Source organism: Micromonospora sp. HB375 (assembly GCF_017872985.1).
GTDB classification, from domain to species: domain Bacteria; phylum Actinomycetota; class Actinomycetes; order Mycobacteriales; family Micromonosporaceae; genus Micromonospora; species Micromonospora chalcea.
This window is the reverse complement of record NZ_JAGGJO010000001.1, coordinates 335,264-786,732: the sequence shown is the minus strand read 5'-3', so window position 1 is coordinate 786,732 and position 451,469 is coordinate 335,264. Positions and strand designations below refer to the sequence as shown.

The 451,469-nt window shown below is 72.1% G+C and carries 440 protein-coding genes, 3 tRNA genes, 5 pseudogenes and 1 riboswitch (2 of these 449 running past the window's edge); of the genes and pseudogenes, 188 read left to right on the top strand and 260 right to left on the bottom strand.

The annotated features are described in order from the left end of the window. Together J3R08_RS32610 and J3R08_RS03910 are read right to left on the bottom strand one after the other, a co-directional pair. Positions 1-507: the 5' portion of a ketopantoate reductase family protein gene (locus tag J3R08_RS32610; protein ID WP_043326659.1), read on the bottom strand. Its footprint begins 477 nt before the window's first position; only the first 507 of its 984 coding nucleotides appear in the window; the start codon lies at positions 505-507; the stop codon falls past the left edge of the window. A 49-nt stretch (positions 508-556) separates the two neighbouring features. Further along, complete coding sequence (locus tag J3R08_RS03910; RefSeq protein WP_209960009.1) at positions 557-1,300, bottom strand: M50 family metallopeptidase; 744 nt, start codon at positions 1,298-1,300, stop codon at positions 557-559. 99 nt (positions 1,301-1,399) lie between these two features. On the opposite strand from J3R08_RS03910, the gene J3R08_RS03905 reads away from it, so the two are divergent. Continuing rightward, entirely contained in the window at positions 1,400-1,579 is a 180-nt protein-coding gene (locus J3R08_RS03905; protein WP_233514584.1) for a hypothetical protein, read from the top strand. A gap of 128 nt (positions 1,580-1,707) precedes the next feature. Next, positions 1,708-2,460 carry a GH25 family lysozyme gene (locus tag J3R08_RS03900; protein ID WP_043326667.1) on the top strand — a complete coding sequence of 251 codons (753 nt, stop codon included), beginning with the start codon at positions 1,708-1,710 and terminating at the stop codon, positions 2,458-2,460. Positions 2,461-2,526: 66 nt separating this feature from the next. Here J3R08_RS03900 and J3R08_RS03895 read toward each other — a convergent pair whose 3' ends face one another. Next, a complete protein-coding gene (locus J3R08_RS03895) occupies positions 2,527-2,733 on the bottom strand; it encodes a hypothetical protein (protein ID WP_043326669.1) in 207 nt (68 codons plus the stop codon). 87 nt (positions 2,734-2,820) lie between these two features. Then, complete coding sequence (locus J3R08_RS03890; RefSeq protein ID WP_166455848.1) at positions 2,821-4,806, bottom strand: serine/threonine-protein kinase; 1,986 nt, start codon at positions 4,804-4,806, stop codon at positions 2,821-2,823. A gap of 91 nt (positions 4,807-4,897) precedes the next feature. Here J3R08_RS03890 and J3R08_RS03885 point away from each other — a divergent pair, with 91 nt between their 5' ends. Both J3R08_RS03885 and J3R08_RS03880 read left to right on the top strand, forming a co-directional pair. Next, positions 4,898-5,110: an acyl-CoA carboxylase subunit epsilon gene (locus tag J3R08_RS03885; RefSeq protein WP_209960007.1), complete on the top strand. Its 213-nt coding sequence runs from the start codon at positions 4,898-4,900 to the stop codon at positions 5,108-5,110. A gap of 100 nt (positions 5,111-5,210) precedes the next feature. Further along, positions 5,211-5,663, top strand: a complete 453-nt coding sequence (locus tag J3R08_RS03880; protein WP_069087144.1) for a hypothetical protein — start codon at positions 5,211-5,213, stop codon at positions 5,661-5,663. 292 nt (positions 5,664-5,955) lie between these two features. Here the strand turns inward: J3R08_RS03880 and J3R08_RS32605 are convergent, their stop codons facing one another. Then, complete coding sequence (locus J3R08_RS32605) at positions 5,956-6,126, bottom strand: hypothetical protein (protein WP_209960005.1); 171 nt, start codon at positions 6,124-6,126, stop codon at positions 5,956-5,958. Between the two features lie 885 nt (positions 6,127-7,011). On the opposite strand from J3R08_RS32605, the gene mycP (J3R08_RS03870) reads away from it, so the two are divergent. From mycP (J3R08_RS03870) to J3R08_RS03860, 3 genes are read left to right on the top strand one after another with little or no spacing between them, the layout of a single operon-like run. After that, positions 7,012-8,121 (top strand): type VII secretion-associated serine protease mycosin, encoded by a 1,110-nt coding sequence (mycP, locus tag J3R08_RS03870; RefSeq protein ID WP_209960003.1) that lies wholly within the window; start codon positions 7,012-7,014, stop codon positions 8,119-8,121. 10 nt (positions 8,122-8,131) lie between these two features. Further along, on the top strand, positions 8,132-8,788 hold the full coding sequence (locus J3R08_RS03865; protein ID WP_043326679.1) for a nucleoside triphosphate pyrophosphatase: 657 nt from the start codon (positions 8,132-8,134) through the stop codon (positions 8,786-8,788). A 9-nt stretch (positions 8,789-8,797) separates the two neighbouring features. After that, positions 8,798-9,451 (top strand): O-methyltransferase, encoded by a 654-nt coding sequence (locus J3R08_RS03860; RefSeq protein WP_064447649.1) that lies wholly within the window; start codon positions 8,798-8,800, stop codon positions 9,449-9,451. Between the two features lie 78 nt (positions 9,452-9,529). On the opposite strand, the gene J3R08_RS03855 is transcribed toward J3R08_RS03860, so the two are convergent. From J3R08_RS03855 to J3R08_RS03840, 4 genes are all read right to left on the bottom strand, one after another. Further along, on the bottom strand, positions 9,530-10,933 hold the full coding sequence (locus J3R08_RS03855; RefSeq protein WP_209960001.1) for a sugar MFS transporter: 1,404 nt from the start codon (positions 10,931-10,933) through the stop codon (positions 9,530-9,532). A gap of 62 nt (positions 10,934-10,995) precedes the next feature. Next, the gene (locus J3R08_RS03850) at positions 10,996-11,751 is read right to left on the bottom strand and encodes an ABC transporter permease (RefSeq protein WP_013284036.1); all 756 of its coding nucleotides are present in this window, start codon (positions 11,749-11,751) and stop codon (positions 10,996-10,998) included. A 17-nt stretch (positions 11,752-11,768) separates the two neighbouring features. After that, the gene (locus tag J3R08_RS03845; protein WP_209959999.1) at positions 11,769-12,728 is read right to left on the bottom strand and encodes an ATP-binding cassette domain-containing protein; all 960 of its coding nucleotides are present in this window, start codon (positions 12,726-12,728) and stop codon (positions 11,769-11,771) included. Between the two features lie 127 nt (positions 12,729-12,855). Next, complete coding sequence (locus tag J3R08_RS03840) at positions 12,856-13,446, bottom strand: PadR family transcriptional regulator (protein WP_043326691.1); 591 nt, start codon at positions 13,444-13,446, stop codon at positions 12,856-12,858. A gap of 132 nt (positions 13,447-13,578) precedes the next feature. Between J3R08_RS03840 and J3R08_RS03835 the strand changes: the two genes are divergently transcribed. Both J3R08_RS03835 and J3R08_RS03830 read left to right on the top strand, forming a co-directional pair. Continuing rightward, complete coding sequence (locus tag J3R08_RS03835) at positions 13,579-15,330, top strand: biotin carboxylase N-terminal domain-containing protein (protein ID WP_069087149.1); 1,752 nt, start codon at positions 13,579-13,581, stop codon at positions 15,328-15,330. Positions 15,331-15,455: 125 nt separating this feature from the next. Beyond that, positions 15,456-16,895: a GuaB1 family IMP dehydrogenase-related protein gene (locus J3R08_RS03830; protein ID WP_064447646.1), complete on the top strand. Its 1,440-nt coding sequence runs from the start codon at positions 15,456-15,458 to the stop codon at positions 16,893-16,895. Positions 16,896-16,908: 13 nt separating this feature from the next. On the opposite strand, the gene J3R08_RS03825 is transcribed toward J3R08_RS03830, so the two are convergent. After that, positions 16,909-17,448, bottom strand: a complete 540-nt coding sequence (locus tag J3R08_RS03825; protein WP_209959997.1) for a TetR/AcrR family transcriptional regulator — start codon at positions 17,446-17,448, stop codon at positions 16,909-16,911. A gap of 84 nt (positions 17,449-17,532) precedes the next feature. Here J3R08_RS03825 and J3R08_RS03820 point away from each other — a divergent pair, with 84 nt between their 5' ends. After that, positions 17,533-17,976 carry a DoxX family membrane protein gene (locus tag J3R08_RS03820; protein ID WP_069087151.1) on the top strand — a complete coding sequence of 148 codons (444 nt, stop codon included), beginning with the start codon at positions 17,533-17,535 and terminating at the stop codon, positions 17,974-17,976. A gap of 53 nt (positions 17,977-18,029) precedes the next feature. Here J3R08_RS03820 and J3R08_RS03815 read toward each other — a convergent pair whose 3' ends face one another. Next, entirely contained in the window at positions 18,030-19,652 is a 1,623-nt protein-coding gene (locus J3R08_RS03815; protein WP_113972047.1) for an MFS transporter, read from the bottom strand. A gap of 54 nt (positions 19,653-19,706) precedes the next feature. On the opposite strand from J3R08_RS03815, the gene J3R08_RS03810 reads away from it, so the two are divergent. The 4 genes from J3R08_RS03810 to J3R08_RS03795 all read left to right on the top strand — a co-directional run bounded on the left by J3R08_RS03810 (position 19,707) and on the right by J3R08_RS03795 (position 24,583). Then, positions 19,707-20,222: a MarR family winged helix-turn-helix transcriptional regulator gene (locus J3R08_RS03810; RefSeq protein ID WP_064447643.1), complete on the top strand. Its 516-nt coding sequence runs from the start codon at positions 19,707-19,709 to the stop codon at positions 20,220-20,222. 61 nt (positions 20,223-20,283) lie between these two features. Continuing rightward, complete coding sequence (locus J3R08_RS03805; protein WP_043330646.1) at positions 20,284-20,805, top strand: MarR family winged helix-turn-helix transcriptional regulator; 522 nt, start codon at positions 20,284-20,286, stop codon at positions 20,803-20,805. After that, entirely contained in the window at positions 20,799-22,532 is a 1,734-nt protein-coding gene (locus tag J3R08_RS03800) for an ABC transporter ATP-binding protein (protein ID WP_064447642.1), read from the top strand. The genes J3R08_RS03805 and J3R08_RS03800 overlap by 7 nt, the downstream gene beginning before the upstream one ends. Beyond that, positions 22,529-24,583, top strand: a complete 2,055-nt coding sequence (locus tag J3R08_RS03795) for an ABC transporter ATP-binding protein (RefSeq protein WP_043326707.1) — start codon at positions 22,529-22,531, stop codon at positions 24,581-24,583. Before J3R08_RS03800 ends, J3R08_RS03795 begins: the two co-directional genes overlap by 4 nt. 70 nt (positions 24,584-24,653) lie before the next feature. On the opposite strand, the gene thrS is transcribed toward J3R08_RS03795, so the two are convergent. Next, the gene (gene thrS / locus J3R08_RS03790; RefSeq protein ID WP_209959995.1) at positions 24,654-25,868 is read right to left on the bottom strand and encodes a threonine--tRNA ligase; all 1,215 of its coding nucleotides are present in this window, start codon (positions 25,866-25,868) and stop codon (positions 24,654-24,656) included. 496 nt (positions 25,869-26,364) lie between these two features. Here thrS and J3R08_RS03785 point away from each other — a divergent pair, with 496 nt between their 5' ends. The 3 genes from J3R08_RS03785 to J3R08_RS03775 all read left to right on the top strand — a co-directional run bounded on the left by J3R08_RS03785 (position 26,365) and on the right by J3R08_RS03775 (position 27,959). Next, on the top strand, positions 26,365-26,988 hold the full coding sequence (locus tag J3R08_RS03785; RefSeq protein ID WP_043330647.1) for a DedA family protein: 624 nt from the start codon (positions 26,365-26,367) through the stop codon (positions 26,986-26,988). Next, entirely contained in the window at positions 26,916-27,209 is a 294-nt protein-coding gene (locus tag J3R08_RS03780; RefSeq protein WP_124778836.1) for a hypothetical protein, read from the top strand. The genes J3R08_RS03785 and J3R08_RS03780 overlap by 73 nt, the downstream gene beginning before the upstream one ends. Before the next feature lie 96 nt (positions 27,210-27,305). Then, complete coding sequence (locus J3R08_RS03775; RefSeq protein ID WP_209959993.1) at positions 27,306-27,959, top strand: DUF998 domain-containing protein; 654 nt, start codon at positions 27,306-27,308, stop codon at positions 27,957-27,959. Between the two features lie 17 nt (positions 27,960-27,976). Here the strand turns inward: J3R08_RS03775 and J3R08_RS03770 are convergent, their stop codons facing one another. Then, positions 27,977-29,380 carry an NAD(P)H-quinone dehydrogenase gene (locus J3R08_RS03770; RefSeq protein ID WP_043326713.1) on the bottom strand — a complete coding sequence of 468 codons (1,404 nt, stop codon included), beginning with the start codon at positions 29,378-29,380 and terminating at the stop codon, positions 27,977-27,979. Between the two features lie 106 nt (positions 29,381-29,486). Here J3R08_RS03770 and J3R08_RS03765 point away from each other — a divergent pair, with 106 nt between their 5' ends. Next, positions 29,487-29,942 carry a gamma-glutamylcyclotransferase gene (locus J3R08_RS03765; protein WP_030501227.1) on the top strand — a complete coding sequence of 152 codons (456 nt, stop codon included), beginning with the start codon at positions 29,487-29,489 and terminating at the stop codon, positions 29,940-29,942. A gap of 75 nt (positions 29,943-30,017) precedes the next feature. On the opposite strand, the gene J3R08_RS03760 is transcribed toward J3R08_RS03765, so the two are convergent. Genes J3R08_RS03760 through J3R08_RS03745 form a run of 4 tightly spaced genes read right to left on the bottom strand, consistent with a single transcriptional unit; the run spans position 30,018 to position 33,359 of the window. Next, the gene (locus J3R08_RS03760) at positions 30,018-30,980 is read right to left on the bottom strand and encodes a GNAT family N-acetyltransferase (RefSeq protein WP_166455841.1); all 963 of its coding nucleotides are present in this window, start codon (positions 30,978-30,980) and stop codon (positions 30,018-30,020) included. Between the two features lie 42 nt (positions 30,981-31,022). Next, positions 31,023-31,763, bottom strand: coding sequence for a hypothetical protein (locus tag J3R08_RS03755; protein ID WP_064447637.1), 741 nt, complete (start codon positions 31,761-31,763; stop codon positions 31,023-31,025). Positions 31,764-31,800: 37 nt separating this feature from the next. Further along, complete coding sequence (locus tag J3R08_RS03750) at positions 31,801-32,727, bottom strand: hypothetical protein (RefSeq protein ID WP_064447636.1); 927 nt, start codon at positions 32,725-32,727, stop codon at positions 31,801-31,803. A 2-nt stretch (positions 32,728-32,729) separates the two neighbouring features. Beyond that, positions 32,730-33,359, bottom strand: a complete 630-nt coding sequence (locus tag J3R08_RS03745; protein ID WP_209959991.1) for an MBL fold metallo-hydrolase — start codon at positions 33,357-33,359, stop codon at positions 32,730-32,732. A gap of 124 nt (positions 33,360-33,483) precedes the next feature. On the opposite strand from J3R08_RS03745, the gene J3R08_RS03740 reads away from it, so the two are divergent. Further along, entirely contained in the window at positions 33,484-34,485 is a 1,002-nt protein-coding gene (locus J3R08_RS03740) for a DUF4349 domain-containing protein (protein ID WP_209959989.1), read from the top strand. Here J3R08_RS03740 and J3R08_RS03735 read toward each other — a convergent pair. Beyond that, the gene (locus tag J3R08_RS03735; RefSeq protein ID WP_043326724.1) at positions 34,442-35,701 is read right to left on the bottom strand and encodes an amidohydrolase; all 1,260 of its coding nucleotides are present in this window, start codon (positions 35,699-35,701) and stop codon (positions 34,442-34,444) included. The genes J3R08_RS03740 and J3R08_RS03735 overlap by 44 nt on opposite strands. Positions 35,702-36,296: 595 nt before the next feature. Further along, positions 36,297-37,880 carry a methylmalonyl-CoA mutase gene (locus tag J3R08_RS03730; RefSeq protein ID WP_043326726.1) on the bottom strand — a complete coding sequence of 528 codons (1,584 nt, stop codon included), beginning with the start codon at positions 37,878-37,880 and terminating at the stop codon, positions 36,297-36,299. A gap of 203 nt (positions 37,881-38,083) precedes the next feature. Between J3R08_RS03730 and J3R08_RS03725 the strand changes: the two genes are divergently transcribed. Together J3R08_RS03725 and J3R08_RS03720 are read left to right on the top strand one after the other, a co-directional pair. Beyond that, the gene (locus tag J3R08_RS03725) at positions 38,084-40,105 is read left to right on the top strand and encodes a serine/threonine-protein kinase (protein ID WP_043326728.1); all 2,022 of its coding nucleotides are present in this window, start codon (positions 38,084-38,086) and stop codon (positions 40,103-40,105) included. Between the two features lie 49 nt (positions 40,106-40,154). Then, positions 40,155-41,819 carry a phospho-sugar mutase gene (locus J3R08_RS03720; protein ID WP_209959988.1) on the top strand — a complete coding sequence of 555 codons (1,665 nt, stop codon included), beginning with the start codon at positions 40,155-40,157 and terminating at the stop codon, positions 41,817-41,819. 86 nt (positions 41,820-41,905) lie between these two features. Here J3R08_RS03720 and J3R08_RS03715 read toward each other — a convergent pair whose 3' ends face one another. Both J3R08_RS03715 and upp read right to left on the bottom strand, forming a co-directional pair. Then, the gene (locus J3R08_RS03715; RefSeq protein ID WP_043326732.1) at positions 41,906-42,580 is read right to left on the bottom strand and encodes a GPP34 family phosphoprotein; all 675 of its coding nucleotides are present in this window, start codon (positions 42,578-42,580) and stop codon (positions 41,906-41,908) included. A 100-nt stretch (positions 42,581-42,680) separates the two neighbouring features. Next, positions 42,681-43,313: a uracil phosphoribosyltransferase gene (upp, locus tag J3R08_RS03710; protein WP_043326733.1), complete on the bottom strand. Its 633-nt coding sequence runs from the start codon at positions 43,311-43,313 to the stop codon at positions 42,681-42,683. 136 nt (positions 43,314-43,449) lie between these two features. Between upp and deoC the strand changes: the two genes are divergently transcribed. The 10 genes from deoC (at position 43,450) to J3R08_RS03660 (ending at position 55,422) form a co-directional block, all read left to right on the top strand. Continuing rightward, positions 43,450-44,409 (top strand): deoxyribose-phosphate aldolase, encoded by a 960-nt coding sequence (gene deoC / locus J3R08_RS03705; RefSeq protein ID WP_030501215.1) that lies wholly within the window; start codon positions 43,450-43,452, stop codon positions 44,407-44,409. A gap of 5 nt (positions 44,410-44,414) precedes the next feature. Further along, the gene (locus tag J3R08_RS03700; RefSeq protein ID WP_043326735.1) at positions 44,415-45,845 is read left to right on the top strand and encodes an aldehyde dehydrogenase family protein; all 1,431 of its coding nucleotides are present in this window, start codon (positions 44,415-44,417) and stop codon (positions 45,843-45,845) included. Then, positions 45,838-46,662, top strand: coding sequence for an aldehyde dehydrogenase family protein (locus J3R08_RS03695; RefSeq protein ID WP_043326737.1), 825 nt, complete (start codon positions 45,838-45,840; stop codon positions 46,660-46,662). Before J3R08_RS03700 ends, J3R08_RS03695 begins: the two co-directional genes overlap by 8 nt. A 752-nt stretch (positions 46,663-47,414) precedes the next feature. Further along, positions 47,415-47,969 (top strand): BlaI/MecI/CopY family transcriptional regulator, encoded by a 555-nt coding sequence (locus J3R08_RS03690; RefSeq protein WP_209959987.1) that lies wholly within the window; start codon positions 47,415-47,417, stop codon positions 47,967-47,969. Between the two features lie 9 nt (positions 47,970-47,978). Beyond that, positions 47,979-48,884 (top strand): M56 family metallopeptidase, encoded by a 906-nt coding sequence (locus J3R08_RS03685; protein WP_043326742.1) that lies wholly within the window; start codon positions 47,979-47,981, stop codon positions 48,882-48,884. 104 nt (positions 48,885-48,988) lie between these two features. Beyond that, on the top strand, positions 48,989-50,236 hold the full coding sequence (locus J3R08_RS03680) for a cytochrome ubiquinol oxidase subunit I (RefSeq protein ID WP_209959985.1): 1,248 nt from the start codon (positions 48,989-48,991) through the stop codon (positions 50,234-50,236). 11 nt (positions 50,237-50,247) lie between these two features. Then, entirely contained in the window at positions 50,248-51,255 is a 1,008-nt protein-coding gene (locus J3R08_RS03675; protein ID WP_140946578.1) for a cytochrome d ubiquinol oxidase subunit II, read from the top strand. After that, positions 51,252-52,931 carry a thiol reductant ABC exporter subunit CydD gene (gene cydD, locus J3R08_RS03670; RefSeq protein ID WP_209959983.1) on the top strand — a complete coding sequence of 560 codons (1,680 nt, stop codon included), beginning with the start codon at positions 51,252-51,254 and terminating at the stop codon, positions 52,929-52,931. The genes J3R08_RS03675 and cydD overlap by 4 nt, the downstream gene beginning before the upstream one ends. After that, on the top strand, positions 52,928-54,670 hold the full coding sequence (gene cydC / locus J3R08_RS03665) for a thiol reductant ABC exporter subunit CydC (protein WP_083296901.1): 1,743 nt from the start codon (positions 52,928-52,930) through the stop codon (positions 54,668-54,670). Before cydD ends, cydC begins: the two co-directional genes overlap by 4 nt. Before the next feature lie 68 nt (positions 54,671-54,738). Next, positions 54,739-55,422 (top strand): permease prefix domain 1-containing protein, encoded by a 684-nt coding sequence (locus J3R08_RS03660; protein ID WP_043326744.1) that lies wholly within the window; start codon positions 54,739-54,741, stop codon positions 55,420-55,422. 48 nt (positions 55,423-55,470) lie between these two features. On the opposite strand, the gene J3R08_RS03655 is transcribed toward J3R08_RS03660, so the two are convergent. Then, positions 55,471-55,812 (bottom strand): PadR family transcriptional regulator, encoded by a 342-nt coding sequence (locus J3R08_RS03655; RefSeq protein WP_043326746.1) that lies wholly within the window; start codon positions 55,810-55,812, stop codon positions 55,471-55,473. Between the two features lie 115 nt (positions 55,813-55,927). On the opposite strand from J3R08_RS03655, the gene J3R08_RS03650 reads away from it, so the two are divergent. The 3 genes from J3R08_RS03650 to J3R08_RS03640 all read left to right on the top strand — a co-directional run bounded on the left by J3R08_RS03650 (position 55,928) and on the right by J3R08_RS03640 (position 60,718). Next, positions 55,928-56,917 carry a hypothetical protein gene (locus J3R08_RS03650; protein ID WP_064447625.1) on the top strand — a complete coding sequence of 330 codons (990 nt, stop codon included), beginning with the start codon at positions 55,928-55,930 and terminating at the stop codon, positions 56,915-56,917. A gap of 40 nt (positions 56,918-56,957) precedes the next feature. Continuing rightward, positions 56,958-59,363: a transposase gene (locus J3R08_RS03645; protein ID WP_209959982.1), complete on the top strand. Its 2,406-nt coding sequence runs from the start codon at positions 56,958-56,960 to the stop codon at positions 59,361-59,363. A gap of 134 nt (positions 59,364-59,497) precedes the next feature. Continuing rightward, positions 59,498-60,718, top strand: coding sequence for an ABC transporter substrate-binding protein (locus J3R08_RS03640; protein WP_209959980.1), 1,221 nt, complete (start codon positions 59,498-59,500; stop codon positions 60,716-60,718). Between the two features lie 120 nt (positions 60,719-60,838). Here the strand turns inward: J3R08_RS03640 and J3R08_RS03635 are convergent, their stop codons facing one another. The 4 genes from J3R08_RS03635 to J3R08_RS03620 all read right to left on the bottom strand — a co-directional run bounded on the left by J3R08_RS03635 (position 60,839) and on the right by J3R08_RS03620 (position 65,978). Continuing rightward, positions 60,839-61,432 (bottom strand): ATP/GTP-binding protein, encoded by a 594-nt coding sequence (locus tag J3R08_RS03635; RefSeq protein ID WP_030501201.1) that lies wholly within the window; start codon positions 61,430-61,432, stop codon positions 60,839-60,841. Between the two features lies 1 nt (position 61,433). Next, complete coding sequence (locus J3R08_RS03630; RefSeq protein WP_030501200.1) at positions 61,434-61,811, bottom strand: DUF742 domain-containing protein; 378 nt, start codon at positions 61,809-61,811, stop codon at positions 61,434-61,436. A gap of 100 nt (positions 61,812-61,911) precedes the next feature. Next, a complete protein-coding gene (locus tag J3R08_RS03625) occupies positions 61,912-62,316 on the bottom strand; it encodes a roadblock/LC7 domain-containing protein (RefSeq protein WP_013283992.1) in 405 nt (134 codons plus the stop codon). Continuing rightward, positions 62,313-65,978, bottom strand: coding sequence for a sensor histidine kinase (locus tag J3R08_RS03620; RefSeq protein ID WP_064447624.1), 3,666 nt, complete (start codon positions 65,976-65,978; stop codon positions 62,313-62,315). Before J3R08_RS03620 ends, J3R08_RS03625 begins: the two co-directional genes overlap by 4 nt. 459 nt (positions 65,979-66,437) lie before the next feature. Between J3R08_RS03620 and J3R08_RS31810 the strand changes: the two genes are divergently transcribed. Beyond that, entirely contained in the window at positions 66,438-66,776 is a 339-nt protein-coding gene (locus J3R08_RS31810) for a hypothetical protein (protein WP_223201242.1), read from the top strand. On the opposite strand, the gene J3R08_RS03610 is transcribed toward J3R08_RS31810, so the two are convergent. From J3R08_RS03610 to J3R08_RS03595, 4 genes are read right to left on the bottom strand one after another with little or no spacing between them, the layout of a single operon-like run. Beyond that, entirely contained in the window at positions 66,777-67,853 is a 1,077-nt protein-coding gene (locus J3R08_RS03610) for an adenosine deaminase (RefSeq protein ID WP_043326756.1), read from the bottom strand. A gap of 51 nt (positions 67,854-67,904) precedes the next feature. After that, the gene (locus J3R08_RS03605) at positions 67,905-68,318 is read right to left on the bottom strand and encodes a PPOX class F420-dependent oxidoreductase (protein WP_069087173.1); all 414 of its coding nucleotides are present in this window, start codon (positions 68,316-68,318) and stop codon (positions 67,905-67,907) included. Next, positions 68,315-68,884, bottom strand: a complete 570-nt coding sequence (locus J3R08_RS03600) for an NADPH-dependent FMN reductase (protein WP_043326759.1) — start codon at positions 68,882-68,884, stop codon at positions 68,315-68,317. The genes J3R08_RS03605 and J3R08_RS03600 overlap by 4 nt, the downstream gene beginning before the upstream one ends. Beyond that, complete coding sequence (locus J3R08_RS03595; RefSeq protein ID WP_209959978.1) at positions 68,872-69,498, bottom strand: YitT family protein; 627 nt, start codon at positions 69,496-69,498, stop codon at positions 68,872-68,874. Before J3R08_RS03595 ends, J3R08_RS03600 begins: the two co-directional genes overlap by 13 nt. A 57-nt stretch (positions 69,499-69,555) precedes the next feature. On the opposite strand from J3R08_RS03595, the gene J3R08_RS03590 reads away from it, so the two are divergent. After that, the gene (locus J3R08_RS03590; RefSeq protein WP_043326762.1) at positions 69,556-70,041 is read left to right on the top strand and encodes a MarR family winged helix-turn-helix transcriptional regulator; all 486 of its coding nucleotides are present in this window, start codon (positions 69,556-69,558) and stop codon (positions 70,039-70,041) included. 3 nt (positions 70,042-70,044) lie between these two features. Beyond that, the gene (locus J3R08_RS03585; RefSeq protein ID WP_209959976.1) at positions 70,045-70,896 is read left to right on the top strand and encodes a putative RNA methyltransferase; all 852 of its coding nucleotides are present in this window, start codon (positions 70,045-70,047) and stop codon (positions 70,894-70,896) included. A gap of 6 nt (positions 70,897-70,902) precedes the next feature. On the opposite strand, the gene J3R08_RS03580 is transcribed toward J3R08_RS03585, so the two are convergent. The 12 genes from J3R08_RS03580 to J3R08_RS03525 form a co-directional block, all read right to left on the bottom strand. Further along, complete coding sequence (locus tag J3R08_RS03580) at positions 70,903-71,583, bottom strand: DUF4272 domain-containing protein (protein WP_043326765.1); 681 nt, start codon at positions 71,581-71,583, stop codon at positions 70,903-70,905. 88 nt (positions 71,584-71,671) lie between these two features. Beyond that, positions 71,672-72,952 (bottom strand): thymidine phosphorylase, encoded by a 1,281-nt coding sequence (locus J3R08_RS03575; protein WP_209959974.1) that lies wholly within the window; start codon positions 72,950-72,952, stop codon positions 71,672-71,674. 141 nt (positions 72,953-73,093) lie between these two features. Further along, entirely contained in the window at positions 73,094-73,795 is a 702-nt protein-coding gene (locus tag J3R08_RS03570; protein ID WP_043330652.1) for a cytidine deaminase, read from the bottom strand. A 103-nt stretch (positions 73,796-73,898) separates the two neighbouring features. Continuing rightward, entirely contained in the window at positions 73,899-75,179 is a 1,281-nt protein-coding gene (locus J3R08_RS03565) for an ABC transporter permease (RefSeq protein WP_043326769.1), read from the bottom strand. A gap of 2 nt (positions 75,180-75,181) precedes the next feature. Beyond that, positions 75,182-76,369, bottom strand: a complete 1,188-nt coding sequence (locus J3R08_RS03560) for an ABC transporter permease (RefSeq protein WP_369830096.1) — start codon at positions 76,367-76,369, stop codon at positions 75,182-75,184. Positions 76,370-76,542: 173 nt separating this feature from the next. Next, positions 76,543-78,198 carry an ABC transporter ATP-binding protein gene (locus J3R08_RS03555; RefSeq protein ID WP_043326773.1) on the bottom strand — a complete coding sequence of 552 codons (1,656 nt, stop codon included), beginning with the start codon at positions 78,196-78,198 and terminating at the stop codon, positions 76,543-76,545. 122 nt (positions 78,199-78,320) lie between these two features. Continuing rightward, positions 78,321-79,391: a BMP family protein gene (locus tag J3R08_RS03550; protein ID WP_043326775.1), complete on the bottom strand. Its 1,071-nt coding sequence runs from the start codon at positions 79,389-79,391 to the stop codon at positions 78,321-78,323. 277 nt (positions 79,392-79,668) lie between these two features. Next, entirely contained in the window at positions 79,669-80,010 is a 342-nt protein-coding gene (locus tag J3R08_RS03545) for a hypothetical protein (protein ID WP_043330653.1), read from the bottom strand. A 161-nt stretch (positions 80,011-80,171) separates the two neighbouring features. After that, positions 80,172-81,983 carry a glycoside hydrolase family 13 protein gene (locus J3R08_RS03540; RefSeq protein WP_209959972.1) on the bottom strand — a complete coding sequence of 604 codons (1,812 nt, stop codon included), beginning with the start codon at positions 81,981-81,983 and terminating at the stop codon, positions 80,172-80,174. Positions 81,984-82,125: 142 nt separating this feature from the next. Continuing rightward, on the bottom strand, positions 82,126-83,025 hold the full coding sequence (locus J3R08_RS03535) for a sugar ABC transporter permease (RefSeq protein ID WP_043326779.1): 900 nt from the start codon (positions 83,023-83,025) through the stop codon (positions 82,126-82,128). Further along, positions 83,022-84,665: an ABC transporter permease subunit gene (locus J3R08_RS03530; protein WP_209959970.1), complete on the bottom strand. Its 1,644-nt coding sequence runs from the start codon at positions 84,663-84,665 to the stop codon at positions 83,022-83,024. The genes J3R08_RS03535 and J3R08_RS03530 overlap by 4 nt, the downstream gene beginning before the upstream one ends. Continuing rightward, a complete protein-coding gene (locus tag J3R08_RS03525) occupies positions 84,665-85,918 on the bottom strand; it encodes a maltose ABC transporter substrate-binding protein (protein ID WP_043326783.1) in 1,254 nt (417 codons plus the stop codon). The genes J3R08_RS03530 and J3R08_RS03525 overlap by 1 nt, the downstream gene beginning before the upstream one ends. Positions 85,919-86,117: 199 nt before the next feature. Between J3R08_RS03525 and J3R08_RS03520 the strand changes: the two genes are divergently transcribed. The 3 genes from J3R08_RS03520 to J3R08_RS03510 all read left to right on the top strand — a co-directional run bounded on the left by J3R08_RS03520 (position 86,118) and on the right by J3R08_RS03510 (position 89,629). After that, a complete protein-coding gene (locus J3R08_RS03520) occupies positions 86,118-87,191 on the top strand; it encodes a LacI family DNA-binding transcriptional regulator (RefSeq protein ID WP_209959968.1) in 1,074 nt (357 codons plus the stop codon). A gap of 278 nt (positions 87,192-87,469) precedes the next feature. Beyond that, a complete protein-coding gene (locus J3R08_RS03515; RefSeq protein WP_043326786.1) occupies positions 87,470-89,104 on the top strand; it encodes a glycoside hydrolase family 13 protein in 1,635 nt (544 codons plus the stop codon). A gap of 162 nt (positions 89,105-89,266) precedes the next feature. Continuing rightward, complete coding sequence (locus J3R08_RS03510) at positions 89,267-89,629, top strand: VOC family protein (RefSeq protein WP_043326789.1); 363 nt, start codon at positions 89,267-89,269, stop codon at positions 89,627-89,629. Positions 89,630-89,635: 6 nt separating this feature from the next. On the opposite strand, the gene J3R08_RS03505 is transcribed toward J3R08_RS03510, so the two are convergent. The 6 genes from J3R08_RS03505 to J3R08_RS03480 all read right to left on the bottom strand — a co-directional run bounded on the left by J3R08_RS03505 (position 89,636) and on the right by J3R08_RS03480 (position 94,202). After that, positions 89,636-90,079, bottom strand: coding sequence for a hypothetical protein (locus tag J3R08_RS03505; protein ID WP_043326791.1), 444 nt, complete (start codon positions 90,077-90,079; stop codon positions 89,636-89,638). Between the two features lie 73 nt (positions 90,080-90,152). Then, a complete protein-coding gene (locus J3R08_RS03500; RefSeq protein WP_043326793.1) occupies positions 90,153-90,527 on the bottom strand; it encodes a GntR family transcriptional regulator in 375 nt (124 codons plus the stop codon). After that, entirely contained in the window at positions 90,524-91,465 is a 942-nt protein-coding gene (locus J3R08_RS03495; RefSeq protein WP_043326794.1) for a YhjD/YihY/BrkB family envelope integrity protein, read from the bottom strand. Before J3R08_RS03495 ends, J3R08_RS03500 begins: the two co-directional genes overlap by 4 nt. Before the next feature lie 56 nt (positions 91,466-91,521). Continuing rightward, a complete protein-coding gene (locus J3R08_RS03490; protein ID WP_043326796.1) occupies positions 91,522-92,109 on the bottom strand; it encodes a 2'-5' RNA ligase family protein in 588 nt (195 codons plus the stop codon). Between the two features lie 17 nt (positions 92,110-92,126). Further along, positions 92,127-93,152, bottom strand: a complete 1,026-nt coding sequence (trpS, locus tag J3R08_RS03485; RefSeq protein ID WP_209959966.1) for a tryptophan--tRNA ligase — start codon at positions 93,150-93,152, stop codon at positions 92,127-92,129. A 33-nt stretch (positions 93,153-93,185) separates the two neighbouring features. Further along, positions 93,186-94,202 (bottom strand): hemolysin family protein, encoded by a 1,017-nt coding sequence (locus tag J3R08_RS03480; protein ID WP_223201244.1) that lies wholly within the window; start codon positions 94,200-94,202, stop codon positions 93,186-93,188. 177 nt (positions 94,203-94,379) lie between these two features. On the opposite strand from J3R08_RS03480, the gene galE (J3R08_RS03475) reads away from it, so the two are divergent. Both galE (J3R08_RS03475) and galK read left to right on the top strand, forming a co-directional pair. Further along, the gene (gene galE / locus J3R08_RS03475) at positions 94,380-95,366 is read left to right on the top strand and encodes a UDP-glucose 4-epimerase GalE (RefSeq protein ID WP_043326801.1); all 987 of its coding nucleotides are present in this window, start codon (positions 94,380-94,382) and stop codon (positions 95,364-95,366) included. Beyond that, positions 95,363-96,517 (top strand): galactokinase, encoded by a 1,155-nt coding sequence (galK, locus tag J3R08_RS03470; protein WP_043326802.1) that lies wholly within the window; start codon positions 95,363-95,365, stop codon positions 96,515-96,517. The genes galE (J3R08_RS03475) and galK overlap by 4 nt, the downstream gene beginning before the upstream one ends. 99 nt (positions 96,518-96,616) lie before the next feature. On the opposite strand, the gene J3R08_RS03465 is transcribed toward galK, so the two are convergent. The 9 genes and pseudogenes from J3R08_RS03465 to J3R08_RS03425 all read right to left on the bottom strand — a co-directional run bounded on the left by J3R08_RS03465 (position 96,617) and on the right by J3R08_RS03425 (position 105,079). Next, the gene (locus J3R08_RS03465; protein ID WP_030501168.1) at positions 96,617-97,918 is read right to left on the bottom strand and encodes a sulfate adenylyltransferase subunit 1; all 1,302 of its coding nucleotides are present in this window, start codon (positions 97,916-97,918) and stop codon (positions 96,617-96,619) included. Then, positions 97,918-98,829, bottom strand: coding sequence for a sulfate adenylyltransferase subunit CysD (gene cysD, locus J3R08_RS03460; RefSeq protein WP_030501167.1), 912 nt, complete (start codon positions 98,827-98,829; stop codon positions 97,918-97,920). Before cysD ends, J3R08_RS03465 begins: the two co-directional genes overlap by 1 nt. Before the next feature lie 79 nt (positions 98,830-98,908). Then, positions 98,909-99,742, bottom strand: a complete 834-nt coding sequence (locus J3R08_RS03455; RefSeq protein WP_043326804.1) for an inositol monophosphatase family protein — start codon at positions 99,740-99,742, stop codon at positions 98,909-98,911. A gap of 39 nt (positions 99,743-99,781) precedes the next feature. Beyond that, positions 99,782-100,372 carry an aminoacyl-tRNA hydrolase gene (gene pth, locus J3R08_RS03450; protein ID WP_030501165.1) on the bottom strand — a complete coding sequence of 197 codons (591 nt, stop codon included), beginning with the start codon at positions 100,370-100,372 and terminating at the stop codon, positions 99,782-99,784. Between the two features lie 100 nt (positions 100,373-100,472). Next, a complete protein-coding gene (locus tag J3R08_RS03445; RefSeq protein ID WP_013283957.1) occupies positions 100,473-101,168 on the bottom strand; it encodes a 50S ribosomal protein L25/general stress protein Ctc in 696 nt (231 codons plus the stop codon). 284 nt (positions 101,169-101,452) lie between these two features. Beyond that, positions 101,453-102,433 (bottom strand): ribose-phosphate diphosphokinase, encoded by a 981-nt coding sequence (locus tag J3R08_RS03440; RefSeq protein ID WP_030501163.1) that lies wholly within the window; start codon positions 102,431-102,433, stop codon positions 101,453-101,455. 56 nt (positions 102,434-102,489) lie between these two features. Next, positions 102,490-104,055 (bottom strand): annotated as a pseudogene (gene glmU / locus J3R08_RS03435) (bifunctional UDP-N-acetylglucosamine diphosphorylase/glucosamine-1-phosphate N-acetyltransferase GlmU); the annotation flags it as partial. 76 nt (positions 104,056-104,131) lie between these two features. Continuing rightward, positions 104,132-104,203, bottom strand: a tRNA-Gln gene (locus tag J3R08_RS03430). 15 nt (positions 104,204-104,218) lie between these two features. Then, complete coding sequence (locus J3R08_RS03425; protein WP_069087187.1) at positions 104,219-105,079, bottom strand: helix-turn-helix domain-containing protein; 861 nt, start codon at positions 105,077-105,079, stop codon at positions 104,219-104,221. 78 nt (positions 105,080-105,157) lie between these two features. Here J3R08_RS03425 and J3R08_RS03420 point away from each other — a divergent pair, with 78 nt between their 5' ends. Continuing rightward, the gene (locus J3R08_RS03420; protein WP_043326808.1) at positions 105,158-105,826 is read left to right on the top strand and encodes a TetR/AcrR family transcriptional regulator; all 669 of its coding nucleotides are present in this window, start codon (positions 105,158-105,160) and stop codon (positions 105,824-105,826) included. Between the two features lie 41 nt (positions 105,827-105,867). On the opposite strand, the gene J3R08_RS03415 is transcribed toward J3R08_RS03420, so the two are convergent. The 6 genes from J3R08_RS03415 to J3R08_RS03390 form a co-directional block, all read right to left on the bottom strand. After that, positions 105,868-106,335 (bottom strand): DUF4383 domain-containing protein, encoded by a 468-nt coding sequence (locus tag J3R08_RS03415; protein WP_043326810.1) that lies wholly within the window; start codon positions 106,333-106,335, stop codon positions 105,868-105,870. Positions 106,336-106,452: 117 nt separating this feature from the next. Continuing rightward, a complete protein-coding gene (locus tag J3R08_RS03410) occupies positions 106,453-106,908 on the bottom strand; it encodes a DUF4383 domain-containing protein (RefSeq protein WP_043326811.1) in 456 nt (151 codons plus the stop codon). Positions 106,909-107,005: 97 nt separating this feature from the next. After that, on the bottom strand, positions 107,006-108,805 hold the full coding sequence (locus J3R08_RS03405; protein ID WP_069087188.1) for an ABC-F family ATP-binding cassette domain-containing protein: 1,800 nt from the start codon (positions 108,803-108,805) through the stop codon (positions 107,006-107,008). A gap of 63 nt (positions 108,806-108,868) precedes the next feature. Beyond that, positions 108,869-109,822, bottom strand: a complete 954-nt coding sequence (locus J3R08_RS03400) for a 4-(cytidine 5'-diphospho)-2-C-methyl-D-erythritol kinase (RefSeq protein WP_064447611.1) — start codon at positions 109,820-109,822, stop codon at positions 108,869-108,871. An 84-nt stretch (positions 109,823-109,906) separates the two neighbouring features. Continuing rightward, positions 109,907-110,776, bottom strand: coding sequence for a 16S rRNA (adenine(1518)-N(6)/adenine(1519)-N(6))-dimethyltransferase RsmA (rsmA, locus tag J3R08_RS03395; RefSeq protein ID WP_069087189.1), 870 nt, complete (start codon positions 110,774-110,776; stop codon positions 109,907-109,909). 79 nt (positions 110,777-110,855) lie between these two features. Further along, positions 110,856-111,761: a TatD family hydrolase gene (locus J3R08_RS03390; protein WP_209959963.1), complete on the bottom strand. Its 906-nt coding sequence runs from the start codon at positions 111,759-111,761 to the stop codon at positions 110,856-110,858. Positions 111,762-111,842: 81 nt separating this feature from the next. Between J3R08_RS03390 and J3R08_RS03385 the strand changes: the two genes are divergently transcribed. Both J3R08_RS03385 and J3R08_RS03380 read left to right on the top strand, forming a co-directional pair. After that, complete coding sequence (locus tag J3R08_RS03385) at positions 111,843-113,087, top strand: hypothetical protein (RefSeq protein WP_209959961.1); 1,245 nt, start codon at positions 111,843-111,845, stop codon at positions 113,085-113,087. A 61-nt stretch (positions 113,088-113,148) separates the two neighbouring features. Next, positions 113,149-114,000 carry an alpha/beta fold hydrolase gene (locus J3R08_RS03380; protein ID WP_043326820.1) on the top strand — a complete coding sequence of 284 codons (852 nt, stop codon included), beginning with the start codon at positions 113,149-113,151 and terminating at the stop codon, positions 113,998-114,000. A 57-nt stretch (positions 114,001-114,057) separates the two neighbouring features. Here J3R08_RS03380 and metG read toward each other — a convergent pair whose 3' ends face one another. Continuing rightward, positions 114,058-115,860 carry a methionine--tRNA ligase gene (metG, locus tag J3R08_RS03375; protein ID WP_043330658.1) on the bottom strand — a complete coding sequence of 601 codons (1,803 nt, stop codon included), beginning with the start codon at positions 115,858-115,860 and terminating at the stop codon, positions 114,058-114,060. 127 nt (positions 115,861-115,987) lie between these two features. Between metG and J3R08_RS03370 the strand changes: the two genes are divergently transcribed. Further along, positions 115,988-116,815, top strand: a complete 828-nt coding sequence (locus tag J3R08_RS03370) for a hypothetical protein (RefSeq protein WP_245254665.1) — start codon at positions 115,988-115,990, stop codon at positions 116,813-116,815. 60 nt (positions 116,816-116,875) lie between these two features. Here the strand turns inward: J3R08_RS03370 and rsmI are convergent, their stop codons facing one another. Then, positions 116,876-117,715, bottom strand: a complete 840-nt coding sequence (gene rsmI, locus J3R08_RS03365) for a 16S rRNA (cytidine(1402)-2'-O)-methyltransferase (protein ID WP_064447607.1) — start codon at positions 117,713-117,715, stop codon at positions 116,876-116,878. 92 nt (positions 117,716-117,807) lie between these two features. Between rsmI and J3R08_RS03360 the strand changes: the two genes are divergently transcribed. The 3 genes from J3R08_RS03360 to J3R08_RS03350 all read left to right on the top strand — a co-directional run bounded on the left by J3R08_RS03360 (position 117,808) and on the right by J3R08_RS03350 (position 121,845). Next, positions 117,808-119,487 (top strand): dolichyl-phosphate-mannose--protein mannosyltransferase, encoded by a 1,680-nt coding sequence (locus tag J3R08_RS03360; RefSeq protein ID WP_043326824.1) that lies wholly within the window; start codon positions 117,808-117,810, stop codon positions 119,485-119,487. 286 nt (positions 119,488-119,773) lie between these two features. Then, complete coding sequence (locus tag J3R08_RS03355; protein WP_209959959.1) at positions 119,774-121,069, top strand: VWA domain-containing protein; 1,296 nt, start codon at positions 119,774-119,776, stop codon at positions 121,067-121,069. 2 nt (positions 121,070-121,071) lie between these two features. Beyond that, positions 121,072-121,845: a peptidase gene (locus J3R08_RS03350; RefSeq protein ID WP_113972071.1), complete on the top strand. Its 774-nt coding sequence runs from the start codon at positions 121,072-121,074 to the stop codon at positions 121,843-121,845. Between the two features lie 51 nt (positions 121,846-121,896). Here the strand turns inward: J3R08_RS03350 and J3R08_RS03345 are convergent, their stop codons facing one another. Continuing rightward, on the bottom strand, positions 121,897-122,166 hold the full coding sequence (locus tag J3R08_RS03345) for a hypothetical protein (protein ID WP_113972072.1): 270 nt from the start codon (positions 122,164-122,166) through the stop codon (positions 121,897-121,899). Positions 122,167-122,295: 129 nt separating this feature from the next. Between J3R08_RS03345 and J3R08_RS03340 the strand changes: the two genes are divergently transcribed. From J3R08_RS03340 to J3R08_RS03325, 4 genes are all read left to right on the top strand, one after another. Next, positions 122,296-122,952 carry a 4'-phosphopantetheinyl transferase gene (locus tag J3R08_RS03340; protein ID WP_043326831.1) on the top strand — a complete coding sequence of 219 codons (657 nt, stop codon included), beginning with the start codon at positions 122,296-122,298 and terminating at the stop codon, positions 122,950-122,952. A gap of 75 nt (positions 122,953-123,027) precedes the next feature. Beyond that, positions 123,028-124,260 carry a hypothetical protein gene (locus J3R08_RS03335; RefSeq protein ID WP_209959957.1) on the top strand — a complete coding sequence of 411 codons (1,233 nt, stop codon included), beginning with the start codon at positions 123,028-123,030 and terminating at the stop codon, positions 124,258-124,260. Positions 124,261-124,388: 128 nt separating this feature from the next. Beyond that, positions 124,389-125,108, top strand: coding sequence for a hypothetical protein (locus J3R08_RS03330; RefSeq protein WP_069087194.1), 720 nt, complete (start codon positions 124,389-124,391; stop codon positions 125,106-125,108). A 117-nt stretch (positions 125,109-125,225) separates the two neighbouring features. Continuing rightward, on the top strand, positions 125,226-125,417 hold the full coding sequence (locus J3R08_RS03325; protein ID WP_043326835.1) for a hypothetical protein: 192 nt from the start codon (positions 125,226-125,228) through the stop codon (positions 125,415-125,417). Between the two features lie 225 nt (positions 125,418-125,642). Here the strand turns inward: J3R08_RS03325 and J3R08_RS03320 are convergent, their stop codons facing one another. Then, positions 125,643-126,098, bottom strand: coding sequence for a hypothetical protein (locus J3R08_RS03320; protein ID WP_124778959.1), 456 nt, complete (start codon positions 126,096-126,098; stop codon positions 125,643-125,645). Positions 126,099-126,201: 103 nt separating this feature from the next. Here J3R08_RS03320 and J3R08_RS03315 point away from each other — a divergent pair, with 103 nt between their 5' ends. Beyond that, positions 126,202-126,666, top strand: coding sequence for a hypothetical protein (locus J3R08_RS03315; protein WP_069087196.1), 465 nt, complete (start codon positions 126,202-126,204; stop codon positions 126,664-126,666). 6 nt (positions 126,667-126,672) lie between these two features. Here the strand turns inward: J3R08_RS03315 and J3R08_RS03310 are convergent, their stop codons facing one another. Beyond that, positions 126,673-127,542 (bottom strand): alpha/beta fold hydrolase, encoded by an 870-nt coding sequence (locus J3R08_RS03310; RefSeq protein WP_209959956.1) that lies wholly within the window; start codon positions 127,540-127,542, stop codon positions 126,673-126,675. A gap of 109 nt (positions 127,543-127,651) precedes the next feature. Continuing rightward, complete coding sequence (locus J3R08_RS03305) at positions 127,652-129,757, bottom strand: cellulase family glycosylhydrolase (protein WP_069087197.1); 2,106 nt, start codon at positions 129,755-129,757, stop codon at positions 127,652-127,654. A gap of 289 nt (positions 129,758-130,046) precedes the next feature. Here J3R08_RS03305 and J3R08_RS03300 point away from each other — a divergent pair, with 289 nt between their 5' ends. Continuing rightward, positions 130,047-130,505 carry a lamin tail domain-containing protein gene (locus J3R08_RS03300; RefSeq protein ID WP_064447599.1) on the top strand — a complete coding sequence of 153 codons (459 nt, stop codon included), beginning with the start codon at positions 130,047-130,049 and terminating at the stop codon, positions 130,503-130,505. 55 nt (positions 130,506-130,560) lie between these two features. Here the strand turns inward: J3R08_RS03300 and J3R08_RS03295 are convergent, their stop codons facing one another. Continuing rightward, positions 130,561-131,568 (bottom strand): saccharopine dehydrogenase NADP-binding domain-containing protein, encoded by a 1,008-nt coding sequence (locus tag J3R08_RS03295; protein WP_069087198.1) that lies wholly within the window; start codon positions 131,566-131,568, stop codon positions 130,561-130,563. Between the two features lie 93 nt (positions 131,569-131,661). Here J3R08_RS03295 and J3R08_RS03290 point away from each other — a divergent pair, with 93 nt between their 5' ends. From J3R08_RS03290 to J3R08_RS03265, 6 genes are all read left to right on the top strand, one after another. Further along, a complete protein-coding gene (locus tag J3R08_RS03290) occupies positions 131,662-132,600 on the top strand; it encodes a helix-turn-helix domain-containing protein (protein ID WP_069087199.1) in 939 nt (312 codons plus the stop codon). Between the two features lie 72 nt (positions 132,601-132,672). Further along, complete coding sequence (rox, locus tag J3R08_RS03285) at positions 132,673-134,106, top strand: rifampin monooxygenase (RefSeq protein WP_069087200.1); 1,434 nt, start codon at positions 132,673-132,675, stop codon at positions 134,104-134,106. Positions 134,107-134,139: 33 nt separating this feature from the next. Further along, complete coding sequence (locus J3R08_RS03280; RefSeq protein ID WP_176722721.1) at positions 134,140-134,523, top strand: hypothetical protein; 384 nt, start codon at positions 134,140-134,142, stop codon at positions 134,521-134,523. Positions 134,524-134,575: 52 nt separating this feature from the next. Further along, positions 134,576-135,376 carry a methyltransferase domain-containing protein gene (locus J3R08_RS03275; RefSeq protein WP_209959954.1) on the top strand — a complete coding sequence of 267 codons (801 nt, stop codon included), beginning with the start codon at positions 134,576-134,578 and terminating at the stop codon, positions 135,374-135,376. A gap of 36 nt (positions 135,377-135,412) precedes the next feature. Further along, the gene (locus tag J3R08_RS03270; RefSeq protein ID WP_140946572.1) at positions 135,413-135,856 is read left to right on the top strand and encodes a DUF3592 domain-containing protein; all 444 of its coding nucleotides are present in this window, start codon (positions 135,413-135,415) and stop codon (positions 135,854-135,856) included. Between the two features lie 122 nt (positions 135,857-135,978). Further along, positions 135,979-136,674: a proteasome protein gene (locus J3R08_RS03265; protein ID WP_069087203.1), complete on the top strand. Its 696-nt coding sequence runs from the start codon at positions 135,979-135,981 to the stop codon at positions 136,672-136,674. A 57-nt stretch (positions 136,675-136,731) separates the two neighbouring features. Here J3R08_RS03265 and J3R08_RS03260 read toward each other — a convergent pair. From J3R08_RS03260 to J3R08_RS03235, 6 genes are all read right to left on the bottom strand, one after another. After that, positions 136,732-136,805 (bottom strand) — tRNA-Ala (locus J3R08_RS03260). A gap of 185 nt (positions 136,806-136,990) precedes the next feature. After that, positions 136,991-137,773 (bottom strand): hypothetical protein, encoded by a 783-nt coding sequence (locus tag J3R08_RS03255; protein ID WP_176722722.1) that lies wholly within the window; start codon positions 137,771-137,773, stop codon positions 136,991-136,993. A gap of 169 nt (positions 137,774-137,942) precedes the next feature. Then, entirely contained in the window at positions 137,943-138,584 is a 642-nt protein-coding gene (locus tag J3R08_RS03250) for a GNAT family N-acetyltransferase (RefSeq protein ID WP_030501124.1), read from the bottom strand. Between the two features lie 52 nt (positions 138,585-138,636). Next, a complete protein-coding gene (gene glp, locus J3R08_RS03245; RefSeq protein WP_043326858.1) occupies positions 138,637-139,950 on the bottom strand; it encodes a gephyrin-like molybdotransferase Glp in 1,314 nt (437 codons plus the stop codon). Beyond that, positions 139,947-140,936 (bottom strand): UTP--glucose-1-phosphate uridylyltransferase, encoded by a 990-nt coding sequence (locus J3R08_RS03240; RefSeq protein WP_043326860.1) that lies wholly within the window; start codon positions 140,934-140,936, stop codon positions 139,947-139,949. Before J3R08_RS03240 ends, glp begins: the two co-directional genes overlap by 4 nt. Positions 140,937-140,945: 9 nt before the next feature. Further along, entirely contained in the window at positions 140,946-143,135 is a 2,190-nt protein-coding gene (locus tag J3R08_RS03235) for a diguanylate cyclase (protein ID WP_209959951.1), read from the bottom strand. Between the two features lie 83 nt (positions 143,136-143,218). On the opposite strand from J3R08_RS03235, the gene J3R08_RS03230 reads away from it, so the two are divergent. Both J3R08_RS03230 and J3R08_RS32600 read left to right on the top strand, forming a co-directional pair. Next, positions 143,219-143,866, top strand: coding sequence for a 5-formyltetrahydrofolate cyclo-ligase (locus tag J3R08_RS03230; RefSeq protein WP_374102377.1), 648 nt, complete (start codon positions 143,219-143,221; stop codon positions 143,864-143,866). Further along, positions 143,863-144,069 (top strand): annotated as a pseudogene (locus J3R08_RS32600) (FmdB family zinc ribbon protein); the annotation flags it as partial. The gene J3R08_RS03230 and the pseudogene J3R08_RS32600, both read left to right, overlap by 4 nt. 14 nt (positions 144,070-144,083) lie before the next feature. Here the strand turns inward: J3R08_RS32600 and J3R08_RS32595 are convergent. Further along, on the bottom strand, positions 144,084-144,488 hold the full coding sequence (locus J3R08_RS32595) for a hypothetical protein (protein ID WP_233607826.1): 405 nt from the start codon (positions 144,486-144,488) through the stop codon (positions 144,084-144,086). Positions 144,489-144,725: 237 nt separating this feature from the next. On the opposite strand from J3R08_RS32595, the gene J3R08_RS03220 reads away from it, so the two are divergent. Then, complete coding sequence (locus J3R08_RS03220; RefSeq protein ID WP_223201247.1) at positions 144,726-145,133, top strand: flagellar biosynthesis protein FlgA; 408 nt, start codon at positions 144,726-144,728, stop codon at positions 145,131-145,133. Between the two features lie 13 nt (positions 145,134-145,146). On the opposite strand, the gene J3R08_RS03215 is transcribed toward J3R08_RS03220, so the two are convergent. Next, positions 145,147-145,323, bottom strand: coding sequence for a hypothetical protein (locus J3R08_RS03215; protein ID WP_166455806.1), 177 nt, complete (start codon positions 145,321-145,323; stop codon positions 145,147-145,149). A gap of 519 nt (positions 145,324-145,842) precedes the next feature. Between J3R08_RS03215 and J3R08_RS32590 the strand changes: the two genes are divergently transcribed. Continuing rightward, the gene (locus J3R08_RS32590) at positions 145,843-146,313 is read left to right on the top strand and encodes a hypothetical protein (RefSeq protein ID WP_083296906.1); all 471 of its coding nucleotides are present in this window, start codon (positions 145,843-145,845) and stop codon (positions 146,311-146,313) included. Positions 146,314-146,323: 10 nt separating this feature from the next. Here J3R08_RS32590 and J3R08_RS03205 read toward each other — a convergent pair whose 3' ends face one another. Continuing rightward, a complete protein-coding gene (locus tag J3R08_RS03205) occupies positions 146,324-146,806 on the bottom strand; it encodes a DUF2231 domain-containing protein (protein ID WP_043330667.1) in 483 nt (160 codons plus the stop codon). A gap of 160 nt (positions 146,807-146,966) precedes the next feature. Between J3R08_RS03205 and J3R08_RS03200 the strand changes: the two genes are divergently transcribed. After that, the gene (locus J3R08_RS03200; RefSeq protein ID WP_030501115.1) at positions 146,967-147,395 is read left to right on the top strand and encodes a Fur family transcriptional regulator; all 429 of its coding nucleotides are present in this window, start codon (positions 146,967-146,969) and stop codon (positions 147,393-147,395) included. Between the two features lie 73 nt (positions 147,396-147,468). Beyond that, positions 147,469-148,320, top strand: a complete 852-nt coding sequence (locus J3R08_RS03195) for an oxygenase MpaB family protein (protein WP_069087208.1) — start codon at positions 147,469-147,471, stop codon at positions 148,318-148,320. Positions 148,321-148,333: 13 nt separating this feature from the next. On the opposite strand, the gene J3R08_RS03190 is transcribed toward J3R08_RS03195, so the two are convergent. The 11 genes from J3R08_RS03190 to J3R08_RS03140 form a co-directional block, all read right to left on the bottom strand. Next, entirely contained in the window at positions 148,334-149,167 is an 834-nt protein-coding gene (locus J3R08_RS03190) for a PD-(D/E)XK nuclease family protein (RefSeq protein WP_223201448.1), read from the bottom strand. Between the two features lie 123 nt (positions 149,168-149,290). Then, on the bottom strand, positions 149,291-149,905 hold the full coding sequence (locus J3R08_RS03185) for a MarC family protein (RefSeq protein ID WP_064447588.1): 615 nt from the start codon (positions 149,903-149,905) through the stop codon (positions 149,291-149,293). Positions 149,906-149,936: 31 nt separating this feature from the next. Next, the gene (locus J3R08_RS03180) at positions 149,937-150,803 is read right to left on the bottom strand and encodes a PHP domain-containing protein (RefSeq protein WP_064447587.1); all 867 of its coding nucleotides are present in this window, start codon (positions 150,801-150,803) and stop codon (positions 149,937-149,939) included. Positions 150,804-150,813: 10 nt separating this feature from the next. Further along, entirely contained in the window at positions 150,814-152,031 is a 1,218-nt protein-coding gene (locus J3R08_RS03175; RefSeq protein WP_223201248.1) for a hypothetical protein, read from the bottom strand. Between the two features lie 56 nt (positions 152,032-152,087). Beyond that, positions 152,088-152,780 carry a SigE family RNA polymerase sigma factor gene (locus tag J3R08_RS03170; RefSeq protein ID WP_043326878.1) on the bottom strand — a complete coding sequence of 231 codons (693 nt, stop codon included), beginning with the start codon at positions 152,778-152,780 and terminating at the stop codon, positions 152,088-152,090. Positions 152,781-152,873: 93 nt separating this feature from the next. After that, positions 152,874-153,728 (bottom strand): PH domain-containing protein, encoded by an 855-nt coding sequence (locus tag J3R08_RS03165; protein ID WP_043326880.1) that lies wholly within the window; start codon positions 153,726-153,728, stop codon positions 152,874-152,876. 6 nt (positions 153,729-153,734) lie between these two features. Continuing rightward, positions 153,735-153,893 carry a hypothetical protein gene (locus tag J3R08_RS03160; protein ID WP_013283898.1) on the bottom strand — a complete coding sequence of 53 codons (159 nt, stop codon included), beginning with the start codon at positions 153,891-153,893 and terminating at the stop codon, positions 153,735-153,737. 117 nt (positions 153,894-154,010) lie between these two features. Beyond that, complete coding sequence (locus J3R08_RS03155; protein WP_307189064.1) at positions 154,011-154,697, bottom strand: TFIIB-type zinc ribbon-containing protein; 687 nt, start codon at positions 154,695-154,697, stop codon at positions 154,011-154,013. A gap of 99 nt (positions 154,698-154,796) precedes the next feature. Beyond that, positions 154,797-155,420: an RNA methyltransferase gene (locus J3R08_RS03150; RefSeq protein ID WP_043326883.1), complete on the bottom strand. Its 624-nt coding sequence runs from the start codon at positions 155,418-155,420 to the stop codon at positions 154,797-154,799. A 34-nt stretch (positions 155,421-155,454) separates the two neighbouring features. Continuing rightward, positions 155,455-155,946 (bottom strand): hypothetical protein, encoded by a 492-nt coding sequence (locus tag J3R08_RS03145; RefSeq protein WP_104113826.1) that lies wholly within the window; start codon positions 155,944-155,946, stop codon positions 155,455-155,457. A 95-nt stretch (positions 155,947-156,041) separates the two neighbouring features. Further along, the gene (locus tag J3R08_RS03140) at positions 156,042-156,575 is read right to left on the bottom strand and encodes a MaoC family dehydratase (RefSeq protein WP_348531786.1); all 534 of its coding nucleotides are present in this window, start codon (positions 156,573-156,575) and stop codon (positions 156,042-156,044) included. Positions 156,576-157,103: 528 nt separating this feature from the next. Between J3R08_RS03140 and trxA the strand changes: the two genes are divergently transcribed. From trxA to J3R08_RS03125, 3 genes are all read left to right on the top strand, one after another. Continuing rightward, entirely contained in the window at positions 157,104-157,466 is a 363-nt protein-coding gene (trxA, locus tag J3R08_RS03135; protein WP_018789069.1) for a thioredoxin, read from the top strand. Between the two features lie 138 nt (positions 157,467-157,604). Beyond that, the gene (locus J3R08_RS03130; RefSeq protein ID WP_064447585.1) at positions 157,605-158,045 is read left to right on the top strand and encodes a hypothetical protein; all 441 of its coding nucleotides are present in this window, start codon (positions 157,605-157,607) and stop codon (positions 158,043-158,045) included. Next, positions 158,042-158,950, top strand: coding sequence for an HTTM domain-containing protein (locus J3R08_RS03125; protein ID WP_043326888.1), 909 nt, complete (start codon positions 158,042-158,044; stop codon positions 158,948-158,950). The genes J3R08_RS03130 and J3R08_RS03125 overlap by 4 nt, the downstream gene beginning before the upstream one ends. An 18-nt stretch (positions 158,951-158,968) precedes the next feature. Here the strand turns inward: J3R08_RS03125 and J3R08_RS03120 are convergent, their stop codons facing one another. Further along, positions 158,969-159,388 carry a thiol-disulfide oxidoreductase DCC family protein gene (locus J3R08_RS03120; RefSeq protein WP_043326890.1) on the bottom strand — a complete coding sequence of 140 codons (420 nt, stop codon included), beginning with the start codon at positions 159,386-159,388 and terminating at the stop codon, positions 158,969-158,971. Between J3R08_RS03120 and J3R08_RS03115 the strand changes: the two genes are divergently transcribed. Genes J3R08_RS03115 through J3R08_RS03105 form a run of 3 tightly spaced genes read left to right on the top strand, consistent with a single transcriptional unit; the run spans position 159,387 to position 162,699 of the window. Beyond that, positions 159,387-161,510, top strand: a complete 2,124-nt coding sequence (locus J3R08_RS03115; protein ID WP_307849372.1) for an intein-containing Rv2578c family radical SAM protein — start codon at positions 159,387-159,389, stop codon at positions 161,508-161,510. The genes J3R08_RS03120 and J3R08_RS03115 overlap by 2 nt on opposite strands. A 24-nt stretch (positions 161,511-161,534) precedes the next feature. Continuing rightward, complete coding sequence (locus J3R08_RS03110) at positions 161,535-162,269, top strand: hypothetical protein (protein WP_209959949.1); 735 nt, start codon at positions 161,535-161,537, stop codon at positions 162,267-162,269. Between the two features lie 22 nt (positions 162,270-162,291). After that, on the top strand, positions 162,292-162,699 hold the full coding sequence (locus tag J3R08_RS03105; RefSeq protein WP_113972090.1) for a CoA-binding protein: 408 nt from the start codon (positions 162,292-162,294) through the stop codon (positions 162,697-162,699). A gap of 9 nt (positions 162,700-162,708) precedes the next feature. Here the strand turns inward: J3R08_RS03105 and J3R08_RS03100 are convergent, their stop codons facing one another. Next, a complete protein-coding gene (locus J3R08_RS03100) occupies positions 162,709-163,905 on the bottom strand; it encodes an acyl-CoA dehydrogenase family protein (protein ID WP_013283885.1) in 1,197 nt (398 codons plus the stop codon). A 177-nt stretch (positions 163,906-164,082) separates the two neighbouring features. Here J3R08_RS03100 and J3R08_RS03095 point away from each other — a divergent pair, with 177 nt between their 5' ends. Beyond that, positions 164,083-164,484, top strand: coding sequence for a DUF4190 domain-containing protein (locus J3R08_RS03095; protein ID WP_043326898.1), 402 nt, complete (start codon positions 164,083-164,085; stop codon positions 164,482-164,484). A 3-nt stretch (positions 164,485-164,487) separates the two neighbouring features. Here J3R08_RS03095 and J3R08_RS03090 read toward each other — a convergent pair whose 3' ends face one another. Continuing rightward, a complete protein-coding gene (locus J3R08_RS03090; protein WP_036342954.1) occupies positions 164,488-165,378 on the bottom strand; it encodes an SDR family NAD(P)-dependent oxidoreductase in 891 nt (296 codons plus the stop codon). Between the two features lie 114 nt (positions 165,379-165,492). Here J3R08_RS03090 and J3R08_RS03085 point away from each other — a divergent pair, with 114 nt between their 5' ends. Then, complete coding sequence (locus J3R08_RS03085; RefSeq protein WP_043326901.1) at positions 165,493-166,044, top strand: DUF4190 domain-containing protein; 552 nt, start codon at positions 165,493-165,495, stop codon at positions 166,042-166,044. Positions 166,045-166,088: 44 nt separating this feature from the next. Here the strand turns inward: J3R08_RS03085 and J3R08_RS03080 are convergent, their stop codons facing one another. After that, positions 166,089-167,045 carry a CoA ester lyase gene (locus J3R08_RS03080; protein WP_209959947.1) on the bottom strand — a complete coding sequence of 319 codons (957 nt, stop codon included), beginning with the start codon at positions 167,043-167,045 and terminating at the stop codon, positions 166,089-166,091. A gap of 124 nt (positions 167,046-167,169) precedes the next feature. On the opposite strand from J3R08_RS03080, the gene J3R08_RS03075 reads away from it, so the two are divergent. From J3R08_RS03075 to J3R08_RS31800, 3 genes are all read left to right on the top strand, one after another. Next, positions 167,170-167,994, top strand: coding sequence for an SDR family NAD(P)-dependent oxidoreductase (locus tag J3R08_RS03075; RefSeq protein ID WP_166455797.1), 825 nt, complete (start codon positions 167,170-167,172; stop codon positions 167,992-167,994). A gap of 42 nt (positions 167,995-168,036) precedes the next feature. Beyond that, on the top strand, positions 168,037-168,324 hold the full coding sequence (locus tag J3R08_RS03070; RefSeq protein ID WP_043326906.1) for a hypothetical protein: 288 nt from the start codon (positions 168,037-168,039) through the stop codon (positions 168,322-168,324). Positions 168,325-168,408: 84 nt separating this feature from the next. Further along, positions 168,409-169,053, top strand: coding sequence for a hypothetical protein (locus J3R08_RS31800; protein ID WP_245254664.1), 645 nt, complete (start codon positions 168,409-168,411; stop codon positions 169,051-169,053). A gap of 3 nt (positions 169,054-169,056) precedes the next feature. Here J3R08_RS31800 and J3R08_RS03060 read toward each other — a convergent pair whose 3' ends face one another. Beyond that, on the bottom strand, positions 169,057-171,192 hold the full coding sequence (locus J3R08_RS03060; RefSeq protein ID WP_280841895.1) for an APC family permease: 2,136 nt from the start codon (positions 171,190-171,192) through the stop codon (positions 169,057-169,059). A gap of 66 nt (positions 171,193-171,258) precedes the next feature. Continuing rightward, a complete protein-coding gene (locus J3R08_RS03055) occupies positions 171,259-172,251 on the bottom strand; it encodes a DMT family transporter (protein ID WP_209959943.1) in 993 nt (330 codons plus the stop codon). 106 nt (positions 172,252-172,357) lie between these two features. Here J3R08_RS03055 and J3R08_RS03050 point away from each other — a divergent pair, with 106 nt between their 5' ends. Then, entirely contained in the window at positions 172,358-173,053 is a 696-nt protein-coding gene (locus J3R08_RS03050) for an HAD family hydrolase (protein ID WP_043326914.1), read from the top strand. Positions 173,054-173,130: 77 nt separating this feature from the next. Here J3R08_RS03050 and J3R08_RS03045 read toward each other — a convergent pair whose 3' ends face one another. Further along, entirely contained in the window at positions 173,131-173,664 is a 534-nt protein-coding gene (locus J3R08_RS03045) for a hypothetical protein (RefSeq protein WP_181373712.1), read from the bottom strand. Between the two features lie 110 nt (positions 173,665-173,774). Beyond that, entirely contained in the window at positions 173,775-174,644 is an 870-nt protein-coding gene (locus J3R08_RS03040; RefSeq protein WP_064447573.1) for a PhzF family phenazine biosynthesis protein, read from the bottom strand. Between the two features lie 33 nt (positions 174,645-174,677). On the opposite strand from J3R08_RS03040, the gene J3R08_RS03035 reads away from it, so the two are divergent. From J3R08_RS03035 to J3R08_RS03025, 3 genes are all read left to right on the top strand, one after another. Then, entirely contained in the window at positions 174,678-175,964 is a 1,287-nt protein-coding gene (locus tag J3R08_RS03035; protein WP_043330671.1) for a magnesium transporter MgtE N-terminal domain-containing protein, read from the top strand. Beyond that, entirely contained in the window at positions 175,957-176,565 is a 609-nt protein-coding gene (locus tag J3R08_RS03030; protein ID WP_043326919.1) for a DUF1003 domain-containing protein, read from the top strand. The genes J3R08_RS03035 and J3R08_RS03030 overlap by 8 nt, the downstream gene beginning before the upstream one ends. 72 nt (positions 176,566-176,637) lie before the next feature. Continuing rightward, positions 176,638-177,786 carry an Mrp/NBP35 family ATP-binding protein gene (locus J3R08_RS03025; RefSeq protein ID WP_030501083.1) on the top strand — a complete coding sequence of 383 codons (1,149 nt, stop codon included), beginning with the start codon at positions 176,638-176,640 and terminating at the stop codon, positions 177,784-177,786. 63 nt (positions 177,787-177,849) lie between these two features. Here the strand turns inward: J3R08_RS03025 and J3R08_RS03020 are convergent, their stop codons facing one another. Beyond that, the gene (locus J3R08_RS03020; RefSeq protein ID WP_043330672.1) at positions 177,850-178,260 is read right to left on the bottom strand and encodes a preprotein translocase subunit TatB; all 411 of its coding nucleotides are present in this window, start codon (positions 178,258-178,260) and stop codon (positions 177,850-177,852) included. 73 nt (positions 178,261-178,333) lie between these two features. Beyond that, positions 178,334-179,638: a S1C family serine protease gene (locus tag J3R08_RS03015; RefSeq protein WP_176722725.1), complete on the bottom strand. Its 1,305-nt coding sequence runs from the start codon at positions 179,636-179,638 to the stop codon at positions 178,334-178,336. Between the two features lie 211 nt (positions 179,639-179,849). Between J3R08_RS03015 and J3R08_RS03010 the strand changes: the two genes are divergently transcribed. Further along, on the top strand, positions 179,850-180,500 hold the full coding sequence (locus J3R08_RS03010) for an O-methyltransferase (RefSeq protein ID WP_255358665.1): 651 nt from the start codon (positions 179,850-179,852) through the stop codon (positions 180,498-180,500). Between the two features lie 22 nt (positions 180,501-180,522). Here J3R08_RS03010 and J3R08_RS03005 read toward each other — a convergent pair whose 3' ends face one another. Both J3R08_RS03005 and J3R08_RS03000 read right to left on the bottom strand, forming a co-directional pair. Beyond that, a complete protein-coding gene (locus J3R08_RS03005) occupies positions 180,523-182,001 on the bottom strand; it encodes a M17 family metallopeptidase (protein WP_069087217.1) in 1,479 nt (492 codons plus the stop codon). Positions 182,002-182,144: 143 nt separating this feature from the next. Further along, positions 182,145-182,312, bottom strand: coding sequence for a DUF3117 domain-containing protein (locus tag J3R08_RS03000; RefSeq protein ID WP_013283866.1), 168 nt, complete (start codon positions 182,310-182,312; stop codon positions 182,145-182,147). A 190-nt stretch (positions 182,313-182,502) separates the two neighbouring features. Between J3R08_RS03000 and J3R08_RS02995 the strand changes: the two genes are divergently transcribed. Continuing rightward, positions 182,503-183,321 (top strand): PaaX family transcriptional regulator C-terminal domain-containing protein, encoded by an 819-nt coding sequence (locus J3R08_RS02995; RefSeq protein ID WP_043326925.1) that lies wholly within the window; start codon positions 182,503-182,505, stop codon positions 183,319-183,321. A 4-nt stretch (positions 183,322-183,325) separates the two neighbouring features. Next, on the top strand, positions 183,326-184,117 hold the full coding sequence (locus J3R08_RS02990; protein WP_043326927.1) for an enoyl-CoA hydratase/isomerase family protein: 792 nt from the start codon (positions 183,326-183,328) through the stop codon (positions 184,115-184,117). A gap of 41 nt (positions 184,118-184,158) precedes the next feature. Here the strand turns inward: J3R08_RS02990 and J3R08_RS02985 are convergent, their stop codons facing one another. From J3R08_RS02985 to J3R08_RS02965, 5 genes are all read right to left on the bottom strand, one after another. Continuing rightward, complete coding sequence (locus tag J3R08_RS02985; RefSeq protein WP_043326929.1) at positions 184,159-184,911, bottom strand: SDR family NAD(P)-dependent oxidoreductase; 753 nt, start codon at positions 184,909-184,911, stop codon at positions 184,159-184,161. Positions 184,912-184,978: 67 nt separating this feature from the next. Beyond that, positions 184,979-185,602: a hypothetical protein gene (locus J3R08_RS02980; RefSeq protein WP_043326931.1), complete on the bottom strand. Its 624-nt coding sequence runs from the start codon at positions 185,600-185,602 to the stop codon at positions 184,979-184,981. 36 nt (positions 185,603-185,638) lie between these two features. Further along, positions 185,639-186,223, bottom strand: coding sequence for a DNA-3-methyladenine glycosylase I (locus J3R08_RS02975; RefSeq protein WP_064447752.1), 585 nt, complete (start codon positions 186,221-186,223; stop codon positions 185,639-185,641). Positions 186,224-186,274: 51 nt separating this feature from the next. Beyond that, positions 186,275-186,775: an SRPBCC family protein gene (locus J3R08_RS02970; protein WP_209959941.1), complete on the bottom strand. Its 501-nt coding sequence runs from the start codon at positions 186,773-186,775 to the stop codon at positions 186,275-186,277. Next, positions 186,772-187,386: a DivIVA domain-containing protein gene (locus tag J3R08_RS02965; protein ID WP_104115122.1), complete on the bottom strand. Its 615-nt coding sequence runs from the start codon at positions 187,384-187,386 to the stop codon at positions 186,772-186,774. Before J3R08_RS02965 ends, J3R08_RS02970 begins: the two co-directional genes overlap by 4 nt. 152 nt (positions 187,387-187,538) lie before the next feature. Here J3R08_RS02965 and folP point away from each other — a divergent pair, with 152 nt between their 5' ends. After that, the gene (gene folP, locus J3R08_RS02960) at positions 187,539-188,408 is read left to right on the top strand and encodes a dihydropteroate synthase (protein WP_043326936.1); all 870 of its coding nucleotides are present in this window, start codon (positions 187,539-187,541) and stop codon (positions 188,406-188,408) included. 30 nt (positions 188,409-188,438) lie between these two features. Here folP and J3R08_RS02955 read toward each other — a convergent pair whose 3' ends face one another. Continuing rightward, a complete protein-coding gene (locus J3R08_RS02955) occupies positions 188,439-188,816 on the bottom strand; it encodes an NADH-quinone oxidoreductase subunit A (protein ID WP_030501070.1) in 378 nt (125 codons plus the stop codon). A gap of 188 nt (positions 188,817-189,004) precedes the next feature. Between J3R08_RS02955 and J3R08_RS02950 the strand changes: the two genes are divergently transcribed. From J3R08_RS02950 to J3R08_RS02940, 3 genes are all read left to right on the top strand, one after another. After that, entirely contained in the window at positions 189,005-190,342 is a 1,338-nt protein-coding gene (locus tag J3R08_RS02950; protein ID WP_231915592.1) for a hypothetical protein, read from the top strand. 196 nt (positions 190,343-190,538) lie between these two features. Further along, positions 190,539-192,386, top strand: a complete 1,848-nt coding sequence (locus tag J3R08_RS02945; RefSeq protein WP_064447566.1) for a 2-oxoacid:acceptor oxidoreductase subunit alpha — start codon at positions 190,539-190,541, stop codon at positions 192,384-192,386. Continuing rightward, positions 192,379-193,413: a 2-oxoacid:ferredoxin oxidoreductase subunit beta gene (locus J3R08_RS02940; protein ID WP_064447565.1), complete on the top strand. Its 1,035-nt coding sequence runs from the start codon at positions 192,379-192,381 to the stop codon at positions 193,411-193,413. The genes J3R08_RS02945 and J3R08_RS02940 overlap by 8 nt, the downstream gene beginning before the upstream one ends. Before the next feature lie 79 nt (positions 193,414-193,492). On the opposite strand, the gene J3R08_RS02935 is transcribed toward J3R08_RS02940, so the two are convergent. Next, positions 193,493-194,140, bottom strand: a complete 648-nt coding sequence (locus J3R08_RS02935; protein ID WP_064447564.1) for an FMN-dependent NADH-azoreductase — start codon at positions 194,138-194,140, stop codon at positions 193,493-193,495. A gap of 86 nt (positions 194,141-194,226) precedes the next feature. Between J3R08_RS02935 and J3R08_RS02930 the strand changes: the two genes are divergently transcribed. Then, positions 194,227-194,709, top strand: a complete 483-nt coding sequence (locus J3R08_RS02930) for a MarR family winged helix-turn-helix transcriptional regulator (protein WP_231915576.1) — start codon at positions 194,227-194,229, stop codon at positions 194,707-194,709. Positions 194,710-194,731: 22 nt separating this feature from the next. Here J3R08_RS02930 and J3R08_RS02925 read toward each other — a convergent pair whose 3' ends face one another. Next, positions 194,732-195,745, bottom strand: a complete 1,014-nt coding sequence (locus J3R08_RS02925; protein WP_209959939.1) for a TrkA family potassium uptake protein — start codon at positions 195,743-195,745, stop codon at positions 194,732-194,734. 156 nt (positions 195,746-195,901) lie between these two features. Here J3R08_RS02925 and J3R08_RS02920 point away from each other — a divergent pair, with 156 nt between their 5' ends. Both J3R08_RS02920 and J3R08_RS02915 read left to right on the top strand, forming a co-directional pair. After that, complete coding sequence (locus J3R08_RS02920; RefSeq protein WP_187692254.1) at positions 195,902-196,543, top strand: helix-turn-helix domain-containing protein; 642 nt, start codon at positions 195,902-195,904, stop codon at positions 196,541-196,543. Between the two features lie 126 nt (positions 196,544-196,669). Then, complete coding sequence (locus J3R08_RS02915) at positions 196,670-197,260, top strand: ClpP family protease (RefSeq protein ID WP_187692255.1); 591 nt, start codon at positions 196,670-196,672, stop codon at positions 197,258-197,260. A 44-nt stretch (positions 197,261-197,304) separates the two neighbouring features. On the opposite strand, the gene J3R08_RS02910 is transcribed toward J3R08_RS02915, so the two are convergent. Together J3R08_RS02910 and J3R08_RS02905 are read right to left on the bottom strand one after the other, a co-directional pair. Then, positions 197,305-199,092 (bottom strand): adenylyl cyclase, encoded by a 1,788-nt coding sequence (locus J3R08_RS02910; RefSeq protein ID WP_209959937.1) that lies wholly within the window; start codon positions 199,090-199,092, stop codon positions 197,305-197,307. A 120-nt stretch (positions 199,093-199,212) separates the two neighbouring features. Then, positions 199,213-199,989 (bottom strand): HAD-IIB family hydrolase, encoded by a 777-nt coding sequence (locus J3R08_RS02905; RefSeq protein ID WP_104115129.1) that lies wholly within the window; start codon positions 199,987-199,989, stop codon positions 199,213-199,215. 215 nt (positions 199,990-200,204) lie between these two features. On the opposite strand from J3R08_RS02905, the gene J3R08_RS02900 reads away from it, so the two are divergent. From J3R08_RS02900 to J3R08_RS02890, 3 genes are all read left to right on the top strand, one after another. Continuing rightward, the gene (locus tag J3R08_RS02900; RefSeq protein ID WP_209959935.1) at positions 200,205-200,942 is read left to right on the top strand and encodes a class I SAM-dependent methyltransferase; all 738 of its coding nucleotides are present in this window, start codon (positions 200,205-200,207) and stop codon (positions 200,940-200,942) included. A 95-nt stretch (positions 200,943-201,037) separates the two neighbouring features. Further along, positions 201,038-202,120, top strand: a complete 1,083-nt coding sequence (locus tag J3R08_RS02895) for a family 43 glycosylhydrolase (protein WP_280841896.1) — start codon at positions 201,038-201,040, stop codon at positions 202,118-202,120. Positions 202,121-202,408: 288 nt separating this feature from the next. Continuing rightward, on the top strand, positions 202,409-202,582 hold the full coding sequence (locus J3R08_RS02890) for a hypothetical protein (RefSeq protein ID WP_013283846.1): 174 nt from the start codon (positions 202,409-202,411) through the stop codon (positions 202,580-202,582). A gap of 108 nt (positions 202,583-202,690) precedes the next feature. On the opposite strand, the gene J3R08_RS02885 is transcribed toward J3R08_RS02890, so the two are convergent. Continuing rightward, positions 202,691-203,167 (bottom strand): hypothetical protein, encoded by a 477-nt coding sequence (locus J3R08_RS02885; protein ID WP_043326959.1) that lies wholly within the window; start codon positions 203,165-203,167, stop codon positions 202,691-202,693. 686 nt (positions 203,168-203,853) lie between these two features. Between J3R08_RS02885 and J3R08_RS02880 the strand changes: the two genes are divergently transcribed. From J3R08_RS02880 to J3R08_RS02860, 5 genes are all read left to right on the top strand, one after another. Continuing rightward, on the top strand, positions 203,854-204,426 hold the full coding sequence (locus tag J3R08_RS02880; protein WP_198033303.1) for an Ltp family lipoprotein: 573 nt from the start codon (positions 203,854-203,856) through the stop codon (positions 204,424-204,426). Positions 204,427-205,132: 706 nt separating this feature from the next. Next, positions 205,133-205,687, top strand: a complete 555-nt coding sequence (locus J3R08_RS02875; protein ID WP_209959931.1) for a hypothetical protein — start codon at positions 205,133-205,135, stop codon at positions 205,685-205,687. Between the two features lie 157 nt (positions 205,688-205,844). Then, entirely contained in the window at positions 205,845-206,405 is a 561-nt protein-coding gene (locus J3R08_RS02870; protein WP_209959929.1) for a hypothetical protein, read from the top strand. A gap of 429 nt (positions 206,406-206,834) precedes the next feature. Then, complete coding sequence (locus J3R08_RS02865) at positions 206,835-207,467, top strand: hypothetical protein (RefSeq protein ID WP_209959927.1); 633 nt, start codon at positions 206,835-206,837, stop codon at positions 207,465-207,467. Positions 207,468-208,111: 644 nt separating this feature from the next. Continuing rightward, the gene (locus J3R08_RS02860) at positions 208,112-208,756 is read left to right on the top strand and encodes a class I SAM-dependent methyltransferase (protein WP_209959926.1); all 645 of its coding nucleotides are present in this window, start codon (positions 208,112-208,114) and stop codon (positions 208,754-208,756) included. 152 nt (positions 208,757-208,908) lie between these two features. Here J3R08_RS02860 and J3R08_RS02855 read toward each other — a convergent pair whose 3' ends face one another. Continuing rightward, positions 208,909-209,130, bottom strand: a complete 222-nt coding sequence (locus J3R08_RS02855; RefSeq protein ID WP_209959925.1) for a hypothetical protein — start codon at positions 209,128-209,130, stop codon at positions 208,909-208,911. 658 nt (positions 209,131-209,788) lie between these two features. After that, positions 209,789-209,861 (bottom strand) — tRNA-Arg (locus J3R08_RS02850). A 456-nt stretch (positions 209,862-210,317) separates the two neighbouring features. On the opposite strand from J3R08_RS02850, the gene J3R08_RS02845 reads away from it, so the two are divergent. Continuing rightward, positions 210,318-211,463 (top strand): hypothetical protein, encoded by a 1,146-nt coding sequence (locus J3R08_RS02845; protein ID WP_209959924.1) that lies wholly within the window; start codon positions 210,318-210,320, stop codon positions 211,461-211,463. Positions 211,464-211,889: 426 nt separating this feature from the next. Here J3R08_RS02845 and J3R08_RS02840 read toward each other — a convergent pair whose 3' ends face one another. The 8 genes from J3R08_RS02840 to fxlM form a co-directional block, all read right to left on the bottom strand. Further along, complete coding sequence (locus tag J3R08_RS02840; RefSeq protein ID WP_209959923.1) at positions 211,890-212,816, bottom strand: gamma-glutamylcyclotransferase family protein; 927 nt, start codon at positions 212,814-212,816, stop codon at positions 211,890-211,892. An 868-nt stretch (positions 212,817-213,684) separates the two neighbouring features. Further along, on the bottom strand, positions 213,685-214,248 hold the full coding sequence (locus tag J3R08_RS02835) for a nucleotidyltransferase family protein (protein WP_209959922.1): 564 nt from the start codon (positions 214,246-214,248) through the stop codon (positions 213,685-213,687). Between the two features lie 33 nt (positions 214,249-214,281). Next, the gene (locus tag J3R08_RS02830; RefSeq protein ID WP_209959921.1) at positions 214,282-214,716 is read right to left on the bottom strand and encodes an NUDIX domain-containing protein; all 435 of its coding nucleotides are present in this window, start codon (positions 214,714-214,716) and stop codon (positions 214,282-214,284) included. 33 nt (positions 214,717-214,749) lie between these two features. Beyond that, entirely contained in the window at positions 214,750-215,532 is a 783-nt protein-coding gene (locus J3R08_RS02825) for a thiopeptide-type bacteriocin biosynthesis protein (RefSeq protein ID WP_209959919.1), read from the bottom strand. Between the two features lie 11 nt (positions 215,533-215,543). Beyond that, positions 215,544-216,614: a lanthionine synthetase C family protein gene (locus J3R08_RS02820; RefSeq protein ID WP_209959917.1), complete on the bottom strand. Its 1,071-nt coding sequence runs from the start codon at positions 216,612-216,614 to the stop codon at positions 215,544-215,546. Next, the gene (locus tag J3R08_RS02815) at positions 216,611-219,346 is read right to left on the bottom strand and encodes a lantibiotic dehydratase (RefSeq protein ID WP_209959915.1); all 2,736 of its coding nucleotides are present in this window, start codon (positions 219,344-219,346) and stop codon (positions 216,611-216,613) included. The genes J3R08_RS02820 and J3R08_RS02815 overlap by 4 nt, the downstream gene beginning before the upstream one ends. A gap of 68 nt (positions 219,347-219,414) precedes the next feature. Further along, the gene (gene fxlA, locus J3R08_RS02810) at positions 219,415-219,570 is read right to left on the bottom strand and encodes an FxLD family lanthipeptide (protein WP_088643751.1); all 156 of its coding nucleotides are present in this window, start codon (positions 219,568-219,570) and stop codon (positions 219,415-219,417) included. A 12-nt stretch (positions 219,571-219,582) separates the two neighbouring features. After that, on the bottom strand, positions 219,583-220,824 hold the full coding sequence (gene fxlM / locus J3R08_RS02805) for a methyltransferase, FxLD system (protein WP_209959914.1): 1,242 nt from the start codon (positions 220,822-220,824) through the stop codon (positions 219,583-219,585). A 535-nt stretch (positions 220,825-221,359) separates the two neighbouring features. On the opposite strand from fxlM, the gene J3R08_RS02800 reads away from it, so the two are divergent. After that, positions 221,360-222,745: a helix-turn-helix transcriptional regulator gene (locus J3R08_RS02800; protein ID WP_209959912.1), complete on the top strand. Its 1,386-nt coding sequence runs from the start codon at positions 221,360-221,362 to the stop codon at positions 222,743-222,745. Here the strand turns inward: J3R08_RS02800 and J3R08_RS02795 are convergent. The 3 genes and pseudogenes from J3R08_RS02795 to J3R08_RS02785 all read right to left on the bottom strand — a co-directional run bounded on the left by J3R08_RS02795 (position 222,718) and on the right by J3R08_RS02785 (position 226,756). Continuing rightward, positions 222,718-223,906 (bottom strand): annotated as a pseudogene (locus J3R08_RS02795) (prolyl oligopeptidase family serine peptidase). The gene J3R08_RS02800 and the pseudogene J3R08_RS02795 sit on opposite strands and share 28 nt — an antisense overlap. 897 nt (positions 223,907-224,803) lie before the next feature. Continuing rightward, a complete protein-coding gene (locus J3R08_RS02790) occupies positions 224,804-225,520 on the bottom strand; it encodes a creatininase family protein (protein ID WP_209959908.1) in 717 nt (238 codons plus the stop codon). A gap of 3 nt (positions 225,521-225,523) precedes the next feature. Further along, positions 225,524-226,756 (bottom strand): helix-turn-helix transcriptional regulator, encoded by a 1,233-nt coding sequence (locus J3R08_RS02785; RefSeq protein ID WP_209959906.1) that lies wholly within the window; start codon positions 226,754-226,756, stop codon positions 225,524-225,526. Positions 226,757-227,039: 283 nt separating this feature from the next. On the opposite strand from J3R08_RS02785, the gene J3R08_RS02780 reads away from it, so the two are divergent. The 5 genes from J3R08_RS02780 to J3R08_RS02760 all read left to right on the top strand — a co-directional run bounded on the left by J3R08_RS02780 (position 227,040) and on the right by J3R08_RS02760 (position 232,249). Continuing rightward, positions 227,040-228,446, top strand: a complete 1,407-nt coding sequence (locus J3R08_RS02780; protein ID WP_209959904.1) for an APC family permease — start codon at positions 227,040-227,042, stop codon at positions 228,444-228,446. Further along, the gene (locus tag J3R08_RS02775; protein ID WP_209959902.1) at positions 228,443-229,456 is read left to right on the top strand and encodes an acetamidase/formamidase family protein; all 1,014 of its coding nucleotides are present in this window, start codon (positions 228,443-228,445) and stop codon (positions 229,454-229,456) included. Before J3R08_RS02780 ends, J3R08_RS02775 begins: the two co-directional genes overlap by 4 nt. Positions 229,457-229,470: 14 nt before the next feature. Then, positions 229,471-230,154: a GPP34 family phosphoprotein gene (locus J3R08_RS02770; protein WP_209959900.1), complete on the top strand. Its 684-nt coding sequence runs from the start codon at positions 229,471-229,473 to the stop codon at positions 230,152-230,154. Between the two features lie 46 nt (positions 230,155-230,200). Continuing rightward, positions 230,201-230,851 carry a GNAT family N-acetyltransferase gene (locus tag J3R08_RS02765; protein ID WP_209959898.1) on the top strand — a complete coding sequence of 217 codons (651 nt, stop codon included), beginning with the start codon at positions 230,201-230,203 and terminating at the stop codon, positions 230,849-230,851. 285 nt (positions 230,852-231,136) lie between these two features. Further along, positions 231,137-232,249: a tetratricopeptide repeat protein gene (locus J3R08_RS02760; protein WP_209959896.1), complete on the top strand. Its 1,113-nt coding sequence runs from the start codon at positions 231,137-231,139 to the stop codon at positions 232,247-232,249. Here J3R08_RS02760 and J3R08_RS31795 read toward each other — a convergent pair. Next, the gene (locus J3R08_RS31795; RefSeq protein WP_245254662.1) at positions 232,169-232,681 is read right to left on the bottom strand and encodes a class I SAM-dependent methyltransferase; all 513 of its coding nucleotides are present in this window, start codon (positions 232,679-232,681) and stop codon (positions 232,169-232,171) included. The two genes, J3R08_RS02760 and J3R08_RS31795, sit on opposite strands and share 81 nt — an antisense overlap. Continuing rightward, positions 232,635-234,095, bottom strand: a complete 1,461-nt coding sequence (gene xerC / locus J3R08_RS02750) for a tyrosine recombinase XerC (protein ID WP_209959894.1) — start codon at positions 234,093-234,095, stop codon at positions 232,635-232,637. The genes J3R08_RS31795 and xerC overlap by 47 nt, the downstream gene beginning before the upstream one ends. 286 nt (positions 234,096-234,381) lie before the next feature. On the opposite strand from xerC, the gene J3R08_RS02745 reads away from it, so the two are divergent. Beyond that, positions 234,382-235,698, top strand: a complete 1,317-nt coding sequence (locus J3R08_RS02745) for a hypothetical protein (RefSeq protein WP_209959892.1) — start codon at positions 234,382-234,384, stop codon at positions 235,696-235,698. Between the two features lie 68 nt (positions 235,699-235,766). Here the strand turns inward: J3R08_RS02745 and J3R08_RS02740 are convergent, their stop codons facing one another. After that, complete coding sequence (locus J3R08_RS02740) at positions 235,767-236,258, bottom strand: DNA-binding protein (protein ID WP_374102376.1); 492 nt, start codon at positions 236,256-236,258, stop codon at positions 235,767-235,769. Positions 236,259-238,149: 1,891 nt separating this feature from the next. Between J3R08_RS02740 and J3R08_RS02730 the strand changes: the two genes are divergently transcribed. Together J3R08_RS02730 and J3R08_RS02725 are read left to right on the top strand one after the other, a co-directional pair. Continuing rightward, positions 238,150-239,034 carry a replication-relaxation family protein gene (locus J3R08_RS02730; protein ID WP_209959890.1) on the top strand — a complete coding sequence of 295 codons (885 nt, stop codon included), beginning with the start codon at positions 238,150-238,152 and terminating at the stop codon, positions 239,032-239,034. A 768-nt stretch (positions 239,035-239,802) separates the two neighbouring features. Continuing rightward, positions 239,803-242,694: a restriction endonuclease gene (locus tag J3R08_RS02725; protein ID WP_209959888.1), complete on the top strand. Its 2,892-nt coding sequence runs from the start codon at positions 239,803-239,805 to the stop codon at positions 242,692-242,694. Here the strand turns inward: J3R08_RS02725 and J3R08_RS02720 are convergent. From J3R08_RS02720 to J3R08_RS02705, 4 genes are all read right to left on the bottom strand, one after another. Next, a complete protein-coding gene (locus J3R08_RS02720; protein WP_374102397.1) occupies positions 242,691-243,170 on the bottom strand; it encodes a transposase in 480 nt (159 codons plus the stop codon). The genes J3R08_RS02725 and J3R08_RS02720 overlap by 4 nt on opposite strands. A gap of 147 nt (positions 243,171-243,317) precedes the next feature. Beyond that, positions 243,318-243,521: a hypothetical protein gene (locus tag J3R08_RS02715; RefSeq protein WP_209959886.1), complete on the bottom strand. Its 204-nt coding sequence runs from the start codon at positions 243,519-243,521 to the stop codon at positions 243,318-243,320. A 468-nt stretch (positions 243,522-243,989) separates the two neighbouring features. Beyond that, positions 243,990-244,919, bottom strand: coding sequence for a hypothetical protein (locus J3R08_RS02710; RefSeq protein WP_209959884.1), 930 nt, complete (start codon positions 244,917-244,919; stop codon positions 243,990-243,992). A gap of 140 nt (positions 244,920-245,059) precedes the next feature. Beyond that, entirely contained in the window at positions 245,060-246,421 is a 1,362-nt protein-coding gene (locus J3R08_RS02705) for a hypothetical protein (protein WP_209959882.1), read from the bottom strand. Between the two features lie 268 nt (positions 246,422-246,689). Here J3R08_RS02705 and J3R08_RS02700 point away from each other — a divergent pair, with 268 nt between their 5' ends. The 4 genes from J3R08_RS02700 (at position 246,690) to J3R08_RS02685 (ending at position 250,879) form a co-directional block, all read left to right on the top strand. Continuing rightward, the gene (locus tag J3R08_RS02700) at positions 246,690-248,153 is read left to right on the top strand and encodes an NF041680 family putative transposase (protein ID WP_209959880.1); all 1,464 of its coding nucleotides are present in this window, start codon (positions 246,690-246,692) and stop codon (positions 248,151-248,153) included. A 59-nt stretch (positions 248,154-248,212) separates the two neighbouring features. After that, positions 248,213-248,992 (top strand): transposase family protein, encoded by a 780-nt coding sequence (locus J3R08_RS02695; RefSeq protein WP_209963974.1) that lies wholly within the window; start codon positions 248,213-248,215, stop codon positions 248,990-248,992. A gap of 125 nt (positions 248,993-249,117) precedes the next feature. After that, positions 249,118-249,741: a hypothetical protein gene (locus J3R08_RS02690; protein ID WP_209959878.1), complete on the top strand. Its 624-nt coding sequence runs from the start codon at positions 249,118-249,120 to the stop codon at positions 249,739-249,741. 208 nt (positions 249,742-249,949) lie between these two features. Continuing rightward, complete coding sequence (locus tag J3R08_RS02685) at positions 249,950-250,879, top strand: NAD(P)-dependent oxidoreductase (protein WP_209959876.1); 930 nt, start codon at positions 249,950-249,952, stop codon at positions 250,877-250,879. A gap of 141 nt (positions 250,880-251,020) precedes the next feature. Here J3R08_RS02685 and gntD read toward each other — a convergent pair whose 3' ends face one another. The 11 genes from gntD to J3R08_RS02630 form a co-directional block, all read right to left on the bottom strand. Next, positions 251,021-252,031, bottom strand: a complete 1,011-nt coding sequence (gntD, locus tag J3R08_RS02680; RefSeq protein WP_209959874.1) for a guanitoxin biosynthesis L-enduracididine beta-hydroxylase GntD — start codon at positions 252,029-252,031, stop codon at positions 251,021-251,023. Positions 252,032-252,098: 67 nt separating this feature from the next. Beyond that, positions 252,099-252,854 (bottom strand): thioesterase II family protein, encoded by a 756-nt coding sequence (locus J3R08_RS02675; RefSeq protein ID WP_209959872.1) that lies wholly within the window; start codon positions 252,852-252,854, stop codon positions 252,099-252,101. After that, complete coding sequence (locus tag J3R08_RS02670; protein WP_209959870.1) at positions 252,854-254,110, bottom strand: acetyl-CoA carboxylase biotin carboxylase subunit family protein; 1,257 nt, start codon at positions 254,108-254,110, stop codon at positions 252,854-252,856. The genes J3R08_RS02675 and J3R08_RS02670 overlap by 1 nt, the downstream gene beginning before the upstream one ends. 31 nt (positions 254,111-254,141) lie before the next feature. Continuing rightward, positions 254,142-254,384 (bottom strand): phosphopantetheine-binding protein, encoded by a 243-nt coding sequence (locus J3R08_RS02665; RefSeq protein ID WP_209959868.1) that lies wholly within the window; start codon positions 254,382-254,384, stop codon positions 254,142-254,144. Positions 254,385-254,413: 29 nt separating this feature from the next. Then, positions 254,414-255,418, bottom strand: coding sequence for an LLM class flavin-dependent oxidoreductase (locus J3R08_RS02660; protein WP_209959866.1), 1,005 nt, complete (start codon positions 255,416-255,418; stop codon positions 254,414-254,416). Positions 255,419-255,467: 49 nt separating this feature from the next. Further along, positions 255,468-256,688, bottom strand: coding sequence for a cytochrome P450 (locus J3R08_RS02655; RefSeq protein WP_209959864.1), 1,221 nt, complete (start codon positions 256,686-256,688; stop codon positions 255,468-255,470). Further along, complete coding sequence (locus J3R08_RS02650; RefSeq protein WP_209959862.1) at positions 256,685-258,640, bottom strand: amino acid adenylation domain-containing protein; 1,956 nt, start codon at positions 258,638-258,640, stop codon at positions 256,685-256,687. Before J3R08_RS02650 ends, J3R08_RS02655 begins: the two co-directional genes overlap by 4 nt. A gap of 48 nt (positions 258,641-258,688) precedes the next feature. Then, positions 258,689-262,534, bottom strand: coding sequence for a non-ribosomal peptide synthetase (locus J3R08_RS02645; protein WP_209959860.1), 3,846 nt, complete (start codon positions 262,532-262,534; stop codon positions 258,689-258,691). Between the two features lie 58 nt (positions 262,535-262,592). Further along, entirely contained in the window at positions 262,593-263,327 is a 735-nt protein-coding gene (locus J3R08_RS02640; RefSeq protein ID WP_209959858.1) for a thioesterase II family protein, read from the bottom strand. Between the two features lie 41 nt (positions 263,328-263,368). Beyond that, entirely contained in the window at positions 263,369-264,655 is a 1,287-nt protein-coding gene (locus tag J3R08_RS02635; RefSeq protein ID WP_209959855.1) for an MFS transporter, read from the bottom strand. Next, positions 264,642-265,481: a hypothetical protein gene (locus J3R08_RS02630; RefSeq protein ID WP_209959853.1), complete on the bottom strand. Its 840-nt coding sequence runs from the start codon at positions 265,479-265,481 to the stop codon at positions 264,642-264,644. The genes J3R08_RS02635 and J3R08_RS02630 overlap by 14 nt, the downstream gene beginning before the upstream one ends. Before the next feature lie 518 nt (positions 265,482-265,999). On the opposite strand from J3R08_RS02630, the gene J3R08_RS02625 reads away from it, so the two are divergent. The 10 genes from J3R08_RS02625 to J3R08_RS02580 all read left to right on the top strand — a co-directional run bounded on the left by J3R08_RS02625 (position 266,000) and on the right by J3R08_RS02580 (position 274,549). Then, positions 266,000-266,449 (top strand): hypothetical protein, encoded by a 450-nt coding sequence (locus J3R08_RS02625; protein ID WP_209959851.1) that lies wholly within the window; start codon positions 266,000-266,002, stop codon positions 266,447-266,449. Next, positions 266,446-267,333 carry an NAD(P)-dependent oxidoreductase gene (locus J3R08_RS02620; RefSeq protein WP_209959849.1) on the top strand — a complete coding sequence of 296 codons (888 nt, stop codon included), beginning with the start codon at positions 266,446-266,448 and terminating at the stop codon, positions 267,331-267,333. Before J3R08_RS02625 ends, J3R08_RS02620 begins: the two co-directional genes overlap by 4 nt. Beyond that, positions 267,330-268,466, top strand: a complete 1,137-nt coding sequence (locus tag J3R08_RS02615; RefSeq protein WP_209959848.1) for a hypothetical protein — start codon at positions 267,330-267,332, stop codon at positions 268,464-268,466. Before J3R08_RS02620 ends, J3R08_RS02615 begins: the two co-directional genes overlap by 4 nt. Before the next feature lie 92 nt (positions 268,467-268,558). Continuing rightward, positions 268,559-268,840, top strand: coding sequence for a cupin domain-containing protein (locus tag J3R08_RS02610; RefSeq protein ID WP_209959846.1), 282 nt, complete (start codon positions 268,559-268,561; stop codon positions 268,838-268,840). Positions 268,841-268,904: 64 nt separating this feature from the next. Beyond that, a complete protein-coding gene (locus J3R08_RS02605; protein WP_209959844.1) occupies positions 268,905-270,125 on the top strand; it encodes an amidohydrolase family protein in 1,221 nt (406 codons plus the stop codon). Between the two features lie 2 nt (positions 270,126-270,127). Then, a complete protein-coding gene (locus J3R08_RS02600; protein WP_209959842.1) occupies positions 270,128-271,156 on the top strand; it encodes a phosphopantetheine-binding protein in 1,029 nt (342 codons plus the stop codon). Between the two features lie 38 nt (positions 271,157-271,194). After that, positions 271,195-272,361, top strand: a complete 1,167-nt coding sequence (locus J3R08_RS02595) for an aminotransferase class I/II-fold pyridoxal phosphate-dependent enzyme (RefSeq protein WP_209959840.1) — start codon at positions 271,195-271,197, stop codon at positions 272,359-272,361. Further along, positions 272,358-273,365 carry a UDP-glucose 4-epimerase GalE gene (gene galE / locus J3R08_RS02590; protein WP_209959838.1) on the top strand — a complete coding sequence of 336 codons (1,008 nt, stop codon included), beginning with the start codon at positions 272,358-272,360 and terminating at the stop codon, positions 273,363-273,365. Before J3R08_RS02595 ends, galE (J3R08_RS02590) begins: the two co-directional genes overlap by 4 nt. A gap of 114 nt (positions 273,366-273,479) precedes the next feature. Next, on the top strand, positions 273,480-273,893 hold the full coding sequence (locus tag J3R08_RS02585; protein ID WP_209959836.1) for a chorismate mutase: 414 nt from the start codon (positions 273,480-273,482) through the stop codon (positions 273,891-273,893). Next, positions 273,890-274,549 (top strand): 2-phosphosulfolactate phosphatase, encoded by a 660-nt coding sequence (locus J3R08_RS02580; protein ID WP_209959834.1) that lies wholly within the window; start codon positions 273,890-273,892, stop codon positions 274,547-274,549. Before J3R08_RS02585 ends, J3R08_RS02580 begins: the two co-directional genes overlap by 4 nt. Before the next feature lie 791 nt (positions 274,550-275,340). On the opposite strand, the gene J3R08_RS02575 is transcribed toward J3R08_RS02580, so the two are convergent. Continuing rightward, a complete protein-coding gene (locus J3R08_RS02575) occupies positions 275,341-275,538 on the bottom strand; it encodes a hypothetical protein (RefSeq protein ID WP_245254923.1) in 198 nt (65 codons plus the stop codon). 267 nt (positions 275,539-275,805) lie between these two features. Here J3R08_RS02575 and J3R08_RS02570 point away from each other — a divergent pair, with 267 nt between their 5' ends. Next, the gene (locus J3R08_RS02570; RefSeq protein WP_209959831.1) at positions 275,806-276,273 is read left to right on the top strand and encodes a hypothetical protein; all 468 of its coding nucleotides are present in this window, start codon (positions 275,806-275,808) and stop codon (positions 276,271-276,273) included. A 219-nt stretch (positions 276,274-276,492) separates the two neighbouring features. Here the strand turns inward: J3R08_RS02570 and J3R08_RS02565 are convergent, their stop codons facing one another. Continuing rightward, positions 276,493-277,683, bottom strand: a complete 1,191-nt coding sequence (locus J3R08_RS02565; protein WP_209959829.1) for an IS110 family transposase — start codon at positions 277,681-277,683, stop codon at positions 276,493-276,495. 540 nt (positions 277,684-278,223) lie between these two features. Here J3R08_RS02565 and J3R08_RS02560 point away from each other — a divergent pair. Beyond that, on the top strand, positions 278,224-278,784 hold the full coding sequence (locus tag J3R08_RS02560; protein ID WP_209959827.1) for a hypothetical protein: 561 nt from the start codon (positions 278,224-278,226) through the stop codon (positions 278,782-278,784). 40 nt (positions 278,785-278,824) lie between these two features. Here the strand turns inward: J3R08_RS02560 and J3R08_RS02555 are convergent, their stop codons facing one another. Both J3R08_RS02555 and J3R08_RS02550 read right to left on the bottom strand, forming a co-directional pair. Continuing rightward, positions 278,825-279,670, bottom strand: coding sequence for a hypothetical protein (locus J3R08_RS02555; RefSeq protein WP_209959825.1), 846 nt, complete (start codon positions 279,668-279,670; stop codon positions 278,825-278,827). Next, complete coding sequence (locus tag J3R08_RS02550; protein WP_245254658.1) at positions 279,667-280,236, bottom strand: RNA polymerase sigma factor; 570 nt, start codon at positions 280,234-280,236, stop codon at positions 279,667-279,669. Before J3R08_RS02550 ends, J3R08_RS02555 begins: the two co-directional genes overlap by 4 nt. A 770-nt stretch (positions 280,237-281,006) precedes the next feature. Between J3R08_RS02550 and J3R08_RS02545 the strand changes: the two genes are divergently transcribed. The 3 genes from J3R08_RS02545 (at position 281,007) to J3R08_RS02535 (ending at position 284,454) form a co-directional block, all read left to right on the top strand. Further along, positions 281,007-281,393, top strand: coding sequence for a peptidase inhibitor family I36 protein (locus tag J3R08_RS02545; protein WP_082171164.1), 387 nt, complete (start codon positions 281,007-281,009; stop codon positions 281,391-281,393). 92 nt (positions 281,394-281,485) lie between these two features. Then, on the top strand, positions 281,486-282,184 hold the full coding sequence (locus tag J3R08_RS02540) for an ABC transporter ATP-binding protein (protein WP_046569657.1): 699 nt from the start codon (positions 281,486-281,488) through the stop codon (positions 282,182-282,184). Between the two features lie 74 nt (positions 282,185-282,258). Next, positions 282,259-284,454, top strand: coding sequence for a hypothetical protein (locus J3R08_RS02535; RefSeq protein WP_209959821.1), 2,196 nt, complete (start codon positions 282,259-282,261; stop codon positions 284,452-284,454). A 214-nt stretch (positions 284,455-284,668) separates the two neighbouring features. Here J3R08_RS02535 and J3R08_RS02530 read toward each other — a convergent pair whose 3' ends face one another. Beyond that, a complete protein-coding gene (locus tag J3R08_RS02530; protein WP_209959819.1) occupies positions 284,669-285,211 on the bottom strand; it encodes a hypothetical protein in 543 nt (180 codons plus the stop codon). Between the two features lie 11 nt (positions 285,212-285,222). Between J3R08_RS02530 and J3R08_RS02525 the strand changes: the two genes are divergently transcribed. Beyond that, complete coding sequence (locus J3R08_RS02525; RefSeq protein ID WP_209959816.1) at positions 285,223-286,086, top strand: reverse transcriptase family protein; 864 nt, start codon at positions 285,223-285,225, stop codon at positions 286,084-286,086. 608 nt (positions 286,087-286,694) lie between these two features. On the opposite strand, the gene J3R08_RS02520 is transcribed toward J3R08_RS02525, so the two are convergent. The 13 genes from J3R08_RS02520 to J3R08_RS02460 all read right to left on the bottom strand — a co-directional run bounded on the left by J3R08_RS02520 (position 286,695) and on the right by J3R08_RS02460 (position 300,228). Then, on the bottom strand, positions 286,695-287,846 hold the full coding sequence (locus J3R08_RS02520; RefSeq protein WP_209959814.1) for a hypothetical protein: 1,152 nt from the start codon (positions 287,844-287,846) through the stop codon (positions 286,695-286,697). Positions 287,847-287,852: 6 nt separating this feature from the next. Beyond that, positions 287,853-288,164 carry a hypothetical protein gene (locus J3R08_RS02515; protein ID WP_209959812.1) on the bottom strand — a complete coding sequence of 104 codons (312 nt, stop codon included), beginning with the start codon at positions 288,162-288,164 and terminating at the stop codon, positions 287,853-287,855. A gap of 531 nt (positions 288,165-288,695) precedes the next feature. Then, positions 288,696-290,135, bottom strand: a complete 1,440-nt coding sequence (locus J3R08_RS02510) for an alpha/beta hydrolase (RefSeq protein WP_209959811.1) — start codon at positions 290,133-290,135, stop codon at positions 288,696-288,698. A gap of 340 nt (positions 290,136-290,475) precedes the next feature. Continuing rightward, positions 290,476-291,708, bottom strand: a complete 1,233-nt coding sequence (locus J3R08_RS02505; protein WP_064448564.1) for a hypothetical protein — start codon at positions 291,706-291,708, stop codon at positions 290,476-290,478. Further along, positions 291,695-292,228, bottom strand: coding sequence for a SigE family RNA polymerase sigma factor (locus tag J3R08_RS02500; protein WP_043330679.1), 534 nt, complete (start codon positions 292,226-292,228; stop codon positions 291,695-291,697). Before J3R08_RS02500 ends, J3R08_RS02505 begins: the two co-directional genes overlap by 14 nt. Positions 292,229-292,465: 237 nt before the next feature. Next, positions 292,466-293,953, bottom strand: coding sequence for a glycosylase (locus J3R08_RS02495; protein WP_064448617.1), 1,488 nt, complete (start codon positions 293,951-293,953; stop codon positions 292,466-292,468). Then, on the bottom strand, positions 293,950-294,975 hold the full coding sequence (locus J3R08_RS02490; protein WP_043330681.1) for a hypothetical protein: 1,026 nt from the start codon (positions 294,973-294,975) through the stop codon (positions 293,950-293,952). The genes J3R08_RS02495 and J3R08_RS02490 overlap by 4 nt, the downstream gene beginning before the upstream one ends. A 23-nt stretch (positions 294,976-294,998) precedes the next feature. Continuing rightward, positions 294,999-296,135, bottom strand: a complete 1,137-nt coding sequence (locus J3R08_RS02485) for a glycosyltransferase (RefSeq protein ID WP_064448565.1) — start codon at positions 296,133-296,135, stop codon at positions 294,999-295,001. A 119-nt stretch (positions 296,136-296,254) separates the two neighbouring features. Further along, positions 296,255-297,268, bottom strand: a complete 1,014-nt coding sequence (locus tag J3R08_RS02480) for a glycosyltransferase family 4 protein (RefSeq protein ID WP_064448566.1) — start codon at positions 297,266-297,268, stop codon at positions 296,255-296,257. After that, positions 297,265-297,438: a hypothetical protein gene (locus tag J3R08_RS02475; RefSeq protein WP_176722769.1), complete on the bottom strand. Its 174-nt coding sequence runs from the start codon at positions 297,436-297,438 to the stop codon at positions 297,265-297,267. Before J3R08_RS02475 ends, J3R08_RS02480 begins: the two co-directional genes overlap by 4 nt. Before the next feature lie 51 nt (positions 297,439-297,489). Next, a complete protein-coding gene (locus J3R08_RS02470) occupies positions 297,490-298,290 on the bottom strand; it encodes a sigma-70 family RNA polymerase sigma factor (RefSeq protein ID WP_209959809.1) in 801 nt (266 codons plus the stop codon). Positions 298,291-298,418: 128 nt separating this feature from the next. After that, positions 298,419-299,150: a GAF and ANTAR domain-containing protein gene (locus J3R08_RS02465; protein ID WP_043330684.1), complete on the bottom strand. Its 732-nt coding sequence runs from the start codon at positions 299,148-299,150 to the stop codon at positions 298,419-298,421. A gap of 97 nt (positions 299,151-299,247) precedes the next feature. Next, positions 299,248-300,228 (bottom strand): GAF and ANTAR domain-containing protein, encoded by a 981-nt coding sequence (locus J3R08_RS02460; protein WP_158629851.1) that lies wholly within the window; start codon positions 300,226-300,228, stop codon positions 299,248-299,250. A 280-nt stretch (positions 300,229-300,508) separates the two neighbouring features. Here J3R08_RS02460 and J3R08_RS02455 point away from each other — a divergent pair, with 280 nt between their 5' ends. Continuing rightward, complete coding sequence (locus J3R08_RS02455; protein WP_197494980.1) at positions 300,509-300,811, top strand: lipopolysaccharide assembly protein LapA domain-containing protein; 303 nt, start codon at positions 300,509-300,511, stop codon at positions 300,809-300,811. A gap of 80 nt (positions 300,812-300,891) precedes the next feature. Here J3R08_RS02455 and J3R08_RS02450 read toward each other — a convergent pair whose 3' ends face one another. The 9 genes from J3R08_RS02450 to J3R08_RS02415 form a co-directional block, all read right to left on the bottom strand. Then, positions 300,892-301,320 carry an STAS domain-containing protein gene (locus J3R08_RS02450; protein WP_043326971.1) on the bottom strand — a complete coding sequence of 143 codons (429 nt, stop codon included), beginning with the start codon at positions 301,318-301,320 and terminating at the stop codon, positions 300,892-300,894. A 135-nt stretch (positions 301,321-301,455) separates the two neighbouring features. Beyond that, positions 301,456-302,517 (bottom strand): acyl-CoA desaturase, encoded by a 1,062-nt coding sequence (locus J3R08_RS02445; RefSeq protein ID WP_043326973.1) that lies wholly within the window; start codon positions 302,515-302,517, stop codon positions 301,456-301,458. A gap of 360 nt (positions 302,518-302,877) precedes the next feature. Further along, entirely contained in the window at positions 302,878-303,381 is a 504-nt protein-coding gene (locus tag J3R08_RS02440) for a DUF5994 family protein (protein WP_209959807.1), read from the bottom strand. A 335-nt stretch (positions 303,382-303,716) separates the two neighbouring features. Continuing rightward, positions 303,717-303,908: a hypothetical protein gene (locus J3R08_RS02435; RefSeq protein ID WP_043326977.1), complete on the bottom strand. Its 192-nt coding sequence runs from the start codon at positions 303,906-303,908 to the stop codon at positions 303,717-303,719. 347 nt (positions 303,909-304,255) lie between these two features. Then, positions 304,256-304,393 (bottom strand): hypothetical protein, encoded by a 138-nt coding sequence (locus J3R08_RS02430; protein ID WP_197494984.1) that lies wholly within the window; start codon positions 304,391-304,393, stop codon positions 304,256-304,258. Then, the gene (locus J3R08_RS32350) at positions 304,377-304,511 is read right to left on the bottom strand and encodes a hypothetical protein (protein WP_255358612.1); all 135 of its coding nucleotides are present in this window, start codon (positions 304,509-304,511) and stop codon (positions 304,377-304,379) included. Before J3R08_RS32350 ends, J3R08_RS02430 begins: the two co-directional genes overlap by 17 nt. An 84-nt stretch (positions 304,512-304,595) precedes the next feature. Continuing rightward, positions 304,596-304,877 carry a hypothetical protein gene (locus J3R08_RS02425; protein ID WP_043326979.1) on the bottom strand — a complete coding sequence of 94 codons (282 nt, stop codon included), beginning with the start codon at positions 304,875-304,877 and terminating at the stop codon, positions 304,596-304,598. A gap of 226 nt (positions 304,878-305,103) precedes the next feature. Next, a complete protein-coding gene (locus J3R08_RS02420; RefSeq protein ID WP_043326981.1) occupies positions 305,104-305,307 on the bottom strand; it encodes a cold-shock protein in 204 nt (67 codons plus the stop codon). 394 nt (positions 305,308-305,701) lie between these two features. After that, positions 305,702-305,998 (bottom strand): helix-turn-helix domain-containing protein, encoded by a 297-nt coding sequence (locus J3R08_RS02415; RefSeq protein ID WP_043326983.1) that lies wholly within the window; start codon positions 305,996-305,998, stop codon positions 305,702-305,704. Positions 305,999-306,698: 700 nt separating this feature from the next. On the opposite strand from J3R08_RS02415, the gene J3R08_RS02410 reads away from it, so the two are divergent. Next, a complete protein-coding gene (locus J3R08_RS02410; protein ID WP_199744079.1) occupies positions 306,699-307,190 on the top strand; it encodes a DinB family protein in 492 nt (163 codons plus the stop codon). Positions 307,191-307,207: 17 nt separating this feature from the next. Here J3R08_RS02410 and J3R08_RS02405 read toward each other — a convergent pair whose 3' ends face one another. Beyond that, positions 307,208-307,777 (bottom strand): nucleotidyltransferase family protein, encoded by a 570-nt coding sequence (locus J3R08_RS02405; protein WP_069087864.1) that lies wholly within the window; start codon positions 307,775-307,777, stop codon positions 307,208-307,210. A 14-nt stretch (positions 307,778-307,791) separates the two neighbouring features. Then, positions 307,792-308,412: a TetR/AcrR family transcriptional regulator gene (locus tag J3R08_RS02400; RefSeq protein WP_069087863.1), complete on the bottom strand. Its 621-nt coding sequence runs from the start codon at positions 308,410-308,412 to the stop codon at positions 307,792-307,794. 111 nt (positions 308,413-308,523) lie between these two features. On the opposite strand from J3R08_RS02400, the gene J3R08_RS02395 reads away from it, so the two are divergent. Next, entirely contained in the window at positions 308,524-309,210 is a 687-nt protein-coding gene (locus tag J3R08_RS02395) for an SDR family NAD(P)-dependent oxidoreductase (protein WP_069087862.1), read from the top strand. A gap of 28 nt (positions 309,211-309,238) precedes the next feature. After that, positions 309,239-309,892, top strand: coding sequence for an NADPH-dependent F420 reductase (locus tag J3R08_RS02390; protein ID WP_069087861.1), 654 nt, complete (start codon positions 309,239-309,241; stop codon positions 309,890-309,892). A 9-nt stretch (positions 309,893-309,901) separates the two neighbouring features. Here J3R08_RS02390 and J3R08_RS02385 read toward each other — a convergent pair whose 3' ends face one another. Then, positions 309,902-310,099, bottom strand: a complete 198-nt coding sequence (locus J3R08_RS02385; RefSeq protein WP_069087860.1) for a hypothetical protein — start codon at positions 310,097-310,099, stop codon at positions 309,902-309,904. 194 nt (positions 310,100-310,293) lie between these two features. Next, positions 310,294-311,679, bottom strand: coding sequence for a glycoside hydrolase family 6 protein (locus J3R08_RS02380; protein ID WP_069087859.1), 1,386 nt, complete (start codon positions 311,677-311,679; stop codon positions 310,294-310,296). Positions 311,680-311,833: 154 nt separating this feature from the next. Between J3R08_RS02380 and J3R08_RS02375 the strand changes: the two genes are divergently transcribed. Continuing rightward, positions 311,834-313,102, top strand: a complete 1,269-nt coding sequence (locus J3R08_RS02375) for a GAF domain-containing protein (RefSeq protein ID WP_064448575.1) — start codon at positions 311,834-311,836, stop codon at positions 313,100-313,102. Positions 313,103-313,107: 5 nt separating this feature from the next. Here J3R08_RS02375 and J3R08_RS02370 read toward each other — a convergent pair whose 3' ends face one another. The 6 genes from J3R08_RS02370 to J3R08_RS02345 form a co-directional block, all read right to left on the bottom strand. Further along, a complete protein-coding gene (locus tag J3R08_RS02370; RefSeq protein WP_069087858.1) occupies positions 313,108-314,175 on the bottom strand; it encodes a DUF2855 family protein in 1,068 nt (355 codons plus the stop codon). Between the two features lie 94 nt (positions 314,176-314,269). After that, a complete protein-coding gene (locus J3R08_RS02365) occupies positions 314,270-316,402 on the bottom strand; it encodes a radical SAM protein (protein WP_083296950.1) in 2,133 nt (710 codons plus the stop codon). 10 nt (positions 316,403-316,412) lie between these two features. Then, positions 316,413-317,810, bottom strand: coding sequence for a TfuA-like protein (locus J3R08_RS02360; RefSeq protein ID WP_209959804.1), 1,398 nt, complete (start codon positions 317,808-317,810; stop codon positions 316,413-316,415). Next, positions 317,803-318,969, bottom strand: a complete 1,167-nt coding sequence (locus J3R08_RS02355) for a YcaO-like family protein (RefSeq protein ID WP_166455770.1) — start codon at positions 318,967-318,969, stop codon at positions 317,803-317,805. Before J3R08_RS02355 ends, J3R08_RS02360 begins: the two co-directional genes overlap by 8 nt. Positions 318,970-318,999: 30 nt before the next feature. Next, positions 319,000-319,374: a hypothetical protein gene (locus J3R08_RS02350; protein ID WP_043327003.1), complete on the bottom strand. Its 375-nt coding sequence runs from the start codon at positions 319,372-319,374 to the stop codon at positions 319,000-319,002. A 144-nt stretch (positions 319,375-319,518) separates the two neighbouring features. Continuing rightward, positions 319,519-319,881, bottom strand: coding sequence for a hypothetical protein (locus J3R08_RS02345; RefSeq protein WP_147265124.1), 363 nt, complete (start codon positions 319,879-319,881; stop codon positions 319,519-319,521). 334 nt (positions 319,882-320,215) lie between these two features. Between J3R08_RS02345 and J3R08_RS02340 the strand changes: the two genes are divergently transcribed. After that, positions 320,216-320,995 (top strand): MerR family transcriptional regulator, encoded by a 780-nt coding sequence (locus J3R08_RS02340; RefSeq protein WP_158629852.1) that lies wholly within the window; start codon positions 320,216-320,218, stop codon positions 320,993-320,995. Positions 320,996-321,002: 7 nt separating this feature from the next. On the opposite strand, the gene J3R08_RS02335 is transcribed toward J3R08_RS02340, so the two are convergent. From J3R08_RS02335 to J3R08_RS02305, 7 genes are all read right to left on the bottom strand, one after another. Next, positions 321,003-324,035: an ATP-binding cassette domain-containing protein gene (locus tag J3R08_RS02335; protein WP_209959802.1), complete on the bottom strand. Its 3,033-nt coding sequence runs from the start codon at positions 324,033-324,035 to the stop codon at positions 321,003-321,005. Between the two features lie 24 nt (positions 324,036-324,059). After that, a complete protein-coding gene (locus tag J3R08_RS02330) occupies positions 324,060-326,243 on the bottom strand; it encodes an NHLP family bacteriocin export ABC transporter peptidase/permease/ATPase subunit (protein WP_051611255.1) in 2,184 nt (727 codons plus the stop codon). Then, positions 326,240-327,049, bottom strand: a complete 810-nt coding sequence (locus tag J3R08_RS32585) for an HlyD family efflux transporter periplasmic adaptor subunit (RefSeq protein WP_064448581.1) — start codon at positions 327,047-327,049, stop codon at positions 326,240-326,242. The genes J3R08_RS02330 and J3R08_RS32585 overlap by 4 nt, the downstream gene beginning before the upstream one ends. Then, positions 327,046-328,551, bottom strand: a complete 1,506-nt coding sequence (locus J3R08_RS02320; RefSeq protein ID WP_209959799.1) for a SagB family peptide dehydrogenase — start codon at positions 328,549-328,551, stop codon at positions 327,046-327,048. The genes J3R08_RS32585 and J3R08_RS02320 overlap by 4 nt, the downstream gene beginning before the upstream one ends. Before the next feature lie 35 nt (positions 328,552-328,586). Next, a complete protein-coding gene (locus tag J3R08_RS02315; RefSeq protein WP_209959796.1) occupies positions 328,587-330,863 on the bottom strand; it encodes a TOMM precursor leader peptide-binding protein in 2,277 nt (758 codons plus the stop codon). 140 nt (positions 330,864-331,003) lie between these two features. Further along, complete coding sequence (locus J3R08_RS02310) at positions 331,004-332,029, bottom strand: hypothetical protein (protein ID WP_124778776.1); 1,026 nt, start codon at positions 332,027-332,029, stop codon at positions 331,004-331,006. Positions 332,030-332,180: 151 nt separating this feature from the next. Beyond that, positions 332,181-335,045: an AAA family ATPase gene (locus tag J3R08_RS02305; protein ID WP_262419146.1), complete on the bottom strand. Its 2,865-nt coding sequence runs from the start codon at positions 335,043-335,045 to the stop codon at positions 332,181-332,183. A 493-nt stretch (positions 335,046-335,538) separates the two neighbouring features. Here J3R08_RS02305 and J3R08_RS02300 point away from each other — a divergent pair, with 493 nt between their 5' ends. Beyond that, the gene (locus tag J3R08_RS02300; protein WP_209959794.1) at positions 335,539-336,699 is read left to right on the top strand and encodes a peptidoglycan DD-metalloendopeptidase family protein; all 1,161 of its coding nucleotides are present in this window, start codon (positions 335,539-335,541) and stop codon (positions 336,697-336,699) included. A gap of 39 nt (positions 336,700-336,738) precedes the next feature. Then, entirely contained in the window at positions 336,739-337,179 is a 441-nt protein-coding gene (locus J3R08_RS02295; protein WP_064448587.1) for a hypothetical protein, read from the top strand. Positions 337,180-337,186: 7 nt separating this feature from the next. Here J3R08_RS02295 and J3R08_RS02290 read toward each other — a convergent pair whose 3' ends face one another. The 5 genes from J3R08_RS02290 to J3R08_RS02270 are packed head-to-tail and all read right to left on the bottom strand — an operon-like array spanning position 337,187 to position 342,305. Beyond that, entirely contained in the window at positions 337,187-337,897 is a 711-nt protein-coding gene (locus tag J3R08_RS02290) for an ABC transporter ATP-binding protein (RefSeq protein ID WP_064448588.1), read from the bottom strand. Next, a complete protein-coding gene (locus tag J3R08_RS02285; protein WP_064448589.1) occupies positions 337,894-338,862 on the bottom strand; it encodes an ABC transporter ATP-binding protein in 969 nt (322 codons plus the stop codon). Before J3R08_RS02285 ends, J3R08_RS02290 begins: the two co-directional genes overlap by 4 nt. After that, complete coding sequence (locus tag J3R08_RS02280) at positions 338,859-339,725, bottom strand: ABC transporter permease (protein ID WP_209959792.1); 867 nt, start codon at positions 339,723-339,725, stop codon at positions 338,859-338,861. Before J3R08_RS02280 ends, J3R08_RS02285 begins: the two co-directional genes overlap by 4 nt. Then, entirely contained in the window at positions 339,718-340,710 is a 993-nt protein-coding gene (locus J3R08_RS02275; protein ID WP_280841770.1) for an ABC transporter permease, read from the bottom strand. Before J3R08_RS02275 ends, J3R08_RS02280 begins: the two co-directional genes overlap by 8 nt. Continuing rightward, positions 340,707-342,305, bottom strand: coding sequence for an ABC transporter substrate-binding protein (locus tag J3R08_RS02270; RefSeq protein WP_209959790.1), 1,599 nt, complete (start codon positions 342,303-342,305; stop codon positions 340,707-340,709). Before J3R08_RS02270 ends, J3R08_RS02275 begins: the two co-directional genes overlap by 4 nt. 205 nt (positions 342,306-342,510) lie before the next feature. On the opposite strand from J3R08_RS02270, the gene J3R08_RS02265 reads away from it, so the two are divergent. Then, positions 342,511-343,779: a PP2C family protein-serine/threonine phosphatase gene (locus J3R08_RS02265; RefSeq protein WP_209959788.1), complete on the top strand. Its 1,269-nt coding sequence runs from the start codon at positions 342,511-342,513 to the stop codon at positions 343,777-343,779. On the opposite strand, the gene J3R08_RS02260 is transcribed toward J3R08_RS02265, so the two are convergent. Then, positions 343,759-344,100 carry an STAS domain-containing protein gene (locus tag J3R08_RS02260; RefSeq protein WP_233607691.1) on the bottom strand — a complete coding sequence of 114 codons (342 nt, stop codon included), beginning with the start codon at positions 344,098-344,100 and terminating at the stop codon, positions 343,759-343,761. The genes J3R08_RS02265 and J3R08_RS02260 overlap by 21 nt on opposite strands. Before the next feature lie 104 nt (positions 344,101-344,204). Further along, on the bottom strand, positions 344,205-345,485 hold the full coding sequence (locus J3R08_RS02255; RefSeq protein ID WP_069087845.1) for an MFS transporter: 1,281 nt from the start codon (positions 345,483-345,485) through the stop codon (positions 344,205-344,207). Between the two features lie 108 nt (positions 345,486-345,593). Between J3R08_RS02255 and J3R08_RS02250 the strand changes: the two genes are divergently transcribed. From J3R08_RS02250 to J3R08_RS02235, 4 genes and pseudogenes are all read left to right on the top strand, one after another. Then, a complete protein-coding gene (locus J3R08_RS02250; RefSeq protein ID WP_064448592.1) occupies positions 345,594-347,012 on the top strand; it encodes a PLP-dependent aminotransferase family protein in 1,419 nt (472 codons plus the stop codon). An 87-nt stretch (positions 347,013-347,099) separates the two neighbouring features. Next, positions 347,100-347,324: pseudogene (locus J3R08_RS31780) on the top strand (sigma factor); the annotation flags it as partial. A 136-nt stretch (positions 347,325-347,460) separates the two neighbouring features. Further along, complete coding sequence (locus J3R08_RS02240; protein WP_209959786.1) at positions 347,461-347,700, top strand: hypothetical protein; 240 nt, start codon at positions 347,461-347,463, stop codon at positions 347,698-347,700. Between the two features lie 36 nt (positions 347,701-347,736). After that, on the top strand, positions 347,737-349,329 hold the full coding sequence (locus J3R08_RS02235; RefSeq protein ID WP_209959785.1) for a DUF4139 domain-containing protein: 1,593 nt from the start codon (positions 347,737-347,739) through the stop codon (positions 349,327-349,329). Positions 349,330-349,401: 72 nt separating this feature from the next. Here J3R08_RS02235 and J3R08_RS02230 read toward each other — a convergent pair whose 3' ends face one another. The 10 genes from J3R08_RS02230 to J3R08_RS31775 all read right to left on the bottom strand — a co-directional run bounded on the left by J3R08_RS02230 (position 349,402) and on the right by J3R08_RS31775 (position 360,735). Then, positions 349,402-349,671: a GlsB/YeaQ/YmgE family stress response membrane protein gene (locus tag J3R08_RS02230; RefSeq protein ID WP_209959783.1), complete on the bottom strand. Its 270-nt coding sequence runs from the start codon at positions 349,669-349,671 to the stop codon at positions 349,402-349,404. A 110-nt stretch (positions 349,672-349,781) separates the two neighbouring features. Next, positions 349,782-350,708, bottom strand: coding sequence for an ion transporter (locus J3R08_RS02225; RefSeq protein ID WP_043327039.1), 927 nt, complete (start codon positions 350,706-350,708; stop codon positions 349,782-349,784). A 132-nt stretch (positions 350,709-350,840) separates the two neighbouring features. Then, complete coding sequence (locus J3R08_RS02220; protein ID WP_209959781.1) at positions 350,841-351,947, bottom strand: magnesium and cobalt transport protein CorA; 1,107 nt, start codon at positions 351,945-351,947, stop codon at positions 350,841-350,843. A 58-nt stretch (positions 351,948-352,005) separates the two neighbouring features. Further along, on the bottom strand, positions 352,006-352,686 hold the full coding sequence (locus tag J3R08_RS02215; protein WP_064448596.1) for a response regulator: 681 nt from the start codon (positions 352,684-352,686) through the stop codon (positions 352,006-352,008). Continuing rightward, the gene (locus J3R08_RS02210; protein WP_064448597.1) at positions 352,683-355,229 is read right to left on the bottom strand and encodes a DUF4118 domain-containing protein; all 2,547 of its coding nucleotides are present in this window, start codon (positions 355,227-355,229) and stop codon (positions 352,683-352,685) included. The genes J3R08_RS02215 and J3R08_RS02210 overlap by 4 nt, the downstream gene beginning before the upstream one ends. Positions 355,230-355,310: 81 nt before the next feature. Next, entirely contained in the window at positions 355,311-356,192 is an 882-nt protein-coding gene (locus J3R08_RS02205) for a potassium-transporting ATPase subunit C (protein WP_187692283.1), read from the bottom strand. After that, positions 356,192-358,366, bottom strand: coding sequence for a potassium-transporting ATPase subunit KdpB (kdpB, locus tag J3R08_RS02200; protein WP_187692284.1), 2,175 nt, complete (start codon positions 358,364-358,366; stop codon positions 356,192-356,194). The genes J3R08_RS02205 and kdpB overlap by 1 nt, the downstream gene beginning before the upstream one ends. A 20-nt stretch (positions 358,367-358,386) precedes the next feature. Next, the gene (gene kdpA / locus J3R08_RS02195) at positions 358,387-360,042 is read right to left on the bottom strand and encodes a potassium-transporting ATPase subunit KdpA (RefSeq protein ID WP_064448599.1); all 1,656 of its coding nucleotides are present in this window, start codon (positions 360,040-360,042) and stop codon (positions 358,387-358,389) included. Further along, positions 360,042-360,131, bottom strand: coding sequence for a K(+)-transporting ATPase subunit F (kdpF, locus tag J3R08_RS02190; protein WP_036343797.1), 90 nt, complete (start codon positions 360,129-360,131; stop codon positions 360,042-360,044). The genes kdpA and kdpF overlap by 1 nt, the downstream gene beginning before the upstream one ends. Positions 360,132-360,315: 184 nt before the next feature. Further along, positions 360,316-360,735 (bottom strand): hypothetical protein, encoded by a 420-nt coding sequence (locus tag J3R08_RS31775; protein WP_245254654.1) that lies wholly within the window; start codon positions 360,733-360,735, stop codon positions 360,316-360,318. Between the two features lie 172 nt (positions 360,736-360,907). Here J3R08_RS31775 and J3R08_RS02180 point away from each other — a divergent pair, with 172 nt between their 5' ends. Beyond that, entirely contained in the window at positions 360,908-361,159 is a 252-nt protein-coding gene (locus J3R08_RS02180) for a hypothetical protein (protein ID WP_124778899.1), read from the top strand. Positions 361,160-361,171: 12 nt separating this feature from the next. Here J3R08_RS02180 and J3R08_RS02175 read toward each other — a convergent pair whose 3' ends face one another. Then, positions 361,172-361,390 carry a hypothetical protein gene (locus J3R08_RS02175; protein ID WP_030503492.1) on the bottom strand — a complete coding sequence of 73 codons (219 nt, stop codon included), beginning with the start codon at positions 361,388-361,390 and terminating at the stop codon, positions 361,172-361,174. A gap of 84 nt (positions 361,391-361,474) precedes the next feature. Between J3R08_RS02175 and J3R08_RS02170 the strand changes: the two genes are divergently transcribed. Together J3R08_RS02170 and J3R08_RS02165 are read left to right on the top strand one after the other, a co-directional pair. Further along, positions 361,475-362,230 carry a cyclopropane-fatty-acyl-phospholipid synthase family protein gene (locus J3R08_RS02170; protein WP_113972132.1) on the top strand — a complete coding sequence of 252 codons (756 nt, stop codon included), beginning with the start codon at positions 361,475-361,477 and terminating at the stop codon, positions 362,228-362,230. Positions 362,231-362,268: 38 nt separating this feature from the next. Then, positions 362,269-362,694, top strand: a complete 426-nt coding sequence (locus J3R08_RS02165; protein WP_043327055.1) for an ATP-binding protein — start codon at positions 362,269-362,271, stop codon at positions 362,692-362,694. 15 nt (positions 362,695-362,709) lie between these two features. On the opposite strand, the gene J3R08_RS02160 is transcribed toward J3R08_RS02165, so the two are convergent. After that, positions 362,710-363,552 (bottom strand): DUF3152 domain-containing protein, encoded by an 843-nt coding sequence (locus tag J3R08_RS02160; protein WP_209959779.1) that lies wholly within the window; start codon positions 363,550-363,552, stop codon positions 362,710-362,712. A 138-nt stretch (positions 363,553-363,690) separates the two neighbouring features. On the opposite strand from J3R08_RS02160, the gene J3R08_RS02155 reads away from it, so the two are divergent. The 3 genes from J3R08_RS02155 to J3R08_RS02145 all read left to right on the top strand — a co-directional run bounded on the left by J3R08_RS02155 (position 363,691) and on the right by J3R08_RS02145 (position 366,590). Continuing rightward, complete coding sequence (locus J3R08_RS02155; protein WP_209959777.1) at positions 363,691-364,881, top strand: DUF2786 domain-containing protein; 1,191 nt, start codon at positions 363,691-363,693, stop codon at positions 364,879-364,881. 99 nt (positions 364,882-364,980) lie between these two features. Then, positions 364,981-365,343, top strand: coding sequence for a YciI family protein (locus J3R08_RS02150; RefSeq protein ID WP_205796229.1), 363 nt, complete (start codon positions 364,981-364,983; stop codon positions 365,341-365,343). Beyond that, positions 365,340-366,590: an RNA polymerase sigma factor gene (locus J3R08_RS02145; RefSeq protein ID WP_209959776.1), complete on the top strand. Its 1,251-nt coding sequence runs from the start codon at positions 365,340-365,342 to the stop codon at positions 366,588-366,590. The genes J3R08_RS02150 and J3R08_RS02145 overlap by 4 nt, the downstream gene beginning before the upstream one ends. Before the next feature lie 64 nt (positions 366,591-366,654). On the opposite strand, the gene J3R08_RS02140 is transcribed toward J3R08_RS02145, so the two are convergent. The 4 genes from J3R08_RS02140 to J3R08_RS02125 form a co-directional block, all read right to left on the bottom strand. Beyond that, on the bottom strand, positions 366,655-366,828 hold the full coding sequence (locus tag J3R08_RS02140; RefSeq protein WP_043330702.1) for a CsbD family protein: 174 nt from the start codon (positions 366,826-366,828) through the stop codon (positions 366,655-366,657). A 67-nt stretch (positions 366,829-366,895) separates the two neighbouring features. Continuing rightward, on the bottom strand, positions 366,896-369,148 hold the full coding sequence (locus tag J3R08_RS02135) for a cation-translocating P-type ATPase (protein ID WP_209959774.1): 2,253 nt from the start codon (positions 369,146-369,148) through the stop codon (positions 366,896-366,898). 17 nt (positions 369,149-369,165) lie between these two features. Continuing rightward, positions 369,166-370,122, bottom strand: coding sequence for a hypothetical protein (locus J3R08_RS02130; protein ID WP_209959773.1), 957 nt, complete (start codon positions 370,120-370,122; stop codon positions 369,166-369,168). A 35-nt stretch (positions 370,123-370,157) separates the two neighbouring features. Continuing rightward, positions 370,158-370,364, bottom strand: a complete 207-nt coding sequence (locus J3R08_RS02125) for a heavy-metal-associated domain-containing protein (RefSeq protein ID WP_064448625.1) — start codon at positions 370,362-370,364, stop codon at positions 370,158-370,160. Between the two features lie 80 nt (positions 370,365-370,444). Between J3R08_RS02125 and J3R08_RS02120 the strand changes: the two genes are divergently transcribed. The 4 genes from J3R08_RS02120 to J3R08_RS02105 all read left to right on the top strand — a co-directional run bounded on the left by J3R08_RS02120 (position 370,445) and on the right by J3R08_RS02105 (position 373,842). Continuing rightward, positions 370,445-370,744 (top strand): metal-sensitive transcriptional regulator, encoded by a 300-nt coding sequence (locus tag J3R08_RS02120; protein ID WP_013283780.1) that lies wholly within the window; start codon positions 370,445-370,447, stop codon positions 370,742-370,744. Positions 370,745-370,869: 125 nt separating this feature from the next. After that, the gene (locus J3R08_RS02115) at positions 370,870-371,079 is read left to right on the top strand and encodes an SHOCT domain-containing protein (RefSeq protein ID WP_043327065.1); all 210 of its coding nucleotides are present in this window, start codon (positions 370,870-370,872) and stop codon (positions 371,077-371,079) included. Between the two features lie 164 nt (positions 371,080-371,243). Next, positions 371,244-372,527: a YibE/F family protein gene (locus J3R08_RS02110; RefSeq protein WP_113972138.1), complete on the top strand. Its 1,284-nt coding sequence runs from the start codon at positions 371,244-371,246 to the stop codon at positions 372,525-372,527. 154 nt (positions 372,528-372,681) lie between these two features. Next, a riboswitch (cyclic di-AMP (ydaO/yuaA leader) is annotated at positions 372,682-372,813 on the top strand. A 3-nt stretch (positions 372,814-372,816) separates the two neighbouring features. Further along, entirely contained in the window at positions 372,817-373,842 is a 1,026-nt protein-coding gene (locus tag J3R08_RS02105) for a hypothetical protein (protein WP_043327069.1), read from the top strand. Between the two features lie 61 nt (positions 373,843-373,903). Here the strand turns inward: J3R08_RS02105 and J3R08_RS02100 are convergent, their stop codons facing one another. Continuing rightward, a complete protein-coding gene (locus J3R08_RS02100) occupies positions 373,904-374,563 on the bottom strand; it encodes a carbonic anhydrase (RefSeq protein WP_043327072.1) in 660 nt (219 codons plus the stop codon). A 159-nt stretch (positions 374,564-374,722) separates the two neighbouring features. Here J3R08_RS02100 and J3R08_RS02095 point away from each other — a divergent pair, with 159 nt between their 5' ends. Both J3R08_RS02095 and mycP (J3R08_RS02090) read left to right on the top strand, forming a co-directional pair. Then, positions 374,723-375,064, top strand: coding sequence for a MarR family winged helix-turn-helix transcriptional regulator (locus J3R08_RS02095; protein ID WP_043327074.1), 342 nt, complete (start codon positions 374,723-374,725; stop codon positions 375,062-375,064). A 56-nt stretch (positions 375,065-375,120) separates the two neighbouring features. Then, positions 375,121-376,359, top strand: a complete 1,239-nt coding sequence (mycP, locus tag J3R08_RS02090) for a type VII secretion-associated serine protease mycosin (protein WP_280841768.1) — start codon at positions 375,121-375,123, stop codon at positions 376,357-376,359. Between the two features lie 111 nt (positions 376,360-376,470). Here mycP (J3R08_RS02090) and J3R08_RS02085 read toward each other — a convergent pair whose 3' ends face one another. From J3R08_RS02085 to eccCa, 7 genes are all read right to left on the bottom strand, one after another. Beyond that, positions 376,471-376,752, bottom strand: a complete 282-nt coding sequence (locus J3R08_RS02085) for a WXG100 family type VII secretion target (RefSeq protein WP_043327076.1) — start codon at positions 376,750-376,752, stop codon at positions 376,471-376,473. Positions 376,753-376,780: 28 nt separating this feature from the next. Next, positions 376,781-377,089 (bottom strand): WXG100 family type VII secretion target, encoded by a 309-nt coding sequence (locus J3R08_RS02080; RefSeq protein ID WP_043327078.1) that lies wholly within the window; start codon positions 377,087-377,089, stop codon positions 376,781-376,783. A 212-nt stretch (positions 377,090-377,301) separates the two neighbouring features. Further along, positions 377,302-377,571, bottom strand: a complete 270-nt coding sequence (locus J3R08_RS02075) for a hypothetical protein (RefSeq protein WP_043327079.1) — start codon at positions 377,569-377,571, stop codon at positions 377,302-377,304. A 12-nt stretch (positions 377,572-377,583) separates the two neighbouring features. Then, positions 377,584-378,312 carry a hypothetical protein gene (locus J3R08_RS02070; RefSeq protein WP_043327081.1) on the bottom strand — a complete coding sequence of 243 codons (729 nt, stop codon included), beginning with the start codon at positions 378,310-378,312 and terminating at the stop codon, positions 377,584-377,586. A gap of 31 nt (positions 378,313-378,343) precedes the next feature. Continuing rightward, positions 378,344-378,637, bottom strand: coding sequence for a hypothetical protein (locus tag J3R08_RS02065; RefSeq protein ID WP_043327083.1), 294 nt, complete (start codon positions 378,635-378,637; stop codon positions 378,344-378,346). Positions 378,638-378,653: 16 nt separating this feature from the next. Further along, positions 378,654-379,064, bottom strand: coding sequence for a YbaB/EbfC family nucleoid-associated protein (locus J3R08_RS02060; protein WP_043327085.1), 411 nt, complete (start codon positions 379,062-379,064; stop codon positions 378,654-378,656). A 73-nt stretch (positions 379,065-379,137) separates the two neighbouring features. Then, the gene (gene eccCa / locus J3R08_RS02055; RefSeq protein WP_124778897.1) at positions 379,138-383,103 is read right to left on the bottom strand and encodes a type VII secretion protein EccCa; all 3,966 of its coding nucleotides are present in this window, start codon (positions 383,101-383,103) and stop codon (positions 379,138-379,140) included. A 170-nt stretch (positions 383,104-383,273) separates the two neighbouring features. Between eccCa and eccD the strand changes: the two genes are divergently transcribed. Then, entirely contained in the window at positions 383,274-384,671 is a 1,398-nt protein-coding gene (eccD, locus tag J3R08_RS02050) for a type VII secretion integral membrane protein EccD (RefSeq protein ID WP_064448608.1), read from the top strand. On the opposite strand, the gene J3R08_RS02045 is transcribed toward eccD, so the two are convergent. Continuing rightward, positions 384,655-385,827 (bottom strand): type VII secretion protein EccE, encoded by a 1,173-nt coding sequence (locus J3R08_RS02045; protein WP_064448609.1) that lies wholly within the window; start codon positions 385,825-385,827, stop codon positions 384,655-384,657. The genes eccD and J3R08_RS02045 overlap by 17 nt on opposite strands. Positions 385,828-385,988: 161 nt before the next feature. Between J3R08_RS02045 and eccB the strand changes: the two genes are divergently transcribed. The 8 genes from eccB to J3R08_RS02005 all read left to right on the top strand — a co-directional run bounded on the left by eccB (position 385,989) and on the right by J3R08_RS02005 (position 392,308). After that, positions 385,989-387,458: a type VII secretion protein EccB gene (gene eccB, locus J3R08_RS02040; RefSeq protein WP_166455750.1), complete on the top strand. Its 1,470-nt coding sequence runs from the start codon at positions 385,989-385,991 to the stop codon at positions 387,456-387,458. 115 nt (positions 387,459-387,573) lie between these two features. Beyond that, positions 387,574-387,945, top strand: a complete 372-nt coding sequence (locus tag J3R08_RS02035; RefSeq protein WP_030503518.1) for a hypothetical protein — start codon at positions 387,574-387,576, stop codon at positions 387,943-387,945. Beyond that, the gene (locus J3R08_RS02030) at positions 387,938-389,218 is read left to right on the top strand and encodes a WXG100 family type VII secretion target (RefSeq protein WP_064448611.1); all 1,281 of its coding nucleotides are present in this window, start codon (positions 387,938-387,940) and stop codon (positions 389,216-389,218) included. The genes J3R08_RS02035 and J3R08_RS02030 overlap by 8 nt, the downstream gene beginning before the upstream one ends. Before the next feature lie 107 nt (positions 389,219-389,325). Beyond that, a complete protein-coding gene (locus J3R08_RS02025; protein WP_064448612.1) occupies positions 389,326-389,721 on the top strand; it encodes a hypothetical protein in 396 nt (131 codons plus the stop codon). Positions 389,722-389,867: 146 nt separating this feature from the next. Then, entirely contained in the window at positions 389,868-390,701 is an 834-nt protein-coding gene (locus tag J3R08_RS02020; RefSeq protein ID WP_064448627.1) for a hypothetical protein, read from the top strand. A 77-nt stretch (positions 390,702-390,778) separates the two neighbouring features. Further along, complete coding sequence (locus J3R08_RS02015; protein WP_187692293.1) at positions 390,779-391,117, top strand: YkvA family protein; 339 nt, start codon at positions 390,779-390,781, stop codon at positions 391,115-391,117. Between the two features lie 22 nt (positions 391,118-391,139). After that, positions 391,140-391,553: a pyridoxamine 5'-phosphate oxidase family protein gene (locus J3R08_RS02010; protein WP_209959771.1), complete on the top strand. Its 414-nt coding sequence runs from the start codon at positions 391,140-391,142 to the stop codon at positions 391,551-391,553. Positions 391,554-391,699: 146 nt separating this feature from the next. Next, complete coding sequence (locus J3R08_RS02005; protein ID WP_043327097.1) at positions 391,700-392,308, top strand: C39 family peptidase; 609 nt, start codon at positions 391,700-391,702, stop codon at positions 392,306-392,308. Positions 392,309-392,385: 77 nt separating this feature from the next. Here J3R08_RS02005 and J3R08_RS02000 read toward each other — a convergent pair whose 3' ends face one another. Continuing rightward, on the bottom strand, positions 392,386-392,568 hold the full coding sequence (locus J3R08_RS02000) for an antitoxin (RefSeq protein ID WP_043327099.1): 183 nt from the start codon (positions 392,566-392,568) through the stop codon (positions 392,386-392,388). Positions 392,569-392,697: 129 nt separating this feature from the next. Between J3R08_RS02000 and J3R08_RS01995 the strand changes: the two genes are divergently transcribed. Further along, a complete protein-coding gene (locus J3R08_RS01995; protein ID WP_043327100.1) occupies positions 392,698-393,831 on the top strand; it encodes an AI-2E family transporter in 1,134 nt (377 codons plus the stop codon). Between the two features lie 12 nt (positions 393,832-393,843). On the opposite strand, the gene J3R08_RS01990 is transcribed toward J3R08_RS01995, so the two are convergent. Beyond that, positions 393,844-394,497 (bottom strand): dienelactone hydrolase family protein, encoded by a 654-nt coding sequence (locus J3R08_RS01990; RefSeq protein ID WP_209959769.1) that lies wholly within the window; start codon positions 394,495-394,497, stop codon positions 393,844-393,846. A 396-nt stretch (positions 394,498-394,893) separates the two neighbouring features. Between J3R08_RS01990 and J3R08_RS01985 the strand changes: the two genes are divergently transcribed. From J3R08_RS01985 to J3R08_RS01975, 3 genes are all read left to right on the top strand, one after another. Continuing rightward, a complete protein-coding gene (locus J3R08_RS01985) occupies positions 394,894-395,286 on the top strand; it encodes a MerR family transcriptional regulator (protein ID WP_043327105.1) in 393 nt (130 codons plus the stop codon). Beyond that, positions 395,256-395,603, top strand: a complete 348-nt coding sequence (locus tag J3R08_RS01980; protein WP_043327107.1) for a co-chaperone YbbN — start codon at positions 395,256-395,258, stop codon at positions 395,601-395,603. Before J3R08_RS01985 ends, J3R08_RS01980 begins: the two co-directional genes overlap by 31 nt. Positions 395,604-395,664: 61 nt before the next feature. Next, positions 395,665-395,844, top strand: a complete 180-nt coding sequence (locus J3R08_RS01975) for a hypothetical protein (protein ID WP_030503531.1) — start codon at positions 395,665-395,667, stop codon at positions 395,842-395,844. Positions 395,845-395,886: 42 nt separating this feature from the next. Here J3R08_RS01975 and J3R08_RS01970 read toward each other — a convergent pair whose 3' ends face one another. From J3R08_RS01970 to J3R08_RS01960, 3 genes are read right to left on the bottom strand one after another with little or no spacing between them, the layout of a single operon-like run. Then, entirely contained in the window at positions 395,887-398,256 is a 2,370-nt protein-coding gene (locus J3R08_RS01970) for a glycoside hydrolase family 65 protein (RefSeq protein ID WP_187693856.1), read from the bottom strand. Further along, positions 398,253-399,005 (bottom strand): HAD family phosphatase, encoded by a 753-nt coding sequence (locus tag J3R08_RS01965; RefSeq protein WP_043327111.1) that lies wholly within the window; start codon positions 399,003-399,005, stop codon positions 398,253-398,255. Before J3R08_RS01965 ends, J3R08_RS01970 begins: the two co-directional genes overlap by 4 nt. 46 nt (positions 399,006-399,051) lie before the next feature. Further along, on the bottom strand, positions 399,052-399,519 hold the full coding sequence (locus J3R08_RS01960) for a DUF4442 domain-containing protein (RefSeq protein ID WP_030503534.1): 468 nt from the start codon (positions 399,517-399,519) through the stop codon (positions 399,052-399,054). A 131-nt stretch (positions 399,520-399,650) separates the two neighbouring features. On the opposite strand from J3R08_RS01960, the gene J3R08_RS01955 reads away from it, so the two are divergent. Next, a complete protein-coding gene (locus tag J3R08_RS01955; RefSeq protein ID WP_064448791.1) occupies positions 399,651-400,829 on the top strand; it encodes a Fic family protein in 1,179 nt (392 codons plus the stop codon). Positions 400,830-400,896: 67 nt separating this feature from the next. Continuing rightward, complete coding sequence (locus J3R08_RS01950; protein WP_209959767.1) at positions 400,897-401,421, top strand: hypothetical protein; 525 nt, start codon at positions 400,897-400,899, stop codon at positions 401,419-401,421. A 70-nt stretch (positions 401,422-401,491) separates the two neighbouring features. Here J3R08_RS01950 and J3R08_RS01945 read toward each other — a convergent pair whose 3' ends face one another. Then, on the bottom strand, positions 401,492-402,448 hold the full coding sequence (locus J3R08_RS01945) for a sulfotransferase (RefSeq protein WP_245254652.1): 957 nt from the start codon (positions 402,446-402,448) through the stop codon (positions 401,492-401,494). Here J3R08_RS01945 and J3R08_RS31770 point away from each other — a divergent pair. After that, positions 402,447-403,151, top strand: a pseudogene (locus tag J3R08_RS31770) (hypothetical protein); the annotation flags it as partial. The gene J3R08_RS01945 and the pseudogene J3R08_RS31770 sit on opposite strands and share 2 nt — an antisense overlap. After that, a complete protein-coding gene (locus J3R08_RS31765) occupies positions 403,134-403,559 on the top strand; it encodes a nuclear transport factor 2 family protein (protein WP_307849668.1) in 426 nt (141 codons plus the stop codon). The pseudogene J3R08_RS31770 and the gene J3R08_RS31765, both read left to right, overlap by 18 nt. A gap of 16 nt (positions 403,560-403,575) precedes the next feature. Here J3R08_RS31765 and J3R08_RS01935 read toward each other — a convergent pair whose 3' ends face one another. The 3 genes from J3R08_RS01935 to J3R08_RS01925 all read right to left on the bottom strand — a co-directional run bounded on the left by J3R08_RS01935 (position 403,576) and on the right by J3R08_RS01925 (position 404,900). Next, positions 403,576-403,764 carry a DUF397 domain-containing protein gene (locus J3R08_RS01935; RefSeq protein WP_209959762.1) on the bottom strand — a complete coding sequence of 63 codons (189 nt, stop codon included), beginning with the start codon at positions 403,762-403,764 and terminating at the stop codon, positions 403,576-403,578. A 156-nt stretch (positions 403,765-403,920) separates the two neighbouring features. Next, positions 403,921-404,109: a DUF397 domain-containing protein gene (locus tag J3R08_RS01930; RefSeq protein ID WP_209959760.1), complete on the bottom strand. Its 189-nt coding sequence runs from the start codon at positions 404,107-404,109 to the stop codon at positions 403,921-403,923. Beyond that, positions 404,100-404,900: a helix-turn-helix transcriptional regulator gene (locus J3R08_RS01925; RefSeq protein ID WP_209959758.1), complete on the bottom strand. Its 801-nt coding sequence runs from the start codon at positions 404,898-404,900 to the stop codon at positions 404,100-404,102. The genes J3R08_RS01930 and J3R08_RS01925 overlap by 10 nt, the downstream gene beginning before the upstream one ends. Positions 404,901-405,057: 157 nt before the next feature. Here J3R08_RS01925 and J3R08_RS01920 point away from each other — a divergent pair, with 157 nt between their 5' ends. Both J3R08_RS01920 and J3R08_RS01915 read left to right on the top strand, forming a co-directional pair. Continuing rightward, the gene (locus J3R08_RS01920) at positions 405,058-405,303 is read left to right on the top strand and encodes a hypothetical protein (protein ID WP_043327123.1); all 246 of its coding nucleotides are present in this window, start codon (positions 405,058-405,060) and stop codon (positions 405,301-405,303) included. Then, positions 405,300-405,647: a hypothetical protein gene (locus tag J3R08_RS01915; protein WP_209959756.1), complete on the top strand. Its 348-nt coding sequence runs from the start codon at positions 405,300-405,302 to the stop codon at positions 405,645-405,647. Before J3R08_RS01920 ends, J3R08_RS01915 begins: the two co-directional genes overlap by 4 nt. A 47-nt stretch (positions 405,648-405,694) precedes the next feature. On the opposite strand, the gene J3R08_RS01910 is transcribed toward J3R08_RS01915, so the two are convergent. From J3R08_RS01910 to J3R08_RS01885, 6 genes are all read right to left on the bottom strand, one after another. After that, the gene (locus J3R08_RS01910; protein ID WP_043330711.1) at positions 405,695-407,008 is read right to left on the bottom strand and encodes an ABC transporter ATP-binding protein; all 1,314 of its coding nucleotides are present in this window, start codon (positions 407,006-407,008) and stop codon (positions 405,695-405,697) included. Between the two features lie 158 nt (positions 407,009-407,166). Next, on the bottom strand, positions 407,167-409,350 hold the full coding sequence (locus J3R08_RS01905; RefSeq protein ID WP_209959754.1) for a bifunctional glycosyltransferase family 2 protein/CDP-glycerol:glycerophosphate glycerophosphotransferase: 2,184 nt from the start codon (positions 409,348-409,350) through the stop codon (positions 407,167-407,169). A gap of 16 nt (positions 409,351-409,366) precedes the next feature. Beyond that, on the bottom strand, positions 409,367-411,436 hold the full coding sequence (locus J3R08_RS01900; protein WP_374102375.1) for a DUF5941 domain-containing protein: 2,070 nt from the start codon (positions 411,434-411,436) through the stop codon (positions 409,367-409,369). Continuing rightward, positions 411,433-412,176, bottom strand: a complete 744-nt coding sequence (locus tag J3R08_RS01895; RefSeq protein ID WP_013283732.1) for an ABC transporter ATP-binding protein — start codon at positions 412,174-412,176, stop codon at positions 411,433-411,435. The genes J3R08_RS01900 and J3R08_RS01895 overlap by 4 nt, the downstream gene beginning before the upstream one ends. Next, positions 412,177-413,004 carry an ABC transporter permease gene (locus tag J3R08_RS01890; RefSeq protein WP_209959752.1) on the bottom strand — a complete coding sequence of 276 codons (828 nt, stop codon included), beginning with the start codon at positions 413,002-413,004 and terminating at the stop codon, positions 412,177-412,179. Between the two features lie 66 nt (positions 413,005-413,070). After that, the gene (locus J3R08_RS01885) at positions 413,071-414,441 is read right to left on the bottom strand and encodes an L-serine ammonia-lyase (protein WP_209959750.1); all 1,371 of its coding nucleotides are present in this window, start codon (positions 414,439-414,441) and stop codon (positions 413,071-413,073) included. Positions 414,442-415,358: 917 nt separating this feature from the next. Between J3R08_RS01885 and J3R08_RS01880 the strand changes: the two genes are divergently transcribed. Next, positions 415,359-415,562, top strand: coding sequence for a PspC domain-containing protein (locus J3R08_RS01880; RefSeq protein ID WP_043327136.1), 204 nt, complete (start codon positions 415,359-415,361; stop codon positions 415,560-415,562). A gap of 86 nt (positions 415,563-415,648) precedes the next feature. Here the strand turns inward: J3R08_RS01880 and J3R08_RS01875 are convergent, their stop codons facing one another. The 7 genes from J3R08_RS01875 to pdxH form a co-directional block, all read right to left on the bottom strand. Further along, positions 415,649-416,437 (bottom strand): DUF4230 domain-containing protein, encoded by a 789-nt coding sequence (locus tag J3R08_RS01875; protein WP_209959748.1) that lies wholly within the window; start codon positions 416,435-416,437, stop codon positions 415,649-415,651. Positions 416,438-416,536: 99 nt separating this feature from the next. Next, positions 416,537-417,697 (bottom strand): acyl-CoA dehydrogenase family protein, encoded by a 1,161-nt coding sequence (locus J3R08_RS01870; protein ID WP_104115486.1) that lies wholly within the window; start codon positions 417,695-417,697, stop codon positions 416,537-416,539. Positions 417,698-417,728: 31 nt separating this feature from the next. After that, on the bottom strand, positions 417,729-418,034 hold the full coding sequence (locus J3R08_RS01865; protein ID WP_013283726.1) for a type II toxin-antitoxin system VapB family antitoxin: 306 nt from the start codon (positions 418,032-418,034) through the stop codon (positions 417,729-417,731). Between the two features lie 54 nt (positions 418,035-418,088). Further along, positions 418,089-418,691: a nitroreductase family protein gene (locus J3R08_RS01860; protein ID WP_064448802.1), complete on the bottom strand. Its 603-nt coding sequence runs from the start codon at positions 418,689-418,691 to the stop codon at positions 418,089-418,091. 2 nt (positions 418,692-418,693) lie between these two features. Continuing rightward, positions 418,694-419,620, bottom strand: a complete 927-nt coding sequence (locus J3R08_RS01855; RefSeq protein ID WP_043327144.1) for an aldose 1-epimerase family protein — start codon at positions 419,618-419,620, stop codon at positions 418,694-418,696. Between the two features lie 16 nt (positions 419,621-419,636). Further along, positions 419,637-420,929 (bottom strand): MFS transporter, encoded by a 1,293-nt coding sequence (locus tag J3R08_RS01850; RefSeq protein ID WP_209959746.1) that lies wholly within the window; start codon positions 420,927-420,929, stop codon positions 419,637-419,639. Further along, on the bottom strand, positions 420,926-421,555 hold the full coding sequence (gene pdxH / locus J3R08_RS01845; protein ID WP_051611271.1) for a pyridoxamine 5'-phosphate oxidase: 630 nt from the start codon (positions 421,553-421,555) through the stop codon (positions 420,926-420,928). The genes J3R08_RS01850 and pdxH overlap by 4 nt, the downstream gene beginning before the upstream one ends. A 273-nt stretch (positions 421,556-421,828) precedes the next feature. Between pdxH and J3R08_RS01840 the strand changes: the two genes are divergently transcribed. From J3R08_RS01840 to J3R08_RS01825, 4 genes are all read left to right on the top strand, one after another. Continuing rightward, positions 421,829-422,935, top strand: coding sequence for a citrate synthase 2 (locus tag J3R08_RS01840; protein WP_209959744.1), 1,107 nt, complete (start codon positions 421,829-421,831; stop codon positions 422,933-422,935). A 253-nt stretch (positions 422,936-423,188) separates the two neighbouring features. Further along, positions 423,189-424,316 (top strand): phosphoserine transaminase, encoded by a 1,128-nt coding sequence (gene serC, locus J3R08_RS01835; RefSeq protein ID WP_043327151.1) that lies wholly within the window; start codon positions 423,189-423,191, stop codon positions 424,314-424,316. A 191-nt stretch (positions 424,317-424,507) separates the two neighbouring features. After that, positions 424,508-425,587 carry a septation protein SepH gene (gene sepH / locus J3R08_RS01830; RefSeq protein WP_043327153.1) on the top strand — a complete coding sequence of 360 codons (1,080 nt, stop codon included), beginning with the start codon at positions 424,508-424,510 and terminating at the stop codon, positions 425,585-425,587. A gap of 64 nt (positions 425,588-425,651) precedes the next feature. Then, positions 425,652-426,638 (top strand): aldo/keto reductase, encoded by a 987-nt coding sequence (locus J3R08_RS01825; protein ID WP_064448804.1) that lies wholly within the window; start codon positions 425,652-425,654, stop codon positions 426,636-426,638. Between the two features lie 84 nt (positions 426,639-426,722). Here the strand turns inward: J3R08_RS01825 and thpR are convergent, their stop codons facing one another. The 5 genes from thpR to J3R08_RS01800 all read right to left on the bottom strand — a co-directional run bounded on the left by thpR (position 426,723) and on the right by J3R08_RS01800 (position 431,223). Further along, a complete protein-coding gene (gene thpR, locus J3R08_RS01820) occupies positions 426,723-427,286 on the bottom strand; it encodes an RNA 2',3'-cyclic phosphodiesterase (protein WP_104115477.1) in 564 nt (187 codons plus the stop codon). A 4-nt stretch (positions 427,287-427,290) separates the two neighbouring features. Continuing rightward, positions 427,291-427,800, bottom strand: coding sequence for a hypothetical protein (locus J3R08_RS01815; protein ID WP_064448806.1), 510 nt, complete (start codon positions 427,798-427,800; stop codon positions 427,291-427,293). A 75-nt stretch (positions 427,801-427,875) separates the two neighbouring features. After that, complete coding sequence (locus tag J3R08_RS01810) at positions 427,876-429,162, bottom strand: MFS transporter (RefSeq protein ID WP_064448807.1); 1,287 nt, start codon at positions 429,160-429,162, stop codon at positions 427,876-427,878. 68 nt (positions 429,163-429,230) lie between these two features. Continuing rightward, on the bottom strand, positions 429,231-429,680 hold the full coding sequence (locus J3R08_RS01805) for a MarR family winged helix-turn-helix transcriptional regulator (RefSeq protein WP_030503565.1): 450 nt from the start codon (positions 429,678-429,680) through the stop codon (positions 429,231-429,233). Between the two features lie 61 nt (positions 429,681-429,741). After that, entirely contained in the window at positions 429,742-431,223 is a 1,482-nt protein-coding gene (locus J3R08_RS01800; RefSeq protein ID WP_043327162.1) for an NCS2 family permease, read from the bottom strand. A gap of 92 nt (positions 431,224-431,315) precedes the next feature. Here J3R08_RS01800 and J3R08_RS01795 point away from each other — a divergent pair, with 92 nt between their 5' ends. Then, positions 431,316-431,579, top strand: a complete 264-nt coding sequence (locus J3R08_RS01795; protein ID WP_030503567.1) for a DUF2530 domain-containing protein — start codon at positions 431,316-431,318, stop codon at positions 431,577-431,579. Positions 431,580-431,583: 4 nt separating this feature from the next. On the opposite strand, the gene J3R08_RS01790 is transcribed toward J3R08_RS01795, so the two are convergent. Further along, the gene (locus tag J3R08_RS01790) at positions 431,584-432,423 is read right to left on the bottom strand and encodes a DUF3027 domain-containing protein (RefSeq protein ID WP_043327164.1); all 840 of its coding nucleotides are present in this window, start codon (positions 432,421-432,423) and stop codon (positions 431,584-431,586) included. Between the two features lie 87 nt (positions 432,424-432,510). Between J3R08_RS01790 and J3R08_RS01785 the strand changes: the two genes are divergently transcribed. After that, a complete protein-coding gene (locus tag J3R08_RS01785) occupies positions 432,511-434,121 on the top strand; it encodes an MFS transporter (protein WP_209959743.1) in 1,611 nt (536 codons plus the stop codon). Beyond that, a complete protein-coding gene (locus J3R08_RS01780) occupies positions 434,118-434,795 on the top strand; it encodes a futalosine hydrolase (protein ID WP_064448810.1) in 678 nt (225 codons plus the stop codon). The genes J3R08_RS01785 and J3R08_RS01780 overlap by 4 nt, the downstream gene beginning before the upstream one ends. Positions 434,796-434,851: 56 nt before the next feature. On the opposite strand, the gene J3R08_RS01775 is transcribed toward J3R08_RS01780, so the two are convergent. Next, on the bottom strand, positions 434,852-435,835 hold the full coding sequence (locus J3R08_RS01775; RefSeq protein WP_209959741.1) for an NAD(P)-dependent alcohol dehydrogenase: 984 nt from the start codon (positions 435,833-435,835) through the stop codon (positions 434,852-434,854). Positions 435,836-435,952: 117 nt separating this feature from the next. On the opposite strand from J3R08_RS01775, the gene J3R08_RS01770 reads away from it, so the two are divergent. Continuing rightward, on the top strand, positions 435,953-436,663 hold the full coding sequence (locus J3R08_RS01770) for a TetR/AcrR family transcriptional regulator (RefSeq protein WP_209959738.1): 711 nt from the start codon (positions 435,953-435,955) through the stop codon (positions 436,661-436,663). 34 nt (positions 436,664-436,697) lie between these two features. Then, the gene (locus J3R08_RS01765; protein ID WP_187693185.1) at positions 436,698-437,528 is read left to right on the top strand and encodes a 1,4-dihydroxy-6-naphthoate synthase; all 831 of its coding nucleotides are present in this window, start codon (positions 436,698-436,700) and stop codon (positions 437,526-437,528) included. Here J3R08_RS01765 and J3R08_RS01760 read toward each other — a convergent pair. Both J3R08_RS01760 and J3R08_RS01755 read right to left on the bottom strand, forming a co-directional pair. Beyond that, the gene (locus J3R08_RS01760) at positions 437,489-437,875 is read right to left on the bottom strand and encodes a cold-shock protein (RefSeq protein ID WP_030503574.1); all 387 of its coding nucleotides are present in this window, start codon (positions 437,873-437,875) and stop codon (positions 437,489-437,491) included. The two genes, J3R08_RS01765 and J3R08_RS01760, sit on opposite strands and share 40 nt — an antisense overlap. Before the next feature lie 28 nt (positions 437,876-437,903). Next, complete coding sequence (locus J3R08_RS01755) at positions 437,904-438,527, bottom strand: HAD family hydrolase (protein WP_030503575.1); 624 nt, start codon at positions 438,525-438,527, stop codon at positions 437,904-437,906. A gap of 37 nt (positions 438,528-438,564) precedes the next feature. Between J3R08_RS01755 and J3R08_RS01750 the strand changes: the two genes are divergently transcribed. After that, complete coding sequence (locus J3R08_RS01750) at positions 438,565-441,027, top strand: helicase-associated domain-containing protein (protein ID WP_209959736.1); 2,463 nt, start codon at positions 438,565-438,567, stop codon at positions 441,025-441,027. 4 nt (positions 441,028-441,031) lie between these two features. On the opposite strand, the gene J3R08_RS01745 is transcribed toward J3R08_RS01750, so the two are convergent. Next, complete coding sequence (locus J3R08_RS01745; protein ID WP_030503577.1) at positions 441,032-441,268, bottom strand: hypothetical protein; 237 nt, start codon at positions 441,266-441,268, stop codon at positions 441,032-441,034. A gap of 125 nt (positions 441,269-441,393) precedes the next feature. Beyond that, positions 441,394-442,269 carry a L,D-transpeptidase family protein gene (locus J3R08_RS01740; protein WP_064448815.1) on the bottom strand — a complete coding sequence of 292 codons (876 nt, stop codon included), beginning with the start codon at positions 442,267-442,269 and terminating at the stop codon, positions 441,394-441,396. Between the two features lie 186 nt (positions 442,270-442,455). Here J3R08_RS01740 and J3R08_RS01735 point away from each other — a divergent pair, with 186 nt between their 5' ends. Then, positions 442,456-444,135 (top strand): DNA repair helicase XPB, encoded by a 1,680-nt coding sequence (locus J3R08_RS01735; protein WP_209959734.1) that lies wholly within the window; start codon positions 442,456-442,458, stop codon positions 444,133-444,135. A 51-nt stretch (positions 444,136-444,186) separates the two neighbouring features. Here J3R08_RS01735 and J3R08_RS01730 read toward each other — a convergent pair whose 3' ends face one another. The 6 genes from J3R08_RS01730 to ligD (J3R08_RS01705) all read right to left on the bottom strand — a co-directional run bounded on the left by J3R08_RS01730 (position 444,187) and on the right by ligD (J3R08_RS01705) (position 449,371). Beyond that, complete coding sequence (locus J3R08_RS01730; protein ID WP_069088087.1) at positions 444,187-445,134, bottom strand: zinc metalloprotease; 948 nt, start codon at positions 445,132-445,134, stop codon at positions 444,187-444,189. 139 nt (positions 445,135-445,273) lie between these two features. After that, a complete protein-coding gene (locus J3R08_RS32345) occupies positions 445,274-445,462 on the bottom strand; it encodes a toxin-antitoxin system HicB family antitoxin (protein WP_069088086.1) in 189 nt (62 codons plus the stop codon). Next, entirely contained in the window at positions 445,455-446,312 is an 858-nt protein-coding gene (locus tag J3R08_RS01720) for a GNAT family N-acetyltransferase (RefSeq protein WP_209959732.1), read from the bottom strand. The genes J3R08_RS32345 and J3R08_RS01720 overlap by 8 nt, the downstream gene beginning before the upstream one ends. 425 nt (positions 446,313-446,737) lie before the next feature. Continuing rightward, complete coding sequence (locus J3R08_RS01715; RefSeq protein ID WP_209959730.1) at positions 446,738-447,451, bottom strand: TIGR03089 family protein; 714 nt, start codon at positions 447,449-447,451, stop codon at positions 446,738-446,740. 77 nt (positions 447,452-447,528) lie between these two features. After that, entirely contained in the window at positions 447,529-448,443 is a 915-nt protein-coding gene (gene ligD, locus J3R08_RS01710) for a non-homologous end-joining DNA ligase (protein ID WP_209959728.1), read from the bottom strand. Continuing rightward, the gene (gene ligD / locus J3R08_RS01705) at positions 448,433-449,371 is read right to left on the bottom strand and encodes a non-homologous end-joining DNA ligase (protein WP_209959726.1); all 939 of its coding nucleotides are present in this window, start codon (positions 449,369-449,371) and stop codon (positions 448,433-448,435) included. The genes ligD (J3R08_RS01710) and ligD (J3R08_RS01705) overlap by 11 nt, the downstream gene beginning before the upstream one ends. A gap of 87 nt (positions 449,372-449,458) precedes the next feature. Between ligD (J3R08_RS01705) and J3R08_RS01700 the strand changes: the two genes are divergently transcribed. After that, on the top strand, positions 449,459-450,478 hold the full coding sequence (locus J3R08_RS01700) for a Ku protein (protein ID WP_209959724.1): 1,020 nt from the start codon (positions 449,459-449,461) through the stop codon (positions 450,476-450,478). A gap of 50 nt (positions 450,479-450,528) precedes the next feature. On the opposite strand, the gene J3R08_RS01695 is transcribed toward J3R08_RS01700, so the two are convergent. After that, on the bottom strand, positions 450,529-450,921 hold the full coding sequence (locus J3R08_RS01695) for a PPOX class F420-dependent oxidoreductase (protein WP_043327192.1): 393 nt from the start codon (positions 450,919-450,921) through the stop codon (positions 450,529-450,531). A gap of 63 nt (positions 450,922-450,984) precedes the next feature. On the opposite strand from J3R08_RS01695, the gene J3R08_RS01690 reads away from it, so the two are divergent. Next, positions 450,985-451,469 carry the 5' portion of an FKBP-type peptidyl-prolyl cis-trans isomerase gene (locus tag J3R08_RS01690; RefSeq protein ID WP_245254651.1) on the top strand. 271 nt of this gene lie beyond the right edge of the window, so the window shows 485 of its 756 coding nt (coding positions 1-485); the start codon lies at positions 450,985-450,987; its stop codon lies beyond the right edge, outside the window.

The window sequence follows — 451,469 nt, the reverse complement described above, 5'->3', positions numbered from 1 at the left end:
CGCCCGGCTGGTGTCGTCGGCGCCGCTCGGGTAGCGGCCGATGTGCAGCATGCCCGGGTGCGGATGCCCGTTGGCGACCACCAGGCCCGGTTCCAGGTGGGTGGCGGGCAGCCACACGCACACCGGGTGTACGCGGGCGAAGCGCCGCAGCGCGGCCGGCTCGTTCGCCACGCCGTTCTGGGCCAGCACGACCGGCAGCCGTTCGCCCGCCGTTCCGCCGCCCTCGACCGGCGCGTCCGCCCACGCCGTCAGCGCCGCCACGGTGTCCTGCGACTTCACGGTGAGCACCAGCACGGTGTCGGCCGGCAGGGGCGGGCCGTCCGGCCCGGCCACCGCCGGCAGCCGGCCGGTGACCTCCCGCTCCGGCGTGCGCAGCGTCAGACCCCGCTCCCGCAGCGCGTCCAGATGCGCGCCGCGGGCCACGAGCGTCACGTCGTGGCCGGCGTCGGCCAGGAGTACGCCGATGGTGCCGCCGACCGCGCCCGCTCCGATGATCACGTATCGCACGGGTCCGATTCTGCCCCTATGTGGCCTCGCCCGCCGGATACGCCGCTTGTCAGGCGGTGAGCCCCGCGTCGGCCAGGATCGGGCCGGCCAGCAGCAGCGCGCCGACCACCAGCGCCCCGACGCTGACCAGCAGGAACACGCCCACCCAGAACAGCGCCGGGATCGGCGTGAGTCGGGCGAGCTGGTCGGCGTCGGACTGCGGCATCCGGCCCCGGGCGCGTTGCCGGTGCAGCTCGAACACCGGTCGTACGCCGCCGAGCAGCAGGAACCAGACCGACGTCCAGGCGAACGCGGCCTGCACCTCGGGCGAGGTGTACCAGGAGACGGCGAGCACCACGCCGCCGGTGACAAGCAGCGAGAGCACGCCGAACAGGTTGCGGATCATCACCAGCATGGCGAGCAGCAGCGCCACCGCCAGCCACAGCAGCAACGTGATCCGGTTCCCGGCCAGCAGCCACGCGCCGCCGAGGCCGAGCAGCGACGGCGCGACGTACCCGGCGAGCAGCGTGAGGATCATCCCGGGCCCGGTGGGGCGGCCGGCGGAGAGCGTCAGCCCGGAGGTGTCCGAGTGCAGCCGGATGCCGTGCAGCCGGCGGCCGGTGAGCAGCGCGACGAGCGCGTGGCCGCCCTCGTGCGCGATGGTGACCGCGTTCCGGGCGATCCGCCACGGCAGCCGGGTGGCGACCACGGCGAGCGCGACCACGGCGGTGAGCACCACCAGCAGCGGCGGCGGGTCCGGCTGGGCGCTCATCAGCGTGTCCCAGAGCGTGGTGAGGCCGTCGATCAGGGGCATGGGCGGGGAGCCTACCGGCCCGAGCCGTGTCGTTCGACCGGCCGAGTCTCATAGAGTGTGAGACTGATCGGACGAGGCGCCGGAGCGGAGGTGAGGTCGGTGAGCGCAGCTCCCTTGGAGCCCTACAGCTCGCACGAGCAGGACGGCGACAGCCACTCGCTGCGGCTGCACCGGCTCGACGGCGCGCACTACGTCGAGGACGCGGTGGCCAAGGCGGGTGAGACGCTCAGTGTCACCGAGCCGTTCCGCTGGGCGATGGACCCGAGCGCGCTCCGCTGATCCGCAAACGACGCGCCACCTGGGCGAACGATAGGCGTCGATGAAAATTTCCTTGCTCCCTATTGCGATCTAGGGCACTAAGCTCCAAAGATGGGCGTCAATAAACGGACGTCCCTCTGGAGGCAACCATGGCCCGTACCAGACTCTCCGTACGCCGGCTCCTCGCTGCCGGCCTGGCCGCCGCCGCCACCGCGGCCGTGGCCCTCGTGGCGACCGCCGGACCGGCCGCCGCCGCGACCACGCCCGGGATCGACGTCTCCCGTTACCAGGGCAGCATCAACTGGACCAGCGTGCGCAACGCGGGCATCCAGTTCGCCTTCATCAAGGCCACCGAGGGCACGAGCTACAAGGACCCGAACTTCAACGCGAACTACGTCAACGCGTACAACGCCGGGGTGATCCGCGGGGCCTACCACTTCGCCCGGCCGAACATCTCCGCCGGTTCCACCCAGGCCAACTACCTGGCCAGCAACGGCGGCGCCTGGTCGGCCGACAGCCGTACGCTGCCCGCCGCGCTGGACCTGGAGGGCAACCCGTACAGCGGCGGCTACTGCTACGGCCTGAGCACCACCGGCATGCGCAACTGGGTCCAGGACTTCCTCAACACCTACCGCTCCCGCACCGGCCGGTACGCGGTCATCTACACCACGACGAGCTGGTGGAACCAGTGCACCGGCAGCTGGAGCGGCCCGTGGGCCAACCACCCGCTGTGGATCGCCCGCTGGGCCAGCTCGCCCGGCACCCTGCCGGCCGGCGCTCCGTTCTACAGCTTCTGGCAGTACACGAGCACCGGCTCCGTCTCCGGGATCAGCGGCAACGTGGACCGCAACTACTGGAACGGCGACCGCAGCCGGCTGATCGCCCTGGCCAACAACACCTGATCCACCGGCTTACGACAGTGGGACCGCCTCCGTGCGAGGCGGTCCCACTGTCGCGTCGTACGTGGCTCAGGCTCTGCGGCGCGCGGAGGCCGGCACGGGCGTCCGGCGCATCCAGCGCCACGCCGCCACACCCGCGATCGTGAGGGTCAGCACACCGAGGACCGCGACCGGCGCGGACAGGCCGGCGGCGATCAGGAGCAGCACGACGTCGCCGAGCGCAACGAGCATCCACAGTGCCAGCCGCGGGCCGGTGTCCCTGCGTCGGTAACCCATGTCGCACCTCCTTCCGTCGTCGGAGGATTCATACCCCCGAGGACGGAAAGCCATGCGAGCGAGTTTCGTGACCGGCGGGATTCCCGGTCAGTTCTGGCGGTCCGGCACGAAGCCCTTGGTGATGATCTCCCAGTTCGCCAGGTTGGCGTCCCAGTCCTTCGCCGGGACCTCCCAGCGCAGCGCGAAGCCCCGGTTGCTGGCGGTCGCCACACCACGGTTGCGGACGTGGAAGCGGGTGTCGCCGTTGCGCGTCTCCAGCCAGTCCCAGTCGGCGCAGGTGCGGAAGTAGGGGTCGCACTTGGTGATGCCGACCAGTTTGTAGTTGCGCACGAAGTTGCGCCGGCTCGACTCCTGGCTCTTCCAGTCCGCGTACGCGTCCTTCTTCGGGTTCGGCGTCCACTGGATGAACAGCACCCGCCGAGCGCCACCGACCTCGTAGAGCACGACGTTGTCGCTGCGGACCCGCGCCTCGAAACCGTTCGGGATCGGCACCTTGAAGCCGTTCGGGCCGGTGTAGAGACGCCAGCCGGCCGGCAACGCGGCCCCGGACGCCGACGGGCTGGCCGACGGCGTGGGGCTGGCCGACGCACTGGTCGCCGGGGCGCTCGGGGACGCGCTCTCGCTCGCCGCGGGCGGCGGCGCCGCCGACGCGGAGGTGCCGGCCGTCGGCTGACCGCCGTCGCCGTCGTCACCGTTGTTCAGCAGCGGCACGGCCACCACCAGACCGACCAGCAGCAGCAGTACCAGCGCGCCGATCAGCAGGTTGCGCCGGTTGGGCGCGGACTTCTCGACCGGCAGCACCGTGGCCCGGCCGGTCGACTGCGCCTCCTGCACCGGAGCCGGGCTGACCGGTGCGGAACCGGACACGGCCGGGCTGACCGGCGCCGGGGCGTCGGTGACGGGCTCGCCGTCGAGCCGCGTCTCGTCCAGCGCCGGGTCGACGCCGTCGACAGGGGCCTCGTCGTCCACCCGGGTCTCGTCGGTGGAGGGCGCCGGGTCGAGCTTGGTGGTCGGATCGGCGGCCGGCGGAGCCACCTTCGCCGTCGGGCCGGCGTCCGAGGTGGGCGCCGCCACCTTCGCCGTCGGGTCGACGGCTGCGGCCGTACCCCCGGTGGCGGCCCCGGAGACCGAGGTCGCCGCGCGCTCGGCCTGGTCGGCCGGGCGCGGCGCCGGCACCAGCGGCGGGCGCGGCACGCGCGGACCGTTCGGCCCCGGCCGGCGTACGCCGTCCAGCAGTGAAATGCCCTTGGCCCGGCGACCGGCGGCCTTGCGCAGCATGCGCTCCGCCACCTCGGCGGTGATCCGCTCGTCCGGGTCCTTGCGCAGCAGGCCCTGGAGCACCGGCTTGAGCGGCCCGGCGTTGCGCGGCGGCGGCAGCGGCTCGGTGGCGAGCGCGGCCAGCGTGGCGATCGCCGACGGACGCGCGTACGGCGACTTGCCCTCGACCGCCGCGTAGAGCGTGGCGCCGAGCGACCAGAGGTCGGCCTCCGGCCCGGCCGTGCCGTCCCGCGCCCGCTCCGGCGAGATGTACGCGGGCGAACCGAGCACCATGCCGGTGCGCGTCACGTTCGGGTCGCCGGGGATCGTGGCCAGGCCGAAGTCGGTGAGCACCACGCGGCCGTCCTCGCCGAGCAGCACGTTGCCCGGCTTGACGTCGCGGTGCATGATGCCCGCCTTGTGCGCGGCCTTCAGCGCGTTCAGCACGCCGAGGCCGATCTCGACCGCCTTGGCCGACGAGACCGGACCGTCCTCGGCGATGGTGTCCTGCAACGACTTCGACGCCACGTACTCCATGACGATCCACGGATCGCCGTCGGTGCGCAGCACGTCGAAGATGCGGACCACGTTGACGTTGTTGAGCCGGGCGATCGCCCGCGCCTCCCGCAGCGAGCGCTCGCGCATCTCGCGGCGCTCCTCGGGGGTGAGGCCGGGCGGCGGGACCAGTTCCTTGATGGCCACGTCCCGGTGCAGCACCTCGTCCCGCGCCTTCCAGACGCGGCCCATGCCGCCCTGACCGAGCGGCGTGATAAGCCGGTACCGGTCGGCGACGAGTTGGGGGAGCGCGTTCGACATCGCAGAAACCGTACCCGGCCGCTGCGACGCCTACACCGTCGGCACGCCACTGTACGGCGAAGGTCGAATTCGTGACGGTTACCCTTGGGGCATGTCTGCCGAAGAGCCGCTGTTCCGGATAGTCCGCGGCGTGCCCACCGCCGAGGAGCTGGCCGCTCTGGTCGGCGCGATCATGGTGCGTACCCGCCCGGCCCAGGCCGCCACGCCGGCCCCCGTGTCGCAGTGGGCGCGCAGAGCACGTCCCGCCCTCGCCGGCCCGGTCGCCGGCGCCGGCGCGTGGCGGGCCTCCGGCCTGCCCCGCTGACGTCTGGTTCCACCCGCGGCGCCGGGCGGGGCTGCCGGGATCCACGTTGAGCCACTAACCTCACTCAGGGAAACCGTGTGGTGACGGGCAGGAGGCTCCGATGATCCCGGAGGACAACCAGCCAGCCGGCTGGCTGCGCGGCTACGGCGGCATCGAGGCCGACATCCGACAGATGCGGGAGTTCGCCGACCGCCTCCAGGACGAGGTGACGCGCAACTACTCGCCGCATCTGTCGTACATCGCCGACGACATGAGGGCCCCGGTGCCGAACCCGGCCGACGCCTTCATCGAGCTGGTCCATTTCCTCCAGGCCCACCACGACACCCAGACGGCAGCGGTCAGCGCCGTGTGGGACCTGGCACCCGCCACCGGCCGGCTCGCCGACGCCGCCGGCCGGATCGCCAACCACTACGGCGACGCCGACGCGTTCTCCTCCGCACGGGTCACCGACGTCGAACGGGCACTCGCCGGGCCGTCGAGCACCGTCGCCCGCCCGCTGCCGCCACTGGCCGACCCCACCGCCCCCGAACAGAGCCGGGTGATCCTGCCGTGATCGAACGGGGCAGCGGACGCACCTCCGGGCTGACCGACTGGCGGCTGATGGACGTCCTCAGCATGTGGGCGTGCCTCCAGGACCAGGACACCGCCGGCCAGTGGAAGCAGGTCGCCGGTTGGCGCAAGGTCTGTGACCTCGCGCTGACCCACCTGAGTCGGCTGCGGGAATACCGGCGCGGCCTCGCCGAGGCCTGGCCACCCGAGACCAATGCCGCCGCGCGGGCGTACATCGCCGAACTCGACCAGCTCATCGACCGCGTACAGCGCACCCACGACGCCGCCGCCGCGAACTACGACGCGCTCGCCGCCGCCACCCGCGCCATCGGCAGCGCGCGGGCCGAGCTGCAACCCCTGCACGAGGAGTACGAGAAGAAGCTGCGGCAGAAGCGGGCGTACGAGGCGACGATCGCCGACCCGAAGGCGGTGGCGGGTAGCCGGTTGCCGGAACGGCCCCCGGTCACGGACGACGACTTGGAGCAGTTGAACGTACGGGCACGCGGGTTGATGACGGGGTTGAGCGGCGAGCTACAGCACGCCCAGGTCATGCTTCGCCAACCGCCACCGAAACCGGTCCCGAAGGTAGATGAGATCTCCACGCGGCCCGGGACAGAGGTTGCTGCACCCATGATCCCGCCGATCATTCCGGTTCCACTACCGGCAACCCCTGTTGCTAGAACGAACCCGCCGCGTACGGCCACCCAAACAACGCCCCTGGTTCCAGCGCCCAGCACGGGTCCAATACTGGGCGGAGTGGGCAGCACACTGAATCCGCCGCCCACATCTCCGACCCTGCCAAGCCCTCCGACCGTGCCGAGCACGCCATCGGTCGCAGGCGGCAGCCCTGTGCTACCCCCTCCGGCACAATATCCGGCAAGGCCAGTCCTTCCTCACTACAACCAGATGCAAGGAAATCCGGCATCTGGATCGGTTTCACCTGCCAGCCCTATGCGCTCAGCACCGCTAGGTGGCCTTATAGGTGGCAACATTCCGCCGGGTTTGGCGCAGCCAACGAGCGGCGGTCCTCGCAGAGTTAATCCCGTGGGCGGCGTCATTGGCGGCGGAGCAGCCGGGACAGCACCCACTGGAGGAGCGGGTTCCCGGCCAGGAGCGGGGCGGAATTCTCAGCAGTTCAGCGCAACAGGACTTCATCCGCTCGGCGGCAGTCCTACTTCAGGATCAGCTAGTTTGGGAAACTTGGGTAAGGCACCCAGGAAGCCAGACAGGGAAGTCGAATGGGACCCCGATAATCCATGGAGAACCAACGAGGGGGTGGATCCCGTCGTGCAGGCACCCGAAGATGAAGGGCCAATAGACCCGGGCCCTGCAATCGGCCTTCCTCGCTAGATATGTCAGCATTCCAAGCTGCTGCCGCTGTCGTTCTGCTATTGGCAAGCTCTTTCCACATTGGCGGCAACTCCCTCAGAGGGGAGTCAAGTCAGTGGCATCTGAAGTACTTGCAGGCATCCAAGGCTCACACCCTCAGCCGCGGAGAGGGCGTTGTTGTTGCAGTTCCTGACAGCGGAGTGGCGCCGCATCCAGACCTGTCGCAAAGCTTGATGCCAGGAATCGACATCATCCCGGGCGGCTCCGGAAACGGCCAAGGAGATAGGGACGGGCACGGCACTGGCATGGCCGGATTAATTGCGGCCAACGGACAAAGCACCCAAGGCGCTTTGGGCATAGCCCCGAACGCCAAGATACTGCCGATCTACACGTCTCCGGCCCATGAGGACGGAACATCCGCTGCCCTCGCAATGGCAATACGATATGCAATCAAAAAACACGCACAGGTAATTAGCGTGTCACTGACAGCCGGGGCTGACGTCGAGCTACAGCAGGCAGTTAAGGACGCGCTTAGCGCAAACATTGTTGTCGTTGCAGCAGCCGGCAACACCTCCGAATCTCCACTCATCGGCTATCCAGCTCGCGAGCCAGGTGTTATCGCGGTAGGCGGAGTCGACCGAGAGGGGCGCCATGCAGCAATCTCGGTTGCTGGGCCGGAGATCGACGTAGTCGCTCCGGCCGTCGACATCTACAGCACCGGTCTCAATGGGGGCTACCGGCTTGGTACCGGTACCTCAGATGCCACGGCGATTGTGGCCGGCGCTGCTGCACTCATCCGCTCCAAGTACCCCAACCTCCCCGCGCAGGAAGTCGCCCACCGGCTGACCGCCACCGCCGTCGACAAGGGACCACCAGGCCGCGACGACCAGTACGGCTACGGCGTCATCGACCTGGTAGCGGCGCTCACCGCCGATGTCCCCCCGCTCGGCTTCGAGTCCTCGAACGTCACGCCACCGGCGTCGGCGGAGGCAGCCCCGGAAAAGGGCGACGACAGCAGCGCGACCGTACGCGGGCTCGCCACCCTGGGTGTGCTGGTGGCGGCGGGCGGCGGATACCTGTTCTGGCGTCGGCGCCGACGTGCCGACGACCCGCCGCCGAGGGTCAGCCGGTAGCGTCGGCGGGGTGTCGACCTCCGTACCGGTGCGCCTCGTGCTCGCCTCGCAGTCTCCCGCCCGCCGCAAGTTGCTCCAGGCCGCTGGCATCGAGCCCGACGTGCTGGTCAGCGGCGTGGACGAGTCGCAGGTGGTCAGCGAGCGCGCCGAGGATCTGTGTCTGGAGTTGGCCCGGTTGAAGGCGCAGGCCGTACGCGATCGGCTGCGGCCGTCGCCGGATGAGCGCACTCTCGTGCTCGGTTGTGACTCGGTGCTGGCCTTCGACGGTGAGATCCTCGGCAAGCCTGATGACGCGGCGGACGCCACCCGGCGGTGGCAGCGGATGCGCGGGCGCAGCGGTGTCCTGCACACCGGGCACAGTCTGATCGACGTGACGCACGAGTCGCGGGCCGAGGCCGTCGCGTCGACCACTGTGCATTTCGCCGACATCAGCGACGAGGAGATCGCCGCGTACGTGGCGACGGGCGAGCCGCTGGCCGTTGCCGGCGCGTTCACCATCGACGGGCTGGGCGGCGCGTTCCTGACCGGGATCGAGGGTGACCCGGGCACAGTGGTGGGGTTGTCCCTGCCGTTGCTGCGCCGACTGCTCGCCGAGGTGGAGCTGAGCATCGTCGACCTGTGGACGAAGGTCGCGCCCGGGGGCCAGGAGATCGAGCATCTCGGCTAACGTCCGGACATGACCACGAAGCCTCTGCCGCTCACCCCGGAACTGCACGCCTATCTGGTGGCCCACGGGTCCGCGCCGGACGAGATCGTCCGGGAGCTGGCCGAGGAGACCCGGGCGGCCCTGCCCGCCGAGGCGGTCATGCAGGTCGCGCCGGAGCAGGCGGCGTTCCTGACGTTCCTGACCCGGCTGCTCGGCGTACGGCAGGCGGTCGAGGTGGGCACGTTCACCGGCCTCTCCTCGCTGGCGATCGCCCGGGGGCTCGCCGATGGCGGGCGGCTGACCTGCTTCGACATCTCCGAGGAGTACACGGGCGTGGCCCGGCGCTACTGGGAGCGCGCCGGTGTGCAGGACCGGATCGAGCTGCGCATCGGCCCGGCCGCCCAGACGCTGCGCGAGCTGCCCCGCGAGCGTTACCTGGACTTCGCGTTCATCGACGCGGACAAGGTCGGCTACCCGATCTACTGGGACGAGCTGGTGCCGCGCATGCGCCCCGGCGCGGTGGTCGCCGTCGACAACACGCTGCGCGACGGCCGGGTGCTCGCCCCGCGCAACGCCGACGACCGGGCGATCGCCGCCTTCAACGACGCGGTGATCGCGGACGTGCGCGTCGAGGCGGTCATGCTGCCGATCGCCGACGGCGTCACACTCGCCCGAGTGCTCTGAGCCGGCCCGAACACAACCTCGCCGAAGTGGCGGCAACCCTGAACACCGGATACCGCCACCTCGCCGAAACGGAGTCGATCAAGTCGTGCGGACCGGCGCAGGCAAGGCACGCCCCAGCCGCACCGTCAGCAGCACCGCCACCGCGATGAACGCGGGCAGCAGCAGGAACGCCGGGTGCGGGCCGGCGCCGTCGGCCACCCACCCGAGCGCGACCGGCGCGATCCCGAAACCCACACCCATCGAGTACGCCGACCAGCCCGCCGCCTTGTCGGCGGCCGGACCGGCGACTGCGAGCGCGATGGAGATCGCCAGCGGGTAGTGCAGCGCGTTGCCCAGGCCGAGCACGACCAGGCCGGTGACGGCGAGCCAGCCGACCGTACTGCCCCAGAACAGCGCGAACCCGGCCAGCGAGACGGTGAGCGCGCCGAGCAGCAGCGGCACCGGCGGCCAGCGCAGCGCGGCCCGGCCACCGGCGATCCGGCCGGCGAACATGCCGCAGACGATCGCGGCCACCGCCGCCGACGCCCCGCCCGCGCTCAGCCCGGCGTGGGTCCGCAGCACGTCGGCGGTCCAGAGCGACAGGCAGACCTCGATCGACCCGGTGACGGACATCAGAACCCAGGCGATCCAGTACGCACGCGGCAGCCGCCCTGCTGCCCCACGCACCCCGGAGGCGGGCACCTCCGACGCCGGCATCCCCGGCGCGGGCACGGCCGAAGCGGGCACAGGCGCGGCACCCCCGGACGACACGGTGACGGGAGCGCCCGAAGCGGGCACGGCGGCGTCGGATGCGCCGACGGCGGGGACTGCCGGCGCGGGCGCGGCGGCCTCGGCCACCCCGGACGTGGGGACGGCGGGCACCCGGGTGGATGCGGCCACGGGGACCGGTGTGCCGGCAGCCGCGACAGCGGGGGCGCGGTTCGGCCCGCGTACCCGGAAGGTCAGAGCCGCGAGCGCGACAAGCGTGATCAGCCCGACCTCGACGGCCATCAGCGGTCGCCAGCCGAGGCCGGCGTCGACGCTGGCGCCGATGGTCAGCGGCGCCAGGATGCCCATGCCGGCGCACGCGGCGTTGGCCTCGGTGAGCGCGGCGGGGGCGGCGGGTCCGTGCCGGGCGGTGAGCACCACGCTGACGCCACTGACGATCATCATGCCGAAGGTGGCGATGACCGCGACGGCGGCGAGCGTGGCCGGTAGCGGGCGGAGCAGGCCGAGCGCGGTGACGCCAGCGGCGACGCCGGCGAGGCCGAGCCAGATGGCGGGGCCGCGGCCGAGGCGGCGGGCGATCGGGGCGAACAGCGCTCCGCCGGCCAGCGCGCCGACGGCGATGCCGGTGCTGTGCAGGCCGGCGACGGCGGCGCTGGTGCCCTGTTCGTCGCGGAGCAGCGGTACGACCGGGCCGAATCCGTAGAGGAAGAAGCCCCAGAGACCGAGCTGGGCGTAGGTCAGCCAGGTGATCCGGTCACGGGTGAGGCGGGGCACCGGCCCACGCTACGCGCGTGGCGCCGGTGCCCCCTGCCTCCTGAGAGGTACGTCTCCCCTGGTCAGCGGACACTGCGGGCGAACTGGCGGGCGGCCCAGAAAACGCCTGCGGCGGCGAGCACCGCGATGATGCCGAGGCCCTGCCAGACGCGGTCGTTGCCGAGGTCGCCGTTGAACAGCGCGCGCGTGCCCTCGACCGCCCAGGAGAACGGGTTCCACTTGGCGACGCCCTGGAGCCAGCCGGGGGCGAAGGTGAGCGGCAGCAGGATGCCGGAGAGCAGCAGCACCGGCTGCGCGACGGTGTTCATCAGCGGGGCGAGCGCGTCCTCGCTCTTGACCTTGAGCGCGATGCCGTAGGAGACGGCCGAGGTCATCAGCGCGATGAGGGCGAGCATCAGGTACGCCAGGAGCAGGTTGCCGATGAACACGCGCAGGTCGAACGCGAGCGCCAGCAGCGTGATGATGATCGCCTGCGCGATCAGCGAGACCACGTCCCGCAGGGACCGGCCGAGCAGCAGCGCGAGCCGGCTGACCGGGGTGACCCGGGAGCGTTCGATGACGCCGGCGCGCAACTCGGCGATCAGGCCGAAGCCCTGGAACAGGCCGCCGAAGATGGCCAGCAGCACGAGCAGACCGGGCACGAAGATCTTGTACGCGGCGGCCTGCGTCGGGGCGTTCAGCGCGGGCTTGAGCAGCGGGGCGAACAGGAGCAGGTACATCACCGGCTGGAAGACGCCGACGAAGATCCACACCGGGTTGCGCAGCAGCAGTTGCGTCTGGCGCTGGAAGATCAGCCAGGTGTCGCGGGCGAGTTTCATGACAGCTTCTCCGGGGGTCAGGACTCGCGCAGCGAGCGGCCGGTCTTGGTGAGGAAGACGTCGTCGAGGCTGGGCCGGTGCAGCTCGATCGAGCGCAGGTCCAGCCCGGCGTGGTCGAGGCGGCGCAGCACCTGCGGGATGGCGGTGGCGCCCTCGTCGACGTAGAGGCGCAGGCCGCCCTCGTCGACGGTCTCCAGCTTGCTCACGTACGCCTCGGTGTCGAGCAGTTCGGCGGCGCGCGGGGTGCTCGGGGCGTCCAGTCCGACGATCACCACCTCGCCGGAGATCTCCCGCTTCAGCTCGGCCGGCGTGCCCTCGGCGACGATCTCGCCGTGATCCATGATCGCGATGCGGTCGCAGAGCGCGTCCGCCTCGTCCAGGTAGTGCGTGGTGATGAAGACGGTCATCCCCTCGGTACGCAGCCGGCGGATCTCGTCCCACATGTGCGCGCGGCTCTGCGGGTCGAGGCCGGTGGTCGGCTCGTCCAGGAAGACGATCTTCGGCTCGTGGATGATGCCGAGCGCGATCTCGACCCGCCGGCGCTGGCCGCCGGAGTAGGTCTTGCACTTGCGGTCGGCGTACTCGGTGAGCTGGAAGGCTTCGAGCGCGCGCTCGGCGCGTCGGTGCGCCTCGGCCTTGCTGATGCCGTAGAGGCGGGCCTGGAGCACCAGCTCCTCGCGGGCGCTCGACTCGTCCCAGGTGCTGCCGCCCTGGGCCACGTACCCGATCCGGCGGCGCACCTCGGCCGGGTCCTTGCGCAGGTCGGCGCCGGCCACAGTGGCCTCGCCGCCGTCCGGCTCGATGAGCGTGGCGAGCATCCGCAGCGTGGTGGTCTTGCCGGCGCCGTTGGGCCCGAGGAAGCCGAAGATCTCCCCCTCGGCGACGTCGAGGTTGACGCCGCGGACGGCGTCCACGGTCTTCGTCTCGCGAACCTCGCGGGAGCGGTACGACTTCCGCAACCCCCTGGTCTCGATCATTTCTGCTCCTGGTCGTCCGGGCGGGCCTGACCGGCCGCCGATCGTCCGCGAGGACGCACGAATCCCCCGCGATTCCTGCCGAGGCTAACGCGATATAGCTTCTTTGGTCAACGTTGATTATGTCGTGTCATCGGGAGCCGTCGGTCCAGCCCGACCAGCCCTCGGCCCGCTCCATCCCATCCGGCAGGTACGACACTCCCGACTCGATCCGCTCCGCGATCCGCTCGCACCACGCCGTCTCCGCCTCGGCGCGGGCCAGCCACAGCTCGAACATCCACCCGACGTGCACCGGCTTGCGGGTGCGTACCCAGTCCGAGTCGAGCGAGGCGCGCATCGACTCGACCCCGGCGCGAAGGAGGTTCGCCCGGTTGCGCAGCGCCGCCGCGGCCTCCTCGCGCGGCATCGCCGGCAGGAAGGAGAACGCCGCCACGAACGGGTCCGGCGGCTCCTGCACCTGCCACCACTGCGCGCGCAGCAGCGTCTCGAACTCGTCCTCCCCCTTCGCCGTCACCTCGTACGTGGTGCGGGCCGGGCGGGCGCCCACCTGCTCGACCGAGACGGTCCGCAGCAGGCCCTCGTCGGTGAGTTTGCGCAGCGCGTGGTAGATCGAGCCGGGCTGCACGTTGGCCCACTTGTCCGCGCTCCAGCTCAGCAGCTCACGGCGCACGTCGTAGCCGTGCACCGGCTGCATCCACCGGACCAGGCCCAGAATCATCATCCTCGTTGCCGACACCCGACAAGCGTAATAGGCAAATTTGACTACAGTGCCGCATCCCACACTGAGCGATCGTTAGGCTCCGCAGGTAGGCCGCTAAACTCCCGGCAACGACCTCCCGGGAGGAGCCTCAAGGTGCGCAAGGTTCTCATCGCCAACCGCGGCGAGATCGCCGTCCGCGTCATTCGCGCCTGTCGCGACGCCGGCCTGGCGAGCGTCGCCGTCTACGCGGACTCCGACCGGGACGCCCTGCACGCCACGCTCGCCGACGAGGCGTACGCGCTCGGCGGCGACACCGCCGCGGACAGCTACCTGCGCATCGACAAGCTGATCGACGTCGCGGCCCGGTCCGGCGCGGACGCGGTGCACCCCGGCTACGGCTTCCTCTCCGAGAACGCCGACTTCGCCCAGGCCGTCATCGACGCCGGGCTCACCTGGATCGGCCCTACCCCGCAGGCGATCCGCGACCTCGGCGACAAGGTGACCGCCCGGCACATCGCGCAGCGGGCCGGCGCGCCGCTGGTGCCCGGCACCCCGGACCCGGTGGGCAACGCGGACGAGGTGATGGCGTTCGCCGTCGACCACGGCCTGCCGGTCGCCATCAAGGCCGCCTTCGGCGGTGGCGGGCGCGGCCTCAAGGTCGCCCGCACCATGGAGGAGATCCCGCACCTGTTCGAGTCGGCCACCCGCGAGGCGGTCGCCGCGTTCGGCCGGGGCGAGTGCTTCGTCGAGCGCTACCTCGACAAGCCGCGCCACGTCGAGGCGCAGGTGCTGGCCGACCAGCACGGCAACGTGATCGTGGTGGGCACCCGGGACTGCTCGTTGCAGCGCCGGCACCAGAAGCTGGTCGAGGAGGCGCCCGCGCCGTTCCTCACCGACGCCCAGCGCGCCCAGATCCACGACAGCGCCAAGGCCATCTGCCGCGAGGCCGGCTACCACGGCGCCGGCACCGTGGAATACCTGGTCGGCGCGGACGGCACGATCTCCTTCCTGGAGGTGAACACGCGGCTGCAGGTCGAGCACCCGGTGACCGAGGAGACCGCCGGCATCGACCTGGTACGCGAGCAGTTCCGCATCGCCGACGGGGAGAAGCTGCGCTTCACCGAGGACCCGACGCCGCGCGGACACGCCATCGAGTTCCGGATCAACGGCGAGGACCCGGGCCGCAACTTCCTGCCCGCCCCGGGCACCGTCACCGCGCTGCGCCTGCCCTCCGGGCCGGGCGTGCGGGTGGACACCGGCATCTCGGCCGGCGACGTGATCGGCGGCAACTTCGACTCGCTGCTCGCCAAGGTGATCATCGTCGGCGAGACGCGCGCCGAGGCGCTGGAGCGGGCCCGCCGGGCGCTCGACGAGATGGTGGTCGACGGCATGGCCACCGCGCTGCCCTTCCACCGCCTGGTGATCCGCGACGAGGCGTTCACCGCCGAACCGTTCACCGTGCACACCCGGTGGATCGAGACCGAGTGGGACAACACCGTACCGGCGTTCACCGCCGCCGCCGGCGCCGCCGACGAGCCGGCCGAGCGCGAGACCGTCGTGGTCGAGGTGGGCGGCAAGCGGCTGGAGGTCGTCCTCCCCGCCGGGCTCGGCGCGGGTACGGCGGCAGCCGCGCCCGCCGCGAAGAAGCCGGCCCGCCGGGGCGGCGGAGGCAAGGCGGGCGCCGCGGTCAGCGGCGACACGCTCACCTCCCCGATGCAGGGCACGATCGTCAAGATCGCGGTCGCCGACGGCGACGAGGTGGCCGAGGGCGACCTGGTCGTGGTGCTGGAGGCGATGAAGATGGAGCAGCCGCTGCACGCGCACAAGGCCGGCACGGTCAGCGGGCTCGCCGCCGAGGTCGGCGCGGTGATCACGTCCGGCGCCGCGATCTGCACCATCGCCTGAGGTGTAAGGAAGGGCCCCTTCTTAACGCCTGAGGTAGTGAAGGGGCCCCTTCTTAACAGCGCGAGGCCGGGTGGTGTGAGCCACCACCGGGGGCGGGCACGGCCCGGGGCGGGAATGATGGCCGGGTGCGGTTCCTTCACGGCGCGGTCCCCGCGCACGACCTGACCTACAACGACGTCTTCATGGCGCCCAACCGGTCCGAGGTGGGCTCCCGGCTCGACGTCGACCTGGCCACCACCGACGGGACGGGTACCACGATCCCGCTCGTGGTGGCGAACATGACGGCCGTCGCCGGCCGGCGGATGGCCGAGACGGTGGCCCGGCGCGGCGCGGTGGCGGTGATCCCGCAGGACATCCCGATCGAGGTCGTCGCCGACGTGGTGGGCTGGGTCAAGCAGCGGCACCTGGTGCACGACACGGCGATCGCCCTCGGCCCGACCGACACCGTCGGCGACGCCATCCACCTGCTGCCGAAGCGGTCGCACGGCGCGGTGGTGGTGGTCGACGGGGACGGCCGGCCGATGGGCGTGGTGACCGAGGCGGACACCGTCGGGGTGGACCGCTTCGCCCAGCTCCGGCACGTGATGTCGACCGAGCTGCACACCGTGCCGGCGGACGCGGACCCGCGTACCGGATTCGACCGGCTGTCGGCGGGCCGGCGGCGGATCGCGCCGGTGGTGGACGGCGACGGCCGCCTGGTCGGGGTGCTGACCCGGCAGGGCGCGCTACGCGCCACGCTGTACAAGCCCGCGGTGGACGACCGGGGGCGGTTGCGGATCGCCGCCGCCGTGGGCATCAACGGCGACGTCACCGGCAAGGCCGCCGCGCTGCTGGAGGCCGGGGTGGACACGCTCGTCGTGGACACCGCGCACGGGCACCAGGAGCGGATGCTCCAGGCGCTGCGGGCGGTCCGCCGGCTGGACCCGCCGGTGCCGGTGGCGGCGGGGAACGTGGTCACCGCTGATGGCGTACGCGACCTGGTTGACGCCGGTGCGGACATCGTGAAGGTGGGTGTCGGGCCGGGCGCGATGTGCACCACCCGGATGATGACCGGGGTGGGCCGTCCGCAGTTCTCCGCGGTGCTCGACTGCGCGGCGGCGGCCCGCTCGCTGGGGCGGCACGTGTGGGCCGACGGCGGCGTACGCCACCCGCGCGACGTGGCGCTGGCGCTGGCCGCGGGCGCGTCGAACGTGATGATCGGCTCCTGGTTCGCCGGCACCTACGAGTCCCCCGGCGACCTCTACACCGATGCCGACGGGCGGCGCTACAAGGAGAGCTTCGGCATGGCGTCCTCGCGTGCGGTGAGCGCCCGTACGGCCGAGGACAGCGCGTTCGACAGGGCCCGGAAGGCGATCTTCGAGGAGGGCATCTCCTCGGCCCGGATGTATCTGGACCCGAGCCGGCCCGGCGTCGAGGACCTGATCGACGAGATCATCTCCGGGGTGCGCAGCGCGTTCACGTACGCGGGCGCGCGCAGCCTGGAGGAGTTCCACGAGCGGGCGCTCGTCGGTGTGCAGAGCGCCGCCGGCTACACCGAGGGGATGCCGCTGCCGACGAGCTGGTGACGTTCGGTCCCGCTCAGTCGAACAACCGCCTGATCACGGTACGGGCGGCAGCCTCCGGGTCGTCGCCCACCCGTGGCGGCAGCGCGCCGGAGAGCCAGAGCGTGGCGAAGCCGTGCACGATCGACCAGGCGGCGAGCGCGTCGGCGTCCGGCTCCCGCCCGGTGTGCCGGGCCACCCCCTCGCGCAGCACGTCGCCGGAGCGGGCGCGGGCGGCGACCAGCTCCGGGTCGTCGGCCCGGTACAGCTCGGGCCGGAACATGACGTCGAAGTGCGCCCGGTGCCGCACCGCGAACCCGACGTAGGCCACGCCGGTGTCGAGCAGGTCGACCCCGGCCTGCCGCAACGCGTCGGCGAGCAGGTCGAAGCCCTGGGTGGCGAACGCGGTGAGCAGCCCGGCCTTGTCGCCGAAGTGGTGCGCCGGCGCGGCGTGCGAGACCCCGGCGCGCCGAGCCAGCTCACGCAGGCTCAGCGCGGCCGGTCCGGACTCGGCGATCGCCTCGGCGGCGGTGCTCAGCAGGACGCGGCGGAGGTCACCGTGGTGGTACGAGGCCATGCAGTCACCCTAACTTGTCATTGACAAGATGGCACCATCGTCGCAATCTTGTCAGCGACAAGATGTTCGTCGGAGGGATCGACAATGGCACCCCTGATCGCACTGCTCGCCGGCACCGCGCTGGCCCGGATAGCCGGCCTGCTCGGCGTGGACGCCCTGGACGGGTGGCACCCCGCGCTGCGAGTGGGGCTGGCGCTGATGTTCGTGCTGACCGGCGTGGCCCACTTCGCGTCCCGCCGCGACGACCTCATCGCGATGGTCCCGCCGTCGCTGCCCCGGCCGGCCTTGCTGGTCACCGTCACCGGCGTACTGGAACTGGCCGGCGCGCTCGCGCTGCTGTTCCCGGCCACCGCGCGCCCGGCGGCGGCCGGGCTGGCACTGCTGATGCTCGCCATGTTCCCGGCCAACGTGTCAGCCGCACGGCGACGCCTCACGCTCGCCGGGCGCCCGGTGACGCCGCTCGGCGTCCGTACCGTGCTCCAGGTCGTCTTCGTGGCCGCGGCGCTGACGGTGACCCTCGGCGGATGACCCGCCGCGGGCCCGGCGACCCCGCCCGCCCACGCCGACCGGCGGAACCCGGCTCAGGCCCGGGACGGCTCCGCTTCGGCGGGCTGGGACTCCCCGGTCTCCCCGTGGCGAACTGTCGGCAGGCGCAGGCAGGCGACCAGACCGATCAGCAGGAAGCCGGCGCCCGCGAACGCCGCGTACCGGGTGGCGTCGGAGAACGCCGCCTTCGCCTCCTCGGCGATCGGCGCGGTACGCGGGTCCGCCTCCAGCCCGCCGATCGCCGCGCCGGCGCTCTCCTTGACCGCGCTGACCACCTGGTCCCGCTGGGCCGGGTCGAGGCCGGGCTGGTCGGCCAGGCGGTCGCCGAGCAGCCCGCCGAGGCCGGCGAAGAGCACGGTGCCGAGCACCGCGATGCCGAGCGCGGAGCCGACCTGCCGGGCGGTGCTCTGCAGGCCCGAGCCCTGGCCGCTGCGGCGTACCGGCACCTCGGACAGCGAGACGCCGGTGAGCTGGGCGGTGGCCAGGCCGACGCCGACGCCGTAGACGAACAGGAAGCCCACCGGCGCCCACCAGCTGGTGTCCGGCGCGACCACGAATCCGAGCCCGGCCACGCCGACCAGTTCGGCGGCGACACCGAGCTGGACCACCCGGGCCGCGCCCCAGCGCTGGGTCAGCGGCGCACCGATGCCGCTGGCCAGGAAGCTGCCGACGGCGAGCGGCAGCAGCGCCAGGCCGGTCCGGAAGGCGCTGTAGCCGAGCACGTTCTGGAACCACAGTGGCAGCGCGAACAGCAGGCCGAACTCGCCCAGGCTGACGATCGCGGCGGCCAGGATGCCGTTGCGGAACGAGCCGATGCCGAACAGCGACAGGTCGAGCAGCGCCGGACGGCCGGCCCGGTTGCGGCGTACCTGCTGGGTCAGGAAGAGCCCGAGCGCGGCGAGCCCGAGGAGCGCGGCCACCGGCACCGGTGAGATCGACGCGGTCCACTCCAGCCCGAAGAGGCTGAACGGCCGTTCCCGCTCCCACCAGCCGTAGGTGCGGCCCTCGATCAGCGCGAAGACCACGCCGGTCATGCCGATCACGGAGAGCAGCGCGCCGGTGAGGTCCAGGCCGCGTTCGGCCCGGTCGTCGCGGGACTCGGCCACCAGCACGAGCGTCGCCACGATCACGGCGAGGCTGACCGGGACGTTGATGCCGAAGGCCCACCGCCAGGAGTACGTGGTGGTGAGCCAGCCGCCGAGCAGCGGCCCGAGCGCTGCCGCGCCACCGATGGTGGAGCCCCAGACGGCGAACGCGATGCCCTTCTCCCGGCCGGTGAAGTTGGCGTTGAGCAGGGAGAGCGAGGTGGGCAGCATCATCGCCCCGCCGACGCCCTGGAGCACCCGGGCGGCGATGAGCGTCTCGCCGGAGCCGGCGAGCGCGGCGAGGACGCTGGCGACCACGAACACTGTGACGCCGACGAGGAACATCCGCCGCCGTCCGGACCGGTCGGCGAAGCGGCCGGCGACCAGCAGCAACGCGGCGAAGACCAGGGTGTACGCCTCCTGCACCCACTGCGCGTCGGTGGAGGTGATGTCGAGGTCCCGGATGATCTGCGGCACCGCGACGTTCACGATGGTGGCGTCCACGATGATCATCGCTACGCCGAGGCTGATGGCCAGCAGCCCGAACCAGCGTCCGCGCCCGTCGCCGCGCATGGCGCCCTCCCTTTAGCTAGATTTTCTAGCTACCCGAAGTGCTAGCTTTATCCCATGGAGGGGGTGCCGTCAACCGGGGAGCCCGCACCGGGTCCGCCGCCGAGCAGCGAGACCTCCCGGGCGCTGCGCGAGGTGCTGCGGATCGCCGGTGACACCCGGGCCGCGCTGGCCCGCCGCCTGGGCCTCAACTCGACCGACGCCGCCGCGATCCATCACCTGATCTCCAGCCCGGAGCCACTGGGCCCGGTCGAACTGGGCAACCGGCTCGGCATCCGGTCCGCCTCGGCGACCACGCTCGTGGACCGGCTGGTGCAGGCCGGTCACGTCGCCCGGGCCCCGCACCCGCACGACCGGCGTCGGCTCAGCCTCCAGGTGACCGAGAGCGGCGTGGGTGAGGTGCTGGAGGCGCTGCGCCCGATGCTCGTCGGCGTCGACCGGGCGGTCTCCCGGCTCACCCCCGAGCAGGCCGAGGCCACCACGGCGTTCCTGCGCGAGGTCACCGAGGTGATGCGCGAGTACGTCGCCACCGCCCCGGACGAGCCTCCGCGCGCCCGCGCCGACCGCGGCTGAGGAGATTCTCAGAAATAGTTTGGGCCCTGATGGTTCGGGAGCTAATCTGACGCTCGTGAACATGGGCCCGCTCGTCCGCTTCCCCGACGCCCTGCACCACGCGCCACTCGGCCGGCTGGTCTCCATCGCCGGCCACGTCGTCGAGCAGCACTGGGGGCGTTACCTCGCCGAACACCACGGGCTCACGTCCGCCGGCATGCGGGTCCTGATGATCCTCCTCCGATCCGGCGACGTGAGCCACCGGGAAATGGCCGAGCTGTGCTTCGTCCGGCCCGCCACGCTCACCGGCATCGTGGACACCCTCGAACGCGACGGCTTCGTCACCAGGCGCCGCGCGCCCGAGGACCGCCGCACCGTCCGGCTCGCCCTCACCGACAAGGGCGGCGAGCACGCCCGCACCATCATCGACATGATCCACAGCGACCGGCCACTGACGTCCGTCGACGCCGACCCGGACAAGCGGGCGGTCATCCGCGAGTTCCTGATCGAAATCATCACCGGCATGTCCGACGGAGACCTCCGTCGGTTGAACCGGGACAGCGAGTCCGACACCGAGCCGCCAACGGGGAGCCATCCGTGTTGATCCGCCTGCTCCGCACACATCTACGCCCGTACCGACGATGGCTGGTCGCCGTGGTGGCGTTCCAGTTCGTCGGCACCATCGCCTCGCTCTACCTGCCCAGCCTCAACGCCGACATCATCGACCGCGGCGTCGCCGTCGGCGACACCGACCAGATCCTGCGTACGGGCGGCTGGATGCTGCTGGTCAGCCTGCTCCAGATCGCCTGCTCGATCGCCGCCGTCTACTTCGGGGCGAAGACCGCGATGGGCTTCGGCCGCGACGTGCGGGGCGCCATCTTCCGGCGGGTGAACAGCTTCTCCGCCCGCGAGGTGGCCCGGTTCGGCGCGCCGTCCCTGATCACCCGCAACACCAACGACGTCCAGCAGGTGCAGATGCTGGTGCTGCTGAGCTGCACCATGCTGGTCGCCGCGCCGATCATGAGCGTCGGCGGCGTGGTGATGGCGCTGCGCGAGGACGTCGGGCTCTCCTGGCTGATGCTGGTCTGCGTACCGGTGCTCGCCGTCGCGCTGGGCCTGATCATCCGCCGGATGGTGCCGGGCTTCCGGCTCATGCAGACCCGGATCGACACCGTCAACCGGGTGATGCGCGAGCAGATCACCGGCATCCGGGTGGTCCGGGCCTTCGTCCGGGAGCCGTACGAGACCGACCGGTTCCGGGCGGCGAACACCGACCTGACCGCCACCGCGCTGCGGATCGGACGGCTCCAGGCGCTGATCTTCCCGATCGTGATGCTGGTCCTGAACGTCTCCAGCGTCGCGGTGCTCTGGTTCGGCGCGGCGCGCGTCGACTCCGGCCAGATCCAGGTCGGCGCGCTGACCGCGTTCCTGCAGTACCTGATGCAGATCCTGATGGCGGTCATGATGGCCACCTTCATGCTGATGATGGTGCCCCGGGCCGCGGTCTGCGCCGAACGCATCGAGGAGGTGCTGGACACCGACTCGTCGGTGGTGCCGGCGCCCGACCCGGTCACCGAGGTCACCGGCCACGGCGAGCTGGAACTGCGCGGCGCCGGATTCCAGTACCCGGGCGCGAGCGCGCCGGTGCTGCACGACATCTCGTTCCGGGCCGAACCGGGCCGGACCACAGCGATCATCGGCTCCACCGGCGCCGGCAAGACGACGCTGCTGACCCTGATCCCCCGGCTGGTCGACCCGACCGCCGGCGCCGTCCTGGTCGACGGCGTGGACGTCCGGGAACTCGCCCCGGATGAGCTGTGGCGGCGGATCGGGCTGGTACCCCAGCGGCCGTACCTGTTCAGCGGCACCGTCGCCAGCAACCTGCGGTACGGCAACCCGGACGCCACCGACGCGGACCTGTGGGCCGCGCTGGAGATCGCCCAGGCGCGTGACTTCGTCGCCGAGATGGCGGGCGGACTGGACGCGCCGATCGCGCAGGGCGGCACGAACGTCTCCGGTGGCCAGCGGCAACGGCTGGCGATCGCCCGTGCGCTCGTACGCAAACCGGAGATCTATCTCTTCGACGACTCCTTCTCCGCGCTCGACCTCGGCACGGACGCCCGGCTGCGGGCCGCCCTCAAGCCGGTCACCGCGGACGCGGCGGTGGTAATCGTGGCCCAGCGGGTCTCCACGATCGTCGACGCCGACCAGATCATCGTGCTCGAGGACGGGGGTGTCGTCGGGATGGGACGACATGAGGAACTGCTGGAGAGCTGCCCCACGTACGCCGAGATCGTGGCGTCGCAGCAGACGGCGGAGGTGGCCGCGTGAGCGCGCCGGTTCCGCAGCAGAAGAACGAACCGAAGCGGCTGCCTCCGGCCGGACGCCGGCCCGCCGGTGGACCGCCGCACATGAACATGGGCATGCCGGCCGAGAAGGCGATGAACTTCGGGCCGTCGGCGCGCCGCCTGCTGGGGCGGCTGCGGCCGTACCGGCTCCAGCTCACCGGCGTGCTCGCGCTGGCCCTGGGCAGCGTCGGGCTCAGCGTCGTCGGACCGAAGGTGCTCGGCCACGCCACCGACATCATCTTCAGCGGGGTGATCGGGCGGCAGCTCCCGCCCGGCACCACCACCGAGGCGGCGGCGGAGGCGGCCCGCGCCGAGGGCAACGGCAACTTCGCCGACATGCTGGCCCGGATGGACGTCATCCCCGGCGCCGGCATCGACTTCGACGCGCTGGGCCGGGTGCTGGCGTTCGCGGTGGTGCTCTACATCGGCGCGAGCATCCTGCAGTGGGCGCAGGGCTGGGTGCTCAACGGGGTGGTGCAGCGCACCGTGCTCAAGCTGCGCGCCGACGTGGAGGACAAGCTCAACCGGCTGCCGCTGCCGTACTTCGACAAGCAGCCCCGGGGTGAGCTGCTGAGCCGGGTCACGAACGACATCGACAACGTGTCGCAGACGCTGCAGCAGACGCTGAGCCAGTTGCTCACGTCGCTGCTCACAGTCGTCGGCGTACTCGGGATGATGTTCTGGATCTCGCCGTTGCTGGCGCTGGTCGCGCTGGTCGCGGTGCCGCTGTCGGTGGTGGTCACCGGCCAGATCGCGAAGCGGTCCCAGGGCAAGTTCATCGCGCAGTGGAAGCACACCGGCGAGCTGAACGGCCAGATCGAGGAGGCGTACACCGGGCACGAGCTGGTCAAGGTCTTCGGCCGGCAGAAGGAGGTCGAGGCCGCCTTCCACGCCAAGAACGAGGAGTTGTTCCGGGCCAGCTTCGGCGCGCAGTTCGTCTCCGGCATCATCATGCCGGCGATGTTCTTCATCGGGAACCTCAGCTACGTCGCGATCGCGGTGGTCGGCGGGCTGCGGGTGGCGTCGGGCTCGATGAGCCTCGGTGACGTGCAGGCGTTCATCCAGTACTCGCGGCAGTTCACCCAGCCACTCACCCAGGTCGCCTCGATGGCCAACCTGCTGCAGTCCGGCGTGGCCTCGGCCGAGCGGGTCTTCGCGGTGCTCGACGCCGACGAGCAGAGCCCCGACCCGGCCGAGCCGGCCCGGATCGCCGACCCGCACGGGCGGGTCGAGTTCGAGCACGTCTCCTTCCGGTACGACCCGGAGAAGCCGCTCATCGACGACCTGTCCCTGGTCGCCGAGCCGGGCCACACGGTCGCCATCGTCGGTCCCACCGGCGCGGGCAAGACCACGCTGGTCAACCTGGTCATGCGGTTCTACGAGCTGGACGCCGGCCGGATCACGCTGGACGGGGTGGACATCTCCACGATGCGCCGCGACGACCTGCGCGGCCGGATCGGCATGGTCCTGCAGGACACCTGGCTGTTCGGCGGCACCATCCGGGACAACATCGCCTACGGCCGCCCGGACGCCACCGAGGAGGAGATCCTCGCCGCCGCGCGGGCCACGTTCGTGGACCGGTTCGTCCGCAGCCTGCCGGACGGCTACGACACCGTGATCGACGAGGAGGGCAGCAACGTCAGCGCCGGCGAGAAGCAGCTCATCACCATCGCCCGCGCGTTCCTGGCCGAGCCGTCACTGCTGATCCTGGACGAGGCGACAAGCTCGGTGGACACCCGCACCGAAGTGCTGCTCCAGCGCGCCATGGCGGCGCTGCGCTCGGACCGGACCAGCTTCGTCATCGCGCACCGGCTCTCCACCATCCGCGACGCCGACCTGATCCTGATGATGGAGCAGGGCCGGATCGTGGAGCAGGGCACCCACGAGCAGCTCGTCGCCGCCGGTGGCGCGTACGCCCGGCTCTACCGGGCGCAGTTCACCGGCGCGGTGATCACCGACGAGGTTCCGGCGCCGGCACCGGCCGGCCCGCCGAACGGAATGCGTGCCGGCGCCGGCACGCCGGTCGGGAACTGACGTGGACCCGGCCACAGGTCCGACACCGGTCCCCGTCCGGGTGCCTCACCGGCACCCGGACGGGCCGGGGTCAGACCGGGAGCAGCGCCGCCGACCGGCTCGCGACCACCGCGCCGATCAGGCCCAGCGCCTGCGCGGCGGGCATCGGGTCGAGCACCCGGCCGTCGCGCAGACGCAGCGAGACCGACCCGTCGGCCGCCTCCCGGGGGCCGACCACCCCGGTGTACGGGATGCGCCTGCGGGCCGCGTCGCGGATGCGGGCGCCGAGCGAGCCGGCATGGTCCACCTCGGCCCGCAGCCCGGCCGCCTCGGCCCGGTGGGCCAGCCCGGCGGCCGCGTCGGCCTGCGCCGCGTCGAGCGGGAGCAGCAGCAACTGCACCGGGGCGTACCAGGCCGGGAACGCGCCCTCGTGCACCTCGATCAGGTACGCGAACAGCCGCTCCATGCTGCCGACGAGGCTGCGGTGCACCATCACCGGCCGTTTCCGGCGGCCGTCCGAGTCGGTGTACGACAGGTCGAACCGCTCCGGCTTGTCGAAGTCGAGCTGGACGGTGGAGATGGTCGACTCCCGGCCGGCCGCGTCCACGATCTGAATGTCGATCTTCGGGCCGTAGAACGCGGCCTCGCCCGGCGCCTCGACGACGTCCACCCCGTCGAGCGCCGCGCGCAGCAGGTCCTCGGCCCGCGCCCAGCTCGCGTCGTCGCCCACGTACCGCTGGCCCGGCCCGCGCAACGACAGCCGCAACCCGGCGGGGCGGACGCCGAGCGCGGCGTGCGCCTCGCCGATCAGCCGCAGGACCTCGCGGACCTCGTCACCGACCTGGTCCAGCGCGCAGAAGGTGTGCGCGTCGTTGAGCGAGATGGCGCGCACCCGGGACAGCCCGCCGAGCACCCCGGAACGCTCCGCCCGGTACATGCCGCCCAGCTCGGCGATCCGCAGCGGCAGCTCCCGGTAGGAGCGGCCCCGGGCGCGGAACACCAGCGCGTGATGCGGGCACAGCGCCGGACGCAGCACGAACTCGTCGTCGGCGCTCAGCCGCATCGGCGGGAACATGTCGTCGGCGAAGTAGCCGAGGTGCCCGGACAGCTCGAACAGCTCCCGTTTGCCCAGCGGCGGCGAGTAGACGTGCCGGTAGCCGGCCTGCCGCTCCAGCTCCCGCACGTACTCCTCGACGGCGTGCCGGGCGGCGGCGCCGTCCGGCAGCCAGATCGGCAGCCCGGCGCCCGCGAGCGGGTCGGAGACGAACAGCTCCAGGTCCCGGCCGAGCCTGCGGTGGTCGATCATGTCGCTCTCCTTGATCGGGTACGACCCGGAGGCGAGCAGGCCCGGAACGCCGCGAGGCCCCGGAGCGGATCGCCCCGGGGCCTCGTCGACGGAAACGTCAGTGCGGCGCGCCGGGAACACCCGGCGTCGTGGTCACTACCGCGCTGCGCATGCCCCGACCGTAGACGCGCGGACGGCACCGGCGCACCTGGATTTCGGAGAGAGGGTGCGGGTCGCCGACACGGGACCTGCCGGCGACCCGCGGCGGCCCGGACATCGGGAACGGGGGACCCGACGGCTCCGGTGCCGCGTCCCGCCAACGGTACGCCGCGATCCGTCGATCCGCCGCCCCGCTCCGCGGCCCCGCCCATCCGTCACTTCCGGCCGGGTCGGCTCGTTCCACACCTACGGCCCGTCGGTGTCGCTGGTCACCGCCAGGTGGGGCCGGTGGTGGTGACGCCGGACACGGCGTCACCCTCGATCCGGTCGAACGGAGAACTCCGGCGAGGTGGCGGTCGTGGCCGAGCTCATCTCTGACGTCGCGTCGCCCATGTGGGCGTACGCGCTGCTGCTGACCCTGCTGATCGCCGACGCCTTCGTCCCGGTGGTGCCGACCCAGCTCGTCATGATCACGAGTGGGGCGCTGACCGTCTACGGCGGGCTCAGCCTGCCGGTCACCATCGCTGTCGGCGCGGCCGGCGTCTTCATCGGCGACCTGACCTGCTACCTGATCGGCCGCACCACGCCGACCCGCCGGCCGGCACGGGCCACGCCACGCGGACGGGCACGCCGGGCCGTCACCCGGGTCACCCGCGGGCTGCGCGAGCCGGGGCCGCTGGTGATCCTGCTCTGCCGGTTCGTGCCCGGCGGCCGGATGGCGGCCTGCTTCTCGGCCGGCCGCAGCCGCTACCCGTACCGCCTCTTCCTGCCCTACGAGGCGGCGGCGGCGCTCGCCTGGTCCAGTTACGGCGCGCTCGTCGGCCATCTGGGCGGTACGGCGCTGACCCACTCGGCGTGGCGGCTGCTGCTGATCGGTGGGGTGGCGGCGGCCGGGTTCGCGCTGGCCGGGTGGGCGATGACCTGGATCAGCAGCGCCCGGCAGACCCGCGCCGAGGCCACCGCCGACTCGACCGGCAGCTGACCCCCGAGCACCTGATCGACGTGAAGGAAGAACAGGCCATGAGCGACACGGCGGCGTGGCACGACGTCAAGGCCAGGGCTCGGCGAATCGATCCCTCATGGGATGACGCCGAGCGCGTGACCCGGCGCGGGCAGCTCAGAGAACAGATGCTGGCCTCGATCAATGGCGCGCAGTCGACGGGAGACCCGGCAGACGATGCGCCTTCACCCGACGGGACCTGACGCCGTTCTCGGGGGTCCGGTAGGGGACGACCCGGGTAGCGAAGTGGGTGGTGGTCCCGGATCCGTCTGGGGCGGTTCCGGCGACAGGCTGGCCGTATGCCTGGAACGCGGAGCAGCGGCCTGTTGGCCCTCGGCGGGATCGTCCTGGCGGCGGTGCTCGCGGTGATGGGTCACGTCGGGGTGAGCGACGATCTGGATCCCTGGTCGCTGACCGTCAGCGACTTCGCCGTCTCCGATCGGGGCGGCGTCATCGACACCGCGATGGCGGTGCTCACGGCGGCCAGCGTGGTGCTGCTGCCGGCGCTGCGGCGGTCCGGTGCGGGCCGGGTGCCGCTCGCGCTGCTCACCGCCTGGTCGGCCGGGTTGCTGGCCGCGGCGGTGGTGCCCACTAACGAGCCGGGTACGCCGATGGACACCGCCGCGTACGTGCACCGGTACGCCTCGGTGCTGTCGTTCCTGGCCCTGCCCGTGGCCGCCTGGCTGCTGGCCCGCAACCCGGTCGCGGGAGCCGCGGCCTGGCTGCGCGGCCTGACCGTGGCCAGCCTGCTGCTGGCGGGCGCGATGATCTGGTCCGCCTACCCCGGCGACCGGGCCCTGCTGGGCCTGATCGAGCGCGCGCTCATCCTCACGGAGACGGCAGTCATCACCACCCTGGCCCTGCACCTCACCCTGACCAAAGTCGTCGATCATGCAGTTGTGACCCCGCACAGACCGGGCATACCGGTCGGATCGGGGGCCGCAACTCCATGATCGACGAAAGAAGAGGGCTACTCCAGCTCGTGGAGCATGAGCTGGCGGGCGGCCTCGGTGATGGAGCCGGACAGGCTCGGGTAGATGGTGATGGTGTGGGCCAGCTCGTTGACGGTGAGGTTGTTCTCCACCGCCATCGTGATCGGCAGGATCAGCTCGCTGGCCTTCGGCGCCACCACCACGCCGCCGATCACCTGGCCGCTCGCGGGCCGGCAGAACAGCTTGACGAAGCCGTCGGCCAGGTCGTCCATCTTCGCCCGCGCGTTGCCGGACAGCGGCAGCATCACCTGGCGGGCCGGGGTCTTGCCGGCGTCCACCTCGTCCTGGGAGACGCCGACCGTGGCCAGCTCCGGGTCGGTGAAGACGTTCGCCGCGACGGTACGCAGCCGCAGCGGCCGGACCGCCTCGCCCAGCGCGTGCCACATGGCGATCCGGCCCTGCATGGCGGCGACGCTCGCGAGCGGCAGCACGCCGGTGCAGTCGCCGGCCGCGTAGATGCCCGGCACGTTGGTACGGGACACCCGGTCGACAGTCACGTAACCGCCCCGGGCCAGCTCCACGCCGTACTCGGCCAGGCCCAGATCGGCGGTGTTCGGGATCGAGCCGACGGCGATCAGCGCGTGCGAGCCGGTGACCTGGCGGCCGTCGGAGAGCACCACCTCCACCCCGTCGCCGACGCGGCGGACCGCCTCGGCGCGGGAGTTGTTCAGGATGCTCATGCCCCGGTTGCGGAACACCCGCTCGATCGCCATCGCGGCGTCGGCGTCCTCGTGCGGCATGACCCGGTCCCGGCTGGAGACCAGCGTGACCTTGACGCCCATGGCCAGGTACGCGCTGGCGAACTCGGCGCCGGTCACGCCGGAGCCGACCACGATCAGGTGCTCGGGCAGGTCGGGCAGGTCGTACACCTGACGCCAGGTCAGGATGCGCTCGCCGTCCGGTACGGCGGTGGGCAACTGGCGCGGGGTCGCGCCGGTCGCGACGAGCACCGTCGACGCGGCGATGGAGTACTCCTCGCCGCCGCCGGCCGGGGTGACGATCACGCGGTGGGTGTGGCCGAGCGTGTCCTCGCCCAGCCGGGCGGTGCCGGCCACGAACTCGACGCCGGCCTTGACCAGCTTGGTGTGGATGTCGGCGGACTGGGCCAGCGCGAGCCGCTTGACCCGCTCGTGCACCGCCCGGGCGTCGACGGTGACCGCCTCCAGGCCGTCGGAGTGCACGCCGAACTCCTCGGTGTCCCGGTAGCCGGTGACCACCTCCGAGCTGGCGATGAACGTCTTGGAGGGCACGCAGTCGGAGAGCACGCAGGCGCCGCCGGCCCCCTCCGCCTCGACCACTGTGACCTCGGCGTCCAACTGCGCGGCGACCAGGGCCGCCTCGTACCCGGCCGGCCCGCCGCCGATGATCACGATCTGGCTCACAGCATTAGCCCCTCGTCTGTGCTCACAGTGACTTTCTTCTCCCCGTCGGGTTCGACACGCACTGTCGTATTCTCCCCCACCCGCCAGCCGGGCTATCGTCGTCGCCGTGCGTCTCTACGCTGCTTACGGCTCAAACCTGGACCCGGCCCGCATGCGCGCCTACTGCCCGCATTCGCCGATGGTGGGTACCGGCTGGCTGGAGGGGTGGCGGCTCACCTTCGCCGGCGAGGACGTCATCGGATGGGAGGGCTCGGTCAGCACCGTTGTCGAGTCCCCGGGTGACCGGGTCTTCGTGGCGCTCTACGACATCCACCCGTACGACGCCGCGCAGCTCGACGAGATCGAGGGCGTGACCGCCGAGACGTACCGCAGGCTGACCGTGCGCGTCTCGACGCTCGACGGCGACGTGACCGCGTGGGTCTACGTGTTCGACGGTTACGAGGGCGGTCTGCCCACCGCGTGGTACCTGTCGGAGCTGGCGAACGCCGCGGAGAAGGCGGGCGCGCCGGACGACTACGTCACCGAGCTGCGGTCCCGCCCCACCGGCACCGCGTCCGCGTAGCGCGTCTCCCACACCCACAGTGTGCGCCGTGCGGCCGCACCCGCGCTCGGCGACCCCGGTACGAGGGGTGCCGGGTCACACCCGCGAGGCGGGCACGCTCCGCTCGTACATGTCGACCCAGCGCTCCTCCACCAGCCCGACGGAGCGGTAGAGCGTGACCGGTGCGGTCGGGTTGGCCAGGTCGACGCCGAGCCCGGCCCCTTCGCGGCCCTTCGCCGCGTAGACCGCGAAGGCCCGGCGCAGCAGCGCCGCACCCACCCCGCGCCGCCGGTACGCGGGCAGCACCGACAGCGTCCGCACCCACCCCCGGTCCTGGTCGAGCGCCTGGTCGGAGGACTGGAGCGCGCCGGCCGGCTCGCCGTCGACCTCGGCCAGGAACCACTCGTCCCAGACCTTCCCGTACGAGGGCAGCAGGTCCCGCCACTGCTCGAAGTCGAGCGGGTCGTGGTCGGGCGTGTCCCGGAACGCGGTGTCGTAGATCCGGTGGAACAGCCGCAGGTCGCTCTCGTCGTCGGCGCGCAGCGGCCGCACCGTCACCCCGGGCGGGGGCGCCGGCTCGGCGGGCAGGTCGGCCAGCGAGCGGCTCATCCGGATGTAGCGCTTGATCCGGGTGAACCCGGCCTCGGCCAGCTCACCGGCCCAGCGGGTCTCCGGCGCGTACACGCCGGCGCGGGCGGTCAGCGCGGGCAGGCCGCGCTCGGCGGCACGTTCGGCGACCCGCTCCAGCAGCCGCGCCAGCAGCGGCGCACGCAGGTCGGCGCCACGGTCGGGGTCGACCAGGACGTCCACCCATTCCCGGCCGACACCGCTGGGGTTGGCCAGGATCGACCAGGCCACCGCCGTACCGTCCGGGTCGGTGACCAGCCAGGAGTCCCGCGCCGGGTCGACGAACGGCGCGATCAGCGCGGACCGCACATCCTCGGCGTCGAAGTCGGGGTAGCCCACGGCGAACGTGTCGGAGGCGTGCACCACAGCCAGGATCGCGGGCACGTCGTCGAGGGTCGGGCGGCGGGCCGACCAGCCGGCGGGGAGCGTCACGGGCCAGATCCTGGCAGCCGGACCGGCGGGGCCGCCTCCCATTTATCCGCGCCGGGCGCGCTTCCGCGCGGCGCCGAGCAGACCCAGCAGCTCCGCCCCCTCGGCGGTGCTGAGCGCGCGGAACGCCGCCGACGCCAGCCGGTCGGTCACCGCCTCGGCCCACAGTCGGCGTCGCACCAGCGGCCCGACCGGCGGGTACGGGGGCGCCCAGCCGCACGCCGCCGCGCCCGCCTCGCCCTCCGGCCCGGCCAGCACCGCCTCCAGCGGGGTCAGACCGGCCGCGCGTACCGCCAGCAGGTACGCCCCGGCGAAGTGCTCGCGCAGCAGCAGCATGCCGACCGCCGCCCGGGCGCCCGGCGACGGGTCGGGCACCGGCATGGCCCGCCAGGCGGCGAACAGCGGCATGCCGCTGCCGTCCGCCGCCTCGACCGCCCGGCCCAGCAGCGCGGCGAGCCGGGACGACTCGGCGCCGTCACCGAGCCGGGCGGTGCCCCACCGGCAGCACTCGGCCAGGTTGGCGGCGGCCACCTCCAGCGGCGGGACGGTGCGTGCGGCGGCGTCCCAGCCGTCGGTGACCGCCTCGGGGGCGATGAAGCCCAGCGCCGCGGCGACGGTCTCGGCGCGGACGTCACCGAGCGCACCGGCCCGTCCGGTGATGTAGAAGGCCCACCCGGAGATGCCCAGCAGCCGCGCCCGGCGCAGCGTGGACGGGCAGCGCGCGAACGCCTCCCCGAGTTCGAGCACCAGCGGTTTGCAGGCGGCGGCGAGCTGTTCCGGAGTCATCGGCCGCCCGTCACTCCACCGTAGCCATTCATCACGCTCAGTCTGCCCGGTCGTCACCGGTGTCGGCATCCCCCTCTTCGGCGTCGAGCGCCTCCAACACGGCCTCCACCTCACCGGCCCGGCGCCGGGCCGCGGTGACCGCCCGTTCTGCGCCCCGCCGGGCCAGCCGGGCCCGGCTCAGCTCCTGCTCGGCCACGGCCCGGCGACGCTCCAGCTCGGCCAGTTCGGTCTCGATCCGGTCCAGCGTCGCGGCGCCGTCCCGCTCGGCCGCATCGGCCGCCGCCAGCTCCTTCTCGGCCCGGTCCAGGTCCGTCCGGGCCCGGGTCAGCTCCCGGGTCGCGGTCCGCCGCCGCCCGGCCCGTTCGGCCCGCGCCGCCCGCTCGTCGCGGGCCCGGCGCGCGTCGGCCCGCTCGGCCGCCCGATCCGGTACGACAGGCGCCTCCTCGCCCCCTGTCACGAGCCGCAGCTGGGGGCGGGGCACCTCGCCGAACCCGGCGTAGTGGCTGGCCCGCAGCAGGCGTCCGGCGCGCACCTGTTCGGCCACCTCGGTGTCCGACAGCGCGGCGTTGAGTGTCGCCTCGACCTCGCCCAGCGGCAGCCGCCCGGCCGGTGGCGCGGCGGGTTCGGTGGCGGCGAGACGGCGTACCTCCGCCACCAGCGCGCCCACGACGGCGCGCCGCTGCGCGGACAGTTCCCGCAGCGTGCCGCCGCGCAGGTCGCGCTGCGCGGCGCGTAGCGACTCGGCCAGCTGGCTCAGGTCGGCGACCAGCTCGGGCCGGCGGATGGCGAGCAGGTTGACCAGCCAGGCCGCTACCGTGGGCCGGCGCAGCTTGGCGATCTCGCGGGCGGTACGCGGGTCGCCGGACTGCCGCGCCTGCGCGACGGCGGCGTCCCGGGCCGCGACGAACCGGTCCGGCGGCGTGGCGTAGAGCTGCCGGATCACCTCCGCGGGCACCTCGGCCATGCTCAGACGTCGATCCGGGTGCCCGGCTCCAGACGGCGGTAGTCGGTCTTGGACAACGCGGTGTACTGCCGGTCCAGCACGCCGAGGCCGTTGCCGTTGAGCAGCGCGTCGTGCAGCGCGTACGCCCGGCGCGGGGCGACCGCGCGGATGAAGTCGACCACCTCGGAGAACTTCGACCAGGGCGCGTGGATCGGGGCGAACAGCGTGTCCACCTGCACGTCGTCCGGGACGAACAGCGCGTCGCCCGGGTGGTAGAGGACGTCGGCGAACAGGTAGCCGATGTTCGGGATCACCGGGATGTCCGGGTGGATGACCGCGTGCTGCCCGCCGTACGTCCGCACCGGCACTCCGGCGACGGTGAGCGACTGCCCCGGCGAGACGGTGACGAGCGCCTCGGCGGCGTCGCCGAGCACCCCGGCGAGCGAGGCCGGGCCGTGCACCGGCACCGGCCGCCGCTCCAGCGCCCGGGTGAGCGCGGTGACGTCCACATGGTCCGGGTGTTCGTGGGTGACGAGCACCGCGTCCGCCCCGTCCAGCGCCTCCGGCTCGCTGAAGCCACCCGGGTCGACGACCAGCACCGCCCCGTCGTGCTCCAGCCGGAGACAGGAGTGCGAGTACTTGGTGACGTGCATCGTGACTCCTCGCATACCGAATCGTGATGTCCTCAGCGCAGTCTGCCGGAACCGGCGCGACCACGCGCCACGTCCGAGGTATCGGTCCCGGTGGGCGGGGCCGCCGACGATCGGAGTACGGGGAATGGGTGGACGACGGTTCCGGGGCCTTGCCCTGGTGGCGGTGGGCATGGTCGCGGCGCTCGCCGTGGGCGCCTGCGGCGCGGACGAGGACAGCGGCGGCGACGCGGCCGCGCCGGCCATGGACGGAGGCGCGGCGCGCGAGCAGCCCGCCGCGGGCGGCGCGGATCGCGACCAGGCGGCTCCCGGCGGCACCGGCGGCGCGGACCTGCGGGTCGACCAGCGGTCCATCATCTACACCGGGACGATGCAGATCCGGGTGGACGATGTGGAGGCCGCGTCGCGGGAGGCGGTCACCGCGGTGACAGCGGCCGGTGGGTTCGTCGGCGGCGACCGGCGGTCGAGCCGCTCCGCCGAGGCCCGGGCGGTGCTGACCCTGCGGGTGCCGGCGGACAAGTTCGCCGGTGTGATCGACCAGCTCGCCGGCCTCGGCCGCCAGGAGCGCCGGGAGATCCGCACCGAGGACGTCACCGAGCAGGTGGTCGACCTGGACGCCCGGATCGCCACCCAGCGGGCGCGGGTGGAGAGCGCCCGCAAGCTGCTCGCCCAGGCGAGTTCGGTGGACGAGCTGGTCCGGCTGGAGAACGAGGTGGGCAGCCGTCAGGCGGACCTGGCCGCGCTGGAGGCGCGCAAGCGCCGGCTGGCGGACCTGACCGCGCTCTCCACCATCACCGTGACGTTGCTCGGGCAGGACGCCAGCACCGCCGAGGAGGAGGCGGATCTGGGCTTCCGCAGCGGGCTGGACGGCGGGTGGACGGCGTTCCGGGCCTCGGCCCGCATCGCGCTGACCGTGCTCGGGGCGGTGCTGCCCTTCGCGGTGGTGATCGGCGTACCGCTGTGGTTGCTGCTCCTGTGGCGGCGCCGGCGGGCCCGGCGGACGCCGCCGCCCGGCCCGGGCGCGATGCCGCAGCCGGGCCTGGGCCCGATGCCGCCGGGCCCGGCCGGTCCGGCCGACGCTCCGGTCAGCGCGCCGCCGCCAGTGCCCGCAGCGCGGTCTGGACCATGAGGCGTACGCCCGCCTCGATGGCGCGCTCGTCCACGTCGAACGAGGCCCGGTGCAGGTCCACATTGGGCCCGCTGCGGCCCACGCCGAGGCGGGCGAGCGCGCCGGGGACGTGCTCCAGGTACCAGGAGAAGTCCTCGCCGCCCATGCTCTGCGGCGTCTCGGCGATGCCGTCGGGGCCGAGCGCGGCGGCGGTGGCGGCGGTGAGCACGCCGATCGCGCCGGCGTCGTTCGTCACCGGCGGCCGGCCGCGCAGGTATTCCAGATCGACAGTGGCGCCGGTGGGCGCGAGCACGTCCCGCACCACCTGAGCCACGATCTTGGGCGCCTCGTCCCAGGTGTCGCGGTCCATCACCCGCAGCGTGCCGGCCGCGCACGCCTCGGAGGGGATGACGTTGTAACGGGTGCCGGCCGAGGCGTGGCCGAACACCAGCAGCAGCCCGCTGTTGGCCGGCACCCGGCGGCTGATCAGGGTCGGGACCTCGGTCACCAGCCGGCCGAGCGCGTCCACCAGGTCGACTGTCAGGTGCGGGCGGGCGGTGTGTCCGCCCGGCCCGGTGAGCCGGACGGTGACGTTGTCGGCGGCGGCGGTGATCGGGCCGACCCGCAGGCCGACCTTGCCCACCGGCAGGTTCGGGTCGCAGTGCAGCGCGAAGATCTGCACCACGTCCTCCAGACCGCCGGCCTCGATGACCTCCAGCGAGCCGCAGGGCAGGATCTCCTCGGCCGGCTGGAAGATCAGCCGTACCCGGCCGTCGAGCTGGCCGATGTCGGCGAGCTGGGCCAGCAGCATGCCGACGCCGAGCATCACCGACGTGTGCACGTCGTGGCCGCAGGCGTGGCAGACGCCCTCCACCGTCGAGCGGTATGGCACGTCCTTCGGGTCGTCCAGCGGGAGCGCGTCGATGTCGGCGCGCAGCGCGATCACCGGGCCGTCCGGGCGTCCGTCGATGTCGCAGATGACGCCGTTGCCCTTCGGCAGCAGGCGCGGCTTCAGCCCGGCGAGGGACAGCTCGCGGTGCACCAGGGCGGCGGTCTCGAACTCCTCGCCGGACAGTTCCGGGTGGGAGTGGAGGTGCCGGCGGGTCGCGATCAGGCCGGGCACGCGCAGCGCGAGGAGATGGTCGAGCTCGAAGGGCAGGGGCTGGGAACCGGTCGGCGCCTCGGGCCGGGACGACGCCAGCGGGCCGCCGGAAGGCAGCGTCAACGCACTCGTCACGTCGAATTCTCGATCACTAGAGATGGATGGATCATCGGGTAGAACAGCAGACAGCCTAGACCTCCGGCGGTGACGCTGCGCAACATCTTTCGCGTAGCGGTCGGACCGCGCAGCGTCACGAATGCCCTGGTGAGAGTGCTCGAATATCTGCGGGACAGCAGGTAGATCACGGTCGGAGCCCGTCATCCGCCTCCCACCTCCTACAACGCGTAACCGTTTCAACGGCCACTAATATCCGGGCCGCTGTTCCGAATTGTCGCATTAGTCACGGCAATTAACCGCCGCTCGGACAATTGCGCGACAACTGTCGGCTGCCGGAAGACTCCCGACGGTGACATGACCGCCCGGCCGTCGACCGCACAGGCTGTCCGTCCCGTTCATCCGATCCGGTTACCCGAATCGCCGAATCGCACACGCGCGGCACCGGGCGCCACCGCCCGGCCACCCGCCGTGACCGGCCGGGCGCCGTCGCCCGGGAGGGGACCAACGGTACGCCTCAACGGCCCCGTTTGCCCAGTTCAGACCACTACCGGACGCACGACGGCGGCCCGCGCCGGGCACCTGCGTGCGCCGACGGGACCGCCGCCTGAAAACGTCAGAACCGATCGCTCGGCCGGTAGATCCCCCACACCTCGCGCAGCGTGCCGCACACCTCGCCGACGGTGGCCCGGGCGCGCAGCGCCTCCTTCATCGGATAGAGCACGTTGGCGTCGCCCTCGGCTGCGGAACGCAGCTCGGCCAGTGCGCGCTCCACCGCGCCGGAGTCCCGCTCGGCGCGCAGCCGGGCCAGCCGCTCCCCCTGCGCCGCCTCGATCGCCGGGTCCACCCGCAGCGGCTCGTACGGCTCCTCCTCGTCGATCTGGAACCGGTTGAGGCCGACCACCACCCGCTCACCCGAGTCGATCTCCTGGGCGATCCGGTACGCCGACTGCTCGATCTCGCGCTTCTGGAAACCGGCCTCGATCGCGTCCACCGCCGAACCGTGGTCGAACACGCGGTCCATCAGCTCGGTGGCCGCCGCCTCCACCTCGGCGGTCATCGCCTCCACCACGTACGACCCGGCGAACGGGTCGACGGTGGCGGTCAGGTCCGTCTCGTACGCCAGCACCTGCTGGGTGCGCAGCGCCAGCCGGGCCGCCTTCTCGGTGGGCAGCGCGATCGCCTCGTCGAAGCTGTTCGTGTGCAGCGACTGGGTGCCACCGAGCACCGCGCCGAGGCCCTGCACCGCCACCCGGACCAGGTTCACCTCCGGCTGCTGGGCGGTGAGCTGCACGCCGGCGGTCTGGGTGTGGAACCGCAGCATCATCGACTTCGGGTTCTTCGCGCCGAACTCGTCACGCATCAGCCGGGCCCAGATGCGCCGGGCCGCGCGGAACTTCGCGACCTCCTCCAGCAGCGTGGTGCGGGCCACGAAGAAGAACGACAGGCGGGGCGCGAAGTCGTCCACTGCGAGCCCGGCGGCGAGCGCCGCGCGGACGTACTCCACGCCGTTCGCCAGCGTGAACGCGACCTCCTGCGCGGGCGAGGCGCCGGCCTCGGCCATGTGGTAGCCGGAGATCGAGATGGTGTTCCACTTGGGCACCTCGGCCCGGCAGTAGGCGAACGTGTCGGCGACCAGCCGCAGCGAGGGCTTCGGCGGGAAGATGTACGTCCCCCGGGCGATGTACTCCTTGAGGATGTCGTTCTGGATGGTGCCGTTGAGCGCCGCCCCCGGCACGCCGTTCTCCTCGGCCACGAGCTGGTAGAGCAGCAGCAGCACCGAGCCGGGCGCGTTGATCGTCATCGAGGTGGAGACCTTGTCCAGCGGGATGCCGCCGAACAGCGTGCGCATGTCCTCGATGGAGTCGATGGCGACACCGACCTTGCCCACCTCGCCGTGCGCGATCGGGTCGTCCGAGTCGTACCCCATCTGGGTGGGCAGGTCGAACGCGACGGACAGGCCCATCGTCCCGGCGCGCAGCAACTGGTGGTACCGCGCGTTGCTCTCGGTCGCGGTGCCGAAGCCGGCGTACTGTCGCATCGTCCAGGGCCGGGAGGTGTACATCGTCGGGTAGACCCCGCGGGTGTACGGGAATTCGCCCGGCTCGCCCAGCCGGGCCTCCAGGTCCGCCGGAAGGTCTGCCGCCGTGTAGACGCCCTGGATCGGGAAACCCGACTCGCTTGACCGCGCATCGCTCATTACCGGATGGTAGGACGCGCTGACCGCCTGGTGGGTGAGGGATACCGCACACCTGGCCACGGCACACCACCGGAGGTGAGCAACCGGCCACATACCGTCGAGTAGGTAAACGCCCGCCGCGTCGGGTTTCGCATCGGGCGTCGGAACCAGCAAGATAGAGGGGTTGTGTCCCAGCCCCCTCGATATCCCCCGGTGGCTTTTCTGTGACTCAGATTCCGACGTGGAGCGGCGGACCGGCCAGTCCCCCCACTGGACGCGCGGCGCCCGGCACCACCATCGGTGGTCGCTACTCGCTGCGCTCCCCGGTGGGCAACGGAGGCATGGGCACGGTCTGGCGGGCCACAGACACATTGCTGCGCCGCGACGTGGCGGTCAAGGAGGTCGTCCTCCCGCCGGGGCTCGCCCCGAGCGACCGCGACGCGCTCTACGAACGGACGCTGCGGGAGGCCCGCGCCGCCGCCGCGATCCAGCACCCGGCCGTGGTGCAGGTCTACGACGTGGTCACCGAGGGCGGCCGGCCGTGGATCGTGATGGAGCTGCTGGACGCCCGCAGCCTCGCCGACATGGTGATCGAGGACGGGCCGGTCGCGCCGCGCGCCGTCGCCAAGATCGGCATCGCGCTGCTCGGCGCGCTGGAGGTGGCGCACGCCATCGGTGTGCTGCACCGCGACGTCAAGCCGGCCAACGTGCTGATCTGCTCCGACGGCCGCTGCGTGCTCACCGACTTCGGCGTCGCCCGGATGCCCACCGACGTGCAGCTCACCACGCCGGGCATGGTGCTCGGCTCGCCGCACTTCATCTCCCCCGAGCGGGCCATGGGCCAGGAGTTCGGGCCGCCCAGCGACCTGTTCTCGCTCGGCGTGACGCTCTACACGGCGGTCGAGGGCCGTCCCCCGTTCGACAAGGGCGACCCGATCGAGACCATGCACGCCGTGGTCGAGGACCCGCCCGCCACGCCGCAGCGCAGCGGCCCGCTCACCGGCGTGCTGATGGGGCTGCTGGAGAAGGACCCGGCCCGCCGGATGGACGTGCACCGGGCCCGCGCCAACCTGCGCGAACTGCTCGCCGGGCCGCTGACCAGCACCGCCACCGCGGTCAACTCGGTCACCGACCCGTACGCGGTTGTGCCGGTGCCGCGCCCGACCACGCCGCCGGCCATCGCGGCCGAGCCGAAGCCGAGCGGCCAGATCGGCGGTCGGGCCATGATCGGTCCGGACGAGTCGCTGACCGACCGGCTCGCCGCGCTGCGCCGCGGGGAGCGGCCCGCCGGCGAGAAGCCGGCGGCGGGCGACGCCGCGCTGGACGAGACCAGCGCGGACGCGCTGGCCGGCCCGCTGCACACCCCGACCGGCGCGATGTCCGGGCCCGCGCCCGAGGCCACCCAGCGCATCTCGCCGGACGCCACGGTCCGGCTCGGCCAGGGCGCCGGCGCGGACGCCACCCAGCAGGTGCCGACCACCCAGCCGGTCTACGGCCGTGCCGCCGACGCCACCCAGCCGGTGTACGGCGGCGGCAACCAGTGGTCGGTGCCCGGCACCGGCCAGCCGTGGACCACGCCGGCCACCGCTCCGGCCGCCGGTGGTGGCGGCGCGCTCGGCTCGGCCAAGGGCCTGCTCGGCCGGATCAAGGCGTGGCCGCGCAAGGTCCAGCTCGCCGCCGCCGGCGGCCTCGCCGTGGTGCTGCTGGTGAGCGTGATCGCGCTGACCAGCGGCGGCGACGACACGCCACCGCCGATCGTGGGCACGCTGCCGTCGAACTCGGCCGCCGCCGCGCCCGAGATGCAGGAGCAGACCGTCAAGGGCGTGACCATCCAGGTGCCGAAGGGCTGGCAGCGGCAGACCGGCGGCCTCTACGTCGACTACGTCGACCCCGAGGACGAGGGCCGCAAGGTGCGGGTGATCGCCGAGCCGTGGGGCGGCACCTCGATCAGCTGGGCCGAGTTCGCCTCGCGGAACCTGAACAAGAACAGCGCCAAGAGCAAGACCTGTCCCGCCCCCTACACCGAGGTGTCGGTTTCCGAGCAGCCGCTCGCCGGGCAGACCGCGGGCCAGCTCGAATACACCTGCGGTGAGGGTGAGTCCATGCGTCACGGCATCTGGCGGGGCGTGGTCAAGGACGGCAAGGTCTACTCGTTCTACCTCTCCTCGACCGACGCGCGGTTCGCGGAGAGCAAGCCGATCTTCGACGCGATGGTCGGCTCGTTCCAGCTCACCGAGGCGAACTGAGTCGAGGCCGACGGCCAGTGGTGATCCGCCGCCGTGCTATCAAGAGGCAATGGCGGCGGAAACCACTGACCTAGACGACCTTCGCGTCCGAGCCGAGCGCTGGCTCGCCGACGACCCGGACCCGGCCGACCGCGACGAGCTGCGCGCCGTCCTGGACGGGCTGCCCGGCACGGCGACCGACCTGGCCGACCGGTTCGCCGGCCCGCTGACGTTCGGCACCGCCGGACTGCGCGGCCCGCTGCGCGCCGGGCCGAACGGCATGAACCTCGCCGTGGTCACCCAGGCCGCCGCCGGGCTCGTGCGCTGGCTCGCCGCCCAGGGCGGCGAGGGCCCGCTGGTGATCGGGTACGACGCCCGGCGCGGCTCGCTGGCCTTCGCCGAGCGCACCGCCCAGGTGGCCACCGGCGCGGGCCGTCCGGCGCTGCTGCTGCCCCGGCCGCTGCCCACGCCGGTGCTGGCGTTCGCGGTCCGGCAGCTCGGCGCGGTCGCCGGGGTGATGGTGACCGCCAGCCACAACCCGCCGCAGGACAACGGCTACAAGGTCTACCTGGGCGCGCAGCTCGGCGGTGAGCTGGGCGCGGGCGCGCAGATCGTGCCGCCCGCCGACGCCGGCATCGAGGCGGCCATCCGGGCCGTCGGCCCGCTCGCCGAGGTGCCGCTCGGCCCGGCCGGGCAGGTGCTCGGCGACGACCTGGTGGCCGCGTACGTGGAACAGGCCGCCGCCGTGGTGGACCCGACCGGGCCACGCGACCTGAAGGTGGCGTACACGCCGCTGCACGGGGTGGGCGGCGCGGTGCTGACCGCCGCGTTCGCGCACGCCGGGTTCGGCGTGCCGGGCGTGGTGCCGGAGCAGGCCGAGCCGGACCCGGCGTTCCCGACCGTCAGCTTCCCCAACCCGGAGGAGCCGGGCGCGGTGGATCTGCTCGTCGCGCTCGCCGACCGCACCGGCGCGGATCTCGCCATCGCCAACGACCCGGATGCGGACCGCTGCGCGGTGGCCGTACGCGACGCCGGGTCCTGGCGGATGCTGCGCGGCGACGAGGTGGGCGCGCTGCTCGCCGACCACCTGATGCGGCGCGGCGTGACCGGCCTGTACGCCACCACGATCGTGTCCTCGGCGCTGCTGCGCGCCATGACGGCGGCCCGGGGGCTGCCCTACGACGAGACGCTCACCGGGTTCAAGTGGATCGTCCGGGCCGGCGGCGGCCGGGAGCCGCTCGTGTACGGCTACGAGGAGGCGCTCGGCTACTGCGTCGCGCCGGAGCACGTACGCGACAAGGACGGCATCACCGCCGCGCTGACCGTCGCCGAGCTGGCCGCCGGTCTGAAGGCCGAGGGCCGTACGCTCCTCGACCGGCTGGACGAGCTGGCCGCCGAGTTCGGCGTGCACCACACCGAGCAGCTCTCGGTCCGGGTGGAGGACCTGCGGGTCATCGCGGACTCGATGGCCCGGATCCGGGCGGCCACCCCGACCGCGCTGCTCGGTCAGCCGGTGACCGAGGCGACCGACCTGCTCCCCGACGCGGACGTGGTGATCCTGCGCACCGGCGCGGCCCGGGTGGTGATCCGGCCGTCCGGCACCGAGCCGAAGCTCAAGGCGTACCTGGAGGTGGTGGAGCCGGTGACCGGCGGCGACGTGCCGGCGGCCCGGCAGCGCGCGCGTGCCGCCGTGACGGAGCTGCGCAACGAGATCGCCGCCGCCCTCGGCCTCTGACCGGGTGTAAGGAAGGGCCCCTTATTAACGCCTCGCGTTAATAAGGGGCCCTTCCTCTACCGGAGGCGTTAAGAGGGGGCCCTTCCTTACCGCTTGCCCAGGGCGGCGTCGACGGCCTGGCCCAGCGCGGCGATGACCAGACTGATCGACGGGCGCACCACGCTGTCGTCCAGGCTCACCGTGCCGGAGAACCCGGCGCCGGCGGCGATCTCCTCCAGGCGGCGCCCGGCGTCCTCGGCGGCCGGGCCGGTGAGCCCGAGCGCCGGCTCCATGCGCAGCACCGCGACGAGCGTGGCGAGCGCGGCGGTCCGCTCGTCGGGGAGCTGCCCGCTGGTCAGCGCGTCGGCCAGACGCTGCCGGATGTCCGCCTCGACCGAGGAGTCCGCCACCGGGTAGCGGTGCACGTGGATGAAGTCCAGCTCGGTCTCCTCCACGTCCCGGACCACGCCCCGCCCGCAGAGGTCGGTGAGGATCCGGTCGCGCAGCCCGTGCCGCAGCCGCTGCACCCAGGACGAGGGTGTATGCGGGGTCTCCGCGGCGATCTTGGCGAGTACGGCGTCGGCGATCGGCTCACCGGTCGGCGCCGGATCGATCACCGCCAGGTTCCCGTCCGCGTACGCGAGCCGTCCGGCCAGGGCCAGCTCGACCAGCACCGCCGCGGCCATGCCCAGGTCAAGGCTGATCCGCGGCATGGTGGCCTTGCCGGTTTCGTCGTCGTACGCGAGGAGCAGCAGCTCTTCGGCGAGCGCAACACCAGTCATGGCCCGGAACGCTAGCGCCTCCCCGCACCCCCGCGCACCAACTCGCCGGGGCAGTCCGGTTCCCGGTGCGGAGGGCCGACCCTCCGCACCGGGACCGGCATCAGAAACGGGGCATGCCGCCGAACTGGCGGTCGCCGGCGTCACCCAGGCCGGGGACGATGAACTTCGAGTCGTTCAGGCCCTCGTCGATCGAGGCGGTGACCAGGCGCAGCGGCAGGCCGGAGCGCTCCAGCCGCTCGATGCCGACCGGCGCGGCCAGCACGCACAGCACCGTGATGTCGGTGCAGCCGCGGTCGGCGAGCAACCGGCAGCAGTGCTCCAGCGAGCCGCCGGTGGCGAGCATCGGGTCGAGCACCAGCACCGGCAGGCCGCTGAGGTCGCGCGGCAGCGACTCCATGTACGCGCGGGGCTCGTACGTCTCCTCGTCGCGGGCCAGGCCGACGAAGCCCATCGACGACTCGGGCAGCAGGCCGAGCGCGGCGTCGGCCATGCCGAGACCGGCCCGCAGCACCGGCACCAGCAGAGGCGGGTTCGCCAGCCGGCTGCCTTCGGTGGCGGTGACCGGGGTCTGGATCGAGTACTTCTCGACCGGGAAGGAGCGCGCGGCCTCGTACACCAGCATGGTGGTGAGTTCGCGCAGCGCCGCCCGGAACGACGACGAGTCGGTCCGGGCGTCCCGCATGGCGGTCAGCCGCGTCTGGGCGAGCGGATGGTCAATGACGGTTACGTCCACGATCGCTCAACCTACCGCTCCGTGGACCGGCGCACGGTGGGTGCGGCCCGACCAGCGACCCCGCTCACGTACGACGCTCGCAACCCGTTCACCGTGACCAAGATCACAGGACTCGCGAGTGCGTACTATTCGGGGCATGACGGCGACAACGACGTCGGCCCGGTCGGATCTCTCCGAGCTGGGACGATCCGAGACCGCTCTGCGGACCTTCCTGCACGGCCTGCCCGGCGTGGACCAGGTCGGCGCGGAGCAGCGGGCGGCGCAGCTCGGCACCCGCTCCATCAAGACCACTGCCAAGGCCGAGGCGATCGACCTGGCGATCCGGATGGTCGACCTGACCACCCTGGAAGGCGCGGACACGCCCGGCAAGGTGCGGGCGCTGGCCGCGAAGGCGCTGCGCCCCGACCCGGCCGATCCGAGCTGCCCGCACGTGGGCGCCGTCTGCGTCTACCCGTCGATGGTCCCGTACGTGGCCGAGGTGCTGCGCGGCAGCGGCGTGCACCTGGCCAGCGTGGCGACCGCGTTCCCGTCCGGTCAGGCCCCGCTGGAGATCAAGCTCGCCGACGTGCGGGCGGCGGTCGAGGCCGGCGCGGACGAGATCGACATGGTGATCAACCGGGGCGCGTTCCTGGCCGGGCGCTACGCCGAGGTCTACGACGAGATCGTGGCCACCAAGGAAGCGTGCGGGGACGCCCACCTCAAGGTGATCCTGGAGACCGGCGAGCTGGCCACGTACGACAACGTGCGGCGGGCGTCCTGGCTCGCCATGCTCGCGGGCGGCGACTTCATCAAGACCTCCACCGGCAAGGTCCCGGTCGCGGCCACCCTGCCGGTGACGCTGGTGATGCTGGAGGCGGTCCGCGACTTCCGCGCCGCCACCGGGCGTCAGGTCGGCGTCAAGCCGGCCGGTGGCATCAAGACCACCAAGGACGCGATCAAGTACCTGGTCATGGTCAACGAGACGGTCGGCGCCGACTGGCTGAGCCCGGACTGGTTCCGGTTCGGCGCGTCGAGCCTGCTCAACGACCTGCTCATGCAGCGCACCAAGCTGACGACCGGCGTCTACGCCGGCCCCGACTACTTCACCCTGGACTGAACGCGATGTTCGAATACGCACCCGCCCCCGAGTCCCGCTCGGTGGTGGACATCAAGCCCTCGTACGGGCTCTTCGTCGACGGCGCGTTCGTCGACCCGGCCTCCGGCGGCAGCTTCAAGTCGGTGAACCCGGCCTCCGAGGAGGTGCTGGCCGAGATCGCCGAGGCCGGCGCCGACGACGTGGACCGCGCGGTGCGCGCCGCCCGGGCCGCGTACGAGAAGGTCTGGGGTCCGATGCCGGGCCGGGACCGGGCCAAGTACCTGTTCCGGATCGCCCGGCTCATCCAGGAACGCTCGCGCGAGCTGGCGGTGCTGGAGTCGCTGGACAACGGCAAGCCGATCAAGGAGTCCCGCGACGTCGACCTGCCGCTGGTCGCCGCGCACTTCTTCTACTACGCGGGCTGGGCGGACAAGCTTCCGCACGCGGGCTTCGGCCCGGACCCGAAGCCGCTCGGCGTGGCGGCGCAGGTCATCCCGTGGAACTTCCCGCTGCTCATGCTGGCGTGGAAGATCGCCCCGGCGCTGGCCGCCGGCAACACGGTCGTGCTCAAGCCCGCCGAGACCACCCCGCTGACCGCGCTGCTGTTCGCCGAGATCTGCCAGCAGGCCGACCTGCCCGCCGGCGTGGTCAACATCGTCACCGGCGCCGGCGACACCGGCCGGACGCTGGTCGAGCACCCGGGCGTGGACAAGGTCGCGTTCACCGGCTCCACCGAGGTGGGCCGGGCCATCGCCCGCTCGGTCGCCGGCACCCGCAAGAAGCTCACGCTGGAACTGGGCGGCAAGGCCGCGAACATCGTCTTCGACGACGCGCCGATCGACCAGGCCGTCGAGGGCATCGTCAACGGCATCTTCTTCAACCAGGGCCACGTCTGCTGCGCCGGGTCGCGGCTGCTGGTCCAGGAGTCGGTGGCCGACCGGGTGCTGGAGTCGCTCAAGCGCCGGATGGCTCAGCTCCGGGTCGGTGACCCGCTGGACAAGAACACCGACATCGGCGCGATCAACTCGGCCGAGCAGCTCACCCGCATCCGGGAGCTGTCCGACGCCGGGTCCGCCGAGGGTGCGGAGCGCTGGTCGCCGCCGTGCGAGCTGCCCGAGCGCGGCTTCTGGTTCGCGCCGACCATCTTCACCGGCGTCACCCAGGCGCACCGGATCGCCCGCGAGGAGATCTTCGGCCCGGTGCTGTCCGTGCTCACGTTCCGCACCCCGGCGGAGGCCGTCGAAAAGGCCAACAACACGCCGTACGGGCTGTCGGCCGGAATCTGGACCGACAAGGGTTCCCGGATCCTGTGGCTGGCCGACCGGCTGCGCGCGGGAGTGGTGTGGGCGAACACGTTCAACAAGTTCGACCCGACGTCGCCGTTCGGCGGCTACAAGGAGTCGGGCTACGGTCGCGAGGGCGGCCGGCACGGGCTGGAGGGGTACCTCAATGTCTGAGCGGGTCGCGGTACGCAAGACGTACAAGCTCTTCATCGGCGGGAAGTTCCCGCGCAGCGAGTCGGGACGGTCGTATCTCGTGCAATCCGCGAACGTGTCTCTTGCCTCCCGGAAGGACGCGCGGGACGCGGTAGTGGCCGCCCGCGCCGCGGTGAAGGGCTGGGCCGGGGCGACCGCGTACAACAGGGGTCAGATCCTCTACCGGGTCGCCGAGATGCTGGAGGGCCGGCACGAGCAGTTCGTCGCCCTGGGCGTACCGGCCGACGAGGTGGACGCCGCGATCGACCGCTGGGTCTGGTACGCGGGCTGGTCCGACAAGCTGTCCCAGGTGTACGGCGGCGCGAACCCGGTGGCCGGCCCGTACTTCAACCTGTCCGCGCCGGAGCCCACCGGCGTGGTGGCGGTGGCCGCCCCCGAGGAGCCCGCGCTGCTCGGCCTGGTGAGCGTGATCGCCCCGGCGATCGTCACCGGCAACACGGTCGTGGTGGCCGCCTCCCCGGCGGCGCCGCTGGCGGCGGTGACGCTGGCCGAGGTGCTCGCCACCTCCGACCTGCCCGGCGGGGTGGTGAACATCCTCACCGGCCGGCTGACCGAGACCGTGCCGACGCTCGCCGCGCACATGGACGTCAACGCGATCGACCTGACCGGCGTCACCGACGCCGAGCTGGCCGCCGACCTGGAGGTCAAGGCCGCGGAGAACCTCAAGCGGGTGCTCCGGCCGGCCCCGGCCGACCACGACTGGTACGCCGATCCCGGCATCACCCGGATGACCACGCTGCTGGAGACCAAGACGGTCTGGCACCCCAAGGGCGTCTGACCGACGGCAGTCCGGTCCCGGCCCGAAGTGGCGGCACACCCTCCCGGGTTGCCGCCACTTCCCGTCCCCGGACCCGTCGTCGATCGCCCCCGCAAACGGGCAAGATCAACCCCACTTTCCCGAACCGGCGTCGACCTCCCCTCGCATGCCAAGATCAACACCAGCACGGCGAGGTGGTCACATCAACCCGCCTCGGACACCACCACTTCCCCGAACCGGTGTCGATCTTGCCTTCCCCTCGACAAGATCAACACCAGACCCTCGAAATGCCCTGAACCCGAGCCCGACGCCCGGCCAACCGATCGACACCTTCTCCCCGAAGTGGCTGCATCAACCAGCCCGGGACTGCACCACCTCCCCGAACTGGCGCTGACCCTGCCCTCCCACGCACCAAAATCGACACCAGCACGGGGAAGTGGTCACATCAACCCGCCCCGAATGCCACCACCTCCCCGATCTGGCGTTGATCTTGCCGAGGGCCCACCCCGAGGCCAGCACGATCAAGACCAGATCCCCGAGAGGGCCACATCGACCGACCCGGGACTGCACCACTTCCCCGAGGCGGAGTGGATCTTGGCGGGGCCGTCCGAGGAGAGCTAGATCGACACCAGTACGGCGAGGTGGCTGCATCGAGCCACCTCGGACCACACCACCTCCCCGAGCTGGTGTTGATCTTCGGGAGGGAGGGGCGGGGACCGGAACCGGGGACCGGGGCGGCGGAGAGGGTCTACTACCGGGGGTAGGATTGGTGGGTGACTCGGCTGGGGGACCTTGAGCGTGCGGTGATGGACGTGCTGTGGGACGCGGCACCAGCCGCCTCGGGCGGTGTGACGGTGCGCGAGGTCGCCGACGCCCTGGACGGCCGCGAACTGGCCTACACCACCGTCATGACCGTGCTCGACCGGCTCGCCGGCAAGGGCATGGTGCAGCGCGAGCGGGAGGGCCGCGCCTGGCGTTACCGCCCCGCCGCCACCCGCGAGGCGCACATCGCCCAGCTCATGCTCGAAGCCCTCGATCTCGGCGGCAGCCGGGACGCCGCGCTGGTGCGCTTCGCCCGCTCGGTGACCGGCACGGAGGCGGACGTGCTCCGCGCCGCGCTCAGCGCCGAGGCCGGGGCGACCCGACCCGCGACCACCGAGGCCGGGACGACAGGCCCCGCGACCGGAGCGACCGCCCAGACCGCCGAGGCCGGGACGACCGTCGAGGCCGGGACGACCGGGCCCGCGACCGTCGAGGACGGACCGACCGGCCGGATCGAGGACCCCCGGCCCGGTCGGCCCGCGCTCGACGAGGCGACGGACCGGTAGGCGGCCGCCGTGGCGTACGCCCTGCACTTCGCCGCGACCATTCTGGCCTGCTGGCTGACCGCGCAGGTCCTCGCCGCCGCGCGCTGGACGTGGCGCGCGCCCCGGGTGGCGATCCTGTGCTGGCAGGCGGTCGGGCTGGCGCTCGGCCTGTCGGCCATGGGGTTGCCGATGGCGCTGGGCCTCGACGTCTACGACCGGGCGACCGGGTGGGCACTGCTGGCGCTGGCCGACGACCTGGCCCACGGCACGCTTCCGGCCGGTGTGGGCGCGGTGCACCTCAGCCTGGTCGGCGTCGGTCTCGGCATCGGCGTGGTGCTGCTCACCACGACGGTACGCAGCCTGCACGGCGCGGTACGCGCCCAGCGCCGGCACCGGGAGCTGCTGCACCTGGTGGCCCGGCGTGACCCGACGGTGCCCGGCGCGCTGGTGCTCGACCACCCGAGCGCTGCGGCGTACTGCCTGCCGGGGGTGCGGCCCCGGGTAGTGGTGAGCGCGGGCACGCTCGACCTGCTCGACCCGGCCGAGCTGGCGGCGGTGCTCACCCACGAGCGGGCGCACGCCCAGGAGCGGCACGATCTGGTGCTGCTGCCGTTCACCGCGTTGTGCCGGGCGCTGCCCTGGTTCCAGTGGGTGCGGGACGCGCACGCGCGGGTGGCGCTGCTGGTCGAGATGCGCGCCGACGACAAGGCCCGGGAGCTGCACGCGGACGCGCCGCTGGCGGGCGCGCTGCGCCGGTTCGCCGCCGCCGAGCACCGGGTGCAACCGGCCGGCACGCTCGGTCTCGGCGACCGCGACCTGGACGTACGGGTGCAGCGGCTGCTCGTCGCGGACCGCCCGCCGCGGGTGCTCGGCGCGATGGCGCTCGCCGTCGCGGGCACGCTCGTCTCCCTGCCGTTCGCCCTGTTCCTGAGCTGATCTCGCCCCCCTAAGGGACTTCTCCGGGTTCGCGCGCCCATATAGGTAGTGAAGCTACGTGTAGGTTGGCTACGACAAGAGAGTCGACCCATGGGAGGACGACAGTGGATCCGCTGCTCCTCGCCCGCCTCCAGTTCGCCACCACCACCTCGATCCATTTCCTGTTCGTGGCGGTCACGCTCGGCCTGGTCACGCTGCTGGTCGGATTGCAGACGGCCGGCTTCCTCACCGGCAAACCGGTGTACGAGCGGCTGACCCGGTTCTGGGGCCAGCTCTACGTGATCAACTACGTGCTCGGCATCGCCACCGGCATCGTGATGGAGTTCCAGTTCGGGCTGAACTGGAGCGGGCTGTCGCGCTACGTCGGCAACGTGTTCGGCGCGCCGCTGGCCATCGAGACGCTGATGGCGTTCTTCCTGGAGTCCACGTTCCTCGGCATGTGGATCTTCGGGTGGCACCGGCTGCGGCGCGGCGTACACCTGGCACTGCTCTGGGGCGTGGCGATCACCGCGTACGCCTCGGCGTTCTGGATCATGGTGGCGAACGCCTGGCTGCAGAACCCGGTCGGGTACGAGGTCCGCGACGGCGTCGCCCACCTCACCGACTTCGGCGCGCTGCTCACCAATCCCACGTTCGGCATGGCGTTCGGCCACGTGATCTCGGCGAGCCTGGTCACCGGCGGCCTGCTGATGGCCGCGGTCAGCGCCTGGCACCTGCTGCGGCGTACCAGCGACTACGCGCTGTTCCGCACCTCGCTGCGCCTCGGCCTGGTCACCGCGGCGCTAGCGGTCAGCACGCTCCAGGGCTTCGGCTTCGCCCAGTTCGGCCCGGTCGCGCAGCTCCAGCCGACGAAGTTCGGCGGCGGGCCGGAGCGCGACGCGCTCGTCGCCGACTGGACCGCGCGGTTCGGCCCCGGCGACTGGGATCCGCCGGTGCTCTCCAACGTCGGCCTCGGCTTCATGATCCTGATCGGCTTCACGCTCGGCGCCCTATGGCTCCTGCTGCCGCTGCTCTGGCGCGACTGGATCATCCGGTTGCGGTTCCCGCTCTGGCTGATCCTGCTCGGCCTGCCGCTGCCGTTCGTGGCGATGCTGCTCGGCTGGATCGCCCGCGAGGTCGGCCGCCAGCCCTGGGCCGCGTACGGGCTGCTGCCCACCGCGCAGGCCGTCTCCCCGGTCTCGCCAGGGCTGATGCTCGCCTCGCTGATCGGGTTCAGCCTGCTGCTCGGCGCGCTCGCGGTGACCAACTGGACGCTGCTGGCCCGGCACGCCGCGCGCGGCGCGCACGACCCCGCCCTCGGCCGACCGCCCGCGCCCGACACCGACCCCCACCACCAGCCAGTGCTCGTCTGAGGGAGCCCACCGTGGAACTCGCCTGGTACGCCCTGCTCGGCCTCTTCTTCGCCACCTACCTCGTGCTCGGCGGCTACGACTACGGCGTCGGCCTGCTGCTGGCCCGGCGCGGCCCGACGCCGGGCAGCCGGGCCACGCTCGCCGCGCTCGGGCCGTTCTTCCTCGGCAACGAGGTCTGGCTGGTGGCGGCCGTCGGCATCCTGTTCGGCGCGTTCCCCCGGCTGGAGGGCGAGCTGCTCTCCGGCTTCTACCCGGCGGTGCTCGCCGCGCTGGCCGGGGTGGTGCTGGTGACCGCCGGGGTGCAGTTGCGCAGCCGCCCGGTCTCCGGAACGGCGCGCGCCGGCTGGGACCGGGTGGTGGTGGTCGGCAGCGTGCTGGCCGCGCTGGGCTGGGGCGCGGTGCTCGGCGGGCTGCTCCAGGGCGTGCCGCTGAGCGCCGACGGGCATGTGGTCGGTGTCGGTCATCTCGCCACCCCGTTCGTCGCCGCCGCGGGGCTGGCCCTGCTGGCGCTGGTGGCGGTGCACGGTGCGACGTTCCTCACGCTCCGGCTGCCCACCGCCGACGCCCCGGCGCTCGCCCGGCTGGCGAGTGCCCTGGTGCCCGCCGCACTCGTCGCCGTCGGCGCGGCCACCGTCCTGGGCGTGCTCTCCGATCGGGTACGCGCCGCGGTGGCGCGCCCGGCTGTGGCCGTACTCCTGCCGTTGGCGCTCGTGGCCGCGCTGCTGACGGCCCGCGCGGCGCTGCGGCGGGGCCGGGCCGGTGTGGCCTTCGCCGCGACCGCGACGGCGCTGGCGCTGCCCGCGCCGCTGGTCGGGGCCGCGCTCTGGCCCCGGATCCTGGTCTCCACGGCCGACCCGGCAGCCTCGCTGACGGTGGCCGAGGCGGCCGCCGGCCGTCCGACGCTGGCACTGTTGGGATGGCTCGCGTTACCGCTCGTGCCGGCCCTACTAGGCTTTCAGGCGATGTGCTGGTGGGTGTTCCGGGGACGGATCGACGGCAGGGCACCGGTGTACTGGTGAACCGCCGCCCGTTCGACCCGCGTCTGCTGCGTCGGGTCCCCGCGGCCCGGCGCGACCTCGCCGTGCTCGCGGCGCTGGGCGGGCTGACCGCGCTGCTGGTGATCGCCCAGGCGACCGCGCTGGCGACGCTGCTGGCCACCGCGTTCGACGGGCGGCTGCACCGGCCGGCGCTGGCCGGTCTCGTGGCGGCGGTCGCCGGGCGGGCGCTGGTGAGCTGGGCGCAGGGCACAGTGGCGGCGCGGGCCGCCGCGACGGTCAAGGCGGCGCTGCGCGCCGACCTGCTGGGCGCGGTCGGCCGGCACGGACCCACCTGGGTCGCCGGGCAGCGGGCCGGGCAGCTCGCCACGCTGGCCGGGCGCGGGCTGGACGCGCTGGACCCCTACTTCACCGGCTACCTGCCGCAGCTCGTGCTGAGCGTCACGGTGCCGGTGGCGGTGCTGGCCCGGATCGTGTTCGCCGACTGGAGCTCGGCGCTGATCATCGCGCTCACCATCCCGCTCATCCCGATCTTCGGCGCGCTGCTCGGCTGGCAGGCGCAGGCCGCCACCGAACGGCAGTGGCGCCGGTTGTCGCTGCTCGGCGGGCACTTCCTCGACATGGTGGCCGGGCTGCCCACGCTGCGCGCGTTCGGCCGGTCCAAGGGGCAGGTCGACGTGGTACGCCGGATGGCCGACGGCCACCGCCAGGCCACCATGAAGACGCTGCGCATCGCGTTCCTGTCCGCGCTGGTGCTGGAACTGGTCGCCACGCTCTCCGTCGCGCTCGTCGCGGTGCCGGTCGGCATCCGGCTGCTCGGCGGCGGCCTCACGCTCTCCACCGCGCTGCTGGTGCTGCTGCTCACCCCGGAGGCGTACCTGCCGTTGCGTGCGGCGGGCAGCCGGTTCCACGCCAGCATGGAGGGACTCACCGCGCTGGACGAGGCGCTCACGCTCTCCGCCACCGACGCGCCCGCCACCGCCGAACCCCGCCGTCCCACGCCGCGCGGCCGGGGCGAGATCCGCTTCGAGGGCGTGAGCGTCGCGTACGACCGGACCACAGCGCTGCGCGACGTCACGCTGACCATCCGGCCCGGCGACCGGATCGCCGTCATCGGGCCCAGCGGCGCGGGCAAGAGCACGCTGCTCAACCTGCTGCTCGGCTTCGTCGCACCGACCTCCGGCCGGGTCACCGTCGACGGCGTGGACCTGGCCGGGGTCGACCTGGACGCCTGGCGGCGCGAACTGGCGTGGGTGCCGCAGCGGGCGCACCTGTTCGCCGGGTCGCTCGCCGACAACATCCGCCTCGGCGCGCCGGACACCCCGGACGACGTGCTCGCCGCCGCGGTCGCCGACGCCGCGCTGGACGAGGTGGTCGACGCCCTGCCCGACGGGCTGGACACCCGCCTCGGCGAACGCGGCCACGGCCTGTCCAGCGGTCAACGGCAGCGGGTCGCGCTCGCCCGCGCGTTCCTGCGGGACGCGCCGATCGTGCTGCTCGACGAGCCGACCGCGCGGCTCGACAGCGCCAGCGAGGCGGTCGTGCTGGACGCGACCCGGCGGCTGGTCGCCGGACGTACCGCGCTGCTCGTCGCGCACCGGCCCGCGCTGCTCGCCGACGCCGACCGGATCCTGCGCGTCGAGGACGGCCGGGTCACCGAACTGCACCCGACCGCCACCGGACCGGGAGTGGCCCGATGATCCCCGGCGCGGAACGGGCGGTGCTGCGCCTGGCCCGGCCGTACCTGAGCCGGCTGCTCGGCGCCGGGCTGCTCGCCGCCGCCACCGAGTTCGCCGGCCTGGCGCTGATGGCCACCGCCACCTGGCTGCTGATGAGCGCCGCCGGCCGCCCGCCGCTGGACCGGCTGACGGTGGCCATCGTCGCGGTCCGGGCGCTGGCGGTCAGCCGGGGCGTGCTGCGGTACACCGAACGGCTCGCCGGGCACGACGCCGTGCTCCGCATGATCACCGACGTACGGGCCCGGGTGTTCGCCACGCTCGCCGCCCGGCGCGACGCCGGCCGGCGTACCGGGGACGCGCTGAGCCGCCTGGTGTCGGACGTGGAGGCGGCCCAGGACCTGCTCCTGCGCGTGCTCGTACCGGGCGCGGCCGCGGCGGTGGTCAGCGTGCTCGCCGTCGGCGTCGCCGCGCTGATCTCACCGCCGGCCGCCGGTGTGCTCGCGATCGGCCTGCTGGTGGCCGGCGCGGCGCTGCCCGCGCTGGCCACCCGACTCACCCGCCGCGCCGCCGACGAGGTAGCCCCGCTGCGCGGCGCGCTCGCGGTGGACGCGGTCGACCTCACCCACGGCGCCGCCGACCTGGCCGCGTTCGGGGCCACCGGCGCCGCGCTCGCCGCCGCCGAGAACCGGGGCGCGCGGCTGGCGAAGCTGGAACGCCGGCTCGCCGCTACCGGCTTCGCGGTGGACGCGACCGGCGTACTCGTGGGTGGCCTCACCGCCGCCGCGGTGGTGGCCGTCGCGCTGCGGGCCGGGGTCGGCGGGGTGCTCGTCGGCGTCCTCGCGGTCGGGTCGCTCGCCGCCGTGGAGGTGGCTCTCGCGCTCGTCGCGGCGGCCCGCCAGCGCGCCCAGCTCCGGACCGGGCTGGCCCGGGTGGCCGACCTGCTGGCCGAGCCCGCCGCCACGGCGCCGCCGACGAGCGCGCCGGAGCCCGCGATCGACGGCCACGACGTACGGTTCGCCGACGTGACGGTCCGCTACCGGACCGGGGCCGCCCCCGCGCTGGCCGATTTCGACCTCGACCTGCCGGCCGGCCGGCGGGTGGCGGTGGTCGGGCCGAGCGGCGCCGGCAAGAGCACGCTCGCCGCCGTGCTCACCGGCGCGGTACGCCCCGACACCGGCCGGGTCACCGTAGGCGGCGTGCCGGTGGCCGGGATCCCGGACGAGCACCTGCCCCGGGTGGTCGGCGGCCTGCTCGCCGAGGCGTACGTCTTCCACGCCACGGTCAAGGAGAACCTGCTCCTCGGCCGTCCGGACGCCACCGAGGCGGACCTGGTCGCCGCGACCCGGGCGGCCGGCCTGCTCGAATGGGTACGCGAACAGCCCGACGGCTGGGACACAGTGGTCGGCGAGCAGGGCGGGCAGCTCTCCGGCGGGCAGCGGCAGCGCCTCGCGCTGGCCCGCGCGCTGCTGGCCGCCCCGCCGGTGCTGGTGCTCGACGAGCCGACCGAAGGGCTCGACCCGTCCGCCGCCGACGCGGTGCTGGACTCCACGCTCGCCGCCACCCCGGCCGGGCACTCGGTGCTGCTGATCAGCCACCGGCTCAGCGGCCTGGCCGGGCTGGACGAGATCGTGGTGCTCGACGGCGGCCGGGTGGTACAGCGCGGCCGGCACGACGAGCTGGTGGCACGCCCCGGGTGGTACCGGGAGCAGTGGCTGCGGCAGCAGACGGCCGAACGCGGCTACCTGGCGGTCACGCCGTAGCGCGCACTGAATCCGATCGGGGTTTTCCCTGACGCGGTAGCCCGTCCCCCGATGGCAGGCTTGTGCGCATGCGGGTCCATGACGAGGCGGTGGTCGACCGCCGGCTGCGCGAGCTGTCCGGGCGCCTGTACGGGCCGGACCGGCTCAAGGCCGACCTGCTGACCGAGACGCGGCACGCGCTGGAGGACGCCGTCGAGGCGTACCGGGAGGAGGGCCTGCCGCGCGCGGAGGCGGAGCGGCGGGCGGTCGCCGAGTTCGGCAGCGACCGGCAGCTCGTGCCGGAGTTCCAGGCCGAGCTGGCCACCGGCGCGCTGCGCGGGCTGGCGCTGCGCACGCTCCTGATCTCGGTGGTGCTGATCGCCGCCGGTGACCTGACCTGGCAGGGGTCGAGCTGGAGCGGCGGTCCCCCGCCGCCGGCGAGCTACCTGCTGCTCTCCGCCGGGCTGAACGTCATCTGGGGCGTGATCGCCGCGCTGGCGCTGGCCGCGTTGCTCGTCGGCCCGCTCACCGCCCGGTGGGGGTCGCCCCGGCTCGTCCGTCCGGCCCGGCTGATCGGTTTCGGTCTGACCGGCGCCCTGGCGCTCGGCGTGACCGCCGGCGGCGCGCTGTTCGGCTGGTCGGTCGGGCTGTGGGACGCCGCGCTCACCTGGCCGCCGATGATCATCGGGGCGACGGTGGTGTCCGCGGCCTGGTTCGCACTGGTCCGGGCCGCCCGCTGCTGGGTGCTCGCCGAGCGGCGGTTGGCCGGCTGAGCCGGTCGGCCGCCCGAGCGGCCGGCCCACCGGTCCGGCCGGCGGGGTTCAGGCCGGGGCCGTGGGCGGTTCGTCCGCCCCGAGGAACCGGCCGACGGTGGCGCTGAACTCGCGCCAGCCGGCCCGCTCCCCCACCAGCGCCCGGCCACCGGCCTCGGTCAGCTCATAGGTGCGGCGCTCCCGGCCGTTGACTGTGCTCCACGTGCTCGCCACCAGCCCGGCCCGCTCCAGCCGGCGCAGCGCCGGATAGATGGTGCCGGTGGGCAGATCCAGCGTCCCGCCGCTGCGGGCACGCAACGCCTCGATGATCGCGTAGCCGTGTCGCGGGCCCTGTTCCAGCACGGCGAGCAGCAGCGCGTCGAGGTGGCCGTGCAGCGCCTGCGCCTTCATGCGTAGCAACGCTACTTGTCGATCCTCCGGAACGCCAAGGGGTGCGGCTCCCGGCCGCAACGGTTCGCCCACTAGGGTATGTGCGCAGAGTCACTCGGCGGCGCGACGCCGCCGGGTGGGCAACCGAACGCACACGGAGGTCAGCGTGGCCCGCCAGTCGCCCCAACGGCCCGACGCCGACGAGCCCGAGCTCGACGACACCGACGCGCCCGCCGCAGCCGACGAGGTCGAGGCGGACCGCCCGCCGGCGGACCGCGCGCTCTGGGACGAGGTGCGGATCGACCCGGTGGAGATCGCGCTGCCCGCCGGCACCGGCTTCACGCTGCGGGCGTACCGGCCGGCGCGCGAGCTGACCCCGACCGACGTCGCCGAGCGCGACCAGGACGACCCCTTCCTGGCCCGCCGCCAGGTCGTCGAGACCGAGGACGACGAGGAGGTGGTGATCCTCGACGAGGAGTTCGCCGCCCTCTCCGCCGAGGAGGACGACGAGGACGACGACAAGGCCGAGAAGGCCGCCAAGGGGCGCCGCAAGGGCGAGGCGGACGACGACGCGACCGAGGACAAGGCCGAGTCCGAGGACGAAGAGGACGACGACGAGGACGAGGACGCCGCGGGCGACGAGGAGGTGCCGGTCTTCCTCACCCACAAGGGCCGGCTCCTGCTGTTCAAGACCCCGGAGTCATTGGTCTCTTTCATCCGTTCCGGCGCGCCCAACGACCTGTCCCAACTGGACAGCTGGAATGAATTGTCCGAACGGCTGGAACCGGCCGACATCGCCCCGCTGGACGAGGACACCTACGAACTCGACCTGGTGGTGGAGAACCTGCGCGGCGGCCACGACGCATGGGACCACGAGCTACTCATCGAAGCTGGTGAGATCGCCCGTGACCTGGCGTACGCGCTGCGGCTACCAGCCGTGCTGGACATGCTCTCCGCCGGCTCGAGCCTGGACGATCTGGACGAGGCGCTGCGGGCTTCCGTCAACGGCGGAATCGGTGGTTTCCTGGGTCGGCGCCGGCTGAAGAAAATCGGGGCACAAACCGCAAGTTTGGGTTGGCGCACCATTGTCGGCAAGATCTCTGCGGTTGTGGACTGGCGCGACTGACCCGGAGCGGGGAGCATCAGTCTCTGGCAGAGCAAGACCTGTGTCCCGGGAGGAGGACGACGCCGTGGCGCTCGTGCGCGTGTACTGCGGTCTGGCCTCGGCAGATCCGGCCGACCGAACGGCTTCGGCCGGAACGACGCTGACGTCCGCTGTGGTCGACGACGCAGGCCGTCTGCTGCACGTCTGTGAGATCGCCGACGAGGCCGCCGGGTACGCCCAGCTGGTCGCGCTGCTGGTGGAGCGGTCCGGCGGTCCGAGCGGCGCGGCCATCGCCGCGGACAGCGACGACCACATCGTCACCTCGCTGCTGAGCGCCGCCGGCCGTCCGCTGGCGATCGCCGACGACGACTCGGTCGACGACTTCGCCGAGCGCTTCGCCGACGACGACTCCCTGGAGGAGATGCAGTCCCCGCCCGCCGAGCGCCGCGCGGTCGGGCTGGCCCGCGCGCTGCAGGCCGGCGCGCTCTCCGCGGTGACCCTCCCGGCGCCGCGTGAGCTAGCCGGATACACGCAGGTCCTGGCCGCGCACGCGGCGCTGGCGAGCGGCCGGCACTCGGCCGCGGTGACGCTGCGCGAGGTGCTCCGCGAGCTCTACCCGGCCGCGCTGCGCGCGTATCCGGACCCGGCGGACCGGGTCGCCCTCGCGGTTCTCGACACGCTGCCCGAGCCGGGGATGCTCACCGGTTCCGCGGCCCGTGGCCGCGACGGCGGGCTGACCGCCGACGCGGTGGTCGCGCAGCTGGCCGCCGAGGGTCTGGCGGACGCGGGCGACATCTCCGACGCGGTGACCGCGCTGCGGGTCGCCATCTCCGAGACACCCCGGCGGGCCACCGTCAACCGGACGCTCACCGCCGCCGTCGCCGAGACGGTACGGCAGGCGGTCGCCTCGGTCCGGACCTGTGACGCCGGATGCGACGCGCTCGTGGGCGCGCTCGCCGAACGCACCGCTCCCGCGCCCGCCACCGGCCGCCGGGCCGCCGCCCGACGCGGTGAGCAGGTCGACGAGCTGGCCCCGGCCACCGACCTGCGCGCGGTGCGGCCGGTCCAGCCGGAGCCGGCCGCCGAGCCGGCACACCGTGGTCGTCCCGAGCCGGCCGGCGCACCCGAGCCGGCCGGACGACGCAGCCGCCCGGAGCCGATTCCCGGCGGGCGCCGCGGCCGGCCCGAGCCGGTCTCCGGCCCGGCCGCCACGACGACGCCCCGGCCGCTCGCCCCGCCACCCGTCGCTCCCGCCCCGGTCACGCCTCCGCCGGTCGCTCCGGCCCCGGTGACTCCCGTGGCTCCGGCTGCCTCGCTGGGCCGTCCGGCCTCCGCGCCGCCGTCCCGGCCCGAGCCGACCGGCGCGCCGCTGCCGTCGCGGGTGGACGGACCCACCAACCGGCCCATCTCCGCGCCTCCGCCGCCGCCGCCCGGCATCACCCCGATCGCCCCGTCGCCGCGCGGCGCCGTGCCGCCGGCCGAGGCCGGCGAGCCGTTCCGGCCGACGCTGACCACCGCGGCGATCAACAAGGCGCGGGCGGAGCGGCAGCGCACCGTCATCCCGCCCCGCCCGAAGACCAATCCGCACCAGGAACCGCCGACCGGCGGGTTCAGCGCCACCGACCTGAGCATCCCGGTGCCGGCCCCGCGCCCGCCGGCGCCGGAGGCAGCCCCGCCGGGTTCCCGGGCGAACTGGCCGCTCGTGAACAACGAGGACGACACCGCCCGGGAGCGGGAGGGCACCACCTACCCGTATGGACGGGGCGTGGACGCGCCGAGCGACCCGGGCCGGGTCACGCCGCCGTGGCTCGCCGACGACCTTCCGCAGGAGCCGCCGATGCTGCGGCTGGTGGAGCCTCCGCCGCTGGCCGACCGGGCGCTGCGCGACGAGATGAGCCGGTCGGCCGCCGATCCCGGGCTGGACACGCCGCCGCTGCGTCTGGTCGACCAGGGCGACCCGGGCCGCGTGCCCATGACCGCCCCGCCCGAGCGGCGTCCCGCGCCGAAGGAGCACCGGCCGCCGCCGGTCTCCGACGACGGCGACGGTGACCTGCTGATCTTCGCGCAGGCCAAGTCCGCCTGGTTCGTCGGGCACGGGGACGAGGCCGACCTGGAGTGGTCCAGCACCGCTGACACCGGCTGGCAGGCGGCCGAGCAGGCCGCCCGCCCGTCCGTCGGCGCGGAGACCAAGGCCGGCCTGCCGAAGCGGGTGCCGCAGGCCAACCTGGTGCCGGGCTCCCCGCTGCGCGAGGAGCGTCCCCTGCGGATCGTCCGGAACGCGGCGAGCCTGGCCGAGAACACCACCGGATACTTCCGAGGCTGGCGGCGTGGCCAGGAGATCGGCGGCTTCGCCGTGGGCGGCCGTCCGGGCCGTGAGGCGGCCGGCGGCTGGGACTTCACCCGCGACACCGGGGACCGCGAGGACGACCGGGAGTACGAGTACCGCTCGGCCGGTTACCGCTCCTGATCAGAGTCCGCCAGGCCCACGAGTGGGGTGTTTCATCCCACACCTGGGCGATTTGACGCTGAGCTGGACCGGCCGGGAACATACCCGGCGGACCAGCGGCGGCGCCTGTTCGCCGGGGTGGGAAGGCGATTCCAATGGCGACACCGGCGTTCGACTCCACTGTGCTCACCCGGCGGGGCGTCCTCGCCGCCGCGGCCGGGAGCGTGCTGCTGGCAGGCTGCGCGCCGCAGGGCCAGCGGCCGGAGGACGGCCCGTCCAGCAGCGCGCCGAGCGACCAGGATCTGATCGTCGGGGCGAGCCTGGAGCTGACCGGCGCGGGATCGGTGCTCGGCGTCGCCCAGCGGCAGGCCCTGCAGCTCACCGCCGACTCGCTCAACCGCACCGGCATCCCGGTCGGGAACCTGGTCCGGTCGGTCCGGCTCCAGATCCTGGACAACGGCAGCAACCCGCAGGTCGCCGCCCGGCATGCCGCCGAGCTGACCCGGGCCGGCGCGCAGGCCCTGATCGGCGGCGTGCTCGGCGAGACCTCCGTCGCCCTGGCGACGGCCGCCCAGCAGGTCAAGACGCCGTTCCTCTCGCTCGGCTACGGTGACCGCATCGTGCTGCCGCTCGACGAGCGCACGTTCACCTACAAGCTCACGCCGGACGCCGTGGACATGGCACGCCGCCTGGTGGAGCTGTTCGAGTCCATGAAGGTCCGGAAGGTGTCCCTGCTGGCCGCCGACGGGCTGCACGGCGACTCGGGTGTGCGGGCGATGCGGGAGGCGCTCGCGGACAGCAGCACCGACCTGGCCCGCACGGTACGCCTGCCGGCGACCGGCCGGCGCTTCCGCGCCGCCGCCGACCGCGTCGCTGGTGGCGAGCGGGACGGCGTGGTCGTCTGGGCCACCGCGCCGGACTCCGGCGCCGCGGCACGGGAGCTGCGCGCCGCCGGGCACCGCGGCCCGATCTTCTTCGACGCCGGCGCGGTCGCCGACGACACCGTGCAGGGGGCCAACGCCGCCGCCGTGGAGGGCGCATACGCCGTGCACCCGGCCTGCCTGGACATCTCCGCGGTGACCGCCACCACCACGGCGCAGCTGGCCCGGCGGGACTTCGCCACCCGCTACACCCAGCGGCACGGCGGCAGCCCCGGCTTCGCCCCGTACGCCTCGGACGCCCTCCAGCTCCTCGCGTGGTCGGCGCGGATGGCGACGAGCCTGGACCGGGGCCGCCTGCGGGCGCTGCTCCAGGCGCAGGCGGTCCAGGGCATCGCGGGCGGGTACGCGTTCACCGCCGCGCGGCACGGTGGCATGGAACCCGACTCGCTCGCCGTCTACCAGGTCTACCGGGGCGGCTGGACGCGTCTCGGCTGACCCGGAGCGCCGCCCGGCGATTCCTTCCTGGAGGTCACCGGGCGACCGCGTACCGTGTCCGTCCCCGGACGGCAAGAAGCGCCCGGTGGCCTCAGGCCGCCGGGCGCTTCCGCGCGTCGGTCAGGCGGGTGCGACGGCCCGCGAGCGCCGCATGGTGAGCACGTACTCGACCAGCGAGATCAGCACGTGCTTCGTGGACTCCCGGTTACGGGCGTCGCACGGCACCACCGGCACGTCGCGGGAGATCGCCAGCGCGTCCCGGACGTCCTGCGGATCGTGGTACTGCATGCCGTCGAAGCAGTTGATGGCCACCAGGTACGGCAGCCGCCGGTGCTCGAAGAAGTCGATGGCGGCGAAGCAGTCGGCGAGCCGCCGGGTGTCGACCAGCACCACAGCGCCGATCGCACCCCGGACCAACTCGTCCCACATGAACCAGAACCGCGTCTGACCCGGCGTACCGAACAGGTACAGGATCAGATCCCGGTCGATCGAGATACGACCGAAGTCCATCGCCACCGTGGTCGTCGTCTTGCCCGGCACCTGCCGGGTGTCGTCGACGCCGACACCGGCGGAGGTCATGATCGCCTCGGTGGTCAGCGGCGTGATCTCGGAGACCGAGCCGACCAGCGTCGTCTTGCCGACGCCGAACCCACCGGCGATAACGATCTTCGCCGACGTCACTCGGCCGCTCGGGGCCGGCGGCCGGTGCGACATGTCAGAGCCTGCGAAGTCCACTCAGCACCCTCTCCAGCAGTTCAGTGCCCACCGCGTCGTCGGAGTCGTCCAAAATGGTCGGCTCGTGGACCGCGACCAGGCCGTCCGTCGCCATGTCGGCGATGAGCACCCGGGCCACGCCGAGCGGAAGCTGCATCCGCGCCGCGATTTCGGCGAGCGACTGCACACGTCCGTCACACAACGCGGCGATGTACTGGTGTTCACGACCGTGGCCACCATTGCCAGTGGCAACCGCTCGGCCGCGCACCGTCGTCTCGACGAGCGCCTCCAGGGCGATGTCGAGCCGGGGACGGGTACGACCACGGGTGACGGCGTACGGCCGGACCAATGCGCCGGTCGGCTCGTCACGATCCGCCATGTCGCCGCTCACCTCCCTCGTACCCGGCACCGGCTCGCCCCGGTGACATCCGTCGCTGTCGTTGTTGTTCCCGCACCTGACCCACCGGCCAGCGCGTCATTCAGCCCATCATCCCCACAGCCGTGCGCGGCTGCGGCGTCAGGGCATCGCCCACCCGGTCCACGAGCAGGGCCATCTCGTACCCGACCTGACCCACGTCGCAGCTCCGCGCCGCCAGCACCGCGAACGACGAACCGTCGGAGATGGACATCAGGAACAGGAATCCGTTGTCCATCTCGACGACTGTCTGCAACACCGCTCCGCCCTCGAAGCAGCGGGCCGCGCCCTGGGTCAGGCTGACCAGACCGGACGCGATCGCGGCGAGCTGGTCGGCACGGTCCCGCGGAAGGTCACGGGACGAGGCGAGAAGCAGGCCGTCGGCCGAGACCGCGACCGCGTGCGCCACACCGGGCACCCGGTCGGCGAAGTTGGCGAGCAGCCATCCGAGATCCTGCGTAGTAGTCATCCTTGTTGCTCCTTCTGCCCGCTCCCGGCCACCGGGCCTGAGCCAGACTGCGAGGACTGCTGCCCGCCCGGAGTGCCCTCCGGGCCGGTCGTGTTGCTGTCGGTGTTACGCCCGCGCTGCACGCCCCGATGGTAGGCCGACAGCAGGCCCCGGACGCCTTCCGGCGTCCGCCGCTGCACCGAGGCAGAAGGCTTGTCGATGCTGCCGGGCACGAGCTGCGCCATCGGCTTCCGCTTCGGCAGGCCCTTCTGGGTGGTCTCCGCGACCGGCACCTCGGTGGCCGCCGAGGCGGCGCGCCAGCCGTCGTCGGCCGCGGTCTGCCAGGGCGAGGACTGCGGCGACGCGGTCGGCTGCCGGGTGGGCAGCCCTCCGCCGTACGCGGGACGGGTGTTCCCGTTCGCCGCGCCGTTGTCACGCGGTGCTCCGCCGGCCGTCGGAGTGTGTGCCATCGGTGCGTTACCTGTCGTTGCGGGTGTCGGCTGCGGCACGGGCCGGCCGGCGGTGTCCACCTTGGCGAACTGCTGGGTGGCGTCGCCGCCGTTCGTCGTCGGGGCCGGGGCCGCCGCCTCCTCGTGGGGCCCGGGCCGGCGGGTACGGAACCACGCCGACTCGAGCTCCCGGAAGATCGGCAGCTCCATCGTCTCGTCGGCGTACCGCTGGCGGTTGCCCTGCTGCTGCGCTGCCGGGCCCGGTCGCGCCGCCGGGGCGGCAGCCGGCCGGTTGGTCGCCGGGGTGGCGGCCGGCTGGTTCGTCGCCGGGCCGGCGGCCGACGGCTGGCCGGTCGCGGGCTGCGCGGTGGCCGGCATCTCCGTGCGCGGCACCCGGGGCAGCTCGGTGGTCATGTCCATGCCGCTGGTGGGCCGTTCCGGCGCCGCGGGGGCCGGGGCCGGAGTGACCGGCGGCCAGACCGGCGGCGCACCGACGCCCGGCCCGGGCGTCACCGGTCGCGCCGGCAGCTGGTTCGCCGGCGGCGCGGAGACCTGGTAACCGGCGGCCGGCTGGCCGGAGACCGGCGCGGCCGACGTGGGCTGCCCGGAGACCGGCGTGGCGGAGACCGGACGGCCCGTGTACGGGTCGCCGGAGACCGGCGCCGCGGAGACCGGACGGCCGGAGAACGGGTCGCCGGAGACCGGGGCGGCCGAGACCGGACGGTACGGCAGCGGGTTGCCGGCGGCCGGGGCGCCGGAGACCGGCGGCAGCGGCGGCGCCGACACCGGCGGGACCGGCGGCGCGGAGACCGGCGGCGGGCTGTAGGGCCGCGCCTCGGGGCTGCTCGGCAGCTGGCGCGGGATCGCCGGCTGCTGGCCGCTGGTGCCCGGGTCGCCCTCGGCCGGGTTGCGCCGCTGGGGCAGCGGCTCGAATCCGGAGCCGGACGAGGGCCGGGAGCCGAACCCGCCGTCCCCGTCGCCCGGGTTGGCGCCGGTCAGGTCGGACCAGGCCGGCATGGCGCGAGCGCCACCGGCGTTCGCCGGGGTGCCCGAGCCGTTGCGCGGCGCCGGGTCGAAGGCGCGTCCGCCGAGCGTGACCTGGTTGCCGGAGGCGCCCGGGTGCGGGGCCGGCGGCAGGCTCTGCGGGTTGTTGTTGCCGAAAGCGGCCAGGGCGCCGAAGGCGGGCGTCGGTCCGCTCTGCTGCGGGGCGGCGGGCGGCAGGGCCGGCGCGCCCGGACCACGGCCGGCCAGGGCACGCGGCACCAGGACCGTGGTGGGCAGCGTCACGTCGGCGACGGTGCCCCGGTCGGTGCCCGGTCGCAGCTCGACCCGGACGCCGTGGCGGGCGGCCAGCCGCGCTACCACGACCAGACCCATCATCCGGGAGACCGCGACGTCCACCTGCGGCGGCGTGGCCAGCCGCTCGTTGAGGTCACGGAGCTGCTCCGGGCTGATGCCGATGCCCCGGTCCTCCACGTATAGGGAGGCACGGTCGCCGACCCGGCGGGCCTCCACCATGACCTGGGAGTCGGGCGGGGAGAACGCGGTCGCGTTGTCGAACAGCTCGGCGACCAGGTGCACGAGGTCGTTCACCGCGTGGGCGGCGACCTCGATGTCCCGGTCGATCACCCCGAACTCGATCCGGGTGTAGTGCTCGACCTCGGACTGGGCGGCGCGGAGCACGTCGATCAGGGCGGCGGGCTCGCGCTGCACACGCGTGGAGTCCGCGCCGGCGAGCACCAGCAGGTTCTCGTCGTTGCGGCGCATCCGGGTGGCGAGGTGGTCGAGCTGGAACAGCTCGGCCAGCCGGTCCGGGTCCTCCTCGCCGCGCTCCAGCCGGTCGAGGTGGCCGATCAGCCGGTCGACCAGGATCTGCGAGCGGCGGGCCAGGTTGACGAACATGGTCGCGACGGACGCCCGCAGGGCGGCCTGCTCGGCGGCGGTCCGGACGGCCTCCAGGTGGACGGCGTTGAACGCCTCGGTCACCTGGCCGAACTCGTCCTTGCTGCGCACCGGCAGCGGCTCGGCGATCTGGTTGGCCAGCTGCACCGGGGTGAGCTGGCCGGTCACCTGCGGGTCACGCAGCCGGGCGACGGCCTGCGGCAGCCCGTACTGGGCCACCGCCAGGGCGCCCTGGCGCAGGTCGCGCAGCGAGCGGGCCATCGAGCGGGCGACCAGGTACGCGAACAGGATGGCCAGCAGCAGCATGGTGAGCAGCAGGCCGGTCTCCAGGAACACCTGGCGCTGGGTGTCCGAGCGCAGCGCGTCGGCCTGCCGGACCACGTTGCCGTCGAGGCGGGACTCCACCGTCCGCATCAGCTTCGCGTTGGCGACCATGGCCTGGTCCCACTGGTCCGCGCCGAACTGGGCGTTCTCCATCGAGCCGCTGTTGTTGCCCGAGATGAAACTCGTGTAGAGCTCCGCCCGGCGCAGGTCCGGCCCGGAGACGGTCTGGTCGTAGAACAGCTTGTCCGGGTCGGTGGCTACCGCCTGGAACGTCGCGAACGCCTGCGACTGGCCGGTGCCGCTGGCGATGAACTGCTCGCGCAGCGCGGGGGTGTACTGGTTCTGGGTGATCGCCTGGTGGACGACCACGCGGCGCTGGGTCAGGAATTCCTTCTGCCGGGCGACAGCGGCCGCCGCGCGCATCCGGTCACTCAGGTCGTTGTCGCCGGCGAGCTGGGTGGCGGAGTCGCGGATCGCGAGCAGGTCCTCGATCAGCTGCCGGTAGGTCAGGTCGGCGTCATTGATCTTGAGCTTGCCGTTCAGCACCTGGCTGCGCGTCGCCGGGAGGTCCTTCAGCTGGGTGTCGATCGCGTCCAGCAGCCCGACGAAGTTGCGCGGCAGGTCGTCGATCTCGCCACGCTGCCGCAGGTACGGCGACTTCGCCTGGTCCACCCGCTGGTTGGCCCGGTTGTAGCCCTCCTGGTACTGCGCCCGGGTCTGGAACTCCTTCGCGCCGAGGAAGAGCACGGCGCCGACCCGCTCGTCCTGCACCGTGTCGATCAGGTCACCCGAGTAGCCGATCAGATTGGCCAGGTCCCCCGCACGGTTGGCATTGTTGAGCGTCTCCAGGTGGTCGACCAGACCACTGGTGCCCACCACGACCGTGGCGATGGTCGGCACGATCATGATCAGACCGAGCTTGGACCAGATCGGCATGTCGCGCAGCCGACTCATCGGCCGGCGCAGCCGCGACAGGAAGGAGCCCGCCGTCGTTGGCCGTTTGCTCACGTCACCGCCCTCGCATTACCGCGCCCGACGTCACCTGAGGGCAACGCCGAGCGACCGACCCGGCGGGTCGGACCTCCGAGATTCCATCACGCCGCCCCGCAAAGAGAAAGACCAGGTTGTCCCTCACCGGAGGTGTGATGAGATGTTGATGCAATTTGATAGCTATCCGTCTGGCCGGAGTCACTGAAGGTAATGGAACACCCGCATCGCGTTGTCCTGCTCGCTGGCCCCTCCGGGTCAGGAAAGTCATACATAGCGCAGCGAACCGGACTTCCGGTGCTCTGCCTGGACGACTTCTACAAGGACGGCGACGACCCTACGTGTCCGCGTCGGAACGGACAGGTGGATTGGGAGTCCCCACTGTCCTGGGATGCGGACATGGCGGTGCAAACAATCACCCGACTGGCTCGGGAGGGCAAGGCCGAAGTGCCGGTTTATGCGATCGGCGCGGACCGCAGGGTGGCCACCCGGCCATTCGACATCGACGGATCGCCAATCTTTGTCGCCGAGGGGATCTTCGCCGCCGAGATCGTGGCCGAGTGCCGCCGGCAGGGCGTGCTCGCCGGCGCGTACGCGCTGCGCCGCCCACGCGGCGCGACGTTCCTGCGCCGCCTCGCCCGGGACCTCGCCGAGCAGCGCAAGGCGCCCCGGGTGCTGCTCCGGCGCGGGGTCGCGCTGCTGCGTGCCGAGCCGGCCGTGCTGCGCCGGCAGACCGGGCTCGGTGCCGAGGCGGCCCGGGCCGGTCAGGTGCTGCGCGGGGTGGCCGCGCTGCTCTCCGGCCACCCCCGCCAGTCGTGATCAGCCGATCAGCTCGGCGTACGCCGGCTTGATCACCTCGTCGATGATCCGCAGCCGCTCGTCGAACGGGATGAACGCGCTCTTCATCGCGTTGATGGTGAACCACTGGAGTTCCTTCCAGCCGTAGCCGAAGGCCTCCACCAGCAGCGCCATCTCCCGCGACATCGAGGTGCCGCTCATCAGCCGGTTGTCGGTGTTCACAGTCACCCGGAACCGCAGGTCGCGCAGCAGCCCGATCGGGTGGTCGGCGATCGAGGCCGCGGCACCGGTCTGCACGTTCGACGACGGGCACAGCTCCAGCGGGATGCGCTTGTCCCGCACGTACGCGGCCAGCCGGCCCAGCACCGGCGGGTTGCCGGGGGTGATGTCGTCGACGATGCGTACGCCGTGGCCGAGCCGGTCGGCGCCGCACCACTGGATCGCCTGCCAGATGGACGGCAGGCCGAACGCCTCACCGGCGTGGATGGTGAAGTGGAAGTTCTCCCGCTGGAGGTACTCGAACGCGTCCAGGTGCCGGGTGGGCGGGAAGCCCGCCTCGGCGCCGGCGATGTCGAAGCCGACCACCCCGGTGTCGCGGTGCCGCACGGCCAGCTCGGCGATTTCCTGCGACCGGGCGGCGTGCCGCATCGCGGTGAGCAGCGTGCCGATCCGGATCGGGGTGCCCGCCTCGGCGGCCAGCGCGCTGCCCTCCCGGAACCCGGTGACCACCGCGTCAACCACCTCGTCCAGCGTCAGGTTCTGCTCCAGGTGCTGTTCCGGGGCGAACCGCACCTCGGCGTAGACCACACCGTCGGCGGCCAGGTCCAGCGCGCACTCGCGGGCGACCCGGCGCAACGCGCCGGCGGTCTGCATGACCGCCACCGTGTGCGCGAACGTCTCCAGGTAGCGCTCCAGCGAGCCGGAGTTCGCCGCCTCGGTGAACCAGACGCCGAGCGCCGCCGGGTCGGTGGTGGGCAGTTCGTGGCCGACCTCGGCGGCCAGCTCGACGATCGTCGCGGGCCGCAGGCCGCCGTCGAGGTGATCGTGCAGCAGCGCCTTCGGGACCTTGACGATGTCCTCGTACGAGATTGCGACCATGCTCCGACCCTAGTCACCCCCGGTACGGGCGCGGCGGTGGACCGGGCCGGTTCAGGGCCGCCAGCCGTACACCCGCTCCACCGCCAGCCGCAGGACCACCCGCCCGTCGGCCACCATGGCGTCCCGGTACTCGGCCCAGTCCGGGTGCTCGCCGCGGATGCGCCGGTACACCTCGACCAGCTCGTCGACCGTCGCGTCGTCGATGGCGGCGGCCGGCGGGGTGAGCGTCACGGTGCCCTCGGCCACGGCGTACGCCCCGCCGTCGTCGGTGGTCACGTGGAAGCTGGCCCGGGGATCGCGGCGCAGGTTGCGCACCTTCGCCCGGCCGTCGGTGGTGGAGCAGCGGATCAGGCCGGGCTCGGCCAGGTAGTCGAGGTTGGACAGCTGGGGCCGGCCGTCGCGGCGCAGGGTGACGAGCACCCCGCGCCCGCGCTCGCCGAACAGCTCCCACAGCCGGGCGCTCATGCGGTCACCCGCAGCGGGGCGAGCGCGGCGGCCAGCCGGGCGAGCTGATCCAGCATCAGCGCGGCGGCCTCCTCGCGGCCGGGGTCGGGTCGCAGCTCGCCCGACTCGTCCAGCGCCTGCCGGAGGAAGACGACCACCTGGTCGTTGACCGGGGTCATGTTCAGCGTGGTCACCACCTGCTTGATCATCTGCACCGCGCGCAGGCCCCCGGAGGTCATGCCGTAGCTGACGAAGCCCACCGGCTTGTGCTGCCACTCGTGGTAGAGGTAGTCGATCGCGTTCTTCAGCGGCGCGCTGAAGCCGTAGTTGTACTCCGGCATCACCAGCACGAAGGCGTCCCCGGCGTCGATCTCGGCGCTCCAGGCGCGGGTGTGCTCGTGCACGTAGTTCCGCTCGGACGGGTGGTGCGGCTCGTCGTGGAAGGGCAGCCCGACCTCGGCCAGGTCGAGCAGGCGCACCTCGTCGAAGCCGGCGTGGCGGACGGCGGCGGCGGTGAACCAGTCACCGATGCGACGGCCGACCCGGCCGGGGCGGGTGCTGGCGACGACGACGTTCAGGCGGGGCATGGTGAGGTCACTCCTGTCGGGGCGGCGGCCGGGGCCGGCGCGGTGAGCCGGGGAACGAGCCAGGCGACGATCGGCCCGATGCCGATCGCGTAGAGCAGGGTGCCGGGGCCGACGACGCCGCCGAGCAGCCAGCCGACGGCCAGCACCGTCACCTCGATCGCGGTGCGGGCCGGGCCGAGCGGCAGGCCGCGGGCGGCCAGGCCGGTCATCAGCCCGTCCCGCGGGCCGGGGCCGAGGCGGGCGCCGAGGTAGAGCGCGGTGGCGAGGCCGTTGAGCAGGACGCCCGCGACCAGCAGACCGATCCGGCCGGCGAGCGGGGCGACCGGCGGCAGGAGCGCCAGCGTCGCGTCGAGGGCCAGGCCGACGAGCGCGACGTTCGCCACGGTGCCGACCCCCGGGCGCTGCCGCAGCGGGATCCACAGCAGCAGCACCAGCAGCGCCACGCCGTTGACCAGCACGCCCATCGGCAGGCCGGTGCGCTCGGCGAGCCCCTGGTGCAGCACGTCCCAGGACGCGAGCCCGAGGTCGGCGCGGACCATCAGCGCGACGCTGACGCCGAACAGGCCCAGGCCGGCGAACAGCCGCACCAGCCGCGACGGCAGTTTGGTTGACATGTCATCAAGCTAGACCGCAACTTGGTGACATGTCAACAACACCGGTAGGATCGGTCCGTGGACGAACCGCGTTGGCTGGACGAGCAGGAGGACCGCGCGTGGCGCGGCTACCGCCGCATGCGACGCCTGCTCGACCTGGAACTGGCCCGGGAACTGATGCAGGACGCCGGCCTCTCCGAGCCGGACTACGACGTCCTGAGCGACCTGTCCGAGACCCCGGAGCAGCGGCTGCGGCTCAGCGAGCTGGCCGACCGCATGCTCTGGTCCCGCAGCCGCCTGTCCCACCACATCTCCCGGATGCAGCAGCGTGGCCTGGTCACCCGGGAGGAGTGCGCCACCGACGGCCGCGGCTCGGTCGTCACGCTCACCCCGGCCGGGCGCCAGGCCGTCGAGGCCGCCGCGCCCGGGCACGTCGCCGCCGTACGCCGGCACCTGATCGACCTGCTCACCCCGGCGGAGCTGGCCGCGCTCGGCACGCTCAGCCACCGGGTGGTCGACCACCTCACCGGCCGCCCCACCGGCCGCCCGGAAGCGAAGGACTGAGGCGTGGACGACCGCATCCTCGCCCGGCTGCGCTGCCCGGTCTGCGCCGAACCGCTGACCGCCGCCACCGCCGGCACCACCCGCGCCCTGCGCTGCCCCCGCGGGCACAGCTTCGACACCGCCCGGCAGGGGTACGTCAACCTGCTCGCCGGCCGCTCCCCGCACACCGGGGACAGCGCCGAGATGGTCGCCGCCCGCGCCGACTTCCTCGCCGCCGGCCACTACGACGCCGTCGCCGCCGCGCTCGCGACCACAGCGGTACGCGTCGCGGGCGTCGACCCGTACCCCCTGGTGGTCGAGCCCGGCGCCGGGACCGGGCATTACCTCGCGGCGGTGCTGGCGGCGCTGCCGGAGGCCGCCGGCCTGGCCCTGGACGTCTCCAAGCCGGCGCTGCGCCGCGCGGCCCGCGCCCACCCGCGGGCCGCCGCCGCGCTCGCCGACACCTGGCAGCGCCTGCCGCTGGCCGACCGGTCGGTGGCCGTGCTGCTGAACGTGTTCGCGCCGCGCAACGGCCCGGAGTTCCACCGGGTGCTCGACCCCGGCGGCGCGTTGCTCGTCGTCACCCCGGCCGCCGACCACCTGGCCGAACTGGTCGAGGCGCTGGACCTGCTGCGGGTGGACCCGGCCAAAGCCGACCGGGTCGCGGGCAGCCTCGGCGCCCACTTCGCCGAGGAGTCCGCGACCGGGCACCGGGCCCGCCTCGCGCTGACCCGCGCCGAGGTCACCACGCTCGTCGGGATGGGACCGAGCGCCTGGCACGCCGAACCGGAACGGCTCGCCGCGCGCATCGCCGCGCTGCCCGAGCCGGTCCCGGTCACGCTCTCGGTCCGGCTCGGCGTGCACCGCCCGCGCTGACCCGGCTCAGGTGGAGAGGTCGACCTCTTCCCAGCCCGGCGGCTCGTCGTGGTACGGCCCGCGCAGCACCACCGCCCACTCCAGCGCCCACCGGCGCTGACCGATCGCGTTGGCGTCCACCAGGCCCGGCAGCGCGCCGCCGGCCTTCTCCGTCTCCAGGTACGCCCAGTCCAGGCAGTAGTGCAGGTCGAGCAGCGCCGCGGCGTCCCCGGGGTGCTGCGGCGCGGCCAGGATCCGGGCCTGCCACTGGGCGAACGTCTCCCCCGCCACCAGGTTCGGCATCCGCTCGACCAGCCGCTCGTCCACCGGCACCGTCGGGTCCAGCTCCTTCGCCAGCCCGAGCACCCAGGCCAGCGAGAACAGCGCGTCGTGGTGCAGCACGAACGACCTGTGGTCACCCCGGCCGCCCATCACGAACTGCCACTCCGGCGGCGTCACCGAATCGACCAGGTGCGACTCCAGCAGCCAGCTCATCGCCGCCTGCGCGGGCATGCCGAAGCAGCGGGCCAGGATCACGTGCAGCACCGCGATCCGGGCCTCGACCTCCGGCGTCGGACGCAGCTCGATCTCGTCGCCCGGCTCCCAGACCAGCGGGAACTGCGGCGGGGGCAGCGGCAGGCCCAGCCGGGACAGCTCGTCCAGGCTCGCCTCCCGGACGGCCCGGGGGTCGGGGGCGGATACGCGCACGGTCAGTCCCTGTCTGTTCGGGTCCTCGCCGGTCGGTCCCCCCTGGCCTGGGAGGATAGCGACTCCGACCGGCCCGGCACCATGGCCCTCAGCCGATCCGCTCGATGACGAGCGGCGTCGCCTCCGGCGCGTCCGGCGCGATCCGCACCGCCTCGCGCGCCTCGGCCAGCGCGGCCGGGATCCGCTCGGCGTGCTCGGCGCGCAGCTCGAACAACGGGTCGCCGACACGCACCCGGTCACCCCGTCGCTTGTGCAGCACCACGCCGGACGGGATGCTCACCGGGTCCTCCTTGCGGGCCCGGCCCGCGCCCAGCCGCCAGGCGGCCACCCCGATCGCGTACGCGTCCAGCTCCGCGACCCAGCCGTCCTCGGCCGCGGTGACCACCTCGACCTCGTTCGCGGTGGGCATCGGCGCGTCCGGGTCGCCGCCCTGCGCCCGGATCATCGTCCGCCAGGCGTCCATCGCCCGGCCGTCGCGCAGCGCCGCCTCCGGGTCGGCGTCGGGCAGCCCGGCCGCGTGGAGCATCTCCCGGGCCAGCGCCAGCGTCAGCTCCACCACGTCGGCCGGGCCGCCACCGGCCAGCACCTCCACCGACTCGGTCACCTCGACCGCGTTGCCGACGGCCAGGCCGAGCGGCGTGGACATGTCGGTGAGCAGGGCGACGGTCCGTACGCCGTGCGCGCCGCCCAGCTCGACCATGGTGCGGGCCAGCTCGCGGGCGTCGTCGGCGTTCTTCATGAACGCGCCGGGGCCGACCTTCACGTCGAGCACCAGCGCGCCCGTGCCCTCGGCGATCTTCTTGCTCATGATCGAGCTGGCGATCAGCGGGATCGCCTCGACGGTGCCGGTGACGTCGCGCAGCGCGTACAGCTTGCGGTCGGCCGGGGCGAGCCCGTCGCCGGCCGCGCAGATCACCGCGCCCACGTCGCGGAGCTGCGCGATGAACTCGTCGTTCGTGAGCGCCGCCCGCCAGCCCGGGATCGACTCCAGCTTGTCCAGCGTGCCGCCGGTGTGGCCCAGGCCCCGGCCGGACAGTTGCGGGACGGCCGCGCCGCAGGCGGCGACCAGCGGGGTCAGCGGCAGGGTGATCTTGTCACCGACACCGCCGGTGGAGTGCTTGTCCACTGTCGGGCGGGCCACCGGCGACAGGTCGAGCCGCTCGCCGCTGGCGATCATGGCGGCGGTCCACCGGGCGATCTCCGGCGCGGTCATGCCGCGCAGCAGGATCGCCATGGCCAGCGCGGACATCTGCTCGTCGGCGACCAGACCCTTCGTGTACGCGTCGACCACCCAGTCGATCTGCCCCTCGCTCAGCACACCCCCGTCCCGCTTGGCCCGAATGACGTCAACCGCCGTAAAAGCACTCACTTACAAGATCCAATCAGTAATCGCGCTTGGCCGCACCCACCAGCGAACGGTGACCGTCGAGGAATCGGGCCGAGGGTGACCGGCGGAGGGATCAAGCCTGACCGCCCGGAGCCGGGCACCCTCGGCCCGATTCCCCCCAGCTCAACCCCAACGAACCGGAATCTCCGAGGGAGGCTCACCCTCACCGGCCCAGAAGACAGTGCCCGAAGCATCCACCACCACCACGCGCGGCGTACGCGCCAACCCCCACTCGATCGCGCTCGCCGGGTCGTCCCAGGTCGAGCCCTCCTCCAGCACGCCGGTCTCGGCGTCCTCGGCGCCGCCGGAGGACCGCTCCCAGTACGCCGTCCAGACCTGCTGCCCGGCCGAGAGGTCGGGGTGCACGAACACGGTGCCCCGGCCCCGCCAGGCGGCCAGCCGGTCCGGCACCACCGGCACCGGGTGCTCGCCGGTCACCGCCTCGATGTCGGCCACGTCGAAGGCGTGCGGCAGCAGCTCGGCCATCCGCAGCGGCCCGCCCTTCGACTCGACCAGGCACTCCGGCCCGCCCTGCTCCCACAGCAACTGCCGGCACCTGCCGCACGGCATCAGCGGCTCGCCGGTGGCGTCGACGCAGGACAGCGCCACGATCCGGCCCCCGCCGGTCGCGTGCAGCTGCGACACCACGCCGCACTCGGCGCAGAGCGTCACGCCGTATCCGGCGTTCTCCACGTTGCAGCCGACCACGACGCGGCCGTCGTCGACGAGCGCGGCGGCGCCCACCGGGAACTTCGAGTACGGCACGTAGGCATGCCGCATGACCTCGGTGGCGGCGGCCCGCAGCCGCTCCCAGTCGATCTCCATCACGACCCCCATTCTGCCCAATTTGCGCCGATCGGTCGCGGCGCGGCCGGAGACGACGATGCCCGGCGGGTCGCCCCGCCGGGCACGGTGTCGCGGCGGGCGGTCAGCCCTTGATGTACGGCTTGCCGTCGGCGGCCGGCGCCCGGACCTTGCCGACCAGCCCGGCCACGGCCAGGATCGTCGCCAGGTACGGCAGCATCGCCAGGAACTGGCTCGGGATGCTGCTGCCGATCGCGCCCAGGTAGGTGGCGAGCTGGTCGGCGAAGCCGAAGAAGAGCGCCGCGAGCAGCGCGCCGGTCGGGCTCCACCGGCCGAAGATCAGCGCGGCCAGGGCGATGAAGCCCTTACCGCCGATCATGTTCTTGGTGAACGAGTAGAGCGCCAGCGTGTACGAGGCGCCGCCGACACCTGCCACCAGACCGGCCAGGATCACGTTGCGGTAGCGCAGCCGCAGCACCTTCACGCCCAGCGTGTCGGCGGCGGTCGGGTGCTCGCCGACCGAGCGGGTCCGCAGGCCCCACCGGGTACGGAACAGCGCCAGGTGGATGACCAGCACCAGCAGCAGGCCGAGGTAGAGGAAGATGTTGCCCCGGAACAGCGCCGGACCGATCAGCGGGATGTCGGACAGCAGCGGGATCTCCCAGTTGCCGAACCGGGGCGCGCTGTTGTACTTCGCCGCGTCGGTCTGCATCAGCCGCTCGTAGAGGAAGCCGGTGATGCCGACCGCGAGCAGGTTGAGCACGATGCCCATGACCACCTGGTCGACCAGGTAGCGGATGGAGAACACGGCCAGCAGGAACGAGATGAACGCGCCACCGATGGCGGCGGCCACCAGGCCGACCCAGACGCTGCCGGACATGCTGCCGAACAGCGCGCCGGAGAACGCGCCCATCAGGAGCTGGCCCTCGATCGCCACGTTCACCACGCCGGAGCGCTCGCAGAGCACACCGGCGAGCGCGCCGAAGATCAGCGGCAGGGCCAGGATGAACGTGCCGCGCACGACGTTCACCAGCGGCATGAAGTTGCGGCCCTCGGGCGCGGCGGAGACCTGCCAGCACAGGAAGCTCAGCACGAAGGCGACCAGCCCGGCGCCGAGCAGCAGCGCGAACCAGCGCTTCGGCACACCGGCCAGCAGCGCGCCTCCGGCCGCGGCGGTGATCAGCCCGAACAGGATCGCGCCGACCGTACCGTTGATCTCCAGGGCGGCGCCGCCCTCGGTCTCGCTGAGCGTGAACCGGGCGTGCTGGTCGGTCGCGAGCGCGCCGAACAGCACCGCCGCGAGCACGCCGAGCGCCAGCAGGACCACGCCGATCTTCCGGTTACGGGTCCAGAAACCCTCGTCGACCGCGGTAACGGCGACCTCGGGGACAGCGGTGGTGGACATGCTCACCAGCCCTTCGCGAGGCTCGTCTGCAACCGGGCGGCGCGGGCCGCCCGGAGCTGGAAGATCGTCTTCACCAGGGCAGGCGCGGCGATGAAGATGACGATGAGCGCCTGGAGCACGGTGACCAGTTCCAGCGAGATGCCGGAGTACGACTGCATCCGGTTGCCACCGGCCTGGAGCGCGCCGAACAGCAGCGCGGCCAGCAGCACGCCCCACGGCTTCACGCGCCCGAGCAGCGCGACCAGGATGCCGTCGAAGCCGATCTGCGCGATCACCAGCGGGGTCAGCGCGGTAGCGGTGGTGCCGAGCACCATGGTCGAGCCGCCGAGACCGGCCAGCATGCCCGCGAGCACCATCACCAGCACGTACGTCTTGGTCACGCTGATGCCGGCGGTGCGGGCCGCGTCCGGGTTCGCGCCCACCGCCCGCAGCTCGAAGCCGAGCGTGGAGCGGTTGAGCAGCCAGGCGATGAACCAGGTGGCCGCCACCGCGAGCAGGATGCCGGCGTGCACCCGCAGGTCGTCGCCGAGCAGGCGGGGCAGCTGCGCGGTGGAGTCGACCGGCTTGCTGATCGCGTCCGACCGGTTCGGGTTCTGCACCCCGTTCTGGACGATGATCCAGGACAGGAAGTAGACCGCCACGTAGTTGAGCATGATCGTGTTGATCACCTCGTGCGCGCCGGCCCGGGCCTTGAGGATGCCGGGGATGAAGCCCCAGAGCGCGCCGCCGAGCGCGCCCGCGATCAGCGCCACCAGCAGGTGCACGACGGGCGGCAGCGGCAGCGCGAAGCCGGCCACGGCGGCCAGGATGACGGCGATCGTCGCCTGGCCCTGGGCGCCGATGTTGAACAGGCCGCCGCGGAAGGCCAGCGCCACCGACAGGCCGGTGAAGACGAGCGGCGCGGCGTAGGTGAGCGTCTCCGAGATCGGGCTCATGACGGCGGTGAAGCCGACCGCGTCCGGGTCGAAGATCGCGCCCTTGAACAGGTTCGCGTACGCCTCGCTGACCACAGTCCAGCTGGCGTTCAGCGCGTCCGTGGGGCGAGCCGTGATGTAGCTGTAGGTGGCCAGCACCTCCGGGTCGGACACGATGATCAGCACCGCGCCGACCACCATGGCCAGCAGCACCGCGAGCACCGTCACGGTGACCGTGTTGGCCGCCCAGAGGTTGTCCAGGAACATCCGGCCCATGCCGGGACGGGACTCCCCGGCCGGGTCCGGCCTCTTCGCGGTCGCAGTCGCGGGCACCGTCTGCTCGGTGTCACCGGCCGGCTGCGTCGGCGTCGCCCGGGCCTCGCTCAGCGACTCCTGCGCCTCGGTCGCCGGTTCCTTGTCCGGCGAGCCCGAGACGGGGTTCGGGTTGGTCATGCCTCGTCCTCGTTGCCAGGGCCGCCCTCGGTCGCGGTGGCGGCGTCCGGGGTGGCGGCGTCCGGGGTGATGCCGGCCATCAGCAGGCCGATCTCCTCGCGCGGGGTGTCCGGGCCGACGATGCCGATGATCCGGCCGCGGTACATGACCGCGATCCGGTCGGCCAGGCCGATCACCTCGTCCAGTTCGCTGGAGACCACCATCACCGCGGTGCCGATGTCCCGCTCGCGGATGACCCGGCTGTGGATGAACTCGATCGAGCCGACGTCCACGCCCCGGGTGGGCTGGGCCGCGATGAAGAGCTTCAGCGGCCGGGACAGCTCCCGGGCCACGATCACCTTCTGCTGGTTGCCGCCGGAGAGCGTGCCGACCGCGGCGTCGGCCGAGGAGGTACGGACGTCGAACTGCTCGATCCGCTCCCGGGCCGACTTCGCGATGGCCTCGGGCTTCAGCGACAGGCCCTTGCCGAAGGGCGGCCGGTCGTAGATGTCCAGCACCAGGTTCTCCGCCACGGAGAACTCCTTGACCAGGCCGTCCACGCTGCGGTCCTCCGGCACGTAGCCGACGCCGGCGTGGAGCACCTTCTTGGTCGACCAGCCGTGCGTCGGCTCGCCGTCCAGGCTGATCGTGCCGGCGAGCACCGGGCGCAGGCCCATGATCGCCTCGATCAGCTCGGTCTGGCCGTTGCCCTGCACGCCCGCGACACCGAGCACCTCACCGGCGTGCACGGTCAGGTCGACGCCGTCGACCGCGCGTACCTGCCGGTCGTCGTCCACGACCAGGCCGGAGACCTCCAGGACCGGCTTGCCGGGGGTGGCCGGCTTCTTGTCCACGGTCAGCCGGACGCTGCGGCCCACCATCAGCGCGGCCAGTTCGTCCCGGCTGGCGCTCGGCTCGGCGGTGCCGACCGTCTTCCCGCGCCGGATCACGGTGATCCGGTCGGCGATGGCCTTCACCTCGCCCAGCTTGTGGGTGATGAACACGATCGACTTGCCGGCGGCCTTGAGCGACCGCATGACCGCGAGCAGCTCCTCGGTCTCCTGCGGGGTGAGCACGGCGGTCGGCTCGTCGAGGATCAGCAGGTCGACGTCGCGGGTGAGGGCCTTGACGATCTCCACCCGCTGCTGGATGCCGACCGGCAGGTCCTCGATCACCGCGTCCGGGTCGACCCGCAGGTTGTACCGCTCGGACACCTCGGCGACCTCGCGGCGGGCCCGTCGCCGGTCGAGGATGCCGGCGAACGGCCCCCGGACCTGCTCGGCGCCGAGCATCACGTTCTCCGCCACGGTGAAGACCGGCACCAGCATGAAGTGCTGGTGCACCATGCCGATCCCGGCGGCGATCGCGTCCGACGGGCCCTTCAGCTTCAGCGGCTTGCCGTCGACCAGGATCTCGCCCTCGTCCGGCTGGTAGAGGCCGTAGAGCACGTTCATCAGGGTCGACTTGCCGGCGCCGTTCTCGCCGAGCAGGGCGTGGATCTCTCCAGGCTCCACCGTCAGGTCGATGTGGTCGTTGGCGACCAGATCACCGAACCGTTTGGTGATGCCGCGCAGTTCGAGTCTCAGCGCAACCTCCTGGAGTGCGAGCGATGGTGCAGCGTAGCGACCTGCCGCGCCGCCACCACGCCGGGTGGGGATGTCGGGGGGAGTCAAGCTGATCGGCCGCCCCGGCGCTCGGGGTACCTTCCCCGTTGCGCCGGGACGGCCGGATCGTCAAACCTGGTGGCCGCCGGCCCCCGCTGCCGATGATCGCACCGCGGCGGCCGGCGGGACCGTCACTTGGTCGGCTGGGCCTTCGAGGTGACGGTGATGGTGCCGGCGGCGATGTCCGCCTTGATCTTGTCGACCTCGGCCTTCAGGTCCGCCGGGACCTTGCTGTCGAAGTCGTGGTACGGGGCGATCGAGACGCCGTTGTTGGCGAGCGTGCCCACGAAGCCCGGCGTGGCCTGGAGCTTCTCGCCACTGGCGGCCTTCAGCGCGGCCTCCTTGACGGCGTCCGGGATGTTCTTGACGACGGTGGTCAGGATCGCCGAGCAGTCCGGGGTGCTCTCGCAGCCGTCGATGTCCACCCAGACGACCGAGTACTTGCCGCCCGAGGCCTTGGCCGCGGAGGTGGTGCCGAGACCGGCGCCACCGGCGACCGGCATCACGATGTCGGCACCCTGCGCGACGAGCGCGTCGGAGACCTTCTTGCCCTCGTCCTGCTTCTCGAACGAGTTGGCGAAGGAGCCCTTCTGGGTGGCCTTGTCCCAGCCCAGCACCTGGACGTTCTTGCTCTTGGCCTTGTTGAAGTACGCCACGCCGTCGGCGAAGCCGTCCATGAAGATGGTGACCGGCGGGATCGGCAGGCCGCCGTAGGTGCCGACCTTGCCGGACTTGCTCATCCCGGCGGCCAGGTAGCCGGCCTGGAACCCGGCCTGCGCGGTGTCGAACTGCATCGGGTAGACGTTCGACACACCCGGGTTGGCGTCGACGATCGCGAACTGCTGGTTCGGGTTCTTCTCAGCCGCCGCCTTGGTGGCGTCCGACATCAGGCCACCGACGGCCAGGATGAAGTCGCACTTCTGGTTGACGAACCCGGTCAGGTTGACCTCGTAGTCCGCCTCGGCCTTCGACTGGACGTACTTGATGTCGATCTTGTCGTTCTCCTTCTTCGCCTCCTGCAGGCCCTTCCAGGCCGAGGCGTTGAAGGACTTGTCGTCGACGCCGCCGACGTCGGTCACCATGCAGGCGCTGAACTTCTTGCCGCCGTCGCCGCCGGCGTTGTTGTCGTCGTCCGGAGCCTCACCACACGCGGCAGCGCCCAGCACGAGTCCACCCGCCGCAATGACGGAGGCAATCCGCATCCCACGCACAGAGCGCAAGACGTCTCCTTCCCCTTGCACACCGCGTTGTGCGCGGTGCGCAGCCCTTGCGCCGGCCTGCGATGTGCGGCCGGCGTCCCACGTTACGGACGGGAGCGTACGCCCGCGCCCACCCACCGGCCGACAATCGTGCACGACTGTTGAGCGTCCGTTACCCCGGTGTAACCCTTGGGTGGGGCAGGTCACTTATCCGGCCGGTGGGCGTGCGCGATGGTGTCGCGAACGTCCGTTTCCCGCAGCTTCCCCGACTGGCGGCGAACTAACGCCAGAACACCGCGACGGCAGCGTTGACCAGCGTCAACCCGACGATCGCGAGGAAGTGGCCGCGGTTGACGGTCTCCCGCTTACGGGAGAAGAAGACCATGACGAAGATGAGCAGCGCGAGCACCAACTTGGTAACAAGTTTCGCCGGGGCCGGCTCGTCCCCGTCCCGCAGCGGGGCGGACAGCCCGATGCCGGTGAGGATCTGGATGATCGCGCCCCAGAGCATGGCCGCGTTGATGCGCAGCTTGCCGGAGACGTACTGGGCGATCGCGCCGCCGAGCAGCAGCGCGAAACCGATCAGATGGACGTAGAGAAGAATCAGTCGAAGAGCTTCCACGCGGCCCATCCTCCCCCATCAACGACGCTTTGTAGTAATGACCCGGCCGACCTGCCGTCATACCGTGACCCCTCCCCCGCGATCTTGCAGTTACCGCCCCGGCATACGGTGCGAAAGCCGCACGGCACGGGCCGAAACCGCAAGATCGCGAGGGCCCGGGGTCAGCGGAGGCGCCAGACCTGGAACGTGGGGCCCTCGGCGGGGAGGGTCACCTTGTTGTCGGCGTCGGGGTGGAGAGCTGGGGCGTTGCCGTAGACGTTCTCTGCGGCGCCCACTCCGGCCAGGCGGACCGGGGTGCCGGGGGCACGTCTCGCCAGCACCAGCACCGTCGACGTGGGCGCCTCGCGCAGGAAGACCAGCGTGTCCGCGTCCGCGTGCACCCAGCGCAGGCCGCCGTGCCGCAGCGCCGGCTCGTCGCGGCGCAGCGTCAGCAACGACCGGTACGCCTCGAACGTGCGCCGGTCCCAGCTCTGGCGCCGGTGCCACGGCATCGGCGTACGCGAGCCCTCCCCGTTGGTGCCGGTCAGGCCCAGCTCGTCCCCGGCGAAGACCACGGGCGTGCCGGGCATGGTGGCGAGCAGTCCGGCCGCCACCTCCTGCCGGGCCGCGTCGCCGACCACGGTGCGGATCCGGGCCGAGTCGTGCGAGCCGAGCAGCTGCCACGAGTGCGTGTACGAGCGCCACGACACCAGCGACCGGTACGTGTTCATGGTGGCGAGCACCGCGCCCGCGTCGCGCCGCCGTACCCCGCCCGGGGTGCCGAGGAAGTTCGGCACCGGGTCGTCGCCGTGCCGCAGCCAGGACCAGACCGGGTCGGTGAAGCCGACGTAGTTCATCGTCCCGTGCCAGCCGTCGCGGTCCAGGTCACCGGTGTGGTCGTGGCCGTGCTCGGCGAGCAGCAGCCCGTCCGGCCGGGTTTCGGCCACCACCTCGCGCAGCAGCCGCGCCACCTCGTGGGTGTACGCGTCAGCGCCCCGCCGCCCGGTCATGTTCGCCACGTCGACCCGCCAGCCGTCCAGCCCGTACGGCGGGCGCAGCCAGCGGCGCAGCAGCGAGTCCTCGGCGGTGGCGAACCGGCGGCGCAGTTCGGCGCTGCCCCAGTTCAGCTTCGGCAGCGACTTCACCCCGTTCCACGACTCGTAGTCCGAGCCGGGCAGGTCGAAGTAGTACAGCTCGCGTTCCGGCGCGTTGACGTCGGAGACGGCGGCGGTGAACCAGTCGTGGGCGTCGCCGGTGTGGTTGCTGGTGATGTCGCCGAGCAGCCGCCAGCCCCGGGCGTGCACCGCGTCGGCGAGCCGGGCCAGCGCCGCGTCGCCGCCGAGCAGCGGGTCGACGGTGTCGAAGCTCGACGCGTCGTACCTGTGGTTGGAGCGCGCCGGGAACACCGGCGTCAGGTAGACGGTGTTGACGCCGAGCCGGTCCAGGTGGTCCAGGTGTTCGGTGACGCCGTCGAGGTCGCCGCCGTAGAACTGGCGGGGCGTCTCCGGGCCGCGGCCGACGACCGGGGTGTCCCAGTCACACGGGATGGCCCAGTCCGGCACGGTCCGGCCGTCGGCGGCGGCCGAGCGGGCGAACCGGTCCGGGAAGATCTGGTAGATCACCGCGTCCCGGGCCCAGGCCGGCGGCGGGGCGTAGCTGACCAGCTTGAAGTCGCCGTTGTCCGGCACGTCGTGCCCGGCCAGGCCGGCGGCGTTGAGCCAGCGGGCGCCGCGTTCACCGTCGAGCAGGAAGCGGTAGTTGCTGACCGGGTTGCGGACCTCGACGTCGGCCCGCCACCACACGTCGCCGCCGTCGGTGCGGTCGACCCGCGCCTCGGCGAAGCGCGGCTCGCCGTCGCCGGTGGTGCGCACGTGCACCTGGGAGACGCCGGATCCGGCCGGCACCCGGACGAAGACGGGGACGGTCTGCCCGAGCGCGGGCTCCTGCTCCGGGACGTAGGTGGCGGAGCCGTCGTGGTGCGGCTGAAGGGACATGGTGCTGCCTTTCGCGTCGTACCGACAGGGAGAGGGGCGGGCACCCGCCGCGATCGGTTTCACCCGACCGCGGCGGTCCGCCCGAGAACCGCTCCGGTGTACGCCGACACGACGCCCTTGCCGCAGCGTGAGCCGAGGAGGCTCAGCCCTTTACCGCTCCGGAGGTGAGTCCGGAGACGATGTAGCGCTGGAGCAGTTGGAACACCAGCACCGTCGGGATCGCGGTGAGCAGGGTGCCCGCCGCGAACATCCCGAAGTTGTTGTTGCGCTCGCCGGCCACCAGGCCGTACATGCCGACCGCGAGCGTCTTCGCCTCGGGTTCGGTGAGGAACACGTTGGCGATGATGAACTCGTTGATCGATCCGATGAAGGCGAGCAGGCCGGTCACCGCGAGGATCGGCGCCACCAGCGGCAGCATGATCCGGAAGAAGACCTGCACGTGCGACGCGCCGTCCATGGTCGCCGACTCGTCCAGCTCCTTCGGCAGCGTGTCGAAGAAGCCCTTCATCAGCCAGGTGTTCGCGCCGAGCGCGCCACCCATGTAGAGCAGGAACAGGCCCCACGGGGTGTTGAACCCGATCGCCGGGTAGAGGTCGGTGAGCGTGGTGAAGATCAGGAAGATCGCCACGATCGCCAGGAACTGCGGGAACATCTGGATCAGCAGCAGCGCGAGCAGGCCGACCCGGCGCCCGGCGAAGCGCATCCGGGAGAACGCGTACGCCGCGAGCGACGACAGGAAGATCGACGCGAAGCTGGCCACGCCCGCCAGCAGCAGCGAGTTGAGGAACCAGTGGCCGAACGCGGTCCGGTCGAACAGGTTCGTGAAGTTCTCCAGCGACGCGCCGGTCGGCAGCAGCTCGGTGGAGGAGAGCGTGCCGAGCGGGTTGAGCGCCGCCGAGATCACGAACAGGATCGGGAAGAGGCTGAACGCCACCGCCAGCACGCCCACCACGTGCCGCCAGCCGACCTGCGCGAACCAGCGTCCACGCGAGCGGCGGGCCGGCGTGCGGGTGGCCGTGGGCTTCCGCGCGATTGTGGTCACGAGTACACCTCCTCCTGCTTACGGGTCCGCCGGAAGCTGATCGCCGACACCGTCGCCACGATCGCGAAGATGAAGATCGAGACGGTGGCGGCCAGGCCGAACTCGGCGCCCTGTGCGCCGAACGCGAGCCGGTACGTGTAGGTGATCAGCAGGTCGGTGGCGCCGTTCGTCGGGTTGTCCGGCGCGAACGGGCCGCCCTCGGTGGTGAACAGGATCGCGTTGACGTTGTTGAAGTTGTACGCGAACGACGCGATCAGCAGCGGCGAGAGCGCCACCAGCAGCAGCGGCAGGGTGACCGACCGGAACGACTGCCAGGGCGACGCGCCGTCGACCGAGGTCGCCTCGGTCAGCTCCCGCGGAATGGCCTGCAACGCGCCGGTGGCGACCAGGAACATGTACGGGTAGCCGAGCCAGAGCTGCACCAGCAGCACCGCGATCCGGGCCGACCAGTTGCCGCCGAACCAGTCGACGTCCAGCCCGAACAGGTTGTTGAGCAGGCCGAAGTCGGTGTTGAACATGTCCCGCCAGATCAGCAGCATCGCGAACGACGGCATGGCGTACGGCAGGATCAGCAGCACCCGGTAGAAGTTGGTACCCCGCATCCGGGGTGAGTGCAGCGCGAGCGCGATGGCCATGCCGAGCAGGAACGTCAGGCCGGTGGAGCCGATCGCGAACGCGAAGTTCCAGGCCAGCGTGCCGAAGAACGGGCCGGAGATGTTCGGGTCGGTGAGGACGGTGCTGAAGTTCTTCAGCCCGACGTCGACCTTCCAGCCCTGGGCGAGACGCTCGCCGTCGGCGGCGACGAAGGAGCCGGACTCCTCGTCTGCGGTCCACGTCATGCCCGTCTCGCTGTCCTTGACGCAGTCGCAGCCGGCGTCGTACGCCCGGATCGCCTTGCCCTCGTAGGCCCGGGTGAGGCCGTTGGAGCGGATGGCGCCCTCGTCGGTGGGCACGATGAGCGCGGTGACGGCGTCGCTGCGGCTGCTGGCCTGCCCGATGTTCAGCAGGGTGTAGCCGTCCGCGGCGGTGATCTTGCCGCTGAGGCTGCTCACCTCGACGTCGGCGGCGTCCAGCTTGCGCAGCCCGTCCGCGTCGCCGGCGAAGACGTCCTTGGTCTTCGGGTCGCTGAGCAGGAAGACCAGGGGGCCGCTCGCCGGGTCGCCCTTCGTGGCGATGGTGAGGTTGTACTCGGTCGAGCCGGGGACCTGCTTCACCGAGGAGGTCTGCACGGCGACGATCGCGTCGTCCTTGCTGCCGCGGTGGCCGTCGCCGAAGTTCGTGAACGCGGTGCTCGCGGTGTAGAGCACCGGGAAGACCTGGAAGGCGATCAGGAAGAGCGTGCCGGGGACCAGGTACTTGGCCGGAATGTGCCGGCGGCTCAGGTAGAGGTAGAACAGGCCGGCGGTGGTGGCCACCAGGATGCCCAGCCCGATCCAGTGTTCGGCCTCGATGAGCGGGAAGGCCGCCCAGATCGCGATCCCGGCCACCAGGCCGAGCAGGACCACCTTGACGACGAGGCCGGTCGCGGTGATCGGCGCGTGTTGCCGCGCGGTACGGGACGTGCGCGGGAGCCCGGGGCGTGCGGGCTCCCGGCCCGGGGCCTGCGGTGCAGACCCCGGGCCGGACAGCGGCGCGCTCATTACTTGATCTGACCCTGGATGGTCTTGCCGGCGGCCGTGATCGTCTTGGCCGGGTCGGCGCCGCCGATGATGGCGGCCTCCGCCTTGCCGAACGGGTCCCAGATCGCGGCCATGGCCGGGATCGCCGGGAGCACCTGGCCGTTCTTGCCGGCCTCGGAGAACTTGGCCAGGTCCGGGTCCTCGCCCTTGACCTGGTCGAAGGCGGCGGTCAGCGCCGGCGGGCGCGGCTCGGCCTTGTACAGCGCGACGGCCAGCTCGGGCTTGGTCACGTAGTTGGTGACGAACTCCTGGGCCAGGGCCTTGTTCTTGCCCTTGGCGGCCACGTAGAACGCCTGGACGCCGACGAACGGCTGGGCCTCCTGGCCACCGGCGAAGCCGGGGACCGGGGAGATGTCGTAGGAGATGTTGGCCTTCTTGGCGTCGGCCACTGCCCACGGGCCGGAGACCAGGAACGCGCACTTCTTGCCGGTGAAGGTGGCGATGGAGTTCTCGCCGGTGATGGAGCGCTTCAGCGCACCCTCGCCCTTCTCACCCAGCTTGGCGATCTTCTGGAAGGCAGCGATCGACTCCGGCTTGCCCACGCCCAGGTCCTTCGGGTCGTAGTCGCCGTTCGCCGTGGTGCCGAACAGGTAGCCGCCGCCGGAGGTGTAGAGCGGGTAGATGTGGTAGGCGTCGCCGTTCTGGCCGGACTGCAGGCACAGGATCTCGCTGGCCTTCTTCTCGGCCTTGAGCTTCTTGCCGGTGGCGACCAGGTCCTCGATCGTCTTCGGCGCCTCGGGGGCCAGCTCGGTGTTGCGGATCAGCGCGACGTTCTCGGTGGCGTAGGGCACGCCGTAGAGCTGGCCGTTGAACGTGACGGCCTTGATCGCGGTCTCGTTGAAGCCGCTCTTCTGCTCGGCCGGGAGCTGCACCGGGTCGATGGCGCCGTTCTGGACCAGGTTGCCGATCCAGTCGTGCGCGCCGACCACGACGTCCGGGCCGCTGCCCTGCTGCGAGGCGGTGACGAAGTTGGTCTGCAGGTCCTTGGAGACGGCCTGGACCTCGACGGTCACGCCGTTCTCCTTGCCGAACTCCTCGGCGAACGGCTTGAGGGCGGCCGTGCGCTTGTCGTCGGCCCAGATGACCAGCTTGCCGCCGGTCGCCTTGGCGGACTCGCCGGCGGCCGGCTTGTCGTCGCTGCCGCTGTCACCACAGCCGGAGGCGGCGAGCGCCAGGCCGAGGACGGCGACCACACCCGCGGTACGGATGCGCATCGGTACTCCTGTCGTCATGGCGGCCCGCCGGGGGAAGGGCGGCCCGCCAGTGGAAACCTCTGAAATTTCTTGCTGACCGGCACAGGGGTGCTGCGCCGCTGCTCTCGCATGTTGCGGGGACGCTAGCAAGAGGTTGCAGAGAATGGAAGGGCTTGCAGAAGTGTACGCAAGACTTTGCCGTTGGGCTAAAGTGCCGCACATGCGCGCTCGACTGTCCGACATCGCCCAACAGGCCGAAGTCAGCGAGGCCACGGTGTCGCGGGTGCTCAACGACCGCCCCGGCGTGGCCCCCGAGACCCGGCAGGCCGTCCTCACCGCCCTCGATGTGCTCGGGTACGAACGTCCGGCCCGGTTGCGCAAGCGCAGCGCCGGACTGGTCGGCCTGGTCGTGCCGGAGCTGGACAATCCGATCTTCCCGGCGTTCGCCCAGATCATCGAGTCCGCGCTCGCCCCCACCGGCTACACACCGGTGCTCTGCACGCAGACCCCGGGCGGCGTCCGCGAGGACGAGTACGTGGAGATGCTGCTGGACCGGCAGGTCTCCGGCATCGTCTTCGTCTCCGGCCTGCACGCCGACACCGCCGCGGACCACGACCGCTACCGCACGCTGCTGGCCCGGCCGCTGCCGATCGTCATGATCAACGGGTACGCGCCGGGCATCCCCGCGCCGTTCGTCTCCTGCGACGACCGGGAGTCCGCCGAACTGGCGGTCGCCCACCTGGTCGCGCTCGGGCACCGCCGGATCGGCCTGATCACCGGCCCGGACCGGTTCGTGCCGGTGCAGCGCAAGGTCGCCGGCTACAAGGCCGCGATGGGGCGCCTCACCGACATCACCTCCGACGAGCTGACGGAGCTGACCGAGCTGTCGCTGTTCGGCGTCGAGGGCGGCGAGGCCGCCGCCGGCCGGCTCATCGAACGCGGCGTGACCGGACTGGTCTGCGGCTCGGACCTGATGGCGCTCGGCGCGATCCGGGCCGCCCGCCAGCGCGGCCTGTCGGTGCCCGACGACGTCTCCGTGGTCGGGTACGACGACTCCCCGCTGATGGCGTTCACCGACCCGCCACTGACCACAGTGCGCCAGCCGGTGGCCGCCATGGCGGTGGCGGCGGTGCGGGCCCTGGTCGACGAGATCAACGGCCACCCCTCCCCGAACTCCGAGTACCTGTTCCGGCCCGAGCTGGTGGTACGCGGCTCGACCGCGGTGACCCGCCCCGCCGACCCCCCGAAGCGCCAGCGCCCCGCCAGCCCGTCCTCCCTCCCCATCCCCGCCTGACGCCCCGCACTCCCCTCCCCCCTCCCGCCCGCCCGGCTCAGGGCGCGGCGATCATGAAGTTGGCGGGGACAAAGCGGGCAGAGACTGCCGTCAACCTCATGATCGACCGGATCGGCGGCAGTGGGGGTGGGTGGGCGTCCCGGGATTCGGGAGACGGGGGCAGGGTCGGCGCGGGTGATGGCTGTCATTTCTTGCGCAAGGAATGCTTGACTCTTGCAGGCCTGTGGCGGCATTCTGCTCTGACACCCTGCGCCACCACAGAACGGGAATCGACAGCGATGACCTCCGCCACCACCCCCACGCCACGGACCGCCGACGACGACTGGTGGCGGTCCGCGGTCGTCTACCAGGTGTACGTCCGCAGCTTCGCCGACGCGAACGCCGACGGGGTCGGTGACCTCCAGGGCATCCGGCAGCGCCTTCCCTACCTGCGCGACCTCGGCGTGGACGCGCTCTGGCTGACGCCGTTCTACACCTCGCCGCAGGTCGACGCCGGCTACGACGTGGCCGACTACCGCGACGTCGACCCGCTGTTCGGCAACCTGACCGACTTCGACGAGATGATCACCGACGCGCACGCGCTCGGCTTGCGGATCATCGTCGACATGGTGCCCAACCACACCTCCAGCGCGCACCCGTGGTTCGCCGCCGCGCTCGCCGCCGGCCCCGGTTCGCCGGAGCGTGAGCGCTACCTGTTCGCCGACGGCAAGGGCGAGCAGGGCGAGCTGCCCCCGAACGACTGGGAGAGCATCTTCGGCGGCCCGGCCTGGACGCGCGTGGTCGACGGCCAGTGGTACCTGCACCTGTTCGACCCGGCCCAGCCCGACCTGAACTGGCGTCACCCCGAGGTACGGGCCGAGTTCGAGGACGTCCTGCGCTTCTGGCTGGACCGGGGCGTGGACGGCTTCCGGATCGACGTGGCCCACGGAATGATCAAGGCCGAGGGCCTGCCGGACGTCGGTTTCAACTCGATGACCACCGGCCGGCGCCAGTCCGAGCTGCTGGGCAAGGGCCGGCTGCCGTACTTCGACCAGGACGAGGTGCACGACATCTACCGCGCCTGGCGGCCGATCCTGGACAGCTACCCGGGCGGCCGGATGGCGGTCGCCGAGGCGTGGGCCGAGACCCCGCAGCGGCTGGCCCGTTACATCGGCCCGGACGAGCTGCACCAGGCGTTCAGCTTCGACTTCCTCGACGCCACCTGGTCGGCCGACTCGTTCCGCAAGGTGATCGACACGGCGCTGGCCGAGTCCACGATCGTGGGCGCGCCGACCACCTGGGTGCTGTCCAACCACGACCGGCAACGGCACGTCACCCGGTACGGCGACGGCGAGGTCGGCCTGCGCCGCGCCCGCGCCGCCGCGCTGCTGATGTTCGCGCTGCCCGGCTGCGCGTACGTCTACCAGGGCGAGGAACTGGGCCTGCCGGAGGTGCTGGACCTCCCCGACGAGCTGCGCCAGGACCCGGCGTTCCGGCGTACCGGGGAGAGCCGCGACGGCTGCCGGGTGCCGATCCCGTGGGGCGGCGACCTGCCCCCGTACGGCTTCGGGCCCGACGGCAGCGAGCTGAGCTGGCTGCCGGCGCCGGCGACCTGGCGGGAGCTGTCGGTGGCCGCCCAGGCCGGTGCGCCCGGCTCGACGCTGGAGCTGTACCGGACCGCGCTGCGGATCCGGCACGAGCACCCAGCGCTCGCCGGGGTCGGCGGCATCACCTGGCTGGAGACCGAGCCCGGCGTACTCGCGTTCCGCCGCGCCGCCGGGGACGCCGAGCTGACCTGTGTGGTCAACATCAGCGGCGCCGACGTGACGGTGAGCGGCCACGGCCGCCCGCTCGTCGCGAGCGCCGACCTCACCGAGCGGGGCGACGGGCACGTCCTGCCGGTGGACGCGGCTGCGTGGTTCGAACGGCGCTGAGCCGGGTAACCCGCCAACGACCTGGCCGTCCGTTGTGCTCCGCGCCGACGGGCGGCTGGGCTGCCGACCCCTTGTGGTGGGGGGTGAGGTGGTCCCGGCCCCTCGGGAGTCCGCTCCCGGGGGGCCGGTGTCCATCCCGGCAGCCCGGGGTACCACCAGGGGATGACCGCACGCGTGGCGCAGTACACCCTCGATGTCAGCGACCTGGACCGGATGGCCCGGTTCTGGTCCGCCGCCCTCGGCTACACCGTCTCGCAGGGCGACGACGGCAACGCGAAGCTCTACCCGCCGCCCGGCCGGCCCGGCCCGACCGTCTGGTTGCAGGGCAGCGGCACCCCGAAGCGCGGCAAGAACCGGCTCCACCTGGACCTGGTCGCCGACGAGGGGCAGACGGCGGAGGTCGAGCGACTGATCGGGCTCGGCGCCCGGCGCGCCGACGTCGGGCAGACCGGCGCGGAGGGCTTCGTGGTGCTCGTCGACCCGGAGGACAACGAGTTCTGCGTGCTCGACGGGCCGCCGCGCTGAGCGTCCTCAGCCGCCCTTGGCGGTGAGCAGCGCGGCGATCCGGGCGAACCCGGCCCGGATCTCCTCCCGGTCGGGCGCCTTCGCCGGCTCGGGCTCCGGCTCGCGCTCGGCGGCCCGTTCCAGCTCCTCGTCGATGACGTCCTCGAAGTCGCCGTACAGGTCAGCCTGGTCGATCTCGGCCGCCTCGTCCTCGGCGGCGATCTGCGCGGCGGCGATCTCACCCCGGATCTCCTCCGGCGTGAGCGCGGGCAGCAGCGGCTCCACCACCGCCATCAACTGCTCCTCGGCCACCACCGCCTCGGCCAGCGCCAGCGCGTGCGCCCGCTCGTACGGGCCGCAGACCACCGGCTCCCACTCGTCGTCCGCGCCGAGCGGGCCGAACGTGATGATCCACGGCAGGCCGAGCATCGGCGAGTCGTCCGGCAGGTCGAGTGTCACGAGTGCGCCCACCGGCCCATCATCGTCGGACGGGATCCGCCCGGGGAACGCATCGGCTCGACTCTCCCCGCTCAGGGGACCACGCTCAGCCACGCGTGCCGGCGTCCAGCGCCGCGCGGACCAGGGCGACCGCCCGCTCCGGCGGGACGCCCAGGCGGCGCGCCTCGGCGGCGTACCCGGCGGCGGCCTGCTGCAACCGGTCGACGGCGTCGTCCCGCCCCGGCGCGACCACCGTGCCGTGCCGGCCGCGCGTCTGGACCAGCCCGGCGGCCTCCAGCTCCCGGTAGGCCCGCGCCACCGTGTTCACCGCCAGCCCCAGGTCCGCCGCGAGCTGCCGGACCGCGGGCAGCCGGGTCCCCACCGGCAGCCGCCCGTCGCCGATCCGCGCCGCGAACTGCGCGCGCACCTGCTCGTACGGCGGCACCGCCGACGCCGCGTCGATCCGGATCCGCGCGCTCATCCCGCCCCTCCCGGCGTTCCCGGTTCGGTTTCCTCGTCGAGCACGTCCGCCTCCACGTCCACCTCCCGGGCGCCGCCTTCGGCCAGGTCCACCACCCGGCCGTACGGGCTGGTGGCGGCGAGCGCCGCGCCGAAGAGCACCAACTGGTTGAGCAGGTAGAGGTAGAGCAGCAGGCCCACGGCGGTGGCGACCACCGTGTACGCCGGGTTCCGCTCGGTGCGTACCACGTAGTAGCGCCCCACCGTGTTGAGCAGGGTGATGCCGATCGCGACGGCGAGCACCGCCGGTCGCAGCCGGCGCCGGCTCATCCGCAGCCGGGGCACTGCGAGCAGCAGCGCGGCGGCCAGCACGGCGTTGACGAGCACGCTCAGCACCGCGCTGACCGTGGTCAGGCCCACCGAGCCGGTGCTGCGCAGCAGGAAACGCAGCAGCGACTCCAGCGCGTCCACGGCGGCGACCGAGACGAACAGCAGCACGAAGACCGCGACCAGCACGCCCAGGTCGACCAGCCGCCGCATCACCAGGTTGCCGGGCTGCTGGTTGAAGCCGTACATCAGCCGCTGCGAGGAGCGGATCGCCTCCACCCAGCCGATGCCGGTGAACACCAGGATGACCAGGCCGACCACGCCGACGGTGTTGCTGCTCTCGGCGATCTGCGCCGGGTCGAGAAAGGGCAGGTTCTCTTCGAGGAAGTGGGCGGCCGCGCGGCTGACCTCCTCGTTGTCGCGCAGCACCGCGCCGAACACCCAGTACGCGACGAGCGCGAGCGCGAACACGGCGAAGAAGCCGTAGTACGCGATGGCGGCGGCGAGCCGCCCGGCGAGCAGGTCGGCGTAGAGCGTCCCGGCCCGCCACACGTGGTCGAAGACCGACGACCGGCCCCGGGCCGCGTCGATGCGGCGCCCGACCGCCGCCTCGATCCGGCCGAAGACGTTCACCCCGTCATCCTCGCTGATCTCCGCCCGTGGCGGAGGAGCCCCGGCCGGTCGAATGTTCAGCTCGCCCCGCCGAGCCGGAAGTCGCGCCGGGGCTGCCACCGGGTAGCCCCGCTGTGCGAGAACAGCGTGAACGCCTCCACCTGGAACAGCGCGGAGAAGTCGGCCAGATCCTCGTACGCCTTGTCGAGCACCTCGGGTGGCACGTCCTGTGCCACTGTGACGTGCGGGTGGTACGGGAAACGCAGCTCGCGGCGCAGCTCGGGAGCGGAGTTGATGGCGGCGGCCAGCAGTTCGCACTCGCTGATCCCGGCCGCCACCGCCACGAAGACCACCTGGGTGACCGGGCGGAACGTGCCGGTGCCGCGCAGGTGCAGCGTGAACGGCAGGTGCGCGGCGGCGACCCGGTCCAGGTGCTCCTCGACGGCGGGCAGCGCGCGTACCGGAATCTCGGTGGGCCCGAGCAGGGTGACGTGCGCGGGGACGGCCGCCGGGTCGCCGGCCTCGACCCGGCGGCGGGTGAGCATCCCGCCCCACGGCTCGGGGATGTCGACGGCGATCCCGATCTGGATCGTGTCCGCGCCGCCCGGCGCCGCGTCATTGCCCGCCACGTCGCGCGCCACCCCTCCGGCCTCCGGCTGCGTCACCCGTCCCGCCCGGGCCGCTACTCGAACCGCACCGGCGGGAAGAAACCGGCCCGCTCGTACGCCGCACGCAGCGTCGCGTCGGCCACCACGCGGGCCTTCTCCGCGCCCCGCGCGAGCAGCTTGTCCAGTTGGGCCGGGTCGTTCAGGTAGCCGTTCGTGCGTTCCTGGATCGGGGTGACGAACTCGCGCACCACCTCGGCCAGGTCCTTCTTGAGGTCGCCGTAGCCCTTGCCGTCGTACGCGGCCACCAGGTCGTCGATGGACCGGCCGGACAGCGCCGAGTAGATGGTGAGCAGGTTGCTGATGCCCGGTTTGCCCTCGGCGTCGAAGACGATCTCGCGGCCGGTGTCGGTGACCGCCGAGCGGATCTTCTTGGCCGAGCGGGCCGGGTCCTCCAGCAGGTCGATGATGCCGGCCGGGGAGGACGACGACTTCGACATCTTCGCCGTCGGGTCCTGCAGGTCGGTGATCTTCGCGGTGTCCTTCACGATGTGCGGCGCGGGCACCGTGAAGGTGCGCCCGAACAGCGAGTTGAACCGCTGCGCCAGGTCGCGGGACAGCTCCAGGTGCTGCCGCTGGTCCTCGCCCACCGGCACCGCGTTCGCCTGGTAGAGCAGGATGTCGGCGGCCTGCAGGATCGGGTACGTGAACAGGCCGACGCTGGCCCGCTCGCTGCCCTGCTTCTGCGACTTGTCCTTGAACTGGGTCATCCGGCCGGCCTCGCCGAACCCGGTGATGCAGCCGAGCACCCAGGCCAGCTGCGGGTGCTCGGGCACCTGCGACTGGACGAACAGCGTGCTGCGCTCCGGGTCGAGGCCGAGCGCGAACAGCTGCGCGGCGGCCACCCGGCTGCGGTGCTTGAGCACCTTGGGGTCGTGCCCGGCGGTGATCGCGTGCAGGTCGACCACGCAGTAGTAGGCGTCGTGGCTGTCCTGCAACGCCACCCAGTGCCGCAGCGCGCCCAGGTAGTTGCCGAGGTGGAACGAGTCGGCCGTCGGCTGGATGCCGGAGAAGACGCGCGGGCGGGCGGGTACGTCGGACATGGCGGCAATTCTGTCAGCAAGCCCCGGCGTCCGTCATGACGGGCCGGTGGATCGGGCGGGTACGGGCGGAAGCGGACTGTTCACCTCACGCCGGGGCTCGGGCAGCCGCGCGGCGGAGACCGCCAGGCGGGACACCCGCCGGCCGTCGAGCGCCAGCACCCGCAGCAGCCAGCCGGCCGGATCGGCGGGGACCGATCCGCCTTCCGGGTCGAGCGCCACCGGCACCTCGTCCCCGGCCACCGGCAGCCGGCCCAGCGCGGCCATCACGAACCCGCCCACCGTCTCGTACGGGCCGGCGGGCAGCGGCACCCCGGTACGTTCGGCGAAGTCGGTCAGGTTGAGCCGGCCGTCCACGACGGCGGGCAGCCCGGTGGATTCCGGCTCGGGCGGGCCGTGCTCCTCGTCGCGGATCTCCCCGACCAGTTCCTCGACCAGGTCCTCGCAGGTGACGATGCCGGCGGTGCCGCCGTACTCGTCGATGACCACGGCCAGGTGGTGGCCCTCCCGGCGCATCTCGGTCAGCGCCGCGAGCACGCGCTTGCTGTCCGGCAGGCGTTTCACCTCGCGGGTCAGCTCGCCGACCACCAGCGGCCGGTCGGGTTCCGGGCGCAGCAGCACGTCCCGCAGGTGCACCATGCCGACCACGTCGTCGTGGGTGCCGTCGACCACCGGGTAGCGGGTGTGCGGGTCGTCCCGGACCAGTCGCCGCGCCTGGGCCAGCGGCAGCGCCGCGCTGAGGAAGACCACCTCGGTGCGGGGCACCATGACCTCGCGGACGAGCCGGGCGCCGGCCAGCAGCACCTCGTCGATGATCCGGCGCTCGTCGGCGTCGAGCAGCGTGTTCGCCGCGACCAGGTCCCGCAGCTCGGCCTCGCTGATCCGCTCCCGGCCGGCGACCGGGCTGGCGCCGAGCAGGTCGGTCACCAGGCGGGTGGCGCCGTCGGCGGCCCGCACCACGAGGCGGGCCACGGTGCGGGCCAGCGGGCCGGGTTCGCGTCGGAGCCGCCCCGGCGGACGCCGCCGGGGCCCGGGACCACCACCCTCCCGCATGAGAAGGATGGTAGACAGCGGCCACCGTACGCTCGGGCCGATGTTCGGATCTGTTCAGTCATGAAGGATTGTGATGGAATGGAGGCGGGCTCAACTCGACAGCCGCGACACCGCCCCCGGCCGTAGGGTGATCGCGGGAAGGCCGCGGGACGCGGCCCAGGCAGGAGGACGACCGACGTGAAACTGCTCGTCACCGGCGGCGCCGGCTACATCGGCAGCGTGGTGACCCGGATGCTGCTCGACCACGGCCACCAGGTGACCGTGCTGGACGACCTGCGCACCGGTCACCGGGAAGCCCTCGCCCCCGAGGCGACCCACGTCGACCTGCCGGTGCACGAGGCCGCCCGGGTGCTCACCCCCGACGCCGGGTACGACGGCGTGCTGCACTTCGCGGCCCTCATCGCCGCCGGCGAGTCGATGATCCGGCCCGAGCTGTACTGGCACACCAACACCGTCGGCTCGATCGCGCTCATCGACGCGGTCCGCGCCGCCCGGGTGCCCCGGATGGTCTTCTCCTCCACCGCCGCCGTCTACGGCAACCCCACCGAACTACCCATCCCGGAAACGGCCGTCAAGGCCCCCACCAGCACCTACGGCGCGACCAAGCTGGCCGTCGACATGGCGCTCACCTCCGAGGCGATCGCGCACGACCTGGCCGCCGTCTCGCTGCGCTACTTCAACGTCGCCGGGGCGTACCTGCGCGACGGGCTGGCCATCGGCGAACGGCACGACCCGGAGACGCACCTCATCCCGATCGCGCTCGACGTGGCCGCCGGGCGGCGGGAGAAGCTCCAGCTCTTCGGCGACGACTACCCCACTGTCGACGGCACCTGCGTACGCGACTACATCCACGTGGAGGACCTGGCCCGCGCCCACCTGCTCGCGCTCGACGCCGCCACCCCGGGTCGGCACCGCATCTACAACCTGGGCAACGGCAACGGCTTCACCAACCGGCAGGTGGTCGACGTGGTCCGCGAGGTCACCGGCCACCCGGTGCCGGTCGAGGTGGCCCCCCGCCGCGAGGGCGACCCGGCCGAGCTGGTCGCGTCCTCCGCGCTGGCCCGCGACGAGCTGGGCTGGACGCCGGCCAAGCCCACCCTGCACGACATGGTCGGCGACGCCTGGGCGTTCTACCGGGCCCACGTCGCGGGGCAGCCCTCATGACCGTTGCCGACCGCGCCGCCGCCGGCTTCCGGCAGCGGTACGGCACCGAGCCGGCCGGCCGCTGGGCGGCACCCGGACGGGTCAACCTGATCGGCGAGCACACCGACTACAACGACGGCTTCGTGCTGCCCTTCGCGCTGCCGCTGCGTACCGTGGTCGCCGCCGCGCCCGCCCCCGACGGACGCTGGACGGTCTGGTCGGAGCTGGACGACGAGCCGGTCGAGTTCGGCACGGCGGAGGCCGACGAGCCCGGCGGCGTCGACGGCTGGGCCGCCTACGTGGCCGGGGTGGTGTGGGCGCTGCGCGCCGCCGGCCACGACGTGCCGGGCGCGCGGCTCGCCGTCGCCTCCGACGTGCCGGTCGGCTCCGGGCTCTCCTCGTCGGCCGCGATCGAGTCGGCGGTGCTGGCCGCGCTGGTCGACCTCGGCGGCCTCGACCTGCCCGCGCAGGCGTGGCCCCGGCTGGCCCAGCGGGCCGAGAACGACTACGTCGGCGCGCCCACCGGGATCATGGACCAGTCCGCCGTGATCCGCGGCCGGGCCGGGCACGCCCTGTTCCTCGACTGCCGCACCGAGGAGGTCGAGCAGATCCCGTTCGACCTGGACGCCGCCGGGCTGGCCGTGCTGGTGATCGACAGCCGGGCGCCGCACCGGCACGCGGACGGCGAGTACGCGGCCCGGCGCCGCAGCTGCGAGCGGGCCGCCGCGACGCTCGGGGTGACCGCGCTGCGCGACGTCGACGTGGCCGACCTCGACGCCGCGCTGGCCCGCCTCGACGACGACGAGACCCGCCGCCGGGTCCGGCACGTCGTCACCGAGAACCAGCGGGTGCTCGACACCGTCGCGCTGCTGCGCGCCGGCCGGGTCCGCGACACCGGTCCGCTGCTGACCGCCTCGCACGCCTCCATGCGCGACGACTTCGAGATCACCGTGCCGGAGATCGACACCGCGGTCGAGGCGGCGCTGTCCGCCGGGGCGTACGGCGCCCGGATGACCGGCGGCGGCTTCGGCGGCTGCGTGCTCGCCCTGGTCGACGCCGAGGCCGCCGACCCGGTGGCCGCCGCCGTCACCGAGGCGTACGCGAAGCGCGGCTTCACCGCCCCCGGCACGCTCACGGTCCTCCCGGCCGACGGCGTCACCCGCCTGGGCTGAGGGTGTAAGGAAGGGCCCCTTATTAACGCCTGCGGTAGAGGAAGGGCCCCTTGTTAACAGCGCGCTGTTAACAAGGGGCCCTTCCTTACGAAGCAGGGGTCAGCCGGCCTCGACGATCATGCCGGCGCCGACCGTACGGTTGGTGGCCTCGTCGATGATCACGAAGCCGCCGGTGGTGCGGTTGCGGCGGTACTCGTCGGCCAGCAGCGGCACCGTGGTGCGCAGCCGGACCCGGCCGATCTCGTTGAGCTTCAACTCGCCCACCGTCTCGTCCCGGTGCAGCGAGTTGATGTCCAGCCGGTAGTGCAGGCCACGCACGATCGCCCGCGCCGAGCGGGTGGTGTGCTTGATCGCGTACCTGCCGCCGACCTGCAACGGGCGGGTCTCGTCCATCCAGCAGACCATCGCCTCGATGTCCTGCACGGCCATCGGGGCGTTGTTCGGCCGGCAGATCATGTCGCCGCGGGAGATGTCCAGCTCGTCGGTCAGCCGGACCGTCACCGACATCGGCGGGAACGCCTCGTCCACCGGGCCGTCGGCGGTCTCCACCGCCGCGATCCGGCTGGTGAAGCCGGACGGCAGCACCATGATCTCGTCGCCCGGCTTGAGCACACCGGAGGCCACCTGCCCGGCGTAGCCCCGGTAGTCGGTGACGGTGGTGGACTGCGGCCGGATCACGTACTGCACCGGGAACCGCACGTCGACCAGGTTGCGGTCGGAGGCGATGTGCACCCGCTCCAGGTGGTGCAGCAGCGACGGACCCTCGTACCACGGCATGTTCTCCGAGCGGGTGACGATGTTGTCGCCCTTGAGCGCGGAGACCGGCACCACAGTCAGGTCCGGCACGTCGAGCTTCGCCGCGAACGCGGTGAACTCGTCGGCGATCCGCTCGTAGACCTCCTGCGACCAGTCGACCAGGTCCATCTTGTTCACACAGAGAACCAGGTGCGGCACCCGCAGCAGCGAGCAGAGGAACGCGTGCCGGCGGGACTGCTCCACCAGGCCCTTACGCGCGTCCACCAGGATCAGCGCCAGGTCGGCGGTGGAGGCGCCGGTGACCATGTTCCGGGTGTACTGGATGTGCCCGGGGGTGTCGGCGATGATGAACTTGCGCCGCGGCGTGGCGAAGTAGCGGTACGCCACGTCGATGGTGATGCCCTGCTCCCGCTCGGCGCGCAGGCCGTCGGTGAGCAGCGCCAGGTTGGTGTACTCGTCGCCACGCGCCGCGCTGACCGCCTCGACGGCGGCGAGCTGGTCGGTGAACAGCGACTTGGTGTCGTAGAGCAGACGGCCGATGAGCGTCGACTTGCCGTCGTCGACGCTGCCCGCGGTGGCGAACCGCAGCAGGTCCATCGGCCGCGCGGTGTCGCTCTCGGCCGGCGCCAGGGTCTCGACGCTCATCAGAAGTAGCCCTCTCGCTTGCGGTCCTCCATGGCGGCCTCGCTGACCCGGTCGTCACCACGGGTCGCGCCGCGCTCGGTGATCCGCGTGGCGGCCACCTCCTCGATCACCTTCTCCACCGTGTCGGCGTCCGAGCGGACCGCCGCGGTGCAGGAGGCGTCACCCACGGTCCGGTACCGCACCTGGGCCTTGAACGGCTGCTCACCGGCGCGGGCCCGGAAGAACTCGTTCACCGCGTAGAGCATGCCGTCGCGCTCGATCACCTCGCGCTCGTGCGCGTAGTAGATCGACGGCAGCGGAATCCGCTCCCGCGCGATGTAGTGCCACACGTCCAGCTCGGTCCAGTTCGACAGCGGGAACACCCGGATCGACTCGCCCGGGTGGTGCCGGCCGTTGTACAGCGCCCACAGCTCCGGACGCTGGTTCTTCGGGTCCCACTGGCCGAACTCGTCGCGGAAGCTGAACACCCGCTCCTTGGCCCGCGCCTTCTCCTCGTCGCGCCGGGCGCCGCCGAACAGCGCGTCGAAGCGGTGCTTCTCCACCGCCTCCAGCAGCACCGGCGTCTGGATCCGGTTGCGCATGCCGTCGGCGGACTCGCGGACCAGGCCCTTGTTCAGCGCCTCCGGCACGCTCGCCACGATCAGCTGCAGGCCCAGCTCGGCCACCCGCTGGTCGCGGTAGTCGAGCACCTCGGGGAAGTTGTGCCCGGTGTCCACGTGCATCACCGGGAAGGGGATGTTGGCCGGCGCGAACGCCTTCTGGGCCAACCGGAGCATCACGATCGAGTCCTTGCCGCCGGAGAAGAGCAGCACCGGCCGCTCCATCTCGGCGACCACCTCGCGCATCACGAAGATGCTCTCCGCCTCAAGGGCGTCGAGGTGCGACACCTGGTACGCGGCGGGGGACGTCATGACACGAACTCGATTCGCACGGATCCGTACATCGGATTCCAGACCTTTCAGGTCGGACTCGTGAAGAAGAACGCTCAGGTTACCCGGAATGCCGCTGCAACGCTGCAAGCAACCGACTCGCGAGATCCTTGCGGCAGACCAGCAGATCCGGTAGACGCGGGTCGGCCCCGTTGTATTTCAGCGCAGAACCGTCGATCCGGGAAGCATGCAGACCGGTGGCCGTCGCCACAGCGACCGGAGCGGCCGAATCCCACTCGTACTGACCGCCCGCGTGGATGTACGCGTCGACCTCACCGGTGACCACGGCGGCGATCTTCGCGCCCGCCGAGCCCATCGGGACCAGATGAGCGCCGACGTCCTCTGCCAGATCGGTCAGGAAAACCGGCGGACGGCTACGACTGGCCGCCAACCGGATGACCCGCCGGCCGCCGCCCACGGCCGCCTCCACTGTCATCGGCGGATACGCCGGCGGATGGTCCGTGCCGAGCACCCGGTGCTGGGCCGGCAGGCCCACCGCGCCCGCCACCAGACCGTGCGGCGTCGACGCGTGACGCGACCAGAGCGCCACGTGCACCGCCCAGTCCGAGCGCCCCTCCTCCGCGTACTCCCGGGTGCCGTCCAGCGGATCGACGATCCAGACCCGGTCCGCGTTCAGGCGCGACAACGCCGCGTCCGTCACCTCCGCCGTCCAGGCCAGCCGCGAACCCTCGTCCTCCTCCGACAGCACCGCGTCCGCCGGCCGCCACTTCGCCAGCTCGGTGCGGATCAGATCGTGCGAGACCTTGTCCCCGGCCGACCGGAGCGCGCCCGCGTCGGCGAACCCCATCTCCGTCCGCAACGCCGTCAGCGCCTGACCGGCCCGCGACGCCAGCCACCGGGCGAAGCCGCCGTCGATCATCGGAGGACTGCCCATGATGCTCCCGTCGCCCGCCCTTCGGTCCCCGGCCACTGCTCAGCCCCCGTGGTACAGGTTCTGCGTCGGCTCCACGCCCTTGAGAACCACCGACTCCACCACGTCCGCCGCGCGGTCCACCAGGAACTCCAGCTCCTTGCGCTCCGACGGGGAGAAATCCGAGAGTACGTAGTCAGCCGGGTCCTGCCGCCCCGGCGGCCGGCCGATGCCGAACCGCACCCGCACGTAGTCCTTCGTGCCGAGCGACTTCGACATCGAACGCAGACCGTTGTGGCCGCCCTCGCCGCCGCCGCACTTCACCCGCACCTGCCCGTACGGGATGTCCAGCTCGTCGTGCACCGCGATCACGTGCGCCGGCGGGATCTTGTGGAACTGCGCCAACCCGGCCACCGGGCCGCCGGAGAGGTTCATGTACGTCAACGGCTTGAGCAGCACCAGCTTCGGCCCGCCGAACCCCAGCCGCCCCTCCGCGGCCTCGGCCATCGCGCGCTTGTGCCGCCCGAACTTCGCGCCCACCCGGGCCGCCAGCAGGTCGGCCACCATGAACCCGACGTTGTGCCGGTTGTTCGCGTACTCCCGGCCGGGGTTGCCCAGGCCGACCACCAGCCACGGCCCCGCCTCGTCCGTCACCCGACGCCCCTTCCCGCTCGCTTCCCCGACCAGCCGTCCCGATACGCCGACAGGCGCCCCCGGGAACCGGGGACGCCTGTCGCACAGCCTTGCGGACCGGTCAGGCCTCGGTCTTCGCCTCGGCCGGGGCCTCCTCGCCCTCGGCGGCCGGAGCGCCCTCGGCACCCTCGGCGGTCTCCTCGCCGACCTCGGCCTCGGCCTCCTCGGTGGCCTCCTCGACCTCGGGGAGGGTGGCCTCGAGCTGCTCGGCGGTCGGAGCGGCGGTCACCGAGGCGACAGCGGTCTCCTCGTCGGTGGCCAGCTCGACGCCGGCCGGCAGCTCGACGTCGGCGGCGGTGATCGTGGTGCCCGGCTCGGCGCCCTCGATCGACGCCTCCAGGTGGTCCGGCACCTTGGTCGCGTCGGCGGTCACCGACAGCGTGTCGTGGTCGTGCACGATCAGCGTGTCCTTCGCGGCCTCACCGGTCAGCTGGACCGGGACCTCGACGGTGACCTTCTCGCCCCGGCGGACCAGCAGCAGGTCCACGTGCTCGAAGGTGTCCTTGATCGGGTCACGCTGGATCGCCTTCGGCAGCGCCAGCACCTGGGTGCCGTCGCTGACCTCGATCGCGAAGAGCTGGTTCGCGCCGCCCTTACGGATCGCGGCGGCGAACTCCCGCGCCGGAAGCGCGATGTGCTTGGGCTTCTCGCCGTGGCCGTACAGCACGGCGGGCACCTTGCCGGCCCGGCGGGTACGACGGGCACCACCCTTGCCGAACTCGGTACGGGGCTCGGCGCTGATCTTTACCTCGGACACGGGGAAACTCCTGATGCTTCGCTGCGGCGGCTTGTCGTCTGGCGGTGCTGGGGCGAGGGGCTCGCTGGGGCTAGGGTCATGAACGACCGCCCGGAGCACCGCGTCGATGACGGCGCCTCCGTGCGGTGCTTGTCAGCAGCCCGCCGGGCACCCTCGCCGTGGCAACCGCACCAGTCTACCCGAGGGAATTCCCGGCTCTCCGGCAGTCCCCCATATCACCGCGCCGCCGGTTCCGCAGGGCATCGGCCCGGCCGCCGGAACACCGGCGACCGGACCGGCACTCCTCAGCTCAGGCCACCGAACAGGGTGGTCACCGAACCGTCGTCGAAGACCTCCCGGATCGCCCGCGCCAGCAGCGGGGCGATCGACAGTACGGTCAGCTTGTCCAACTGCTTCTCCGACGGCAGCGGCAGCGTGTTCGTCACCACGACCTCGCTGATCGGGCTGTTCTTCAGCCGCTCCGTCGCCGGATCGGACAGCAGCGCGTGGGTCGAGGCGACCACGATCTCCGCCGCGCCCTGCTCCTTGAGGATGTCCGCCGCCTTGGTGATCGTGCCGCCGGTGTCGATCATGTCGTCCACGATCAGGCACACCCGGCCCTCGACCTCACCGACCACCCGGTTCGCCACGACCTGGTTCGGCTTGAGCGGATCGCGGGTCTTGTGGATGAACGCCAGCGGGCAGCCGCCCAGCCGGTCGGTCCAGCGCTCCGCCACACGTACCCGGCCCGAGTCCGGCGCCACCACCGTCATCGGGCGGCCCGCGTACTTGTGCTCCACGTACTCGGCCAGCACGTCCATGGCGAACAGGTGGTCCACCGGGCCGTCGAAGAAGCCCTGAATCTGCGCGGTGTGCAGGTCGACGGTCAGGATGCGGTTCGCGCCCGCCGTCTTGAGCAGGTCGGCGATCAGCCGCGCCGAGATCGGCTCCCGGCCGCGGTGCTTCTTGTCCTGCCGCGCGTACGGGTAGAACGGCAGCACCACGGTGATCCGCTTGGCCGAACCGCGCTTCAGCGCGTCGACCATGATCAGGGTCTCCATGACCCAGGTGTTCACGCCGTGCGTCACGGACTGCACCACGAAGGCGTCCGAACCACGAACCGAGTCCTTGTACCGGACGAAGATCTCGCCGTTGGCGAAGTCGTACGCGTCGGCCGGCGTCGGCGCGACGCCGAGCACCTCACCGATCTCCTTGGCCAGCTCCGGAAAACCCCTCCCGGAGAAGAGCATCAGGCTCTTGCGGTTTTCGGCGACGATGCTGCCCATGGGCCCGTCTGCTCCCGTATGTCGGTGGTGCCCGGCGGCGGTGAGGCCGGGGAGTGTTCGGTTGCAGTATGCCCCCGGTTCAGCGATCCACCCACGGCCCGCCGATCCCCGTGGAGTCAGTCACCTTCCCTTGCGGCTGCGCCCGACTCCGGCGCATCCTCACCGGCCCGCCGCGCCGCCTCCGCGGCCTCCGTGCCGGCCCGCTTGCGCAGCACCCAGCCCTCCACGTTGCGCTGCTGGCCCCGCGCCACCGCCATCGCGCCCGGCGGCACGTCCCCGGTGATCACCGAACCCGCAGCCGTGTACGCGCCGTCGCCGACCCGCACCGGCGCCACGAACATGTTGTCCGCTCCGGTACGCGCATGGCTGCCGATGGTGGTGTGGTGCTTGCGTACCCCGTCGTAGTTGACGAAGACGGTGGCCGCGCCGATGTTGCTGTGGTCGCCGATCGTCGCGTCCCCCACGTACGACAGGTGCGGCACCTTCGAGCCCTCACCGATCGACGTCTTCTTGGTCTCCACGAACGTGCCGACCTTCGCCTTGCGGCCCAGCCGCGACTCCGGCCGCAGGTACGCGTACGGCCCCACGCTGGCCTCCGGCCCCACCTCGGCGCCGAGCGCGTGGGAGCGCACCACGCTCGCGCCCGCGCCCACCACCGTGTCCACGAGCGTGGTGTCCGGGCCGACGAGCGCGCCCGCGCCGACCACGGTGGCGCCCTGGAGCTGCGTGTTCTGGTCGATCACCGCGTCCCGTTCCACGGTCACCGTCACGTCGATCCACGTCGTGTGCGGGTCGAGGATGCTGACCCCGGTACGCATCCAGCCCTCGTTCACCCGGTCCCGCAGCAGCCGCCGCAGCGCGGACAGCTCCACCCGGTCGTTGCAGCCGAGCGTCTCCACGTAGTCGGCGGCGCAGTGCACCGCCACCGGCTCCCCGGCGTCGCGCAGCAGCGCGAAGACGTCGGTCAGGTACTCCTCGCCCTGGTCGTTGTCGGTGGAGAGCTTGCCCAGCGCCTCCCGCAGGCGGGCCGCGTCGAACGCGTAGATGCCCGCGTTGATCTCCCGCAGCGCGCGCTGCTGGGGCGAGGCGTCCCGCTCCTCCACGATCTGCTCCAGGTGCCCCTGCACGTCCCGCACGATCCGGCCCAGGCCGGTCGGGTCCGGCACCTCGGCCGCCAGCACCGTCGCCGCCGCGGCGGCTTCCTCGTGCGCCTCGACGAGCGCCCGAACCGTCTCCGGCCGCAGCAGCGGCACATCCCCGTTGATCACCACGACGGTGCCGGTCGCGTCCGGCACCGCGTCCAGCGCGATGCGGACGGCGTGCCCGGTGCCGAGCTGGCGCTCCTGGAGCACCGGCGTCGCCGCCGGGGCCACGTCGGTCAGGTGCGCCCGGACCTGGTCGGCGCCGTGGCCGACCACCACCACGGTGCGGTCCGCGCGCAGCGGCCCGGCCGCGGCGAGGACGTGACCGAGCAGGGTACGGCCGAGCAGTGGGTGCAGCACCTTGGGCAGGGACGACTTCATCCGCTTGCCCTCACCGGCGGCGAGCACGACAACGGTGCGGAGGTGGGGCTGGGACACGACGTGGCTCTCCCGTCGGGACGGCGACAGTCTCGCGGTCATGCTAACCACGCGGCTCGCCACAATTCGCATCCGGCCACACAAACGTCGTTCGCCCAGGAGCGATCCGACGAATGAGCTGGGGTGCCTGGATTCGAACCAGGAGCTCAAGGCTCCAAAGGCCTGCGGGTTGCCGTTACCCCACACCCCATCGCTATGTCAAGACCTACGGATCAGCGACTTTTCCTTGCGTCTCGTCCGTGATCCGGAACAGCTCGGCGATCATACCTTCGATCTGCCAGTAGAGCTCGCGACTGCGGGGCACCGTGATCACGAGACATCCGTGATAGGTGTCGCCCGTGTTCCGCCGCAGCGTGGTCGGGTTGTGCCGCTTGAGCACCGTGCGGCGAAACCGCTCGGCAGGTAGTCGCAGCCGCCTCACCCACCAACGCACAGCCGCCTCCGCGTCCGCTGACTCGTGGATGCTCACCCGATAGGTCGGCACCGTCCGATCTACGCCGCACACTTCGAGGAAGCGGAGGAAGAGGGCCAGCAACCCCGGATCGGTGTTGACGAACTGGACCGTCACCGCTCGACGCCAGGGCTTCGACTTGGCGCCCTCGCACCAGTAGATCGCGGCGCCCAGCATCAGCAGATCCCGCTCACCGAGCCCGCCGACCACCCCGGCGGACCTGGCGTGTTCCGCGGCCTGCGCGGCGTCCCGCGACTCCCGGTACGCGCTCCAGCGCGCCTCCGTCATCGCCCGTGAATGGGCACGTCGCCGCTCGGCCGTCGCGTCGTCCGGGTTCAACGGCAGGTGCCGCACCCACTGGTAAGCGGTCGACTTCGCCACGCCGAGCTGCTCCGCGATCTGGTTGACGGATCGGCCGGCCGCGCGCAGCCGCAGCGCCTCAGCGCGGGCGTCGTCGCGCGCACGGGGCCGGCGGGTCCACTCAGGCGGCGGGATGCCGCGCAGCAGCGCGTACACCCGATCGCGGCCGATGCCCAGGCGGGCCCGGATGTCGGCGACGGAGAGCTGCTCCTCGACACGCAGGCGGCGCACCTCGGCGGCGAGTGGGTCGACCATGGACCGAACTTAGAACGTACGTACGACAACGAGGCGTCCGGTCGGACCGCGTACGCCTCGCCTGGCAGGATGGGGCGGGTGACCGACGTTCCCGGCAGTGACCGCGCCCGGCGGCGGCCCGCGCCGGCGGCGAAGCCGTCCCGGGTGCGGATGTCCGCGACGCAGCGGCGCGAGCAGTTGATCTCGATCGCCCGGCAGATCTTCGCCGAGCGCGGGTTCGACGCGACCTCGATCGAAGAGGTGGCGGCGCGCGCCAAGGTGTCCAAGCCGGTGGTCTACGAGCACTTCGGCGGCAAGGAAGGGCTCTACGCGGTGGTGGTGGACCGGGAGGTCCGGGCCCTGCTGGACCGGATCACCACGGCGCTGACCGCGGGCAATCCGCGGGAGCTGCTGGAGCAGGCCGCGTTGACGCTGCTGACCTACATCGAGGAGGAGACCAGCGGGTTCCGGGTGCTGGTCCGGGAGTCGCCGCTGATGTCGGCGACCGGCAATTTCAGCAGCGTGATGAACGACGTGGCGCACCAGGTGGAGCACATCCTGGCGGGCGAGTTCTCCATCCGGGGGTACGACCCGAAGCTCGCCGAGCTCTACTCCCAGGCGCTCGTGGGCATGGTGGCGTTGACCGGGCGCTGGTGGCTGGAGGTGCGCAAGCCGCGCAAGGAGACGGTGGCGGCGCACCTGGTGAACCTGGCCTGGAACGGGTTGTCGCACCTGGAGTCGAAGCCCGGGCCGATCCCCCGGGGCTGACGCCGCGTCAGCGCAACAGCCGCGTCAGCGCAACAGCCGCGTCAGCGCTCGCCGATCGGGTGGTAGCGGCGCTGCCGTTCCTCCTCGGCGTGCTCGGCGGTGCCGACCTTGTCGTACAGGCCGGTGGCGAGCAGGATCAGCCCGAACAGCAGCGACACGATGACCGTGGACATCGAGAAGTTGAGGAAGTTCGCCGAGGTCTGCAGCACCGACATCATCAGGATGCCGGTGACCAGGAAGACCACGCCGGCGGTGAGGTTCATGTAGTGGCCGAGATTGGTGCGGCGGGACGCGCCGACCAGCAGGACCGCGCCGAAGACGACCGAGACCAGCGAGAAGGCCAGGTTGGTGCGCAGGCCCAGCGCCCAGTTGCTGCCCCGGCCGAACAGCCCTTCGCCCCAGGTCAGGAAGACGCCGTAGACGCCGAAGACGAGGATGTAGAGGCCGATGAGCCCGGACAGCACCCGGTAGAGGGGCCGCGCGGGGTGGTTCACCGGGAAGTGCGCCATGGTGCCCTCCAGTCGTGCGACTGATTCGGGGCAATTGTCGCCTGGGTTGTCCGTTCGCGTCCGGAAAACACCGAAGGCCCGGCGCGCGGCGCGCCGGGCCTTCGTACGAGGAGGGGATCAGAGCACCAGGCGGGCCTTCTGCCATGCCTCGTGCTCCTCGTCGGAGCCGACCTTGCTGTACATGCCGGCCATCAGGAGCACCAGCGCCAGGGTCAGGACCACGACGTCGGTCATGATCGAGAAGTTGAAGATGTTGACGTCGGTCTGCAGGAACGCCAGCGAGCCCAGGCCGATCACCATCAGGGTGTAGGCCAGCCACTGGTTGATCGCCACGTCGAGGTTGCGGCCGATCGCGGTGCCGACCAGGATCACCACGCCGACGAGCACCGACACCAGCGAGAACGCCATGTTGGTGCCCTGGCCGAGAACCTTGGTGTCGTCCTGGGCGAAGAAATCGCCACCGGCGCTGGCGATGACGCCGAGGCCGCCGAAGACGACGAAGTACAGACCAACGATCCCGCCGATCGCCCGGTAGATCGGCCGCGCGGGGTGGTTGACGGGGGTGTGGGCCATCTCTGCGTCTCCAAAAGACCGTTCGGACGAGGGTTCCACCGGTGATTGTCCCGTACGCCGGTCAGTGACGCCGCACACCCCCCACCCCGGCGGCAGGTCAGCCGCCCGGCAGCTCCTCGGCCAGGGCCAGCCAGGTCTCCTCGGTGCGGTCCCGCTCGGCCCGTACCTCCTTGAGCTGTGCGTCCAGCTCGGCGACCCGGGCGTAGTCGGTGGCGTTCGCGGCGAGCTGCTCGTGCAGGGCCGCCTCCTTCTGTTCCAGCTTGGCGATCTGCCGTTCCAGCCGGTTGAGTTCCTTCTTCGCCGTGCGTACCTCGGCGGCGGACATGCCCTCGCGTTCCGGCGCCGCGGTGGCCGGGGTGAGGTCGGCGGGCGCCGGGCCGCCGGCCGCGGCGGCGCGCGCCAGGTACTCGTCGACGCCGCCGGGCAGGTGCACCAGCCGGCCGTCGCCGAACATGCCGTACGCGACGTCGGTGACCCGCTCAATCAGGTAGCGGTCGTGGCTGGCCACCACGATCGTGCCGGGCCAGGAGTCGAGCAGGTCCTCCAGCGCGGCGAGCGTGTCGGTGTCCAGGTCGTTGGTGGGCTCGTCGAGCAGGAGCACGTTGGGTTCCCCGGCGAGCAGCCGCAGCATCTGCAGGCGGCGGCGTTCCCCGCCGGACAGGTCGCTCACCGGGGTCCAGAGCCGCCGGTCGTCGAAGCCGAAGATCTCGGCGAGCTGGGCGGCGCTGATCTCCCGGTCGCCGAACTGCACGCGCCGGGCCACCTCTTCGACGGCTTCCAGCACGCGCAGGTGGCCGGGGAGTTCGGCGAGTTCCTGGGAGAGGAACGCGGGCCGGACGGTCTGCCCGACGGCGAAGCGCCCGCCGTCGGGGCCGGTCACCCCGGCGAGCATCCGTAGCAGGGTGGTCTTGCCGGCGCCGTTGCGCCCGAGGATGGCCACCCGGTCGCCGGGCCCGACCTGCCAGGTGGTGTCGTGCAGGATCTCCTTCGGGCCGGCGTGCAGCCGCACGTGTTCGAGGTCGTACACCTGCTTGCCGAGCCGGGCGGTGGCGAGCCGTTGCAGCGACATGGTGTCGCGGGGTTCCGGGACGTCGGCGATGAGCGCGTTCGCCGCGTCGATGCGGAACTTGGGCTTCGAGGTGCGCGCCGGCGCGCCGCGGCGCAGCCAGGCGATCTCCTTGCGGAGCAGGTTCTGCCGGCGGGCCTCGGTGGCGGCGGCCACGCGCTGCCGTTCGACGCGGGCGAGCGTCCACGCGGCGAAGCCGCCCTCGTACGCCCGGACGGTCTGGTCGGCGACCTCCCAGGTGGTGGTGCAGACGGCGTCGAGGAACCAGCGGTCGTGGGTGACCACGACGAGCGCGCCCTTGCGGGTGACGAGGTGCCGGGCCAGCCAGTCGACGCCACCGACGTCCAGGTGGTTGGTGGGCTCGTCGAGGACGAGCAGGTCGGCGTCGCGGACCAGCAGCGCGGCGAGCGCGACCCGGCGGCGTTCCCCGCCGGACATCGGGCCGACCGGCGTGTCCAGGCCGAGGTGGGGCATGCCGAGGCCGTCGAGGATGGCGCGCACGCCCGCGTCGCCGGCCCACTCGTGCTCGGCGCCCATGCTCTCGCCGAGCCAGGCGGTGCCGAGCACGACGTCCCGCACGGTGAGGTCGGGGGCCAGGTCCAGGCGCTGTGGCAGCCAGGCGACGCGCAGGTCGCGGCGGTGGGTGACGCGGCCGTCGTCGGGTTCCTCGGTGCGGGTGAGCAGCCGCAGCAGCGTCGACTTGCCGGCGCCGTTGAGGCCCACCACGCCGACCCGGTCGGCGTCGTCGAGGCCGAGCGAGACGTCGGTGAGCAGCGGCCCGGCGGCGCCGTACCCCTTGGACACCCGGTCCAGGTTGACGATGTTGGCCATTCCCCACCTTTCACGACTCAGGCGTCCCGGGGCCCGGGACGCCTGAGTCAAGGGTACGGGGCGTCAGACCACGCGGGCGCCGGCGACCGGTCCGTGCGCGACGCGGGCCTCCCGGCACACCCCGGCGGCGGTCAGCTCGGCGGCGATCCGCCCCGCGTCGGACTCGCCGGCGGCGAGGAAGACGCAGGTGGGTCCGGAGCCGGAGACGATGCCGGCGAGCGCGCCGGCGGCCTCGCCGGCCTTGAGCGTCTCGGCCAGCGACGGGCGCATGGTCAGCGCGGCGTCCTGGAGGTCGTTGCCGAGCGTGGCGGCGAGGACCCGTGGGTCGCGTTGGCGCAGCGCGGCGAGCAGCGCGTCGGTGCTGCCCAGCGGGGTGCCGGCGGCTCCGGCGTCGCGTAGCCGGTCCAGTTCCCGGTAGGCGGCCGGGGTGGACAGGCCGCCGTCGGCGATCGCCACCACCCAGTGCCAGGAGGTGGGGCGGGCGAGCACCGGGCTGACCGTCTCGCCGCGGCCGGTGCCGAGCGCGGTGCCGCCGTGGATGAGGAACGGCACGTCGGAGCCGAGGTCGGCGGCGATGCCGGCCAGTTCGTCGCGGGACAGCCCGGTGCCCCAGAGCGTGTCGCAGGCGACGAGCGCGGCGGCGGCGTCGGCGCTGCCGCCGGCGAGCCCGCCCGCGAGCGGGATCTGCTTGCGCAGGTGCAGCCGGGCGTGCGGGGCGACGCCCGCGTAGCCGGCGAGCGCGTGCGCGGCGCGCAGCGCCAGGTTGGTGTCGTCCAGCGCCAGCTCCCCGGCGCCCTCGCCCTCCATGGTGAGGGTGAGGGTGTCGCCGCGCCGGGCGGTCAGCTCGTCGTAGATGGAGATCGCGTGGTAGACGGTGTTCAGCTCGTGGTAGCCGTCACGGCGCAGCGGTCCCACCCCGAGATGCAGGTTGACCTTGGCGGGCACCCGCACCTTGACCGGGCCGCTGGCCCCGCGCCGCTGCCCGTCCTCGTCCTCCGGTCGCCATGCCTCGGTCACCGGGTGCGCTCCCCTGGACGCGGGCGGATGTCGAACGGCTTCTGCACGGTCAGCTCCTCGGCGGGGTCGGGCAACGGCGCCAGCCTACTGCTCGGCGGCGGAGCCGTCGGGGGCCGACGCGGCGATGGCGGCGAACTGCTCCACGGTGAGCGATTCGCCGCGTGCGGACGGGTCCACGCCGGCCGCGGCGAGCGCCGCGGCGGCCCGGTCCGCGCCGCCGGCCCAGCCGGCCAGGGCGGCGCGCAGCGTCTTGCGGCGCTGCGCGAACGCGGCGTCGACGACGGCGAAGACGGCCTTCCGGGGTACGTCCGGCCGGGGCGGTTCGCGCCTGGTGAACGCGACCAGGCCGGAGTCGACGTTCGGCACCGGCCAGAACACGTTCGGCGGGACCTTGCCGGCGGCCCGGGAGCGGGCGTACCAGGCGAGTTTGACCGACGGGATGCCGTACACCTTGGAGCCGGGACCGGCGACGAGCCGGTCGGCGACCTCCTTCTGCACCATCACCAGGCCGTGCCGCAGTGTGGGCAGCTCGGCGAGCAGGTGCAGCACGACCGGCACGGCGACGTTGTAGGGCAGGTTCGCCACCAGCGCGGTCGGCGCCGGGTCGGCCAGGTCGGCGGCGGTGACCCGCAGCGCGTCGGCCGGGTGGACGGTGAGCCGCCCGGCGGCCTCGCCGGCGAAGCGGGCGGCGGTCTCCGGCAGCGCGGCGGCGAGCGCCGGGTCGAGTTCCACGGCGTGCACGTGCGCGGCGACCGGGAGCAGGGCGAGCGTGAGCGAGCCGAGGCCGGGGCCGACCTCCAGTGCCACGTCGTCCGGGGTCAGCCCGGCGGTGGTGACGATGCGGCGCACGGTGTTCGGGTCGTGCACGAAGTTCTGGCCGAGCTTCTTTGTCGGCGTGACGCCGAGGCGCGCGGCGATTTCCCGGATCTCCGCCGGGCCGAGGAGTCCGGTCACGCCCCGTAGCGTAAGCGCCCCCGCCCGAGGGGAAGGAAGGGCCCCTTCTTAACGCCTCGCGATATGGAGGGGCCCCTTCTTAACGCCACGGGCCGAACGCGCGCTCACCGTTGGTGGAGATGGCGGCGCAGAGGGTGTCCAGGTCGGCGCCGGTGGTCTCGGCGAGGAAGCGGACGGTCAGCGGGATCAGGTACGACGCGTTGGGCCGTCCCCGGTGCGGCATCGGGGTCAGGTACGGCGCGTCGGTCTCCACCAGCATCTGCTCGGGCGGGGTGACGGCGGCGGCCTCGCGCAGCGCGGCGGCGCTGCCGAACGTGACGGTGCCGGCGAAGCTGAGCAGGAAGCCGCGCCGGACGCACTCGCGGGCGAAGTCGGCGTCGCCGGAGAAGCAGTGCATGACCACGGTGTCCGGGGCGCCCTCGTCGTCGACGACGCGCAGCACGTCGGCGTGCGCGTCGCGGTCGTGGATGACCAGCGCCTTGCCGTGCCGCTTCGCGATGGCGATGTGTGCCCGGAAGCTCTCCTCCTGCGCGGCCCGCCCCTCCTCGCCGGTACGGAAGAAGTCCATCCCGGTCTCGCCGACGCCCCGGACCCGGTCCCGGCCGGCGAGCGTCTCGATCTCGCGCAGCGCCTCGTCCAGGTCGGCCAGCCGGGGCGCCTCGTTCGGGTGCAGCGCGACGGTGGCGAGCACCGCTGCGTACCGGTCGGCGACGTCGGCGCCCCACCGGGACGAGTCGACGTCCACGCCGACCTGCACGAGCCGGTCCACGCCGGCCCGGGCGGCGACGGCGATCGCGGCGGCCACCGGGTCGTCGCCGGGGGCGCCGCCCGGGGGTGTGCCGAACTCGCCGACGGTGATGTCGAGGTGGGTGTGGCTGTCCGGCACGGGTACGGGCAGCGGCTCGGGTGCGGGCGGGAACTCCCCGGCCCGGCGGGCGGCGCGCTGCTTGCGGGTCTCGGTCTGCTCGGTCATCGCGGCCAGCATCACACACCGGCGCGGGCCGGCGTTCCCGGACCGCCACCGGCCGTTCACACGCCCCACATCTGGCGGGCTTAGCGTCCCGGAGTGACAGTCACCGACCATGCCGGTGGGCCCGCCTCCGACCGGGCCGGGTTGCGCGTGACGTACGCCGGCCGGGTGCACCCGGCCGAGGAGATCGCCCGGGGCGCGGCGTACGAGCTGTTCAGCGCCGACGAGGCGCCCGGCTTCGAGTGGTGTCCCCGGCCCGGGGGCGGCTATCCGTGGCGCCGGTTCGTGCACGCGACCGAGGTGGACGCGGTGCACGGGGGCTCAGGGACGGCCGACGAGACGGACGCGCCGCTGCTGATGCCGGTGCACCGGGACCGGGGTTGGGCGTATGTACACCGGCTCAGCCAGCAGCCGGGGGCGGCGGGTGACCCGACGTTGGCCGCGGTGCGGGCCTCGGCGGTGATCCGGCCGGGCACCCGGATGGTGAAGGTGCTCTCCGCCCGGCAGCTCGCCGGCTACGTGCGGGGGTGGCTGCCGCACGGCTTCTGCTACCGGGAGCACGACGTGGCGCACCTGCGGACACCGGCCGGGATGGCGGTGCTGCGGGGCGACTCCGAGGGCGGTGACGTGGCGTACGCGCTGCGCTGGCGGGCCGCCGACCCGGCCGACTACGACGTGCCGGTGGGCGAGGCGCACCGCGGCCTCATGGCGTTGCCGCCCCGGGACCGGCTCGGACCGCCGGTGCTGGGCACCGGGTTCGTGCCGAGCAGCGCGCAGCTCGTGCCGGAGTTCGTCACCCGGGAGTTCGCCGACCTGCCGATGCCGGCGAACGCCACGCTGCTGGCCTACCCGGCCGAGGGCGTGGAGGTGGTGCTCTACACCTACCAGGCGGAGCAGCGGGGCTGGCTGCGCCTGGCGGGTCCGCAGTGGCGGCACCTGCTCGCCGCGGTGCCCGGCCTGGCCGCCGATCAGGAGTACGTGCCGACCGGCGAGGCGCCGCGCTCGACCCGGCTCGTCGGCACGTACGCGGGTTCGGAGTACGAGGCGGTGGCCGACCAGCCGGGCGGGTTCCGGGTGCTGGCGATGACCCGGGCGGCCCGCTACCCGGTGGACGCGGCGGCCCGGCGGCTGCGCACGGCGACCTGGCGCGGGACGCCGTGCCTGGTGCTGCGGGAGGAGGGTGGCTGGCTGCGGTTGCGGCTGCGCCGCCCGGATCCGGACGCGGTGGCCGCGACCGGCGCTCAGTGTCTGGAACGCGGCGTGTACGAGGTCTGGGCGCCCGGCGGCGAGCTGACCGACGACCGGGTGGTGGACCTGCCCTATCCGGCCCGGCACGCATAGACGGGGGCAGGTCGGGAAGCCCTTGGGGTCCGAGAAGCCCGCGCTGAGGGGGAATCCCGACATGCCTTTCGTCACCGTCGGTACGGAGAACTCCGCACCCATCGACCTGTACTACGAGGATCACGGTTCCGGTCAGCCGATCGTGCTGATCCACGGTTTCCCGTTCAACGGGGCGACCTGGGAGAAGATGAGCGGTCCGCTGCTGAACGCCGGGTACCGGGTGATCACGTACGACCGGCGTGGGTTCGGCAACTCCGCGCAGCCGGCCATGGGCTACGACTACGACACGTTCGCCGCCGACCTGGACGTGTTGATGACCGAGCTGGACCTGCGCAACGCGATCCTGGTCGGGCACTCGATGGGCACCGGTGAGGTGACCCGCTACCTGGGCGCGTACGGGTCGGACCGGGTGGACCGGGCGGTCCTGCTGGCCCCGTTGGCGCCGTACCTGCTGAAGACGCCCGACGACCCGGAGGGCGTCGACAAGAGCATGTTCGAGGGGTTCCAGAAGGCGATCATCCAGGACCGGTTCGCCTACCTGACCCAGTTCTGCGACGCGTTCTTCAACGCCAGTGAGAACCGGGGGAAGCTGGTCAGCGACGAGGCGTACCACGCGCACTGGCAGATCGGCGCGCAGGCGTCGGCCAAGGGCACCCACGACTCGGTGGACGCCTGGCAGACCGACTTCCGCGGTGACCTGCCGAACATCGACGTGCCGGTGCTGATCATCCAGGGCGACAAGGACAACGTGCTGCCGTTCCCGGTGACGGGCCAGCGGCTGGTGAACATGCTGTCCGACGCCAAGCTGGTCACGCTGAAGGGTGCGCCGCACGGCACGCCGTGGACCCATCCCACCGAGGTCAACAAGGCCATCATGGAGTTCATCGGCAAGCCGAGCATGGCGACCGCCTGACCCGGCGGACGATCGCGGCCCCGGGGAGATCCCCGGGGCCGCGGTTCGCGCGCGTGCTCAGCCGGCCAGCCGGGCCAGCTCCTCCTCGACGATGGACGGGTCGAGCTTGCGGAACACCGGCTTCGGCGCCGCGAGCGGCCGGCCCACCTCCAGGGGTACGGACTCCCAGCGCGCCCCGACCGTGTAGTCACCGGTCAGCACCGGGTACGACGGCCCGCCGTCGAGGTCGTCGACCTCCTCGATCACCGGCATCGGGGCGTGCGTGCCGGTGCCGCCGAGCAGCTCGTGGATCTTCTGGGCGGAGTGCGGCAGGAACGGGGTGAGCAGCGTGTTGGCGTCGCTGACCACCTGGAGCGCGACGTGCAGGATGGTGCCCATGCGGGGCTTGTCGTCCTCGCCCTTGAGCTTCCAGGGCGCCTGCTCGGAGAGGTACTTGTTGGCCTCGGCGACGACCTTCATGGCCTCGCCGATGGCCTGCTTCTGCCGGTGCCGGGCGATCAGGTCGCCGACGGTGGCGAAGCCCGCCTTCGCGGTGTCCAGCAGCGCCTGGTCGGCCTCGGTGAGCCCGGCCGGGTCGACCGGCGGGACGGCGCCGAAGTTCTTCGCCGCCATCGACACCGACCGGTTGACCAGGTTGCCCCAGCCGGCGACCAGTTCGTCGTTGTTGCGGCGCAGGAACTCGGCCCAGGTGAAGTCGGTGTCGTTGCTCTCCGGGCCGGCCACCGCGATGAAGTAGCGCAGCGCGTCGGCGTCGTAGCGCTCCAGGAAGTCCCGGACGTAGATGACCACCTTGCGGGAGGAGGAGAACTTCCGGCCCTCCATGGTGAGGTATTCGCTGGAGACGACCTCGGTGGGCAGGTTGAGCCGGCCCAGCTCGCCCGGCTCGCCGTCGCGGGCCCCCTCACCGGAGTAGCCGCCGAGCAGCGCCGGCCAGATCACCGAGTGGAAGACGATGTTGTCCTTGCCCATGAAGTAGTAGGAGCGGGCGTCCTTCCCTTCCCCGTCCGCCGACCACCACTTGCGCCAGGCCTCCGGGTCGCCGGTGCGGCGGGCCCACTCGATGGACGCGGACAGGTAGCCGATGACCGCGTCGAACCACACGTAGATCCGCTTGTCCGGCCGGTCGCGCCAGTCGTCCAGCGGGATCGGCACGCCCCACTCCAGGTCGCGGGTGATGGCCCGGGGCTGGAGGTCGTCGAGCAGGTTGCGGGAGAACCGCAGCACGTTGGGGCGCCAGCCCTCGCGGTTGTCCAGCCACTGCCGCAGCGCGTCGGCCAGGGCGGGCAGGTCGAGGAAGAAGTGCTCGGTCTCGACGAACTCCGGCGTCTCCCCGTTGATCTTCGACTTGGGGTCGATCAGGTCGATCGGGTCGAGCTGGTTGCCGCAGTTGTCGCACTGGTCGCCGCGCGCGCTGTCGTAGCCGCAGATCGGGCAGGTGCCCTCGATGTAGCGGTCGGGCAGCGTCCGGCCGGTGGACGGGGAGATCGCGCCGGTGGTGACCTTCGGGACGATGTAGCCGTTGCGGTACAGGCCGGTGAACAGCTCCTGCACCACGGCGTAGTGGTTGCGCGTGGTGGTGCGGGTGAACAGGTCGTACGACAGGCCCAGCGCCCGCAGGTCCTCGGCGATCACCCGGTTGTAGCGGTCGGCCAGTTCGCGCGGGGTGACTCCCTCGGCGTCGGCCTGCACCTGGATCGGGGTGCCGTGTTCGTCGGTGCCGGAGACCATGAGCACGTCGTGGCCGGCCATCCGCATGTACCGGGCGAAGACGTCGGAGGGAACGCCGAATCCGGATACGTGGCCGATGTGGCGCGGGCCGTTGGCGTAGGGCCAGGCGACCGCGGCGAGAACGTGACTCATGAGCAGCAAGCCTAGTGATTGCGGTGGGCGGGCCGCGAACCAATGGGCGGCAGGCGCCGGCCGTACGTCCGATTTGTCGCCGACACGCGGCGTGAGCTTCACCGCAAGCCGGGCGTACCGGTGTGAAATGAACATCGTGACCAACAGACCAGCGGCGCCGGAGCCGTCGGCGGCCACCACCCGGCGGGCGCGACCCGCCCCGGCGGGCACGCCCGTCGCGCCGCAGCCCCGGCTCGACCCGGCGGACCCGCCGGTCGAGGTGGAGCCCACCACCGGCGCGCCGGTGGACGCGGTGCCGAGCCGGGTGCCGGTGCGGCAGCCCCGCTGGCAGCGCAAGGCCGCGCAGGCGGGCGGCTGGGCGCCGATCGAGGAGGTGCACTGGGACGGCACGCCGCTGCGCGACGAGCCGCACCCGCTCCCCGCCCGGCCGCCGGTCCGGCGGGCGCCGGCCCGCCTGGTCCTCCCGCCGACCCCGCCCGTCGGCCTCGCCGTGCTGCTGGCGTTGAGCCTGCTCGCCGCGTTCTTCGCCTGGGTGAGCGCGGGGCCGTTCTGGCTGGCCGCGGGGCATTCGACAGGCGGCACCGTGATGATCACCGAGTGCGCGGGCGGCGGGCTCACCCAGCGTTGCCGGGGGATCTTCCTGGCCGACGGCGACCGGTTCCAGGCCCACGGCGTACGGGTCAGTGGCGTACCGGCCGGGCGGACCGCCACCGGCACCCTGCTGCCGGCCCGGATGACCGGGCCGGACGGATCGACCGCCTACGCGGACACCGGCCCCGGACAGCACCTGCGCTGGCTGCTCGGGCTGGCGCTGGTGGCCGGGTGCGCCGCCGGGATCGCCAGGTGGACCGGCGCGACCCGGCTCGCGGACGAGCGGCAGCGGCGCTGGGCGGTCGGCCTGGCGCTGGCCGGGCCGGCGCTGATCACCGTCGGGTTCCTGGCTGCCGCCTGGTGAGGTGAGGTGTTAAAAGGGGGCCCTTCCTCTACCGCAGGCGTTAAGAAGGGGCCCTTCCTTTCAGCTGTGCACCACCGCGTACACCTCGCGCCGTCGCAGCCCGTACGCGGTGGCGACCTCGGTGATCGCGTCGCGCCGGGACAGCCCGGCCGCCTCGCGCTCGGCCACCGCGGCGCGCAGCGTGTCGTCGTCGGGCCGGACCGCGGGCGTGGCCGGCGCGCCCGCCACGACGAGCGTGATCTCACCCCGGGGATCGCCGTCGGCGGCCCACTCGGCCAGCTCGCCGAGCGGACGGCGGACCACCTCCTCGTACGTCTTGGTCAGCTCGCGGCAGAGCGCGGCGGGCCGGTCGGCGCCGAACGCCTCGGCCAGGTCGGCCAGCGCGCCGGCGATGCGGTGCGGCGCCTCGAAGAACACCAGCGTGCGGTCCTCGGCGGCGAGCGCCCGCAGGCGGGAGCGGCGGGCGCCGGGGGTACGGGGCAGGAAGCCCTCGAAGCAGAACCTGTCGCAGGGCAGCCCGGACAGCGCCAGCGCGGTGGTGACGGCGCTCGGCCCGGGCGCGGCGGTGACCGGCACGCCCGCGTCCAGGGCGGCCCGGACCAGCCGGTATCCGGGGTCGGAGACGCTCGGCATGCCTCCGTCGGTGACCAGCGCGACCGTGTAGCCGGCGACGAGCACCTCGGCCAGCTCCGGGGTGCGCCGCTCCTCGTTGCCCTCGAAGTAGGAGACGATCCGGCCGGGCACCGTCACGTCGAGGTCGCGGGCGAGCCGGGTGAGCCGCCGGGTGTCCTCGGCGGCGACCACGTCGGCGACGGCCAGCACCTCCCGGAACCGGGCGGACGCGTCGGCCGGGTTGCCCAGCGGCGCGCCGAGCAACACCAGCCGTCCGACCTCGGACATTTCCCCCACGGCGCGTGCTCCCTCATCGATGGTCGTACCAATTTCGGAGACGATGGACGCCACCGGGCACCCTCGCAGCCTACGATCGCCGGGTGACGAGTGCGTCGACAGCACAGAGCGCGAACCCGGACCCTTCCACCGCCGAGCGCGGCGACGGCAGCGGGGGCGGGCTGCCCGCCGCCGTGCGGCGCCGGCTCGCCACCGTCGACGACCGCATCGGTCGGGGGCAGGCGTGGCTGGCCACAGCCGTGGTGGTGGCGATCGCGGCGATCCTGCGCTTCGTGGGGCTCAGTTTCCCGCCCGGCAAGGTCTTCGACGAGACCTACTACGCCAAGGACGCGTACGGGCTGATCGACCGCGGCGTCGAGTGGAACTACAAGGACAACGGCCCCTCGTACGTGGTGCATCCACCGCTGGGCAAGTGGATGATCGGGATCGGCGAGTGGGCCTTCGGCTACCAGGACGCGGACAGCGGCGTCTCGGTGCCGGGCCACCTGATCACGACGTCGCCGGAGTTCGGCTGGCGGTTCGGCGCGGCGGTGGCCGGCACGCTGTCGGTGCTGCTGCTGGTCCGCATCGGCCGGCGGATGTTCCGGTCCACGGTGCTGGGCTGCGCGGCGGGCCTGCTGCTCGCGCTCGACGGGTTCCACCTGGTGCTGTCCCGCACGGCCATCCTCGACATCTTCCTGCTGCTGTTCGTGCTGGCCGCGTTCGGCGCGCTGGTGCTCGACCGGGACGCCCGGCGGCGGCGCTGGACGCGGGCCCTGGAGGCCGGGCTCGACCCGACCCGGCCGGGGCGGGCCGGGCGGCCTCCGTCCGGTTGGCGGAACTGGCCGTGGTGGCGGCTGGCGGCCGGGGTGCTGCTCGGCTGCGCCTGCTCGGTCAAGTGGAGCGCGATCTACTTCGTGCCGGCGTTCGCGCTGCTGGTGCTGTTCTGGGAGGTGGGGGTCCGCCGTTCGGCAGGGGTTCGCCGTCCGTGGCGTGACGCGGTGCTGGACGAGCTGCCCTGGCTGCTCGCGGCCGGCGTGCTGATGGTGGTCACCTACGTCGCGACCTGGTCGGGCTGGCTGCTCAGCGACGAGGGCTACTACCGCCTGGCCGAGCGCTACCCGAACAACCCGGAGCTGAGCGACACCCCGTTCATCGGGGCGCTGAACAACCTGTGGGAATACCACAAGGCCTCGTACGGCTTCCACACCCAGCTCGACGACCCGCACAAGTACCAGTCCTGGCCGTGGCAGTGGCTGCTACTCGGCCGCCCGGTGGCGTTCCACTGGTCCGGGGATGGCAGTTGTGGCGCGCCGAGCTGCGCGTCGGAGGTGCTGTTGCTGGGCACGCCGCTGCTGTGGTGGTCGTTCCTGCCGGCGATCGCCGCGACCGCCTGGCTCGGCCTGGCCCGGCGGGACTGGCGGGCGGGCGCGATCCTGCTCAGCATCGCCGCCGGCCTGCTGCCGTGGTTCTGGTTCGCGCTCGACGGCCGGACGATGTTCTCCTTCTACGCCGCGCCCGCGGTGCCGTTCCTGGTGCTGGCGGTGGTCTATGTGCTCGGCGCGATCACCACTCCGGCGCCGGTAACCGCGACGACCGCTACGGCCGCGCCGCCCGATCCGCAGCAGCTACGGGATCGGCGGATGGTGGGCGGGATCATCGCGGGCGCCTACGTGTTGCTGGTGGCGCTCTGTTTCGCGTACTTCTACCCGATCTTCGTGGGCCGGGTGCTGCCGTACGCGGAGTGGTCGGCGCGGATGTGGCTGGACGGCCGCTGGATCTAGAGGCGCGGGCGCCGGCACAAAGAAGCGCGCCCCGATCGCCTGCCACGGGGGAAGCGGGCGATTGGGGCGCGCAAGACAGAGCTTAACCACACTCCGGCACGGGCACAACGGGTGCGGGCCGGTCAGATTTGCGACGGGCACGCCACTGCCGAAAGGTTCACCTCCGGCATCTAACAGTGGGTCATCCTGCGGGAACATAACGGGTTCGATCTCCGGCGCCAGGCAGGAGCGGAGGGACGCCGGACCCGGATGATCTTCCAAAGTGGATCTCACTACACTTCGCCCGGTGATCAACAAGAGACGATCGATGATTGTCCTCTTCGGACTGCTGACGGCCGCCGCGCTGATCGGACCGAGCCCCGCCGGGGCCGACGACGAGACCTCCGAGCCCGTCGCCGAGCCACCCAAGGTGGAGCTGGTCCTCGACGTCAGTGGCTCGATGCGGGCCCGGGACATCGACGGGCGCAGCCGGATCTCCGTCGCGCAGCAGGCGTTCAACGAGGTGGTCGACGCCCTGCCGGACGAGACACAGCTCGGCATCCGGGTGCTCGGCGCCACCTACCAGGGCAAGGACAAGAAGCAGGGCTGCCTGGACACCCAGCAGATCGTGCCGGTCGGCCCGGTGGACCGTACCCAGGCCAAGGCCGCCGTCGCCGGGCTGCGACCGACCGGTTTCACACCGGTCGGGCTGGCGCTGCGCTCCGCCGCGCAGGACCTGGGCACCGGCAGCACCGCCCGCCGGATCGTGCTGATCACCGACGGTGAGGACACCTGCGCCCCGCCCGACCCGTGCGAGGTGGCGCGCGAGCTGGCCGCCCAGGGCACCCGGCTCGTCGTGGACACGCTCGGCCTCGCCCCGGACGAGAAGGTACGCAAGCAGTTGCTCTGCATCGCCGGCGCGACCGGCGGCACCTACACGGCGGCGCAGAGCGCCGACGAGCTGACCGGCCGGATCAAGCAGCTCGTCGACCGGGCCCGGGACACGTACACGGCCACCCCGGCGGTGGTCGGCGGCGGCGCGGCGTGCCAGGGCGCGCCGCTGCTCGCCCCCGGCGTCTACAGCGACCGGGAGGCGTTCTCCGAGCACCGCTGGTACCGGGTGCCGGTGCGGCCCGGCCAGGAGCTGCGCGCCTCGGTGAGCGTCGCGCTGGACCGGCCGGTCAACCCGGACTATGGCGTGCTGCTGCGCGCCACCGCGCCGGACGGGCGGGAACTGGTCCGCGGCGTCGACGCCGGAAGCGGGCGCACCGACGTGGTCTCCGCCGGACTGCGCTGGTCGGCCGCCGAGGAGGAGGACGACGACGGCCCGAGCCCGGAGCCGAGTCCCGGCGCGGAGCAGGCCGTGCGAACCGTCTGCCTGGTGGTCAGCAACTCCTTCGCGGCCAAGCCCGGCACGCAGACCCAGCCGGGTATGCCGGTGGAGCTCACGGTCGACGTGGTCGCCGCCTCCCCCGCCCCGGACGGGCCGGACCTCGGCCGCGGCTGGGTGCTGCTGCTCCTGCTCACGCTGGCCGGACTGCTCACCGGGCTGGCCGCCGGACTGCTCACCCGCTGGTGGGTGCACACGTGGAGGGTGAACTGAGCATGCGTACGCTGATCCGCGCCGCGGCGGCGACCACCGCCGTCGGTCTCGCGCTCACCCCGGCGGCGGCCCTGGCCGCGCCCAGTCCGTCACCGGGCGCGACCACAGTGACCAAGGCCGGCACCTCGTTCCTCACCGCCACCACCGTCACCGCCGGGCAGCCGGTGCAGGTGGGCGCGTCGACCGGCGACCACCTGTACTGGTCGTTCCGGGCCGACGCCGGGCAGGTGCACGAGATCACCGCCACCGTCAGGTTCCCGAAGCGACGCACCGGCGCGTCCACCTGGACCGTCGACGTCTTCGACGGGCTGCGCCGCCGGCAGGCGTGCACGGCCGGCGCGCAGACGCCGACAGCGGACGCGGCGGCCACGAGCGTGGCGCTCGGCTGCACGCTGCGTCGGGTACGGCCGTGGGCCGAGCCGTGGTCGGGCGACCCGCTGCCCGGCACCTACTACGTCCGGCTCTCCGTCACCGACCTGCCCGAGCCCGACCTCGGCCTGCCGGTCGAGGTGGAGATGCTCGTCGGCGCCACCGACGAGGGCGGCGCGTCCGGCGACGACGGCGAGCTGGCCGCGCCGCTGGTGCCGAACACCAGGGCCGGCACGGTGCTGGCCGCCGAGCCGACCCCCGAGCCGGTGGCCGAGGAGGAGACCGACCTGACCGGCTGGCTCCCCGACGCGGGCTCGCGCTGGGTGTGGACCGGCGTGGGCGGCGTGCTCGCCGCCGTGGCCGGCGTGGTGGGCTTCGCGCTCACCCGGCGGCCCCGCCGCGGCTGAAGGACCACTCCCGGTGGCCGTCGTGAACCCGACACGACGGCCACCGGGAGCTCAGATCGTCCTCGAGCCGCGCGGCACCCAGCCGATGAACCGGTCCTGGAGCGCGGTGACCGGCACGGAGCGCAGATCCTGCGTGGCCGCGGCCAGGCAGGAGCCGAGATAGACGCTCAACGACGCCCGATCCACGTGGTACTCGCTCAGCAGGTGGTGACGTTTCGTGGCGCAGGGCCATTCGTCACCGCACGAGCCGCAGGTCCAGTCGGGGGTCACCGGCACGTGCTCGCCGTCCCGCCTCCCCGGTGCCTCCGCGCCACGCGTCATCCGCCGCTCCTTCCCTGTTCGGAATCGTGGTCGTGATGGGCCGGTTGCCTCCCCGCAACACACCTTCAGCGCCACCGCACGCCCCAGCGTTACGGTACGTTCACCGCGTGCCTCCGTCATCCGTCGCACGTGCGTGATCTGCTGCCGGCCGTGGTCGCCGTGTCGGTGGCCGGCCCGGCCGACTGGTCCGGCGAGCTGCTCCCGGCCGAACGAGCCGCCCTGGGCGAGCGCGCGGTGCTGCACCGCCGCCGCGACTTCACCGCCGGCCGGGTCTGCGCCCGCCGGGCACTCGCCACGCTCGGCCTGACCGGCACGCCGGTGCCGGCCGGCGCGGACCGGGCCCCGGTCTGGCCGCCCGGCGTCGTCGGCGCGATCACCCACACCCGGGACTACTGCGCGGCCGCCGCCGCCCGCGCCGCCGACGTGCGCGCCGTCGGCATCGACGCCGAGCGGCACCGCCCGCTCTCCCCCGGGGTACGACGGAAGGTGTGCCGCCCCGACGAGGAGGCGGACCTGGCCCGGCTGCCGGCCGGGATGCCCTGGCCGACCGTGTTGTTCAGCGCCAAGGAGACCGTCTACAAGGTCTGGCACCCGCTCGTCGGGACCTGGCTGGGCTTCGCCGACGCGCGCGTCACGCTCGACCCGCAGGCGGGCACGTTCCACGCCGAGATCGAGCCGGCCCGGCTCGCCGCCGCTCCGGTGGCCGACCCGCCGTCGCGCGTGACCGGACGGTTCGCGGTGGACGACGATCTGGTCCGCACCGCCGCCGTCCTGCCACATCGATGACGCCCTGTCGGCCGGGTTGACCCCGGCTTGTACCGTCGTTCCGACTGAAATCCCGAAGGCGCCCCAAGGAGTACGGTGAGCCACCCTCAGCCTCCGTCCGGGTCACCGGACCCGAACCAGCAGCCGCCGGAACCGCCGACGCAGGCGTTCCCCACCGCGCCGATGCCGCCGAGCGACCCCTACGAGCCGCCGCCCGCCCCGGACGCGCCGACGGCCCCGATCTCGGGCGCGCCCTACCCACCGCCTCCGGGCACGCCGCAGCCGCCGGTGTCGGGGCCGCCGCAGCCGTCGGTGTCGGGAGCGCCGTATCCGCCGGCCTCCGGGGCGCCGTACCCGCCGCAGCCGGGGCCGGGTGAGCAGTACCCGCCGCCCGCTCCCACCCAGGCGTTCCCGCCGGCGCCGCCGACCTCGGGCGCGCCGTACCCGCCGCCCGGCAGTGAGTATCAGCCCCCGGGCGCGGCGTATCAGCCCCCGGGCGGTGAGTACCAGCAGCCGGGCGCGGCGTATCAGCAGCCGGGAGGCGAGTACCAGCAGCCGGGCACCGCGTACCCGCCCCCGGGCAGTGAGTACCAGCAGCCGGGCGCGGCGTATCAGCAGCCGGGGGGCTACCCGCCGCCGGGCGGTGGGCAGCCGTACCCGCCCACCGGCGCGCCGTATCAGCCGGGAGCGCCGTTCGGACCGCCGGCCAAGAAGTCGAACAAGAACGTCTGGATCACGATCGGCATCGTCGCGGCGCTCCTGCTGCTGCTCTGCTGCGGTGGCGGCATCTTCGCCGTCTACAGCGGCGTGAACAAGGCCCAGGAGGCGGTTGACTCGCTGCCCACGCCGGGCGTCACCTACGGCGTCCCGGACGAGCAGACCCCGACCGGCGGCCCCACCGGCACGCCGCAGCCGGGCACCACCGACGACAAGACCTTCAACATGCCGGCCGGCGACAAGCTGATCGTCAACGACACCGACGGCACCATCGAGATCACCGTCGGCAACTTCCGGACCCGGAACTCCGCCTGCAACGAGATCATGCCCGGCCCGAAGAAGGGCATGTTCCTGATCGCCGACGTGACCGCCGAGATCACCAAGGGCACCGGTTCGATCAACCCGTTCTACTTCTCCTGGGTGGCCGAGGACGGCACCGAGGAGAACGGCATCGGTGGCGCCTTCTCGGGGTGCGGCAAGCTGATGACCTCGGGCAACAACCTGCCCGCCGGCTCCAAGCGCAGCGGTCAGCTCATCTTCGACGTCAAGGACCAGAACGGCGTCGTCGAGTACAAGCACCGCTTCCGTACCGCCGGGTCCTGGAAGCCCTGACCCGCGCCTGACCCCGCACCGGGGCCGGTCCGTCTCGGACCGGCCCCGGTGCCCGTTCGGACAATGCCCGTCGGCCGTTCGGGCCTTTCCATGTGCGCGTGGGCGCTCCCGGTGGCCAGGCTCGGAGCATGGCGAACGAGACGACCATCCCGCTGCTGCCCTGCCGCTCACTTGACGACGTGGCGCCCTTCTACCAGGCGCTCGGCTTCGAGGTGACGCACCGGCAGGAGCGCCCCAACCCGTACCTGGCCCTGCGCCGGGAGGACCTCAACCTGCACTTCTTCGGGATGGCCGGGTTCGACCCCGCCGACTCGTACGGCTCCTGCCTGGTGGTGGTCGACGACCTGACCGTCCTGCACCGCGCCTTCGCCGACGGCATGCGCGCCACGTACGGCAAGGTGCTGGTCGCCGGCGTACCCCGGATGACCCGGCCCCGGCCCCGCCGCAACCAGGACGGGCATTCCGGGTTCAGCATCGTCGATCCGGGCGGCAACTGGATCCGGTTCGTGGCCCGGGCCTCGACGCCCGACGCCGACGACGACCGGGGCGGGCTCGCCCGTACGCTCGGCAACGCCGTGGTGCAGGGCGACTCGCGCGGTAATCCCGCTCAGGCCGCGCGCATCCTCGACGGCGCGCTGGCCCGGCCCGACGCGGCCGACGACCCCGCCGTCCTGGTGGAGGCGCTGGTCTACCGGGCCGAGATGGCGCTGCAACTCGGGGAGCCGGAGGCCGCCCGGGAACGGGTACGGCAGGCCCGGTCGGTCCCACTGGACGACGAGTCGCGCGTCCGGCTGGCCGACACGCTGCGGCACGCCGAGGAGCTGCTCACGGCCCTGCCGACCGCATGACCGGCCGGCCGGATGCGGGCTGACGCCGATCCGGTGGCGGCGGTTTGCCGTGCGGGTCAGCGGGGACGCGACGTGGCAGGCGGCGAGGGCCGCCACGCGACGATCCGGGGAGGCGGCATGAGCGTCGAACGGGCGAACAACGACCTGGAGAACCTGGCCGGTCCGGCCCGGGCCCGTCTGGGTGACCTTAACCAGGACGAACACGCCGAGGCCGACCGGGTGCGGGAACTGGACGAGATCCGCGGCAAGCGCCCCGGCGAGCACATCCAGGAGGACGCCCGCGACGCCGACGACAACTTCACCGCCTAGCCAGATCTTGGAAGCAAACGGCTGCCATAGGGGCCGAAATCTTCCAAGATCTCTCGGCGTCCGGTCATCCACGATGATCGGCTTGTGTGTCTCGACGGATCGGCGGCACGGGTCGCCGAGCGTCGATGCGAAACGCGCCAGTTGACCAATCGCAATCATTGATGACGCAAGCAGACTGAGTTGCGTGACCAAGCCATCACCGCAGAGATCATGGCCGATACCGAATCAGTCCTGGTGGCGCCGGCTTTCCGGCGGCACGAAAGCCGTGCTCGTGTCCGGCGGCGTGCTGGTGCTGTGCTGCTGCGGCGGCGGGATCGCCGCCGTCGGCGGCGCGACGGACGAGAAGCCCGCGTCGATCAGCGCCGCCTCGACCGCGACCGCGCGCAGCGCCGATCCGCCCCCTGCCGCCCACTCGTCCGGCTCGCCCTCGAACGTCGCCGCACCGACCGACTCGCCGTCCGCTCCGCCGACGACGCGGGCCGCCGAGCCGTCGCCGCAGACCGCGACCGCGCGTCCGGCGCCCCGGCCGAAGCCGAAGCGGACCACGCCCAAGCCGACACCGAAGCGGACCACGAGCGCGCCCCGGACCACCAGGCCGTCCACCGGCACCGTCCAGGGCGCCGTCCACCCTGGCGCTTTCTGCTCGCCGGTCGGCGCGACCGGCCGTACCGTCAAGGGCACGCTGATGCGGTGCACGCGCAAGGCCGGCGAGGACCGGGCCCGGTGGCGCGCCGCGTGATCCGCGTCGGCGGGCGGTGTCGGGGGTGGTTCCTATCCTGGGGCGATGGTTCTCACTGACGTCACCGGGTCCTGGGCCGGCACCAGCGGTTTCCGTCTGATGCCCGCCGATCCGCTCGCCGAGTCGCCGGCCACCGCCATTGTCGCGACCGCCGCCGGTGGCCACCTGACCACCGTGTCGTACTCGTGGGGCCATCCGGGCGACGGGCCGCAGGACGGTCTGCTGGTGATCGCCGCCGGCGAGCAGCCGGGCTCGCTCGTCGCCTGGTGGGGCGACTCGTGGCACCAGCAGCCGACGCCGATGACGCTGACCGGCACGGCAGGCGGCGCGGCGGCGGTCGAGCTGAGCGCCGGGTACGGCGACGGATGGCAGTGGCGGATCACGGTGGACACCGCCGACCCGGCCACCCTGCGGCTGCGGATGGAGAACGTGGTGCCGGCCGACCAGGCGGGGGCCGACATGCCGGCCGGCCCCTACCCGGTCATGGTCACCGACGTGCGCCGCGCCTGAGTCCGGTCAGGCGGCGCCGTCGAGGATCTCCCGCAGCCGGCGCGCGAACGCCTCCGGCTGCCCGGCGTGGCCCATCTCCTCACCCAGGAATCCGCCGTGGTGGCTGGGAAAGACCGCGGCCTTGCCGCCGAGCAGCTCGGCCGCGGCCACCGACGTGCGTCCGGTGAAGGTGTCCGCCGACTCCTCGCCCACCGCGACGACGACCCGGGTACGCGCTGCGCGCAGCGCGTCCACGTCCGGCCGGAAGCGGGTGACCGCCGCGGCGCGGTCGGAGAGCAGCGGGTCGTCCCGGCTGCCGTCGTCCTCGGTCGGCATGCCGAACGCGGCGGGGTCGGGCAGCGGCTGGGCGAAGTACTCGTCGGTGAACTCGCCCCGCCACGACGTCATGGCGATGAACGCCGCCATACCCGCGCCCCAGCCGCTCTTCTGGTACGCCTCCTGGCAGGCAGCCATGGCCCGCCGGGCGGCCTCGGCGTCGGGAAGCACCTGCACCAGCGGCGGCTCGTGCGCCACGAGCGTGGCCACCGCGTCCGGGTACGCGGCCACCAGGGCGAGCGCGGTCACCGCGCCGCCGCTGCTGGCGAACATGTCCACCGGTCCCGTGCCGAGGGCGTCGATGATGTCGCGTACGTCCCGGGCCTGGACCTCGGGCACGTCGTCGCCGCGGCCGTCCTTGCGGACGCTGCGCCCGAGCCCGCGCGGGTCGTACGTGACGACGGTCCGGTCCGGGAAGTACGAGGCCAGCGTGGCGAAGCCGTCGGCGCACATGGGCTGGCCGATCATGAACAACGGACGGTGTCCGGCGTCGGCGGCGGTCGGGGTGCGAATGTCGTAGACGAGGTCGACCTCGGGCGTCTGCAGAGTAAGCGTGTTCATGCCTCTGTCGACCGTCGCCGGCCCGGGAACTCATCGGTCCGGCGGGGAACTCCGCCGGACCGGCTCGCGGCGGTGTCGACGCCCACCGCCGCGAGCCGTGCCGTCGCCGTCAGCTCACCGTGCCGGTGACGGTGCTGCCGGACTTCGTCACGTAGTAGGTCAGCTTCGTGCCGCTCCAGAAGTGGAACGTCAGGGTGACCCGCTGACCGTCGTTGACCTCGGCGAAGAACTCCGGCTTCAGCGCGATCGTGTTGCCGGTGTAGTTCGGCGCGAACGTCACGTCGAACTCCTTGTACGAGGTCCAGTTGTGCGGGCCGGCGTTGCTGCCGTCCGCGTACTTGGCCTCCATGGTGGCGAGCTGGTCGCCGCGGAACTGCGCCGGGAGCGTGAACGCGGCGGTGGTGCCGGTCGCGTTGGAGAGCACCGGCGGGTCGTACGTGATGATGCTGATCCGCCACGGCACGCCCGCGGAGAAGCGTGCCTGGAGGTTGGCGTTCACGCCGTACGCGCGGGAGCCGACCAGCCGGGTGAGCGCCGACGCGGTGAGCGTCAGCGTGCTGCCGGAGACCGTGTAGTCGGTGCCGTTGACCAGGTCGGTGGTGCCCTGGCGCAGCCCCTGGAACGTGGTGCCGTTCAGGTTGAGCGTCAGGCTCTTGGCGGTGATCGTGCCGGTGCGCGGCACGTACACCTGGTCGCTGGACGCGGTGCCGGAGCGGGTGGTCCAGCTCGACTTGATCTGCGCGAACAGCTCGGGATCCTTCCACACGAACGACGTGCGGTCGAAGTGCTGGCCGTTGTCCCAGAGCTGGGTGGTCAGCTTGCGGCTGCGCGCGTAGTGGCCGAGGAACTCGAAGAACTTCAGCTTCTCGCCCTGCTCGATGGTGCCGGTGTGCCGGTCGAAGCCGAGCAGGCCGTACTCGCCGATGATCACCGGGATGTTGCGGGTGACGAAGGCGTTGTAGACGCGGTCGAACTGGTCGGTCAGGTCCTGCTGGACCGTCGCGTCGAACTTGGTTCCGCCGGCGACGTTCACGCTGAACGGCCAGTACCCGTAGAAGTGCACGGTGGCGATCAGGTTCGGGTCGTTGAGCGTGTTGAACGTGCTGACCAGCTCGTCCACCCGGGCCTGCTCGGCGGAGGTGTGCAGGGTCGGCAGGACGAGCAACCGGGTGGCGTTGTTTCCGCCGGACTGGCGGACGATGCGGTGGAACGACGTGTTCAGCTCGTTGAGCAGCGTGGCGTTCTGCGCGTCGCCGGAGCTGCCGGTGAACTGCGGCTCGTTGACGCTCTCGAAGGTCAGCTTCGGCGAGGAGTCCTTGAACGCGGCGGCGATCTGGGTCCAGAGCGCGTTGTAGCGGTTCAGCACGCCTGTGCGGTCGGTGGGCATCGTGTTGATCCACTGCCACGAGTCGTGGTGGATGTTGAGCACCACGTAGAAGCCGTCGGCGAGCGCCCAGCCGACCACCTCGCGTACGCGGTTGAGCCAGGCGGAGTCGATCGTGTAGTTCGGCGCGGCGCCGTGGTGGTTGCTCCAGGTCACCGGGATGCGGATGCTGTTGAAGCCCTGCGCCCGGACGTTGTCCAGCAGCGCCTCGGTGACCCGCGGGTTGCCCCAGGCGGTCTCGTCCGCGCCGACCGCGTCGAAGGAGTTGCCGAGGTTCCAGCCGGGTTGCATGGCGGCGACGGCGGCCATCGCGTTGCCCGCCGGCGGCGGGGTCGTGGGCGGCGGGGTGGTCGGGGGCGGCGTGGTCGGCGGGGGCGTGGTGGTCGGCGGCGGGGTGGTTCCGCCGACGCCGCCGGTGCAGGCCACGCCGTTGAGCGTGAACGCGGTGGGCGCGGTGTTCGCGCCGGTCCAGGAGCCGTTGAAGCCGAACGAGACGGTGCCGTTCGTGGCGATCGCGCCGTTGTAACCGACGTTCGTGGCGGTGACGTCGGCGCCGGAGGAGGTGACCGTGGCGCTCCACGCCTGGGTGACCCGCTGGCCGGACGGGAACGTCCAGCGCAGGGTCCAGCCGTTTACCGGGTCACCCAGGTTCGTCACGTCGACGTTCGCGGTGAAGCCGCCGGGCCACTGGCTGGCGGTGGTGTAGGTGACGCGGCAGCCGGCCGCCGCCTGGGCGTTCGTCGCCAGCAGTGCGGTGCCGACCACGAGTGTGGCGGCGGTCGCCGCGACCAGGCCGACCCGCAATCGGGCGGTACGGAAAGAGCGGAACATGGTGGTTCCTTCGTGGTGGGGTGGGCGCGTGGACGGGGAGGGCGGGGCGCGCACCCGCCCAGCGCGAGAATAAGTTTGGATTCCAAACATTGTCAATCGGCACATGTGGATGCGTAACCGTTCCGGCGTCCCGGCCTCACCCCACCGACCGGGCCGGTTCGACGACCGGCCACACCGGACCCGCCAGCCGGTCCGAAACCCGCCGGACACGCCTCGTGGGAACAATTTCGGCCGGGAATCCTCGCTACGCTCTCGCCCGCCAACACCGCTCTGACCTCAAGGGGACATCGTGCGCAGAAGGCTTCTCGGCATCGCGTCGGCGATCACCATCGCCCTCGCCGGCACGTTCGCCGCCGCCGCTCCGGCCCAGGCCGCCACGCCGCCTTTCATGATCACCAAGGTGTACTACGACTCCCCCGGCAAGGACACCCGCTCCAACGCGAGCCTGAACGCCGAGTACGTCCAGCTGACCAACAAGCGCAAGACGGTCCAGAACCTCAAGGGCTACTACGTGCGCGACAAGGCCGGCCACGTCTACTCGTTCACCGGCGACTTCAAGGTGGCCGCCGGGAACAGCATCGTCATCCACACCGGCAAGGGCACCAACAAGGGCACCCACCGCTACTGGGGCAGCGCCGCGTACGTCTGGAACAACGACGGCGACACCGCCTACCTGCGCAACCCCTCCGGCAGCCTGGTCGACAGCTGCAGCTGGGGCAAGGGCGGCCGCGGCTACACCAGCTGCTGACCACGCCGCGAAACGGCCGGCCCACCCGATCCGGGGGGCCGGCCGTCTCCGTCCGTCACGCCGCGAGCGACCGCACGGTGAGGTGGTCCGACAGCGCGCGCAGGAAGTCCGGCGCGTCGAAGATCCGGCCGGCCGAGGCGACACCCTTGGCCCGGGTACGCCCGGTGAGCAAACGGTGCACCGCCTCGACCGCGAGCGGCGCGCTGATCGCGTAGATGTCCCGCCCGTGCGCGACCACCCGCCGCCGGACGTCACCGGCACGCACGACCACGTCGACGGTGAACGTCTGCGCGGACCGGCCCCGCTCGTCCACAGCGGCCGGAGCGTCCCCCGCCGCCAGGTCGCGGGCCGCGTCGGCGGTCATGTACGTGCACACCTCCGGGATGTCCAGGTGACTCGGCACGGTCACCACGTCGGCCATGGTGAACTCGCCGAGCACCGGCCGCACGCCCAGCGGCGCCGGGAACTCCCAGTCCAGCCGGGGCAGGTCGCCGTCGGCGTACACCAGTCGCCCGCCGGTGAAGCGGACCCGGCGGCCGTCGCGGCGCTCGCGCGACACGACGCCGGAGGCGACCGTCCCGGCCGTCGGGTGCCAGCTGCTCAGCCCGTACGCGACGTGCGCCTCGTCGGCCGCCGTCCAGTCCCCCATCGCGGCGGTGACCAGCAGGTCACCGAGTCCGCCGAAGAACGCCATGGCGGGCACCACCGCGACGCCGGCCGCCTCGGCACGCTCGGCGTGGTGCGCGAACGTGTCCCGGTTCGCCTCGATCTCGGCCGCCACGTCGACGTAGGGAATCCCGGCGCGCAGCGCGGCCTCGATCAGCGGGCCCGCGGTCGAGGCGAACGGCCCGGCGCAGTTGACCACCGCCGCCGCCCCGGCCAGCGCCCGGTCCAGCGAGCCCGGATCGTCCACCGCCGCCACCCGGCGCTCCCCCGCCGGGAACGCGGCCGCCAGCTTCCCGGCGTCGCGCCCGAGCGGCAGCGGCTCGTACCCCCGCTCGCGCAGCTCCGCCACCACGAACCGCCCGGTGTGCCCGTACGCCCCGAACACCGCCACCCGCATGACGCCCCCTCAGAAGATCGACTGGAATGATCCTCGCCGGGCGCCGAGCACCGAGCCAGTGTCGCAAACGCCAATGCCCGTACAGTTTCGGACATGGCCACCATCGCGCTCGCCGCCACCGACGGGATGCTGCACTTCGAACTGGCCGCGGCCTGCGAGATCTTCGTCCGCGACCCGACCGGGCTGGCCGACCCCTGGTACGACCTGGTGGTCTGCGGCCCCGGCCCGGTCGGCGTCGGCCGGTTCGCCATCACGCCCGACCACGGACTGGACCACCTGGCCCGCGCCGACACGGTGATCGTCCCGGCGATCGAGGACACCGACGCCGACCCGCCGTCCGATCTGGTCGAGGCGGTCCGCGCCGCCCACGCGGCAGGCGCCCGGATGGTCTCGTTCTGCACCGGCGCGTTCGTGTTCGCCGCCGCCGGCATCCTCGACGGGCTGCGCGCCACCACCCACTGGGCGCACACCGAGGCGCTCGCCGCCCGCTACCCCCGCGTGCACGTCGACCCGGACGTGCTCTACGTGGACAACGGCACCGTGCTCGCCTCAGCCGGCAAGGCCGCCGCCATCGACCTCTGCCTGCACCTGATCCGCCGCGACCACGGCTCCACAGTCGCCAACGCGGTCGCCCGCCGCCTGGTCGTGCCGCCGCACCGCGCCGGCGGCCAGGCCCAGTTCGTCACCACCCCGGTCCCGGCCCGCGAGGACCACCCGCTCGCCGCGCTGCTGCCGTGGGCGATGGCGCGGCTGGACCGCCCGCTCACCGTCGCCGACCTGGCCCGCCAGGTGAACATGAGCACCCGCAACCTGGTCCGGCACTTCACCGCCGCGACCGGCGCCACACCGTCGCAGTGGCTGGCCACGCAGCGCATCCGGCGGGCGCAGGAACTGCTGGAGAACACCGACGACAGCATCGACGCCGTCGCGGAGGCGTCAGGCATGGGTACGGCGACGACGCTGCGCCGGCACTTCCACCGCACAGTTGGCGTGCCGCCGGACACCTACCGCCGGACGTTCCGCCGAGGCTGACCGGCACAGCGGCTATGGTCGGTTCGTGCCGCCCGAGGGGACGGTCGCCTGACAATCGGCACGGGGGAAGCTGTGTTCGACGTGATCGTGGTCGGCGGCGGGCCGACCGGCATGATGCTGGCGAGCGAGTTGCGCCTCCAGGGCGTCGGCGTGCTCGTGCTGGAGCGGGACCCCGAACCGCCGCCGTACGTGCGCTCGCTCGGGCTGCACGTCCGCAGCATCGAGGTGATGGACCAGCGGGGGCTGCTGGAGCGGTTCCTCGACAACGGCGGCAAGCACCCGATCCGGGGGTTCTTCGCCGGCATCGACAAGCCCGCCCCCGCCGATCTGGACACCGCCCACCCGTACGTGCTCGGCATCCCGCAGACGCTCACCGACCGGCTGCTCGCCGACCACGCGGCCGAGGTCGGGGCCGAAATCCGGCGCGGCAGTGCGGTTACCGGGCTGGAGCAGGACGACGACGGCGTGACGGTCCACCTCGACTCCGCGAGCGCGCCGCCGCTGCGGGCGCGGTTCGTCGTCGGCTGCGACGGTGGGCGCAGCACCGTCCGGAAGCTGCTCGGCGTCGGATTCCCCGGCGAGCCGTCGACAGTCGACACGCTGCTGGGCGAGATGGAGGTGACCGCCTCCCCGGACGAGATCACCACGATCATGACCGAGGTACGCCGCACCGAGAAGCGGTTCGGGCTCGGCCCGTCCGGCAGGCCCGGCGTGTTCCGGGTGGTCGTGCCGGCGGCCGACGTGACCTCGGCACCGCCGACGCTGGAGGACTTCAAACGGCAACTGACCGCGTACGCGGGCACCGACTTCGGCGTGCACTCGCCCCGCTGGCTGTCCCGCTTCGGCGACGCGACCCGCCTGGCCGAGCACTACCGGGTCGGGCGGGTGTTCCTGGCCGGCGACGCCGCGCACGTCCACCCGCCGCTGGGCGGGCAGGGGCTCAACCTCGGCATCCAGGACGCGTTCAACCTGGGCTGGAAGCTGGCGGCGGAGGTGAACGCGTGGGCGCCGGACGATCTGCTCGACACCTACGAGTCCGAGCGGCGCCCGGTGGCCGCCGACGTGCTGACGAACACACGCGCGCAGATGCTGCTGACCGGCAACGAGCCCGGACCGCAGGCGGTACGGCAGGTGCTGACGCAGCTCATGGACTTCGACGAGGTGAACCGCTTCCTGATCGAGAAGGTCACGGCGATCAGCGTCAGGTACGACGTCGGCGAGGGTCATCCCCTCCTCGGGCGGCGGCTGCGCGACGTACCGCTGCCGCAGGGTCGCCTGTACGAGCTGATGCGTACCGGCGGCGGGTTGTTGCTGGACGGGACCGGGAAGCTGTCGGTGGACGGCTGGGCCGACCGGGTCGGGCTCGTCGCCGGCACCGGCGACGAGCTGGACGTGCCCGCGGCGCTGTTGCGGCCGGACGGTCACGTGGTGTGGGTGGGTGACGACCAGCGGACGTTGAAGGGCGCGCTGACCAGGTGGTTCGGCGGCGGGACAGTTCGCGGGTAGCGACGGCGCACGGACTCGACAATGATCAGCTTCATGTCCGACGACAACCTGGCCGACACCTGGCGTCGCATCATCCTGGGAAGCGGCAAGTCCTGGGTCGTGTTCGCGCACGGCACGTGCGTCGTCCTGCCGGACCCCGCGCCGGGCGTCGACCTCGCCGCACAGGCCGTCGAGATCCTGCGCGAGTACGGCCCCGTCCACGTCGGCTCGCCCTCCGCGGACTTCGGTACCGTCACGCTCGACCCCGGCCCCGGCTGGGCGGTCTACGGCCATCACAACGACGTGTTGACCTACGTCGGCCCGGACGAGGTCTCGGACGACAGCGACCTTGCTGTCGGTCTGTACGGGCGCAGCAAGCGAGATCGAGACGGCCATGAGCTGACCGTCGTCCACGTCGAGGACAAGCGGCCCCGCTGACGCGCGTCGGCGCTGCGGGTTCAACTGACAGCGGCGCAATAGGCTCCAGTCCGTGCACGGATTCACCGATGTCGACCGGCAGCCGGACCCGAAATCGTGGGTGGGCGTGCTCGACCGCCTGAGCGGCGAGCCCTTCTACCAGGCATACCAGCAGCGGGTACGCGAGTTGCTCCGCCCGTCGTCCGGCCGGCGCTACCTCGACGTCGGTGCGGGCACCGGGGCGAGCGCGGTCCGCCTGAGGGACGATCACGACGTCACCGTGCTGACGGTGGATCGTTCCCTGACCATGGCCGTCGCCATGCGAGCCCGTGGCCTGACCCGGTGCGCCGTCGCCGACGCCCACCGGCTGCCGTTCCTCGACGACTCGATCGACGGTGCCTGGGCCGACCGCACCGTGCAGCACCTCGCCGATCCCCGCGCCGCGATCAGGGAGCTCGCCAGGGTCGTCCGCCCGGGTGGCCGGATCGTTCTCGCGGATCCCGACTACGACACGCAGGTGCTCGACATCGCCGACCAGGATCTGGCCCGGCGCGTGCTGAGGTTCCGGGCTGACTGCCTGCTCCGCAACGGCACCCTGGCTCACCAGCACGCCGGCATTCTCGCCACGCTCGGCCTGGCCGAGGTCACCGTCGAGCCCCGCACGCTGCTGGTTCGGGACCCGAACGCCGCCGACAACGTTCTCGGCCTGCGCAGCTGGGCCGGTACGGCGGCTCAGCGCGGCGTACTCGACCCCGCCGAAGCTCGCGCGTTCGAGGAGCAGTTCGACGAGGCGGTCGAGGCAGGCCGGTTCACGTACGCGGTCACGTTCTTCCTCACCGCGGCCACCGTCTACTTCCACGAGCCGTCGCCGTAGCGCATCCCCGTTGACGTCGGTGCTTAGCATCGCGACGTGGACGAAAGTTGGGAACAACTTCACCCGCGACAACGCAAGCTGATTGGCGCGTTGATCATCCTCACCGCTTCTTCCGCCTTCATGTGCTGCGCCGCCTTCTATAACGGCACGACCGCGATTGGCCTCGCGAACCGCGGCCTCACCACAGACGCCACAGTCGTCGACGTCGACCGTCATGGACGCGCCAGCAAGGTCACCGTGGAGTTCACACCTCGTAGCGGCGAACCCCTGAGCGCGGAGTGCACGAGCTGCAGCCCCGAGCTCGACGAGGGCGATCGAGTACGCATCCGATACAACCCCGACGACCTCGCGCCGGGGGTGGAGGACGCCGAGAACCACGGCGCGCAGCGCGTCGCGGTATTCAACCTCGTGGCCGCCACCGCCCTGCTGTCGGGCGCTGGGTTTGCCGGGTGGCGCCTTCACCGAGACCGCCCAGTCTGATTCCGGGCACCGCCGGCTTGTGACCGGTGTCAGCCGCCACACGGACGTCCCTGCCGGGTGTAGGCAGGCGGGATGCCGGGTACCTCGCGCCCCAACCCCGCACCCCTGCACAGGAGGACCCCATGACCGTCGTACTCGCCGTTGTCTGCAGCGACGGGGTGGTGATCGGCGCGGACTCACAGATCACCGAGAGCGACCGCGGTCTGAGCTTCCCCGCGCAGAAGCTGCACCCGCTCGGCGACTGCGCCGCCTGGGGCGGCAGCGGCGCGCGCGGAGTGCTGAACGACCTGCGCCCCCTCCTCCAGGACTCGGCCACCGCCATCCTCGAAGCGCCGGACATCGGCGGCGAGCTGCAGGAGCGCGTCCTGCCCGTCTTCAAGAAGCACTACGAGAACTACATCCCGGACGTGCCCGGCGAGGGCTCCGGCGGCGGGGTGTCGGCCTACCTGCTCGCGGCCGGCTTCAGCCAGGGCGGGCCGTGGATCGTGGAGATCAACCCGAACGGGCTCATCGGCCGCTACGAGGACGTTGGCTTCCACGCCATCGGCTCCGGCGCGCCGATGGCTCAGCAGGCCGGCGCGCTGCTGTCCCACTTCCGGATGACCACGCGCACCGTCGAGTACGGCGTGGTGGGCGTGGTACGGGTGCTGGAGGCGCTGGAGCAGACCTCGCCGTCGGTCGGCAGGCCGTTCAGCGTCGCGTGCATCCGGGAGGAAGGCGCCCACCATCTCGACGAGAAGGAGATCGCCAAGGCGCTGAAGGACGTCCAGCGCTGGCGTGACCTCGAACAGAAAGCGCTCGACCAGCTGTTCGACTGACGCGAGCGGGTTCGAAAAAGGCCGTCTCCCATCACGGGAAACGGCCTTTGAACTGGGTGGAGCTGAGGGGATTTGAACCCCTGACCCCCTCGATGCGAACGAGGTGCGCTACCGGTCTGCGCCACAGCCCCTCCGCCGGCGAACCAGCGTCGGTCCCACCCGGCTTTCACCGGGCGGGCCGACGACAAGGCTAACAGGTCGTGCCCCCGCGACGCGAACCGCCCCGCCGCCCCGTAGATCTTGGAAGGAAAGGGCCCCCAGAGGGGCCGAAATCTTCCAAGATCGCCGTCGGACCCCCACGCGCCGGGCGAGGGCGTCAGGCGCCTCGGCCGGACTGGTAGGGGCGTCCGCGCAGGCCACCCGCCCGCCGGTAGGACACCGAGCCGCCGCTCGCCGCGGGCGGCAGGTCCGCGGGACGGTCCAGCCCCATCGCCGTACGCCGGACCGCCTCGCGCTGGGCGGCCAGCCGGCGCTGCGCCTCCCGCCGGGCCGCCGCGCGCCGGGCCTGCTCGCGGCGCACCTCGGCCTGGCGGGCGGCCAGCCAGGCCGCCTCCCGGGCGTCCGCGCGCCGCCGCCGACGTTCGGCGAGGGCACGCTGCCGCAGGTGTACGACGTACGCAACGAGCAGCGTGCCGGTGACCGAGACGCTGATCCAGAACCCGGGTCCGACAAGTACCACGCCGCCCAGTTCCACCAGGTTGAGCAGCAGCAGCGCGGCGAGCACCCGGCGCCGGCGGTAGATCGCCGGGGTGTGCCGCCGCCGGGGCGAGTTCCGTCGGCGGGACTGGGCCGGGACGGCGGAGACGGGCCGGAGCCGGCCGGAACGGCGGCGCAGCGGTGGCGCGGAGACCGGGCGGGCGAGACTACCCGTGTCGGAGTCTTCACTGAGGGTCACCACGAGGGAGCGGGGCGGGTGCAGCGGCCGTCGCCCGGGCACGGTGCGCCGTCGACGCTGGCGCTGGAGCACCCGCGCCGTCGACTGCGCCCGCTCCGCCACCAGCCGCTCGGTGGCGTCGTACCGGCGGACCAGCGCCGGAGCGAGGGCGAGCAGACCGGCGGCGGCGAGGACGGCGAGGAGCACCGACGTGGGCACCCTCACCCCTCCCGTCACCAAAGTTCTCCGGCGAGCGCCGCCCGCCGCAACTTGTTCCGTCGACCGTCGTTTACGGCGCACTTCATGCGGGCGGGCAGCGCTTGCCGCAGCTTGCAGTTACTTGAGGTTACGGGCCGTCGACCCAGTTCACAGTGCGCCGCGCCGTGCGGGCGCGTCAGCGGCGGTTGTCACGTACGCGGTGCCACCGCGCCAGCAAGCCGCCCTCGGCGACTACTTCCTCGCCGGTCATCGCGTATCCGATGTGGTCGCGCCACGCGCCGTCGATGTGCATGTAGCGCACGTGATAGGCCTCCTCGCGGAAGCCGAGCTTCTCCACCACCCGGCGGGACGGCATGTTCTCCGGCCGGATGTTCACCTCGATCCGGTGCAGGCCACCGGGTCCGAAGGCGTGGTCCACGGCGAGCGCGACAGCGGTCGGGATCACGCCCCGGCCGGCCACCCGGGAGTCCACCCAGTAGCCCACGTACCCGGAACAGAACGCCCGCCGCACGATGCTGCCGATGTTGACGTGACCGACCAGGCGCTCCCGGCCGTCCTCACGCAGGCACACCGCGAACGGCATGCCCTCGCCGCTGCGCGCGGACTTGCGCTGGTCCGCGTGGACCAGCCGGAACGCCGCCGGCGAGTTGGTCTCGTACCAGCCGCCGGGCACGTGCGACTCCCACGGCGCCAGCCACTCGCGGTTCGCGCGCCGGATCTCCGACCAGGCGCCGGCGTCCGATCGCCGGTACGGCCGCAGCACCACCGGGCCGTCCACGAGCACCGCCGGCCACCCCGGAGCCCGCCAGAACCTCACCGGGCTTGCCTTTCGCTCGCGACTGCGGGGCTCGCAAGCTCACTCCTCGCGCTCACCGGCGCCGGTCCAGCAGGAGCACGTCGACGGTGGACCCCGCGGCGGCGGTGGTGACCCGCTCGCCCAGCACCAGCAGGCCGTTCGCGTCGGACAGGCCGGAGAGCGTGTACGGGCCACCGGCGAGCGGCTGCACCGTGTACCCGCCGCCACGCCGCTCGGCCACGTGCGCGGGCCGGAACTCGCGCAGCCCCACCGGGGACGAGACCGTCTCCAGCAGGTGCGCGCGGACGCTCGGCCGGAACACCGGCTCGGCGCCGGCCAGCAGCTGGATCGCCGGGCGGGCCAGCACCTCGAAGCCGATCAGCGCCGCGCCGGGCTCACCGGGAAGACACACCACCGGCACCTCCTCGGCGCCGACCGTACCGAACCCGAGAGCCGTTCCCGGATAGAGGGCCACCTCTGTGAAGGTGACCGGCCCGGCCCGGCCGCCCTCGCGGCGGGACAGGATGCGGCGCACCATGTCGCCCGGGCCGGTACCGGTGCCGCCGGTGGTGATGATCAGGTCGGCCCGCAGCGTCTGGTCGTCCAGCAGGCCGCGCAGCGCCTCCGGGTCGTCGTCGCAGATCCCCACCCGGTACGCGAGCCCGCCCGCCTCGGCCGCCGCAGCGGTGAGCGCGTGCGAGTTGGTGTCGACCACCTGCCCGGGCTGGCTGCCCCGGCCCACGTCGACCAGTTCGTCGCCGGTGGCCACGATGACCACGCGCGGACTGGGCCGCACCACGACGTGCCCGATGCCGGTGGCGGCGAACACCGCCACCAGCGCCGGTGAGACGTACGCGCCGGCGCGGGCGAGCAGTGTGCCGGCGACCAGTTCCTCCCCGGCGCGGCGCAGCCCGTACCCCCGTTTGGGGGCGCGGAAGATCTCGACGGCGGCCATGCCCTGGTCGGTCCACTCCACCGGGACGACCACGTCGGCGCCGATCGGCAGCGGCGCGCCCGCCGCGACCGAGAAGCACGAGCCGGGGGTGAGCCGAACCGGCCGCCAGCTCGCCGCGCCCAGGTCACCGACGACGTTGAGCCGGATGCTGCGGCCGCCGGGCATACCGGAGGGGGCCGGGACGTAGCCCGGCCCCCGACTCCCACCGGAGATGTCCTCCCAGCGCGCGGCGTACCCGTCCACCGCCGCCTGGTCGAAGGCGGGGTACGAGTGCGGGGCGACCACGTCCTCGGCGAGCACGTTGCCGTACGCCTGGGTCAGGTCGAGGTCGAGTGGAGGCAGCGCGCGTAACCTGCGCAGCACACTGCCCAGGTAGTCGGCGAGCGGCGTCAACTCGTTCGCGGCCGCCTCGGCGTCGGCCGTCGCGGTCATGTATCGGCACCGCCGGACGCGTCACGCATGCCGTTGAGGACCGCCGCCGTGACCGTCTCGTCGCCGTTGTTGACGAACTCGGCCAGCCACTTGCGGAACTCGGCGCCCAGGTCCTCCCGCTCGGCCGCGATCTGCACCACGGTCTGCAGGTAGCCCAGCGGCATGCCGGTGTCGTAGCGGGTGCCCCGGTAGACGATGGCGTGCACCGGCACCCCCTCGGTACGCAGCAGCTCCATCGCGTCGGTCAGCTGGATCTCGCCGCCGCTGCCCGGGTCGGTACGCCGGATCGCGTCGAAGATCTTCCCCGGGAGCACGTACCGCCCGAGGACCGCCAGGTTGCTGGGCGCTTCCTCCGGACTGGGCTTCTCCACCATGCCGGTGACCTTGACGACCTCGGCGATGTCGCCGTACTCCGACTCGGCGGGCTCGACCGACGCGATGCCGTAACGGCTGGTCTCGGCCGGGTCGACCTCGAAGAAGGCGAGCACCACGCCACCGGTGCGGGCCTGGAGCTCCAGCATGGCCGGCAGCAGCGGCTCGGACGGCTTGACGAACTCGTCGCCGAGCAGCACCGCGAAGGGCGCGTCGCCGACGTGCGACTCGGCGTACCCGACGGCGTGGCCGAGGCCGAGCTGCTCCGGCTGGCGGACCGTGTAGATCGCTGCGAGTTCCTCGGTGCGCTTGACCTCGGCCAGCAGCTCGGGCTTCTTGGCGAGCCGTTCCTCCAGGTCGGGCCGGCGGTCGAAGTGGTCGACCATCGAGGTCTTGCCGCGACCGGTGATCAGCAGGATGTCGTCGATGCCGGCCTGCGCGGCCTCCTCGACGATGTACTGCAGCACCGGCCGGTCGACGACCGGCAGCAGTTCCTTGGGAACCGCCTTGGTGGCCGGCAGGAACCGGGTGGCCAGGCCGGCGGCCGGGATCACGGCCTTGACCGCGCGGGAGCGACCGCGGGTCGCTGAGGGGTTCGCTGAGTGCTCCGACATGTCGCGAGACTATCGGCCACGGCTCTGCCGCGGCGGGTGAGGACCGGAAGACGCGCCGCCCTGGACGGTGCCCGGCGCGTCCGCCGTGCCCGCCCGGGGCAGCCCGTCCGGCGGGCTGACGGTCACGGCCACCACCGGGATCTCCTGGGTGGGAACCGGATCGGGCGCGGGGGCCAGCCGGTAGCCGTCGCGTCCGGCGGCCTTCGCCGCGTACAGCGCGTCGTCGGCGGCGTCGAGCACCTGCTGGCCGTCGACGGCGTGGTCCGGGTAGACGGCGATGCCGATGGAGACGGTCACCGGCACGTGCACCGGTTCGTCGGTGCTTCCCTCGACAGTCACCGGCTGGTCCCGTACGACCGCGCCGAGCCGCTCGGCGACGATCGTGGCGCCCCGCGCGTCGGTCTCCGGCAGCAGCACCACGAACTCCTCGCCGCCCTGCCGGAACGCGAGGTCCACCTCGCGGATCACGCCGCGTACCCGGCGCGCGAACTCGACCAGCACGGCGTCCCCGGCGGCGTGCCCCCAGGTGTCGTTGACGCGCTTGAACCGGTCGAGGTCGAGCGCGAGCACGCTGAGCATCCGGCCGAACCGGTTCGCCCGCTCCACCTCCCGGCGGATCGACTCGCGCAGGTAGCGGTAGTTCCACAACCCGGTCAGCGGGTCGGTGAGGGAGAGCCGCTGCGCCTCCTCGTGCACCCGGACGTTCTCCACCGCGACCGCCGCGTGCCCGGCGAACGTCCGCAGCGTCACCACGTCGTCGTCGTGGAACTCGGGACCGCCGAGCCGGTCGTAGAGCACGAGCACGCCGAGCGCGGCGCAGGCCGAGCCGGGCGGGTCGCCGTCGGCGGGCGGGTGGCCGGGACGGTCCGGGCCGCGCGACTCGGCGCCGCCGGGCGTGGCGAACGGCACCGCCACGTACGTCTCGCAGGACGGCTCCCCGGTCGGGGCTTCGGGTGGGGTCCACCGGCCGCGCAGCGGCTCACCGGTGGCGGCGACCGCGCCGAGCACCCCGGCGCCGACCGCGACCCGCAGCGTCGCCGGGTCGGCCGGGTCGCTCGTGGGCCAGCGTCCGGTCAGCCCTTCGACGCACCGGCCGACGAGCACGCCCTCGGCGTCGACGAGCAGCACCGCGCCGGCCCGGGCGCCGGTGGCGGCGATCGCGCTGTCCAGGATCACCCGCAGGATGCGTTGCAGGTCGTGCGTGCTGGCGAGCGTGTCGCCGAGCACGGCGAGGTGGTTGCGCAGCTGGTCCCGGCTGCTGGTCAGCGCCGCCACGTAACTGCCGGTCTCCCGGGCCATCCGGTTGAACGCGCTGGCCAGCCGCCCGATCTCGTCCCGGCTGCGCACCGGCACCCGGGCGCTCAGGTCGCCCTGCGCCACCCGGTCCACCGCCCCGGCCAGCTCGCCCAGCGGCCGGGTGGTCACCCGGGCTAGCCGCCACGCGGTCAGCACGGCCAGCAGGGCGGCGAGCGCCACCGCCGCGATCAGCGCGCCGTACAGGCCGGGTGGGCGCTCGCCGGGAATCGAGAGCACCAGCGGCAGCGGTTGACCGGGCATCGGGCCCACCCGGCGCACGTACCGGCCGTCGCCCGTCCCGGCCACGCCGTTCCCGCGCGCCTTGCCGGCGGCGGCCAGCACCGCTGCGCGTACCCCCTGCTCTTCGGTCGTGTGGGTGATCTGCCCGGGGGCGTCGAGGAGGGTGACCGCGACGCCGGTGACGGCGGCGAGCCGCGCCACGAAGGCCCGGTCGACGGGCTGCGCCGCGGCGACCGCGCCGAGGTCGGCGCCGGCCGGGTCGCGCAGCCGCACCTGAGCGGAGAGCGCGCCGATCGGGGTGGCGGGGGCGCCCGCGCAGTCCTGCCAGCGCCCGGGCGGACCGCCCGCCGTGGCGTAGCTGGTGCGGCCGGCGGCGTCGGCGATCAGCACGCCGGCGGCGAGCCCCCGGCCGACCACCTGGTCGGCCGCACGCGGCCGGGCGACCGGGTCGGCCACCAGCGCGACCGCGTCGGCCGCCGCGCGCAGTTGCTGGCAGAGCGCGTCGATCGAGGTACGCACACCGGCCGCGGCCAGACCCAGTCGCTCGGTGGCGCGGCTCCGGTCGACGGCGCTCAACGTCGCCCCGACGAAGAGCGCGCCGAGCAGGACGGGGCCGAGCACCACCGCGAGGAAGGCTGCCGTCAACCGCCCGCGTAGCGTCAAGCTTCCCCCCGGAAGTTCCGCGCCCCTTGGTGCGATGCTGACACAGAGCGACCATTAGGCAAGCGTTGCGTCAGGAGTGTTGCGTGCCGGAATTTTCGGATGAAGCGCACGATGCGAAGCAGAAGATGCGCGTCGCGCTGCTCGCCGCCCGCCGGTCGCTGTCCGCGCCCGAGCGCGCGGTCGCGGCGGCCGCCGTCCAGGCCGAGCTGGTGACCCTGGTACGCCGGCTGCGACCGGCCAGGATGAGCGCGTACGTGCCGGTCGCCTCCGAGCCCGGCGGGGACGACCTGCCCGAGGTGCTGCGGGCCGCGCTGCCGCCCGACGCCGAGCTGCTGCTGCCGGTACTCTGCGACGACCTGGACCTGGACTGGGCCCCCTACACCGGGCGGGAGTCGCTGCGCGCCGCCGGCCGGGGCATGCGCGAGCCGACCGCGCCGGCCCGGGGCCGCGCCGCAGTGGCCGCGGCGGGACTCGTAGTGGTGCCGGCGGTAGCCGTGGACCGCCGGGGCATCCGGCTGGGCCGCGGCGGCGGCTCGTACGACCGGGCGCTCGCCCGGGTGCCCGCCACCGTGCCGACGGTGGCTCTCCTGCACGACGGCGAGCTGGTCGAGGCGGTCCCCGCCCAGCCGCACGACCGCCCGGTGCACTGTGTGATCACTCCGGCGGACGGGTTGGTGGCCGTCCCGGGTGTGGGCCCGGGCGCTTCCGCTGGACGAACCCGGGGGTCATGACGCACCATTGGCACTCGAATACCACGAGTGCCAACAGGCCGTGCCAAGATCCGGAGGAGAACGTGCCCACGTACCAGTACGCCTGCACCGCGTGCGGCCACCAGCTCGAGGCGGTGCAGTCCTTCTCGGACGACCCGCTGACCGAGTGCCCGGCGTGTGAGGGGCGGCTGCGAAAGCTCTTCAACTCGGTGGGCATCGTGTTCAAGGGCTCCGGCTTCTACCGCACGGACTCCCGTACGTCCGGGTCCGACAACGGGAGCAGCGCCGCGAACAAGCCGGCCAAGTCCGAGTCGTCCTCGTCGTCCGGTTCGACGTCGTCTGGTTCGACCTCGTCCGGTTCGTCGTCGTCCTCTTCTTCGGGGTCGTCGTCCGGTTCGGGTTCCGGCTCTGGTTCGGGTTCCGGGTCGACGGCGAGCAAGGCGCCGGCGGCGTCCAGTTCCTCCTGACCAACGCTTTCGCGCTCGTGGCCGTCCCGTTTCCGGGGCGGCCACGTTGCGTATGGCCGCCCCGCACGATGGAGCGCCCGCTCCCGACCACTCGCGCGCTGCTCACCACCTCGGCGAGGTTGCTGCATCAGCTCGCCGAGATAGCGCCACTTCCCCGAACTGGCGGCCCCGGCCACTCCGGATGTGACCACCTCCCCGAAGTGGTGGCGCCGGACCCCGCCCGGGCAGCGGTTGTGCACAGGACGGCGGGTTATCCACAGGGGCAAGCGGTGGGGCCGCGGGCGACGATGGCTCGGCCCTAGCCTGCGGGTCGGAAGGTTGGCCGACGGTGGGAGGCAGCGGTGGCGGGTGGCGAGGCGACGTTGCGTCCGGTCCGCTGGCGCGGATTGCCGCGACGCCGGACGCTACTGCGGGTGGCACTCGTCGCGGTGCTGCTGGGACTGGCCGCGGCGGTGCTCCAGACACCTCCGTCCTGCCAACCCGGGGCTCCCCCGGCCGCCTCGACGACGCCGGCCGGTCCGCCGCCCGACGGGCCACGCGCGTTGCCGGCCGGTGCGGTCGGTGTGCCGATCCGGCTGGCCGAGCCGGCCGCCCTCGCGGTGCTGCGTCCAGGTGCCCGGGTCGATCTGATGGTGGTGCCCGCCGGCGGGTCGGCTGACCCCACGCTGCTGGCGCCGCGTGCGCTGGTGCTCGACGTGGTCGGCGCCGCCGGGGCGGTCGACGGGTCCTCCGCGCTCTACCTGGCGCTGCCGCCCGAGCAGGCGCGCCGGGCGGTCGGGTTGCCGGAGGGCAGCCGCTTCGCCGTGGTCGTACGCGGGTGACGCGGAGCCGCGGTCAGTCCCAGTGCGGCGGGCGCTCGGCGAGCAGCCAGTCGTCGTTGCCGCCGGGGCGCTCGCCCCAGCCGCGGTCGGTGTCGTCGGTGGTCTGTTCGGGCAGCACCACGAAGTCTTCGCTGAGGTCGACCACGCGGTCGTCGTCGCCGCGCGGTGCCCGGATGCCGGGGTCGGTCACGAGCAGCAACGATACCGCCGGAACGGCGGCCACCTCGACCCCGCGACGTCCGGCGCCGCCACGGCTGCGATCGGGAACAGCCCGGCGCGGACTGCACCGTGATTCCGAACAGCCAGACACAGACCGGGCGCGACCCTGAACGGCCACTCGATCTCGTCGGGCCCGGCAGCGGGTCGGAGCCCCGCCGCGCAAGAGGTACGCGCCGAGGTGTCGGTGTCGGGCGGCCGACCGGCCGGGGCGTTGGTAGCGTCGGACGGCGTGACGACGCCGAGCGGTGGCAGCCCCGACGACGAGACCTGGCGACGCCCGGAGCAACAGGCCGCGGGCGAGGAGAACGACGCCGGGGCGTCCCGCCCGGGCGGGTCGGGCTCCGGCCAGGCCGACCCAGGGCCTGTGGGCGACCCAGGGCCTGTGGGCGACCCAGGGCCTGTGGGCGACCCAGGGCCTGTGGGCGACCCAGGGCCTGTGGGCGACCCCGCCGATTCTGGACCCGTGGGCCGCCCGGCCGAACACGGACCCGTGAGCCACCCCGCCGACCACGCCGGGTGGGACGCGCCCGGACCCGGCGAAGCCGGGAGCCAGCCGACCGGGGTCGGCGCCGCTGGAACGGGAGTCACCGCCGCCGACACCTCCGGGGCGTCCGGGCCGAACAGCCCGTGGTCGCGCGAGGCGGCCACCGAGAGCCCGTGGGCCAAGCCGGAGTCGGCCGGCGGCTGGACGGTGGCCGGCGGGCCCTGGCCGGGCCGGTCCGCCGGTGACCCGGCTGCCGGTGGCTACGCCGGACCGCCGCCGAGCACGCCTCCGCCGCCCGGCTGGCGGCCACCGGTGCACGTCCAGCCGGCGCCGCCCCGCCGGCTTCCGCCGCAGGACATGGCCGCGATGGATCAGGCGGAGCAGCGCGCGCAGCGGCTCACCTACGGCGTCGGGGCAGTCGTCGCCGTGGTGCTGGTGCTGCTCACCTGCCTGCTCTGCTCGCGGCTGCTGTTCTGAGCGGCAACGCTCAGACGATGCCGTCCCACACCATCTTGGCGCCGCTGTCACCGGTCAGGTAGACGTACACGAGCGCGAAGCCCGCCAGCACCGCCACCGCGACGGTGAGCACGATCGGCAGCCAGCGGGGCAGGTTCCGGGCGCGGGCGAACCTGCTCGCCGACAGCACCAGCAGCAGCGCCGCGGCGCCGAGACCGAGCGAGAACCAGAACAGGGTGTCGCCGTACTCGGCGTGCTCACTGATCTGCTGGAGCCGGTCCGGCGGGTAGCCCTTCGCGCGCAGGATCCCCTCCAGCTCCTCGCCGGACTCGGTCGCGACCCAGGCGACCGCCGGGGTGATCACGGCCAGCGCGGCGACCGCCCAGTCCAGCCGGTGCCGCCAGCGCGGCAGCAATCCGTACGCGATGGCGAACAGCGCCAGCAGCGGCACGAGCACCACCACCGCGTGAATGACGAGCACGTGCAGCGGCAGACCGTTGAATTCCCTGAACACCGACACCTCCGGCGAGTGGGTGGTTAGGCGCGCACAGCGTACGTCGCGAGGCTGTGTAACCCCACACACGCAGACGCGGCCCCGCCGGTTCACCTGTGGCCCCGGCCACCCGCGAGCACGCTCGCTTGTCGGCCTGTCACCTGCGTGCTGTCATGGATTCATGTCCACGGGTGAGGAACTGCTCCGGTCGAGGGGCCTACGGGTCACGCGACCGCGTCTCGCCGTGCTGGACGTGCTCTCCGCCGGTGGGCACCTGGAGGTCGACGAGATCACCCGCCGGGTCCGTCAGCGGATCGACTCCGTTTCCACCCAGGCCGTCTACGACGTGCTCGGCGCGCTGTCCCGAGCCGGGCTGTCCCGCCGGATCGAGCCGGCCGGCAGCCCCGCGCGGTACGAGGCGCGGGTCGGCGACAACCACCACCACGTGGTGTGCCGGGGCTGCGGCGAGATCGCCGACGTCGACTGCGCGGTGGGCAGCGCGCCGTGCCTCGACCCGAACGTGGCGCACGGCTTCGAGCTGGACGAGGCCGAGGTGACCTTCTGGGGTCTCTGCCCGGCCTGCCAGTCGCGCCGCTCCGCCGACGACTGAGCGAGCACCGAGGGCGCCGCACCGAGGACACCGACCCGGGGGTGACCGGCGAACGCCGTGGCACTCTTGATCGGTGGACACTGACGACCTCGGCCTGTTCGGTCCGGGTTCGGTCACGTGGAAGGTGCACGAGGAACCGATCCTGATCGTCGCCGGCCTGCGCTCGCTCTACCTCCAGGCGCTGCATCCGCGTGCGATGGCGGGCGTCGCGCAGAACAGCAACTACCGCTCGGACGCCTGGGGCCGGCTGGTCCGCACGGCGACGTACGTGGGGACGACGATCTACGGCACCACGGCCGAGGCGCAGGCGGCCGGGCGGCGGGTGCGTGCGCGGCACGCCCGGATGCGCGCCACCGACCCGTTCACCGGCGAGGAGTTCCGCGTCGACGAGCCGGAGCTGCTGCGCTGGGTGCACGTCACCGAGATCGAGTCGTTCGTGAGCACCGCCCGGCGTGCCGGTCTGGCGCTCACCGACGACGAGGTGGACGGCTACTACACCGAGCAGCGCCGGTCGGCGGCCCTGGTGGGGCTGGACCCGGACGACGTGCCGGGCACCACCGCCGAGGTGGCCGACTACTACCGGGACGTACGCCCGCAGTTGCGGATGACCCGGGAGGCGGCCGAGACGGCGCTGTTCCTGACCGCGCCGCCGATCCCGTGGAAGGTCAGCCTGCCGGCGCGGGTCGGCCTGAACCTGGGGCCGCCGCGCTGGGCGTACCTGGGGATCGCCGCCACCGCGCTGGGGATGCTGCCGCCGTGGGCGTTGCGGCTCTACGGCGGGCTGGGCCTGCCCACCACCGCGCTGTCGGCGGACCTGAGCGCGCGGGCGCTGCGGCTGGCGCTGGCCGCGGTGCCCCGGCGCTACCGGGAGGGCCCGTTGCAGCAGGCCGCCAAGGAACGCGCCGCCCGCCTGACCGCGGCCTGACGGCGACGCGCGCTCAGTCCTGGTCGGCGAATCGCTCGACGGCGGACCAGGGCTCCTTGCCGGGGGTCTGCGCGCCGGTCGGGCAGGTACGCCGGTAGTCGCACCAGCCGCACCGCGGCCCCGGCTCGGTGGGGAACGCCGCGTCGGGGTCGGTGCCGTCGGCCACTGCGCGTTCGGCGGCCATGATGTCGCGGGCGGTGTCCTCGGCGCGGGTGAGCTGCCGGTGCAGGGACTCCGGCGTGTGCTCGTGCGCGGCGACGGTGCCGGTGGGCAGGTGGTGCAGCTCGACCCGGCGGCACGGCTTGCGGAACACCCGCTCGGCCGCGTACGCGTAGAGCGCGAGCGCCTGCGAGCCGCGCGCGTCGTCGGTGTCGAGGCCGGTGCGACCGGTCTTGTAGTCGACGATGACCAGTTCGGGCCGCCCGTCCGGGCCGGGACGCGAGTCGATCCGGTCGGTGCGGCCGTTGAACGCGAGCACCGCGGTCTTCACCGCGACGACCCGTTCCACGCCGACCGGCTCGTCGGCCGGGTCGAGGCCCGCCACGTAGCTCTCCAGCCAGGTCAGCGCCCGCCGGAAGGCGTCGCGTTCCTGCTCGTCGTCGCGGTAGCCCTCGCGGACCCAGGTGCCCTTGAGCAGCGTGCCGAGCACCTCGGGGCGGCGGCGGTCGGGGGCCAGCGCGTACCAGTTCTTCAGCGCGGTGTGGACGCTCGCGCCGAGCGAGTTGTGCGCCCACGGCGGGCCCTTGGGCGGCGCGGGCCGGTCCACGTAGGCGTAGCGGTAGCGGCGGGGACAGTCCGCGTACGCGCCGAGTTTGCTCGGTGTGCAGACGAACAGGCGCTCCGGCATGCCCTCGAAGCCGAGCTGCTCGGACTGCTCGGCGCGCGGTCGGGGAGCCCGGGAGCCACTGGCTGCTGACTGGCGTCGCACCCCTGAGATCCTGCCACCCCGGTACGACAGCGGACGAAGCGCTCAGGCGTTGTTGAGGTACTGGGTCACGAACGCGGCGATCGCGTCGGCGATGAGCTGCACGGCGATGGCGGCCAGCAGCAGGCCGGCGATGCGGGTCAGCACCTCGATGCCGCCGGGGCGCAGCACCTTGACGATCCCGCCGGAGAAGCGCAGCACCACCCAGACGGTGACCATCACCGCGACGATGGCCAGCCCGATGGCCAGGTAGTCGACGCCGCCGCCGGCCTGCTGGACGAAGAGCATGGTGGCCACGATGGCGCCCGGCCCGGCCAGCAGCGGGGTGCCGAGCGGCACCAGCGCGATGTTGGAGGTGACCTGCTGGCTCGGGTCGTCCGACTTGCCGGTCAGCAGTTCCAGCGCGACCAGGATCAGCAGCAGGCCGCCCGCGGCCTGGAGCGCGGGCAGGTCGACGTGCAGGTACGCCAGGATCGTCTGCCCCGCCACCGCGAAGATCACGATGACCCCGAGCGCCAGCGCCACGGCCTGCCAGGCGGCCCGGTTCCGGTCGCGCGCCGTCAACGGCCCGGTGAGCGCGAGGAAGATGGGCATCATTCCGGGCGGGTCGACGATCACCAGCAGGGTCACGAAGACCTCGCCGAAGAGCTTGAGATCCACGCGGACACGGTAGCCGTGCCGCCGGAGCGCTTCAGCTCGAAGCGACAGGGGTCACCCCGCGGGCCAGCGCGACGATCCGCTCGTACGCCTCGGGTCCGGTGGTGTGCGCGCCGAGCCGGACGGTCTTGTGCGTGCCGTGGAAGTCGGACGAGCCGGTGACCAGCAGCCCAAGCTCGGCGGCGAGCCGGCGGACGTGCTCCCGCTCGGCCGCGTCGTGGTCCTCGTGGTCGGCCTCCAGGCCGGCCAGGCCGGCCGCGGCCAGGTCCGCGATCAGCTCGTCCGGCACGATCCGGCCGCGCCGGCTGGCTCTCGGGTGGGCGAAGACGGGCACGCCGCCGGCCGCCCGCACCAGCGCCACCGCGCGGAACACCTCGATGTCGTCCTTGGGCAGCCGGTACCGCTCGCCGAGCCAGTCCGGCCCGAACGCCTCGCTCGTGGTGGCGACCAGTCCGGCCCGGATCAGCGCCTGCGCGATGTGCGGGCGGCCCACGGTGCCGCCGTCCGCGCCGGCCAGGATCTCCGTCCAGCTCACCTGGATGCCGTCGGCCTGGAGCAGCCGCACGATGCGCTCGCCGCGTTCCTCGCGGGCCTGCCGGACCCGGGCCAGCTCCGCGGCCAGTTCCGGCTCGGCCGGGTCGAAGAGGTACGCGAGCAGGTGCAGCGGGATCGCCGGCTCGACGCCGAACCAGCGGCAGGAGATCTCCGCGCCGCGGATCAGGGTGAGGCCGGGCGGCAGCGCGGCGACAGCCGGCGCCCAGCCGGCGGTGGTGTCGTGGTCGGTGAGCGCCACCACGTCGAGCCCGGCGTCGGCGGCGGCCCGGACCAGCTCGGGCGGGGTCAGCGTGCCGTCGCTGGCGGTGGAGTGGGTGTGCAGGTCGATGCGGGCCGGATCGCTCACCCGCCCGACGCTACGCGCCTTCCGGAGCGGCGGGGACGTCGGCCACCACCACCGGCCGGTCCCCCGGCGCCAGCCCTTCGACAGGCGACGCCGTCGGCCGGTCCCCGGCCAGCACCCGCTCCGGCTTGACCCGGACCAGCCCGCCGGTCGCGTCCACGTGCAGCGCCACGCCCGCGTGGGTCCAGGCCACGTCGCCGGCCAGCACCGGGCCGGCCGGGTGCGCGGCCGGGGAGGCGCCCGGGTCGGCCAGGTCGACCAGCAGGGCGGAGCGGGCGTTGCCGTTCGCGAGCAGCCACCGGCCGTCGGCGGACACCCCGCCGAGTCCGTCGGCGGCCAGCTTCACCCCGCATCCGGTACGCACCGGCGCGAGGTCGCGGGCCGGGTCGAGCAGGGCCAGGCAGTGCTGCCCGGGCCGGTCGGCGGTGATCAGGCCGACCAGGCGGCCGTCGGGCCGGGTGCCGTAGACGGCGCGCACGTCCGGGTTCGCGGGCGCCGGCTGCCCACCGAGCGCGCGTTCCCAGACGCTCACCCCGCCCTCGCCGGGCTGCTGGATCAGCACGGCGTCGCCGGCGAACCCGACCGGCACGGCGCCGTCGGGCGCGGGGGTCCGGACCGGCGCGATGAGCTGCCCGGCGACCACCCCGGCGGCGATCACCTCGGGGCCGTCCCGCCAGGCGACCTGCCGCCCGTCCGGGGAGATCGCGACCGCCTCCGCGGCGGCGAGCATGACCTGCGGCGCGGTGCCGTTGGCCGGAACCCACCAGAGGGTACGACCGGCGGCGGTGGCGGCCGAGGTCATCAGCCAGCCCTCGCGGTCGTGGACGCGCTGCGCCCGTTCGACGCCGCTGACCCCGGTCAGCTGCCGCCGTTCGCCGCCGCTGGTGTCCAGCCGGTCGCCGACGAGCAGGTCGAGTTCGGCGCGGACCGGCCCGAAGCGGGTGATCGGGGGCCCCGAGGCCAGCGGGGACGGGGTGAGCCCGGGCGGGTCGCCGAGCACGACTGTGGGGGTGCCGCCGTCGCCGCCGGAGGCGCTGAACTGGGCCACGCCGGTGGTGACGAACACGGTGGCGACCCCGGCCAGGGCCAGGCCGGTGAGCGTACGCCGCCGGCCGGTGCGGCGTGCCCGGCGCAGCACCTCTCCGGCCGGGTCGACTGGTAGCGGCCGGGACGTGGCGACGCGGCGGGACAGCGTCTCCCGCAGCGCCCGCTCCAGCTCGTCGTCGCTCACGGCCAATGGACGCTCCGGGCCACCGGTCCGGTTGTCACAGTCGTGCCGGATGCCGGTCATCGGCTCTCCGCCGGGATCGGAACGGCGGGGCGGACCGGGGCCGCCGGTGGCGGTACCGGCTGCGGCACCCGGGCTGCGGGTCGCGGCGCCGGGGTCCGGGGCACGGACTGCTCGTTTCCGCGCGCGGGCGGCCCCGGCCGGCCGGCCGGGGCGGGCGGCGGAGACGCGGGCTCGGGCAGGCTCAGGGCCGCCTCGGAGCCCAGGCGGCGACGCAGCGTGTTGAGCGCCCGGGAGGTCTGGCTCTTGACGGTGCCCGGGGAGATCTCCAGCAGCGCGGCGGTCTGCGCCTCGGACATGTCCTCGTAGAAGCGCAGCACCAGTACGGCCCGCTGCCGGGCGGGCAGCGCCTGCAGGTGCCGCCAGAGCGCGTCCCGGTCGAGTTGCTGCTCGATCTCGTCGACGCCGGCGTGCTCCGGCAGCACCTCGGTGGGGCGCTCGCCGTGCCAGCGGCGCCGCCACCAGCTGGTGGACGTGTTGACCAGGACCCGGCGGGCGTACGGCTCGATGGCCTCGATCCCGCCGAGCCGCTTCCAGGCCAGGTAGGTCTTCGTGAGCGCGGTCTGGAGCAGGTCCTCGGCGGTGGCCCAGTCACCGGCGAGCAGGTAGGCGGTGCGCAGCAGCGCGCCGGACCGGGCCGCGACGAATTCGCGGAACTCCTCCTCCAGCGGATCTCTGCTCACCACGCTCATCTCCCCCCGTCCTGCCTGGCAGGATGCCACGGCCCGGTCGGTCAGGTCGATGGCGGAAGGTGTGCAGTTCATCCGATGTTCGGACGAAAACTTTCAAGCTCCGTCGTCGGCCTTCGCCTCGTCGGCCTCCTTGCCCAGCCGTGCCTCGACCGCCTGCGGCTCGTACATCTCCTCGACCACGCGCAGGTAGAGCTCGTTCGGGTTGGGCAAGTTCTTGATCACCCGGAGTGCCTGTTCCTGGCCGGCGGACTCCAGCACGAACGTGCCGTAGTTGAGCGCGCGGCCGGTCGGGCTCTGCTCGTACTTCATGTCGGTGACCCGGGTGAGCGGCATCATCGCGACCTGGCGGGTGATGATCCCGTTGACCACCATCACCCGCTTGTTGGTGAGGATGAACCGGTCGTACCACCAGTCGGCGACCTTCCAGGCGACCCAGCCCATCACGCCGAACCAGAGCAGCACGGCGACGGTGGTCAGCGCGCCGACGTCCCGCCCGGCGAGGAAGCCGGAGAGGTAGCCGAGCACGAACGTGGCCGCCACGCCGACGATGATCGGGGTGGTGAGGTGGATCCAGTGCCGCTTCCACTCGCCCCGGTAGCGCTCGGTGGGGAAGAGGTAACGCGCCACGAGCGAGCTGGGCTCGTCCTCCAACGGCAGCACCCGGCGGGGTGCCATGCCGGTGGCGTCGGACCGCAGCCCGGCCAGCTCCTCCTCGGAGATCGGCTGGTCCGGGAAGCCGTCCGGATCCCGTGCCCAGGCCCGGCCGGACCGCCCCTCACCGGTGTACGCGCTGCCGTAGCCGGCGTCGTCCGCGTCCGCGTACGGGCCGGGGCCGTAGGCGCTGGGCGGCTCGTCCGGGTCGATCCGGGGGATCGGCTCGGTGTCGCGCTCCCGGCGTGCCCGGTCGGGGTCGTCCGGGTCGAAGGGTGGACCGGAGGGGCTTCCCATGGGCGGCTAGGCGACGAGGTTGGTGAAGAAGTCGCCGAAGCCCTGCGCGATGTCCATGATGCCGCCGCCGAGAGACTTGAAGACGTCGGCGGCGGAGTTGGGCCGGTACGCAACGAAGAAGATCAAGAATGCGATGCCGGCCCAGGTGAGGACCTTCTTGACCATAGCGGGCCATCCTCTCGCGCGGCGCCGGGTCCGTTTACCGCAGCGGCACCCAGAGTATCAGCATGGTGTCTTACCGTGAATATCTGCGTCCGCTCTCCGACTCACCGGTGCGGGCGGTCAGGCCCGTCCGTGCAGGTACGGAGACGGTGCGCCGTACACGAGTTCGGGCGGTGTCCACTCGGTGAGGTCGTGCAGCACGACTTCTTCCGCGAGGAGGTGACCCGCACTCGCCGGCCAGGCTATCGCATGGAGCCACATTCCCCGAGCCTCGCCGGCGTACGCGCTTCGATCCGTTTCGGAGCGTACGAGCCACAGTGGAGTCGGATGGCCGCCAACGCGGATCTTCGCGTGCGGCAGCCGCTCGGGATGACCAGGGCCGGGATCGGTCAACGCCTCCTCCACCTGGGGACCGGGATCGGGGCCGGGCAGTCCCGCGAAGCGGGAACCGAGACCGATGCCGGGTTCCTCGGCGACGAAGATCAGGTCGGCCGGTCCACCGTCCAGCGGGGCCGGTCCGGCGCAGGCGACCAGCGTGGCCCGGACTCCAGCGCGTTCGTCGCCCGCCCAGGCCACGCCGGTGAGCGTCCAACCCGGTGGGAGCGGCCACGGGCACCACAGCGGCATCCGGAGCCGGCCGGTCGGGTCGGGGTCGGCCGCCATCCGCTCGACCACGCTGGCCATGATCTCGTCGTTGATGCGCTCGGGCACGTGCAGCGGCGCGACCGGGCCGCAGCGCAGGCACCGGTGCTCGGCGTGCATCAGGTCCGGCTCGCGTACCGGCCCGGCGCATCTCGGACAACTCACCGCGACAGTCACACCCTCACCGTCGCCCCCGCACGGCGGGGCGTCAAGCGGGGCGGGCCGACCGGCGTGGGATTTCCGTCCGGTGGTGGAACCGCGGCGTCAGTCCGGCGGCGGCCCGGCGTACGACCGGATCCAGGCGTGCATGGCGATGCCGCTGGCCACGCCCGCGTTGATGGACCGGGTCGAGCCGTACTGGGCGATCGAGAAGAGCGCGTCGCAGGCCGACCGCGCCACCGGGGACAGGCCGGGTCCCTCCTGACCGAAGAGGAGCACGCAGCGGCGCGGCAGCACGGCGGTCTCCATCGGCCGTGAGCCGGGCAGGTTGTCGATCCCGACCACCGGCAGGCTCTCGTCCCGCGCCCAGGCGACGAACTCCTCGATCGTCGGGTGGTGCCGGACGTGCTGGTAGCGGTCGGTCACCATGGCGCCCCGGCGGTTCCACCGCCGCCGCCCGACGATGTGCACCTCGGCGGCGAGGAAGGCGTTGGCGTTGCGGACCACGGTCCCGATGTTGAAGTCGTGCTGCCAGTTCTCGATCGCCACGTGGAACTCGTGCCGCCGCCGGTCCAGATCGGCCACGACCGCCTCGCGCCGCCAGTAGCGGTACCGGTCCACCACGTTGCGCCGGTCACCGGCGACGAGCAGCTCCGGGTCGTAGCGCGGGTCGTCCGGCGGGTCACCGGGCCACGGTCCCACACCCACGTCGAGCTGGTCGTCGGTCACGGTTGCCGAGGGTACGGCCCGGCGGCGCCGCGCGTCAGCGCAGGTCGAGCGCGCCGCCCAGCCGGTCGAGGAAACGCCGGTCGGCGGGACTCGGCGTGGTCTGCCCGGCGCGGCACACGCGGGCGGCGACCGACTCCACCCACTGCCGGTACGCCGCCGAGTCGGCCGGATCGGCGCGGCGGCGCAGCACCCGTACCGCGGCCCGGGCGGCGGCCAGCAGGTCGACCAGGTCGGTCAGGCGCTCGTCCCGCTCGGTTGCGCCGTCGTGGCGGGCGTAGATGGCGGCCACCACGGCGCGGACGAGATCACTGTCGAAGGCGCGTCCGGCGGCCACCGCGTCCAGACCGGCGAGGCCGGCGGCGACACCGCGCGGCGGACGCCCGGGCCCGGGCGCCGCGGCGGCGACCAGCACGCGGCCGGGCAGGTCGGTGAGCAGGTCCCACTCCGTCGCGGAGTACGCGGCGGTGGTGAGCGGCGCGGCGCGGCGACCGGCGGAAGGCGGCTCTGCGGCTTCGGAGTGGCTCATGGGCACCTCCAGCCCGAGCATATGCCTCCGGACGAGATCCGGGCCCCGTCCCCGCCGAACGGAGAACGAGGCCCGGTGAGCCGGACGGACGCGGGTCAGCGCGGCTCGGGGAAGCTGGGACGCTCCGGGTCGACGCCGTCCGGGACGGCGGCGGCCGCGTACTCCTTCTTGGGGACCATGACCTTGCGGCGGAACACGCAGACCAGCGTGCCGTCCTGGTTGTAGCCGCGGGTCTCGACGGCGACCACGCCCCGGTCGGGCTTGGAGGCCGACTCCCGCTTGTCCAGGACCGTCGTCTCGCCGTAGATGGTGTCGCCGTGGAACGTCGGCGCGACGTGCCGCAGCGACTCGATCTCCAGGTTGGCGATCGCCTTGCCGCTGACGTCCGGCACGGACATGCCGAGCAGCAGCGAGTAGATGTAGTTGCCGACCACCACGTTGCGCTTGAACTGCGAGGCGGACTCGGCGTAGTGCGCGTCCATGTGCAGCGGGTGGTGGTTCATGGTGAGCAGGCAGAAGAGGTGGTCGTCGTACTCGGTGACCGTCTTGCCCGGCCAGTGCCGGTAGACCGCGCCGACCTCGAACTCCTCGTAGTAGCGGCCGAACTGCATCTTTGTCCCCTTCGACAGGCGGCGATGGAGTTCGGCACAGCATGCCTTATCGCTTGTTAAGGCGAGGTGCGGGGCGCTCGCGCGGCGGAAATGTCACACCGGGGGCCACCGAGGTCCGGACGCAATGAGCGGCGGGGCCCTCCCCGGCACCCGCCGCCCACGCTCTGATGCGAAGAATTCTGCCGTACGGCGCACCACATCAACAGAGACGGAGGTCACATTTACCTTTTCGTAACACTACGGAAAGTCACCGACGCACTGTCGGTAAGCGATCTCCGCAGGCTGGATAGATGCTCGTCAAGCCCGAAGTTACTGATTCGTAGCCAGAACTGTGCGTGATCTCCTTGGAAACGCTCCCATCACGTCCCGTCACGCAAGTGCGGCATGCATTTGCGTTCCGCACGAGCGGCCCGCACAGATAGAGTTCGATGTGCCCAGGGTCACCGTCCGGGCGCTGTGCGTTTCGCCCCCACCGTGCCGGGAATTCGGACGGACTGACCCTGGTTCCACCGGGCGTACGACAATCCGCGGTGATCGGAGAGAGCAATGGCAACGGTTGAGCTGACCACGGCCAACTTTGACGAGGTGACCGGCCAGGACGGGATCGTCCTGCTCGACTTCTGGGCGGACTGGTGCGGCCCGTGCAAGCGCTTCGCCCCGGTCTACGAGCGGTCCTCGGAGAAGCACCCGGACATCGCCTTCGGCAAGGTCGACACCGAGGCGCAGCAGGAGCTGGCGGCGAAGTTCAACATCAGCTCCATCCCGACGATCATGGCGATCCGTGACGGCGTGATCGTGTTCGCCCAGCCGGGCGCGCTGCCGGAGTCCGCGCTGGAGAACCTGATCGAACAGGTCCAGGCGCTGGACATGGACGACGTCCGCAAGAAGCTGGCCGAGCACAACCACTGACGTACCCGACGCCGCCGGACGACCCCCAGGGGCCGGCCGGCGGCGTTTCCACGCCCGCCGCACCGCCGGGACGGACAGTGAGGAATGGCCGACTGAGGGACACTTTCGGCCGCTTCACTCCCGTATCGTCACCATGCGATGGAGACCTTGACCGCCCGCGGGCGCGCGGTCCGAGTGGGCGCCACCCTGCTCGGCCTGGCGCTGCTGCTCCTGGGCACCGTGCGCGGCACCGACGACGACTTCCCGTTCGGGCCGTTCCGGATGTACTCCACCTCCGACCCGCCGAACGCGCCCGCCCCGGACACCCGGGTCGAGGGCGTGGACCGCACCGGCGCGGTGGTCCCGCTCGGCCAGGACGCCACCGGCATCCGCCGCGCCGAGATCGAGGGCCAGCAGAACCGCTACGCCGCCGACCCGAGCCTGCTGCGGACCGTCGCCGACGCGTACGCCGAACGCCACCCCGACGCCCCCGACCTGGTCGAGGTGCGCATCGTGGTCCGCTGGTTCGACATCCAGGGCGGCCGCCCGACCGGCAGGTGGACCGACGAGACGGCCGTGCGCTGGGAGACCGGCGGATGACCGCCTGGCTGACCGAGGCGGTCCCGCGCGGCCGGATCGCCGCGTTCCGCACCCTGGTCTACCTCTTCGTCGCCGCCGACCTGGTGGTGTTCACGCCCTGGGTACGCACCCGGGTCGACGTGCCCGGCGACCTCTACCAGCCGCTGCTCGTCGGCCGGCTGCTCCCGCTGCCCACCCCCACCCCCGCCCTGGTCGGCGTGGTGTTCTGGGCGCTGCTGGTCACCGCGCTGCTCGCCGCCACCGGCCGGGCGCACCGGCTGCTCGGCTGGACGGTCTTCGCGCTGTACTTCGAGTGGATGATCGTGGCGATGAGCTACGGCAAGGTCGACCACGACCGCTTCGCGCTCCTGGTGGCGCTGGCCGTGCTGCCCACCGCCGGCCGCGCCCGGCACGGCGACCCGACCCGTACCGAGGCGGGCGGCTGGGCGCTGCGGGTCACCCAGATCTCGGTCATCTGCACGTACTTCCTCGCCGCCTGGGCCAAGTTCCGCTTCGGCGGCCTGGACTGGGCGAACGGTTCGGTGCTGGCCCGCGCGATCATCCGGCGCGGCACCGACCTCGCCGACCTGATCGCGCAGGTGCCGCACCTGCTGATCGTGGCGCAGTTCGGCATCCTGGCGTTCGAGCTGCTCAGCCCGCTGGTGTTCGTGCTGCCGGCGCGGTGGCGGACGATGACCGTCGGCTTCTTCTACTCGTTCCACCTGGTGACCATCGCGACGATCACCATCTCGTTCGCGCCGCACCTGGTGGCGATGACCAGCTTCCTGGCGCTGGAGAAGGTCCGTCCGGTGGTGTTCGTCCGGCGTCTGCTCGGCCGTCCGCCGCCCGCCGCGCCGACGGCGCCCGCGACGGCGCCCCTCTCGCCGGCACCGGCCCCCGACCCGTCCTCGACCGCGCCCGCCTGACCACGGCCACCCGGCCGGTCAGGCGGTCGGGCCCGGGCGTCCGGTCGGGCCGTACAGCCGTTCCCGGGCCTCCTGCGGCAGCGCGCACGCGGCCGTGCCGCCCGGCAGCCGGTGCCGGTTGCGGGCCACCCAGCGGTACGCGGGCCAGGCCGCGGCGCGTACCGGGGGAAGGCGCAGTCCGGCCCCGGCGAACCGCCAGAGCGGGCCGCTGTCGCCGAGCAGCCGGGCGATGGCGTCCGGCCCGGCGGCGCGGGAGCCGTCGGCGCCCACCCACTGGACCGCCTCCTCGCACTCGGCCTCCGTCAGGCCCAGCGCCGCCAGGTCGGCGAACTGCCACGGGACCACCCGGGCGCCGGTCGGGATCCGACGCTCGATGAACTGCGCGCACCGGGTGCAGAAGGCGCAGTCGCCGTCGTAGACGAAGGTCGACGTCTCCATGCCCCCATCCTGCCCCGCCCCGGGGCACGGCGGCGCGCGGTGTCCGCAGCGTCACTTGCGCTTTGTTCGTACACATGTTCGAATGAGCTCCATGCGCTGGGACAACCTCTCCGCTCCCCCGGACGAGGGGACTCCCGATCGGGCGGCGCCGGCGGCTCCACCCCTGCCGCTGGCGCTGCCCGGCGCCGTCGCCCGCACCTTCGACACCCCGGGCTTCGCCGGCATGACGTTCTACGAGGTCCGCGCCAAGTCGATCATCAACCGGGTGCCCGGCCAGTCGCGTGTGCCGTTCGAGTGGACGATCAACCCCTACCGGGGCTGCTCACACGCCTGCGTCTACTGCCTGGGCGGGGACACGCCGATCCTGATGGCCGACGGGCGCACCAGGGCGATCAGCGAGCTGGAGCCCGGCGACCGGATCTACGGCACCCGGCGGCGCGGCGCCTACCGCCACTACGTCGTCACCACGGTGCTCGACAAGTGGTCCACTGTGAAGCGCGCCTACCGGGTCACCCTGGCCGACGGCACCACGCTCGTCGCCAGCGGCGACCACCGGTTCCTGACCGAACGCGGCTGGAAACACGTCACCGGGAGCATGCGGGGCGGCGGCCGCCGTCCCCACCTGACCACCCGCAACCGCCTGCTGGGCACGGGCCGGTTCGCGGTGGCGCCGAAGCGCTCGGCCGACTACCGCCGGGGTTACCTGCACGCCCTGCTCCGCGACGACGACCGGGCCGGTGCCCGGTTCCGGCTGGCCACCGCCGAGGCGGAGGCGCTGGAGCGGGCCGAACGCTACCTGGCCGACGCGGGGGTCACCGTCGAGCGGGCCACAGTCACCCGGGTCGGCCGCCGGCCGACGACCACGGTGGTACGCACGTCCGGCCCGGCCGAGGTCGTCACCGGCCTGCTGCGCCCGCCGGGCGAGACGACAGACGACTGGTCGCTGGGCTACCTGGCCGGCATGTTCGACGCCACCGGCACCTGCCACCGGGGCGTGTTCCGGATCAGCGTCGCGGACGACGGGAGCCAGGCCCGCACGTCCGGCGCGCTGGAGCGTTTCGGCTTCCGGTGGGCGCTCGACGTGCCGGGCATGCCGGGCGCAGCGCGTCAGCTCCGGCTGACCGGCGGGCTGCCCGAGCGGCTGCGCTTCTTCCACCTCACCGATCCGGCCGTCACCGCCCGGCGCTCGATCGAGGGCATGGCGCTCAAGTGCGCGGCGCACCTCCAGGTGACCACCGTCGAGGATCTCGGCCTGGAGCTTCCGCTGTGGGACATCACCACCGGCACCGGCGACTTCATCGCCAACGGCGTGGTCAGCCACAACTGCTTCGCCCGCAATACGCACACCTACCTCGACCTGGACGCGGGCGCCGACTTCGACCGCAAGGTGATCGTCAAGGTCAACGCGGGCGAGCTGGTCCGCCGCGAGCTGGCCGCCCCACGCTGGCGCGGCGCGCACGTCGCCATGGGCACCAACGTGGACTGTTACCAGCGGGCCGAAGGCCGCTATCGCCTGATGCCGCCGATCATCGAGGCGCTGCGGGACTTCGCGAACCCGTTCTCGATCCTGACCAAGGGCACGCTGCTGCTGCGCGACCTGCCGCTGCTGCGCCAGGCCGCCGAGGTGACCCGGGTCGGGGTGTCGTACTCGGTGGGATTCGTGGACGAGGCGCTCTGGCGGGCGGCCGAGCCGGGCACGCCGAGCCCCCGCCGCCGCCTCGACGCGGTCCGTCAGCTCGCCGACGCCGGCTTCGAGGTGGGTGTGCTGATGGCGCCGATCCTGCCGGGCCTCAGCGACGACGAGGAGTCGATCGACGCCACCGTCGCGGCCGTCGCCGCCTCCGGCGCGGCAAGTGTGACGCCGTTGCCGCTGCACCTGCGGCCCGGCGCCAGGGAGTGGTACGCCCGCTGGCTGGCTCGGGAGTTCCCCCACCTGGTGCCCCGCTACCGGCGGCTCTACCAGGCCGGCTCGTACGCGCCGCAGGCGTACCAGCGGGAGGTGACCGCGCGGGTGCGGATGGCGGCACGCCGGCACGGGCTGCACCGCGGCGAGACCGGCGACAACCGCCGGCCGGCTGAACCCCCGGCCCCGCCGCCGAGCGAACAACTCTCGCTGCTCTAGCGCGTACCGCCTAGCGTGCCGATCATGCGGGAGACCTTCGGCGCGGCGCTCGGACGGCAGCGGATCGCGGTGGCGGTCGCGCTCGTCGTCGGATTGCTGACCGCCGTCGTCGACCTGCGCGCTGGCGAGGTCGGCGGGCCGCTGACGCTGGTCAGTCTGGTCCCGCTCGCCGTCTTCCTGGTGTCCGCCGTGCGGGAGCTCCGCCGCCCACCGAGCACGGCCGAGCTGCGGGTGGACGAGCGGTCGCGGGCGTTCTTCGCCCCACCACGGTCGGGAGTCAGCTTCCTGGCCGTCCTGGTGGGCTTCGTGCTCTATCGCGCAATCGTCATCGCCGTCGGTCCGGGGCGAACCGGCTGGGACTCGTTGCTGGCCACGCTCTTCGTGGCTTGTCTGATCGTCTTCACCACGGTCGGCTGGTTCCGGGTGCCGGGGGTCGAGCTGACCGCTGAAGGGATCATCAACCGCCGCCTCGAACGGCAGTGGTTCGTGCCCTGGGCCGCCCTCGATCCGCAACGGCCGGTCGGCTGGCGGCCGGGCGACCGGGCGATCTCGCTGCCCACCGTCCGGCCAGACCTGGTCCGCGCCGGTCGCGGCGTGGGCCGGGACGGCACGACAGTCGTGACGCGCGAGGTGGACGCCGCGCCCGCGCTGATCGCCGGGGCGATCCGGCACTACCTGACCCACCCCGGACACCGGGACGCGATCGGCACCGGGGAGGAGTACGCCCGGCTGCGTCGCCAGCTGGTCGGCGAGGACTGAGCGGCGGCGCTAGAGTTCTGCCGTGCGTTCCGCTCAGCAGATCCTCGCCGACTCCGCCGTGATCGCCGTCGTGGGCGCCTCCCGCGATCCGGGCAAGGCCGCGCACCGCGTACCGCTGGAGATGCAGCGGCACGGCTGGCGGATCATCCCGGTCAACCCGACGGTGGACGAGTTGTTCGGCGAGAAGGCGTACCCGACGCTGGCCGACATCCCGCACCCGGTCGACCTGGTCGATGTGTTCCGCCCGGCGCGGGACGCCGTCGACGTGGTCCGGCAGGCGGTGGCGATCGGCGCCCCGGCGGTGTGGTTGCAGCTCGGCATCTTCTCGGACGAGGCGCGCCGGATCGCCGAGGAGGCGGGCCTCGACTACGTCGAGGACAGGTGCCTCATCGTGGAGCGGGCCGCCGCCGGACTGACCCGGCGCGCCTGACGCCCCGGCCTACTGCTTGTACTGCTTGAGCAGGCCGCGCGAGATGATCGTCTTCTGGATCTCCGAGGTGCCCTCGCCGATCAGCAGGAACGGCGCCTCGCGCATCAGGCGCTCGATCTCGTACTCCTTGGAGTAGCCGTAGCCGCCGTGGATCCGGAACGCTTCCTGGACCACCTCGGCGCAGTACTCGGAGGCGAGCAGCTTGGCCATGCCGGCCTCGACGTCGTTGCGCTGGCCGGCGTCCTTGAGCCGGGCCGCGTTGACCATGAGCGCGTGCGCGGCCTCGATCTTCGTACCCATCTCGGCGAGCTTGAACGCGACGGCCTGGTGCCGGGCGAGCGGCTGGCCGAAGGTGTGGCGCTGCTGGGCGTACGCGACGGCCAGCTCGAACGCCCGGATCGAGATGCCGCAGGCGCGGGCCGCGACGTTGACCCGGCCGACCTCGATGCCGTCCATCATCTGGTAGAAGCCGCGGCCGACCTTCTCCTCGCCGCCGAGCACGGCGGAGGCGGGCACGGTGACGCCGTCGAGCACCATCTCGGTGGTCTCGACGCCCTTGTAGCCCATCTTGTCGATCTTGCCGGGGATGGTGAGGCCGGGCGCGGTCTCACCGAAGCCGGGCTCCTTCTCCAGCAGGAAGGTGCTCATGTTGCCGTAGACCGAGTCGGCCCCGGTGTCGGTCTTGACCAGGGTGGCCACCACCGACGAGTACGCGCCGTTGGTCAGCCACATCTTCTGGCCGTTGAGGACGTAGTTGTCGCCGTCGCGGACGGCCTTCGACTTGATCGCCGAGACGTCCGAGCCGCACTCGGGCTCGGACATCGAGAAGGCGCCGCGCACCTCGCCGGTGGCCATCCGGGGCAGCAGCCGGGCCTTCTGGTCGGCGGAGCCGTGCTGCGAGATCAGGTACGCCACGATGAAGTGCGTGTTGACGATGCCGGAGATCGACATCCAGCCCCGGGACAGCTCCTCGACCACGAGCGCGTAGGTCAGCAGGGACTCGCCCAGCCCGCCGTACTCCTCGTCGATGGTGAGGCCGAACAGCCCCATCTCGCGCATGCCGTCGAGGATGTCGCTCGGGTACTCGTCGGCGTGCTCCAGCCGCTGCGCGTGCGGAATGATCTCTTTGTCGGCGAACTCCCGGACAGTTTCCAGGATCGACCGCTGCACGTCGGTCAGTCCGGGCGTCTGGGCGAGTCGGGCCATCTCAGCCTCCGGGGTCGTCGGCGCATTACTCAGGGGTAACTGAACGCTCGGTCAGTATCGGCCCCGGGACCGGCGCAGCCAAGGTGACCAGTCCCTACAACCGCTGTGAAAAGGTTCACCGCTACGGGTAGCGTCCGCAAGAGAGAGGGCCCGTTCACCTGGGGAAAAGGGGCGCGCGTGACTGACGAGCAGCCACCCTCACCGTACGAGCCGCCGCCGCACGGCCAGCCGTACGGGCAGCCGCAGTACGGCCAGCAGCATCCGCAGTGGGGCCAGCAGCCCCCGTACGCCCCGCAGCCGCCCTACGGCCAGTACGGCCCACCCGGGCCGGGGCCACGCCCCGGCGGCACGAACGTGCTCGCCATCCTGTCACTGGTGTTCGCGTTCGTCTTCGCGCCCGCCGGCATCGTCTGCGGCCACCTGGCGAAGCGGCAGATCCGGCAGACCGGCGAGGACGGCGACCAGCTCGCCACCTGGGGACTGATCCTCAGCTACATCTTCACCGCGATCGGCCTGGTGGCCTGCTGCGGCTGGATCGGGCTGGCGATCTGGGCCAACTCCGACAACGGCACCTACTGAGGCTCAGCGGAACTGCGCCTCCCGGACGCTGTTGCCACCGTCGACCACGAGCATCTGCCCGGTGATGTACGACGCGGCCGGCGAGCAGAGGAACGCGATCGCGGCGGCCACCTCGTCCGGCGTGCCGGGACGCCCGACCGGCGTACCCAGGCCCTGCTTGATCTCGGCCATGGTGGACGCCGCGGTGTGGATGATGCCCGGCGCCACCGCGTTCACAGTCACCCCGTCGGCGATCATCTCCATCGCCAGCGCCCGGGTCAGCCCGACCACGCCGGCCTTGGCCGCCGCGTAGGCCGCCTCGGTGGGCAGCGCGTTGACCGGCCCGGCGGTGGCGGCCAGGTTGACGATCCGGCCCCAGCCCCGCTCGGCCATGCCACCGATGAACGCCCGGCTGCACAGGAACGCGGTGGTCAGGTTCCTGTCGATCTCGCCGCGCCACTCGTCGTACGTCAGCTGGGCCACCGGCCGCAGCACCTCCGGGCTGGCCCGGCTGGCCAGGCCCGCGTTGTTCACCAGCACCTCGACGTCGCCGAGCTGCTCGGCCACCGCGTCGGCGAGCGCGCCCACCTCCGACTCGTCGGTGAGGTCGGCGACGAAGCCGGTGACGCCCAGCTCGCCCGCGCGCTCGTGGATGCGCCGGGTGGTGGAGACGATCGCGACCCGGGCGCCCAGGTCGGACAGCCGGCGCGCGGTCGCGTACCCGATGCCGTCGGCGCTGCCCGCGCCGGTGACCAGCGCGACCCGGCCGTCCAGCCGCATGGTGGCCGGTTCCGGCAGCGGCGCCGGCCGTTCGGAGTCGGCGGCGCCGACCGGCTCGCCGCCACGCGGGCGCCGCACCGACCCCGGCCGGCTCATGTCCCGTCGCGACCGACCCCCACGCGCGTCAAGTGCCATGCCGAGGATCCTGCCCGGTACCGACCCGCCGGGCAACGCGCGCCCGGAAAGAGGGTGCTCCGTGTCGCGAGCCGGTGGCTACCCTGAGCCGACCACGTACCTGGAGATGATCAGATGAGCTATCCCCCACCGCCCGGTGGTTGGCAGGACCCCTCGGCGGCCGGGCCGCACTCGGCGCCGCCGGCCGACCCGATCATGCCCGCGATCCCGAACCAGCCGGGCCCGGCCGACCCGTACGCGCCGGTCGCCGATCCCTACGCGCCGGTCGCCGACCCGTACGCGGGCGCGAAGTCCCCGTACGCCCCACCCGGCGGCGACCCGTACGCCGCCGCGATGCCCGGCTACCCGCCCCCGGGCACCTACCCGCCACCGGGGGCCTATCCCGGCTACGCGATGCCGCCGGCCCGCACCAACACGATGGCCATCGTGGCGCTGGTCCTGTCGCTCGTCGGCTTCGCCTCGTGCATCACCGCGCCGATCGGCGCGATCATGGGCCACGTCGCGCGCAAGCAGATCCGGGAGACCGGTGAGCAGGGCGAGGGCATGGCCACGGCGGCCATCATCGTGGGCTGGATCCTGACCGCTCTGCTGGTCGCCGGCATCATCTTCTACATCGTGATGATCGTGATCGCGATCGGCGCGTCCAGCGCCAGCAGCAGCTACTGACGCCACCGGGCCGCCCCCGGGCGCGGGGGCGGCCCGACGCGCGATCAGGCCGAGGGCGGCGTGAACGAGGACGTACGGGACATGCCGGCGGCGCGGCCCTTGGCGGCGATCACGAGCGCCATCTTGCGGGACGCCTCGTCGATCATCTCGTCGCCGAGCATCACCGCGCCGAGCTTCCCGCCCGCCTCCGAGGTGTAGTAGTCGTACGCGTCGAGGATCAGCTCGGCGTGGTCGTAGTCGGCCTGCCCCGGCGAGTAGACCTCGTTCGCCGCGTCGATCTGGCCGGGGTGCAGCACCCACTTGCCGTCGAAGCCCAGCGCCGCCGAGCGCTTCGCCACCTCGCGGAACGCGTCCACGTCGCGGATCTGCAGGAACGGGCCGTCGATGGCCTGCTTGTCGTGCATCCGCGCGGCCATCAGGATGCGCATCAGGATGTAGTGGTACGGGTCGCCCGGGTAGTCCGGGATCAGCGCGCCGACCACCAGCGACTTCATGTTGATCGAGGCCATGAAGTCGGCCGGGCCGAAGATGATCGTCTCGACCCGGGGCGAGGCGCCCGCGATGGCGTCCACGTTCACCAGCCCGGCCGCGTTCTCGATCTGCGCCTCGATGCCGATCCGGCCCACCTCCAGGCCGAGCGTCTTCTCGATCTGGGTGAGCAGCAGGTCCAGCCAGTGCACCTGCTCGGCGTTCTGCACCTTCGGCAGCATGATGCAGTCCAGGTTCGCCCCGGCGCCCTCGACCACCTCGATGACGTCCCGGTAGGTCCACGGCGTGGTCAGGTCGTTCACCCGGACCACGCGGGTCTTGCCCGCCCAGTCGCCCTCGTTCAGCGTCGCCACGATGTTCTTGCGCGCGTCCGGCTTGGCCAGCGGGGCGACCGCGTCCTCCAGGTCCAGGAAGACCTGGTCGGCGGGAAGGCCCTGGGCCTTGCCGAGCATCTTGACGCTGGAGCCGGGCACCGCCAGGCAGGATCGGCGGGGACGACCGACAGCGGTCATGGGTGCGCTCCTTCCAGCGTCCGGCGCAGGCGCCGGCGCAGCGGTGGATTTCGAGAACTTAACGATCCCAAAGGGCGTGGTGACGCCACGGTAACCTCGTGCCGTGACCGGGGTGAATGGACCTGTGGAAGATCTCACTGAGCGTCGGATCGTGGTGCTGACCGGGGCGAGCTCCGGCATCGGCCTGGCCGCCGCGGAGGAGCTGGCGCGCCGCGGTGACCAGGTGGTGCTGGTCGGCCGGGACCCGGCCCGGCTGCGCGCCGCGGGCGAGCGGGTCCGCGAGTGCTGCGGCGAGCAGCCGGAGCTGTTCCGCGCCGACTTCGCGGTGCTCGACGACGTACGCGGGCTCGCCGAACGCCTGCGCGAGCGCTACGACCGGATCGACGTGCTCGCCAACAACGCCGGCGCGATCGTGCTGGAGCCGATCACCACGGTCGACGGTTTCGAGCTGAGCATGCAGGCCAACCACCTCGCCCCGTTCCTGCTCAGCAACCTGCTGCGAGACCGGATCGGGCGGATGGTGGTCACCGGCTCGGACGCGCACCGCAGCGGCGTGCTCGATCCCGACGACCTCAACTCCGCGCTGCGCTCGTACCGGCCGTTCCGCGCGTACGGCACCAGCAAGCAGGCGAACATCCTGTTCACCGCCGAGGCGGCCCGGCGCTGGCCGGAGGTGCCCGCGCACGTGTTCCACCCGGGCGTGGTGCGGACCCGCTTCGGCAACGAGAGCCGGATCGTGGCGCTCGGCATGCGGCTGCTGCCGTTCCGCAGCCCGGAGAAGGGTGCCGAGACGCTGGTCTGGCTCGCCTGCCAGGATCCGTCCCGGCTGACGAACGGCGGCTACTACGCCGACCGCAAGCCGCATCGGCCCCGGCCCAAGGCGGCCGACCCGGCGCTGGCCGCGCGGCTCTGGACGGCCAGCGCGAAGGCCGTCGGCGTCGACGCCTGAGCGGGTCACCACGACCGCCGGTCCGCTGGGACACTCGACGCCATGACGACGGGAAACGAGGTCCTGCTGGTCGCGCTGGTCGACCTGAGCGCCGACGCAGACGCCGGGCGGCGGTACGAGGACGCGGTGCTGGCGCTGCTCGGCCGGCACGGCGGCGAGTTGCAACGGCGGCTGCGTACCGGCGACGGGGAGACCGAGGTGCACGTGATCCGGTTCGCCGCCCGCGCCGGGCTGGACGCGTTCCTGGTCGACCCGGACCGCGTCGCGCTGCGCGCCGAGCTGGGCGATGCCGCGCCCGCCACCCGCGTGCTTGAGGTACGCGACGTCTGAGCTGCGCCTTCTCACTCACTTCATCACGCGGGGACGCCGAGAACAAGACTTGATCTTGGGGCTGGCGAGGCGCAGTGTCGGGGCATGGACTTCGATCCTCTGGCCACCGCCCGCCGCGCACTCTGGATCGGCGGCGCGCAGTGGGCCGGCAAGACGACACTCGCGGTCACGTTGGCACTGCGGTACGGGCTGACCGCGTACCTCTACGACCGCCACGACGCGCGAGGGCACGACGACCGGCGGATCGCCGACCGGATCCGACGGGGTGAGCCGCCGGACGGCCCGGACGCGGAGGCGACCTGGGTGACGACGAACCCGGAGCGGATGGCAGCCGAGACCCTCGCCGGATTTCCGCGCCGCTTCGAGTGGGTGCTCGACGACCTGAGCGCGCTGGTGAGCGGTCGCCGGGTGGTCGCCGAGGGCTGGGGGCTGCGGCCCGAACTGGTTGCCCCGATCGTCGAGTCGACAGGGCAGATGGTGGTGCTGGTGCCGACGCCGGAGTTCCGCGCGTACCAGGTGGAACGGCTGCCGCGGGCGATGGCCCGGCATCCCGGCGTGAGCGACCCGGAGCGGGCGTGGCGTCATCGGATCGCGCGCGACGAGCTGGTCGCCGCCGACGCGGTCGCCGGCGCCCGGGCGCTCGGGGTACGCGTGATCGAGGTGGACCTCGGCCGGGACGCCGAGGCGGTCGCAGCGCTGGTCGCCGACCACTTCGCCGGATACCTCTGAGCGTCACCGCGACACGTGCACCGGGACGCTCGTCACCACCACGCCGGGCAGCGCCCGCAGCGCGGTCCGCAGCCGCTGCTCGGCGCGGCTGTGCAGCAGCCGGTACCGACGTCGGCGCAGCACCACCTCCGGCACGATCACGGTGAGCGTCAGGTCCGGGCTCGCGGCGTGCAGCGCCTCCAGGTAGTGCGCCAGCGGGCCGATCACCGACCGGTACGGCGACACGATCGTCTCCAGCTTCAGGTGGTCGCCCCAGGCCCGCCACTGGTCCCGGAACCGGTCCGCCTCGTCCTGCGCCGGAGCGAGGTGCACGGCGAGCGTCGGCCGCCCGAGCGAGGTCGCGTACGCCAGCGCGCGCAGCGACGCCCGGTTCAGCCGGGCCACCGGCACCACCACCAGGTGGCGTACCTGCTGGGGCAGCTCGTCGCACTCGGCGGGCGGCGCGGACGGCGGCGAGTGCAGCGCCAGCGCGCGGTGCAGCCGGTCGTAGTGCCCGTGGATCCGGCGGAACAGCAGCACCAGCAGCGGCACCGCGAGCACCACCACCCAGGCGCCCTCGGCGAACTTGGCTACCGCCGCGGTCAGCAGCACCAGGCCGGACAGCGTCGCGCCGACCGCGTTGACCGCTAGCCGGCGACGCCAGCCCGGCCCCCGACGGCGTCGCCAGTGCACCACCATGCCGGTCTGGGACAGCGTGAAGGCGAGGAAGACGCCCACCGCGTAGAGCGGGATCAGCCGCTCGGTGTGCCCGCCGAACGCGACGAACACCACCGCCGCGGTCAGCGCCAGCGCCACCAGCCCGTTGCTGAACGCCAGCCGGTCGCCCATGTGCAGGAACCGGCGCGGCGCGTGCCCGTCCCGGGCCATGAAGAACAGCAGCCGGGGAAAGTCGTTGAACGCCGTGTTCGCCGCGAGCAGCAGGATCAGCGCGGTCGTGGCCTGCAGGATCGCGTACCCGGGACCGCTGGGGAACGTGACCCGGCCGAGCTGGGACAGCAGCGTCTCGTCCGCGCGGGGCGCCAGGCCGTCCAGGTGGATCAGCCCGATCAGGCCGGCGAACAGCGTCACCAGCATGGCGACCATCCAGCCCAGCGTGGTGCGGGCGTTGCGCCACTCCGTCGGGCGGAACGCGGGCACCGCGTTCGAGACCGCCTCGATGCCGGTCATCGACACCGCCCCGGAGGAGAACGCCCGCAGCACCAGCAGCAGGCCCAGCCCCTCGGCCGCGGGCGCCGAGGGCGGCGGCAGCGGCGCGAAACCCCGCGAGGCGGCCTTCGCGTACCCGACCGCCAGCACCACGAGCAGCACCACCACGAACGCGTACGTGGGCAGCACGAAGATGTTCCCGGCGGTGCGTACGCCGCGCAGGTTGCCGGCGAGCAGCACGGCGATCACCAGCACCCCGAGCGGCACGGTCCACCGGCCGAGGCCGGGCAGCGCCGAGGTGACCGCGTGCACCCCGGCCGCGATCGACACCGACACGGTCAGCACGTAGTCGAGCATCAGCCCGGCCGCGGCGGCGAGTCCCGGCGTACGCCCGAGGTTGTCCCCCGCGACGATGTACGAGCCGGCGCCGTGCGGGTAGGCCGGGATGGTCTGCCGGTAGGACAGGCCGACCGCGATCATCAGCACCACCAGCAGGGCGGCCAGCGGCAGGGCCAGCCCGAGCGCGGCGCTCCCGGCCAGCACCAGCACCGCGAGCATCGCCTCCGGCCCGTACGCCACGGAGCTGAGCAGATCCGAGGAGAGCACCGGCAGCGCGACCAGCTTGCGCATCCGCTCGTAGAGCACCGACGCGCTGGACAACGGCGGACCGATCAGGGTCCGGCGGACCCGGACGACCGACCGGCCGGCCCGGTTGCCGGGCAGGTCCGCCGCGCCGGTGGCGACCAGTTCCCCCGGCTGCGCCACGGTGAACATGTCGATCGGCGCCAGCCGGCCGAAGCGGGTGGGCGCCGGATGGTGGTCGTGCCGGCCCAGCGTCGGGTCGACCGGCAGGTCGTCGGCGCGGCGCGGGCCGCGCCACCGCTCGCCGATCCGGCCGAGGGCCGCCCGTTCCTCGTCGCCGAGCGGCGGGAACTCGGCCGAGGGCGTGACGACCGTGCCCGCCTGTGCCGCGTCGTCCCGCTCCGCCCCCACCCTGAGCACTTTCGTGCAAACGGGACCGTCCAGGGGCCGGAACGGCGCGACTTCGCCCCGACCGGCTCAGTCGGGCGCGTCGCCGGGTCGCCGCGCCCGCTCCGCGTCGCCCAGCAGGTCCGGGTCGGCGGGCGCCGCGACCGGCGTGGCACGGCGACCGGCCCGCGCCCCGCCGAGCACCACCACCGCCACGCCGGCCAGCAGCAACGCCAGGCCGGGCAGGGCCAGCGGCCGGGGCAGCTGGCCCAGCCACACCCAGCCGATCACTGCCGCGCCGGGCGCCTCCAGCAGGATCAGCACGCTCACAGTAGTCGCGGAGACCCGGTGCAGGGCGTAGTTGAACATCGAGTGGCCGAGCAGTTGGGCGCCGGCCACCAGTCCGAGGATCGCCAGCCAGGTCGTGCCCTCGAAGCCGTGCAGGCGTACCCCTCCGACCAGGCACACCACCAGCAGGACCAGCGCGCACACGCCGTAGCAGACGGTGGTGTAGGTGGTGGTGCTGATGCTGGCCCGGGCCCGCTCACCGAAGGCGGTGTAGACGGCCGCGAACAGGCCGCCGACCACCGCGAGCAGGTCACCGGCGAACGCCCGGCCCGAGACGCCGAAGTCCGCGCCGGTGGCGAGCGCCGCGCCGAGCACGGCCACCGCGATGCCGGCCCACACCGCCGCCGGCAGCCGCCGCCCCTGCCAGCGGGCGATCAGGCCCTGCCAGACCGGCTGCGTGGCGCCGAGCGCGGTGGCGGCCGCGACCGAGGTGAGCTGCGCGCTCGGCATCCAGGTGGCGAAGTGGGCGGCCAGCGCGACCCCGGCGAGTACGCAGTAGAGGCCCTCTCGCCGGCCCGGCCCGACCGTCAGGGCGCGCAGCTCGGCCCGTCGACGGGTCAGCGCCACCGGCCCGAGGACCGCAGCCGACAACGCGGTACGCCAGAACGCGACAGCGAGCGCCGAGGCGGCGGCGAACGCCACGAGCGGTGCCGAGGACGACACCGAGGCGACAGCCAGGGCGAGCGCGCCCACCGTCAACACGTCGAGCGGCGGGCGATGCGGAACGGTCGGCACGAGCGGTAATCCTCACACGAACACCCGACCGACACGGAAAGTCAGCACTCCGTTACGATCATGCGTCCCGGCGATCTCCCCCCTCGACGTCCGGAGGCGTTCCCTCATGCCCAGATTCCAGGCCGTGCTGTTCGATTTCTTCGGCACCCTGACCCACGGCGCGCGGCGTGGAGCCGCCCACATCGCCACCGCCGAACTGCTCGGCTGCTCCCCCGAGGCCCTGATGGAGGTGCTGGACAGCAGCTTCTACGAACGGGCCAGCGGCTCCTTCGGTAACGCCGAGTCCACCATGCGCCGGGTGTGCGCCCGGCTCGGCGTCCACCCGTCCGACGCGGCGGTACGCGCCGCCGTCGCCTCCCGGCACCTTGCCGTACGCGCCGACACCCGGCTGCGCGCCGAGGCGGTCCCGGTGCTGGCCGCGCTGCGTCGCCGGGGCGTCGGCACCGGGCTGGTCAGCGACTGCACGCACGAGCTGCCGGCGTTCCTGCCGCAGCTCCCGGTCGCGCCGCTGCTCGACGCCCAGATCTTCTCGGTACGCCTCGGGCGCTGCAAACCGGACCCGGAGCTCTACCTCGCCGCGTGTTACCGGCTCGGCCAGGCGCCGGCCGACTGCCTCTACGTCGGCGACGGCGACAGCCAGGAACTGACCGGCGCGGAACGGGCCGGGCTGAGCGCGGTCCGGCTGGCCGCGCCGGATCTGGCCGGCCATGTGGTCCTCAACGCCGACCACGGCTTCGACGGGCCGTCGCTGACCTCGCTGACGGACGTGCTCGGCCTGCTCGACCCGGTCCCCGTCGCCTGACCGGGCCCGTCGGACGCGGGGCGTCGGACGTGGCCGGGTCGGATCGGGCGGCCGCCTGACGCCCCGGCGGTTCGCGGTCAGCGGCGGCGGACGCGGTGCAGGCGGAACGGCTTGCGGACGGCCCGCACCACGGGGGCCGGCCGGGGCTGCTCACTCAGCGAGCTGTCCGGCAGGTCGGCGCCGGTCACGACGGCGCCGACGGGCGCGAGCCGGTTGAGCGCGCATCCCTGCGCCACCCATCGCTCCACCAGCTCGACGGCAGCCCCTGAGGCGTTGAGCCGCTTCGCCGCGACCAGCGGCGCGGCGGTGTCCCACTCCTCGGTGCCGGGTCGCAGCCGGGTCACCCGCGCCGACCAGGTGACGATCCGTCCGCCGTGGTCGCCGCGCAACGTGACCTCGGCGGTCTCGCTGTCGGCCAGCCCGGGGGCGGCCTGCTCACCGGGGCCGGTGACCACCAGCAGCGTGCCGTCCAGCGGGAGGCACCACAGCGCGTACGCCGGGCCGCCGCCACTGCTCACCCAGCAGACGGCGGCCTTCTTCACCGCCTCGTCCACCAGCGGAGGAGTCACCCGCTCGTCCACCTCGTCACTCACCCCGCCATCCTCCCCCATCCCGGCCCGTCCCTCCCGCCCCGGCCGGTTGACCAAGGAGTTCGTGTCCTCCAGAGGCCCGTTCGCCGACACAAACTCCTTGATCAACCAATGTGGGATGGGGGGTGGGGTCAGCCGATGAACGGGGGGACGGTGATCTCGCCTCGGGCCACCGGCATCACCTGGCCGGAGACGGTCGCTCCCAGCGCCAGCCCGCCGGAGGCGGTCACCGTGCAGGTCAGCGTGGAGGGGCGGTGGATCTCGATGCCCTGCCGGACGGTGTACTCCGCGCGCCCCTCGCCGGGCAGCAGCCCGCTCGCGACCAGCCAGACGCCCAGTCCGAGAGCGGCCGAGCCGGTCGCCGGGTCCTCGGGCACGCCGAGCCCCGGCACGAAGACCCGGGCGTGCGCGGTTTGCGAATCGGCGTCCCAGGAGAAGAGGCTGACGTGCTCAACGCCGTACCGCTCCGCCGCCGCCGTGTTCAACCGTGCCCGGGCCACCGCGTCCGGGCGTACCGGAAGGTAGGGGAACTCCAGGCCGCACCCGGCGACGCGCGGCGGCGGGCCGACGTGGTCGGGGCCGGTGAGGCCGACCATCTCCAGCAGCGGTTCCGGGTCGAGTTCCGGGCCGAGCGTGGGCGTGCCGCCGGTGAGCGTCGCGCCGGTCGCTGTCACCTCGATCGGCAGGACGCCGGCGCCACACTCCTGGGTGACCCGGCCCGCGCCGAAGACGCCACGCCGGCTCGCGGTCACCGCGGCGCCGACGCTCGGGTGCCCGGCGAAGGGCAGTTCGTCGGCGGGGGTGAAGATCCGCGCCCGGTAGGTGGCGCCGACCTGTGTCGGCGGGAGCACGAAGACCGTCTCGGACAGGTTGAACTCCAGCGCGAGCGCCTGCATCTGCTCGGTGGCCAGCCCTTCCGCGCCGAACACCACGGCCAGCGGGTTGCCGGCGAAGGGGCGGTCGGTGAAGACGTCCACGATCTCGTAGCCCAAGGTCGACATGCTGTTAGAGAGTAGGCCCTTAGGCTGGTGCCCGTGAGCACGCCGAACCGGGTCTACCTCGCTCGACTCGCCGGAGTCGCCGTTTTCGACCCGAACGGCGATCAGGTCGGCCGCGTCCGGGACGCGGTGGCGCGGATGCGCGCGACCCAGCGACCGCCGGAGGTGGTCGGCCTGGTCGCGGAGATGCCGATGCGACGGCGCATCTTCCTGTCCATCAACCGGATCACCTCCATCGATCCCGACGGGGTGGTGCTCGGCAGCGGCACGCTCAACCTGCGCCGGTTCGAGAAGCGCCCGAACGAGCTGCTGGTGCTCCAGGAACTGCTCGACCGCCGGGTCCAGGTCGAGGGCGGCCGGGCCGGCTCCGTGGTGGACGTGGCCATGGAGTGCAGCCGCGGCGGCGAGTGGACACTGAGCCGGGTCGCCGTGCGCGAGCACACCGGCCGGCTCACCCGGCGCGGCCACCTCCACCAGGTCGAGTGGGACCGGGTGCACGGCCTCGGCGCGGTCGGCGACAACCGGGGTACGGCGAACCTGCTCGCCGTCCTGGAGGACATGCGCCCCGCCGACCTCGCCAACGCCCTCCAGGACCTGCCCGACGCCCGGCGCAACGAGGTGGCCGCCGCGCTCGACGACGAGCGCCTGGCCGATGTGCTCAGCGAGCTGCCCGAGCACGACCAGGTGGAGATCCTGGCCGCGCTGGACCGCCAGCGCGCCGCCGACGTGCTGGAGGAGATGGAGCCGGACGACGCCGCCGACCTGCTCAACGAGCTGCCCCCGCCGGAGCAGGACGTGCTGCTCGACCTGATGGAGCCGGACGAGGCCGACCCGGTACGCCAGTTGCTGCGCTACGCCTCCGGCACCGCCGGCAGCGTGATGACCTCGGAACCGGTGATCCTGCCGCCGGACGCCACGGTGGCCGAGGCGCTGGCCCGGATCCGGGAGCCGCAGCTCTCGCCCGCGGTGGCCGCCCAGGTCTTCGTGACCCGCGCCCCACTGACCACGCCCACCGGCCGCTACCTGGGTATGGTGCACTTCCAGCGGCTGCTGCGGGAACCTCCGGCCGATCTGCTCGGCGGCATCGTGGTCAACGACATCGACCCGCTGCGGACGTCGACCCCGCTGCCCGAGATCACCCGCCGGATGGCGACGTACGACATGGTGAGCATGCCGGTGGTGGACCGGAACAACCGCCTGGTCGGCGCGGTGACAGTGGACGACGTGCTCGACCACTCCCTGCCGCGGGACTGGCGGGACCGGGACGCGGTATCCCCCTCGTCCGCCACCGACGACGGCCCCCTGGACGGCGACGATGAGTGATCAGCGACGGGGCGACCGGCTGGACCAGCCGCGCACCCCACGGAACCTGCGCCTGCGCCGAGTCGACGCGGAGACGTTCGGCCGCTGGGCCGAGGGCATCGCCCGGGGTATGGGTACGGCGAACTTCCTCGTCTACATGACGCTGATCCTGGTGGCCTGGTTCCTGTGGAACACGCTGGCCCCGGCGAACCTGCGCTTCGACCCGTACACCTTCACGTTCTTGACCTTGGTCCTGTCCCTGCAGGCGTCCTACGCGGCGCCGTTGATCCTGCTCGCGCAGAACCGGCAGGCGGACCGGGACCGGATCGCGCTGGACGAGGACCGGCGGCGGGCCACGTTGCAGAAGGCGGACACGGAGTACCTGGCGCGGGAGATCGCCGCGCTGCGGATCGCGATGGGTGACGTGGCGACCCGGGACTTCCTCCGCTCGGAGCTGACCCGGCTGGGCGAGGAACTGGACGAGGCGGCCGAGCGGCGGCGCAAGCTGGAGCGGCGGCAGCAGGAGCGGGAGGCCCGCCGGACGGCCGGCGCCGATCGGCTGGACGAGCCCCGGGACGAGCTGGACGGCGACTTCGCGCGGGACGGTCGCTACGAGGGCTGACCGGCCATCGAATCGCTCACACCGCCCCCGCCAGCGGCGGTGGCCGATGACCCGCGACGTAGCATTGCGGGCATGTCAGCACCCGTCAGCACCGTCTCCGACGCGATCCAGGCCGCCCTGGCCACCGTCAACGACCCGGAGATCCGCCGGCCGATCACCGAACTCGGCATGGTCCAGTCCGCCGAGCGGGACGACGACGGCGTGGTCCGGGTGGAGCTGCTGCTCACCGTGGCCGGCTGCCCGCTGAAGGACAAGCTGCGCAGCGACATCACCGCCGCCGTGGGCGCGGTGCCCGGCGTGAGCGGCGTGGAGATCGTCTTCGGGGTGATGAGCCCGGAGCAGCGCCAGGAGCTGCAGTCGAAGCTGCGCGGCGGTGGCGCCACTGCCGAGCCGGTGATCCCGTTCGCCCAGCCCGGCTCGCGGACCCGCGTCTACGCGGTGGCCAGCGGCAAGGGCGGTGTCGGCAAGTCGAGCGTGACCGTCAACCTGGCCGCCGCGCTGGCGTCGCGGGGCCTCTCGGTGGGCGTGGTGGACGCGGACATCTACGGCCACTCGGTGCCCCGGATGCTCGGCGCCGACGGCGCGCCGACCCGCGTCGAAGACATGATCATGCCGCCGCAGTCGCACGGCGTGAAGGTCATCTCGATCGGCATGTTCACCCCCGGCAACGCCGCCGTGGTCTGGCGCGGGCCGATGCTGCACCGGGCGCTCCAGCAGTTCCTCGCCGACGTCTACTGGGGCGACCTGGACGTCCTCCTGCTCGACCTGCCGCCGGGCACCGGCGACATCGCGATCTCGGTGGCCCAGTTGCTGCCGAACGCGGAGATCCTGGTGGTCACCACGCCGCAGGCGGCCGCCGCGGAGGTGGCCGAGCGGGCCGGCGCGATCGCGTTGCAGACCCACCAGCGGGTGGTCGGCGTCATCGAGAACATGTCGTGGCTGGAGATGCCGGACGGCTCCCGGATGGAGGTCTTCGGGGCCGGTGGCGGCGCGGCGGTGGCCGAGTCGCTGACCCGGACCATCGGCGCGCAGGTGCCGGTGCTGGGGCAGATCCCGCTGGACACCCGGGTACGCGAGGGCGGCGACGCCGGTCAGCCGATCGTGCTGGCGCAGCCGGACGCTCCCGCCGCGAAGGCCCTGTTCCAGGTCGCCGACCGCCTGGCCGTGCGTCGCGAGTCCCTGCTCGGCAAGCCCCTGGGCCTGAAGCCCGCCGGCCGCTAGCTCCCACCGCTCCCCAACCGCCCCTTCCCGCCGCACGCGAGAGGGGGCGGTCCCTTTTCCGGCTCAGGTGGCGTCGTCGTAGGACGGGCGGGGGGCCGGCGGGGTGGGGGTGCTGGTCGCGACGCTGGGGGTACGCAGGTCGGCGGCCTTCGCGACGTCCTTCAGCTCGTCGTGCACGCCGGTGACGTCCGAGCGCAGGTTGTCGTACATGCTCTGCAGCGGCTTGCGGATCGCCTGCTCGTCGTCCTCGCTGAGCAGGTGCTTGCGGATGAACGCCTTGGGGTGCAGGTCCTCCAGCTGGATGTCCGTACCCAGCTCGCGGCTCAGGTCGCCGGTGGCGTTGCGCGCCATGCTGCGCAGGTTGCGGACCATCCGGAGACCGTCGTTGATGACGTTGGGCAGCCGGTCCCCGAAGATCAACAGCGCCAGGAGCAGCAGGACGCCGATCTCCCACCAGTTCAGGTTCTCGAACACCGCGGCCTCCTCGTCCGTGTCCACGGCAAGACTACGCACGTCAGGTGACCATCCGGGAGGGGGTGACCGGTGCTCACTTCGCGTCGGCGGCGAGCGTCACCGAGGCGTTCTGCCGCGCCGACCCCCGCCGGTACTCGACAGTCACCACCGACCCGGGCGCGTACTTGCGCACCAGCGCCACCAGATCGGTCGGGTCGGTCATCGGATGGCCGTCCAGCCGCAGCACCACGTCCCCGGTGCGCAGCCCGGCGGCCGCCGCCGGACCGGCCGGCTCGACCGCGTTGAGGCGTACCCCGCCGCCGGTGGCGCCGGTGCCGCCGACCTGGGCGCCGATCACCGTACGCCGGGCCTTGCCGGTGCCGATGATGTCCTCGGTGATCCGCTTCGCCTGGTTGATCGGGATGGCGAAGGCGAGACCGATGTTGCCGGCCTCCTGCCCGTCGGCCACCAGTGACTTGATCGTCGAGTTCACCCCGACCACCCGGCCGGCGCCGTCCACGAGCGGGCCGCCGGAGTTGCCGTGGTTGACCGCGGCGTCGGTCTGGATCGCCGCGTAGTAGCGGGTCGGCCCGCCCGGCTCGCCGGCCTGCATCGTCCGGTCCAGCGCGCTCACGATGCCGGCGGTGACGGTGTTGGCGAGCGACAGCGGCGAGCCGATCGCGAGCACCGGGTCACCGACAGCGAGCGCGTCGGAGTCGCCGAACTGCACCGGCGTCAGCCCGGAGCGGGAGACCTTGATCACTGCGATGTCCGACTCCGGGTCCTGCCCGACCACGGTGCCCGCGGCGGTGCTGCCGTCGTTGAACACGACCGTCGCCTTTCCGGGGCCGTCGGCGACCACGTGGTCGTTCGTGACGATGTGCCCCTCGGCGCTGACCACGAAGCCGGAGCCCTCGCTGGTGCCGCCGAGACTGACCACCCGGATGGTGACCACGCTGGGCAGGACCCGCTCGGCGACGCCCGCGAGCGACTCGGGCTTGCGCTGGGCCAGCGCCGGGGCCTGCCCCGACTGCGCGCCGAGCGTCGGCACGTCACCGCCGCGCAGGAGGGCGTACGTCAGGGCGCTGCCCAGGGAACCGGCCAGCAACGCGGTGACCAGGGAAATCAGCACCATCTGGCGCAGTCCCGGCCGGGTCGGCAGGTCCGGATCGGTGACCGGCTCCGGCTCACCCGCGCCCGGTGTCGGCGCCGCCGGAACGACCACGGCGGCCGGCGCGTACGGGTCCCGCCACGGGTCGGCGAGCGCGTCCGACCACCACGGCGACGTCGCCTGACCCGGGGCGTCCTGCGCGGGTCGTCCCGGCGCCGGTCCACCCGGTGCCGGTGATCCGCCGGGCCGGCGCCAGTCCCAGCCGTCGGTCACGTCGGTGCCTCCCACTCCGTCCCCCTCGCCCCGCGCCGGAGACCGGCGGAGCCGGACGACCGTGACGCGCGGGACGCATCCAGGATTACACGGATGACGCGAATGGAGTCAGGGGTTGCCCTCCGTGACCGCTTCACAGCGGACTCGCGGCTGCGCGGGTACCGGCCCGCCTCTACGCTCACAGTGCATACCGCCCCTCGCACCAGTCCGCCCCCGGAGGTGTCCCATCGCCACGGTCGCCGGTCACGGCAGTTCGACGGCCCAGGCGCTTCACTTCGCCGAGTCGTACGTCACCGAGGACCTCGTGCTGCGCACGGCCCGCGCCCTCGCCCACGAGGTGGGCCTGGAGGCGGTCACGCCCGGGTCGGGAGCCGCCCTGCGGCTGCTCGCCGCCGCCGGCAACGCCCGGGCGGTGGTGGAGATCGGCACCGGCACCGGGGTGAGCGGCATCTGGCTGCTGCGCGGCATGCGCCCGGACGGGGTGCTCACCACGATCGACGTCGAGGTGGAGTACCAGCGCATCGCCCGGCGGCTGTTCCAGGAGGCGGGTTTCCCGTCGGGGCGTACCCGGATCATCACCGGCCGGGCCCTCGACGTGCTGCCCCGCCTCGCGGACGGCGCCTACGACCTGGTCTTCGTGGACGCGGCGGCCACCGGCTTCGCCGCGTACGTGGACGCGGCGCTGCGGCTGCTGCGCCCCGGCGGGGTGCTCGCGCTCAACGGCGCGCTCGCGGCCGGCCGGGTCGGCGATCCGGCCGCGCGGGACGTCGAGACGGTCACCGTGCGGGAGGCCATCAAGGCGATCCGCGAGTCGGAGAACTGGGTGCCCGCGCTGCTGCCGGTCGGCCACGGCCTGCTCGCCGCCGTGAAGAGCTGAATCATGCCCCGGCACGCCTGATTCAGCCCAGCGTCGCCAGCCAGCGCAGCAACCCGCGTACGCCCCAGCCGGTGGCGCCCTTGACCAGTTCGCCGTGCGTGTCGTCGGACCACGACGGCGCGGACATGTCCAGGTGCGCCCACCGGTCCCGCAGGTCACCGGTGAACTCCCGCAGGTACAGCGCGGCCACCACCGAGCCGGCGCCCTGCGCCGGTGAGCTGTGCAGGTCGGCGACGTCGCTGGCCAGGTGTTCGACGTAGTCGTCGGCGAGCGGCATCCGCCAGGCCCGCTCACCGGCCGCGGTGATCGCGTCGAGCAGGTCGCCGGCCAGGGCGTCGTTCTCGCTGTAGAGCGCCGCGTGCCGCTTGCCGAGGGCCACCGCGTTCGCGCCGGTCAGCGTGGCCAGGTCGATCAGCAGGTCGGGCTTCAGCTCGCGGACCGCGTACGCCATCGCGTCGGCGAGGACCAGCCGGCCCTCCGCGTCGGAGTTGGTGCTCTCGCTGGTCAGCCCGCCGTAGTGCCGGATCACGTCGCCGGGGCGGAACGCCGACCCGCTGACCATGTTCTCGGCGAGCGGGGCCAGCGTGGTGACCCGTACCGGAAGCCCCAGTTCGGCGGCGCCGAGCGTCGCGGCGATCACCGCGGCGGCGCCGGCCATGTCCTTGCGCATGAGCTTCATGGCGGGCACCGGTTTGATCGAGATGCCGCCGGTGTCGAACGTGATGCCCTTGCCGACGAGGACCACGTGGGTGCGCGCGCCGTCGGGCCGCCAGTCCAGCTCGACCAGGCGGGGGCCGCTGGCGGAGCCGCCGCCGACGGCCAGGATGCCGCCGAAGCCCTCGGCCGCCAGCTCCTGCGGACCGCGTACCCGCAGGTGCAGGCCGGTCCGGCCGGACGCGGCGCCGGCCACCTGCTCGGCGAACCACTCCGGGTTCTTGGTGGACGAGGGCGTGTTCGTGAGGTCCCGGGCCAGGCGGGTCATCTCGGCGGTGGTCCGGGCGGCGTCGAGCGTGCCCGCGAGCGCCTCCGGGTCGTCGACGAGCACCAGCGCCTCGGCCAGGGCCGGGCGTCCGCCGGACTCGGTGAGGCGGAAGCGGTACGAGCCGAGCAGCAGGCCCTCGGCCAGGCCGCGCAGCGCCTCGGTCGCCTCGCCGGGAAGCGCGATGGTGATCTGCGTCTCATCCTTCGCCGCGCGGGCCAGCGCGGCGCCCGCGGTGCGCCAGTCGCGCTCGTCGCCGGACCCGACGCCGAGCAGCCACAGCCGTGCCGGAGCGCCGCCGGGACGCAGGTGTTCGCGTACCTCACCGGCGGCGCCGGTGAGCCGGGTGGCGGGCAGCAGGGCGGCGGCCTCGGCCCGGACGTCGTCGCCGGGCGCGACGGCGGTCGGGACCAGTTCGGCCGGAGAGCCGGACGAGTCCGCGGAGTCGGGCTTCCCGGGACGGACGGGCAGGACGAGAGCGTCGGACCCCGCGGGCCCACTCACCAGACGAATGACCAGCACGCTGGACCGTACCTCCGAAATGGTTTCAACGGGGACGTTTCATCGCTCACCCGCAGAGGAAGGCCCTGAGCCACCGGCGGTGCCGGTGGCTCAGGGTATGACGAACCGCCCGCGCGGCGGACGCCACGCGGACACTCCTCGAATCAGCCCGCTGCCGCCTTCAGCGCGTCACCCAGCGCGGTGGCCTCGTCGGGAGTCATCTCGACGACGAGCCGGCCACCACCCTCCAGCGGGACACGCATGACGATGCCCCGGCCCTCCTTGGTGACTTCCAGCGGACCGTCGCCCGTCCGCGGCTTCATCGCCGCCATGTTGTCTCCCCTCAGACCTACACCAGGGTCGGTGAGTTGCCCCACAGCCACTTCGCCAACGCCAACCGCAACCATCACGGGAGGCTCGACCAACGATTTTCCCTGATGAACACCGCCGGACCCAAACCGAAGCAGCATTGATGTAACAGCATCTAGCTTATCTTGGATAGGCCTGTCACAATGTGCGGTCATGCAGGCACGGTCGGCACTCTTCGACCTGTACGGCGACCACCTCCGGGCCCGAGGTGGCCGCGCACCCGTCGCCGCCCTGGTCAAGCTGCTCGCCCCGCTCGGGATCGCCCCACCGGCGGTGCGCACCGCGGTCAGCCGGATGGTCCGCCAGGGCTGGCTGGAACCACTCCGGCTCGCTTCCGGACCCGGGTATTCGATCACCCCGAAGGCGGCCCGTCGACTCGACGAGGCGGCGTCGCGGATCTACCGGACCGGACGGCACAGCTGGGACGGACGGTTCGACCTCCTGGTGCTCACCCCGCCCGCGTCCCGCCGCGACCGGCAGCGGCTCGCCGCCAACCTCAGCTTCCTCGGCTACGGCACGCTCGACGACTGCACCTGGGTCGCCACCCGTGCCGGCGAGGACGTCGACCTGCTGCTCGACGAGGCGGGCGTGCGCTACGAGCGGTTCACCGCCGCCCACACCTCCGGCACGCCCGGCGCGATGGGCGTGGTCCGCCGCGCCTGGGACCTGGCCGAGATCGGCCGGGCGTACGAGCGTTTCGTCGCCGAGCAGAAGCCGCTCCTGTCCGGCGTCACGGTGCGCAGCAGCGACGAGGACGCGTACGCGGCCCGGTTCCGGCTCGTGCACGCGTGGCGTACGTTCCTGTTCCGGGACCCGCAGCTGCCACCGGCGCTGCTACCCGAGCGGTGGCCGGGCACCAGCGCGGCCAGCTTCTTCGACCGGCACGCCGCCCGGCTCCGGCCGGCCGCCGACCGGTACGTCGAGCAGTGCCTCGACGCGAGCAACCGCCTGGCACGACAGAAGGGTCGTTAGAAACGTGACCGAGCCGCTGCTCGTCGACCGCACCGACGCCGTCGTCACCCTGACGCTGAACCGCCCGACGGCGATGAACTCGCTCGACGTGGCGCTCAAGGAGGCGCTCCGGGACACCCTGGCCGAGCTGGAGACCGACCGCTCCTGCCGGGCCGTGGTGCTGACCGGCGCGGGCGGCTCGTTCAGCGCCGGGCAGGACCTGCGCGAGCACGTGCAGACGCTGGACTCGGCCGACGCCGACCCGCTGGGCACGGTCCGGGCGCACTACAACCCGATCGCCGCCCGGCTGGCCAACCTGCCCAAGCCGGTGGTCGCCGCGGTGCGCGGCATGGCCGCCGGGGCGGGCGCCTCACTGGCCCTGCTCGCCGACTTCCGCATCGGCGGCCCGAAGACCCGTTTCCTGATGGCCTTCGCCGGGGTGGGGCTGGCCGCCGACACCGGCGCGTCCTGGACGCTGCCCCGGCTGGTCGGCCACGCCAAGGCCGTAGAGCTGCTGATGCTCGCCGAGCCGGTGAGCGCCGACGACGCCTGCCGGCTGGGCCTGCTGAACCGGCTGGTGGACGACGACGAGCAGGTGCTCCCGGCCGCGCAGGAGCTGGCCGCGCGGCTCGCCGCCGGCCCGACCGTCGCGTACGGGGCGATCAAGCGCCAGCTCTCCATCGCCGACGCCGGCACGCTCGCCGACGCGCTGGCCGCCGAGGCGCAGGCGCAGGCGATCTGCGGCGCCACCGCCGACCACCACGCCGCCACCAAGGCGTTCGTCAACAAGCAGAAGCCGGTCTTCGAGGGCCGCTGAACCGGGCCGGGGCGGGCGCCGGGCACCCCTCGCGCGCCCGCTCAGCGGGCCACGTAGCCGCCGTCGATGGGGATCGTGTGCCCGGTGACCCAGGCCGCGTCGTCGGAGGCGAGGAAGAGCACCACGCCCGCCACGTCGTCGGCGGTCGGGATGCCGGGCTTCGGGTTGAACGACTCCATCTGCCGGCGCATCTGCTCCGGGTCCGGCGCGTTCGCGATGAAGTGCTCCACGAGCGGGGTCATCACCACTGTCGGGGCGACCGCGTTGACCCGTACGCCCCGGGCGGCGTACTCGACGGCCGCGGACCGGGTCAGCCCGACGATGCCGGCCTTGGTGAACGTGTACGGCGAGATGTTGTCCTGCGCGGTCAGCCCGGCCGTGGACGAGGTGTTGACGATCGCGCCGCCGCCGGAGCGCAGCATCGCGTCGATGCCGTACCGCAGCACGTAGAACACGCCGTCGCCGTTGATCCGGCGGACCTTCTCCCAGTTCGCCAGGTCCATCTCGTGCAGCGCCTGCTGCTGCCCGTCGATGCCGGCATTGTTGAAGATCACGTCGAGCCGGCCGTACCGCGCGACCGCCTCGGCGATGCCACGCTCGACGGAGGTGGCGTCGCCGGTGTCCATGGTCACCGCGAGCGCGTCCGGCAGGCTCGACGCCACCCGTTCGGCGCCCTCGGTGTTGATGTCCGCGATCACCAGCTTGCCGCCCTCGGCGGCGAACCGGCGCGCCGTCGCCTCGCCCAGGCCGGACGCTCCGCCGGTCACCAGCACGACCCTGTCCCGGAACCGCATGGCACCCCCTTGACCACGCCGGCCGGCGCCGGCCCTCGTCCCGGACGCTACCGCCCGGGACGGGGGGTCAGTCGTCCTCTTCGGGATCCTGGTTGGCCTCGACGCCGAGCACGAACGCCTGCATGGCCAGCTCGTCGCCGTAGGGCGAGACGAACGCCGGCAGCTCCCGCGGGCCCAGCTCCTGCACGTAGGACCAGAAGATCCGGACCGCCTCGGCCCGCGACGCCGCCTCGATCGGCAGGTCCAGGCTGACCAGCCAGGTGCTGCGGGCCGGCGGCGGGCCGAGCCGGTCGGCCAGCGCCCGCCAGCGGGCCGGGTCGAGCGCGACCACCGGTCCGTCCGGCGCCGGGCCGTCGACCGGAACCGGCTCGTCCAGCGCCCGCCGGGTGTACGCGACCACGAGCGGCCCGGCCGCCAGGTCGGACTGCGGATCGTCCGGGTCCTCCCGGGTCCCGGACGCCGCGAGCGCGACCCGGCCGAGCGCGACCAGCCGCAGCGGCTCGTCGACCAGCACCGCCACCCGGTCGCCGGGGCGCGGGCGAGCCGCTGCGGCCGGCCCGGTCAGCTCCAGCACGTCGTGGTGCACCAGCCGCTCGGCCTCGAAGCGCTCGGCGGGCAGCAGCACCGCCCAGGCGCCGGTAGTGGTCTCACCGTCGGTCGTCCCGCTCGTACGCGGCTCGGTGTCGGTCATGTCCCAATCCCATCACGCCGGAGGTGGCGCGCTCGGTCACACCCCGGCCCGGTCACCGCTCACGTGACAGTCGGCCAGGTGGTCGTCGACCATGCCGGTGGCCTGCATCAGCGCGTAGGCGGTGGTGGGGCCGACGAACCGGAAGCCCCGCTTCTTGAGCGCCTTGGCCATCGCGGCGGACTCCGGGCTGGTGGCCGGCACCTCGGCGAAGGACCGGGGGCGCGCCGCCCGGGGCGGCGGCGCGAACGACCAGAGCAGCGCGGAGAGGCCCTCGGGCAGCTCCGACGCGGCCCGGGCGTTGGCGATCGCCGCCTCGATCTTGGCCCGGTTGCGGACGATCCCCGCGTCGGCCATCAGCCGGGCCACGTCGGACTCGCCGTAGCGGGCCACCGACTCGATCCGGAACCCGGCGAAGGCGTCCCGGAACGCCTGCCGCTTGCGCAGGATGGTCAGCCAGGACAGGCCGGACTGGAACGCCTCCAGCGTCAGCCGCTCGTAGAGCGCGTCGTCGCCGCGCAGCGGCCGGCCCCACTCCTCGTCGTGGTAGACGGCGTAGTCGGGGGTGCTCGCTCCCCACGCGCAGCGCGGCAGCCCGTCGGGGCCGTTCACCAGGTCAGTCACGGCGTCCACGATAGGCCGGGCCACCGACAGCCCCGCCGCGCCGACCGCCGGTCAGGGCAGCCGGCCCTGCTCGACCAGCCGGGCGAACTTCTTCAACGCCTGGGTGAGGCTGAACTTCGAGCCGGGCCAGAGCACCGGCCAGGCCACCCGCCCGGCCGGGCCACCCGGCAGGTGGAACCACTCGTGCCAGACCACCTGGGTGCGGTCGCGGTCCATCGGGGTGCAGCGCAGCACGCCGGGGCCGCGCAGCAACTTGCCGCAGTGCACCACGCCGACCTCGTACGGGGCGTCGACCCGGACCACACGCATCTCGTCCCGGAGCACGGCCGGGCCGAGCGCGGTGACCGCCTCGACCAGGCTGCCCTCGCCGCCGTCACCCTCGACCACCCGGACCCGGGTCAGGGGGATCCAGTCCGACTGGCGTTCCCAGGCGGTGAGCGCGGCGAAGACGCGATCGGCCGGCGCGTCGACGATCACGGTGGCGGTGACCTCGCCGGCGCCGCGCCGGGACGCCTCGGTGAAGTCGTGGGCCGGGCGGCCGGCGCCGGTCACGCGGACTCCGACCGGACCACCGAACCGCGCTCCCGGTCGTCGTCGGCCGAGCCGGCAGCGATCCCGTTCGCCGGGGAGACGGTGTCCTCGGTCGCCGCGGCGGCGGGGGCCTCCGCCACGCCCGGCTCGGCCGGGGTGCCTCCCGGCTGTCCGTCGGCGTCGGTACGGGACGGCTGCTCGGGCGCGGACAGGTCGATCACCACCGGCTCCGGGTCGGACGGGTCGACCGCCTGCTCGGTCTCGGGCCGGGTCGCGGCGGCCTCCTCGCGCGCCCGGCGCAGCGCGTCGGCGTCCTCGGTGCGGCCGTCGCGCAGGGCCGCGTTCTCCGCCTCCAACACGCTGATCAGCTCGGACTTGTAGCCGATGTCGTACGCCGCGCGGCGCAGCGCGGAGTCGACCTGGGCCATCCGGTAGCCGCGCAGCGCCGTGTCGAAGCGGACGCCTGTCACGTCCGACTCGTCGAGCGGACGGCTGCCCGGCAGGGGCACGGCCCGCCCGTCCGGCTCGGCCGGTGTCAGGCCCGGATCCTTGCCGGAGACCAGCACCGTCACGCCGAACACCACCGCCGCGACTGTCAGCGCGACGACCAAGAGGAGCAGAACCTCACCCATGCACAGATCGTGGCATGCGGGCCGGGATCGGGCGAGCCCTCCGGGACGTCCGGTCGGTAAATGCGTCCGACGCACGGGACCGGCAGGGGTGGCGCGCACGGGACCGGATAGCGTCGGACCGGCCGGCGAGCGCCGGCGACGAGGAGGCGGGCATGACCGGGGCGTTGCGGCTGGGCGGACGGACGTTCGGCCCCGGTGAGCTGGTGGTGATGGCGATCGTCAACCGCACGCCCGACTCGTTCTTCGACCGGGGCGCCACGTTCGCCCAGGACAGCGCGCTGCGCGCGGTGGAGCGCGCGGTCGACGAGGGCGCCGAGATCATCGACATCGGCGGGGTGAAGGCCGGCCCGGGCGACGAGGTGGACGTGGCCGAGGAGATCCGGCGGACGGTGGACACCATCGCCGCGGTCCGGTCCGCCTTCCCCGAGGTGGTCGTCTCCATCGACACCTGGCGGGCCGAGGTGGCGGTGGAGGCGGTGGCGGCCGGCGCGGACCTGCTCAACGACACCTGGTCGGGGGCGGATCCGGCGCTGGCCCGGGTCGCCGCGGCGACCGGCGCCGGGCTGGTCTGCTCGCACGCCGGCGGGCTCGCGCCGCGTACCCGGCCGCACCGGGCCCACTTCGACGACGTGGTGGCCGACGTGCTCACCACGGTGACCGGGCTGGCCGAACGCGCGGCCGGGCTGGGCGTACGCCGGGACGGCATCCTGATCGACCCGGCGCACGACTTCGGCAAGAACACCCGGCACTCGCTGGAGATCACCCGGCGGCTGGCGGAGCTGACCGACACCGGCTGGCCGCTGCTGGTGGCCCTGTCGAACAAGGACTTCATCGGCGAGACGCTCGACCTGCCGGTGCCCGAGCGGTTGGAGGGGACGCTCGCCGCCACCGCGGTCTCGGCCTGGCTCGGCGCCCGGGTGTTCCGCGCCCACCAGGTCCGCGAGACCCGCCGGGTGCTGGACATGGTGGCCTCGATCCGGGGCGACCGGCCGCCGGCGGCGACCCGGCGCGGGCTGGCCTAGGAGGTCAGGTGACGCGCGGCGCCTGACGGGTCAGGTCCAGCGCAGGACGCCGCGCCGCCAGGCGTAGAGGATGCCGAGCGCGACGATCGCCACGAAGACGCCCATCTCGACCACGGTGGTGGCGCCGAAGCCGGGCCGGTCGAACACCAGCGCCCACGGGAACAGGAAGACCGCCTCGACCGCGAAGAGCACGTACAGGTAGGCGTAGACGTAGTAGCGGATCTGCATCTGGGCCCAGTCGCCGCCGACCGGGTCGATGCCGCACTCGTACGTGGCCCGTTTGCCCCACGGCTCGGCCGGGCGGCTCGGACGTAACACCCGGTTCGCCGAGAACGCCGTCACGAAGAAGAGCACGGCGGCGAGCAGCAGCAGACCGAGCGTGGCGTACGAGCCGAGATATCCGGTCACGAGCGGAGCGTACCGGTCCCGTCCAGATGTCCCGGACACGTTACGAATTCGTTTCCTGGCAGGACTAGTGCCTGATGGCAAGCATCACCGAATAATGGGACACCTTGACCCGCCCCGGAGGACAGATGGCCCGCCTGCGCGTTCGACCCGTTCGGCGGGCCGCGCTCCGTCGTACCCTCGCACTGCTGGTGCCCGCGTTGGTCGCGGCGGCGGTGGCGGTGGCGCCGGCCGGAGCCACGGCCGCCGCCGGAGGTCCGGCCGGCCTGGCCCGGGTGATCGAACCCGCCGATCCAGCCGGCGAGCCGACCGAACCGGTCCCCACCGCGGACCCGGGAACCAGCTCGCCCGCACCGCCGCCCACCGAGGCGCCGCCACCCCCGAGCACGCCTCCGCCGCCGGTCACCACCGCGCCGGCCCCGCCGGTCAGCAGCCCGCCCGTCGAACCGGCGCCGACCAGCGCGGCCCCGAACACCACCAGCGCGCCGCCGCCGGTCGTGCCGCCGGTCCAGCCCCCGCCGCCGCCCTCGGCCCAGCCGCCCGGCGGGCCGCTCGGGGTACGGGTGAACACCGAGGACGTGGTGCTCACCCCCGACTACTGGAATGCCGACAGCACGGTTGCCACGCTGCGGGTGACGGTGACGAACACCGGCGGCCGGGCGGAGCGGATCACGCTCGCCTACACGCTGCCGCCCGGGCTGACCGACGCGGGCACGCCGGGCTGCCAGCCGACCGGCGGCGCCAACCACAGCTGCGTCGGGTGGGACGCCGAGCCGGGCGCCCGGTTCAGCGCGACCATCCGGGTACGGGTCGACGGCGACGCCTGGCGGACCATGCCACTGACCGGTTCCGTGCAGGTCACCGCCGTCGCGCCGGGGGTCAGCGGAGCGGCGTACGACGACGAGGGCTTCCCGGTGCTCTTCCCGCCCGGGCCGCCGGTGCCCGGGATCTCGCTGCGCGCCGACGAGGTGCTGTTCGACATCAGCGGCGCGCCCAGCACGCTCACCGTAAGGCTCGGCAACACCGGCGCTGTCGACGCCGCGGGCCGTGTCGAGGTGCTCCTGCCGGCCGGTGTGACTGCCGGCGACACCGAGAACGGCTGCGCCGCGGTGACGCCCGACCGGACCCGGTGCGAGCTGGGCGTCCTGCCGGCCGGCCGGACCGCGACCCTGCGGTTGACGCTCGCCGCCTCGGCCGAGGCGCAGCGCCGTGCCCCGCTGGCCGGCGCGGTGATCGGCCGGCTGGACCCGCGCAGCGGGCGGGACCGGCAGGTGCAGATGAGCTTCCGGATCAGCGCCGCCGCGGCGGACGCCACCCCGCCGGTGGGCGTGCCGGGTCCGACCGCCTCGCAGGGCGTGCTCGCCGCCGGTGGCGGGCCGACCGACGACGACGCCTCGACCCGGCGGACCGCGATCGCGCTGATCGCCGTGTCCGGCCTCCTGGTCGTGCTCGCGCTGACGCTGGCGACCCGCTCGCTGCGCCGCCGCAGTGACATCACGGTGCCGGAGCGGCCGGCAACCGACCGGTGATCATGAATACGTGGTGATCTGGGTTACGGACCCAGGTACTAAACGCTGCAAAGCGGGGCATACAGCGGCCCGATCCAGTCCCATACGTCGGACCTCGACCAAGGTGGCCCTAACGTGGCGACGTAGGCTCTGACGTGAGAATCGGAGCGGGCCGGGCCGGCGAGGGCGACGGCGCTCAGTTAAGCGAGGTGCGGGTGTGACCAAGCAGATCCGTCAGCTGGACCGGGTGGTCATCCGGTTCGCCGGTGACTCCGGCGACGGCATGCAGCTCACCGGCGACCGGTTCACCTCGGAGACGGCGCAGCTGGGCAACGACATCTCGACGTTGCCCAACTTCCCCGCCGAGATCCGCGCTCCCGCCGGCACCCTGCCCGGCGTGTCGAGCTTCCAGGTGCACTTCGCCGACTACGACATCCTGACGCCGGGTGACGCGCCGAACGTGCTGGTGGCGATGAACCCGGCCGCGTTGAAGGCCAACCTGGCCGACCTGCCGCGCGGGGCGGACATCATCGTCAACACCGACGAGTTCACCCGGCGCAACCTGGCCAAGGTCGGCTACGCGACCAGCCCGCTCGACGACGACTCGCTCGCCGGGTACGCGGTGCACCCGGTGGCGCTCACCTCGATGACGATCGGCGCGCTGGCCGAGCTCGACGTGTCCAAGAAGGACGCCGAGCGGGCCAAGAACATGTTCGCGCTCGGGCTGCTGAGCTGGATGTACTCCCGCCCGTACGAGTCCACGCTGCGCTTCCTGGAGCGCAAGTTCGCGGCCCGTCCCGAGCTGGTGGCGGCGAACGTGGCCGCGTTCCGGGCCGGCTGGAACTTCGGCGAGACCACCGAGGACTTCTCCGTCCGGTACGAGGTCAAGCCGGCCAAGATGCTGCCGGGCACCTACCGGAACATCACCGGCAACGCGGCGCTGTCGCTGGGCCTGGTGGCCGCCGGGGTGCGTTCCGGGCTGCCGGTGTTCCTCGGCGCGTACCCGATCACGCCGGCCTCGGACATCCTGCACGAGCTGAGCAAGCACAAGAAGTTCGGCGTGGTCACCATGCAGGCCGAGGACGAGATCGCGGCGGTCGGCGCGGCGCTGGGCGCCTCGTACGGCGGCGCGCTCGGGATCACCACCACGAGCGGCCCGGGCGTGGCGCTCAAGAGCGAGACGATCTCCCTGGCGGTGGCGCTGGAGCTGCCGCTGGTCATCGTCGACGTGCAGCGGGCCGGGCCGTCGACGGGTATGCCCACCAAGACCGAGCAGGCCGACCTGAACATGGCGCTGTACGGCCGGCACGGCGAGGCCCCGGTGGCGGTGGTCGCGCCGAAGTCCCCGTCGGACTGCTTCCACGCGGCGCTGGAGGCGGCCCGGATCGCGCTCACCTATCGCACGCCGGTGATCCTGCTGTCGGACAACTACGTCGCCAACGGCTCGGAGCCGTGGCTGCTGCCGGACGTGGAGTCGCTGCCCGACCTGCGGGTCGAGTTCGCCACGCAGCCCAACGGCGAGGACGGCACCACGTTCCTGCCGTACCTGCGGGATCCGCAGACGCTGGCCCGCCCGTGGGCGGTGCCCGGCACGGCCGGTCTGGAGCACCGGATCGGCGGCCTGGAGAAGGCCGACAAGACCGGCGACATCTCGTACGACCCGGCCAACCACGACTTCATGGTGCGGACCCGGGCGGCCCGCATCGAGACCATCCCGGTGCCGGACGTCGAGGTCGAGGACCCGGACGGCGACGCCCGGGTGCTGGTGCTGGGCTGGGGCTCGACGTACGGGCCGATCGGCGCCGCCTGCCGTGGCCTGCGTCAGCGCGGGCTCTCGGTGGCCCAGGCCCACCTGCGGCACCTGGCCCCGATGCCGGCGAACCTCGGCGAGGTGCTGGGCCGCTACGACAAGGTGGTCGTGCCGGAGATGAACCTCGGCCAGCTCGCCCACGTGATCCGGGCGAAGTACCTGGTCGACGCGATCGGCTACAACCAGGTCCGCGGCCTGCCGTTCACCGCCGCCGAGCTGGAGACGATGCTGGAAGAGGTCCTGAAGAATGTCTGAGCCCGTCGCCCTCAAGCTCACCGCCAAGGACTTCAAGTCCGACCAGGAGGTGCGCTGGTGCCCCGGTTGCGGTGACTACGCCATCCTGGCGGCCGTGCAGGGCTTCATGCCGGAGCTGAACATCCCCCGGGAGAACATCGTCTTCGTCTCGGGCATCGGCTGCTCGTCGCGCTTCCCGTACTACATGAACACGTACGGGATGCACTCGATCCACGGCCGGGCCCCGGCGATCGCCACCGGCCTGTCGGTGTCCCGGCCGGACCTGTCGGTCTGGGTGGTCACCGGTGACGGCGACGCGCTCTCCATCGGCGGCAACCACCTGATCCACGCGCTGCGCCGCAACGTGAACCTGAAGATCCTGCTGTTCAACAACCGGATCTACGGGCTGACCAAGGGCCAGTACTCGCCGACCTCCGAGGTCGGCAAGATCACCAAGTCGACGCCGGTCGGCTCGGCGGACGCCCCGTTCAACCCGCTGTCGCTGGCGCTCGGCGCCGAGGCCACGTTCGTGGCCCGGACGATCGACTCGGACCGCAAGCACCTCCAGTCGGTGCTGCGGGCCGCCGCCCAGCACGAGGGTTCGGCGTTCGTGGAGATCTACCAGAACTGCAACATCTTCAACGACGGCGCGTTCGACCCGCTGAAGGAGCCGGCCACCCGGGACGACTTCCTGATCCGGCTGGAGCACGGGCAGCCGATCACGTTCGGCAAGGACGGGCAGTTCTGCGTCGTCCACCCGCCGGGCGGCTTCGGGCTGGAGGTCCGGGAGACCGCGAACACGCCGGCTGAGGAGATCGTCGTGCACGACGCGGGCGTGGCCGACCCGGCGTACGCCTTCGCGCTGTCCCGGCTGCCCGGCCTGGACCTGAGCAACACCCCGATCGGGGTGTTCCGGTCGGTGGACCGCCCTTCCTACGACAGCGTTGTGCAGGAGCAGGTCGCGGCGGCCAAGGCGGGCGTGGACAAGACCCCGGAGCAGCAGCTCGCGGCGCTGCTCGGCAGCGGCGACACCTGGACGATCCTCTGATCCACCGCTGACCCGTCACGCGAAAGGGCGGGCCGTTCCCCCGCGGAACGGCCCGCCCCTCGCGTGTGACGCGGCCCGGTCAGGCGGCCGCCGGGGCGGGCACCCACAGCTCGTCGACGGCCCGCTCGGCCGCGGCGAGGCTCTGCTCGAACAGCGGGATCAGCTCGGCCATCGCCGGGTTGACCGGGGCCAGGGTCAGCTCGGCGCAGATGAACCGCGGGTCCAGCCCGGTCAGGGAGAGGCCGTGCGGCAGCCACGGTTCGGCGTGGTCCCAGCCCTCGCGCGGGGTGCCCGGGCCGTACCCGCCGCCGCGGCTGACCAGGACGACGAACTGGCGGTCGCCGAGCAGCCCGGCGTTCGTCACCGGGTCGTACGCGATGCCGGGGGCGATCAGGTGGTCGACCCAGGACTTCACGCTGCTGGGCGGGCCGTAGTTGTAGAGCGGGAGCCCGAGCAGGACCGTGTCGGCCTGCTTCACCTCGGCCACCACCTCCTGGGTCAGCTGCCAGGAAGCCTGCTGCTCGGGGGTGTGCTGATCCGGCGGCACCATGCGCGCGAGGCCGCTGGCGGTGTTCAGGTGCGGCAGCGGGTTCTGACCCAGGTCGCGGTAGGTGACAGTGCCGTCCGGGTGGGCGGCGCGCCAGGCGGCGGCGGCGCGGGCGGTGAGCCGCCGGCTGATCGACCGCTCCCCGGTGATGCTGGAGTCGATGTGCAGTAGGTGTGCCATTGGTGATTCCTCCTCCGACGATCGTTAGTGTAGAACCAACTATTTATAGCAGGTCGATGTTCCTCGGAGCGCGTAAACTGGGTCACATGTCCGCCGCACCGGCCGAGGAGTCCGAGCGCCGTTCCGGGCCCCTGCTCGACCACCTGGCCCGGCGGATGCGGCTGCGCTCGGAGTCGGTGCTGGCCCCGCTGGGCCTGCGCCCCCGCCACCTGGTGGCGCTCACCGTGCTGCGCGACTCCGGCGGCATCAGCCAGCAGGCGCTGGCCGGCACGCTCCAGATCGACAGCACGAACGTGGTCGGGCTGCTCAACGACCTGGAGTCGGACGGCCTGGCCGAGCGCCGCCGCTCGCCGGAGGACCGCCGCCGGCACGAGGTACGCCTCACCGACGCGGGCACGAAGCGACTACGCGAGGCCGAGTGCGCGCTCGCCGGTGCGGAGGAGGACGTCCTCGGCGCGCTGGCCCCCGGCGAACGGGACCTGCTCTACGACCTCCTGCGCCGGGCTACCCAGGGCCGGTCGTCGACCTGCGGCGAAGTGATCGCGGAAGGCGGTCCGGGCGCCTGCTGACCGGGCGGCCCGGCGGGCCGGGTCAGATCGCGGAGGTGGCCTGCGGCCGGTCGTCCCGGACGTGGACGAGCATGTCGCCGGTTTCGATCACCGCGCCCGCACGGTCGTTGAGCGTGACCACCTTGCCCCGGCGGACCAGCGCGATGACGAGCGACTCCAGCTCACGCGGTGAGCGGCCCACCTCGTCGCGCTCGGCGGACCGCATGGCCAGCGCCATGCCCTGACCCGGGGTGAGCAGGTCCTCCACCACGTCGATCAGGGGCGGAGCCGAGGTCGACAGGCCGAGCAGCCGCCCGGCCGTCGCCGACGACACGATCACGTGGTGCGCCCCGCTCTGCTTGAGCAGCGGCGCGTTCTCCGCCTCCCGGACCGCCGCGATGATGCGGACCTGACCGGCGGTGAGCTGCCGGACCGTGAGCGCCACCAGCACCGAGGCGTCGTCGCTGTCGGTCGCGATGATGACCGACTTCGCGGTACGCACGTGCGCCTGCTCCAGCACCGACGAGCGGGTCGCCGAGCCCTCGATCGTCACCAGCCCGTTGGAGGTGGCCTGCCGAAGCGCCGGGCCACTGCGCTCGACCACCACGATCTTGGACTTGTCCGTGCCGTTCTCCAGCAGGGCGGAGACCGCGCTGCGGCCCTTGGTGCCGTAGCCGCAGATGATGACGTGGTCCTTCACGGTTCTCCTCCACCGCGACAGGCGACGCCCGGTGCGGTACTGCTCGGTCAGGACTTCCAGGGTGGTGCCGACCAGGATGATCAGGAAGAGCACCCGGGCGGGGGTGACGAACAGGACGTTCGCCAGTCGCGCCGACGAGCTGACCGGCGTGATGTCGCCGTACCCGGTGGTGGAGAGCGAGACCACCACGTAGTAGAAGCAGTCGAGCAGGCTCAGGCCGCTGTCGTCGACGTCGCGGTAGCCGTCGCGGTCGAGCCACACCACGAACACCGTGGCGAAGACCAGGCCGAGAGCGGCGAGCAGGCGCAGGCTCAGCGCGCTCAGCGGCCCTCGCCGCTGCGCGGGAAAATGGATCACCGTCGGTCCTGCTCCGCCACCTGCACGCCCACAAGATAACGGGTACGCGGGGACGCGGCCCGCCGGGTGACGATCGGAACCCGCCGGGGCCGCTGCCGGAGGCGTGGAGAGGGCATGATGGGTAAGTCCGGGGCGCCCGACCGCGAGGAGGCCGGCATGTCGTTGCTGCGACGGGTGATCGGCGGGGTGCTCCGGCGCATCCGCCTGCGCCAGGGCCGCACGCTGCGCGAGGTGGCCCAGGCCGCCGGCGTCTCCCTGCCCTACCTCTCCGAGGTCGAGCGCGGACGCAAGGAGGCCTCCTCCGAGGTGCTCGCCGCGATCTGCCGGGCGCTCGGGATCCACCTCGCCGACCTGCTCGAAGAAGCCCGTGACGAGCTGCGCCGCGAGCGGCCGACGCCGGTCGTCCCCGGAGTCTCGGCGGCCCGGTTCGACCGGGTGCCGGTCGCCCGCACCGGGCCGCAGCTGCGGGTCGGCCCGCCCCGGCTGTCCGTCACGCGCCGTCCGGCCGTGTCGTCCCGGCCGCCCGTGTCCCGCCGGCCCGCCGTCTCGCTCCGGCCGCACGTCGCCCGTCGGCCGGTCACCGCCACGCCGCTGCTCGGCGGCACGCTGCGGCCCCTCGGCCTGGTGCCGGCGCCGCTCGGCGCGCCCCTCGGCGCCGCCACGCCGATCGGGTTCGGTGGCGGCATCCGGATCTGGCCGGCTCCCTCCGCCCCGACCGCCCGCCCCCGTCCGCGTACCTCCGTCACGCTGGCCCGGCGGCGGGCCCGCGCGGGCCGGCGGCGGCCGGTCGCCGCGTAGCTTCTGCCGAGGGCGGATCTGCCCCGGGCAGAAAGCCTGGGCCGCGACCGTGCGCCCGGCGGACGCTGGAGACCGCCGGGTTCCCGGGCGGTCCACCGCCCACCGGCGGTACGGAGGTGCGCGGTGATGGGTGGCATCTGGATGCTCGACGATCGGCAGGCGGTGTTCGACGACCGGGTCTTCGAGCGGTTGCTGAAGGAACGGATCATCTTCCTCGGCACCGAGGTCACCGAGGCGTCGGCGAATCAGATCTGCGCGCAGATCCTGCTCCTCGCGGCCGAGGACGCGGAGCGCGACATCTTCCTCTACATCAACTCGCCCGGCGGCTCGGTGAGCGCCGGCATGGCCATCTACGACACCATGCGGTACGTCAAGAACGACGTCGCGACGCTGGCGCTCGGGATCGCCGGCTCGATGGGGCAGTTCCTGCTCTGCGCCGGGACGGCCGGCAAGCGGTTCGCGCTGCCGCACACCCGGATCCTGATGCACCAGCCCTCCGGCGGGATGGGCGGCACGGCCTCCGACATCACCATCCAGGCCGAGAACATGCTGCACGTGAAGCGGACCATGCAGGAGCTCATCGCCCGGCACAGCGGGCGCACGCTGGAGCAGATCCAGCGCGACTGGGACCGGGACCGCTGGTTCACCGCCGAGGAGGCCCGCGAGTACGGCCTGATCGACCAGGTGCTCTCCCGCGTCGACCAGCTCGCCGGGTGAGCCGGGCGGCCCGGCCGGATCACCCGGCCGGGCCGCCGCTGACGTCACGGGTAGCTGATTGCCGTGCTGGTGCCGTACGAGCCGACGACCGGGGTCCCGACGTCGTTTATCGTGCGCTCGATCCCGCCGCTGCCGTCGAGGAACACGGTGATCGCGTCGTGGAACCGCACCCCGGCCCGGCGCGGCGCCTCGATCCCCCTGTCACAGCGGATGTCCACGCCCTGGTTGAAGTACGAGTAGACGCCCAGTCCCCACGCCTCGTGCGTGCGGACGTGATCGGCCACCTTGTACGAGGCCCAGCCGTTGCCGGTCGGGCTGCGCCAGGCCGCCTGGCTGGGCGGGTCGTAGGGCAGCTCGCTCTGGTAGAACACGGTCCGGCCGCGCTCGCCGTTCCAGATCGTCTGCCAGCGCTGGTAGTGCTCGACGAAGAGCCCGTACGCGGTCACGTCGTCACCGTTGACGATCACGCCGGTGGCAGCGGTGTTCACGGTCCAGCCGATCGTGCCGGCCCGGCCGTGGTCGCCGCGCCAGGCCCAGATGTTGTCGATCAGCGTGTGCCGGCTGTGCACCACGAGGCTGGTCACCGCCCGCCCGGCGTACGGGCCGCCGATGCGGAAGAAGACGTCCTGCAGCGAGATCGGGTTCGTGGCGTGCGACCGGTGGCAGTGCCGCGTACCGACCTCGACCAGCACCGGCGACTCGACCGGCCCGGCGTCCACCAGCACCCCGGCGATGCGGACCCCGTCCACGTCCTCGATCCGCAGCGCCGCGTCCCCGCGGTCCGGCACCAGGCTCGGCATGCCGAGGCCGAGCACGACGGTGTTCGGTCGGCGTACCCGCAGGGCCCGGTCCAGGTGGTAGACGCCGGGGGTGAGCAGCAGGTGCCGGCCCCGGGCCAGTTCCGCGTTGATCCGCTTCGCCGAGTCGGTGGGCCGGGCCAGGAAAAACGCGGACAGCGGCAGCGACGGCACCGGCGCGCCGCCGGTGGCCCAGGTGGTGCCGGCGGTGTTCCGGCGCAGACGCGGTACGGCGACTCGCCAGGCGCCCCGGGCGTCGACGAACAGGTACGGCTTCTCCCGGGTCACCGGGCTGGTCGGCAGCGTGGTGTACGGCGGGTCGGGGAAGCCCTGCGCGGGCGCGCCGATCACGCCGGAGAAGACCTGGTTCCACACGCCGTTGGTCCACTCGCCGCCGAGCTCGCTGTCGCGGGTGAGCCACTGCTGCTGGGAGCCGTTGATGGTGATGCCGTCCACCTTGGAGTCGGCGATGTAGCCGCCGCTGGAGTAGCCGCCGTTGCCGGGTTCCAACCACAGCACACCCTTGACGTGCACCCGGCGCATCGGCGACGCCTGGGAGACGGCCCACTGATTCGACCAGTCGGTCGGGGTGACCGCGAGGTTCTCCGCCGAACGCCAGAAGTTGGTCAGCGCGGAGATGCCGGCCGGCGAGTTCGGGTCGGGCTGCCCGACCACCCGGACCGCGCCGTGGATCTCCACGTCGTCCGGGTGGGCGCCGAGACCGGCGACTGTCGTGTAGTAACCGAGCCGGGCGTCCACCTCGTAGCGGCCGGGCTTGAACAGCACGGCGTACCTGTCGAAGCCCATCTCGTTGCGTTCCTGGGCGGTGAACAACCGGTCCAGCGTGGACTGGATCTCCTCGACCGGCGTGCCGGGGTCGTACACGAAGACGTTCGGGCCGAAGTCGGGCTCGCGTGCCGGGCGCGCGGCCGGGGACGCGGCGGCGGCGCCGGCCGGGAGGCCGAGGGCGGTGAGCGAGGCCGCGGAGGCGGTGAGCGTGAGGAAACGGCGGCGGGAGGGGTCGGGTGATCGCATCTGCCTGCCTGTTCGGTGATGGGACGGGAGAGCGCTCTCTCGGCTGTTCCTACCTCATCACCGTCGATACCGCCAGAGCCCACCGGTTCCGGAACCGGTGGGCTCTGCGTCGCACGTCGGTCAGGCGCGCCCGGCGCGCTGCTTCACCAGGTCGTCGACGAGCCGCTCCACGTAGTCGGCGGTGTCCTCCCACCGGGTGACCGCGTGGCAGCGGATGTCCATGGCCTTGACCGGGTAGTCGTTGCCGCCCACGTCCAGCCGGTCCCCCACGAACAGCACGTTGTCGATGGTCAGGTCCAGGTGCTCCAGCAGCTTCCGCATGCCGTACGCCTTGTCCACACCCTTGCGGGTGACGTCGATCGAGGTCGAGCCGCCGCCACGGACCTCCAGGTCGGGCAGCTTCGCCGCGACCGCGTCCCGCAGCCGCCGCTTCTTGTCGCCGTCCGGGTCCCAGCCGTACTTCTCCGCCGGCGGGGCGGACTGACCCAGCGCGGAGAACGTGATCTGGCTGCCCCGGTCCTCGATGATGTCGCCCCAGGTCTTCGCCTCCCACAGACCCAGCGCCTGCGCCGACTCGGTGAGCGCGGCAACGACACGCGCCTTGTCGGCCTCGCTCAGATCCTCGGCGTAGACCTGCCGCCAGTCCCCGTCGGACCAGCGGTAGTACCGGGTACCGCAGGTGGGCATCAGGTGCAGCCGCTCGCGCTGCTGCTCGGTGAGGTCGAGGTGGGCCAGCACCTGCGACTGGAATTGCTCGAACCGACCACCGGAGATGATGAGTACGTCCACCTCGGTGAGCAGGTGGCCGAGCAGCTCCGCCATCCGACGATCGATCTGGGACTTGGAAATCGCCAGGGTGTCGTCCAGGTCGAACGCCACCACTCGAAGATCGTTCACGAATACCTCATGTCGTCGCGGACAGGCCAGAACTAGCAGGGTACCGACGCACCCTGGCGCCGACCTGGAGGGCCCGGACCGGAGGGCTCACCAGACCACGCGGCCCTCATGACGGAGCGTAACAGCGGCTCCGCAGCGGGTTCGGGCCTTCCGGAACCGGGCTCGACGGTGAAATGCGGTCGACAGCGTCCGGCACCGATCGCCATGGTGAGCGGATGCGCCAGGACGAGATCTGGAACGGCGAGACCGCCGAGCGGTACGACACACCGGGCACGGGGATGTTCGCGCCGGAGGTGCTCGACCCGGCCGTGGACCGGCTCGCCGCGCTCGCCGGCGACGGGCCGGTGCTGGAGTTCGCCATCGGCACGGGCCGGGTGGCAGTCCCCCTGGCCGGACGCGGCGTGCGGGTCAGCGGCATCGAACTCTCCGCACCGATGGTGGAGCGACTGCGGACGAAGGCCGACGCGGCGACGATTCCGGTGGTGATCGGCGACATGGCCACCGCCACCTCGCCCGGGGAGTACAGCCTGGTCTACCTCGTCTACAACACCATCTCCAACCTGCTCGCACAGGCCGAACAGGTGGCGTGCTTCCGCAACGCCGCCCGCCACCTCAAGCCCGGCGGCCGGTTCGTGATCGAGCTGGAGGTGCCGCAACTGCGCGTACTGCCGCCCGGGCAGCGGGCGGCGGTCTTCGCGAGCGAGCCCGGATACGTCGGCGTGGACACCTACGACGTGCTGCGGCAACACCTCGTCTCGCACCACTTCGAGTTCGGCGACGGTCGCGAGGCGCGTGTCTTCCGCAGCCCGCACCGCTACGTCTGGCCGTCCGAGCTGGACCTGATGGGCGAGCTGGCCGGCTTCACGCTGGAGCACCGGTACGCGGACTGGTCCGGCGCGGAGTTCACCGCCGACTCCCGCTCCCACGTATCGGTCTACCGGCTCCCGGCCTGACCGACGCACCTCGCGCCGCCCTGATTCATTGACTTCGATCGCTCGCCGTCGATAGCCTCGCGTCGACAATTATCTTCATCGATGGAGGCTGAGCGGTGAGAATTTTACGACTGCGCGAGGCGCTCGTCGCGCTCGTGGCGACCGCCCTGGTGACCGCCACGGCGGCAACGCCCGCCGCGGCCGCGCCCGGCAGCGACCTGTCCACGCTGGCGAGTTCGTCCACCTTCCCGCTGGCCGATCCGGACACGCTGCTGGCGAAGGACGGCTCCTACGTCACCTACGGCACCACAGTCGGCGCCGGGACCGGCGCGCGCTGCGGCGCGACCGGCAGGCTGTACGTACCCGTCCTCGTCCACGGCTCCGGCAGCAGCGTCGGCATGGCCGACTGCGCCTCGCACGACGCGCTGCCCTCCGGCCCGGGCGCCTGGGCCGAGCCCGGCGGCGCGGTCTGGGCACCCGGCGTCGCCCGCTTCGGCAACCGGTTCTTCATGTTCTACACCGCCTCCCGCAAGGGCTCCGGCCAGAAGTGCATCGGACGGGCCATCTCCGACAGCGCCCGCGGCCCCTTCCAGAACCAGGGCGAGTGGGCCTGCCCGGACGCCGGGCGGTGGGCACTCGACGCGAACCCCTTCGTGGCCGGCGGGAACCTGTACGTGACCTACCGGGACGACGCCATCGCCTCCGGCGCCGAGACCGGCATCTCCACGGTCCGCACCGACAGTGAGGGCCGCGCGATCTGGGACACCCGCCGGGACATGCTCAAGAGCACCGACATCACCTGGGACACCGCCAAGATCAGCGGCGGTACGCACGTGGTCGAGAACCCGGCGATGTGGAAGGCCGCCGACGGCGACTGGTACCTGATGTACTCGGGCAACAACTGGGACAGCGCGCGCTACTCCACCGGCATCGCCCGCTGCGGCGCGACTCCCCTGCCCGGCTCCCGCTGCACCCCCATCCGCGAAGGCGTGTCCCGGCCCTTCTTCGGCTACACCGGCAGCGCCGGACTCAACCCGATCCGCGGCCTACCCGGCAACCACCAGGGCCCCGGCGGGATGGACGTCTTCGACGCCGCCGACGGCACCGAGCGCGTCGTGTGGCACTGGTGGAACGGCTCCACCCGCTTCCCGATGACCGGCGTCCTGACCCGCCCCTCCACCGGCTTCCTCGTCTCGTAGTCGGCGCGCTTGCCAACACGACTGCTCACCGTAAGCTTCGGAGTGGTCACGTTCGGTAGAACTCGTTCACGGAAAATTGCATTTGGCAAGAGGTGGCACCGAAATTTTCTCGATGCGATGCATCTGCTTGTCAGGTACCCGACAGTGAATTGCCCACTCTTGTGCTAGCTGTCCGGCGGGAGGATGCTCGAACCGTCGAACGGCACAGCGTCGCCTCGCACAGAGGGCGGCGCCCGGCTGCCACCGGACGCCGCATTCGACTCCACCGCTGCAACGGAAGGAGTCACGTTGACTGTAATCCCTCACGGGTCAGACTTCGAGACACCAGAGGACGAGGACGAAACCGTTGCCGAGCCGACCGACCGGCACCGGCTCATCCTGGCGTACATCAAGACGCTCAGTCCGATCATCGCCGCCGTCGTCGCCTGCATCGGGACGCTGGTGGCAGCGCTGGTCCGCTGACCCGCCGGCCCCGCGCTCCGGCTCCGGCCGGACGCGGGGCCGTCCGCGTCACCGCCTCGTCGCCGGTTCGTCGTCCAATGTCGCCGGCGCGCCGCGTCGCGGCCACTGTCACCGGCGGGCTGCGTCGCCGTCCGGCAGCCGCCGGGACCTGACCTCCGCCAGGATCAGGACCGCCAGGAGCACCACGAACAGCCCTGCCGACCCGGCCACCAGGGGATTGACGTAACCGGGCACCAGGTCGGGGCCGCACGTGGTGTCGCGCAGCGGCCACATGCTCGACGACCCGTCAGCCGACGCGCCGATGCGGTGGCTGTAGCCTTCCGGCCGCCGCAGCATGCAAGCGTCATCGGGATCCAGGATCCCGAAGGTCGTCGCCGCCAACCCGCGACCGTAAGCGGCGGCCCCGGTGAACGCCGCACCGGCGGCCAGGAACCATCCCGCCCGCCTCAGCGCCCATGCCCTGCCCCGGAGGTGCGGGTCGCGACGGAGCGCCAACAGTGCGACCACCACGAACACGAGGGCAGCGGCCGCGAACACCGGCCAGGCCAGAGCGAGCAGCACAAGTGCGAAGAAGACGAGAAACATCGACGTGCAACCTACCGCTCCAGGCGTCGTCGTACCGGCCCCGATCACCTCGCCGGATGGTCAGCATGCGCAACTCTTGTCGCCGGGCTCGGACTTGACCGTGTGCGCATCGGCTATCTGGCCGCCCACCTCACCTGGCACCTCGCGACGGGCACTGTCACCTTGCTCGTTTGTGGCCCGGGAGAGTCGCCTACTCGCCGCTGGAACCCCGGGTGAGCACGTGAGCCGGGACGGCCGAACAGAGCGTGCCCCGCCGCCCCGGCCATGATCAGAACCGCGACGAACGGTCGGGAAATGAGTGAATGCAGGCACCGCCGGCAGGGTTTTCACCCGCTTCCGCACTGACCGGCAACGATTCCGAGACGGAGCCCCTTCGCGCGTCCTCTACACGGGTGGACGCTGCCGTCCCGTCGGGAACGAAGTGACGTACGGCAATCGCAACCGCACGTCCCGCGCCGGCCAACTCATGCAGCAGAACGCGTCAGCGGTCGGACGACATTCCACCAGCAACGGCTGAGGAGATCATCGGCTGAAGCGGGGATGGTTATAGATGGCCCGGCTGAGCAGACTCGCCGTATACGCGGTTACGCACAGTCTCCCGAAGGGTCCCATCAGTGAGCTACAGCGCTCCGCCGCCCCCCGGTTACCCAGCTACGCATTTGCAGCAGCCTCCGAAGAAGCGCCCCGTGCGGCTCATCATCGCAGCGGCCGTCGGCGGTGTCTTGGTGCTCTGCTGCGGCGGAGTGACCATCGCTGCGGCAGTCGGCGGTGGCGACTCACCCCCCGCAAGGAGCGCCGCCGCGGAGGCGACCGCTGCCGCGTCCGTCCCGGCAGAAAGCCCTACAGCAGCACCGTCGGTGGAGATCACCACCGCAGCACCCACTACCCCAACACCCACCACCGCAGCTCCTACGACAACAACACCGAAGCCGAAGCCGAAGGCCACCACCAAGGCGCCGACCGAGCCGAAGGTGTCCGTAGAGCAGGAGAACGCCATCAGGGCCGCCTCCGACTACCTGCAATATCAAGCGTTCTCCCGCTCCGGCCTGATCAAGCAGTTGGAGTTCGAGGGCTACCCGAGGAAGATCGCAACCCAGGCCGTGGATTCTCTGAAGGTTGACTACAAGAAACAGGCTGCCAAGATGGCGAAGGACTACCTCGACACCCAGCCGTTCTCTCGTTCGGGCCTGATCAAGCAGTTGGAATTCGAGGGGTACACGCACGCACAGGCCGTCTACGGTGTCGATCAGGTGATGTGAGAAGGGCATGCGGGTGCCTGTTGCGGCTTTGTCCATGGCGGGTGGCAGGCTCTGGCATGGCTCGCCGTGTCACCTACGGTCGACCGCAGACCATGTCAGTCGGTCGTAGGAGCGCCCCGCATCCGGCGCCTGCCTCGCGCCTCCGGCCAGTTCAAGGCCAGGTTCATCTAGTGGCGGCCGTTGGCGTCTGTGCGGAATTCGGGGTCAGCAAGGACGACCTGTTGCAGTTCTTCGAACGGGTCAGCGACGAGCGAGGGTGGCCGCTGCTGTCAGTCCCGCTCACACAACCGCGTTGCTGCAGCAGATCTCGGCGAGGCGATCGGGCACGCAAGCTCCGGAAGGCGGCACAGTGATCGTTGATCAAACACCTGACCTGGTGCCCCCGGCAGGATTCGAACCTGCGACACACGGTTTAGGAACGGTCTAGCGGCAACATACGGGTCGGTAGCTCCACCAGGCACAATAGGTCGGTTGGCGCGAAGAGGAAATTTGATCGTTCCGTGCCTGTTCCGGATCATATGATCTGTCGGACCACTCGCCCAAGTGAACGCCCTCCGTTGTGGGGAGCCCGGGTCGCACTAGCCAACCGCTACCGAAAAGTTGTTGTGATGTACACTCGCACAGGGCGGCTACGTCGGTCTGTCCAGCCGGCGTCGTCCAGTAGCGAGGCTGTCGAAGGCTTGCAGGCCAGATCTACAGTCACGGCGTGACCACACCACGTACGCGCAGGCGCAGGCTGCTTTCGGCGCGCACTGTCGCCTGGATTGAACTCGTGGCACTGATCGTTGCTGTCGGTGCGCTTGCCAGAGACGTCTTCGACTGGAAGATCCCCGGCACTGCGAGCGAGGATCGACAGAAGATCCAAATCGACGTTCCCGAGTCAGGAACGCTGTCGAGGTGTGCCACGCTGCAGGGCTCCGCTCCCCGCATCAAGGGCAAGACGCTGTGGATGGCCCACATCTCTCCAGGCGGAAGATACAACTTCGCGCTAGCCACCTACGACGACAACGGCCGATGGCGCGCGACGGACACATTTGGCAGCGAAAGCGACGTAAACCAGCGCTTCCGTGTTGTCGTCTTCCTAGTTGACCAAGAAACCTCATCCTTTCTTACTGGAATCCGGGGTGAGAGCGCAGACGGCAAGCCCCCCAGTGAGTACTGGGCCCAAGGACTCCCGCCTGGGGCAGCTCACGAAGCATCGCTCATGGTCACTCGGGATGGCACGCGCGGCCAGCCCCACTGCGGGCAGCTAGGAACATAGCGAGGGGCCGCGAGCGTGGACAGCCGGAAGGTGTCCACTGTCAGCTTGGGAATCGGGTTGATCTACGCGGTAGGTGGCTGTGCTACCTGGCGATCGAGCACGTAGGGCACTTGAGCTGCTGAGCGATCGTTGCGCGTACGGGTTACCGTAGTCCCTCGTGGAATCAAGTGTCAGCCTTGGGGACATCGCCACCTGGGTCGGAGCCGTCGGGACCCTCGCGACGGGCATCGTAGCGATCGCCGCATGGCGCGCAGGGCGCGCGGCAGCGGTGGCGGCTTGGGAAGTCGTGACGATCGAGCGGCGTCGGGACGAGGAGCGTCAGATCGAGGCCGATAGGGCGCAGGCGAACCTAGTCAGCGCATGGCAGGTTCCCGTGCTTAGCGACTCTAGCGACCCCCAATCCCCCCTCCAGTGGGGTTTCGCTATCCGGAACCTGAGTCAGCAGCCCGTCTACCAGTTCCGCTCAACATATGTCCCCATGCGAGATGGGGCCGGGCAAATTAATGTGATTCACGAACTAATACCGCCCGGAGACTGGCGGCTGAGCGGGCGCGAGCTCTACCCGTACCGCGAAATCGCAGTGTCAAATTCCGCGTACGACGACCTGCCTGATGCTCCGCATTTCGTAGATATTGAGTTTACGGACACCTCGGGCCGGCGTTGGAATCGCGACCGCCAGGGCGTCCTGACGCGCGTCGAACAGCCGACTCGACGATGAGCTGCCGCCGTCCGGTTTACTGCGGCCCCCAGCTGCCGCGGCTAGTCCCGGGTACTGCGGGGCCACGACCTCTTCGATGTGAAGGAACGACTAGCCGTCGGTGAGCTGCGCCAGTATCCGTGCTGAGCTGTTCGAATGGTCCACCGGAATCCGTGGGCGTCCGGCGTTGCTCGTGCCCATCGTCACCCAGTTGGTCACCCATTTCGGCGTCGAACCTTGAAGCGGAACGGTGGACATCAACTCTTGTGACCTGCAAACCTGGCTCGCGAGCTGGTCACTCCCCCCGCCGGCTACCACCAAGGACCCGGCCATGGTAGGGCTGCTGCAGTACGCAGGCTGTGGCGCGGGGATGACGGCCGGACGCCGGTCAGTAACCGTGGTCTCCTCACTCAGGAGCGGTTGATTGTGCGGCTCGTGCATAATGTGTTCATGACATCTCGCCCTGGTGATAGCAGTGACACTCCCCAGAGTGCTCTACTTGAACTCGCTGCACAGTTTCACAATTCGGCCAGAACAGAGATTATTGACCGAATTAAACAGAGAGACACTGCCCTATTCCTCTATCTGGCCGGCGCGGCAACACTGTTCGGATTGTCATCTAACAGTCAATTCCGTCCAGTCTTGTATGCGATTCCCCTCCTCGGCCTCGGGGCAAGTCAAGTATTCAGTCAGCACAGCGTCGTAATCGGCGCACTTGGGCGCTACCTGGGACTAGAGTCTGACCAATGGCTGCGCAAAAGCTTTCCGCATCTTAGCATCCCAAGCCAGTGGGACAATTCTGACTCACTCCTGTGGATGCGCAACGGCGGATACATGCGCCCCGTCTATCTGTCTGGCTTGTCGCTGATCGTTGCGCCGGAGGCCTTAGCGGTAGCGGTGGCTGCTACCACTATTGGCAATCGTTCCATTCTGGATGCGCTGGGAATCGCTGCCGGCGTGGCAGCAATCGCCCTCTCGTACCTTTCTATTCATGGCGCATATCGAGCGCGCAAGAGCTACTCTCTCGAACTTAGGAGTTACACTCAAAGGCTAAATAATTCGCCTGGGGACATCGAGCCGTAGCATCTACTGTAAGTGCTCGCCCACCACGTTTCCTTCCATCCCGTCTGCCGTCGACCCGCCCTCCGGGGAGCGGGCCGCCGCCCGGCCCGCCACGTCAAGACGGCCTTGACGCCCGTACGGACGCTGGCGGGTCGGGCGGTGGTCTGCTCGGCTCGCCCGGGTCGACGGTGGGCGGGATGGCTCCCCACCGCCACCACCCACGGACCGCAAGCCGCCGACGGACCCCCGGCCATCCTGGAGCCGGAGCGCCCCCGCCGGAGGCGCAGTAACCGCCACCCCGCCACCGACCCGGCAGCCGCCGACCGACACGGCGTGCGCTTCCCTACGCCGCGCGGTGCTCGCCGCGCGGCCCGACCACCCCACCGGACAACGGCCTGTCGTCATCCGGCGGCCCACCGGGCTACCCGCCCTCCGCGCCAGCCCGCCGGGCGTGTTGCGTGGCCGGAGTCGGAGCGCCAGCGGAGCGACGGACGCGCGCCCAGGCGGCGGCGCGTGCGGCCCTTTCAGGGCCGCCTTGAAGACGTACAGAAACTTTGAACCACATTGCCGGCAGCCGGCAGCCGGGCTGTCGTACTCGGGTTGGTGCGTTACATCGTGGCTTCACTTGATGCATGGCGCTCCGTCGAGTCACTACCCTCGCTGGGATGAGCGATCAAGACTGGTTGGCTGACACCCGCATCTCCTATGACACGGTCGCCGTCGGCTACGCCGACCAGGTGCGCGACGCTCTCGCTAGCGAGCCCTACCTACAAGTGAGTCTGGCGTTGTTCGCCGACATGGTCCAGGCCGCCGTCGACGGGCCGGTGGCGGACGTGGGTTGCGGACCAGGACACGTCACCGCCCACCTGAGCAAGCTTGGCGTCGACGCCTTCGGCATCGACCTTTCACCCAAGATGATCGACGTTGCTCGGCGGGATAACCCTGGCCTGCGATTCGAGGTGGGCTCGATGACGGATCTGAGTCTCGGCGACGCCTCGGTTGCCGGCCTGGTTGCCTTCTGGTCGCTGATCCACGTCCCCGACGACGCGGTACCCACGGTCTTCGGCCACTTCCGGCGGGTGTTGCGTCCCGGCGGACCGCTGTTACTCGGCTTTCACGTGGGCGACGGATCGCGGCTGAAAACACAGGGCTACGGTGGCCACCCTATGAGGGTCTACGTTCACCGACGCCAACCTGACCAAGTAACGGCTTGGCTGCGCGATGCCGGATTCACGGTCGAGGCCCAGTTGATGCTCAATCTGGACCAGCCTTTCCCAGGGGCCGTCCTCTTCGCGCGCCGCCAGCCCTAGCAGCTTCTGGGCAGTGTTGGGCTTGCACGAAATCGTCTAGCCGGACGTGTCACCCGTCATCCGATATCGATCCGTCACGCATCAAGTGGAGCCCGACATTGCCGGCAGCCGGCCGACCTGGCTTGACCTGGCCGAAGCCGCGGACTTCCGAATCAGGCACGTGCAGCGGGAAAGGACGACTGCAAAGCGGTAGCTCGCGACTCGATGAGCTGCATGCGGAGCTGCCACTCTTCGTTCGCGCTCCAGTCGCTTTGAGCGGTGATCTGGTCCGGATGCTTGCGGTACAACAGTCCAGGTTCCGCAACGAAGTACCCGTCGGTGACAACCGATGCGGCGATCAGCAGGCCGGTGTCTTCCCCGCCGGGCAGTGCCATCCATCCGCCGAGGGCAAGCGCGAGGTCACGCCGGATGCACAGCGTGGCTGGGTGGATCGGAAGCCGGTACTGGTTGGTCCGGAAGTACGTCAGGACGTCGCCCCGGGGGAGAGTGCCGCCCGGAGGGTCGGCGTGCTGCCACCCGATGGTTGACCCGGCCGGCTGTTCCAGAGCGAGCGGGGCAACGTGGTTGCGGCCTCGACGTACTCCCGCGTCTGGGATGAGGCGCGTCGATTGGCGTTGACACCGCGTCAGGTTGACTCTCCGCTCGCTGGTCGCCCGTACGACCTGCGGCACGCTGCCGTGTCGCTGTGGCTCAACGCTGGTGTACCGGCAACCGAGGTAGCCGACCGGGCCGGGCACTCCGTTGACGTACTGCTGAAGGTCTACGCCAAGTGCATCGACGGCGCGGAGGCCACCGTCAACGACCGGATCTCTGAGGCTCTGACTGGTGTGGCGTGGCCCGTATGATGGCTGCCGTTCCGGATCTTGTCCCGGTGGTACCGGCTGACCTGCGAAGATGCCTTCAAGGTCATTCCGCGTCTGTTCCGCAACCTACGACAAGCGGCGACTTCTGGTGACACACGGCTGCACACTTGTTCTAATCGAGCGACGTAGGTATTGCCAGCTCAGGGAGCGTTTCGGCTGTGTATCGAGGTGCCCCCGGCAGGATTCGAACCTGCGACACACGGTTTAGGAAACCGATGCTCTATCCCCTGAGCTACGAGGGCGCGAGGGCCCAGTCTAGCGACCTGGGGGTTCACCTGGGGTGGCAGGGAGTGGCCCACGTTCGCCCACGTTCCCCGGACCGCCGTTCTCCCAGCCCAGGACCACAGCCCGAGCACACGAACGCCGGTTTGCGACCGGCGGTCGGCCGCGGTGACCCGTGTTGGCACCGGTTCACCCGGGTTGGCATCCGCTGGAGAGCACACACCGCGCACATCATCGAAGATCAACGACGTTCCGTCCGCATGCCAACAGTCGGCGCCGCCACCGGAGACCAGGGGGCGCTCAGCCCGAGGTCGCTCGGACCCGCCGCGAATCTGACCATGATGATCCCCCCAGGCGTCCGCACATGCCGAGTTGAGTGCACCCGCTGACGTCACGTGACGCCGCCTCCACCATAGATATAGAACATTGATCAATCGTCCATCTTCGAATGCGCGCCCTTGTGGGATGCTTGATCCATGGGAACGGACGCGTGGCGGAACTGGCGAGCTTTCGTTGACGGACAAGCAGAACTAGAGAATTTTGATGACGAACTCCAGTCGGACGTCTCGTTCGTCGGAGGACCCGCTAGATTCGGTCCTTACACTCTATCAACAGTCATCCGAGACTCCGACACGGTTGGCCCAGCCATCGCCGTCCATGCCGGCGTCCACGCCAACCTCATACCCGAGGTCGTCGTGGACGGGAAGCTTGCGAAATCCGACTCAAGCGCCTATCACGGCGGCAGCATGACGGATGAAATTGCTGCCCTTGCATCTCTTGAGTTGGGCGTGCGCCTTCGCCTAGCGGGCACCACACGCATGTCTGGAATCCATGAACAGAGCGATCCAGAGAGGGTGCCGATATTGTTTGAGGTCCCTCGCCTAAGCCGCCCAGGTCGACCGGGCCGCGAACAGATACCCGCAGCGGTAGCACGGAAAGCTGACGTCACTGCACTGCGTCGACTGTCCACGTTCGCGGATATCAACGAGATTGCGCAGGCGGAACTTGTACGCGCGGCTCGGTCCTATGCTGCAGCACTCTGGTGGGCTAATGAGGACCCGAACCAGGCTTGGCTACAGTTCGTTACAGCTGTCGAAACAGCGGCCACATGCCGACAGCGTTTAACGGCCGAGCCTCTCGATTTGCTGAGTGAGCATTGGCCGGAACTGTGGGACGAACTCCAAGACGCGAGTGAAAGGGTGAGAACGCGGATTGCCGGCGTTCTGGCAGAACAGACTAAAGCCACGCGAAAATTCATCGACTTCTTGACAGACTGCGCACCCGAGCCGCCCGATGAGCGGATGGAATACGGACAACTAGACTGGAGTAAGATGCGCCGGCATTCCTCCGTTATATACGGGCACCGGTCAAAGGCTCTCCACGAGGGGAAGCCATTTCCCATGCCAATGCTAAGTGAGCCGAGCCGGGATAATTCTGGTGCCGTTCAGGAAACCCCATGGGGGTTGAACTCCGGTGGTCTCGGTGGCGTCTGGAAGGCGTCGGAAACCCCCATGCTGCTTTCTACCTTCGAATACATCACGCGGGGCGCGCTTCTTCGGTGGTGGGACGAGCTGACCTCGGAGGCCAGCGCTGTGACTGGACCGACCATCTTGCGGAACTGACTCGTAAGAAGCCTGGGCACGCTGTTGAGTGGCTAACTGATCTGCCACCGACCGCACGCGGTCGACGCCGCGCTGTCGTGGCCAGAACCGTGCATTCGATCGTACGACCGAAGCCCTCGCTGGCGAGTGGCTCCCGTCTTGCTGATGGCGGTGCAGCCAGCATGCGGGCTATGCTTGTGCCCCAAGTCACCTCCTGATGCACTACGCGCGCTCATGCCGAATCGGGTGCGTCGACCGTGTCCCGTCGCCTTATTCAGCGGGACATCTGCCCGCGGTCATGCCGCTGCCATTTTCAGATGCGCACGGCTGTCGACCGCGTTAAGCCTGCGCGCGTCGTCGGTGCACTCGGTGACACGGCCTCCGAAAGCAGTCCCTATCAGGGAGGCCGACGAGCAGGCTATACCTACTGATCGACTGCCGGGTCCATCACTGCGGCCCTCGGAATTGCGCATAGATTGGCCCTAGCATTCGGTCGTCGCCCGCGAATCTCTGCCGCGCCGCGTCAGTGAGAGGTAGTTGGTCGGCAAGTAACTGGCGCAGGGTGTCGTGGAGGCCAACGATGCTTCTTTCAACGAGCCTGAAGTCGGTGTACGCGGCCTTACCGCGGTGCGAGAGGTTACTTCGGACCCGGTACCAGGCGTCGAACGAGTTTGGGCCGGGAGCGCGCTGTCGCTGCTGCGGTCGCCGGCTGTCGCTGACCTCGATCGAAGGCGGGTTCGCCGCCTCGATAGCGTCAACGGCGGCGCGATCGCCTCGGAGGCTACTTAACCTTCTGCCCGGGTCAGTAGTCGGGCCGAAGACGAAGGCGGTGTACCTTTCGAGCACCGTGCACAGCGTGAGGTACGTGCCCTGGATCGGGAGAAAGGCATCCCAAAATCCTTCCATGTCCGCAGGCATGGGCCTGACGCTCTCGAGGTGACGTTTGGCGATAGCGAAGATGCCGTCCAGTCCACCGCGGAACAAGGGATCGTCGACAGATGACCATTGCTGCTCGTGTGGCTGCGGGTTCCCCTTGCTTGGACCACGACCGACGTACGCCCAGGCGTCGACCTCATCCCCCGTTTCGGTCCTTGCCCTCAGCCTCCGTTCGATGTACAGCGAGCCGTCTTCGTACTTCTGAACCTTGTGCCGGAGGTCGTCGGCTCCCTCGAGCGTTGACGCGGTGAGCAGGTCGCCTCGGACCCAGCCACCGCGAACCTCGGTGATGAACGGAAGCCCGTCGCGCACGTAGAGGCCATAACCCGGGATGTTCGCACGATCAATCCGCGACACCAATGGCGCTATCTGCCGGTAGGCCAGTTCGCCACGGCGAAGACTGCCGTAGACGAAGATCGCTTTGGGGGTGTCGGACACGAGTCGAAGTTTGCCACGGCCACTTCTGACTGGCTATGCCGTGCGGCTACTGTGGTGCCGCGCTTGGTGAGTAGTGCAAGACCGCCAGCGGAGGAAGGGCATCAACGCAGGGTGGTCGCACCGTGTGCGGGCTGCAGCGTGGGGGACGGTTGTGAAGAGCATCTGCGTGATGCTCAGAAGTGACATCCGTAGAGCGCCCAAACATGCCGCAGATTGCGTACGCTGCGGCAATCCACGTCTACCGCTGTCCGCTCGGGATAGGCTTGGGATGCCACGATGAGGAATCGCTATCGTGCCCGGTTCCAAAGCGGTGACGCGGCCGACGCGTCCAGGACTGCTCGCTCGAGTGTCACTGCAGCTTGCCGGTCTTCCGTCACAGCCCATCTGATATGCAGGTCGGCCCAGTGCAAGGCGTCTTGCGCCCAAGCCGCCGCGCGCTTGGGCTGGCCGCCAATGAGTTGCTCAAGGTGCTCCTGTACGAAGGTGGCATCGGCAAGGGCCCGATCCAGGACGGCTTCTCCCAGCCCACTGACTGCTGCCTTCCCACGGCGGTACACCGTGAGCCGTCCTCGAAGTCCTTGGCCACGACGCTCGCCGGCCATGCCCACGTAGACGAGACCGCCTGCTGCCCCTTGCCGAGCGAGGTACACGCCTGGGAGACGCGGCGCCGAGGCAGCCGCATCGTGGAAGGGTAGCCACGGCGACCACTTTGCAAGGGCTGCGACTACGTCGTTGGCAAACACCGGACCAGCATGCCGCAAGTGCAAACGGGGCGAACCTCTGGAGGTATCGCGCTCTGATGCCGCGACGATGGCGCCCTGCGATCAGCAGGTCGACTCGGGCAGCGGGCTTCGAACGCCGGGTCACATCACGACGCGGACACCGGCCAGCGTTCGGTGGGGCGGTGGCGGGAGAGTCGCCGCCGGGAGATCTCCGCGCTGACCCTGGCCGGGTTGCGCCGCCACACCCCGTCGAGCAGATCGTCGAGGCCGTGCGGCGCGCATACCGTGATCTGGTCATGCGCGTCGAGGCGGACGGCCACGGCGGTGGCGTACTCGGGCCAGGTGGCAACGGCATCGGCGACGGTCCGCAGCGGCGCCACCGGACCTCCGCCGAACTTGGCCGGGTACCAGGTATGCACCGCGGCCTGGTTCTTTGCCTCCCACGGCGGATTCGGCCAGGCCGCCACCAGTCGCCGGGTGGCCCGGTCGTCGTTGTCGCGGCTCAGGTCCGTCAGGTCGTGGAAGACGACGTCGACGTCCCGCACCGATGACGGGTCGAAGCCGTCGCCGTATCGCTCGCCCCAGACGAGGTCGCGGATGGCGCCGGCGCCGATCCAGGCGTCCGGTAGGCCGGAGTCCCGGACGACGCCCAGCGCCCGGATCATCCATGGGCTGCGCAGGACCAGGTCCCGCAGTTCGTCTTCTCGCATCGTTTCCCCCGATTGTCGCTGTTGGATTCCTGGTCAGTCGAACAACCGGCCCACAAGCGCGCCCTGGCCAGACTGCAGGACGTGCGCGGTCCGTAGCGGTATCCAGAAGCACTCGAACCGGGTGGGCTCCTGCTCGCCGTCGTGGTCTTCCTGGCTCGCCCATCGCTCGGGCGTCGGCCCGTGCAGCGCCAACTCGAAGACGTGCCGACGTTGGATCTCAAAGCGGAGCGGGCTGAGGTCGTACTCGATCTCCCCCAGCTTGCGCACGACGGTGAAGCCGGTCAGTCCGGTCTCTTCGCGGGCCTCGCGCAGCGCCGCGTCCGCCGGGTCCTCACCGGGGCGGACGCTGCCGCCGGGCACCTGGATGCCTACCTCCTCGTAGCTGAAGTCGGTGTGGCGGAAGACGAGCAGGTGCCCGTCCCGTACGACGTAGCAGAGAACCTTGTTGGTGATCACCTTCTCGGGCACGGCGCCTTCCTCCACTCCTTTCCTCTGGTGCGTCTACCCGGGGTCTGGCAGGTGTGTATCGGGCAGGCCGAAGATGGCTTCCTGGGCCGCTCGGGCGAGGGTGGCCTGGGTGGCGGCGGGTAGTCCGAGCCTGTTCCAGTGGAAGATCACGTGCAAGGCGATTACTGCCCGCAGACCACGGGTGAGGGTGCCCCTTTCCCGTTGACGGTGTAGAGCTGCGCCGGCGTGTGCGAATGCGGTGTGCCAGTCGCCGCGGGTGCGAGGTGCGCCGAGCAGCAGGCTTCGAACGTCTCCGGTGAACCTCTCCCACCTTGGGGCATCGATTCTGGGTGTCTGGTTGAGGTGTCCGGCGCGGTGCTCGACGACTTGGGCCCAGACGTCGCCTTGCTCGTTGAGGTCCAGCCCTGCTGCGCGCATCAAGGCGCTGCACAAGATCAGGGAGTGTTCGCGCCGGGTGGTGGGGTGCTGGTGGAGGTAGGCGAGGAGGTGGCGGCTGTCGTGGTGGAACAGCGTGTGGGCGGTGGTCATGGCGTCGTGACCGCCGAAGGCGTGGATTTCGGGTTCGTAGATGTCACCGGCCCAGGTAACCCCTTCGGTGAGTAGCCCGCGGGCCTGATCCCCGCTCTCTGGGCTTCCTGTTGGGAGGTAACGGATGCGCCAAGCGCCTTTGCGGATGAACCACCAGGAGGTGATCAGGCCGGCGGTCTCGGCGGCGGGAAGCACTCGGCGCAGGTGGGCGACGGCCTGTTTCTCGCGCTCCTGGGCGGTCTGGCCGGGGTAGGTGATGTTGACCTGGTGCCAGGGGGTGTGGTCCACGGATGGCTCTTTCAGGTGAGGAGGAGACAGGCGTCCCAGGTGGTGGCGACGGCGGTGACGAGGTCGGCGCCTGCCCTGCCATCGAGCAGCCCTTCGGGCTCGTTGGGGGTGGGGGCGGTCTGCCGGTGGAGATCTTCTACGGCAGCCAGGGGTATCAAGGTGAGGGCATCGGAAGCGATCCGGCGGGCGGTGGCCACCAGTCCGGCGGTGCCGTGGCACAGGCTTCGGTCGGTGAGCCGTCGAAGTTGTTCGGGGTCGGTGACGCAGGTGGTGAAGGCGGTCTCGGCGAGGTGCTGCCGAGTGGTGTCGTGCAGGGCTTGTGCGGCGAGTTGTTGGGCGCGGGCGATGCCGGGGGTGCCGTAGCACCAGGACGGCCGCAGCGGGGTTCGCTGGGCCGTTGTTCCGCGGTGTAGGTCGGTGAGGGTGATGGTTTGCGGCCACCAGATTGTGCCGTCGGTGTGCTGCTGCCAGGCGTCCAGCCATCGGCTGATGCGGTTGATCGCCGTGGTGTGTCCGGCGACGGTGATGCCGTCGCGGAGGGTGAGGGCGAGCAGAGCCAAGGGACCGGTGATGCCGTGCGCCATACCGAAGTTCGCGTGACCACCCAAGGGCGGTGGCTGGCGGCGTTCGGGCCCGTTCCAGCACCACCAGCCGGGCAGTTCGTCGCACGGTTCGGTGAGCCGGACGAGGTAGTCCAGGACCTGGCGGAGCAGGTCGTGATCGCCGAGCCTGCGCAGGACGACACCGAGTCCGGTCAGCCCGCGGATGAGGTCGTACTCGGCGTAGTGCGGCTGCTCGTGGCGGTCGATGCGGCGGTGGGCAGTGTCGAGTCGTCGTCGGGCCACGGTGGCGGTGCCGTCGGCGGTGACCGCTCGTGCCTGGGCGAGCCCCGGATGGTCGGTGATGGCGAGGACGAAGGCGAGTGCGGGAGCGCCGTAGAAGAGGCTGGCTCCGTCGCTGATGCTCACGCCACCGGCGGTGGCGTGGCGCAGTGCCTCGTACGCTGCCGGCCGGTTGCCGGTTTCCAGGTGCAGCAGGGCGATGCCGGCCGCGCCGTCGGCGAGGGACTGTCCCGTGGTCACGGCTTGATCCTGGCGAGGGTGGTGCGGGCGATGGTGCGGGCCAGCCGCAGGCAGTGCCGTTCGGAGGCGGGGTCGACGCCGATCATGCGGGCGTGGTGCAGGTGCAGCAGGTCAGCCAACACGTCGTCGGGGTCGAGCCCGTCATCGGCGGCCATGGCGCGGTAGGCGGCCAGCGCTGCCGCGAGTTGCTCGTCACGCACTGGACGTCGGGCTTGTTCGAGCTGGGCGGGGTCGAGGCGGGGGCCGGTTCGGTGAGGGACGTGGGTGGCGAGCCAGCGCGGGCCGTCGCCGGTGAAGCCGTCGGCGATGGCGATCATCCCGGCGGCGGTGGCGGCCTGTCGGTCGCCGGTGAGCCGGTGCAGGGCGGCGTGGGAGTCGGCGGCGAACACCCGCTCGGCGGCGGCTAGGGTCGCCGCGGCGCCGTGGCGGGTTTCGGGGCGGTACGGGTGCAGGCTGTAGTCGTGCAGGAGGGCGTCATCGTGTAGGTGCTGCACCCAGCCGGCGAGATGGCGGGCGGTGTCGGCGAACCGGTCAGTGTCCGGAAGCGGGATGCGTAGCCGCAGGTGCGGCTCGGGATGGGGATACCTCAGGAACCACCAGCCGGCTGGTAGGTGGCCGGCGAGGTCGGTCAAGATGTCATCGAGCCGACCGTGTAGGTGTGCCTCGATCCACCGTGACCGCCCTGGCCAGTGCTGAACAGTGGTGGCTGGTCGGGCTGGTCGGGCTGGTTGAGCGGCCGGCGCGGGGTGGGTGAGGGTGAGCAGGAGTTCGGCGGGGCGGTCGTCGATCCAGCCCGCTGGCCCTGGAGCCTCGGTGATCACGGTGCGGGGATGCCGTTCGAGGTGGTCGCGTAGGACCCCCAGGTGGGCGGGGTTGTCCAGGTCAAGGCGTAGGCGTATGTCGTCATCGCCGACCAGGACCTGCTGCGGGATGTGCCGTTGGAGGCGGTGTCCTCGCCAGGCGTCACGCCACTGCGCCCATGCTGTCCCCTGAGCGGGAAGCGCGGTGTGGTCGACGATCCAGCGGGCGGGGTGCACGATGGTGCGTCCCCGTCGCAGGCGGGGTAGGAACGGCAGGCCGCTGGCGTGTCCCCAGTCGAACCGGCTGCACGGTGCCGTCCAGGCGGTCCAGATCTCGGCCAGGAACCGCATCAGCGGCTGCTGCAGCGTAGGCAGCAGGACGCTGTTGAACAGCAGCGGCTCGACGGGCTGACCGGTGGTCAGCGATACCAGCCACAACCAGCGTCCGTCGCCGACCACCGCCAGGTCTTCGATCGTGTACGGCGGTGCCGGGTGGAAGTCGCCGACAGAGAGGACGGGCAGCAGCTCGGGCGTGCGGGCTACTGCGGTGAGGCGGGCGTCAAGGGGTGGTCCGGACAGCTGCAGCGGGGCCGCGCCGGGAAGGGCAGTCGGCAGATTTCGGTACACCTGCTGGAATCCGGCGAGTTCGGAGGGGGTAAGCAGGTGCAGGAACCGGGCCGCGGCGACCCCGGCGTGGCGGGACCCGCTGAGTACCGTCAGGGTGAACGTGCCGCGGTCCAGATCGCGCGGAGTGTCGGCGGCGAGGGCAGCCCGCAGTTCGGTGTGCGGAATTGGCGGCCGGTCGTCATTCCCGCGGAGCCGGTCGATCAGCGCGTCGTTGAGCACCACTTCGGTGCAGCCGTCGAGTGCGGCCTGCTGCGCGAGCTGTCCGAGCAGCCGGTCGCGGGCGGTGAACAGCGCTGGGGCGTGGCGAGTGGATCCCCGGTAGCCGGCCGGAAAGCCCAGTACCTTCAGCACATCACGGATGGGAACAGCCGCGCCTGGGCCCCATCGCTCGATGAACGCGTTGTGGTACTCGGCCCATCCGGGGGTAGGTGGTGGCGCTACCGCCACGAGGGTCGACGCGGCCCGCTCCGCCTCGTACAGGACCGGCGGGGGCAGGGTCACGGCGATGTCGGCACGTAGATCGACGGCGGTCCGGCTGCCCGGCGTCGGAATGACGCAGTGGCGGGCGACCTGAGCGGCCAGGTCGGTGGCGGTCATGGGCGGGCGGAGAGCCGACAGCAGCACCCCGGTGTGAACCAGGTCGGCCAGCAGCCGCTCGGCGTCGGCGATGCCGGCAGGTACAGCGATCGTCTCGGCGAGGTCGGCGAACCTGACCGGGGACCGCGCCGCCTGGATCGCCGCCCGGATTGGGCTGGTCAGGCGGATCTCGACGTCCCACCGCCGATCGTCGCTGGCGTGGGCGCAGGGCAGCACCCACCTGTCGCCGCGCCGGTATCCCAATGAGTTCGTCACGACGGGGACGGTGCGCAGGGTGGCCAGGTCGTGTTCGGCCCGCGCGGTGTGTTCGGCGATGAACTGGCCGTCGGGGCGTGGGACCGCGCGATGGGCGTCGCCCAGGCGGACTGCCGCGCGAGCGCCGAACTGGACCGGGGCGACGCCGGCGAACGTGCCGAACGGGGTCGCACGGGTGGTCCAGCGCAGCAGGTACCGGACCGCTGACTGCACCAGGCGCCGCAGCCGCTGCTGAGGCACCGGCTCCCCGCTCAGCGTGCGTTGGATCTGGTCGGCCAGCTGCGGTGCCGCGCCGGTGACGGCTGCCGCGAATCCGGGCAGCGTCCACGTGGTGTCCAGCCACTCGCGCCACTGATCCGGATGACCGTGGGCCATGTTGGGCCAGGGCGGCAGAACGAGACCCTTGGGGTAGGCGGCGATTCTGATCAGCGCCGCGCCAGCTGCGGGAACCATGATGCACCACCGAATCGTCGGGCCCGGCGTGCGCGACGCCGGGCCCGATCGTGAGAGGAACGGATGGGTCAGTTGCCGCCGTCGCACTTGGTGGTGCAGGCGTTGGAGCCGGTGTTGCCGGAGCCGCACCCGTCGTCGGTGGCGGTGGCGTAGCCGCCCGCGGTGGGGCCGGCGTCGACCAGGCTGACGTCCAGGGCGAACTCCGAGGTGTCGGTGTCGTTCACGTGCTTTCCCTTCTATGCGGGGGTGAAGGTGAGGACGAAGCGGCTGTGCCGCTTGTCCAACACCGTCCCGGCCGGCAGGTCGCCGTCGGGAGTACCAGTGGGCAGGACGTGCAGCACCGGTGAAGGGCTGCCCGAATCCAGCCATGCGCGCATCTGTCCGACCATCCGACCGGCCGCCGACGCGGCGTCGGGCCCGTGCGCAACGGCGCTCAGGTCGAACATGTTGTCGTCGTTCCAGCGCAGCGTCGATCGGTAGCAGAACGCGCCGTTGTTGAGGGCGGCCGGTGTGCCGAAGCGCCAGGCCGGGGCGACGACGCCTGCATCGACGGCCTCCTGCTGGGCAGTGAGAACGACGAACTGCTGTCCCGCATCGGTGATGCGGGTCGCCAGCCACAGGTCGAGGTCGGCCAGGACGGTACGAGGGGGCAGGCTCACCCCGGCCCATGCCTGCGTCTGCGGCTGCGCCAACAGCTCACCGACGGCGTGGCGATCGACCTGCTGGTCCTCGTCCAGCCGCAGGTGCACCCCGTCAGCGATGTCGACGTACCGCACCTCATGCGCCCCGGCGCCCTGCATCGACACGAACCCGCACAACCGCTGGCTGTGGCTGACCAGCCGATCGCTGGTCCGACGCATCGCCCATGAGCGGGTCATCCCGAACGTCCGTAGCGGCACGACGAGCGTTCCGTTCTCGGCGAGCTGCGCGGTCCAGGCCGGTGAGATGTCCCAGGCGCCGACCGTGACGATGATCAGGTCGTATGTGCGGCCCGGGTTGACCGGTTGCTCGGCGTCCGCGCACACCACGGCCACGTCGTCGTAACCCGCCGCGGTGAGGCAGGCGGTGGCCCGGTCAGTGACCTCGCGATCGATGTCTACGGTCGTGACCGAGCCCTCGGGGCCGACCAGCTCGCGCAGCAGCGCGGCGTTGTATCCGCCGGAACCGATCTCCAGGACGTGCCGACCGGCCAACCCACCGTCGACGGCGTCGGCGGCCTGACCGAGCATCTCCGCGATGAGCCACGGCGCCGACACCGAACTGACCGCCTCGTCGCCGATCCGCTTGGTCACCACGGCCTGGTCGGCCCGGTACGCCTCCGTAAGCGCGGCATCCGGAGTGAACAGATGGCGTGGCACGGACCGTAGTGCCGCCTCCACCTCGGGCTGCATGACCAGCCCTTTCTCCGTGTGATCAGCGACGAGCTGATCGACCATTGCGGCGTGGAGGTCCTCGCCGCTCGCCGTGTCGACACTCATTCGGGTGCTCTCCCTCTCCATCAGGACCTCCCGATCGGGTGGTCCGCCGTACCGCTTTTCTTCGGGCCCAACAGAGCGTCAAGCCGCTGGACTCGCCAAGTCACACGGGTATCTCAAGTCGATGTGGTGCCGGTCGAAGGTCGCGTCCTGCTGGCGGTCATGGGTGCCCGGGTAAGCGCCCAATGCCCATGGGCATGATCGTTCGTGCGGCGGGAAGGCCGGGGCGCAGCCGTTGTATCAAGATCGCGGCGCGGAGCGGACTCCTGCTGCACTGCAGCCTCCCGTGCTAGGTCGGTGGCGGATCTGACGAGCAGCCATCGGCACGTCTCCACAATCGCCCGGCGAGTCGGTGGAGGGAATGCCGAGCATGCGGACGAAGCGGCTGTCCGCATGTGCGCCACCAGTGAGCGTCTCCCGTACCTACGCACCTCGGTGTTCGTGGTTGCGCCGCGCTGAACAGCGAGTGACCCTATGTGCGCGATAGTCACGCTGATCATCGCCATAGTGGTGCGAACAGTCACGAGGAGGCGGTGCTATGGGCCAGACCCCGCGGATGCTCCAGCCGTCCCTGTCCGAGCGCCACTTCTTCGGTGCCGAGCTGCGTCGGCTGCGGGAGCGGGCTAACCTCTCCCAGGCGCGCCTCGGCGCGATGATCCGCTTCAGCGCTGACCTGGTGCGTCGGATCGAGACAGCGGACCGTTTCCCGTCCCGGGAATTCGTCGAGGCCTGCGACAGGGCGTTGGAGGCCGGAGGGGCCTTGACCCGCCTGCTACCTCTTCTCGAGGAAAGTCGCAACAGCGAGAACATGCGGGCAACTTCCCCGAGCGGTTCTGGCAACGCAGACACCCTGCTGCCCACCCAATTGAAGGAGAAGCCCGGGGTGGCGGGCATGGTCGTCCGTGTTCCCTTCCAGCCCGGTGTCCTCGATCGCGCCGCCCTTGACTGGCTGAACGCTGCGGCGGACCCCCGGCCGCCCGTGGTCGGACGACCCGGCTCGCCTGACCAGGTTGACGAAGAGGATCTTCATGCGGCGGAGACCGCTCTGGCGATGTTCCGGCAGTTGGACCACACCCACGGCGCCGGACGAGTCCACGCGCAGGTGCAGCGGTACGTCGAAGGCGAGCTGAACCGGCTGTTGGCGAACACTCCCACCTCCGAGGCTGTCGGCCGGCACCTGTACACGCTGGCGGCGGGATTCTTCGAGCTCTGCGGGTACCAGGCGGTCGACACCGGCGCCCACGGCCTCGCCCAGCGCCGCTACCTCCGCGCCCTACGTCTGACGGAAGCCGCCGACGACCGCCCGTACGGCAGCTACCTGCTCGCCGTGAACATCGGCCACCTCGCACTGCACTGCGGCCATCCCGAGCCGGCACGCAGGATGGCGCTGACGGCGGTGAGAGGAAGCGAGACCCAGGCGACGCCCGCCGTGGCAGCCGCGCTGCACGCGGTGGTGGCGCGCACCCACGCCCGACTTGGACGCGAAGACGACTGCCTGACCCACCTCGACATCGCGGAAAGGCAACTGGCCCGTGCCAAGCCCGAGGACGAGCCGGCGTGGATCGGGTACTTCGACGCGGCGTACCTCGCCGACGAGATCGCCCACTGCTTCCACGACCTGGGCCGACCGCAGCACACCCAACGGCACCTGGGCGACGCCCTCACCGCCCTGAGCCCCACCCACGTCCGGCGACTCGCCATCGACACAGCGCTCCTGGCCTCGTCGCTGGCCGCCGCCGGCCGCATCGACGAAGCCTGCGCCACCGCACGCGAGGCAGTCGACCACGCCGCACGAACCACCTCACACCGCTGCCTGCAGCGCATCGTCGAGGTACAGGCCGACCTCGAGCCCTACCGGTGCGAGCCGGAGGTCCGCGAGTTCGGCGAGTACGTGCGTCACCGACTACCGCTGGCCGCCGTGTAGCCCCCGTTAGTCGTTGGCCGCATCCGCCATCACCGAGCGGTAGTGACCCAGCTCCGCCTCCAGCGCCGCGCCCGCTCTACGGGACGACGCCACATAGTGGCCGACATCGGCAAGAAGCAACACCTCAGGTGCCATGCCGAGAGACGTCAACTCGTCGGCGAGTTCGCGGACATCCTCGACCACGGCCACCTCGTCGGCGATGCCATGAATGAGCAGCACCGGCCGTTGCACAGCAGCGGCACGGACCCGGCCGGCACCACCTCGCAGCCGCATCGCGTGCGCCCGCTGGAACCGGGGCACCGTCTGCGCCCACCGGTCAGGATCCACGATCGCCGACACGGCCGTGGCAGCGGCGAACGGGCCGTCCTGGGCCACCGCGTGCAACGCGGTGTAGCCGCCGGCGCTGGCACCACGGATGAACACCTGCCCCGGCACCGCCCGTCCCGTCGACAGCAGGTGAACCGCCACCGCCGCGCAGTCGCCGACATCGTCCAGGCCCCACCGGCCGTACAGCGATTCCCGGAACGCGCGGCCGTACCCGGTGCTACCCAGGTAGTCAACATCAACAACGGCGAACCCGCGGCTGGTGAAGAACTGTGCCTGCCAGTCCAGGCGCAGCAGGCAGGACGCGGTCGGCCCGGGATGCGCCCGGACGATCACCGGCGCCCGCCAGTCCGCCGCCGAGCCCGTCGGCGGATACACCAGGGCAAGGACCTCCCGCCCACTGGCCACTCGGACGCGCAGCTCCGTTGGGGTCGATACTCGCGCGCGGTCGAGTGCGGCGTGCTCCGGCCTGGCAAGCACCTTCACCTGGGGGTCAGCCTCAGCCAGGTCTACGAGCGCGACCTGTGGAGCTACGGTCGGCGATGATCCGATCAACGCCACCGTCGTCCCGCGGGGGGCGAGGTACGGCTTGATCGACGTGTACGGCAGGTCGACCGGGCGGACAGTGCCGTCGGGCTCGATGACGACAAGGCGGTGTCGCGGCCCCTCCTGCACCACCAAGACAATCCGACCACCGTCGAGGAAGCCATACGACGCGTAACCCAACTCCCACGGCTCCGCAGCGCACTCACCCGCGATCGGAGCCACCGCCTCCACCCTGCGGCCGTCCCACCGGTAGAGGTTCCACCAACCGCTGCGGTCCGACACGAAGTACAACGCCCCGCCGGGTCCCCACCGCGGCTCCACCGCAGACTCCTCCGGACCGCCGGCCAGTCTCACTGCGCCGTCGACCTGATGACGCGGCGAGTAGGACGCCACCCATATCTCACACGCGTCCCAGGGCATGTCGCGCTCGCTCCACCTGGTCCAGGCCAACCAACCCGGACCCGGCCGAGGCGCACCAAGAAACCCCGGGGACGAGACGAGAGTTCGCACCGTCGGAGCACCGGTGAGCGACACCGCGACGAGTTCGTCACCCTGCCCCGACTCCCGCACAGCCAGCAACTCGCCGTCGCCGACCGTCAGGTCACCGAAGGATCCATGAGCGATCAATTCGAGTTGATCGTCGGAACGACGACTCCGGTAGAGGCCATCTCGGCCGACGCACCACAGCGTCCCCTTGGCAGCAGCGAAAGATCCACCCCCGTACGCGTGAACGCCGCTGGCGACATCAAAGCCCTTCGGACTGACATCACGCTTGCCCTCGCCGGACCGCCATCGTGTCACCGCTGTGCAACCGCCGGCGTCGGGGCGGGTCTCCAGCCAGTACAGGGCGTCATCACCCGTACGCAGTTGGTCATAGCTCACCGAGGCGCGTACGGCGTCTTCCACCGACACTTCAGCGATCCTGTCAGCCGGCCTCACGGGTCCTCCTCGAACAACTGCACGCGGGGCGGACGACGGCGGTCTAGTCAATCGGTCGGCGGGACACCGGGACGGCCAGGTCTTTCGTACCGGTGTGCGGGCTTAGACGGCCGACTCTACGTCCGAGCGCCGCGCCCCTTCCCCTGCCCCGGAGCACCCCGCAAACTACCTCCGCCCGATCGCTCTCCCCGGGGGGGGTAACGGGCAAAGTCGATACGGACAACAGCTCCCGTTCAGCATCACTCCTGATCATGCCTTGTGTCTCAACAGGAGGCCGTGATGGTCGGCGAAAGAGCGAACGAGGTCTTCGAGTACGGCTTTGCCCTGGGCTGCGGTGGCGTGGGACGGCAGGCCGATGACGCCGCTGGCGGTGTAGCCACTCATGCCCTGCGTGAGGAGGTGACGCCGATCGTCCGCTAGATGGTCGGCATGCTGGAAGCCGTCACGCACCACCTCGGGCGCGACGTGCAGGAGCAGCGAAACCTCGAGCTCGCCCGCGTGCATGTCCTGGTGGGCTGTGCTGTGTAGGCCTGCGGCCACTCGGGCGTCGTCCCAGTCGGCCCGAGAGGGGAATAGAGTCATCCTCGGTCCGGCGACGTTGGCTTCCTGAACGACGTTGGCAAGCGCGTAGTTGCCGCCGTGCCCGTTGATCACAGCGAGCTGATTGATGCCTGATTGACGCAGGGAGGCGGCGATGTCACCGACCACGGCGGCGAGCGTGGTGGCGCTGATACTGACCGTTCCACGCCACGCCGCGTGTTCGTGGGAGCAGGAGATCGTCACGGGCGGCAGCAGAAAGAGGTCGTAGCGCTCGGCGACTGCCTTCGCGATCGCGCATGCCACGATAGTGTCCGTCAGCAGCGGCAGGTGGGCGCCGTGCTGTTCGAAACTCCCGACCGGAAGGACCGCGACGGACGCCGCTCGCTCGGACTCCTCGGTGCTCGTCGCCGTCGTGATCAGATCCACGGGCTAATGGTTGCACGCTTCAAGAGTGGCCTGCCGATAGGCGCGCACGAAGGTCGCCGCCTCCGGAACGGCTGTCTGCTGGCGCAGGGCCACCGCCGTCGGGTTCAACCAGCGCAGAGCCCGCGCGGACGAGGTACCCGTGGCCAAGGCCAATGCGTTGGTGGCCTCGACCGCTGCGCGCTCAACGTCGCCACTGTTGACGTAGGCGGTGGACAAGGCCGATCGCCACAGGGCCTCATCGACGCGCCACTGATCTGGCCATTGGCGCAGGAGTTGCTCGTAGAGATCGGCTGCAGCCGCCGGTTGACCGAGGAGCAGACGGCACTGCGCTTCGTGGGCAGCCACATACACCAGGTCGCAGTGGGCACCAACATCGACCGGCAACGCCGAGCCCCAATCGGCGCGGCCGGCGATCCTGTGCGCCTGGTCGATGGTGGCTGCGCAGGCGTTCTGGTCACCTCCCATCGCGTAGGCCTGGGCCTGGCGGACCAGCAGTAGAGCGCGGATGCGGCCTGGTAACCGGACCTCGTCCAGCGCCCGCTGCGCCAAGGCAGCAGCATTACGCGGGTCGAAGCGCTCAAGGGCTCGTTGGCTCTGCCTCATCAGGACATAGCTGGCAAGCGCTGGCGCGTTCGCTTCGACGGCGTGCCGCTGGGCGCGTCGCAGCCAGGCGTCAGCCTCGGCGGCGTCGCCCTGCTCGTCGATCCAGCTGAGGAACTCCGCCCACAGCGCCTGCGCGATTAGTACATCTCGGCGGTCGGCTGAACGGCTTCGCCGCCCGATGGCGGCTGCGACGCCAATCTGCGCATGGGCAGTGGACGCCATCCCTACATATCCGGTGCGGTTTCCGGCAACGGCCAGACTGGCGAGCTGCTCGTGCCACGAGCGGAGCAGGTCGGTCTTGTCGGGGTGATCGATGGAGGCCCGGAGTTGGCCCTCCGCGCCCTCGGCCAAGCGGTAGCCGACACTGGTGAGGCGGCGCGCACTCTCCAGGTCTGCCAGGAAGCGGACCAGCTCGCCACCTGTCTGCAGTGCGCCCTCACACGACTCGACGAAGCGGGCGGACGGCCAACGTTCGGCCTTCTCCACCTTGCCGATGAGGTCCCCACTGACGTGCACCAGCCTGCCTAGAGCACGCTGGGACAGCCCGCGGCGCTCGCGCCACTGCCGAAGCGCGGCACCGAACCCATGCAGCGCCGATCGATGCGGGGTCAGTCGTCGTGGAGTTTGCGCCACCGGTACTCCTGGGTGCCGTCTGTCCGTCGCTGCCGGATCCGGACAGGTCTGACCGTACGTGGTCGAACGCTACGCGGACAGTTGCATGCGGACAACACCGTATGTCCGCATCAACGGTATCGACTCACCTGGCCCGGTGGGCAATTCTCGTTGCCGAGATACCCGTTCGCATGCTCCACGAAATCGTTTGGGGCGGTTCAAGATCGAAGAATCATTTGCCTTCGCTGACGAGTGGGCTGCGAAACAGCGTGATTAGCCAGGACCCAAAAGCTTGAGGAGTCTGATGAGTTTCCAGAATGACCTCTCCAAATATGGTTATCGGCAGGAGTTGAGCCGTCAACTACGGTTCCGGGACCTGGTCGCGTACGGCCTGGTGTACATGGTGCCGATCGCGCCGATGGCGATCTTCGGAAGCGTGTACACCGGCTCCGGCGGGATGGTGGCCCTGGCGTACACGGTCGGCGTGGTCGCGCTGGTGTTCACCGCGTTCTCGTACGCGCAGATGGTCAAGGCGTTCCCCATGTCAGGCAGCGTCTACAACTACGCCGGCCGAGGCATCAGCGCGCCGGTCGGGTTCCTGGCCGGCTGGGTGATCCTGCTCGACTACGTCCTCGTACCGGGCCTGCTGCACCTCGTGGCGTCGGTAGCGATGCACTCCACCGTGCCCGCGGTGCCGGTGTGGCTGTGGCTGCTCGGGTTCGTCGCGGTCAACACGGTCGTCAACTCGGTGGGGATCCGGATGACCGCGATGGTGACCCGGGTGATGCTCGTCGGCGAGCTGATCGTCCTGGCAATCTTCCTCGCCGTCGCCGGTTGGGCCCTCGCCTCGGGCAGGGGCCGGTTCAGCTGGGACGCGTTCTACAACGCCGACACCTTCACCTGGTCCCTCGTCGCGGGGGCGGTGTCGATCGCGGTGCTGTCATTCCTCGGCTTCGACGGCATCTCCATGCTGGCCGAGGAGACCAAGGGCGGTTCCCGGCAGATCGGCCGTGCCATGGCCGCCGTCCTCATCCTGGCCGGCGTGCTGTTCATCGCCCAGACCTGGCTGGCCGCGATGCTCGTCCCCGAGCCGGCCTCGCTGCTCACGGACGGGGATCCGAACGGCACCGCCTTCTACGACGCCGCGCAAGTGGCTGGCGGAGGCTGGCTGGCGACGTTGTGCGCGGTCGCCACCGCGATCGCGTGGGGCCTGCCGAACTCGATGGTCGCGCAGGTCGCCACGTCCAGGCTGCTGTACGCGATGGCCCGGGACCGGCAGCTCCCGGCCTTTCTGGCGAAGGTGTCGATCCGCCGCAACGTGCCAATCAACGCGACCCTGCTCACCGGCGCCGTGTCCCTCACGCTGGGCCTGTACATGGCGACCCGCGCGGACGGGATCACGCTGCTGTCGTCGCTGATCAACTTCGGGGCGATGGTCGCGTTCCTGGTCCTGCACGTCTCCGTCGTCGTGCACCACCTCATCCGCCAGCGCAGCCGCAACTGGTGGGCACACCTCGTCATGCCCGGGATCGGCTTCGCGATCCTCACCTACGTGGTGGTCAACGCCAACATCGCCGCGCAGCGCCTCGGTCTGGCCTGGCTCGCCCTCGGCATGGTCGTACTCGCCGGCCTGTACCTGTCCGGCCGCCGGCCCGCCCTGTCGGGTCTGGCGCCAGCGCAGCCGCAGGCCCGCCACGTCGAACGGGTGTGACGAACATGGACGCGATCAGCTACCGGCCCGCCCGCGACGAGCTGGCCTACACCTTCGGTGGCCGGATGCCCGTAGCCCACATCCGCTCCGGCGACGTGCTGCAGGTACACACCGAGGACTGCTTCGGCGGCCTCGTCCGCGGCCCGGCGGACCTGCCGTCGCAGGTGTGCCGCATGCCCTACCTGAACCCCGTGTCCGGGCCGTTCTTCATCGAGGACGCAGAGCCAGGCGACACCCTCGCCGTCCACCTCGCCTCGATCGTTCCGGCCCGCGACTGGGGAGTCTCCTCGACGTTCCCGCACTTCGGGGCACTGACCTCCACCTCGCACACGGCGACCCTGCAGCCGCCTCTCGATGAGCGGGTGTGGGTGTACGACATCGACCAGCAGGCCGGCACGGTCCGCTTCCACGCCACCGAAACCGACCACACGGTCGACCTCCCGCTGGACCCGATGATCGGCACCATCGGCGTGGCCCCGGGCGGTTTCGAGGCGCGGTCGACCATCGTGCCCGACAGCCATGGCGGGAACCTCGACACCCCGGAGCTGCGCGCCGGTACCACCCTGTACCTGGGCGTGAATGTGCACGGGGCGATGCTCGCCCTCGGCGACGGCCACGCCCGCCAGGGCGAAGGTGAGGCCTGCGGCGTCGGGGTGGAGATCGCCACAACCACCACCCTGATCATCGAGGTCATCAAAGGCGTCCCGACGGTGTGGCCCCGTCTGGAGACCGACACGTCGATCATGTCGGTCGGCTGCGCCCGCCCGTTGGAGGACGCCTACCGGATAGCGCACCGCGACCTGGTCGGCTGGGTGGGTGACCTCACCGGCCTGGAGCAGCTCGACGCGTACCAGCTGGTGTCGCAGGCGGGACGGGCGCCGATCGGCAACGTCTGCGACCCGAACTACACGATCCTCGCCGCCGTCGACAAGCTGCTGCTTCCGCAGCCGCAGGCCGCCTACGCCGGGGTGCACGCCCGCCTGCGGCAGCACGCCAGCGGGCCGCGGTAGGGGACGGGATCGAGATGACCTCGTCCATCCCGCAGTTGCCGTTGCGGGACGAGTTGTTCCTGCTGGGCCACGACGACGACACCGGCCAGCCGCACATCCACCGCCAAGCCCTCGCCCTCGGCCTGGCTGGTGCGGTTCTCATCGACCTGTTCCTCGCCGGGCGGATCGCCCTCGACACCACCGATGACACCGGGCCGGGCGGGGAGCAGCGGCTGTGGCTGCACCTGGACCGCCCGGTCGGTGATCTGATCGCCGACACCGCCCTGGCATCGATCCGCTACGCCCATCCGGCCCCGCCGCTGCGGGGGTGGCTGCGCGGGTTCGCCGCCGACCTGTACGACCGCACCCGCGCCGGCCTGCACGCCGGCGGGATCCTGCGCCACGACGTGCGCCGCCGCCTCGGCGGGCTCGCCCGCACCGACCGCTACCTGCCCACGGACCTGAAGTGGCCGGTCGTCGCCCGCGCCCGGCTGCACTACATCGCCGCCGGCCGTGACCAGCCCGACAACCACACCGCCGCCCTCGGCGGCCTCGTCGCGACCCTCGGCCTGACCAACCACCTGTACCTCGCCGACGACACCGCCGCCCTCACCGTGCAGCTACGCACCATCGCCGCGCAGCACCACCGGCAGGTACGCGACATCACCGCCGCGGTCGACGCCGCCGTCGGTGACCTCGCCACCGCCACCTACCGGTGAGTCCTCATCACCCCACCCGTTTCCGCTGCCCTTGGAGAGACACCTCATGCACGTCGTTCCGCGTATCCGTGCCGCCCGCTGGGCGGACAAGGAACCGGTCGCCGCGCTGATCGCCGACGCCCTGCATGCCGGGCCGCTCGCCCAATGGCTGGTGCCCGATCCGACCTGCCGGCGGCGGACCCTGGCCGACGTGGCGGTGATCTGGGTGGAACACGCCATGTTCTTCGGCGACATCCAGATCACCGACGACCTCAGCGCCGCGGCGATGGGGTTTCACCGCTACCGCAGCATCCCGCCACCGTCGAACTACCGCAGCCGACTGGCCGACGCCGCCGGCCCGCACGCGCGCCAGTTCGAACTCCTCGACCACATACTCACCCAGGTCCGACCCACCGAACCTCACTACCACCTCGCAGTTCTCGCCGTTCTTCCCGCCGCCCAGCGGCGCGGTATCGGCGCGGCGATGCTCACCCACCACGAGAGCCGCCTCGACAGCATCGACATGCCCTCCTGGACCGAAACCACCCCCAACAGCCAGGACGTGTACCGCCGGTACGGCTACCTCCCGAGGCCCGCGCTCACCCTGCCCGACGGGCCCGTCATCGCCCCAATGCGCCGCAACCCTCACCCGAACCGCGGCTCCTGGCCCCTGAACACCGCCAAGCCAGCGCGGGCGCAGTCCGACGCCCAACGCTAGGCCCTAGGTTTCGGCGGCCAGGTTGCAGCTCGCACCACCTCTCTGTTGCCGCTCCGCGTCGCCGTCCACCATCTGCGCTGGGCCACATCGGGGCGTTCAAGCCGGTCGCCCGCCCGTAGAGGGAGGGCAGCGGCGACCGAAGTGGCCGGCGACGACAGCCCCCCACTGTCGTCGCCGGCCACACCCTCCGCTCACATGCGCCGTCTAGGGGCCGGTACGAACTACACAAACCCGGCGCTACTACCACCGCCTGAACGCAACCATGAACCCCGGGAAGGAATGCCGATGCCGACGCGGACAACAGTCCTCCCCGCGTGGACACCCGCCTTCGTCGCCGAGGTCGTCGCCGCGACCATCGAGCACGCCGCCGTCCACGGCCTACACCAAGCGACCCGGCACACCGCCCGCAGCAACGGCCTGTCACCGGCGACGGTCGAGGAATGGGTCTCGCGGGCCCGCGCCGTGCAGGCCACGCCCGTGCCACCCGACCTCCTGGCCTGCCACACCTGCGCACGATCCATGATCCTCATCCAACTGCCCGGCTACGGCAGGGCATACCTGTGCGCGCCGTCCTGCGGTCGCACACCAGTGCCGGCCGACGAGATCCGCGACGCCGTTGCCGCAGTGATCCTGCACCGCACCCCACACCTCGTCCCACCCGGCAAGACGACCCAGGCCGCCTCCTACGCGCTCGGCCCGATCCAACGCGTCACCGTCGCCGCGACCGGCACGGACCTGCACATCACCTGGCGGGCCGTCTCGAGGCAGATCACCGGCCCGATGATGGCCATGGCCCAGCGTCTGCACCTGGCCCAGCGCCACGCCGCCGGCAACACGCCCGAGCGTGCCATCGACGTCCTGCACAGCGGGCTCCTGCACATCGACCCCACCAACAGCCGGCTCGCCCTCGACACCGCGACCGCCCGCGCCGCCGCGCTCCTGGCCACCCTCACCCTCACCAACGGCGACCCAACCGCCGCGCTCCCCTGGGCCCAGTGGGGACACCGCAGCCTGCGCCACCTTCTCCGCGACCCCACCAACCCGGAAGTCCGCGCCGCCCTACGCGTCCTGGCCGCCACCCACCGCGCCGCAGGGAACCTCACCGCCGCCGCCGACTGCTACAGCGACCTCATCCGCCACCACACCCAAGCCGACGGACCCTACGCACTACCGACCCTCGCCACCCAAGCCACCCTCGCCGTCGTCCTGCACGAACACGGCCGCCAGGAACCGGCGCAGCAACTCCTCGCCCGGACCATCGCCGACCACCGCCGTGTCCATCCCCGCCACCCCGCCATCGCGCGCATGACAGCCGTCCTATACCGCATGCACACCACAGCTACCGGCCCGGGGGAAGGCGATGGCGCAGACCGCCAGGTCGAAGGTGTCGTCGGGTAGCGGCACAGTGGCGAAGTCGCCCTCGATAACGGTCACGTCCTGGCCCGTCAGGTTCGTTCGCAGCCGGGCCGCCAGCCAGCCACCGAGTTCCACCGCCAGCACCGACGTGCCGGCGTCCACGAGGGGGCGGGTCACCTGCCCTGTTCCAGGTCCGATCTCCAGGACGCGCGCGCCTGGTCGCAGCCCGCACTCGGCAAGCACCTCGTACACCCGCGGCGGGTATCCCGGCCGGGCCGCCTGGTAGTTGTCCGGGTCCTCGTCGAAGCTGCCCCGCCGGCTCAGCCGCTGGTCGTCACCGCTTACGTCGCGAGCGTATTCGCTTAGGTGACCGGGGCCGGGCCTGGCCGCACGCGGTCGTCCGCTGCCGCTTCGATGGAGGTGGGTTTCACCCCGCCTTGCGGCGCTTCCGGTTGATCTTCTTCGCGACCGCATCGGCGGCGTCCTGGTGCATCCGCTTGGTGACACTCTGGTAGGTGTCGCGGGTCAGGGTCGTGGTGGAGTGGCCGAGTTGCTCGGAGACGACCTTGATGTCGACGCCGGCGTCGAGGGCGATGGTGGCGGCGCTGTGGCGCAGGTCGTGCAGCCGGATCGGGGGCAGCCCAGCTTTGCGGACGAGTTTGCGGAACCGTTGGGTGACGGCGTTGGGGTGCCACGGCTTGCCGTCGGGGCGGACGAAGAACAGGCCGGTGTCGGGCCATGTGTCGCCGGCGGCGAGTTGCCAGGCGGCGCGGCGGGCCTTGTAGGCGGTGAGGACTTTGGTCGTGTCGGTGTCGAGGGCGACGTCGCGGTTTCCGGCTCTGCTTTTCGGTGGTTTCTGGACGGCGGTGTAGCCGTGGGTGGCGATCTGGTTGTTGATGGTGGTCTCGCGGCGGTGCAGGCGTACCTCGCTGTCGCGCAGGCCGCACGCCTCGCCGCGGCGGGGCCCGCGGTAGGCCATGTAGTGCCACATGGGGTGCAGGTCGGGGGCGTGTGCGGCGGCGTAGTCGAGGAACTGCACGACCTGGGAGTCGGTCCAGACCATCACCGGTCCGGGGACCTCGCCGGTGGTCTTCCACCGCCGTACGCGTTCGTCCTCCCACACGATCGGTAGGGGCCGGTCGGCGGGGACCTTGACCAGGGCGGCGGGGTTGGCGCCGACGATGAGTTCGTCGGCGAGGGCGTCGTTGATGGCCTTGCGCAGGCAGGCGCGGATGCGCTGGCGGGTGGTGGCGCCGGTGGGTCGCACGCCGGTGACGGACGCGCGCACGGCGGGGTCGGTGCTCGCTTTCGCGGCGGCGATCTCGTCGTTGCGGCGCTCGATGGCGGCGAACATGGCGCGGATGTGGGTGGTGCGCAGCTTGTCCAGCGGGATGTCGCCCAGGTGTGGGATCAGGTGGACCCGCGTGATCGATTCGTAGCCGCGCTGCGTGTTCGCGTCGACCGTGAGGTGGGTCAGCCAGCCGGTGAGGTACTCGGCGACGGTGGGCATGTCGGCCAGCGCGCCGTCGCCGCGCAGCCGCTGGCGGATGCGGTCGACCTCGGGCAGGGGACGTTTGGCGCGTACGGCGGTTTGCAGCAGGTCGGCGATCTCGGTGCGGCGGCGCCGGTCGCCGGTGGCGAGGGCGAGCAGGTCGCGGGCGTGGTCGAGTTCGTCGGCGGCGGCACGGCGGGTGGGGAAGCTGGAGCGGCGTAGCTGTCGGCGTCCGCCGTCGGTGGTGGGTGGTAGTTCGAGCTGGTAGGCCCAGTGGCCGTGGTCGGAGCTCCAGGCGCGGTTCGCGCGGCGTAGTTTCGGGCAGTCGTTTCCCAGGGGCTTGCCGGTGTCGGGGTGGCGGCAGCCGCAGCGCTTAAAGATGCTTCCGTCTGGCATCGGTGGTGGTGCTCCCGTTCGTCTGGGTGGTGGGGCATCGGTTTGGTCGATCGACATCCACGCGTGACCGGCGGGCAGGATCAAGTCGCCGCGGTGCCAGGTCCGGTGGGTGGTCCATGCGCTGGGGCCGGTGACCGGCGAACGTCAGATGCGCCCTGCTGGGGGAGTCTGGGATCCTGTCCGGTTCGCGTGAGATCGGGCATGGAGGACGGCCAGTGGTGGCGGCAGATGACGTGGCGAGGGGCCGGGTGCCGCGTCCACAGCTGCACGCGGCAGTGGGCCAGTTATGGCGGCGGTGCTCGGCGATTTGGCCGCTCGCGACGGCGTGCCGGTGTTCGCGGCCGTTCCCGACTTCGGCGAGTGGCACCGCCACGGGCAGGAGTCGTTCGTTGCGATCCGCCGCGGCGCCTGGCAGATGCCGGGCCGGGTCACCGACTACCGGTTCTTGGACGCCTTCGCCGAAATGGCGGCGGTGCGGGCCGTCGTGGCCGCCGATGAGGTGCTGCGCGAGCGGGTGGACTGCCTCGTCGGCGTGGAGTTCGCCCTCACCCACCGGCAACTGGGGTGGACGCTGGTTAAGCACGTCCTGGAACCCATGGTTGCCGCCGCCGGGGGCTACCGGTTCGACCAGGACGCCGTCGACGCCGCGTACAGCCTGCTGGAGGACGGCCTGCTGGCCACGCGGGCGCGGCTGGTCGAGGTGGTCCCGCTCAACGCCTTCACCCCCACCGCGGGCGTCGAGGCGGTCACGTTGCCGGACGGCCTGGTGCTGCAGGCGATGAGCGACCGGCAGATGAGCGCCGCGATCGGCTACCTCGCGGTGCCGATCACCTTCGCGGGCGGCCCGACCTCGGTGACCGTGTCGCGATTCCACCAGTGGGCCCTGACCCGCCGCACCTCGTACCCGGTGTGCTCGTCGACGGACATGCCCGCCCACCCGACGGCACCGGATTCTGGCGCGCTGGCCGAGCCAGCCAGCCGCCTCGTGGCTGCGCTGCGGCTGGTGTGCGGCGGGTCCGTCACCGCGACTCGGGCGATCCGCTGCCCACCGGACGACGACTTTCCCCAGGGCATGGGGCCGACGGCGTCACTGTCGGCGCTACCCACCTTCGACGAGAAGCGACCAACGATCCTTGGGCGAGAGCAGGTTGAGGCGGCGCGCGAGGTGTACGCCCTCCTCGCGCATCCCGCGGTCCGGGAGAACCGGGGTCTGCAAACCGCGCTGCGCCGGCTGGTCCTGGCCGGGGCCGACCGGGTACCGACCGACCGGCTCATCGACCTGATCATCTGCGCCGAAGTGCTGTTCATCAAACTGCCAGGCCTCCCGGCAGATCGTTGGAAGCAGGACAAGGTCGTTGACGGAGCGAACGCGCTCCTGGCGGACGACCCTGTCCTGCAGGCGCCGCCCGAGCGACTCGAGGCCCTCCTGCGTCTGGGATACCGGCTCCGCAACGACGAAATGCACGGCGACGACCCGAGCAGGCAGGAACTGCACACCCTCACCGGCCAGCCGACAAATGACCTGTCAGCGGTCGTGGATGACATCGAGCGAGTGTTGCGCCGCGCCCTGGTCCGGCTCCTCTCCCGCGCCGTCGAGCAGTAGCCAGGGCGACTGCACCGGCACGGCGTACGAAGCCGTGCCGGCGAACAATGCGTACTACCCGGGCGGGGTTACGGCGGTGGCCTGCAGCCCGTGGTGTCCCTGTCCGCGCCCGAATGCCCGTCGGTCTCGTCGGCACCCACCCTGTCGGTGTCACCAGACGTCGATACCGGCGGGGACTCGAGGTGCAGTTTCCGCAGGATCGGGGCGGTCGGCACGCGGTAGTACACGCCGGCCCGGAACAGGGGCACCGGGAACGCGTCGCGGGCGGCCAGCTTGTAGGCCGCCGAACGGGAGATGCCGAGAATCGCGGCGGCGGTGGCGAGGTCCGTGGTAGCCCCAAGCGCCAGGATGCGCTCCGTGGTCCACGTACAAGCTGCGGCGTCGCTCCGTGGGTTGGCGGCGGGGGCGGGCCTGCGGGTTCGTCGTGCTGATCGCATGAGCGGTACCGGCGGGTCGCCGGCGACCAGTTCGGTCGGTGTCGGATCGACCCCGGCCGGCGGACCGGTGTCGACGGTGGGATCGGGATGCGGGTTGTGGTGCTGCGGCGTGTGCTCGCTCATGTGGTGTCGGCTCCGCGCCGCGCCGTGGTGCGCTGACACCCTCAAACCGGTGTTTGTCAGCCGTGGCGAACACCTGCCCCTCTCACGGTGATCTCGCAGATGTCTGACAGCGGGTCTCCGTCCGCATGGCTGTCCTGACCCCCGGGGACACCCTTGCAGACGCCGGCGCCACTACGTCGGATCAGCGTCAGGAGACTGTCAGAGCCCACCATCAACCCAGCTCTGTCAGACACCCAGGGTTACGACCACCTCGACCATGACAGCGACGTACGCCGATGGCATAGGGGTGCTGGCCGGCGTTGTCAGACCACTGTCCGGGTCCCAGGGCGGCAGCGGCGTCACCGAGGACACCGGTTCCGGGCCTGCCAGTCGGACGGCGGCTCGTCAGACCGTCACGGCCAGCCGGGCGGACGCTGCCAGCCGGGCACGCCGACGCGCGGCGCCCGAGGGGATACCGATAGGCGGCGGTGAAGCCGGTCGCGGTCTGACACCGCTGCGCCTTACCCGGTCGCACTCGTCGTCGGTCAACGTGTGGCGCTGCGAGATCGTGTCAACGGGCAGGTCAGCGTGGCTTTGTCGAAACGATGACGCACGTCGACGTCGATCGTCAGTGAGCGGTGCACGACGGGCGGCGGACCCCGCCGAACCGGTGTCCCTTCCTACGCAGCCTGCGCTGTCAGGAATCCGTGAGACCACGGTGGCGCAATGGCGGTCAGGCGTGCCGGCCGTACCGCTCCGGCCCGTCATCGACGTTTGCCGCTGACATGGGAGATCGTGACATGATCTCCGCCGCCGGCTGGCCCGACTCGCCTCTGGACGCCGTGGACACCGCCTTCGCCGACCTGACGTGCGACCCCAACCCGCTGTCACTGGACCTCGACACGCTGGGTCGGGCAGCTCGGCGAGGACACCGGTCTGCCCGGGGGTGTCGTCGCGCTGCCGGCGTTGCGGCAGTGGCTGCTCGAACACCCCCGGTGCGGGAAGTGGTGTGGCGGGAGCTGATCCGCCGCGCCCGCCACGACGGGCCCGCCTGGGTCATCACCGCGGTCGCCCTGGCGCCGTACGCGGCGCTGACGCTGGTGGCGGCCTGACCACCGGCCATCCCCGCCGGCGGTCCCGGCGCGAGACCGACCTCCTGGTCGGACCGGCAACCGCGTACGACGAACCGACACTTCCCACCCGCGACGACCGGGCCCGGCGCGGGAAGGTCGTCGCGCTCACTGTCGGATCGCCAGTCGGGAACCTCACCGACCTGACAGTGACGCCCATCGGACGACGCTCGGCGGCTGCAGCACTCCCGCGCCGACGCCCACAGCGGTCCGCCCCGAAGCGACATGAGCGTCAGACCGGGCCGCTGACCACGGCTGTCAGACATCGGTGAGGTCGTGTCGGAACACTGTGGGACCGGCAGGTGTTCGCCACGGCTCACAAACGCCGGTTTGAGGGTGCGGAACTCCTCCGACGCCACCACGGCGCCATGCGGAGGGTTGGTTCCGCCCGCCGCCGGGCCGGGACAGATGGCCGACACGGGACCGGGCGCCTCGGGTGCCGCGCCACGTTCATGCGCTGACACCTCATCGATCACCGCTGACCCGAACGGGAGGACGAGCTCCTCCCGAGGTTCACCGCGCTCCCCTGCCCTGCAGGTGTCTCCCGCGAGGCGTTGCCTCGACGGGTCATCAGCGCTGTGTTCGGCTCGGTCCGGGTTGCTGTCCGTGTTCCGGTCCGCGCTGCCCACCAGTTCGGGGTCCCGCTTCAGGTGGACGGTGACACGGACCCGCACCGGCGTCTGTCAGCGCAGCACCGGGCCGGTGTGACAGTCCCGCCCCGGTGCTCAGAGACACCACCGGTGTCATCTCTGCCCTACCGCGAAACTCGGAAGGAAACCCTCGTGCCTGACCACGTCCTGCGCGTGCAGTCCGTCCTCACCACCCGCGACCATCTCCTCCTCGAATGGCTCACCGACCACGGCGTGTTCACCACACCGCAGCTCGCCCACGCCCTGTTCCCGTCCCTGGACTTCGCCCAACACCGACTCGCCCGGCTCACCGCACTACGGGTCATCGACCGGTTCCGGCCCTTCCGCCCCGACGGCGGCTCGTTCCCCTTCCACTACGTCATCGACCAACTCGGCGCGGAAGTCGTCGCCGCCCAACGCGACCAACCCCCACCCCGCCCCGGCCACGCCAAAACGAACCGGCGGCGCTGGACCGCCGCCCGCACCCTCAACCACCGACTCGGCGTCAACGCCTTCTTCACCGACCTCGCCGGCCACGCCCGCACCCACCCAGCACACGCCCTCACCCGCTGGTGGCCAGAGTCCCGCTGCGCACAAACCGGCGCGTTCGCCCGACCAGGCGACCCCGTGGCCCTGCACGCCCTGGCCGCCCCGATCCGCCCCGACGGCCACGGCATCTGGACCACCCACGGCGCACATCTGCCGTTCTTCCTCGAATACGACACCGGCACCGAACCCCTGACCGAACTGATGCGCAAACTCATCGGCTACACACAACTCGCCGCCGCCGGCGGCCCCCGCTGGCCGGTGCTGTTCTGGCTCCACTCCGCCACCCGCGCCCACCACCTCCACCAACACCTCACCACCACCCCCCTCACCGTTCCCGTAGCCACCGCCAGCCGCGACCACGCCACCCACACCCGCCACAGCCCCGCCGGACCAATCTGGCAACTCCACGGCCACCCCGGCCCACTCACCCTCGCCGACCTCGCCACCACCACCTCCACCCCGCCAACCACCCACAAGCCATCGAGCTGACCAAGCCGGCGGCGACCTCCCCGGCGACTTGACCTTCACCAAGAGGTGAGCGTGGATGGCTCCCGCCAGAGCCGACGCGCGGCGACACCGTGACCACCGCGCATCAGGCAACCGCCCATGAAGGTGCCCCCGACGAAGGGCCTACCGATGCCCAAGCCTCACCGCGAACGACCCGGACGCCTCGCCGCAGTACCCGACGACATCACCGACCCCCTGCTATGGCGCCTCGCCATCGACGTCCTCGCCGCCCACCAACCTGAACACGACGGCAACTGCCGCAACCTGCAGTGCGCCGAACAAACCGGCATCTGCACCGCGGCATCCAACGCCCGCCGAGCGCTCACACTCGCCCGAACAGCCACACGCCCCACCAACCCCGCACCCCTGCCGGTACGCCACGAAGCGGCACCAAGACCACCAACGCCACGCAGCAGGGACTTCATCGGCTGGTTCACGACACCCAAGCCAGCCCCGGCTACCGAACTGCCTGATCCTGGACCCCGGCGAAGACCGATCACATCACGGCGACACGCCGCGTAACACCGACACCCCACCGGCCATCCCCCTGACGACCAACGTGTCAACGCCGCCTCACACGGTGCTCTGGCACACATTCTGTTATTGATCTTGTTGATGGCTCGGCGCCGATCGATCATGTTGGCCACCACGCCGGCCACGGGTCTGGTCTCAACATTGACTGGACCTGTCTGGTCGGTTCTTTGTCCGTGTGGTTGTTGACCAGTGAGCGTGAGGCGACAGCATGTAGTGGTGCTTGAGGATCCGATTAGATGGCGCAGGCTTGTTGCCGAGTACGGTGCGCTTCGCCAGCCGGGCTCCGGGCTGACTCGACAAGCGCGTGGCCAGCGGTTTAACGGGATGATCGCCGAGCTCCTGACGAGCTTTGGCCTGCGAGCGAAGTCGGACCAGCGGGGCGTCGGCGAGTTGGACGTCGTCTTCAACCACGCGGGCCGGCGCTACATCCTGGAGGCCAAGTGGGAGCAGGCCAAGACGGGGACGGGGCCGATCGCGAAGCTCCAACGACGCGTCGAGCAACGCATGGCAGGGGTGACCGGGGTCTTCCTGGCGATTAAAGGTTTCACCGACGAGGCCATAGACGAAGTCGACAAGGGCCGGCGTCTGGATGTGTTGTTGCTCGACCAGTCCCATTGGGAGGCGATGCTCAGCGGTTTCGTGCCGCCACAGGAACTTTTCGAGTTGATCACTGACGCCGCGTCCTTCCAAGGCCGCGCCTACACACCACTCAACGAACTCCTGAAGCATCGACCCGAGACGCCCAGAGTGACGCGCGAGCCGGTAGCGAATGGCACGGACGGGATGCAGCTGCAAGTCTTCACCGTCGGTGCCGTCGATCATGCCGATGCGCGGAGGGCGGGAGTCGCCGTCGACCCGGGCGGCAGACCTTTGCTGACCCTCGAACAGGGCATTCTCGCGGTGGACCTGCCAGCTCAACGTTCCAAATGGGTTGCACCTGTCTTCGGCTGCAACAACTGTTCGTTGGCCATGGCGGATGAGGTGCTTCTCATAGCCCGGGGACATGGCGTTGGCCGGTGGGCGACGGGCCAGCTGACCGTGGTTTCCAGTGGCGCAGCGAACCTCGACGACAGCCACCTGCTGATGAATCCCGACGGATCAGCCTGGTGTCTTGATCGAGGATCGGCAGGGGCAGCTTCGGCTCGCCTCATCAGGCTGGGCACGCAAGTCGGCGATGAAAAATGGTACGAGCTGCCCCTTGCGGTCACGGCGGCAGCCTGGCTGACCACTACCAGACTGGTGGTGTCGGACGGAGCCGACCTCCTCCTACTGTCATCGCAGCTCACCGTGGAACGACGCCTGCTGGCACCAGCAGGACGTGTGCGCGCACTGACCGCCCTGAACGAACGGCAGGTCGTCACGCTATCGGATGATCTGACGCTGATGCGGCTCGATCTCGACACGCAAGAACACAGACCGCTGGGCCGGCTCAGCAGCATGGCCGGGCTCCACGGCGCGCTCGTCGGTCGCAGCGACGATTCCCTCTTTGTCATCGGGCGCCTCCTCGCCAAGGAGGGTCACTTCGCAGTCGCGGAGGTCGAGCTCGGCCGCCGCCCTGCCGACGGGGAGGTTTCTCACCGACCGGAACCGGAGGTCGGTGGCAGTGGTCCCTGGGTCTCCCCAGTTGCGCCCACTCCACCTGCCCGAGGCAGGGTTAGGGCAACTGCGAAACCGGTCGCGGGACCACCAGCCGTTCGAGTCCCCATCGAACTGCCACCGTCGGCGCATGCTGCCGTGCGCGTCAATCACGGGATGTCGGCCGACGAGCGCCTCACCGAGCAGCGCCACGGCTACGCAGACGGCGTGACCGCGGCTGTGGCTATTCCCCTGTACGTCTTGGAGGGCCTCCTCGCCACCAATTTCGAAATCGCGAGCTGGTTGAGGCCGTGGCGAGATCACTGGGATCGCATCGTTTCTGGGCACGCTGCTGACGGGGAGACAGTGCCGGACTGGTTACCTTCGATCGCCCAGTTTCTCGGGGTCTACGCCGCGCCCACTCGCGTGGCCCATGCACAACTCACGCCCTCACTGCCCTATGTCGTCGGCTTCGCCGACGGGTTGAGGGCCGCTTGGCAGGATGCTGTCCGCGGCAGGCTCGTTCCTCCGGATCGAGAGACGCTCAGCCAATGGGTTCGTACCCCACTGTCGCGGCCCGGCCTACCGCTCGGTCTACACACCATCACCGACCTGCGAACCATCGCGGAGCGGGTCCGCAGGTTGAGGACCTGGACGTGGATCGGGCGCAGTCTTTTGTGGCTGGTGACACTTGTGGTGGGGGTATGCGAGATCGGTGCGATCGGGACCACTGTGACCGGGCAGTGGGAGCCGAACACCGTGACGAATGCGGTGATCGGCAACGCCTGCTTCGGAATCCCCTTCATCGGCCTCCTCTGGTTCGCCATCTGGGACCTGCGACGGCTGAGCAACGGCGGTCACCCTCCGCGTCGGAACCGAACGCCCTCTCAAGCCCCTCCGGAACATCGACGCACGCCCAGAGCTGAAGCAGCGAGCACCCCGAAGGAGCCGCTGGTCGAGCCGCCCCGCGAGCACGGCGACTGGGTGCTATCCCGCCCGGACCGAGGCAACCCGCCCGCGGAATACGCCGCCTTCGCCGCAAGCAGCGGCATGTACTGGACGATCGTCGGCATCAACACCCTGTTGGTCATCGTGCTGGCGATCATCATTCCCACAGCACACATCCCGCTCATCCCCAAGGCCCTGCTGGGCCTGTTCGACGCCTTGCTTATCTTTGCCACCATAGGATTTGCCAACATGGCCAGGAACCCCACTCAGCTGGAGATCGGCAGGGCGGGAATTCAGGTCTACAGTCGCAGCGGGACCTACTGGTTCCCCTGGCAGGCACTGGAAAGCGTCGAGATCATGCGCCTCGAAGCAGGCACTCGCCACCTCGTGGGGTGGTGCAGCAACCCTGAGCTGTTCCCGGAGTCCACCAGCAGCGGCGAAGGACCGCGCTTCCTGCCGAACCTGAACGCGGTCGCCATCTGCCCCCTCAACACCCTCCATACCCGCCGCCACCTCGTCGCCCGCGCTCTCCACACATACGGCGGCAACCGCTATCGCGATCCCAGCAGGGGGCTGTCTCGCTAACGGCCCTGTCTCACATTCGGTGGTGACGGAGGATAGGCGGGTCTGTCAAACGAACGAACGGTGTAACTCGGGTTGTTGGCTGCTACTTGCGGCCTGCGGACAGGCGTCCTTCGAAGGCGTTCAGGGCTGGTTTCCAGCACATGGTCCATGCGTCGGCGGCCCTGCCCGCTGGGGTCGAGGCTCATCACGGCGAGGTAGACGCGCTTGGGCGCGGCGGCCTCGTTGGGGAGGTGCCCGCGGGCGCGGACGGCCCGGCGGATGAGGGCGTTGACGCTCTCGATGGCGTTGGTGGAGCAGACGACGGTGCGGACCTCGGCGTCGAAGGCCAAGATCGGCACGAACTCCGCCCATGCCTGCTCCCACAACCTGACGATCGCCGGATACCTGTCGCCCCAAGCTTCGGTGAACTCGGCGAACCGGGCCCGGGCAGCCGACTCGGTCGGCGCGGTGTAGACGGGCTTGAGAGCTTTGGTGATGGCGTCCCAGTGCTGCCGGCCAGCATACCGAAACGAGGCCCGGCCACCGCGAAGCTCCGCCCGGAACCCACCTCGATCTGCAGCCGCGTCGCCGAACCGGTAGACGGCACCTGGGCCTGGCTCCGCGTCCGAGTTCCCTAACGGACCTCAGACGCTCGGCTGAGCTTGGAGGAGGAACCTCTTGGTGTATTGCAGCGCGATCATGGCCTCATCGATGCCGATGACGTCCAGTTCGGCGCCGCCGTCGCCGCCGAGAAGTTGCACGTAGGCGAAGAGCTGCGTGCAGTCGTCAGTGAGGCTGTTCAGGTGACGGTGGGGGCAGGGGAAAGCCGGTTCGCCACCAACGGTCACGCCCTCGATGGGCTTGCCTCGCGAATCGCTTCGGCGACGACTTCATCGCCGGCATCGTCCTCTACACCGCAACCTCCACGCTACCGTTCGGCGACAGAATCCGCGCCATGCCGGTCAGCGACCTGTGCCAGGCTTCCGCACCGCCAGCAGCCTGACCTCTCGACCTCCGCAGGTCGCTCGCCCGCCTCACTTAGCGCAGGCTGTCAACCGGGTGAGGGCGGCGGTGCGGCGGCCACGCGCAGGGTGAGTTCCCGCACCAGGTCGTCCAGTGACTGACCGATCTGCGCGCGGACGGCTCACCCGGTTGGCATCCGCTGGAGGATGAGCACACACCGCGCACATCTTCGAAGATCATCAGGGGGCTGCTCGCCGCCCTCCCTGAACCAGAGCCAAAGGTGAGACAGCCCTTGAGCCTGACTACAAGATCTTGATCCGAGCCGAGTCAGCTGGACCAACACCTTGAGTGGTTCACCACCAACGGCTCCTGAACCTGATCTCGCGTACGGGTATCTCGGAGGGGTGTAGGGGGCGTTCGACAACGGGGCGGATCGTGTGGGGTGTGATGCGGTCGCGTTCATGTTCCTCGGCGAAGCGGGCGGCCTGTTCGTGTTCGCCGAGGTTGTCCAGGGCCTTGAGGAGGTCGGTTATCAGGATGTCGAGGCGGTGGGTTTCGGCTTCGGCGGCGAGGAACCGTTCGTGGTGGGTGACTGCCCGGTGGCCGCACCACTGGCGTAGTAGTTCGTGGCGGGGCCGGTCGTGGCGGCGGTACCAGTCGTACTCCCATTCCGGTGTCGTCGATCGGCTGTCGCGCCCGACGCGGTAGTCGTCGCCGAACTTGCATTTGTGGCGGGACTGGGCTTCCTGCTCGATGACGAGGTCGAGGACCTGGGTCGGATGGGCGCGGCACGCGGCCTCGACCAGTTGGAGGGTGCCGGCCGGTGACAGGATGGTCCGGCCGTCGTGGTCGAACCATTCAGCCGAGGCGAGGATGTCGTCGATCGAGCCGCCGATGATCTCGCTCAGCCGGGCCCTGTCGTGGATGTCGGTGGCGCATGACACCGGGGACCAGCGCAGTTCGGCTACGTCTTCGCTGATAAGGAGACTGAAGATCTCCTCGATGCAGGCTTCCTCTGTGCGGTCGAGGGTCAGGCCGTCGATGCGTTGCCAGTTCGCCGTCAGCGCGTCGAAGGTCCCGACCTCGCTCCACGGCACCCGCAGCCGCGACCAGGGGACCTTCTCCACTCGTTCGTCGGGGTCGTCGAGGAATGTGATCTCGAGGCGGGCGCTGGTTTTCTTCGGCTCGACGGCCAGGATGCGGACGCGTTCGGACGGTGCGTGGTCCGACTGCCGGTACGCCCATTCGTCACCGATGGTGAAGCGGGAGGGGTCGGTTCTCATCCAGCCGTCCTTCGGGTGAGCGTCACTTGTTGCGTGGTACCGGGTCGTGCTGGCGGTTCGCGCCGCGATGGCGGCAGGTCCTGGCACAGGCTCGTGCGCATCCGGCCGGTGTGTGGTGGCGGTTGAGGTGTCGACGCACTTCAGGTGCCGCGGTCGAGCAGCCCGTGGTGCCACGATTCGGCCTGCCGGCGGATGCCGGCGTGGGCCTGCCGGTCGTGATCAGGGCGGTGCTCCTTGCGTGGCCCGTGGGGGCTCCAGTCACCGAGGAACGGGCGCAGGTCGTCGGGCCCGGGTTCGGGGTTGTAATTGATGTCAGCCAGCACACGGGGACTGCGGATGGGGTCGATCTGGTCGGCGGCGGCCCTGCCCCCCGCGACCCAGCTGGCGAGGTACCCGCGGGCGCCGGTGCGCCCCTCGGCCGCTTGTTCGAGGGCGGTGCAGAACGCGCGGATGCCGGCTGCGGTGGTCCACGCCTGGTAGGCGTGGCGGAAGGTTTCCGCGCGGATGTTGTCGGCGGCCCGGACGCGGGCGTCGGCCATCGCGGCGTGCCATTGGGCGAGGGTGGCCTCCTCCTGCCGTCTGCGCTCGGCCGCGGCCTTCTCCCGCGCGGCTTCGGCTGCCCGCCGTTGCCGTTCGTCGGTGGTAAGGCCAGCCTCGAACCCTTGGATGATCTGCGCGACGCGCTGTTCCAGACGTGCGCGTGGGGTGTCGGTCCAGGTGTCTCGGTTGTCGTGTCCGGCCCGGGCGATCTCCAAGCGGAGCCTGCCGGAGTCGACGACGTCGAACTCCGGGGGTTTCATCCACGGCCGCAGGCGCAGCACCTTCAGCTCCTCGGCGGTGGGTTCGTGCGGGACCTGGTCGCGTTCCTCGGTCAGGGTGACCGTGCGTCGGACCTGCCCGGCCTGGAGGAACACCCGCGGGTGTTTTGCCTTGGTGTTGACCCCGAGCCGGTGCCCACGCCGAGCCGCCTCACTGGCGAGCTGCCGGATCAGCAGCAACGCCCGGGGCAGTAGGTCCGGGCTGACGGCGAGGCTGGTCGGATCGGCTTCGAGGGCGTTGAACGCCAGATGCGGGTCGGTGGTGACACGTCGGGTGTTGAGCCGGATCCGGTTCCAGTCGGTCTCGTCCGGACCGGCACCGGTGTAGAGGCGGATAACGATGTCCCCGGCGTCGCGGCCAGTGTGGCGCAGCTGGTGGCCCGATGGCACAAGTCCCTGCTGCTTGATCGCGTGAATGATCCGGCGGTACCGGGCCCGCGTTCCGCTGTCGGGACTCTCGATACGGACCATGCCGCCCTCGTGCTGTAGGCGGTCGAGCAGTTCGCGAGCCGGTCGCAGCAGGTCCGTCGACGAAGCACCGCCGGCGATGCCGCCGGGTGCCGGTGTCTCGGACCGCGGGAGGGAAGCGCGGTGGTCGGGATGATCGGGATGGTGGCCATGCTCAAGGTAGAAGCGACCGGCATCGGTCGAGCACGCCCTCCACACCCCTGCCTTGCGTGTCACCGCCACCAGGTTCCGGTCCTGCAGCGCACGCGCCGACCGGCGGTACTCGACGCCGTCCGGGCCGCTGAGGTCATCACCGCCGTGGATCCGGCGGGCTCGTCGTGCGCGATCAAGCTGTGTGGTGTGATATGCGGTGCAACGGTGGGGCTCCCTAACTTGATCTTTAACCTCCGAGGGGCCTGTGGGGACCCTGACTGATCACGGAAACAGCCCTTGGTCGATGATCTTCTTGTCTAGGGAAGAGCATCAATGACCAAGGGCTGTTCTGGTGATCAGTGTGCATGACCGCGGTTCGGCTGATGCCGTCGGGGACCTGGGCAGGTTCCGGCGAGAGTTCTACGACTGCTTGACTGCTCGGGCTGACGCGTTGTTCGACCTGACGGACGCGGTGTTGTGCGCCGACGGGCCGGTCCGGTCGTTGGTGGAGTTGTCGCTGGTGGGTGAGCACCGCCGGGGGCATGGGGCGTTATATGACGCCCTCGCCTGCGGGCGGCTGGACGTCGATCGGCTGCGCACCGCCCTCGCCGGGGTGCCGTTGCCGCGGGCAGCCGACGGCCGTCTCGTCCTGGCGGTCGACATCACCTGCTGGCTGCGGCCGGACGCGCACACCTCACCGCAGCGGATCCTGTGCCACACCTACGGACGCGGCAAGGATCAGACCATCATGATCCCGGGCTGGCCGTATTCGATGGTCGTGGCCCTGGAATCGGGCCGAAGTTCGTGGACCGCGCCGTTGGACGCGGTGCGGCTGGCGCCTGGTGATGACGCGGCCACGGTCACCGCTGGGCAGTTGCGAGACATCGTGGGGCGTCTGATCGCGGCCGGGCAGTGGCAGGCCGGGGACCTGGAGATCCTGGTCGTGGCCGACGCCGGCTACGACGCACCCCGCCTTGCGTTCCTCCTGCGTGACCTGCCCGTGCAAGTCCTCGCTCGGATGCGCTCCGACCGGGTACTACGCCGGGCAGTGCCAGCCCGGCAACCCGGGACGATCGGCCGACCGCGCAGGCACGGCGACGAGTTCGTCTTCGGTGATCCCTCCACCTGGGGTGAACCGAATGCTGCCACCGTTGCCGACACCCGTCTTTACGGCACGGCGTGGGCTCGAGCCTGGGACCGGTTGCACCCACGGTTGACCCACCGATCCGCCTGGATCGACTCGGCGAAGATGCTGCCGGTCATCGAGGGAACCGTCATCCGTTTGGAAGTCGAGCACCTGCCCAGCGGCGCGACCCCGAAGCCGGTCTGGTTGTGGTGGTCCGGCGTCGACGCCACCACCGCTGATGTCGACCGGCTCTGGCAGACGTTCCTGCGCCGCTTCGACATCGAACACACGTTCCGCCTGTTCAAACAGACCCTCGGCTGGACCTGCCCGAAGATCCGCACGCCGCAGGCCGCCGACCGATGGACCTGGATGATCCTCGCCGCCTACACCCAACTCCGGCTGGCCCGCGCCCTCGCCACCGACCTGCGCCGCCCCTGGGAGAAACCCGCACCACCGCAGCGTCTGTCACCCGCCCGCGTCCGCCGCGGGTTTCGGCACCTGCGCGCGAAGGCCACCTGCCCGGCCGGTGCAGCCAAACCCGCCCGGCCAGGACCAGGACGGCCACCCGGCCGCCGCAACAACCACCCCACCCCGCGCTACGACGTCCACACCGCGACCACCACGAACGCCAAGACACCGACCGCAACGAAGACGAAGTCCGTCAATCCCCGGCCACGCCGCACGGGTTAAAAATCAAGCTAAGGGACGTCTCGTAACTCCGGCGGTCGTCCATGGTGGTTCATGTCGGGGTGCAGGTAATCTCGGCAGCCCGCCCGGAGTGGATCTTCCCGTTCACCGGGCTGCAGCCCGTCCAGTTCCGCCGGCTGGTCAGGCTGGTCGCTGGACGCGGCGGTGACGCGATCGCGGATGGGCGGCCGGGGCGGCAGTGGTCGCTTGATCTGGCTGATCGGGTGTTGCTGGTCGCCGCGTACTGGCGGACGAACCTGACGATGCGGCAGATCGGTCCGCTGTTCGGGGTGTCGCACTCCGCCGCGCACCGGGTCATCGACACCCTCGGCCCGCTGCTGGCGTTGGCTCCGGTACGGCGGCGTCGGGTCGACCAGATCGCCATCGTCGACGGCACCCTGGTCCCGACCCGCGACCACCGCCTCGCGGCACCGAGCAAGAACTACCGCTACTCGACGAACCTGCAGGTCGCTATCGACGCCCACACCCGTCTCGTCGTGGCCTTGGGCGACCCGCAGCCCGGCAACCGCAACGACACCATCGTCTACCGCACCTCCGGCATCGACGCCAAGCTCGCCGGTAGGCCGGTCATCGCCGACGGCGCCTACCGCGGCAACCCCGACGTGATCATCCCGTACCGCAAACCCACCGACGGCAGCGAGCTACCCGACTGGAAGAAGGACCTGAACAAGCAGCACCGCACCGTCCGAGCCCAGGTCGAACACGCCCTGGCCCGGATGAAGACATTCAAGATCCTCCGCGACTACCGCCGCGCCGCCCACACATTGACCGACACCGCTTCCGGCATTGCCCACCTCCACAACATCATCCTGCTCGGATGACACCGGCACCGTTGCGAGGCAACGCCTTCACCGAGTTACGAGACGTCCTTTAAGCTAGACCGATCCCGGCGCAACCCATTGCCTAGATCTCGGGAAGCCTCAACCACAATGGAAGGAGCGCCGCCTTGACGGAAGTAATCGACGTCCCGGACAATTGGGTTTACGTCGTCACGGACATTGAGGTCGACGGCCCGTGGCCTGGCCCCAACTCGATGAGGTCGTTCGCTTCCGTCGCTGTGACCTGCAACGGCGAGGAGCTCGGCGCCTTCGAGGCCGTCCTCGAACCTCTCCCAGGTGCGGCTCCGAACCCTGCCACGTATGCATGGTTCCAGACCCAACCCGAGGCGTGGGCCGCAGCAACGACCAATCCCCAACCCGTTCATGAGGTGATGACGCAGTTCGCCGAGTGGGTTCGCGCCCTGCCGAAATCGCGCATCTTTGCCGCCTCTCCGATCGCCTCCGACGGCGGCTGGATCGACTACTATCTCCGCCGCTTCACCCGCTACGGTTTGGTCCAGGGCCCCTATGAAGAGGACGTCCTCTTCAACGGTCCTGGACTGTGCCTGCGCAGCTACGCCGCAGCTGTGACGGGCCGTCCGGTAGCCGACATGTCACCGCAGACCTTGCCTGCGGAATGGTTCGGCAACATTGCGCACACTCACCAGGCAATCGATGACGCGCGTGGCTACGCGCATTTGCTTGGCGTGCTGTTCAGGCGAGCGCGGACGCTCCAGGCGTGCGCCTGTTAAATAACGCCGCGACAAGCTGCACGGTCCCTACAGTCGGACTCGCCAGCAGCAGCCGCCCGGGCAGCCGATTCGCGTGCGGCCACGGCTCGGCGGCACAGCGCCGAGCCGTCAAGCGACGCAAGGCCCGACGGGCCTGATGTTGCCGCTGCCCACCGACCGCATAGGCTGCTGGGCGGACCGGTACCTCAAGAGGAGACTACGACAGATCATGGATGTTTTTGCCGTCACGGGCGGGGCTGGCTTCGTCGGCTCGCACCTCATCCGCGCGTTGCTGGAAGCCTACCCGGACGCGAGGATCGTCTCCGTAGATATCTACCTTCCCGGCACTCCCGGCATTCGGGTTGAAGACCGGCGAGTGACACACCTTGACGTCAGCACGGTGGACATCAATGAGGAGTGGGAGGCAGCCGGGCTGCCAGCCCCGACCGCCGTCTTCCACCTCGGCGAGTACGCGCGCATCGTCCAGAGCTTTGACGAGGTGGACCTGTGCTGGGAGCTCAATATCCGGGGCACCAAGGAGGTCGTCCGGTTCTGCCATCGGCACGGGGCCAAACTGGTGTACGCGGGGTCCAGTTCCAAGTTCGGCAACGACGGCCAGGACGAGAACTTGAGCCCATACGCGTGGACCAAAGCGAAGAACGTCGAATATATTGCGAATTTCGCCAACTGGTACGGCCTCGACTACGTAATTACGTACTTCTACAACGTCTATGGGCCGGGCCAGATTAAGGACGGTAAGTACGCGACCGTTATTGGTATCTTCGAGTCGCAGTATGAGCGGGGCGAGACGTTGACTGTCGTCTCCCCCGGCACCCAGACCCGGGACTTCACCCACATCGACGATATTATCGACGGCATCCTGCGCTGCTACCGGGAAGGCAGCGGCGACGGCTACCTGCTGGGCGCCGGCCAGGAGTGGTCCCTGGCCGAGGTGGCGAAGATGTTCACCGACAACTGGGTCCTGGTGCCAGCCCGGCAGGGCGAGCGGGTGCGCGGTCAGGCCGACACCACGAAAGCCCGGAGTCTGGGCTGGCAGCCGACCCAGTCCCTTCCGGAGTACGTGACCGCCGTCAAGGCCGAGCTGGACGCCAACCGCGGGGCCCGCGACGAGCTGGGCAGTGCGGCGTCCCCGGCCTGACCCCATGGGTCCACCGCATCCCATTCCATGCTCGGTGTGGCGCCCAGTACACCGACATTCGACTGGTGCGGCATGAACGGTCATCCCGGGCGGGCCCGAACCATCCCGAGGGTGGTCGGGCCCGCCGGGTGGCCCGAACCGTCAGAAGAGCACGCGGCGGGAGTCCTGGCTTCGCGCGCCCGCCGCGCGACGCAGGTCACGGCTGACGATCATCCGCTTGAGCCAGCGGTCCGTCCCGTCGTAACGGGAGATGAACGGCTTGCGCCCGTGCACCGCCCGGTAGTTGTCAACGATCAGCAGGTCCCCCTGCTCGACCACGACTGCCCGGTCGTGCGCGGCCAGCTGCGCCATCAACTCGTCGAGCGCCTCGTCTGCCACCGCGTCCGCGCCCGTCATGAAGGGCCGGTCGATGCAGAGGTAGGGGCTGGCGGGATCGCCCGAGAGGACCGCCACGGCCGGCGGCGCGTCGCGCAGCTCGATCGCCCGGGCCAGCGCTGGTGAGTCCGGGTGACGGGCCTCCAACTGGCGGATGTGCTCGTCGTCGGGGCGGATGTGGAACCGCGGCTGGGACAGGATCCGCCGGTGGGCGGGGCTCAGCTCCACGTCGGTCACCGCGGCGAGGCAGGTGGGCACCCCGTCGTGGTTCCGTACGCCGAACAGCAGTAGATAGTCGCAGCGGTCCGGGTGGAAGCCGTCCTCGGTGTGAAACTCCAGGAACGTGTCGCTGCTGTGGCCGTTCTGCCGCTTCTCGTCGCCCCGCATCGGCAGCAGGTTCTGGATTATCGAGGAGTTCTGCAGCGTGGCCCAGGTGTAGGGCTCGCCTAGGGCCAGCCCGCACATGGCAAGCAGCACGTCGTGGTCTGCCGTGGGCACCTCCAGCGCGGCCGACCAGGAGGACGGCGTCGGGCCGACCGCCTCGTCCGAGACGGGATATCCATGCAGCACGCAGGCGGCGGCGAACTCGGTGCGCCGGATCTGCTCGAGCACCCGCCGCAGACTGGGGCTCAGCCTGGCGGTCAGATCCCAGTGCTCGTCGTAGAAGCGGGGGTCGCGCAGGGACAACGGCGAGTCGGTAAGTGCGCCGTGGGCGCCTCGGACGGCGGCGATGTCCTCCGCTGTCAGGGTGTAGTGCACCACGGGGTCCTGAGCCATGGGGATCCAATCTGAACAGTCGAGCCAGGCGCCCGGCGACACCGCGGAGACGCCGACGTTAGTGGAACTAGAAGCTGATGGTGCGTTCGATGAGCTGGAGCACGGCCGCCCGGTGTTCGTTAAGGTAGAAGTGGCCCCCGGGAAAACCGTGCAGCGTCGGCTCGCTCTCGGTGAGCTCGCCCCAGGCCTCGAGCCGCTCCATCGAGACGACGTCGTCCCGGCCATAGAGCACGTGCACCGGTACGGTCAGGGCGGGGCCGGGCCGGAATCGGTACTCCTCGACTCGCCGGTAGTCGGCGCGCAGCGGCGGCACGATCACCGCGGCCAGCGCCGGCTCGTCCAGCACCTCCTGCGGCACGGCCCCGTGCCGCTGGGCGACGGCCCGCAGGAAGTCGGCGTCCGCCAGGTGCGCCAGCGGCGGTTCCGGGCGCGGCAGGTGCGGTGGCGGGCAGGCAGACAGCCACAGGCACCGGGGCGGTTCCCGGTCCTCAGCGACGAGCTTCCTGGTCATCTCGTACGCGAGCAGGGCGCCCATGCTGTGTCCGAAGAAGCCGAACGGCCCGCTCGGCGGCAGCTCCGCCAGCAGGGCCGTCACCATGTCATCGACGCTGCCGGCGTCCGGCTCGCGCCAGCGTCCACCGCGGCCCGGGTACCGCACCCCCACCAGATCGATGTGCCCCCGGCTGAACACCGAGCGGGAAAATTCCGCCCCGGTCCCACCCGCATGGGTCAGATAGTAGATCCGGAAGGGAGCGGACCGCTCCGGCGACCGGCCGGCCGGGGCGAGGCCCGCAGCCGGCCGGGACGAGGAATCCGTACGCATCAGGTCTCCGCCGGCACGGGCACGAAATCGCAGGCGTACGTCTGATGGATGGCGGTGCGGAGCGCCTCGAGCCCGTCGTGGTCGGCGGCGTGCCCGAACACGGTGCAGAGCTGGCTCACCGAACCCACCCGCCAGTCGACCACGGACCCCGGCCGGGCGACGGCGACGATCCGGTCGACGCCCTCCATGGCGCGTAGCCCGTCCAGCCCGCGTACCCGGGTCACCCGGACGCGGTCCTGCGGCGACAGGACGCTCATCTCGAACACGACGTCACCCTCTGGCGGGGCGGCCGGCTGCGGTCGGCGCCCGAGCACCACCTCGAAGGCCATGGCGATCGGGTCCCGGCCGCCCACCTTGCGGACGATGTCCGCCACCCCGCCGCCGAGGCGGCCGTTCACCTCGATGATCTTCGGTCCGGCCGCGGTGAACTTGACCTCGGTGTGGGTGATCCCGTAGCGCACGCCGAGCGCGTCAACCGCGCGCGCCGCCAGCTCGTTGACCCGGGCCAGCGTCTCCGGGTCCAGGGTCGACGGGTAGAAGTCCCCGGTCTCGCGGAACGGCACCGCCAGCGGGAACTTTCCCAGCGTCACCACGTGCTGGTGCTCCCCCTCGAAGCTCACGTGCTCGACCGAGACGTGGTCGCCCCACTGCGGCCCGGTAGAGCTCGGGTCGCCGACCAGCAGCTCCTCGACGACGAACTCCTCGCGCACCACGAGGGTCTCCGCCACGGCCTTCCAGTCCTCGTGGTCGTCTATGCGGAAGGTGTCCCGGGAGTGGGTGCCGACCGCCGGCTTGAGCACCACCGGCGGACCGAGCAGGTCGATCGCTCGGCCGGCCTCCTCGAGGGTACGCACTGACTCGTACCGCACCGCGTCTACGCCGGCCTCGGCCAGCCGACGCCGCTGGGCGGACTTCCTGGTCAACCGGTCCAGCGTGGCGAGGTCGTGGCCGCGCACGCCGAGCCGGTCGGCGAGTTCGGTGGCGAAGCGGAGCGCGTACTCGCTGAAGGTCAGCACGCCCGCCGGAGCGAGCGCCCGGACGTGCGCGGCGACCTGGCCCAGGTCCTGGCCCCGGAAGTCGTGGCTGTCGGCGAGCTCCTCAACGAACTCCGCCACCTCGGCCACGCCGGGCCGACTGCTGTCGTAGAGGAAGTAGAGCTCGCAGATGCCTTCGGCGCCGGAGAGGATCTCCAGCGGTGTGGCGGCACCGTTGTCGTACACCACGACAACCAGCGGGAGGCCTTCGTCCTTCATCATTGTCCCATCCCTGATCTCACGGAGACCCGCCCTATCGGTTCTGCAGCTCGCCGGCACAGGCCGCCGTCACCGCGGCGAGCGTTCCCTCGAAGAAGATCGCGTCGAGCGGCACCTCGACTTGGAGGCGCTCCTCCAGCTGGGCCACCAGCAGCACCGCCGACAGCGAGTTCCCGCCGAGGTCGAAAAAGTTGTCCGTGTCGCCGCAGTCGGTCAGCTCCAGCACTTCCAGCCAGGCCGACCGGACCGTTTCGGTAAGTTCCACATCGGTGGGCACGGCGTACTCCATTGGTCGCAGGGAGGCGGTCATCGGCTCGCCGGGGTCAGGGAGCTGTCCGCCGCCGCCAGCGCCGTCCAGGTGTGGTCGAGGTCCGCGCGCTCCGCCGGCACGTCCAGCACCAGCGTCCGGACGCCCAGGTCGAGGTACGCGCGGAGCAACGCGCCCACCTCGTCGTACGACCCGACGAGGTAGGGACAGAACGTCCGGTAGGTGCGGAACGGGTAGAGCCAGTACGGGTCCCGGCCGCCGCCGGCCGCCGTGCTGCTCAGTTCCGCGTACCACTGGGAGTCGGACATCCGGGCGGTCATCCGGTGCAGCCGCTCCCCGGCCGGGTCCTCGGGGAAGCGCGACAGCGCCACGTCCCAGGCCGCGCTGCTGGTGCTGCGCGCGATGACGCCGATCCGGATGCCCCACTCACCACCGGTGGCGTCGGGCTGCGCGTACTCGGTGGGCGTCAGCGGGTACGCCAGCCGGGTCACGCCCAGCGCCGCAGCCGCCTGCCGGCTGGCCGGCGACGAGCCGGAGAGGTAGTAGGTCGGCAGCAGTTCCTCGGGCACCCGGTGCGGCAGGGTGGCGCCCTTGAGGCGGTAGTGCTCCCCGGTGTGCGACACCGGCCGGCTCGCCGCCAACAGCGCCCGCATCACCTTGGCGTACTCGGTCAGCCGGGCGTAGCGGGTGTCGTGCCCGGTCTCGTCGCCCAGCGCCTTCAGGTGGGTGGGTGAGCCGCCGGTCACCAGGTTGATCGCCAGCCGCCGTTCGCGCAGGAACGCGGTGGACATGACCATCCGGGCCGCCGTGTACGGCGACATGTAGACCGGCTGGGTCGCCACCAGCGGCAGGATCCGCTCGGTGCTCTCCAGGACGGCCTGGGCCACCAGCCACGGGTCGATCAGCGAGTTGTCGGTGTAGACCAGCATGCCGGCGCAGCCGGCCTCCTCGGTCCACCGCGACACCTCACCGACCCGGTCGAGGAAGGCCTTGCCGCCCGGCGCCTCGGAGGGCGGACAGGTGGTGAACACCTCGATCGTCATGACTCCCGCCTTTCCGTGTTCTCCCCGGTCGCGGGCAGGGTTGGGCGGGTCACGCCGCCACCACCCGGACCGGCAGCGACGTCATGCCGAGGATGAAGTTGGAGCGCAGCCGGCGGGCCTCGCCGTCGGGCTCGAGCCGGACGCCCCGGCCCAGCAGCGCCTTGTAGAGGATGGAGAGCTCGGCGTTGGCGGTCGGCGCGCCGATGCAACGGTGCAGGCCGCTGCCGTACGTGAGGTGCCGGTTCGGCGAGCGCCGGATGTCGAACCGCTCCGGCGCGACAAACTGCTCCTCATCGAAGTTGGCCGAGACGTTCCAGAGCGCGACGAGCTGCCCCTTGCGGATTTCCATCCCGCCGATCTCCGCGTCCCGGGTGGCCAGCCGCGCCACGTACGCGTTGGTCGAACTCCAGCGCAGGATCTCGTCGAGGGCGGAGGGCAGCAGCTCCGGGTCGTCGAGCAGCAGCTCGTACTGTTCCGGGTTGGTCAGCAGGGCGTGCAGGCCCGTGCAGGCGGTGTACGACGAGGTCTCGTTACCTCCGACCGCCACGTTCATGCAGTTGTAGAGGATCTCGTCCTCGGTCATTCGGCGGCCGTTGATCTCGGCGTGCGCCAGGATGCTCACGACGTCGTCACCGGGCTCCCGCCGTCGCTCCTTGACCAGGTCGGCGAAGTACTCGAACACCTCGCTCTGCAACCAGGCCAGCCGCAGCCGCTCATCATCGTCGATGTCCACGAAGACCGGGTCGCGGAAGCCGATCATCCGGCGGGTGATGCCGATCAGCTCGTGGGCCTCCGCGTGCCCCACGTTCATCATCGTCATGACCGCGCCGGCGGGCAGCTCGGTGGCCACCTCCGTGGCAAAGTCCCCGCCACCGTCTTGGACCAGCCGGTCGACGGCCTGGTCGACCAAGGTCGACACCCTCTCCCCCACCCGGGCCACCATCGCCGGGGAGAACGCCGGGTAGAGCACCTGCCGGATCATGCGGTGCCGGGGCAGGTCCGAGGCGACCAGCATCTTGCCAGCCGCGGTGTCCCGCTCGTGGCGGAACGACCCGCCGAGCACGGCGCCGGCCGACGAGCTGAACGCCGCGTGGTCGCGGTAGGCGGCGGCCACGTCGGCGTACCGGCACAGCGACCAGAAGCCGCCGCCGTCGGGGCCGCCGCTCCAGTGCACCGGGTCCTCCTGCCGAAGGCGGGCGAACACGGCGTGGTGCTCGCCCCGGACGAAGAGGTCCGGGTCGGTCAGGTCCGCGATGGAGGTGTGGGTCACGGCGCCTCCTCCCGCTCGGTGATGACGGCGGCGAGGTCCCGCAGCACGGTGTTGTCCAGGATCTCCCGGAACTCCAGGTTGATCCCCAGGTCCCGCTTGATCCGGCGCTGCAACCGGAACGCCAGCAGGCTGTGTCCGCCGAGGCTGAAAAAGTCGTCGGTGGCACCGACCGACTCCGCGCTCAACAGCTCCTCCCACGCCTGGGCCAGCCACTTCTCGCTCGGCGTCGAGGGCTCGACCCGGTTGGCCCGGCGCTCCAGGTGGGCGCCCAGCGTGGCCCGCAGGTCGTCCCAGTCGCGCTTGCCGTGGTCGGTCATCGGGATGCGGTCGAGGATGACGAACTCGCTCGGCACCATGTAGTCCGGCAAGGCCTCGACGGCGTGGTCCCGCAGCGCCCGCACCGTGACAGTGTCCTGCGGCACCACGAACGCCACCAGCCGGCGGTCCTCGCCCTGACCCCAGCTCAGCACCGCCGCCTCGACGACCTCCGGGTTACGGGCCAGCACCCGCTCCACCTCGCCCGGCTCCACCCGGTAGCCCCGGATCTTCACCTGGCCGTCCGCCCGGCCGACGAACATCAGCTCGCCGTCCGGTCTCCGGGAGGCGAGGTCGCCTGTGGCGTACATCCGGGAGCCGTCCGCCGCGAACGGGTCCGGCAGGAACCGCGCCGCGGTCAGGCCCGGCGCACCGAGGTAGCCGCGGGCCACCCCGGCGCCGCCGATGTGCAGCTCGCCGACCCCGCCCGGCGGGACCGGCCGGAGCCGCTCGTCGAGCACGTACGCCATGGCGCCGGCGAGCGGGGTGCCGATCGGCACGCTGTCGGCGTCCGGCGCGAGGCCGGACACCTCGTGGGCGGTGCACGCCGTCGTCGCCTCCGACGGGCCGTAGAGGTTGAAGAACCGGCCGCCGAAGCCGGTGGCGAGCAGCTCTTGGCAGGCGGCCGGCGAGAGGACGTCACCACCGGTGTGCAGGATGCGCACCGACGAGAAGGCGTCCCGGTCCTCACGGAGGATGTGGTTGACCGCCATGGTCGGCACCAGGATCGCGCTGATCCGGGCTCGGCGCAGCTCCCGCCGAATGTCCGTCTCCAGCAGCTCGGCGATGGCCGGCAGCACGACGACCGTCGCCCCGGCCGCGAACACGCACCAGGTCTCGAACTGGAAGGCGTCAAACGACAGGCTCGACACCTGGGCCACCCGGTCGGCCGGGGTGAGCTCCGGCAGCGCGGGGTTGTGCGCGAACGAGACCAGGTTCCGATGTTCCAGGACGATCGCTTTCGGCGTGCCGGAACTGCCCGAGGTGAACAGGACCGCGGCGGCCTGCTCTGGGGCGACGTCGACGGCCGACGCGGCGAGCTCCGCCGCGTCGGCCGGGACGCGGGTCCAGCCCACCACCCGCCGGTTTAGGTGGGCCAGGCGGTCGACCCAGTCCGGCCGGGTCAGGACAACCGCCGCGTCGCTGCCCTCGATCATGGTGTCGCGGCGGCTGTCCGGCAGCCGGCTGTCGATCGCGACGAACGCGCCCCCGGCCTTGACGATGCCGAGCAGCGCCACGAAGACGTCCAGCCCCCGGCTGAGGCAGACGGCGACCCGGTCCTCGGCCCCGACGCCCAGCTCGACCAGCTGTCCGGCCAGGGCGTCCGAGGCCCGGTCCAGCTCGCGGTAGGTCAGCGTCTCGTCGCCGTACGCCACGGCCGGCTGGTCCGGCAACGCCGCGACCGTCCGGCGGAAGCTCTCCACCAACGTGGCCGGGCCGGCCGGGTCACCCGCCGGGTTCGACGTGGCGGTCGGCCGCAGGTCCGTCCAGATGCCGTCGACGACCGTGAGGCACTCCTCGCGGGAACCGGCCTTCCCATGCGGGTGCCACCCCTGCGGAGTCTCGACGGACGCCGGCCACACGCTGTACTGGCCTACGTCGTTGCGCACGACGTAGTACCGCTCTTCGAGTTCCATCAGCTTCCGCTTTCTCGCCAGATCGACTTGCTCAACAGGTGGTGGGGTTCAGACCGGCAGCAACGCCAGCCCCGCCGCCGCATCGGAACCGAACACGGTGTGCAGCGCCGTGGAGAGGGCGTCCTCGGCGGTGAGCCGGTCCCCGGCGCCGGGCAGGAGGAGGCGACGGCACACCGCCTCCTCCCCCGCCCACCGGCCGAGGTCGGGCCAGTCCTGCGGGGTGTCCTCGGTGGAGGTGACGACCACCACCGGCACCGGCGACGGCTCCGTGGGCACCGAGGGCACCGCGAGACGCAGCCGGACCTCGCGGGCCAGCCGCGCGCGCAGGGCCGCGGCGTCCGGCGTGTCCGCCTCCGGCGTCACCACCGCGTCCAGCCAGGTCTCCACGTCGTCGACCCGCTCCGGGTCGGGAACGGGGCGTACGCCGGGGCCGCTCGACCGGTGCCGACCGGCTGGGTCGACCAGCACCACGCCCGTCACCGGCACCCCAGCCGCGACGAGCCGCCGGACCACGGCGGCTGCCAGCCGGCACCCGGTGGAGCCAGCGGCCAGCAGCGCCAGCGGGGCGTCCGAGGTCACGGCCAAGTCGCGGCACGCCCGGTCGAGCGCCGCCGCGAGGTCCGGGTGCCCGGGGCGCAGCTCGGCGGAGAGCGCGTCGACCCGGGCGACCGGCAGGTCGGCCAGGCGGTCGCGCAGCTCGACCAGGCCCTGGTCGGTGTCGGCGAGACAGAGCACGCGCGGACCGTCCTCGCCGGAGCGGAGGGTCACCCGCCGCAGCGTGCCGTCACCGCGTCCCCGGATCAGCTCCGCCAGTCGGCGCGGGCTCGGCTGCTGATAGAGATCGTCGAGGTCGAGTTCCTGGTCGAGCTCGTCGCTGAGCAGGCCCACGGCGATCGCCGCCCCCAACGAGCTGCCACCCTGGCGGAAGAAACTCTCCTCCGGACCGGCCGGGTCGCCGAGCATCGCCGAGAAGCGCTCGACGATCAGGGTCTCCACGACGTCGACCGGCAGCCAGCCGGCGTCGGTGGTCCGCTCGGCGAGCCCGGCGCTCACCCGCTCGGCGAGCCGGCGGCGGTCCGTCTTGCCACTGATCGAGCGGGGCAGTGCGTCGGTCACCACGTAGTGCCCGGGCACCATGTAGGGCGGCAGCACCGCCCGGGCCCGGGCGGCCAGCCGCGCGGCGAGGTCCGGGTCCGCCGGCCGCCAGGTCTCCGTTGGCAGCGGCGCGGTCGGCACCAGCACCGCGGCGAGGCTGGTCATCCCCGCCACGGTCACCGGGACCACGGCGCAGGTCAGCACGCCGTCGGCGGCGGCCAGGCAGTGCTCGATCTCGCCCGGCTCGATCCGGTGTCCGGAGACCTTCAGCTGGTCGTCGCTGCGGCCGAGTAGTTCGAGCTGCCCGTCGGCGTCCCACCGACCCAGGTCGCCGGTGCGGTACAGCCGGCCACCCGGCTCGGCCGGCGCTTCGGTGAAGGCGGCAGCGGTGAGTTCCGGCCGCCGGTGGTAGCCGACCGCAAGCGCCCCGCCGCCGATGCACAGCTCACCAGTCGTGCCCGGCGGGGCCGTCGCGCCCCAGCGGTCCCGAAGCACGAACCGGTTGCCGCGCAGCGGCCGGCCGACGCGGATCGGGGTCGGCCCGACCGGCCAGGCGGACGACCAGATGGTGGTCTCCGTCGGTCCGTAGACGTTGAGCGCCAGGTCAGCCGCAGCCAGCAGGCGGTCGCGGACCGCCGGAGTCATCTTCTCGCCGCCGCAGAGCGCCACCCGCAGCCGGCCGGCGAGCCGGGGGGCCAGCACGTCCCAAACCCCGGGGGTGGCCTGGACGACGCTGATCCCGGCCTGCCCGACCAGCCGGCCGAGCTTCACCGGGTCACTCACCTGACCGTCGGAGGCGACCACGACGGTGCCGCCGAGCAGCAACGGCACGAAGAGCTCGATGAACGAGATGTCGAAGGTCACCGTGGTGGCGGCCAGCATGACGTCCGTCCGGTCGAGCGCGGCGACCGACGCGATCTCGCGGAGCACGTTGGTGAACGAGCCGTGGCCCACCACGACGCCCTTGGGCACCCCGGTGGTTCCGGAGGTGTAGAGCAGGTAGGCCGGCGCGTCGGCGGCCGGGGTGGGCAGAGTCGCCGTCCCGCCCGACTCTGCGCCGTCGACGTCCACGATGGCCTCGGTGCCGCCGGTCGCCAGGTCGGCCGCACGGTCCCGGGTGGTCGCGTCCACCACGACGACGTCCGGCTCGGCGTCGTCGAGCAGAAGACGCAGCCGGTCGTCCGGGTGCCGGCGGTCCAGCGGTATGTAGGTCGCGCCGCACAGCCACACCGCCAGCGGCACCACGATCACCGCCGAGCTGCGGCTGGTGCAGGCGGCGACCCGTCCGCCCGCCACCAGCCCGGCCCGGCTCAGCCGACCGGCCAGTGCGACCACCTCGTCCCACAGCCGGCGGTAGCTGGTCACCCCGACGGCGTCGCGCACCGCAGGCCGGTCGGACGCGGCCACGGCGACCTCGCGGACGAGGTCCACCACCCGCTCCCCGGTGACCTCCTCGCCGGCCCCGCTCCACCCGTCGAGCAGCTCCCGCTCCTCGTCGCAGACCACGTCCAGCTCGGCGAGGGTCAGCTCGTCCCGGGTCGCGACGGCGTCCAGGACGGTCAGGAAGCGGCCGCGCAGCCGGTCCGCCGCCTCGTCGCTGATGCGCGCTCTGCGGTACTCGAGGGCGAAGTCGAACCGCCGGCCGTTCTGCTGCGCGTCCAGCACGACGTCGAACTTCGAAATCCGGAACGGGAACGACAAGGGGGTCACGGTGAGGCCGTCCAGCCGCAGCCGGGCCCCGCCGAGGCTGTTCATCCAGAACATCGCCTGGAAGATCGGTGAGACGCCCTCCCGGCGGGGCGGGTTCAGCCCGCGTACCACCGACTCGAACGGCAGGTCCCGGTTCCCCATCGCACCGATCACCACGTCGTTAACCCGCTGCACGACGGTGCTGAGATCGGGGTCGCCGTCGAGCCGTACCCGGATCGCCACCGAGTTCACGAAGTTGCCCACTACGGAGTCGACGTCCTCGTCGTCGCGGCGCATCACCGGGGCGCCGATCACCAGGTCGTCCTCGTTCGCGACCTTGCCTAGCGTCACCGCGTACGCGGTGAGCAGCAGGACGAACGGGGTGACCCGCAGCCGGCGGCAGGCCTCCGCCACGGCGGCGCAGGACCTGTCCGGCAATCGGAAGGTCACCCGGTCCCCCTCGTACGGGAAGCCGGCGTCGGCGGTGGGCGGCAGCTCCAGCTGGGTGGGCGCCCCGGATAGCTCCTCCCGCCAGTACTTCAGCTCGGCGTCGAGGTCCTGCTCCAGTTCCTCCTCCCGGCTGCGCAGTTCCACCGCCGCGTCGGAGTCGGCCAGCGGCAGCGGCGGCAGCGGCTCACCGTTGTAGGCGCGCTGGAGTTCGTCCAGCACCACGCCCTCGGACCAGGCGTCGACGGCGATGTGGTGCACGACCAGGAGGAGGAGCGCCGAGTCGGAGGTCACCACGACCAAACGTGCCCGGATCAGCATGCCGCCGGTCAGGTCAATCGGCTCGTGGACCCAGCCGTCCACCAGGCGCTGAGCCTCTGCCTCCGCGTCGACCGGGTCGCGGTCGGTCAGGTCCATGACGTGCAGCAGGCCCGGTACGGGCTCGTGCACCTCCGCCACGACGTCGACTCCGTCCTCCCGGAACGAGGTCCGCAGCGCGTCGTGCCGGGCCACCACCGTGTCGACGGCCGCGCCGAGCCGCGCCGCGTCCGCCGGGCCGCCGAGGCGGAACAGGATCGGGGTGGAGTACGCCGACCCCGTTCTCTCGTGGCGGTCCAGGAACCACAGCTGTCGCTGCGCGGCCGTCGCTGCATAGATGGTCATCGAGCCCCCGTGTGAAGTGCCGAAAGTGGACCGGGCCCCGGGGCCCGTCCGCCGTGGATCAAGCCGTACCGGAGCGTCCGAACGGCACCGCGGCGCAGGCGGCGAAGACCGACCCGGCGAGGTCGTGCCACGCGCCGTGGGGCATCAGGCTCTCGCCGTCGATCTCATGGAAGGTGACCGGGCCGGTGGTCTCGACCGCCCAGTCGGCGAAGATCGCCCGCTCCTCGGCCGTCGACGCGGTCGCCAGGAACACGTCGATCGGCAGGTCCAGTGGCTCCGCCCGCCGGTACCGGTAGCTCACCGCGAGCGCGAGGTCGGCGGAGATGACCGGCTCGATGAGCGGCCACACGTCCGGGTCGTCGAGCACGGCGGGGGCCATGGCCCCGGTCCGGCGGATCTCGGCACGGACGTCGGTCACCGGCGTCCGGTCACCGGACTGGACGGGCGGGTCACCGACCACCGACATCCGAGCCGGCCCGGGCAGTCCCCGCCGCCGCAGCTCCCGGCACACCTCGAAGGCAAGCAACGCGCCGAGGCAGTGGCCGAAGAAAGCGTACGGCCCGTCGGTGTCCAGGTCGTCGACCAGGTCCTGGACCAACTGGTTGAGGTCGGTCGGGGCCGGCTCCCGGTACCGGTCCTCCCGGCCCGCGCGCCGGGCCACCACCAAGTCGATCTCGTCCGGTACGGCGGCGGACCAGCCACGGAACGGCAGGGCCCCGGCCCCGGACCACGGGAAGCACACGAGCCGGACGGTGCCGCCCCGGGTCAGGGTGACGTAGTTGCTCTTCCTCACGACTTCTCTCCTCGAGGGACGGCCATCCGCGTCCGTCGTGGTCAGACGGGCACTTTGGCCGCTTCCGGCGCCGCCCCGGCAGCCGGCACCATTGACGGCGGGCAGACGATCAGGCCGTCGCGCTGCTGGCGTACCTGTCGGATCTCGGGCACCAGCACCAGCGCACAGGTCGACAGGACGATGAGCGCGGCGGCACCGAGGAGGGTGCGGGTGTCCCCCACCCGCTCCGCGACCGGCCCGGTGACCGCGTAGCCCAGCGGCATAATGACGACGGAGATGAGCGCCTCGTAGGAGCTGACCCGGGAGATTACCGCCTCCGGCACGACCTGCTGGACCGTGGTGTCCCACACCTCGTTGATGTAGGTCATGCCAGCGGAGCCGACGAGCGCGGTGGCGGCGACCACCAGCGCCGGCATCGGCCCAATGAGGGCCAGCAGCTCGAAGGCCGTCAGGCCGAGCGCCAAGTGGCCGGCCACGAGTGGGCGGCGGGGCCGCCAGCGCAGCGCGACGATGCCGCCCAGGAACGCGCCGACCGCCAGGCCCGTGCTGATCAGGCCCCAGTTCAGGGCCGTGCCCTGCTTGCTGGCGAAGATGATCGGGCCCAGCACGAAGAGCGGGCAGATCGCGAAGTTCCACACCGCATGACCGGTCAGCGTGAGCCAGTACCAGCGCCGGATCCGCAGCTCGCGCCAGCCGTGCACCAGCTCCTCGAGGAAATGCTTGCGCTCGCGCGGAGTCGACGGCGGTACCCGCAGGAAGAGCAGGCAGGCGGCGCTCACCACGAAGGACGTGGCGTCGATCAGATATCCCCAGGCGGGACCCGAGAGGGCCACCAGACCACCGGCGACCGCCGGGCCGAACATCCGCGACGCGGTCGCCGACATGCCCATCAGCGCGTTCGCCTGCTGAAGCTTGTCCCGCGGCGCGAGTTGCGGCACGAGCCCGGTCAACGCCGGCTTCGAGATCGACGAAGCGGCCCCGAACAGCGCGGAGGCGGCCAGGATCAGCCCGACCGACGCATGGCCGGTGAGCAGTAGCAGGCCCACCGCGCCATGCAGGAAGGCCAGGAAGCCGTCACCGCCGAGCAGGAGCAGCCGCCGGGGCATCCGGTCGGCCAGCACGCCGCCGATGAGCAGCAGCCCGACGCGGACCAGCGTCGACACCGCGAGGACCGAGCCGACGTCCGCGGCGGAGCCGCCGACGTGGATCACCGCGAAGACCACGGTGACCGGCATCAGGGCGTCGCCGAGGCCGGACGCCGTCCGGCTGATCCACAACAGCCGGTACGGCCCGCTGGCCAGCGGGCCGAACTTGTCACTGCTGAACATAGCCTGCTCCTCGTGTCACGACGACCTCCCGCCAGGTCGACTCGTGTGCCTCCACCGCCCGGCGGACCTCCTCGGCCACGGCGGGGGTGGCGAGCATCCGGTCGCGGTCCACGTCCAGCCGGCGGAGCTCGCCGGTAAAGAGCGGGTCGAGCACGTACCCGGCGGACCCCAGGATCCGCACGCCGGCCGCCGGAGCCGCCGGTGTGAGCGCGCTCATCAGCAGGTATGCCAAGTAGCGGTGGAACCGGGCCCCCAGCTGGGCGCCGAGTTTGGCAGGCAGCTTCATCCGGGCGAAGGACGCGGTCACGGTAGTCACGTAACTGTCCAGCAGCAGCCGCGTGTCAGCCACCGGTTCGCCGGCGTCGTCCGCCCAGCCCGCAGGCAGGGGCGGCTCGTCGGCCAGCCCACGGTCCATGCCGCGCAGCGACGAGAGCGCCGTCTCGTACGCCTGCACGAGGGTCAGCCGGTCGACGGTCTCGGGGTCGACCAGCACTACTTGCGGCGCGGGCCGTCCAGTGGCACCCAGCAGCGCGGCCGCCGACCGGGCCGGCGCGGATCCGGCACAGTAGCCGACCGCCACCGCGACCTCGCGGCCCTCTGCGGTGATCCCGTCGACCAGCAGCCGCAGCCGAGCCTCGACCGACTGCACGGTGTCCACCGCGTCGAGTTCGTCCGGCGGGACCGCCTCCAGGACCGGCACGTCCTCGGGCAGCAGCTCGACGAGGTCGGCGAAGCCGGCCCCGGCCCGTCCGGGGCCGAAGTCGAAGGCGAGCACGGACGGCAGAGCCCCTCCGGGGCGCAGGACGCGCCACAGGTCGAGTGTCACGTTTACCTCTGTCGATGCAGTTGGACGCACGGAACTGTCGGAGCAGCTTCCGTCCCCCGTGAAGCTTCGCAACCAGCTCTCGATGGTTCGGTCTTATGACCGGCCGCAAATGTAACCACAGCCGTAGGCCCACCGTCGAGCCCCCTCGGCCGTTCCGGAGGCACCCCCGTCGGGAGCGATTCAGCCTTCGCTTAGGCCACCGCGAAGGCAGTCGAACGGCGCCTCGCGAGGCCCTCAGTCGTCCCAGGCTTCGGGATCGAGTGGATGTTGCAGAGTGATGAACCGTGTGCAATGCTTCCGCGAGCCAACGGGGGGCTCGGTACGACTGTCCTGCTAGGACGTGTCGCCGTACTGCGCTGCCCTCAGTGTCATTCGCGCCAGGAGGGGCAGTGTCGACATCGGGTATCGATGAGTGGCTGCGCACCCGGACGGTGATGACGCTCGGTCCGTCTGGGACTGACGCTTACGCCGAGGCTAGTCGTATCGGGGCTACGGTCTCGCTCTGCCCCTCGTTCTCCTTGGCCATGCAGGAGGCCGAGGAGACAGACAACCTGGCGCTGGTCGCAGCCGGCTTCCTCGACCTGGACGGTGACCGGCTGGTCGACAGCTGGGTCAACCTGCACTTCCGCACACGCAGGACGATGCGGGTGGTGGGCGTGTGGGAGTCACCGACCAAGCCGATGTGCGTCGCCGTCCGGGCCGATCTCGACCGGGACGTCAGCGAGGTGCGCACCGTCGTCGCGCACCCGTCGACCCTCCAACTGGTACGCGAGACCCTGCCGGTGGAGGCCGAGGTCAGGACGGTTAACGCGAAGCCGAAGGCGGCCCGGGCCGTGGCGGACGGCGAGGCCGATGCCTGCATCGCCTCCCTCGACGTGGTGCAGGGCATGAGCGAGCTGCGCCCACTCTCGGTGCTGACCCCGACGATGGTGTGGTGCCTATACGCCCCGCTCGGGGCGCAGGTATGACCCCTTCGGCACCTGCGGCCGGCATCGTGGCGCTGCTCGGGGCCGGGGTGATGAACCGGGCGATCGCCCCCCACCTGCGTCAGGTGGGCTGGACGTTGCGGCTCTACAACCGACGTCCGGAGAGCTGGCTCGATGCGGGGGCGACGGCGGACGAGGTGCGCCGGTCACCCGCCGAGGCCGCGGCGGGTGCGGACGTGGTGCTCTCGATGGTTTCGGACGACGGAGCTAGCCGCGCGGTCTGGCAAGGCCCGGAGGGCGCCGTCCGTACGCTGCGCCCCGGCGCGCTCGCCGTGGAAGCGTCCACGGTCTCGGCCCACCGGGTCGACGAGTGGGCGGCGGCGGTCGGCGAAGCCGGCGCGGGGGCGGTCGACGCACCGGTCACCGGTAGCGTCCCGCGCGCCACGACCGGCACCCTGGTGGCCTTCGTCGGCGGCTCCGACCACGACTTCGCCCGCTACGAGAGCTTCAGCGACTGTTTCACGGAACGGCGGTACCGGTTGGGGCCGGTGGGTGCCGCGACCCGGTTCAAGCTGGCGCACAACCTCTTCGCCGCCGTGGTGCTCGCCGGCTTCGCCGAGCACCTGGCCCTGGTGGAACGGCTCGGCCTCGACCCCGAACTGGTCGTGGAGATCATGTCGAGTTACGGCTGGGGGCAGGGTGTCGCCTCCGGCTACGGGCCCCGGATGCTGCGCGACGAGTACAAGGACGTCCGCTGCCGACTCGGGCTGATGGCCAAGGACGTTGCGTACGCGGCGGAGCTGGCCCACGAGACCGGACTGAAGACCCCGTTGACTGCGGCGGTTCGGCACGGGTTCGCGGCGGCGGTGGCCCAGGGCCTGGGCGATCTGGACATGGGGGCGGTACGACGGGTGGTGGGGTCATGATGACACCACGGTGGTTCGCGCACTCGCGCTTCGTGCCCGCCGAGGCACGGGATCAGGTCACCGCGCAGCTGGAAACCTACCCGGACGACGTCCGCGCCGTCCTGGACGAGCTGCGGATCCCCGACACGACCGTGGTGATCAGTGGGTCCCTCGGCCGGCAGGAGCCGTCGGTGACCTACGACGGTGGCCGGTGGCGACTGGAGTCCGACCTCGATCTGGTGCTGCTGGTTGCCGACGACGAGGCCGCGCACCCGGTGCACGAGGTGGTCCCCTGGCTGGCACGACGGCGGCCGGACCTGCTGACCACCGGCTTCGTCGTCCGGTACGACCGGGCGCGGCTGATGCGCTCCTTCATCGCCGCGGACCTGGCGCTGGGCTGGCCGAACCGGATCGGCGGTCCCGCCGACGCCCAGTGTCCGGTCACTCACCGGATCACCGTCGAGGACCACCTGGAGCTGTTCGCGCACCAGCTCAGCGGCTGGTTGCTCTATCCGCACACGGAGAGCCAGTTCGCCGGTTCGAAGCACTTCCGGGATGCCGCCGAGACGCATCTGATGAAGTGCGCGCTGGAGGGGATGCGGCTGATCGTCGGCGCGGTCGACGGACACGTCCAGCGATACGGCGATCTTCTGGACCGGGACGCCCCGGCGATTCTGGCCCCGCACCTGCCCGTCGAGGAGGTGGCGAAGCTGATCCGCCTCCGCGAGGTCGACGGCCCCGACGCGCTGCAGCGGGAGAGCGTCCGACGCTGTCTCGTCGGCGGTGTCACGGCCTACTTGGGCCTGCCCCCCGGTGACCTCGGCGACGTGCCGCAGGTGCTCGCCGACCGGCTCGCCGGCACAGCCGGGGAACTGCTGCTGTTCCGGCACTGCCTTCTGCTTCTGCTCACCGCGCACCTCGAGCCCGGGCAGCAGGACGGGATCGCCAAGGTCCTGCACGCGTACCTGGAGGAGTGGCCGGCGACTGACGAGGCCGAGCGGGCAGCGGTGCGACGGCTACAAGCCGAACTGGCCCACGGCTCGGTCGGCCTGGTCGACACCGATCGCCGCGGCGACTGGATCGCCCTGCGTCGGCAGTACTACGGACGGCTCGGCGACCGGAACTTCGGGCGCGACGCCACGGCGCAGGACTGACATCGAGAGAAGTGGACAGAAACGTGTACCCAGACTGGATTGAGGCCCTGCCGCGTGCGGCCGTCAACTTCCCCGGCGCCGAAGGCCGGCTCATGTCGAGCCCGCAGGGCCAGGTCGTGCTCTGGTCGTTCGCCGACGGCGGGACCGTGCCACCGCACCGCCACGGCCCGCAGGTCGGACTGGTGCTCTCCGGCGCCGTGCACCTCACCGTGGAGGAAACCACCACCACTCACCGGCCCGGCGCGTTTTTCGTCATCGACGACCAGCAGGAGCACGGCGCGACCCTCGACCCGGGCACCCATGTCATCGAGATCTTCGCCGAGACCGACCGGCACCGGGCGGTGGAATCCCTGGAGCAGGCGAGCGCGGGCTGACCGCCCACCCGTCCCCTCTCGGACGCCAGCGGCGTCCGACCACTCCTCACGATCGGTGGACCGTATGGCACCACACGCCTACCTGCTCCGCGCGGGACGGGCGCTCCTCGGCGACGACGAGCTGCTCACGCCCGACGCGGCCGTCGCGGTGGTAGAACGCCGCATCCTGTGGGCGGGCCCTCGGGCGGAGCTGCCCGAGGTGCTGCGCGGCTTGGACGAGTGCGACCTGGGCGGGCTCACCCTGCTGCCCGGCCTGATCGACGCCCACGTGCACCTGGCCTTCGACACCGGCCCCGACCCGGCCGCCGCGTTGGCCGCGGTGGACGACACCGTACTGCTCAAGGAGATGACGGCCAACGCCCACCGGCACCTGCTGGCGGGCGTCACCACGGTCCGCGACCTCGGCGCCCGGTCGTTCCTCGACGTGGCGGTCGCCCGGGCCACTGCGGCCGACCCGGCGCTGGGCGCCCGGGTGGTGCCGGCGGGTGCCCCGATCACCGTTCCCGACGGCCACTGCTGGTACCTGGGGGGTGCCTGCGCGGACGACGACGCGGTGGCCGACCGGATCCGGCTAAGCCACGACAGTGGCGTGCAGGTCGTGAAGATCATGGCGACCGGAGGCTTTCTGACCACGCGTACCCAGCCGGGGGCGCCGCAGTTCGGGGCCGACACACTGCGCGCAGTGACCCGCCTAGCGCACCGGCTGCGCCTCCCGGTGGCCGCGCACGCCCACGGCACGCAGGGCATCCGCGACGCCGTCGAGGCCGGCTGCGACACAATCGAACACTGCACCTGGGTCGGGGACGGCCGGCTGGAGTTCGACCGAGCAGTGGTCGACCGGATGGTCGACCTGGGCACCGTCGTCTGCCCCACCGTCAACGGGAACGCCCGCAACCCGAGCGGTCGCATCGACTGGCGGGAACGCCGAGAGCACCTGCGGGAGCTGATCGAGGCCGGGGTGCCGGTGATTGCCGGCACCGACGCCGGGATCCAGAACATCGCGCACGGCTCGCTGGTCGATGGGCTCGAGATCATGCCCGACTTCGGTCTCACCCCCCGCCAGGTGCTGCGCTCCGCCACCGCCGGCGCCGCCCTGGCCCTAGGCCTCAGCGACACCACCGGCCGGATCGCCGGCGGACACGACGCGGACCTGATCGCGGTCGGTGGCGACCCAACGGCTGACCTGACCGTGCTCCGGGCTCCGGCGCTGGTCGTCTCCCGCGGGGTCGCCGTACGCGTGCCCGACGGCATGGCGTGGCCGCACCCCGTCAAGCTGGATCGGTAGGCATGATGCGAGACACGATCGAGGTGGTCGTCGCCACCCAGTGGTCCCGGGTGCTCGGTGTCGCCGCGGCGCACCTGGACGAGGATTTCTTCGACGCCGGCGGCGATTCCCTGCTTGCCGCCCGCCTCGCCGTCGCGCTGCGAAAGGCGACCGGGCTGCCGGTGGATCTGGGCACCGTCTTCGAGGCCCGCACCCTCCGGGGCATCAGCCAGGCGCTGCGTACGGAGAATGAGAGCTGGGGACGGCTGCTAACGCTCGCGCCGGACGGCGCACGAGCGCCGCTGATGCTGCTCCCCTCCGGCGGCGGCGGCGTGATCGGGCTGAACAGCCTGGCCAGCTACCCGCTGGATCGCCCCGTGTACGCGGCCACGGCCAAGGGTCTGCGGCCCGAGGAGGGGGAGCCGTTCGCCAGCCTCGCCGAGCTGGTCGCCGACTTCGCCGCGCTGATGACCGCCGCCGGGCTGCCCCGCCGGCTCCACCTCGGCGGCTTCTGCCTGGGCGGCAACCTGGCGGTGGAACTGGCCCGACGGCTGCTCGTCGAGGGCTGGGAGGTCCTCTCCGTCAACCTCTTCAACACCTCGCTCTACGCGCCCCCGATCGACCCGGAGGAGCTGATCCGGGCGCGGCTGGCCGGCCTGGTCCACTCCGCCGGGCTGACCACCGACCCCGAGGAGCTCCGGCCGGAGGCGGTGTTCGAGCTGCTCAGCGCGCACAGTCCCAACGGCCTGGTGGAGACCGACCACGCAGCGTTCCTGGCTCGGCTGCGGGTCGCCGCGATGCTCCGGCACAGCATCTCGGGCCACCTGCCCGAGCCGGTGGCCGCCCCGGTACGACTCTTCTCCGCCCCGGACCGCGACGACCCGGAGGAGGTGGCCGCGGTCGGCTGCCGGCTGCCCGACTGGTCGGAGCTGGAATTCCCCGACTTCGCGCAGGTCGACGTCTCCGTGGGACACCACCAGATGCTGCACGACGAGCAGGTCCTCAAGGTCATCGCGGCGAGCCTCGTCGACTGCGAGGAGCAGGGCTCGTGAGGGACGGCATGGTGGCTCGTTCGGCGAGGTGGGCGGCGGTGGCGGGCTCCGAGCTGATCCCGCTCAACGTCGCCGAGATGGACTTTTCGACCGACCCGGCAGTGGTCGAACGGGTCCAGCGCCTGCTGCTCGGCCCGCTCACCTACAGCCCCCCATACACCGACAACGACATCGCCGGGACGTTGGTGGACCACTACCATCGAGAGCACGGCCTGACGGTGCCCCGGGGGAACGTCCTCCTCGCTGCAGGGATAGTGACGCAGACGTATCACGTTATGCGCGAGCTGCTCGCGCCGGGCGAAGCCGGGCTCTACTTCAGTCCGGCGTACCACAGCATTCCGGACTCGATCAATGCCGCCGGAGCGCGGGCCATCGCGGTCGATCTCGACCCGTGGGCCACACCGGCCTGGGACGCTGCGGAACTGGAACGTCGGATGGTGCCGGGCACTCGCCTCATTCATCTTTCCCATCCGCACAACCCGACCGGCCACCAGTTCGGCCCGAACGAGCTGCGGGCGATCAGTGACGTCGCGGAACGGCACGACCTGCTGATCGTGTCGAACGAGGTGTACGCCCGGCTCACCCTGCGGGGACAGCATCTGCCGATGGCGGCGATCGCCCCACAGCGCACCCTGACCATCACCGGTGCCACCAAGTCGCATAACCTTGCTGGCATCGGCGGGTCGGTGATGTTCAGCCAGAACTCGGAGCTGATAGCCCGTCTCCGCAGCGGTACCCGGTACAGCTTGGCCGCTGCACGGGGCATCCAGCAGGCGGCCCTGGCGGCAGCGTACGAACGGGACACTCCGTGGCTGCGGGCTACGCGCGACCGACTGCGCATCAACCAGCAACGGATCGCGGCCGAGTTGCGGAGGTGCCGCGGGGTCGACGTGCACGCTCCCGGCGCGACCTACTTCCTCTGGCTGCGTGTAAGGGAGCTGCCGGAACACGGTGACGCCGCACAGGTGCTGCGGAACGAGTGCGAGCTGGTGGGAGCACCCGGAGCGGAGTTCGGTGCCTCCCGCCACTTCGTCCGCTTGGCGGTGGCCGTGGCGCCCGAAGACGTCGACCTCGTCGTCGCGCGGATCCGGGCTTGGCCCCGGTACGAGACGCCCCGTGAGGGGGCGGCCCCAATCCTCACCGCTAGGCTCGGCGCGCAGCTGAAGCCGTTCCCTGCGCGATCCACTGGAAAGGACATCACGTGAAGGTTCTCATTGCGGGAGGCGCTGGATTCATCGGTAGCACGGTAGCGTCGTATTTGATGGATTCCGGGCACGAGCCGGTGATCCTCGACAATCTCGTAACGGGCCGCCGGGAATTCTGCGAGGGGCGCACCTTCTACGAGGGCGACATCGCCGATCCCACCATCATCGATCAGATCTTCACCGAGCACCCCGACGTTCATGCGGTAGTTCACTGCGCGGCCCTCATCGTCGTACCCGAATCGGTTGCCCGTCCGATTCACTATTACCGCGAGAATGTCGCCAAGACGCTGGAGTTCGTCGACCACCTCATTTCCAAGGGGGTCACCCGTATTCTGTTCAGCTCCTCCGCCTCGATCTACGAGCCAGGTGCCGACTTCAGCGTCGACGAGCACTCGAACGTGAAGGCCGTGAGCCCCTATGCCCGTACCAAGGTAGTCGTCGAGCAGATGCTGGCCGACATCGCCGCCGCTACGCCGCTGCGCGTGCTGTCGCTGCGCTACTTCAATCCAATCGGCGCCGACCCGAGGATGCGGTCGGGGCTTCAGGTGGCCTCGCCGACCCACGCCCTGGGCAAGCTCATCGAGGCATACCACAGCGACCGATCCTTCCAGGTGACTGGACTGGACTACCCCACCCGGGACGGCTCCGGGATCCGCGACTACGTCCACGTGTGGGATCTCGCCGCCGCTCATCTGCGCGCTCTCGAGGCCTTCGACACCCTGCTCTCGGCAGACTCGTCCCAGTACACGGTAGTGAACCTCGGCACGGGAACCGGCACGACCGTCCTGGAACTCGTCGATGCGTTCAACAAGGTGGTGGAGCGGCCCGTCCCGATCGAGACGGCCGGTCGCCGTCCCGGCGACTCGGCCGGTGCCTACACCCGCAGCAGCCGCGCCGCCGAGCTGCTCGGCTGGCGCGCGGAGCAGCCGATCGAAGAGGGGATCAAGGACTCCCTGACCTGGTTCGAGCGGCGCGGGCAGCTTTTGCCGGATCTCGCTGGGTAGCTCCCTGAGCTGTTACCCACGCTGAGGTCGTCCGTGCCACCGCAGTGTCGGCTTCATCTGCCCTCGGTGGCCGTGCGCCCCCTCCCCGCACGAAAGTATGGAGTCAACGACGCAGTGTCAGTCATTCAGGACAGTGACGTATCCCATGACCTGAACTTGGCGGAGTTGGCTCCGACCGGGATTGGGGGGGGTGACGAGCCGGTAGCCTTTTCCATCCCTCAGGCCCGGGTCTGCATCGACGCAATCGACCACCAGCTCATCCTGCTACTGCGCGAGCGCGCCGAGCTGGCCCGTCAGCTCGGCGACCAGCGGGTTGCCCTGGGCATGAGCCGGGTGGCTCTCGCCGGAGAGTACGAGGTCGTTCGCAGGTTTCGGGCGGCCCTCGGTCCGGACGGCGCACAGTTGGCCGCGCTCCTGCTCCGGCCGTCGCGGCAGGGACCGCTGCGGTGGCAGGAGGCGGGAAGGGCCCAGGACCAGGCAGCGTCGACCCCTGCTGGGCCGCCGAGGAAGGAAAGCAACGAAGGGTGAAGCATCGATTCGTCGGGATTGACGAGGCACCGGCCATCGAGGGCGCGGCGGTGGTAATCGACGTGTTGCGCGCATTCAGCACGGCGGCGTTCGCGCTGCACGCCGGCGCGGACCGGATCATTCTGGTGCGGTGTCTAGACGAGGCGCTATCGAGAAAGGCAGAGCTACCAGGTGCCCGTGCTCTATGCGACGGGCCCCCTCGGGCCGGATTCGACCTGGTCAACTCTCCCGCGCAAGTGCTGGAGCACGACCTCACGGGAGTCGCGATCGTCCAACGGACGACGGCCGGTACCCAAGGAGCGGTGGCCGCCCGTCACGCGTCACCACTTTTCTGCACCGGTTTCGTCACCGCCCGGGCGACGGCAGAGCGGCTCCGAGGGACGGCCGAGGTCAGCTTCGTGGTGACGGACGGCGACGAGGACCTGGCGTGCGCGGAGTACATCTCTGCGCTGCTGCGCGGCCTGGACGACACTCCCCGTTACCTCCGCCGGGCTGCCCGTTCACCAGCTGCGGAGCACCTTCGTGAACTGGTCCGGAACCGGCATCCTGGGGTCGACGCGCGCGATGTGGCCCTCTGCCTCATGGTAGACCGGTTCGACCGGCCGCTCGAGGCCCGCAACCAGGGTCCTGACCTGGTGCTGCAGCTGGCCGGTTGATGAGCCGCTCCGACCGCGGCGGCGGACGCCGCGGTCGGAGCAACCTCACCAGCTGGGGCGAAGTGAAGCTCGAGCCGCTGCGAACCTCCGACGGTGGCTACCGTCGGCACTCTTCGGCTGGCTGGCAGCCACTGGTTGGTTTGCCGTAGATCCGCTTCCCGTCCGGACCCGCATAGCAGGTGCTCCAGATAGCCTTCGGCCTGAAATAAGCGACGCCTATCGATCGCCGTCCCCTCGGTGTCGTAGCTGAGCGGCTCGGAACTGTCGCCAGCCTTGAGGCGGGCACTGTCGGGGTACGGCCTGGAGTGCAGAGCTAGGTATCAGCCGTACTCACCTCTGCACTCCAACGAGTACCCCGACAGGCACCGCTGGTCATCAGACCGAACGCGCCTTCGGAGAGCCTGGCTGCGGTGGTGTAACCGTCACCGTGGTCAAGTACGAGCCGGCGGACCTCGGCTGACCCGGCCGCAGACGCTGACGTCCCCGCCGTCGGCTCCGTTGAGGTCAGCAGCAGCCGCTGCACCGGCCTGGGCAGTGACTCACCGTGCGGCCACGGCTCGGTGGCACCCCCGCAGGACTTCCTGACCGTTCCCGCCCGCTCCACGTCGCAGGTGGCGTAGTCGACGTCGTTCATGCACAACACCAGTGCGCGGTTACCCCGCTCGATGGCCACCGCTAGCTCGGCCAGGGACACCGGGACGGGTCGCGCGCTCGGGTCCTGCCCGGTCTGCCGATGCGGGGAGTTCCACTGCAGGCACCGCTCGGCCGCGCCCCGCAGCGTCGGCGACAACTCACCCCGTCCCATGGCGAACATCAGCGCCAGCCACCGGCGCACCGACCACCACCAAGAGCGGACCCGCGTTCGTGGCGACGACCAGCAGCCACGGCAGCGCCAAGCCGTCCACAAGGCGGGCGTCGCGAGGGCGGCGCCACGCGACGAGGATGGTCGCCTGGGTGACATCCTCGGCCGTCGACCACGACCCGGTCAGCCGGAACGCGTGGTTGTAGACCGGACGGGAGTATCGACCGAAGGCCGACTCGTCACCGGCGACGATCGAGGACCACAGTTCGTCATCCGACGGTAGTACCCGATGCCTTACACCTCTTTAGTTCGAGCGGCGGACGGCCGGGGCGGGGGACCCACCGTGCACGAATCCTGCCGCTCCGACGGTTAAGATCGTGACGGCGGTGCGCCAGGATGCTGCCGTGGTGGAGGGCTGGATGGGCCAGGCCCAGGCCGCGACGACGACGCCGGCATGGCGTGGAGCGGCGGCATAGAGGGCGCACACGTAGACGAAGGCGGGCAGCCACGCCAGCCGCGCGCCGAGCAGCACCGTGCCACCGGCGACGACATCGCCCGCAGTGATGGCTTCCTAGTCCACGCGAGCAAGACCCGCCTCCGCGGCCACGCCGACCGCCAACTCCTCGCCGGACTCGTCGTCAACCACCACCCCGCCACACCACGCGACGAATACGACCAGCTCCGCGCCATCCTCCACAACGCCACCCGCACCGGCCTCGCCGCGCAGAACAGGACCGGCCACCCCGACTTCGCTCAATACCTCATCGGACGAGTTACCTGGGTCAGCCATCACCACCCGGCACGCGCAGTCAAACTCGCCACGCTGCTGGCCCACGCACTCGCGGCACCGCAAACTGACGCGGCGCGACAACTTCGCCGGATCTTGGCGAGGACGCGTCGAGCCGGCAGAAGCAGGGCCTGAGCAGGACTTACATCAGCTCTGCTGATCTTCAGCAAGCGAGCACAGCAACGCGCGTATGCGACCCGCTAACGTGAAAACAGAATAGAAACCAGCAGATCATAAGCCTATGGGTACAGATAGAGCGTCGTCTTAGGAGTCTCCATGTGACTCCGGTTGATCTTGACGGGCAGGGCGGATCGGCCGGCCGGACCTGGTCGCGTCGGCGGAGAGCGGTCTGGTTCAGGCTGCGGCGCGGACTGTGGGTGCAGGTTGAGTGAAGGTCTTGCGGTCGCGGATAAGTGCCCAGAGGACGTCAACCCGCCGTCGCGCGAGGACGAGAATCGCTTGACGGTGGTTCTTTCCTTCGGCGCGTTTCTTCTCGTAGTAGGCACGCGACGTGGGGCATTCCCTGGCAGCGGTGAACGCGGCCATCCACAGAATGTGCCGCAGTCTTCGGTGGTACCGGCTCGGCTGGCGATGGTTCCCGGAGACCGTGCCGGAGTCGTGGGAGACAGGTGCCAGGCCGGCGTGGGCGGCGAGTTTCGCGGGGCTGTCGTACTCGGTCATGCCGGCGGTGTGGACCAGCAGTTCGGCGGTGAGCAGGGGACCCATGCCGGGCAGGCTCCCGATGATCGGCGCCAGCGGGTGCTGGTCGAGCTGTTCGGCGATGAGGTTGTCCACGGCGGCGATGCGCTGCTCCAGGGCGAGGATCTCGGTGGCCATCTGCCCGACCACCACTGCGGCGGCACGCTGTCCGGGCAGGTTCACGGTCTGCTGCCGGGCGGCGGCGATCATCGCCTCGGCGACCTGGACGGCGTTCTTGACGTGGCCTCGGCGGAGCAGTGCGGTGATTCGGTCGACGCCGGCGTGCCGGATCGCGGCCGGGGCCTGCCAGCAGGCGAGGACCATCATCGGGGCCTTCCGGTTGAGGTCGACCGCGCGTTCGAGGGCGGGGCTGATTCCGGTGAGGAGTTCCTGCAGCCGGAAGAGGGTGGCGACGCGCTGGCCGACGAGGTCGGCGCGGTAGCTGGTCAGGACGGTGAGTTCGGCGAGGAGCCGGTCGGAGGGTGCCAGGATCGGGATGTCGGGGCGCATGCGGATGGTCTGCGCGATGACGACCGCGTCGCGGGCGTCGGTCTTGTTCTCCCCGGAGAACGCAGCGGCCATGTGGAACGCGACGGTCCCGGAGACGTAGCGAACCTGAACCTGCCGCCGCCACAGCAGGGTCAGCAGCAAGGCGGACAGGCCGGTGGTGACATCCACCGCCCAGCAGACCGGACGGCCGTGCGTCGACACCTCGGCCATGACGGTGAGCAGTGAGGTCTCGTCGTTGGCGACCCTGCGGGAGTAGACCAGCCGGCCGTCGCTGTCGACGGCGGCGACGTGGTGGTGGGTCTTGCCGATGTCCACGCCGATCCACAGCTTCGCCACCCTCGCGCTCCCTTCGTTGATCGGTTCTCTCGAATGGCCCGTCGTCTGTGGGTTCGGGTTTGCCGGCACCTTCTAACGAGGCGAACGCAGGTCGCGGATCTCCATCAGCGGTCTACCAAATCTCACAGACGACGAAGCGGCGGGTGGCATCTCCTACCGTGAGCCAAGCGATCTCGACGAAACACACGCAGCCATACCCACCGCCTCCTGGCATCAGGGTCTACGGCCGCAGGGCCGCGCCCGTTCAACCAACCGGCCCGCGGAGCGAGAAGTGGGTGGCACCTCGAGGCTCAGCCACAATCACGGCGGAACACACTTCAGCCATCCCCACCCCGGCCCCGCGGGCGCGGCAACCCTGAGCCTGCCGGCGTCGCCGGCCGGCGCTCCGGACACGATGTGCGGGACCTGCGAGCATCAGCGCTCCACCGAGCGCGGGGCAGGCGTTGGGCATCGTGGCCCACGACGGCTGGTCGCCGGCCGCCGCTCCGCGACCGGCCTGATCCCCACGCCAACCGTCGCCTCAGCGGCTTGAATGGTGGTGTGCAGGTCAGCAAGGACGGGCGGGGCTGGTGCGTCGGCACTGCCGCCGACGTGGGCTGGATCGCGGGTCACACCGCTGCCGGCGTCTCGATCACCACCGCGATCCCGCCGGTCTTCGACGCCTACGCCACCACGTACCAGACCGACGACGTCACCGCCGCCGCCTACGAGCAGGCCCTCATCGCGCACCTCACCACGCACACGCCCGACCAGCCGTGGTGGCTGGCCTACCTCGACACCGGCGCCCACGACGTCGTCTTCCCCCACGCCCCGAGGGTGTTCCTCTACTGGAACTGGCCGTACGTGCTGGTCCAGGCCGGTCCCGAGCAAGCTCTCACCTGGCGGACCGGTGGTCACATGCGCCACGGCCGCGGAGCGCTACCCGACCTGTTCTTTCCCGCCGACCGGTCGTGGCTGGTCTCCGCGCTCTGGGACGACACCTGGACCTGCGTCGGCGGCCCGGAACCACTGATCCACACCCTCGAACGCGACCCGGTGGCCAACGCCCGCCAGATCCGACCCGACGAGGACACGCTGCCGCCGGGGCTGACCCGCGAGTGACGACCCACGCCCCGGGGCAGCGGTCAGCCTCCGACGGCGGCTACCCTCGCCACTTCTCGGCGGGTCGGCAGTCGCTGGTCGGTTTGCCGTAGATCGGCTTCCCGTCCGGGTCCGCGTAGCAGTGCTCGAGTTGGTCTTCGGCCTGGAACAGCGGACGCCTGTCGATCTCCGTCCCGTGGGCGTCGTAGCTGACCAGTTCGGGGTCGTTGCCGGCCTTGAGTCGGGCGTCGTTGGTCATCAGGCCGAACGCGCCTTCGGATAGCCGCGCTGTGGTGGTGTGGCCGTCGCCGTGGTCGAGGACGAGCCGGTGGACGCGGCTGCTGACCCGGCCGCTGACGTTGACGTCCCCGCCGTCGTGCTCGGTGGAGGTCAGCAGCAGCCGCTGCACCGGCCCGGGCAGCAGGTCACCGTGCGGCCACGGCTCAGTGGCGCCCCCGCCGGACTCCCGGGGTGTTCCCGCCCCTTCCACGTCGCAGGTGGCGTAGCCGACGTCGTTCATGAACAACACCAGCGCGCGGTCACCTTGCTCGGTAGCCACCGCGAGGTCGGCCAGGGACACCGGGACGGGTTGCTCACTCGGATTCTGCCGGGTCTGTCGTTGCGGGGAGTTCCACTGCAGGCACTGCTCGGCCGCTTTCTGCAGCGTTGGCGGCAGCTCCCCGGGCCCCATGGCCAGCACCTGTGCGGTCGAGCGGTCCGGCCGGTCCCACGCCACCGCCGCGGCCCCGGACGCCACGGTCAGCAGCGCCGCCACAGCCGCGGCGATCCTCAGTCGTGGCGTACGCGCGGGAGGCGGGCTCGCGACGCCGAGGAGCCGGGCCCGCATCGCGAGCGCCGCCTCCGGTGGCAGGTCCCGCTCCGCGGGCAGGTCGAGAATGTCGTTCACCGTTTCCCCTCCTGGATCTCCTGCGGCATCAAGCGGGCCAGGCGGCTGCGCGCACGACTGACCCTCGACCGCACCGCCACCTCGCTGATGCCCAACACGGCCGCCGCGTCCGGGTACGACACGCCGGACCACAGGCACAACGCCACCGCTTCCCGCTCGGCAGGCGGCAACCGGCGGACCACCGCGAGGACCTCGGTCATCCGCCGTTCGTCGTCGAGCCGCGCAGAGACGTCCTCGGCGAGGTCACCATCGGCGTACCGCTCTCCCGGTAGACGCCGGATCAGCGCAAGCCACCGGCGCGTCGACCGCCACTCCGAGCGGACCGCGTTGGTGGCGACGACCAGCAGCCACGGCAGCGCCGATCCGTCCACGAGTCGCGCGTCGTGCCGGCGGCGCCACGCGACGAGGAACGTTGCCTGGGTGATGTCCTCGGCCGTCGACCACGAGCTGGTCAGCCGGAACGCGTGGTTGTAGACCGGACGGGAGTACCGGTCGAAGAGCCGACCGAACGCCACCTCGTCACCGGCGGCGATCGAGGACCACAACTCCTCGTCCGACGGTCGCATTTGTTGCCTCACAACACACTATGGCCGCCCACGACGGCTCTGTTGCAGGTCGCCCACCAGTGGCCGCAGGCGGAAACCACACCCGGCGATGAGCGGGGCAGGATCGCCGCTTCGTGAGGGCCAGGCCCTTGCATCTGACGGTGTTCGGGCGAGCGTGTCAACCCCGCCCGCTGGGCGCGTGCATCCCGTCCACCCCGAGTGGCTTGCGACGACGTTCGACGGCGGGGACAGCCCGTCCCGCTCGCCGCACCTGCCACCACCTGTCGAACGGCGATCCAAGAGCTGGAACGCCGCCGCCCGCTGCAAGCGGCGTGGCGCTCCACGACAGGGTGGCTTCCATGCGACACCTGGGCCCACGCGCGGGAGGCTGAGGCGCATGGTCACGAGGTGCGCCGTGCACACGCAAAACGCATGCTGCAACCAGCCGATCACAAAGGGTTGCATCGATGGCCGTGATCTGTGAGACTCATTGACCTCGGCACTGCTACATCCACGGGGGATACGTTGAGCAGACGTTGCCGCATTGATCGGCTCGACCATATGGCGACTCCTGGGCATGTGCCCAGCATCGGCTTCGACCGGCACGAGACCGCCAATCTTCGCCGCTAGCCCTGCCCCGAATCTCCACCCGAGTCAAGGGCACCTCACCTTTCGGCTTACCGAATGTTGACTGCAGCAGCGTTCGGCACGCTCTGAGGCGCGAGAAATAGGTTTTAGTCGAAGGTGGATGGCGGGCAACGCCCCTCTCCACTTACAGCAGAAGGAGCGACATGTCGCACCGTGTCAAGCGGCTCTTGGCCGCCACCTCAACAGGAATCGTCCTCGGTGTGGCCGGGTTCGCTGTCCCGGCGTACGCCGCGGGAACCTGTTCCAGCGGCCGGATCTGCATGTGGGAAGACTTCGGATACACCGGCAGCAAGTACGTGGACTACGTCCCGGGCACCATCTCGAATGACCGGTACGAGATCAACGGATTCAACGGGGACAACGAGATCAGCTCGGTTATCAACAACACCAGCAAGTGCGCGGTGCTGTACGACAACGACGGCTTCTCGGGCACCCGTATCACCATCTCGAAGAACACCTCCGTGAGCAACCTGCGCACGTTCGCGAACTTCGACAACGAGGCGGAAAGCTTCGCACTGGTGAGCTGCTAGTTCGACGGTACGACGAGCGGCCGTCTCTCGACGGCCGCTCGTTCGGCGATTCATACCCACACTCCACAGCAGAAGGGCTATAGGGTTCATCTATGAAGGTGCCTCGTACGACGTTTCCCGGTCTCGCTGGCTGTCGAGGCGTCCGGCTGCGCTTCGGCCGGACCGTCGCGCTCGACGATCTCTCGTTCGCCGTCGAGAAGGGCGAGACGGTGGCGATCACCGGTCCCTCCGGCTGCGGCAAGACATCCCTGCTGCATGTGCTGTCGGGCCTGCTGCGTCCCGACGCCGGCGAGGTGTACTTCGGGTCGCGGGAGCTGTCGGCCGAGTCGGACGCGGCGCGCAGCCGCCTTCGATTGACCTCCTTCGGGTTTGTGTTGCAGTTCGGTGACCTGGTGCCGGAGTTGACACTCGGCGAGAACGTGGAGTTGCCGCTGCGGATGACCGGGGTACGGGCAGCGGTGGCTCACCGACGGGCGCTGCATCTGCTCGAGGAGTTAGGTATCGGAGACCTGGCGTCGCGGCAGGCGGGCGCGGTGTCGGGTGGGCAGGCGCAGCGGGCCGCGGTGGCTCGGGCACTGGTGCACGAGCCACAGGTGGTTTTCGCCGACGAGCCGACTGGCGCGCTGGATTCCACCAGCGGTGAGGCGGTCCTGGACTGCTTGTTCGCCGCGGCGAGGCAACGACATGCCGCCGTGGTCGTGGTGACGCACGCCGCGGAGGTGGCGCAGCGAGCAGACCGGGTGGTGCGCATGCGCGATGGCCGCGTGCTGGAGACGGTGGCTGCGCGATGAGTGCCGTAGGTCGCTATCTGCCATGGATGTGGTTGGGACTGCGGCTGACGGTGCGCGGTGGACGCCGGGCGCTGGTGCGCACGGTGCTGCTCGGCGCCGGGGCGGCGGTCGGCATCGTGCTGGTCCTCGGCGCGCTCGCGGTGCCGACCGTGGTGGACGCCCAGGACCTGCGGGTCATCTCCCGGACCCCGGTGACGCAACCCGGCGCAGATCAGGGGTTGCGGGTCCTGACGATCGATGACGCGGTCGCCGGTCGCCTGCTACGTCGGGTGAATGTCAGTGGGGCCAGCGGTGGTGCTCCCGTTCCGCCCGGAGTCGGGCAATTGCCGGCCGCCGGCGAGGTGGTGGTTTCCCCGGCGCTGCGTGAGCTCATCGCCGCCAACCCGCACGCGCGGCAGCGCTTCCCGCAGCGGGTGGTCGGCACGATCGGCGCTGCGGGCCTGACCGCGCCGGACGAGCTGATCGCGTACGTGGGTGTGGACGCGGCTCGAATGCCGGCGGACGCCGTTCCGGTGGTGGGCTTCGGCGATTCCGATGCCAACCGGCGGTTGGCGGTGCAGCGAGGCACTTCTGATCTGGAGCGACTGCTCACTCCCGGACGGATGGTCGCGTTCGCGTTCGCGTTCTTCCTCCTCGCACCACTGGCGGTACTGCTGTCCACCGCCGCCGGGCTGTCGGCCTCCGCGCGGGAGCAGCGGCTGGCCGCGCTCCGGCTACTCGGGGCGTCGGCGCGACAGGCACAGGCGGTCAACGCGGTCGAGACCGGTGTCGCCGCCACCATCGGCGTCGCACTCGGCTATGCGGCGTTCCCGCTGCTACGGGCAATCAGCGCCGACTGGTCGTTGGGCCGTTTCCGCTGGTACGCCACGGACGTGCACGTCGGCGCCGGTCGAGCCGCCACCGCCGGAGCGATAATCGCGGTGTTCGCGGTCATAGTGGCCGTGGCAGGGGCAACGCCTGCTGTTCTGCGCCCGGTGACCACCCGCCGTAGAACCGCGACCCCGGCACCTCGAGCGTGGCGGCTGCTCGCCTTCATCGCATCGGTCATGGCGCTGCTGGCGGCGATGTGGCTCGGTGACACGACGATGCCAGCACTGGCGTTGCTCGCCGCCGGGATGCTGGGCGTGGCGCTCACCCTGCCGCTCGTTCTTCCAGCGCTGCTCACCCGCCTCTGGGCACCTCTGCTGCGGTGGACCGCCCGACCGGTGTGGGTGACCCTCGCCGCACGTCGCGTCCTGCAGGCGCCCAACCTGGCCTCGCGTCTGGTCGGCGCGCTGATGGTCGCTCTGTTCATCGGTGGCGTGGGCACCATCGGCACCGCCGCCTATCAGGCGGCGAACACCGCCCGGCAGGTGTCCGACACCGGGTGGTTGCCGCAGACGATCCTGACTGGTGACCAAGCCCTCGCCGACAAGCTGACTCCCGTCGTCGGCACCGACAATATCGCCTACTACGAGAGCCTCAGCGGCATCGCCACGGTCGCCGGGCAGCAGCAACAGGTCTCTGTCGTCCGGGGCAGTTGCGCCAGCCTCGCCGTGCTGTTCGACACCACCTGGACCTGCACACCGGGAAAGGCGTACCGGGCGAAGTGGTCCGACCAGCTACCGCCCGGGACCACCCTGAGGCCAGCCGACGACGGAGATGCCGCGGTCACGGCCTTCACGATTCCTGCCGACACCGCCCCGCTGAACACCTCACCGTTCGGGCAAGGCACCGACATCGTCGTCGCCGAGACGCCCCGGCAGGGGACCATCGTCGCGAAGGTCACCGCCGACCAGGGCAAGCTCGAGGACTGGTACGCCGTCACCGCCGCCCTCGCCCCCACCGCAGTGGTGCAGGGATACCGCGAGATCCCGACCGGCTTCGACGCCGGCGCCGTCATCGTCCTCGTCACCGCCGGGCTGCTCATCACTGCCGCCATGGGCTTCATCGCCTTCGCCATGTCCACCGTCGACCGCAGGATCGCCACCCGACGCGCGAACGTCCCCCTCGCGGTGATCGGCGCGCCCCGGCGAACCCTCACGGCCGCGGACCTCACCGAGTCAGTCAGTGGTCTGATCCTCGGTCAACTCATCACCGCCGCGGCCGTCATCCTCACCGCCGGGACGGCAGCAGCCGTACTGCGCACTGCGAGCTTCGCCGACCTGCTCCACACCATCAGGCCCATGCTCACTCTTGCCGCCGCCGGGGTCGTCCTCGGCACCCTGATCACCATCCTGGCCACCACGTCCGCCGGCCGCCCCACCCCCGCACTCTTGCGCCACGAATAGCAATCGCACACCGATCAGGAGACCGTCATGGTTGAGGCCAGCTCATCGGGCGCCGCCTCTCTCATCGGTATTCCTCGCCGCCCCACACACTGCGGACACCGATGACGGTCTCCGTTCCCTACGCTGCTCCCATGGCAGCGTGTCCCGAGCTGACCAGGCCGGCCCCCCACGTGGGGTCCGGTCATGGTCTCTCCGGGGCAACCCCGGGGACGGACTACTCACCTCGGCACCACACCACAGGTGCGTCGGCACGCTCCGCGAGCCTGTGCACCCGCACGACCGGGCATCGTCGGGACGCGCTGCCACCACCGGCCCGATCGTGACCACCATTCACGCCCTCGCCACCGCGCTCGCCGACGCGTTCCTCGCCGGCGACAGCTGGCGCCGCGCCGATCTCATCGACCAGGGTGGGCTCGTCCTCGGAGTACGACGGCGCTGGCTGTGGCCGGTCGCCGACGCGGTGCTGGTCGCCTACCCGCGCCCACCCACCGACCGGCCACGCGAACTGGCCACGTTCCTGAGCAACGTCGACCCACTGCGCGCGGCAGTCGCCACCGCCCGCCAGCACCAGCGACCGATCGCCATCCGCGCCCGACCCGTGACACCGACCCGCACCATCCGCCGCCCCTGGCACACCCCAGTCATAGACACCGTCGATGACCTGGCCGCGATGCTCGACCTGAGCATCGAGCACCTCGACTGGTACGCCGACCGACGCGCCATGAACCGCCGCGCCACCGCCCACCGCCTGCACCATTACCACTACCGGTGGACCGCGGGCGGCCGGCTGATCGAGGCACCGAAGTCCCGGCTGCGCGCCCTGCAACGCCGGCTCCTCACCGAGGTCCTCGGCCCCATCCCGGTCCACCCGCCGCCCACGGATTCGTCCCCGGCCGCTCCGCGCACACCTTCGCCGGCATCCACACCGCACAGCCGGTCGTCGTCCGGATCGACCTGCTCGCCTTCTTCACCCACATCCCCGCCACCCGCGTCCACGGCCTGTTCCGCACCGCCGGCTACCCCGAATCCGTCGCCCACACCCTCACCGGACTCTGCACCAACCGCACCCCGCACCCAGTCCTGCGCCGCGCACCGACCGAGCTGCCGCACCGAGCGGCCCGGCTCGCCGCGCTCCGCACCGGCCATCTGCCCCAAGGCGCGCCCACCTCACCCGCACTGGCCAACCTGTGCGCCTACCGACTCGACCGACGCCTCACCGGCCTCGCCGACGCCTTCGCCATCACCTACAGCCGGTACGCCGACGACCTCGCCTTCTCCGGCGACCTCACCACCCGCCGCATCGACGACCTGATCGCCGACGTCACCGACATCGCCCGCGACGAGGGCTTCCAAGTCCATCCAGCCAAGACCCGCGTCCGCGGGCGCGCGGACCGGCAACTCCTCGCTGGACTCGTCGTCAACCAACACCCCGCCACACCACGCGACGAATACGACCAGCTCCGCGCCATCCTCCACAACGCCGCCCGCACCGGCCTCGCCGCGCAGAACCGGACCGGCCACCCCGACTTCGCTCAATACCTCATCGGACGAGTTACCTGGATCAGTCATCACCACCCGGCACGCGCAGCCAAACTCGCCGCGCTGCTGGCCCACGCTCTCGCGGCACCGTAAACTGACGCGGCACGGCAACTTCACCGGATCCCGCAAGGACGCGTCGAACCGACCTAACAAGGGCCTGAGCAGGACTTACACCTGTTCTGCTGATCTTCAGCAAGCGAGCACAGCGACGGGCGCGTGCGACCCACCAATGTGAAAACAAAATAGAAACCCGCAGGTCATCCAGCTATGGGTACAGATAGAGCGTCGTCTTAGGAAACCGATGCTCTATCCCCTGAGCTACGAGGGCGCGAGGGCCCAGTCTAGCGACCTGGGGGTTCACCTGGGGTGGCAGGGAGTGGCAGGCGTTCACCCACGTCACCCGGACCGCCGTTCTCCCAGCCCAGGACCACACCCGGAGCACACGAACCCCGGTTCGCGACCGGCGGTCGGCCATAGTGACCCACGTTGGCACCGGTGCACCCCGGTCGGCATCCGCTGGAGGAGCCTCCAGGTGACTCCGGTTGATCTTGGCGGGCAGAATGAAGTGGCCGGCGCGATGGGGTCGCGTCGGGGAGCGGACCGCCGCCAGCGTCGACTGTCTGGGGCGTCACGCTGGCACGCCGCACCGGCCCTCCACGATCCTCGCCACATCTTGGCGACGGTCAGCGGGGAACCATGCGTCAGGTGTCGAGGCCTGCGAGGTTGAGGCGTTCGAGCAAGCTGGGCTTGCGGGCGTGCGCCGCCCGGAGCTCGGCCAGCCGGTGCTGGAACGACGAACTGTCCCCGTCGCGTTCGCTGAGTTCACGCAGGTCGATGAGGAGTTGCACGGCGGTGTCGTACTCGCGGGGTTTCTTGGTGGCGATGAGCTCGTCGACTCGCTGCCAGGCGGCGGGTTGGTCGACTGCGAGGGTGTCGAGGTGCCGCTGCCGGGCTGCTGCGGCGGACCGTTCGCGGCGGATCCGGTCGCGTTCGCGTTGCTCGGCGTCCCGTCGTTCCCGTTCGGCGCGCAACTCCGCGGCGGTGGCGAGCAGTTCCCCGGCGGTACGGGCGGCTGCCGGGGTGGGCCTATCAGTGCGGTGTGCGTCGCGGTAGCGGCGCAGCAGTCGGTTGCGCAGTTGGCTGTCGCCGCCGGTGATCAGGTCGGTCAGGATGGCGTCCTTGTCCCGCGCGGACAGCCCGACGACCCAGGTGCGTAGTTGCGCAGCGGTCGGTTCGCCGGAGGTGGCCGGCGCCGGTCCGGCCGCCGCGGCCGCGATCAGGTCGGGGTCGATGCGGAGGAACTCGGCGACGGCGGTGAGGGACGCGTCGAGGGTCCCCAGCCGGGCGGGGACGGGCGGTTCAGGCTCGTCGTCGGCGATCTCGGCGGACTGTACGCAGCGCAGCCAGGCCAGGTAGAGCAGGCGCAGGTCGCCGGCGGCGAGGCGGGCCCGGACCGGGATGACGGAGGCGAGGAGGCCGTGGCCGTCGAGGTCCCACTCGTCGGTGCCGTCCTCGTCCTCGTCGTGGAGGTCGATGATGACGTGCTTGCCGGTGGTCCACGCGGATGCGCTGTCACCTTGGCAGTACTGGGAGACGGTGGCGGGGCCGAGCACGTGTTTCGGTAGCCGCAGCATGAGCTGGCGGGTGCCCCAGTTCGTCAGGTACAGGTGAGCGTCGAAGTACCGTTCCATCAGCGTGCGCGGGTCGCCCTTGAAGTCGCCCCACTCGTAGGTGTTGACGAAGCTGGTGGCGGTGATGTCGGCCCGGGTCGACAGCGACCGAAGCTCGGCCCGCTCCCGGCCGGTGAGGGGCCGGTCGACGGCGGTGAACTCGTAGTACTGGTACTCGCTCACCGTGGCCTACCGTCCGGCCCAGTGCAGGTAGGCGTCGATCCACGCGGCGCCGTCCGGCGCGGGGGTGGGCAACGGCAGGTCGAGGAGATCGATCCTCTGCCGGTGGCGACCTCGGGCGCAGACCGCGACGATGTTGTCCGCCGCCAGCTCGACCTTCCGTACGGTGGCCTCGACGCCGAGGACGGTGGTGGTGAACGGCACCGCCAGATGCTCCTCGATCATGGCGAACAGGCCGGCGCGCTCGTCCTCATGACCGTCCGTGTCGGCGGTGGCTTCCTCGATCATCGCCTCCAGCGCGGCGTTGTCCTTCGATGCCATCGGCGGAGGATAGCGGACCGGCGCCGGGATGTTCGACGCCCCACTGGGATGGTGCCTTTCCCGAACTCGCCGCGATCCGCAGCAACGCGACGTAGCGGTGGACCCTTTCACGAACCGCCCCGTTCGCCTGCCCCCGCAAATCGAACATCAAGTAACCGCGTATCGAACGCCCAGCGTGCCGCAAATCGAAAGCGGACGTCCTCGCAGATCGGAAATTCGCGTTGGTCCCGTCCGGGAAGGACCATGTCATGGCAGACAAGAACGCTGTTCAGCTTCCTGAACCGACGTCGGCGGAGGTGGAGTTCGCTCAGCAGTTGGTCGAGCGGGGCAAGGCCGACGGCACAGGTACTCCGGCTACATCCACCGTGGCGCGGGCGCAAAGTGCGCTGGGCACGGCGACCTCCAGGTCGCCGTGCCCGCGGGTCTGCGCGCCGTGGAACAGATCCACCACCTGGCCAGCCGTGACGTACCAACGAACTACGGAGGCGCTCGGCCAGAACGGCGCGGATGTCAAGCCCTCACGCGTCGAGATCAGGAGGGCTGACGACCACCAGCCTGAAGCGGACGAGGGATCCGGCCGGACAAGAGATTCGTCTGCTCGTCGAGGGACGGGCGGTCGCCCTCACCCACCCGCGCCGAACCATCCGTCGGAACCTCGGGGATCGGCGTTCCCTCGCACTCCGCTCCCCGTTTCGGCAGCTTTCCGTTCAGCAGGTAGTCGTCGATGGCGGCGTCGACGCAGGCGTTGGTGCCGTGGACGACGTGGTAGCCATCGCGGGGAACGCTGAGGAGCCGGTGCCCGAGCAGGTCCGCCATCGCCCGACCGCCCTCGTACGGCGTCTGCGGGTCGAACTCCTCCTGCACGACCAGCCCTGTCGGGTAGCCGCTGCGGCGCAGCTTCACCAGCGGCTCGACCCGCTCCACCGAGCCGAAGGTGCACTCACGCGGAGAAACCGCCGAAGCACCCCAGCCGTAGGGGAAGTGCTCGGAGAAGTAGCGCATGTCCGCGTAGTACACCTTGAGGTCGGCGGGCCATTCGGCCTCGCAGTTGACTGCCTCCCAGACGCCATTGCTGGTCGGCGGCGGGTCGGCCTGGATCTCTTGCTGAAGAGCCAACGCCCGGCCCAGGTCACCCGGCACGTCCGAGGGTGTCTCGACCTGCTGACGCAGCCGGCTCGCCGTCGCTGCGAAGAAGTCCCAGTACGCCACCTCGTTGGTGGCCCCGATGAGGCCGTCGAACTCGGTGCCGTCGTACACGAAATCACCCTGGTCGATTGGGCGTTGCTCCAGCTTCGCCCGGGTCCGTTCGATCGTGGCGCGCACCTGCGACCGGGTGGTTCCCAGCCCGTAGATTCCGTTGCGCTCGGCCACCCACGTCATCCAGGCGTCGGCGGTCCTACGTTGGGCGATTGCCTGTTGCTTCCACGCCTCCCGCCATATCCATTGCGGGTGGATCGCGGAGTCCAGGACGTTGCGGTTCAGTCGCTTCGGAAAAAGCGTGCCGTAGACGGCCGTCACGTACGTGCCGTAGGACTTCCCCATCAGGTTCAGCTGACGCTCACCCAGGACCGCGCGGACGATGTCGAGATCTCTGGCGTTGTTGGCGGTGGTGAAGTAGGGACGCCGGGCACCGTCCGCGCGTTCGCATTGCTGATCACGCCTGCGGAACTCCTCGGTGTACGCCCGCATCTGCGCGTCGGTGAAGCGCGTCCTACCGGACACCTGCACGCTCGTGCCCTCGCACAGCAGAGGCTGCGACTGCCCGACACCGCGCGGGTTGTACCCGATGATGTCGTACCGCGTTGACAGCGCCTCGTACGCCGGGTCCTCCGGCGCGTAGATTCCCTGCCCGCCCGGCCCGCCGGGGACCTCGACCAGTACGCCGAGCCGGTTCGGCTGATCGCTCGCCAGGCGCCGGGAGAGCTCGACGGTCTCCCGGGGACCGTCCGGTCGCCGGTAGTCCAACGGCACCCGCACAGTCGTGCATTCCACCGCCGGGGACGCGCTCCCGGCACGGGGAAGCGCGGACGCCGAAGCATCCGGTGACCGCCTCGGTGGCACCGGCGGGCGGGGGCAGGGTCCCCACGCAGGACGCTGCGCGTAGAACTCCGCCAGTCCGACCGGCACCGCGTCGGACTTCGGCGCGGTGTTCGCCTCGGCGAGAGGCACCACCTGTACGCACAGAGCCGCTGTTGCCGTGGCAATCAGACCGGCCTTTGCTCTGCGTCTCATCCCAAGCCTTCATTCTTCGCGACAGGAGCCGCTGAAGCGGCCCTGCGGAACAGCACCGTCGTGGTGCCGGCGCTGGCCGTCATGGCCGCAGGGCGGTCGCGGCCGGAGTCCAGGTCGACTCGTCCTCGACGTCGGCGACCGTGATCCCCTTGGCGATCTTCTCCAGCTCGACCCGCGGCAGCGTGTTACCGGCACCATCGGGGCTGACCTCGACTACGACTGCGCCGTCGGCGCTCCGGAACTGGCACCAGATGTCGACCTGCGGGCCGTCCCACCCGGGCCGGTCGGGTACGTCGTAGCACTTCGTCACACCGGGCTCCGGCGTCTGGTTCGCGCTGCTGCTCGGGATGACCGAGATGTGGAACCCGTCTTTGATGCCACCCTCGCTCGCCTCGTACGGTGCGGTCAGCCCAGTGGTGGGCGCGGCGGACCTGGTGTACGTCGCGCCGCCGTAGTCGCCGCCGCGGGCCGCGGCGATGCCGCCGAGGCCCGCCGTGGCGTGGGTGCCGATCTGCAACGGCACGTAACCGTCCGGCAGGTAGCCCACCGTGAAGGGCACCAGGGCCGGCGTCGGCCTGCTGGGCTTCAGGCCTTCGACCAGGCCGCCCAGCTCCTCGAAGCTCGGCGTGGCCTTGTCGCCGGAGTACGACGTGACAGCCGCCCAGGCGTTGTCGGCGTACTCCCAGGCGAAGAGCTTGTTGCCGCCATCCACCGGGCGTTGCGGGTCAAGGCCGACCGGCAGCGTCGCCTGCACGGCCCTGCGCCCGGCCACGGTGACGTTCGCGCCGTCCTTGATCCCGGCCGGGTCGAAGGCACCGGGCCGGTAGACGGTCAGGTACGCCAAGAGGGCCGGCTTCCCGTTTTCCTTGTTCCGCAAGAACGCGTCGCCCTGCTCCTCCACCTCCTGGCGGGTCATGGGCTTGTCGTTCGAGGTGTGACCGTCGGAGTAGACGGGAGCGATCTGGTACGCGGTGGACGCGACGATCGGGTCCTGCACATGCAGCGTGCCGGCGTCGTACCCGGTGAAGGTGAAGGTGAACGACGCGGCGTCGGGCCACTCGGCCCCGGCCGGCTCGGACGCCGCCGCACCGGCCACGAACGGCGCGGCCGGGGGGCTCTGCTGCGCACCCAGAGCCGGTACCACGAACGCACCGGCGACCACGGCCACGACGAGGCCCGCCGCGCCGGCTGACGCGAATCCGGCCCGACGGCGGCGCTGCGCCCGCCGCCCTGCCGTGATGATGTCGTCGACGGTGCGGGACATCGGCGGCTCATCGCCCGTTACCGCGTCCACGAGATCATGCAACCGCATGGGTCCACTCCTTTATCGATGGTCCGTTGAGATCGGTACGGTCGCCGCCGAGTGACTCGCGCAGCTTCGCCAGGCCACGGGACACCTGACTCTTGGCCGTGCCCACCGTGCAGTTCAGGACGCTGGCGGTGTCCTCCAGGCTCAGATCCAGGTAGTGCCGGAGCACGACCGCGGCTCGCTGCCGGGGTGGCACCGAGTCGAGCGCCGCCCGCAGGCGCATCCGCTCGTCGCTCGCACCGGCGGGGTCGCGCAGCGCGATGTCCGGCATGGCGTCACCGGCCGACCGCTCGCGCCGCCACGGCCGACGGGTCTCGTCGACCGCGGCCCGGTAGACCATGGTCTTGACGTAGAGATCGGGCCGGTCCAGCTTCCGCCAGCGGGGATAGAGCTTGACCAGAGCATTGGCCACGGCGTCCTCCGCCGCGTGCCAGTCGCCGCAGGTCACGTACGCCAGCTTGCGCAGTGACGCCATTTCTGACGTCACGAACTCGCGGAATGCTTGCTCGTCTTCGGCTATCAAGTGCGCTGCCTCCTCGTGACGGAGGTAGAACGGAACCGCCCACCCGGAAAGTTGCACCACTCGAAGAAGTTGGCGGATCAACAGGATGATCGAGCGGGTTCTACGGTCGCGCCGACGCGCTCTGAAGAGAGCGTCGTCGCGGTCGAGCAGGTAGTGGTCGCCCGCCGGTCCAGGCCGTCCACACCCGAGCAGGATTCGGCCGACACCGACCGTCCGGATCGTCGTACCGGCGGCCGCTCATCCGTCCCGGCCGCCCGGAGCGGATTCCACCATCGCGGCGAGGAGCGTGGCCACCGGCACGGTGGCGAACCCGACCCGGTTGTCGCCGGCCCCGTACGGCAGCCACAGCTCGCCGTCGTGTACGAGCGCGCCGCAGGAGTAGACGACGTTGGGGACGTAACCGTCCTGCTCGGCCTCGTCGGGTGACAGGAGCGCGCCGGGCAGCCGCGCGATCACCCGTTCCGGCCGGCGCAGGTCGAGCAGGAGCGCGCCGATGGCGTACCGGCGCATCGGGCCGACGCCGTGGGTGAGCACGAGCCAGCCGGCGTCGGTCTCGATGGGCGATCCGCAGTTGCCGACCTGGATCAGTTCCCAGCTGTCCCGGGGGGCGTGCAGCGGCACCGGCCTCCGCCACCGGTTCTCACGGTCCAGGCTGGTCAGGCCGATGGTCTCGCCGTCCGCGCGGCACAGGGCGAGGTGCCGTCCGGCCACGGTACGGGGGAACAGCGCGACGCCCTTGTTGCGGACGCCCGGCCCGCGCATCGGGGTGCTGTCGAATCGGCGCAGGTCCACGCTGGCAAGCGTGCGGGTGGCGATGCGCCGTCCGTCGTAGGCGGTGTAGGTCGCCCGGTACAAGGGTCCGGACTCGCCGGTGAACCTGACGAACCGGGCGTCCTCCATGCCGTTGCCCTCCGCCGGAACGGCCGGCCAGAGGACTCGTTGATGCAGGGCGGTGTCGGCGGGGAAGATCGTGGCGTAACTGGCGGCGTTGGTGCGGCGTACCTGTTCGAGGGTGTCCGGTCCGGTGCTGCGGGAGAGCAGGTCCGGTGGCAGATCGCCGATCACCCGGTCGAAGGTCGCCTCGTCGTAGCGTTCGGGCAGGGCGTGCAGCACGGTGGCGGTGATTTCGTTGTCGCAGTCCACCTCGGTCAGGCCGGCGGCGAGGAGGTCCCGGCGGTGTCGTACGGCCGTCCGCTGTCCGACGACCGGCGGCCCGGACCGGTCGGCGACGGTGAGCCGGAGTCCGGGTCCGAGGACCGCGGTGGCGAACCCGATGGACGACAGGTGCCCCTCGCCGATCTGGCGCAGGCTGATCGCGACGCGCAGTTGCCCGGCGATCAGGCCGGTCTGGTCCGGATGGGCAACCATCGACGGGTTGCACAGGGCCGCCGCCTCGACCGCGTACTCGTGGCTGAAGTAGGCGCCGATCAGGAGCCGGGTGGTGGGGGAAAGGTCCCGGCCCCGGGCGATGCGGTGCCGGACGAGGTCGTAGTGGTGGTGGAACGTGGCGTCCAGATCGCGGTGCCGGGTGCCGAACCGGTCGAAGGTCTCCCTCAGCAGCCGGCCGGTCTCCTCGTCGTCGAGGTGCGCGACGCGGTCGATGAGCGCCCGCGCTCGGCTGCGTACCAGGGCGGCGTCCTCACCCGGGACGAAGAGCTTGACGACGACCCGGCGTGGATCCGGGGCCAGGATGGCGCCGTGCCGGACGGCCAGGGTGTCGGTCACGACCACCGCCGGGCGTGCTGCACGGTGGAGATCAGCGCGAGGGTCGATTCGGCGCCCTGGTTGAGGTTGGGTCCGTGCGGGGTCAGCCCGTCGTAGCCGCCGCCGGTCGCCGGATCCCACATCCGCGTACCGACGTCGTTGTCGCCGAGGAACCACCCCACCGCCTGCCGGACGCCGGTCTCCCAGCCGGGGTCGCCGGTGACGGCGGCGGCGGTGGCGCAGGCGTCGGCGAACGCGGCTACCTCGATCGCCTGCTGGTCGTGGCGCAGCCGCGCCGCGCCGCGCTGCCACCCGCCGGCGGGTACGACCGACAGGTGTCCATCACGGAGCTGGACGTCGCGCAGCCAGGTCAGCATCCGCAGGCCGTCGTCGAGGGGCGGGCCGTCGTGGCGTAGCTGACTGGCCGCGATGACGACCTCCGCGAGGGCCGCGTTGGCATAGGTCAGGCACGGCTGCGGCCAGGGCCAGAGCGGGTCGGGGCCGGGGGCGCCGATCGTGGCGGCCGCGTCCATGAGCAGTGTGGCCGCATCGGCGTGGCCCGGGTGGCGGCGCAGCACCTCGATGGCACCGAGCCCGGCGAAGGCCATCGCGTGCGGGGCCGGGGAGCGCCGTCTGGCGCCCCGGCCGAAGGCGACGAGTGCCTCCTCCCGGATCCAGGGCGCGGGGCTGCGGGCGGCGGCGGTGCCGAGCCCCCACAGCGCCCGCCCCCACCAGTCGCCGAGCCCGGGGGCGTCGGTCCACCGCCGGTCGTGGCCGAGCCGATTGCGGAAGGCGCCCCGGGTGTCCTGCGCGTGGGTGAGGAACGCGAGGTAGCGCTCCGCCAGCCCGAGCACCTCCGGGGTCGGCTCCGGCTCCCGGCTGGTGACGACCAGCCCGCGCGCGGCGTCATCGGTGCAGTAGCCGTGTTCGCGGCGGACGATGGCGTGTCGGGCGTGCTCGAACAGGCCGGTGTCGTCACTCAAACGGCTCAGGTGCGCGAAGCTCGGCCGGGGCGTCGGATGCCGGCCACCGCTGCCTGACATGTTGGACAGATCGGTGGTCGCGGTCACGCCGACGCCGCGCTGACCGCGGAGAGGCGGGCGGCGACGAGCCGCTCGGCGAGCGTGCCGTAGCTGGCCGCCACCGCCGGCCAGCGCAGGTCCGCGGCCGGCGGCCGGACGCGGCCCGCCAGCCGGGCGGCCAGGCCGGGCTCGGTCAGGATCCGCCGGATCGCGGCGGCCAGCGCCGCCGAATCCTGGTGGGGTACGACCAGACCGGGCCCGCCGTTGAGCAGCTCGACGGCATGCGGGAAGGCCGTGGCCACGACGGGCACCCCGGCGGCCACCGCCTCGATGAGCACGCCGGAGGTGACCTGTTCGCGGGAGTCGTAGGGCAGCACGACCACGTCGGCGGAGCGGATCAACCGGGCGAGCGCGGGTTGGTCGTGGTAGACGTTCTGGTAGTCCACGGCGTGGGCGATGCCCAGCTGGGCGCCGAGCTGGTGCAGTCCCGCCCGGTACGCCTCCCCCTGGTGCTCGACCACCTTCGGATGGGTCCGGCCGGCAATCGTGTAGGTGGGGGTCGGTTCGAGGTCCTGCAACCGCGCGAGGGCCCGCAACGACCACTCGACGCCCTTGCCCGGGCCGAGCAGTCCCCAGGTCAGCAGGTGCGGGCGGGTACGGCGGTCGGCGGGCACGTGGACGTGTTCGGCGGCGCCGTGCGGGATGACCGTGACCTTGTCCGGACGTACGGCGTAGCCGACGAGCAGCCGGTCGTGAGCCGTGCGGGTCATGGTGACGACCGCTCCCGCGGCGGTGACGATCTGCTCCAGCAGGGACTTCTGCCTGGGCGAGGGCCGGCGGAGCACGGTGTGCAGGACCACGATGCTCGGCACGGTGAGCCGGCGCAGCAGCGGCAGGACGTCCTCGCCGTCGGCGCCGGGGTAGATGCCGTACTCGTGCTGCACGACGGCCACGTCGAAGGTGTTGAGGACGGCCGCGGCGTCCCGCCAGCCGGTCTGCGTACGGGCCGACCAGGTGTGCACGACCCCGGGTCCGGCCCGCAGGTCGTCGCCGTGGTCGGTGACCCGGACGATGCCGCCGCGCGTGCCGTCGGCGGTCAGGTGGGTGGCGAGGGCGGAGTTGAAGGTGGCCAGTCCGCATCGGGTCGGTGGGTGCGTGCTGAGGAAGCCGTAGCTGGGCATGGGTGTCGGGCCTTCCGGTTGTCGGCCGCCTCGGAGTGGGGGCGGCCTCACGCGGTGTCGGCGCACGCCGGCCAGCGTGTGTGGCCGGCGGAACGGATCGGGCGGTGGTGGCCGGGGGTTCAGCGGTGCGACCGACGGGTGAGGCGGTCGTAGACGGTCAGGTAGTCGGTCACCATGCGGTCCGCGCCGAAGCGTTGCCCGGCCCGGGTCCGACAGGTGGCCCGGTCCAGCGCGGCAGCCCGGCCGACGGCGTCGACGGCCTGCTCGGCGGTCCGCACGAGGAACCCCGTCACCCCTTCGTCGACGACCTCCGGCATCGACCCGCGCGCGTACGCGACGACCGGCGTGCCGCAGGCCATCGACTCCACCACCGAGAGCCCGAACGGCTCGTCGAAGGCGATCGGGTGCAGCAGCGCGGCGCTCGCGCCCAGCACCTCCGCACGCCGCCGAGGGCCGACCGAGCCGAGGAAGACGACCCGGTCGCCGTCGATGTGGGGGGCCACCTGCTCGGCGAAGTACCGCTCGTCCTGAACGATGCCGCAGATGGTCAGCGGCCGTCCGGCGCGGCGGGCGATCTCGATGGCGGTGTGGGTGCCCTTGTCGGGGTGGATCCGGCCGAAGGCGGCCAGTCCCGGGCCGGCGTCGCGGGTGAACGGCAGCCCGGTCAGGTCGACACCGTGGTGCACCGTGGCGACGTAGTCGAGGTCCGCGTTCCGGTCGGCGTCGGAGATCGAGACGTAGGACGAGCGGGCCCGGGCGTACGCGGGGAGGATGCCCGCACCGGAGAAACCGTGCACGGTGGTGAGCAGCGGCGCGCGGCAGTGTTCGGCGAAGGCGAGCGGCAGCCAGTCGAGGTGGCTGTGCACCAGGTCGAACTCCGACGAACGGGCCATCGCGTGGGAGACGTGCATCGCCTCCCACACCCGGCCGTCCATGGCCGGGTCGTCGGCGTACCCGCGGGGGCACACACCGTCGAGGGCGGCGGAGGTGACGGAGTCCAGCGTCGCGAACAGGGTCACCTCCACGCCACGGGTGACCAACCCCTCCGCGAGCAGCCCGGTCACCTGCTCCCAGGGGCCGTAGTGGTGCGGGGGTGTCCGCCAGGCGACCGGCCCGAGCAGGGCGACCCTCACGGGGACGGCGAGTCGGCGAGGTCGGCCGGATCGAGACGCAGGGTCGCGAGCAGCCCCACGTGCTTAGCGGGGTCCACCCGCTCCGGTAGGTCGCGCTCGACCCAGTCGGCCCTGGCGTGCTGACCGCGCTCGCGCAGCGCCGCGACGATCCGGTTTCTGGCGATCCCCATCATCTGCCTCTCGAGAAGCTGTTCGGAGTGGTTCCGCGTGCCGGCGCCGGGTCAGCGGAGGAGCCCTGTTCTCAGTTGAGCCAGCGAGCGCTTCAGCAGCCGGGAGACGTGCATCTGGGACAGCCCGACCCGGGCGGCGATCTGCGCCTGGGTCAGGTCACCGGTGAACCTCATGGTCAGGATCCGGAGTTCGCGTGGGGGAAGCGCCGCGAGGAGCGGCCCGAGGGTGAGGTGGTCGTCGACGGCCGCGTAGCCCGCATCGACGGTGCCGCTGCGCGCGTGGCGTTCGATGCGGTCGGCCGCGAGTCGTGGCTCGTTCAGCGATGCCAGGCGATAGACACCGAGGGCGACGACGGCGGCCAGGACCTGGGCGACGGTCACCTCCAGGTCGTCGGCGAGCTCTCGATCGGTCGGCTGGCAGCCGTGTTGCTGCGCCAGCCTGCCCCGGGCCTCGGGCACCCGTGCACCCAGTTCCTGGGTCGGACGCGGAACCCGGATCGCCCAGGCCGAGTCGCGGAAGTGCTTCCGGATGCCGCCGAGGATGGTCGGGACGGCGTAGGCGGCGAACGGCACGCCACGACCGCCGTCGTATCCGTCGACGGCCTTGATCAGGCCGAGCGCGCCGATCTGCGCCAGATCGTCGTAGGACTCCCCGCGACCGGTGTACCGGCGGGCCAACCGACACGCCATCGGCAGATTCGCCTCGATGACCCGATTTCGTAGCCGTACGCGCTCGGGATCGTCGACGGTCAGGGCGGCGCGTCGACGCAACATGTCTTCATTGATCCCCGAGGCCGGGTTCGGCGTCGGAGGGGAGAAGGTGGCTGTGGGTGTCACGGCGGAGGTGACCATTGTTCCAACGCCCCTAACGGGCTGGTGGCGGCAAGACTGGCGCCACCGGGGACCCGGGCGACACCGTCACCGTACGCCTTCATCTCCAGGACCGACACCCGAACGGGTTCCGGGTGCCGAACCGGTCGTCAGGCGGACCCGTGGTCGACCGGGCCCAGCGTGATCTGCTCGGAGCCGTCGACGATCGCCTGGGACAGGTCGGACAGCCGCCGGTTGCGGCTGCGGGCGCCGTCGCGCAGCAACGCGAAGGCCTGACCCACGTCCACCTGGAGGCGTTCGGCGAGGACTCCCTTGGCCTGTTCGATCAGAACGCGGCTGTTCAGGGCGGTCTGCAGCTGCTCGGCGAGCATGTCGCGCCGGTGGATGGCGCGCTGTTGCAGCAGCCCGATGGTGGCCACGTCGGCGAGCGCCTGACCGATGCGGAGCTTGTCCTCGTCGACAGCTCCCGGCCGGACATCGAAGAGGTTAAGCGCGCCGATGACCTCGGAGCGCAGGCGCATGGGCAGGGCGTGCACCGCGGCGAAGCCGACCTCGGCCGCCGCGGCGGCGAACCTCGGCCACTGTGCGGTGGTCAGTCCCAGGTCGGCGACCGACACCGGTCGGCCCGTACGGAAGCAGTCGAGGCAGGGCCCCTGGTCGGTCTGAAGCTGGAACAGCTCCAGCAGCCGGGTGCGTTCGGAGGAGGCGGCGACCACCTGCAGCCTGTCCCGCTGGTCGGTCAGGAGCAGCCCGGCCGCCGACACACCCAGCAGATCAACGCACCTCTCGGTCAGCACGTGCAGGAACTCGATCACGTCGAAGTCGTCGACGAGAGTGTCGGCCATCTCCACGAAAACGTCGGCCAGCTGGGTTTCGGCCATGTCGGTCACCTCGCCAATCAATGGTTCCACCGGTCACCCGACGGGACGGTCCGTGCGGCGCCCGTCCTGGCGCCGATCCCCCGTTCACCCCTTCCGGTCACCGTGTCCGGTCCGGGCCGAGACGCAGGCGCCGGGCGACGATGTCGGTCGCCACGTCCCGCAACCGCCGGTCCCGGGAGTACGCGTGGGCCAGCATCCGGGCGAGTGCCACCGCCGCGGGCACCTCCAGCTGGGCCATGATCATTCCGGTAGCCTGGTGCACCTCGGGGTGGTGCAGGCCGGTCCCCTCGGGCCACCGATCGTTCCGGTCCGCGCCGTGGCTCGTCGCGCCGTCCAGCAGCACCGCGCATGCCGTGTCCGCCAGGATCAGCACGTCGGCCAGCTCCTCCGCCGCGAGGTCCTCGGCGCGGGCCCGGTAAAGGTCCAGGACACCGAGGTTGATCCCGCCCACCCGTAGTGGCAACGCGAACACCGCACAGGCCCCGACGCGCACCGCGGCCGGCGCGAACGCCGGCCAGCGCTTCCGGCATTCCGGCAGGGTCAGATCGGCGGCAAGGACAGGCCCGTGTGTGGTCGCGTCCACGCACGGCCCCTCGCCGAGGGTGAGGCTTAGGTCTTCCAGATCCGCAGCGCTTCGATCCGTCGCGTGCACCAGTTCGCGCGGCGTGGCATCGAGGACGACGGCGACGGCCGCGGAGTCGACGTCGGCGGCCGAGACCGCAGCCGCGCAGACATGACCGACCGTGACCGCGCCACCTCGGGCGGCAGCGCCGAGAGCGGCCCACAGCCGCAGCCGGCGATCGGAGGTCGTCGGATCGCCGTGCCCGGGGTTGTCCGTGTCCACCACTGACTCCGACCCGGATCGCTCGAAGCGGACGTTACGGACAGCGCCAGGGACCCGGGCGAAGGGCAAACGGTACTCCGCATGACGCCGCCGCGCTACCGGCGGCAACGGACGCGACGACGCCGAGCCGATCGAGGCAAGGGAGCGTACGCTGGCAGTGTCGCTCGGGACCCCGGTGGCTGACAGCCCGCCGCCGACGGACGCCCCGTTCGCGACGCCATCCCGACCGGTCAAGTCGCGGGGCCTACCCTCGCTCCCGGCAGGGCACCGTCCACCGCACGTCGGACCGCGACGGTCTGTCACAGGCCCGCAATCAACCAGACGCGCCGGCGCACCACCGCGCTCAGGCCGGCCGGATACTCCTCGGAAGGCGGCGGTTCTCATGACCGCACCCCGGAACAGTCATGTTCGATTCTTCCCGCGCGACGGTCACCGCGGCACCGATGCCTCTCGCCCGATTCCCCCGCGACCGGCGGTGAAGCGCTCGCGGGTCGGGCGTCTGTGGGTCGCTGCCATGGTGTTCGCGGTCGTACTCCTGCTGCTGCTCGTCTTCGTGCTGCAGAACGGGCAACCCGCCGAGGTGTCGTTCCTCGGCGCGCACGGCACGCTGCCGATGGGGGTGGCCCTGCTGCTGGCCGCGGTCTCCGGGGTCCTGCTCGTCGCACTCCCCGGCACCGCCCGGATCGTGCAACTCAGATTGCTGGGTCGCCGTCGCATGCGGGAAGCCGGCGCGCCCGAGCATCGTCCGACTCCCCCGCCGGTGAACGGCATCACGGTAGTCCCGCTGCCGCCCCGCGCAGCGGATCAGGACGACTGAGCCGTGTCCGCGGGATCAGGCGTGGGGAGCGGAGCGGCTGCCGGCCTTGGCCAGGCCGCGGCTGACCAGGTAGCCGATGGTCAGCATGGTGACGTAGAGCCGGGCGCGGTCGGCGCGGAAGAAGGGGCGATCAGCGACGCGGCGCTGCTCGGCGTCCAGTCTTCGGCCACCGGCAGGTCAGGACGCAGCGTCACCAGCTCTTCCATGTTCGTGATCCGCAGCAACCGCAGGATGCTGCCCCCGGGCCGGCAGACGACGAGGGCGGAATCAGCCGCGAGCGCGATATGCGCCCGGGCGAGGAAACTGGGCAGCGCGGAGGAGGCGAAGGTGACATCGGCCAGATCCACGACGACCTCGGTCGGCGCGATGATCGACAGGCGCTCCACCACGCCCGACAGTGCCGGGTCGGCCTCCATGTCGATCTCACCCGCCAGGCGGATCAGGGCGCTGGGACGTCGAGGCGAGATCAGTAGGGTGATGACGAAATGCGCGCCGGACACCTGGGCCATAGCCTCACCTCGGCATGAACGACCTGATGCCGAGGGCTGGGGCAACGACCTGAACAGGCCGTGTCCTGATGCTACCGCCCGGCGACCCGATGCCGACAGCCGATGTGACCGGGCGGGACGCGGCGGTCCTCCGCCTCACCGGTTGTCGCGCAGCGGCGCACCGACCTCGTGCAGGTGCCGCAACGCCTGCCGGTACGACTGGACCAGGCTGGCCTGCTCGTAGGCGACTCCGATCTCCCTGCAGTAGGCCTCGACCATCGGTTGCGCCCGGCGAAGGTTCGGTGTCGGCATCGCCGGGAACAGGTGATGCTCGATCTGATAGTTCAGACCGCCCAGCGCGGCGTCGGTCAGCCGGCCACCGGTCACGTTTCGTGAGGTCAGCACCTGCTTGCGCAGGTAGTCCTCGGTGCCCTCCGGATGCGGCATGCCCTTGTGGTTCGGCGCGAACGTCATCCCCAGGTAGACACCGAACACCGCGTGGTGAACGGCGAAGAACGCCAGTGCCTGCCAAGGGGTGAGCACCAACAGCAGGGCGGCGACGTAGGCAGCGAGGTGAAGGCCCATCAAGCCGGCCTCCAGACCGCGGCGCTTCATCCCGGGGGCCAGCAACGCCCTGACGCTGGACACCCGCAGGCCGATGCTCAGCAGCGTCAGCAGCGGGAAGAACAGACCGGCCTGGTGACGGGTGACGTATCCCTTCAGCCCGCGTCGCCCCCGGGCCGACCCGCTGGCCCAGATCAGCACCTCCGACGCCACATCCGGGTCGAGATCGTCATGGTTGGGGTTGTTGTGGTGGCGGGTGTGCTTCTCCATCCACCAGCCGTAGCTCATCCCGACCGCGATGTTGGCCGCGATCCGGCCCGCCCGCTCGCTGAGCTTCCCGGTGCGGAACACCTGCCGGTGCGCCAGATCGTGGGCCACCAGAGCCGCATGCGAGAACGCGACACCCAGGAAGGCGGCGACGGCGAGGGTCCACCAGGACGCTCCGACCAACCACAACGCTGTCCATCCGGCCACCAGCATCGATGCCACCGTGACCATCCGTACGGCGTAGTAAGTGGGACGCCGTTCGAGCAGACCGGCCCGGACGACCCGTCGGTTGAGCACGGCGAAGTCACTGCCGCCCGCGGGCTTCCGGTGCGGAGGTGAAGTGTCGGCGAATTCGGTGACGGGAGGACAGGCAGTCGAGCTCGACATGGGACTCCTCGGATCTCCCACCGCACAGGAAGGTTCACGTCTCCGAGTGCGGCAAGCGTGTGCGGGAGGTGCGGACGACAGGCCGCGGGAGTCCGGGCGACCGCCGCGATCCGGCTAGGACGTCGGATGCAGCCTGAGGTCAGTACCCTCGTCGGCGACGTAGGAAACGGATCGTCTCACCCAGCAGGGTTACCACGTCGACTCCCGGCGTGTACCGGATCGGTGCCGCGCGCCGGCCGGACCGGCGCCGTCACAGTGGGCACGAACACCATCGACGCCCCCGTCTGCCTGCATCTGATGGTCACCTGCAAGGGCCCGGGCGGGATTCGGTCAGTGGTGGCTTCGGCAGAGTCGGAGCGTTCAGGTCCGGGCCGGCGCGGTGGGTGGGCGATCGCGCTGAACGTGGCCGCCTTCGGTCTCCCAGCCGGCGACGTCGTCGTCGGCTCGCGCCGACCGTCCCTGGCGGGGGTGGGACGGTATGGACGTCTCACCAGTGGCGCGCGTGCTGTCGGCGGGACGCGAAGCCGCGAGCATGGTCGCCGTCGCCACGGCATGGGTGGCCCCAGGTGCGACCACGGCCAGGTCGACTCGCAGATCCCGTGGGCCTGTAAGAATCACCAGCTCGGCCGCGAGACTGGTGAACCAACCCACCCTCACCACGGCACCACCGACGCCGATCCGGCCGGGGTGCCGGTCCCAGGCATCGGGCTGAAGCATGATCCGTTCGATCACGCCGCCACGCCGGGCGGTGAGCGCTGTGACGAGGCTGCACAACTCGACAACCGGTTCTCGTGACGTCGGCCACCAGCCGCCGTCGAGCATCGACCGGCTGGACGGCGAGTCGGCCAGCCGCAGGCGTGCCACCGGCGGCTCACCGGTGCAGACCCACGTCATGCGGTCCTTGGCAGAGCGGACCATCAGATCCGCCTCTCCGGTACGCCGGCGTCCGGGCGGGCGCCGGGAAGGTCCGAACGGGTGGTGGTGCAGGGGGTGACGCGGTGCACGAGGGTCACCGGGCTCCCGGCACGGCCGTCCGGCGTAGGCCGTGGCCGATCGTTGATCTCGGGGCCGGACTGCACACCGGTGGGGACGGGACCGAACCTGACCATGCGCGGACCTCTTTCGATGGTGGTGGGCTCCTGGGGAAGGGAGCAGGGGGCGTCGACGGGCCGGCCGGTTGGTCAGATCGCTCTCGGCGGTCAGGCGGACGGTCCGAGCGGAGTACGAGGCGGGTCGACGAGATCGGCCGGGTCGAGGCGCAGGATGGCGAGCAGCCCGGCGTGCTTCTCCGGGTCTATCTGCTCCGGCAGTTCCCGCTCGACCCAGTCGGCCCTGATCCGCTGGCCGCGTCGGCGGAGAAGACTGACGATCCGCTGTCTGGCGATGGTCATAGGACGCTCTCCCCTGCGGAGCCGTCCGAGAGGATCGCACTCACGGGCGGCCGTGCGAAAGCACTGTCTGGATCGCACCACAGGCTTGCCACGATGAGAGTGACGGTCGGGACCGACCGGGCAGAGTGGTGGCGACGGCTTGGCGGCCACCGGGGACTCGGGTGACATCTTCACCGTACGCCTCGCGGCGTGCTTCCACACCCCCGGTCACCGGGTGCGGCACCCGGGGTGCCGGCCTGGGCGCGGACGAGCCCGGGGGCGCGGGTCGGCGAGCAGGTTGAGCTCTCGTCAGGGCAGCCCTGGCCGGTGGGACGGTCGAGGCCAGCACGGCTGCGGGACATCGCGACTCACGATCGCCAGCCGGGTCGGGTCCGCCCCGCGTGCTTGTCGTAGCCGACGTGGTCGGTGATCTCGCCGCCCAGTGCCGATTCGAGGACCCGCTTCGTCATCTGCTGCAGCAGTCCACCCTCATCGGTCAGCTTCAAATCCGTCACCGCGAGCCCGATCGGCCAGCATCGCGATCAACTGCTCGTCCGTGACCGCATCCGCCGGCCTGGCGGCCGGCTCCTGCCCCGAGGTGATCTCGGCCGTCATCTGGCGCACGGGGGTCATTTTGAGGCGGAGCCGACAGAGCCAGGTGCGCGCACGCGTCGAGCCGCGATGTAGCGGCGGCCGTACGGCGTACCATCAGAATGGTGCGGGTCCGCGGCCTGCCAGCGACATCAATACCTGCGTGGCGAGTAGCTTGCGTATGCGGGTGACGGCGACTGTCCCTACCCGATCATAGGGCAGCTCCAATTGCAGCCCCTGGTCTGCGTTGCGAAGGTCTGTCGTGATCTCGTCCGGACGGAACGTGCCGCCCCAGCCGTTGAGTCCTCCGCGCTGGTTGGTACTGAGGGAAGCCATGCCGGAGATGCAGGCGCCGTCGACCAGGATCAGCCTCGCAGGGCCGGAGTAGGTCGTCGTCATTGTCATCAACCCTTCAGAATGTAGCGCCGTGCACAGAGGAAGGCGTCGAGTCCGACCATGGCGTGCTCCAACTGGACCGCGACCGTACGTGCCTCGACCGTCAGGGCGGCGGCAGTGCGGTATCCGGCTCGTGAGGGACAAGGGTCGATGCTTGGCCGTGGTGAGCGCATGAGACGCCGAACGGCGGCCCGCTGAATCAGTCGGGCCGCCGTTCGGCGGGTGTGGATCAGAGCGGGCGGATGTTCTCCGCCTGCGGGCCCTTCTGGCCCTGGGTGACGTCGAACTCCACCTTCTGGTTCTCGTCGAGGCTGCGGAAGCCGCTCGCCGAGATCGCGGAGAAGTGGGCGAAGACGTCGGCGCCGCCGTCGTCCGGGCTGATGAAGCCGAAGCCCTTGTCGGCGTTAAACCACTTCACGGTGCCTGTAGTCATGTCTGCTCCTTCGCAGGCTGTTAGAGACCGCACGGTGCGGACCCTTACGCCGCCGCGTTGATCACCCGCGTCGAAACGACACGAAAAACGAAAAGCGCCTGGATGGGTTTCAGATGCCCCATCAGGCGCCGGAAAACGTCTACGGAAATCAAAACTGCAACCCGGCCACCGTAGCACATGATCCGTCGTGGAGCCGATGGCGGTGAGTGGGTCTGGCCACACGCCGATCCGCCGCGCGCGGGCACCGGCGGCCTACGGCCCGCCTCGGGCCGTAGGTCACGAACAGCAACATCCCGGCCGATCGCCGGGATGCGAAGAGGCGCGACAAGCAGGAGTACGGGCTACCAGGACCGAGCCGGGAGCGGGCCGGCCAGTCTGCCGCCGTGGCCCCACGCTACTGCTTCTCGTTCTGCCGCAGGGCTTCCTCGAGCTGGTCTTCCAGGATGATGATCCGACAGGCGGCTTCCAGCGCCGTGCCCTGATCCACCATCTCGCGGGCCCGGGCGGCCAGGCGCAACTGGTAGCGGGAGTAGCGGCGGTGCCCGCCGGCAGAGCGGTGCGGGTTGATCAGTTTCGCCTCGTCCAGGCGGCGCAGGAAGTCCTGCGTGGTGCCGAGCATCTCTGCGGCCTGACCGATGGTGTAGGCCGGAGTGTTCTCGTCGCCGAACATGTCATCGGGGTTTCGCCCCATGTCACCTCCACATCGAGGGCCCCGGCGCATAAGCGCCGGGGCCCAGGGTTAACGGGTCAGAACACCATCTACCGACAGGAAAGTCGGCTTGTCGTATCCGCACCAGCCATCGAAGGCTTCGGGTGCGAGGATCGCATATGCGTGACCGGAGACCACCTCTCGTTCGATGGAAACTGCGGTGTCCGCCGAGCCTGGAATGACGGCTGCTGGCGGGCGATCCAACGGTGTACGGCCCTCCCTTTCCTCTGCTACTTCTCACCCTTGCGGTCGTACGGTCCGCCGGCGCCGGAGCCCACGCAACTTCATGGCCCCGACACATGCGGCGAACATCAGCTGGAGCCCTGAGCAAGCCTTGGCCCCACCTGCGTGCCCCATCGTGCGTCACACGTTGAGGCTGACGTGCTCCTACTGCCGTTCTACGCGGAACGAATTCCGCTTTTCACCGTCCGTCGTGACCTCACGGCCGGGCGGCCCCGTCTGCGTCTTGACGGATCTTCTCTCTCGACTCGAAGAAGATTATTCCACGCCGCCGAGGATGTCTAGTCGTTCCGACCCAGATTTTCTGGTCGACCGCCGTCAGGGTCAGCGGCGAACCCCAGCAGGCACGTGCGGGGCCGCGCCGACAGCTGAGCCCCACCGCACACCTCATCGAAGATCATGACGCCCCGAAAGTGTCGGCGTCGGCCGCTAGCCTGCCGGCGTGACGAAGATCGATGCAGAGAAGGCCACGCTGTGCGAATTCCTCGAATACCAGCGCGCCAGCGTCCGAGCCATCCTGGCTGATCTGGACCCGACCGCGCTGCGGACGTCCGCCCTGCCCTCCGGATGGTCGCCGCTCGGCCTGGTGGAGCACCTCGGTCACGCGGAGCGCCACTGGTTCCAGGAGGTCTTTCGCGGTTCGGTGGAGCCACTGCCCTGGCCGGACGAGAACACACCGCTGCGCACGTCTCGATCGCCGGACCAGGTCTTCGACTTCTATCGCGACCAGTGCCGGATCTCGGACGCGATCATCGCCGCGGCGCCGTTGACGGCGGAACCTGTCGGCCGGCACCCGGAGGAGCCGCTGGCTTCGCAGACCACTGACCTGCGCCGGATTGTTCTGCACGTCATCGAGGAGACCGCCCGACATGCCGGCCACCTGGATGTCGTGCGCGAACTCGCCGACGGGCGGACCGGGCTGGGCCCGCGCTGAGCCGGGCGAGCACCGGCTCAGGTAACGACGCGGACGCCGGGCCAGCGTTCGGCGGGGCGGTGACGGGCCAGTCGTTGCCGGGAGACCTCCGGGCTGACCCTGGTCGGGTTGCGTCGCCACACGCCGTCGAGCAGGTCGTCGAGGCCGTGCGGCGCACACACCGCGATCTGTTCGTACGTGTCGAGGCGTACAGCCACGGCGGTGGCGTACTCGGGCCAGGTGGCGACCGCGTCGGCGACGGTGCGCAGCGGTGTCACCGGGCCACCGCCGAACTTGGCGGGATACCAGGTGTGCACGGCGGCCTGGTTCTTCGCCTCCCACGGCGGATCCGACCATCCCGCCACCAGTCGCCGGGTGGCCCGGTCGTCGTTGTCACGGCTCAGGTCCGCCGGGTCGAGGAAGACCACGTCGACGTCGCGCACGGACGAGGGGTCGAACCCGTGGCCGTACCGCTCGCCCCAGACGAGGTCGCGGATGACGCCCGCGCCGATCCAGGCGTCCGGGAGGCCGCAGTCCCGAACGACGCCCAGCACCCGGATCAGCCAGGGGCTGCGCCGCACCAGGTCCCGCAGTTCGTCCTCCCGCATCGGTTCTCCTGAGATCAGGTGGGGGTCGCCGGGCCGGGTACGAGGTTGAGCACCCGCAGCGCGACGTCGACCGAGGCCTGGAGGTCTTCGCGGCTCGCGCCGGCTGCGGCGTGCACGGCGTGGCCCTCGCTGAGCGCCATCACGAACCGGGCGAGCGCCCGGCTGTCGACGCCTTCCGGGAGGTCGCCTTCCTTCGCCGCGCGGGAGAGCCGTTCCTCCAGCGCGGTCTCGGTGGCGGCCCGGCCGGCGGCCAGCATCTCGGAGATGCGGGTGTTCTCCGGGGAACAGGAGAGCCCTCCTTGGATGGAGAGGCAGCCGGCGGGGTGGTCGTCGGCGGTGAGCGCGTCGGCGCTGGCGCGCAGGAAGCTCTCCACGGCGGCGTACGCGGTGGGTTGTTCTAGTGCGGCGCGGGCGTTGGCCAGGTTGGTCTCGTGGTAGCGGGCGAAGGCACGCCGGAACAGCTCCTCCTTGCTGCCGAAGGTGGCGTACAGGCTCGGCCGGTTGATGCCCATGGCGCTGGTGAGGGAGCTGAGCGACGCGCCTTCGTAACCGTGCCGCCAGAAGACCTCGGCGGCCCGGTCGAGGACCGTCTGCTCGTCGAAGGCTCGCGGCCGTCCCGGTGTCGAAGTGCCCATGCACCTACTCTACCGCTCGGTACAGAAGTGACGCAGCGCACCAACCGATCGGTACAGAACCTTGCTACGGTGACGTCACAACCGATCAGTACAAAAGACCGAGGGAGACGCATGACCGTCACGTTGATCACCGGCGCGAACAAGGGCATCGGTTTCGCGACCGCCGGGCAGCTTCTGGACCTGGGGCACATCGTCTACGTCGGGGCGCGCGACAAGCGCAAGGGCGAGGAGGCGGCAGCGACGCTCGGCGCGCGGTTCCTGCACCTGGACGTGACCGACGACGCCTCGGTGACCGAGGCCCTGTCGACCATCGACGCGGCCCACGGCCGGCTCGACGTCCTGGTCAACAACGCGGGCATCGTCGAGAGCGGCCCCGTCGACGGACCCACAGCGCTGCGGGTGTTCGACACCAACGTGGTCGGGATCATCCGGGTCACCGAGGCGGCACTGCCCCTGCTGCGCAGATCCGCCAACCCCACCGTGGTCACGGTGTCGAGCAGCGCGGGCTCCTTCTGGGCGACGAACAACCCGGACCGGCCGGAGTTCGATCTGGGGTTCCCGCTCTACTCGGCGTCCAAGGCTGCCGCCACCATGATCACCGTCAAGTACGCCCGGTCCCAGCCGGGCATCAAGTTCAACGCGGTCGAGCCGGGCTTCACCGCCACCGACATGACCGCCGCGCTCGGCGGTGGCAGGTCACCGGCCGAGAGCGCCCGGATCGTCGTACGTCTGGCGACGCTGCCCACGGACGGCCCGACCGGGACGCTCCAGGACGAGTTCGGGCACCTGAACTGGTAGCCGCGACCGACAGCCGGGAGGGGAACCCATGACAACCATCGGCATCATCGGCGCGGGCGAGGTCGGCAGCCAGATCGCACGGGCGGCGATCGCGGCCGGGTACTCGGTCGTCATCGCCAACTCGCGCAGGCCCGAGACGTTGGCGGGCCTCGTCACCGAGCTGGGTCCGTCGGCGCGGGCGGCGTACGCCAGGGAGGCCGCGGCGGCGGGCGACTTCGCCGTCGTCGCCGTACCTCTGAAGGTCGTCAACGACATGCCGGCCGAGGAACTCGCGGGCAAGATCGTCCTGGACACGAACAACTACATGGTCTGGCGCGACGGGAACATCCCGGTCCTCGACTCGGGCGAGAAGACGGTCCACGAGCTACGCCAGGAGCAGCTTCCCGCGTCGAAGGTCGCCAAGGCGTTCACCCACATCCAGGCGCCCCGCCTGCTCACCTCCGCCCGGCCCGCGGGCGCCAGTGACCGGCTGGCGCTCTCCGTCTCCAGCAACTTCCCGGAGGCGGTTGCTCTGGTGACGCGGCTGTACGACCAGTTCGGCTTCGACACCGTGGACAACAGCCCACTGAGCGAGTCGTGGCGCACCGGCCCGGGTCAGCCCGCGTGGATCCGGCACGCGCACCAGAACCGTGAGGAGCTGGCCCTCAACCTGAGGAGAGCGCGGCGCCACGCGCCGGCGTGACTCTCGTCGTCAGCGCGCGGTGGACTCCGGGCCCCGCTCGCGGGCGGGCTCCTCCGCGGCGAACGGGCTGCGCAGGCGGGTCATGGAGGCGGCGCTGATGTCCGCGGCCGGACTGCGCTCCTCGTCGGTGACCTCGGCCCCCTCGATGCTGAAGGGGTTCAGGGCGAACGTCTTGTCGGGCACGTCGTGCTCCAAGGGAATCTGCACGGCAGCACTCGACTCAGTCGTCGCGGCTGGGAAACCGTGGGAAGGGCAGGGGGTCGGCGATCAGCCGTCGATACCCCGCATCGACAGCCTAACCCTCGCCGGCCGCCTGGGCGAGCCGCGTCGACCAGGAGCACGGGGACGGGCCCGGCGCGGAGGAGTGTTCCTCCGTGCCGGGCCCGCAGGTGTCGTGCGGGTCAGGCGGCGCAGGTGGCCGTCGCGCCCTGACCGGTGCCGGTGCCCTGGAAGCCGAAGTTGGTCGTCTGCCCGGCGCCGACCTGGCCGTTGTAGCCGACGTTCGTGAACCGGACGGTGCCGCTGGTGCCGCTGGCCTGGGCGTTCCAGGTGCCGGTGATCGCCGCGCCGCCGGGCAGCGCGACGGTCACGGTCCAGCCGTTGATGCTCGCCGAGCCGGCGGTGACGTTCACGCTCGCGGTGAAGCCGCCGTTCCACTGGTTGATCGCGACCGACGCGGAGCAGCCGTTACCGCCCGGCGGCGGCGTGGTCGGGGGCGCCGTGGTCGGCGGCGCGGTCGTCGGCGGCGCGGTGGTGGGCGGAGCAGTGGTCGGCGGGTTGGTCGTCGGCGGCGTGGTGGTGGGCGGGTTGGGCGCGCCGTTGGCCAGGCTGAAGGCCAGGTCCGGCTGGAACGAACCGGCCGTGTAGCGGCAGCCGTCCGCCTCACCCGGCGGCTTCACCCAGAGGTACGCATCGATGTTGGCGTCGCCGGTGTTCGTCGTGGGGTACTGCCCGATGCGCCGGTCGGTGTTGTCGTCGGCGCACCAGTCCCCGGCCGCTCCGCCGTTGCGGCTGGTGTCGATGACCTGCCGCTTGCCGGAGATGCCCATGCCGTTGAGGGCGGAGATGACGGCCCGGCCGAAGTTCGCCTCGCTGGACGTGGGGTTGAAGTTCGACACGTTGGTGAAGAAGCCGTCGGCGTACTGCACGCCGGCCGCGCGGAGCCGGTTGGCCGTGTCGTTCGCGCTGTTCCAGGTGGAGTGGCCGCCGTCGAGGTACACCTTGGCGTTGGGGTTGCCCGACTTGATGGTCTGGGTCGCCGTGGTGAGCGCCTGGTTGCGGGCGTTCAGCTCGCTGGTGCTCAGGCAGGTCTGCAGGGCCAGCGAGTCGGTCTCCAGGATGATCAGGACCGTCTGGTTGCCGAGCCCGCGGGCGAAGTTGGACACCCAGGTCTGGTACTGGTTGAGGTCCGGCGCGCCACCGGCGCTGGCGCCGCCGCAGTCGCGGTTGGTGATCTCGTACACCGACAGCACCGGGATCTGCTGCGCCGAGTTGGCGGCGCCGATGAACGCGGAGACCTCGGACTGGATGGTCGACGGGTTGAAGTTGGCGTACCAGCGGGCCTGCGGCTGGCTGGCGATCTTGTCGCGGATGACGGCGGCGCGGGAGTCGCCCGGGTTGGCGGCGACCCAGCGGACGACCGCCGAGGACGGGTCGCGGTAGAGCGATCCGGACACGGTGCCGGCGGACGCGCCGCCGACGGCGAGGCCGACGCCGGCGGCGGCGAGACCCGCTACGGCCGCCACGCTGATGGCCGCTGACCTGCGGCGGGCGGAGAGGATAGCCACGACGTGTTTCCTCCTGATCACATCGACGTATCTAAGTTCGTGGGAGCGTTCCCACGACGGTAACGGAGGCGGACGTCGATGCCAAGATGTGAACGTCGGTCACTGACCCGTAATCTTGCGACGGTCGACGAAGCGGCGGGGAGGAAGACCAGGCATGACGGCGCTATCAGGCCAGGACCTGCCCAGGCCGGCGGACGAGGATCTGCGGACGCTGTTCGGCAAGTCCATCGCCGTCTTCGCGGCGCTCGCCGGGCCGACGCACGTGGTGGAGGCGGCGAACCCGGCATTCTTCGCCGCCATCGGTGAGGAACGCGCACGTACCGGAGTTCCGCTCGCCGAGTTGATGCCGGAACTGGACGGCCAGGGCTTCATCGCCCTGCTGGACGAGGTCTACCGGACGGGCGAGTCCTACACCGGTCACGACGCCCGGATCATGCTGGGCACCGGCTCGCACGCGCGGGAGGCGTTCTTCGACTTCACCTACGAGGCGCGCCGCGACCCCGCCGGCACGGTGACCGGGATCCGCGTGATCGGGGTGGAGACCACGCAGGTCAAGCACGCGCAACGGCTGATGGCCGAACACCGCGCCATGCTGGAGCAGATCGCCCGGCAGGCGCCCCTGACCGAGGTGCTCGACGGGATGGCCCGCTGCATCGAGAACCTCGCGCCGCAGGAGGTGCTCGTCTCCGTCCTGCTCGCCGACGCCGACGGCCGGCACCTGCGCCACGGCGCCGCGCCCAGCCTGCCCGACTTCTACAACGAGGCCATCGACGGGATCGCCACCGGTGAGGGCGTCGGATCGTGCGGCACCGCTGCGCACCGGCGGGAGCCGGTCGTCGTCACCGACATCGCCACCGACCCGTTCTGGGCCGACTTCCGCGATCTGGCCGAGCGGGCCGGACTCGCCGCCTGCTGGTCCACGCCGATCCTGGCCCGCGACGGCAGCCTGCTCGGCACGTTCGCCATGTACCACCGCACCCCGCGCGTCCCGCGGGACACCGATCTGGCCCTCGCCCGGGTCTTCACCGGCACCGCCGCCCTGGCCATCGAACGTCACCACATCGAACAGGCGAAGTCCGAAGCGGACGCCCGTGCGCGAGCCGCCCACGACGAGCTGGCCCGGGTGGTGCGGGCGGAGCGGGAGCTACGGGCCGAGGCGGAACAGCGCGCCGCCGCGGCGGCGGAACTCACCGCCCGGCTGCGCGCCGCCGCCGCCGCGCAGGCCGCCACTCCCCGCCCCGAGCGGTGTCAGCTCGGCGGCAGCGACGGCTGCGCCGCGCCCGCCGAGATCAAGGTCGCCGACTCGTGGGGCGACTCGGCGTGGGGCTGCCCGGTGCACGTCGAGGAAGCCGTCATCAACGTCCGTTCGGTCTTCATCGCCAACGAGGAGCTCGGCGGCCTGTCCGCCTACCTCGACCGCTGACGCTCTCAGAGCTGCACGACGTGGCCCACCCGGGGCGGCGTACGGCCGGCGAGGACGTCGAGCCAGGCGTCCCGCAGCGCCTCCGGACCGGCGCCGGTCCGCACGTCGAGCCATCCGCTCACCACCTGCGAGAACCGCTGCCAGGCGTCGGCGAACCGGGCGTCGAGGCCGTCGCGGCCCCAGTCCCGGCTGCGCTTGCGCATCTGGACCGGCGCGAAGAAGACCTCCTCGGCGGCGTCGGCGTTCGGCGTCTGCCGGGTCAGGCCGACGGCGATGTCCCGGACGAGCCGGTCGCCGAGGTGGGCCCGCAGGGCGGCCCGGTGCGCGGGCGCGCCGGACAGGTCGAGGTAGACCGTCGGCACGACGTCGAGCGCCGCGATGTCGTCGTACGCGAGGACATCGTCGTAGCAGCCGAGCGACCTGGTGAAGGCGAGGTTGCCGGGTGAGGTGAGCCCGATCAGGCGATGGCCGCGGCCGTGCAGCTCGAACGCGGCGGCGTACGCCGTCTTGCTCGACGCCGACGACAGCACAAGCGATTCCGCGCCGTACCAGTCGTTGTCGACGACCTGGTCGGCGAGCATGAACGAGGTGAAGAACAGCGGCCGGAACAGGATCAGCAGGTCCTCCTGCTCCGCCCGGTACGCGGGGTCGCCGGTGGTCGACCGGTAGGAGTTGTACGGCGAGGGCAGCCCGGCCCGGTGCGGGCTGGCGTCCCGGAAGCCGGTCCCGTCCACCCGCTCCGGGCGTACCACGAGGTGGCCGGCGGGCGGCAGGTAGCCGTAGACCCGCACGCCCGGCTCGACTCCTGACACTGTGGATGCAACCACCTCGGCGAAGCCCCACAGCGGCGGCAGTCCCCACCGCCGGTCGAGCCCGCGCGGCTCGGGCGGGAAGAACTCCCAGTAGCGCATCGCCTCGCCGAGCACCGCGTACGTCACGTTGTTGGCGGTCAGGCCGACCCGGTCCACGCGCAGCAGCACCTCCCCGTCGGCGAGGGCGGGCGCCGCGCCGTCGGCGAGCGTGGTGCGGGCGAGGTCGTCACGGGCCACAGCGAACGTCCACGAGTCAGCCATGGCCTGACGCTAGGCAGCAGCGAAACCGGAAACAAGTGCACTGGGAGTGCAAAATCCCACTCGGCGGGGTGCGCCGGCCCGACCGGCGCTCGGGTCACCGCGTCGGCCGCGCCGGGGCCGGGAGCTGGTGCCGGCGGATCAGCCGCTGCCCGATGAACGTGCGCCAGACCCGGTCGGCGACCGCCGGTTCGACGATCCAGAGCCGACGCTGCGCCTCGGCGAGCGTGAGCGGCGTGCTGAACAGGTCCAGGAACAGACGGCTGCTGCGGTTGAGCGCGAACACCTGGCCGTCGGTGCGGCGGAACAGGTGCCGGTTCGCCGGCAGGTCACCGGGGACACCCTCCTGCTCGTCGGACCGGATCCGCCGGTACGCGTCCCAGACCTGCTCGTCGTCGCGGTCCACGAACGCGCCGTTGGCGAGGAACTCGGTCCGGTCGTCGGTGTCGTGCCGCACCCGGTCGTGGGCGAGCACACCACGTACCGCGGTGCCGTACCGGTCGTGGTAGAAGAACGTGTGCGGGGTGTCGGTGCTGCCCAGCCAGGGACGGTGGAAGTGTCCCGGGTTGAGGTCGGCCTTGGCCCGGGCGACCTCGGCCTGCGCCGCCTCGGTCACCGGCTCGTCGTACCGGAGCATCCGGACGATGTCCGAACCCTCCACCGGCCGTACGTTCGTGATGCCGAACCGGTCCGGCTCCTTGGCGACGATGGCGCCCGGGGTCAGCATGAAGTCGCCGAGCCCGCCGAGGGTCCACAGGTCGGGGTTGTCGCGCAGGAACGCGATGCTGTCCAGCGCCTCCTCGCGGGTCTCGGTGGGAAAGCCGGTGAAGCCCATCATCTGCACGCCGATGTTGGCCTTCGTCATCGCGGTCATGGTGCGCCGTACCTGCTCCGGTCTGGTGCCCTTGTCGATCAGGTCGAGGATGCGCTGGTTGCCGGACTCGAAACCGACCGACACGGCCACGCATCCGCTGCGCCGCAGCAGCTCGCAGCGCTCGTCCGACCAGTACTTCTCCAGCCGGATCTCGGCGCCCCAGCGGAAGTCGAGCCCGCGCTCCACGACCTGCTCGGCGAAGCGCAGGATGGTCGCGGGAGCGAGCACGTCCACGGAGAAGTAGATGAACTTGGCGAACTTCGACAGCTCGGTGACGTCCGTGATCATCTTGCCGACCGTGTCCTGCCGCCACGGGCTCGTCGGGCCGTCGGTGTTCAGGCCGTAGTCGCAGAACGTGCACTTGTTCCAGTAGCAGCCGCGGGTCGGCGAGTAGTAGACGAACCGTTCCGGGCTGAGGTAGAGGTCCCAGGGCAGACCGGAGAAGTCCGGGACCGGCACCTGCGCCAGACGCTCGTAGCGCAGGGGCAGCTGGCGCTGGCGGCCGTACTTGGGGTGCAGGCGGACGTTGGGGTGCCCGGCCGGCAGGGTGCCGGTCGCCACCGCGTCCAGGATCTCCGTGTACGCGCTCTCCCCCTCCCCGACCACGATCGCGTCGAAGTCGGCGAGCACCTGGAAGACGTACTCGGGTCTGCTGGCGCACTTCCAGACGTCGGAGATCTCCGTGCCACCCGCGACGAGGAAGACGTCCGGGCAGGCCCGGCGGACGAGCCGGGCGATCCAGAGCGCGAACGGAAGCTGCCACTGATAGGTGGCGCTGATCCCGATCACCTGGTGGCCACCGGCGGCCAGCCGCGGGATCAGCACGTCCTCGTAGTACGGCTGGAAGGGCTTGTTGAGCCGACCGAGCAGCGCCTCGTCGGTGAGCGCGGCCACCGAGCCGATCGAGATCATCGGCGGTGGCTGCAGCCGGAAGCCGGCGCGGAACTGCCCGGGGAACCCGACCGCGCCGAGCGCGTCCATCCAGGAGATCACGCCTTCGACCGCGTCCTGGTAGTGCCGGTAGTCGTAGAACAGGTTCGGATCCTGCAACACCCCGATCGACCGGCGCAGCCGCTCCGGATCGGGGTCGGGCAGGCCGAGGTGGTTCGCCCGGGCCATCAGCGCGTCCGGGCCGCTGAGGTCGTCGGTCGAGGACCGGGACAGCTCCCGTCGCAGCCACTCGTACGCCGACGGCGTGTACGAGTGGTGGAACGCCTCGATGTTGGCGTCGATGATCTCCGCCGGCCGGTGCCCCTGTGCCCGGGCGTACGAGTCGAGGTAGTTCAGGGAGTGGTACCCCGAGGTGGGGTCGGTCAGCGGGGGGTAGATTAGTGCCGCCTTCACCGTTCCGCTCATCGACGCCTCCTCAGCCGACCCGGGCCGTGCAACCGGCCGGAATGTCCTCCTGCGCGCCCTGCGCCACCGCCGGCAGTCGCGGGGCGCCGAACGCCTTGACGTACGCCACGAGCGGCTCGGCGGCGAACCGGAACGACGCCAGGCCGTCGAAGCCCCGGTCCCACGCCGCCGACTCCAGCCCGTCGGCGTCGCAGCCCCACAACCGCGCGAAGCACTCGTCGACCACCTCGGTGCGGAAGTGGAGCCGGCCGCCCGGGCGGCGGTGTCCCGTCGTACGCGGGACGAGCGTCTCGTTCAGCGACGCCGCGGTCGCCGCGACCTGCCGCGCCGCCGCGAGCAACGCGGGGGTACGCAGCGGCGCCGCGACCATCCACAGCGCCAGGCTGCGGTACGGCGTGGTGCCGAACGCCCGCACCAGCACCCGCAGCACCGCCTCGCGGTCGCCGATGCCCCGTTCCCGGTCGGTGAGCCAGTCCCACCCACCCGGCGCCGTGCCGGTCAGGCCGCGCTCGCGCGCCGCCTGGTGGGCGCGTTCCTCGACCGCCGGGTCGGCGATGTCGACCTCGGCCAGCCCGGCCAGCACCCCACGCCGGTGCCAGGCCGGCGCCTCGGGGTGCAGCAGCATCAGCACCGCCGCGGCGTCCCGGTCGCTGACCCAGTGCCCACCGACCTGCTTCCCGGCGAACCGCGACCGCCAGCTGTCGAGGAAGCGGGTGTGGAGGTTGTCGATCGGCTGGTCGCCGGCGTGCGCCGGGCACAGCTCCGGCGCGTCTGCCGCCGCCATCGACAGCAGCAGCCGCGCATCGGCGCCCTTGGCGTCCCAGGGGTCGTGCCGGCGCCAGGTCAGGAACCGGTCCACCACGGCCGCGGCCCCGGGTGGCGCGGTGCGCTCCAGCGCGCGGTACGACCGCCGCCGGAACGGCAGGTCCCGGGCGACGTCCAGCAACAGCGTGGCCTCGGCCTGGCCGAGCACCCCGGCGGCGACGGCGCGGCGCAGCTCGACCCGGATGTTCACGAGCGGCTCGCTCAACGTGCGGTGGCCCTCCTCGGCGGGCCCGTGCACCACCGCCACCTCGTCGTCGCCGGTGACGACACCGTCGCGGTAGAGCTGGAACACCTCGCCCACGCCACGCATGCCGAACGGCCACAGCTCGGCGGCGCGCAGCGCACCCATGCTGGCCGCGCCGGCCACTGTCACCCCGCGGTCGAGCAGGTCGAGGATCTCCCGGTGGCGTACGGGCGGGTGTTGCATGAAGAACCCGTCGACGACGAGGACCCGGTCGCCGGGGCCGACGTCCAGGCGGAGCAGGTCGCCGTGCGCGACGGGCGGCAGCACCACCGCGTCGGGCAGCAGCCGGCCGACCTCGTCGGCCGGCAGGCTCGGACCGATGAAGACGACGTCAGTCACGGGGCACTCCTGGTCGGGTACTCAGGGCCCGCTCGTCGAACATCCGCAGGCCGGGGGCGAACACCTTGCTCACCGGGATGCCGATGTCGTCGTGCGTCAGGTCGACGCTGAACGGCTCGACGCCGGTGATCCGCTGCACCCGCGACGCGAGCTCGCACAGCACCTGGGTCACGTCCCCGGCGGGCGGGGGGTCGCGGCGGACCGCCCGGACCGGCCGGTCGACGGTGGGTGGCGGCACCGGCGGCGCGCCGACGTCGTGGTACGCGGTGGCGTCGATGTCGTCCCGGGCCCCGGAGACCATGACCAGCCGCGACTGTGCCGCCTCCGACATGGCCCGGCCGACAGCGATCTCCGGATCCACGTGGCAGCCGAAGCCGCCGAAGGTGACCGGCAGGTCGGGGGACCAGATCGAGGCGGCGTAGCAGGGCACGCCGACCGCGTTCGTGATGTCGCAGACCTCCACCCAGCAGCCGGCCCGCACCAGCGCCTCGTGCACGGTGCGGGTCATCGCGTTCGTGGCGGTGCCCGGGTCGGTGTAGGTGCGCTCGGCGAGCGGCGAGGTGCAGTACGGGGCGATGCAGTCGCGCTCGACGACCTCCAGCAGGGCGTGCAGGCTGGCCTCGGCGAAGGTGTTGCCGGTGGCCAGCCCGTTGCTGCTGGGGGTGAACAGGGCGCGGTCCCAGCCCCGCCGGACGGTGAAGTCGAGTTCGATCGTGGCGCGCGGCACCAGGCAGGGCGCTCCGGTCACCAGCCCACGGCCGGCCACCCAGTCGAGTTCGACGGCGGGGGTCAGGGGCGACCGCTCCGCCAGGTGCAGCCACCGGACGTCGTACGGCAGGTCGAGTGCCTCGGCCGGGGACCGGACGGCGGTCCCCGGCCGGAGGTTCTCGGCATGCCAGGACTCGATGCTCTCCATCACCGCGCTGACCCGGGACTGCGTCGCCGTGGCGCCGGTGCCGACGCTCACCGCCATGGTGGCTCCGACCGGCCGGTAGGCGACGTGCACCGGTAGGCCGATCTCGTCGAGCCGGGTGATGTCGGCGACCCGGGTGATCCGGAACCGGTCGAGCATGCCGCCGACCCGTGCCCAGGTCTGCTCCACAGTGGCCGTCCGGTAGGTGCCGGATCGGAACGCGATGGTCTCGGTCGTGTCAGTCATCGAGGCTCCCGGCGGGGTGCGGAGGGGAACTCAGACGATGAGGACGGCGATGATGTTGACGTTGTTGTCGGCCGCCGGCGCCACGCCGCCGGCGACGGTCTCCAGCTCGGCCTCGGTCAGCTCGTTGAGGTCGACCAGCGGCACCTCGGGCACGTGCAGCACGTGCCGGCCGGGCGTACCGGACCAATCGGCGACGATCTGCTCCTTGGTGTAGAGCGTGGCGGGCTGGGCGCGGTCGACCTCGACGGTGGCGCCGGGGGCGACCGGCAGGCCGGCCGCCGTCGCGTAGCCGGTCGGGTCGGCGAGGAGCCGCTGCAGTTCCTCGTCGCTGCGCCACACCGCGGTGACCAGTTCCGAGTACTTGGTCACGAATCTCGCGCCGTATTCCTGCTCGTCGTTGCTCATCGTTCGGTCCTTTCCTGGGGCTGCGGGCCGGGCGGTTAATTGCTGTGGCGAGAACGCTAGGAAGATCGAGGTTCGGCAATCAAGGATTTCCGCTGACTGCCATCAGAATCTGCCGTGCCGGCCGGCGGGCGGCAGACATCGGTGTCAGGTGCAGCAGCACGGGCAGCAGCACGCGCAGCTGGAGTCCAGACCGGCGACGACGCTGTCCAGCTCGTCCTCGGCCAGCTCCGCCTCGGCCACCGGCAGCAGCGAGGGCACGAAGAGCACGAAGGCGCAGCTGGACTCCGCCAGCTCCCACGACTTGACCTGCACCTCGAGGTCCGGATCGGCGTCGGCGACGTCCCGGACCACCCGGACCTGCACCTCTTCGGGCAGGTGAAGGCCATAGCCGGCGAGGAACCCCCGCGGGTCCCGGTCGAGCGCCTGCTCCTTGGCCGGGTCGGCCCAGACGTCGGCGACCAGCCGGCTGTACGCGGCCACGAAGACCGCTCGATCGACATTTGTCACACCCCTGCTCCCTTCGACGGTCGGCCGCCCACGACGACACCGGGGGCGGCGACAGGCAGCGCGGGAGGGTCCGGGCCGCCGGTTCCGATTCATCGTGGGCCACCGGCCCTTCCGGCCCGCCCGACGAGTGGGAATTTCATCGAATGCGGCCGCGACAGGTCCGCGCCGCGGCGAAAGCCGGGTAATGGAAATCAACGGCGTGACGCGGATTGGCGATTCTAATGATTGTCATCAGTGTGAACAAGTAGTAATTCCTCGCCTGTCACCCGCGCGGCGCCCGCACCTACGCTGCGATCGTCGGATCGCCCACCGTGACAGCGGTCCGGCGGCTGCCGTGTTCCGTCACCGAGTGCTGCCGGAGGCCACCGTGACCATCGACGAGGTGACGACGACACCCGGCGGCCCGGCCGGGTACAGCGTGGACGAACTCGCCCGCAAGGTCGGCATGTCGCCGCGCAACATCCGCGCCCACCAGGCCCGGCGGCTGCTGCCCCCACCGGTTCGGCACGGCCGGGCCGCGCTCTACGACGACTCCCACGTCCGCCGGCTGGACGCGATCCTCGCCCTGCAGCGGCAAGGCTTCAACCTGGTCTCCATCGAGGCCATGCTCGGGGTCCGGGCCGGTGACGAGGCGCCGGACGGGCTGACCGCGATGCTGCAGCGCCTGGCCGCCGACCGTCCCGCGCTGGCCCATGCGCTGACCCGGCACGGCGTGATCGGACGGGCCGACGACGGCACCGTCCGCACCTCCCGGCCACGTCCGCTGCGCGCCGCCCTGGACCTGCATCGGGTACGGGTGGGCACGGTGCCGGCGTTGCAGACCCTCAGCGAGGTGCTGGACAGCCTCCGGCCGGTCGCCGACGATCTGGTCGCCGCCGTCACCGCCCGGCTGCTGGCCCTCGCGCCGGAGCTGGTGCGCAGCGGCAACCGATCGTCCTGGGCCGACCTCGACCGGGAGACCCTGCTGTTGACCCAGGGCGTGGTCGGCGTGCTCACCGAGGCGTTCCGGCTGGCCGTGGAGAACCAGGCCGAGGCGCACGTCGCGGAACTGCTGGAGAACCACCTCGGCACGGACGTGTGCGTGGAGGACGGCGCGGTCATCGACAACGGCTGACCGGCCCTCAGCCCGTCGCGGGCTGCCCGTCCGGCTGCCGGCTCTCCACCACGGCGTCGGACCGTTCCGGCTGGTCCACGAGTTGCCGTCGCGCCAGCCGGTGGAACAGCCCGTCGGGCTGGTCCATCAACTCGTCGTAGGTGCCCCGCTGGACGATCCGCCCCGCTTCGAGCACCACGATGGTGTCCGCCGCGCGGACCGTGGACAGCCGGTGGGCGATCACCAGCCGGGTCGCGGCCAGGTCCGCGGTGCTCCTGGTGACCACCTCCTGGGTCCGGTTGTCCAGCGCGCTCGTCGCCTCGTCGAGGAAGATGATCCGGGGCCGGGGAGCCAGCGCGCGGGCGATCAGCACCCGCTGACGCTGCCCGACGGAGAGCGTCCCGCCGCCGAACGGCACCATGGTGCTCATCCCCATCGGCAGCGCCTCCAGGTCGTCCGCGAGGCCGGCCATCCGCGCCGCCTCCCAGACCTGGTCCAGCGGGAAGCTGCCGGCGCCGCAGATGTTGTCCCGCACCGAGCCGGCGAAGAGCTGGCCGTCCTGCAGGACCACCCCGCACTGCCGGCGGACCGCGTGCACGTCGAGTTCGGCGAGGTCCTGGCCGTCGTAGAGCACCGCGCCCTGCTGCTGGCGTTCGAAACCGAGCAGCAACCGGAGCAGTGTGGACTTCCCGCAGCCGCTCGGCCCGACGATGGCGACGAACTCACCCGGGCGCACGTGCAGGTCGATGTCGACGAGCACCGGCGGCTCGTCCGGCTGGTAGGCGAAGGTGACCCGGTGCAGTGCGACCTCACCGCGCAGCTCGCCCGGGTCCACCCGGTCCGGCCGGGCCTCGGGGTCGGCGCGCAGGATGTCCCGCAGGCCGCCCAGGCGGGGCACCGCCGCGATCACTTCGACCCCGGCCGACACCAGCACGAGCAGCGCGCCGAGCAGCATCGCGAAGCTGACGTTGAGGACGAAGAAGTCGGCCGGCGTGACCCGGCCGGCGAGCGGCCCCATCAGCACGGCGAACAGGACCAGTTGACCGGCGACCGGCAGCACCGTGGCGAACGCGACCAGGCCCGCCTGGCTCTGCCGGACCCGTTGCAGCGCCGCCCGGGCCACCGCGGCCACCTCCGACCAGCGGGCGTGCGCCCGGGCCTCGGCGGCCGCCACCTTGATCTTGACGATTCCCCCGAGCAACTGGTTGGTCATCGCCGCCGCCCGGTGCTCGGCCGGAAGCGCGATCCGTTGCCGGCGGACGATCAGGACGGCGAACGCGCCGAAGGCCAGCATGGTGACGGCGACGATCCCCGCCCCCCACAGCCCGAGCACGGGCTCGACCACCAGGAGCAGGCCGAGGGTCACCGCGACGGTCGCGGCCGCGGAGACGAGCTGCGGCAGCAGCGCGCTCAGCGCCTCGCCGACGAACGAGATCCCCAACATCGAGTTGGCGATCTCACCACTGCTGCGACCGGTGAAGAACCGGGCGGGCAGCCGCATGAGCCGGTCCCAGAGCGCCAGGTGCGCGCCGGACTGCAACCGGCCCTCCAACCGCAGCAACCGCAGGTTCTGCACCACGCCGACCAGTCCCGCGACCACAGCGGCGCTGAGCATCAGCGCGAGGAAACCGAACAGGCCGTCCACCTCGCCCTGCCGGGCCAACTGGCCCAGCACCTCGCCGGTGGCCAGCGGCACGCCCAGGCCCAGCAGCGCCACGCAGGCGGCGGCGACGAGCAGCCCGCGCACGTCGCGGGCCGCACCGACGAGCCCGGCCCGCAGCAGGTGGCGCATCCGGGCGGCCTGCGGCAGCGGCGCCTGCACCTGGGTCGCCTCGGCGGCGAACGTCGCGGCGATCGTCGCGTCGATCGGCCCGTACGCCCGGGTCTCCGGGTCGACGTGGTGGTAGCGGCCCCGGCGGAACACCAGCGGCACCGCGACGGCACGGGACGGGTCGTCGCCGGTCCGCCACCCCACGAGCGGCCCCAGGTCCCGCCGCCACCACCGGTCCGGAAGCCGCACCTCGCGCAGGAACAGGCTGGACGCCCGGGACACCGCACGCACCGCCACCCGGTCGTCAAGTGGCGCGCCGCTGCGGTCGGCCGGCTCGTTGACCGGGCTGCCCATCCCCTCGGTGACCACCCGGACCACCGAGGCCGCCCGCCCGTACCTGTCGAAGCCGGCCTCGGTGTCCGGAACCGGGAGCGCACCGCCCGCGCCGATCACCCCGAGCGACCGGCGGGCCGCCGCGGCGAGCACCTCGGCGTCGATCTGCCGGCGCCGCTCCACGCCGCTCAGCAGGGCCGCGTCGGCCTCCTCGACGCGGGTCTCCACCATCCGCAGCAGCCGCACCACGTGCTGGTCGACCGCCGACCGGAGCTGACCGCTGACCAGCAGGTCCCAGCTGCCGTGGCTCTCCACCGCGCACGGCGACTCGGCCACCACCCAGTCCCGCTCGGCGACCAGCAACAGCTCCCGCTCCCCCGACATCTCCGCCGGACCGCCGTCGTTGCGGCGCAACTGCCCGCCGGCGCTGCGCAGCCACCAGGCACCGCCGGTGGAGACGAGGGCGCTCCCCTGCGCCAGCGACACGATCTCGCGCCCGCTCAGGGTGGACGCCTCCCGGGGCGCCTGCCCGCGGCGCAGCGCGTCGGCGACGGCCACCAGCACCAGGTCCACCGCCGCGACCAGCTCCGCCGCGGCGCGCCGCGCCCGCGGCGACACCTCCTCGTCCGCCGGGAGGCCGGGCCGTACCTGCCGCTCCAGCAGCGACAGGTGGGGCCGGGACAGTCCGCGCAGGTCCGTGCCGGGCAGCGGCACCAGGATCAGCTGCCACACACCGATCGCGGTGGACGTCGGCACCAGGCCACCCGCCGGCAGCCGGGCCACGTGGTGCCGGCGCGACGGGTTCGTCCCGGCCCGGCGCACCGCGAACAGGTCGGCCTCGCCGCCGGTCACCAGCCAGCCCGCCACCGTGTCGTCGAGGCGGCAGACCTGGCGTACGCCGTCGGCGCAGAAGCCGATCAGATTGCCGGGCGAGGGATTCTCCACCGCGCCGCTCATCAGCGTCTCCTCGGGTCGTCGTGGTCAGTGGTCCCGGACCAGGCGCGCGTACGCGCCGTCGCGGGCGACCAGTTGCTCGTGGGTGCCGCGCTCCACCTCCCGGCCGCCGTCCAGCACGACGATCAGGTCGCAGTCGCGGACCGTGGACAGGCGGTGGGCCACGATCAGGCAGGTCGCCCCCCGCCGCCGCAGGTGCCTGTCGATCTGGCGTTCGGTCTCGGCGTCCAGCGCGCTGGTCGCCTCGTCGAGCACGAGAACCCGGGGATTGCGGACGAGCGCGCGGGCGATCTCGAGCCGCTGCCGCTGCCCGCCGGAGAAGTTGCGGGCGTTCTCCCGTACCGGGCTGGCCAGGCCGCCCGGCCGGGCCGCCACCTCGTCGTAGAGGCAGGCGTCGGTCAGCGCGGTGACGACGTCCTCGTCCGCGACTGTGAGGTCCCACATGGTGACGTTGTCGCGCACCGTACCCTCGAACAGCCGCTGGTCCTGGTCCACCATGGCCACTGTGGCCGCCCAGAGGCCGTCGTCGGTCCCCGGCCGTTCGAGGCCGTCCACGGTGACCCGCCCGGTCCACGGGCGGTAGAGCCCGGCCACCAGCCGGCCCACTGTCGACTTGCCGCTGCCCGACCGCCCGACGAGCGCCACCCGGGCACCCGGCGGCAGGTCCAGGCTGAAGTTCTCCAGCAGCGGCCGGCCCAGCGGGTTGTAGCCGAAGGTGACGTCCTCGATGCGCAGGTGCCCCTCCATCGGCGCCAACGGCCCGGCGGGCCGGTCCCCGGCCGACGGCAGCGGGTACCGCTCCACGTCCCGCAGCCGGTTGAGGTCGGCGCTCATGTCCTGCAGCCGCGAGCCCAGCGCGGTCAGGTTGCCCAACGGCCGGTTCATCGCGGCGGCCAGGCTCTGCATGCCGACCAGCACGCCGACGCTCATCGCCTCCGCCACCACCTGCCGGCTGCCCAGCCCCAGCAGCACGGCGGTGGTCCCGGAGGCGAGGAACGCGGGCAGGACGGAGAGCACAGCGGTGGGCACCCCCAGCCGCTGCTGGCGGGTGGCGACTGTGGCGTGGCGCGCCGCGAACCGGGCCACCGCGCGTTCCTCCTCGCCGCCGGCCTTCACCGTCTCGATCATCTGGACCGTGGTGTAGACGGTGGTCACCAGCTTGCTGCGGTCCGCCTGGAGCCCGGCGACGGCTGTCGACCGGGTCGAGGCGACGTAACGCAGCACGCTCACGTTCAGCCCGGCGAGGACCGCCGCGCAGAGTCCGAGCAGCAGGTCGTACTGGCAGAGCAGCGCCCCGTACGCCAGCACCAGGCCGGTGTCCACCACCGTGGTGGCCGCGCGGCGGGTGAGCACCTCGGCGACCACCTCGTTGCCCCGGACCCGCTGGCTGAGGTCGGCGGCCTGCCGCTGGTCGAAGAAGGCCGGCGGCAGCCGCAGCAGATGTCGGAAGAACCGGGCCGCGCTGCTCAGGGCGAGCGCCGTCTCCGCGCGTACGGTCAGGCGTTGCTGGAGCAGGCCGGCCAGGAAGGTCAGCACGGTGGCCACCGCCACCGCCGCCACCAGGCCGGCGAACGCGGCCCGGTCCTCCTGGAGCAGCACCCGGTCGACGAAGACCTTCGCCATCACCGGGATGGTCAAGCCGACCACGGCGATCAGCAGGCCGAGCAGCAGCATCTGCGCGATCGCCGAGCCCGGGCCGCGCCACCGTTCGGCCAGCGCCCGCACCAGCCGGTAGCGGGTGCCGCCCGGCCGGAACTCCGGGCCGGGCTCCATGGTGAGCGCGATGCCGGTGAAGGCGCCGTCGAACTCCTCCCAGCTCACCGCGCGGGGGCCGGTGGCCGGATCGTTTATGAAGACCTTGCGGCCGAGCCCCTCCAGCACCACGAAGTGCTCGAACCGCCAGAACAGCACCGCCGGCAGCGCCACCGTGGCCAGGCCGGCCAGGTCCATCTGGAAGCCCTTCGCCACCATCCCGTACCGGCGGGCGCCCCGGAGCACAGTGGCCGCTGTGGAGCCGTCCCGGCTCACCCCGCACACCCGGCGCAGCTCCTCCAGGGGTACGTGCCGGCCGTGGTGGGCGAGCAGGATGCCGAGCGCGGCGGCGCCGCACTCCACCGCCTCCATCTGGATCAGGGTGGGCGTACGGACCCGTCGACGCCGGATGCGGGGAGGCTCCGGCGTTCCGGTGGCGGCGGTCGGGGGCGCGCTCATCGTCCCAGCAACCAGTCGATCGGGTGTTCCTGGTCCACTGTGAACCAGGCGGTGACCTCGCTGGCCGAGTTGAGCTGGAACGGCGGCGGGGACTTGGTCCAGCGCAGGCCACCCGGGGCCGCCGGGTCGGGCTCCAGGGTGACTGTCACCCGGACCACGCTGCCCCGGGCGAGCAGCCGCCGGACGTCCGGCCCGGTGCCCAGGAAGGCGCGCAGCGAGGCCTCGGTCTCCGGGAAGGCGCCGATGGTGGTCACCCGGCCGGCCAGGGTGCCGAACACGTTGCGGGGCGCCGCCGCGGCGGCCACCTCGACGGGTACGCCCGGTTGCAGCAGGGGCGCGGCGACGGCGGGAGCGTAGACGACGGCCTGCAACGCGTCCCCGGCGGTGTCGAGCCGTTCCAGGTCGGCCAGGTGCGTGCCGGGGGTGACGATCTCGCCCTCCGAGACCAGCCAGGCCACGACGTACGCGTCACCCGGCGCGTTCTCCACCCGCACCTTGCCGTCCATGGTGCGCAGGCTGTAGAGGGGCGTGCCCTTCGTGACCCGCTGGTGCGGCGACGCCCACACCTTGGTGACCTGGCCGCTGTCGAGCGCGTCGAGGGCGGAGATCCCGTTGGAGTGGATCAGCACCCCGGCGGCCTCGACGGTCCGGGGCACCACGGTACGCACCGACCAGACCCCGGCGGCCACCACGACGATGACCAGCGCCACGGTGGCCAGCCAGTTCGGCACTGTGGTCAGCCGGACCGCGCGGTCGAGCTGCTCGGGCGCCTCCAGCTGACGCAGCGCCTGCCGCCGGAACTTCACGGCCGGGCCCCCGTGTCGGCGGGACGGCGCGAGCCGAGCAGGAAGTCGGCCACGCTCGGTTCGACGAGCGGATCGAGCCCGGACAACTCGGCGAAGGCCTGGGAGTCCCCGGCGCCGAGGGCGCACGGCGCCAGCCCCATGGCGGTGGCGACGAGGTACATCTGCTGGGTCAGCACACCCGCGTCCTTGAGAATCATGGCGTAGCTCATCCCTTCGTACTTCCACATCAGCCGCTGGACCCGGGCGGTGACCACCAGGACCGTCTGCGGCGGCCGGGGCATGGCGCCGGCCGCCCGGGCGTACGCCAGCAGCCGGTCGGCGGCCGCGCCCCAGCCGGCGACCGGCTCCAGCCGGTGCCCGACGCCGTCGTAGTGGTAGAGCCCGGGGTCGAGCCCGGCGCAGCGCGCGACAAGCGGATAGATCTCCAGCTCGTAGACACCGCCGCCGCCCGGGTAGGGCCGGTGGCCCACCTCCTGTCCACCGGCCTCGCCGACGACTGTGGTGTGCTGTGACCGGTACAGGAACTCGGCCAGCCGCTCCAGGGGCAGCGGCGAGGTGTCGTCGTGTTCGCGCACGCTGCGCCGGTCCGCGACGACCTGGCTGAACGCGGGATCCGCCTTGGCGATCGTCGCCAGGTCGGGCAGCGGCAGCTCGACCGCCCGGCCCCCGTCGTACGGGCGGCGCAGCGGCTGCGGCGCGAAGCGTTCCCGCATCCGGTAGGTGCCGCCCACCGGCAGCGCGTGCCGGCCGGCCCGGGAGCGGTGGTGCAGCCGCAGCTCCTCCGGCGACCAGTAGGCGAGCGGCGCGTCGTCGTGCTCCGCCTCGTACTCGGCGTCGGTGACCAGGATCCGGGCGGTGGCCAGCTCGTCGAGCACCCGCCCGGCGGCCTCCGGCGGCACGCCGAGCATGCGGGCCACCGTGTCGGGTCCGAGGCCCGGCACGGCGGCGGCCAGCACCGCGCCGACGGCGGCGTCGGCGCAACCGACGGTGAGGGTGCTCAGCGACGACGCGGCCATCAGCATCCCCCGATCGTGCTGGAGGGTGGCGAAGCGGGAGAGCCGGTAGCGGACCCCCGGGGTGTGCGGGCGGCTCTCCGGCAGGCTGCCCCGGCCCAGCCCGGTGGGCACGAGGTCGAGCAGCGCCCGGTCGTCGACCTGGACGCGGCGCTCCAGCCAGGAGTGGGCGAGCAGCCGGCGCAGCAGCAACTGCGCCGGCAGCACCCGGCTCTCCCCCTCCAGGCCGCTGATCAGCCGGCCGACCTCGACGTCGCCGACCCAGTCGGCGGCGAGGCGCAGCAGCAGCGCCCGCCGGCCCATGCCGGGTCGCTCCAGGGTGAGCCGGAAGCGGGTCTGCTGCAGCAGCAGCGAGCCGTCCTCACCGAGTCGCAGCTCCGCGTCACGGCGCAGCCGGTACGACTCCTGGACCGGAGGACCGCCGCCGGCGCCGTTCACGACGACCGCCGCCGACCGGTCGGGTCCGCCACTGTGGTCATCCCCCACCATCCCTTCCACGTTCACCGGCGGGCCGGGAGCGCCGGCTAGAAGAACACGTTCAGCGGGTTGGCCGACGTCTCGTCGGCGGCCAGCGGGTCCCGGCCGAGGCGGCCCGGCACGTCCCACAGCCGACCGGGGCCGAGCCGGCGCCAGAAGTGCCGCAGGCCCGGCACGACGACCTTCACCACGGCCAGGTCGACGTCCGGGCGGGACTGGTCGACGACGATCACCTCCAGGCCGGCCCGCTCCGCCCGGCGTACGCACCGGCGCACGTCGTCGCCCACGTCGCCGGTGGTCAGCGTCGGGTGGTCGGCGGCGGTGCGCGGCGGCCGGGTCGGATCCGGGGACAGCCACTGCTGTTCGGCGACCCGCACCGTGCCGAACCAGCGCGCGGTGTCCGGGTCGTCGCCGCCGTACCGGTTGCGCTCGGAGGTGGGTCCGGGCACGGCGGGCAGGAACTGGTTCACCTCGGTGAGCGCGCGGGTCAGCGCGACCCGCGCGTCCAGGTGCGCGCCGAAGCCGACCAGGACGTCCTCCGTCCCGCCGTCGGCCCGCCGGGACACCGCGGCGAACGTGGGTACGCCGAGGTCGGCGGTCAGATCGAGGGCCCACAGCTCGCGGCTCAGGGCGGTGGCGTGGTGGTCGACGCAGGCGGTGGTCCACGGGTCGGCGAACGAGGCGAGGTCCACGCCGGGCATCCGGGAGCGGTGGTACCACCACAGGGCGACGCTGTCCCGCTCCACGAGTTCGCAGAAGCCCTGCAGGATCGCCTCGGACAGGTTGCCGCCGGCCGCGCAGCCGTTCGAGTCGGCCGAGCACACCCCCAGCCCGGTCAGCTCCGGGTGGCCGTACCAGCAGTACGCGGCGGGCAGCTCGCGCGGCGTCTGCCGGGTCAGCGACCAGCCCGTCGTCCAGTCCAGCTCCACGTCTTCCGGCAACGGGCGGGGAACGCGGTGCAGGTGGCCGAGGTCGCGGTTGAGCCGGTCCCGGTCGGCGTACTGGCGGTCCGAGAACAGCAGCAGCTCGCGCAGGTGCACCGCGCGGTCCGGACCGAGCTGCCGGTAGGTCGCCCGGTGCACCGGTCGGTCGCCACGCCACACCCCGCAGTAGCGCTCCACCGCCTCCCCGATCGCGCTCATCCGGGCCTGGAGGTCGGTCCGGCCCTTGCCGCCGCTCTGCCCGCGCAGGTTGCGGCGCAGCCCGGCGAGCTCGCGGGGCTGGGCGAAGTTGTGCCCGGCGGAGTAGGTGTGGGTGACGCCGTTGTCGGTCGCCTCCAGCGGGGTCAGCCGGCTCACCACGCCCAGGTACCGGCTGACGTGGTGGGCGAGTGCCGCGTACGTCTCGGCGGGTTCCCGGGTACGGGAGTCTCCGGCCCGGCTGGGCTGGGCGCCGCTCGGTGGCAGGTCGATCCGGGGCTCGGCCTTGCGGACGAGGTCCGGGTCGCCGCACGCGGGGCACTGCGGTTGGCGTACGAGCTGGTGGCTCTCCGTGCTCAGGTCCCGGGTGTCCAGGGCCACCATCCGGCCGGTGAGGCGGGGCGACGTACCCCGCACGGCGAGCACGGCGAGTTCGGCGGCGAGCAGGCCGGCGGCGGTGGTGGCCAGTCCGGGCAGGACCGCCCGTCCGGGCTGCGGCAGCGGACCGGCCAGGTCCTGCCCGCCGAGGAACGCGTTCACCTGCTCGTTCTCCTGCCAGCGTTGCCGCAGGCAGGCCCAGCAGCCGGTACGGCCCGGCACCAGGTGCGGGCCGAGGAAGACGACGTTGCCGTGCGGCCGGGCCAGGGTCCAGGCGCGACCGGCGGCCAGGTGGCGGTCGTTCATCGACGCCAGCCGGGGGTCGAGCATCGACGACGGCAGCACCAGCACCTGGGCGTCGTCCGGGCCGGGGTCCGGTCCGTCCGGCCCGACCACTGTCACGGCGAGTCCGAGGGCGCGCAGCGCGTCGGCGGTCTCGGCCACCCGGGGCGCCCCGAGGTCCACGACGGTGACCGGGCCACCGGCCATCCACCGCCGCCCCGCCTCGGGCGGGACGCCCCGGGCGTCCCAGCCGGCGGCCTCGGCCGGCGAGGTGTGCGCCGGGCCGGACGTGAGCAGGCCGTGGTCACGCAGCCGGGCGAGGGCGGTGGCGACGGCGGCGACCGGGTGCCGGGTGGCCAGCCGGGCCACCACGTCGGCCAGCGGCGCGGCGCCGTCGAGCTGGTCGGCCAGGTCCGCGGCGACCGGATCGTCGACGAGCAGGCTGCGGGTCTCCCCCAGCACCACGAGCGGGCCGTCGGGCAGCCGCACCGGCACGTAGTCCGATCGGAAGCGCGGACGCCACATGGTTCCTCCCGAGCCTGGTGGCCGGGCCGCGGGTACCACCGGCCCCGCCGGCGATCACGGCTGCTGTCATCGTCGCGGTCCGCGGCCTCCGATCCCGAGTGATGCCACCGGTTTCTGCCGTCGGCGGGGTCGGTGCGCGGTCAGCCGGCGGTGACCGTCAACGCGGTGTCGTTGAGTCCCAGCACCGACGTGCCGGTGGTCTGCTCCGGTACGAGCAGCAGGAAGGTCTCCACCCGGTTGACCCGGATGGATTTTCCGCTCACCGCCGTGCGATGACCGGTGGCGATCAGGTCCGGGCTCTGCGGCACCATCCGGACGGTGGCCGGACCGCCGGGCGCCGGGCGCAGCGTGTCGGTGGCGTGGACGGTCAGGAAGGTCAGCGTGCCGGTCGGCGTCGTGACCGCGCAGTCCGACCACTCCGCCCGGTCCAGGGTTCGCCGGACCTCCGCGCCGACGCCGGCGAGTTGCTGCCCGTAGACCTCCCAGCCGCCGGCGAACTGGCCGTCGAGCAGCGGGCTGGACGCGATCAGGGACCGGTTGCCGGTGGTCGACCCGATGCTGCGGGCGAACACCTCGGCGGCGAGCGCCCGGCGGCTGGTCTCGTCCAGGGCGGTGCCGCCCTCGGTGGCCGGCCGGCCGTCGATGCTCCGGGCGGCCACCAGCGCAGGCTGGGTGACCTGGACGTTGTGGCTGAGCTTCCACTGGCCGTCCGTGCCGAGCACGAACTGGCTGACGTCGGTGGGGGCCAGCTCTGAGCCGGCCAGCTTGAGGGTGGCCGTGACGAGGAAGCACGCCGGGTCGCCGGGCGGCACCGCGAACGCCGGGTTGATGTGTTGGAACGACGGTTGCGCCTGCTGGTTGTAGGCGGCCCGGCGGACCGCGGCGACGCTGAGGTCCAGCGAGGGCGGAACCTCCTGGGTCCGCAGCGTCTCGATGTCGCCGGCCACCGAGGCGGCCGAGTCGGCCTGGTCGAAGGCGGTAAGCACCAGCGCGGCCCGGTCCCGGCCGAAGCCGGCCGAGCCCTCGGGCGCGGGGGTGGCCGCGTCCACCGGTTCGCCGCCACAGCCGGTCAGCATCAGCAGCGCCGCAGCGGCGGCGGCGAACGGCATCGCCGGCACCGGCGCGGCGAGGGTACGCGGGCTCCTGACGGATCTTCTGCCCAGCATCTCGTCCTCCATCCACAGCCGGTGCGCGGGAATCGCGCCCGATGCAGTCGAGTATGTGAGCGACCGTCGGCCCGGGCCGGTGGCGGCGCGGCCTCGTGCTACCCGGTCCGCGGGCGTTGCACGGAACGATGTCATCCGGCCCGGACAGCGGTCACCGATCGGTGTCGTCGAGCCGGGCGACCCAGGCGACCAGGCCCGACCGGGACGCGACGCCCGCTTTGCGGTAGATCCGGGTCAGGTGCGCTTCCACCGTGCGCGGGCTGATGTTGAGCTGCCGCCCGATCAGCCGGCTGGTGACTCCGGTCGTCGCCAGCCGCGCGATGTGCCATTCCCGGTCGGTCAGCGCGGCGGCCTCGCGCGGGCCGACCGGACGCGCCAGTCGCAGGGCGACCCGTTCCGTACCGCACCACCCGGCCAGTTCCAGCGCCCGGCGGCGGGCCCGCGCCGCCGGGCCGGGCTGGTCCGCGGCTTCGGCCGCCCGGGCCAGGGAGGCCAGCGCGAGGCTGCGCCGCAGCGCCATGCCGCCGGAGCGGAACAGGTCGGCAGCGGTCTCCAGGTGGAGCTGCGCCGCCGGGACCTCGCCGCGGGCGAGCAGCACCTCGCCGTACGCCGACTCGGCGAAGCCCCGCTGCCCCGGCAGGCCCACCTGCTCCGCCTCGGCCATCGCCTGCCGGGCCTGCCGCTCGGCGTCGTCCACCTCGCCCGCGGCGAGCGCGGCGGCGCAGAGCAGCTCGTGCCACATCGGACGGAGGGTGGTCTGGAGGCGGCTGAGCCGGCTGTCGCCGCCGGCCGAGCGCACCAGTTCGGCACAGGTCGCCGGATCACCGGCCAGCAGCGCCGCCGTCGCCAGCGCGGTCGCGGCGGTACGACCGCACCAGGTGGCGGGGTCGGTGGCGATTCCGACGGCGCTGCGGGCCAGCGCCACCGCCCGGTCGTCGTCCCGAGGACCGCCACGCCAGGCGGTCGCCTCCGCCTCGAACGCCAGGGCGAAGCTCAGCAGGTGGCGGCTGCCGATGCGCCGGGCGACGATGCCGGCCTCGGTGGCCAGTCCGATGGCCGTGCTCAGCCGGCCGGCGTGGTACGCCACCTCGGTGCGCGCGAGCAGAAGCTGACACAACCCGTCGTCGCGGTGCGAGGCGCGGACGAGCGTCAGCCCGCGGTCGAGGTGCCGCACCGCGTCGGCCTGCCGTTCGAGGTACAGCTCGGTCAGGCCGAGCGCGGTGAGGCAGTCGGGGTGGTCCCGCAGGTCCCGGTCCGGCAGCGAGTCGACGATCCGGGCGCCGGCGTCGAGCAGCCCACGGGCGTCGTCGAGCGCGCCGTCGTGCACGGCGGCCAGGCCGCGTACGGCCAGGAGGCCGGCCCGGTCCACGCCCGGGCCGCCGGGATCCGCGGTGAACGCGTCGGGCAGCCCGGCCACGGGACGGCCGGCCAGGATGCCGGCGACGCCGATCTCGGTGGCGAGCCGGTAGCCGCCGGCGGGCCCGGTGCCGGCCGGCAGCGCGGCCAGCTCGCGCCGGCTGATCGCCACCGCCTCCGCGTAGTTGCCGAGCAGGCGTTCCACGCGCGCCCACAGGGCTACCGCCTGGGCCCGTCGTCCCTCCGGGTCGGCCGGGAACAGCGGCACGATCTCCTGGAGCAGTGCCCGGCTCTCGGCCAGGTCGCCCGCCTCGCCGGTGACCTGGGCCAGCGCGAGTGACACGTCGCGGCGACGTTGGGCTTCACCGGCCGTCGGCCGCAGCGCCCGCAACGCCAGCCGCAGCCAGCGGATGGCCAGGTCCGGTGTCTCGCGCCGGATCTCCTGGGCGGCCCGGGAGAGCACGTCGACGCAGCGTCCGGCCCAGCGGCCGTTCGGCAGGGCGAGCAGGCGCTCGGCGTAGCGGGCCCGGTCCGCGGCTGGCGCGCCCAGGTCGACGAGCGCGGTGAGCGCTCGCGCGCAGGCGTCCACCCGCCAGGCCGGGTCGGTGTCCTGGGCGACCGCCATCCGCAGCACCGGGTGCCGGAAGGCGAAGCGTCCGGTGCCGGGGACGCGGCGGATCAGGTCGAGCCGGGCCAACCGCCAGCCGGCCGCGACCGCCAGTGCCGCCGGCACCTGCGCGACCTCGGCCAGCAGGTCCGGGGCGAAGGGCGCATCCACTATCGCTCCGGCTCGCAGGCAGGCCAGTTCGACGGACGGCAGGTCGGCCCACTCACGGCGCAGCACGGCCACCGCCGCGTCGGGCAGCCGAACACCAGGCGCCTCCCGGAGCGGGTCGGCGGCGGCCGGAGCGGGGCCGGCCGGGAGCGCCGCCAGGTAGCCGGGGTTGCCGCCGGTCAGGTCGTACCGGGCTCGCAGCTCCGCCTGGTCGACGTGGGGGTGCAGGAGCGCGACCTCGGCGAGGCCGAGCGGGCGGAGTTCGATCCGGTCGCGGGACGTCGGTTCCGGATCGGCGTTCTCGTCGGATTCCGGTGGGCCGAACGGCATCGGGGTCGCCATCTGGCGCGGGCGGTAGACGAGCACGAGCAGCAGCGGCGCGGGCACCGGATACCTCAGGAGGTGGGCGATCAGGCCGGTGGAGGAGGCGTCCGCCCAGTGCAGGTCGTCGAGGACCAGCACCAGTCCGTCCCGGGCGGCCAGGCCGATCAGCCGGCGGGCCGCCTGGTAGGTCCGGAACCGCCGGGCGTCCGACGCCGGTGGCACCGCGCCAGCGGGCTCCGCCCAGGTCGGTGCGGGTCGCCCGGCACGCAGTCCGCGGCGGGGTGGCTGGCCCTTCGTGAGGGCGTGCCGGAACACATGGAAGGGAACTCCTCGCTCGTCCGGCGCGCACGTCCCGACGGCCCACGGGACCGTGGGGGCGCATCGTTCCAGGGCCTCGCGGACGAAGCGGGTCTTGCCGATGCCCGGCTCTCCGACCACTTCGCAGACCATCTGCCGGCCGTGGCCGAGCGCGGCGGCCTGGGCTTTTCCGATACGCGCCAACTGTGCTCCCCGCCCGACGAAGCACGGGCCCGTTGGCGCATTTTCCAGCCCAGGTGTCATCACGCAGATCAGACGCTTTCCGGCACTCCATAGGGGATGGTCGCACTATACCGTCGGGAGCATCGGAAGATGTCGAAGATCTCGAATACGGCAGGCCTTTGTTTCACCGGATGTCGGAACGCCGATTCTTTCCGACATCGCACCACAACCCACAGAAAGGGACTGGTCACCACAATGGTGGAACGATACCGACATCACTACGATTACGTGCGGCCGCGCGAACTACCCGAAGCGGTCAAATCTCTACTCCACCGTCGGCCGGCATTGTCACTTCCGCCAATCTTTGAAGGCGGATCAGAAATGGCGACCGGAAACGGATGCCGCGCCGTCGAGCCGCGCGCGACAGCGCCGGCCTCGGAACCCCGCCACCCGGAAGATCCACTTCCGGGTACCCCCGATGCATAGATCCTTCACCATCACATCGATAGTCGTAGACAACTTTCACCACCGTCGATAGCCTCCATTCAGTGAGACATGTCGATAAGGAGGCTCCATGCGACGGCTCATGCTCTCCTGCGCCCTGGCGGCCATCGGCGCCTGGGCAACAGCCCCGGCACCCGCGACCGCCGCTCCCCGCCCGGCACCCGGCCCCGTCGCCGACGCCGTGACCGCGAAGCTTCTCGGCTCGGCCGACGCCGCCGCCCGTACGGCGGACGCGCAGCAGGCCCGGATCAGCGTCACCCGCACGAACGGCCGGTGGGCCTTCGGCACCGCGGTGCTGCCGGCGGACCGGTCCGCCGACGCGCACCCCACCGGCTCGGTCTTCCTCGCCCGGGCCGACGCCAGAGGCTGGACCGTCGCGTTCGACGGGGAGGCCGCGTTCGGCGACCTGGCCGCCGCGTCGCCGCTGGTGAGCGAGACCGAGAAGGCCGTCTTCACCACGCCCGTCACACCGACGTACGCGGGCGGCGACTTCCGTACCGGCATGGCGCTGCCGTTCGCGGTCGGGCAGACGTGGACGCTCACCTCCGGGCCGCACGGCTGGGGCGGCGCCGCCGCGCCGTGGAGTTCGGTCGACCTCGCCGGCGGCGACCAGGTCGTCCGCGCCGCCCGAGCCGGCACCGCGTACACGATGTGCACCGGCTGGATCCGGGTCATCCACGACCGGGGCTACTCGACGGACTACTACCACCTGTGGAACAGCATCTCCGTCAACGGCGCGGGCGTCGCCCAGGGCGCGTTCCTGGGCAACACCGGCACCGATGTCACCTGCGGCGGCTCCGCCACCGGCCGGCACGTGCACTTCGGACTGCGACAGAACTCGGCGTACGTCCCGATCGCCGGGCACGGCATCGGCAAGTGGGACTTCGTCAGCGGCGCGGCGGCGTACCAGGGCGGCGCCCGGCACGGGGCCGCCTACGTCGGCGCGGGCGGCGGCGTCTACAACTACGGCGCGCTCGGCTTCAACCAGGGAGTCGTCGACGCCAACGGCGGCGGCACGCTGACCCGGCGCTCCGGACCGGGCACCGGGTACGGCGTCCTCGGGTCGGTCGCCGACGGCGCCACCGTCACCGTCTCCTGCTCCGCCAACGGCACCTCGCACACCGGCCGCTACGGCACCACGGCGCTGTGGGACCGGCTCAGCGACGGCAGCTGGGTGTCCGACGCCTACCTCTCCACCGGTGTCAACGGGCCGGTAAACGGCTGGTGCTGACCCTGCGCGTGGATCATGGCACTGCTACCTTCCGGACGCATGGACGACTCCCCTCGCTGGTACCGCCCGGCCCCCGACGTGCTGCTCCTGGTCGGCAGCGCCACCGCGCTGCTCGGCTACCTGGTCCCGTGGTTCCGCGCCAGCCGCATGCACCAGTGGTCGTACTCGGGCTGGGCCTATCTGGAGACCGAGGGCGGCTGGACCTGGCTGGTCGTGGTGGCCCTGGCGATTGCCGTCCTGGCCGGCCTCTGGGCCGGGCGGAGCGTGGCGTGCGCCAAGCTCTCGGTCGGCGCGGCGGTGGCCGGGATGTTCCTCGCCGGCGCGGTGGTCGCGGTGAGCCTGGGCGCGCTGCCCGAGCGCGACAGCATCAACTGGGTCGGTGAGCTGCCGTTCGAGATGGGGATGCCGCTCATGGCGGTCGGATTCGGGACCGTCGTCGCCGGGGCGCTGGGCACCGTACGCCGCCCGGTGCGGGAGTGACGCGACGTCACGCCGCCGGCAGGTCCACCACCCGGGTGGCCCAGCGGGCCATGAGCGCCGGGTCGTGGGTGATGACCAGGACCCCGGCGCCCTGCCGGCGCTGGTAGTCGCCGATGACGGCGGCGACGTGCGCCTGGGTGGAGGCGTCGAGCATCGCGGTGGCCTCGTCGCAGAGCAGGTAGTCCGGCCGGTGCACCAGGGCGCGGGCGAGGCAGGCGCGCTGCAGCTGCCCGTCGCTGACCGCGTGCGGGCGGCGGGTCAGCAGGTCGGTTGTCAGCCCGACCAGGTCGGCCAGTTCCGCCGTACGGGCGGCGGCCTGCTCGCGCGGCGTGCCGGTGGCACGTAGCGGCTCGGCGACGATGTCGGCGAGGCTGAGCCGCGGGTCGGTGGCAGCGCGCGGGCTCTGGAACAGGATCGCGACACGCGTGCGGACGGAGGCGGGCAGCCGGTGCCGGGCGCCCCGGACGGGACTCCCGTCGAGCGTGAGGTGCCCGCTGTCCGGTGCGTGCAGCAGGGCGAGGACGCGGGCGAGTGTGGACTTGCCGCTACCAGACGGTCCACGTAGCCCGACCGTCTCGCCGGGGGCGATGCGCAGGTCGACCCGGTCGAGGACGCGCTGCCGGCCGTACGCGACGGAGACCTGGTGCGCGGCGAGCCCGGCGGCCGGCGCGGCGCCCGGGGCGACGGCGTCGGTGGCGTCCGGAACCGTGACCGTCATGCCGGTACCTCCTCGCGCAGCGGATGGTGGCAGGCGACCCGGCCCGCGCCCTCGGCGTCGAGGCGGGGCACTGTCGCGCAGGTGTCGGTGGCGCGGGCGCAACGCGGGGCGAAGGCGCAGCCGCCGGGCAGGTCGGTGAGCGCCGGCGGGTGGCCGGGTACCGGCACGAACGCGCGGTCGGGCAGCGCGTCGAGCAGCCCGGCGGTGTACGGGTGGGCCGGGGCGTCGAACAGCGCCCCGGTGGGGCGGTGCTCGACGATCCGGCTGGCGTACATCACGGCCACGGTGTCCGCGACGCGGCGCGCGGCGGCCAGGTCGTGCGTGATGAGCAGGACGGCCGCGCCGGTGTCGCAGCGGCGGCGCAGCAGGTCCAGCGTGTGGTCGACGAGCGGCCGGTCCAGGCCGGTGGTGGGTTCGTCGGCGAGCAGCACCGGCGGGTCGGGTGCGAGCGCCAGCGCGGTGGCGAGCCGCTGGGCCATGCCGCCGGACAGTTCGTGCGGGTACCGGTCCAGATCGGCCGGGTCGAGGCCGACGTCGGCGGCGATCCGGTCGGCGGCGGCCGGCGCGTCACGCCGGGTGTGCCCGTGCGCGCGCAGCGTCTCCTCCAGCAGCTTCCGCCCGGTACGCACCGGGGTGAGCGCGGTGGCGGGACTCTGCGGGACCAGCCCGACGCCCCGGCCACGTACGTGCCGGGCGAGGTGCCGCTCCCCCGCGCCGATCAGGTCGACGTCGTCGCGTCCCGGCGCGCGCAGGCGGGCGTGCCCGGTGACTGTGGCGTTGCGCGGCAGCAGGCCGAGCAGGGCGTGCGCGAGGACGGACTTGCCGCACCCGGACTCGCCGACCACCGCCAGCAGCTCGCCGGGCCGCAGCGTGAGGCTGAGGTCGGTGACGGCGTGCACGAGCGCGTCACGCAGCCGGAAGCGGACGGTCAGCCCGTCGACGGTCAGCAGCGCCGGGGCGGTCACAGCTGCAGCTCCGCCCGTACGCGCGGGTCGAGGCGGTCGCGCCACCGGCCGGTGAGCACGGCGAGCGCCAGCGTGGCCGCCACGAGCAGGAGGCCGGGGACGATGCTGGCCCACCAGGCGCCGGTGAGCAGCGACCGCTGCCCGTCGTTGATCATGTTGCCGATCGAGGCGAGGTGCGGCGGCAGGCCGAGGCCGAGGAAGGACAGCGCGGTCTCGTGCCAGACGGCGTGCGGCACCATCAGCGTTGTCGCCAGCGCCAGGCGCGGCAGCACGTGCGGCAGCAGGTGCCGGGTGAGCACCCGGGCCCGGCTCGCGCCGCCGGAGATGGCGGCGTCCACGAACGGCCGGTTGCGCAGGCTGAGCAGCTCGGAGCGGACGATCCGGGCGGTGGACAGCCAGTGCGTCAGCGCGATGGACGCGATCACCGCGCCCAGGCTGGGGCGCAGCATCGCCACGATGAAGATGCCCAGCAGCAGGTGCGGCAGCGCGGCGACGGTGTCCACGACGCGCATCAGCGCCCGGTCGACCCAGCCGCCGACGCTGCCGGCGAGCGCGCCGACCAGCCCGCCGATGACTGCGGCGACGAGCGCCGCGACCGCGCCGACAAGCAGCGAGACGCGCAGGCCGTAGAGGCTGCGCAACGCCACGTCGCGACCGAGGTCGTCGGTGCCGGCCAGGTTGTCGGCCGACGGCGCGAGCCGGGTACGGGAGAGGTCGACGGCGCTCTGGTCCAGCGGCCACAGGACCGGGGCGAGCAGCGCGGCGGCCACCACACCGGCGAGCACCACGACGGCGACAGTCGTGCCCACGCTGCCGGGGCGGCGCAGGCGCCGGACGCGCGCGGGGAGGGCGAGGTCAGTCATCGAGGCGTACCCGGGGGTCGGCGGCGGCGTAGGCGAGGTCGGTGAGCAGGTTCGCGGTCAGCACCACGACGGCGGTGGCCAGGGTGGTGGCCGCGAGCAGCGGGAAGTCGGCGCCCAGCGCCGCCTCGACGGTGACCGCGCCGAGGCCGGGCAGCGAGAACACGGTCTCCACCAGGACCGCGCCGCCGACGAGTTCGGGCAGGTGCGTGCCGACCAGGGTGAGGAACGGCAGCAACGCGGTACGCAGCGCGTGTCCGAACAGGACGACCCGGCCGGGCAGTCCCCGGGCGCGGGCGGCCAGGACGTGGTCGTCGCGCAGGCTCTCGGCGACCGCGTCACGGACGAACAGGACGAACCACGGGGCCTGGGAGATCGCCAGCACCGTCACCGGCAGCACCAGGTGCCGGGCCACGTCGGCCGGGTCGGTGCTCGTGGCGGTGATGTCGGTGAGCCCGCCGGCGGGCAGCCAGCCGAGGCTGAGCGCGAACACGGCGATCGCCGCGAGGCCGATCCAGAACACCGGCATGGACTGCACGGCGTACGCGACGGCGCGCAGCGCCCGGTCGAACCAGCCGCCACGGCGGTACGCGGCCAGCGTGCCCAGCAGCACGCTCGCCACCAGCACCAGGGCCAGCGCGGTGCCGACGAGCAGCAGCGTCCATCCGGCCCGGGACGCCAGCACCGAGGTGACCGGCTCGTGCCGGCTCGTGGACCAGCCCAGGTCGCCGCGCAGCAGGTTGCCGAGCCAGCGGGCGTACTGCACCGGCAGCGGGTCGTCCACACCCCAGTTGGCGCGGATCTGCGCCAGGTTCTCCTCGCTGGTGGTGAACGCCGCCGCGCCCGCGTACTGCTGGGCCGGGTCGATCGGGGAGGCGGCGCCGAGGGCGAACATGCCCATGCTGGTGGCGGCCAGCACCGGCACGGCGACCAGCAGCCGCCGCCGGACCACAGTGCCCGCCCCGGCCAGCCGCCGTCGGCCGGTCACGATTCCTTCGTCCAGGTGTGCACGTTCCACCAGATGCTGTTGGCGACGTCGTGCTCGTGCGGCTCGACCCGCGGCGTCACCCCGGTCACGGCGTCCTTCAGCACGTAGGTGTGCTGGAGGTAGGTGAGGAACACCCACGGCACGTCGGCGGCGAGCTGCTTCTGGAACGTGGCGTACGCGGCCTTACGGGCGGCCGGGTCGGTGTTGTCCCGGCCGGCCTGCAACGCGGCGTCGGTGACCGCCGAGCGGTACGAGCCGGGGTTGAAGAAGCCCTGCCCGGCGAAGGCCGAGCTGAACAGCTTGTAGGAGACGAAGTCCGGATCGTACGGCGTGCCGTAGCCCATGATCAGCGCGTCGCGCTTCATCCGCGGCGTGATCGCGTCCCAGGTCAGGCCCTCCGGGGTGACAGTGATGCCGACCTTCTTCGCGTCGGCGGTGACGGCCAGTGCGAGTTCCTTGCGCAGGCTGTCGGTGGCCGGGTACAGGATCGTGAACGCGGCCTGCCGCCCGTCCTTGACCCGGATGCCGTCCGGGCCGGGCTTCCACCCGGCGGCGTCCAGCTCCGCCGTGGCGGCGGCGACGTCGGCGCCGGGCTTGCCGGCGATCGTCGGCTCGGCGTACTCCGACGTGGGCGGCACCGGCCCGAACGCGGGCTCCCCCGCGCCGCCGAGCACGCCGGTCACCATGGCCTGCCGGTCCACCGCGACGTTCAGCGCCTTCCGGATCGCGGGGTCGCCGGTGACCGGGTTGCCCATCGGCAGCATGACGCCCCGGTAGTCGGCGGTCGGCACCTTGTGCACCCGGTAGCCGTCGCGGCTCTCGAAGCCGGAGGCGAGCTTCGGCGCCAGCTCCGCCGCGTCGAACTCGCCGGCCCGCATCCGCTGGGCGCGGACGTTGTCGTCGGCGACGAACGCCACCACCACGCCCGAGTTCGCCGGTTTGCCGTCCCAGTACGTCTCGTTCGCCGCGAGCACGAGCCGGTCACCCGGGGTCCAGGAGGTGAACCGGTACGGGCCGGTGCCGACCGGCTTGCGGTTGAAGGTCGCCTTGTTGATGTCCTGCCCGGCGAACGCCTTCGCCGGGACGATCCCCAGCGCCAGCCGCTGCAGGAACGGCGCGTACGCGTACTTCAGCGTGAACACGACCGTCGCCGGGTCGGGCGCGGTGACGGAGGCGAGCATGTCCAGATCGGACCGCAGCGTGGAGTCGACGGCCGGGTCGAGCACCGCCTGGTAGGTGAACACCACGTCCTGCGCGGTCAGCGGGCTGCCGTCGTGGAACAGCACGCCTTCGCGCAGCTTCGCGGTGACTGTCTTCCCGTCCGCCGAGACGGTGGGCAGCTCGCGGGCCAGGGCGGGCACCAGGTCGTTGCGGGCGTCCCGGGCGACCAGCCCGTCGAAGATCAGCGACGCGCCGTCGACGCCGTAGTTGAGCACCGGGTTGAGCGTGTCCGGCTCGCCCGCGGTGGCGACCACGAGCGTGCCGGAGTTGCCCGGGCCGCCGGTCGACGCCGTGGGTGACGAGCAGCCGGCGACGACGAGCAGGGCGGCGGCGAGCACCGCTGCCACGCGTACGGGCTTGGGTCTGATCGCCACCGGCAACCCCTCGAACACTCGTCTGCGGATGGCAGCCGGGCGGGCGCTCCGGCGAGGATCGATCATCGCGTGCCCGAGCGCCCGCTACCGCCACTCTTCTGTAGTTGCCAACTATATGCAATACCGGCCGGTCGATGGCGGTGACCCGCCGGCCCCCGGTCTCGCTCACAAGGCGGCCGCGCTGCCCGCTGAATATGCTCAAGGGGTGGAGGACAGCGAGCAGGCGGTGCTGACCGGGATGTTGCAGTCGGCGGAGGACGCCGCCCCGGTGCAGGCGGTCGAGGCCGTCACCGGCGTCATCGCCACGGCGCTGAACGCGGGCGGCGTCTCGCTGCTGATCGCCGACCTCAGCGGTCGCGCGCTGGTGCGGCTGACCCACCAGCCGGACGGCGGCGGCGCCGGGCGACGCCACGGCGAGGAGGAGGCCGAGGTCCTCCCGTTCGACGGCGGGCCCTACGAACGCACCCTCCGTCAGCAGGCCCCCGAGGTCGTCCCCGGCGACGGCACGTGGACCGTGCTGGCGCCGGTCACCGACCGCGGTGAGGCGATCGGCCTGCTGGAGATCGACCTGCCCGACGAGCCGGACGGCGACGTGGTGAACTGGGTCGCCCGTACCGCGCACGCGCTGGCGTTCGTGGTCATCGCCAACCGCAGGCACACCGACCTGTTCGAGTGGGGACAGCGCACCACCCCGTTCACCCTCTCCGCCGAGATCCAGCGCCGCCTGCTGCCCGCCTCGTTCACCTGCGAGGCCGGCGCCTTCGCCCTCTCCGGCTGGCTGGAACCCGCCGCGAGCGTCGGCGGCGACACCTTCGACTACAGCCTGGCCCGGGACCTGCTGCACCTCAGCGTCACCGACGCGATGGGCCACGGCGTGGCGAGCGCGCTCACCGCCACCCTCGGCGTGGGCAGCCTGCGCAACACCCGCCGGCGCGGCCTCGGTCTCGTCGCGCAGGCCGAGGAGGCCAACCGGGCGGTCGCGGAGCACGCCAACGTACGCGGCGCGTACGTCACCGCCGTGCTGGGCCGTATCGACCTGACCACCGGACGCTGCGAGCTGCTGAATGCGGGGCACGTCCCGCCGCTGCTGGTCCGGGACGGCCGGGTCGTACCCGTGGAACTGCCGGGCAACTTTCCGTTCGGGATGTTCCCCGGCGAGAGCTACCGCAGCGCGGAGCTACCGCTGCTGCCCGGCGACCGGCTGGTGGTGGTCACCGACGGCATGCGCGAACGCAACGCCGCGGACCTCGACCTGGCCGCCGCCCTGCTCCGCCTCGCCCACCTGCATCCCCGCGAGGCGGTCCGGGCACTGTCCGACGCGGTGCTGGAGATCGCCGGGCCGGCTCTGGCCGACGACACCACGCTGCTCGTCGTCGACTGGTACGGCGGCCACGGGCCACGCCGCAGCACCGCCGGCGCGGACAGCGCCCGCGTCAGCCCGGACGAGGAGCGCTCAGCGCACCGCCGTCGGTGAGCCGTCCTCGGCCTCGCGGACCGTGCCGAAGAGCGGGACGACGCGGTCCACCGAGGTGATCGAGAAGACGTTGCGGATCGACTGGCGTACGACGGCCAGACCGAGCCAGCCGTCGCGCTCCCGCAGGTTCTTGTAGACGAGCACCAGCGCGCCCAAGCCGCTGGAATCCATGAATCCGACCTGGGTCAGGTCGACGACCACCGTCCGCGCACCGGTCTCCACCACCTCGAGCAGCCGGTCACGCAGCTGAGGCGCGCTGGCCATGTCCAGATCGCCGACGACCTCGATCACCGGGCCGACGCGCCCCTGCCGGGTCGTCACCGAGAACTCCACCACGCCCCCTCAACCGCGCCGCCGACGGCACCACACTTCTACCCACCGTGCCAGATATCCGCCCTGATCGCCTCCCGTAGGTGCGCGACGGCTCAGCGGCCTCGCCGCGACGTGGTGGAGGACACCTCAGTGCCGGTCGAGCCCGGTACCGGAGCGGGGATCCACACCTCGGCGGCGGCCCGGCGGCGCTCGGCGAGGCGTACCGCCGGCCGCATCGCCAGGCCGGCGAGCACGAACAGCCCGCCGAGCACCAGCCAGCCCGGGGTGCCCCAGCCGAGCAGCAGCGAGGTCAGCAGCACCGGGCCGAGCATCCGGGCGAGCTGCGGCGCCATGCCGAAGAAGCCCTGGTACTGCCCCTGCCGGTCGGGTCGGGCCAGGGTGAAGCCGACCTCCCAGCCGCTGGCCGCCTGCACCATCTCGCCGAACACCTGCACCAGTGCCGCGCCCAGCAGCACCGCCGAGGCCACCCACGCGCCGCCGACCATCCCGGAGACCGCGTACGCGCCGCAAGCGACAAGCAGCACCCAACCGGCGTGCCCGCTGGCCCGCGCCGCCGTGCCCGGATCGGTCACCCGGCGGGCCACCCGGACCTGCCACAGCACCACGCACAGCATGTTCACGGTGAGCACGATCGCGCCCATCGGCGCCGGGGCGTCGGTCCGTTCCGCGATCCACAGTGGCAACGCCAGGCTGAGCAGCGGCATGTTCAGGCACATCACCGCGTTCAGCAGGGTGATCAGCGCGTACGGGCGGTCGCGCAGCACGGCCAGCCGGCCCGGCTCGGGTCCGGCCGGGACCGGCGCCGCCGCCTCGGGCAGCCGGCGCACCAGCAGGGCCGCGGCCAGGAAGCTCGCCGCGTCGAGCGCGAAGGCGGACAGGTACGCCGGGCGGCTGTCCGCCCAGAGCACGAGCGCGCCCAGCCCGGCCCCGGCGGCCAGGCCGGCGTTCGAGACCGACTGCAACCGGGCCCGTACCGCGGTGCGCCGCGCGGGCTCGATCAGCCCGACCAGCAGCGCCTGCCGGCTGGCGGTGAGCCCGGCTTGGCAGGCGGCGTAGCAACATGCGAGCAGCACGAACAGCGGGAAGGAACGGATCACGAGGAAGCCGCTGAGTGCGGCGGCGGTGGCGACGGCGAAGACGACTGTCATCCGCCGCGCGCCGTAGCGGTCTGCCAGCTGGCCGGCGGGCACCCCGGCGAGGATGCCCGTCGACCAGCCCACGGTGAGGGCGATCCCGACCTGCGCCGGGGACAACCCGACCACCCGGATGAAGAACAGCGCCGAGCAGGCGTAGAACGCGCCGTCACCCACCGAGTTGGCGAGCTGGGCCAGGGCCAGCACCCGGACCCGGCGGCCGGTGTCGACATCGGTCATTGCTCGTCCCCCGTTCGCCGTGCTCCTTCCTCCATCCAAGACCTGCGGATTGGCTCACAGAAGCGCCGATTCCAGGCGATTCGATTGGGCCAATGTAGGGTCGTCGCGGTGGACGTACACGTGAGCCTGGCCGGCCCCGGCGACCGCGCCACCCGGATCCACAGGCAGTTGCTGGAGGCGATCCTGGACGGCCGGCTGCGGCCCGGCGAACGGTTGCCACCCAGCCGCGAGCTGGCCCGGCGGCTCGACGTCTCCCGCAACACGGTCGCCGTCGCCTACGAGCGGCTGACCGCCGAGGGCCTGCTCACCGCCCGGGTCGGCGCGGGCACGTTCGTCGCCGGCGAGCCGGTCGCCCGCGCCCGGCCCCGTCCGGCACCGGCCGGTGGCGTACGCCCGCGGGGGTTCTGGGCGTCCGCCGCGCCGGCCCCCACCGCCGCGCCCCGACCGGGCCACGACTTCCGGGCCGGCACCCCGGACACCGGGCTGTTCCCGCTGGCCACCTGGCGGCGGCTGGTCGCCGGGGAACTGCGCACCGCGACGATCCGGGGCGGATACGCCGACCCGGCCGGGCACCAGGGCCTGCGTACCGCCGTCGCCCGTTACGTGGGACTCGCCCGCGCGGTACGGGCCGCGCCCGAGGACGTCGTCGTCACCCACGGCGCCCAGCAGGCGTTGGACCTGATCGCCCGGGTGGTGCTCGAACCGGGCGACCGGGTGGCGGTGGAGGAGCCCGGCTATCCGCCCGCCCGGCGGCTGTTCGCCGGCCACGGCGCGCGGGTCGTGCCGGTGCCCGTCGACGACCAGGGCCTCGACGTTCGCGCGCTACCAGGCGACGCGCGGCTGGTCTACGTCACCCCGTCCCACCAGTTCCCGCTGGGCGTCCGGATGTCCCCGGCCCGCCGGGCGGCGCTGCTGGACTGGGCGGCGGCCCGGGACGCGGTGGTCGTGGAGGACGACTACGACACCGAGTTCCGCTTCTCGGCCCGCCCGCTGGACCCGTTGCAGACGCTGGACCGGGCCGGGAAGGTCGTCTACGTCGGCACGTTCTCCAAGACCCTGCTGCCCATGCTGCGCCTCGGTTTCCTGGTCGCCCCGGCGTCGCTTCGCCCGGCGCTGCTGGCCGCCCGGCAGCTCACCGACTGGCACGGCGACCACACCACTCAGGCCGCGCTGGCCCGGTTCATCGACTCCGGCGAACTGGCCCGGCACATCCGCAAGGCGACCCGGGTGTACGCCGAGCGGCGCGACCTGATCGACGCCGCGTTGCGATCCGACCTCGCCGACTGGCTCGACCCGGTGCCGTCCACGGCGGGCCTGCACCTGTGCGCGCGGCTGCGCCCGGAGACCGGCGTCGACCTGCCGGAAGTCGTCGCCCGGGCGGCGGAGGCCGGCGTCACGGTACGCGAGATCGCCGGTTACCGGGCGGGCCCGCCCGGCCCGACCGGTCTGGTGCTCGGCTACGGCGCCGTCGGCACCGCCGACGTGCCCGACGGGCTCCGGTTGCTCGCGCGTAGCTTCCGCGGCTGACCGTCGGCGACGCGGATTCCTCCGGGCTTCGAGCAACCCCGGGAGCCCCACCTGGCGTGACTATCCCGAATCTGATCGGAGGTCCGGATGAGTGATCGCGACACGGCGTTCGCGGAGTACTTCTCGGCGAGGCACCGCGCCATGCGCGCCACCGCGTATCTGCTCTGCGGTGACTGGCACCGCGCGGAGGACCTGGTCCAGACCGGGTTCACCAAGCTGTACCTGGTCTGGAACCGGGTCGACCGGCACGACGCGCTCGACTCCTACGTGCGCCAGATCATCGTCCGGTCCTTCCTCGACGAACGGCGGCGGGGCTGGTGGCGGCGGGAACGGGTGGGCACGCCCGACGCCGATCCACCGGCGCCCGCGACGCCTGCTCACCGAGGTGCACACACCGGGGAACCCGCTGCCGACCGAACCGTGTGGCCTGGCGCGCGCGTTCTGGGGCATGGGGGGCATGGGGGGCGAGTGCCAGCCGATGACCGTCGGCGACGCGACTGTGGGTGTGGTGGTTCGTCCCGGCGCGGACGACCGGTTCGACCAGTGGGCGGCCTACCGGCACCCCGACGGCATGGTGGTCTTCGTGGCGCAGGGCGCGTACGACAGGCAGACATCCGCGTCCCCGCTGCCGTTCACCGCGCGCGAACTGGCGACGCTCGCCGTCGACCAGCGGCTGCACCTTGGGTAGCCCCGAGGTGGGCGCGGCTGAACTACCCTCGCGCCCGTGAACACTGTGGAGATCGATGCGCCAGTCGTCGGTGTGACCGTCTACCCGGACCGCGCGCGGGTCACCCGCCGGGGTGGTCTCCGGCTCGCCGCGGGGGAACATCGGGTACGCGTCGCGCCGCTCCCGCTGGGCCTGCGGCGGGACTCGATCCGGGTGGGCGGTCACGGCCCGGCCACCGTGCTCGGCGTCGACGTGACCGCCCACCGGCAGGCCCGCAGCACCGACGCGCAGGTCGTCGAGCTGGAACGGCGGCGGCGGGAACTCGCCGACGAGGTGGCCGAGGTCGAGGACACGGACGCGATCGAGGCCCAGCGCGGCGAGTTCCTCACCCGGCTGGCCGAGCGCGCCGGTGGCACGTACGCCCGGGCCCTGGCCGCCGGCGACGCGGCCCCGGCCGACGTGGCGGCCTTCACCGAGTCGGTGTCCGGTCAGCTCGCCGAGTCCCGGGCCCGGCGGCGCGGGCTGGCCCGGCGGCGCACCGACCTGGCGGAGGAGCTGGCCGCCGTCGACCGCGAGCTGGCGGCGGCGCGCGGCAAGCGGGCGCCGGACCGGCTGGCCGCCGAGGTGTCGGTCTCGGTGGACGCCGACGACGCCGAGGTGGAGCTGGAGCTGACCTACCTGGTGGACGGCGCCCGCTGGACCCCCTCCTACGACCTGCGGCTGGTCGGCGACACCATGACCGTCACGTGGTTCGGGCTGGTCAGCCAGGGCACCGGGGAGGACTGGCCGGAGTGCGAACTCCTGCTCTCCACCGCCCGCCCGGCGGCGGCGAGCGGCGTACCCGAATTGTCGCCCTGGTATCTCGACCGGCTCCGCCCGCAGCCGCCGATGGCCGTGTCGGCCGCGTCGTTCGACGGGACGTTGCCACCCCCGGCGCCCGGCGCGGCGCCGCCGGCGGGCCGGGCCGGCGTGGCCCGATCGGCGGCGGTCCGGCCGGCCGTGCGGGAGAGCGTGGCCGAGGTCGAGCAGGGCGTCACGGCGGCGACCTACCGGCCCGCCCGGCCGGTGGCGGTGCCGGCCGACGGCAGCGCGCACCGGGTGACGGTCGCGGCGCTGGAGCTGCCGGCCCGGCTGGACCACGTCAGCGTGCCGGTACGCGCCGCCGAGGCGCACCTGCGGGCGACGGTACGCAACACGTCCGACCACACGCTGCTGCCCGGCCCGGCGTCGGTGTTCCACGGCGCGGACTTCGTCGCGGCGACGCGGTTGACCATGTGGGCGCCGGGCGAGGAGACCGAGCTGGCGCTGGGGGTCGACGACCGGGTACGGGTGGAGCGGAAGCTGCACCGGCGTACCGAGAGCAAGGCGACGCTCGGGTCGACGCGGCGGCGGGAGATGGAGTACCGGATCACTGTCGCGAACCACACGCCCCGCCCGGCCACTGTCGAGGTGCGCGACCAGTTGCCGGTTTCCCGGGACGAGTCCGTGGTGGTACGCGAGACGACGCTGACGCCGCCGCCCGCCGAGCGTACGGAGCTGGGCGAGCTGACCTGGCGGCTGTCGCTCGCGCCGGGCGAGAGCGGCGAGATCGCGCTGGGCTTCCGGGTGGAGCTGGCCAAGGGCGTCGAGCTGACCGGCTGGCGGGAGTAGCCGCACGCAGGCGTTAGGAAGGGCCCCTTCTTATGCAGAATGCGTTAAGAAGGGGCCCTTCCTTCGGTCCGGTCAGACGCGGCGACGACCGTACAGGCCGGCGAAGACGGCGACGCCGATGGCCGCGAAGCCGACCTGGAGCGCCAGCTCGATCCAGTCGATGCCGGGAGTGTCGGCGACGCCGAACGCGCCGGCCACCAGGGTGCCGACGAGCGCGGCGACCACACCGATGAGCAGGGTCAGCCAGATCGGGATGTTCTGCTTGCCCGGCACCACCAGGCGCCCGAGCGCACCGATGACCAGGCCGATGATGAGCGCGGTGAAGAAGCCCGTGATCTCCACGAGAGGCGTCCCTTCCCTCGGATGTGTTGGCGCCTCGCTGGTTGCCCCGATCAACCGTCCGGCCAAACGTACGGTCCGATTTCGTCACAGAACTGTCATGACCGGGCCGGTCAGTGCTCCGAGTGCTGGCGGCGGCGCGGCGCGCCGGGCGGCTCGTCCCGGTCGATGCGCAGTTCCCGCTCCAACTCGGCGATGACCATGCGCAGGTCGTCCAGGCGCTGACTGATCGCGATCCGGTCCACCTCGTCCGGTATCCCGTCGCCGTCTTCGTCGTAGTCCGGCGCCAGCCCCTCGGTCATCTCCAGCCGGCGCGCCTCCTCCATCGAGTTGACGATGACCGCGATGAGGATGTTCAGCAGCAGATTGACCGCGATCATCACGAAGCTGACGTAGTAGAGAAGCGTCCACGGTGACACCTCAAGGCCCTGTTCCAGCAGGTCCGGCAGCGTCTCCAGGGACAGCAGCACGAACAGCGTGACGAGGGAACGGCCGATGTCGCCGTACTGCTCGGGGTAACGGTCGCCGAAGATCAGCCAGCCGGCCATGCCGTACACGTAGAGCGTGACGGCGGCGAGCGCGAGGAACCCGGCGACGCCGGGCAGGCTGCGCCACAGCGCCGTGACGATGGTCCGCAGGCCGGGCGAGAAGCGGACCAGCCGCAGCACCCGGGCGACCCGGATGAACCGCAGCACGCCCGAGTCGCCGTGCAGTCCCGGGATGAAGATGGCCGCGGTGACCAGCAGGTCGAAGACGTTCCAGCCGTGCCGGAAGAAGTCCTGCGGACGGCGGCCGTACGCGAGGATCCGGATGGTGATCTCCACGACGAAGGCGGCCCGGAACATCAGCTCCGTCCACCGCAGCACCGGCCCGGCGGCGCCCAGGTTCGGGTACGTCTCGATACCCAGCACCACTCCGTTGGCCATGATGAGCACCACGATGGCCACCTCGAACGGCCGGGACGCGACGAGCCGGGCACAGTGGCCCGCCAGCCCTCGCCTCCCCGTGCTCGTCCGGCGACCGCCGCGCGGGGTCGGCACCGTGTCCCCGATCAGCGCCTACCTCCACGACACGAGGTCCGGGCAACGTACGGACGACGGGGGGTAGTCACCCGGACACTTTAGTGGATCACCGACGGCGCGCGGTCACGGCCGAGGCCCGGCCGGCCCGGCTCACAGCCAGCCGCGGCGCTTGAACAGCAGATAGAGCGCGCCGCAGACGGCGAGCATCAGGGCGAGCGCGAACAGATAGCCGTACCGCCAGCCCAGCTCCGGCATGTGCCCGAAGTTCATCCCGTACACGGTGCCGATCAGGGTCGGCGCGAACAGGATGGCGGCCCAGGCGGAGACCCGCTTGATCTCCTCGTTCTGCTCGAAGCTGGCGGCGGTCAGGCTGCGCATCTCCTCGTTCTGCGCCTGCGATAACAGCGTGGCGTTGACGGTGAGGATGTTCTGGAGCAGGTGCCGGAACCCGTCCACCCGCTCCACCACCTGGGTGAGGTGGTCGGCCACGTCGCGCAGCCGACGGCGCAGCTCCTCGTCCGTGCCGTACTTGTCGAACCCGTGTGCCAGCTCGTCCACCACCTTCAGCAGCGGGCGGGCGGCCCGCTGGAACTGGATCACCTCGCGGCTCAGCTCGTAGATGCGGCGGCTGGCGTTCGGGTCGCCGCCGAACACCTCGGTCTCGACCTCGTCGATGTCGTTCTCCAGCCCGGCCACCACCGGCGCGTAGCCGTCCACCACCCGGTCGAGCACGGCGTAGAGCACCGCTTCCGGGCCGAGCGCGAGCACGTTCGGCTCGGCCTCCAGCCGCCGTCGTACGCCGGCCAGGTCGGGCGTGCCGCCGTGCCGCACGGTGATCACGAATCCGGGCCCGAGGAACAGGTGCAGCTCGGCGAACTCGACCGCGTCCCGCTCGTCCAGGTAGCGGGCGGCGCGCAGCACCACGAACAGGGTGTCGCCGTAGCGTTCCAGCTTGGGGCGCTGATGGGCGTTGATCGCGTCCTCGACGGCCAGGTCGGGGAGCTGGAACTCGGCGGCGAGCGAGGCGATCTGCTCGCGGCCCGGCCGGAGCAGCCCGATCCAGGCCATCGCGTCGTCGAGCTGCTGCAGGCAGCGGTACGTGTCGGCGAGGCTGACCGGTGACGCCCGCCGTACCCCGCCGACGTAGACGCCGCTGTCGACCAGCCCGTCGGGGCGCTCCGGCTCCGCCGCGCCGGCGTCGATGGCGTGTTCGTCCAGTTGCCGGCCGAACCCCTCCGAGGACCGGTTGCCCGCCATGCCCCTCCCCCGCAGCCCGACCGGCTCGCCGAGTCCCCCGCCGAGGCGGTCGCAAACGTCAGGGGCGGTAGCGGTAGCCCATCCCCGGCTCGGTGATCAGGTGCCGGGGCCGGGCCGGATCGTCCTCCAGCTTGCGCCGCAACTGGGCCATGTACTGCCGCAGGTAGTTCGTCTCCTGGTGGTACTCCGGCCCCCACACGTCGTGCAGCAGCTGACGCTGGCTGACCAGCTTGCCCGGGTTGCGCAGCAGCTTCTCCAGCATCGCCCACTGGGTGGGGGTCAGCTTGACCTCGACGCCGTCGTCCCGGGTGACGGTCCGGTCGGCCAGGTCGACCGTGTTGCGGCCGATCCGCAGCGCTGGTACGGCGGGCGTGGCCGGGGCGAGCCGCCGGGTCACCGCCCGGATGCGGGCCAGCAGCTCGTCCACCCCGAACGGCTTGGTGACGTAGTCGTCGGCGCCCGCGTCGAGCGCGGCCACCTTGTCCTCGCTGCCGGCCCGGCCGGAGAGCACGATGATCGGCACGGTGGTCCAGCCGCGCAGGCCCCGGATCACCTCGGTGCCGTCCAGATCCGGCAGGCCCAGGTCGAGCACCACCAGGTCCGGCGGGTGCCCGGCGGCGGCCTTGAGCGCGGCGGCGCCGCTGCCTGCTACCTCCACGTCGTAGCCCCGGGCGCGCAGGTTGATCCGCAGGGCGCGCAGGATCTGCGGCTCGTCGTCGACGACCAGGATCCGGGTCATTCCTGCGGCCCTTCCGCGTGCGGGGCGGCCGGCAGCCGCAACACCATGGTGAGTCCGCCGCCGGGCGTGGTCTCCGGGGTGATGCTGCCACCCATCGCCTCGGCGAGGCCCCGGGACAGCGCCAGCCCGAGGCCGACGCCGGTCTGGTTGTCCCGGTCGCCGAGGCGCTGGAACGGCAGGAAGACGTGCTCCCACTGGTCCTCCGGGATGCCCGGCCCGGTGTCGATCACCCGCAGCTCGACCTGCCCGGCGTGCGCGCTGCCGGTGATCGTCGGCGGGCGGCCGGGCGGGCTGTGCCGCAGCGCGTTCGACACCACGTTTACCAGCACGCGCTCCAGCAGGCCCGGGTCGGCCAGCGCCGCCGGCAGGTCGGCCGGGATGTCCGTGGTCACCTCGGCCGCCGCCGGGCCCAGTTCGTCGAGGGCCCGGGGTACGGCGTCCTCCAGCCCGATCGCGGTGGTGGTGACGCCCAGCGCGCCGGCCTGCAGGCGGCTCATGTCGAGCAGGTTCGCCACCAGCCGGCCCAGCCGGTCCAGCGACTCGTCGGCGGTGGCCAGCAGTTCCTCCCGGTCGTCCGGGTCGAACTCGACGTCGTGGCTGCGCAGGCTGCTCACCGCGGCCTTGGCCGACGCCAGCGGCGTACGCAGGTCGTGGCTGACCGCCGCGAGCAGCGCGGTGCGCATCCGGTCGGCGGCGGCCAGCGGGCGGGCGGTGGCGGCCTCCTCGGCCAGCCGTTCCTGGCGCAGCGCGACGGCGGCCTGCGCGGCGAACGCCTCCACCACCCGGCGGTCGGCCGCCTCCAGCCGCCGGCCGGCGAGCACCACGCTGAGCCGGTCGTCGACCGGCACCACCGTCTCGCCCGCGCCCGGGCTACCGGGCGGCCGCTCGCCGACGCTCGCCACCACCCGCCAGGCGTCCGCGTCCCGGGCGCGCGCCGGGCGTCCGCCGGCCTCGTCGGTCAGCTCCAGCACGCTCACCGCGCGCAGCCCGAACGTCTCCCGCAGCCGGTCCAGCAGGGCGGGCAGCGGCCGCTCGCCGCGCAGCACGCTGCCCGCGACGGTGGCCAGGGTCTGCGCGTCGGCGGAGGCCCGGGCCGCCTCCCGGGTACGCCGGGCCGCCACGTCGACCACCCAGCTCACCGCGATGGCGACACCGACGAACACGCCGAGGGCGAGCAGGTTGTCCGCCTCGGCGATGGTCAGCGTCCGGTACGGCGGGGTGAAGAACCAGTTGAGCAGCAGCGAGCCGCCGAGCGCGGCGACCAGCGCCGGCCAGAGCCCGCCGACCAGTGCCACGCCCACCACACCGGCGAGGAACAGCAGGATGTCGTTTGTGAGGGTGAGGTCGGGCAGCGTCCGCAGCAGCAGCGTGAGCAGGGGCATGCCGAGCAACGCGAGCGCGTACCCGATCAGTCGCCGGCGTCGCGACAGCGCGGCGGGCACCGACGTGCCCCGGCGCCCGCGGCCCGCCTCGGGGTGGGTGACCAGGTGCACGTCGATCGGGCCGGACAGCGCGGTGGTGGTCACCCCGACGCCCCGGGCGAACACCTGCGCGAACCGGCCCCGGCGGCTCGCGCCGAGCACGAGCTGGGTGGCGTTGACGCCCCGGGCGAAGTCCAGCAGTGACGCCGGGATGTCGGTGCCGAGCACCTGGTGGTACGTGCCGCCGAGGCTCTCCACCAGCACCCGCTGCCGGGCCAGCTGGGCCGGGTCGGCGCCGGCCAGCCCGTCGCTGCGGGCGACGTGCACGGCGAGCAGGTCGGCGCCCTTGCTGCGGGCGGCGATCCGGGCCGCCCGGCGGATCAGCGTCTCGCCCTCCGGGCCGCCGGTCAGCGCGACGACCACCCGTTCCCGCGCCTCCCAGGTGTCGGAGATGCCCTGCTGGGCCCGGTACGCGTCGAGCTGCTCGTCGACCTTGCCGGCCAGCCAGAGCAGCGCCAGTTCGCGCAGCGCGGTGAGGTTGCCGACCCGGAAGTAGTTGCCGAGCGCGGCGTCGATCTTGTCGGGCCGGTAGATGTTGCCGTGCGCCATCCGGCGGCGCAGCGCCTCCGGCGTCATGTCCACCAGCTCGACCTGCTCGGCGGCGCGGACCACCTGGTCCGGCACGGTCTCCCGCTGGGTGGTGCCGGTGATCTGCGCGACCACGTCGTTGAGCGACTCCAGGTGCTGCACGTTGACCGTGGACAGCACGCTGATGCCGGCGTCGAGCAGCTCCTGCACGTCCTGCCAGCGCTTCTCGTGCCGGGAGCCGGGCACGTTGGTGTGGGCCAGCTCGTCCACCACGACGACCTCGGGCCGCCGGGCCAGCACGGCGTCCAGGTCCATCTCGGTGAACTCGACGCCCCGGTACGTCATCGCCCGGCGCGGCACCACCTCCAGGTCGCCGATCATCTCGGCGGTGTGCCGGCGCCCGTGCGTCTCGACCAGGCCGATCACCACGTCGGTGCCGCGCTCGGCCCGGCGCTGGGCCTCCTCCAGCATCGCGTACGTCTTGCCGACGCCCGGGGCGGCCCCGAGATAGATCCGCAGTTCACCCCTGCCCACAGCGTCCATCCTCCCTGAGTGCAAGGAAGGGCCCCCTGTTAACGCCTCGCGAGGTGGAGGGGGCCCTTCTTAACACTTCCGTCAGCGCGCCGGGAACGCCTCGTCCAGCGCGAGGTTGAGTTCCAGCACGTTCACCCCCGGCTCGCCCATGAAGCCCAGCGCCCGGCCGGTGGTGTGCTCGGCGACCAGCCGCCGTACCGCCGCCGGGTCCGCACCGCGCTCCCGCGCCACCCGGGCCACCTGGAGCCGGGCGTACGCCGGGGAGATGTGCGGGTCGAGGCCGCTGCCGCTGGCGGTGACCGCGTCGGCCGGTACGGCGGGCCGGGCCGGGGCGTCCCCGCGGACCGGGGTGACGATGCCGCCCTCGGCCACGTAGTCGTGACCGGGCTGCGCCGCCTCCACCGGTACGCCCTGCCAGGTGGTGACGAACGGCGTCGCGGGCGCGGCCTGGTTGACGCTCACCACGCGGGTGATCCGGCCGGTGAGTCCGTCGGCGCGGAACACGGCGAGCACCGCGCCCACCCCGTCCGGCGTGCAGTACGGGCGCCGCCCGTCCACGCCGTCCAGTTCGCCGATCGCCTTGCTGCGGGCGCAGACCTGGGTGAGCAGGCTCGACGTGGAGTCGGCGGGGTCGGCGGAGAGCGTGTCCACCACGCTCTCCGGGCCGAGGTTGCCGGCCGCGGTGGCGGTCGGGTCGTAGCCGTCCCCGGCGGCCGACGGGCGGGACTGGAAGTAGCGCGGGATCGGGTTGCCGTCCGCGTCGGTGAACGACTGGCCGATCAGCGAGCTGCCGACGGTACGGCCGTCGACGGTGAGCAGTGACCCGTCGGCCCTGCCGTCGAAGCCTGGGAGCCGGCCGGCGGCGACCAGGGCGAGCGGGTAGAGCAGGCCGAGCAGCACGGTGAAGACGAGCACCGCGCGCAGGGCGGCCAGGTGCTGGGAGAGCCAACTGGGAAGGCGCATCACGAGATCCCCGGGACGAACTGGACGAGCAGGTCGATGAGCTTGATGCCGACGAACGGCACCACGATGCCGCCGAGGCCGTAGAGCCACAGGTTGCGGCGCAGCAGCGCGGACGCGCTGGCCGGGCGGTACCGCACACCGCGCAGGGCCAGCGGGATCAGCGCCACGATGACTATCGCGTTGAAGACGACGGCGGAGAGGATCGCCGACTCGGGGCCGGCCAGCCGCATGATGTTCAGCCGGTCCAGCGACGGGTAGATGCCGGCGAACATGGCCGGGATGATCGCGAAGTACTTCGCGATGTCGTTGGCGATGCTGAACGTCGTCAGCGCGCCCCGAGTGATCAGCAACTGCTTGCCGATCTCCACGATCTCGATCAGCTTGGTCGGGTCGGAGTCGAGGTCGACCATGTTGCCGGCCTCCTTCGCCGCCGACGTGCCGGTGTTCATGGCCACGCCGACGTCCGCCTGGGCCAGCGCGGGCGCGTCGTTCGTGCCGTCGCCGGTCATCGCGACCAGCCGGCCGCCCTCCTGCTCCTTCTTGATCAGGGCGAGCTTGTCCTCCGGCGTGGCCTCGGCGAGGAAGTCGTCCACGCCCGCCTCGTCGGCGATCGCCTTCGCGGTACGCGGGTTGTCGCCGGTGATCATCACGGTGCGGATGCCCATCCGGCGCATCTCGTCGAAGCGTTCCCGCATGCCGGCCTTCACCACGTCCTTGAGGTGGATGACGCCGAGCGCCCGGGCCGGTTCGCCCGCCACGTGCTCGGCCACCACCAGCGGCGTACCGCCGGTGCCGCTGATCGCGTCGACCAGTTCACCGACCTGTTCGGTCGGGTGACCGCCGTTGTCGCGTACCCACTTCATCACCGCGGCGGCGGCGCCCTTGCGGACGTGCCGGACGCCGCCGCCGGCGTCGAGGTCGACGCCGCTCATCCGGGTCTGCGCGGTGAACGGCACGAACGTGGCGTGCGGGATGAGGCCGGGCTCGCGCTCGCGCAGCCCGTACTCGTTCTTCGCGAGCACCACCACCGAGCGGCCCTCGGGGGTCTCGTCGGCCAGGCTGGACAGCTGCGCCGCGTCGGCGAGCGTGGCCGCGTCGACCCCGGTCACCGGCAGGAACTCGGCGGCCTGCCGGTTGCCGAGCGTGATCGTGCCGGTCTTGTCCAGCAGCAGCGTGTTGACGTCGCCCGCCGCCTCGACCGCCCGGCCGCTCATCGCCAGCACGTTGCGCTGCACGAGCCGGTCCATGCCGGCGATGCCGATAGCGGACAGCAGCGCGCCGATGGTGGTCGGAATGAGACAGACCAGCAGCGACACGAGGACGACGCCGGTGACGCCGGAGTCGGTGATCGCCGCGGTGTCCGGCGCGGCGGCCTGGTAACCCTTCGCGAAGATCGCCATGGGCTGGAGCGTGACGACGGCGAGCAGGAAGACGATCGTCAGCGCGGCCAGCAGGATGTTCAGCGCGATCTCGTTCGGCGTCTTCTGCCGGTTGGCGCCCTCGACCAGCGCGATCATCCGGTCGATGAAGCTCTCGCCGGGCTTCTGGGTGATCCGCACGACGATCCGGTCGGAGAGCACCCGGGTGCCGCCGGTGACCGCGCTGCGGTCGCCGCCGGACTCCCGGATCACCGGGGCGGACTCGCCGGTGATCGCCGACTCGTCGACGCTGGCGATGCCCTCCACCACGTCGCCGTCACCGGGAATGACCTGCCCGGCCTCGACCAGGACGACGTCACCCTGGCGCAGTTGCGGCGCGGGCACCGCCTCGTCCCGGTACGCGTTCGCGGCGGCGCCGGGAGTCCAGCCGACCAGTCGGGTGGCGACGGTGTCCTGCTTGGCCCGGCGCAGCGTGTCGGCCTGCGCCTTGCCGCGCCCCTCGGCGACCGCCTCGGCCAGGTTCGCGAAGATCACCGTGAGCCAGAGCCAGACCGTGATCGCCACAGCGAACACCGACGGGTCGGTCACCGCGAGCACAGTGGTGAACAGCGCGCCGATCTCCACGATCAGCATCACCGGGTTGCGCCACAGCGTGCGCGGGTCGAGCTTGCGCAGCGCGTCCGGCAGCGACGCGATCAGCTGGCGAGGGTCGAGCAGCCCGCCGCCGACCCGGTCGTCGCGGCGCCCCGGCGTACCTGCCACCGGCGCTTCGACGGTCTGCACAGGTGCTGTCATGTCCTTGTCTCTCATGGTGGTCACAGCCCTTCGGCCAGCGGGCCGAGCGCGAGCGCGGGAAGGAAGGTGAGCGCGACGAGGACCACCGTGACGCCGACGACCATGCCGACGAACAGCGGCCGGTGGGTCGGCAGGGTGCCCTCGGAGGCGGGTGTGGGTTGCTGGCGGGCCAGCGAGCCGGCCAGCGCGAGCACGAAGATGATCGGCAGGAACCGGCCGAGCAGCATGCAGAGCCCGAGCGCGGTGTTCCACCACGGCGTGTTAACGGTGATGCCGGCGAACGCGGAGCCGTTGTTGTTGCTGGCCGAGGTGAACGCGTAGAGCACTTCGGACAGCCCGTGCGGCCCGACGTTCAGCGCTGTCGAGGCGTTGCCGGTGGCGAACGCTGCGGCGGTGCCGGTGAGCACCAGCGCCGGGGTGATCAGGAAGTACATCGAGGCGAACTTGATCTCGCGCGAGCCGATCTTCTTGCCCAGGTACTCCGGGGTGCGCCCGACCATCAGCCCGGCCACGAACACCGTGATCACCGCGAGGATCAGCAGCCCGTACAGGCCCGCGCCGACGCCGCCGGGCGCGACCTCGCCGAGCATCATGTTGCCCAGCGTCATCATGCCGCCCAGCGCGGTGTACGAGTCGTGGAACGAGTTGACGGCGCCGGTCGAGGTGAGCGTGGTGGCCGCCGCGAAGGTGGCCGAATTCGACACGTCGAAGCGCACCTCCTTGCCCTCCATCGCCGCGCCGACCGCCTGCGGCACCGTGCCGTCGCCGGTCAGCTCGAAGACGTTGGTGAGGGTGATGCTGGCGAGCGCCAGGATCGCCATCACGGCGACGATCGCGTAGCCCTGCCGCTTCTGCCCCACCATCCGGCCGAAGACCCGGGGCAGGCTGAACGGGATCACCAGGATCAGGAAGATCTCCAGCCAGTTCGTCCACGCGGTCGGGTTCTCGAACGGGTGGGAGCTGTTGACGTTGTAGAAGCCGCCGCCGTTGGTGCCCAGCTCCTTGATGACCTCCTGGCTCGCCACCGGTCCGCCGGTGACGGTCTGGGCGCCGCCGGTCAGCGTGGTCACGTCGGTGCCGCCGGAGAGGTTCTGCACCACGCCGCCGAGCATCAGCGCGAGCGCGCCGAGCACCGCGATCGGCAGCAGGATCCGCAGCGTGACCCGGGTCAGGTCGACCCAGAAGTTGCCCAGCTCGCCGGTGCGGCTACGGGCGAAGCCCCGGACCAGCGCCACCGCCACGGCGATGCCGACGGCGGCCGAGACGAAGTTCTGCACCGCCAGCCCGGCCATCTGGACCAGGTGGCCCATCGTCGACTCACCCGAGTACCACTGCCAGTTCGTGTTGGTCACGAACGACACAGCGGTGTTCCAGGCGCCGTGCGGCACCACCGGGTCGAAGCCCAGCGAGAGCCACAGGTGGTTCTGCAGCCGCTGGAACGCGTACAGGAACAGCAGGGAGACGGCCGAGAAGGCCAGCACCGAGCGGGCGTACACGCCCCAGGTCTGCTCGGCGGCCGGGTCGACCCCGACCAAGCGGTAGATCCCCCGCTCGACCCGGGACGACCGGGTTCCGGCCACCACGCGGTACATGTGGTCGCCGAACGGCCGGTGCACGGCGACCAGCGCCACCACCAGCGACAGGACGAAGAGCACGCCGGCTGTGGTCATGCTCATCAGAAGCGCTCCGGGAACAGCAGGGCGACGACCAGGAACACGCCCAACCCGATCGCCAGCACCAGCCCGACGGCGTTGACGGCGCTCACAGCTTCTCCACGCCCCTCACCACGAGGGCGAGAGCCGCGAACAGCCCCACCGTCAGCAACACGAACAGCACGTCAGACACGGCTGATCTCTCCTAGCGGAAGATGTCCTCGCGACCGCCTCCCGGCCGCGCCGGGCAATCACAACGCCGTATCCGCCGGACCGACAGGGGTCTTGACGCGACCATCACGCGCGACGGCGGTTTCTTGACGCGCTTTTCACGCCGCCTCCGTGGGCGGCGATCCGGGTCACCGGACGGGCCTCGGCCCCGATCGACCGGAGGTGCCGGTAGCCGGTGCCGAGCACCGCGGCGAACCCGATCGGCACGGCCTGGGACCAGGCGTCACCCGGGCCGGTCAGCTCGCCGTAGCGGTGGGCGAGGAACCCGACGAAGACCGCCGCACCCAGCGCGGCCACCGCCGCGACCGCGCGCAGGTCGGCCACCACAGCGGCGTACGCCCCGACGACGCCCGCCATCACCAGGACCCGCCCGGGCCACTCGTCGGGTGTGAACACCCCGGCCGCCACCAGCGCCGCGCCGACCACCACGACGGCGCCGGCGGCCACCCGGAATCCGGTGCACCCGTCCGCCCGTTCTCGTCCCATGTCCGCCTCCCGCGTCGGTACGTCCCTCGCGGGCCATACCAGCCGGGCCGGGTGGGCACGGTCGACGGCTTTGACGGATCCGGTACGGGCGGGCCGGGACTTTTCACGCCGCCTTCACGGACCGCCCGGCGCGGGGACCGTGACGGGCCGGTCCGCCGCCTACGCTGGCCCGGTGACCACCGAACTGACAGAGCTGTCGGACGAGCTGGGCGCCGACCTGATCGTCCGGACCGCCACCGGTTACCGGCTGCCGCTCACCGACGCGCAGGTGGACGTGAAGGCGGTGCTGCGGGTGCTCGACGACTGCGAGCAGGGTGGTGCGAGGCGTCGCGGAGCCCGTGACGGCCGGCGGGATCAGCGCGGTTTCACGACGGTTTCACGCCGCCGGGCCACCCGTCGATCGCGCGGTGCACGGGCCTCGTGACTGAGCGCGCGGTCAGCGGGGCATCGCCCGCCAGCCGGAGCCGCTCGCCCGCCACGCCCCGGCGAGGATGCTCGCCGAGCCGCGGCTCGGGCACTGCTGGATGCGGGACCGGCCGCTGGCCCCACCGATCTGCGCCTGGACCTGCCACTGGCTTCCGTCGGTGCGGATGTAGACGTCGCGCCGTCCGCGAGGGTTGCTGACGCCGTTCCACCAGTGTTCCTCGACCACCATGCCGTGACCGTACCGCAGGAGACCCGGAGCAGCACAGACGCAAATTGGTTGCCACCGCCGGCCGTACGGCGGGACGCTCCCCGGATGACAGCACCGGACCTGCCGCGCCAGTTCACCATCCGCGAGGGCGACCTGCGGATCCTCAACCCGTTCGACGACGTCAAGCTGGCCACGCTGGGCCGCGCGATCCGGCTGCGCCCCGGTGACGAGCTGCTCGATCTGTGCAGCGGGAAGGGTGAGCTGCTCTGCACCTGGGCCCGCGACCACGGGATCACCGGCACCGGCGTCGACATCAGCAGCGCCTTCACCGCCGCCGCCCGGGAACGCGCCGCCGGACTCGGCGTCACCGACCGGGTACGTTTCGTGCACGGCGACGCGGCTGCGTACTCGCCGGAGCGGCCGGTCGACGTGGCCGCCTGCGTCGGCGCCACCTGGATCGGCGACGGGGTGCCGGGCACGCTGGAGCTGCTCGGCCGGGCGCTGCGGCCGGGCGGCATGGCGCTCGTCGGGGAGCCCTACTGGCGGCGTGACCCGCCGGACGAGGAGGCCGTCACCGGGTCGCACGCCCGGTCCCGGGACGAGTTTCAGGATCTGCCCGGTCTGGTCCGGCTCTTCGGCGAGTGCGGCTGGGACCTGGTCGAGATGGTCCTCGCCGACCAGGACAGCTGGGACCGGTACGCCGCCGCGCACTGGCTGAATCTGCGTCGCTGGTTGGACGCCAATCCGGACGACGAACTGGCTCCGGAGCTGCGCCGGGAGCTGACCGAGGACCCGCTGCGATACGTCCGTTTCCAGCGCGAGTACCTGGGGTGGGGAGTGTTCGCGCTGCTGCGCCGGTGAGCTGCTTAACGAACGGCTACGCAGGGTAAAGACAGATCATGGGACAGTTGCGCACCTCGCCTCCGCCGCCGGAGGCCACTGAGCTGGAGCAATGGGTGCTGGACAGTCCCGAGGATCTGCGCGGTCTGCGCGCCTCGCTGCGGGACGCGCTGAACCGGCACGGGCTGGTGCAGGGCGAGGACCTGGACGAGGTCCCGCACCTGGTCGTGCTGGTCGCCACCGAGCTGGCCAGCAACGCGCTGCGGCACGGACGGCCGCCGACCATCGTCACGCTGCTCGCCACCGACGACCGGTTCCTGCTGGACGTCGCCGACCACGACGTCAGCTCGGTGCCGGAGCTGACCGACATCAGCCCGACCGACTCGGGCGGGCGCGGACTGTTCCTCGCCCAGTCGGTCTCGCTCGACGTCGGCTGGTACGCCACCGACGCCACCAAGAACATCTGGGCCGCGTTCTCCCGCTGACGGCCCGCCGCCGGTTCAGCGGTCGCCGGCCGGGACGGGGTCGTCGTACTGGCCGGGCGGTCCGGTGAGCGGTTCGGCGCCCACGATCGGCCACGGGTTCGGCGTGCACCCGTGCAGCCCGAGCGTCTGCTGCACCATCACCGGCGCCGGACCGCCGGCCCGGGGGCACAGCTCGTGTCCCCGGCCCAGCCGGTGGCCGACCTCGTGGTTGAGCAGGTACTCCCGGTAGCGGGAGAGGTCGGCCACGTGCGGCACCCCGTACACCCAGCGGGCCACGTTGATCACCACCCGGTCGCCGTTGCGGCAGGACGTGTAGCTGTCGCTCGGGTCGCCGCAGAGCCGCCCCCGGGTCACCGGCGTGGTGAGCAGCACCGTGAAGTCGGCGCGGTCGTCGCGGCCCACCCGTTGCAGCCGCCACCGGCCGTCGCCGGTCCAGCCCCGCCGGTCGGCGAGCGTCGCCGCGACCTCACTGGCGAAGCGTTCCACGTCCACGTTGCGGATACCGTCCTCGACGGCGACCCGGTAGCGCAGCAGTTCGCCGGAGCGGCCGGCCACCGCGCCGACCGTGTCGGCGGTGCGGAAGGTGCCGCCGCCCCGGGTCGGGTAGACGATGCCGGGTACCACCCGCCCGGCCGCCGGAACCGGCGTCGGCACCGTCGTCGGCGCGGGACGCGCGTCCGGCGGGGTCGGTGCCGCCGCCTGCACGGTCCGCCGCACGTCCACGCGGTCCAGCAGGTCCGGGTGCCGGGCGGCGTACCCGCCGGCGGCGAGCGCGGCCCCGACCAGTACCACCGCCAGGATGCGCAGTGATCGCGGCCTCCGCCGTCGCCGGTGCAGCCCTCGGTCGTACCCGCCCACGTCGATCTCCGTCCGTCGCCCCCACGCGCTCGGGCAGGAGTACGGACGGCAGCCCCGGACGGTTGAACGGACCGGCCGGGTACCGTCGGTGCCGGGGTGAGCGAGAGGCCGCCTGCCGGAGTTCAGGGAGAGCCACCCGTGTCACCAGCCGACCGACTGCTCGACGACGCCGTCGCGACGGCGCGCGGCACCGACGTACGCGCCGCCGAGCGGGCCCTCGACGGGCTGGTGGTGGCCGACGGCGCGGCGGTGGACGCGGCGCTGCTCGCCCGGCTCACGCGGGACGTGGGCCGGCTCTGGCCGCGTGGCTGGCAGCCCGCCGACCTGGATCGGCTCGCCGTCCGGCGGCTGACCCCGCGCGGTGCCCGCCTGCTGCGCGACGCCATGGCCGCACAGCGGCGCACGCTGCCCGCGCCGGTCCCGGACTGGTTCGACGCACAGCTCACCGACCTGGGCGCGACCTGGGACGGCGACGCGGGCTGGCTGGACCGGCGCGCCGACGGCGACCGGATCACCACGTTGCGCGACGCGGTGGACGCGATCGTCCTGGTGGCGGGGCTGCCGCCGATCGCGGCGCTGCGGCCGCCGCCCGGCTCGGCGGGCACCGCACCCGCCGCCGCGACGCCGAGCGGCTCCCGGATGCTCGACCGGGTACGCGCGCTGCTCGCCAAGGCCGAGTCGACCGCCTACCCGGCCGAGGCGGAGGCGTTCACCGCCAAGGCGCAGGAGTTGATGGCCCGGCACAGCATCGACGCGGCGCTGCTCGACGCCGCCGCCGAGCGCTCCGGCGGTCCGGGCGGCGTCCGGATCGGGGTCGACGCCCCGTACGCGGCGGCGAAGGCGCTGCTGGTCCAGGAGGTGGCGGCGGCGAACCGGTGCGAGTCGGTCTGGTCCGACGACCTGGGCTTCGCCACAGTGCTCGGCTTCCCGGCCGACCTGGCGGCGGTGGAGTTGCTGCACACCTCGCTGCTGGTGCAGGCCACCGCCGCGATGCTGCGCGGCCGGCGCGAGCGCGGACAGGCAGGCGGGCGGCGCACCAAGGGCTACGACGAGTCGTTCCTCAACGCGTTCGCGCTGCGGATCGGCGACCGGCTGCGGGAGGCCAGCGCGGCGGCGGCCGGACAGAGCGACGACGACCGGCTGCTGCCGGTGCTCGCGGCCCGCTCGGACGCCGTCCGGGAGCGGGTCGACCAGCTCTTTCCCGGCACCACGCGGCACCGGCTCCAGGTGCGCGACGAACAGGGCTGGGTCTCCGGCACCAGCGCCGCCGACCGCGCCTCGCTCGATCCGGGCCGCCCGGCACGCCGCCCGGTGCGCGGTTCTCGCTGACTTCCTGGCCGATGATGTCGGTTCGGGCGGACCGGCTCCGACCCGTCTGCGAGGCGCCACCGACGGTGGCCCGAACCCGAGGAGTGCACGGTGAAGTACATGCTGCTGATCTGGAACCGGCCCGGCTTCGTGGAGGAGCTGTCCGAGGCGGAACGCAACGCGATCTTCGGCGAGGTCGACGAGATCATGAAGGAGCTGTCCGAGTCCGGTGAGCTGGTCGGCGGTGAGGCGCTGGCGCACCCGTCGCAGGCCCGTACGGCCCGTCCGGCCGCCGGTGGCGGCACCGAGATCACCGACGGGCCGTTCGTGGAGAGCAAGGAGCAGTTCGCGGGTTACCTGACCGTCGACTGCGAGACCCCGGAGCGGGCTGCCGAGATCGCCGCACGCTGGCCGGACGTGCGGCACGGTTTCGGCGTGCTGGAGGTGCGCGCGGTGATGGAGCAGGCCGGGACGGAGATGTGACCTCACCTGCGGTCGAGGACCTGCTGCGCACGCTCGCGCCGCAGGTCCTCGGCGTGCTCGTGCGCCGGCACGGCCAGTTCTACGCCTGCGAGGACGCGGTCCAGGAGGCGCTGCTGGCTGCCGCCGTCCAGTGGCCGGAGCAGGGCCTGCCGGACCATCCCCGAGCGTGGCTGGTCACCGTCGCCACCCGCCGGCTCACCGACGAGTGGCGCGGTGAGCACGCCCGCCGGGCACGCGAGGTCGCGGTGGCGGTCCGGCAGCCCGCGTACGCGACTGTCGCGCCGCCCGCCGACGAGGAGCCGCCCGGCGGGGACGACACGCTGAAGCTGCTGTTCCTCTGCTGTCATCCGGCGCTGCCGGTCAGCGCGCAGGTGGCGCTCACGCTGCGTGCGGTGGGCGGGCTGAGCACCGCCGAGATCGCCCGCGCGTACCTGGTGCCGGAGGCGACCATGAGCCAGCGGATCCGGCGCGCGAAGCAGCGGATCGAGGCGGCCGGCGCGCGTTTCACGCTGCCCTCGCCGGCCGACCGGGACGAGCGGCTGGGCGCGGTGCTGCGCGTGCTCTACCTGGTCTTCAACGAGGGGTACGCGGCGTCGAGCGGCGAGGCGCTGCACCGGGCGGAGCTGACCGCCGAGGCGATCCGGCTGGCCCGGGAGCTGCGCCGGCTGCTCCCGGACGACGGCGAGGTGGCCGGGCTGCTGGCGCTGATGCTGCTCACCGACGCGCACCGGGCGGCGCGTACCGGGCCGGACGGCGAGCTGGTGCCGCTGGCCGAGCAGGACCGCAGCCGATGGGACCGGGCTGCGATCGAGGAGGGGGTGGCGCTGGTGACCGAGGCGCTGACCTGGTCGTCGCCGGGCCCGTACCAGGTGCAGGCGGCCATCGCGGCGGTGCACGCGGAGGCGCCCACCGCCGGGACCACCGACTGGCCGCAGATCGTCTCGCTCTACCGGGTGCTGGCCCACCTCGCGCCGAACCCGATGGTCACGCTGAACCAGGCGGTCGCGGTGGCCATGGTGGACGGCCCGCGCGCCGGGCTCGCGCTGCTGGAGCCGCTCGACGCCGACGGCCGGACCGCCGGCCACCACCGGCTCACCGCTGTCCGCGCGCATCTGCTCGACCTGGCCGGGGACCGGGCGGACGCGCGGGCCGCGTACCTGGCCGCCGCCCGGGCCACCACGAGCCTGCCGGAACGGCGGTACCTGCAGGCCCGCGCCGCCCGCCTGGCCGGTGACGGGCCGCGCTGATCCGCGCCCGGACAGCACGCCGGGCCGGCCCGTGGGCCGACCCGGTGGGTGTGCGTCGCGTACGTCAGCTCTTGAAGGCGTCCTTGATCTTCTCGGCGGCCTGCTTGAGCTTGGCGCCGGCCTGGTCGTTGCGGCCCTCGGCCTCCAGGCGCTCGTTGTCCGTGGCGCGGCCGACGCCCTCCTTGACCTTGCCGGAGACGTCCTGCGACGTGTTGTCGATCTTGTCGTCGAGACCCATGATGACCTCCACTGATGCGATTGCCTGACGACAACTGGTTACCCCGTCGACCGCCCGCCCAATCCCCTCACCCGATCGGGCGGAAGCGCCGCAGCCGCAGGCTGTTGCCCACCACGAAGACCGACGAGAAGGCCATCGCCGCCCCGGCGAGCATCGGGTTGAGCAGCCCGGCGGCCGCCAGCGGCAACGCCGCGACGTTGTAGGCGAACGCCCAGAACAGGTTTCCCTTGATGATCGCCAGCGTGCGCCGGGAGAGCCGGATGGCGTCCGCGGCGGCGGTCAGGTCACCCCGGACCAGCGTCAGGTCGGCGGCCTCGATGGCCGCGTCGGTGCCGGTGCCCATGGCCAGCCCGAGGTCGGCCCGGGCCAGCGCGGCGGCGTCGTTGACCCCGTCGCCGACCATCGCGACCACCCGGCCCTCGCCCTGCAGCCGCTCGATCACCGCGACCTTCTCGGCGGGCAGCACCTCCGCGATCACCTCGTCGATGCCGACCTCGGCGGCCACCGCCTTCGCCACCGTGGCGTTGTCGCCGGTGAGCAGCACCGGGGTGAGCCCCAGTTCGCGCAGCCGCGCGACGGCCGTCCGGCTGGTCGGCTTCACCGCGTCGGCCACCGCGAGCACGCCCCGGGCCCGCCCGTCCCAGCCGGCCAGGATCGCCGTCCGGCCGGCGGCCTCCGCGCCGGTCGCGGCCCGCGCGATCTCCTCGGGTACGTCGAGACCCCGCTCGCGCAGCAGCCGTGCCCGGCCGACCACCACGGTCCGGCCGTCCACGGTGCCGGTCACGCCCAGCCCTTCGGCGTTGGCGAACCCGCCGACCGGCGGCAGCGGTCCGGCTTCGGCCGCGGCCTCGGCGACGGCCCGCGCGATCGGGTGCTCGGAGGCGGCCTCCAGCGCGCCGGCCACCCGGAGCAGTTCGTCGGCGTCCTCGCCGTCGGCGGGCAGCACCTCGGCCAGCGCCATCCGGCCGGTGGTGACGGTGCCGGTCTTGTCCAGCACCACGGTGTCGACCCGGCGGGTGGACTCCAACATCTCCGGCCCCTTGATCAGCACCCCGAGCTGCGCGCCGCGTCCGGTGCCGACGAGCAGCGCGGTCGGCGTGGCCAGGCCGAGCGCGCACGGGCAGGCGATGATCAGCACGGCCACCGCGGCGGTGAACGCGGCGGTCGCACCGGAGCCGGTGCCGAGCCACCAGCCGAGCGTGCCGGCGGCCAGCGCGATCACGATCGGCACGAAGACGCCGGAGATCCGGTCGGCGAGCCGCTGCACGGCCGCCTTGCCGGTCTGCGCCTGCTCCACGAGCCGTGCCATCTGGGCGAGCTGGGTGTCGCCGCCGACCCGGGTGGCCCGGACGACCAGCCGGCCACCGGCGTTCACGGTCGCGCCGGTCACGGTGTCGCCCGTCCCCACCTCGACCGGCACCGACTCGCCGGTGAGCATGCTGGCGTCGACGGCCGAGGTGCCCTCCTCGACCACGCCGTCGGTGGCGATCTTCTCGCCGGGCCGGACCACGAACCGGTCGCCGACCGCGAGCCGGTCGACCGGGACCCGGACCTCCTGGCCGCCGCGCAGCACCGCGACGTCCTTGGCCCCGAGTTCGAGCAGGGCGCGCAGCGCCGCCCCGGCGGTGCGCTTGGAGCGGGCCTCGAAGTACCGCCCGGCCAGGATGAACACCGTCACCCCGGCGGCGGCCTCCAGGTAGATGTTGCCGGCGCCGTCGCCCCGGGTGATGTCGAGGCTGAACGGGTGCTTCATCCCGGGCATGCCGGCGTCGCCGAGGAACAGCGCCCAGAGCGACCAGCCGAACGCGGCGAGCGTGCCCAGCGAGACGAGCGTGTCCATGGTCGCCGCGCCGTGCCGCAGGTTGACCAGCGCGGCGCGGTGGAACGGCAGCCCGCCCCAGACCACCACGGGGGCGGCCAGCGTGAGCGAGGCCCACTGCCAGTAGTCGAACTGCCAGGCCGGGACCATGGCGAGCACGATCACCGGCAGCGTGAGCACGGCGGAGACCCAGAGCCGGGTACGCGCGACGCGCAGCTCGTCCGCCGGCTCCCCGGCCGCTGCGGCCGCCTGCTCGGGCGGGGGCGGCACCACGGCGGTGTAGCCGGTCTTCTCGACGGTGGCGATCAGGTCGGCCGGCGCGATGTCGTCGGCGTACCGGACGGTGGCCTTCTCGGTGGCGTAGTTCACTGTCGCCTCGACGCCGTCCATCCGGTTGAGCTTCTTCTCGATCCGGGCGGCACAGGACGCACAGGTCATCCCGCCGATCGCCAGTTCGATCAGGTTCGGCGCGGTGGGCAGCGTCTTTCCCGTGGCAGTCATCGCGGCACCTCCGGCGCTCAACTGTGCCCGTGCCCCGGCGTGCCGTGTCCGGCGTCCGGGGTCGGTGCGGTGGTGGATACCGGCGCGGTCCGGTCGCCGGCCAGCACGGTGAATTCGGCGGTGTGCACCGCGTCGCCGTGCCGGAAGTCCAGGTAGAGACGGTACGCCCCGACCGAGGGCACCTCGGCGGCGAACGTGATCGCCGGACCGGCCGGTGTGCGCCCGTCGCCGGGTGTGCCCTCCGGGTGCACGTGCAGGTACGCCAGGTCGCCCTGCCGCAGCGCCACCAGGTGCCCGTACGCGCCGAGGTAGGGCTGAAGGTCGGTGACCGGTCTCCCGTCGCGGCTGACGGAGAGCGTGAGCCGGCTGGTCCGGCCCGGCTCCGGCGTGCCGGTCAGCGTGACTGTGTAGCCGTCGACGGTGGTGCTGGTCACCGGCGCCGGCAGCGGCCGGGCGGCCAGCTCGCCGGGGACCGTGACGTCCAGGCCGAGGGTCAGCGGCTCGCCGCCTTCGGGCGTGAAGTCGGCGAACGCCCGCCACACCCCGGGGCCGTCGAGCGGGGAGGCGACCCGCCAGGTGCCGTCGCCGGCCATCTCCGGGTGGACGTGCCGGAAGCCGGACAGGTCCCGGCGCGCGACGATCAGGTGCATGCGCTTGTCGTGGGCCACCTCGAAGCGGGTGACCGGCGTGCCGTCCGGGCCGGTGATCCGGAAGGCGAACTGCCCGGCCGGCGCGGTGGCGGGCTGGAGCGTGTAGCCGCCTTCGGAGACGAGCAGCCCGCCGGGCAGGTGCGCGTCGGCGCCGTTCTCGTCACCGTGACCGGTGTCGCCGGTCCCGTGGTCGCTGCCGCTGTCGTCGTGGCGGGTCTCGGCGGCCGGGGCGACGGGATCGGCCAGGTTGCCGATCCCGTACGCCGCGCCGAAGACCGCCACGAGGCCGAGCGCGAAGCCGCTGAGCTTCGTCGCCGTGTTCATGGTTTCTCCTCGGTTCTGCGGGTCCCCTGGACCCGTCACGCACCGACGAGGTCGTAGCCGGCCTCGTCGACCGCCGCGCGGACGGCGTCCGTGTCCAGCGGGTTCTGACTGGTGACGGTGACCCGGCCGGTGGCCAGGTCGACCTGGACGCCGGTGACGCCCGGAAGCGCGCTCAGCTCGGTGCTCACCGAGTTGACGCAGTGGCCGCAGGTCATGCCGCTCACCTGGTAGGTGCTCTCCATGTCGCCCTCCGATCTCATACCCCCTGGGGGTACAGCCGGAACGTTAGCATACCCCCGAGGGGTACGCTATCCTCGTTCTCATGACCGCTCCGTCCAGCCCGACCCGGGGCTACACCGCCAGCAAGGACCAGCTCCTCGCCCGGCTCCGCCGGATCGAGGGTCAGGTCCGTGGCATCGAGAAGATGGTCGAGGACGACCGTTACTGCATCGACGTGCTGACCCAGATCTCGGCCATCCAGGCGGCGCTGGACAAGGTCGGCCTCGGCCTGCTCGACGGGCACGCGCGGCACTGCATGCACGAGGGCGCCGCCGAGGGCCGGGCCGACGAGATGGCGACCGAGATGATGGCCGCCGTCGGCCGCCTGATGAAGCGCGGTTGAACGGGACCTCCGCCCCTCCGAGCAGGGCACATCGACCCGCGCCGACGCGCCCGTGCGGCCGTACCGTCGAAGTGGCGGGCAGGCCGGCCCCGGCGGACCCGCGGTGACGGACGGAGGGCGGCCCGATGATGTGGCAGAGCCCGATGATGGGCTGGATGTGGATCTGGTCCCTGGCGGTGCTGGCGGTTCTGGCAGGGCTCCTCTGGCTGGCCGTGCGGTGGACCGGCCCGCAGCGGTCCGGGCCGACTGCGGCCCGGCGCATCCTCGACGAGCGGTACGCCCGCGGCGAGATCGACGAGGACGAGTACCGGCGACGCCGGGCCGGACTGGCCTGACCCGCGCGGGGCGCGCGTCACCGGTCACGGTGTCCGGGAGCACCCAGCCGGGCTGCCTACCATGTCGGGGCGACGACCCGGACGTGGTCGACACGTCCGCGCCGGCCCGGTGACCAGACCGGTCCGGCGGACCAGGCGTCGCCGCGACCGTTGGGAGAGACGCCTTGGGTGCCGACCACACCCGCCCCGCACCGCCCACGCCACCGGGCGTACGGCGGCTGCTCGTCGCCGTGGTGGTGCCGCTGTTCGCGCTCACCGTGATCGCCGCGCTGGTGCTCTGGCCCCGGCAGGACCGGGAGCCGGTCGGCGGCGCGGACGTCCCCCGCTACCACGGCACCGTGACCCGGGTGGTCACCGAACCCTGCCCGCCGACGCCGGAGGCCCCGGAGGGCGCGGGCGGCCCCTGCGGCACCGCGACCGTCGCCGCCGAGCAGGGCCCGGACGCGGGACGGCAGGTCGAGACGCCGCTCCCGGCCGGACCGGGCGCGCCCCGGGTCGAGGTCGGCGACAAGATCGTCCTGGTCGAGCTGATCGACCCGGCCGATCCTTCGGTGAAGTCCTACAACATCGCCGAGCACCAGCGCGGCACACCGCTGATCTGGCTGCTTGTGCTCTTCGCCGCCGCGATCGTGGCGTTCGGCCGCTGGCGCGGGCTCGCCGCGCTCGGCGGCCTGGCGGCCAGCTTCGCCATCCTGCTCGGCTTCGTGCTGCCCGGCATCGGTGGCGGCCAGCCGCCGCTGCTGGTGGCGATCGTGGGCGCCGCGTTGATCATGTTCGTGGTGCTCTACCTGACGCACGGGATCACCGCGCAGACGTCGGTGGCGGTGCTCGGCACGCTCGGCAGCCTGGTGATCACCGGCGTGCTCGGCCTGCTCGCCACGTCCGCCACCCATCTGACCGGCTTCGGCAGCGAGGACGCCACCACGCTGTCCATGTTCCAGGGCGACGTGGACCTGCACGGGCTGCTGCTGGCGGGCATCATCATCGGCTCGCTGGGCGTGCTGGACGACGTCACCGTCACCCAGGCGGCCACCGTCACCGAACTCGCGCACGCCAACCCGGGGCTGTCCCGGCGGCAGCTCTACCGGGCGGCGACCCGCGTCGGCCGGGCCCACATCGCGTCCACCGTCAACACCATCGTGCTGGCGTACGCGGGCGCGTCGCTGCCACTGCTGCTCCTGCTGGTCGCCGACTCCCGCCCGGTGAGCCAGATCCTCACCAGCGAGTTCCTCGCCCAGGAGATCGTCCGCAGCGCGGTGGCCACGCTCGGCCTGATCGCCGCCGTACCGCTGACGACCGCACTGGCCGCGATCGTGACCACCGCCGGACGGCGCGCGCCCGGTCCGGAGCCGGCGTCGCCCGTGCCCCCGCCGCCCCGTCCGCCGGCCGGACGCGACGACGCGCTGGAGGCGCTCGGCGGCGGAAAGAGTACGGAGGCGACATGGTGACACTCCGCACGGTGACCATCGATTTCAAACGCGACGCTGGTCACGGTGCGCCACGGCGAAATCTCGCTATTGGTCGGCTTCCGGACGTAGATCCGCAGGAGTGCTGTCGGGTAACCTCGCTGCCGGTCACCGCCGAAGGCGCGCACCGGCGCCAGCGGTGCCGCCGCCCAATCGCCTGCGGGCGAGCCGGGGAACCAGGTACATGGGGTGAATCCGCGCGAGCGGTAGGGGCCACTTCCGTCCCGAACCCGTCAGCTAACCCGGTCGGCGGCCGACGGAAGGGAACACTGTGACGCCACCCCTGCGCCGCTGGCTGACACCCCTGGTGGCCGTGCTGGCCTCGCTGGCAGTGCTGGCCGGGCCGAACTCGGCGACGGCGGCCCCCGCCGCGGCGGCCCCGAAGCCGTCCGGGCACGAGGAGGACGGCGAACCACCGCTCATCACCGAGGCGATCGACAGCGCCAACCGGAACTTCCTCCAGGCGAAGGCGAAGCTGGCCAAGTCGCAGGACCGCCAGCGGCGGCTGGCCGCCGAGGTACAGGCGGCACAGGCCGAACTCGAGGCGCTCAGCCCGCAGGTCAACCAGCTCGCCGCCCAGTCCTACCGGACCGGCCGGATGGGCGCGATGGCGATGCTGCTGGAGAGCAACTCGCCCGACTCGTTCGTCCGCCGCGTCAACGCCCTGGACGAGCTGAACCTCCTCAACGCGCAGCGCCTGGCCGCCATCAACGCGGTCAAGAACCGCGCCGAGACGGCCAAGATCGCGCTCGACGCCGAGGTGCGCGAGCAGGAGAAGCAGAAGAACGCGATGGAGCGCGAGAAGGTGCAGGCCGAACGCGCCCTCAAGCTCGTCGGCGGCCTCGGCTTCACCGGCGGCCTGGTCGACGCCACCTCACCGGTCGCCAAGATCGGCCCCGGCCGCACCGCCGACGGCGGCTGGAAGGCCGAGTCGTGCAGCGAGAACGACCCGACCACCTCGGGCTGCATCACGCCGCGGACGCTGCACGCCTACAAGGAGGTCCGGCGCGCCGGCTACACGCGCTTCGTGGGCTGTTACCGGCCGGGCGGGCCGTGGGAGCACCCCAAGGGCAAGGCGTGCGACTGGTCGCTGCAGAACAGCGGCTTCTCACCCTGGCACAACAACGACACCCGCAAGTACGGCAACGACGTGGCCGCCTTCCTCATCCGCAACGCCGACCGGCTGGGCATCTACTACGTGATCTGGAACCGGCAGATCTGGTTCCCGGCCACCGGCTGGAGGTCGTACAGCGGGCCGTCGAACCACACCGACCACGTCCACATGTCGATGCTCTGACCTGGACGCAGCAAGAAGGGGCCGCCCCCGTGGGCGGCCCCTTCGTCGTCCGGCGCTCCGGTCAGCCGGCCAGCGCCGCGTCCGCGTCCGCCGGCGACGAGGGAGCGGGCAGTGACGCCGGGACCTGCGCCACTGTCCGCACCTCGCCGCCGGAGAGCCGGTACGACATCCCCGCCACCGTGCACCGGCCCGCCGCGACCCGCTCGGCCAGCACGGAGGACCGGGCCAGCAGCGTCTCCACGGTCTGCGCGATGTGGACGTCGATGATGCCGTCGAGGTCGTCGATGCCCTGCCGGGCGGCGCGCAGCAGGCTGGGCGAGACCGCGTCCACCACCGCTCCCAGGTGCCCGGCCGGAGCGGCGCCGGTCCGGACCCCCTCCCGGGCGGCCTGGACCGCGCCGCAGGAGTCGTGCCCGAGCACCACCACGAGCGGCGTGCCCAGCACGGTGACCGCGTACTCGACGCTGCCGAGCACCTCGGGCCCGGCGGTGTGCCCGGCGGTACGCACCACGAAGAGGTCACCGAGACCTCGATCGAAGATGATCTCCGCGGCGAGCCGCGAGTCGGAGCAGCCGACGATCACCGCGAAGGGGTGCTGGCCGTCGGCCACCGCCGCCCGGTGCCCGGCGTCCTGATTCGGATGCTGCGGCACACCGGTGACGAACCGGTGGTTGCCGGCACGCAGCTCGGCGAGCGCCTGCTCCGGGCTTCTCGGCGTCATCTGCCTCACCTCGTCTACCTGCGGAACGACCAGGCCGGACGGCCTCGCGACTTCACGGTCACACGGCGTCAGGGGCACGTCAAGATTCGTGATACGCATTTCATACTTTCCCGTGCCGGCCCGCGTCCGATTCGGGTCGGCAGCGTCGATGGCCATAGCATGGCCACCATGGCGACGACACCAGGTGAGGACGGGAGCCGCCGCAACTGGACCTTCCTCACCAATCACGGACATGTGCTGCTGGCGATCGCGCGCAACCCCACGGCGCGGCTGCGGGACGTGGCCGACGAGGTGGGCGTCACCGAGCGGGCGGCCCAGGCCATCGTCGCCGACCTGGAAGCCGGGGGATACCTGCGGCGCACCCGCGTGGGGCGGCGCAACGAGTACACGATCAACCCGAAGGGACGCTTCCGGCACCCGGCGGAGGCCGACCAGCAGGTCGGCGCCCTGCTGGCCCTCTTCGCCGCCGAGCCGGCCGGGGACGTCACCGCCGACCGGTGACCGGTTCCCGCGACCGCGTGCGCCCGCGCGGGCCGGCGCGACGGTAATCTCACCGCGTGCGCGACAGCTTGCGGCCGGGCGCGACAAAAGGGCGCGCCCGGGCCGGACACCCGATCCGGACCGTCCTCTCGGCAGCGGCGGCAGCCGCTCTGCTCGGCGGCGCGCTGGCGGTGCCCGCGCCCGCCGTGGCCGCCCCGAAGTGCGGGCCGACCGGCGGCCCCGCGCCCACCGAGACGCCGTGGGCGCTGAGCCGCCTCGACCCGGCCTCCGCGTGGCGGGTCGGCAAGGGCGCGGGGATCACCGTCGCCGTGATCGACTCCGGGGTCTCACCGTCGCATCCCCTGCTGCGCGGGCGGGTGCTCCCCGGCGAGGACTTCAACCAGCTCGTCCGGCTTCAGGGCCAGTGTGACCTGGTCGGGCACGGCACCATGGTGGCCGGCATCATCGCCGGGCGGGAGGGCACCGGCTCGCCGTACACCGGCATCGCGCCGGAGGCCCGCATCCTGCCGCTGCGCGTGCTGGCCGAGAACAAGGAGAACTTCGACCCGGACGTGCCGGGCGAGATCGGCAAGGCGATCCGCTGGGCGGTCGACAACGACGCCGACGTGATCAACCTGTCCCTGGTCACGCTCGACGACCCGCAGCTGAAATCGGCGGTGCAGTACGCGCTCGGCAAGGACGTGGTGGTCGTCGCCTCCGCCGGCAACCGGCAGGAGAACCGGGAGGACCGGCCGGCCTATCCGGCCGCGTACCCGGGGGTCATCGCCGTCGCCGGTGTGGACGAGCAGGGCGGCCACGTCGGCAGCTCGGTCAGCGGGGACTATGTGGACATCGCCGGCCCCGGGCTGAACATCCTCGGGCCCGCGCCGCAGGGGTCCGGCTACCGGGCCGAGCCGCAGGGCGGCACGAGCTTCGCCACCGCGTACGTCTCCGGTGTCGCCGCGCTGGTGCGGGCCGCGCACCCCGACATCAGCGCCGACGAGGTCGCCTACCGGCTGACCCGCACCGCCGACAACCCGCCCGACGGGCACAACGCCGACGTCGGCCACGGGATGGTCAACCCCTACCGAGCGGTGACCAGCCTGCTCGGCACCCGCACGGACCCGCCGCTGGGCGCCATGCCGCCGCCGGCGCCGCCCACCGATCCGCTGGCCTGGCAGCGCACCGTCGCGATCTGGGTCGCCGTCGTCGGCGGGCTGCTCGCCGGGGTCCTGCTGACGCTGCGGCCGATCCTGACCCGCGGCCGGCGACGCGGATGGCGCCCCGGCCGGCGGGACGTCCCGCAGGACGCCTGACCGGCCGCCTCGCGCAGCACGGCCGGGCCGGAATACACGAGACAGGGCCGGAATACACGACGGCTCCGCCCGGCACGAGCCGGAGCGGAGCCGTCGTGGACCGGTCGGGGGTCAGCTGCCCCAGACCTTGGAGTTGCTCATCTCCGTGGTCATGTAGTTCTCGCGCGCGATGCCCACCGCGCCGCCGATCTCGTTCAGGACCTTGTTGATGTCCCGCACGGCGGCGTCCCACTGGGCCTGGTGCTGCTGGTAGGCGGCCCGGTCCTGGCCCTCCCACTCGAGCTTGGTCAGCATCGCCCGCAGCGTGTCCAGCTTCTCGTCGATGATCCGCGAGATGGCCTGCATCTGCTGGTTGCTGCTCTCCAGAACAGCGTAGTCAACCTTGATGCTCATCGATTCCTCCTCTGCCTGTCTTCGCGGATCACGGGTTGAGAGCAGCGTGGAACTTGTCCAGCATCTGCTGCTGCTCTTCGTCGTTGACCTGGTGCGTGGTGCCCGACTTGTCGAGCAGGTCCGCGATGTTGTCCATCGCGGTCAGCAGCTTGTTCGTGTCCTCGGTCCAGCGAGTCATCAGGCTCTGGAAGCCCGTGGACGCCTGGCCCTTCCAGGCCATCGCGAGGTCGTCGACCACGTTCCACAGCTTCTTGAGCTCACCGTCAACCTCGCTGCGCGTGGACCGCACGTCACTCGCGGCGGTGTGCAGAGTCGCTGCACTGACCTCGAACGCCATGCTTCACACCCTTCCGTCTTTTGTGGCGGCGGTTCCGCCGCGCCCTCCCCCGCGGCAAGGCGAACACACCCCACCGACGGACACTTCATCCGAACCGTAGCGGACGATGTCCAACCCGCGCAGCCCTGCCGGCCCATCGACGTACTCCGACAGCCCGGAATCGGCAAGGCGATCCGGCGCCGTCCGTACGAGTTGGACGGTCCGTCCCGAGGTCAGGGCCGCTCACGTGCGGCTTTGACGATCGTCGACACACCGAAGGCCAGCACCGCGACCAGCAGTACCACCACGATCCACAGCAGCGGCTTCTCGAACGCGCGCTCGAACGTCAGCACCAGCAGCGCCGCGCAGGCGCTCAGCGAGACCACCTCGGCGGCCCGCCGCAGCCGCGCCGAGCGGGTCAGCACGGCGAACAGCATCAGGAGCACGAAGACCGGAATGGTCAGCAGGACGTACAGGAACAGTACGAAGATCAGAGTGTCCATGCCCCGCTCCCGTCACCTGTAGAACGCGGAGTCCCGAACCCAGTCGATCTTGATGTCCTTGATGTCCGGGTCGGAGCCGGCGGGCGCCCAGCCGGGCCGGGAGTCCGCGGTGAACGTGAACCGGCTGTCCGTGTGGAACGCGGCCATCAGCGCGTGCAGCAACGCGCTGATCTCGCCGAAGACCAGGACCAGGATCGCGGCGGTGGCAGCCAGGCCGGCGATGCCGATGGCCTGGGCCAGCGCGGTGGTCGCGGGGAAGAACTGGAGCGCGATCGAGGCGATCACCGCGACCAGGATCGGCATGAGCGCCTGCGCCAGGCCGGACACCGCGTCGTTGTACGCGTCCCGGGCCGCGGTGAGCGTGTCGCGGTTGGCGGCGAACGCCTCGGCCAGCGAGTTGATCTCCGCGCCGAGCTTGCGCATGAACTGGTCGAACGCGTCCCGGTCGTCGAAGTCCCACTCCGACGCCTCCGGCGGGACCGCCGCCATCGCCGCGCCGAACTGGTCCGCGCCGAGCAGGCGGGCCGCCTCGTCCCACTTCTTGATGGACTCGTTCACCTGCTGGTTGTCGAAGGACTCCAGGTAGAGGATGGTGCCGATCAGCGCCGCCGAGGCGGCGATCCAGACCAGGTTGCCCCGGGCGATGGCCGCGGCCGACCGCACCGGCGCCGTGGTCTGGGCGACCGACACCGAGCCGGTCACCGTCCCCGAGGCGTTGGCGATGAGGATCTCCGGTGGCATCAGGCGTCCTTCCCCTGGCGGGCCCGGCCGGTCACTTGACCACCCAGGGCTGATCCGACTTCTCCCAGTTCTGCGCGCTCTGTTCGAGCTGCGCGGCGGCCTTGCGCAGATGCTCCGCGCCGGTGCGGACGTTGTCGAGGTGCCCGTCCACGGCCGCGTTGTGCCGCTCCACCGCCCCGGTGCCGAACCAGCTCAGTGCGCCGCCGGGCAGCTTGACCTCGGCCAGCAGCGCCTCGACGTTGCGCAGGTACTGGATCGGCCCGTCCGGGGCGTCGAGCATCCGGCTCGCCTTCCGGATCGCGTCGACGTCGACGGTGTTCGGCATCGTCGTCCCCTCTCGCTCAGCGCCGCAGATTGCGGGTCGGGTCGGACAGATCCACCCCGAACTGACGGAACCAGTCCTCCGGGGTCAGCGTGCCGTCCTGCGCCCGGCGGACCGTCTCGGAGTCGCCGAGCATCTCGCCCAGCATCTCCCGCTGCCGCTCCTCGAAGGCCACGTACGCGGCGTCGATCGCGGCCTGCATCGACTCGGCCAGGGAGAAGCTGTCCAGCCGCATGGCCCGCGCGTTCAGCTCGATGCCGCCGACCTTCATGTCGCCGTCGACGGTCACCCGCACCAGCCCGTCCGGGCTCTCCCCGGTGACCCGCAGCTCCGCACGCTGCCGCTGGAGCTCGGCCAGCCGCCGCTGCTGCTCCTGTGCCTGCCGCAACAGGCCCTCCAGGGCTCCACCGATACCCGACGGGCTGCTCAACTCCGGCTCTCCCCGTAATCGCGACGATCGATCGGGCCGACGCTACCGGAAGTGACGCCCGCCGTCCGTCCCGTCAGACCGGTTCCGTCCAGGCGGTCTGGATCAGCTGCTGGCCGTCGCGGCGGCGCACCAGCGTGCCCCGGCCCGGCGGCTGCGGGGTCGGCCGCAGGTTGCCGAAGACCGCGCCCTCCTCCCGGCTGCCGGACATGAGCAGTCCCGGCGAGTCCAGCTCACGCAGCCGCTGCAGCACCGGCTCGTACAGCGCCCGGGCCACACCACCGACCCGCCGCGTGACGATCAGGTGCAGGCCGATGTCCCGCGCCTGCGGCAGCAGCTCGTGCAGCGCGCTGAGCGGATTGCTGCCGCCGGAGGCGACCAGGTCGTAGTCGTCCACCAGGATGTAGAGGTCCGGCCCCTTCCACCAGCTCCGGTCGCGCAGCTGCGCGGTGGTCACGTCCGGGCCGGGCAGCCGGTTCTGCAACGCGCTGCGGATCGAGCCGAGACCCTGGCTGAACACCTGGTTCGACGGCGCGTAGTCGAGCAGGTGGTCCCCCTCGACCGCGCCGAGCAGGCCGCGCCGGTAGTCGGCGATGACCAGCCGCGCCTGGGCCGGGGTGTACCGCTCGGCGATCCCCCGGGCGATCAGCCGCAGCAGGTTCGTCTTGCCGCACTCGGCGTCGCCGAACACGGTCAGGTGCGGCTCGCTCGCCAGGTCCAGGTGGACCGGGGCGAGCGCCGACTCGTTGACGCCGATCGGGATGCCCGGGACGGACCGGTCGACCACCTTCGCCAGCTCGGTGACCGCCAGCTTGCGCGGCAGCAGCCGGACCTTCGGCGCCGGACGGCCCGGCCAGTTCGCCGCGACGTGCCCGGCCAGCGCCACCGACGCCTCGGTCAGGTCCTCGATGTCGCGCTTGCCGTCGATCCGCGAGATCGCGGTCAGGAAGTGCAGCTTGTCCCGGGTCAGGCCGCGACCCGGCGCGCCGACCGGCACGTTCTGCGCGGCCCGCCGGTCGATCTCCGACTCCGACGGGTCACCGAGCCGCAGCTCCAGCTTGGTGCCGAGCAGGTCCCGCATGTTGATCCGGATCTCCGCCCAGCGCACCGCCGTGATCACCACGTGGACGCCGAAGCCGAGGCCCCGGTTGGCCAGGTTGGTGATGGTCTGCTCCAGCTCCTCGTACTCCTGGCGCAGCGTGTTCCAGCCGTCCACCACGAGGAAGACGTCACCGAACGGGTCGTCGGCGAACTCACCGGCCGCGCGGCGGCGCCGGTAGCTGGCCACCGAGTCGATGCCGTGCTGGGTGAACCGGTTCTCCCGCTCGTCGATCACCGCGACCACCTCGGCGACCGTCCGCCGGACCGCCTCGGTGTCCCGCCGCCCCGCCACGCCCGAGGTGTGCGGCAGCCCGTCCAGGCTGCGCAGCGCGCCACCACCGAAGTCGAGGCAGAAGAACTGCACCTCGCGCGGCGTGTGGGTGAGCGCCAGCGAGGCCAGCATCGAGCGCAACATCGTGCTCTTGCCGCTCAGCGACGCGCCGACGATCACCACGTTGCCGCCGGCCCCGGCCAGGTCGACCATCATCGGGTCGCGGCGCTGCTCGTACGGGCGGTCCACGATGCCGACCGGCACGGCGAGCCGGCCGCGGCCCGGCCAGTCGGCGGTGGTCAGGCCGTACGTCGGGTGCACGCTCAGCTTCGGCAGCAGCTCGGCCAGCCCGGACGGCTCGGCCAGCGGCGGCAGCCAGACCTGGTGTGCCGGCTTGCCGCGGCCCTTGAGCTGGTCGATCAGCACGTCCAGCATGGCCACCGCCTTGCCGTCGCCCGACTGCTCCGGCTCCGGCGTGGCCTCCGCCGGACTCGGCAGCGCCGGCGCCGGTACGTAGTCGATGCCGTACGGGACGATCCGCCGCTGCACCTGGGCCCGGGTGGAGCGCTGCGCCTGCCCCGGCGCCTGGTACGGGCCGGACACGTACGCCGCACGGAACCGCAGCATCGTGGCGGTGTCGGTCTTCAGGTAACCGTGACCCGGCGCGCTGGGCAGCTCGTACGCGTCCGGCACGCCGAGCACGATCCGGCTCTCCACCGCCGAGAACGTGCGCAGACCGATCCGGTACGACAGGTGCGTGTCCAGGCCGCGCAGCTTGCCCTCCTCCAGCCGCTGCGAGGCGAGCAGCAGGTGCACGCCGAGCGACCGGCCGAGGCGGCCGATCATCACGAACAGGTCGATGAAGTCCGGCTTGGCGGCCAGCAGCTCGGAGAACTCGTCACAGATGATCAGCAGGCTCGGCATCGGCTCCAGCGGCTCACCGGCCGCCCGCGCCTTCTCGTAGTCGTAACGGGAGACGTAGTTGCCGGCCGCCCGCAGCACCTCCTGCCGGCGGTTCATCTCACCGGCCAGCGCGTCCCGCATGCGGTCCACCAGCGGAAGCTCGTCCGAGAGGTTGGTGATCACCGCGCTGGTGTGCGGCAGCGCGTCCAGCGAGGCGAACGTCGCACCGCCCTTGAAGTCGACCAGGACGAAGTTCAGCTCCTCCGAGGAGTGCGTCACGGCCAGCGCGGCGACCACCGTACGCAGCAGTTCGCTCTTGCCGGAGCCGGTCGCGCCGATCACCAGGCCGTGCGGGCCCATGCCCTCGTGCGCGGACTCCTTGAAGTCCAGCTCGACCACGTTGCCGTCCGGGCCCAGGCCGAGCGGGATGCGCAGCCGGTCGCGGTGGCTGCGCGGCCGCCAGGTCTGCCGGACGTCCACGGTGGCCGCGTCGCCGACACCGAGCAGGTCGGGCAGCTCCATGCTGCGGGCCAGCGGCTCCTCGGTGCTCGCGCCCTGCTGCTGGGAGAGCCGGAACGGGGCGATCTGCCGGGCCAGCCCCTCGGCGGCGGACAGGGACAGCCGGTCCGGGCTGCCGAGCCGGGACGTGGCGGTGCCGCGGACCAGGTCCAGGCCGGTGCCGTCGCCGGCGTCCAGGCAGAGCAGCCAGCGCCCGGCGTCGCGGGGCACCGTGCCGGACAGGTCGACCACTGTGGTGCCGAGCAGGCCCGGCCCGGTCAGCGCGCAGGTCGCCGAGACCTCGCCGCCGTCCAGCACCACCACCACGTGCGGCGCGGTGGTCAGCGGCTTCGCCTCCGGCGCGAACCGGGGCCGCCCGCCCAGCTCCTGGGCCAGCGCGGTCTCCGCCTCGTCCAGCGCGGCGAACACCATCCGGCGCGCGCCCGCCGCGTCGGTACGCCCCGGGTGCTGGGCGTGCGGCAGCCACTTCACCCAGTCCCAGACCGGTTGCCGGTCCGGCGCGGCCACGACGACGACCAGCAGGTCCTCCGGGGCGTGGAACGTGACGAGCTGGCCCAGCGCGGCCCGGGCCAGGTCGAGCACCGGCTCCCGGTCGCCGCGCAACGCGATCCGGCTGAACGCGCGCAGCGACAACGCGGTCGGCAGGTCCGGCACGCTGGAGTGGGCCCGGACGAACCGGCGCAGCGCGATCGCGCTCATCGGCTCCAGGTCCTCCACCGGCTTGGTCTCCGGCGGCACGATCTCCACCGCCAGCCGCTGCGGGCCGAGCGCGATCCGCACCTCGCCGAAGTCGTCCTCGGTGATCCGCCGCTCCCACAGCCGGCGGGAGGCGGCGATCGACCAGAGCGCGTCCGGCTCCGGGTGCCGCCAGGTCATCGCGGCGCGCTGCTGCTCGGCGGCCCGGCGGGTGCGCTTGCGCATCTGCGCCAGGTAACGCATGTAGTCGCGCCGCTGCGCGTTCAGCTCGGCCTTGTCGTTGCCGCCGTTGCCGAGCGTGCCGATCGCCATGCCCAACATGGACACACCGAACAGGCCACCCGCGACGTACGTCATCATGCCGCCGCCGCGGCCGGCGTAGAGGAAGGCCATCGCGCCGACGCCGCAGAGCATCGGCAGGATCATCAGCACCTGCCCCATGCCCTTGGCCTTCGGCTCCGGCAGCTCGGGCGGGGACTCCAGCAGCACCTCGCCGCGCGGCAGCGCGGGCCCCGGTTGACGCGGAAGCCGGCGGAACACCACCGTACTCACGGCTCTCCCCTCCCCAGAAGCGGCCCTGATCGTGGTCTGCCACCGCCGGTGAGCGTCGGGTGGGCAACCTGTGCGACCGCCATCGTAGGTAATCTCCCGGAGGCGTCGTGGACCCGTGGGGGCGACGCCGTGGGCCGAGCGGATCGTTTGCGAGCAACGAGGAGGCCACTGTGGCGACGAAGACGGCGACCGGTGGGCTGAGCCGGATCACCATCGTGGCGCCACGTACCAGGATGGATCTGGCGCTGCCGTCCGACGTGCCGCTCGCCGACCTGCTGCCCACGCTGCTGCGCTACGCGGGCGAGGACCTGGCCGACGAGGGTGTGCGGCACGGCGGCTGGGCCCTGTCCCGGCTCGGCGGCCAGCCGCTCGACGGTGGCCGTACCGCCGCGCAGCTCGGGGTCCGCGACGGCGAGGTGCTCTACTTCAACCCCCGTGCCGCGACCGCCCCGGAGATCGTCTTCGACGACGTGGTGGACGCGGTCGCCACCTCCACCACCCAGCGGGCGGGCGCCTGGCAGGTGGGCACCACGCGGGCGTTCGCGGTCCTCCTGGCCGCCTCCGCGCTTGCCGGCGGCGCGGTGGCGGCGCTGTTCACCGGCCCGCCGCACCTGCCCGGCGCGGCGGCCGCCTTCGTGGTCGCGGTGGCGCTGCTGGTCGGCGCCGCGGTGCTGTCCCGGGCGGCCGGAGACAGTCGCACCGGCGCGGTGCTGGCCCTGGTCGGGATCGGCTACGCGGGCGTCGGCGGCCTGCTGGTGCTCGCCGGTGAGCGGACGCTCGGCGAGCTGGCCGCCCCGCACGTCCTGCTCGCCGGCACCGCCGTGGTGGTGTTCGGCGCGATCGCCGCGCTCGCCGTCGGCGACCGCCTGCCGCTGTTCCTCGGCGCGGTCGGCGTGGGGGCGGCGGTCGGGCTCGGCGCGGTGCTCAGCCTGGCCTTCGGCATCGGCGCGGCGGCGTCGGCGGCAGTGGTGGCGACAGTCGCCTTCGGCGCGCTGCCGGCGCTGCCGATGCTCGCCTACCGCCTCGCCCGGCTGCCGGTGCCGTCCATCCCCACCGGGCCGGACGACCTGAAGACCGACACCGAGTCGGTGGACGGGCCGTCGGTGCTGCGCAACAGCGAGCGCGCCGACGGTTTCCTCACCGGCCTGCTCTGGACCGTCTCGCTGCTGGTGCTCGGCGGCGAGGTGGTGCTGGCCGAGGACGGCCGCCTGCCGGCGGTCCTGCTCTGCCTGGTCCTGGCGCTGCTGTCGCTGCTGCGGGCGCGCCCGTTCCTCGGCCGCGGGCAGCGTACGCCGGTGCTGCTGTCCGGCACCGTCGGCCTGGGACTGGTCGCCGCCGCCACGTTCGCCGCCGGTTCGCTGGCGGTCCGGCTCGGGCTGGTCCTCGGCGGCCTGGCCGTGGTGGCCGTGATCAGCCTGGTCTACGGCCTGACCGTGGCCGGCAAGCGGATCTCGCCGGTCTGGGGCCGGACCCTGGACATCGTCGAGATCCTGCTGATCATCGCGCTGGTGCCGCTCGCCGTGTGGGTGTGCGGGATGTACGGCTGGATCGTCAACCTTCGACCGTGACGGTCCCCATCGCGGTGCCGACCGGCGCGGTGGCGTAGACGCCGGGACCGTGCTGGCCGTCCAGCGGGCGGGCCGGCACACCCGCGCGCCCGGCCATGTCCCGGACCGCCTTCACCAGCGCCTCGGCGTGCCCGTCCATGGCCGCCACCCGCAGCAGCGGCGGAACCCGCCGGCCGCCCGGGAGCACCACGGCGGCGACCGTGTGCGACGGCGCCGAGGTGGCGGTGACCGCGTCCACGAGCGCGCCGAGCGAGCCGTTGGGGCGTACCCGCAGGGCCAGGCAGCGCTGCGTCCAGCCGCCCCCGCGCACGCTGGTCCACGTCTCCACCGGCGCCTCCGGCGCCAGGTCGAGCCCGGCGCCGGACACCACCGCCGCGTGCAGTTCGTCCCGCCCGAGCACGCGGTGGCCGAGACCGGCGGCGTTGAGCGCCTTGCCGAGCCGGCCCACCCCGGCCGCCACCGTCCGGTGCACGCCGCGCAGGCCGCCGCCCCGGCTCACCGTTTCGGCCCGCGCGTCGGCCACCGACAGTCGCAGCGCCACCCACACGGTCCGGTACGCCGACGGCGGCGCGCCGGGGGCCGGGTACCAGACCAGCGTGTGCGAGACGACCTGGGTCTGGGTGACCGGGCCGGAGAAGTCGGCGAGCACGGCGAGCGCGCGGTCCACCACGGCGGCCTCGATCGAGCCCGCGGGCGCGCCGGGCCGGCCGGTGAGCGCCAGCGCGGCGAACCAGCCCCGGTCGTCCTGCCCGATGCCGAGGCGGGTGCCGCGCTCGGTCAGCTCCACCACTGTCAGTTCCGGGGCGAGCGCGGCCAGCCGGGGGTCGCCGCCCGGCGTCGCGCCCCGGGCCCGGTCGCGGCGGCGGCGCAGCCGGCGGCGGAGCATCAGGTCCTCGTACCACCATCGGCCGCCCCGGCGCGCGAACGCGGCGACCACTGCCAGCAGCGCCAGCCCGCCCACCACCCCGAGCAGCCAGGGCGGGCCGGCGGTGGCGAACCAGACCGCCAGCGCGGCGCACTCCACCACGACGAGCTGCCCGACCACGACCGGGCCGAGCCGGCCCCGGCGGCGCTTGTCGGCCGGGGTGACCGGCCGGTCCACCGGTACGGCGGGGGCGGTGGCCGTACGACCGGGTGGCGCCTGCAGCTGCGTCATCGGTGAGCGTCCCTTCTGGACATCCTGGACATCCGCCGGCGGGGTGCGGCGTTCGGGCGGCGGACGGGGTCCGGCGCACCCCCGGTGGCCCCTTATCGTAGGGAAGCCCGCGACGCCGCTCGGCCCTGTCGTCGTTGGACCCACCCCGCCGGAGGTTAGTCATGCGGACCCGCCGCGATCAGGTCCAGGCGTACCGCTTCGTCACCCGCCGCATCGTCTCGGCGCTGCTGTCGGGCGACCCGGAGACCAACGACCTGCCGATGCGCCGCCTCGGCATGGCGGTGTTCGGCAGCGTGATCGCGGCCGCCGTGGTGCTCGGCGGGGTGGGCGCGTACGGGCAGCTCACCAGCAACTCGGCGCCGCTGGAGCCGAACACGCTGGTGATCGAGCGGGAGACCGGCGCGACGTACTACTTCGGCGAGGACCGGGTGCTGCGCCCGACGCTCAACTACGCCTCGGCGCGGCTGATCGTCAACGACGCGGCGGCGAAGCCCCGCACCATGTCCCAGGCGTCCATCAAGGACCGGCCGCGCGGCCGGCTGGTCGGCATCGTGGGCGCCCCCGACGACCTGCCGGACCGCAAGTCCCTGGTCGGGCTCCCCTGGTCGGTGTGCGACGTGCCCGACCCGAACGACACGCAGCGCTCCACCACGCACCTGGTGATCGACCGGACGCTGCCCGGCGGCACCGCGCTCACCGACCGGGCCGTCGTGGTGCGCACCGGCGACGCCCGCTACCTGCTCACCGGCGGCTCGCGGCTGCGTGTCGCCGGCGACGACCAGGCGCTGGTGGCGTTGAAGATGGCTGGCGTCACGAATCTCACCGTCGGGCAGCAGCTGCTGAACGCGGTGCCGGTGGGCCCGGTGCTGCGTAAGCCCACGATCGACGGGGACGGCGGCGCGAGCGGGCTCACGGTGGGCGGCCGGCCGGCCCGGATCGGCCAGGTCTACCAGGCGGCCGGCCAGTACTACGTGCTCACCCGGCAGGGCCTGGCCACGGTCCGGGAGGTGACCGCGCTGCTGCTGCTCGGCCGGGGTGGCGAGGTGGCGCAGATCACGCCGGACGAGGCGGGCCGGCTCCTCACCGACCAGCGGCTGGAGCCGGACGGCCTGCCCGCCCGGCTGCCGACGCCGCACGAGGTCCGCCCGGGGCGCACGGTGCTCTGCGCCACCTACCGGCCCGGCCCGCCCGGCCAGCCGCCGACCACCACGCTTGAGGTCTTCGACTCCCCGCCGGCCGAGCTGACCGAGGCGACCGCGATGCCGTCGCGGCAGGGCGGCCGGGACGCGGTACGCACCGCCGAGAACGTGCTGCTGCCCGGCGGCAAGGGCGTGCTGGCGCAGGCCACGGCCGGAGAGAGCGGCAAGCCGGCGGCCGGGTCGACGGTCTACCTGATCACCGCCCAGGGCATCCGCTTTCCGCTCGGCACCGCCGGGGGCGACGCGAAGAGCGCCCTCGGGTACGGCGACGTGACCCCGCTGGCCGTACCCGCCTCGCTGCTGGCGCTGGTGCCGACCGGCCCGACGCTGTCGCGCCAGGACGCGATGGCGTACTTCGATGCCTCGACCCCGGCGGCGCCCACCGCGACCCCCTCCACCGGCGGCGCCGCGGCCCAGGTCCAGGGCGGTTGACCGGCCCCGCCCGGGTCCGATGTGGATGGGGCCTGTCACGGGTCGCCCGGGTTGGCGCGTTTCGACTAACCTGAGTGCGGCGAAGGTTATCGACGATGACTACGGGGATGCAGCCATGACGGGGCGCACGACAGTAGACGTACTGTCCCTGGAGGACTTCCACCAGCGACTTGAGCGGCGGCTGGACGAGGCGGAGTCGGTGTTGCGCAAGCTGAACACCCAGATGCAGTGCCGCCCGCCCGCGCTCGGCACGTTCACCGACGCGACCGACAACGCACGTCGCTACTCCGAGACGCACCAGAGCTACGTCAACCACGTCGACCGGCTGCGCCGGGCGATCCTGGCCGCCCGCGAGGCGACCCACAAGATCATGACGAACTACAAGACCGCCGAGGCCCGCAACGCCGCCGCCGCGGCCGACATCGCCGCCGCCCTCTCGGGGCTGAACGAGGCGATGAAGCAGCCGAAGGAGGACCCGCGTGTCTGAGTACACCCGGCGCTACGAGCACGTCAGCCACGAGGAGCTCTACCAGGGCGTCAACGCCGGCGACCCGAAGCAGATCGAGGCGCTCAGCGCCCAGTGGACCTCCCTCAAGAGCACGCTCGACGACCTCGGCCGCGACCTCACCGCCGACCTGGAGGCGCTGTCCAAGAGCTGGACCGGCGACGCCGCGCGCGAGTTCACCAGGCGGCTGGACATGGTCGTGCGCTACTCCGGCAACCTCGCCGAGGGCATGACGGGCATCCGGCAGGGCCTCGACATGATGTCCAGCGAGCTGCGGGCCGCGCAGTCCAAGGCGGAGAGCCCGGAGAAGACCGACGACAACGACAAGCTGCTCTCCGGCGCCGGCAAGGGCTTCCTGCTCGGCGGCGCCCCCGGCGCGGTGATCGGCGGGATCGTCGGCCACCAGCAGGACAAGGCCGAGCAGGAGAAGGCGCACCAGCGGATGGTGCAGGTCGTGGCGAAGCTCGCCGAGGGCTACGACTTCTCGGCGTACGGCCGGATCGTCGTGCCGGACCCGCCCGAGGTCGAGCTGCCCGGCAACACCAGCAACGGCGACCCGACGCTGCAGAACGGCCCCTCGGTCAAGACGCCGTCGTCCGGCCCGAACCTGGGCAGTTTCGGCCCGGGAGCGAGCGCCACCGCCACCACGTCGGGCGTGCACCACACGGCGCCGACCAGCGGCACGCCCGGTGCGGGCGCCCCGGGCGCGGGCACACCGGGCGGCAACCCCGGCGCGGGCGCTCCGGGCTCGGTCACCACCGGCGGCACCGTCGACCCGGGCGGCACCTCGCTGGCCGGCGCCGGCCCGTTGACCGGCACCACCGGCGGCCCGACGATCGGCGGCAGCGCGGGCTTCGGCTCCGGCGGCGGCCCCGCCACGATGACGGCCGGCGGGGGCAGCGGCGGGCTCTACGGCGCCCCCGGCGTGCTCAGCACCGGGTCGCTCGCGGGCACCGGTCCCAACTCTGCGTCCTCGGCCCGGTTCGGCGGCGCGCCCGGCGCGGAGAACCGCGCGGCGGCCGGCACCGGCCGGCTCACCTCCGGTCGCGGCCTGGTGGTCGAGGCCGGGGGCAGGTCCGGCGAGCGGGCCGGCGGCACCGGGCGGCCCGCGATGGCCGGCCGTGGCGGCGTGCTCGGTGGTCGCGGCAGCCACGGCGACGACGAGTCCGACGGCCGGCTGACCTGGCTCACCGAGGACGAGATGGTCTGGGGCGACGGCGACGGCGCTCCGCCGCCGGTGCTCGGCGGCAACTGACAGCGGCATCGAGGCAGCGGTCCGTCCACAGCGACCCGTGGGACGGCTCACGTAACCAGCAAGATCTTTGAGCTGCGAAATCGTCCGCTGACCGATAGGTTGAATTGGTGCTGCCCGTAGCGTTCGCCCCGTCCACCTGGACGGCGACGCTGCGCCGGATCGCCCGCACGGCCGTGGCCGGCCTGGTGCTGATCGTCGGCCTCCAGGGCATCGCCGCCGCACCCGCCCATGCCGCCGTGACCGAGCAGTCCGTCGCGGTCACTGTCGCCTCCGCCGCCGCGCCGAGCGTGATCGCGTCTCCGGTTCCGGCCGAGGTTGGCCTGACGACGGTCGCGGCGGGCGGCACGACGGCCGACGGCGCGCCGCGATCCACCTCCGGTCCCGCCGCCGACGCGGCCGGCACCGAATCCACAGCCGCCGGGCGGGTGCCCGGCGTCGAGGCCGTCGCCGTCGCCGACCCGGCTCGGGCAGCCATCGCCCGCCGCGGTCCGCCGCGCGCCTGACCGGGCCACCTTTCCGGTACGCCCCGGCGCGGCCACACCTGCCGCACCCGCGCGCCCTGCCGCGTCTCCGTAGCGAGACGCACCCCACCCGGATGACCGGGCCACAAACCGTTGTTCGTCAGTCGTTCCACCTTGAGGTGCTGGTGATGCAGACCGTCTTCTCCACCGTCCTGCCCGACGTCCCCGCTGCCGCCGTGATCTGGCTGGCTCTGCTCGCCGTGGCCGCCACAGTGGTCGCCGCCCTGATCGTCCGCCCGTCCCGGTTCCGCTCGGAGCTTGTCGACCGGATCAGTGACGCCGCCCGGCCGAGCAGCATCGATCAGGCCGAGCGGGCCCGCGTACAGGATCGGGAGCGGGACCGGTACGCCGACGAGGTGGCGGTGGCCGCCGCCCGCGCGGCGGCGACCGCCGAGCGGAGCCGGACGGAGTGGCTGACCGCCCAGGAGGAGGCCGAGGCGGCCTGGCAGGCGTACCAGGCGGCGGAGGACGACGTGCGGCGCCTGGCCGCCGCCGCGGCGCTGCCGCTGCCCCGGACCGCCCGGACCCCGGCCGAGTACGCGGACCGGGAGCGCTGGCTGCACCGGGCGGCGATGGACGCCCAGTGGCGCAACGAGATCACGGTGCGGCAGCTCAGCGACATCCTCGGCGGGAACGGCTGGGACCCGAGCCGGCACCCGGTGGAGCAGGAGCTGCTGCTGCGCCGGCTGGTTCGGGACAACCTCGCCGCCCGGCACCGGGCCGCCACGCAGCGGGAACAGGCCGCCTGGCAGGCCGCCGAGCGGGCCGCGGCGGCGGCGCAGAGCCTGCGCGACGAGGCGTTCGCGGCGCTGCACCCGGCCCCTGAGCCGCAGGCGGAGCTGTCCATCGTCGGGTTCGCCGGGCCGGAGACCACCCGGGAACTGCCGACCGGTTCGGCCGCCGTCGACATCACCCGCGAGCTGACCCCGGTTGCCCGGGGACGGGCGGCCGTGGCGGCCTGAGCGCCCCGGGCCACGACCCGGGGCGTCACGGCCACGACCCGCGGGCGGCATCGACCCGGCTCGGCTAGCGTGAGGGCGTGTCCCGTGAAGCCTGGGTGCTCGTCGTACTCGCCGCCGTCGTCGCGGCGGCCATGCTGGCCGGGGCGGTCGTGCTCGCCGTCCGGCTGGTCCGCACCCGCCGCATGCTCGGCGCGCTCGGCGCCGGCGGCAAGGTCGCGTTCTACGGTGCGCTGATCTACACGATCCTGCCGGTGGACCTGCTGCCCGACCCGATCTACCTGGACGACATGGGCGTGCTGGCCGGCGCGCTGTTCTACCTGGGCCGGCTGGCCGTCAAGCATCGTGCCGCCCAGGTGGAACAGCGGGCCACCGGGGAGTCCCCGGCGCTGCCGCCCGGCGCGGCGCCCCGCCGATGAGACACGCGAACGAGGAGACGGCATGGCGGGACGGCACCGGTTGGATCCGCACGACGGGCGGGTGGCCCGCTTCTTCGCGGACCGGCATCTCGCCACGCTGACCACGCTGCGCGCCGACGGCACCCCGCACGTCGTACCGGTGGGGGTGACCTTCGACCCGGAGGCCGGCCTGGCCCGGGTGATCACCTCCGCGGGGTCGGCCAAGGCGCGGCACGTCGCCGCGGCCGGACCGGACGGCACTCCGGTGGCGGTCTGCCAGGTCGACGGCCGCTGGTGGCTGACCGTGGAGGGCCGGGCGGCGCTGCGCCGCGGCCCGGCTTCGGTGGCCGAGGCCGAACGGCGGTACGCCGAGCGTTATCGCACCCCGCGTCCGAATCCGGAGCGGGTGGTCATCGAGATCGCGGTGACCCGGCTCCTGGGCAGCCTGCCCGACTGAGGCGCTCTGTCCGGTTTCGCGGTGGCCCCGGTCACGCCCGGAAATGAGGCCCGGAAGCAGGGCGGTTGAACTCTCCGTACGCCGAGCGCCACTCCTGGTGCCGCGTCTCCCGCACGGAGCCGTCGACCCCCGAATGGAGCCTCGACATGAATCCGATCATCCGCAAGTGCCTGCTCTCCGTCGCCGGTCTCGCCGCTGCCGGCGGCGCCGTCGCCGGCCCGGCCGCCGCCCACGCGGCCCCGGTCAAGGGCAAGGGTGACCGCACCGCCGACTACGAGTACCAGGCTCAGCCGAACTTCTTCTACTGTGGTCCCGCCTCGGCCCGCATCGCGCTCTCGGCCGAGGGCAAGGACGTGAGCCAGGACGAGCTGGCGGCGAAGCTGGGCACCACCCAGAACGGCACCGACTCCGCCATCGACATCACCCGGGTGCTCAACGAGTACACCGGCGGCAAGTACCGGACCACCGAGATCCGCGACGACGTGGCCACCCCGGAGCAGGTGGCACGCCTGCGCGCGGACATCCGGACCGCCGTGGACGACGACCGGCCGGTGGTGGCGAACATCCTGGGCGGCGCCCGGGACATCGACGGGGTGGAGCACAACTACCCCGGCCACTACCTGACCGTGGTGCGGTACGAGGGCGACGCCGACACCGTCCTCATCGCCGACCCGGCCCGGCCGGACACGCCGACGTACTGGATGGACGTGACCGAGCTGGCCAACTGGATCGCCGGACGCGGCTACAGCTCCTGACCCCGACGCCACGGCGGCCACGCTCCCTGAGGGGGCGTGGCCGCCGTCGTGTCCGGCGCCGGTGCGGGTGTACGGGGTCAGCGCCCGGTGTCACCCTCGCCGGTCCGCTGCTGCGCCATGTCGACGCCCTTGTCGATCTGGGCGTCGTACTTGCCGCCGGTGCGCTTGTCGGCCGCGTCACCCGCCTTCTCGATGCCCTGGTCGACCTGCTTGTCATGCTTGTCGGCGAAGTCCTTGGCCTTGTCCATGAAGTCGCTCATGTCGGATCTCCCTTCGATACGTTGGAAGCCTTCCCTGGGGCTGGGGGCACAAACACCGGGTGGGCGATTCCCACCGGGGTGTCGGATCGACGTGCGTCGGGTACCAACGGCCACGATCGAGGAGGCGACGTGGACGCTGATGGATCCGAGCCGACGCGGCCGGCACCGACGACCGGCCCCCGGCAGACCTGGGCGGGGCTGCCCTGGCCGGTACGGACCGCTGTCACCTGGAGCGCCTGTCTCCTCGTGGTGACGACCGGGTTGTGGCTGCTGGGGCAGATCGCGGTGCTGCTCGCGCCGCTGGCGGTGGCGCTGGCCGGCACGCTCTTCCTCACCGCGCTGCTCGATCCGGTCCTGGTACGCCTGCGCCGGCTGCGGGTGCCGGCCGGGCTCGCCGCGCTGCTCACCGTCCTGCTGTTGCTCGGCATCCTGGGTGGTGCCGGCGTCCTGGTCTGGAACCTCACCGCGAGCCAGTTCGGCGAGCTGAGCCAGCAACTCGACGAGGGGCTGCAACGCACCCGCGACTTCGTCACCTCCAGCCTGCCGGTCACCGATCAGCAGCTCGACCGGCTGGTGGAGCAGATCCGGCAGGGCCTGAGCAGCGGGACGCCCGACCCGGTGGCCGGGGCGCGCAAGGCAGCCGAGGTGGCCGGCGCGATCCTGCTCGCGCTGGTGCTGCTGTTCTTCCTGCTCAAGGACGGCCGTTCGATGTGGCACTGGGTGTTGCGCCGGCTGACCGGTCCGCGCCGGGAGCTGACCGCCGAGGCGGGCCGGGCCGGCTGGCGCACGCTCGGCGCGTACAGCCGGGGCACGATGATCATCGCGGCCATCGACGCCATCGGCATCGGACTGGCGCTTGTCGTGTTGCGGGTCCCGCTGGCCCTGCCGCTCGCCCTGATCACGTTCCTCGGCGGCTTCGTGCCGATCATCGGTGCCACGGTGGCCGGCGCGGTGGCGGTGCTTGTCGCGCTCGCCGCGAACGGTCCCACCACGGCTCTGCTCACGCTCGCCGCGGTGATCGCCGTCCAGCAGATCGAGGGCAACCTGCTGGAGCCACTGGTGATGCGGCGGCAGGTGCAACTGCATCCGGCGGTCATCCTGGTGGTGGTCACCGCCGGCACGCTGGTCGCCGGGGTGGCCGGCGCGTTCGTGTCGGTGCCGATCGCGGCGGTGCTCTGGCGGGTGCTGGACACCGTGCAGCGGCACCGCGCCGAAACCGGCCGCGCCGCCGGGCCGGACCCGGCCGTCGAAGCCGCGGGCTGACGGGCTGCCCGCTCAGGCGGGGTGCGGCTGGCGCAGGTGGGTGGTGAACCAGGTACCTGCCTGGTCGGCCACCTGCTCCAGCGTGCCGGGCTCCTCGAACAGGTGGGTGGCGCCGGGCACGATCCGCAGCTCCGCCACCTCGCCGAGCGCGTCCCGGGCCTGCTCGTTGAGCACGATCACCTGCTCGTCCAGGCCGCCGACGAGCAGCAGCGTCGGTGCGCGTACCGCGGTCAGTGAGCTTCCGGCCAGGTCGGGCCGGCCACCCCGGGAGACCACCGCGCCCACCCGGTCCGGCCGGGCCGCCGCGGCGACCAGGGCGGCGGCGGCGCCGGTGCTGGCGCCGAACAGCCCGATCGGGAGCCGCCCCAGCTCCGGGTCGGCGCCCATCCAGTCGACGATTCCGGCCAGGCGCTCGGCCAGCATCCCGATGTCGAAGCGCAGTTCGGCGGTGACCTCGTCCCGCGCCTCCTCGTCGGCGGTCAGCAGGTCGACCAGCACGGTGGCCAGCCCACGGTCGTTGAGCGCGCGTCCGACGGCCGTGTTGCGCGGGCTGTGCCGCGAGCTGCCGCTCCCGTGCGCGAACAGCACCACCCCACCGGCCCCGCCGGGCACACTGACATCCCCGACGAGCCCCCCGTCGACAACAGGCACCGAAACCTCACGCATATCCCTCCACCCCCCGCCCACCCGATACCCCCCAACCGCACGATCATGAAGTTGACGGCCCAGAAAGCGCTTCCCCACGCCGTCAACTTCATGATCACGCCCATCCGGGCAAGACCACGGGAGATCTTGGTACGAAACGGCCCCTGGAGGGGCCGTTTCGTACCAAGATCCACGAGGGACGCCACCCCAGCCCCACCGGACCCCGCCCCGACGGGGTCGATCATGAAGTTGGCGGCAGATTTGGAGATCCACAACGCCGTCAACCTCATGATCGACGGGGACAGCCAGCGGGGATCCCGGCGGGGAACGCCGCGCGGGGAGGCCGCGCGTGCGGGGTTGCGTTGACGTCGGCGGCAAGGTTTAGCGTCGATTCACAGGCAGGGACGGGGGCGGCGGATGCGGATCGGGGAGCTGGCGCGGCGGGCCGGTACGAGCACCCGCACCCTGCGCTACTACGAGACCCACGGCCTGGTCCGGCCGGGCCGGTCCGCCAACGGGTACCGGATCTACGACGAGGCGGAACTGCGCGTCGTCCGCGAGATCCGCTCCCTGCTGGCGATCGGTTTCGGCCTGGACGACATCCGCCCGTTCGTCGCCTGCCTGCGCGCGGGGAACGACTCCGGTGACGTCTGCCCCGATTCGGTGGCGGTGCTGCGGCGCAAGCTCGCCGAGGTGGACGACTACCTCGACCGGCTGGGCGACGTCCGCCGCCGCCTGCACGACCAGCTCGCCCACGCGATCGCCCAACGGGAGGAAACATGCCTCAGGACACGGGGACCGGCCGGCTGACCCCGGTCACCGACGACACCTTCGCGGCCACCGTGCTGGCCGCCGACCGGCCCGTGGTGGTCGACTTCTGGGCCGAGTGGTGCCCGCCGTGCCGGGTGGTGTCGAAGCACCTGGCCGAGCTGGCCGAGGAGTTCGGCGACGCGCTGCGCTTCGTCACCCTCAACACCGACGAGAACCCGGCCACCACCCGCGCCCACCGGATCATGTCCGCGCCGACCATGCTGGTGTTCCGGGACGGCGAGGTGGTCGGCTCGATCGTCGGCTCCCGCCCCAAGGACCACCTGCGGCGCAGCTTCGCCCGCCACCTGGACGGTTGAGCCGCCGCCGGGCGGGAACGCGCGGGGTGACCACGGACCCCGACGGATCGCGAGGATCGTCATGGCGAAACAGGACAGGTCCCGGGAACAGGAACTCACCGACCAGGAGCGCCGCAAGCGGGAGCTTGAGGGCTCGCCGGACTGGGCCGACCGCGCCTCGACGGCGCGGACATCCGACGATCCGCGGGCCACGGCGCCGCGCGACGCCGGCGGGCGCCCGTCCAACGGCCGCCAGTTCTGAGGTACGCGTACCGAGCGGTCCCGCCTCTTCGGGGCGGGACCGCTACATGCGTTCCGGCAGGTGCATCAGCGGCGCGCGGCCCTGCGGCTGCTCCGGCTGCGGCTCGGTCGGGTGCTCGGGCGGGATCGGCACGGTGACCGGCTGCGCCGAGGTGACCCGCAGCGGCTCGCCGTGGTGCCTCAGCTCCACCACCGTGTCCGGGCCGCCGTTGCGCAGCGAGTACGTGGTCTGGTGCGGCCGCACGTCGACGCGCAGTCGCATCCCGCGCCACTGGAGCGAGAACTCCAGTCGGCTGAGGCGGCTGGAGAGCCGGGGCGCGAAGGAGAGCGTCCCGTCGTGGTCCCGCAGGCCGCCGAATCCGGCGACGAGCGCGATCCAGGCGCCGGCCAGGGACGCCATGTGCACGCCGTCACGGGTGTTCTCGTTCAGGTCGTGCAGGTCCATCAGCGCGGCCTCGCGCAGGTAGCGGTGGGCCAGTTCGAGGAAGCCGACCTCGGCCGCGAGCACCGCCTGGGTGCAGGCGCTCAACGACGAGTCGCGTACGGTGCGCCGCTCGTAGTAGACGAAGTTGCGCAGTTTCTCGGCGGCGCTGAACGCGTCGCCCCGCCAGTGCATGGCCAACACCAGGTCGGCCTGCTTGACGACCTGCTTCCGGTAGAGGTCGAAGTACGGGTAGTGCAGCAGCAGCGGGTACTTCTCCGGTGGCGTGTGCTCGAAGTCCCACTCCTGGAACCGGGTGAACCCCTCGACCTGCTCGTGCACCTCGGTCTCGGCGTCGTACGGGACGTGCATGTCGTTCGCGGCGTCCCGCCACGCGGCGGCTTCCTCCTCGGTGACGCCGAGGTCGAGGGCCTGGTCCCGGTAGCGCATCGCGCAGTCCGCGGCGGTACGCAGGTTCCGCTGCGCCATCAGGTTGGTGTAGACGTTGTCGTTCTTCACGGCTGTGTACTCGTCGGGGCCGGTCACGCCGTCGATGTGGAACTGCCCGGCCCGGTCGTGGTGGCCGAGGGATCGCCACAGCCGGGCGGTCTCGACAAGCAGTTCCAGTCCGATCTCGCGTTCCAGTGTCTCGTCGCCGGTGACCAGCACGTAGCGGCGCAGCGCGTCGGCGACGTCGGCGGCGATGTGGAACGCGGCGGTTCCGGCCGGCCAGTACGCCGACGACTCGGGTCCTTCGATGGTGCGCCACGGGAAGGCGGCGCCTTCGAGGTTCAGCGTGCGGGCCCGCTCCTGGGCCTGGGCGAGCGTGGCGTACCGCCACTGCAGCGCGTCGCGGACCGCGCCGGGCTGGGTGTACGTGAGCACCGGCAGCACGAACATCTCGGTGTCCCAGAACGCGTGGCCGTCGTACCCGGGGCCGGTGAGGCCCTTGGCGGAGATCGGCCGCCGTTCCCCGCGGGCGCCGGCCTGGAGCACGTGGAAGAGGCCGAAGCGGACGGCCTGCTGCACCTCCGGGTCGCCTTCGACGCGCACGTCGGCGGCGTCCCAGAACGCGTCGAGGTATTCCCGCTGCGCCCGGCGCAGCCCGTCCCAGCCGTCGAGCCGGGCCGCGGCGAGCGCCGCGCCGACCTGGTCGCGCAGCGCCGGCAGCGACCGGCGGCTGGACCAGCCGTACGTGAGGTACTTGATCACGTGCAGCTTCTCGCCGGGCTTGAGCACGCAGCCGATGGTGGTGCGGACCCAGTCCTCGTACCCTTCGCTCTCGATCGTGGTGCGTTCGGGGCCGTGCACGTCGTGGCCCATGGCGGCGGCGACCCGCAGGCCGCTGACCTTGGTCCGGTGGATGAGCAGGCCGCCGTCGTCGGTGGTGAGTTCCTCCTCGGCCTGCAGCGGTGACTCCAGTACGGCGGCCACCCGGGGGTCGCGGCTCTGCGGCGGCAGCGTCTCGTTGGCCACCAGCTCGGACTGGAGGATCAGCCGCAGCGGCCCGTCGACCGGCTCCACCTCGTAGTGGATGGCGGCGACCGAGCGCTGGGTGAACGACACCAGCCGGGTGGTGCGGACCTTGACCTCGCGCCCGGCCGGGGAACGCCAGTGCAGGTCGCGTTGGAGCGTCCCGGCGCGCATGTCGAGGACCCGCTCGTGGGCGAGCACCTCGCCGTAGCGGACGTCGAGCGGTTCGTCGTCCACGAGCAGCCGGATCAGTTTGCCGTTGGTGACGTTGACGATGGTCTGCCCGGACTCGGGGAAGCCGAAGCCGGCTTCCGCGTACGGCAGCGGGCGCAGTTCGTAGAAGGAGTTCAGGTACGTGCCGGGCAGGCCGTGCGGCTCACCCTCGTCGAGGTTGCCGCGCAGCCCGATGTGCCCGTTGGAGAGCGCGAACACCGACTCGGACTGGGCCAGCACGTCCATGTCGAGGCGTACCTCCCGGACATGCCAGGGCTCGACCGGATACGCCCGTTCCCGGATCACGCGGCCGGCTCCGCCGCGAGCAGTTCGGCGAGGTCGGTGACCACCACGTCGGCGCCGTGCGCCAGCAGTTCGTCGGCCTGGCCGACCCGGTCGACGCCGATCACGTACCCGAATCCGCCGGCCCGTCCGGCGGCCACGCCGGCGAGGGCGTCCTCGAAGACGGCGGCCTGCGCCGGTTCGACGCCGAGCAGCCGCGCGCCTTCCAGGAACGTGTCCGGGTCCGGTTTGCCGCGCAGCCCGTTCGCGCGGGCGACCACGCCGTCGACCCGCGCCTCCAGCCAGCGGTCCAGCCCGGCGGCGTGCACCACGGCGGCGCAGTTGGCGCTGGCCGAGACGACCGCCCGCCGCAGCCCGGCCGCAGTGGCGGCCTCCAGGTAGCGAACCGAACCTTCGTACGCCTCGACGCCGTGCTGCTCGATCCGCTGGAGCAGGACGACGTTCTTGCGGTTGCCGAGGCCGTTGACCGTGTCCGCCTCGGGTGGGTCGTCGGGTGAGCCCTCGGGCAGGGTGATGCCGCGCGAGGCCAGGAATGTGCGCACCCCGTCGGCGCGCGGTCTGCCGTCCACGTAACGGTTGTAGTCCGGTCCGGGGTCGAACGGTTGGAACGGCTCGCCGGTTTCGACGGACCGTCGCCGCAGGTAGGCGTCGAACGTCTCCGCCCAGGCGGCGTTGTGCACCTTGGCGGTCTGCGTCAGCACACCGTCCAGATCGAAGAGACACGCGCTCACGTGCGCGGGGAGGCCCAGCATCGTTTGAATCTATCCGGCGCTCGCCCCGGGCAAACTCGTTCAGGGCTCAGCGGTTCGGGCGCAGCGTCCAGATCACGGTGAGCGAGGAGGTGAGCGTGCCGTCCTCGGTGCGGACCTCCACCTCGACCGGGAACTCGGGCCGTCGCCCGGCGTCCAGCTCGGCCAGCACCTCGGCGGGGACACCGCCGAGCCGCGCCGTCGCCAGCACCGGCCCCACCGCCACCTTGAGGTAGCGGATGGTCGCGGTCACGGCCAGGGGTACGGCCCGGTCGAGCACCTGCCCGAACGCGGCCAGGACAACCGCGCCCGAGGCGCTCTCCCCCAGCGTGAACATGGCCCCGGCATGCGGGCCGCCCACGTGGTTGTGGTGCGCCGGGTCGTCGGGGAGCCGGACCACGGCCCGGACCCCGCCCTCGGCCTCGGGCGCCACCTCGACGAACTCGATCCCGAGCGTGCGGGCGAACGGCACGGCGTCGAGGAGACCGGCCGCGACCTGGCGAGAGTCGATGCTCATGCCCGAACGCTACTCGCCGGTAACTTCCCCGGCAAGACACCGGAACACGTTGGCCGAATGTCACTAAATAAGTGACATCCACATCGCCTGACGCTAGCCTTGTCTCTTATTAAGAGACATTGGGACATGAGATGATCTACGCCACCCCAGAACTCAACGATCGCGACGAGACCGTCCTGGCCGAGGTGCATGACATGCGCCGCATGCTCGCCGATGTCCTGCGCACTCCTCGCCGGTGGACCGGTGGCCTCCGGCGCACGATGTTGGCCCGCGCGATTCTCGGCTCCAACAGCATCGAGGGCTACGTGGTCGCCGAGGACGACGCCGCCGCCGCGCTGGACGGCGAGGAGCCGCTGAGCGCCGACGACCGGACCTTCGCCGAGATCCGGGGCTATCGGCAGGCTCTGGGATACGTGCTGCAAACCGCCGGGGATCCGCACTTCCGGTTCGACACGTCGGTGATCCGCAGCATGCACTACATGATGCTCTCGCACGATCTGGGCAAGAGCCCGGGGCAATATCGCAAGAGCCCGATCTACGTCCACGATGAGCGAACCGATGAGCGGGTGTACGAGGGCGCGGACGCCGACCACGTGCCTCACCTCATGGAGGAGCTAACCGAAGATCTACGGTCGGATGTCACCGCCTCTCCGCTCGTCAAAGCAGCCATGGCGCATCTGAACCTGGTGATGATCCATCCGTTCCGTGATGGCAACGGGCGAATGGCACGCGCCCTTCAGACGTTGGTGCTCTCCCGACGCGCGATCGTCGAGCCTGCTTTCTCCAGCATCGAGGAATGGCTGGGCAGCAACACCGAGGACTACTACCGGGTGTTGGCGGTTACCGGACGTGGCCGCTGGAACCCCGAAGGTTCGGCGCACCTCTGGGTGTCGTTCAACCTGCGCGCCCATCACATGCAGGCGCAGACCGTCGCTCGCCGCTTCGAGGAGGCGTCCGGCATCTGGTCGGAGTTGGACGCGATCGTTGCCGAGAACAGGCTCCCTGAGCGGGTGACCGATCTCCTCTACGAGGCAGTCCTGGGCTATCGCATCCGTCGCTCCGGGTACGTCAAACTTGCCGATGTCGAGGACAGGACCGCATCTCGGGATCTGGCCAGCCTTGTCGAGCAGGGCCTTCTGGAAGCACGAGGTGAGCGGCGGGGCAGGCATTACGTCGCCGGCCCCACGCTGGTGACGGTGCGGGAAAGAGTCCATGCTCAGCGCAAACCGATCAGCGACCCCTATCCGGCCATGCCGGTCGTTCTCGCAACCGAGGCTGCCAATACGACCGGGTCAGGTGAACGGTTGTAACCACGGCTTATTTCACGGCGCTGTCGCGGCGTTTCGGCGGCTGTCGACTCCGGGTAGCGAATGGCCCATGAACCGCGATCTCGCGCGCGGGCTGACGGTGGCGTGGGCGCTCCCGGAGTTCCGCGACGGGCTGCGTCACCTCGTCGACCTCGACGAGGTGACAGTGCTGCTGGCCGCACTGTCCCTTCCGGACCGCGACCGCGAGGTCGAGCGCAGCGCGCTGGGCCTGCTGCGGTCCGGGCTCGACAGCACCGAGGTCCGGGAGGCGGTGTTGCTGCTGCTGGAGCGGGACACCGTACGCCGGCCGCTCGTCGCCGCGTCGGTGGAGCCGCTCGCCGACCGTCCCGGCCTGGTCACCGCCGTCACGTCCGCGGCCGAGGACCCCCGGGTACGCCACGAGGTAAGGGCGATGCTGGACAGCCCCGGCGTCCGCGAGCTGATCTGGCGGGCGGCCGACGACCAGGTGAGCGACAACCGGTTCGGGCTGGTCCGCCGGGCGGCGGTGCTGTTCGTCCGGCACCCGAGCGCGCGGCGACTGGCGTGGGCGCTCCGCCGGCACGGCGTGCTCCGCGAACTGCGCCGCAAGGCGTGATCCGGAGCCGCATCACCTGATCGGGCCGGTCAGCTCCGCACAGCGGGGCCGGCCCTCGACAGCTCGGCCGTCACTCGTAGCCCATGGCGGGGATGATCTCGCCCAGTTCCCGCTCGACGTACGCGCGGGTGCCGGCGTCGAACTGGTCGTCACGGTGCGCGAGCCTGCCCGCCTGGAACGTCGACGCGGTGACGGCGTCCTCGACGCCGAGCCATGCGAACAGGGCGCGCCGCTGCCCGGCCCAGTCGGCCGCGAGGTCTTCCGCCTTCACCTCGACGTACCGCCGGGTCGTCAGGTCGGCGGCGTTCCTCCAGGCCAGCCATCGTTGATAGACCGGCACGAGGTAGGCGAGCGCCCCGTCGACTGTTGACGGCGCCCACGGCTGGGCCAGGTGGGAGGCGAGCACGGAGACCGGGTGCCGTGTGATGTGCACGATCGTCGCCTCGGGAAACAGCTCCCAGAGGAAGTCCATGGCGAAGAGGTTGAACGGCGTCTTCTCGCACCACGTCGGCTTGCCCGCGTCGGCCGCCGCGCCGCCGAACAGCGTCTCGACCAGACCGCGCAGGACGGCGATCAGCTCGGCCCGGTCGCGGAAGTACCTCGGCACGACCCGTCGTCGGCCCGTCGGCCCGAACGGCCCGGCGGGCCGGTCGCCGTCGCCGAAGCCCGCCGCGGGCGCGGGCTCCTCGAAGGCGTCCGCGATCAACAGCGGCCAGAGCTGGTGTACGGCGTCCCGGTAGCGCCGTTCGCCGACCAGCTCGGGCACGGTCTTGCCACGATCGTCACGCCGTCCGGGCACCCGTACGGTCAGGAAGTCGCTGAGCCGCTGCAGGGCGTCCTCGCCGACGATGGGGTCGTACCGTTCGGTGAGCGCGTCGGCCAGGTCCCGCAGGCCGCCGGGTTCGACGATGAACTTGGTTTCCATCGGGATCCGGTGGATCAGCGGGTGCTGGCCGATGACGTCGGCGATCCGCGAGGTGCCCGAACGACCTGTGCCCGCGACGAAGACCGGTGAGGGGGACGGCATGGGCGGCAGTGAAACTCCCGGCCGGGCGCAGGGGCAATCCATTTATCCCCGCCGCGAGCTGATCGGCCTCCTGGCCGACGCGGTCGGGTCCGTCACCGTGCCGTACCCGACCCGGGTCGCGGTCGACGGGCCGCCCGCTGCCGGCAAGACCACGCTCGCCGACGAGCTGGCCGCCGTCCTGCGCGCCCGGGGCCGGTACGTCATCCGCGCGACGGTCGACGACTTCCTCTTCCCCCGCGCCCGGCGTTACCGGCGCGGCGAGTTCTCGGCCGAGGGCTGCTACGTCGACACCCACGATCACGGGTCGCTGAACCGGGTGCTGCTCGATCCGCTCGGCCCGGGCGGAGATCGACGCTTCCGGCACACGGTCTACGACCACGCGACGGATACGGTGCTGTCTCCGCCGCCCACGACCGCTCCGGCGGACGCCGTGCTGGTCTTCGACGGCGTCTTCCTGCTGCGCCCGGAACTGGTCGACCGGTGGGAGCTGCGCGTCTTCGTGTCCACCGCGCTCGACAAGACGGTGGACCGTGCCGTGATCCGCGAGAGCCGCGTGTCAACGAGAGCCGACGTCGAGCGGCGCTGGCACGAGCGGTACCTTCCCGCCCAGCGGCTCTACTTCGCCACTGCCCGCCCGGCCGAGCACGCCGACGTCGTGGTGCACAACGACGACCCCGGGCGGCCGATGTGGGAGATCCGGGCGGGCGGGGATGGCAGGCTGGCAGCCATGGACAGGAATCGGGTGGCCGCCTGGATCGCGGCGTACGAGCAGGCGTGGCGCACACCGGGCACTGCGGCGCTCGGCACGATGTTCACGCCCGACGCGACCTACCAGCAGGGGCCGTACCGGGATCCGGTGGTCGGCCTGCCCGCCATCGTCCGCATGTGGGACAGCGAACGCGACGGACCCGACGAGGTCTTCCAGATGACCTCGGAGGTCGTCGCGGTCGACGGCGACACCGCTGTGGCCCGGGTGCAGGTCCGGTACGGCGACCCGGTCCACCAGGAGTGGCGCGACCTCTGGATCATGCGGTTCGCCGAGGACGGCCGCTGCCAGTCGTTCGAGGAGTGGCCGTTCGCGCCGGAACGGCGGACCACCGCCGCCGGGTGACGACGGCGGTCGCTGCCTAACCCCGCTTCGCGTACGCGACGAACGCCGCCCAGCTCGACGATGTGAACGTCAGCGCCGGCCCCTGCCGGTCCTTGCTGTCCCGCACCCCCACCACGCCGGGCAGATTGTCCGCCACCTCCACGCAGTTGCCGCCGTTGCCGCTGCTGCGGGTGCTCTTGCGCCAGATCGCGCCGGTCAACTCCATCGCTTCGCCGCCTCCGAGATCGCCGCCAGAGTCTCCCCGTGCGGCATCGCCTCCGCACGGCGCGACGTCCAGCTCTGCCACTCATTGATGAGCCGAGCACGAACGCTGATCGTCGGGCCAGCGTTCGCGACCCGGCTGCCGGTTGACCGCTACGGGTCAGGCGCGCTTGGCGTACGCGACGAACGCCGCCCAGCTCGACGACGTGAACGTCAGCGCCGGCCCCTGCCGGTCCTTGCTGTCCCGCACCCCCACCACGCCGGGCAGGTTGTCCGCCACCTCCACGCAGTTGCCGGAATTGCCGCTGCTGCGGGTGCTCTTGCGCCAGATCGCGCCGGTCAACTCCATCGCTTCGCCGCCTCCGAAATCGCCGCCAGAGTCGCCCCGTGCGGCATCGCCTCCGCGCGGACGGACTCCCAGGTCTGTCGCAGTAAGTTCACGTCCACCGTCCGCTCCACGATTGTGCCGTGCAACTGGTTATCGAGGTAGCCCACGTCGTCGCCGTCGGCGGGGGTGGCGAGCACGAACGCACCGTTGAGCCCGGGATAGGCGCCGACCGTCTCCGGGACCAGGTGTAGGTGCACACGCGGCCGGCGGCCCATCTCGACCAGATGCTCCAACTGCTCGCGCATCACCTTCGGCCCGCCGACCGCCCGGCTCAGCACCGAGTGGTCGAGCACCGCCACGAACTGCGGCGGCGCGGGCCGATCCAGCACCGGCTGGCGGGCCAGCCGCGCGGCTACCTGCTGCTCCATCGCTTCACCGACGAGTGGACTCGCGCCCTCGTGCAACGCACGGATGTACTCCTCGGTCTGCAACAACCCGGGAACAACCAGCGGCTCGAAGCTACGCAGTGAGGCAGCTTCCTGCTCGATGCTCACCCACTCGCGGAACCACGGCATCAGCGCCTCCTGCATCAGCGCGTCCCGGATCCGCACCAGCAGGCCGCCGCCGTTCAGCACCTCGTCGCAGCGCTCGGTGAACTCGGCGCGCGGCGCGCGGCGGCACTGCTCGACGGCCGCCACCAGCGACGCCGAATAGCTCACCCGCTCGCCCAGCGCCTCCTGGGTAAGCCCCGCATCGGTACGTAACCGACGTAGCTCACCGGCGAACAGTTCCCACAACGGCACACGGATCATCTGCACACCTCTGCACACGGCTGCACACGGAAATCGGCCGGTCGGACGGCCGGGAAGGTGGGGGTGGAACGCCTTCCGACCCTAGCGGCGCGGTGACGAGACTGTCACGCAGTGGAATCGAATTCGTCCGATTCCCGCTACCGAGAGGAGTTGCGCCGTGCGACTGCGCTGGTTCCGCTGCCGGGGTGCGTCGGCACCGACACTGCCCCAGCGGGTACGGGGCGACAATCTGCCGGACTGGATGCGGCAGCCCACCCGTCCACTCCCGACGATGGGTCCCGGCCGGGTCGGCAACCTCACCCCGGCCCAGCAGTGGCGGGCGAACGGCGGTCGCTGGCCGGTCCCGGAGCAGCGCGGCGGCGACGCCGGCAACCGGCGCGACGGCCACGAGGAGCCTCGGTGATCAGCCACCAGCTCGGGCAGCCGCCGGACGGACCCAAGCCGGATCGACCCCGGCCGTACCCGTTGCACGCCACCCCGCACACGCCGCTGCGTCCGATGTGGTGCTGCCGGGCCTGCGGCCAGCCGTGGCCGTGCCCGACGGCCCGTCTGCTGCTGCGCAGCGAGTACGAGGACAACCGGATCGGGCTGTCGATCTACCTGTGCGGGCTGCTGTACGAGGCGACGCGCGACCTCTACCGGCTGAACCCGAACGACGCGCCCGCCCCGGCCGACATGTTCGCCCGCTTCGTCGGCTGGGGCCCGTACCGCCGTCACCGGCCCGTCCCTCCGGGCGGCGGCTGTTAACAAGGGGCCCTTCCTCTACCGGAGGCGTTAACAGGGTGCCCTTCCTTTCACCGCCAGCCGACGTCGATGCGGTCGCCTCGCTCGTCGAAGAAGTGCAGCGCGTCCATCCGCACCTGCACGGCGAGCGGGTGCCCGGGCGACACCTGCGGGTACGGCGCGAGCCGTACCGCCAGTTCCGCCGGACGACGGTGGTGGCGGCCCGGGTCGGGCAGCACGCTGGTGCGGTTGCCGCCACCCCCGCCGGCCTCCGGCGCCGGGGCTGACGCCTCCGTCGCGCGGCCGGTGAGCCGCTGCATCACCTGGTTGAACCGGCGCAGGCCGCGCTGGCCCGGTGCGGCCTGCTCCACCTGGGTGCCCATCTCGTCGACCACGATCGCGGTGGCGCCGATGTCGAGGAACGCGAGCGACTCGTGGCCGTGGTGCTCCAGGTAGCGGATACGCCCGTGCAGCACGTCACCGGCGGTGTCCGGGGCGACCGGGGTGAGCGCCTCGGCCCGCATGCCGACCACGATCCGCTCGCCGTGGTAGTGCGCCACCGCCCGGCTGCGGATGTCGTCCCAGGGCAGGTAGAGCGACTGCTCGCCGAGGTTCAGCGCGACGTACCGGTCGAGGTGCACGTAGACCGACGCCTCCAGCAGGTTCATCCGGGGGCTGCCCAGGAACGCGGCGACGTAGAGCGTGGCCGGCCGCCCGTACACCTGGGTGGGGGTGCCCACGTCCTGGAGCACGCCCTTGCGCATGATCGCGACGCGGTCGGCCATGGTCAGCGCCTCGGCCTGGTCGTGGGTGACGTAGATGGTGGTGACGCCGAGTTCGCGGGTGAGGCCGGAGATCTCCGCCCGCAGTTCGGCGCGCAGCCCGCTGTCCAGGTTCGACAGCGGCTCGTCCATGAGGAACAGGCCGGGCCGGCGCACTATCGCCCGCCCCATGGCGACCCGCTGCCGCTGGCCGCCGGAGAGCTGGCTGGGCTTGCGCGCGAGTACGTCGCCGATGCCGAGCGCGCTCGCCACGTCCTGGATCCGCTCGCCGCGCGGGCCGGGCTCGATGCCGGAGAGCCGCAGCGGGAAGCCGATGTTGTCGCCCACAGTCATGTGCGGATAGAGCGCGAAGTCCTGGAAGACCATGGCGATCTTCCGGTCGCGTGGCGGCAGGTCGTTGGCCAGCTCACCGCCGAGCAGGATCGCGCCGGAGGACGGGTCCTCCAGCCCGGCGACCATGCGCAGCACCGTCGACTTCCCGCAGCCCGACGGGCCGAGCAGCACCATGAACTCGCCGTCGTTGACGTCCAGATTGATGGTGTCGACCGCGACTGTTCCATCCGGGAACACCTTGGTGACATCCTTGAGCGCGACGGTCGCCACCGCCACCTCCCCAGTTTTCTCTCCCCAAACCCGGGAATGACTGTGACCAGGATCATCTGATTCGCACATCGGGTAAACGTGCCATGTTCGGCTCGTGACAGTCCTATTAAGCGGTATTCGCCGGGCTCCGCAGTTAAGTGACCTGCCGGTAACCACTTTTACGGCGTTTCGCCGAGGAACACGCGGCGTACCACGCGCTCGGCGGCGTGCCCGTCGTCCAGCGCGCAGAACCGCGACCGGAACGCCGCCCGGGCGCGCTCGGCCGCCTCGTCGTCGACCGCGCCGGACCGGAACACGTCGAGCAGCCCGGGGAAGTCCAGCGCGACGGTGCCCGGCGGCTCGGCCAGCAGGTCGAAGTAGACGCCCCGGGCCACCCGGTAGGCGTCCCAGTCCGGCGCGTAGACCACTATCGGCCGGTCCAGCACCGCGTAGTCGAACATCGCCGAGGAATAGTCGGTGATCAGTACGTCCGCCGCCAGGTAGAGGTCCTCCACCCGGTCGTACGCGCTCACGTCCAGCACGCCGTCCGCCGCCGGTCCCCGGGGATGCCGCTCCCGGTCGTGGAAGTAGTGGCTGCGCATCAGCAGCCGGCCCCGGGGCCCGAGCACGTCGAGCATCCGGTCCGGGTCGAACGGTGGCCGCCACCCGGGCAGGTGCTCGCGGTGCGTCGGCGCGTAGAGCACCACGTACTCGTCGGGTGCGATGCCCAGCGCGGCGCGGACCTGGCCTCGGTCCTCGGCGGTGGCCAGCGCCAGCCGGTCGTTGCGCGGGTAGCCGACCTCGAGCGTGGTGTAGTCCGCCGGGTACGCCCGCTCCCACATCTGCGTGGAGAAGCTGTTCGAGGTGATGCTGTAGTCCCAGCGGTCGACCCGGCGCAGCAGCCCGGCGAAGTCCATCCCCATCGCGCCCACCGGGTAGCGCTGCTGGTCCAGCCCCATCACCTTGACCGGCGTGCCGTGGTGGGTCTGCACGTGCACGGAGCCCGGCCGCTTGCGGACGAAGTCCGGGAAGTTGACGTTGTTGACCAGCCAGCGGGCGCGCGCCAGCACGCGGTGGTACTCGCGGGTGCCGGCCACCACGTACTCGACACCGGGCGGCAGCGCGGCCACCCGGTCGCGGCGGACGATCCACACGCCGCGCACCTGCGGCGCGAGCCGGCGGGCCGCCTCGTAGATCGCCGCCGGGTTGCACGAGTAGCCCCGATACCAGTAGGCCGCGTACACGGCGAGCGTCGGGTCGACCGGCCGGTGCAGCTCGGCCCGGTAGTACTCGCCCAGCGCCAGGTCACGGGCCCGCCGGGCGGTACGCCGCACCACCGGCGTGACCCGTCGCCGGGCCCGCCGCGCGGTCCGCCGGGCCGTCTCCGTCGCCTGGTGCGCCTCCCGCAACGCGCTGAACGTCCGCCATCGGCCGACCGCCACCAGCCGGTGCTTGAGCCCTTCCGGGCCGGGCGGGACCGGGTAGCCCTCGGGCGGCAGGAACCGCACGTAGTCGGCGTGCATCTGGGCGAAGAACGGCGCGCGCAGCTCGGGCGCGATCCGGTCGCCGTTGCCGAGCACCGTCAGGTAGTGCCAGATCATCCGCTCGAAGACCGCCGGCCGCAGCCCCGTCACCCGCCAGCGGTCCATCAGCCCGAACACCCGGTGCCACTGGGCGAAGACCTCGAAGTGCCGGTCCCCCCGGGTCTTCGTGATCGCGCCGGTGCGGCGCTGCCGGTAGTTCAGGCAGATCCGGTCGAGTACGCCGATCCGACCGGCGGCCATCAGCGCCGGATAGCTGAACGATACGTCCTCGTACCAGCCCGGCTCGAAGCGCAGCCCGTGCTCGATCAGGAACTCCCGCCGTACCACCCGGTTCCACGCGGTGTGCAGCAGCTTCAGCGTCTCCGGCCGGTCCCGCAGCGTGAACGTCGTCGCGCCGGGCGGCACCGGGAACACCTCGCGCATCGCGCTGCGGGTGCCGATGTTGTTCCAGTGCGCCCGGACGTGGTCCACGATCAGCACGTCCGGCGCGGTGTCGCGGAGCCGGTCCGCGACGTGCGGCAGGCAGCCGGGCACCAGCCAGTCGTCCCCGTCGACGAACCACACGTACTCGCCGACGGCCCGGTCCAGCCCGATGTTGCGGGCCGGACCGAGCCCCACGTTCTCGGCGAGGCGCACCGGGCGGACCCGGGGGTCGCGCAGCGCGTACTCGGCCAGGATCTCGCCGCTGTCGTCGGGGGAGGCGTCGTCGACGCCGATCACCTCGATGTCGGCGAACGGCTGGTCGAGGATCGAGTCGAGACATTCCCGCAGGTAGCCCTGCACCTTGAAGGCCGGCACGACGAAGCTGATCAAGGTCACCCCGGCCCGCCCTCCGTCAGCCCGGCGAGCGCACACCCCCACGGGCGCGGGCCGGCAGGACCACCCAGGCGAGGACCACGCTCGCGACAAAAACCACGAGAAGGTACGCACCGAGTGTAGCCAGAGCGATACTCGCATATCCGGCGATCAGCCCGATTGCCAGCAGCAGGGAACGCCCCGGCCAGCCCAGCGTGGCGGCGTGCAGCGGCGGAGCCGACTGCCGCTTCTCCAGCCGGGCGGTCAGGTCGTAGTGGTGCAGCGTCAGCACCAGCACGTACCCGAAGATCAACCAGGCCGGTGCCCGGCCCGCCACCCCGACCGCGATGGCGAACAGATACTCGGCGGCCCGCAACGCAGCCGGCACCAGCCAGTCCAGCGACCCCTCGTGCGGCGCCCGCGAAGCCTGCGCGGCGCCCAGCAGCAGCACCAGCGCGAGCACCGGCACGAAGACCGGCAGGTCGCCGCCACCGTGCACCGCGAGCAGCGCCCACACCAGCGTCCCCGCCGCGCCGAGCGCGCCCAGCACCGCCAGCAGCAGCGGCCGCCGCGTGGTCGGCAGCGTCCGCGCCAGCACGCCGTCGTCACGGTGCAGACCCGCGTCCACAGTGGCCATCACCGGCACCCGCATCCACCGCGCCCGCAAGGTCCGCAACCCCCCGGTGTACGCGAACGCCAGCGTCCCCCAGACCAGCACCGCGACCAGCGCCACCAGCGGCCCGAACAGCGCGGCGGCGATCGCGATCAGCGCCCACCGCTCCCCGATCGGGAACACCACAGTGCGCTTCAGCCAGTACGACACCGACCCGGTGTCCGCCTGCACCCGCGTCGACGCGGCGTTCAGCTTCCCGCCGATGCCGCCCGCGTCGGCGGTCACCACCTTCGGCCGCCGGGCCGCCTCGTCGTGCAACGCCCCGTACCAGGTGTCGGTCATGTGCCGCACCGTCTGCAACGTCATCGCGGCCAGCGCCAGCGCCCAGCCGTACCGGAACCCGGCATGCGTGGCCCCGAAGCCGAGCCCGGCGTAGACCACGTACTCCTTGAAGCGGTCGGCCATCGTGTCCAGCCAGCCGCCCCAGGCGCTGAAGTGCCGGGTGTAGCGGGCCAGTTGCCCGTCCACGCAGTCGAGCACGAACCCCAGGTAGAGCAGGACCGCCCCGGCCACCAGCGCGGGCCGTCCACCGACGCCGAACAGCACCGCCGCGGCCACCGCGAACACCACCGAGACCATGGTGACCCCGGTCGGGCCGATCCCGATGCGCGCCGCCGCCTTCGTGACGTACGGCGACCAGGTGCTGACGAAGAACGTGGTGAAGAAGTCGTCCCGCTCCTTCACCGACAGCTTCAACTCGGCCCGGTCCTCGTCGACAGCGGCCACCGCCGCCTCGGCCGCATCCCGCTGCGCCTCGTCGCCGACCCGGTGCGCCACGAGCAGACGTACCCGCTGGGCGAAGATCAGCGTGCCGCGGGCGGCGAGGTCGGCCACGAGCCGGTCCACCGCGTCCCGCGGCCCGCCGTCCGCTGCGCCGACGCCCGGCGCGGACGCCGGGTCGGTCAGGCGCGCGCCCGGCGCGGAAGCCGCGTCGCTCAGGCGCGCGTCGGGCACGGACGCCGGGTCGTTGAGTCGCGCGTCCGGCGCATCCGGCGCGGCGCCTGCGGCGCGGCGGGCGGCGTCGGCGAGCGCCGGCAGGTCGGCCGCGCCCACCCGCAGCGCGCCGCCGAACACGCCGGTCGCGTCGGCGGCGTCGACCTCGACCACCTGGCCGCGCTCCTCGCGCACTGTGGCCTGCCCGGGAGCGGGCGGATCGGTGAGCACCAGCGCCACCGTCGGCCCCACCGGGCTGGTCGCGAGATGCTTGAGTACGGCCGTGTGCGCCACCAGGTCCGCACCGCTCACCAGCACCGGGCCGGTCGCGGCGGCCACCAGGTCGGCCAGCTCGGTCAGGTCGGCGGCGATGCGCACGTCGTCCGCCCCGGCCCGGCGCCACTGCGCGGCCAGGCGTTCGGTGAGCGGTTCCCCGGCGGGCCGGCCGGGCTCGGTGAGGTGGCCCGCCGCCGGGTCGGCGGCGAGCACGATCGCGAGCGTCACCGCTTCGCCGCGTCGGCGTAGGCCGCCAGCGCCTCGTCGATCGTCCCGTCGACGATGAGCCGTCCGGCGTCGAGGTAGAGCCCCCGACGGCAGAACCGGGTGAGGTCCTTGTCGTTGTGTGACACCAGCACCAGCGTGCGCCCTTCCGCGAGAAGTCGCTCGATGGTCGCATAGCACTTCGCGCGGAACTCCGCGTCCCCGACCGCTGTCACCTCGTCCACAAGCAGCACCGGGTGCGGCAGGTGCGCGATCACCGCGAAGCCCAGCCGCACCTTCATCCCCGACGAGTAGTGCCGCACCGACGTGTCGATGGCGCGTTCCACCTGCTCACCGGCGAACGAGACGATCTCGTCGAAGTGTTCCCGCAGGTACGCCGACGACAGTCCGTGCAGCCCGCCCACCAGGTACAGGTTCTCCCGGCCGGTCAGGTCGCCGGAGAACCCGGCGGACAGTTCGAGCAGTGGCGCCACCCGGCCGTGCACCCGGATCGAGCCCTCGTCCGGGATGAGCACACCGGCGATCAGCCGCAGCAGCGTGCTCTTGCCGGTGCCGTTGCGGCCCACCACACCCACCGTCTCGCCCGGCTCGACCCGGAACGACAGGTCACGCAGCGGCCAGAACCGGCCCGCGTCCGGGTCGCGGGCGCCCCGGTGCACGATCAGCTCCCGCAGCCGCAGCTGACGGCGCCGGTTGCGGACGAACCGGATGCCGAGCCCGTCCGCCTCGATGATCGGGGCCATTCAGAGTTCCTTCAGCACTGCCGGTTCGAGGCGGTGGAACGCCCACCAGCCGAGCGCCAGCACCAGCACGCTGCCGGACACAGTGATCGCGAGCAGCCGGGCGTCCGGGAACTCGTCCGGGTACCAGACCGCGTGGTGCAGTTGGAAGATCCCGACCAGCGGGTTCAGCTCGTACCCGATCTTGAGCCAGCCCGGCATGCCCGACTCCTGGACCAGGTCGAGCGGGTAGATGATCGGCGTCGCGTAGAACAGCAGCCGGATGATCAGCCGCATGGTGCGCTCGATGTCGCGCATCAGCACGTTGCCCGCCGACAGCAGCAGCGCCAGGCCCACCAGCAGCACGAACTGCACCGCCACCGCCAGCGGCAGGGCGAGCAGGCTCCAGCCGGGGCGGATCTTCCCCTGGCTCGCGTAGATCGCCGCGACGGCGACCAGGATCGGCAGCCCGGCCAGGTACTCGGCGAAGCGGCCGGTGACCCGCCCGATCGGGAAGATCGGCCGGGGCAGGTTCATTGTGGTGATCAGCCGGGCCTGCCCGGTGAGCGCGTTCGCGGCCTCGGTCAGCGCCGAACTCGCCCACATCCAGGCGAAGATGCCGGTGATCAGGAACAGCGGGTACGACCCGGCCGCCTCGCCCAGGTGCCGCCGGGTCGCGCCGGAGTAGAGCACGCCGAAGACGAACCAGTAGATCAGGCCCATGCCGAGCGGTTCGATCAGCGACCAGAAGTAGCCCAGCACCGACTGCTGGTACTTCACCGCGAGGTCCCGGCGGACCAGGATGCGCAGCGAGGTGCGGGCGGACCAGAGCGCCGCGACGCCTGACGTCACCGCATGATGGTCGCTTTGTCAGTCGCGCTCCCGGGCCGGGTGCGGGCCGGGGTCACCCCAACGGGGTCAGCATTCGATGACGTTGACGGCGAGGCCGCCCCGCGCGGTCTCCTTGTACTTGACCTTCATGTCCGCGCCGGTCTCCCGCATGGTCTTGATGACCTTGTCCAACGACACGTGGTGCACCCCGTCGCCCCGCAACGCCAGCCGGGCCGCGGTGATCGCCTTGATGCTGGCCACCGCGTTGCGCTCGATGCACGGGATCTGCACCAGGCCACCCACCGGGTCGCAGGTCAGCCCCAGGTTGTGCTCCATGCCGATCTCGGCGGCGTTCTCCACCTGCTCCGGCGTACCGCCCAACGCCTCGGCCAGCCCGGCCGCCGCCATCGAGCACGCCGAACCCACCTCGCCCTGACAGCCCACCTCCGCACCCGAGATCGAGGCGTTCTCCTTGAACAGCACACCGATCGCGCCCGCCGCCAGCAGGAACCGCACCACGCCCTCCTCGGACGCGCCCGGCACGAACCGGGTGTAGTAGTGCAGCACCGCCGGGATGATCCCGGCAGCCCCGTTCGTCGGCGCGGTGACCACCCGCCCGCCCGCCGCGTTCTCCTCGTTGACCGCCAGCGCGAACAACGTCACCCAGTCCATCGCGCGCAGCGGATCCCCGCTACCGGTCTCCGCCTCCAGGCCGCGCCGCATCTCCGCCGCGCGCCGCCGGACCTTCAACCCACCCGGGAGTACGCCGTCACGCGTGCAGCCGTTCTCCACGCACTCGCGCATCACCCGCCAGATCTCCAGCAACCCCGCCCGCACGTCCGCCTCGCTACGCCAGGACACCTCGTTGGCGAGCATCACCTCACTGATCGACAGCCCGGTCCCGGAGGTGACCTTGAGCAGTTCCGCACCGGTGAGGAACGGGTGCTTCACACGGGTGCTGTCCGCCTTGATCCGGTCCGCCCCGGCGGCCGCCTCGTCCACCACGAACCCGCCACCCACCGAGTAGTACGTGCGCGTCCGCACCTCGTTCCCGGCCACGTCGTACGCCGCGAACGTCATCCCGTTCGGGTGGTACGGCAACGACCGCCGACGGTGCAGCACCAGATCCGTGTCCGGGTCGAAGTCGACCCCCTGACTGCCGAACAGGTCGAGCCGCCGCTGGGTGCGGATCCGCTCGACGCGCGGCCCCACCGAGTCGGTGTCGACGGTCTCCGGGACCTCGCCCTCCAGCCCCAGCAGCACCGCCCGGTCACTGCCATGCCCGTGACCGGTCGCGCCGAGCGAGCCGAACAGCTCCGCCCGTACCCGCGCCACGTCAGCCAGCTGCCCGTCAGCCTTCAAACCCGCCACGAACGTACGAGCCGCCCGCATCGGCCCGACCGTGTGCGAGCTGGACGGCCCGATACCGACACTGAAAAGATCGAAAACACTGATCATTGGCTGCTTTCCTCGCCGTCGTCCCCGTTGTGCGGATCCGAGCCGGTGCGTGGGGTTGCCGCCCCCGCCAGGCGGGACGGCCGGCGCCCAGGGTGGGGGCGCCCGACCGGCGAGCCTACCCCGCCCTCATGAATACCCGCCCCCACTCCGCCCCATGCCCGCCCGCGAGCGAGCGCTGTCCCCAGCCCTCCGGCCCCCACTCCCCCCGTCGATCTTGGAGTTGTGGCGCCCGGATGGCGGCATTTACGACCTTCGTGAACCACCACAACTCCAAGATCGCCGCACAGCGCGGCGGGAGGCCGGCTCCCGGCTCCCGGCTCCCGGCTCCCGGCTCCCGGCTCCCGGCTCCCGGCTCCCGGCTCCCGGCTCCCGGCAGATCTTGGAACCAAACGGCCCCCATAGGAACCCTTTCCTTCCAAGATCTCCACGAATCCCACTCAACGGAACGCCAGTCCCGCACCACGGAACGCCACTCGCCGCAACACGCGACCGAGCGCGGCTCCCACCGCACGCCACCCCGTCAACTGCCGCGATCTTGCACTTCCCGCCCCGTCAATCCAGAGCAAATAGGGCACGTCGAGGGCCTCAAGTACAAGATCGCGGAAGGCGGGAGACGGGAGACGAAAGCGGGAGCGGGAGGGGGCGGGAGGGGGCGGGAGGTAGGGCTGATGGTGTGGCCAGCAGTGCGGAAGCGCTGGGCAGGAACCGCAGTTCCCCGACCCGTGACTGCGGGACCACCTCGGACCGGAACCGCGGCGGCGACCCGGGAGTCTCCGCGGTGAGTCGGTGGGGACGGTCCGGGGTATGCACCTACGGGTGCCCGGGTCGCCGATCATCCTCGGGGCCGAGGGCGCGGCGCGCACCCCTCTCTACCGTGGAATCAGCGCGGCGGATCGCCGCAGAAGTGGGAGACGACGATGAGTCGCAAACTGGTCCGGCCCCGCCAGGGGCGCATGATCGCCGGTGTCTGCGCCGGCCTGGGGCAGCGGTTCGGCATGTCGGCCGGCCTGGTCCGGCTGCTGTTCCTGCTGTCGCTGCTGCTGCCCGGCACGCAGGTGATCATCTACCTGATCCTGTGGGTTCTGATGCCGAACGAGGACCGCTACCTCGCCACCCGCTGACGCGACACGAAGCCGGGACACCTGCACACACGCGACGCGCCCGCCCCGGACCATCGGGGCGGGCGCGCGGCGTCAGCGCACGAAGATCAGGGCGCGGTGTAGGTGACAGTCACCTTCTCGTAGCCGAGCGAGCGCAGCAGCCCTTCCAGCATCTTGCGGGTGTTCTCCTCGGCGCGGGCGGCGAGCCCGCTGTCGCGGGCCGCCGCGGTGATCCGGTCCTCGGCGAGCTTGTAGATCTGCTGCTGCCGGTTGGGGTCGCCGGCCACCAGGTCGTTGAGCCGGTTGATCAGGCCCCGCTGCTGGGCGAAGACGTAGCTCTTGTCCATGTCCAGATCGGTCTCGCCGAGCTGCGGCGCGGGCAGCTTGATCTCGGCGGACTTGCCGTCCTCGGAGACCGTCACCGCGCCGTCGGCGATCTTCGCGAAGTCGACGTACGCCTCGACGCGCCCCGCCCCGACGAACAGCGTGCGCTCGTTGAGCAGGAAGTCGGGCACGTTGCGCCGGTCGTTCTGCACGTCCACCACGACCTGGAAGTTGCCCTCGGCGGCGACGTAGCGGCTCAGGTCACGGATCGACTTGAGCAGCGGCGGCTGGCTGCGGTCGGTCTGCTCCTTGGCGAACGGGTTGCGGAAGTCGGGCAGCAGACCGGTGGCCTGCACGCCGAGCAGCACCACCACCGCCAGCGCCGCCGCGCCGAGCACCCAGAGCAGGCCACGAGCCGCGCCGCCGCCCGACGCCGGGGCGCCCGGACCGGGCTCGCGATCGGGATCGCGGTCCGGGTCGGGCGAGCCTTCCGCCCGGTCGCGAAGGGACTCGCTGGTGGGGTAGTCCGGGAACTCCCGGGTGGGCTCGTTGATGTCACCGTCGCGGGCCATCGCCCTCACCGTCCTCGTCCGACACATCGACTGACAAAGACGGTACGGCCACCGTGCGACAGTCGCTCGCCGAGCGTCCCGATCGGATGAAACCGCAGGTCAGGCGAACGCGGACAGGCCCGTCAGCCGCTGGCCGATGACGAGCTGGTGGATCTCGGAGGTGCCCTCGTAGGTGAGCACGCTCTCCAGGTTGTTGGCGTGCCGCATCACCGGGTACTCGCCGGAGACTCCGTTCGCGCCGAGGATCGTGCGGCACTGCCGCGCGATGGCGAGCGCCTCCCGGACGTTGTTCAGCTTGCCCACGCTCACCTGGTGGGGCTGCAGCGAGCCGGCGTCGGCGAGACGGCCCAGGTGCAGCGCGAGCAGCATCCCCTTGTTCCACTCCACCGCCATGTCGGCGAGCTTGGCCTGGGTGAGCTGGAAACCGGCGAGCGGGCGGCCGAACTGGGTGCGCGTGGTCGCGTACTCCAATGCGGTTTCCAGGCAGTCGCGGGCCGCGCCGAGCGCGCCCCAGACGATGCCGTGCCGGGCCTCGGTCAGGCACCCCAGCGGCGCCTTCAGCCCGATCGCCTCGGGCAGTCGCGCGTCGGCCGGCAGCCGGACGTCGTCGAGCGCGATCTCGCCGGTCAGTGACGCGCGCAGCGACATCTTGTGCCGGATCTCGCGCGCCGTCACCCCCGGCGTGTCCATGGGTACGGCGAAGCCGCGCACGCCCTCGTCGGTGCGGGCCCAGATCACGCCCACGTCGGCGATCGGCGCGTTGGTGATCCACAGTTTGCTGCCGTTGAGGATCCAGTCGTCGCCGTCGCGGCGGGCCCGGGTGGCCATCGAGCCGGGGTCGGAGCCGTGGTCGGGCTCGGTGAGCCCGAAACAGCCGATCGCCTCGCCGGCCGCCATGGCGGGCAGCCAGCGCTGCTTCTGCTCCTCGCTGCCGAAGCGCCAGATGGCGTACATGGCCAGCGATCCCTGCACCGACACCAGCGAGCGGACGCCGGAGTCGCCGGCCTCCAGTTCCAGGCAGGCCAGCCCGTACGCGACGGCGGACGCGCCGGCGCAGCCGTACCCGGTCAGGTGCATGCCGAGCAGGCCGAGCTTGCCGAACTCGCGGGCCAGCTCACGGGCCGGCACCTGGCCGTCCTCGTACCAGCCGGCGACGTGCGGGCGTACCCGGTCGGTCACGAGCTGGCGCACGACGGCGCGGATCTGCCGCTCCTCCTCGCTGAGCGACGCATCGATGTCGAGCAGGTCCAGAGGAGTCATGGCGTCACCTTAACCAAGGCTCAGCCGGGCGTCACTCGCCCTGGTCGCCGAGGACCAGCACGCGCGCGTGGATCTGGTTGCGCTGCTGCAGCGCCGCGCGCAGCGCCCGGTGCAGGCCGTCCTCGAGGTAGAGGCCGCCGTTCCACTGGACCACGTGCGGGAAGAGGTCGCCGTAGAAGGTGGAGTCCTCCGCGAGCAGCTTGTCCAGCGCCAGTTCGCGCTTGGTGGTGATGAGCTGGTCCAGCCGCAGCGGGCGCGGCGGGATCTCGGCCCACTGCTTCAGCGTGAGGTTGTGCTCCGGGTAGGGACGCCCGTCCCGGACCGCCCTGAAGATCACGGCGTGCTCTCCTCCCCCAGGCCCGGCTGACGATGTGGATGTCAGCCTAACCGCTCAGGTCCACCGTCCCCGCCGCACCACATCCTGCACCGGACGCCGCCCTCTACGCAGCGACGGTGACCGATGGTCGACGACCCGATAACCCACTGTGATGGCTCCGACGGGGCTGAGTTCCGGCGGTACCCCGAACGCCTCCCGGTACGCCTCGATCCGCTGCGGCGGAATGCCGAAGAAGCAGGCGCCCAGCCCTTCGTCCACGGCGGTGAGCAGCATCAGCAGCGCCGCGAAGCCGGTGTCCACGTACCAGTAGGGCACCGGCCAGCGGTCCTCGGCGCGGTCCGCCCAGCCCTTGTCCGGCTCGGCGTAGCGGTCCAGGTAGGCGTCACGGTTGGCGTGCGGCACCACGATCAGCGGCGCCCGGCGCATCCCGGCCAGCCAGCGTTCCCGGCCGCCGCCACCGGGCGTGGTCGCCGCCCAGAACCGTTCCCGGTCCTCGGGTTCCTCCAGCACCAGGAAGCCCCAGCCCTGGGCGAACCCGGCCGACGGCGCGCGGACCGCATGGTCCAGCAGGCGGTCCACCACCTCCGGCGGTACCGGGCGGTCGGGGTCGTAGTTGCGCACCATCCGGCGGCGGCGGACTACCTCGGCGAACTCCACGCTCAGACCTCCGGCCGGACGCCCCAGGCGCCCCGCCAGGTCTGCCCCGGCTCCAGCGTGATGACGTCCCTGCCGGAGCGGAACGCATCCGGCGGGCAGGTCATCGGCTCGACCGCCACCGACCGGCGGTGCCGTTCCCCGCCGAGCGTGTCGCCGGTGAACACCTGCCACCAGCCGAACTCGCGGTCCGCCCAGATCCGCAGCCCGGACGAGCCGTCCGGCGAGCCGAGCGTCACCGCCGAGCCGCCGTCGGCGTCCCGCTCGACGTCACCGAAGGCGGTGTCGAGGACCAGGTCGCCGATCGGGCGCGGGCTGGTGAAGTCGAACTCGGAGCCGGTCACCTCGGTCGCACCGACCGGAAGCAGGCGGCCGTCCACCAGCACCCGCCGCCGGGCCGGCAGGTGCAGCCGAATCCCGTCCACGCCGGCCTTCGGCAGTTGCAGGTAGGGGTGCACGGAGAAGCCGAACGGCGCCGGCTCGCCGGACAGGTTCGTCGCCTCGTGCTCGGCCCGCAGCCCGTCCGGGCCGACGCTCCACCGGGCCCGCAGCCGCAGCGCCCATGGGTAGCCGGGGCTGGGCGGCAGGTCGTAGCCGATCGTCACGCTCTGGGCCGACTGCTCGATCAGCTGCCACCGGGCCCAGTTCACCAGGCCGTGCAGCGCGTTGTGCCGCTCCGGCTCGGTGAGGTCGAGCTGGAACGACCGCTCCCCGAACGAGTAGACGCCGTCCCGGATCCGGTTCGGCCAGGGCGCGAGCACCTGACCGGCCGAGCCGGGGCAGACCTCGTCCTCGGCGTACCCGTCGAGGTAGTCCACGCCGTCGTGCCGGTAGGCCCGCAGCCCGCCGCCCACCTCGACCACGACGGCCTCGTGGCCGTCGGCGGAAATGGTCCACTGTGTACCGGACGGTGGCTGCACGTCGATCCCCATGTCGGCGACCCTACCGTCAGTGGCGCTCCTCGGCGGGGGTGGTCGAGCGATAGCGCAGCAGCGCCGGGAACGCCACCACCAGCAACACCGCGAGTACGGCGGCGGCCAGGCCACCACCGACCATGGCGACGCCGGTGCCGAACCCGGCGGCCGTCGCGCCGGCCCGCAGATCGCCCAGACGCGGGCCACCGGCCACCACGACGGTGTTCACGCCCTGGAGGCGGCCCCGCATCCGGTCCGGCGCGTAGACCAGCAGCATCGACTGGCGCAGCGTGGCGCTGACCAGGTCGGCGGCGCCGGCGACGCCCAGCAGCACCACCGCCACCCACAACTGCCCGGCCAGCCCGGCGAGCGCGATCGCCACGCCCCAGCCGACCACCGCCACGGTGAGCGCGAGGCCCTGCCGGCGTACCCGGCCGATCCACCCGGAGGTCAGGCCGCCCAGCATCGCGCCGATGGCGATCGAGCTGTAGAGCCAGCCCACCGCCGAGGCGCCGCCGAAGCGTTCCTGCGCCAGCTCGGGGAAGAGCGCCCGCGGCATGGCCAGGATCATCGCGATCAGGTCGATGGCGAAGGACAGCAGCAGCACCCGCGTGGTGGCCAGGTAGCGGAAACCGTCGACGATGCTGGCCAGCCCGGCCTTGCGGACGCCGCCGTCCGGGTCCGGCGCGGGCGGCATCGCGGGCAGCCGCAGCGTGGCCCAGAGCGCCGCCGTGTACAGCAGCGCGTCCGCCGCGTACGCGATGGGCAGCGCCGTCCCCACCTCCCACCCGGCGAAGATCAGGCCGGCGGCGAGCGGGCCGAAGACGGCGGCGGCGGTGAACGTGGTGAAGTTCAGCGTGGTCGCGGCCGGGACCAGCTCGGCCGGCACGAGCCGGGGCAGGATCGCGCTGCGGGCCGGTGAGGTGATCGCGAAAGCCGTCGACTGGAGGCCGACGAGCAGCAGGAGCAGCAGCGGGCTGCGCACGCCGGCCAGCGACTGCACCAGCAGCCCCAGCGTCGACGCCCAGAGCACGCAACCGCCGACGAGCAGCACCCGGCGGCGGTCCCGGGCGTCGGCGACCGCGCCGCCCCACAACCCGAACAGCAGCAGCGGCACGAAACCGGCGATGCCCAGCAGGCCGACCCAGAGCGAGCCGCCGGTCAGGTCGAACATCTCCACCGGCACCGCCACGGCGGTGAACTGGAAGCCGAACATCGCGATCGCGTTGCCGGTCCAGACCCGCCGGTACGCGGGCACGCGCAGCGGGCGCAGGTCGATCGCCCAGCGGCGCGCACCCCGCCGCCGGGCCTGCGTGACGTCGGTCACGGCGCGAGCCGCTCGACGACGAAAACCCCGTTCCCGGTACGCCGGAAGCGCAGCCGGTCGTGCAGCCGGCTGGCCCGGCCCTGCCAGAACTCGACCGTCTCGGGCCGGACCCGGAACCCGCCCCAGTGCGGCGGCGCGGGGATCGGGTCCACGTCGGCGAACCGTTCCGCCGCCGCCCGGTACGCCTCGTCGAGCGCGGCGCGGTCCGGCACCACCGTCGACTGGGCGCTGGCCCACGCCCCGAGCTGCGAGCCGCGCGGCCGGCTGGCGAAGTACGCCTCGGTCTCGGCCCGGTCCACCGGCTCGACCCGGCCGGTCACCGTCACCTGCCGCTGCATCGGGAACCAGGGGAACACCAGGCTGGCCCACGGGTTCCCGGTCACCTCGGCACCCTTGCGCGAGCCGTGGTTGGTGTAGAAGACGAAGCCCTCCGGGTCGTACCCCTTGAGCAGCACGGTGCGCCCGCTGGGCCGGCCCCGGGCGTCGGCGGTGCCGAGCACCATCGCGTTCGGCTCGGGCAGCGGATGTGCCACCGCGTCGGCGAACCAGCGGGCGAACTGGGTGTGCCAGTCCGGCGCCAGGTCCGCCTCGGTCAGGCCCAGGTCGGCGGCGTACTCGTTACGCATACCGGCCGGTGCGGGTGTGTCGCCTGTCACTGTGCTCGTCCCTCTCCCGGGCGTGCCGGCGTCCCCCGACGCTGGCCAGGCCCCGGTACCCAGTCTTCTCCCTCTCTCACCGACGGCCAGCGGCGGGGATGTCGTGTGGCGCACAGTGGCTGTGGGTCGCGCAGCCGGTTACCCACCGGGCAAGATGTTCCGAACCACATCCCTGAAGGGTCGCCTGAGCTGCGGGGCTCGATCAGCCCGCCCGGGCGCGCCGAGCCGAAGCCAGGAGACGACATGTCCGATTTCAAACCGGGCCTGGAGGGCGTCGTAGCCTTCGAGACCGAGATCGCCGAACCCGACCGCGCGGGGGGTTCACTGCGCTACCGGGGCGTGGACATCGAGGACCTGATCGGCCAGGTCTCGTTCGGCAACGTCTGGGCGCTGCTGGTGGACGGCCGGTTCGGCCCCGGCCTGCCGCCGGCCGAGCCGTTCCCGGTGCCGGTGCACTCCGGTGACATCCGCGTCGACGTGCAGTCCGCGGTCGCCATGCTGGCGCCGTACTGGGGGCTCAGCCAGCTTCTCGACATCTCCGACGAGCAGGCCCGCGAGGACCTGGCCCGGGTGTCGGTCACCGCGCTGTCCTTCGTCGCCCAGTCGGCGCGCGGCCTGGGCCTGCCGGCCGTGCCGCAGAAGGAGATCGACAAGGCGGAGACCATCGTCGAGCGGTTCATGAAGCGCTGGCGGGGTGAGCCCGACCCGCGGCACGTCAAGGCCGTCGACGCGTACTTCATCTCGGCCGCCGAGCACGGCCTGAACGCCTCCACCTTCACCGCCCGGATCGTCGCCTCCACCGGCGCGGACGCCGCGGCCTGCATCTCCTCCGGCATCGGCGCGCTCTCCGGCCCGCTGCACGGCGGCGCCCCGTCCCGGGTGCTCAGCATGCTGGAGGCGGTCGAGCGCAGCGGCGACGCCGACGGGTACGTCAAGGGCGTGCTCGACCGGGGCGAGCGGCTGATGGGCTTCGGCCACCGGGTCTACCGGGCCGAGGACCCGCGCGCCCGCGTGCTGCGGCGCACCGCCAAGGAGCTGAGCGCGCCGCGCTTCGAGGTCGCCGAGGCGCTGGAGAAGGCCGCGCTGGCCGAGCTGCAGGCCCGCCGCCCGGACCGCGTCCTCGCCACGAACGTCGAGTTCTGGTCGGCGGTGGTGCTGGACTTCGCCGAGGTGCCGGCGCACATGTTCACCTCGATGTTCACCTGCGCGCGGATGGGCGGCTGGTCGGCGCACATCCTGGAGCAGAAGAAGCTCCAGCGGCTGGTGCGCCCGTCGGCGACGTACGTCGGCCACGGCTCGCGCAAGCCGCAGGAGGTCGAGGGCTGGGACGCCATCCCGCACGGCGTCTGACGTCTCGCCCGGGGCCCCGCTTCCACCCGCCGGTGGAGCGGGGCTCCGGCATTTCCGGGACCGGCTCGCGGCCCGTGTGGCGGACGCCTCACCGACCGGCGTGGGACAGCCCGCCGGACGTGCCCGGACAGGTGCGAGGATTGCCGTGGCAGTGTCGCCGGAACGGGCTCGGACGCCGCCCGCCGCCACGCGGCAGCACATCGTCCGCGCCTGCCAGCTCACCTCTCGCCCATGCGGAAGGATCTTCAAGACCGTGGCTGACGCACCGACCATCCGGATTCCCGACGAGATCAGGCCCGCCGACGGACGATTCGGCTGCGGCCCGTCCAAGGTCCGTCCGGCCGCGGTCTCCGCCCTCGCCGACGTCGCCACCAGCTACCTGGGCACGTCGCACCGGCAGAAGACGGTCCGCGACCAGGTCGCCCGGCTGCGCCGCGGCCTGGCCGAGTTCTACTCCCTGCCCGAGGGGTACGAGGTGGTGCTCGGCAACGGCGGCACCACCGCGTTCTGGGAGGTCGCCACGTTCGGCCTGATCCGGGACCGGGCCCAGTTCGCCAGCTTCGGCGAGTTCGGCGCCAAGTTCGCCAAGTCGGTCAAGGACGCACCGTTCCTCGGTGAGCCGACCGTGCGCAAGTCCGACGCGGGCAGCGCCCCGACGCTGGTCGCCGAGGCCGGCGTGGACGTCTACGCCACCCCGCACAACGAGACCTCCACCGGTGTCGCGGTGCCGATCAGCCGGGTGGCGGGCGCCGACGAGGGCTCGCTGCTGCTGGTCGACGCCACCTCCGGCGCGGGCGGCCTGGACGTGGACGTCGCCCAGACCGACGTCTACTACTTCGCGCCGCAGAAGTGCTTCGGCTCCGACGGTGGCCTCTGGCTGGCCCTGATGTCGCCGGCCGCGCTGGCCCGGGCCACCGAGATCAAGGAGTCGGGCCGCTACATCCCGGCCTTCCTCGACCTGGTCACCGCGATCGACAACTCGCGGCTGGAGCAGACGTACAACACCCCGGCGCTGGCGACCATCTTCCTGGCCGCCGAGCAGACCGACTGGATGAACTCCCAGGGCGGGCTGGCCTGGGCGGCCAAGCGCACCGCCGAGAGCGCCGGCATCGTGTACGGCTGGGCCGAGCGCTCGTCGTTCGCCACCCCGTTCGTGGCGGACCCGGCGCTGCGGTCCAACGTGGTCGCCACCGTCGACTTCGCCGACGGGGTGGACGCCACGGCGATCGCCAAGGTGCTGCGCGCGAACGGCATCGTCGACACCGAGCCGTACCGCAAGCTGGGCCGCAACCAGCTGCGGGTGGCGCTGTTCCCGGCCGTCGAGCCGGCCGACGTCGAGGCGCTCACCGCGTCCATCGACTACGTGGTCGAGCGACTCTGATCACGCCGTCACGGTGCGTGGCCGTCAGGGCTCCGGCGGCCACCCACCGTGATCATTACCGCAGCTCAGTCACGACATGCCGGGGTGTCGCAGTCCCCATCGGCGGGTAGATGAGCGTACGGTGGTGCGAGACGCCCGGGTGGCCGGCTCCCGTGGCGTGACGGCCAGCGAAGCGGGACGGAGGCAAGCCCATGCGCCCAGTACGCTTCGTCGCCCTCTCCGAGGACGGCCAGGCCCTGGTGCTCGCCGACGAGGTGGGGCGCCTGCTGGCGCTGCCCATCGACGAGCGGATCGCGTCGGCGCTGCACGCCGAGCCGGGCGCCCCGCCGCTCGCTGTGGTGCCGAGCGCCACCGACCCGACGCCGTCGCTGTCCCCACGGGACATCCAGGCCCGCATCCGCTCCGGTGAGTCCGCCGAGGACGTCGCCCGCATCGCCGGCGTGCCGGTCGACCGGGTGCTGCGCTACGCCGGCCCGGTGCTCCAGGAGCGGGCCATGCTCGCCCAGCACGCCCGCCGCACCCGGCTGAAGGGCGCGGAGAAGCCGACCCCGCTGGCCGAGGTCGTCAACGGCCGGCTGGCCCAGCACGGCATCGACACCGAGAAGATCTCGTGGGACGCCTACCGCCGCGACGACGGCACCTGGCGGATCATCGCGACCTGGCCGTCCGGCAAGGCCACCGCGCAGGCGGTGTGGGACCTGGACAAGACCCGGCAGAACGTCGCCCCGCACGACGACATGGCGCAATACCTCTGCGCCGAGCGGCCCACGCCGATCCTCGGCCAGGAGCCGGCGCCGGAGCGGGGCGGTCACGCGCTGCCCGGTCCGTCGCGTGGCGAGCCGAGCCGGGGCGGGCACGGCCTGCCGGCCGCCTCCGAGCACGCCCGTCCGGGGCGTGACCCGATCCGCGCCGGCCGGGACGCGCTGCTCGCCTCGCTGGACCGGCCGCTCGGCGGCACGTCCGGGCGCGGTCTCGACACCCGCTCCCCGGCCGCGCAGGAGGCGCCCCGCCAGCGGGCCGTCGCCGGTGGCGCCGCCGCGCTGCTCGGGGGCGGGCAGGGCTCGGCCTTCGACGACGACTCGGACGCGCCGAAGGAGATCCCGGCCGTACCCTCGCTGGCAGTGCTGCGGCCGCGGCGCACCGGTGCCGCGGCGGCGACCGGCGGCGCGGGCGGCGAGTCCACCGAGGCCGGTGGCAAGCCACGCAAGCGGCTGCCGAGCTGGGACGACGTGCTCTTCGGCACCGGCCCGGCGGCCCGCGAATCCTCCTGATCCGCAAGCTCCACCCTGGCTCGTTGAGAGGGCACTCCGGGTGCCGGCGTGCCAGGGTGGAGTCATGGAGTACACGAACCTGGGACGCACCGGCCTGTCCGTGAGCCGCCTCTGCCTCGGCACGATGAACTTCGGTCCGCAGACCGACGAGCCGGACAGCTTCGCCATCATGGACCGGGCGCTCGAACACGGGATCAACTTCTTCGACACCGCGAACGTCTACGGCTGGAAGCTCGGTGAGGGCGTCACCGAGCAGATCGTCGGCCGCTGGTTCGCGCAGGGCGGCGGGCGCCGCGACAAGGTCGTCCTCGCCACCAAGGTGTACGGCAAGATGGGCGAGTGGCCCAACGAGCAGGGCCTGAGCGCCCGGCACATCATCCGGGCCTGCGAGGACTCGCTGCGCCGCCTCCAGAGCGACACGATCGACCTCTACCAGATGCACCACATCTCCCGGGCCACGCCGTGGGAGGAGATCTGGCAGGCGATGGAGACGCTCGTCGCGCAGGGCAAGGTGCTCTACGTCGGCTCGTCCAACTTTGCCGGCTGGCACATCGCGCAGGCGCAGGCCGCAGCCGGTAAGCGCAACTTCCTCGGCCTCGTCTCCGAGCAGTGCATCTACAACCTGCTGACCCGGTACGTCGAGCTGGAGGTCGTGCCGGCCGCCCAGCACTACGGGCTGGGCATCATCCCGTGGTCGCCGCTGCACGGCGGGCTGCTCTCCGGCATCATCCGCAAGATGGCCGAGGGCAGCGCGGCGCGCGGCACCACGGGCCGCTCGGCCGACGCGCTGGCCGAGCACCGCAGCACGATCGAGGCGTACGAGAAGCTCTGCGCCGACCTGGGCCACGACCCGGCGGATGTGGCGCTGGCGTGGCTGCTGTCCCGTCCGGGCGTGACCGCCCCGATCGTCGGCCCGCGCACGATGGACCAGCTCGACCGCAACCTCGGCGCGCTCGACGTCCACCTGGACGAGCCCACGCTGACCCGCCTGGACGAGCTGTTCCCGCCCGTAGGCAACGGCGGCCCCGGCCCCGAGGCCTGGGCCTGGTAGGTGAAAGGAAGGGCCCCTTCTTAACGCCTCAGGTAGAGAAGGGGCCCCTTCTTAACACGCCGCCGAATTAACGCGCCGCCCGCATCAACGCGCCGGCGCGAGCGCCCACGCGGCGATGCGCGTGTGGCGGGGCGTACGGCCCGGGTGGCTGCGGGTCAGCATCACCTCACCGGCCGACCACTGTGGGCCGGCGTACCCGTTGAGGGTGTCCCGGTCGGCGTGGAGGTCGGCCTCGGGCACCCGGTCGCCGGGGCGGGCGATGGTCAGGTGCGCCCGGAACGGCTTGTCGTCGCAGGGCAGCCCGGCCTCGCGCAGCCCGCCGCGAATCGAGCGGGCGAGCGCGTCGAGCGCCTCGACGTCGCCGCGTACGTCGACCCAGAGCACTGTGGACCGGCCCTGACCGAAGCTGCCGCCGCCCGCGAGGCGCAGCAGTGGGGTACGAGCTGTCCGGGCGGCCGAGGCGAGCGCGTGCTTCACGTCGGGGAGCCGGACGTCCGGCACCTCGCCGAGGAAGGCCAGCGTGAGGTGCAGGTCCGCCGGATCGGCCAGCCGGGCGTGGCGGGCGGCCGCGACCCGCAGGCCCTTGACCCGGGCGGTGAGGTCGGCTACCGCCACGGCAGGTGGGTAGATCGCCGCGAAGAGACGCACCAGGTCAGCGGTGCCGCTGGTGGTGCGCGGCGCGGGCAGCCGGCAACGTCAGCCCGGCGGCGTGCAGCAGCCCTTCGACGCGTACCCGTTCGATCTCCCGGTCGACGCCGTCCAGTTCGGCCAGGTGCTCGTCGATGCCGAGCGCCCGGCAGGCGGCGCGCAGCCGTTCGTCGTACGCCTCGATGACCGCGCCGTGCCACACCACGCTGCGGTCGTTGGCGGCGAGCCGGTGGCCGCCGAGGCGGCGCAGGTCGGTGGCGAGCTGGTCCAGCGGCCGTCGGCCGTCCCGGTCGAACTCGGTGAGGTCGATGTCGCGGGTCAGCGCCTCGGACTCGATGGCCCGGTCGAGCCGCGCGATGGTACGGCGTTCCCGGCGCTGCTCCCGCCACTCGGCCCACCCGCACGCGACCCGGTCGATGATCTCGTCAGCGCAGAACAGCAGCGCGAACAGGGCGGGCAGGCAGCAGACGGCGAGGATCGCCAGCGCCAGCAGCAGTCCCTGCCCCACTTCCACACATCGACGCTAAGCCCTGCCGCACCGGCCCGCCACCCGTTTGGGTAATCGGGCTGGTACGAGCGGCTATCGGGGCTACTTCGCTCCGGGCGACACGACGTAGAAGCGGGGCATCGGGAGCACCCGCATCCGCAGCCGGGCGCCGGAGCGGCGCAGCTGCCAGGTGAGCGCCAGCAGCGCGGCGGTCAGCGAGATCAGGCCGCCGGCCCAGATGCTCGCGCCCGCGCCGTAGTGCTCGGCGACCCAGCCGATCAGGGGCGCGCCGACCGGGTTGGTGCCCAGGAACACCAGCACCCACAGCGCCATCACCCGTCCCCGGAAGGAGGCGTCGACACCGAGCTGGACACGCTGGTTGGCGGCCTGGGCGAAGTAGATCATGAAGAACCCGGCGGGCAGCAGCAGCGCCACGACCAGCCAGTACGCCGGGGCGAGCCCGACGAGCGTGCCGAAGACCGCGCAGCCGATCGCGGCGCCGAGCACGAGCCAGACCGAGGGCCGGCTGCGCCGTCCGGTGCCGGCCAGCGCCCCGACCAGCGCACCGGCCGCGAGCGCGGTGCTGAACAGGCCGAACGAGGCGGCGCCGGTGTTGAACACGGTCTTCGCGAGCGCGGCGAGGGTGAGCTGGAAGTTGAACAGGCTCATCCCGATCACCGACATGAGGACCATCGGCAGCAGGATGTCGGGGCGGCGTGCCACGTACCGGAGGCCGTCGACCACGCGGGCCTGGTCCCGCTCGCCGACCGGCGGCAGGTCCTTGCGGTGCAGTTCCTCGGTACGCATCCGGACCACGTTGACCAGCGGGGCGATCGAGCTGAGCGCGGTGACCAGGAAGACCGGGCCGACGTCGACGGCGGCGATGGCCAGGCCGGCGACGGCGGGGCCGACGATCCGGGCGGAGTTGAACACTGCCGCGTTGAGCGAGAGCGCGTTCGGCAGCAGCGGCATGCCGACCAGCTCGGAGACGAACGCCTGACGGACCGGTGTCTCGACCGCGTTGGAGACGCCGAGCAGGGCGGCGAACGTGAAGACGTGCCAGAGCTGCACCAGGCCGGTGAGGACCAGGACGCTCATGGCCAGCGCGAGCACGGTCCAGAACGCGTTGGCGACGAAGAGCAGCATCCGCTTGTCGTAGCGGTCGGCGAGCCGTCCGGAGAGCAGCGTGAGCAGGAGTACGGGCGTGAACTGCAACGCGGTGACCACGCCGAGCGCGGTCGCCGAGTTGTCGCTGAGCTCGAGCACGAGCCAGTCCTGGGCGATGAACATCATCCAGACGCCGATCAGTTTGATCAGCTGCCCGGTGGCGAAGAGTCGGTAGTTACGGACCCGTAGGGACTGGAACATCGTGCTCAATTTGGCCTGCACTCTAGGTGCGCCTCCTTGCGTCGGTACGCTTCATCCACAGCTGACGAAGCGAACCGCGGGCGGCGGTGTCAGGCGCGAGCGATGCCCTGGAGGATGTCCGCGGCGCGCCGTAGCGTTTCGCGTTCGTCCTCGGTGAGCTCGGCCAGCCGGGTGGCCAGCCACTCGTTGCGGGCCCGCTCGAACTGGTCGAGTACGGCCCGTCCCCCTTCGGTAGCCGCCAGGATGACCTGCCGTCCGTCGGTCGGGTGGGGGGTGCGTTGCACGAGGCCCCGCTCCTCCAGCTTCGCGACGATCTTCGTCATCGTGGGCGGCTGCACCCGTTCGACATCAGCGAGTTCCCGTGGTGTGAGGGCGCCCGCCAGGTTGAGGCTGGTGAGCGCCGACAGCTGGGTGACTGTGAGGTCGCCGACCGGCCGGGCCTGTCGGACCCGCCGGTTGAGCCGGGTGATCGCATCTCGCAGCTGAGGGGCCAGCTGCGCCGGTGGCACGCGTTTCGCCGTCACCGTCCGCTCCGTCACGGTAGTTAGCTTAACTAATGAGCCTGGCTAACGACACGCGTTATGACCAGGCTCACCAGCGTCAGAGCAACACGGACTCGACCGGCCCGCGCAGGAAGTACACGATGAACAGCGCGGCGACCCCATACAGGAGCGGGTGGACCTCCCGGGCCTTACCCTTCGCCACCTTCAGCAGCACGAAGCTGATCACGCCGGCCCCGATGCCGTTGGAGATCGAATAGGTGAACGGCATCAGCGCGATGGTGAGGAACGCCGGGATGGCGATCTCGTAGTCGGTCCAGTCGATCGTGCGGACCGCCGTCATCATCAGGAAGCCGACCACCACCAGGGCCGTCGACGCGGCCTCGAACGGCACGATCAACGACAGCGGCGCGAGGAACATGGCCAGCAGGAACAGGCTGCCGGTGACCAGGTTGGCCACGCCGGTCCGGGCGCCCTCCGCGACACCTGCGGCGCTCTCGATGTACGACGTGTTGCTGGACACCGAGGCGGCGCCACCGGCCGCGGCGGCGATCGAGTCGACGAGCAGGATCTCCTTGGCCTTCGGCGGGGTGCCCGTCTCGTCGAGCATGTCCCCTTCCTGGCCGATCGCGACCATCGTGCCCATGGTGTCGAAGAAGTCCGTGATCAGCAGCGTGAAGATGAACATCAGCGGCACCAGCCAGCCGACCCGGCTCCACGAGTTCAGCACGTTGAACTGGCCCAGCAGCGACAGGTCGGGCACGTCCACGATCTGCTTCGGCAGCTCGGGCACGTTCAGCGCCCAGCCCTTCGGGTTCGGCTTGCCGTCGACGAAGGACGGGCCGACGTTGGCGATCGCCTCGACCACGATGGCCAGCACGGTGGAGGCGAGGATGCCGATCAGGATCGCGCCCCGGACCCGGCGTACCACCAGGACCAGCGTGATCAGCAGGCCGACCACGAAGACCAGCATCGGCCAGCTGACGATCTTGCCGTTGATGCCCAGCCCGACCGGCACGGTGGAGTTCGCCGCGTCCGGCACGCGCCGGACGAACCCGGCGTCGACCAGGCCGATGATGGTCAGGAACAGACCGATGCCGACGCCGATCGCGGTCTTGAGCTGCGTCGGCACCGACCGGAACACCGCGGTACGCAGTCCGGTGAGCACCAGGATGCCGATCAGCACACCCTCGATGACCACCAGACCCATCGCGTCCGCCCAGGTCATCTGCGGCGCGATCTCGTACGCGACGAGCGCGTTCACACCCAGGCCGGCCGCGAGCGCGATCGGGAACCGGGCCACCACGCCCATCAGGATGGTCATCAGGCCGGCCACCAGCGCGGTCGCCGCGGCGAGCGCCGGAATCGCCAGCGAACGGCCGTCGCCGTCCTTCCCGCTGCCCAGGATCAGCGGGTTCAACACCACGATGTACGCCATCGTGAAGAACGTGGCGAAACCGCCCCGAAGCTCCCGGCTCAGCGTGGACCCGCGTGCCGAGATCAGGAAGAAGCGGTCGAAGCCGTTACGTGGATGCGCGGGATCGGGCGGAGTGCCGTGATCCGGCGGTGGAGCAATGGACATGGTTCCTCATCTGGTCATCGGCCGGGTTTTGTCGCGCGCATCGTCCCAGATCACCTGGCGGGCAGGGAAGAACGATCACGTAGGCTGGGCCGGTGTCACAGGAGCAACAGCCGCGGCCGGAGCCGCTCGACCCGCCGATGGTGCCGTTCGCCGTCGCCGGGCTGATCGCCTGGGCGGTGGCCGGTCTGGTGCTACTGATCTTCTTCCGGGACTGGCTCACCGAGTCCGGGCGTCAGAACTGGCTCTGGACCTGCCTGGCCGGTTTTCTGTGGGGCTTTCCCGGCCTGGCGGTGATGATGCGGCACGACGCCAACCGGCGTCGCCGACGCGCGGCCGCCGCGCAGCGGCCGCGCTGACCGGTCAGGGGTGGCCGTACGGCTCCGCCGGCTCGGACGCCTCGACCGACCCGGGGGCCCGGCTGACCGTCATGGCCTCGACCGCGCTGTCGTCGTAGACGGTGGGCAGCTCCTCGACCGGCGTCTCGGGCGTCTCCACAAGCGTCTCCGAGTGCGCGCCGCACCCGTGGTCGGCGCTGACCACCCGGCCGTCGTCGGGCGCGTAGAAGTTGCCGCACGCGCCGAAGGCCAGTCGCAGCGCCCCGGCCAGCGGCAGGTAGAAACCGCAGGTGCCGCAGCGGGCGGCGGCCGGCGCGGCCGTCGAGATCGCGGCGTCCGGGCCGTGGTCACCGTCGTACCAGCGCTGGGCGGTCTCGGCGCGCCCCTCCCGGGACAGCACCCGGGCCCGGCCCAGCCCCAGCTCCCAGGCGGTCTCCTCGACCGCCGGGTCGTCGGAGAGCAGGTAGCCGGGCGCGAGCCGCTCGTCGTCGGCCGGGGTGGGCAGCAGGTCGCCCGGGCCCAGGTCGCCCGGCTTGAGCCGCTCCTGCCAGGGCAACCAGCCCGGGGCGAGCAGCGCGTCCGGGCCGGGCAGCAGCACCGTCTCGCAGATGGTGACGTGCCGGCTGCGCGGCACCCGGGTCACCGTGACGGCCCAGCGCCAGCCGCGGTAACCGGCCATCCGGCATTCGAAGTAGTGGGTGACGACCCGGTCGCCCTCGGCGACGGCCTGGAGATGGTCGCCGATGTCTGTCGGCTCCACCTCGGTGATGGCGTCGCGGGCCACCTCGACGGCGGCGGCGCAGACCTGGTCGAGCCGGGGAGCGCGGGCGGAGGCGGGCCTGGTCACCGGACCATTGTTCCCCATGCCGGTCCACGGGTGACAGGCACTCCCCGGAGTCGTTCTCCGCGGGTGATGCGGCGCGCGTGGATCGAATGGGCGAGGATGGGACGCATGGCGCTGTCCTCCCGCTCCGGCCGCTCCTTTCTGGGGCGGACCGTCGGCACCGGCATCCGCGCCACCCGGCTGCTGTTGCGCGGGTCTCTGCACGGCGGGCGCTGGATGACCCGCCGCGCCGGCACCGCCCGGGCCCGCAGCGCCGGCAACGAGGTGGGCATGGTCCGGCTGTTCGACCTGCACGCCCTCTCCTGCGCCGGCGACACGCTCATCGCCATCGGCCTGGCCGGGACGATCTTCTTCGACGTGCCGCTGGGCGAGGCACGCAACAAGGTCGCCCTCTACCTGCTGGTGACCATGGTCCCGTTCGCCATGCTCGCCCCGGTGGTCGGCCCGCTGCTCGACCACTTCCGCCACGGCCGGCGGTACGCGCTGGCCACCACCATGCTCGGCCGCGCGTTCCTGGCCTGGCTGATCTCCGACTACATCGGCGGCTTCGGGCTCTACCCGGCGGCGTTCGGCGTGCTCGCGCTCTCCCGGGCGTACGGCGTGGCCCGCTCGGCAGCGGTCCCCCGGCTGCTGCCCGAGGGCCTGGGACTGTCCCAGGTCGGGGCGCGGGCGAGCGTCTACGGCACGGTGGCGGGCGCGCTCGTCGCGCCGATCGGGCTGGCCGCGTTCTGGTTCGGGCCGCAGTGGCCGCTGCGGGTCGCGTCGGTGATCTTCCTGGTCGGCATGGTGATCTCCCTGCGGCTGCCGCCGAAGGCCGACTCCGAGCCGCCGGAGCGGATGCCGCACCCGCTGCGCGCGATGCGCCGCCGTGACGGCGAGCGCCCGCTGGGCCGGGGCCGCCCGGCCGGCCGCCTGGTGATCGCCACGCTGATCGGCGCGGCGGCGCTGCGCGGGCTCTACGGCTTCCTGCTGCTCTTCCTGGCCTTCGCCATCAAGGCCGGTGACCTGACCACCGACTTCTTCGGCCGTAACCTCGGCGCCCAGGGCGCGCTGGGCCTGGTCGGCGGCGCGCTGGCCGTCGGCACGTTCCTGGCCACCGCGATCGGCACCCGGCTGCGCATCCACCGGCCGACCGCGCTCCAGTCCAGCGGCACGATAGTGGTGGCCGGCGTGGCGGTGCTCGCCGCGCTGAAGTTCTCCCTGCCCATGGTGGCGCTGCTCTGCCTGGTGGCGGCGATGATGAGCGGGATCGCCAAGCTGACGGTGGACGCCTCGATCCAGGAACGCATCCCGGAGCGGCTGCGGGCCAGTTCGTTCGCGCACTCGGAGACCGCGCTGATGCTCGCGTTCGTAGCCGGGGGCGGGCTCGGGCTGGTGCCGTTCACCGGGCTGATCGGGGTGACCGTCGCCGCCGTGGTGGCCGCACTGGTGGCCGTACGCGGCGTGCTGGTCGCCGGCAAGCTGCGGGGTGAGCACCTGGTCGGCCGGCCGCTCGGCGACGAGGAACTGGCGGCGGAGCAGGCCACCCGGGCCGCGGAACCGGCCACCACCTCGTTCGACGACCCGGCGCCCACGTCACCGGCGCCTCAGCGTGCCGGCCCGCCGGAGGACGACGGGCTCGCGCCGCCCGGCTTCCACATCTACCGGCCCTCCTCATCGGTGGGCGGTTCCGGCGTCGAGGACACCGAGCGGCGCGACCCCCGGGGGCCGGTGGCGTGACCGGGCTGCTCGTGGTCACGGCGGTACCCGCCGAGGCCGAGGCGATCCGCGCCGGCCTGACCGCATCCGCCGCGCCGGACGGGACGGCACCGCCGGACGTGACGGTGCTGCCGGTCGGTGTCGGCCCGGCTGTCGCCGCTGCCGCCACGGCACGGCTGCTGGCGCTGGCCGAGGCGGCCGGGCGGCCGTACCGGGCGGTGGTCAGCGCCGGCATCGCCGGTGGCTTCGTCGGCCGGGTCGCGGTGGGCGGCACGGTGCTCGCCGACCGCAGTGTCGCCGCCGACCTGGGCGCCGAGTCACCCGGCGGGTTCATCCCGGTCGAGGACCTGGGGATGCCCCCCGAGCTGCTGGGCGGCGGCCGGATCGTGCCCGCCGACCCGGGCCTGCTGGCCGGGCTGCGGGCCGCCCTGCCGGGGGCGACTGTCGGCACGGTACTCACCGTGAGCACGGTGACCGGCACCGCCGCGAGCACGGCGGCGCTCGCGCAACGGCACCCGGACGCGGTGGCCGAGGCCATGGAGGGGTACGGCGTGGCGGTCGCCGCCGCCCAGGCCGGTGTGCCCTTCGCCGAGCTGCGTACGGTCTCCAACCCGATCGGTCCGCGCGACCGGAGCGCGTGGCGCATGCGCGAGGCGTTCGCCGCGCTGACCAGCGCCGCAGCCGCCCTCCACTGATCTTGTCCACCTGTGGACAACCCTGTGGACAACTCGCCGGGCTGGGGACGACGGCCTCAGATGGTGACGACGACCTTCGCCCGCGCGTGCTCGGTTTCGAGGTAGCGGATGGCGTCGGGCACCTCGTGGAGCGAATAGGTACGGTCGATGGCCACGGTGAGCCGGCCGGCCTCGGCGTGCTCGCGGAGCGCGTCCAGGTGCGCCCGGCCGGGTGAGGTGGCGAGCGCGACGATGCGCTGCCGGACGAAGGGCGCCGTCAGCCGTCCGCGGGCGAGCAGCCCGACCGGTCCGATGAGGCTGCCGCCGCGGTAGACGCCGCCGCCGGAGAGCACGAGCGTCCCGGTCGGCGTCAACGCGCGCCGCAGCGCGCGCAGCGAACGGTTGCCGACCAGGTCGAACACCACGTCGTGCCGGCGCCCGGCGCGGGTGAAGTCGTCGCGGGTGTAGTCGACCACGTGGTCGGCGCCGAGCGAACGGACCAGGTCGACGTTGCGGGTGCGGCACACGCCCGTCACCGTCGCGCCGAGCGCCTTGGCCAGCTGGACGGCGAGCGTGCCGACGCCGCCGGATGCCCCGTTGATCAGGACCCGGTGGCCGGGCCGGACCTGCCCGGCGTCGCGCAGCCCCTGGAGCGCGGTGACGCCCGCGAGCGGCAGGGCGGCGGCCTGCTCCGGGGACAGGTTCGCCGGCTGGGGCGCGACCAGGCGTTCGGGTACGCACACGTACTCGGCGAACGCGCCGTCGGCCTCGCCGAGGTCGGCGAAGACGGCGTCGCCGGGACGTATCTGCCGTACCCCGGCGCCGACGGCCTCGACCCGCCCGGCCACGTCGCGGCCACGGATGCGCGCCCGGGGCCGCGTGAGGCCGAGCGCCAGCCGCGACAGCCGGGGATCGCCGCGCATGACGTGCCAGTCGTACGCGTTGAGCGCGGCCGCCTCGACCCGGACCAGCACCTCGTCGGCGGCGGGTACGGGCGTGTCGACGTCGGCCAGCGCGAGTGTCTCGGGTGGGCCGTACCGGTCCTGGACGATCGCTCTCATGGTCCCGCTCCCTCCCAGGTGTACGGCGTACACCTCGATGGGGCCAGGCTAGGTGTACGCCGTACACCAGTCAAGGCGGATACTGTGACAACCGCCCCCGGGAAGGCGAGGAACCACATGCCGAAGCAGGCGGAGAAGGTGCGCCGGGCACCGCTGAGCAGGGACCGGATCCTGCGTGCCGCCGTCGCGCTCGCCGACGGGACCGGCATCGAGTCGCTCAGCATGCGCAACCTCGCCCAAGACCTGGGCGTCGTGCCGATGGCGCTCTACAAGCACGTGGCGAACAAGGACGAACTGGTCGACGGCATGATCGACGTCGTGGTCGCGGAGATCGATCCGCCGGAGCCCGGCGACTGGAAGCAGGCGATCCGGCGGCGCATCCTCTCGGCGCGACAGGTGCTGCTGCGCCACCCCTGGGCGCCGCTGGCGATCGAGTCCCGCAGCACTGCGACGCCGGCCGTGCTGGCGTACCTGGACTCGACGGTCGGGGCGCTGCGCGCCGGTGGGTTCTCCACCGACCTCGCCCACCACGTGATGCACGCGATGGGCAGCCGGGTGCTGGGCTTCAGCCAGGAACTGTTCGACGCCACCCGGCAGGCCGGCCGGTCCGGCGCGACATTGCCCGAGCCACCGGCCGACCTGCCGCCGGAGATGGCCGCCCGGTTCCCCAACCTCGCGGCGATCGCCACCGCGGCGTCGCACGACGGCGACTCGGTCGTCGGGCCGGGCTGCGACGACCAGTTCGAGTTCGAGTTCGCGCTGGACCTGCTGCTCGACGGCATCGAACGGCTGCACCGGAACGGCTGGACGTCACACCGGACGCTGTGACGGACGGCCCGGCCCCCGGGGTTACGGTGGGGACGTGGCGCTCTCCCTGGCGATCTCCCCCTGCCCCAACGACACGTTCGTCTTCGACGCCCTGGTGCACGGCCGGGTGCCCGGCGCGCCGCCGGTCGAGGTGACCTACGCGGACGTCGACGTGACCAACACGGCCGCCGAGCGGGGCGCGTTCGACCTGGTGAAGGTCAGCTACGCGGCGCTGCCCTGGCTGCTGGACGACTACCACCTGCTGCCCTGCGGCGGCGCGCTCGGCCGGGGCTGCGGCCCGCTGGTGCTGACCCGTGGCGACCGGACCGACCTGTCCGGCGCGACGGTGGCGGTGCCCGGCGAGCGGACCACCGCGTACCTGCTGTTCCGGCTCTGGGCGGCCGACCAGGCGCCGGCGCGCATCGAGGTGGTGCCGTTCCACGAGATCATGCCGGGCGTGGCCGCCGGCCGGTACGACGCCGGCCTGGTGATCCACGAGGCGCGCTTCACCTACCCGCGGCACGGGCTGACCGCGCTCGTCGACCTGGGCGAGTGGTGGGAGGGCGACACCGGGCTGCCGATCCCGCTGGGCGCGATCCTGGCCCGCCGGGGCGCTGTCGACCCGGCCGAGGCCGCCGCCTGGATCCGCGAGTCGGTACGCCAGGCGTGGGCCGACCCGGCTGCGAGCCGCGAGTACGTCCTCGCGCACGCGCAGGAGATGGAGCCCGACGTGGTGGACCGGCACATCGGCCTCTACGTCAACGAATTCACCGCCGACCTGGGTGAGGCCGGCTTCGCCGCCGTGGAGGCGCTGCTGGGCCGGGCCGCCGACGCCGGGCTCGTCCCTCAGACCTCCAGCTCGCGCGCCACCGCGTGGACCAGCTGAGCGATCTTCTGGGAGGTCTTCCGATCCGGGAAGCGACCCCGGCGCAGGTCCGGCTGGACCTTCGCCTCCAGCACCTTGATCATGTCTTCGACCAGGCCGTGCAGCTCCTCGGCCGGCCGGCGGCGCAGCTCCGCCACCGAAGGCGGCGCCTCCAGCAGCTTGACCCCCATCGCCTGGGCGCCCCGCCGGCTGTCCACGACGCTGAAATCGACCCGCTGGCCACCCTTCAGGTCGGCGACACCCGCCGGTAGCGCGCCCTTCGGCAGGAACACGTCGCCACCCTCGTCACTGGTGACGAACCCGTACCCCTTGGCGGCGTCGTACCACTTCACTCGACCCGTCGGCACCTGTTGAACCCCGCTCCACTCGAACCGTCTACCCCTCCAAGGCTAGCCCGATGATCCGGTCCAGCGCCCTCGGGAATTCGACGAGATCATCAAGCACCAGGTACGCCCCGGCCTCGGTCAGTTCGTCGGCCGAGCACGGGCCGGTCGCCACTGCCACGCCTGGGATTCCCGCAGCTCGCGCGGCGGCCATGTCGGCCACGTGGTCACCGACGTAGAGCGTCGCGCCGTGTTCGCGCAACGCGACCGCCTTCTGCTCGGCGAACACGTCCCCGGCCAGCTCGTCCACCGGTAGCCCGAGGTGGTCCAGGTGCAGCTTCGCCAGCCGACCGATCTTCGCGGTCACCACCATCGTCCGGCCGCCGCGCGCCTGCACCGCGCGCAGAGCGGCCTCCGCACCCGGCATCGGCACGGTCGGGGTGATCGCGTACGCCGGATACAACTCCCGGTAGAGCGTCACCGCCTCCTCGATGCGCTCCGGCGGGAACCAGTGCGCCAGCTCGGTGCGCAGCGGCGGGCCCAGCCGCGACACCGCCAGATCCCCGTCCACATGCACGCCGGTCCGCGCGGTGAGCGCCCGGAACGCAGCGGCGATCCCGGGGCGGGAGTCGACCAGTGTCATGTCGAGGTCGAAGCCGACCATCAGCGGAGGCATGCCGAGAACCTACCCAGCGGGCTAGCGTGGTACGACGATGACCACCTCACTCGCCGACCACCTGCGGGCCCTCCCCGACGAGTCCCTCGCCGCGCTGCTCCAACTGCGGCCGGACCTCGTCGTACCGGTGCCGGCCGACGTGTCCGCCCTCGCCCTGCGCGCCCAGTCCCGGGTCTCCGTGGCCCGGGCGCTCGACGGGCTGGACCAGTTCACCCTCCAGATCCTCGACGCCGCCCGCCTCACCCGCGGCCCCGAGGGCGCCACCTCCACCGACCAGATCCTGGCCATGGCCACCGCCGGGCCACGGCCCCCCGCGCCCACCGCGGTCCGCGCCGCCGTCGACCGGCTCCGGGCCCGGTTCCTGCTGTACGGCCCCGAGCACGACCTGTGCGTGGCCGGGGGCATCGACGAGGTGTCCCCGTACCCGGCGGGGCTGGGCCGGCCGGCGGCGGAGCTGGACCCGCGCGTGGCGGCCCTCTGCGCGGACCCGGCGAAGCTGCGGCGGACGCTGCTGTCCGCCCCGCCCTCGGCCCGCGCCGTCCTGGACCGGCTCGCCGCCGGACCGCCGGTCGGCACCGTCGCGCCGGGCGCGTTGGAGGCCCCCGCCACCGGCGCCGAGGACGTGCTCCCGCCGGACCTGGTAAACGGCGGCGCGCCGACCGGCTCCCCGATCCGCTGGCTGGTCGAGCACCGGCTGCTGGTGCGGATGTCCGGCGGCCGCAACGGCACCGTCGAGCTGCCCCGCGAGGTGGGGCTGGTGCTGCGCCGCGACTCCGGCCCGCTCGGCCCGCTGCGCACCAGCCCACCCGTGGTGTCCGGCCCGCCCCGCGAGGTCAAGTCCGTCGACTCGGCCGGGGCCGGGCAGACCATGGAGGTGGTCCGGCACACCGAGGCGCTGCTGGAGGCGCTGATCGTGGAGCCGGCCCCGGTGCTGCGCTCCGGCGGCGTCGGCGTCCGCGACCTGCGCCGGCTCGCCCGTGGACTCGGGCTGGACGAGACGACCACCGCGCTGCTGTTCGAGGTCGCGTACGCGGCCGGGCTGACCGGTGAGATGGAGCTGACCGGCGCGGCCACCACCCGCTACGGCGGCGACCAGCAGATCCTGCCCACCGGCGGGTACGAGGTGTGGCGCGCGGCGTCGCTGGCCCAGCGCTGGGAGCAGCTCGCCCGCGCCTGGATGTCGATGCCCCGCCAGGCCGGCCTGATCGGGCAGCGCGACGACCGGGACCGGCCCATCTCGGTGCTCTCCGCCGAGGCGGAACGAGCCGGCGCGCCCGCCGCCCGGCGTGCGGTGCTCGCCGTGCTCGCCGACCTGCCGGCCGGCACCGCGCCCACCCCGGACGAAGTGCTGGAACTGCTGGACTGGCGCGCGCCCCGGCGGGCCCGGGGGCGGGAGACGGCGCACCGGGAGGTGCTGGCCGAGGCGGCCTCGCTGGGCGTGACCGGACTCGGCGCGCTCACCACGTACGGGCGGCGGCTGCTCGCCGAGCTGACCGACGCCGACGAACGCGGCGACGACCCGCTCGGGCTGCGCTCCGACGCCGAGTCGGGCGACCCGTCGACCACCGTCCGCGCGCTGGACGGGCTGCTGCCCGCCCCGGTCGACCACGTGCTGGTGCAGGCCGACCTGACAGTCGTGGTGCCCGGCCCGCCCGACCCGGCGCTCGCCGCCGAACTGGACGTGGTGGCCGAGCACGAGTCGGCGGGCGGTGCGAGCGTGCACCGGGTCACCACGGGCAGCATCCGGCGGGCGCTGGACGCCGGCTACACCGCGGAGGACCTGCACGCGCTGTTCCGCCGCCGGTCCCGTACCCCGGTGCCGCAGGGCCTGACCTACCTGGTCGACGACGTGGCCCGCAAGCACGGCGGGCTGCGCGTCGGGTCGTCCGGCGCATACGTGCGCAGCGACGACGAGGCGCTGCTCACCGAGGTGCAGGCCGACCGGCGCCTGGAGCCGCTGGCGTTCCGCCGGCTCGCACCCACCGTGCTGGTCACGCCGTACCAGGTCAACCGGATGCTCACCGCGTTGCGCGACGCCGGGTACGCCCCGGTGCCCGAGGACGCCAGCGGAGCGACGGTGCTGGCCCGGCCGAAGACCCGGCGGGCGCCGGCCCGTACCGGGATCGGCCGCGCGGTGGACCCGCTCGCCACGCCGAAGCTGCCGATGCCCCGTCTGCTCGGCGTGGTGGAGCAGATCCGCCGGGGCGACGCGGCGGCCCGGGCGGCGCGGCGGGCCCCGGCGGTGGTCCGGGGCGGCGCGGCGGCGGGCGGTCCCGCCCCGGTGCCCGGTCACGGTGACGCGCTGGCGGTGCTCCAGCAGGCGGTACGGGACAAGGCGCTGGTCTGGGTCGGCTACGTCGACGCGCACGGGGCGACCGCGTCCCGGCTGGTCCGGCCGGTGTCTATCGGCGCCGGCTACCTGCGCGCCGAGGACGACCGGACGGAGATGCTGCACACGTTCGCGCTGCACCGGATCACCGCGGCCGTGCTGGAGGAGTGAGGCGTCACTCCCCGTTGCGGCGCAACGTGCCCACCACCGACACGGCCAGCAGCAACGCGAACGCCGCGCCGGCCGACTCGCCGACCGAGTCCACGAAGCCCTGCTGCTGCACCAACAGCCCGAACAGGAACCAGCCGAACACCCCGACGGCGGCGGCCGCGTAGCCGAACAGGACCGCCGTGGGCACCTCCTGCTGCTGCGTCCGCTCCTCGTCGGGAAGCACGTCCTGGTCAACGGTCATGGCAGTCCCTCCCCGTCCCGGCTTGGACCCGGCTTCCAGAGTGGCACCTGCCGGACCGGGCGGACAGGGGTTAAAACCCTGATCCGGGCCGTCCGGTCACGGGTGAGGGCGGGTTCCGGGCCGGTTCAGGTGCCGGGGCGGCGGCCGATCACCACCACGCGGGTGCCGACCGAACCCAGCTCCCACAGGCGTACCGCGTCGCGGTGCAGCAGGTTCACGCAGCCGTGCGAGCCGATCGCGCCGTTGTGCAGGTATGTCGTGGTCTCGTGGAAGCCGATCCCGCCGTTGAACTGCTGCCAGTACGGCAGCCACACCTCGTACGGGTTGGACCACTCGCGCGGGTTCTTCCGCCCCACCGAGTACGTGCCGGCCGGGGTGGCGTAGCCGGACATGCCGGTGCGGGTCACGGTCGGGCCCATCACCACCTCGCCGCCGCGCATCGCCCAGACCGTCTGCCGGGTCAGGTCGACGCAGAACGTCAGCCGGGAACCGGCCTTGCACCGCGCGGTGTCGGTGGCGGCCAGCCGCTTCGCCACGTCGTACGTGGTGGGGCCGGCGCGACCCGAGGACGGGCTGATGCCGTACCGGACCTGGAACTTCTTGATCGCGGCGCAGTCGGCGGCGGACTGCTCGCCGTCCACGGTCAGCGTCCCGAAGCCGCCCAGCCGGGTCAGGTACGTCTCCACGGCCCGCTGGTGCTCGCCCTGCGGGCACCCGGCGGACGCGCTCGGCTTCGGCCCGGGTTTCGTCGTCTTCGTCGCCTCCGGCGATCGGGAGGGTTTCGGCGAGGCCGTCCGGCTCGGCTGCGCCGACGGGGACGTGACCGGCTGCTCCGGCGTGGGCGACGCGCTCGCCCCCGATGCTCCCTCCGTCAGCCCGACCGGGCCGGGGGTGCTCCCCCCGGCGCCGTCCGCCTGCGGATCGAGCGCGCAGGCGCCGACACCGACCAGCACGACCACCGCCAGGGCGGTGACCCGGGCGAGAAACCGGACACGCTGCATGGGCCCTCCCTGGACAGTCGTCCCGCTTGCTAGACGTGTGGGACGAGTATGACGTTGCCTGTCCAGCCGGACTTTTTTGCGCAGCCCTCCGGCGTGCAACACTGGTTGGTCGGCCTCCGGCAGGTCAGCCGGGGTGCGGCGGGGTTCCGGGCAGCGGGGTTCCGGGCGATGCGAGAGGACGCTGGCGTGAGCGGTGGACCACTGATCGTGCAGTCGGACAAGACGCTCCTACTGGAGATCGACCACCCCGACGCGCAGGCGTGCCGGATGGCCATCGCGCCCTTCGCCGAGCTGGAACGCTCCCCCGAGCACGTGCACACGTACCGGCTGACGCCGCTGGGTCTGTGGAACGCGCGGGCCGCCGGCCACGACGCCGAGGGCGTGGTCGACTCGCTGATCAAGTACTCCCGCTACCCGGTGCCGCACGCGCTGCTGGTCGACGTGGCCGAGACGATGGACCGGTACGGCCGGCTCCAGCTCGCCAACGACCCGGTGCACGGCCTGGTGCTGCGCGCGCTGGACCGGGTGGTGCTGATCGAGGTCGCCAAGAGCAAGAAGCTCGCCGGCATGCTCGGCGCGAAGCTCGACGACGACACCATCGCGGTGCACCCGTCCGAGCGGGGCCGGCTCAAGCAGGCGCTGCTCAAGCTGGGCTGGCCGGCCGAGGACCTGGCCGGGTACGTGGACGGCGAGGCGCACCCGATCGAGCTGGCCGAGGCCGGCAAGGACGGCGGCAAGCCGTGGACGCTGCGGTCGTACCAGCGGGAAGCCGTCGAGGCGTTCTGGGCCGGCGGCTCCGGCGTGGTGGTGCTGCCCTGTGGCGCCGGCAAGACGCTGGTCGGCGCGGCGGCCATGGCCGAGGCGAAGGTGACCACGCTGATCCTGGTCACCAACACCGTGGCGGGACGGCAGTGGAAGCGGGAGCTGATCGCCCGCACGTCGCTGACCGAGGAGGAGATCGGCGAGTACTCGGGCGAGCGCAAGGAGATCCGCCCGGTCACCATCGCCACGTACCAGGTGCTCACCTCGCGGCGCGGCGGCGCGTTCACCCACCTGGACCTGTTCGGCGCCCGCGACTGGGGCCTGGTCGTCTACGACGAGGTGCACCTGCTGCCCGCGCCGATCTTCCGCTTCACGGCGGACCTCCAGGCCCGTCGCCGGCTCGGCCTCACCGCGACTCTGGTACGCGAGGACGGCCGCGAGGGCGACGTGTTCAGCCTGATCGGCCCGAAGCGGTACGACGCGCCGTGGAAGGACATCGAGCAGCAGGGCTGGATCGCCCCGGCGGAGTGCACCGAGGTACGGGTGACGCTCACCGACGCCGAGCGCATGGCGTACGCGACGGCGGAGGCCGAGGAGCGCTACCGGATGGCGGCCACCGCCCGCACGAAGCTGCCGGTGGTCCGCGCCCTGGTGGACCGGCACCCGGACGAGCAGGTCCTCGTCATCGGTGGATTCCTCGACCAGCTGCACCAGTTGGGCGAATACCTCGACGCGCCGATCGTGCAGGGCTCCACCACGAACAAGGAACGCGAGCGGCTGTTCGACGCGTTCCGCTCCGGCTCGTTGCGGACGCTGGTGCTCTCGAAGGTCGGCAACTTCTCCATCGACCTGCCCGAGGCGGCGGTGGCGATCCAGGTGTCCGGCACGTTCGGCTCCCGGCAGGAGGAGGCGCAGCGGCTCGGGCGGGTGCTGCGCCCGAAGGCCGACGGGCGGCAGGCGCACTTCTACACGGTGGTCTCCCGGGACACCATCGACACCGAGTACGCCGCGCACCGGCAGCGCTTCCTGGCCGAGCAGGGGTACGCATACACCATCGTGGACGCCGACGACGTGCTCGGGCCGACGCTGCCGACTGTCGACTGACCGGCGCGCGGCCGGGCGGGCCGCCGTGGTGCGGCCCGCCCGGTCTCGCGGTCAGCCCTTGCCGCTGGCCCGGAACGCGACCCAGGCGTCGCTCATCCGGTCGGCCTGGCCCGGGGTGAACATGTTCATGCAGGAGTCCTGCGTGTAGTCCATGAAGTTGTGGATCGGGTCCAGCCCCGGCGCGGTGCAGGTGTCCGCGCCGATCGGGCAGTTGAACTGCGGCGCCGCCTCACGCGGCGTGTCCGCCACGAAGTCGCCGGACGCGGAGCAGCCGTGCGCGAACGTGTGCTCCAGCATCAGCCAGTGCCCCACCTCGTGCGTGAGCGTGTCACCGAGCGCGTACTTGCCGGCCGTACCGCCCGGCATAGACTCGTCCAGCATCACCACGCCGTCGATGTAGTCGCGGCCGTTGTTGTAGCCCTTCGGGAAGTACGCCCAGCCGAGCAGCCCGTCACCGATGTTCGCCGCGTAGACGTTCAGGGTGCGGGAGTCACCGGTGTAGAGCGCCTTCTTCATGTCCCGCTCGTTCTTGCCCGGCACCACCGTGTACCAGGTGCTGTTGACGGTCCACGTGGTGTCGACCAGCGAGAAGCGGAACGGCGTGTCCGACGCGTCGGCCGCGGTACGACCCGCGAACGAGTCGTTGAGCACCGTCATCTGCGCCGAGATGAGCGTGTTCCAGCGGGCCTTCTCGGCCGCGCTCAGCTCGTGGTCGGAGATCATGTGGAAGACCGTCGGCACGGTGACGCTGCCGTTGGCGAGGCGCGGCGAGTCCTTGATGACGCCGTACGCCTTGGCCTCGTTCGTCGAGTAGAGCGCGGGCTCCTTTGCGGTGGCGCCCTCACGTACCCGGGCGGCGCTGTGGTTGTCCGCGCCCGGCTCGCACTCGGCGGCGGCGGGAGAGGCGGCCGTGGCCGCGACGGGGGCTCCGCCGGCGGTCAGGAAGGTGGCGGCGGCAGCGACGAGCACTGCCAGGTGGATCGTCGGTTTCCTGTGCATCGTTGCACCTTTCGGAAGGCATGAAAGGAGTACCGACGCGGGGTTGTCAAAGCTGCGGATCGATGACGTCGTCGTCCCGCCATAAGACCACGTCAATGGGTATCGGCAACAGTCCCCGGCAGGGACCGCTCCGGACGGGTCAGGCGGCGCTCAGCTTCCTCAGCAAGTACTGGTTCAGGCTCATGCCTTCCTCGGCGGCGTGGATGGCCAACTCTCGGTGCAGGCTCTCGCCGACCCGCAGGTTGAACTTGCCCGAGTACCTGCGCTCGGACAGCGGCTCAGCGCCGCCAGCCCGCGCAGGAATCGCCTCCCGCGCCGGGTCAGCCACGCAGGTAGCGGGCGCGGCGGCCGAAGTCGCGGAAGCCCAGCCGCCGGTACAGCCCGGCCGCCGGGTTGTCGTCGTTGACGCAGAGCCACGCGGCGTCCGCGCCCGCGTCGGCGAGGCCGCGCAGCACGCGCGCCACCAGGTACGCGCCGACCCGCCGCCCGCGCCAGTCCGGCACGACGCCGACCTGGTCGATCCAGTTGTCGAGCACGGTGACGAATCCGGCCGCCACGCCGTCCGGGCCGCGCGCGAGCAGCGTCAACTCCGGCCGGAAGTCCTCGTCGTCGCGCAGGTCGCCCAGCCACTCGTCGGCCTCCGGCTCCACGAATCCGGGCCGGTCGGCGAACGACGCGCGGTAGGTGGCGAACAGCTCCGGCCCCAGCGTGGCGGGCTCCACCGTGACGCCGTCCGGCGCGGTGACCTCGGGCAGCGCGTCGAGGCCGTGCCGCAGCACCCACTCCAGGAACGTCCGCGTGTAGCCGCGCTTGGCGAACAACTCCTCCGCGCCTACGTTCCACGTCTCCGTGATGAGCAGCAGCCCACCGTCGCCGGAGTGCTTCTCGGCCCAGTCGAGCAGCGCGCCGCCGAGCCCGCGCCCGCGCCAGGCCGGGTGCACCAGGCCGGTGGCGGTGGCCGGCGTCCGCCCGGCGCCGACCCCGACGGCCGCGACCAGGTCGCCGCCGGACCACGCCCCGTGGGTACGCGCCTGAAGCAGCCGCGCCCGCACCAGCGGGGTACGCCCGAACAGCGGCAGCCCGCCGTCAGTGGCGAGGCACGCCTGCGCCAGGCCGGTCAACGCGGGCAGGTCGTCCTCGCCGACTTCCCGCCACACAAGCGCACCCGTCCCGCCCACGCCCACTCCCGTCCCCCGCCCGACCCAGCACTCCGACGCAGTAGGCCCCACCCCGTCCCCACGGTCAACCGGATTCCCCACCCACCCACCCACCCACCCACCCCCCGCGTCGATCTTGGAGTTGTGGCGCCTCAGATGCCCGCTTCGCGGCTTACGCGAGGCACCACAACTCCAAGATCGGCGCGAGCGCGTGGGCAGCGCAGAAGAGGGCCGTGCGCGACTACCCCGCGCGCCCGCAACATGAGACGAGCGTTTCGCTCGCTGGGACTCGCGGAGATCTTGGAAGGAGAGGGCCCTCATGACGACCGCTTCCTTCCAAGATCTCTGCGTGGATCGACGCGAAACGCCAGGAACGCCGTTGATCATGCAGTTGCGGCCCGGGCAAGAGCCGCAAAACGGGCACCCGAGGGGCCGCGACTGCAAGATCAGCGAGGCGAGGAGGCGGAGGCGGAGTTGGCGTGGATCAGGACCGTGGCGCCCGCGGAGAGGGGGGCCAAGAGCCACTTCAGGGGCTGCTCGTCCTCGGTCGGGTCCACCCGGAGGCAGTCGCCGGGGTGCAGATCGAGCTGGGTGGCGATCTCGGCGGCCAGGCGACGCCACGCCCCGAAGCTGGTGCCGTCCGCGGTGGCCGGCCCGGACGGGTCGACTGCCGTGTAGTCCGGCGGGTCGGTGGGGTGCCGCAGCACCTCGGCCGACCAGTCCAGCCAGCCCGGCGGCACCTCGCCGAGCGGGCCCGGTCCGGTGCCCACCAGGTAGCGGTGCGTCCCCTCGGGTACGTCCTCCAGCCAGTCGTCGAGGCGTTCCGGGGTCACGAACACCGCGTCGTACGGCTGGTCCGCGCCCGGTTCCAGCACCGGCAGGCCGGCCAGCGCGCGGGGACGGAACGACACCGTCAACCCGACCGACCAGGCCCCGAGCAGCACCGCCGCGGTACGCCAGTGCGGCGGCAGCAGCACCGCCACCCGGTCACCGGGGCGCAGCCCGCACCCGTCGCGGAGCAGCCCGGCGCTGCGGGCCGTCCACTCGCCGAGCTGCGCGGCGGTCAGGTCGGTGCGTTCGCCCGTCCCGTCGTCGTGGTAGCTGAGCAGCGGGTACCCGACCGCGTCGGGCGCGACGGCGACGACTGCCTGGTGGGCCATGCGCGAAACTCCTGTCTGCCGGTCCGCTCACCCTAACCGTCCGAGCCGCCCGTCCGGAGCAACCGAAGCGGCCCGGATCAGCGCACGGGCAGCTCGGGACCGCCGTCGAGCAGCGGCGCCAGCAGATCGCCCTGCTTCTCCACCCGCTTGAGCACCTCCCCGGCGGTGTACGGCCGCGTCGACGGCCGCTTCCCGGCCGCCCCGGCCTCCACCTCGCCCCAGGTCAGCGGCGTCGACACGGCCGGCACCGGCTGGGCCCGCAGCGAGTACGGCGCCACTGTCGTCTTCGCCGCGTTGTTCTGGCTCCAGTCGATGAAGACCTTGCCGGGCCGAAGGTTCTTCGCCATCTTCGACACGACCAGCTTCGGGTGCGCCTGCTCCAGTTCCTGCGCGATCCGCTTGGCGTAGTCGGAGACGATCTCGGCGTCCTGCGTACCGGCGATCGGGCAGCACAGCTGCATGCCCTTCTTCCCGGACGTCTTCGGGAACGAGGAGATCCCGTCGGAAGCCAGCCGGTCGCGCATCAGCAGCGCCACCTGGCAGCACTGCTTGAGCGCGGCCGGACCGCCCGGATCCAGGTCGACCACCATCATGTCCGGGTGCGCGCCGATCTTCCACTGCGGAGTGTGCAGCTCCAACGCGGCCAGGTTGGCCAGCCACACCAGCGTGGGCAGCTCGTCGCAGACCACGTAGTCGATGGTCTCCCGCCCCTTCGTGGAGCCGGGGGCGGGCAGGTTCTCGGTGCGTACCCAACCGGGCGTCGCGGCGGGTGCGTTCTTCTCGAAGAACGAGCCGCCGTCGACGCCGTTGGGAAACCGGATCCGGGTCAGCGCGCGGTCGTTCAGGTGCGGCAGCAGCACCGGGGCGATCCGGGTGTAGTAGTCGATCACCTCGCCCTTGGTGAAGCCGGCCTGCGGGAACAGCACCTTGTCCAGGTTGGACAGCTCCAGCGAGCGCCCCTCGACCTCGACCTTGAGCCGGTCAGCCGGCATCGTCGACCTCCTCGGGCGGCTTGTCCGGGCGCAGGCGCAGGATGCGCGGGAAGCGCAGCCTCCCGTCCGGCGTGCGCTGGCCGTACTTGACCTCCACCACGATCCGGGGAGTTACCCAGATCGCGCCGCGGGCATCCTCGCGCGGCACCCCGGCGGCGAACGGCGACGCGGTGGTCCGCAGCGGTTCCAGCTCACGCAGCAGTTCCCGTTCGATGGCCGCGCCGATCCCGCCGCCGACCCGCCCCCGGTAGATCAACCGCCCGTCCGGGCCGGGCACGCCGACGAGCAGACCGCCGACGCGCCGCGCGCCGGGCCGCCAGCCGCCGACCACGAAGTCGCCGGTGACCTCCAGCTTGACCTTCACCCAGTCCGGGGAGCGCACGCCGGGCCGGTAGAGCGAGTCGACCCGCTTGGCCATCACCCCCTCCAGCCCGTGCTCGCCGGCCGCCGCGTAGGTGGCCGGGCCGTCGCCGAAGACCGGCGGCACCGCCCACCGGGCGGCGCCGAGCCCGAGCGACTCCAGCGCCGCCCGCCGCTCCCGCCACGGCCGGGCGGTCAGGTCCTCGCCGTCGAGCCGCAACAGGTCGAAGATCATGTACGTGACGGGTACGGTCGCCGCCAGCCGAGCCGCCTTGGCCGGGTTGCGCACGTGCATTCGTTCGGCGAGCGCGGTGAACGAGGGCTGCCCGTCGGTGAAGAGGACCACCTCGCCGTCGAGCAGCGCGTCACCGACCTGCTCGGCCAGGTTGAGCAGTTCCGGGTACGCGGTGGTGATCTCGACGCCGGAGCGGGCGTAGAAGTGCCGGTCGCCGCGGGAGATGTCGGCGAGCGCGCGGACGCCGTCCCACTTGAACTCGTACGACCAGGCGGCGCCGGCCGGGAGCTGCCCGGTCGTCGCGAGCATCGGCTTCAACGGCGCGCCGGGCACGTTCCGACTGTAGTTGGGTGCGGAAGCGCGTGCGTCCCGTTCGATCGTTTGCGATTCTGGTGGTCAACCGGGGAGAGGAGCGCGGGTATGCGGGCGATCTGGAAAGGAGCGGTGTCGTTCGGCCTGGTGTCGATCGGGGTGAAGGTCTACTCGGCCACCGAGGAGAAGGACATCCGTTTCCACCAGGTGCACCGTGAGGACGGCGGCCGGATCCGCTACAAGCGCACCTGCTCGGTCTGCGGCGAGGAGGTCACCTACGACGACATCGCCAAGGGGTACGACATCGGTGGTGGCGAGATGGTCATCCTCACCGACGAGGATTTCGCCGACCTGCCGTTGAGCACGTCGCACGCGATCGACGTGCTGGAGTTCGTACCGGCCGAGCAGGTCGATCCGATCCTCTACAACAAGGCGTACTTCCTGGAGCCGGAGGGCTCGGCGACGAAGCCGTACGTGCTGCTGCGCGACGCGCTGTCCGACTCGGAGCGGGTGGCGATCGTCAAGGTGGCGCTGCGCCAGCGGGAGCAGCTCGCGACGCTGCGGGTCCGCGAGGGCGTGCTGCTGCTCAACACCATGCTGTGGCCGGACGAGATCCGCCGGCCCGACTTCGGTTTCCTGGACGAGGACCTGAAGGTACGCCCGCCGGAGCTGGCGATGGCCAGTTCACTGATCGACTCGATGGCCGGCGAGTTCGAGCCGGACGCCTTCACCGACGACTACCGGGCGGCGTTGCAGGAGGTCATCGACGCGAAGGTCGAGGGCCGCGAGGTGGTGCAGCCGGAGGAGGAAGAGGCCGCGCCGGCCGCCGCGGTGGACCTGATGGCCGCGCTGAAGGCATCCGTGGAGCGGGCCCGGGCGGCCCGGGGCGAGGCGCCGTCCGGCGGTGGGGCCGAGCCGACTCCGATCTCGTCGGCCCGATCGGCGAAGAAGGCCGCGAAGAAGGCCCCGGCCCGGAAGTCGGCCGAGAAGAAGGCCGAGCCGGCGAAGAAGACGGCCGCCAAGAAGACCCCCGCGAAGAAGACGGCGGAGAAGAAGACCGAACCGGCCAAGAAGACCGCCGCCAAGAAGACGACGGCGAAGAAGGCCGCCGCGAAGAAGAGCGCCTGACGCGCGTACGGCCGGGGCCCCGCCCTCGGTGGAGGGCGGGGCCGGACCGCTCAGCCTCGCCCGAGCTTCTCGGTCGGGGTGACCCGGACGATGACGCGCTCCTCGCCGGGGCGCCGCCACGGGTACGTGTCCTGGCCGAGGTACTTCTTCGCCAGCCGGTCGATGTGCTCGTCGGCGCCCTCGGTGACGAACTCGACGGTGCCCTTGATCCAGAGCGTGCGGAAGTCGTCGGCCTTGTCCGCCACCGACACCGCGACCACCGGGTTGCGGGCCATGTTCAGGTACTTCTGCCGCCCCTTGGCCGTGTTGAACACGATGTGCTCGCCGTCGGTGTCGACCCAGACCGGGGTGACGTGCGGGGTGCCGTCGGCCTCGATCGTCGCCACGTGCGCGAGCTGCGGCTCGCCGAGCAGGGCCAGGTCTTCTTCGCTGAGGATCGCCATGCCCGAAACGTACCCTGTGCGGTGCCCCCGTATCGGTCTCCGTGTCCTGATCGGTGCGGGCGTATGGGCACGCTGGGGCTCCGGGCGGGTACCGTGTGCGCTGGCCTCGGCGGCGGCCCGCCGGGGGCGCACCCACCCACCCTGCAGGGAGTCGACGTGAGCGAGCGTGTGGAGAACCGGTCGGAGGGCCAGGCCGCCCCGGCCACCAAGGCAGGGCGGCGGCTGGCCGCCCAGCTGGCCGAGAAGAAGGCCGCCGAGGCGCGTCGCCGCCGGCAGTCGATGCTCGGCGCGGCTGTCGGCGTGCTCGCCGTGGTGGCCCTGGTCGGTGGCCTGGTCTGGCTGAACAGCGGGGACGACGACAAGGCGGCCACCGCCGGCTCCTCGGCCAGCCCCACCGCCCCGGTCGAGCCCACCGAGATGCCCGCTCCGGAGCTGCCCGCCGGCATCGACCCGGCGCTGAAGACCAAGCCGACAGTGCAGGCCGGCACCGGCGAGCTGACCAAGCTCACCGTCACCACGCTGGTGAAGGGCACCGGGCCGGCGGTGAA

Excerpts from the sequence above, each read along its gene's own strand:
- J3R08_RS03910 (WP_209960009.1), bottom strand. The coding sequence starts at position 1,300 with ATGCCCCTGATCGACGGCCTCACCACGCTCTGGGACACGCTGATGAGC.
- J3R08_RS03900 (WP_043326667.1), top strand. The coding sequence starts at position 1,708 with ATGGCCCGTACCAGACTCTCCGTACGCCGGCTCCTCGCTGCCGGCCTG.
- J3R08_RS03895 (WP_043326669.1), bottom strand. The coding sequence starts at position 2,733 with ATGGGTTACCGACGCAGGGACACCGGCCCGCGGCTGGCACTGTGGATG.
- J3R08_RS03890 (WP_166455848.1), bottom strand. The coding sequence starts at position 4,806 with ATGTCGAACGCGCTCCCCCAACTCGTCGCCGACCGGTACCGGCTTATC.
- J3R08_RS03885 (WP_209960007.1), top strand. The coding sequence starts at position 4,898 with ATGTCTGCCGAAGAGCCGCTGTTCCGGATAGTCCGCGGCGTGCCCACC.
- J3R08_RS03880 (WP_069087144.1), top strand. The coding sequence starts at position 5,211 with ATGATCCCGGAGGACAACCAGCCAGCCGGCTGGCTGCGCGGCTACGGC.
- mycP (WP_209960003.1), top strand. The coding sequence starts at position 7,012 with ATGTCAGCATTCCAAGCTGCTGCCGCTGTCGTTCTGCTATTGGCAAGC.
- J3R08_RS03860 (WP_064447649.1), top strand. The coding sequence starts at position 8,798 with ATGACCACGAAGCCTCTGCCGCTCACCCCGGAACTGCACGCCTATCTG.
- J3R08_RS03850 (WP_013284036.1), bottom strand. The coding sequence starts at position 11,751 with ATGAAACTCGCCCGCGACACCTGGCTGATCTTCCAGCGCCAGACGCAA.
- J3R08_RS03845 (WP_209959999.1), bottom strand. The coding sequence starts at position 12,728 with ATGATCGAGACCAGGGGGTTGCGGAAGTCGTACCGCTCCCGCGAGGTT.
- J3R08_RS03840 (WP_043326691.1), bottom strand. The coding sequence starts at position 13,446 with ATGATGATTCTGGGCCTGGTCCGGTGGATGCAGCCGGTGCACGGCTAC.
- J3R08_RS03825 (WP_209959997.1), bottom strand. The coding sequence starts at position 17,448 with ATGGCCTCGTACCACCACGGTGACCTCCGCCGCGTCCTGCTGAGCACC.
- J3R08_RS03820 (WP_069087151.1), top strand. The coding sequence starts at position 17,533 with ATGGCACCCCTGATCGCACTGCTCGCCGGCACCGCGCTGGCCCGGATA.
- J3R08_RS03815 (WP_113972047.1), bottom strand. The coding sequence starts at position 19,652 with ATGCGCGGCGACGGGCGCGGACGCTGGTTCGGGCTGCTGGCCATCAGC.
- J3R08_RS03810 (WP_064447643.1), top strand. The coding sequence starts at position 19,707 with ATGGAGGGGGTGCCGTCAACCGGGGAGCCCGCACCGGGTCCGCCGCCG.
- J3R08_RS03805 (WP_043330646.1), top strand. The coding sequence starts at position 20,284 with ATGGGCCCGCTCGTCCGCTTCCCCGACGCCCTGCACCACGCGCCACTC.
- thrS (WP_209959995.1), bottom strand. The coding sequence starts at position 25,868 with ATGATCGACCACCGCAGGCTCGGCCGGGACCTGGAGCTGTTCGTCTCC.
- J3R08_RS03775 (WP_209959993.1), top strand. The coding sequence starts at position 27,306 with ATGCCTGGAACGCGGAGCAGCGGCCTGTTGGCCCTCGGCGGGATCGTC.
- J3R08_RS03755 (WP_064447637.1), bottom strand. The coding sequence starts at position 31,763 with ATGACTCCGGAACAGCTCGCCGCCGCCTGCAAACCGCTGGTGCTCGAA.
- J3R08_RS03750 (WP_064447636.1), bottom strand. The coding sequence starts at position 32,727 with ATGGCCGAGGTGCCCGCGGAGGTGATCCGGCAGCTCTACGCCACGCCG.
- J3R08_RS03745 (WP_209959991.1), bottom strand. The coding sequence starts at position 33,359 with ATGCACGTCACCAAGTACTCGCACTCCTGTCTCCGGCTGGAGCACGAC.
- J3R08_RS03740 (WP_209959989.1), top strand. The coding sequence starts at position 33,484 with ATGGGTGGACGACGGTTCCGGGGCCTTGCCCTGGTGGCGGTGGGCATG.
- J3R08_RS03730 (WP_043326726.1), bottom strand. The coding sequence starts at position 37,880 with ATGAGCGATGCGCGGTCAAGCGAGTCGGGTTTCCCGATCCAGGGCGTC.
- J3R08_RS03720 (WP_209959988.1), top strand. The coding sequence starts at position 40,155 with ATGGCGGCGGAAACCACTGACCTAGACGACCTTCGCGTCCGAGCCGAG.
- J3R08_RS03715 (WP_043326732.1), bottom strand. The coding sequence starts at position 42,580 with ATGACTGGTGTTGCGCTCGCCGAAGAGCTGCTGCTCCTCGCGTACGAC.
- deoC (WP_030501215.1), top strand. The coding sequence starts at position 43,450 with ATGACGGCGACAACGACGTCGGCCCGGTCGGATCTCTCCGAGCTGGGA.
- J3R08_RS03700 (WP_043326735.1), top strand. The coding sequence starts at position 44,415 with ATGTTCGAATACGCACCCGCCCCCGAGTCCCGCTCGGTGGTGGACATC.
- J3R08_RS03695 (WP_043326737.1), top strand. The coding sequence starts at position 45,838 with ATGTCTGAGCGGGTCGCGGTACGCAAGACGTACAAGCTCTTCATCGGC.
- cydC (WP_083296901.1), top strand. The coding sequence starts at position 52,928 with ATGATCCCCGGCGCGGAACGGGCGGTGCTGCGCCTGGCCCGGCCGTAC.
- J3R08_RS03660 (WP_043326744.1), top strand. The coding sequence starts at position 54,739 with ATGCGGGTCCATGACGAGGCGGTGGTCGACCGCCGGCTGCGCGAGCTG.
- J3R08_RS03655 (WP_043326746.1), bottom strand. The coding sequence starts at position 55,812 with ATGAAGGCGCAGGCGCTGCACGGCCACCTCGACGCGCTGCTGCTCGCC.
- J3R08_RS03640 (WP_209959980.1), top strand. The coding sequence starts at position 59,498 with ATGGCGACACCGGCGTTCGACTCCACTGTGCTCACCCGGCGGGGCGTC.
- J3R08_RS03635 (WP_030501201.1), bottom strand. The coding sequence starts at position 61,432 with ATGTCGCACCGGCCGCCGGCCCCGAGCGGCCGAGTGACGTCGGCGAAG.
- J3R08_RS03630 (WP_030501200.1), bottom strand. The coding sequence starts at position 61,811 with ATGGCGGATCGTGACGAGCCGACCGGCGCATTGGTCCGGCCGTACGCC.
- J3R08_RS03625 (WP_013283992.1), bottom strand. The coding sequence starts at position 62,316 with ATGACTACTACGCAGGATCTCGGATGGCTGCTCGCCAACTTCGCCGAC.
- J3R08_RS03610 (WP_043326756.1), bottom strand. The coding sequence starts at position 67,853 with ATGGTCGCAATCTCGTACGAGGACATCGTCAAGGTCCCGAAGGCGCTG.
- J3R08_RS03605 (WP_069087173.1), bottom strand. The coding sequence starts at position 68,318 with ATGAGCGCCCGGCTGTGGGAGCTGTTCGGCGAGCGCGGGCGCGGGGTG.
- J3R08_RS03600 (WP_043326759.1), bottom strand. The coding sequence starts at position 68,884 with ATGCCCCGCCTGAACGTCGTCGTCGCCAGCACCCGCCCCGGCCGGGTC.
- J3R08_RS03595 (WP_209959978.1), bottom strand. The coding sequence starts at position 69,498 with ATGTCAACCAAACTGCCGTCGCGGCTGGTGCGGCTGTTCGCCGGCCTG.
- J3R08_RS03570 (WP_043330652.1), bottom strand. The coding sequence starts at position 73,795 with ATGGAGATCGACTGGGAGCGGCTGCGGGCCGCCGCCACCGAGGTCATG.
- J3R08_RS03565 (WP_043326769.1), bottom strand. The coding sequence starts at position 75,179 with ATGTCCACCACCGCTGTCCCCGAGGTCGCCGTTACCGCGGTCGACGAG.
- J3R08_RS03560 (WP_369830096.1), bottom strand. The coding sequence starts at position 76,369 with ATGGGCCGGATGTTCCTGGACAACCTCTGGGCGGCCAACACGGTCACC.
- J3R08_RS03550 (WP_043326775.1), bottom strand. The coding sequence starts at position 79,391 with ATGCGGATTGCCTCCGTCATTGCGGCGGGTGGACTCGTGCTGGGCGCT.
- J3R08_RS03540 (WP_209959972.1), bottom strand. The coding sequence starts at position 81,983 with ATGTCCCTTCAGCCGCACCACGACGGCTCCGCCACCTACGTCCCGGAG.
- J3R08_RS03530 (WP_209959970.1), bottom strand. The coding sequence starts at position 84,665 with ATGAGCGCGCCGCTGTCCGGCCCGGGGTCTGCACCGCAGGCCCCGGGC.
- J3R08_RS03525 (WP_043326783.1), bottom strand. The coding sequence starts at position 85,918 with ATGCGCATCCGTACCGCGGGTGTGGTCGCCGTCCTCGGCCTGGCGCTC.
- J3R08_RS03520 (WP_209959968.1), top strand. The coding sequence starts at position 86,118 with ATGCGCGCTCGACTGTCCGACATCGCCCAACAGGCCGAAGTCAGCGAG.
- J3R08_RS03515 (WP_043326786.1), top strand. The coding sequence starts at position 87,470 with ATGACCTCCGCCACCACCCCCACGCCACGGACCGCCGACGACGACTGG.
- J3R08_RS03510 (WP_043326789.1), top strand. The coding sequence starts at position 89,267 with ATGACCGCACGCGTGGCGCAGTACACCCTCGATGTCAGCGACCTGGAC.
- J3R08_RS03500 (WP_043326793.1), bottom strand. The coding sequence starts at position 90,527 with ATGAGCGCGCGGATCCGGATCGACGCGGCGTCGGCGGTGCCGCCGTAC.
- trpS (WP_209959966.1), bottom strand. The coding sequence starts at position 93,152 with ATGTCCGACGTACCCGCCCGCCCGCGCGTCTTCTCCGGCATCCAGCCG.
- J3R08_RS03480 (WP_223201244.1), bottom strand. The coding sequence starts at position 94,202 with ATGCGGGAGGGTGGTGGTCCCGGGCCCCGGCGGCGTCCGCCGGGGCGG.
- galK (WP_043326802.1), top strand. The coding sequence starts at position 95,363 with ATGACCGTTGCCGACCGCGCCGCCGCCGGCTTCCGGCAGCGGTACGGC.
- J3R08_RS03465 (WP_030501168.1), bottom strand. The coding sequence starts at position 97,918 with ATGAGCGTCGAGACCCTGGCGCCGGCCGAGAGCGACACCGCGCGGCCG.
- cysD (WP_030501167.1), bottom strand. The coding sequence starts at position 98,829 with ATGACGTCCCCCGCCGCGTACCAGGTGTCGCACCTCGACGCCCTTGAG.
- J3R08_RS03455 (WP_043326804.1), bottom strand. The coding sequence starts at position 99,742 with ATGGGCAGTCCTCCGATGATCGACGGCGGCTTCGCCCGGTGGCTGGCG.
- J3R08_RS03440 (WP_030501163.1), bottom strand. The coding sequence starts at position 102,433 with ATGGGCAGCATCGTCGCCGAAAACCGCAAGAGCCTGATGCTCTTCTCC.
- J3R08_RS03425 (WP_069087187.1), bottom strand. The coding sequence starts at position 105,079 with ATGGTCGACCCACTCGCCGCCGAGGTGCGCCGCCTGCGTGTCGAGGAG.
- J3R08_RS03415 (WP_043326810.1), bottom strand. The coding sequence starts at position 106,335 with ATGGCGCACTTCCCGGTGAACCACCCCGCGCGGCCCCTCTACCGGGTG.
- J3R08_RS03410 (WP_043326811.1), bottom strand. The coding sequence starts at position 106,908 with ATGGCCCACACCCCCGTCAACCACCCCGCGCGGCCGATCTACCGGGCG.
- J3R08_RS03405 (WP_069087188.1), bottom strand. The coding sequence starts at position 108,805 with ATGGCCAACATCGTCAACCTGGACCGGGTGTCCAAGGGGTACGGCGCC.
- J3R08_RS03390 (WP_209959963.1), bottom strand. The coding sequence starts at position 111,761 with ATGCTGGCCGCGATGACCGAGCAGACCGAGACCCGCAAGCAGCGCGCC.
- J3R08_RS03380 (WP_043326820.1), top strand. The coding sequence starts at position 113,149 with ATGCCTTTCGTCACCGTCGGTACGGAGAACTCCGCACCCATCGACCTG.
- metG (WP_043330658.1), bottom strand. The coding sequence starts at position 115,860 with ATGAGTCACGTTCTCGCCGCGGTCGCCTGGCCCTACGCCAACGGCCCG.
- J3R08_RS03370 (WP_245254665.1), top strand. The coding sequence starts at position 115,988 with ATGAACATCGTGACCAACAGACCAGCGGCGCCGGAGCCGTCGGCGGCC.
- rsmI (WP_064447607.1), bottom strand. The coding sequence starts at position 117,715 with ATGTCCGAGGTCGGACGGCTGGTGTTGCTCGGCGCGCCGCTGGGCAAC.
- J3R08_RS03350 (WP_113972071.1), top strand. The coding sequence starts at position 121,072 with ATGCGTACGCTGATCCGCGCCGCGGCGGCGACCACCGCCGTCGGTCTC.
- J3R08_RS03345 (WP_113972072.1), bottom strand. The coding sequence starts at position 122,166 with ATGACGCGTGGCGCGGAGGCACCGGGGAGGCGGGACGGCGAGCACGTG.
- J3R08_RS03330 (WP_069087194.1), top strand. The coding sequence starts at position 124,389 with ATGGCGAACGAGACGACCATCCCGCTGCTGCCCTGCCGCTCACTTGAC.
- J3R08_RS03325 (WP_043326835.1), top strand. The coding sequence starts at position 125,226 with ATGAGCGTCGAACGGGCGAACAACGACCTGGAGAACCTGGCCGGTCCG.
- J3R08_RS03315 (WP_069087196.1), top strand. The coding sequence starts at position 126,202 with ATGGTTCTCACTGACGTCACCGGGTCCTGGGCCGGCACCAGCGGTTTC.
- J3R08_RS03310 (WP_209959956.1), bottom strand. The coding sequence starts at position 127,542 with ATGAACACGCTTACTCTGCAGACGCCCGAGGTCGACCTCGTCTACGAC.
- J3R08_RS03305 (WP_069087197.1), bottom strand. The coding sequence starts at position 129,757 with ATGTTCCGCTCTTTCCGTACCGCCCGATTGCGGGTCGGCCTGGTCGCG.
- J3R08_RS03295 (WP_069087198.1), bottom strand. The coding sequence starts at position 131,568 with ATGCGGGTGGCGGTGTTCGGGGCGTACGGGCACACCGGGCGGTTCGTG.
- J3R08_RS03290 (WP_069087199.1), top strand. The coding sequence starts at position 131,662 with ATGGCCACCATCGCGCTCGCCGCCACCGACGGGATGCTGCACTTCGAA.
- J3R08_RS03280 (WP_176722721.1), top strand. The coding sequence starts at position 134,140 with ATGTCCGACGACAACCTGGCCGACACCTGGCGTCGCATCATCCTGGGA.
- J3R08_RS03265 (WP_069087203.1), top strand. The coding sequence starts at position 135,979 with ATGACCGTCGTACTCGCCGTTGTCTGCAGCGACGGGGTGGTGATCGGC.
- glp (WP_043326858.1), bottom strand. The coding sequence starts at position 139,950 with ATGACCGCGACGGCCGACGCCGAGGCGGCCGCGAACGAGTTGACGCCG.
- J3R08_RS03240 (WP_043326860.1), bottom strand. The coding sequence starts at position 140,936 with ATGTCGGAGCACTCAGCGAACCCCTCAGCGACCCGCGGTCGCTCCCGC.
- J3R08_RS03200 (WP_030501115.1), top strand. The coding sequence starts at position 146,967 with ATGTCCACGGGTGAGGAACTGCTCCGGTCGAGGGGCCTACGGGTCACG.
- J3R08_RS03190 (WP_223201448.1), bottom strand. The coding sequence starts at position 149,167 with ATGCCGGAGCGCCTGTTCGTCTGCACACCGAGCAAACTCGGCGCGTAC.
- J3R08_RS03170 (WP_043326878.1), bottom strand. The coding sequence starts at position 152,780 with ATGAGCGTGGTGAGCAGAGATCCGCTGGAGGAGGAGTTCCGCGAATTC.
- J3R08_RS03165 (WP_043326880.1), bottom strand. The coding sequence starts at position 153,728 with ATGGGAAGCCCCTCCGGTCCACCCTTCGACCCGGACGACCCCGACCGG.
- J3R08_RS03160 (WP_013283898.1), bottom strand. The coding sequence starts at position 153,893 with ATGGTCAAGAAGGTCCTCACCTGGGCCGGCATCGCATTCTTGATCTTC.
- J3R08_RS03145 (WP_104113826.1), bottom strand. The coding sequence starts at position 155,946 with ATGAGCCACTCCGAAGCCGCAGAGCCGCCTTCCGCCGGTCGCCGCGCC.
- trxA (WP_018789069.1), top strand. The coding sequence starts at position 157,104 with ATGGCAACGGTTGAGCTGACCACGGCCAACTTTGACGAGGTGACCGGC.
- J3R08_RS03130 (WP_064447585.1), top strand. The coding sequence starts at position 157,605 with ATGGAGACCTTGACCGCCCGCGGGCGCGCGGTCCGAGTGGGCGCCACC.
- J3R08_RS03125 (WP_043326888.1), top strand. The coding sequence starts at position 158,042 with ATGACCGCCTGGCTGACCGAGGCGGTCCCGCGCGGCCGGATCGCCGCG.
- J3R08_RS03115 (WP_307849372.1), top strand. The coding sequence starts at position 159,387 with ATGCCCCCATCCTGCCCCGCCCCGGGGCACGGCGGCGCGCGGTGTCCG.
- J3R08_RS03120 (WP_043326890.1), bottom strand. The coding sequence starts at position 159,388 with ATGGAGACGTCGACCTTCGTCTACGACGGCGACTGCGCCTTCTGCACC.
- J3R08_RS03110 (WP_209959949.1), top strand. The coding sequence starts at position 161,535 with ATGCGGGAGACCTTCGGCGCGGCGCTCGGACGGCAGCGGATCGCGGTG.
- J3R08_RS03100 (WP_013283885.1), bottom strand. The coding sequence starts at position 163,905 with ATGGCCCGACTCGCCCAGACGCCCGGACTGACCGACGTGCAGCGGTCG.
- J3R08_RS03090 (WP_036342954.1), bottom strand. The coding sequence starts at position 165,378 with ATGGCACTTGACGCGCGTGGGGGTCGGTCGCGACGGGACATGAGCCGG.
- J3R08_RS03085 (WP_043326901.1), top strand. The coding sequence starts at position 165,493 with ATGAGCTATCCCCCACCGCCCGGTGGTTGGCAGGACCCCTCGGCGGCC.
- J3R08_RS03080 (WP_209959947.1), bottom strand. The coding sequence starts at position 167,045 with ATGACCGCTGTCGGTCGTCCCCGCCGATCCTGCCTGGCGGTGCCCGGC.
- J3R08_RS03070 (WP_043326906.1), top strand. The coding sequence starts at position 168,037 with ATGACGACGGGAAACGAGGTCCTGCTGGTCGCGCTGGTCGACCTGAGC.
- J3R08_RS31800 (WP_245254664.1), top strand. The coding sequence starts at position 168,409 with ATGGACTTCGATCCTCTGGCCACCGCCCGCCGCGCACTCTGGATCGGC.
- J3R08_RS03050 (WP_043326914.1), top strand. The coding sequence starts at position 172,358 with ATGCCCAGATTCCAGGCCGTGCTGTTCGATTTCTTCGGCACCCTGACC.
- J3R08_RS03045 (WP_181373712.1), bottom strand. The coding sequence starts at position 173,664 with ATGGGGGAGGATGGCGGGGTGAGTGACGAGGTGGACGAGCGGGTGACT.
- J3R08_RS03040 (WP_064447573.1), bottom strand. The coding sequence starts at position 174,644 with ATGTCGACCTTGGGCTACGAGATCGTGGACGTCTTCACCGACCGCCCC.
- J3R08_RS03030 (WP_043326919.1), top strand. The coding sequence starts at position 175,957 with ATGAGTGATCAGCGACGGGGCGACCGGCTGGACCAGCCGCGCACCCCA.
- J3R08_RS03025 (WP_030501083.1), top strand. The coding sequence starts at position 176,638 with ATGTCAGCACCCGTCAGCACCGTCTCCGACGCGATCCAGGCCGCCCTG.
- J3R08_RS03000 (WP_013283866.1), bottom strand. The coding sequence starts at position 182,312 with ATGGCGGCGATGAAGCCGCGGACGGGCGACGGTCCGCTGGAAGTCACC.
- J3R08_RS02995 (WP_043326925.1), top strand. The coding sequence starts at position 182,503 with ATGCAGGCACGGTCGGCACTCTTCGACCTGTACGGCGACCACCTCCGG.
- J3R08_RS02985 (WP_043326929.1), bottom strand. The coding sequence starts at position 184,911 with ATGCGGTTCCGGGACAGGGTCGTGCTGGTGACCGGCGGAGCGTCCGGC.
- J3R08_RS02980 (WP_043326931.1), bottom strand. The coding sequence starts at position 185,602 with ATGACCGACACCGAGCCGCGTACGAGCGGGACGACCGACGGTGAGACC.
- J3R08_RS02965 (WP_104115122.1), bottom strand. The coding sequence starts at position 187,386 with ATGGGTGAGGTTCTGCTCCTCTTGGTCGTCGCGCTGACAGTCGCGGCG.
- folP (WP_043326936.1), top strand. The coding sequence starts at position 187,539 with ATGACCGGGGCGTTGCGGCTGGGCGGACGGACGTTCGGCCCCGGTGAG.
- J3R08_RS02940 (WP_064447565.1), top strand. The coding sequence starts at position 192,379 with ATGTCTGAGCCCGTCGCCCTCAAGCTCACCGCCAAGGACTTCAAGTCC.
- J3R08_RS02935 (WP_064447564.1), bottom strand. The coding sequence starts at position 194,140 with ATGGCACACCTACTGCACATCGACTCCAGCATCACCGGGGAGCGGTCG.
- J3R08_RS02930 (WP_231915576.1), top strand. The coding sequence starts at position 194,227 with ATGTCCGCCGCACCGGCCGAGGAGTCCGAGCGCCGTTCCGGGCCCCTG.
- J3R08_RS02920 (WP_187692254.1), top strand. The coding sequence starts at position 195,902 with ATGTCGTTGCTGCGACGGGTGATCGGCGGGGTGCTCCGGCGCATCCGC.
- J3R08_RS02915 (WP_187692255.1), top strand. The coding sequence starts at position 196,670 with ATGGGTGGCATCTGGATGCTCGACGATCGGCAGGCGGTGTTCGACGAC.
- J3R08_RS02910 (WP_209959937.1), bottom strand. The coding sequence starts at position 199,092 with ATGCGATCACCCGACCCCTCCCGCCGCCGTTTCCTCACGCTCACCGCC.
- J3R08_RS02900 (WP_209959935.1), top strand. The coding sequence starts at position 200,205 with ATGCGCCAGGACGAGATCTGGAACGGCGAGACCGCCGAGCGGTACGAC.
- J3R08_RS02885 (WP_043326959.1), bottom strand. The coding sequence starts at position 203,167 with ATGTTTCTCGTCTTCTTCGCACTTGTGCTGCTCGCTCTGGCCTGGCCG.
- J3R08_RS02865 (WP_209959927.1), top strand. The coding sequence starts at position 206,835 with ATGACATCTCGCCCTGGTGATAGCAGTGACACTCCCCAGAGTGCTCTA.
- J3R08_RS02860 (WP_209959926.1), top strand. The coding sequence starts at position 208,112 with ATGAGCGATCAAGACTGGTTGGCTGACACCCGCATCTCCTATGACACG.
- J3R08_RS02855 (WP_209959925.1), bottom strand. The coding sequence starts at position 209,130 with ATGGCACTGCCCGGCGGGGAAGACACCGGCCTGCTGATCGCCGCATCG.
- J3R08_RS02845 (WP_209959924.1), top strand. The coding sequence starts at position 210,318 with ATGGGAACGGACGCGTGGCGGAACTGGCGAGCTTTCGTTGACGGACAA.
- J3R08_RS02835 (WP_209959922.1), bottom strand. The coding sequence starts at position 214,248 with ATGCGAGAAGACGAACTGCGGGACCTGGTCCTGCGCAGCCCATGGATG.
- J3R08_RS02815 (WP_209959915.1), bottom strand. The coding sequence starts at position 219,346 with ATGGTTCCCGCAGCTGGCGCGGCGCTGATCAGAATCGCCGCCTACCCC.
- fxlM (WP_209959914.1), bottom strand. The coding sequence starts at position 220,824 with ATGAGTGTCGACACGGCGAGCGGCGAGGACCTCCACGCCGCAATGGTC.
- J3R08_RS02800 (WP_209959912.1), top strand. The coding sequence starts at position 221,360 with ATGGGCCAGACCCCGCGGATGCTCCAGCCGTCCCTGTCCGAGCGCCAC.
- J3R08_RS02780 (WP_209959904.1), top strand. The coding sequence starts at position 227,040 with ATGAGTTTCCAGAATGACCTCTCCAAATATGGTTATCGGCAGGAGTTG.
- J3R08_RS02770 (WP_209959900.1), top strand. The coding sequence starts at position 229,471 with ATGACCTCGTCCATCCCGCAGTTGCCGTTGCGGGACGAGTTGTTCCTG.
- J3R08_RS02765 (WP_209959898.1), top strand. The coding sequence starts at position 230,201 with ATGCACGTCGTTCCGCGTATCCGTGCCGCCCGCTGGGCGGACAAGGAA.
- J3R08_RS02760 (WP_209959896.1), top strand. The coding sequence starts at position 231,137 with ATGCCGACGCGGACAACAGTCCTCCCCGCGTGGACACCCGCCTTCGTC.
- J3R08_RS31795 (WP_245254662.1), bottom strand. The coding sequence starts at position 232,681 with ATGCGGTCGCGAAGAAGATCAACCGGAAGCGCCGCAAGGCGGGGTGAA.
- xerC (WP_209959894.1), bottom strand. The coding sequence starts at position 234,095 with ATGCCAGACGGAAGCATCTTTAAGCGCTGCGGCTGCCGCCACCCCGAC.
- J3R08_RS02745 (WP_209959892.1), top strand. The coding sequence starts at position 234,382 with ATGGCGGCGGTGCTCGGCGATTTGGCCGCTCGCGACGGCGTGCCGGTG.
- J3R08_RS02740 (WP_374102376.1), bottom strand. The coding sequence starts at position 236,258 with ATGAGCGAGCACACGCCGCAGCACCACAACCCGCATCCCGATCCCACC.
- J3R08_RS02710 (WP_209959884.1), bottom strand. The coding sequence starts at position 244,919 with ATGAGAACCGACCCCTCCCGCTTCACCATCGGTGACGAATGGGCGTAC.
- J3R08_RS02685 (WP_209959876.1), top strand. The coding sequence starts at position 249,950 with ATGGATGTTTTTGCCGTCACGGGCGGGGCTGGCTTCGTCGGCTCGCAC.
- gntD (WP_209959874.1), bottom strand. The coding sequence starts at position 252,031 with ATGGCTCAGGACCCCGTGGTGCACTACACCCTGACAGCGGAGGACATC.
- J3R08_RS02675 (WP_209959872.1), bottom strand. The coding sequence starts at position 252,854 with ATGCGTACGGATTCCTCGTCCCGGCCGGCTGCGGGCCTCGCCCCGGCC.
- J3R08_RS02670 (WP_209959870.1), bottom strand. The coding sequence starts at position 254,110 with ATGATGAAGGACGAAGGCCTCCCGCTGGTTGTCGTGGTGTACGACAAC.
- J3R08_RS02660 (WP_209959866.1), bottom strand. The coding sequence starts at position 255,418 with ATGACGATCGAGGTGTTCACCACCTGTCCGCCCTCCGAGGCGCCGGGC.
- J3R08_RS02650 (WP_209959862.1), bottom strand. The coding sequence starts at position 258,640 with ATGGAACTCGAAGAGCGGTACTACGTCGTGCGCAACGACGTAGGCCAG.
- J3R08_RS02645 (WP_209959860.1), bottom strand. The coding sequence starts at position 262,534 with ATGACCATCTATGCAGCGACGGCCGCGCAGCGACAGCTGTGGTTCCTG.
- J3R08_RS02635 (WP_209959855.1), bottom strand. The coding sequence starts at position 264,655 with ATGTTCAGCAGTGACAAGTTCGGCCCGCTGGCCAGCGGGCCGTACCGG.
- J3R08_RS02620 (WP_209959849.1), top strand. The coding sequence starts at position 266,446 with ATGACCCCTTCGGCACCTGCGGCCGGCATCGTGGCGCTGCTCGGGGCC.
- J3R08_RS02615 (WP_209959848.1), top strand. The coding sequence starts at position 267,330 with ATGATGACACCACGGTGGTTCGCGCACTCGCGCTTCGTGCCCGCCGAG.
- J3R08_RS02610 (WP_209959846.1), top strand. The coding sequence starts at position 268,559 with ATGTCGAGCCCGCAGGGCCAGGTCGTGCTCTGGTCGTTCGCCGACGGC.
- J3R08_RS02605 (WP_209959844.1), top strand. The coding sequence starts at position 268,905 with ATGGCACCACACGCCTACCTGCTCCGCGCGGGACGGGCGCTCCTCGGC.
- J3R08_RS02600 (WP_209959842.1), top strand. The coding sequence starts at position 270,128 with ATGATGCGAGACACGATCGAGGTGGTCGTCGCCACCCAGTGGTCCCGG.
- J3R08_RS02570 (WP_209959831.1), top strand. The coding sequence starts at position 275,806 with ATGGCGTGGAGCGGCGGCATAGAGGGCGCACACGTAGACGAAGGCGGG.
- J3R08_RS02550 (WP_245254658.1), bottom strand. The coding sequence starts at position 280,236 with ATGCGACCGTCGGACGAGGAGTTGTGGTCCTCGATCGCCGCCGGTGAC.
- J3R08_RS02545 (WP_082171164.1), top strand. The coding sequence starts at position 281,007 with ATGTCGCACCGTGTCAAGCGGCTCTTGGCCGCCACCTCAACAGGAATC.
- J3R08_RS02540 (WP_046569657.1), top strand. The coding sequence starts at position 281,486 with ATGAAGGTGCCTCGTACGACGTTTCCCGGTCTCGCTGGCTGTCGAGGC.
- J3R08_RS02530 (WP_209959819.1), bottom strand. The coding sequence starts at position 285,211 with ATGGTGCAGGCGGTGGGCGGTGGCGCGGCGGTTCATGGCGCGTCGGTC.
- J3R08_RS02515 (WP_209959812.1), bottom strand. The coding sequence starts at position 288,164 with ATGGCATCGAAGGACAACGCCGCGCTGGAGGCGATGATCGAGGAAGCC.
- J3R08_RS02505 (WP_064448564.1), bottom strand. The coding sequence starts at position 291,708 with ATGCGGTTGCATGATCTCGTGGACGCGGTAACGGGCGATGAGCCGCCG.
- J3R08_RS02490 (WP_043330681.1), bottom strand. The coding sequence starts at position 294,975 with ATGTCAGGCAGCGGTGGCCGGCATCCGACGCCCCGGCCGAGCTTCGCG.
- J3R08_RS02485 (WP_064448565.1), bottom strand. The coding sequence starts at position 296,135 with ATGCCCAGCTACGGCTTCCTCAGCACGCACCCACCGACCCGATGCGGA.
- J3R08_RS02475 (WP_176722769.1), bottom strand. The coding sequence starts at position 297,438 with ATGGGGATCGCCAGAAACCGGATCGTCGCGGCGCTGCGCGAGCGCGGT.
- J3R08_RS02470 (WP_209959809.1), bottom strand. The coding sequence starts at position 298,290 with ATGGTCACCTCCGCCGTGACACCCACAGCCACCTTCTCCCCTCCGACG.
- J3R08_RS02465 (WP_043330684.1), bottom strand. The coding sequence starts at position 299,150 with ATGGCCGAAACCCAGCTGGCCGACGTTTTCGTGGAGATGGCCGACACT.
- J3R08_RS02455 (WP_197494980.1), top strand. The coding sequence starts at position 300,509 with ATGGTGTTCGCGGTCGTACTCCTGCTGCTGCTCGTCTTCGTGCTGCAG.
- J3R08_RS02450 (WP_043326971.1), bottom strand. The coding sequence starts at position 301,320 with ATGGCCCAGGTGTCCGGCGCGCATTTCGTCATCACCCTACTGATCTCG.
- J3R08_RS02445 (WP_043326973.1), bottom strand. The coding sequence starts at position 302,517 with ATGTCGAGCTCGACTGCCTGTCCTCCCGTCACCGAATTCGCCGACACT.
- J3R08_RS02435 (WP_043326977.1), bottom strand. The coding sequence starts at position 303,908 with ATGACCATCGCCAGACAGCGGATCGTCAGTCTTCTCCGCCGACGCGGC.
- J3R08_RS02425 (WP_043326979.1), bottom strand. The coding sequence starts at position 304,877 with ATGACGACGACCTACTCCGGCCCTGCGAGGCTGATCCTGGTCGACGGC.
- J3R08_RS02420 (WP_043326981.1), bottom strand. The coding sequence starts at position 305,307 with ATGACTACAGGCACCGTGAAGTGGTTTAACGCCGACAAGGGCTTCGGC.
- J3R08_RS02415 (WP_043326983.1), bottom strand. The coding sequence starts at position 305,998 with ATGGGGCGAAACCCCGATGACATGTTCGGCGACGAGAACACTCCGGCC.
- J3R08_RS02405 (WP_069087864.1), bottom strand. The coding sequence starts at position 307,777 with ATGCGGGAGGACGAACTGCGGGACCTGGTGCGGCGCAGCCCCTGGCTG.
- J3R08_RS02400 (WP_069087863.1), bottom strand. The coding sequence starts at position 308,412 with ATGGGCACTTCGACACCGGGACGGCCGCGAGCCTTCGACGAGCAGACG.
- J3R08_RS02395 (WP_069087862.1), top strand. The coding sequence starts at position 308,524 with ATGACCGTCACGTTGATCACCGGCGCGAACAAGGGCATCGGTTTCGCG.
- J3R08_RS02390 (WP_069087861.1), top strand. The coding sequence starts at position 309,239 with ATGACAACCATCGGCATCATCGGCGCGGGCGAGGTCGGCAGCCAGATC.
- J3R08_RS02375 (WP_064448575.1), top strand. The coding sequence starts at position 311,834 with ATGACGGCGCTATCAGGCCAGGACCTGCCCAGGCCGGCGGACGAGGAT.
- J3R08_RS02370 (WP_069087858.1), bottom strand. The coding sequence starts at position 314,175 with ATGGCTGACTCGTGGACGTTCGCTGTGGCCCGTGACGACCTCGCCCGC.
- J3R08_RS02365 (WP_083296950.1), bottom strand. The coding sequence starts at position 316,402 with ATGAGCGGAACGGTGAAGGCGGCACTAATCTACCCCCCGCTGACCGAC.
- J3R08_RS02355 (WP_166455770.1), bottom strand. The coding sequence starts at position 318,969 with ATGACTGACACGACCGAGACCATCGCGTTCCGATCCGGCACCTACCGG.
- J3R08_RS02350 (WP_043327003.1), bottom strand. The coding sequence starts at position 319,374 with ATGAGCAACGACGAGCAGGAATACGGCGCGAGATTCGTGACCAAGTAC.
- J3R08_RS02335 (WP_209959802.1), bottom strand. The coding sequence starts at position 324,035 with ATGAGCGGCGCGGTGGAGAATCCCTCGCCCGGCAATCTGATCGGCTTC.
- J3R08_RS02330 (WP_051611255.1), bottom strand. The coding sequence starts at position 326,243 with ATGAGCGCGCCCCCGACCGCCGCCACCGGAACGCCGGAGCCTCCCCGC.
- J3R08_RS02320 (WP_209959799.1), bottom strand. The coding sequence starts at position 328,551 with ATGGTGGGGGATGACCACAGTGGCGGACCCGACCGGTCGGCGGCGGTC.
- J3R08_RS02315 (WP_209959796.1), bottom strand. The coding sequence starts at position 330,863 with ATGTGGCGTCCGCGCTTCCGATCGGACTACGTGCCGGTGCGGCTGCCC.
- J3R08_RS02310 (WP_124778776.1), bottom strand. The coding sequence starts at position 332,029 with ATGCTGGGCAGAAGATCCGTCAGGAGCCCGCGTACCCTCGCCGCGCCG.
- J3R08_RS02305 (WP_262419146.1), bottom strand. The coding sequence starts at position 335,045 with ATGACACCTGGGCTGGAAAATGCGCCAACGGGCCCGTGCTTCGTCGGG.
- J3R08_RS02300 (WP_209959794.1), top strand. The coding sequence starts at position 335,539 with ATGCGACGGCTCATGCTCTCCTGCGCCCTGGCGGCCATCGGCGCCTGG.
- J3R08_RS02295 (WP_064448587.1), top strand. The coding sequence starts at position 336,739 with ATGGACGACTCCCCTCGCTGGTACCGCCCGGCCCCCGACGTGCTGCTC.
- J3R08_RS02290 (WP_064448588.1), bottom strand. The coding sequence starts at position 337,897 with ATGACGGTCACGGTTCCGGACGCCACCGACGCCGTCGCCCCGGGCGCC.
- J3R08_RS02280 (WP_209959792.1), bottom strand. The coding sequence starts at position 339,725 with ATGACTGACCTCGCCCTCCCCGCGCGCGTCCGGCGCCTGCGCCGCCCC.
- J3R08_RS02255 (WP_069087845.1), bottom strand. The coding sequence starts at position 345,485 with ATGACCGATGTCGACACCGGCCGCCGGGTCCGGGTGCTGGCCCTGGCC.
- J3R08_RS02240 (WP_209959786.1), top strand. The coding sequence starts at position 347,461 with ATGGGGGGCATGGGGGGCGAGTGCCAGCCGATGACCGTCGGCGACGCG.
- J3R08_RS02220 (WP_209959781.1), bottom strand. The coding sequence starts at position 351,947 with ATGGCGGGCAACCGGTCCTCGGAGGGGTTCGGCCGGCAACTGGACGAA.
- J3R08_RS02215 (WP_064448596.1), bottom strand. The coding sequence starts at position 352,686 with ATGACCCGGATCCTGGTCGTCGACGACGAGCCGCAGATCCTGCGCGCC.
- J3R08_RS02205 (WP_187692283.1), bottom strand. The coding sequence starts at position 356,192 with ATGCGCCTTCCCAGTTGGCTCTCCCAGCACCTGGCCGCCCTGCGCGCG.
- kdpB (WP_187692284.1), bottom strand. The coding sequence starts at position 358,366 with ATGACAGCACCTGTGCAGACCGTCGAAGCGCCGGTGGCAGGTACGCCG.
- kdpA (WP_064448599.1), bottom strand. The coding sequence starts at position 360,042 with ATGAGCATGACCACAGCCGGCGTGCTCTTCGTCCTGTCGCTGGTGGTG.
- J3R08_RS31775 (WP_245254654.1), bottom strand. The coding sequence starts at position 360,735 with ATGGGACGAGAACGGGCGGACGGGTGCACCGGATTCCGGGTGGCCGCC.
- J3R08_RS02175 (WP_030503492.1), bottom strand. The coding sequence starts at position 361,390 with ATGGTGGTCGAGGAACACTGGTGGAACGGCGTCAGCAACCCTCGCGGA.
- J3R08_RS02170 (WP_113972132.1), top strand. The coding sequence starts at position 361,475 with ATGACAGCACCGGACCTGCCGCGCCAGTTCACCATCCGCGAGGGCGAC.
- J3R08_RS02165 (WP_043327055.1), top strand. The coding sequence starts at position 362,269 with ATGGGACAGTTGCGCACCTCGCCTCCGCCGCCGGAGGCCACTGAGCTG.
- J3R08_RS02150 (WP_205796229.1), top strand. The coding sequence starts at position 364,981 with ATGCTGCTGATCTGGAACCGGCCCGGCTTCGTGGAGGAGCTGTCCGAG.
- J3R08_RS02140 (WP_043330702.1), bottom strand. The coding sequence starts at position 366,828 with ATGGGTCTCGACGACAAGATCGACAACACGTCGCAGGACGTCTCCGGC.
- J3R08_RS02135 (WP_209959774.1), bottom strand. The coding sequence starts at position 369,148 with ATGACTGCCACGGGAAAGACGCTGCCCACCGCGCCGAACCTGATCGAA.
- J3R08_RS02130 (WP_209959773.1), bottom strand. The coding sequence starts at position 370,122 with ATGAACACGGCGACGAAGCTCAGCGGCTTCGCGCTCGGCCTCGTGGCG.
- J3R08_RS02125 (WP_064448625.1), bottom strand. The coding sequence starts at position 370,364 with ATGGAGAGCACCTACCAGGTGAGCGGCATGACCTGCGGCCACTGCGTC.
- J3R08_RS02120 (WP_013283780.1), top strand. The coding sequence starts at position 370,445 with ATGACCGCTCCGTCCAGCCCGACCCGGGGCTACACCGCCAGCAAGGAC.
- J3R08_RS02115 (WP_043327065.1), top strand. The coding sequence starts at position 370,870 with ATGATGTGGCAGAGCCCGATGATGGGCTGGATGTGGATCTGGTCCCTG.
- J3R08_RS02100 (WP_043327072.1), bottom strand. The coding sequence starts at position 374,563 with ATGACGCCGAGAAGCCCGGAGCAGGCGCTCGCCGAGCTGCGTGCCGGC.
- J3R08_RS02095 (WP_043327074.1), top strand. The coding sequence starts at position 374,723 with ATGGCCACCATGGCGACGACACCAGGTGAGGACGGGAGCCGCCGCAAC.
- J3R08_RS02085 (WP_043327076.1), bottom strand. The coding sequence starts at position 376,752 with ATGAGCATCAAGGTTGACTACGCTGTTCTGGAGAGCAGCAACCAGCAG.
- J3R08_RS02080 (WP_043327078.1), bottom strand. The coding sequence starts at position 377,089 with ATGGCGTTCGAGGTCAGTGCAGCGACTCTGCACACCGCCGCGAGTGAC.
- J3R08_RS02075 (WP_043327079.1), bottom strand. The coding sequence starts at position 377,571 with ATGGACACTCTGATCTTCGTACTGTTCCTGTACGTCCTGCTGACCATT.
- J3R08_RS02070 (WP_043327081.1), bottom strand. The coding sequence starts at position 378,312 with ATGCCACCGGAGATCCTCATCGCCAACGCCTCGGGGACGGTGACCGGC.
- J3R08_RS02065 (WP_043327083.1), bottom strand. The coding sequence starts at position 378,637 with ATGCCGAACACCGTCGACGTCGACGCGATCCGGAAGGCGAGCCGGATG.
- J3R08_RS02045 (WP_064448609.1), bottom strand. The coding sequence starts at position 385,827 with ATGACGCAGCTGCAGGCGCCACCCGGTCGTACGGCCACCGCCCCCGCC.
- eccB (WP_166455750.1), top strand. The coding sequence starts at position 385,989 with ATGCGGACCCGCCGCGATCAGGTCCAGGCGTACCGCTTCGTCACCCGC.
- J3R08_RS02035 (WP_030503518.1), top strand. The coding sequence starts at position 387,574 with ATGACGGGGCGCACGACAGTAGACGTACTGTCCCTGGAGGACTTCCAC.
- J3R08_RS02020 (WP_064448627.1), top strand. The coding sequence starts at position 389,868 with ATGCAGACCGTCTTCTCCACCGTCCTGCCCGACGTCCCCGCTGCCGCC.
- J3R08_RS02010 (WP_209959771.1), top strand. The coding sequence starts at position 391,140 with ATGGCGGGACGGCACCGGTTGGATCCGCACGACGGGCGGGTGGCCCGC.
- J3R08_RS02005 (WP_043327097.1), top strand. The coding sequence starts at position 391,700 with ATGAATCCGATCATCCGCAAGTGCCTGCTCTCCGTCGCCGGTCTCGCC.
- J3R08_RS02000 (WP_043327099.1), bottom strand. The coding sequence starts at position 392,568 with ATGAGCGACTTCATGGACAAGGCCAAGGACTTCGCCGACAAGCATGAC.
- J3R08_RS01990 (WP_209959769.1), bottom strand. The coding sequence starts at position 394,497 with ATGCGTGAGGTTTCGGTGCCTGTTGTCGACGGGGGGCTCGTCGGGGAT.
- J3R08_RS01985 (WP_043327105.1), top strand. The coding sequence starts at position 394,894 with ATGCGGATCGGGGAGCTGGCGCGGCGGGCCGGTACGAGCACCCGCACC.
- J3R08_RS01980 (WP_043327107.1), top strand. The coding sequence starts at position 395,256 with ATGCCTCAGGACACGGGGACCGGCCGGCTGACCCCGGTCACCGACGAC.
- J3R08_RS01975 (WP_030503531.1), top strand. The coding sequence starts at position 395,665 with ATGGCGAAACAGGACAGGTCCCGGGAACAGGAACTCACCGACCAGGAG.
- J3R08_RS01965 (WP_043327111.1), bottom strand. The coding sequence starts at position 399,005 with ATGCTGGGCCTCCCCGCGCACGTGAGCGCGTGTCTCTTCGATCTGGAC.
- J3R08_RS01960 (WP_030503534.1), bottom strand. The coding sequence starts at position 399,519 with ATGAGCATCGACTCTCGCCAGGTCGCGGCCGGTCTCCTCGACGCCGTG.
- J3R08_RS01955 (WP_064448791.1), top strand. The coding sequence starts at position 399,651 with ATGATCTACGCCACCCCAGAACTCAACGATCGCGACGAGACCGTCCTG.
- J3R08_RS01950 (WP_209959767.1), top strand. The coding sequence starts at position 400,897 with ATGAACCGCGATCTCGCGCGCGGGCTGACGGTGGCGTGGGCGCTCCCG.
- J3R08_RS01945 (WP_245254652.1), bottom strand. The coding sequence starts at position 402,448 with ATGCCGTCCCCCTCACCGGTCTTCGTCGCGGGCACAGGTCGTTCGGGC.
- J3R08_RS31765 (WP_307849668.1), top strand. The coding sequence starts at position 403,134 with ATGTGGGAGATCCGGGCGGGCGGGGATGGCAGGCTGGCAGCCATGGAC.
- J3R08_RS01935 (WP_209959762.1), bottom strand. The coding sequence starts at position 403,764 with ATGGAGTTGACCGGCGCGATCTGGCGCAAGAGCACCCGCAGCAGCGGC.
- J3R08_RS01930 (WP_209959760.1), bottom strand. The coding sequence starts at position 404,109 with ATGGAGTTGACCGGCGCGATCTGGCGCAAGAGCACCCGCAGCAGCGGC.
- J3R08_RS01925 (WP_209959758.1), bottom strand. The coding sequence starts at position 404,900 with ATGATCCGTGTGCCGTTGTGGGAACTGTTCGCCGGTGAGCTACGTCGG.
- J3R08_RS01895 (WP_013283732.1), bottom strand. The coding sequence starts at position 412,176 with ATGGCCCCGATCATCGAGGCGGACGGGCTCGGCATCCGGTTCGTCCGC.
- J3R08_RS01885 (WP_209959750.1), bottom strand. The coding sequence starts at position 414,441 with ATGATCAGTGTTTTCGATCTTTTCAGTGTCGGTATCGGGCCGTCCAGC.
- J3R08_RS01880 (WP_043327136.1), top strand. The coding sequence starts at position 415,359 with ATGAGTCGCAAACTGGTCCGGCCCCGCCAGGGGCGCATGATCGCCGGT.
- J3R08_RS01875 (WP_209959748.1), bottom strand. The coding sequence starts at position 416,437 with ATGGCCCGCGACGGTGACATCAACGAGCCCACCCGGGAGTTCCCGGAC.
- J3R08_RS01870 (WP_104115486.1), bottom strand. The coding sequence starts at position 417,697 with ATGACTCCTCTGGACCTGCTCGACATCGATGCGTCGCTCAGCGAGGAG.
- J3R08_RS01855 (WP_043327144.1), bottom strand. The coding sequence starts at position 419,620 with ATGGGGATCGACGTGCAGCCACCGTCCGGTACACAGTGGACCATTTCC.
- pdxH (WP_051611271.1), bottom strand. The coding sequence starts at position 421,555 with ATGCGTAACGAGTACGCCGCCGACCTGGGCCTGACCGAGGCGGACCTG.
- J3R08_RS01840 (WP_209959744.1), top strand. The coding sequence starts at position 421,829 with ATGTCCGATTTCAAACCGGGCCTGGAGGGCGTCGTAGCCTTCGAGACC.
- sepH (WP_043327153.1), top strand. The coding sequence starts at position 424,508 with ATGCGCCCAGTACGCTTCGTCGCCCTCTCCGAGGACGGCCAGGCCCTG.
- J3R08_RS01825 (WP_064448804.1), top strand. The coding sequence starts at position 425,652 with ATGGAGTACACGAACCTGGGACGCACCGGCCTGTCCGTGAGCCGCCTC.
- J3R08_RS01800 (WP_043327162.1), bottom strand. The coding sequence starts at position 431,223 with ATGTCCATTGCTCCACCGCCGGATCACGGCACTCCGCCCGATCCCGCG.
- J3R08_RS01790 (WP_043327164.1), bottom strand. The coding sequence starts at position 432,423 with ATGGGGAACAATGGTCCGGTGACCAGGCCCGCCTCCGCCCGCGCTCCC.
- J3R08_RS01785 (WP_209959743.1), top strand. The coding sequence starts at position 432,511 with ATGGCGCTGTCCTCCCGCTCCGGCCGCTCCTTTCTGGGGCGGACCGTC.
- J3R08_RS01775 (WP_209959741.1), bottom strand. The coding sequence starts at position 435,835 with ATGAGAGCGATCGTCCAGGACCGGTACGGCCCACCCGAGACACTCGCG.
- J3R08_RS01770 (WP_209959738.1), top strand. The coding sequence starts at position 435,953 with ATGCCGAAGCAGGCGGAGAAGGTGCGCCGGGCACCGCTGAGCAGGGAC.
- J3R08_RS01755 (WP_030503575.1), bottom strand. The coding sequence starts at position 438,527 with ATGCCTCCGCTGATGGTCGGCTTCGACCTCGACATGACACTGGTCGAC.
- J3R08_RS01750 (WP_209959736.1), top strand. The coding sequence starts at position 438,565 with ATGACCACCTCACTCGCCGACCACCTGCGGGCCCTCCCCGACGAGTCC.
- J3R08_RS01745 (WP_030503577.1), bottom strand. The coding sequence starts at position 441,268 with ATGACCGTTGACCAGGACGTGCTTCCCGACGAGGAGCGGACGCAGCAG.
- J3R08_RS01740 (WP_064448815.1), bottom strand. The coding sequence starts at position 442,269 with ATGCAGCGTGTCCGGTTTCTCGCCCGGGTCACCGCCCTGGCGGTGGTC.
- J3R08_RS01730 (WP_069088087.1), bottom strand. The coding sequence starts at position 445,134 with ATGCACAGGAAACCGACGATCCACCTGGCAGTGCTCGTCGCTGCCGCC.
- J3R08_RS01715 (WP_209959730.1), bottom strand. The coding sequence starts at position 447,451 with ATGGCCCACCAGGCAGTCGTCGCCGTCGCGCCCGACGCGGTCGGGTAC.
- ligD (WP_209959728.1), bottom strand. The coding sequence starts at position 448,443 with ATGCCGGCTGACCGGCTCAAGGTCGAGGTCGAGGGGCGCTCGCTGGAG.
- J3R08_RS01700 (WP_209959724.1), top strand. The coding sequence starts at position 449,459 with ATGCGGGCGATCTGGAAAGGAGCGGTGTCGTTCGGCCTGGTGTCGATC.
- J3R08_RS01695 (WP_043327192.1), bottom strand. The coding sequence starts at position 450,921 with ATGGCGATCCTCAGCGAAGAAGACCTGGCCCTGCTCGGCGAGCCGCAG.